We start from the raw sequence: 461373 nt of genomic DNA, 5'->3' as shown, positions 1-461373 counted from the left end.
TATCTTGCGGCAATCATAACCGGATATACAAAGCTATCCGTCAGATCTCCAATTAAAAACAGGCAAAACAGATTGATTACCGTCATTGCGGTTGTCGTTAGTATAAGGGAACCCAACATAACTCGTGTTGTGCGTTTTCTACGATTGACATAAGGAAGCAAGAAGGCAATTACGATGTATTCACTAAACCATGCAGCAGGAGCAAGGGCTCCTTTAATGCTAGGTAGGGGTCCGTTCTCCATGAAAGGGAATAACTCCGCTGGATTCAGTTCCCCGATCAATAGAATGAAGATTAGACTAAGCAACACGATAAGGAGGGTCACAAAGATTTGAGACGTGCGCCCAACTACTTCGATTCCTAGTCTGACATTAAGCGCACACACCGCAACCATCGTCCCCATTACAACGAATAGCGGAGTCCGCGGAAGTGCATTGTTAACAATGAATTCACCGTACGTCCGTATAATCAAGCCCGTCAAATGGGGCAAAAAAATGATATACACCAATCCTATTAATTTTCCAGAGATACGCCCCGCAATCGATACACTCGATTGAATGAGCGTTTTTCCGGGGTACAGGCGATCCAGTCCTATAGAGATCGCTACCGCTGCAAAACCAATAAGAGAGCCTATAATGGGAGAGAGCCACATGTCATGACCTGCATAATGCATTGTAATTCCAGGAACAGACAAGATGGCTGTTGCGAGAATGGCAGGAAAGATCATGAATGCCAATTGAGTTTCCGATATTTTTCCTTTGTCAGTTAACATGTGTAATCCCGCTCCCTTGATTGCTTGAGTATGAATTGTTCTAGTCCGGTTTGTTCCTTGGTGCTGGACGCCACCATACATCCTTGAGTTCCTTGCTCATCGTAGGGGCTACTGGTGACAGATAAGGTGTTCCGAATGAACGAAGACTGCTCAGATGAATGACAACCAGGATGACTCCCAACATGACACCTGTGAGTCCCAGCGTTCCCGCCAGAAACATCATAGGAAAACGCAGTAATCGGGTCGCGATGCTGGCAGCGTAGCGAGGAATCATGAAAGAAGCGATACCGGTTATCGCAACAATGATAATCATGGGGGCTGACACAATTCCGGCACTCGTCGCCGCTTGACCAATAATTAAGGCTCCCACGATACTGACCGCTGATCCGACCTGCTTCGGCAAACGGACGCCAGCCTCCCGCAGTGCTTCAAAGGCGATTTCCATAATGAGAGCTTCTACCAATGCAGGAAAAGGGATCTCTTCTCTCGCCCGTGCAATACTGAGAAGTAATACGGTAGGAATCATCTCCTGATGAAACGTCGTAATCGCTACATAAGCCGATGGAAGCAGCATGGATAACACAAAAAAAATGTATCGCAGCCAGCGTACAAAAACACTCATAAACACATTTTGATAATAATCTTCGGGGGATTGTAACATGGAAAAAATGGTCACTGGTGCGATAAGGGTGAACGGCGTTCCATCAACGAGAATAGCAAAGCGCCCTTCCAGCAAGTTGGAAGCTACCACATCCGGACGCTCTGTCGCAATCATCTGTGGAAATGGGGAGTATCGCTGGTCAACAATGCCTTCTTCAATGTACTGACTCTCCAGTACGTCTCGGAGCTTTAAATCAGCAAGTCGTGTCTGCACTTCCTTGACAAGTTTGGGGTCAATAACCCCTTCCATGTATACAAGTGAAATACTGGTGTTAGTTCGATCTCCCATGTTACGTGTATGAATCTTCAATGCAGGTGTCTTGAGACGTTTGCGCAGAAGAGACATATTCATGGTCAACGATTCTGTGAATCCATCTCGTGCACCGCGCACGGTCGATTCAGCTAACGGTTCCTCGGTTGAACGATTTTCAGCTTTGTATAGAGGGTATGTAGTTCCAATCATTGAACCTTCCAGCAGTAACAAAGCTTCCCCCTCTAATATCGCCTGCACCGCCTGAGTGGTTGTTTCAACACTCTTAACTGAAGCCAGGGGAGCCTGTGCAGCTTCAATCCCCATTTCCTGAAGGGGTGTTAGTACCTGTCTCTCAAGCCGTTCTGTATCGCATAAACCCACACAATATACGCATAGCGCTGAAGTATGACATGCGGTTTGGAATGTATGAAACACAACATCCGAGCAACCTGCAAAAACGGAGCTTAACATTTCTTGATCAACAGCAAGATGTCCGGTTAACGGCAGGTTCTGTTGTGTTATCAGTGATGTGTCCATACTGCCCTCCCCTTTCTGTGCATGCTGCGTCCAGATATTCTCAGTTAAAGGTATCCTTTACTTATAAGTTGGGATATATACGCAAAATAGTGAATAGCAAAAAGAGCCGCCCTCTTGAGCGACCCTGATGATATAGAATGCTGTACATTCCTATGAATACGGATATCTTGCTCTTTACGATACCCTATTTTCTAGTTATCACTATCCTTTCACAGCACCCAAAGCAACACTTCCGATAATCTGTTTGGAAAATACAGAGAATACAACAATAATAGGCAGAATTGAGATTGCTACTCCCAAATACAAGAGCCCATAATCCATCCCATAGTAACCCTGCACTAACGCAACCAGTACTGGAAGCGGATATTTATCCAGGGAGAAAAACAGAACAAGCGGTGTTAGAAAATTATTCCACGAACCAATAAACGTGAAGATGCCAAGGGCTGAGATTGCCGGCCCCAGAATAGGCAATACAATCTGATTGAACGTCCGGAACTCACCGGCACTGTCCACACGTGCAGATTCAATAATCTCATCCGGGATACTGCTCTCCATGAACTGTTTGATAAAGAATACATTAAACGCGTTAGCCGCAGCCGGCAAAATAATCGCCGCATAGCTGTCCAGAAGCCCCAACATACTGAATAGGCGATATACCCCAATCAGGGCCAGCTGGCCCGGCACCATCATGGTCGCTAACAGAAACAGGAATAACCAGTTCCGTCCTTTGAATTTGAATTTGGCAAAACCATACGCGGTCAAAGCACCAATATACAGAGATAACACCGTTGATGATCCAGCAATGAATATACTGTTGGCAAACCCACGCCAAATGTTGATTTTCGATACCATGTTCATATAATTATCGACTAAAAACGATCCGGGAAGAAAGGTGAATGTTGAAGCAATCGTTGCATTGTTATGTGTTGAATAGATGAGCATCAGATAGAATGGAATTATGCACAGCACGGCAAGACCAATCAATAACAGATAGATGATGATCTTGCCTGCTGTCAGCCTCCTTGTAGTGGCATATTGCTGAATCGCTGCATTTGGTTGTTCAACTGATTTTGCAGTTTGCATGAGAACTCCCCTCCCTATGAACGGCTCTTCCGCTTGGTCATGATGAAGGATGCAACGGACAACAGTATGATGATAATAAACAGACAAAATGCGATTGCAGCGCCGTAACCAAAACGAGTGCTCTGAAATGCGACATTATAGAGATACATAATGCTTGTCATAGCTGCCCTGTCAGGACCACCATTGCCATTGGTTAATGTAAATGGCTGATCAAAAATCTGAATGCCACCAATAATGGACGTAATCATCTGAAACAAAATAATCGGACGGAGCATTGGCACGATGATATGAATGAAAATATGTTTCTTTTTCGCTCCATCCATCTGGGCAGCCTCCAGTAGCGACGGGTCGATCCCCTGAAGACCTGCGAGGTAGATGACCATGGAATAGCCAAAGTATTGGAAAAAGAGAATCGAGGACACAATCAGACGCATAAACCACGGATCATTTTTCCAGTTAATTGGATCTTGTATGATTCCGGTTTGCACCAAAAAATGATTCAGTCCCCCGGATTGCCAGTCAAAGATCAGGCTGACAAGCAACCCAAGGGATGCAGCCGTTACGATATTCGGAAAAAAGTATACGGCCCTGAAAAAGTCCCGTCCTTTGAGCAGCTTATCATTCAAAATAAAGGCCAACACCAGGGAGATCGTCAGCTGCGGAACGACAGATACGCCCCAGATGAATAACGTATTAAACAAGGTTTTGTAGAACAACGGGTCTTGTAGTACGGCCACGTAGTTACCGATCCCTACAAAGTCAGGCGTCGTGATGCCATCAAAGTTGGTGAAACTGATATAGAGCGAATATAAAATGGGATAAAGCCCAAAAATGGTGAAAATAATAAAGAACGGAGCAATGAAGTAGTAGCCGTAATGGTCCTTGCGAATCGTTTTGGCAAACATGTTCTATCCCCCCCAGTTATCATCGGATGTGTGATGTGTATAACCATCGCTTACTTCGAGGGCGTATCTGAAAACTCCGAAGAAAGGGTTTCAGACACGTCCTAAGCTAATCCACTTCCAGCTCCGGAAATCTCAAGGTGACATCACGTTTGATTCGCTTTACGACTTCTTCCTTGGTCTGAATGTCCTTGTTGAGATACAACTGGAGCACATTCTTGTAGATATCATTGTTAATAATCGCATCATATTTGGTGCGTTCGTATACAGGAATCCGTTTCGCAGCCTCCGAGAAAAATTCGAAATGCTTCTGTCCTCCCAAATAGGACGATGAGAGAGACGGAGCAAGTTCATCATTCACAACCATGTTGCTCGTGAAATAATCCTGCTCTTTCGCGAGCTCCGACAGAAAATCATGGTTAAAGTTATAGAACTCGATAAACTTCCAGGCGAGATCTTTTTTGTCACTTTTACTATACATCGCTATATAAGTTCCGCCTGCACTAAACGCTGAAGGTCCCTGTGCCAAGCCCCATAAGCCTTCGGTATCCGGGGCATTTGCCTTGAACGTAAATTGCAGGGCCCAGGTTGCCCCGGGATAGAACATGACCTCTCCTTTTTGCATGGATGCAGCGTAACCTGCACTTCCATCATCATACTCGGCAAGTACTTTCCGCTCACGTGCTTCACGTACAAGATCGAGCACTTTCAAGTAGGTTGGATCGATGACGAGTTTGCCGTCCTTCACCCAAGGTATACCATCATATGAATTCGATATCGCATTCCAATTCGCCAATGCATGTACTTTATTCCCGCTTAGTTGCTGCACGTTCTCTCCAATCTCGAAGATCTTCTCCCATGTATCGATCTGTGAACCCACTTTCTCAGGATCATCGGTGCCCAGATATTTCTTTGCCAAATCCCGACGATAATAGATGCCCCCTGGTGTTCCCTGATAACCTATCGCTCTGACATTTCCTTCGCTGTCCTTTTCATTGGCCTGCACAAAAGCATATTGTTCTTGGATAAGTTCATTGGCGTTATACGGCGAAGCTGATAGATTCTCCAGATAAGGAACGTCAATCAGTTCTCGAATATTCGCATTTTCAATCATAAATACATCTGGAGCCTTCGAGGTTGTCTGTAGCGCAGATTTCAGCTTGGTGATATAGAAATTACCGGGAATGTTGACAAAGTTCACTTTGATGTCAGGATATTGCTGTTCGAATTTCTCGATGGCATATCCTGCTTCATCGGTAAAACTCCACACGGTAATCTCCTGTTGCTTGCTTTGATTGGATGGACTGAATTGACAACCAGCTAACAACAGTGCTGCACATACAAATACAATAGTTGGCTTAAACCACTTCTTCATAGGCCCCCTCCTTCAAAAAGGAAACGCTTACAATTTATTAGAGTATATTGATTTTGGAGAGGGCTTTCTCCACAAATATTGTGCATTACCCTCCATATTTTGTGATATTCCTACGGTGTTTCTTACGAAATTCGGAGGGTGTGCAGTCATTATATTTTTTGAAAAGGCGGTTATAAGAGTTTACATTGTTGAACCCATGTCCGATCGCAATCTCCAGAATGGTATCCTGACGGAACAATAAGGCCCACTCTGATTTGATAATTCGAAAGTGATTCAAGTATTCCATCAGTGTTACGCCCTTAATCTCTTTGAATAGCTTGCAGACATGGAACTTGCTGAACTTAATATGTTCCGCCACCTGTTCCAGCTTGATCGGTTCAGCATAGTGCTCCTCCAGGTATTCACAGACCGATTCAAGGAATTCAAATTTTTTGGAAGAAGTGCAGGGCCATCCTGAAGATGTTGATTCCTCGGTGGTAACCGGTACGATTGTACGTAGTAAAAGTATGATGAGATCATATAATCTGGACACCATTAACCATCGATATCCCGGCTTCTGATTTTTCTTCTCGGTAATGATGACATCTATATAATGAGCCAGATTGCTCTGACTTCCCGTATTCGAGGGAATAACTGTTGTTTTGTTGAAAAGTTGTCCGAGATCCTGAATTTCGGCTTCGGTCGTGAAACTTCCCGTTAACAATTCGAGTCGGAACAAGATAATGGTTAGCTGTTCAGTCCCCGGAAAAAAGCAGTGCACATCCCCTGGTTTGATCAGCAGCACATCCCCTTTTTCCAACTCACAAACGTGGTCGTTCACGCCAATTCTGGCGCTCTTACCATTGACAAGAATCAGTTCAACCTCATCATGCCAGTGTGCGGCATAATTGAACTGATTTCCTGTGTGAATTACCCGAATGGGAAAACCTTCTTGCATATGACCTGTCTCCAAAAAAGTGGGTACGCCCATCGTATCACCCTCCATTTATTTCCAAAGAAAAAAACTCCTCGTCTTTATATTATGCACAAATGGCTACTCTCCTTTCTTTTTAAGTATTTAAAATTCTATAGAATGGAAAAAACTCCTCAACTCAGGTTGAGGAGTCGAACAGAATCACGTTCCACGCATTGGATGTCCAGTGTATATAACGTCTCTACGATCTCTCCATTCAGCAGTTGGAAGAGAACATGACCTGCAAGCTGGCCTGCATCCCTCTTCGGCTGACGAAAGGTGGTTAGTGGTGGATTCATATACTGAGATGCAGGTATATTGTCAAAACCAATTATGGATAACTGCTCAGGAATTGAAATATCATGCTCCCTGAAGGCTTCCAAGCCGCCGATCGCCATTTCATCATTAGCAAAGAAAACAGCGGACGGTAACTCTCCTTCAAGCAGTTTCTTGGCTGCAATGTAGCCATCTTGCTTCATGTATTGTCCGCCAATTTTCCATTCGGGGTTCTCTTCAATGCCTGCCTCCTTCAAGGCTTTCAAATAACCCTGATAACGATGGAGATTACATTCCGATTGTGACGGACCACTAATATAAGCTATTGTCCGGTGACCTTTATCGATCAGATAACGGGTAGCCAAGTAACCGCCTTGCGTATCACTCATCAAAACCTTTACAATATGTTGAGCATCCAGATCCCGATCCATGACGACAATCGGAAATCCTGCTTCAGATGCTTCAATAAGCAATTGATCTTGAATATTCTGAGCGATAACAATAGCTCCATCAATTCTTCTTTCTCGGATGTATCGATGGGCTGTTGATTTCTCTCCACCCAACGAACTACATACAATCATATCGTATCCATGACTCATGACGACCGTTTCTATTCCGTTCACCAAATCCGAGAAATATGGACTGGACATGTCATGGACAATAACACCAATGGTTTGTGTACTATTTCGTTTTAATTCAGATGCAGGACCATGCCTAACGTACTTGAGTTGGCTCGCTGCCTCAAGTACTCGGAGTCTTGTCGGCTCACTTACATTCCCTTTGTCGTTGAGAACACAAGATACGGTCGAGCTGGCTACACCCGCCATCTTGGCTACATCTTTAATCGTTATCATCTTATATACTCCTCAAAGACAGTTTCATCTGTTTATTTCATTATGGCAGTAACACAGCAATACACACCGGACTGTTCACTAGCATTTTAACACGTCAGTCCAGTCATGTCTCTTTCCAAGGCATCGACTACGAAAAAGACATATTTAAGAAACCGAGGTGCCTTCATGAGATTCAGTGAATATGTATTAGGTCAGCGCTACGAAACCACATCCTTGGCATTGTCCAAGAGCGATATTATCGAGTTTGCCACAATCTATGATCCACAGTACATGCATTTGGATGAGGAAAAGGCCAAGCAAGGCCGCTTTGGCGGTTTAATTGCTTCTGGCATGCAAACGATGAATATCTCCTTCAAATTATGGATTGAGGTCGGGGTCTATGGAGAACATGTCGTGGCGGGAACCGGAATGAATAACATTCAATTTCTGAAGCCTGTCTATCCGGATGATGAACTTCATGTCATCGCAGAAGTCATTGGATTGACACCCAGACGAAAAGGAAACGGGATTGTTACCGTGCTGCTGAGTACATTCAATCAGAAGAATCAAAAGGTTTTTCAGGCAGAATTAAGTGCATTAATCGATAATTAAGGGCTCCGAAAGGCCAAAAAGAAGCCGCCAATGGGCGACTTCTCATGGATATATTGCGTTTTGTCATATCAAGCGTTGTAGCCCTTCAATACCTGCCCCAAAATCTCTACACCCTTGATAATCTGTTCGTCTGACGGAGTTGAAAAATTAAGTCTGATGGCATTACAAGGGTCTTGCTCGTTCACAAGGAATGCATTTCCCGGTACAACCGCAACCCCTTGAGCTGCCGCTGTCTTGGCATAGTCAAGCATTGGCACATGTGCTGGCAGGTCACACCAGAGGAACAGTCCACCATCCGGTTGAGTATAGGTAATGGACTCACCCATATGCTCTTGCAGCTTGTCCATCATCAATGTTGCTTTTCTCCGATATACCTCACGAATGCTGTTAATGTGGCCCGCGTAGTCATACTCTGTCATGAACTTGTATGCGAGAATCTGTGGAAGCATGGCTGTATGTACGTCTTCTCCCTGTTTGGCAACAACCATCTTCTCCACAACTTCATGTGGCGCTTGTACAAAACCAACGCGCAGTCCCGCCGACAAAATTTTGGAGAATGATCCAACATAGATGACCAGACCCTCATCATCCATAGACTTGATGGTTGGCACATCGTCTCCATTGAATCGAAGTTCTCCGTAAGGATTATCTTCCAAAATCATAACGCCATACTTCTTAGCCAACTCGTATATGGCCTTACGTTTCGCAAGACTCGTCGTTACACCGGTAGGATTCTGAAAACTTGGGATCACATAGATCAGTTTCACATTGGGCTCCGTCTGCAGCGCCTGTTCCAGCTTCTCAATATCCATGCCATCCATCTCCATCGGAACACCGGCAAGCTTTGCACCGGATGCCCGGAAGGAGTTCAGGGAGCCGATGAAGCTCGGACTCTCACAGATAATCGTGTCCCCTTCATTACAGAACACTTTACAGGCAAGTTCAATCCCCTGCTGCGCTCCAGATACAATGAACAATTGATCGGATGGCTTACCCGTATCAAAACCTGTCTTCAGATGTTGCGTCAATGCTTCCCTGAGGGGAACATACCCTTCTGTAATTCCATATTGCAGAGCCGTGACCGGGTCTTGCTCCAGGATGGTTTGGGTGAACGTGCGAATCGCCTCAATAGGAAAGGTTTCCGGAGCGGGGTTTCCCGCAGAGAATGGAATCACATTTTGTCCCGAAGAAGCCTTCAGAATCTCACGAATAATGGATGGTTGCAGTGCTGCGATACGATTGGAAAATGAATAGTTCATCTTAAATAGTGCCTCCCGACATTTCATCTGACTTAGTTCTCTATCGTTACATTAGATTCTATTATACGAGCATTTCCCGAATTTCCAAACTGTCTCCACAAAATTAATGTTTATACACCAAAAAAGAGGCCGCCTTTAGCAACCTCTTTCGCATCAGTATTGAGCAAAGTTTCAATGGATTAGCGCGCTGCGTTCATCTCGGATAACCGTGTGGCCTTCACGACATAAGCAGCTAAACCGGGGATCATCCGAGCCAGACCAGGATAGAATTTATTGGTTTTGGCAAAAGCCAGCTTTTGAATTCTTCTTGCGCGTCTGAGCAATTGGGTGAATTCACGGCTTGCTTCCAGCGTGTAATTACTCTGCCAATCGGCATGTTCAATGTCGCCTTGCAGGTACTTGTCAGTCCACCTCGCACACAGGAGTGAGGAGCGGAGGGCAATGGACATTCCGTCCCCACATAAGGGCGGTATCATCAGCATGGCATCTCCAATATGCGGATATTGGGACCACGGTTCAGGAACATTGGACAGATGCAGAGGCGCAATCGACACTTGCGTTCCGTCAACAGGCTTTCCTCCGGCTAAACGGGCTGCCAAACTCACGTTGGTCAGGGATGCCGCCTGTAAAATATCGTTTACAGACTTGCCGCTTCCCTGTACGGTATCCAGTGTCAACAATGCGGCGACATTCACAATGCCATTCTCAATCGGGGAAATCCCCACATAGCCACCCTCGCAAAAATATAATTCTACCCGTGCGGGAATCTCGATTCCGCTGAAGTGGGATTTAACCCCAACATATACGGTTTGATCCCGCAGATCAGGTGCGGAAGCCATCCCACGCGGTTTCTTGGTACCATGTGCTCCGATGACGGCTTTGGCTCTGTAGCTCATCCGCTCATCTCCCTGTTTCACCTGAACCTCATAACTGGCATCATCAAGCTGCTCGATACTCGTTATGGTCGCTTTGGTAACAATCTGGGCTCCGGCCGCCAGAGCCTTCTGATGCAAAATCTGGTCCAGCTCATATCGACTTATGCCATATGCGAATCCCGGCAGCGGTGCTTCGATCACTCCGCCTTGTGGCATAACGATTTTGGCATGATCCATAGTGCTGGGTTTCTTCGTCTGGTCCAGAAGGTGAATGTCCAGAACCTCCAGCATCTCCTTGGTTTCGGGTGACATGAACTCACCGCAGGTTTTGTGCCGAGGGAACTCTTGGCGATCCAGCAAAAGGGTCCGATGACCTTTTCCTGCCAGTTGCATCGCACACGTACTCCCGGCAATTCCGGCTCCGATGACAATTACATCTATCGATATCGACACGTAAGATCACCTGCCTTTCGTGGGAATGACAACAGAGTAACGGAATAAAGGCTTCCATTCATAAGTCATCGTATCATGATTTAGCCGTTGTTTCAGTTCCTTCCAATCCCTGCCTGTAAAGCCTTTGGCTACGGAAAGAGGCCCATCATGACGAATGTACCGATTGCGCGAGATCATTCGTGTTGTAATCCAGACCGCTTTATAGGATACCGGATGGCGGTGAATATCATTAATGACGACACCATATCTCGATGCTCGCAGCATATGAGAAACCATATCAACCAACTGATCTCCGTCAAAATGATGCACAAACTGGGAACCTGTCACAATATCTGCGGAAGCATCCGGCAGTTGTGTAAGATCGGCGCGTTGTACCCGGACTCGGGGTTCGTCACGGAATAGTTGTCTTGCTTCCTCACACGCCTCTTCCGTCAGATCAACCAATGTAATTTTCAACTGAATGCCCTGGCGATCTGCCCATTGCAGCAGTTTCTGGTTCACATCCCCTGAACCTGCCCCCACATCTAGAAGAGACAGTTTATTTGGCCTGCCGACAGATTTCCATAACTTCTCTACACCAGCCAGCGTTGGGCCGGGTGCTGCGAATATTTTGTTAAGACGTCTCAGATGTCTGAGTGCTTCACGCAGCTCCTCCCCTCCCATAGAGAAGTCATCCATCAGTTCCTCTTCCTTGGCCCGAAAAGACAATGTTCTAAAGAAAGACATGTTCGTGGTCCTCCATCACTGAAGATAATGAGGGTACATAAGTGAATTTCATCAACTCTGCGGTGAGTCCCGGACCAAATGCCATGGCTACCCCATCTGTGGAGGATTGACCCTGCGCCTTCATGTCCTCACGCATCGCATTCAGTACAAACAGGATCGTGTTGGAAGACAGGTTACCATACGTTCTAAGGATCTCCCTGCTATACTTCGTTTGTTCATCTCTCAGCTTCATTACATTCTGCACAGTGTCCACAATCCCGCGTCCTCCCGGATGAATGGCCCACAGTTCAGGAAGCTGTTCACTTTGCAATAAAAGACGAAGTTCCTCTTCCAGATGAACACCGAGCAGCTTCGGAATACGAGGTGATAGATACAGGTCATACCCCAGGTTCCCAACCTCCCAAGTCATATCTTCAGTTGAATCCGGAAGAAGCACAGAATAACCCGTACCCAGGCTCAAATAATTCTTGTGCTGAGGTTCTGGTGTACCCACTACACAGGAAGAAGCAGCGTCTCCGAAGAATGAAGCCGCAAACAGCGCTTCCCGATCTTGCACCGGCTGAAAATGTATTGTGCACAACTCTACACAGACCACAAGTACCTGTGATCCCGCAGCACCCTGCACGACATCTCGTGCCATCTGAATGGCTTTCAACCCTGCGGCACAACCCTGAAAGATCAGCGGCAGTCGGTTAACACGGTCAGACAGACCCAAGTGACGGATGAGCATTACATCAAGACCTGGCAGATATTGACCGGTGCAGCTGACCGTGATAATATGCGTGATGCTCTTGGGAGATACGCCTGAATCCTTCAGGGCTTTCTCGGCCGCCTCGATCCCAAGCGGAAGCGCCTCTCGCTTGTATGTATTCATTCTTTCTTCGGTTGTAGGGACGTCTGATCTGCCCTCAGAGGGCAGATAACGGCATTCTTGGAGTGAACCCAGATAGCTCGGTTCTACGGTATATCGAGTTTCAACACCACAGGACTTGAATATTCGCCTGGCAAAACGGGCCAAATCTGGCCGATCCTGAAGAGAAGAAGCGATTAGTTCTGCAATATCTGACTGTGCTACGGGGTAAGCAGGTAGAGCCGTTCCCATGCCCAGAATGGCGATATCGGATGGACTGTTATATTGGTTCATCATAAACCTCCTGGTATCGGTTATTATTTCCTCTAATTAACAACTCTTACCCTTAACGATATCGTTATAATCTCAAGAAGGCTCCTTATCCAGTTTATTAACACATCCGCAAGATCAGAAGCTTGGTTTCACCAAGCGATTGAAGCAATCAGATTACTGAGCCAAAAAAAGCCGCCATTAGGCGACTTCAAGGTAACTTTTTAAACAACTTGCTCAAATGATATCTAACCACTTCTTAGTTCTTTCTACACGTCATTTTGATGTACTTTATTTGGAAAATGCTTCTCTGATCTTGTCACTCATTCGGTACCAGGCATCCTCAGCCATCTGAAGATCGCCAAAGTGCGTAAATCCATGAGCAGCTCCCTCATACTCTTTAAGAGTCACCTTCACACCGCTATCTTCCAGCCTTGCTGCATATGTTCTTGCTTATTGGGCCAGTGAATCATTCTCGGCGGTAATGATCAACGCTTCCGGAAGACCCTGGAATGATGTCGCAAGAACAGGCGATGCTAATGGATCATGGGCATCTTCTGGCGTTTTAAGGTACATGGCATTGAACGTTCTGGCGATATCGGCTGGAATGGCTTCTTCATAACTCGGTTTCTCGGCCGGATCTGTAGCCACATCCAATACGGCATAATCGATAACCTGGAGTACAATCGGCAGCTTGCTTCCACGTTGCTGATTCAGTAAACACACTGCTGCAGCAAGATTACCCCCAGCACTATGCCCACCAATGGCGAATAGAGACGGGTTCACCGAGAAGGATTCCGGATTGCCGTGGACCCACTTAACAACGTCGTAACATTCATGAACTGCGGTTGGAAATTTGTGCTCTGGTGCAAGACGGTAATCGATATTCATGACCACACAATCAGCACGATCAGCAATCAGACGACACCATGGATCATCCATCTCTGCTTGTCCGAGGATAAAACCACCCCCATGCATATTGAAGAAGACCGGCAGAGGTACGGAATGATCCCGATCCGGAGTATACACAAGTACACGCGTATCACCTTTCGTCGTAGGAATCATGACTTCTTCTACGGTGACAGCATACGTGGAACTGGGTTGCAGAGCTGCATCTGTACCGACGGCATTTTGACGCATTTGTTGTACCATGGCAAGTTGTTGTTGTTGATCCATAGATATCACTCCTTATTATGATTACCGATGAGTTCCAGCAATCTCAGACTCAGACTTGGATGATAATCTTCCTCTTTTATCTTACTTATCGTCGTTTCCATTCTCCTGCTCCATACTGGACTGATTTGTCTTGTGGAACATCATCCAGACCCCCATCAGACAAAATAAAACGCTGCACCCCATGCCAAACAGGCTACTGGTTTTTAATGCAAGAGGTGAAGCTTGCATGGTAAGCAGTGTCGCTTGAGTCACGACAATGGACACCATGGCATCGGTGAAGTTAATCATTTTCAATGTAGATATAATCGGGTTATGGAGTTGACGGTTAGCCCAGGTACCCTGTATGGCAAAAGCCAGTTTGGTAAAAGCGACTGCAGCTACGATGTATACAATGCCGCCGCTATATATGAAGGCATCGCCAATCAGATACATTCGCAGGCAGACGATTGAATAAGACACACCCAGTAAACACAGCAAAAGACCTCCACGCTTATACACCGCAAGCTCCAACGAATATCTGTTTCGGGGAGACGCTATTCCTTTGGCAACTTTATACTGATGAAGGACCTGTCCTTTGGCTACACACAGAATCAGATAATACACAGCATTCGTAATGAACCATCCGGAAAGGAGATATAACCCCAGGATTAACTTGCCTATACCGATCAAGGCATTGATGACAAGGGATGCAGCGTTGATCATGAAGGTAACGATCCCACACGGATCTCATGTATGTCTTCATTTCCATATAATATTCAATCTACTTAGCGAGCAGACCATTGGCCTTGATATCTACGAAATGCCTCACGATTCGACCAGAGATTCCCGAACCCTTTTCGGAAGGGATTGGATAACCATATCATAAGAGTGATCGATCATGACGTAGACATCCTCATCTGACATGGAACCATCCAGCGTAATGGTATTCCAGTGTTTTTTGTTCATATGATATCCTGGTTGAACCGCTTCATGCTGCTCTCTTAGATTCTCTGCAATATTCGGGTCACATTTTAAGTTCAAGCGACAGTTCTTTTCTTTGTTTTCAAAAATAAGCGCGAACATCTTACCTGCAACCTTGATCACGACTGGATCAGGTCCAAATGGATAATCCTTGATCGCACCTTTCTTGTTCAAACTGTATTTAATTATCGTATCCTTCAAGTCAGTACCTCCCTTTCACCAGTGGACAATATAATGATACCGAATGTAAGTTCGTATGTAAATAAGCTCTCTACACCTAATAAAAACCTCCTCCATAAGAATGGAGAAGGTTTTATCTGGGTTTATTTAGGTCTTAATTGGCTCTGTCATTCCTTGTTTTGCTGCTGCGGCTGAATGAGCCATTATTTGATTTACTGCTACTGCTGTTCGATCTATTGCTACTGCTGTTTGATCGACTGCCATTGGATCTACCGTCGTTTGAACGACTACCGGTCGTTTTGCCACTCTTGGCAAACCACTCGGATTTGGGCTTGCGTGCCGGGTTAGCCTTGGATTTGGCAGGTTTGCCCGCAGCTGATTTGTTAAAGGCAGGTTTACTGCCCGGTGCTTTGTTCGTTTTTTCAAACACAGGAACACCTGTCATCGGATATGGATGACCTTTCACTTCAGGAATCGTCTTCTTGATTACTTTCTCGATATCCTTCAGGAACGGAAGTTCATCCTTCTCACAGAATGAGATCGCCATCCCGCTTTTCCCTGCACGACCTGTACGTCCAATTCGGTGAACATACGTTTCCGGAATGTTAGGCAGGTTAAAGTTGATGACATGTGACAGTTCCTCCACATCAATTCCTCTTGCCGCGATATCCGTCGCCACCAGTACTCGGGTAGCCCCACTCTTGAAATTGTTCAGTGCCCGTTGACGCTCGTTCTGAGACTTGTTGCCATGAATGGCCTGTGCCGTAACATTCACTTTGGCCAAATCACGTGTAACCCGGTCAGCCCCGCGCTTCGTGCGTGTGAACACCAATGCCGTGACGATGGATTTATCCTCCAGAATCTGATTCAACATTTGCTGCTTTTTGCCATTCTCCAGCAAGTATATAGACTGCTCAATGCGGTCTACTGTAGAAGATACGGGTGTGATTTCTACTTTGACTGGATCAACCAGCAGGGTTTTAACCATTTTGGTGATTTCAGGAGGCATGGTAGCTGAGAAGAACAGGGTTTGCTTCTTGTTCGGCATCTTGGCGATAATTCTTTTCACATCATGAATAAAGCCCATGTCCAACATCCGGTCTGCTTCATCCAGAACGAGGATCTCAACCATCTTCAGATCAATACGTCTCTGGTTAATCAGATCGTTCAATCTGCCCGGCGTTGCGATAATAATATCTGCACCTTGATTCAGCGCCCGCTCTTGCACTTTTTGCGAAACACCACCAACGATAGCCGTACAACGAATGTCAGTATACCGACTATATACCTTGATGTTATCCGCGATCTGAATAGCGAGTTCTCGTGTAGGTGTTAAAATCAATGAGCGAATATGTCGTGCGGACTTCGATCCTTGTCCTTTGGATCTTTCGCTTAATAATTGAATGATCGGCACCGAAAATGCTGCCGTCTTGCCTGTTCCTGTCTGTGCACATCCCAGCAGATCTCTGCCAGCTAATACAGCTGGTATGGCCTGTTCCTGTATAGGGGTAGGATTAGTATAGTTTGCTTTGCTTAACCCTTCCATAATAGAGGGGATAATATTTAAGTCGTTAAATGTCATGTTGTCTCCTTCATTTACGCACATCTATCAATAAGACGTATCTTTTATTTCACACGTAACGTATAAGGATACCATTAAAAACGTAATCTGTACATTATCTTTTTAATTCCACTTATTTAACTAACCAATTTAAGACCGACTGCCGATCCGAGCACCATAGCGATAAACAAAATTCTTAGGGCATTTCGAGGTTCTCCGTAAAACACCATACCAAGAATAGCACCTCCGGAGGCGCCGATTCCCGTCCACACGGCATATGCTGTTCCCATCGGAAGTGTTTCCATCGCAAGGGACAGGAACAGGAAGCTTAATCCAAACCCGGCTATCAATAATACCAGTGAAATGAAATTACGGTCTTTGTGCAACTTGTTTATCATAAGCACTCCGATCATCTCAAATACGCCTGCCAAGATAAGAAATACCCAGTTCATTATAGCTGCACCTCCTTATTCTTCTCTTTACTTAGCATTTTAAGACCAATGACGCCGAGTAAAAGTACACCAATGAGTATCATTTTTCCGGTTTGGACATGTGCATTAAACAAAAGAATCTCTGCAAGTACCGTTCCAGCAGTACCCAGGCCAACGAATACTGCGTATACGGTTCCCACGGGCAAGGTACGCGAAGCTGCAATCATTAAGCTGAAACTGATCATAATGGCAACCAGTGTAAGGCTCCATTCCAGCATCCCGCTGGCATGTTTTAATCCAATGACCCAACCCACTTCAAACAACGCAGCAATCACAACCGACATCCACGTTTTATTCATTCCTGTAACTCCCTTTCTTTGATTCATTTTTTTACACCTAGTATGGGTACATTAGCGTAAAAAATAAAAAAAGCCCGGGAAACAAACTGCATATCGCAGTTCATCTCCCAGGCTTTTATCCCTCCGTGGCACAACCAACAGGTTGCGGGTTTTCTCTCGGACCAGACCGACACAACCATCGCGGAACCCTAGAAAACCTGTTTTTATTCTAATGTGTCTCCAATTATACACACTTCTACTATCTTGGCAACCCCGTTAATGTGATCATGCCATTTATCTGATAATCAAACCCATTAATCCTACAAATGTGGCGGCTTGATGTGGTGAGATCACACAACCGTTAAGATCTTCCATGGTTAACACCAAGGAATCAAATTGGCAATCGCTAAGATCCAAATCCTTCATTTTGGTCCCCGTTAAGGAAGCTTGGTCGATGTTACATTGAGTGAACTCCATTTTCTGTAGAGCCAGATAGGCAAAGTCCGCACCAATCAAGGTACATTCCGAGAAGGAGACTTGTTTCAGATGGGCAAAACGGAAATTGCTGTAATCCCCTAGACCATGAAGGAAACTAACATTTTGCAAGCGAGAATTGGAAAAATCAGTTCCGACAAACTTGCAGTTATGCCATTCGATCCGGTGCATGAAGGCACCAGAAAGATTGACATTGGAGAAGTCGCAGTGTTCGAACCGGACATCGGTGAATTCAAATTGTTCCAAGGCAGACTCCGAGATCGTCACATGTCTAAATACAACATTTTCAAAGGACACCTTACTCGCTTCCTGTTGATCCAATGTCATGTTCTCAATCAGTTTGTGTTTGTACTCCACTTTGGATTCGAGAAAACCAATCGTTTCCGGTTCGAGCAACTGCTCCTGAAGCTTGGGTTTGTCCACTTTCACACCGCATTCCCCGATTCCTTAATAGCTACCACTCGCAGTCGGCTTCTATCCAGATACCATTGTCCATCCTGCATCAGTTGTGGCTGTACTTTTTTCTCTACAGCTTCCATAATAACATCCTGTTCCGCAGGTGTGATACCCCTGAATAAATACTCCGCGAAGCTGTCCAACCACTTTCTGGCACCTGGCTTGAACGGGGTAAATTGGTCAACATGCTGGACCAGACTAACTCGAAATCCGTTTTGCTCCAGTAGATTAGCATATTCGCCAATGGTAGGGTGATACCATGGATTCCGACCTTCCCATTCGTATCCACGGGCATGCAGTTCTTCCCTTACCGCTGTTATTAATATAGCCGTGTTACCACTTCCAGCAAACTCAGCCACGAACCGTCCGCCCGTCTTAAGCGCTAAGGATATGGATTGTACTACAGCTGGGGCATCCTTGATCCAATGCAGAACGGCATGAGAGAAGACCGCATCAAACGATTCTTCAGACCGATAATGACAGGCATTAGCGACTTGGATATTCATATCAGGATATTTCTGTTTAGCTTGCCTAATCGTCTCCTCTGAAAAATCAATGCCTGTTGTCAATGCTCCTGCGGCTGCAATTTTGGCTGTCAGATCCCCATTACCGCAACCCACATCAAGGATTCGTTCTCCATGGGACGGCTGGAGCAAGGATAAGATAGGTGTTTCCTGTAACGCTGTAAAAGGAGCAGAATGACCACTCCACGATTCGTTCGTTTGACCGGATGAATGTCCGTTATTCATAGAATATAATCTCCTTCTTAATTAAGGATCTAATGTATCTATGATAACTTTAATATAAGAGAACTGTCAATTTACTTCTTGGAATATTAAAAAAGCCGCCGGGCAAAGTCCTTCAATGCACGTCTAACCCTTCCCTCACTGGTCCCTAATTTCATATCATCCACCCTTCACACACTCCTAGAATTAGTACTGTATGAGGATGATGTCTCCACCTTTTCGGTAACGAGCTCTAACCAGCATGTAAAGTATATATCTCGATGTACGGAATTTTCTTCGAACTTGATCTGTGATTCGAGCCTGTCAATTAAAATCTGCCTCACATGGTTTGATAACCACTTCATCATCTTAATCACCCAACTTTTCGAATAAACTTTAATAGCTTAGCTCTGTTAACATACTCTTAGTATGCCGAATTACGGGCTGCAAGCGATATAACGATTGTCTTAATTGTTTGCCTGATCCTCTCACTCTCAGGCCATTCCCATCATAACGATGCAATGGAAAAGGCGATTCCTTCCCATTGGGCTTCCTGTACTCTTTATCTCAGGAAAAACATACGAAAAAGGACAACCCCGATGGGTTGCCCTTTTTCAGTATTAACATTTGCAAAGTTAAACCAATGCTTCGACGCGCACCGGAACCTGGATCTTTTCATGCAATAATTGAGCAATATCACGAGTCAGTGCGTCCACATTCTCCTGCCGGGTTGCCCAGCTGGTACAAAAGCGCACCGCACTGTGTGTATCGTCAACCTTTTCCCAGAAGGAGAAGGTATAATCATTCCGTAATTTCTCAAGCAAAAGATTGGGCAGAATCGGAAACTGCTGGTTGGTTGGTGAGTCATACAGGAAGCGTACTCCCTGCTGTTCGAGTGAATCATGAATTCTCAACGCCATATCCACGGCATGATGGGAAATCTCAAGATACAGGCCGTCTTCGAACAAGGTTTCGAATTGAATCCCCAGCAATCTGCCTTTGGCAAGCAGGCCACCTTTTTGTTTGATCATATAACGAAAATCTGGTTTGAGCGCATCATTCAGGATAACGACCGCTTCACCCATCAATGCCCCAATCTTGGTTCCGCCGATGTAAAATACATCGCACAAGCGCGCAAGATCAGCAAGTGTCATATCGCAATCTCGGGAGGCAAGTGCATATCCAAGGCGTGCTCCATCCACGAAAAATGGAAGACCACACGCTCTGCTGACTGCGTGCAATACTTGCAATTCTGCCTTGCTGTACATCGTTCCGTTCTCCGTTGGCTGAGATATGTAGACCATGCCTGGCTGCACACAATGTTCCGGTGACGACTCGTTCATGTGCGCATCATAGACTGCCTTAACCTGTTCAGGCGTGATCTTTCCGTCCTCGCTTGGGACCGTGAGTACCTTATGACCCGTTGCTTCAATAGCTCCAGTCTCATGAACCGCAATGTGTCCCGATGTCGCTGCAATCACACCTTGATATGGACGCAAAATAGAGGCAATCACTGTTGTATTCGTCTGTGTACCGCCAACCAAGAAATGAACATCAGCCTGCTCGTTGTCACATGCCTGACGAATAAGCATTCTCGCCCGTTCGCAATGCTCATCCGTGCCATACCCGCTTGTCTGTTCCATGTTGGTATCCATCAGTTTTTGTAAAATGCGTTCATGCGCACCTTCGTTATAGTCACATTCAAATCGTATCATCGTGTTGTCTCTCCTGCCTTCTTGTTCAACTTCTCTTGTATGTTCATCATGGAGGTGTATACCTCTTGAATCTCTTCTTCATTGAGGTCTTGCATTAATTTCAGGATCTGTTGATCGGATCGATCATTCAATTGGGCATATAGTTCCTCACCCTTGGATGTCAGACGAATCAGACTGACCCGGCTGTCAGCCGCAGAATTCACTTTCACCAGCAGACCTTCCTTGGATAGCTTGTTCACAATTCGGCTCATGTAACTGCGATCAATGGTCAGTGTATCCACCAGATTGTTCGCGATGCTCTCTCCCCGAATTCCAATCTCAATAATGACCCGTACTTCAGCAAAGGAATACCCTGTTCCGAGAATATGCTTGTCGAGTACACCAAGTATGTTGGTATAGAAACGGTTAAAACGTCGCATGTCAGCCAGAATATCTGGATTTATGTACTGAGAGTCGATGTCAAACCCTCCTTTTTAGTGGACATTGTCAACATTATAATAATCAGGTTAGTGGACGTTGTCAACATTATATTCTGCATAGCATTTATAACTTCATTAGTCATCCAAACCAAAAAGCCGCGCATATGCGCGGCCTTCTGGGGATAACATGATCGGAAGGTTGTTCTGTCATCGGAGTGGCCAGTGTAAACATTCTATAGTCCATTTTATATGGATTAAGAGTGACTATATTGCACCTGATGAAGACGGCTGTATATACCTCCAGCGGCGACCAGTTCCTCATGGTTACCCTGTTCAGCGATGCCATCTGTGTTCACTACGATGATTCGATCCGCATTCTTAATCGTTGTCAATCGGTGTGCAATCACAAGTGTCGTTCTACCCACCGACAATTCAGCGAGTGATTGCTGAATAAGTGCTTCCGTTTCCGTGTCCAGTGCAGAGGTTGCCTCATCCAGAATAAGAATGGGTGGATTTTTCAAGAACATACGAGCAATGGATAACCGTTGCTTCTGTCCTCCGGATAGCTTGACTCCACGCTCGCCAATGACCGTATCCATGCCGTCCGGCAACGTAAGAATCAATTCCTCCAATGAGGCACGGCGAGCGGCATCCCAAATCTGTTCGTCCGTTGCACTCAGGTCACCATAAGCAATATTCTCCTTAATGGTACCCGAGAACAAAAATACATCCTGTTGAACGATCCCGATATGCTTACGCAACGATTGAAGCTTAACATCCCGAATGTCCACACCATCTACAGTGATTCGCCCCTCTTCTACCTCATAGAATCGCGGAAGCAAGCTGCAAATGGTTGTCTTACCTGCGCCTGACGGGCCAACAAATGCAACGGTTTCCCCAGGTCGGACAGTCAGACTGATATCATTCAAGATACGCCGACTCGATTCATATCCGAACGAGACGTTCTCGAAACGAATATCGCCCTTCACACTTTCGAATTCCACGGCGTTTTTGTTATCAGCAATTTCAGGTTCTGTATCAATGATTTCCAGATACCGCTTGAAACCAGCGATGCCCTTTGGATAACTTTCGATGACTGCGTTAATCTTCTCGATAGGACGGAAGAAGATATTCGACAGCAGCAGGAAGGCCATAAAATCACCCATATTAATTCTGCCGTCAATATAAAACCAAGCCCCGCTGATCATGACAAATACCGTAACCAGTCGCATCATCATATAACTGACCGAGATACTTTTTGCCATCGTTTTGTAGGCAAGCAGCTTGGTTTTACGGAAATTCTGATTGTCTACAGCAAAAAGCTCTTTCTCGTGTTCTTCGTTGGCGAATGATTGCACAACACGCATGCCACCAACATTGTCTTCAATGCGCGCATTGAAATTGCCGACGTCTCCGAAGAGTCTTCGATACGTCTTCGTCATACGGCCACCAAATACGATAATAACCCAAGCCATAATTGGGATAATGATAAAGGTAAGCAGCGCAAGCTCAAGATTAATGTTAGCCATCAGCCAGAACGATCCGATTAATGTCATCACTGCAATGAACACATCTTCGGGTCCATGGTGAGCAACCTCGCCGATATCGTTCAGATCATTCGTAAGATGACCAATCAAATGACCTGTTTTGCGATTATCGAAGAACCGGAAAGACAGCTTCTGCAAGTGAGCGAACATCTTCTCACGCATGTTGGTCTCAATGTTAATGCCCAGCATATGTCCCCAGTATGTAACGACATAGTTCAATACCGTATTAAGTGCATAGATGGATAACAGCACAATACAGGCAAGCAAAATAAGAGGCCAATCCTGACCTGGCAACAACTCATTAATGAATTTACTGACGGCAAGGGGGAAAGCCAACTCCAGAAGACCTGCAAGTACAGCACATCCAAAATCAATCAAAAACAGTTTTTTATAAGGACGATAATACGAAAAAAAACGACGAATCATACTTATTCACTCTCACTCTCCAGATTCTTATTGGGACTTACATCTTCATTTTGCAGTTCGAAAAGATGGACATACTCGTCGATGACCTGATCAATGGCTTTCAACTCCCCACTGATTATCGGACGAATATGTTCATACTCCTCCTGACCAAGTTGTCTGGCGAGCGTTGTTCTTCGATTCTGCATCTGCTCCAGAAATACAAGAATCCGGCCGCGGCGGAATGTTTGCGCACCATGGCCCCGTTTTCCCTGATGTTCTCCATGCCCTCTGCCACGTCTGGAACGCTCTCCACGTTGCTCGCTGTCACTCATATCACGTTTCGGACGCTCACCTTGACGTACACTTCCATCGATTTCATTCAGATCACGATCTCTCATTTTTGCCACCCCCATTACGTGTATACATATGTATACAACGCATTCATGTATACGATTGTATACGCGATAAAAAGAAGTGTCAACCTAAATTTTCCAATAAAGTAACTGCGCTCGTATGTTCATCATCTCTTGAACAGAAAAAAGCCGCGATTTCGCGACTTCTTTTGTTTTTCACTATTTTTACTCCTCCGAAAATCCTCATCTTCACTGCACCAAATCTATTGTTACTATTTCAATGAAATTTCAAATGTGGAATCCACGTCACCTGCAAATACAATGCGGCCGTTTTCTGGTAAAACAACCTCATTCTGACCGCTGACTACGGTGTGATTAATACAAATGCCCTTTTGATCATATACGGCAAAGGCACCATTTGAAGGCAGTTTAACGTTCATGACTTTACCTTTCACCGTTGACGGTATAGAAAACCATTTGGCGTAACCGTCTGCTTGAATCGTTGTTACAGATTGTTTGCCCGAATAGAGTCGTTGTACAAGTTCCTCACTGGCGTATATGCTACCTACAGCTGTGATGTACTCCACTCCATTTTTTTCGGCGAAATAAATCTCCTTGGTATCACGTCCAGCCATACCAGGGATCTGAAGCTCAGTGACTGCTTCGTTTGCTCCAATAATCTTAATATTGGACACATACCCCGGAGTCTCTTTATCAGTATGAATAGGGAGAATTGGTGACGAATTCAGATAAACCGTTGATGTATATTTCTCATTCACCACGTAATATCTTTTACCTTCACGTTTTTCCCATGAGGTGGCAATATCCTGAGATAATTCATTGGCTTCCAGCTTCTCCGCTGTATATTCGGAGAAAGCCAACTGCCCAAGTCCTGGCAAGGATATATAAGATCGAGACCACAGATAAGTACGTCCATTCTTCTCCGTAACAAACTTCAACTTTTCTGTGCCTTTATCGTTAACAAAAGTACCATCCGTTGTATATGTGTATTCTTGAGCCGGATTACTCGGAGCTGTGAGTGTGGACACAGTCATTTGTCCAGCATGATTCATTTCAATCTTCTTAACCGAATTATTGCTGCCATATATACCTGCATCCGTGGATATTTCTTTAGGTATATCTGACTTCACTGGCACGCCAAACGATTTCTCCGGCTTTCGTTCTGTAATAATACCCTTTTCCTCAAGTGCGCTGAGTAATAATTCACTAGCAATGAACTGATCTTTGGCACTTGTCCCACCTGATGAGGTAACAGCTGCAGCCAGATTGTATTCCGGAAGTACGATTAATGAGGAGTGATACGATATGGTATCCCCACCTTTGGTAACAGCCTTGATGCCATATTCACTGAATGGGTACAAGTTCACACTATCCCACCCTAACCCGTAAGATATAGACGTATCGCTATCTTCCGGCCACATGCCCCTTTTGTATTCTTCTTGCGCCATGGCCTCTACCGACTTACTGGAAAGAATGCCTTCGACCTCTCCCGTGAAAATTTGTGAGAATTTCACCAGATCTTCAGCTGTGGAATAAATGCCTCCAGTAGCGATGATATTATAATTCTCTTGAGGAAGCTGCCCTTCAACCAAAGGAGAATAGATTCCCGCCATTGCTGCCGGATCAACCACATCCTGCGGTGTTTTGGTATGTTTCATGTCCAGGGGCTCTGTAATATATTTGTGTATAAATGCAGTAAAGCCCATGCCACTAACCCTTTCGACCAGAATCTCCGCTAATGTAAAACCATCATTACAATATACGGAGTATTCTCCTGGATCGGCTTTCAGATTCTGTAGCGCCAATTGATCCAGAAATGTGTCATGTGAATACGTGTCATTATCCCCGTACAATGTAGCATTGCTTCCGGAGCTGCCCAGCAGACCGGAGGAATGATTCAACAGCATGCGTGTTGTAATTTGTTTGTATCGGTTATCTTTCATTTTAAAGTCAGGGATATAGTTCACAACAGGCTTATCCAAATCAATCTTGCCTTCGTCAACCAGCTTCATTACAGCAGTGGTAAGTACCATTTTACTGGTTGAACCAATGCCATAGATCGTGTTCGAAGTAAGAGGCACCTTGTTATTTATATCGTTCTTGCCCGTTTGACCGGACAACACAATCTCTCCAGCATCGATTAAGGCATATTGCACACTGGTCGTATCGTACGTCTCAGTAAGGATCTTCGCTTTCTCTGCTACTATTTTCTTGGTTGGTTCATACGTCAGATCGCTGTTGTTACTCGTAGCTGGTGTGGCCATGACTGACATTGGAGCTAACATCATTAACACCAGAGTTAAGGCGGTGATTGAAGTTCGTTTTCCCGTTTGTCGTCCCATTCACATCATCTCCTGAGTTTCAATTAGAGTTCTTTCGGATCTACAAATTTCACCTCTGGGTAGATGTCGCTCGGCCCCTGAATCAGGTTTCCACCCGTTCCTTTCAATTGCTTGTTAAAGAAATCGAGTACATATTGATTTACGATGCTTGATCCTCTTTTACCATTGATCTCTCCTGTGATCCCGGACAGTTTAATCAGTTCTGAATAAAATTGAAGATCCGTGAAATTGAAGTGCTGGGTTCCTTCTATATAAATCACATTTCCCCCATGTTCAATAACATTTTTCATAATGTGCAGCTCGTCTGAAAGAAACTTAGTTACCTCGTCATTCGAATTTCTATCCTTTTCAAAATTGGCTAACCAGTCTTCAAAATTTCCCGATCTGATAAACATAAATGGCTTGTTTATATCATCTCTATCCTCTACTTCATTCAGTGACCCATCCATATTAACCCCGGCCTTGATTCGATGATCTAAATACGTTGCATTAAACGCCGTTGCACCCCCAAAAGAATGCCCCATCGCACCGATGTTATCTACATCGATTTTTCCTTTAAACTGACTTTCAATTGCACCTGAATTCAGCTTTTCAATTTGATCAATTACAAACTCCACGTCTTTTGTCCATATATCGCCAACTTCTCTGCGGTCATCTATGGTTGTCATCTTTGTTGTATAACCCGTTACACGGCCATCAGGAAAAAGGGTAGCAAACGTGCTGTACGTATGATCGATTGTCACTACGATAAATCCATGACTGGCTAGATTCTCCGCCTGTGATGCCTGTAGAACTCTACTGGTTCCCATACCATGAGATAGCAGCACCACTGGATAAGGACTAGTAGAAGGTAATATTTCTACATTTTCATAAGAGTTGCTATGACTATACTTCCAATAGTTGAGCACAAATTCAGGCAGTTTCAAAGAAGCAGAGAAGCTCTGAATATACGTTTTGAACATTTCTTTATTATTTGGAAACAGCGTGTCACGCTTCTTGTTATTCATATTTTCAGTTGGGTACCATAGTTGAACCATTAATTCCCTCTGATCACTTTGATCATCAGTCAAGATTTCATCTCTGTTCTGATCTATAAAATGGAAGGTTTGAGTACCCACTTTCTCTGGACCCTCCGGCTTCGGCAGATCAAAGACAGGTAAGTATACCGACAAAAGGGTAGAAGCAACAAGCAGAATGACGATTAGGGAAGATAAACTATACTTCAACACCTTACCTATTTTTAGATTCACCATTTTTTCGGAATGTCGGAGTAAAACGATGATTATGAATAGAGCCGTCATGATATATACCAAAAGCAACTGCCATCTGTATCCTTCAACCAATAAGTGAGCTACGAGTATGACGCTGCTTCCTATACCTATACCCAAGCCTATTTTCTTTGTGCTTTTTTTAATGAATAGCAGGTCTACGAGTAAAGTGAAGCAGGATAGAACTAAAAGTATCTCAAATAATCTCATTTTGAATGCCTCTCTCTTTCATCACGGACATCGTCCGAATTAGATATTTACTTTGCTTCGTTCATAAAAGCTCTAAAGTCTTCAGCAATTTTTTTGAATTGAGTATGGTGTAAATAATGTGAACCATCCATTGTGATTACTTTCCCATGTACCGAATTTTTGATCTGCCCTTCATGCAATGGGATCCATCCTTCTACCCCTTCATTATTCGCTTGTACAAAGAGAAGAAGTGGAAGTTCTTTAGGGAAGCTTAAACCTTGAGCACCTTTAAAATTGGAATAAATATGGTCCATCTCGTTTAATGACGTGGGATTGTACATGTTTTTGTTCGAGATCATTTTCATCTGCTCAACCGTCTGTTCATCGAACGCAAGTCCCTCATAGGGGTCTGCACCCACTTTCATCATTAATCTCAAGAGACCTGTATTTCTGAGGAAAGCGAATGTTTTTAATGGAAACTTTGCATCTGTAATACTTGGTTGGGTGGATACACTGCTATCAATCCCGACAAAGGCAGTTACCTCATCCGGATATTTGTTCACATAATCAATGCCGTAAATGCCCGCAATGGAGTGACCCATGAGCATGTACTGATGAATATCAAGTTGTTGCAGAGCTTCATGAATTTCACTTACGATATTCTCCGTGGTTCTTTCTTTTTCAGTTTCGTCACTTAATCCATAACCGAATGGTTCAACAGCAACAACTTTGTAATATGGTGATAATTGATCAATAAGCAACTTGAAATCAAGCACTGGTGTTGCTGTTCCATAACCAGGCAGAAGCACGATTGTTTCCTTGCCTTCACCTTGAATGAGCACATTCATATTTTTTCCGTCTACAGATACATGCTGACCGTAAGACTCAATCTTTTTCGCCTCAGAATTACTGCTGATTACATTTGTGATATAAACAATACCTAGAAACAGAACAATGGCAATTAAGATTGCTCCTAGTATTTTAAGTATAATATTTCGTACCTTCTTGACCCTGGTTCTATTCTTGGCTTTCTTGCCTACTGGTTGTGTCACGCTGATCTTCTCCTGTCCTAAACTGGTAGTTGGGTATTCTTCTTTGCCGCTAGTGAAATCTTATCCAATGAACATGTACTCTCCGTGACGACAATATGAACTGAGTATGAACAAGTTAATTAATATTACTTTTGCGCCATAAAACTCATGAATTTTTCAGCGATTTCTTTGGCATGGGAACGGTATAGATAATGATTTGCTTCCAGCAGTACCATTTCACCACGCGCAGAGTTCTCTATTAACTTCTCGTGTTCGGGAACCCAATTGTTCACTACAGGATGATTCTTTTGAACAAAGAAAAGAACTGGGAGATCAACCGGGAACGTTAACTTCTCAGCTGTTTTAAAATTCGAATACATGCTTACAATCTCGTTTAATTGAGTTGAATTAAACATGTTCTTTTGTATCAAAATGTTCAATTGTTCTTTGGTTTGTTCATCATACGGTAGCCCAGCATATGGATCATCACTCATTTTCAATTGCAAACGCGGGAAACCCAAGTTACGGTACCATCTAATCGGGACGATTTCTGATGCTTCAACCTTTTGTTCACTAATCGCTGGAACACTGGTGTCCAGCCCAACGTATGCACTTACTTCATCTGCATATTTGTTCACATAATCCAGACTATAGATCCCTGAAATGGAATGCCCCATCAAGATATAACGATTAATATGTAGACTCTGTAACGCTTCGTGTACTTCACTGACGATATTTGCCGTACTGCGTTCCCTTTCGGTCTGATCACTTAATCCATAACCAAAAGGTTCCACCACGACGACTCTATAATATGGAGTTAACTCCGAGATAAGTGGCTTAAAATCAAGTGCAGGTGATGCTGTTCCAAAACCCGGCAGAAGCACAATCGTTTCCTCGCCTTCGCCTTGAATGAACACATTCATATTTTTCCCATCCACGGATACCTGTTGACCATACGGCTCCATTCTTTTTTGCTCCGAATAACTACTGATTTTATTAACGGTATATACGGTAGCTACAAAAAGTAAAATTGCTAAAATGATTGCGGCAAGCACTTTTAACAAAATGCTTAACACTTTTTTTGTTTTGCTCTTAGTCCGCACTTCTTTGTCTGTTTGTTGATTCACATTCATCTGCTCCAATCCTCATCTGTTATTGGCCTAACAAATTGCTAATGCAATCCTAACCAACAAAGATGTACTCCCTATGACCTTAATATGAACGGAGTATGAACAAGCAAAAAAAAGCCATGTATAACATACAAGGAAGCTTGCATGTTATACATGGCTTGAAAATATTGTTTAGACACTTGAATGAATATTCTATACCTCAGATTATCCGAAAAAACTAATTATCGGTTGGTGGATGGATTGGCAACGTGATAATAAAGGTTGTGCCTTGACCAGGTTCACTTTCCACTCGGATGTCACCCTGATGAAGAGACACGATCTGTTTAACAATTGCAAGTCCCATACCACTCCCGTCATATTTACGACTGTGGGAACGATCCGCCTTGAAAAAGCGCTCAAATATACGCTTCTGGTCTTCAAGGGGAATACCGATGCCCGTGTCGGACATTCGGATAGTCACATTTTTGATATCCTCTTCGATACGGACTTTAATCATACCGCCATCCTTGGAAAACTTGATGCTATTTCCGATGATATTTGTCCATACCTGATTTAACTGGTCGTGATCAGCCGTTACCTTCACGTTCTCCAAATCAAGCTCGAAATGAATATTGCGTGCAGACCATTGTGGCTGAAGTGCCACAATGACCCGCCGGATCTGTTCATCAAGGCTTAAGGTATTGAGCCTCAGTTGCTGTGACTGCGATTCAAGCAAACTCAGCTTGAGCAGGCTATCGCTCATTTTGGACATTCGTTTTGCTTCAGAGATGATGATATCCAGGTAACGGTTTCGCTCTTGTTCTGAGAGGTTTACCTGCTTCAGTGCCGAAGCGTAACCGGATATCGAGGTGAGTGGAGACTGAACCTCGTGCGAAACATTCGTAACGAATTCCCTGCGCATCTGCTCTAACTGCTGCAGATCGTGCATCATCTCTTCAAAACTGCGAGCCAACGTACCTATTTCAGTCTTTTGCGTGATGTTCAGCTTGACATTGAAATCTCCAGCTGCAATCCGTTTGGTCGCTTTGGTCAATTTCTTGATTGGTCTCACCAGGTATACAGAAGCAATCAGAATCAACAGACTTCCTGCAATCAACGAACAGCTTGCAAAGATTAAGCCAAACTGGACTACAAAAGAGGCGGAGGGCGGTGCGAGTGTTTCCAAAAACATCGCTTTTGTACCCATTTCCGTCTTGATCGGTAGCCCCAAAAGAACGGTAGCGATCCCCTTGGGTGTGTCTTGAACAACCCCTCCATTTAACACTTTTTTGAGTTGCTCCATCGATACAGCAGCTGATTTATGTCCATTGAGCTTCCCATAAGTGTGGAGTTTGCCCGTTGCATCATAAATTCGAATATGATATGAATCAAGCTGTTTCATATTACTAACGAATAATTCTGCTTCATCCAGAGGCATCGTCTTATATATCTGCACTACGTCTTGGCCAAAGTTGCGTATGTTAATTCGGGCATTTTCGTTCAATTTATCTTCAAATATCCAGGTTGACATAAAAAAAGAAATAACTGTACCCGCGATGACAGAGATCAGAAAGGTGAGCACCACACGAATGTATAATGATCTGATCATTCATGGACCTCAAGTCTGTATCCTAGCCCACGCACCGTTTCGATCCGAAAATCAGTTGTCGTCGCGAATCGTTCACGCAGGCGCTTGATATGTACGTCTATCGTTCGATCATCTCCGGCGTAATCAATACCCCATATCTGATCAATTAACTGCTCACGTGTGTAGACTTGGCCAGGTGTTCCAGCAAGCTTATACAGCAATTCGAACTCCTTCAGTGGCAAAGTAAGCGATTCTGTACCTCTCGTCACCTTATACGTCTGACGATCCAGAATGACGTTGCCAAACTGGATTGTGTGTGTGGAGCCAATTTTATATCGTTTCAGTAATGCTCGGACACGTGCGGTAAGCTCCAATGGATCAAACGGTTTGGTCAAATAATCATCCGTACCCAATTCGAATCCTTTCACCTTCTCCCAAGTCTCTCCTCTCGCCGTCAGCATAAGTAACGGGAGATCCGGATTGGCTCTGCGGAGTTCCTTGCATAATGCCCAGCCGTCCATAACAGGCATCATAATATCAAGCACGACCAGATCCACTGGCGTCTCGCCGTACACAGTGAGAGCTTCCTTACCGTCCGCAGCTTCCACCGTCGTGAATCCATCGTTTTTGAGAAAGAGACAGACGAGTTCGCGAATGTTCGGATCGTCGTCCGCAACGAGTATAGTAGCCATAGATTTTTCTGTCCTCTCCGATACGTTTGAATATATAGTTCAACTTATAGTAAATAGTGATACATCCTGCTCATTGTATATCCACAGCAAACATCGTATGTTCTTTTAACGTTCCCTGGATTGGAATAGGCTGTGACCCATTCTCCTTGAATCCTGCCTTTTGAAGGACACGGATGGAGCCTGTGTTTTCTGGTACAGCACCCGCTTCGATTCGAGTAATTTCAGTTTCATGTTTGGCAAACTCCAGCACACATTGCAGGGCTTCGCTCATATACCCTTTTCCTTGATGTAGAATATCCGTCACATAACCAACGATCCATTTTGGGGTAGAATCCATTATGATCTCGAACAAAGAAATCTCACCGACGAGTTCATCCGTTGTATGTAGAAAAATACCAAAAGAATAGCGGTTTCCGTCTTCTCTTTTCTTGTTCCAGCTCTCAATGAGTGACCTTTGCCCCTCCAAGCTATAGAAAGACTCCTCCCGATTACTCGCGGAGATTTTCTCGATTTCCGTACGATTTCGAACCTGCAGATCCAGAAGCAATGAAGCATCTTCCACATTCCAAAATCTCACATAGATACGTTCTGCGCTGTATTTCATTACATTACTCCTCCTCTATTAACGTTAGGTGCAATGGCCTGCATTTCCCCTGTCATATCCCCCCTGTTTGCTGTCCATTGTTCAGTGGATTGTAGTTTGATTATATCAGGTCATTGTAAGAGTACGAGCGAATCAACGAGAATTGTTTAGCCAGGAAATGAGGTGAATAAGGCATATCGTTACGCAGCCAGGCGACAATGGTACCAATCAAGGCCGAAGAACCGTACCAGATGGCGATCTCCTTGTGAATGCCGGATTCTTCGAGTTCATCCTCCATTTCCACCCGATCAATTTTGGCTTTGACCAGCGTACTCAACAATTTGAGCAGTCGTTCTGTGAAAATGGGTGTGCGCTTCGAGGCAAGTACCACCTGATAGAACGAAGCGTTCTCCGCAAAATGCTCCAGTAACTTGACCAGAACAGGCCATGCCTCTTCTGTTCTTTGCTTCTCAAAATGAGGGGCATATTCATCCACGATCCGTTCAATATGCTCAATCATCTCATCAGCCATCTTCTCCATCATATCCGTAATATCACGATAGTGCAGGTAGAAGGTTACCCGATTAATCGTCGCTCGTTCGGCAATTTTGTTCACTGACAACTTTTCAATATCCATTTCCTGCAGCAATTCAACAAATGCACCTCGAATTAACTGACGTGTTCGCAATATTCTTGGGTCCACGGTTGATTTCTTTTCATCTTTCATTCCCATCTCTCCTTTCAAAATTTTAAAATTACAATTTTAAATAATCAGTCGTTTATTAGTAAGACAGACTACACTTTTTATTTTTTTGTAAAATAAACAACGAAAACCATCCAAAACGTAAATTGTAATCTGTCCGAATATGTATATAATTCAATAAATACAATGTAAACTATACAACACGTTGTAAATTTAGTCACGTGTGGATTGAAAGGATGAAAAGGATTGAGTCAGGCTAGAGTACAAGATGAATTATCCGTAAAGAAAGGTCCCTTCCTGTTTATCATGATTTTGGGAGCCTTCCTTGCAACATTGAATCAAACGATCATGAGTGTCGCTACACCCGAACTGATGGGTGATTTTAACATCTCCGCAGCAACAGCCCAATGGTTAACGACAGGTTACATGCTGGTGAACGGGGTTCTTATCCCTATCACAGCCTACTTCATGCAACGCTTTTCAACCAAGCAATTATTCCAAGCTTCCATGTTTATTTTCCTGATTGGTACCATCGTATCCGCTCTTGCAACCAACTTCGGCACATTGCTGACAGGACGTATGATTCAGGCAGCAGGCGCAGGCATTATCATGCCGCTCTTGATGAACGTTATTTTGACCTTGTTTGCTCCTGAAAAACGAGGATCTGCCATGGGTATGGTTGGTTTCGCGATCATTTTCGCCCCTGCAATCGGGCCTACACTTGCCGGTTATATTCTGGAAAATTACTCTTGGCAAACGATGTTCTACGGCATGATTCCATTAACGCTTATTGTCATAGCCTTTGCGTTTGTATACCTGAAGAATGTATCCGAACGGGTTAGTACCAAGTTCGATACGGTCAGCGTGGTGCTGTCCACCATCGGATTCGGCGCATTGCTGTATGGCTTCAGCAGAGCAGGAAGTCTGGGATGGTCAAGTGCAGAAGTACTTATCTGTATTGCTGCTGGACTTGTTGCTCTAGGCCTGTTTACATGGCGTCAGCTCGTTTCAGATGCTCCCCTGCTTGATCTGCGGGCTTTCAAGTACAACATGTTCTCCTTGACCACCGTCATTAGTATCGCGATTACAATGATCATGTATGCTGACATGATGTTGCTTCCCTTGTACCTCCAGAACGCCCGTGGTTACACAGCGCTGGAGTCCGGATTATTACTCCTTCCGGGTGCTCTTGTCATGGGCTTCCTAATGCCTGTAGCCGGAAAATTGTTTGACCGATTTGGAGCGAAATGGCTAGCTGTTATCGGGATGGTGATCACCATCGTGACGACCATTGGTTTCATCGACTTAACGGACTCAACCAGTTATGGTTACCTGGTATTAATGTCAACCGGCCGCCGAATTGGTATGGCTTTGCTCATGATGCCGATTCAAACTGCTGGGCTTAACCAACTGCCAACAAGACTGGGTGCACACGGTACAGCCATCTCCAATACCGTCAGACAAGTTGCTGGCGCTGTAGGTACTTCATTGCTCGTAAGTGTCATGACCTCACGTACAACGGCACACGTACAGGATATGATGGCAACTGGTGCAGCCAATGGCCTCAGTCAAAAACAGTTGGCTACAGAATCCATGATACAGGGTATCAATGATGCGTATGTCGTTATCATCGGTATCGCTGTCGTGGGATTGATTCTTTCCTTCTTTATTAAACGTACCAAACAAGCCAAAGTGGAAGAAATCAAACAGGTTGTAAGACAAAAAGTTTCTATGAATTCAAATTAAGTTGTCCATCCTCATACATGCTTGCATAGCAAAGCGGCAGATCAAGACGTTCACGTCTGATCTGCCGCTTTTTAGGTTGTCCAATGATGAAGCTCATTACCTTAGCCAACGATCTTCACTGGCAGATGGGTCAACGACTGCCCCGGAGCTGAAGTGGCCAGATTATTCTCCAGATCAAAGGACTCCACGGGTTCAATCCGAGCAATCTTCTCCACAAATGCTGTCAAGGCAATGCTGAGTTCCATTCTTGCCAGCGGGGCACCTAGACAAAAGTGTGGGCCATTACCAAAGGTAAGATGTCTTTTATTATTATGACGATGAATATTTAACTCAAACGGGTTTTCAAACATCTGCTCATCCATATTGGCTGCACTCATCCAGGAGATGACAACATCTCCTTTTTTCAAGTCTACTCCGAGCAGTTGGTTATCCTGCTTCACTGTTCGATGCCGCTTGGCATTATGAAACCGATAACGAAGCATTTCTTCCACTGCTAGCGGTACCAACTCCGGATTCTGTCTAAGTTCTTCATACAGACTCGGGTCATCGTACAGGAAGGAATAGAATGTATTGGACACCATATGGCTCGTTGTCTCAATACCAGCTCCAAGCAAAAGCATGGTCGTGCGAACAACCTCATCTTCCGTGAACTTCTCTCCTTCAACATCAACACTCAACAGATCCGTAATGATATCCTCACCAGGATGGGTCCGTTTATGAACCACTATAGGATAGAGGAATTGATAATACTCTTGAGCCGCCGTCTGTTTTTTCAGTTCACTCTCCTCAGCAGTCTTCGGATCGGTGGGTTGAAACAGAATATCTACCCAGTTTTTAAATCGATGGCTGTCTGAAAGAGGGATGCCGAGCAGATCGGCCATAACCATCGAAGGCAGGGGAGCGGCCAGCGCCTGAACAATATCAATGGTCGTATCCGGCTTAATATCTGCTACGAGTTGCTGTGCAATGTTGCGAATTCGTGGCTCCCAGTTTTTCAGACTACGTGGTGTAAAAGCAGCGGATAACAACGAACGACTTTTTTGATGACGGGGCGGATCGATACTTGAAATGTTTAATTTATCCGGAGGTGTTCCTTCGTTATTCTTCGCTCCGACCGCAATGGTCGTTCGAGTTCCTTCAGCTGAAAAATACTCATGATTGCTCAGGACCTGCTTCACATCATCGTATCTGAACACATTCCAGGTATCTGTATCTTCGTGATAGTACACAGGATGCTCGGACAACATTTTTTGAAACCAGTGAAGTGGAAAAAACTCCTCAGATCTGGTCTGGAACCCTGTGATGTCCTCAACACGTATCACTTCTTTATACATTAGGAAGCCACCTCTCAGAATAGTTTCATGATTGGTTACATGGGTACCTGAATTGACAGTTCAGCACCTACATCCATTTTATACCATACGTTCATTTATTGGTATAAATCATTTGAACTAAATCACAAAAACCCCTTAAATAAGGGGTTTTCTTGTATACACAGCGTACATTTAATTGTCAGAGTTTCAGAAAACACGAGATATGAGCCTATCAATCGCCAAGTTTCGCCAATGCTTCCTCTAGCTGATCCAGCTGTGCAGAAAGGGTTTCAATCAAGTGCTGTGTTTGATTTGCCTTCTCCATTAAGACTTGCTCGTCCGAACCGTCTATCGTTGCATTACCGATTGTTGATGACTTCAATTCGGACAATTCGCGTTTGTATGTTTCCTGTTTCTCCAAAGCGATTCGCAGTTCTTCTTTAGTCGTACCGATCTGATGCTCCAGATATATGATGTCGGACGAGTTCACCCCATCGGATAAACGTTGTGAATATGTCATGACTCACCTCTTTCAATTTCATCCATTGCTTTGCTAACACTGTAGGGCTCAATATCGATATCCAATTCCATGCCAAGAGCTAGTTTCGCCAGTTGACTCCCGATAAATGGACCCATGGTCAAGCCAGAGGCACCAAGTCCATTCGCGGTAATTAGCCCCCGCCACCCTGGTACAGCTCCCATTACAGGCAGAAATCCAGGTGTGAACGGACGGAATCCCACTCGCACTTCCTGGAATGTACTGTTTGCAAGACCCGGTGCCAGTTCCATGCCTTTATTCAAAACCTCCTGCATACCTCCTGCAGTTACTCTTGTATCATAACCTTCCACATCATTTTCATGAGTGGCGCCAATGACAATCTTCTGTTGATCAAAGGCCAGGAGATATTGGTCAGACGGGGGCATAATTACAGGCCAGCGACCTGTATGCTCCTCATCCGTGACATGTAAATGCATAATCTGTGCCTTTTGATAGTGTACTTTAAAGTGTATGCCGAGAGGCTTCAGCAGTGTATTGGCCCATGCACCTGCACATACAACGACTTCATCTGCTAGAAAGCTTTGATCATTAACACTAACACCAATGACCCGATCCGCTTCGAATTGAAGCGTGGCGTCTCCATGGATCACTTTCGCTCCATTCCGCTGTGCAGACCGGATCAAGGCATCGCGCAGCGCCCTCCCATCTATACGCGCAGCACCACTAATATGTACTGATTGATAACGTTCATCCAGTAGAGGAAAACGATCACGGGTTCCTTTGGCATCAAGAGGTGTGATTTCACCAATCTCCGGTGCATCTGCTTTGCGCAGGTGTGCCCGTTCTTCCATCTTGTTGATTTTGTCCTCATCCGTATGAATGCTGAGTGCGCCCACTTGAGCATATCCGGTTTCCGTTTCTCCTTCACCCTCAAGCTCCGCTATGATGCCAGGGTAGAATCGCGCGCCAGCCTTGGCAAGCTGATACCAGTCCTGGTTGCGTCGCTGTGACAGCCAAGGACAGATGATACCGGCAGCTGCATCCGTTGCCTGTCCTATATCTTTTCGGTCTATAATGATAACTTCTGCGCCCCGTTTGGCTAATTGATAGGCTGTTGATGCCCCCAGAATACCCGATCCAACTACGATGACTTTCTTCATGTTTGCATCCCTTTCCTTAATCACTCATCCATTATAGCGTATACTGTTTCGCATTCTGTTGGCAAGGCAGGCGTACTTTCAGGTCCAGTAATAGAGGCTGATTAGACCACTGTTCATACTCATTCATCAAAGAAATAATTGTTGAAACATTTATATGAAAACGTTTTATATATTGCCCGTCATTCAATTAAAATTATTCCATTTATGTAATATAATTCTTTCTAGGTTTCTTTTAACTCTGTAACCACGCCACTTACGCACATGATCCTTTAACGAAAAGAGGAATAACACGACGATGCCGAAACCTAGCATGGGGAATCCGCTGGATACCGATATGCCGCTCATGATTACAGGGCAAAACCAGTTGACCGTTGATGAATTGATGAATTGGAGCGACCATTCACGGGATTACAGCATTGTACAGTGCATCGGAGGAACAGGGCGAATCGCAGCTAAGAATCATGAATTTTCGATCAAAAAAGGGACCGCTCTTATTTTGTTTCCGGAGGTAACCTACCGTTACCACAATCTGAGTGATTCATTACGATTTGATTGTCTGTCTTTCAATGGCTATTTATTACCACGATTCTTGCATACCTTGCAGATCGGGGAGCTGCGCGCCTTCAAGCCGGATGGAATGCTTCATATCCTGTTGCATGAAATTACGTTGGCGCTGCAGTCCCGGCACAAGGATCAGATCTGGCACGTATCTGCATTACTGTACATGCTTTTGGTCAGATTAACCATTGAAGGTAAACGCTATAGTGCTTACGAACGTTCTGATGCCCGATTAAGATTGGATGAACTCATTACTTTTATCAAACAAAATTATCATCAGGATATCTCTCTCCCCATGTTGGCTGAACAGATGGACGTAACCGAACAACACCTAAATCGGATATTCAAAAAAGAATTTCAAATGACTCCACTGGAGTATCTGATGCGATATCGGTTGTTGAAAGCCAAGGAAATGCTCATTGAAAATGATGCAACTACGGCTCATGAAATAGCCAAAGCCGTTGGTTTTAACAGTGCCAGTTACTTTGGATCGGTGTTCAAAAAATACGAAGGGATCTCCCCGATCGAGCTGCGCAAGCAATATCTGGATTAGAGAACCTCCATATCAATCTCGGCCAGCGAGGATAACCGCAGCTCATGCATGGCGAATTCCAGACCACGCGTTACCTCGTTAGGCACGATGATGCAACGAATACCTGCGGCATTGGCTGCCTTCAGTCCGTTAGGTGAGTCTTCGAACACAATCGCTTCCGAAGCCTTGATTCCCAGACTCTGGAGAGCAAGAAGGTATAGTTCAGGATCAGGTTTGACTCTCTTCACATCTTCCGATGTATGAACAACTGTGAAATAATCAAAAATGTCTAATTTCTGCAAGTAACCATGAACCCAGTCTCGTGTGGAGCTGGAAGCAACGGCAAGCTGAATCCCCTTTTCCCTCGCAGACTGAAGCAACTCATACACCCCAGGAAGAATAGCCGCCTGTCCCAAATAGGTTTCGTATTTCTGTTCAGACAGCAGTTTGATATGATCATGATCTATCTTTTTTTGGAGCGCTTGCTCCAGATACAGAAATGGATGAAATTCCTCAAAGGATGTCCCCACATTTTTTGACCATAGGTCCAGACCAAGTTCAACTCCGTGCTCTTCATAAATATCGCGAAACGCATAGTACCAAGGTGTCTCTGTATCGACAATGAGTCCATCAAAATCAAATATAAATGCTTTTACCATGAACCTGTTCTCCCTCCAATGATCGGCCGGGGGAGCGGATTAGAAGCGTGCGGTCAAGTCCGGATGAGTAACATTCACGGATAAAAAGTGACACGTACAGCCCGTTCCAGTCGGCGACTGAACAACTAACCCAGCTCGAAGTTCCCCTTGTATCGGCATGCCGAAATAACGAATTAGTTTCCACTCATCCCCATCGGGTGAATAAAAGAATGATATGCAGCCCTCTACTTTGCGTATACGCAGATAGGGATTAGGTACGGAGACTTCAACCGAATTACAATCATCGGATGAACCATCACGTGTCACCACCGACACGATGGTAGGCACTTTTCCATCATACTCAAAACAAATTTTGCACCAGTTAAGATCATCCGCCATCACCATCAGGCATCCGGAATCATATTGATTTTTCATATCTACGGTTAACTGGGTTGTGATTTCGAAGTCGCCAGGTACAGGCATGGACAGGAAGGGTGCAGTTGCACGAATATGCTTGCCCGCAGGGTCCTGGAAAAAGTCAGTATCCGCTTTCGCTTCCACCATCACACCTCCCTGATCCGTATAGGACCAGCTCTCGGGCTCGTTCATCCAACTCCACTGATTCCGTGCTTCTGTTGTCATTATGTTCGTCATTCCGTATCCTCCCAAGTTAAGTTAATTTTTAGTTTTTTCTGTACTACATATTCGATTCATATACAGAAATCCCCTTCTTCTACATATTTTTGTAAGGTTCCAGCACTTGGGAGTGCTTTTGTGGATCAGGCAGGAAGAACATGATGACCATGAGTACGATATATAAACCAAGAATGACACTGAACAACAGTGTTGGATTGTGATGGTAAAGCAAGCCCGTCAGGTAACCGGATGGAATGGCTGTTAACGTCATAACCGTCTGCACGGCTGAGAACATGTCGGCTTTTTCATGCGTACCCAATCGGTTCATCAGCAGGGAATCGCGGTACGTCTGCAAAATGAAGTTACCCGCAGCGAGCACGATTAGTGTGAGAAACAACATTCCTATATTCCCCACTGGAATCAACAAAAAGAGAATGGCCCCGGCTGTACTAAGCACAATGGAAAAACCAACATACTTCTCTTCCGAACGCCGTTTCAGTCGCGGAATGATGACCAGATAGAGCAGCATGACAGTGACCGCAGTCACCACTGGAATAAACGATATAACACGGTCATCGAATTTCAACTGCTCCTTGAAGAAAATGACCTGAAAGAAATTCAGCTGAAGAATCAGATTGGACAACACCGTAATCAGAATGATCGGGAATAGTCTCCGTTTGTAGAACGATTTGCCGAACAGGCGCAGACTGGCACCCAAGCTCTGAAGTACGCGGGTTTTACTATGCAATCCCATAAGTTCCTTGCCGACCTCAGTCTCATCCGTGTACCGGTTCCGAATGAAGAACATGGCGGTCATGAGGATGCCCCCGACAAAGTAAATGCTCGCCAGTGTAGGTACAATCCCGAAATCAGCTATAACAACTCCTGCAATTGGCGTAAGTACCCCGGCTCCTGTAATAATCATATTGAGAATAGCAAATACCTTGGATCGTTTGTGTTCCTCGACATCCTCTATGATCAGACAGTTAAAGGCAACCGTTACAAACTTCGATGTTGCGTTCAGTAAGTAGGCGATCAGAAACAGCCAGAAGTTCTGGGAGAAAGCCCAGATGAACATGGGAACACTCCAGGCAAGCAGATCGAAGATCAACGTTGTTCGTTTCCGTCCCAGCTTATTCGTGATGGAACCCGCAAACAACTGAAAGATAAAGGCAAAATAAAGATTTACCGAATTGATTAAACCGATTTCAATGTCCGAAAGTCCGGCTTCCTTCATATATAAAGGAGCGTAGAAGAGAACGATCGTACCTGGAATGGCCCATACTGGTTCGAGTAAAATGGAGTAGCGTGGATTCTTCGGCAAATCTTGAAGCAATTTCAATCGATATCCCTTCCTTCTGCGGTTTTCACCGCTGCGAACTCCAACTTCTCGCAGCGGCAAACCCGCTAATGTCTACATGCTTAGAGTACCTCTTATAGGATAAGAGCTGTTTTGACTGAATTCATCGGCAACTTCTCTCCGGTATGCATGTCATAACCAATCGTTCCATTAAAGGCCTGTTCATAATCACTCAGCAGTTCCTTGGCTGTCACCATCTGTTCCAGTTCCGGAATGCTTTGGGCAAATTTCAGTGCCGTACTGATCATCGAGTGATTAGCAACTGCTCCGATGATACTAATGCCATCATTAATCACGGCTGTTGATTTGAATGTCACCTCATAGCTGTCGTCATATCCCATAGGAATAATTTTGCCACCTTTAGCAATCATCTCAAATCCCACATGAAGCTGGTTACCAACCGCGTCCACCACAATATCAAACTTCTTGTTATTATTGATCTCGTATACTTTATCCAGTGTCAGATCCTGAGGATAGAACACATGATCTGCGATCCCTGAAGCGAACTCTTTGCGGTATGGATCAACTTCTGTGCCTACAGTAAGCCTTGCCAATCGTTTGCTCACAAGCTGACACAGGGAACCGATTGCACCTGAACCGAGGACCAGTACGGAGTCACTTGGCTTAGTCCCTGCTTTCATGAACGTCTGAAGCACACATCCCAGTGGTTCGATCATCATGGCCGTTTCCCAACTCATGGAATCCGGGATGGCATAGATATACTTTTCGTCCCCAACAAAATATTCAGCAAAGGTTCCGTGTGTCGTCATCCCTACTTGATAGTCATCAAAATTCTCGCAGTAGATGAACAGACCTTCGCGGCAATAGGAACAGGTTCCGCAAGATTGCGTGGGATCAACCAATACCCGATCGCCGATCTTGAAACCACGAACTTCATCCCCCACCTCAACGACGGTACCCACGCCTTCATGACCAATGATCGTCCCTTTATTGGCAGGTACTTTGCCTTTGACAATATTCAGATCTGTACCGCAGATACCTGAACCATAGATTTTAATCTTAACTTGATTCGGCTTTTGAATGGTTGGCTCCTCAATCTCCTGATAAGTCACCTGTTTGAGATCCTGATATACGAGTGCTTTCATTGAATAATTCCTCCTAGTCGATTGTCGATTTCTAATTTATGGATTAAGCTTTAAACGTTTTCGAAAGTTGCATCGAATGAAGATGTTCCTGCTTCTGAATTTCTTTCCAGTCTGACAGGATCTGTAACAGAGCTTCCTCGACCCACAGCAATTCTTCCCGTGTATGGGCATCCGAGAAAATCAAGTAACCCTTGGTGAAGATGCCGAAGTGAGCCATTCTCTTCACCATGAACTCGCGGAAAGGATCCGTTTGGAAGTTATCCTCGGCCAAGGATTGAATGCAGAAGCTTGCATACGTCCCCTTCACTTCCAATTGATCTGTTAATCCGAGTAATACAAGTTCAGATTCCAGACGATCCATGATCCGGGTTGCCGGATCACGCCAGGTCGGCCATACTTTCGCATTCTTCATTAATCGTTCACAGGCAATGGCTGCCGCGAGCGCTGTTGTTTCGCTGGAATGGGCATTGCTGAATCGTACCTGTCCCGACAGAGACATCAAGTGCTCTGGCCCCAAAACCGCTGCGAGCGGTAACCCGTTTGCCATACCTTTGGAGATACAGAGCAGATCAGGCCAGATGTCATATTCTCCTGCTGTAGCACGTTTGCCCATTCGAATACCGGAAGTGACCTCATCGAATATGATAATGATGTCCAGAGACCGGCATAGGTTTACGACTTCCTCCAGTGCGTCCCTTTTCCACTCGTTGGGACATAAAACAATACATGCGATATCCTCGGGAGATGAGGTAATCTGGGCCTCAATTCGCTCCGCAGTAGGTTTGTTGACCCAGATTGTCGAACGCTCGATATCTAATGGAATGCCCCGTTCTTTCGTTTGGCCACCATAATAGCCGTATGCGGACCAATCATGCCACCCATGATAAGCCGTCGCAATAACCTTGCTTTTGCCACTTGCGGCACGAGCAAGTCGTACGGCCCCACTCACTGCATCGGCACCACTCTTGGTGAAGCGCAGCGACGGATAACGACCCTCGAACCGCTCCAGAATTAACTCGGCGCATTCAAGCTCGATGTCGGCCGGAACCGAAAAGCTTGTCCCTTTTTTCAGCTGGTGAATGACGGTTAGTTGGACTTCATGCCTCGCATGGCCCCAAGACGCCGTACCCATGGCCATTTCGCAATCCAGCCATTCATTACCGTCGATATCTGTAAATCGGGATTTGTAAGCCTCTGCACAACATACGGGTGTATGCCCCGGAAATAAACGTTCAGGTGCTTTGGCTAAAGTGCTGCATCCGCTCGGAATTACCTTTTCGACTTGCTCCAACCACTCCAGATTACGGGTAAATCTTACGGCACGATCGAGCGTGCTCTCTTTTTCTTTCACCTTAAGTACCTCCCTGTTTATTTTCGTTGTGCGTGAATTATCGAACTTTGGTTCCAGGCCAGCATCCATCGTAGATGCGATCCATCGTAATTACATTGCCGTACAGATCAATGATCAGATCCTTGGCTCGATGAGCATGTCTCATCTCAATCCAGTAGCGGTTCTCTAATAAACGGGCGAAATTGTCTACCAAAAACAGTAACCGGTTCTCACTATGAATCAGTTCCTTACCCAGTACCTGTGGCAGCCAGATGGCCCCATTGGAATTAAAGCGATTGGAATAGTCACGTACCTCGGTTACATTGGCAAAGTCAGCTTCCTCCAACTTGGTCCAGAATGTATCCGCATCACTGCGAACCTCAGCAAGGTCAATGCCAACAATCGGCAGATGCTGGTATTCAACTTGACTCTCTAGCTGCGCTTTCAGATGACTGAAAACGAAAGGCCACACATCCGCCTCGATTTGACCGCCCCACTTTTTCCAGAAGCGTGCCAGATTATTCTTGCGGTTGAAGTTCCGGTGAATGCCGCTGCTGCGTTCCCAGTGATATGCTTGAATATTCGGATTAATGACCGTATCGTATCCGGCAGCTCGTGCCCGCATCTGATAATCAAAGTCCTCGTACCCATTAAAGAATTTCTCATCGAGGTTGCCGATGGTCTCGTAGACCTCCCGCTTCATGCCGAACATGGCGAACACCACCAGTTGAACAGAAAAGGTTTCTTTCGGGATATCATCAGGGGATGCGTTCAGGAACAGGTGTCGACCGATGGTGTCTGCAAAAGCAATGCCGCAGTGCTGCACGCCTCCGGTTTGCGGATACAACAGAACGCCTCCAATCATGCCAATCGTAATATCGCTGTCCAGTGTCTCTTTCATCATGGGTTGCCAATTCGGTTGAAGAATGGTATCGGAATCCAGGAAGAAAATGTACTCTCCCTTGGCAAGACTCAGTGCGCTATTAATCGACACGGCGCAACCAAGTGGAAAATCATGCTGAAGAATCTCGATGGTCACACCTTCTCTTACTTCTTGCTTCAGTTTATCCAGATGTTGAAAGACTGCTGAACCGGAACCGTCGTTGATGAAAATAATCTGAGTGGATGGGCTTACCGTCCGGAGCAGCGAATCTGTGAACAGGTTCAAAATGTTATAGTCCTGGTTGACTGGCACAATAATGGTGTAAAGCATGGAATCCCTCCTGATTTGGTTGATGGAATGAGTACTTGAACTGATGTTGAACTGCATAATTGCAGGTAGTTCTGCCCGACCTCCTCGCTTGAATATTTTGTCTTTATTTGGTAATGATTTGAATCTACTAGAAATTTATATCATTTTTTGTAAACTTGAAATCTTAAATTCTGAACCCTGTTAATATTTGAATATTAGTAAAAATCAAGTCCATGATGCTTGTGCATTGAGAAACGCTGGTGCGAACACAAAAAAACACCCTCAAATAGTCTGCGTATCTAACGATACGATTGACTTTTTGGGGGTGTTTTCGCTATTAAAATCTGATGTTTTTGCTTTTATTGGCGCTGACCTAGTGCTGCTTAAACCCATGATAAAACGTGTCTACTACAAGCGCAGGGGCTGCTTTTCTCGCGATATGACCACTTACAACCTGCTGCCACGTCAGGAACATGATGGAATACAGCACATCGACAATCCAGGTTTTATCAAGATCGGAGCGGAAATAACCTTTCTGTTGTAACAGACCGACCGCATGCAGTACCGGTTCTCTCAGTTTCAGATCTGCTCCCTCAATCTCTGGATTATAGTTAATGGTGGTGTCATGAGCCAGAAAATATATTTTGTCGCCTAATGGAATCAGCGCCTCAATCAGCTCAGGTATGTACTTTTCACAGTGCTCTTCATCCAGTTGAATTTGTTGCATGGTCTCACTGACCACCTCGATTGCGCGTAATCCCAGATGAACCATGAGCTGTTCACGGCTCTCCACATATCGATGTAACGTAGCGATTCCGATTTTTGCTGATTCTGCAATTTCATTCATGGAAGCATTCGGTTTTTCAATCAATAATTTAGTGGCCTCGTCCAAAATGGAATTGAGCCTGGTTTGTTTGATTGTAGTCATTTCTTTTCTCATTGTATTACACCTCTTGGTGAGTATTGTTCAACAATTGATCTGTTCATCCATCATATGATTGGATTAGACTATAAAATTATAGCATACTTCCTCACCATACCAATGTGTGTGTGTGCAGCAAACAACTTTTATATGGTTGATGAGATATGAGATTATGTAAAGTTTAAGAGCCGCCATAAGGCGGCTCTTAACAAGGAATTGTTCTTTGTTACTACTCATAGTTCAATGATTCTTGTTGCAATATTGGTACAAAATTCACGATCATGCTCTACAAAAAGCAGGGTTGGTGAGTATTCCAGCAGCAAGTCTTCAATCTGCATACGTGAAATGACATCTACATAATTGAGTGGTTCATCCCAAATATGCAGATGAGCTCTCTCACTAAGACTTTTGGCAATGAGCACTTTCTTTTTTTGACCTGCACTAAACGTTGAGATATCTTTCTCCAATTGCAGTCTGGAAAAATCCAACTTCCGAAGTATCGATTTAAACAGGCTCTCATCAATCCCCTGTATCGCCGCATACTCAGATAATTGCCCTCCGAGATCGGACGTGTCCTGCGACACATACGAGATTTTAAGCTGGTAATCCTTTCGGAAAAGGCCTGTGTAAGCAATATCTTCACCACAGATCAGTTTAAGAATGCTGGATTTGCCAGATCCATTTTTACCGTAAAGGGCAATACGATCTCCTTTTTCAACCGTCATACTGACATCCTTGCACACCGTATTGGCCCCGTACGATATCGACACATGTTCCAATTCGACAAGTTCATTCTTGTGAAAATCCAGCTGATGGATCTGCAGTCGTTCTGCACTCTCGATATTCTTAAGAAGTTTAGACTTATCTTGAATCGCAGATTGCTGCCTTTGTTCGATATTTTTGGAACGTTTCATCATTTTGGCAGCCTTATGCCCAATATATCCTTTATCCACCTTGGAACCGGAGTTTCTCGTACCATTTTTGGTCTTTTCAACTTCATGCGACCATCCACCAGTCCGTTTGGCAGAATCGGATAAACGCTTGATATCTTTTATTAATTTCTCATTACTCGCAAGTTCAAACTGATCTTGCCTTCTTTTATTTTCCCACCAAGCGGAGAAATTGCCTTTCTGAATCTCGATGTTGCTCTTATTGATGGAAAGGATGTGGTCTACACTTTGATCCAGGAAGGATCGATCATGAGACACCAAAATAAATCCACTCTTGCTGCGGAGATAATCACCTACGATCTGTCTCGCATGAAGATCAAGATGATTGGTTGGTTCATCAATGAGCAGAAACCGATTGTCCTTCAGGAACAAGGCAGCCAGCATCACCTTTGTTTGTTCTCCGTTGGATAACGTGTCGAAAGGCCGATACAATACATCTTCCGACACCTTCAACAGATTAAACTCGCGCACAACTTGCCAGTGCAGATATTCAGGATGAATCTCGCCGATGACATCGACGGTCATAGCTCCCTTATTCTCTACCTGGAAAGGAAAGTATTCAAAGCTAACATTCGCAGAGATATGTCCGCTGTATTCATATTTACCGAGCAACAGATTGAGGAATGTCGTTTTGCCTCTGCCGTTCCTGCCGGTAAAACCCAATTTCCAATCGGAGTCTAACTGAAAACTAACATTTTCAAATATATTATCGTAACTGCCATCATAGGCAAAGGTCAGGTTGGTAACGTTAATTAAAGACATGCAGATCATCCTTTTTATGTGAAATATAAAAGTAAACTGACGGGATTTCACCATCAAACCTGGCATGGATTCCCTCACTTTAATATTTGAACATAATCAGAATTTAGATTCGCTTATACGATAAAGAAACCTGGCGATATAACCTTCAGCGCCAAGTAGATCTATGCATAGGAGGATAAAGTGTCGGATTCTGATTAGTTATATTGTGAACCATGCCATTGTTCAATTTCGTTGACAGGTCCACATAAACATCTACAACCTCTAATTCTGTCATCACTTTATCACCCCTTTGAAAGCTCACAATTTGAATACAAAAAACGTAACATGGAACAACAACACGGGTCAAGGCGGGAAATCAGATAAAATCTCATATTATATCCGACCTTGATTAATATAAATATCCTAAGAAATCGAGTTCTCCTTCTTCCCATGGCCGGTTTCCAACTTCTTTAATCATTAACCCCTCCACCTTTTGAGTCCCTACTCCAACTGTGGTTAAGGTTTCATGATTAATTTTCAACCACTTACATGTGTTGCTTACCGTTTTGAATCCATTTTTGCGATACAATCCCTCATGATCCGCAAATAAAAGGACAAAATCAACATGCCCTTTGGCCAACCTTTCCACTTCGGATATTAACAAAGAAGCGATTCCTTGAGAGCGAATAGCCGGAGAAACACACAAATCGATGATCCCCATCACTCTGATCGGTGTTCCATTTAAATTCATCACCCTGTAATCCAGTCCCACTTGCCCAACGAGTTGGTTATCTGGGGTGAATGCCAATACTCTACTTTGTGGTATTTGCTTAAAGAACAATCTGTCTTTCGGATACACCTCTGGAAAACTGGCAACAAGTAATTCTTGAAGAAGAGTTGACCATTCTTCACTTAGATCCACATCATATGTTTTAATTAATTTCAAAAAAATATCCTCCTAAATCAAGCCATTGGGTACACGTTAAGGAGCATAGGCATCCTCTACTTCAACTTTTCGTTCATTCCCCATCGTAACATATCTTACGTTAATCATATTTCCTTTCTGGAAATGGGGAATATGTGTAATCGGGATATAAGTCTCTACAATTGTTGGAAAGGTGCGGCCGTCAACTTGGGTTACAGTTAAATCCAATCGCACGCCCGGCCTTCCATCCATACTGGATGAAGTCTGTACAATATCGTGGATGATTGCTTCTGCTGGAATTCCGTCCATCAGAATGCTCTTGCGAAGGTGCTGTTTCTTTTTAGTGTTACGTAGCTGTTTAAATATCATAATCGTAGCGATCGTGCCTGTTATAAGCCCGAAGAAAATAAAACCGACGATAGTGATTAATGTGACAGTCATGATAACCTCCTTTTATTTGAAACTTATGTTAACTAATTCTTGTTTATATCTTTTATTCCTGCCTATTTTCTTGAATCGGAAAGCTTTAAAGTCAAAAAAGCCGCCTTAAGGGCGGCCTCCTATGTGTATGTTCAACCTCAATCTACTTTCGCACCATACGAGCGCACAAACAGAACGGCTTGTTCACGATCCAAACGTACACCTTTGATATCCAATGATTTCAGATCGATCCCTTCCAGGTTAGCCCCTCTTAAATCCGCCCCTTGCAGCTTCGCTCTGCTTAATACGACTCGGGTAAGATCACAGTCTCTCAGATCCGCTTTGGTGAAATCCGTATCCGTAAAGTCAGCTTCAAAGAAACGAATTCCTCGCAAATCCTGTTTGCCTAATCGGGTATGTCTCAGATTTGTATAAGACCAATCGCCGTGACTTAGTGTAATCCCATCCATTTGCGCACCTGAAAAGTCCGATCCTGTCATCTTGCAAGAGTTGAATTTGGAAGCAAATAGATTCGCACCACCAAATGAGCAGTTTTCAAACGCCGATTCCGTATGAATTGAACCATTCATGGAAGCACCTTTGAAGTCACACTCGATAAAACGGCAGTTACTCGTTTCGATTTCTTCCATAGAAGCGTTCATAAATGTACATTGCTTGAAAACACAACTTACGAGTTCTCCATAGCGCAGATCACGCCCCTCAAAATGTACTTCTTCATATTCCTGATCCTTATATTGATACACTGGTTACACCCCACATTGTATATTTCTCCGTCTTTCTTCTTTAAAAGAACTTTTTATACTATACCACACCCCTGTCAAGTACCTGCTTAAACACCATTGAAAGTCAAGTATCTTTTTTTGTAAAAATGATCTTAAAACTACAAAAGGAACGCAATATGCGTCCCTCCAACTCACCCAACTCACAATTTTATCAGTTCCAATGTGAGCGTATGTAATGAATCTGCCCATTGCTTCATCTATTCGTATTAGAGAAGCACTACACCAGTATTTTGGACATTCGATACAGGGACAGCGAAGGTTTGTTGATTTCCCCTACTCGCTGGTAACCCAAACGTTCATACAGTTGGATAGCCCGAGCATTTTCTTTTTTAACCGTAAGTGAAGATTTGGACAGACCTTGTGTTATAGCTTGCTCCTCAGCATATTGAATGAGTTGTGTCCCTACACCAAGTCCTCTGCTTTCAGGCAAGGTAGCCAATGTTCCGATGTGGTACTCGTCGTTCTCCGCTTCTTTTAATGTCACCATGGAGTAGAACTCTTTCCAGTGTTGGAGATTATACTTGATCAGGCTCCATTTCCGAAGTTCAAACAGCTTGGAGAACGTCGGCAAAGCAAGTTTGTTCATTAGAGTAGTCGGATAACACATGATCATGCCCAGCGTTTGGCTACCCATTTCGGCTTCATAAGCATATTGGTGACTGAATCGTTTCTGTTTCGAACGCCATAACTTGTTGAATGTTTTTTCTAAAATGCTTTTATCCTTGGTACCCGCAAGCGAATAGGCCATATATTCAAGTGCCATCTGATTCAGTTGCCCGCCGACCAAAGAGTGTGGGCTGGCTTTCTTAATGGAAATCTTATTCATCGCTGTCACTCCTCTAGGTAGCTGAAATCGCATTAAAACCCGGCATCAGGTTGATTCATTGATATGCCCTCAACGATGACGTTCACCGTATCAATGGTTAATCCGGTCAGCTGCTCCACATGCACTCTCACATTGTTTTGCAATTCCCTGCAGACTTCATGCACTTTCGTTCCATAACAAACGACAACCTTTAAGTTGATCTCCAGTCTGGATTCTACGTTGCGGACAACTATGCCATTTTGCCGACTTTTCCCGCTCCACTTTTTGGTAATTCCTTCTACAAATCCTGTCGACATGGAGGAAATCTCACTGGTAGTATTCGCGATCTTGCCAACAATTTTGGAGATCACATCATCCGATATTTGAATTTTCCCAAGAACATTTTGAATGGACATCCCATGTCCTCCTCTTTGTATCTGTATTTTTGATAGATAGTAATATCATTTAATACAAATATAAATCATATAGAGTCCGATTTCAACTTTTTGAATTCAGTCGTCCACATTTCTAACTGTACATACCAAAAAAGCCACGATCACCGTGGCTTCTGTTGGTCATATTATGGGAATTTCAATTGAATACGAACAGGAATGTGGGAGTGGGAGGATGACTCGCGCTCTGTTCTGCCTTCTTCTGCTGCCACTGTTTCTTCTACTTGCACGATCCACTGTCTGCCAATTAACGATTGCAGCAATTTAATCTCATGTACGGTCAGATGAATATGCTTCAGTGACAGTTCATCTTGCACATAATCCCGATCCACCTTACGGTCAAATCGGAAATCAAGCAGTCTCTTCAAGCCGTTAATATGCAAAAACTTGAACTCATAACCTTGACGTATCGCCTTTTCCCAATCGTCTCCGATATCAGCTGCTGTCTGTAATCTTTCATCAAAATCCATCGCAGGTTCCTTAACCAGAGACAACAAACGTGCATATTCCCGACGTTGTAACCATTCAATTATCACTTCTCCCGGTACCCCACTTGTCAGCACATTCTCTACAAGGAGCCCGACAGGAATGGACAGCTGAGTTCGACTCATTGCTCTCTCTCCTCATTCCTGAGATACTGATTAAACCAGGCATTTACCTGTTCGAAGCTATCAATCCGCAGTGAAGGTTTACCGCTTTTGAGCAAACTGTGGTTGGAGCCCGGATAACGAATCAGTTTGGTCTTTTTGCCGTATCGTTTTAGCGTGGTATACAATTCCTCCGCTTGCGCAATCGGTGTCCGATAGTCCTGTTCCCCGTGCATGATCAGAAGCGGCGTCTCGATGTGGTGTGCATGGGCAAGAGGTGAGCGAGACCATAGGAATTCAGCGTTTTCCGCCGGATTACCTCCAATGACTCCCTCCACATAGGAAATTCCAATATCGCTCGTTCCGTACATGGACAACCAGTTGGAGATACAGCGCTGGGTTACAGCTGCCTTGAAACGGTGCGTATGTGCTACAATCCAGTTCGTCATTACGCCGCCATAACTGCCACCCGCTACGCCCAAACGTGATTCATCCAGGAAATCATACGTATCCAATGCATAATCAACAGCTTCCATCAGATCCCGGTAATCCCCTCCGGCAAAATCGCCGCGGCAAGCTCTGGCAAACTCCTGACCGTATCCCATACTTCCGCGAGGGTTGATCCACAGCACAGCGTACCCTTGCGCAACGAGTGTCTGCATCTCATGACTGTATGTTCCCGTATACATCGCGTGAGGTCCACCATGAATCTGTAGTATCAGTGGTAGCTTCCCATTGTTGTCACGTATTGCCGGAGTAGCTAACCAACCTTGAATCGGCCATCCATCGGAAGACTTAAACTCTACACGCACAGGCGCATTTACAGCTAAACCAGCCATGAATTCATCATTTCGCCGGGTGAGCCTGAACATCTCACCACTGTCGATATCCACGCGATATAACTCTCCAGGTTGTTCAGCAGTCAAAGCAGCGATAACCAGCGACGTACCATCTGGCGTTAAGGTATACTGATACACATCCTTTTCACCAGCGCCCGTCACCGTTTGATAAGCTCCATCTTCTTGAATGCGGTACACGTCCACATTCCCGTTATGCGTTCCGAGTACATATACACCACGTTCCGGATGATGGACATCCGAGATAGGAGAAGGTGATGCACCTGCTGACTTCATATCTCCCAGTGCTGCGTTACCAATCTGCATATCTAACTGTGGTGCAATTATCCTGGGTTCCCCCCGATGAACAGGGACAGCGTATAAGCTGTTGTGGCTCCCGCTCCCATACTCACGATCACTGGCGATTAGGATCAGCTGCTGCCCATCCGCTGAATACGAAAACTGGCTCACCGCCAGACTGGAATCCGTCACTTTGAAGAGTTCACTCTCTCCCAATCGAATGCTATATACATCTGTAAAGTACAGTAGATCCGCATCGAGTTCCTCATCCTCCACTTGCTTGGATATGAAGGAAAGGTACTGGCTATCTGGCGACCATGCCGGAGCACTGATATTCCACAGCCCGGAAGTCACCTGTGTGATTTCCCCACTTCCGATCTCGTATACAAACAAATGGCTGTATTGACCATCCCACCAGCCAACCCCTTCCGCCTTCGGCGTTGTACGCTCAAAAACCTTGCCTCGCAGCACAGGTGCGGGCTCCTGTTGGGCGTCATCGTTCTTCTGTTGGTCCTCCGGTTGCACTTTGCTGGTAAACGCAATGTACTGCCCGTTCGGGGACCAGATATAATTCAATATTTTACGTGCGGGAGAGATCAGCATAACCGGCTCTTTTTGATCTGAATGAAGCGTCCATAGTCCTTTCCCCCCATCCACTGAGCGAATGAATGTGAGCTGTGTGCCATCCGGCGACCAAGCAGGTGAGGAATCCTTTGTTCCATCCGAAAGTGCAATATCTTCATCACCATCGAGGGAAATCCCTCGAATTTGCGTGTTATATTCGTTTTTATCCTGATCTATGGTCTGTTCCACATAAGCCACTTGTCCGTTCGGGCTGACAACAGGCTGACTTATCCAACGATAGTGACTCAGATCCTCCGGCAGAATTGGTCTTTGATTCATAATGATGGCTCCCTTCTCCGTTTATTTTTGGGTTGTCTCCGTACGTGGATCAAGCACATCACGCAGCCAATCTCCAAGGAAAATAACACCGAGTACGGTAAATGTAATGGCTAGTCCCGGGAATGTAGCGACCCACCAGCTTGTTGCAACGTATTGTCTGCCATCACTGAGCATCCCTCCCCAGGATACATCAGGTGGTTTGATACCCAGACCGAGGAAGCTGAGTGAAGCTTCCATAATAATCGTTGTGCCGACATTCATACCGCAGATCACGATAAAGGATGAAAGGATATTCGGCAGAATGTGTTTGAGAATCAGTCTTCCATTCTTCGCGCCAATCGATCTGGCCGCATGAACAAAATCACGCTCTTTGATACTGAGAACCTCACTTCTTACCACACGGGTGAATGGAACCCAGTTCGTCACTCCGATGACAAAAATCAGCGTTGTAATACCCGGGCCAACAATCGCCATCACAACGAGCATAAATAGAATGGTTGGGATCGCCATGAAGGCATCACCTACACGCATGATGATGGCATCCAGCCATTTCCCGTAGAATCCGGATACCAACCCCAAAATGGCGCCAATGATGCCTGATACAATCACGGCACCCATCCCCACGATTAAGGAAACCCGGGCACCATATACAATTCGGCTCCACATGTCTCTGCCCAGATTGTCGGTCCCCAGCCAGTATTCGGCCGTTCCACCCTCAAGCCATGCAGGCGGTTTAAGGCGATTGAGCGGATTCACTGCCGCTGGATCATGACTCGTCAATAGAGGTGCACCTATGGCGATTAACACCACCAACAATACAAGCACAGCACCAAACATTCCGGTCTTGCTGATGATCAGTTGTTGCCAGATATAACGAAATCCCGTTGGTGCACGTCCATTGTCCTGTTCCTGTTCTGTACCCGGAATTGGCATTTCATTGCTGCCTGTCATATGATTGCACCTCCTTCTAGTCGTATTTGATGCGCGGATCAAGCAGCCTGTAGGCCACATCCGTCAAGATGTTGGTTACCACTACGATGACAGCAATGACAAACACCGCAGCCTGTACAATCGCCATATCATGTGTGTTGACTGCAACGACCAACAATTGACCCAGTCCAGGCCATGAGAATACCGTTTCCGTAATCAAAGTTCCCCCGATCAGACTTGTAAACTGCAAACTCATAATTGTCACGACCGGAATCAATCCGTTCCGAAACGCATGTTTCACAATGACAACCATCCGACCAAGTCCTTTGCTGCGGGCTGTTCGAATATAGTCCTGATTCAGAATCTCCAGCATGCTGGAGCGAATCAGCCGGGTCATCTGAGCAGCCAGTCCAACGCCGAGCGTGAATGCCGGCAAGATCAGATGTGACAATCCTCCGCGACCGGATACCGGCAATACGCCCAGCATGACGGAGAACAAGAGGATAAGCATGATCCCCATCCAGAAGTTTGGCATCGCCTTACCAATGACGGATATTCCAGAAATGATGAGATCGGTAAATGTATTGCGTTTGACAGCTGAAATGACCCCAAGTGGCACAGCCATAAGTACAGCAAAGAACATGGCGGCTACTGCCAGTTCAAAGCTGGCAGGCAATCTCTCCAGCACAAGCTCTAACGCAGGTTGATTGTAGCGAAAAGACTGACCAAAGTCTCCCTGGATCGCACTTCCCAGAAATTTCACGTATTGCGTATATAAAGGCTGGTCCAAACCGAGCGCCTGCGTCAAAACAGCACGATCTTCAGCGGTAGCCGTTTCAGGCAACATTAGCGCAACCGGATCACCAGTGACTCGAACCAAAATGAACACAATTAATGAAACAATGAACAGCACCGGAATGATCTGAAGTAATGACTTAAGTACGTATTTGCCCATTCCTTGTTCACCTCCCTTGTAAAGAAAAACACTTATCGACGTACTTTCACAGAAGACAGACCGCAGTTAGTTGAAGTTTTTCTTGCGATGATCGAATCCTTCAGCTCCGCTGAAAACGTATAAATTCTATCATCTTAAAAAAGAACGGCAGGAACATGGTTTTCCAGTCCCTGCCGTTCACGGCCTTATCTTTTCAATGACCGGTTGTTATGCTCGATGTTACTGTGCAACAGGTGTGATCTCGTCAGCATAGAACATCTCGTCACTGCGCGGCGCGAAGTTCACTTTCGCATTTGTTCCGTAGACACCTTCCATTTGGTACAGATATACGGCTGGGCGTTCTTCAGAGAAGATCTGCTGTACTTGCTGATACTCTTTCTCACGAGCCGCTGGGTCCATGTTCACCAATGCCGATTGAAGCAGTTTTTCTACTTCAGGATTGTTGTAATCCGACTCGCCTTTGGCTTCTTCCAACATATAACGATTGTAGTTATTCGAAGCATCGAACAAGGAGTTACCAATACCGATCATAAAGATTTCTTTGAATGATTTGGAGCTGTAACGTTCACTGAATGCACTTGCTTCCAGGACATCCAGGTTGATTTTGAATCCGGCTTGTTCCAGCATCGCTGCAACAACTTCAGCCTGTTCTTTGTACTGTGCGGAAACGGAGATGGTCATCTCGGCTTCACCTTCTGCATAGCCAGCTTCTTGCAGCAACTGTTTTGCTTTTGCTTGATCGTAGAGTGACGTTTTGTACAATGAAGGATCAGCACCGAAGTTGCCTGGTGTTACGGATGTGCGGGTTACGATACCTGCTCCGCCGGCAATGCTGTCCACGATTCCTTGTTTGTCGATGGCCAGGTCAATGGCTTCACGTACTTTCGGATCAGCCGTGATGCTGCCTTCTGTCTGACGGAAGATCAACTGAAGCACACGTTGGATTGGTGCTTTGACAATCTTTTTGTCTGCTTCACCTTCGATCCGGGCAATATCAGTGGACGGAATGGAAGACGCAACATCTACACCACCGGCAAGTAATTCGGATACACGTGTAGAGGCTTCAGGAATAACGCGGAATACCACTTCATTCCATTTTGGTTCACCGTCGAAGTAGTTCTCGTTTTTCACCAATTCCACACGATCATCTTTGGTCCATTTACTGAACTTGTAAGGACCTGTGCCTACCGGTTGTTTAAGGAAAGCATCAAATCCTTTATCCGCAATATATTTTGCCGGCAGAATACCAGCTCCCATTTTGGACAAACGATTCAGGAGCAACGGATCTGGGCCATCCGTGATGATGTCTACGGTATAGTCATCCACCGCTTTAACTTCTACGATATTTTTGAAATAACTGTTTTGTTTCAGTGTCTCGTCCTTGGCTACGCGCTCCAGCGTGTATTTTACATCTGCCGAAGTGAAAGGATCGCCATTGTGGAAGGTTACGCCTTCACGCAGCTTGAATCTCCATGTTGTGTCATCAACCTGATCCCATGACGTCGCAAGTCCCGCGACTTTTTTCTGTTCACTGTCATTCTTGATCAAGTAATCAAAAACATTGACCAGGACAGCCTCACTGGAGGTGTTGTTGTTGTTGTGCGGATCGAAACTCTCAATATCTGTTGCTGCAGCAATGGTCAGTGTTGTACTTGCGCTTCCACTGCCCGTTCCTTCTGTTACGGCATTGTCATTGGTGCTAGTTGTTTTTCCTCCGCAGGCGCTGAGTACCATGACGATTGCCAGTAATGTGATCCACAAGCCTGTCCATTGTCTTTTTTTCATTGTGATTGCTCCCCCTCAGAAGTTGTATTCCTTGCCAAAAATTCAAGAGCTACTGCAGACAACATGCCCACTCCATAAGGCATCGCTGTCTCATCGAGATCAAACATAGGATGGTGAAGTGGATAGCGAGTCCGTTCCTCATCATTACCAGATCCAAGTCTGAAAAATACACCCGGAATCTGTTCACAATAAAAAGCGAAATCCTCTCCCCCTGTAGAGGGTTTGATATAGTTCCATCCCTTCTGCACATTAACCTGGTCGCAGGTCTCTGTCAGCAGGTCAACCATGCCGAGATCATTCACGACAACAGGGTATCCATCACCGTAGACGACTTCGCATCCTGCTCCGAAAGAATCACAGACCCCTTTAACAACCTGCTCGATCAAAGCTGGCATCCGTTCACGAATGGCAGGTGAGAGTGTACGAACCGTACCGATCATCTCCACTTCCGGGGCGATGGCTGTTCCCATATAACCTCCGGTGATTTTGCCAATGGTGACTACAGCGGGTTCAAGCGGATCGACCATCCGACTGACGATATTTTGCAAGGCGGTGATGACCTGAGCAGATACCGCAATCGCGTCAATGCCTTCATGCGGACGAGCCGCATGTCCACCTTTGCCAGACACCTTAATAATCAAGGGATCAGCTGAAGCAAATGCAACGCCCTGACTTACGCCCAAGGTTCCCGTGTCCTGTCCAGGTGTCATGTGTAACCCTGCGATGGCATCAACCTTGGGATTCTCCAGAACACCGTCCTGGATCATGGCTCTTGCCCCTGCAAGTCCCTCTTCCGCTGGCTGGAAAATGAATTTGATGTTGCCTGATTTCGGTCTTCCAAGGCCAGTAAGCAATTGGGCAGCTCCCATCAGGATGGAGGTGTGAGCGTCATGTCCACACAGATGCGCTTTGCCATCTACTTGCGAGCGGTATTCCACCGCTTTCTGATCCTGGATTGGCAGAGCATCCATGTCTGCGCGCAAGGCAAAGGTTGGTCCATCTGTCTCTCCGCGAAGCAGGCCTGTGACACCGGTCTGTCCCACATTACGTGTAACTTCCAGGCCCAGGCTTTCCAGATGTTCAGCTACGATAGAGGATGTGCGATGCTCCTCGTAGCCAATCTCAGGATGGCGATGCAGATCTCTGCGCCAGGCGCTTAACTGGTCTTGTAATGGCTGAGCCAGCTTAATCAGTTCTGAACGATTCATTCGCTGTCATTCCCTTCATTTTCATCCGATTCAGAAACCAAACGGGCATAGATCGCGTCAGCCGAGAATTCGATATGTCTTTTCATCGTCTCTCGGGACTTGAACCTGTCATGTGCTTTCAGCGCTTCAAGAATCTCCATATGTACACCGTGGTTGACGGTACGTATCCGGTCATCATAGGGCATCAAATCCAGCGCCGGATTAATTTTGGTCCGGATCTGTCTGACCGCTCTCTCGCAATAGGGATTTCCCGAAGCTTTGGCAATGGTCAGATGAAATTTCACATCCAGCGCCCTGAACCATTCCCTTGTACAGTCCGGCTCTATACTTTGTTCCATATAGCCCTCAAGCAGCTCCAGTTCGCCTGCGGTGATCCGCTCAGCAGCGAGAAAAGCTCCCTCCGGCTCGATGATCGTTCGATATTCAAACACCTTCAGCATCTGTGACCAATCCCGCTTAATCTCTTCTCTGGTCCGTTTATGCGAATTGGCTGTCAGAGGCAGTACAAATGTTCCGCCTTTGGCACCCACCCTTTTCTCAATCAAGCCTTTCTCTTCCAGTGAAGAGAGTGCTTCACGAACGGTAATGCGGCTTACGTTAAAAATCTCTGCCAGATCTCGCTCGGCTGGAAGCTGTTCTTCACTCATTAATTCTTTCAGAATAATGGCTTCTTCCAATTGTTCTCTAATGAATTCACTAACCTTTTTGGTGGATACTTTCTCAAAACGAAATGAAAACGTACTGGACATCTGAACACTCCGATCTGTATATGGTCTAGACCTTATACCATTAATATAATTCCGACTAAACTTATATGCAATACTTTTTTTCAATTAAATTCATATTTTTTTCTCACCACCTCCCAATTGAACCATTTGGGCACAAAAAAGACGCATCTGCATTGAGCAGAAGCATCTCTTTCTCCTCTATAATTTCTTATTAGCAAAGGGTCTAAAATCGTCCGTAACTGCAAGTTTGGTGCTTCCCTCCAGGTAAAAGTTGTCATCCGCTCTCCACGTATGGCTTTTTTTGTTTTTTCTCCGGTGATACACATAATTGAAAGGTGAGGTCGCGTACGCTTTGAATCCTCTTTTCCTGCATTGTCTCAGGAAGGTTACATCTTCCCCTACTGAACGGTCCGTGAAGCGGACCTTTTTCAAGATCTCCCTTTTAAATAAAATAGTACCCCCTTGTACAAATTCAACCGGTTTATTTTTTTCAGCAGGGGATCTGACCAATAGTGTCTTGGACGCACCCAAGTAGACCAGGCACGAATGTTTGCCCACAATATCACTTTTGGTCCGTCTAAGTTCTCTCACCTGTTCTGTCAAATAATATGGCGAATAGTAGTCATCATCATCAAATTTGGCAATCAACGAAAAACGAGCCCTTGTCATGCCAGCGTTCAGGCTTTGTCCCAGGGAAATGCTCTCCGGAACCTGATATACATGAACATTGGCAAGATTTCGAACACGGTTCTGGAATGACGCCAGATTCATACTGTCATGATTCAGGACAATGATCAGTTCTTTGCTTTTATAATGCTGCCGACTGTAATTTTGCAGGATGTTTTCAAAAAATTGCGGCCGATTGGTACATACAACAATGGAAACACCATGACTCATTTTGTTTTTAGTCAAGATATACCCTCTTTTCAGCTCAGTTTTCTCTCATCATATGTGCTGAAATAGAGTCTGGTATGGACCAATAGCTAGTATCCAAAACACCAAAAACCCTCTGTCCTAATAACGGGACAAAGGGTTCTGTAATCTGTGCTTTCTGTATTTCCTTCTGTTCTATGCTTCGCTAGCGTTATTCAAGTATACAGCCTTACCTGTGCGAGCAGATTCATAGAGTGCTTCCAGGATCTGAGATACAACCAGCGCTTGTTTTGGTGTAACGACTGGCTCCTGATCGTTCTCAATCGCTTCAATCCACTTTCTCATCTCCACATCTGGTGCGCTCTCGCTCTTGCCATCATAGAAAGCTACCCCACCTGCACTCAGTTCAATTTCATTGGTGTACAGACGGCTGAATTTCTCGCCATTAATGCGCAGTCCGTTCTTCATATCCGCACCTGCTTCACTTCCACTCAAGCTGCATTTGGCTTCATCCACGTCCAGTGAGTTGAGCGCCCAGCTGGATTCTAGCATGATCGTTGCTCCATTCTCCATCACAATCATGCCGAAGGCCGAATCTTCTACGGAGAATTGTTTCGGGTCCCACGGGCCCCAGGCGTTGGCTGCATTTTCACGTTGCGAGAGCTCATGATAGGTCGTGCCGAGAACAACCTTTGGCTGGTAGTTATCCATCATCCATAGCGTCAGATCAAGTGCGTGTGTACCAATATCAATCAGCGGACCGCCGCCTTGTTTCTCCTCATCCAGGAAAACACCCCAGGTTGGTACTGCTCTACGTCTAATGGCATGTGCTTTGGCAAAATAGATATTCCCCAGATCACCCGCTTCGCACACCTTCTTCAAGTATTGACTGTCTTCTCTGAATCGGTTGTTGTATCCTATCGTCAGTTTCTTGCCGGTACGCTCTGCCGCTTCAAGCATGAGCTGTGCTTCGGCAGAGGTCTTCGCCATCGGCTTCTCACACATGACATGTTTGCCCGCTTCCAGGGCAGCAATGGAAATCTCGGCATGAGAAATATTCGGCGTAAGCACATGCACAATATCCAGAGACTCATCTTTGAGCAATTCCTGATAATCGGTGTAGACTTCAGCATCCGTAGAGCCATATTTCTGCTTGGCTTCATCTGCACGTTCCTGAACAATATCGCAGAAAGCCACCAGTTCAACATTATCCAGTTTACTCAGACTTGGCAGATGTTTACCATTCGCGATTCCACCACAGCCAATAATTCCGATACGATATACTTTACTCATATATATTCACCCTCACTTAAGTATTGGTTGTTTCATTTTACGAAAAGCCGATGGGGTCATCCCCAAACGTTTGCGAAATACAGCATGCAAATAGTTGGCATTATTGAAGCCTGAAGCGAGAGCGATCTGTTCGATGGATACGTTACTTTCCTCCAGATTACGGCACACGGCGCGCAGACGAATATCCTCCAGTACGCGGCTGAAAGGCATCTCAGGCTGTACTTGATAGAAGATTCTCTGCAATTGCCTGCTGCTGATATGAAGTTTCTCAGCTACATGCTCCAGCGTGACTACTGTAGGATGATTCGCCTCCATATACTGCACGGCATACTCATAACGATACGCCGACATGTCCCGAACAGGGGCTTCCGGTCGATTCCCACCGGTGTCGTATGCTCGCACGGTTTTGAGTAATATGCTAATGACCAGTTGCTTGATCGACGTATAATAACCTAACAATTTCTGATCACATGCCTCATAGGCTTCCAAAAAACAATGCATCGCCCGATGATAATCATTCACCGGAGTATGCGGAAGCGTTCTGAGCTTTTCAATCGTCTCCTCGGATTCAGCGGCTTCCCAAGGATCGACATGCTCTCTTGGCTTATGAACGATATCCACATGAAGACATAGTTCATCCATATCCTCTTTGGCGTCCGCCTCCTGATAATGTACGACACCCGGACCAGTCAAATACAACATACCTTCCGAAAGTGCATGTGTCTGATCATCAAGAATAACTTTGCCTTTTCCTCTCGGGATAAAATGAAACTCAAACTCCGCATGATTATGGAAATCCACAACTCGGCCTGCTGGAAAAGAAGTCAGATGAAATCGCATCACGCGAATCTCATAATGTCCCCACACCATTGCAATATCCAGTCTCTCCAGGAGATCCTGCCGTTCAAGCATTTTCTCATAAGGATACAGGCTCAAGATTGCACACCTCCTTAATAAAACCTAACCCTTCAACTCATTCAGAGCAATTCTGCGCCCTTCGCTGGCAGAGAGGTTAGCAGCTTCCATCAACCGGGTCAGCTCCATAGCGATCTGCACGTTTTCCGTTGCATCCGTATCATTTTGTATATGTGCAACCCATTGATTGAATGCGCTTTCCCTTTTGTCTGCCAAAGGAAGTTCAGTCCATTCTTCATACTGACCCTGTGCTGCTTTTGTACGAATCAACAGCTTATCATCAGGTGTCCCGTAGAGAAGGGTGCCTTCCGTACCATGAACCTCAATTGTAAACGGAGAATGGCTATTTACAAAACCAGCTTCAACAACACCAACTGCTCCGGAATCCGTAAACAAGGTTGCAACTGCATTATCTTCCACTTCTTTGCCTGTAATGTATCCGAAGTTCGCGTTAACCGCTGTTACTTCCTGACCCAGAAACAGTTTGGCCAGATACATGGGATGGCAGCCCAGATCAATCAGTGCACCGCCCTGACAATCCTTCAGATCATAGAAGTGTTCAGGTAACCAGTTCGAAATCGCTCCATCATGCGATAAACGTGCTCTAACATAAGTCACTTTGCCAAGCAATCCCTGGTTAAGTACATCCTGAATCGTGAGTGTATACCCTGCATTCAGACGTGGTAAGGAGACTGTCATCTTGACTTTGTTTGCCTCTACCTCACCAAGGATTCTGTTGGATTCCGCTTGTGTCGCTGCAATAACCTTTTCCGTGAAGATGTGTTTCCCTGCTTTTGCAGCAGCGGTGATCACTTCTTCATGAATGCGGGTTGGCGCATCTACAATAACGGCATCGATGTCATCTCTGGCCAGCATATCTTCGAGTGAAGCATAGAAGGGTACGTTTAAACGTTCTGCCGCTTCCTGTCCCCGCTTGGCATCTTCATCCCACACGGCTGCTATGACTGTATCTTCATGTTCCTGTGCCTGCTTGATGTAATCCCATGCGTGAACATGCCACAAGCTAATTTTTCCAATTCGAATGGTCACTGTTGGCTTACCTCCATACTATATAATATTCTGACATTTATCTATAAGTTATCACAGACTTAATGTATTTTTAATAGAAACTCACGACAATAAATGTATAAGATCACGACATATTATAGTGTTGGAAGTTAAACGCAATAACAGGATTTGATTTGAATTCAGGATTGACAATGCAGATAGTCATTGAAACTCAATTCTCCATCCCTTCAAGTGCTCTTCGCCATAAGCCATGGCATAGTGTTGAAACAGCTGCTGTAATGTTGTCATCTGCTCCGAAATAACTTGGCTGTTCGTTCTAACTATAAATACAGTGTGCAAGTCTCATTGTCCCTCATGTTGTTTATAATCGACGCGCTCTTTACACTCATTTTGTTTATTAGTTTAGGTGTGAAAATGAGCGTCTTTTTATAGGCTCTGCTATCGGGATGCAATGAGTTACTAAAATATGGCTAATCCCTGATGAACCACCAGGGAATGAAGAAGAACCGGCCACTTTTTCATGGCTGGCTCTTCTCATAAAAATCTTATAGATATCTCGATATTATGTCTCTACAACAGTATGTGCGTTATTCGGGGCTTTTTGGTTCATGATCGGCACCATGACCAGTGCGCCAAGAAGAAATAACAATCCTGCACCGCCATAGATCGCACTCAGCGAAAAAGCATCCTTTAAAGCACCTGCGAAGGACATGGAAATGACCATCATGCCAACGAACATCGGATTCAGAACCCCGTTCACCCGACCGACGATGGAAGCATGTGACCATTTCAGAATCATTGTGCTAATCCCAATATGGATGCATGGGAACACAAGCCCATTCAGAAATTGAACAGTCAGGGTGAGCGGAACGCTCGTCGAATACCCTACAATAGCTGTGCAGAAAGCGCCTGCGATCATACCTATCGCAAGAAGAACCTGCGGTGGAACCCGTTTCGCGAAGACAGCTACGATTCCGCCACCAATCAGCATGGCTGCGCCATTCACCATCAGCAGATATTGCAGGAACTCCTTACTCCTGCCCAGCCGCTCCGTTACAATAAACAAGTTGAGAGCTTGGGCGACGCCAACAGCGAGTCCCGCGAGAATAAACGCGAGTCCGAGCATACGCAGCACTTGGCTTTGCCAGACATAGCGGAAGCCTTCAATGAATTCTTTACGGAACTGCCCTTTCACAGCGGCCGTTTGTGCTTCCATATTATCCTCTGGCAGACGAACAAGGACGAGTGCAGAGAGCAAAAAAACCACACCCATGACAGCGATCGATGTTTCAAGACCAAACGTGCTGTATATCAACGTGCCCAGCATCGGCCCAAGCACCATAAAGATGGCCATCAGCGATTGGAACAGGGCCATCCCTTGCTGAAGCTGTTCTTCAGCCACATGATACTTAAACAATCGCATGCTTGAAGGCTGGGAGAACTGCGAAAGAATTGCCGAGATGAATGCGACAAGGTAGACGGATTGCCAAGAACCGTAATGTATGGTCAGAAGTACTACGAATACCGATACCGCGGATAATAAATCGCACCAGATCATCGTTCGCTTCGGCCGCCAGCGGTCGGCAAATGTACCTCCTATGAATGAAAAAACAAAAATAGGTGCGAATTCTGCTACGCTGATTAGTGAAATGGCGTATGGATCATTGTTTGTTCTTTCCGCAACATACAGGAGAATAGCGAAATTACGTACCCAGATGCCGATCTGCAGGAGCACGCTTGATAATAAAATCGTCTGCAGAAACCGATTGCGAAACAGGCTTGATGCATTGGTGCCCTTTTCATGCCTATTCAATCTTTTCAACCTCCAATTTGTCATAAAGATGCCCATCCTAAGTAATGATATGACGTCTCCTTTCAATTCTTAATTATATGGACATTATCGTTGTTCACCTCCTACTAAAGACTGAATTTACAGAGTATATATCCCAAAACTCCTAAGATTCTCGGGGACTCCCCTCTTGAGCCAGACTGGCATGGTGTGAGTATGACGGACTGAACGTCATTGACCGGGATCATGGCTCCAACGCCACTTGCTCCCATGAAGGTACAATAGACTAAGGGTGAAGTAATCATCGGAAGGAGGGTGTTTTTTGAATAGAGGTGGCCTACCAGATATATGAATTGAGTACGAAGGTATTACCGCAGACAAAATCGCTGAGGTCGGTCTGAAATACGACAATAAGTATGATTATGATACGTTTAGTATACGAACATTACTGATATAGACCCGCTCAAAACCGGAACGATTTACTATCTTGTAGAGATCCCGAATGAAGTGGCCAAAAGCGATAAACCGTTGAAAGCAGAAATTAAAATTCAGAATCAAACGTTTGAATATACAGTAAGATAAATACTTCATTCCAAATAATCAAGAAGCCTTCGTTTGGTACTCCACTGAACGAAGGCTTCTTGATTATTTAAACGCTCGTTGTTATACAATTCAATGCCAATGGCAGCTGCCACGTTCTCCCGGCTCCCCCCCATCGTAAACCAACCACAAAAAAAAGGCCAACCAGTAATTACTGGCTAACCTGATAATACGATAAAGCTGCTTGAATATTGACTTCTAATGAAGAAAAATCTGGTCGTCAACACTACGCTATCATGAAAGAGTGCTCTGCTGTTTGTAATTACACACTCAATAAAGCTTGTACCCTTGTGTAACAATTTTGTACCCGGATACCATCTGTCTATGGTCCTTCAAAGCAGCCTTAACACGTTCCAGCACATCGCTCTCATATACGGAGGCACATTCGAATCCAGGCTGAACGTTCAATTCAGCAGCTTCAGAATTCAGATTATACCAGCGAGCAATCACATCTCCGGTTTCCTCTGCGATCTTCAATGTGGAGAAGGCTAGTGACGAACTTTGTGCATTCCACGCTAACCATTGCTTCGATAGAGGCAACTCCACCTTCTGCCCATCAGCTCCGGCACGACCTTCCCGCTCAAACGTGCGTGCTAATGCCCCTAGCTGTACAGTCGTCCACGGAATTGGATACACATATGCAGATGCACATGCTCCTGACTGTGCAGCATCACCTGCAAATGGAATAATCGCGTATTCTACACTCTGAGGACCCAGACACTGGGCTTCCGGTGTTTCAAACACACCCCAATCTCCTAGTTCCGAAGAGGCGCGCAGCAGCGTAACCGCAATCGTACTACCTTCTTCATGCTGTAAAACCTCGTATTCATTCAGCCCTTTGTTTGCAATCATCAAGCCATGATCACCATCCATCACATGTACAAACGCTTGCTGATGCTGCGCATTACTCGGATTCACCCATTCCTTGGCCGGTGCGTTCGAACGTTTGGCTACCTCAAAGATGGAATCTGCATAATGTTCCTCTGTCACCAGTCCGGATGGAAAGAGTGCACGCAGCCGATGATCCTTGGCCTGATTGTTAAATTCAGATTTTACTTTGACCATATTACTGCCTGCTTCCAGCGTATACGTTGTCGTAATCACCAACGGAACCGTGTTCTTCACCCGCTGCGCCTTCCGTTCTGTAAAAGGAACCATTTGGCGTTTCTCCAGCTCGAACAGTTCATCTGCTCCAGCAGGAATATCCCAGCGTAGTATACTCTCCATGACTGCACGATACGGAGATTGCTCCACGATCCGCACGTCTGCCTTCAGGTGCTCTGTGGTCAGCGTTGTCTCTCCCTCTGGTTGTCGGTAGACATATTCATTACCGATATCACCGGTATTCTCATATGAATTCAATCCCCTGTATACAGTACCGGATACCTTATCTTCAATTGTAGCCGTACCATTCTCTTCAACCGTCACCCGCAAATGACCGTTTTCCATCATCATTCCCTGAACCTGAATGAGTTCGCTCGTATCGGGCACTTCAGCAATCTCAGCATTCTCTGTTGGCGTATGAACTGGAATGAGAGCATATGTCTTATAACCCAGCGAAGGTACATTCACCGCCTGGAAAGTAACTCTTACTTTACGAGCCATATAAGGCTGTCGGAAGCGATCCTTCGGAAGTTCATAACCGAAATGCGCACCCAGATCCTTGATTTCAGCCGAATACACGTGTCCATCCGAATCGATGAGCTGATACGCTGGTAATGCATCTTTTTCCACCTTCTGCGCAAGTGCCTGAGGGTTAGGACCTTCCGGGAAAAATACTTTGTCCACAATCAGGTCCATTTCGATGATTCCATTTCGATTCCACCCACTCGTGTTGAACACAGTGAACAGCACCGCTTCCTCTCCCCAAGCCTCAGCAGGTTGCACATGAATGGACTCAGCAATCGCCTGCGCGCTCTGGGAAACCAATTTCTCTGCAAGCTGTCTGCTCTTGGCGAAGCGGGTCACCATCTCACGGTGAACCTCATCCACACTGCAGCCGCAGATGCTATCATGCGGGTGGTTCTGCATCAGCATCTTCCATGCATGCGTCAACAGATGGTGCGGATAATCTTTTACCCCGGCTATATGGGCCATGGCTGCCAGTGGTTCGGCTACTTTTTCAAGCAACGTCTGCCCCTGCTGATTCAACTGTTTCAGATACACCCGGGCGGATGCCGTATTCACCAGTGTTCCCCAACCATCCGTGTGCTGACTGCGAAGTTCGCCTTCGATGGTCGCCAGATGCTCAGGGACTTCCTTCGTAACCGCCTCAATGTAATCGTCAAAATTGGAGTGAATAAATTCCACATCAGGATACAACGCAGCCGCCGTACGTAAAGCCTCAGGCAGATCTGTCTGGATCGGCTGGTGATCACAACCATTCATGAACAACAGATGCGGGGTCGAGGCGAACTTCTCGGCATCTTCCAGATTTTTGTCCCAGTAGGCTCGGGCTTTCTCCGAATCAACCGGAACTTCCATCCCGTTACAGTACCAATTCGCGAACAAAATGCCGAGCACTTCCGAACCATCCGGCGAACGCCAGATCATCTCGGAATAGGGAGATTCGTAACTATCCGCATCAACCACGGCATTATTGAATCCGGTAGGCTTTACCCCGCGCCCGAAGATCGCGTTATGAATGTCGGCTTGTTGCAGAATTTGCGGTGCCTGTCCCATATTTCCGAACGAGTCTGGAAAATATCCCGTCTTGGATATCACACCCAAAGGTCGAGCATCGCGATGACCGATGAGCAGATTACGCAAGTTGGCCTCGCTGCTGGTCAGAAACTCATCCTGTAACACATACCATGGGCCAAAATGAATGCGTCCTTCACGAATATAGCGGTCAAGTCTCTCCTGTTGTTCAGGCCGAACCTGCAAATAATCCTCACGAATAATCGTCTGCCCATCCAGATGGAAATAACGATATTCCGGGTCCTGATCGAGCGTATCCAGCAGTTTATCCATCAGCTCAATGAGAAGAACATGATGATGTTCATAAGGCATATACCATTCCCGGTCCCAATGGGTATGCGAGATGAGATGTGCCGTCTTTTTGGTTGTCATGTTGCGTACCTCCTGTCATTAACCTTTGGTTGCCCCGCCCATGCTGAAGCCTTTGGACATGTAACGCTGGGAGAAGATATATAGCACAACCGAAGGCATCGTATAAAGTAGTGAAAATGCAGCCAATCTGCCGTATTCAACCATGCCGTGGCTGCCGAAGAATTGATAGATCGTGACTGATGCCGGAAGTTTCTCCGGGGTCTGGAGCAGGATGTATGGCACAAAGAAATTGCCCCAACTTCCCGAAAAGGTAAATATCGCTATCGTTGCAATACCGGGCAACATCAATGGAGCTACGATTCGTCTCAAGCCATTCCAGACGGACGCTCCGTCAATCCATGCCGATTCTTCCAGATCAATGGGCACCGAATCCATGAAGTTTTTCATCATCCAAATGCCGTAAGGAAGTGAAGATGCGGTTAGGAACAGCATTGTGGCAATGATGCTATTTTGCATTTTGAAGAATAGAAACATTTGAAATACCGGAACCATCACGGCCGTAATCGGAAGAGCTGTCATGAACAGAATGGATAAGAGGAAACTTTTTTTGAATCTCATCTCGTATCGGGATAATGGATAGGCAGCAAGAACCGATACCAACACAACCAATATCGCTTGTCCTCCCGACAGAATCAGACCTACACCGAATGAACGAAGATTGCTCGAATCCCCGAGTACATCCTTGAAATTTTGAATGGTCCAGGCACTGGGCATTTTGATGCCCTGCTGTGCGTTCGGATCAAACGAAGCCAGAATGATCCAGAGCAGCGGCAATAAAAAACAGAGCCCCAGAAAAACTAGAATTCCGTACTGGATTTTGCGTTGAAGCCCATGTTTGACCATAGGGATCGAACCTCCTTCATGGTTACACTTTCACTTTCATGGATCGCATGTAGAACAGGCTGGCGATAATACCGATGAACAGCAGGACCAGCGATATGGCTGTACCGTATCCAAACTGATAGTTCACAAAGGCCTGGTTGTACATGAAGATCGGCAAGGTTTGTGTCGAAGTACCCGGGCCACCACCAGTCATCGTATAGATTAGTGTGAACACACCCAGTGTCTGTAGGGTGACCAGCATCATGTTGGTCACGATGGACCCTTTTACCATTGGAATCGTAATGTGTCTGACAATCTGGAACCCGGTGGCACTGTCAATAATCGCAGCTTCTTCGACTTCCTTCGGAATATCATCCAGAGCCGACTGATAGACCATCATGGAGAAGGCTGTACCGTGCCAGATGTTCGCAATAATGACACTCACCATAGGGAAACTGAACAACCAGGAGATTGGACTTGCCCCAAACCAGCCGAGAATCTGATTCAATGAACCATTGTCACTGAAAAAGGCCACCATACAGAATGCCACAACAATCTCAGGTGTCACCCAACCGGCAATGACGATGATGCCAATGACCCGGCGGAACGTCACATTTTTCTCCTTCATTAGAAGAGCCAGAATGAATCCAAGCAATACCTGACCAATCACTGCGGAGAAGATGAGAAAGACCAGCGTACGCCAGACACTAATGCGGAAGTCCGGATCATGGAACATATTAATGAAATTCTGAAATCCGACGAACTCCAGACTCTTGGCTGCAGCACCGGTCAGAGCCATATTTGTAAAGGCAAAGAAAATCGTCAGAATAATAGGAACAATGAAAAACACGAGTAATAACAGTACGGAAGGCATTAGAAACAGAAATGAGCCTGGTGCTTTCCTTTTCATAAGTCACTCTCCATTCGAACCGGAAAAAGGGGAGATTGTGCCTCCCCCTCCGAATATATCGATATCCTTATTTCTCTTCGATGCTGTCCGCGCCAAGGGAACGGGATACGTTGTCCTTCAATTGCGTAACTCCCTCTTCCGGCGTCAGCTTGCCAGAGGCAATACTCTCAACAATGCTTTGCAATTGTGCGGATACCGCTGCATATTGATCGTTCGCTGGACGGAAGTGAGCCACATTCAAGAGTTCCTGTGCTTCTTTGGTATATGGACGATCCGTATACCCTTCAACTTCTGTGGAATCATTACGTGGGCTGAGGCTGCCTTCCGCTACTACGCGTGCAGTCGCATTTTCCTTATTCATCAGAAACTCAATAAATTTCCAAGCCTCTTCCTTGTTCTTCGCTTGTGCAGGAACAGACCAAGCCCATCCTCCAGACATCGTCGTTGCTCCAGGTTCTTCCCCATTTTGTGTCGGGAATGGCGCAAAACCTATTTTCTCTTCGACGTTGGCAATTGGAGCAGCACCGTTCTCGGCCCATGTCGAACCTGCCCAGCTACCATCTACAGCCATCGCCAGCTTGTCCTGCGGGAATTGTTGCTGGAATGCAATACTGCCAGCTTGTCCATTTAAGGCGACCTGCATAGTCGGACCTGTTTTATCCGTGTTAAACACTTGATCTATGAATTTGAAGGAATCCAGCAGCCCCGGGCTGTTAACTACCCATTTTTTGCTAGTGTCGTCATACAGCGTGTCCGCTGTACCATAGAGCAGCATTTCCAGCGTTTGCATGGTGACACCTTCACCGTTTGCTTTGCCCACGATCATATTAAGCGGTGTCACACCCGGCAGTTTTTGCTTGATGGTACGCGCTGCTTCGAGTACTTCTGCCCAGCTTGCAGGTTTGAACGGAACTTCCAGACCTGCCTGTTGAAACAGTTCCTTGTTATACCAGATTCCGCGTGTATCCGAGGTAGCCGGAACGCCATACACTTTGCCGTCTTCTCCGGTAACCCCTGCCTTCAGATTGTCGATGATGTGTTCTTCCCAATCGGGCCATCCCTGAACCTGTGTATCCAGTGGCTCCAGATATCCCGCAGCAGCATCGGATTTAATGATGGATGTATCTTCTGCAATGACATCAGGTGCCGTATCCGGGGATTTCATCTGCAAAACCATTTTGGATGTATAATCACCTTCACTTGCCAATACAGGTGCAATGTTGATTTTGATATCCGGATTTTCTTTCTCGAACTGATCCACCAATCCTGATTGAAAAAACTTCGTAAGTGTATCTTCAGATCCTGAAGAACGGAACGATACGGTTACTTGCTTCTTGCCATCACTGGTTGTGCCTGTACTGGAACTTCCGCCTGAACAGGCTGTCGTTAGAATGAGCAAGGATGTCATAACTGCTGCTACCGGCATTTTCAATGATATTTTTCTCATGGTTCGCTCTCCTCTTGTCGGAATTCGACGAACTCCGAACGTTATGATGTACTCGCAGGTTCTCTCTTGCTTTCCTATCTATTTCTGTACGCAATCCTATTTCTCTACGCGGAATCCGCAATAATCCATCATCAGTTCACTAAAGAGCATGTTGGACCATGAAAACCATGGACGTGTATATTCATGTGGATTGTTAGCCGAAAAGCCTTCATGGGTCAATCCGGTGCCCGCATCCGTTTGTTGGATGAGCTGGAGCAATCGCAGTTTTTCGTGGCGATCCTCTGTAGTTAGCCCCTGCATCGATAAAGCGATATGCCAGATGTATCCTTCCGGTGTATGCGGACTTCCAATTCCAGCAGCTGCTGTACCCTCATAAAAATACGGGTTATGCGAGGATAGAATGAAACGGCGCGTATTTTGATACACCTCGTCGTTCTCATCCACGTATCCGAGATAAGGTAAAGACAGCAGGCTCGGCACATTGGCATCATCCATCAGATTGTAATTGCCTTTCCCATCGGTTTCATATGCATGTATGGTTCCATATTCTGGATGTTCGACAGTGCCATAATCCTGAATGCCTTTGTTGATCTGATCTTCCAACTGCTGAGCAGTCGCTGCCAGCGTTTCATCCTCGAATACAGTTTCAGCAATTTCCTGTAGATATCGAAGCGCCACAACAGCGAACATATTGGATGGAATCAGATAACCATATTCACAGCGATCATCGCTGGGACGGAATCCCGACCAGGTCATGCCTGTGTAGGCTGTTTCAGTACCTCGTCCATCTCGGCAGAGCGTATCGGTTTCGGGAGCATCCAGACGTTGGAACGTGTAAGGTGATTTCGTCTCATGATGCTGTTCCACTTGCCATAATTGCATGATAATCTGGGCTGCTTTGCGGAACGTGTCATTGAATTGTGTTGTTCTGCCCGTGTTCTTCCACAAGAGATAACTGAGCTGAATCGGATAAGCCAGAGAGTCAATCTCATACTTCCGTTCCCAGATCCAATCATTCATCTGCGTCAGATCTTCCTGATGTCCTTTCCCACTCTCCGTCTCATTAAAAGCGTTTGCATAAGGGTCCAGAAGAATATAATTCAGTTGCCGTTGAACCAGTCCAGCGATCATATCAGCGATATCTTCATCCTCTGAAGCGAGAACCAGATAAGGTCTGACCTGAGCAGCAGAATCACGTAACCACATGGCAGGGATATCTCCCGTAATCACAAAAGTTGTTCCATCTTCTTTGCGCTGAATTGTGGTCGCCATCGTATTGGTAAAACAGTTTTTGAACATTTGGTTAAGTTCCGGATAATCCGGCATACGTTTGTTAACCCGATCAATCATGTCGTATATCGAGGGGGAAATGTCTTGATCTTCTCTGGGTGTCAGCATGTTGTCCTCCTTATGTAATCCAGTTTATTAACCGCTTTCATCATCCTAAAACGAATATAATGTTATGTCAATATATTTATTTGTATATTAGCATGTTATTTTAATTTATCGGTTTTAAATAATATACCAATCAAAGTGATGTTTCCCTTTTTATTCACACCAAAAAGAGACCTCGTTTCCACGAAGTCTCTGATTGAACCCAATGAATATAAGACCGCTAAAATTAACCCTTTTGTTTCAGCGTACTCGTTGATTTCCCCTTCACCAAGCGCGCAGGCAAAACAACTCTGTTCACTGCCATTTCGTTGTTCTGCATACTTTGAAGCACCATCTCGAATGCCTGTTTCCCCATATCAAACTGGCTCTGTCGCATATGTGTTACACGGCTTCCTTCGGCAGCGTTTGGACTATCAAAACAAATGATGGACAAATCTTCCGGAATCCTCAGACCAAGCTGATCGGCTGCCTGTTCTGCAAGCAAAGCAATATGGTACTCCGCAGCAAAGAGTGCAGTAATCTGCGGGTATTTCTGTAAATGTTCCACCAGTGTCTCCACATCGCGGATCTCGACTTGAGGATCGAACACACTAGGCAATGTCGAAAGAAAAGATTCTAACCACAATTCCCTGTTCACCAGTACACCTTGATCATGATGTGCCTCAATAATCCCTTCAATTCGTTCTTCAATCGGTGTGGTGTTCGCCGGAGGCTGTGTCAGAAAAGCGATGTGTCGATGACCAAGGTGGAACAGATAATTCATCCCTTCTCTCGCCGCGCCTACGTTATCCGTACTTACCGAAGAAGCTGGAATGCCTTTCAGATACCGGTCAATCAAGACAAACGGGAATTTGTTCACGACCAGTTTAAGAATCTCATCACTGAAATATTCACCCTGTGCCGGGAAAATAATCAATCCGTCCACACCCAGTTCCAGCAGTTCCTGAATGCTGCGTTCCTCCTGCTCGGGAATCCCGAAGGATCGTCTAAGTACGAGAAAACAATCATGTTCTCGTGAAGCTTCTTCCATGCCATATAACAGTTCTGTACCATACATATCACTGAAGTTGGTAATGACCAGACCAATGAGCAGCTTCTTCTCCGGATCTTTAACCGCAGCACGCGGAGCAGATCTGTTAGGTCTTTCTTGTAACACATCTGCTGTGTCGGCTACAAAAGAACCCCGTCCCGGCTGACGAACAATTAATTGTTCACTCGCCAGCATCTCAAGCGCTTTTTTAGTTGTAATCCGGCTCACTCCGAATTCATCACATAATTCCTTCTCTGAAGGAACACGCTCACCCACTTGATATTGATGAAGCTGTATCCGTTCGCGCAAAGATTCAAAGATCTGTTCATACATCGGCTTGGATGCCGAGTCTTTCCCCAATACAAACACCTCCATAAATACCCATACTTCTCATGTTCTACATCCTAATATATCATGTTATATCATTAATGTGAAGAAAGGAGAAATAGATAGCTTGTCTGGGCTTTCTATGTAAATAACCGTTCTGGTTATGAACCAGGACGGTTATTATTCGTCACTTCATTTGTTGGTGGACTGACGATAATATCGAATCACCTTACGATACATCGTCTTGTCCTTTAACTGATTGAATATATAGGGATCTGGCTTCGCATTCACCTCAATAATCCATGGAGTCAGACTTCGATCAAGCCCGATATCGACCCCAATGCTCTTCAACCGCGTATACTTCTTACTCATGTATCGAGCTATGTCAATGCCCAAGCAGTTCATCTCCTGGATCAATTCATTAATCCGCTTCTCAGAAGCATGGGATTTCAGCAACGTGTGAATGCTCATTGGCTTGGCACCACTATGATAGTTGGTCACGATTTTCTTCGGATGACCCAGTCTTCCGATGACCCCCGTCGCTTCCCATTTCTGCCCGGGATTCAACTGGACCATTACCCGTATATCAAAGCGTCTGTTGTGATGTTGCAAAAGATGAATACCTCGCTGAATGAGATAGCTCTTATGCTTAACCAGATGGGTCAGACTTCGATGGAACGACTCGAAACTGTTGAACGTCAGACGCTTTTGATGGATCTGGTAGGCAAAATGATGATTGTCCATCTCAGCTTTAATGACTCCCATTCCAAAGGTGCCTATCTCAGGTTTGATATATACCATTCTATATTTCCCCAGCATGGACTTCAGGTTCGATTGACTATATCGCTGTGTATCGGGGATAAATGGTTTGATCGCCGAGTTATTCAGCAACATTTTGGTTTTGAGCCATTTACTTCGTAGCGGTTGGGATCGTTGTACTGTATCAACTCCCACAGTTCACTCCTCCTGTCATCGTATTTGTTGCTCCTAATGCTTCAAACCATGCAGTATATGCATTTTGGTTGAACTAATCTTAGGCTTCAGCTATGAAAAGAGGATAGTACAAAAAGCCGACAAGCCCGGATACCTCGGCTTATCGGCTTCTTGCTTAGATGGTCAAAACGCAGTTATCATCCCTGTCATACTTTGATAATTAAGGTTGCAGACCCTCAACAGACGGTGGACTAGATTCATTCGATTCCGTCTCCGCTGGGCTCGAATCTGGTTCTGGAACGGATTGTTCTTGTGCTGCACTGACGAACAATCGTCCAGCTGCTTCCGCCTCTACTTTGTTGCCTGCTGCATCCTGAGCGCGAATCACAATGACTCCCCCCTCAAGAACAAGGGATGAAGGTGTTGTGTACGTACCCGTGTAACGACCCGGTTCAGTCTCCACTAATGGAATCTCTCCTGCCCCTTGGGCATTCAGATTCAGCGGTAACTGAATCCGGAAAGATGCTTGCAGACCAGGTTTACTGTCAAAAGATACGGTGACACTTTCTCCTGATGTGATGCGAACATCCTCAGCTGGCGTAATATTCGTAAGTTCTGGCAACGCCGTTTCCACGTATACGGTGCGGGTTACCGTTGTTTTGTTGCCAGCGAGATCGGTTGCTGTAATGGTAATCGTGTTCTCGCCTTCGTTAACCAATACGCGATGACTGAAGCTTCTGTCTTTGCCCACTTGTACGGTTTGTCCGTTAACAGTCAACTTATCGAGGAATTGTTCCACGACATTACCCGTTACGTGAACAACTTCCGCATTGATGCGATCTCCTTGAGTTGGCGTAACAATGGTCAACTGCGGTTTGGTCTGATCCAAAATGATGACAACCGGCAGTGAACGGTCGGTTGTTTTTCCGTCCACCACTGCCTCGGCAGTAATCGCATTGATGCCAGAACGGAGTTTCACACCGTATGAGAACTTCCCATTTGCAACAGTTGTAGTGCCAGCGAGATCTTTGCCGTTGTAAAACTTGATCTGAGCGCCGGATGCCGGAGACGTTCCCGACACGGTGAATGTTGATTGATTCGTATACGTGTTCGCAGGTGCTGTGAGCACAGGTGCATTTACCGGATATCTCACAACTGCACGAATCATGTAGTTGCCTTCTTCTGCAGGTGAAGTGCTCCACGCTCCACCTACTCGCTGCCAGCTTCGACCTGCATTTGGACCATCCTCATCGGTAGCGAGTCCCGGAGCACTAGTTCCAGCTAAACTCTGTACATATACGATATAGAAATCACCCGTTACAATGACTGGTTCCGGGAATTCAACAGTTGTCCATTGATCGTTACGAAGTGCAGTACCGTCAAATGGTCCAGCCAGTTGTCGTCCCGGAGCTCCGCCCGCACCCGATGCATCATATACTGCATATTGGAACGCTGTGCCTCCAGGTACAGGCCATTCGGTGTTCCAGAATCGGAACGATGCACCTGTCAGTTGAGCGGTCTCCAGCTCTGGTGTCATTCGAACTGCCCAAGCATTATCCGCAGCGTTAAAAGCTCGTGCGTTCTCTGCTGTTCCATCATCATAAGCAATTTCTCCAGGGAAACCGATGAACGGCTTCAAGGCAACATTCGCCTCTGCCGTACCATTACCAGGTACAGTCACAGTGACGGTTTTACTGTAATAATCAGCCGCCCGGATGGATAGAGTGTAGCTTCCTTCTAATACCTGAATAACGAAGCTGCCATCTGAACCCGTGCGAACTTCACCTACATTGGCATCTTCCACCACGAGAACGGAAGCATCAGCCAATGGTTGTCCTGTCCGCTCATCCGTTACTACACCTTCAATCTGTCCATGCGGGATTGCTTCCAGATTAAAGTTGGCTTTGGCTCCACTGCCATCGGTGATCGTTACCTGCTGAGTTCGAGGATAATATCCATATGCCTCAGCTTTTAACGTGTAATCCCCTGCTACGTGTGTGAAGCTATACTTGCCTGTAGCCGAATCCGTCTTTACCGAACGTCCGGTTTCCAATACGGTAACCGTTGCACTTGCAGGCAGGCTTTGCGGATTAACCGAACCTGTTCCTGGTTTTTCAACTTCCGGTTGTTGCTGTTTCGTTTTGTTAAATTCCGCTTTGTCTGTCCGCGAAATTTTGTACCATGGGTTATCATAGGACGGTTTCGGTTTGTCACTGTTAAGTACAACCGCACTGTCCTCGGTTACTGTCTCCGCAGCAACACCCAGTACCCGGAAATCATCAATGAACCAGCCTGTCTTCACAACACTGTTGTCTGAGGTCAGACGGAACCGGAATTGTACTTCATTGCCGGTAAGTGCCTCCAGGTCATAAAATACCGGTGTCCATTGTTTACCGTTTGTACTATGTGAGAATTTGCCAAGTTCGGACCATGTTGTGCCACCATCTTTGGTGACTTCCACATATCCATAATCGTATCCACTCTCAATCTCGTACCAATGATTAAACGTGAGTGTTCCTTCGGACACATCAGTCAAATCAATGACCGGAGATACGAGCGAATAGTTGGAGCCATTTTCGTACGTATTGTCGAGATCAGTCGCCCAGACATTTGGCGGAGAAACCGCGCTGGCAGGTCCCGTTACCGGAATTCCACGTTCCCACTCATCTTTGGTTCCCGAATGAGTCCAGCCATTATCATCACTGCCGTCGAAGTGATCGATGTAGATATCCTCAGGCACTTCCACGGTAATGGAGACCTCATTCGACTTGTCGCTTTCATTGCCACTATAATCTAGTGCCGCAACGGTATAGTAATAGGTCGAATCCGTAACTGTAGCTGTATCCGTAAACGTTGTTCCTGTTGTACTTCCAATGGATTCATAACCTGTACCTGCTGTTGTGGAGCGATATACGATATAGGATTCGAGATCCTCATCGCTCGGTCCAGTCCAGCTCAAGGCTACGTTGCCCAGAATATCAGCGGTTGCAGTCAATCCCGCAGGAGCTCCTGGTGCAAGTTCATCCAATTCTTCAACTGCGAAATCATCGATGTACCAACCAGCCTTTTGCACCGAGTTATCACTGGTCAGATTAAATTTAATAAATACCTGCTGTCCCGCGTATTCGCGTAGGTCAATATATTGTTTCTTCCAGTCACCACCCGTACCCGTGAAGCTTAACAACTCTTCGAACACATAGTCGCTGTCCTCGGAAGCGATATATACCTTGCCAAAGTCGATGTTATTCTCCAGATCATACCAGTGTTTGAAAGATACTAACGCACCTTCTGGACTCTCGGTGAGATCAATTGGTGGCGCAAGCAGATATGCGTTACTATTCGCCAGATAAGTCCCTTGCAGGTTGGTTGCAATCACCTTGTCACCGGAGTATGCACTTCCAGGACCACTGCTTGGTGCTCCCCATACCCATGTACTTCCCGTACCGCCAGTGGTGAAGCCCAGCTGATCTTCTTCAAAATCCTGAAGATATCCGGGTTGAACACCATTGGAGACAGCCACCTTGTATACCTGACTATCGAATCCGTTATTGCCATAGTCATTCACGCGGATATAATACTCCACACCTTGTGGCTCAATTAGAAAGGCAGGAATGGTTGCTGTGTACGTACCATCTTTGCTATCTCCGGTAATCCGATTCATCGGCAGATAGACGTACTGGTTGGTACCTGTCGTTTTGGCAAAAGCCTCGACGGAGACTACCGCGACGTTATCTGTCACATGAGCCGTTAATGGAATATCAATGCCTGTAAAGGCTGAATTGACAGGCGTGTGTTCCAGTACCGGCTCTTCCAGATCATCTCCGGCTGTAACGACTCTGCCTGATACTGTGCCGATTCCTTCGAGTACAGAACCCACCGCATCAAGCGCATTAATAATGCCGTGACCGTAGCCGTTATTAGGAGATGTTGGATACTGACTGTCTGTTCTCGGTGTGGCCGTATCTGTAATGATCTGCTCCAGCTGATCCACCGTAAGGGAATGGTTGGCCTGAAGCAGGAGTGCAGCAAGTGCAGTGGTATGCGGGCCTGCCATCGACGTTCCGTTCCAGCCTCCCTCATAGACACCACCCGGAACTGCTGAACGAATATTTACACCAGGGGCAGATACTTCCGGTTTGATCTCACCATACGGGGATGGGCCCAGCAGGGAGAACGAAGCCAGATTTCCGTTGATATCCGTTGCTCCTGTAGCAAAACTTTCAGGATAGTTGGCCGGGTTAGCAACAGAACCAGGTCCGCCCGGGTTACCCAGTCTCACATTTCCTGCAGAGAATTCCGGGAAAATCTGAGCATCACGCCAGGCTTGCACCATCGGCCGGAACCATTCATCCAGTCCTGCACCTCCGCCCCATGAATTGTTGACGACATCCGGTGCAAGTTCAGGGTGCAGATTACCTTCCGCATCCACCGGAGCAATCAACCATTGTCCGCCATCCAGAATAATGGCATCTGTTGTTTCCGGATTGAATATTCGTACACCAATCCACTTTGCACCAGGAGCAACCCCAATCTGGTTGGTGCCATCTGCTTCGGAGCCAACCATCGTACCCATCGTGTGTGTACCATGCCCGTCTCCGTCCGCAGGAAGTGAAGCATTACTGTGCGGATCATACCAGCTCAGTTCGGGATCAACAATATTGCCCGAAGCATCTAGTCCCCGCCATTTACTGCGAAGTGCAGGGTGGGTATAGTCCACACCGCTGTCGAGATTGGCAACGACAATCCCTGTTCCATCGATGCCCCGATCCCACACGGCTGGCGCATTGATGTAATCCAGGTTCCATTCCACGTTCTCTGTTGCAAGCTTGTCCTTTGCAGCAGGCTCTTTATCTTTGACTCCAACTGAAGCGTCTTTATCTGGCGTTTGGACAGCATCTTTGGCTGGTGCCGCACTCGCCGGTTCTTTACTCACTTCGGCTTTCTGTAAGTATCGTGTCTCATTCGGCAGAATTTTCTCTACCTCAGGCAGCAGCGCAATCTGTTCCATGACTTCTTTGGTACTCGTTACTGCCAGTGAATTGACAATAAAATAGCTTTTATATTCTTTGACCTTGCCCAGGTCAACTTCCTTTTCCAGATAAGTTTCCAATGGATATTGTGTACGTGAGGCCGTTTCTCGCAGAGAGCTGACGACTGAATTCCGAACGGACAGCTTTGTGGCTGAAGCCGTTTGTTTGGCGATGGTCGCCTTTTCGAGGGCCTGCTTGGAGACTGCTGCTGTATCCACCTGTTCCTTCATTTTCACCAGATAGGTAACATATTCACTACCTTCAAATTCTTTGGTCAACTTGGCGTTTACTTTCGACTCCGAAACTTTGGCAAGTCCAGATTTCATATCCAATTTGGATGATGTGGAGTTTTCAGCTGAAACCGGATGAATGATCGAAAATGCAAGGAGAAGCGAGAGCCCCATGGAGATGGGCTTGCGTAACCGATTAATCTTTATCAAACTTTTCCACTCCTTTTACCCGGTTTTGTAATTTAGTCTGGTACATGTGCCCTTCTCTGCAGAATAAAACGGTAGACTAGCCTTCATCGCGGACGGAATAAACGCCCTGGATTTCACATTAAGCCTCACCTCCTTTACAGGTTTGGTTAGGGTGCAATATGAGTCAGAAGAGATATACAGATCAATCTATGTTTTTTACTTGAAAGTTTAGGAGATTAGGAACGACTTGGGTTAAGACGTAAAACTAAAAGGTTGGGTGTTTGAGTCATGCAACGAGAGTGAATGTCTATAAGCATTCATGTGGAAGGGTAATCAGGAGCGTTAGCAGAACGCTTTCTAAGGAGTGGTGAATATGACTTTCGATCGTGATTCGAGTGAGTGTGAACGCATTTAAATTACATATAATAGTCAATTAGGAATTTAATTGGATTTTATTCGTATAGTATAAAATCATTATTCGATATATACAAGCATTTTATTGAAAAATATAGAAAATAAGTCTTTTTAATGCTTTTCTGTGTCTCATGTCGCTTACGTATTTCATCTCATTTTTCGTATTTATGCATACTTCTGAAGAATTATAGATCGATCTAGTTCTAGATAACCATGACTAACATCGAAATTTCTTTTCAAGAAAAGAAACGACATGAGATCTCTCATGTCGTTCATATCAAAATTTATATCGCATCATGTAATATTCACGCCACCACTTGCATAGCCAACAACAGTATTCACAAGAGTAAGCCCCGTCGCCGTTGCGGAGAACACTAGCAGCAGACGTGTCTCTGCTGTCACAGGTATCGCCAATCCGGTTGTTATGCCATTGGAGATGGTACCCAAAGCAATGATACCTGTGAGTGGCGGCGCCAGTGTAACGATGGCCCCTGGTACCGCAGTGAATGCATTATCCGGAGTAGGTGAACTGAATAATTGCGCTGTGATGGTCACCGTTGAACCGACCAAGGCCAACGCTGCTGTGGTACTAAAATAGGCAGCAATGGAAGTGATCACGCCATCTCGTGGGACTGAGAACGCAAAGTTAATGAGTGGGCCAACAACCGTCCCTGTTAAATCAATTGTGCCACCCAGAATGCTGACACCGGTTGCCGAGCTTCCAAAACCAATGAGACTTGTCGTTCCTACCAGTCCACCAGCAATTGTTGTTAATATAGCAGGTCCGCCAGAAGCAAACGGTATAATAGCTCCCGAACCCGTAGCGCCTGTTACGCCAGTGCTGCCAGTTACTCCAGTAGCTCCAGTTATTCCCGCAATTCCGGTTGCTCCCGTATCCCCTGTTACACCTGTCACACCCGTCGCTCCCGCTAGACCAGGGTCACCTGTTGCTCCGGTTGGCCCAGTTACTCCCGCAACTCCGGCTGCTCCTGTATTCCCTGTGACTCCCGTGGCTCCTGCAACGCCTGCTGCTCCAATAGCTCCTGTGCTGCCCGTTGCACCTGTCGCTCCAGTTGCACCACCTGCTGGGCCAGGAGAACCCGTTGCTCCAGTAGCACCTGCTGCTCCCTGGGCACCAGCAGGACCTATACCACCCTGAGAACCAGCAGCACCTGTCGGGCCTTGTGGACCAGGTACGCCCTGAGGACCCGCAGGTCCAGCCGGCCCTTGACTCCCTGTGTTTCTAAGCCCTGTTGTGATCGCCAATTCGGTCGCACGGATCAAAATGACCAGTTGATCTTTCTCAGCCGAATCGATATTTCCCTGTAAAATGACAGAGAGTAGTACATCCAGCAATTGTTGCAAATTGGTCGCCACACTAATTGGAGAGAATGGAACAGCCTCTACAGATACAATGGTAAGCTCCAAGACAGCTTCGAGGTCTGCCCTGGTTCCCTTTTTCAAATCCGAATGATGAATCAGAGCCAGTAATTTACGCAGTACCTCAATCAGAAGTGAAATATTGTGCGGAGTAGCATTGGCAAAAACCTGTACAATCGCTCCTTTTAACTCACCAATCAGCTTAAGAAGTAATTCGGCTTCTTTTTCAAAGCACTTGTGATCTAGTTCTCCTCCTCTATTTTTCTTAAATATGTTTCCACCAAATCTTATACGTTTCTTTGGCTTCATCTGTCGGGATCTCCTCCTTAGTGAGTCAACTTACTCATTCCGGCATTACTTTTTGGAGGTATGGTGCAGCGAAAATCACTTAATAATAAGTCGGGCGAGCCATACTGACAGCACTTACAGGGATTATATTCTCAATATGAACTGAATATTTCTCCCCAGGTGTGGACATACACTCCTTAATTTGCAGTGTTTAGACTGAATTTGACACAATCGACGAAACGATTATGTTACATCAGAACGATCCCATGATATATCAAATTATGGCGGAGAAAACCATTCCGAAAATGTAGCTCTCCTGAATTCCCCGAAATGCTAAAAAAGTTAAGCAACCCAAAGAGCGCTATCCAATGAGTACAATACTCCTGGATGCGCCCTTTTATAATAACCTCATTGAAAATAATCGTAATTCATTAATCTATTTCAATTTTGAAAACAACAGGCGCATTACTCTTGACGTTGGTCGTGGTAATTGTCAGAGCGTCCGCAGTTCTCTCCCATTGCGGTTTTTCTTCATATCCAAGTACCTGAATGTCTTGAATAACGCCTTGGAAATGATGAGAACCTTCCTTCAGCGATTTAATGTGAGTTACTCCGTTATCCGGGTAGGCAAGAACCGTGGCATACAGACTGCTTTCTTTTATCGTAAATCGTATATCTTCACTTGTAAATATCTTCGTATCTCCATCCGTGAACTGCCCTTCCTTCACCTCGGTTGGACCCTCGCCAAACGTACGCCAGAATGTCGTGTCATAGATCGCTTCTCCATTCACTTCAAGCCACTTGCCGATGCTCAGCAAAATGTCGCGATCTTCATCCGGTATACTGCCGTCTGCTTTGGGGCCAATATTCAGCAGAAGATTTCCGTTCTTGCTTACAATATCGACGAGATCCCGAATGATCTCCTCAGCCGTTTTGTAGTTATTATTTTCCGTATAACACCATGAGTTTTTAGCGACAGCCGTATCCGTTTGCCAGAAATAAGGCTTAAGATCAGCGAATTGTCCGCGCTCCACATCCGGAACGGCACTGCCAAACATATAGGCCTCATGTTTATAATTGATTGCTACAGGCTCGCCCCATTCTTCACCTTTGTTATAATAATAGGCCGCAAATTTCTTGAGATAGGGTTTGAATGCAACCGTCTGAATCCACCAATCGAAATAGAAGACCTTTGGCTGATATTGATCCACCAGCTCACAGCATCGAATCAACCAGTCTTCCAGATACTCTTCAGTTGGAGGAGAACCATACAGATCATGATGATCCGGCTCAGGCATGGCAGGCCAATAGAAATCCCCACGCTCAAGGGGTTCCTTGATATCTGAATCAAACTCCTTTCCGTGAGACATGAAGAACCAGTGCTCGGCGCGGTGAGACGATACACATAAGGTTAAGCCCTGCTTCTCATATGCAACCTTCATCTCACCCAGAATATCTCGTTTGGGGCCCATTTCATATGTGTTATAGTGAGAGATAGAGCTCTTGTACATCTGAAAACCATCATGGTGCTCAGCTACAGGCATAACATATTTGGCTCCGGCCTGTTTAAATAAAGCTGCCCATTCATCGGCATCAAACTTCTCTGCACGAAACATCGGAATGAAGTCTTTATAGCCAAAATCCTTATGAGGTCCATACACCGCAAGGTGATGTTCATAAGCCTTGGAGCCTTGGATATACATATTTCGCGAATACCATTCGCTATCATAAGACGGGACGGAATACAGCCCCCAGTGGATGAATATACCGAATTTCGCTTTTGGGTACCATTCTGGAACTTGGAAAGCGCTGAGCGAACTCCAGTTGTCCTTAAATTTACCGTTCGCAATTGTTGCTTCGATCTGTTGCAAATATTCCTTTTTGTCCATGAACTGTTCTCATTCCCTCCGTTATCGTCTGCACTTGTATTGTAGTGTTACGGCCAAAGGTTAAACATGCAGAACACTAACTTTTAGATGGACAATACTAACCTTGTATGGAGATGAATAGCATGAATCACCAAACGTTGCTTACAAACTACCTGTCCAATCTGCAAGTTGAATTATTCATGGTCAACTATAATCGGTGCGACATGGATTGGCGAGATCTGGATTATACACCTGATTACAGCAAGTTTTATTTCATATGTGAAGGTGAAGGTTGGCTTAAGATTGGGAATGAGGAGTTTTACCCTGTGCCTAATCAGCTTATTTTAATGCCAGAGGGGATCAAACAATCCTACTCTGCAATTAATGACCGTCCTTTTCTCAAATATTGGTGTCACTTTAGTGCAAAGGTTGGGGGAATCAATTTGTTCCAAATTCTGAAATTCCCGACTAGCTGTACGATGGACCAACCTGAGTTGATTCAAGAAATCTTCAGCAGCATTCTTACATATGCCAAATCCGACTCAGTCTATGCCCATATGATGGCCAAGAGCAAACTAACCGAGTTACTGTCCCACTATATAATGAATCTGGATCTGGATCAGATCTCTTTTATTAACGTGCCTGTTATGGAGAAGCTATCCAACATTCTGGCTTATATTGATTCCAACATCGAAGAAAATATTTCGGTTCAGGATCTGGCCCAGATTGCCTACATGCATCCGAATTATTTCATTCGATTCTTCAAGCAACAGATTGGCCTTCCTCCGATCCTCTACATTACTGGCAAAAAAATCGATAAAGCCAAGGAATTACTGACCTGCACCCCGAACACGATCACTGCCATCGCCGAGAATCTCGGATTCAGTGATTTGTATTATTTCTCCAGACAGTTCAAAAAGCATACAGGACTGACACCTACGGAGTTCCGCAGACAAACTACGGTTAGCACATCGTAATCATGGTGCATATAAGCTCATATTAAAAGGGAGTCTCCTCATTTGGAGCTCCCTTCTATAACCTGTTTCTATTTAGTCGTTCGTGCTGAATTACTTTCTTGAGTTCTCTTAAATATGCGTAACCATAGTTCTGATCCGGTTCAAGGTATGCCCCTTCCGCCCATTCATTCCAAGCGTTAACAAAGAGATATTCACTCTTGTACACTGTCCTCGCTCTCTCCATCTGTCTTGATAGATACAGCCCAAACTTCTCTGGGGTAGACCCTAGCGTACTCTGGCCGTCAACGCCTCTACGCGGTGTATTGTCCCAATTGACAAAAGCACCTGGGTAGACCATTTCCCCGTTACGATGTGGTGTTCGTTCGAGAATGGAGGACCATACCTTGTCATAATTCACAGCAATATGCTGCTGGCCCTTGATATTCATTTCGATCCAGATTCCATTCATATGTCCATGTGCAAACGTATAATGCGGTTCAAATTCCATACTTGCATCAAAGATCTGCCGATTAAATGTAGGGAATCCGCCAATGGTCTGCACAAAATGAATCCCTTTCAGGCCGTGCTTCAAAGCCAATTCACGCCAAAACTGAATCATTTCCTCACACTGAGGAATGCTGGCTGGCCGATAGATCAGAAATAACGGCTTACCTTTCACTCGAATATATCGTTTGTCCTTAAATACCTTCACCAGATAATTAAAATGGTCTTCCCAATCCTCTCGATCTCCATAGTTCTGGGCCATGAGAATATCCGATTCCTGGCCATCCCATTTTCTTGTCCATGTTTCATTGGCCCATGACAAACAAAATGGAAAATCAGGCTCCCCACTATGCAAAATTTCATTCACTGGTTTTTCGAGCAGGCGCTTGCCTTTGAACCAGTAATGATAATAACAAAATCCATAAATGCCATGATGATTGGCTGTTTCCGCTTGCCACTTTCGTACATCTGGATCGGAAAGATCATAATATTTCCCCTGAAAAGGCTGGTTAGGCTGATGATGACCCGAATATAAGGGCGTGGCTTTTTTTACATTGGTCCATTCCGTAAAACCTTTCCCCCACCAACGGTCATTCTCCTCAATCCGGTGAAATTGGGGTAGATGCAGAGCAATTACCTTCAATCAGAACGCCTCCAATGCAGCAACATGATGCAGCTTACACTCCTGTGATCCTTGATGGTTATATAAAAATGATATCCAACAGTCGCAGTGTTTTTTGCAGATGGGATTGATTGTATTTCATGTATGCTAGGGCATGGCTAGCGGCCAGTCTTCTTGCATCAATACTCTGCCAGTAATGTTCAAACTTCTGAATGAGTTCCTCACAGGAGTTGAATTGATGAAAGTTACTAAGGTCTATCACGTTGCTCTGATTCACTGATGGTCCTATGAGCTGAAACGTCCCGCATGCGGCAATTTCCATCACGTTTTTGATTGATTCGCCACTATGAATAACCAGTTTGCTTCCGTTATATAACATCTGGCGAGCTTCACTCCTATGAACAGGATAAAAATCCCCGATTTGTGCCCAACCCTTCCCGTCAACCCGAACTTTTTTGTTATCCAGAAGACCAGATTTGGAAAAGGTCGTTAGGATACTATCCGGTTCCGCATCACCGATGATATAAACATCCGATTCGTACTCCGGAGAAACAGTTTGCGGACAGAATATATGTGGATCAGGCGGCATTAACAGCTCATTAGAAGCAGGGCCTCCCTGATGATTCTGATGGTCACTCATTGACCATGAATTCTGTACAAACACGTGATCAAACCACGGCAAAATAACATCCCTTTGATTTACATTTTGATTGGGAGATAACCAGATTGCTTTTTTTGCGGCGGATGCTTTTAATGCAGTGATATTGTCATTCGGCAAACTTTCATCACTTCCAACAACCAGAATCAGGTCAAACTCCTTAGTAGACAGAATGGCTGAAACGGATTCTATATATTTAATTTCATTTACATGCCTCACGAGATGTTTAAGGCTCTGTTCAATCAGTACACAATGTGATGACATTTCCCGGTCATTGCACGGTGTAATCAGAAGCACATTTAACTCCTTATAGATCACTTTGGACTTTACTCGGCTAGATGCATACTCCTCCTGCATCATTTTCAACCATTGCTGCTTAAGATCCAATTGTTGTACTGCCATGTGTTTGCGCATGGATTTCAGTTTTCTGTTCAGTACTGCATGCATTTGTCTCAGAAATAACTGGTTTGCATCAGGGACTGAACGATTCTTTTTGATGGACTTAACCTGCATTTTGGACTTCTTTCGGATAGCAAACCCTCCCGTTCCGTACGAAAACATTCTCTGCCTACAATATGCACGAAATCGTGGCATGGTTTCTTCTGTTGAATGCTTCGCTGGCTCTTTATTGCAAAACGGGCTTTATCCCAGACATATAATGTGTGGTCACCCGGGTCGGTTCAAATCTTGTCCTCATAGAATATATGAACACTATATAGGAGTTGATATCTTTGCCAACATTTGATAGCATCCTTGTCACCGGCAATCAGACGATTAATCAGAATTTGCAAGTTAATGGTAATCAAACCGTTGGTGTCAATCTAAACGTCAATGGTAGCCAGACCATAACAGGCAGCCTTCAAATCAATGCCAGCACCTCGATTGTTAATCATTTGGGTGTAGGCGGAGTGATTCAAGCTGGAGACAGCGTCAAGGCTGCTACACAATTAATGGCACTTAATCAGCCAGCTCTTCCAGTATCTCTGCCAACCCTACAACAGTTCAGATATTACAATCCTGGTGTTGCGGGTCAACCCGGTCTGGTCTTAACAGGAACCGCTGGCAATCAATATATTCTGTTCGTTGATGAGAGTAGTGGAACGCCCAATCTTGCCATTCAACCCTTATAAGGTGATCCATCCACAGGTAAATGTCAGCAAAAGAAGCGATATCCGTGTACACTCCGGACATCGCTTCTTTTGCTTTTGTTTCTGATGAGACTATTTATAACATCATCCATCTATCAATCTTTGATTAATACAGACAAGGCACTCTTGCTTTCCAATTGGAACTTCATCAATATATCGTCACGCAGCTTAACCTGTACGTTACTTGTTTCCTCCCCATCGTTGAAGAGGACTAATGCAACAGAACCGTCTACATTCTTGAAAGCCACGGAACAAATTCCATGATGACTGGACGTTGATTCAATGCGAACAGCCTTGGGACGAATCAAGGCACTAAAGTGTGCCAAGGCATAATAATCGAGTGTATACGTAAGCTCCTTGGTTTGCTGATTCACTTGCACGATACCACGGCACGTACTGCGGCCAAAACCAGGAACGGTTGGCCCGTTGTTCTCATCAAGTGCCATATTCCAAAGCACAAAGGACTTGCTGTAATTGCGAAGAATCTGAATTCCCGTTCGCATCACATTCGAGAAGGCTTGCTCAAATGGCGGGATCCACTCTCCACCCGAACCTTCAGTGAAATGCACTTCTTTACCTGCAAAAGCTTCATAAACCTTCGTTTGAGCAGAAGCATCGCCCCCGTACCAATGCCAGGCTACTCCATCTACTTCCTCTCCCGCTTGTTCAAGTACGGTTAAGGGATAGTCCGGTTGATCCCAGTTGTGATCGTAACAGAGAATCTTGGTTTGAATATCATTTTGCACAAAGGCTGGTTTGAGATGGTTTTTGATAAAGTCCGCTTGCGCTTCCGCTGGCATCAACATACCGGGATAATGCCCCGGTTCATAAAGCGCCTCATTCTGTGGTGTGATGGCATGGATCGGTAATCCATGCTCTGTATACGCTTGAATGTATTTCACGAAATATTCGGCATAAACAGGATACCATTCCGTCTTCAATTGTCCGGTAATCATCGATCCACTCGTTTTCATCCAGCCGGGTGCACTCCATGGTGAAGCAAACAGTTTCAGTTCAGGATTCAATGCCAACGCCTTCTGCGTTAACGGAATAACGTCCCCTTCATCATGTGCAATGCTGAATTGGGTTAATTCTGGATCTGTCTGCTGTTCTGGCATATCGTTATAACTGTATACCGTTCTTGCATAGTCCGAAGCACCCATCGGGTTACGAATGACCGAGAGCCCAATACCTTTCTCCGGATGGAACAGGCGGGACATGACCTCTTCCCGCTGCTCCTCATTCAAGATTTGATTGATCAGATAGGCGGAAGAATCGGTAAAAGAAGCACCAAATCCGTCCATCTCCTGATACGTTAGCTGATCATCCAGAAGAATGGTCGTTGTCTCCAGATCAGGAGCAAGAGGTTGCAATTGATCCGAGGATACGGGTACAAAACATTCATCTTCTCCTGTTGATTTGTACATTTTTAGTATAGTCATAGGATTCTCCTTCATATTTCTATTATTGAATGCCTAGTTTCTCTTTGTTCAATTTCATCTTTTCACTTCGTACCTTCACAATCTCTTCCCAGCGGTTTTCATCTAAGAAGGACTTGTAAGCAGCCAATGCGTTGTCATACGAGGCATCATCCTTAGCCCGTACCATACTGACCAGCGTTGTATTCCATTTCGTATTGATTGCTGACAACGCACGAGCTTCAGGTGTACCTTGATCCGGACTAATATTTTCCAGAATAAAGTGTGGTTTCAGCTTGCCTTTGCCCCATTCCTGCATCTGTTTGATCGCTTCCGGAAATGCATCTGCACTGAGTGCTTTGTGACGGTCATGACCGAAGAACATGAACTCACCCATCCGATAATCCTTTTTGAACTGATCCGCGTTATTGAGTTGCAGCTCTTTCACCGCTGGCAGCAATTCTACACTACCGTCAGCTTTGGTTTGGTAGGTTTCCCCCTCGATTCCGTAATTCATGAGTGTCTGGCCTTCTTCACTTAATAAGTATGTGAAAATTTGAATGGCCTTGGCCGGATCTTTACAATCCTTGGAGATGAAGTTAATCATCCACCCGGTTATCCCGGATTGATTCAATGTCGGGGCATTGCCTTTGGTGCTCTGCGGACCATCAATTGCAACATATTCTTTGCCCGGGTTGGCACTCATGTAAATTTGCAGGTTTCCTCCTTGTTGAGGTGTACCGTCAAGCAGCATGGTCGCGTATTTACCGGACTTTACTTTTTCCTCAAAAGCGGTTCCATCATCGGCAAAACTGTCATCACTGATATTGCCGTCTCTGTACACGGTGTTCAATGTTTTCAACCACGTGAGGTAATCTTCATCCAGATTACGATCGTAGAATTCTCCTGATTCAGTTTCCAGCGGAACACCGATGAAATCTTGCAACGTATCCCCGAGTGAACCTGTTCCTTCACCAATGGAGTTGAATCCAAACGGAATCAGCGCAGTGAACTCTTGCTTAATTCGTTTCATTACACTCTGGAATTCTTCTGGCGTTCCAATGACCGGACTACCCAAAGCTTCGTACACATCCTTACGAATGATAAATGCCGTTTTTGCAGGAATGTTACCGCTATCATAATCCTCCTGTGTATTAGAATAGTTCGGGTAACCATAGGTTTTGCCATCCGCTAATTGAAACCAGTTCAATGTATCGGCAGCCGCAACTTTATTGAAATAAGGATCATATTTTTCCGCCAGATCGTTCAGCGGCATAGCCCAGGTAGCAGCTTTTTGTACCACTGGAGAATTCGAGTCAAAAACGGTTAGCAGGTCAGGCATATCTCCGCCGGCGAAAAAGGTGTTTAACTTGGTATCATCACCCGTGATGAATTTAATATTGATGTTCAGATCCTCTTTAATCTTCTTCGTGACAATGTCCTTGCCAAAATCGGTGTTCCACCAGTCAGCATTGACGTACCACGTCAGGTCGGTAGCTTCTTCCTTCTTATCCAATTGCCAAGCTGGCTTTTCCGGGTCAACCGTATACCGATCTTCAATGGATACCCAATTCCCTTCACTGGAGCCCCCCGATCCACCACTGCAACCTGTAATCATAAGTACGGCTGTGAGCAGTGTTGCGAGCAATTTTATCCCTTTTTTGCCTGATGCCTTTTTCAACTTCAACATGTTTTTGTTCCTCCTCATATTGGGGTATTTGTTTCTTCTATTCCTTGACCGCACCCAGCATCATTCCCGAGATAAAGTATCTCTGAACAATGGGATAGATCAGCACGATCGGGAGTGTTGTAATGACAATGGTGGCCAACTGCACACCTTTGGTCGTTGTTTCGATCACAGCCGAACCTCCAACATTTTGCATGGATTGGGTCTGGGACTGAACGATAATCTCATACAGCATCATCTGAAGTGGATACAGTGACTGATCCGTAATGTATAACTTGGTTGTCATGAAGTCGTTCCATTGCCCTACTCCATTAAATAGTGCAATTGTGGCCATAGCAGGCATGGAGAGTGGAATGAAGATTTTCAGGAAAATATGCCAATCCCCTGCGCCGTCAATCTTAGCCGATTCTTCCAGAGAATCCGGGACATTTCGGAAGAAATTCATCAGAATCACGACATCATAGAAACTGAATAACGCCGGAATAATGTACACCCAGAAGCTGTTTAACAATCCAAGTGATTTGATTAACAGATATGTTGGGATCATGCCACCGGAGAAGAACATTGTGATGACACCCATGGCAACATATAATTTACGGCCTCTTATGTACTTTTTGCTCAGACCGTAACCAACCATGGCACAGAAGAACACATGTGTAACAACACCAATCGTTGTTTTGGACACCGATATGAAGAACGCCTGCCATATGCCCTGATCGTTGAATACCGCTCTGTAATTCTCCAGCGAGAATTCCGGGGACCAGAAGATGAATCCACCTTCCGCGAGCGCCTTGCCTGAGCTAAAGGAAGAGATAATGACATTCCAGAGTGGAACCAGGATAACGATCGTACAGATGATTAACAAAATCATATTTAAGGTATCAAAGATCCGACTATCGAGATCTTCTTTTGCCACCTTTCCATTCACGCGGGATGCCTCCTTCTACAACACAGATTGATTATCATTTAATTTGCTAGTAATTTTGTTCGCCGTGACGAGCAGAATGACAGAGATGATTGAGACACCCAAGCCAACGGCCGTTGCATATGAAAAGTCACCCTGAGACATCCCCATACGATAGACGTACGAATTGATGACTTCCGCTTTATCGCGGTTTTGGGAGTTCATGAGAACCAGGGTCTGATCCAGATTCGACCCCAATAAACCGCTTACAGTTAGAATCAGATTCAGGCTGATAATGGATCTCATATTAGGCAAAGTGATATTCCATATCTGTCTGAGACGGCTTGCACCATCGATTTTGGCAGCTTCATAATACGTAGGATCAATCTTTGCCATGATCGCCAGATACAGAATCGTTCCCCAGCCTGCCTCTTTCCAAATATCTGATAAGGTAGCAATCCACCAATACTTGCCTGCATCCAGCAAAATGTTCTGCGGTTGCGAGATTACTCCCAGACTAAGCAACAACTGGTTAAATAAGCCCGTTGTTGAAAACCAGGTGATCAGCATCCCCCCAAGTACGATCCAGGACAAAAAGTGAGGTAGATATGAAACCGTTTGCACAAACTTTTTGAAGCGTCCGCTGTTTAACTCATAGATCATGATCGCGAGAATAATCGGAATGACGAACCCGATACCCAGTTTCAAAAAGCTGATCCCCAGTGTATTCACAACTGCATCCCAGAAGTATTTGTCAGACAAAATGATTCTGAAGTTATCCAATCCTACCCATGGAGCGGTAGCCAGCGTATCAATGACCGTGTAATTTTTGAAGGCAATCGTCAATCCGTAAATCGGGATATAACAGAAAATAATCATAAATATAATGCCAGGGATAATCATGGATTGAATCTCCCATTGTCTTCGATAATCCACTACAAATTCTTTGATCCGTTGCCCGATGGGCTTCTTTCCGTTAGGACCGACCGTATGTTTACCGGTTGAAGTTTCTACGGCTAATTTATCCACGTTTTTTACTCCCCTCCACCTTGCATTCATTATAAAAACGTTTTTATTTTTCGCCATAAAAACCCCCTTTGTTTGTATTTATGTAAAAAAAGACCGGAGAAACAGCTGAGTCAACTTATGTACGATAGTCTTTCCGGTCAATCTTCACATGACTTGAACCTCTAACCACCAGTTCACCCGCCAATTTTTGCGCTGCCCCTTGTTCTTTCTCCTTGATCATGCCTACAAGTTGATTGATTGCCAGGATACCCTGTCTTGCAATCTGATTTCTTACCGTTGTAAGCGGTGGAGAAAAATACTGTGCGATATCAATATCGTCGAAACCCACGACACTAACATCTTGAGGCACTTCAAAGCCCTCTGACTTCAACGCATGTATACAGCCAATTGCACTCAAGTCATTCCCTGCAAGAAATGCATCCGGCCGCTTGCCGGGATGCAAATGAAGAAAAGATTTTATAGCACTATATGTGCTATCCTCCTCAAAATACCCCTGTATAATGTAATCTTCATCAATTGGAAGCTGGTATTCTTGTAGGGCAGCCAGATAGCCATCTCTACGTTGCACACTATCAAACATCGTGTCCACACCCGAAATATAAGCAATTTTCTTGTGCCCAAGCCCAATCAAATACTTGGTTGCTTCATAAGCAGCCACATACGAGTCAAAAATGACACTTCCCATCGTATCGCTCTGATAGACCCGATCCAGAAAAACAGCCTTGATCTTATCTTTCTCCATGGCGATAATATCTTGTTCATCGATCCGAAGTTCTTCGTAGATAATGACGCCATCCACCCGCCGACCCAGAATATTACTCATAATAACGTGTTTATCCTTGGTCACAAATACATTCAAACCATACCCAAGACGATCACATTCGCGAGACATCGACTCGACCAGCTTATAGAAATACGGACCCGATACACTTGTAGTGAAAAAACCGAGCATTTTGGTTTGACCGGACTTCAAAAGCTTGCCGTTCAGATTAGGCACATAATTTAAACGCTCTGCCACCTTGAGAACATGTGATTTTGTCTCCGGGTTCAAGACATCTACACCATTTAAAGCGTTGGAGACTGTAGAGATGGATACGCCTGCTTCCCTTGCTACATCTTTAATCGTTATTTTTGCCATAAGTTTTGTTCCTTTGCTATAAAAACGTTTTTATATTGTTTAAATTATCATAAAACCGTTTTCATGGCAACACTTTAATTTTTGAGTTCATACATCGTGTCCTTTTATACATCGTTAGATGTTGCTGCGGGCGCAAAAAAAACGGCTCACGTATGAGCCGCCATTCTGAAGCTTTCGCTTTCTATTCCTCATCTTGGATATACATGGAGTGAATCTGTTGCAGCTGCTCTTCAAGACGTTCCATGCGCACAAAACGATCCGCTCGAATATACTCCTTCTGCTCCACAATCATGATCATTGTTGGAACGGTAAAAATAAGAAACTTGGAAGCGACCTCTTCCACTTCGTTAGCATTAATGTGACCCAGATATATGGATGGATAAGGTTCAAGCAGCGCCCTGATCTTGGGCAGTAAAGCGTGACATACACTGCACTCTGGACGAGATACATACAAAAAAACCAATTCATGTTGTTGAATAGCTTCTTCAACCATTTCTATGGATGTTAAATCATGAATAACTTTCACAGAAGCTCAATCCTTTCAGTCATTCGATGGCTTGCTTAGGACGTGTCTCAAAACTCACTGAAGTGCATCTTTTACCACCTTTTCGCTCCCTGCTGCGTCACTTTCCCTTGACGTGCCCCGGCAAGCCTGCGGAAAATTTACTTGCTTGGAACGAAAATTCGGCAAAATCTGCGCCCTTCGGAGTTTTCAGACGCGCCCTAGTTAAAATTTTTCTTTTCAAGTATAGCCTATGTGCGTTAAAATAAAATGGAATATATCCCCATATGAAAGAGGTTATGGTATGAAAAAATCATTCTTATTTCTGTTCACTGCCCTGGTTGTTGTTACTTCCTTCTCGGCGTATGCACCTGTATCGGATGCCTCTGGCGATATTGGAGTTAGCCTGTTATCCGATCGTCAACAGGGTACAGTAAAGTAGCACTTGTACAGAAACCAGCAGGCGACAATTCGGATAACATCTGAATTAGTCGCCTGCTTTATCATTCATATTAATTTTATTTCCAATCTCTCTTTCGAAGATAAGATTCAAATACAAAAGTTCCAAACGGTAAAAGACCGGCCAGTCCACCCATCAGCCAGCGTGTTATCTTCCACTTTTTGACCAGAGCCAAGTGAACGAGCGCAATAAGGTACAAAGGAAACAAAATACCATGAATCATGCCCATTACGGCTACAGCGGAAGAGATATCTGCAAAATATTTCAGAGGCATAGCAATAAAAATTAATAGAAGTAATGACACACCCTCCCATATGCCCGCAATTCTGAATCGGCCTGTCACTGTTTTCATAAGGTCCATTCTCACCTTTCCCGCTAATCGTTTGTGAAATATGTAACTTGTAACATGATACAAAAACTTCCCGCCACATTTCCGTACAGATATGTTGTTCTGAAGCTTATCTCAAGTATAACGTATGAGGTTAATTCGAAGATGCTTCAAATTTGAATAATTATTGAATCCATAAAACCTGATTCCCACATCAGGTCTTACGGATTCAAGTCGTCTCACGCTCAATCAGCTGGTATGTCAGCTTCTCGGTTTTCAACTCTGTTTTACCCAATACAGCCCATAATTGATGAAATGCTTGGGTGGCTTGCTCTGCGATCGGATTGTGTATGGTCGTGATTCCGAGAACACGGGAAAGCTCAATATCATCAAACCCCACAATGGCGAGTTGTTCCGGTACCTGAATATTTCGTCTGCGTGCTTCACTCAGAATGCCGATGGCTGCATAATCATTCGAACATAATACAGCTTGTGGAAGTTCTGGCCCCTCTGCCATTCTGCGCATCGCTTCTTCGCCATCTGTGGAGCTGAATACAGAATATTGATACGCTTCAGACCACACAGGTAACCCTTTGCTCTTCATAAAAGATTCATAGGCTTCACGGCGGCTCTGGGTATTCAAACTTTCAGCCCTGCCAAATGCATTAGCAATTCGGGTGTATCCTCTCGAAACCAGATGCTCCAGAGCTAACTCATACCCTTCTGCCTGATCCATCGCGACAGACGGAATCTCGTCGTTCCCCATTCGCTGCCAGGAGACAATGGGCCCATACTCACAATATGCTTTCAATTTGCGAGGGTCATTGACACAAGCAATAATAACCAGCCCATCGACTCGTTTACTGCGCAGATCTTCGAACGCCTGCAATTCAATCTCCGGGTCTCCACGGGATGTATAGATAATCGTCTGAAAACCAAAATCCATAGCTGTATCAATGAATTGATTCATGAATGTAAGAATGATCTCACCTGTGGTAGAGGTCACAATTCCAATCTGCTTCGTTTGCCCTGTAGATAACGATATCGCATTTCGGTTGGGAATATAATTCAATTGTTTCATAATATCCGTTATGATCTGTCTTGCTTCATCACTAACATGCGGAGAATGATTAATCACGCGTGACACTGTCGCTTTTGAGTAGCCGGACCGCTTCATAATTTCATCAAACTTGGACATCGGAGACTCCCTTCTTGCTAACGAACTATATAAGTTCAACCAATATTATTTAGAATAATAGTATGCCTCAGATTGGGATCAAAAGTAAAACTTGACGTGTAACCCGTTACAACGTTTAAGCTTTTTTTATGTCATACATGAATCATCTTAAAGTGCGTGTTCAAAAAGATCGGTTTTCAGTACCGAGAAGATGGGATGAAGATAGAAATGGAGTAGCAGAGCGTAGGGAAAACTACGTGAACAACCGCAATGTTTCCGAAGGAAACATACTTCGTAAGCCCACACTTATTTCGGCTGAATTCCATATTCGATGCTGATGATGCCGTTAGGCATCTTTTGTAATCAAAAGCGTGCTTTTTGAACAACCTCTTAAATAAAATTTGATGAATGGAGCGATACACATGAGCAACTCTCAAAATCAAACCTATCAATTCCCGGAAAATTTCCTGTGGGGTGGCGCAATTGCAGCCAACCAGGCTGAAGGTGCATACAATCAAGGCGGCAAAGGATTATCTACTCAGGATGTAGCTCCCAAAGGCATCATGGGGCCAATCACGGAAGAACCAACCGAAGATAACATGAAACTGATCGGTATCGATCTGTATCATCGTTACAAGGAAGATGTAAAACTGTTTGCCGAGATGGGCTTCAAAGTATTCCGTACGTCCATCGCCTGGTCCCGGATTTTCCCAAAAGGGGACGAGCTGGAGCCGAATGAAGAAGGTCTGCAGTTCTACGACGATCTGTTTGACGAGTGTCACAAATACGGGATCGAACCACTCGTTACGCTATCCCACTATGAGACACCTCTTCACTTGTCCAAAGAATACGACGGCTGGGTTAACCGAAAAATGGTTGGATTCTACGAGCGTTATGCAACTACTGTCTTCAAACGTTACAAAAACAAAGTAAAATACTGGCTTACTTTTAACGAAATCAATTCGATTCTTGAAGCCCCCTTCATGAGTGGAGGCATCTACACGCCAAAGGAGAAGCTTAGCAAGCAAGATCTGTATCAGGCGATCCATCATGAATTCGTAGCTAGTGCTTCTGCTGTGAAACTCTGTCATGAGATTATTCCTACGGCACAGATTGGTTGTATGATGCTCAGTATGCCTACCTACCCGCTCACACCGAATCCAGACGATATGATTAAAGTCATGGAATTCGAACATAGCAACTATTTCTTCGGTGATGTGCATGTAAGAGGTCGCTACCCTGGTTATATGAAACGTTACTTCCGGGAAAATGGAATTGAGATTCAGATGGAAGCTGGCGACGAGGAAATGTTGCTGAATACAGTAGACTTTATCTCTTTCAGTTATTACATGAGTATCTGTCAGACAGCAGACCCGGAGAAACAAATCGCAGGTGAAGGTAACTTGCTTGGCGGCGTACCTAACCCTTATCTGCCAGCAAGTGAATGGGGATGGCAGATTGACCCGCAAGGCTTGCGTTATGTGCTTAACATGTTCTATGACCGTTATCAGAAACCACTGTTTATTGTAGAAAATGGTCTTGGCGCTGTTGATGAGTTAATCACGGGTGCTGACGGTGAGAAAACAGTCGAAGATGATTACCGCATCCAGTATCTGAATGATCATCTGGTTCAGGTTGGCGAAGCCATTGAAGATGGCGTTGAAATTATGGGTTATACATCATGGGGTTGCATTGATGTGGTCAGTGCGTCTTCTGCCCAATTGAAAAAACGTTATGGTTACATCTATGTTGATCGTCATGACGATGGTTCAGGAACACTCGAACGTTACCGCAAAAAATCCTTCCATTGGTACAAAGAAGTGATCAGCAGTAACGGGAAAAGTTTGCAGCGTTAAGGTTTTTCAAGCAATGTTTAAGCAAATGTAACAGATACATCCATCTATCCCCCAGCAAATAACATGAAAAAGTGTCGGATATACGATACCTTGGCATGTTTACTGTCTGGGGGATTTTATTAAAAATACCCGATGCTAAATGATAAACATCGGGCATTCTCATTGGCTGTTAGGATATTCTTTACTATATGTTCTTCACTACATCCCTGCTGTACTTTGTTTTGTCTTCTTCCGTTATCTCGCGAATGACCCTGCAAGGGTTACCCGCAGCAATCACCCCAGACGGTATACTCTTGGTCACTACGCTCCCTGCTCCAATGATCGTATTGTCTCCAATCGTCACACCAGCAAGAACTGTCACACCGCCACCGATCCACACATTATTCCCTACCGTGATGGGTCCAACAATCTCCAGACCTTCATTGCGCTGCTCCACATCAAAAGGGTGACCTGCAGTATAAAACCCACAATTTGGAGCCACAAAAACGTTATCTCCAAAACTAATTTTGCCTCCATCCAGCATGACAATATTATGATTGCTATAGAAGTTCTCACCAATTTCAATATTATAACCATAATCACATACAAATGGCTGTTCAATCAGGAAACGATCGGTTGTTTTCCCGAACAGTTTCTTAATGAACGCTTCTCGTTCATTGATCTTGCCTGGATGGAGCTGGTTATAATCGTAACAAAGTCCTTTGGCATACAAACGCTCTTCAATTAACTCTTGATCATAATTGGCATTATATAGTAGCCCTAATTGCGATTTCTCTTTTTCAGTCATCAAGTCGATGCACTCCCCATCTTCTGCCCTTAATTAAGTTAAAGCTCTATCTCTCTAATGATTCTGGCAGGATTGCCGCCCACGATCATATTATCCGGAACATCCTTCGTAATCACAGCGCCTGAAGCAATAACGACGTTATCCCCTATAGTAACTCCTGGATTAATAACGGCCCTACCACCGATCCATACATTATTTCCAATCGTGACTGGCTTGCCATATTCTGCACCCGTATTGCGTTCATGCGGATGGAGTGGGTGAGTAGCCGTATAGATATGTACATCAGGCCCCATTAAACAATACTCTCCAATACGAACTTCACACACATCTAATATCGTACAGTTAAAATTGGCATAAAAATGGTTGCCTACATGAATGTTATATCCATAATCCACATGAATATTAGGTTCCATGCTCAAATGTTCCCCTGTAGATCCCAACAATTCCTTCAGTAACTTGGTTCGAAGCTCACCGTCAGTTTCTATCGTTTGATTAAATGTCCGCGTCATTCTTCTTGCATATTCTCTGCCCTGGGACAATTCGAGATCAGAAGCCATGTACAGTTCGCCATCCAGCATTTTTTGTTTTTCCGTCTTCGTGGTCATAATCACCGCTCCCTTGGCACACATCATATAATTTAACATTAAATAATACTTTTTAAAACTATTTTAATTATATAGATTAGGATGAATAAAACAACTCTTGCTCTATATGAAAATAGTCGATACTACTCTCCCGCAATCTCGTAAGGTAGCAAAAAACCTCTACACCCCATTGACTACGGGGATGCAGAGGTTCAATTTTTTGTCTAATTTCTTCATTCTAAGCAACCGCCTGAACGGTTTTTTCCTTCACGCTAATAGCATAGATGGCTGACACCAAGCCAAGCAAAATCAGTACAGAGCCGACCCATCCGGTGTTCAGAATCGATGAATGATCGATCACCATACCACCGATATAGGTACCGAGTGCAATACCTGCATGTGCTATACCGGAATTGGTGCTGATTAGTGTTTCAGCTGTTTCCGGCGAAGTTTTGATAATGAGACTATTCTGTACAGGCGTAACCGTCCAGCTCAGTGCACTCCAGATGCTTAACAATATCAAGAAGGCAATCAAAGGTAATTGAACACTGAACGGAATGACAGCCATACTCACGATAAAGGGAATCAGCACAATGACTATCGCTTTAGCAGGATGCAGACGATCGGATAACATGCCCCCGATGCCTCCACCTGCAACAGCAGCGATCCCAAACATCATATAGATAAAGGTAACCATCGTCGCGCTGGCACCCAGGGTTTCTTGCAGAAATGGTGTGAAATACGCATATAAAGTCAAATGACCCGCAAGCACCAGCAAAGTCGTCGCATGGATTGCCAACATTTTTGGATTCCACAGCGCCGTAAGCTGTTTCTTCAGGGATACAGCTGGGATCGGCTGCACACGATCCATCGCAATCCAGATAGCTACCATAACCACTGCGGTCAGAATAGCGATTAACATAAACACTTCACGCCAGCCAGCCAAGTTTCCGACAAAGATACCAAGTGGTACACCCAGGATCAGTGAAGCACTGCCTCCCATGGTAATGGTCCCCACCGCGCGTCCTTTATACTGTGGTTCCACAATGCGGGCGGCAAGGGTCAGGGAGAGCACAAAAATAAGTGAGCCAGTGGCTGCTCCGAGTGCTCTACCCGCCATAAGCATATAAAAGCTGGTACTGAATGCAGAGATCAGATTACTGATCAGAAATACAAACAGCGTACACATATATACTTTTTTACGCTCGAATCTGGCCGTCATATTTAATAAAATTGGCGCAGACAACGCATAGACAAGGGAGAAAATAGAAATTAAATACCCGGCTTTCGCCAGGGAAAGATGAAGATCCGTAGCAATCAGGTCCAGAATGCCGCCCAAGATCAGTTCAACGGTTCCGACCACAAATGCTGCGATAGCAAGCACATATACTTTCTTATTCATGTGAATCCTCCTCGAAAGTTACAACTACGATAGTAACCCATAAGAATGAAAGTTTCAATAGTTATTTTCATTATTTTTCAAACAAAGATATAACAAAAAAACTATTCTCCAAGAGAATAGTTTTAATAGATCAACCTGGTAAGCAGTCGCTCAATCTCCGCATCCTGTAACAGCTGGTCCCCGTATTTTTTGGTAATTTGAGTAAGCGCAACATCATGGTAGAAATAATCAGTCATCGCTTTAACAATCGGTTTGGACATCGTCTTGATGGCTCGCCATGAATCGTGTTCCACACCGGCAAACAACAGATAAGCATGATCCACAATGAGCAGTTGTGATGGCTCCGGCGCGTCAAGTAATGGAATCAACGAGTATTTCCGAGTTAAGGAGGTCTCCATGCCCCCAACGGCTAACACTTCAACATACACTCCCTGCTTTTCCTTCTGTTCCAGCAGTTCCCGATATTTCTCCATTCGCTCATTCCATGCCAGAAAAAGAATCGATGCTTCCGCTTCCTCGATAAGTTGTTCAATGTTAGATCCAATGGATGATTCATCTTTTAACGTCCAGATATGTTCATCCGTGAATGTACGTTTGATTTTGTAACTCTTCAGTTCCTCAATATCTTTATCAAAATCAGCCTTGATCTTATGAATAATGGACTGAATATCCACGGCCATATATAATTTCTTTTTTCCATCCATCGTTGTCAGCACCGTTCCCTTGTCGATCAGCCGATTGAGTACCTCATATATTTTGGCTTTGGGAACGTTGGAATAATTAACAATGGATGTGGCATCAAGCGGTTCATCTTGTGCAAATATAGCCTCGTATACCTGGCTCTCATATTGTGTAAAACCGAATTTCTGCAACATATTTGAATCGGCGCATCCCTTCTTATTATGTCTGGTCTATCTAGTTTAGACGGCTATACTTCCCATGTCCAGTATGTCCCAACTGACATGGGAATGTTGAATCAAAAATAAATTTAGCGATGTCCCCAAAATAAAATCACTTTCCAGTGGTTATATTAAGGATCGGAATACACATTTTGCTTGTGGAAGGAGCTGTAATTTTCAATGGAAAGCACGCAAGATTTTGTGAAGAAAGTTAACGAAAATGCCGAGAAAGCGCGTCACAATAAAAACAACGGCAAGGGAACACCAGGGGACAAGTTACCATCGAAGCAGCATTCTACGAATAAGTAGAGTCTAATTATTGAACAGCATGACTTCCGTCTAGCACCCTTTCCTCTACTTTTCATCTACTATTAAGAACCTTTAATAGAAAAGAGATGATTAGTATGGCTCGTGTCAATGCTGTTCCACAACCGGATCTGGTATTAATCTACTGGTCCAGAAATCCGCTCGTGCCTGGTTCTGCTCGCAGAATCCAAAGTGTACGTGTGATTGGCAACACGTCTCCGTGTACATTTACATTGGTTCCCGGCGCATTATTGATTAATGCCTTAAACTGTTTGCTGGACAACGATATTGGATTCAAAGTGGTATACCGCCAGAAAACGTCAACCATCAGTGGAGTTCTGTTATTGAAACGCAAATAATTGGAAGCAAAAAAAATGGTGCCTCCCTTTAAGGAGCGCACCATTTTTCATGTTCCATTCTTGGATAATATGAATCAAACATTCTATTGGTTAGCAGCGATCGTTTTCGTTTCATTCACTTCCTGTGTGATCGGTCTTTTGTTCACCATATGCATTTAATTCAGAATATCCATAACTAATACATTTACTGAATGAGCTGTTAAGTTAACCACCACCGATGTATCGGACAGTGTAATCTCCTGTTCTTGGGGAACCACTTTCTCATCATTCTTCTGATTCACATTCGGAATATGCACCAAATGATCTTCTCCAGTAAGCGAGATCAGTCTGGCTGAAGCTTCCACCTTCAGATCCTGAAGGCAAATCCGGGTTGATTTATCCACATCATCTGCATTGACCAGTTTCACATACACATGCCGTGCGTCCTTCGTAACGGAGTGAAATACTTCCCGGTTGTAGGCTTCCAGCTTGTAATCCAGAACTTTGCTAGGATTGCGCCCATCCGTATACGAGCAGATCAGATTCTTTCCTGTATCCCCACCATAGTTAACCGTAATCGTATAATCAGTCCCATTCTCGAGTGGTTCATAATTGGCCGCTCTCAGGTTACCTGCTGCCGAACTGGATGAATAGTCTCCCAGTGTATAACCCTCAATTCCTTTTTTATAGACCTTCACGCCTGTTGCGTTCCCGCCGTAACTGATTGCGTACTCGATGACATCCTTGTTCTCGGGTGAGATATCCGTCAATCCCACGCCGATGTAAAAACCATCCTCACCCGAAATTCTCTCCGCCTCAACCTGCACCTTGTAGTTGGTCCATTCGTCATTCAGCAGATACAATCCATTCAATCCACTTGATTGTGCCTTCAAAATGAGTCCTTTCCCTTCGGTTAACGTGTATCCTACCGATCCGGGAATCTGGTTCCATGCCTCACTAGGCTCTGTACGTTCCCTGAAATCTTCATCTAGCAGTATCGTTCCATCCACATTGGACGTGACGGTGACTCGTTTCACCACGATGTCTGCATTCCCTGTCGCAATCTCGATGCCGCCACGCGGAATGAGATTCAGCGGTTTGCCTTTGCTGTATGTAGAGAACGAAGTCTCAAGTACCTGATCCCCTATATACTTTGCAAAAAGCTGCTGCACATAATAATTCGGTGTGTACCACACCGTTTCATCATCAAACCAGATGCAGTCCGGCGTCCAGCGGTAGGTACCGTCCGTTAGTACTTTGTTGAACAATGGCGCATAGGCAGCCAGGCGAACAACATCCGCATTATTTTCAAATCCGGTCATGATCGCAGCTTCCGCAACCGCACCTGCCAGCGTATTTTTGTCCGTGGAAGCATACTCTCCCACAAATACTTTGGATGTTTCTTTCCAATGGACACTTCCGTCTTCATGATAGGCCCGGTCATAGTAGTTGTAACGATCCACGTTATTCAGCAAATATTCATTGGATCGATAGTAGTGCTCATCTGCGATGGTGTCCATGTAATTGTCCTGATTCTCATACCAGATTACGGTCTCCTCAATGACCTCTGTGCCATCTGCAAAAGCAACTTGAGCTGATCCGGTGAGATTTCCGCTTAGGAATTTCCATCCTTCCTGGTACGCATCATCATCCGCTTGAGCACCAACCGTCGAGATAATGTGCAACTCATGATCAGGGTAGTTCCGTTTCATATACTCATCTATCGAACGTTTGAATACTTCGAAATTGGCAAAAAACTCAGTGCCCCAGTTCTCATTACCTACGCCCAGATAACGAAGATCGAACGGTTCAGGATGCCCCATCTGGCTTCGTACCGCCGCCCATTCGTTGTGTTCAACATCTGTACTGAGCGCAAAGTCGATCAGGTCTGTGAAGTTGCGGATGTAATAATCCCTTAATGCGCCACCCGCAGGGTGAGCATAATCCGAGCGTGCCTGACATAACACACCGCAAGCCATGACTGGAACCGGAGCAGCATTCAGATCTTCCGCCAACTGGAAGTATTCCATATAACCAAGCCCCATCGTCATCATGTAACCCCAGACATTATAATTCTCTTTGCGCAGCTCAACGGGTCCCACAGAATCCTTCCAATCGTATACGTTGTCCCATATAAAGGACCCTTCGGAGATACATCCTCCCGGAAAACGCAGGAACTTTGGATGCAGATCTGCGAGAGCCTGAATTAGATCTTTTCTCAATCGATAGTTCGGATTACCTGTGTAGTTGGCATGTGCTGTAGCGGATATTCCTTCTTCTGTCGGATCAGCTCCCCATACATTCTGAGGCACTAAGGACACCATATCGACGGAGATGTCACCTGCAAACGTAAGTACCAGTTGACCAAGTACAGTCTCCGTTCCGGTAAGGGACAAGCCGTATTTCTTCCATGTGTTCCCGCCTTCAACATGTAACGTTACCGAATCACTGATGGAAGTGTCTTCTCTATCCTGCAATTGGACAGTGATCGTTCCTGCCGAATCTGCTTTTGCCCATACGGTAAAATCATACGCCTCACCCTGCTTGATGGACATGGCACAATGCTGGTTGGAGTCTGAGAATCCACGATTTCGAATCGTTGCCCCATCCTGAACTGTTACATAATAAGCATTTATTTCAGGATCTTGCACGTTAAAGTGAGCGTTCAATCCCTCCGTATGCTGCACGAGCATCTTCTCGGTATCACCTGACCAGGCAAACAAAGGTTCACGATTTCGACCTGTCGAACAACCACATTCCCCCGAATCATGTGAATATGTATCAAATGCAAAAGATTCAAATGATCGATTCTGGACAAGCTCCGCATAGATCCCCCCATCTGCGGCGTTATTAATATCCTCATAGAACAAACCATACATCACTTCACTGATGTCAGCCACTTTCTGATCTCCATGGATGGTGACCGTGTAAGGTGGGAGGTGCGCCGGCACAACAGACACATCAAAGCTTTGGCTCAGCTTACTATCACCTCTGTTCAGAAGCGCACGGAGCGTAACCTCTTGTGCTGATGTGATTGCCTGAACCTCTCCATTCTCAGACAGGACTTCCGGATTACTGGAACCCCACTGAACCGTCACTTTATCACCCAGCAAATGTGCGGGCAGTGACACATCTCTGGTGATAATTCGGTTGGGGAAAGACAAATACTTGTCTGCCGCAAGCTTCACAATCGCTTCATCTGTCAGTGATTCACACATCACTTCAATCACCTGATCCGTGGTGAGTGCTGCCCCATAGATCCGAAAGTCGGACAACGAACCTGCAAAATCCACATCAGCTGCGTATTGGGAGCGTCCAATATAATTCTGGTTATAATTCTCAGGGTCCTTGAACGTATCAAACCATTTACGCAGTTTGGCATAATTGCCACTGGACGTCTGACTGATCGAACCGTCTGCGGCCTTCTCTCCGTTCACATACACAATTGGACCTGCACTGCTGAGCGTCCCCCCTTGGCTGCCTGCCACGGAGAGTGCAATATGCATCCATTCACCGCTTGCAACTCCCCCACTTGGGTGAACAACCAGATTATCTCCGGCATATAACGTACCCAGGAGCTGACGCGTCAAAAACATATACGGTCCCTTCTCCCCCTTGCCAAAGTCAAAAATGCGTTCCCACACATTCGAGCCTTTGCCCAGAAACACCCAAGTGGCAATCGTGATTCCTGTGTTATCGCTTACATTCCGAAGTAGATCCGAAGGTAACTGCAGATAAGAAGTTCCATTCACTCCCCCGCTAAAAGTTACAGCCGATCTGCCTTTCAACTCGGATATTACAGGGGGTAACTCGCCTTTTGGCAAACTATCATGCCCGTTTCCAGAGTTGTCTTTACCGATCTGAACAGCATCTTCGAACGTGTACCGTGCGATTAATTGGTTTTGATACGAAGTCATGTGCTAACCTCCTATGTAATTTGCAATTGTCTTCTCTTGCTTTTGATTCGCATAAGCATAAAATGATTGATAAATATTTAAATACATAATCTAAACGTAATACTATCGCATTACAGAGACCAATTTCAATCCTAAATTTGAGAATGACTGCTGTTTTATTTATGTTTATATCTATGTAAAAAGCTTTATCGGTCCGTCTCCCCGCTCTTATTTTTATTTATTTTGCTATAAACCCATCATATTTATGGTTTACAAACATATAAACCAATTGATAATATATCAAATGAAAGCGCTCTATATAATAAAGCACCCAAAGGAGGTCTGCTGAACCTTATATCGTGTGTTGCCAAGTATCGGGTTATTTTTCATTCCGGGAATTAGGAAAGGGGAAACGTATGAAACGTTATTGGATAAACGTACTTAACATTTCTGTACTAAGCACCGCATTACTTACTGCAACAACTTTGGCACCGGTCTCGGTGTTCGCCAATGGTTCAGGGGCAACCGTGGGTAACTCACAGACTTCCATTGCACCTATCGTAAATCCAGCTCCATCATTCAAAAATGTTTCCGTTCATGACCCTTCTGTCATTAAGGTAGAGGATACCTTTTATATTTTTGGATCACACCTGCAAGTGGCCAAGTCCAAAGATTTTCTGAACTGGGATCTCGTCGCCTCTGGCGTTACGGATAACAACCCTGTTGTCCCCAATGTAACCAAGGAATTCGCTGAAGCCCTGGAATGGGCACAGACAGATACGTTATGGGCGGCAGATGTCATTCAGCTCGCGGACGGTAAATTTTATATGTACTACAATGCTTGTAAAGGGGACTCTCCACGCTCAGCCCTCGGAATTGCTGTCGCAGATAACATTGAAGGACCTTATAAGGACCAGGGTATTCTGTTGAAATCTGGCATGTGGGATCAGATCAGTGAGGATGGTACCATTTACGATGCAACAATTCACCCCAATGTGGTCGATCCTGATGTCTTCTATGATAAAAACGGCAAGTTATGGATGGTATACGGCTCCTACTCCGGGGGGATTTTCATTCTGGAGATGGATGAGACCACAGGCAAACCGTTGCCGAATCAAGGTTATGGCAAAAAGCTGACCGGAGGCAACCATAGTCGTATTGAAGCACCTTATATGCTCTACAGTCCCGAAACCGATTATTATTATCTATACCTGTCTTACGGCGGCCTGGGTGCTGACGGAGGATATAACATTCGAGTTGCTCGTTCCCAAACGCCGGATGGTCCTTTCCTTGATGCCGAAGGAAACGATATGATCAACGTTAAAGCGAACAAGGATAAACCGCTATTTGACGATCGTTCCATTGAGCCTTTTGGAGTCAAATTAATGGGGAACTTCCTGTTCGAGAGACAGATTGGCGATCCGGGCACAGGCTTGGGAACCGGTTATGTATCACCGGGACACAACTCAGCTTATATTGATGCGGAGACAGACAAACAATATCTGATCTTCCATTCCCGTTTTCCGGGGCGTGGTGAAGAACATGAAGTCCGTGTACATGAGATGCATATGAATGCAGACGGTTGGCCCGTCGTTTCTCCGTATCGCTATGCTGCCTTGGGAGAGGATACAACGCAACTGACAGCTGAGGATATCGCCGGTAAGTACCAGTGGGTGAATCACGGTAAGGACATCACGGCGGACATCAAGCCATCGCAGACCGTTCGGTTCACAGCAGATGGGCAAATTAATGGTGCCGTGACAGGAACATGGAGTCTCGGCACAGACAACCAAGTTCAGATTACATCGAATAACGTTGTGTACAACGGCGTTTTCACACATGAATGGAATTCGGAATTCCAATGTACGGTTCTAACCTTTAGCGCCCTCTCCTCCTCCGGGATTGCCATCTGGGGAAGTCAAGGTGTTGAACGAAGTGATCAGGACATTGTAGATGCAATAAAAAAAGATCTGAGCATTGGTAATACGGATCATGTGTTCTTCAATCTCTCACTGCCTGCAAAGGGATCAGGTGATGCAGAGATTACGTGGAAAAGCTCCAACCCTTCGGCTCTATCCGCTACTGGTGTAGTGCAGCGACCACGCGCTGGCAAGGGGGATGCCAAAGTGAAATTAACCGCTACGATTCGTAAAGGAACAGCAGTAAGTTCCAAAACGTTCAACGTCATCATTCCACAGCAAGCGGTAAGCCCATTGCTCGGGGAGTATACGTTTGAACACAAGAAAATTGCAAAAATCGCACAGGATGACAGTAAGAACAATTATGATGGACAAGCTTATAATGTGGTGAGTTCTGCTGCAGGTGGCAAAAATCAGGCTGCTATATTCAATGGGACAGACAGTTATATTCAGTTACCTGGACTCGTTACAGATACAACGGATTTCACATTTAGTGCTTGGGTCAATTGGGACGGCGGCGGGTCCTGGCAACGTATTTTCGACTTTGGAAATGGGTTGACGAGACATATGTTCCTTACTCCCTCCCAACATAATGGGGCATTACAATTCACCATTCATAATGAGGGACGGGATCAGAGTCTCATTGCTGCCAATCCCTTGCCTTCTAAGGAGTGGGTTCATGTGGCTGTAACCCTTCAAGGTGATGTGGGTACTCTATATGTCAATGGTACATCTGTTGCAAGCAGCGCTGAGATTACTTTTAATCCAAAAGATCTGCATGTAACAGAAGCTTATCTGGGCAAAAGTCGTTATGCGGCTGATCCGTTCTACAAAGGCAGCTTGGATAATGTAAGAGTATACGATAAAGCATTAACAGCGAAGGAAATTCAGCGTCAGGCCAAAGAAAAGCCTTAACTCAGGTTATATCATAGGCGCTGGGCTCCATAACGAACACACCAATAAAGCAGCCTATGCATTAAAATGCACACCTTTGTTAGACATGTTTAGTTTAACAATAGGGCCGCAGTTCATTGCATCAGGCTGCTTTGTATATTACTTCGAATAATGAATAACCATGTTCATTTTATTGGTCTTAGCACCAGCGTTAACATAGGCATGAGGCTTGTCCGCCCCAAAACGGATCGACTCCCCTTGGTTCACCGTATATTCTTCCGTCCCAACCCGAATCGTAACTTCCCCCTCAAAGACCGTAATGAATTCTTCCGTACCTTCGATATGCGATTCTGCATTTAACGCAGATTGAGGGTCCATCTCCATCACATATATTTCAAAACGCCGACCCTCTTCAAAAGGAAAATGCAGATATATTCGTACCCTTCCCTCATCCTCCATCAATACTTGAACATCATTACCCGTTACAACGGTAGTATCTGATTTCGGTTCGTGGATCAAAGCAGTAAAAGAAATTTTCAGGCCGTTGGCGATCTTCCATACGGTACCAATCGAAGGATTGGATTCGCCACGTTCAATCTGACCCAGCATGGTCTTGCTAATGCCGGACATTTCGGCAACCTTGTCCAAACTAAGCTTTCTTTGTTCCCTAAGCTGTTTCAAGTTCTGAGCAAGAATATGATTAATGTTCTTCAAAATCCATCCTCCTCCATATATAAACAAGTTGTGCTTTATAGCGCACATATTGTACAATGATAAAGAACGTACGTTATAACGCACATTTAGTTTATTATATCACACAACTTGAGAAGACGTGGAGGATCTATGAACATTATACCTTTGGTGACATACGCAATCATCGCATCATTTACACCGGGCCCCAACAATATCATTTCCATGACACATGCAAAAAATAAGGGTTTCCGCAAGACCCTTCCGTTTATTAGTGGAGTTTCAGTTGGCTGCCTGCTTATTATGTTTTTGTCCAGTTACTTCAACCTTATTCTTCATCAATATATCCCCAAGATCACACCCGTTTTGAACGTGTTAGGGTGTGTGTACATGCTCTACCTGGCGCTCAAAATCATGCGAAGTAAACCTGCGGAATCACAAGAAAACAAGGGCAATCATTATTCATTTCTATTCGGGTTCACCTTGCAATTCATGAATCCCAAAGTCATTCTGTATGGGCTTACGGCCATATCCGTTTTTGTTCTGCCTCTTGGGCAATCCCATGTTCAACTCATCGTATTTTCCCTGCTTCTCACCTTCATCGGCATTAGCGCCAATATGACCTGGGCGTTCGGTGGCATGTTATTTCAGAGTTTTCTATTAAGGTACGAGCGTCCTGTTAATATCGTAATGGGTATTTTGTTAATCTACAGTGCTCTATCAATCCTGATGTAAAATGCAACAGAAAAAGCGTCCGCTCATTGAATGAGCTGAACGCTTTTAATTTCAACTTAATTCCGGTCTCCACCATGGATGTGTAGGATAATCCTCCGTATGAAGTACAACCTTCTCGCCGATTTTGGGTGTTGCAATCTTAACTTTCAAAGCATGTGCAGCCTTGGTGATCCGTTCGACCGGTTCATTCCAGGCATGATAGGCCAGCGTAAATGCCGCCCAATGAATAGGGATAAGCAACTTGCCACCTACATCCAAATGCGCTTGCACCGTTTCTTCCGGCATCATGTGAATGTTGGACCACCGTTCGTCATATTGCCCACATTCCATCAAAGTCAGGTCAAATGGCCCGTATTTACTGCCAATTTCCTTGAAATGAGGGCCGTATCCACTGTCACCACTAAAGAACACTTTTGTATGTTGTCCAGCGATGACCCACGAACACCATAAGGTAGAATTGCGGTCGAATAATCCTCTGCCTGAAAAATGTCGTGCTGGCGTACAAGCCAATGTTAGACCTTTGAACGATAACTCATCCCACCAGTTATGCTCGGTAATCTGCTCCGAGGGCACACCCAGTTGAGTCAGTCGACGGCGGACGCCAAGCGGCACGATAAATCGCTTTGTTTTATCCTTCAATCTGCGAATGGACTCATAGTCCAGATGATCATAATGGTCATGCGATATAATGATTGCATCCAGCGCCGGAAAATCCTCCGGTTGAATCGGTAGATTCGTGCTGTAACGTTTGGTACCCACCCAGGATACGGGGGATGGACGATTGCCCAGCATCGGATCAAAGAGCAACCTGTGACCCTCGATTTCAAGCAAAAAGGCTGAATGGCCGAACCATGTAACCTGCGGATTATCGGATGCACTGAATGATTCTGCAGGTTCACATATCTCCATGGGCATCGTGCCTGATGGCCTCCGCTCTACATTGCCACGCATGGAATCTCTCAATATACTGATCAAGGACTTGAAGTTCATGCCGGCTGAAGTCGGGAGCTGATTTTCGTATTTTGTCATTGTCCATACCTTCTGTTCTATATAATCGATCTGTGATTCAACATTTGGATAAAATATATTCATATCGTAGCTATATATTAATTCATTGACCGTCGATATTCAATTTTCGGTTAATTAAGACAGAATTAAGACTGTGTTTTCTCTCATATAAGATTAGGCGTATATGATAGAGAAAATACATGGAGAGTATGTGATAGAACATGAAGAAATGGCGCAAAAGATTAGTTAAGTTTTTGATATTCGACCTGGCTTTGATTCTGCTGCTTCTGAGTACAGGGGTGATCTACCAACAAGTAGGTGCAAGACAAGATGCAAAAATACTTGTTCCTCCTGGAGAGTTGTACAAAGTACATGGTGAAAATATGCATTTATATACGGGTGGAGAAGGTGATGTAACCGTAGTGCTCGCCTCCGGCTGGGGTACCGCTAATCCCTATGTAGACTATTATCCGTTATATGAAAAACTCGCTCCCAATACGAAATTCGCAGTATATGACCGGTTTGGCTATGGATATAGCGATCGAACCGACCAGAAACGTGATGTCGATACCGTCGCTGAGGAATTGCATGAGTTATTACAAGTGTCTGGACAGAAACCACCTTATGTATTGGTTGGACATTCACTCGGCTCGCTGGAAACCATTCGTTTTGCACAAAAATACCCGGAACTCGTCAAGGGGATCGTCATGATTGATGGCGGAAGCCCCGAATATTATGCGAAGGACGATGACTCTTTGGCAGATACAATAGGTGGTTTTGCGAATAAATTCCGTATCCAAACCGGACTATTCCGCCTTTCCATGCAATCAGACCTTGTTGTCGAGACATCCAATGCCAATCGTAACAAATTGAAGCTTGTACCCGATGAACTGAAGAAAATCGATACAACTGCTCTGTTGCACAACTATGGAAATGCAAATACGTTGGATGAATTACGTGAAATAGCTGAAAATGCCAAAGTGGTCGTAGATCACAAGCAACCGTTTTTGTTTCCACTCACGATACTGACGGCTGACTACCTTGGTGCCAGTGAACCCGACTGGGATAAATCACAAGTAGAATTCAAATCCTGGTCTAATGAATCCAAACAGATAACCATTAAAGATACCGATCATTACATCCATCAATTCCGTCCTGATCTCGTTGCCGATGAAATATTGGCCGTGGTGAAGAAGTAACTTTCACTCTACCAACGTTTGTTAGGCTATTCTAAAAAAGAAACCCCAAAGATTATCCATATCTTTGGGGTTTTGCGTATGAGATTTATTATGCTAACTCCAGTCTTGGCCGCTCGGCTCTGAAATCGCTGAAGGCTTGCTCGATCTCTGCTGAAGTCAATTCGTGACGATATAAGTAATGCTCCATCGCCTCCATTTCAGTTCGATCCCCATTGTAGATGTTATCAATTTTCCGAACGACCTGATTATATAAGCACTCACGCCTGGATTTCGCAGGCTCACACAGCCAGAAGTTCATTCTTTTTACATCACCTGTCTCGGTCCAGAGCAAATTCTCATATCGAATGACATCCCAGTCCCAATATCCAGCACGAATCTGCTGAAGTTCCGTCGTAAACATATCGCATATCAAGTTGGGAGGAATGTGTCCATATTTCTCACGATACTGTTTCAGATTGAATGCTTCAATCCATTCTGTTAGGGTGTACTCACCAGGTGAATACGCATACATTTTAGGTGCAAAAAGATGACTCTGCAATGATCTGAGTGCTTCACTTTCCATCTCTCCATCCAATCTTGCACGTGAAGCGTATACCTTGAGACAATAGTCTTGCAATCTATATACAACCGAGTTATTACTAATAAGCGAAGCCTGTAGAGTGAGATGGCCATTTTTTTCGTAGTGCAGCAGCATCTTTTCAATGGTATTGCATATGGGATTGATGATGATCATAACAATGTCTCCTTGCGTAAAAATAAAGTATAAACCGTTTTCGGTTAGTTAAAAATTGCACTAATACATCCTATATTACCCTTTTATATTAGTATGAACATATACTATTTTGCCGAAACATGAAGTATTTGCTCTGAAATTTATGCTTGGAACCGCCGTATCCCGACTATTTTCTTACTTTAATAGCTGTAACCCGTTTCACGTCAACCCTAAAAAAGATAGAATACATACGCAAAAAAGCGATGCTTCCTTAGGATCAAGGAACACATCGCTCTGTTACTATACTTGCTTGTTCATATTAGTTAAAGAATTAATGCATTGGACCTTGTTGTCCAGCTTGAGCTCCAACTTTGACCCGTTTCACAAAGAGTGAAATGATCAGTCCAATTACGGCAAGAACCAATGCAAAGACAAACGCATTTTGTACACCTGACGTGAAACCAGCCAACTGGTTCTCCGGAGTCTCAGGGTTCGCCACACTGCTTAAGAAGCGAGTCTGTCCTGCACTCAGGATACTTACTGCCACAGCCGTACCAATAGCTCCGGAGACTTGTTGCAGTGTATTCATAATCGCAGTACCGTGAGGGTAGAATTCAGGAGGCAACTGGTTCAAACCGTTCGTTTGTGCAGGCATCATAATCATCGAAATACCGACCATCATGAACACGTGCAACGTAATGATCGTGCCAAGGGAAGTTGTTGCTTCAATGCCTGTATACAGGAACAAAACAACGGATACGATAGCCATCCCGATAATAACAAGCCATTTTGGACCAAACTTGTCGAACAGACGTCCCATGATTGGAGACAAGAATCCATTCAGCAAGCTACCTGGCAACAGGACTAGTCCGGCAGTTAATGCTGTAACTGCCATACCTTGTTGCAGGTACATTGGCAGAATCAACATCGAAGACAACATCATCATCATCGAGATGAAGATCAGGATTAGACCAATCGTAAACATCGGATATCGGAATGCACGCAGATCCATCATTGGCTGCTTCATTCTTAGCTGACGGATACTGAATAACAGCAAGGACAACACACCAATAACGAGAGTGGCAACAACGACCGGACTCGTCCAGCCTCCGCCAGTTTCCCCGTGTCCCCCTGCGCTACTGAAGCCGTATACGATACCACCAAATCCAAGAGTAGAAAGGATAATGGATAATACGTCAATTTTGGGCTTGGTCAATTTCGAGATATTCGGCAAGAACAGCAAGCCACATACCAGTGAGATAATGAAGAACGGCAAGGAGATCCAGAAGATCCAGTGCCAGCTCAGATTAGCCAGGATCAGACCGGAGATACTTGGACCACTTGCTGGCGCAAACATAATAACCAAACCGATTAATCCCATGGCAGCACCACGTTTCTCAATCGGGAAAATAACCAATATGGTATTAAACATCAGTGGCAGCAACAGCGCTGTACCTACAGCCTGAAGTACCCGGGCCACCAACAGAATTTCGAAACTAGGTGCAAGCGCAGCAACAAGTGTGCCTGCAATCGAGAAAATCAGGGAAGTTGTGAACAGCTGTCTGGTTGTAAACCATTGCAACAGCATACCGGATACCGGCACCAGAATTCCCAACACAAGCAAGTAACCTGTGGTTAACCATTGAATCGTTGTAGGTCCTACTTCAAGCAGACCCATAAGTGGTGTCAAAGCCACGTTTAATGCCGTTTCGCCAAACAGACCAATAAAGCCGCTCAGCAGCATTGCGAACAAAATCGGAAATACCTTGTATTGCTTTGTTTCTTGTTGATTCTGTGCAGAATCAGCCTTCATGGAAACCTCCACGATCCCATCCTCCTCAAACGTATCGAACTTTCTTTTTCTCTGTCTCTTGGTATAACTTATTGAAGCTGTTTGGCATTCTTCGTCACAACCGACAAATACTCAGCAGCCGTCAGCAGAGGCTGTTTATCCTGATTCGTCAGGCTGATAATCAGTGCTCCCTCCATCAAAGAAATGATCAGAAGTGCCGTCTCCCGCGCCTTCTCTTCACCAACGCCATCCAGAATCAGATGTTTCTTAATAACATCCTGCCAATCTGCAAATACACCCTGACATGCAACACGCAACTGCTGACTAATACACGATGTCTCCACAGCTGCCCAGAAGCTGAAAGGCAGAAATCCGGTAAACCCGGCTGCTTCTGTCTCATAAGCCAAATCATGAATAAATTGCTGAATGGCATCTCCTGTATTGTCATGGGCTGCAAATGTTTTCTCAAATGTCTGCAGAATATGTTCATTGGCCTTTTGAATACACTCGTGCGCGAGCTCTTCCTTGCCATGCGGGAAATAATGATACAACGACCCTTTCGGCGTACTACTCTCTTTGATGATCTGATTCAGACCAGTCGCATGATATCCTTGTGAAAAAAACAGTCTCGCTGCTGTGCTGACAATGGACTCCCTAGCATTAGACTTTTCACTCAACGAAAGCCACTTCCTTCAAATAATTATAACAATCGGTCTATATAATTAAACTCGCTCAGATCGGTACTGTCAATCCTTTTTATTTCAAATTTTAATGTAAACGTTAACAGTTCAGAAGTAAGCAAATAAACCAAGCGACAGTTCTTGGTCAGATTATCAAAATATTTAAATCCAATTGGAATAGTATGCATTAAACATGCTATACTAATCGAGAAATTGTAAGTCATTATTCAAAACATATATTCATAGAAAGGTGTTTGCCATGGAAATGCGAATGATTAAGACCTTTCAAACCATTGTAAAGCTTGGAAGCTTTCAGCAGGCAGCAGAAGCATTGCAGTATTCACAACCCGCCATCACACAACACATTCAGAAGCTTGAAGGTGATCTCGGTGTGAAATTAATTGACAGAGGAAAAAAGATTAAATTGACGGAAGCGGGGAAAATTTTCTACGCAAGAGCCGATCAGCTTCTTAAGGAATATGAGTACTTAACGAATACCATCTCGGATATCCAACAAGGACAAGCCGGTTATGTTCGAATCGGAGTATCCGAGCCCACAGCGAGCCACAGACTTCCGGCGATTCTGTCTTCATTTGTGGAGAAAAATCCAAAAATCAGACTCAGCATCCGTATTGGGGACAGCAAGTTGCTAAATGAGCTGGTCGTGGATGAACAGCTTGATTTTGCTGTCTGCCCTTCTCCAGAAACCAGTCTGGATACCGAGTTTCAGCCTCTTCTTTTTGAACCCATGGCCTTATTATTGTATAACACGCATCCATTCGCTCAAGCTACTGAAATACATTTGCAGGATCTGAAGGGTCAACCATTTCTGTTCACACCTCCAAATTGTCCGATTCGAATTCGAATTGAGCAGCTGTTGGCTGAAAAAATTGATAGTGATTATCAAGGTATCGAAATATCTAATATCCGATCTCACAAATATTATGTACAAGCCAAATTGGGCATAACGATTGCTCCCATTGCAACAATCGCTCCTGCCATTCCGGGAACGGTTATCCAACCCATTGCCGATCTGAAGGTTGGCCCCATAGTCGGCGTCTTGCGTAAACGAAATACTCCGCTTGGTACTGCGAGCGAGAAACTAATGCTGGATATTCGAACCGCACTACTCCAAAGTAATCTGTATGTTCCAGAGTTCGAGCTTCCTTCCAAGCTGGCAATGCCATAACATGACTTGCCAGCTGCTATAACAGCACAGGAGCACTTCGCTATTTCAATCTGCCTGCCGTGCGCCCCCCATCTACCGTCAGTATGCTGCCTGTGATAAATGACGCCTGCTTCGAGGTCAGATACAAGATCGCTTGAGGTGCATCGTCAGGACCGGACGTCCGACCTAACGGTGTAATTTTAATCATATGTTCCGTATGTGCCTGTGTCATCACACTAACCTCACTACCGGGCGCATATCCTGGTACAACGGCATTAACCCGAATGCGATAGGGTGACAATTCCAGTGCGAAGGTTTTGGTGAGCATCTCGATCCCCACCTTGGAAACGGAATAGTTCCCCATACCAACACCGGCGGTGGAAGCTGCTCCGGAGCTTATATTAATGAAGGAACCTTCCACCCCGCATCCAATCATCTGGTTGGCAAACTGCTGTGTGAGCAGAAACGGTGCCGCCAGATTCAGATCCATCGTATCATTCCAATCCTGAAGCGTCATGTTCATCAGTGTACGATACGGGTATATCCCTGCATTGTTGATCACAATATCTGGCGTATTCCATTGGTGTTCAACCACTTGAACTAGTTCATTGATGGATTGCTCATCCACAAGATTGGTCACATGCCAGTGTACATCCACCCCTTCCTGCTTCAGTTCATCTGCTACATTTCGTAAGGCGTCTTCTCGAATATCAGACAAATACAGTTTCGCTCCTTCAGCTGCGTAGGCTCTGGCAATCCAACGTCCAAATACACCTGCTGCTCCAGTAATAACGACCTTTTCACCTACAAATCTTCGTTCAGTCATGATGTTCTCTCCTTTGTACAATTCAGTTGGAATGGAGATGTCTCTCCCTTTCGGCCGCAAGAATAATTGCCTGTTTAATCTCATAACCGATACGATTCGCCTGACGAACAAGCGATGTTCTTAACTTGTAGAAGGCTTCACTACCCACTGTGGCCGCAGCCAACTGCTCGGCTTCCGCAAGAGCGGGTACCAATACATGACTGCCTGCGAGATCATGATCATAACGGCTGCCTTGGACGTAGTTGATGGGAACAAGCCATCTGCTGAGTGCCAATATCGTTCGATTCACCTCTGAAACTGACGTATCCGGCAAGGATTCACGTTCAACCCGTTCATAGAACCGCTCTGTAACAGCTTGCAGTTGTTGTATCCTGCTTGTTATACGTGAAAAATCAATATGTTCCCCGACAAGTTCGGCGTAATAGCTTATTCTGTCCGATAAAATCTGAACAGCTGGCCTCTGATCAATGGGAATGATCGGGGAAGAAGCGGCATGGTGGACTGCTGCTGCGTACACTTTGCAATCTCGTGCCAGAACATCTCCGTCAATTTTGTCCAAGGTGTCCTCCGTCGTATGCCACCACCAACCAAACCAGCCTTCAGGCTGATAGGATAAGCCCATGAAAGCCGACGGAAGTCCGGCGCCCCAAAAAGATTGATCTCCCGACTTGCCAAAAGGTGATCCACGGAAAGGTTCATCTGTTACGATTCGAATGGCATGCTCACATAAGTCCTTGGTCTCTGCCATTGTGTTCGCTGCAGCCAGATTACTGGCACCCTTGGCGCCCACAGAATCAATATTGATATGAAGCACGCCATTCTCGTGCAAATCCTCCCAATGTAGATCACTATATAACGCAGAACCCGCATATCTGCCATGAGAATGCCCGGACCAAAAAGCAAAACGAACAGAGCGCCGCAGAGAATGACGGTGTAGAGATAATACACGTGCCACTTCCACCATGACTGCATTGGCGGAGCCGTTATCCATCGCACCATAATGCCAGGAATCTACATGTCCGCTGAATAGCACAAAGGATTCACGCTCCACTGTGCCTTGTATTTCAGCAATCAGTGTGGGTATCTTAACCCAACCAGTTCTCACCTCGGCATGCAACGTAACCTCGACCGTATCATCATCATGCGTGGATATCAGCGACTTAATCTGCTCTCCATCAGCCTTATTGACCGACAGCACCGGAATGACAGGATAGCCATCATCCTCTGGTGTTGGATTCCCCCACACGGAGGAAACAATCATCTCATGCGTATACGCACCACTATTGATGAAAATGATCGCCTTGGCACCCTGTTGTTGCAAATGGTGAATGGTTGCCCAATTGGCCAGTCCATGCACAATCACCGCGCTGTTCATCTGCTGATCCTCCTTGGAGTTCCGGTCTCTCTGTTCCAGATCCAGGAATCTTAATTCCGTGTTCAATTGTTCCGTCTGGGCTGACATTGAATGTGTAATAGCCGCGAAAGAAATGTCGCCAACCCGAAGTTCTGCTCGGAGCGGGATACTGATGTAAGCCTCGTTAAACGTAAGCTCCGTAGTCAGACCGAAGCTCTCCAATTGCTCTTGGATATAACGAAACGCCCGAAGTTCTTCTTCAGATCCGGATAAACGAATCTCCTTGGCTATCTCTGTATTGTATTCAAGCAGCAGATCACGATCGATCTCATGCAGAACGACATTCTGCTCCGTTTGTTGCTGCAACTCAGCCATTAGTATTCCCCCTTGCCTCATTGCCTGCTGCAACGCCTAATACAACTTTTGATTCATCATCGTTGCTCTGGTTCAAATATTGAATGGCCGTTTCGCCAAGAACCGATATGCCTGTGACAATGGCTTGCTCATCAAAGATAATCGAATCACTGTGAAGAGGAAGCTGCGAACGAGCATCTCCCTCTGCCACGGTTCCTAACCGGAATATGGCTCCAGGCACATATTCAAGATAAGCACCAAAATCTTCGGCACCCATGGAAGGTTCCTTCAGATATACGACCGAATCTCTGCCAATCACAGACTCTGCCGCACGTTCAATCACGTCGACTACGTGATCATCGTTAATCACGGGTGAACCGCCACGGTAATATTCGAACTCCGCTTGTCCGCCAAAACCTTCCGCAATCGTCTCGATGAGACGCTTCATATATATTGGCACAGCTTCACGCGTCTCCGGATTGTGCGTACGGATCGTACCTCTGAGTTGAACTTCACCTGCGATAACATTATAGGCATTGCTATTGCTTTGCAGCTTCGTAATCGAGATGACGGAAGAATCCAGTGGAGACAGGTTGCGGGATACAACCGTTTGCAACGCAGTTATGATCTGGGCAGCTATAATCACCGGGTCAACCGTTCGATGTGGATACGCAGCATGACCCCCTTTTCCCGTCACCAGAATATCAAAAGCATCTGCCGCTGCCAGCATGGCCCCTTTCCGCAATCCAATCTTGCCTGCGGGCAAATCCGGCCATACGTGCAGGGCAATAATCGCATCCAACTCAGGGTTCTGCAATACACCTGCCTCAATCAGATCCGTAGCTCCTCCCCTTACTTCCTCCGCAGGCTGGAAAATAAATTTCACTGTTCCCTGAAGTTCATCCCTGTGCTCACTTAAAGCCGCTGCTGTACCAAGTAATATCGCTGTATGCACATCGTGCCCGCATGCGTGCATCACACCCTCACGAGTGCTGGCATATGGCAACCCGGTCTTCTCCTCAATAGGCAAGGCATCCATATCGGCGCGAATGCCAATGGTTCTCCCGTCCCGTCCACCTTTCAGAAGTCCAACCACCCCTGTTCCACCTACATCGGTCTGCACTTCAAGGCCAGCCTCCAATAAAAATTGCGCAACCAGCTTGGCTGTTTCAAATTCCTGGTGACCAAGCTCAGGGTTCTGGTGAATATGACGGCGGAGCCGAATGGCCTCATCCTTCCACTTTTCGGCTGTAGTACGAAAACTCATCGTTTCATTCCTCCTCTTCCTTGTTGAGTTGACCATTATTCGTCATATAAATGACATTGCACCTCGCGTTCTGGTGAGACGAAGCGTTTCTGAGGAACGACCTGACGGCATGTCTCCATCGCATAAGGACAGCGGGGATGAAAAACACAGCCTGAAGGAGGCTGAAGTGGAGAGGGAATCTCCCCGCTTAATACCACTCTTTCCCGCTTCACTCTTGGATTAGGAATGGGTACCGCTGACAACAGAGATTGGGTATACGGATGGAGAGGATCGGCGAACAAAGCTTCTGCGGGTCCCTGCTCTACCATTTCGCCCAGATACATCACGCCAATGCGATCGGCAATATGGCGTACCACGCTTAGGTCATGGGCAATAAACAAATAGGCAATCCCCAGTTCCTCCTGAACCTCTTCCAACAGATTGATAACCTGGGATTGAATCGATACATCCAGCGCCGATACCGGTTCGTCACATATGATCAGCTTTGGCCCAAGGGCCAGCGCTTTGGCTATCCCCAGCCGCTGGCGTTGACCGCCGGAAAATTCATGAGGAAAGCGCTCATAATGCTCTTCAGTGAATCCGACTTTGCGCAGCAATGACAGAGCTGTTTCCATTCTGTCCCGTTTATTGCCCTTTTTATGGATTAAAAGCGGTTCTTCAATCGAATATCCCACTCGTTTGCGAGGGTCCAGCGAGGTATACGGGTCCTGGAAAACCATCTGCATATGTTGCCTGTAATTTCTCAATTCTTTTTTCTTTAATCCGAGAATATCTGTCCCCTCATAAAATGCTTCCCCGGACGTCGGTTCAACAAGTCTGAGAATGGACCGACCAAGCGTGCTCTTGCCACACCCTGACTCTCCCACCAGTCCGAAGGTTTGCCCCGTATGGATGTCGAAGGACACACCATTAACCGCCTTGACTTGTCCTTTGGTTCGCCCAAAAGAAGATCGAACAGGGAAATGTTTATTCAGATTGCTCACCTGCAATAGTGGCTTCGACTCAACCAATGATTTCGAGTTCATGTGTCTCCTCCTGAATCGTTGCTATACCGGGATACCAGCAGCGTACCGAATGTTTGTCGTCCACCTGTTTCAATGGAGGTGCTGTTCGAAGACACTGTTCATCTGCATAAGCGCATCTTGGAGCAAACCTGCATCCCTCGGGAATCTGATGCAGCGCCGGAACCGTTCCCTCTATAACATGCAGTTTGCTGTGCTGTTCACCATCTATTCGTGGAATGGATTTCATTAAACCTGACGTATAGGGATGCTTCGGATTGAAAAATAAATCGTCCACACTCGCCTCCTCCACGACTTGTCCAAGATACATAACGGCGACCCTTGTGCACGTCTCTGCGACGACACCCAGATCATGTGTGATCAGGATGACACCCAGCCCTGTCTTCGATTGCAGACTCTCAATCAGTTCCAGAATCTGAGCCTGAATCGTTACGTCCAGTGCAGTGGTTGGTTCATCCGCGATAAGCAGTTTGGGATTACAGGCCAACGCCATCGCAATCATGACCCGTTGTCGCATCCCTCCTGAGATTTCATGCGGATGCTCATCTACCCTCTTCTCTGGTGAAGGAATTCCCGTCATTCGCAGCAGGTCCACAGCAGCAAGACGTGCCTTCCTGCCCTTCATGCCCTGATGCAGCTTCAAGCTCTCGGCAATTTGTTTACCGATGGTCTGTACCGGATTCAGGGAAGACATGGGGTCTTGAAAGATCATGGAGAGTTCATTGCCACGAATGCGTTCCATTTGTTTTTTCGATAAGCTCAAAAGATCCGTTCCCTCGTAGAGGACTTCACCGGAGTAATCCACGTAGTCTTCATCAAACAATCGGAGAATGGATTCGGCGGTTACGCTCTTTCCACACCCGGATTCGCCAACGATGCCGAGCGTCTCACCAGCAAGGACGTGGAAGGACACACCTTCCACCGGGTAAATCGTTCCCTTCTCGGTTGAGATGGATACTTTCAGATCTTTCACCTCAAGCAGCGGTTGTTTTCCCACGTCGTCTCCCCCTTTTCACCTTATTCGCATGCGGGTCGAGCAGATCTCTTAGACCATCACCGAACAGATTAAGTCCCAACACAACGAGTACCAGGAAAATGCCAGGAAAGACTGTCATCCACCAAGCGTTATAGATTACCGTTTTTCCGTCAAAGAGCATATTCCCTAGACTTGGGGACGGTGAAGGAATACCCGCGCCAAGGAAACTTAACGAAGCTTCCGTCAGAATCGATACGGCAAATATAAAACTGGATTGGATAATAAGCGGCGACAGTGTATTGGGTGCCATATGAATCCAGATGATCCGCCAACTGCTGGCTCCCTGTGCATGCAACGCTTCGATATATGTCAGCTCACGAATTACCAGCGCTTTGGAACGAATGATTCGAGCCATGGATGGAATGAAGATAATACTTAGGGCAATAATGACATTTCCCGGATTCGGACCAAGTGCGGCCATGATGGAAATAGCGAGAAGAATGGATGGAAAAGCAAACAACCCATCACAGATACGCATAAATATGTGGTCCAGCACGGAGTAACTTGCGGATAATAGCCCCACAATCAACCCAATCAAAGATGCCACGGCCGTAACAGCGAAACCAACCGCAACCGAAATACGCAAACCGTATACGGCACGAGTGAATACATCACGACCAAAGTTATCCGTACCAAAAACATGCTGCCCGCTTGGACCTTTGAGGCGATTCACCGGATCAATCTGTAATGGGCCGTACGGGGTAATGAAAGGTCCGATAATTACCAGCAGGAAAACGACAAGTAAAATTCCCGCCCCTGTAGTTAACAAGGGATTATTCATAAAACGCCTGAATGCGATGCGTCTGCTCTTTGCCTTCTTGTGAAGTCCTGACGGAGCGATGGTAGTTCCCGGATTGGTTATCAAGTGCTCTCCACCTCCCGTTTATTTCTTGCTTAATCGAACCCGCGGATCGACCAAACCGTATAACAAATCAACAATCAGATTCACGAACACATAAGCCACGGTAACCAGCAGTACCGACCCCTGAATAACTGAATAATCTCTTCGACTAATTGAATTCACGATGAGTTGACCAACGCCCGGAATATTGAACAACGTTTCAATGACTGCTGCACCTGTTACCAGCCCACCGAATGATTCCCCAATTACCGTTAGAATGGGGATGAATGCAACGCGTAACGCATGTGTATATACGATCGTTTTTTCTTTGACTCCCTTGGCTTTCGCGGTCTTGATAAAATTGCCGGACATCACATCGAGAATGGACGATCTCGTCATCCGGGTAATAAGTGCTGCCTGAATGATGCCGAGCACAAGGCCTGGTAACAGCAGGTATTTGATATGCTGCCACACCCCTTCGCTTAGCGGCTGATATCCTGCAACCGGTAGCCAGCGTAGCTTTACACTAAAGAACATGACCAATAGTGATCCCAGCAGAAAACTCGGAATTGAAATACCAAGCATGGAGAACCCCATCACCGATTGATCCACGATCGTGCCTCTTCGTTTAACCGCTGTAATGCCTAGAAACAAGGCAAGAAAAACACCAATCACCTGTGCAATGATTGCGAGGGATAATGTGGGCGCCAGCCTTTCAAAAAATGCTTCCGTCACAGGCTTGTCCAGAAAGATGGATTCCCCCAGATTGCCCGATAACAGTCCCAGCATCCAAATGCCAAATTGCTCATAGATTGGTCTGTCCAACCCCATTTTGCTTCTTAATTCATCAATGTCCGCCTTTGTGGCCTCTTCCCCCAGCAGAATGGCAGCCGGATCTCCGGGTGTGACATGAATGATGGAGAACACAACGATGGCGACGACAAACAAAACCGGAATCAAGGATAATAACCGCCGAACGATATATCCACCCATAAGAGGGCACCTCACTCTCGTGTTGGCATACGGAAAGGCGTATTCCTGTAAAAGCGATGTTACGCCTTTTCATCCGTTGCCCTTTGCTTCAGCTACTTGTTGTTGGTTGTATTCCAGAATATAGGTCCCAAAATATTTTGGAATCCACTGATATTTTTCGATAGCGCTGTAACCTGTTTCGTATGTCCGATCTGAGAGAATGGAACTTCGGTCCATACAAATTGCTGCAATTCATCAATCAGCGGCCTTGCGGCTTCTACCGATTCTGACGTGCGAATTCCCTGAAGCAGCTCGTTTAGCTTCTCACTTTTTAACAGCCCTGCTCCGCCTCCCCAGAACGAGTATTGATAGAACGTAGGCCGGAATGCATAACTCATTGGATAGATATCCCATCCTGTACCCGTGCCGAGCTTTTCCTGCAACGTTGGCCAATCGTAAACATCCAGTTTGACCTTGATACCAATCGACTCCAACTCCTGCTGCAAAACAACGGCTACGTTATATTGGTCCACATAATCTCTCGTCGTGAAAATTTTGATCTCTTCGCCGTTATAACCTGCCTCCTGAAGCAATTGCTTTGCCTTGTCCGCATTAGCCTGGCTGTAAGCTTCCTTGCCCGCTTCCGAGTACCAGTTCGGATATTCCGGAAGGACCAGCGAAGACGTCTTCACATAGAATTGTGGATCACGGAATGCAGACGTCAGAATGTCATCCGCATTCTGTATGGCATTAACAGCCTGACGAAGCTTGACGTTCTTGAACAAGCCATCATTACTGTTATAGAAATAGCCAATCATACCTCCTGGACTGAGGAACGTTTGCAGCTCCGGGTTGCCTGCTATTTGCTCTTCGTTATCCACAGAGATATTTAAGGCAATGTCATATTCCCCAGACGTAATTCCCGCCAATCTGGTCGACTCGTCTGTGACAAAACGGAAGTACAAGTCATCGACCAGCGCTTCCTTTTTGCCGCCGGCGCCATTACTTGGCTCGGTACGGGCAGCATAATCATCATACTTTTTCAAATGAATGTACTGGTCCTGCTTCCACTCCTCCAATTGAAACGGACCTGTACCGATGTAGGATTTGATGCCCTTGTCATCTGCCTCATCCACGACTTCCTTCGGATAAATAGCTGCTGCCGGAATCGGATCGGCTAGGAGTTGCAGAGTTAATAGAAATGGTGTCTTTAATTGCAGGACGACGGTAGATGGATCGGTTTCTTTCGCCTCTGCACCTACGAAATTCGCCTTCCCGTGACTGGACAGCTTGATCCAGCGATTCAGGGAAGCCACTACGTCCTCTGCCTGTAGCAGCTTGCCATTATGAAACTTCACACCTTGTCGCAGATGAAACGTATACGATAATTTGTCTTCACTAATCTCATAGGATTCAGCAAGAAGTGGAATAACCTGTGCGTCTTTGTCCAATGTCACCAGTTGTTCATAGATCTCACGTGAAATATCCTTGACCGCTGTATTGGAAGAAACATGTGCATCCAGAGTGACCGGTTGTGTTGGATAACCCACGTTCAACGTCCCGCCCGCCTTGACTTCAGTACCCGTTTGTTGGGATGGATTGTCCCCCGTTGCTGATGCCGCTTGTGTGTTCTGATCTTGTGCACCCGATGCGCAGCCAGCCAGAAGCAGGAATGCCAGAATCATGATTAATGCAGGTTTGGTTCGATTTCTCATCATGTAACCCCTCTCGCTCTCATGCATAATGGTTAATCCGATTTCACGATCCCGAATGATATACAAGTGTTCATGTCGGATTAGTGAATATTGGTATTCTCAGGCTAATGGAAAGGCGTGTTTTTGTAAAATAAGCAATAATAATGTGTTAATTCATTTTTTGTAAACTATGAAAAAAGCGTGAAACTATATACACCCGAGTATTCCGATGGTAATATTCAACTTAAATTTCATCCTTTATCTGGAAGGAGTCATCACTCATGACCACACTCGAACGTCTGGACTCTACGCTTAAGCAGCACATCGAAAAAATAGAGCACTATAAGCAGGTTCAAACCCTGCTCGCCTGGGATGCCCGCACAGGAGCACCCAAAAAAGGCGCTTCATACGCTGCACGTGCCAAAGCGACCTTAGCGGGAGAGCTATTTCGTTTACAAACGGATTCGGATTTTGGTTTAAGACTGGAGGAAGAAACACGGAATGAGAACATTGACGAATTAACCGGTAGAATCATTGCGGAGCACTTGAAAGCATATAAACGATGGAGCGCGATTCCCATTGAAGAATATCAGACGTTTGTTCATCAACAAGGTCTTGCTAATGCCGCTTGGCTCGAAGCGAGAGCCGCCAATGATTTCTCCATTTTCGCACCGCATTTGAAGCAAATCTTTGATGCCAGCTTGAAGTTCGCCGGTTATTGGGGGTACGAGCAACATGTATATGATCCACTCGTGCAGCAATTCGACCCTGATCTGGATACCGTCACATTAAACCGCATTTTCAGTGAACTGAAATCCGCTCTGTTACCTCTGATCCGCCGTGTTGTGGCTTCCTCCAAGCAACCGGATACATCCATCTTCACTCGTCCTTTCCCGTTAGAAGAGCAAAGACAGCTTGGCATTGAACTGTTAGATGCCATTCGATACGATTTTGATGCCGGGCAATTCGGTGCCACTGTCCATCCATTCAGTTCTGCCATTAATCCATACGATGCTAGGCTTGCAGCCAAGTTTGTAGAGAATGATGTTCGTGTTTCCCTGTGGAGTGCTTTGCATGAAGGCGGGCACTCGCTCTATACGCAGAATATTAATCCCGACTTGATTCATACCGGACTGGGCATCTTCACTTCGTATGGCATTCATGAGTCACAATCGATCTTCTATGAGAAATTCATTGGCAGACATAAAGGATTCTGGGAAAACAACTATCTCAGCTTGCAAAAAATCAAACCGGAAACGTTCGGCCATGTAAATCTGGATGAGTTTTATTTTGCATTAAATGCAGTGAAACCAACGTTTAACCGCTTTGAAGCAGACGAGCTTACCTACAACCTGCATCTTATTATTCGGTATGAGCTGGAACAGGCGATTATCGCTGGAGAAGTGGATTATGAAGAGTTACCTGATGCGTGGAATGATAAATACGAGGAATATTTGGGGGTTCGTCCCCCTACCCATCTGGATGGAATTTTACAAGATGGACATTGGAGTGCCGGGTTTGGTTTGTTTCCATCCTATACGCTAGGTTTTGTGTATGCAGCACAGTTGCATGAAGCGATTCGCCGCGATCTTCCCGATTATGATCATCTGATTGAATCGGACAATATCGAGACAATTACCGGATGGCTAACGACTCATGTTCATCAATTTGGTAAATCCAAATCGGCGGATGAGCTAATTCAGTCTATCACTGGGAAAGGAATTGACTCCGCTCCATTGATCCAATATTTGACCAACAAATATGAGCAACTCTATGAGCTATGATCTGTGACCACGTTTAGCCCAACAAGTTCTAACTATTCAACAAACTTCTGTTGCCAAATCCACTTAAAACAGCCGCCGATTTGGATGTGAAACTCCAAATCGTGCGGCTGTTTATAGATGAGTAGCAGTATTCATTTTACTACTTAATAATTGACATAACCTTCGTAGGTCACGGTCCATGTATAACCTGTCTGACCATCAACTGATTTAAGTGTCAGTTGTCCCCAGTATGGATCAACATTATAACTTGCTGTCATTGGAATATCACCAAGCGTCGGGAATGTAGATTTAGGCAAGATAACTTGCCAAGTTATATACTTTTGTGCGTAAGGAACGACTTGTGTACTTTCGGGTAGATTATTAATTGAAGTTGAAGGTACACTAGCTGCAAAAGATGTAGAGCCAAGGGTGAAACATGCAACGACGGTTAATAGACCAATCATAAGTTTCTTTTTCATCTTCATCTCCCTTTCGTATTTAAATACATTTTCATCATATAGGATATCACTTTATTAAAATGTAATATTTGTCATATAATGAAAATATTTGATGTGTTTTATGTGAACTACTCTTTCATTTTTAAGTTTTAATAGATACATGCAGAGGTTTCAACCGTTCGTTTATTACCGGCCCATACGTCTTGCACATATCGTCCTTCCGCCTGAAGCTGAATGAGCCAGTCTTTCGCTTGCTGCCTCGTTGCTCCCTGCACCTCTTGATACGCCTGCTGCAAAGTCACTTCCACCGCAGGAGCCATCTGGCTTCCATCTCCACATACGTAGATTCTTCCATTGTTCATGAGCATATGAACCAACTGCTCGGAATCCTCTTTCATCAGATCCTGTACATACGTTTTGGGCTTGCCTTCCGCACGAGAAAAAGCAGTGTGTAACTTAACGATCCCTTCTCGTTCGTATTGTTCTAGATCCTGACGATAGATGAAATCTGAATCATTCCTGCACCCAAAGAACAAATGCGCCTCACTCAGTGGCAAACCTCTTTGTTTCATGACAGCTCTTGCCTGGAGGAAACTTCTGAACGGTGCAACCCCCGTTCCCGGTCCTACCATGATCATGGGAACATCAGCCTCTTCCGATAGAACAAATTCGGATTCCGGCGTCCGTACAAACATCAGTATACGTTCTCCGGATTGGCAATTGGCGAGGTATGATGAAGCAACGCCAAGGTATATGCCCTTTCCACTCCATGCAGGCTCTTTTACTACCGATACGGTTATGCTCGCTTGCTCCAAATTCAGTCTTGGCGAGCTGGATATTGAATAATATCTGGGCTTAAGCGGAGGCAATAGTTCAATGAATTTTTCAAAAGGTAACTCACACGCCTCATACTTTTCTAACAGGTCCAACATGGTGATTCGATGGGCAAGAATATAATCCCTATAACTGTTTTCGTCCAACATGCCTTCCAGTTCACGCTTATGAGGGGGGCATACCGTATGATTAGCCAACTCCTGCAACTGTGTTCTGGTAACAGGTGTTTGCAGTTCCACACATTGAGTGAGCAACTCTTGTACCTTGACGGGACGGTTCAGGGGAAGATGTGTAAGGTGTTTCGTGTCCGAAGTTAATTGAACGTGGACATCTCCACTTAATCCGAACCGACTCAGAACCCGGTCCACATTCTGCGGCTGATTGCTAGGCAACACGCCGAGATGATCGCCTTCTCTATAAGTCATATCTTTAGGAAGCAACACCTCAATGTGACGTGTGCTTCTCCCACTTCCCATCTCCTGAAGTTCTTTATTAACTAATACCGTGGCATAGCTGGCATCATATGTTTGTGCAAGCGGCATCTCAGCTGCCTTATGGACAAACTCCATTTGAAGTCTGCTTGTGCTTGGTATGGAGGGCTTCACAACTTCCGCGTTGATCCCCAAAGCATTCAGCACCTGAGGCCACAACATATGTTGCCACGCCTCGACTTGTTTCTCCATATCACCTCCGGCATCGGCTTCACCGCGGGATAACAGTCGTTTGCCACCTAATTTTTCAAGTTTCTCATCCATTAATCGCGGAATACTCTGGTATGTTCCCGACCAGCTTCGATCTCCACAGCCCAGAACGGCATAGTTCACATCCCTCGTCTCCTCTGACTCTGCTTCCTTCAACCAGTCTACAAATGCCGTAGCATTTTGCGGTGGTTTACCGTTATATGACGCAGTGACGATGAGAACGACACCCTGTCGGGGTAACCGGCCAACCCACTCATTCAGAGAAGCTGCTGTACTTGGGATTCCGTTCGAACGGCCTTTCTCCACAAGCTCTCGGGCAATGCCTTCTGCTGTTCCCAGATTGGAACCATATAATACCAGCAACGATGGGTTACTATCTGCCTCAACGGCCAGGGCATCTTCCGTCTTGCTGTCACCTGCTATATTTTTATGAACAACAGGACCAGGTTTCTCTTTTGCATACACAGTAGCCTTATTCATCATTTGCGTAGCCGCGCGCGCTTTCACCTGGATCCGGAAGTCTCCCGGCTTCAATGTCAGCGTCTGTTTAACATCCAATTCGTAATCGCTATAATCGATCAGTTCAAAATGTTTGAGGACCATGCCAAGCACAAGTGTTGCTTCATATAAAGCAAACTGCATGCCGATACATGCTCTCTCCCCATTCCCAAAAGGTTTATAAGCATGATGAGGCACTTTCGTCGTATCTTCAAATCGCTCTGGACGGAAAAGTTCCGCATCCTCTCCCCAGGCCTCTCTGTCACGGTGAAGCTGGGGCAGAAGAATGCTGCAACTTTCCCCTTTCTTCAAGGGATACTTGCCACCTATAACGGTGTCTTCTTTGGCATATACATCAAATCCCGGAGCGGTTGGCCAGAGACGCAGCGATTCACTTAGAATCATCCGAATATAGGGAAGCTGAAGAACTTCTTCATATTGAGGTGATTCACTGACCAATATCTGATCGACCTCTTCATACGCCTTTTGGAGCGATTCCGGATTTTTCAATAAAAAATATAAGGCAAAGGATAACAAACCACTCGTCGTTTCATGTCCGGCAATAAGAAATGTAATAATCTGATAACGGATGTTCTCATCATCCAGCATTTCTCCTGTCTCCGGATCTTTGCCATTCAGCATACGTGCGAGCAAGTCGACCTCTTCAGGTGCTGAACTCGCTTTACGTTCCTCTATAATCTGATCTACCAGAGAGAACATCGTCTGAATATCCTCCTGGAACTGTCGTTTGGTTTTGACCATAAGCAGATTCTGAATTTTCAAACGTGAGCTCTTCTGCATAGCTTCATTCAGCGCCCTAACCATGCTCTCAATAAAAGGACTGTGATCCTGTCTGTAAAAGCTGTTAAACCGATAATTGAATCCACATAGTCCAATGGTATCCAACGTAAGACGTGTCATATCGTCTGCAAGATCAATCGTATCATTGGAATTGAGGCGTGCCCACTTGTTGATTAACTGTTCGGCAATATCCACCATCATGGGATGATAACCTTTCATGGCCTGTTTGCTGAAGGTGGGAAGCAGAATGTTATGGGCCTTTTTCCAGTTGGGCTCTGATGTTCTACTAGTGAATAAACCATCGCCTCCAAAAGCACGGACGTTTTCGAGTTCATTGTATACAAACTTGTCAAAACGGGACACATCACATAACTCAGCAACAAGATCTGGCCCAGATACGATTAAACCGGAATAACCGGGGACGGTAAGGCGATATATCGGTCCATACTGTTCAGCCAGTGCGCCTAGTGACAACGTTGGTTTATTTTTATCAATCAAAGGCAGATTTCCAAGCGGTCCATACATTTTAGGCTGTGGTATGTAAGGTGTATTATTCATGATGATCACCTCTTATCTGTACGTCGTGGAGCAAGGTATTCGCTAACCAAGGGATGGCTGCTTTGCTTTCATTCATGTATGACCTCTCCTTTGCCGATTGTATAATTGATAGTAATATATATCATTTAATATTATAATAAATCAATTTCAACTTGATATCAAATTTTCTTCCGGGTGTATTCCTCTCATTGGAATCGTTCAACGTTTAGGCTGAAAACAACAAGTAGAGGATTGCAAATGCAATCCCCTACTGTGTGAACTTGTGACGCTATGGTTCTATTGGTTCTATAACGCTTATTCGTATAATCTAATGATGACTTCGCTCATCCCACTTCTCGAAATTCAATTCAGTATTAATACTTACCGCAGATAACGCCCCCAGAGAAGCAGCCGTAATGGCCTGATACAACTCGGATGCTGCATCACCAGAACTATATACACCCGCTACGGATGTTTTGCCAGCGGCATCAACGATAACTGTTCCTGATTCTGTAATTTCACAGCCGATGGCCTTCGGCAGTTCTGATCCGGTGAACAGTTTGGGTTGGAAGAAGACTCCCGTGCATGGAATAGCTGTACCATCATTCAGTACAACTTGCTTTACCATTCCATCTTCAGATTCAATGGATTGAACCGGTGCATCGAATACAGTAACATGATGCTGTTTCAACTCTTCACGTTGCTCATCGGTTAAGGAATCTGATCCATTCGTACAGATCGTATAACGATCTGTCCAGCCGGATATGACTTTTGCCATATGTAATGCCTTATCCCCACTAACGATGATGACAAGCGACTGGTCTCTTAGCTCCCATCCATCACAATATGGACACACAAACGCACTTTTGCCATAAACCTCTGTCAATCCATTAATATCCAGAGGCAGATCTTTCTTACCTACTGCAAACAAAATCTTTTTCGTACGGTAGCTTGCCCCCTGTGTAGTCTTGATTACAAAATTACCATCGCTACCTGTTACCTCTGTTGCCGTATCGGATGCAAATTGAACTGAAGGGTATGCTGCAATCTGCTCTTTGGCTGCTTTGCGAAATTCACGAGGACTAGCCCCATCTCTCGTCACAAACCCATGAGTCTCCCTTGTGACCCAGTTTCGCGGTGTCTCATCGTCGATGACTACAACGTTCTTACGGGCCCTGCCGAGTACAAGGGCTGCATTAAGCCCCGCTGGTCCTCCACCAATAATAAGTACATCCAAGAGTTGATTCGTATTACTCATATTATTCACCCTTTCCAGACATTTAATATCTCTAATTTAATTTTAAAAATAACCTCCGCTTTCTCTTAAGAAAAATAATTCGGAGATTTACAAGAGCTCTTTTAAACAAAACCATTAAAGATATCTTATATCTACAATAAACAAATCTCAGGCATTTTTCAACATATATCTTTATCCACATTCTTCATTCCAGCCTATGTGAGTCGAACCAAAGAATATTTACATTTACACTTACACTACATAACAAGCTTCACATCGCAATTATCCCCCGACTTTTCGATTCTCTCCTGTAACACAGAAATAATTATTTAACAATTAAAAAAAACCTTGTTTTTAAATTGTTCACAATCAAATGACATTATTTTAAATACTAAAACGTTAATTAAATCACATAGTGTATTGAATGGTATAATAGCGACATAATATATAAGTATAGATATAGGAAGTGAGTTCTTGAAAACATTGAACAATGGTTCACAGACCAATATCAGCCTGGAGTATAGCTCGATTCCGAAAGTATTCTTCGATACGATCAAAATCGGAATCATCAAGTCCAACCTGATCGCCATGTTTGCGGGTTTAAGTTTGGCTTTATATGTATTTGATGCTTCAATCTTAGCTAATATTGTACCAATCATCCTTTCCTTCATCGGGTCTTCCCTCATTATTGGGGCAGCAGGGGTGTTTAACAACTTGTATGATCGCGATATTGACGCGATTATGGAACGCACGAAGACACGTCCTACCGTTACGGGACGCGTAGATACCAAGTCGGGTCTAATTCTCGGTATTGCAATCACCATCATCGGGGGCATCATGCTGTACATCGCTTCCCCATCTGCTGCCGTATTCGGTATTTTGGGACTGTTGCTTTACGTTTTCCCTTACACGATGTGGACCAAACGTACAACGATCTACAACACGGAAGTGGGAAGTCTTTCAGGTGCTGTGCCTCCGCTCATCGGTTGGGCAGCCATCTCACCGGAACTGGGTCATTTTGAGATCTGGGCATTGGTCGTAACGATGCTCCTATGGCAAATGCCTCACTTCTACGGCATTGCAATTCGTCGTTTTGACGAATACAAGGCTGCTGGCGTTCCCATGTTGCCTGTCGTTAAAGGCATCAGACGGACATACATTCAGACGAATGTGTATCTGGTACTTTTACTGATATCCAGCTTTTTATTCTGGCCAATGAGTCCTTTTGTCGCTATTGTGGCATTTCTGGTTACCTTAGCCTGGCTCATTCTCAGTGTTGCTACCTTTGATCGGAAAGAAACGGAAAAATGGTCCAAACGGATGTTTATCTTCTCCATTAACCATATCACTATTATCTTCTTGGTCATCATTGCGTATTCCTTGATTGCTCAAATGATGAGATAAAACCGTTATACACGTTATAACGAAAAAAGCCTTACAGACTATACTCTTTCAAGGAGTAGTCGTCTGTAAGGCTTTTTTCGTTTTTTGGTTTTTTATTGTCTTTTCTAATTTTTAAAAGCTATCCTACTTTGGCGGGAGTTTGTTCTCCTTGCCACAGCAGTTGCATCTCTTCATTGGTGGCAAGCAATTCGGCCAAGCTTCCCTCAGCTTCAATGCGTCCATCTTTCATCACGATAATATGATCTGCTTTGGAAAGTGCTGCCCTGCGGTGAGAAACCGCGATGCAGGTGACATCCGGCTCTTGGAACAGCCCTTCCCATACTTGTTGTTCAGTCTCCATATCCAGTGCACTGGACAGATCGTCAAAGATAAACAAGTCCGCCTCGGTCATTAACATGCGCCCTGTAGCCGCCCGTTGAATCTGCCCGCCTGACAGCATCACCCCTCTTGGACCAACCGGGGTCTCAAGCCCCTGATCCAGATGTTTGATATCCTTCTCCATCACAGCTAGACGAATGGCTTTTTCAAGGGCTTGCTCCATGTTACCCTGTTTGCCCTGGACGATATTTTCTTTTAACGTATCACTGAACAGTCTTGGCACTTGTGGCGTATACGCTGCTCTAGGCGGCATCAGGAACGTGGCTGGATCAACAGCTGCTCCATTCCAGTGAATGTCCCCTTTTTGCTTGGGTAACAGTCCAAGAAGTGTTCGTACGAGCGTTGATTTACCTGATCCGATCCGTCCTGTAATGACCAGAAATTGTCCTCGTTTCAGGCGAAAACTGATCTCTTGTATGCCATTTTCCGAATTCGGATATTGATAAGTCAGATTGTTAACCTCAAGAGATTGCAATTTCTCCTTGGGATCTCTCTGTTCACTTACGAGCTCCGGGGGATCCTCATACAGATAGATTTCTCTCGAATCCATGATCTGGTCTTCTTCCCCTGGGCGGAATAGCTTACGCATGCGATCATAGGATACCTTGAGCCTTTTGTGTTGAAACACCATATAACCAAACAGTGAAATGCTAAATCCGATATTAGCCAGATAACTCGTGAATAGGGCAAAATCACCTACCGTAAAGTTCCCTGCTTTCATCTCAGCGGCACACATCAGTAGAATCAGTCCGGTACAGATACTTAATACATGCTGATTCATTGATCTCATCCACTGCTTAAACAGATTGTCCCGGAGTGCAGCCTGACGACGATCCTCATTCAACTGGTTAAAACGTGAAGAGACGTTCTCTTCCGCCTGACCAAGTTTCAGGGCTTGCACAGCTCCAAACGTTTCCGCAATAAAACTGGTAATTCGCCCAGTCGCTTCACGATTAACCTGTGCATACTTCCGGGCCCGATTCCCCGACAGGTTGTTGAGTAAGGTCACAGCTACCAATGGCAGCACAGCAACCAACGTGATCTGCCAATTAATGTTCGCCATAATGACGATGGACACAATAGCGAATACGAGCCGTCCCCAGAAATCCACCCATGATTCTACATACTCGACGACTTCATCCACATCATCCCGAAAGCGACTCATCGCTTCCCCTGGTGAAGCCGGAAGATTACGGCCCGGCCAGCGCATAATAGCTGCGAGCATGTTGGTTCGCAAAATCGCCTGAACATGATACAGATACGTAACCCATGCATAGAAAGCTACAAAAAATGTACCCACCCGAGCCATTCGGACCAAAGCAATAAAGATAAGCGGCACAGCGAGCCACATATAGTCATTTGACCCCACTGTTGTGCGATCAAAAAACCACTGCATCCCAATACCAATGGCTAGCGGCAAGGAATGAAATATACACCATAACAATCCGTTGATTACAAACAAGAATGGCCTGAATCGAAACAAACGGCCTATAAATCCTGCTACAGTCATGCCAATTCCTCCTCTCGGCCTGTAATGAGCAGTCTTGCATAATGAGATGCCGGGTTACTGGCAAGTTCTTCTCTCGCTCCAAATTCCAACACCTTGCCATCCCCGAGCACCATAATCCGGTCAACTTTCTCGAGTGTAGCCAGTCGGTGAGCAATAATGACTCCGGTGGATTGTTTCATTAACTGGTCAATTGCAGATTGCAGCATGCCTTCAGTCGCAGCATCCAGACGTGACGAAGGCTCATCCAGAATAACCAGACTTGGTTCGGTCAGGAATACGCGGGTTAAGGCAAATAACTGTGCTTCCCCTGCCGACAACGAAGCTCCACCTGCTGCCAGATACGTATCGAGTCCTTCTGGTTGTGCATTAATCCATTGGCTGAGTCCAAGCCGATCTGTCGTTTCCTTAATCATGTGATCCGATACATCCCCATTGAAGAGGGTAAGATTGTCACGCAGCGTGCCATCAAACAACTGCACATCCTGTGTCACCATACCCACCCGGCGATAGAGCGCTTGTAATGAAAGCTTCGTGATATCCGTTCCACCTACACGGATCGTCCCCCGATCCAGATTGTACAGGCGGAGTAGAACACGACTAAGACTCGATTTGCCGCTACCTGTGCGACCGATGATTCCCAGACGTTCTCCAGGTTTAATGGCAAAATTAATGTCCTGCAATACCGGTTTATCCTGGTTATAACTGAAATGTACCTGACTGAATTCCAATCCAAGCGGTCCTGCAGGCAATTGTTCCCCTGTCCCCTCTTCAATCACACTCTGCATGGACAACAGCTCTCTGGAGCGCAGCATACCTGATTTTGCTTTTTGGAACTCCTGTACCTGATCTCCCAGCATCTCAATCGGATCATTCAGCATTTGCGTATATTGGTAGATCAGAAATAATGTTCCGATACTAATTAGACCTTCCATATAGTAATGCACACCCAACAATAGCACCGCAGTGACCGCCAGAGCGAACAGAACTACTGTGGTATTCCACGGAATAACCCGAAGCAGCCAGGCTTTTCTCCCCTTACGGAATACCGTGCGCATCGTGCGGTAAAAGCGGTTCATCACATAGGGCACATGGCCATTCGCTTGCACATCTTCAATCCCGGCAATACGTTCTTCAATTAATCCGAACAGAGCGGCGCTTGCCGCCCGTTCATTTTTGGAAGAGTCCACGCCCAGATTTCGGATGAAGACCATGAACAGGATCGATAACAATGTGAACACGGTCATGACCAAAGCAATAGGCACATTGACGCTGAACATGAACCCGAGAATTCCGGCCAGCAGTACAAAACTCCCGATTACTTGCACAATAAACATCGCGAAAAAATTGGAGATACTCGTTACGTCACCATCCACACGTTCAATCATCTCACCAGGTGTTTTCACATTATGAAAACGCATATCGAGACGCAGACAGTGCTTCAGCAGATCTCCGCGCAGTTGATTCGTGGCCCGCCAGGCCACATCATTCCCCAAATAACTTACCGCTACCGTGATGAGTTGATTAAACACTGCAACAACCAGAAATATTCCTGCGAGTTGAACAAGATTGGTGAGGACTCCCCCACTTGCTGCTGTATCGATAAATCGTTTGATGATCTGTGGATTCAAAAGCTGAAGCCCCGTTGATGTCAGCAACATGATTAAAAGTAAGGCCAGCCGTCCTTTGACTGGTTTTAAATAGCGCAGCAGCCAAGACATGGAGCGTTTCTCTGTTTTGGGCACAGGTCCCACCTCTTCATAGATTTATTTAATTGTTCTTGCCAATTCATATTTGTTGATGGTCTTATCGACACAGCAACTTTCTCTTACTAGGATGAGTCATACATAATGACATTAAAATCGGTATTTCCCGCCCATAATTGATATGTAGAACCTATGTTGACCATTGTACATTCTCCTTTTTACCAAAGTTAGTTTTATAAAATAACGCTTCAAATGCTCCTTTCCATGTGAACGGATTGGTGGGATGCATGCAAAAAAGCCATAGATGAACTAAAGTTCATCTACAGCTTATAACCAAAAGAGACCGGATGAAATGCAAAGCATTTCCCGAATCTCCTCTGCATCGCAATAATGATGAGCGTCCACGACAGGGGTGCACAAACATGACTGTCCCAACGCGATCATTACAAAAAATTGGATTAATGTCACTATGCTCATGCGTATTCAGTTATCGATTCGAAATCTGTATAGGCATAAACATAATCATCATCCCACCCGTTTCACATATTTGTTGTTTATTGTATTCGCTGGTTCAACATACGTCAAGATAATTTTAACTGAATTGTTATTTAATTCATGTCATTAATCTTTCAATTCCTGCTACACACTCAATGATGTGGACTCCGTTTGCTTCTCTCTAACAACAAGACGTCTATGTGCGATCAGAAGAAAAGGTACTCCCAGTGCAGTCGTCAGTGCAATCGGTACAAAAACAGCGAGCCCATTCTCTGCTCCAAATTGACTTAACAACAACCCTCCCATTACAGGAGCGATAACACTACCAATATTATTGAAGCCGATAGTTCCGAAATACGTCCCCTTCCATTCCGGCTTCGCAATCCGGTCGATGAGCATATCCATCATCGTGAACAACAATACTTCCCCAATGGTAAATAGTATGACACTCATCATCATCATGAATACACCTTCAGCGATTCCGACCATCATCAGACTGGTTGCGACCAGCAGATTACCTACAATCAGAGGAACAAGCGGTGGAAAGTTTCGGAAGGTTCGCACAAGCGGATACTGAATAATCAGTACCGTCACCGCATTCAGGGACAGCATGTACGAGAACATCTGACTTCCATTTTCAAAGATCGGGCTCCTCGCCAAGTACTGTGCCAACGTAGAACTAAAGTGCCCGTAACCCAGAACACAAAATGTGGTACCGATTAATACTGGCAAAAACACCCGGTCGCGACCGGTGGTTATGAGTGCTTCACGCAAACGTGGTGCGGTTGCCTGATGACGCTCTGGCAGATTGGCATGCTGTAGCTTGAATTGCAGAAATAATACAAGTCCATATGCGATGTATACCAAGCCGGAAATCACAAACGGAAACGTTGATTCAGATGATCCCAGCTGAAATCCGATAATTGGCCCAAAGACCACACCAAGATTAATTGCAGCATATCTGAGGTTAAACACCAGCAATTTGTTCTGCGGAGAAGTAATATCCGATAACAGGGCTCTGGAGGTAGGCTCAAATACTGCACGGCATAATCCGTTTAACGTATTGGCAACAAAGAACACCCATAGATGCTCTGCTGCTGAAAAAATAAAAAACACACCTGCCCAACTAAATACCGAGATTAACATCACGATTTTGCGCCCGATCCGGTCCGAAATATAACCTCCATAAAAGCTGACCATTACACCTGCCAGCGAGCTAACGGCCACAGTAATACCGGTCTGGGTCGGTGTAGCCTCTAGTACACGTGTCAGATAGATGGATAGAAACGGGATACTCATTGACGTCACAAGACGTCCAAACATGGTTCCGATAATGATGGTCCATGCCAAGGGGTGAATTTGCCTTAAATATTGCTTCATGCGAACTTCTCCTATTCTTTCTAGATGCTTCAAAAGCGGACTTTTTGAACAATCTCTACTAATGTATAATTGTAAGGATAAAAGGGGGAAAGAAAAGTGTAAACATATCATCACACTTTTCACCTTTAATAGAGGAGTCATGACCATGGATACCCTACATACACACTTTATAAGGCTCGCCGGGGCCGAACAGCTTTCGTTCAAGCTCCATGAACCTGTAGCGGTAACAATTGATAGCTTGTCCGCTGCCTTGTGCTGCACCCCTCGTAATGTGAAGTTCATTATTAGAAAATTGGAGGAGCAAGGCTTCATCCACTGGCAACCAGGCCGTGGTCGTGGGCACCATTCGGAGTTAACGTTGCTGCGTAGCATGAATGAAGCGCTGGAAGCGAGTTTTACCGAACTTCTCGCTAAAGGCAAAATGAAAGATGCCATTGAACTCATCGGAACCATTCAGATGCACGATTCACTGCGAGAACAGCTCATGCTCTCCCTCCATCAACAGATGGGATTTCACAGCCATGAGGAAACTTCCTCAGGTCAGGATATCCTGCGCATTATGAGGTCTCGCCAGTTAGGTGATCTGGACCCAGCCTTTGTTTATACTGCATTTGAAACCTATCTGCTGAGCCAGGTCTGTAATACATTAATCACTTATGATGCCAAGATGGAATCATTCCGGCCAGCATTGGCTCATATGTGGGAGTGCAGTGAGGACCATCGATTGTGGACCTTCTATCTCAGGAAAGGTGTACGTTTTCACAACGGTCGTGTCATGACGTCCCGGGATGTCCAAGCGACGTTGCAACGATTAATAGATGTGAATAGTCCGTCCATCTGGTTGTATCGGGATATCGAACGTGCGGAAGTAGCTGGCGATTACTGTATCAAGTTTGTTCTTCGTCGTCCTAATCGGTTCTTCTTGCATCTGTTCAGTTGTATTCGAATGACGATCCTGCCCTACGATTACAATGTAGCCAATACCTTAATAGGTACCGGTCCTTTTCAGATCTCTGAGCTGAATGAAGATGTGTTGGAACTTACCGCATTTGATGCCTACTACGGCATCCGGCCACATCTGGATCAAGTCCATTTCTGGTTTGTGACTGACCTGAGTCCGAATGATCGCTATTATGAGCTACCAGGTACTGATCGATTGAGTCTCACAACAGGCTGTGAACAGACCAACAGCATCAATTATCCGGCACTGGGTTGTCAGTATATGCTGTTTAATTTTCACAAGGAAGGCATCCATCATCATCCCCTATTTCGACAAGCCCTGCGTATCGTCTATGATCCGGTCGCGCTTGTCAGAGATCTCGGTGGTAATCGGATCACACCAGCCAGCAGCTTCCTTCCCTGGAGAAGTGCAGCCCAAGACTGGACAGCGGTTTCTCTTGACGATGCTCGTGAATTGCTGCATAGCTGTGGGTACCGGGGTGAGACGATAACTTTATCGTATAAGCATAATAAGGACGCAGACGTTGCGGAGTGGTTCCAATGTCGTGCGCAGTCCATCGGAATGAACATCAGCATGCACGCCGTTGTGGATTATTTCAACTCAGAGGAAACCACGAACGCCCAATTGATCTTGGCTGAAGAGATACTGGAGGAAGATTGGCAGTACGGCATGATTCATTTTTTCAAAAACCTGTCCAATCATTTTCATATGTGTATGTCCCCTGTATTCCTGTCTCAACTGGATGACAAACTGGATCATTTCGCAACGCTTCATCGGGCAGACCGCACAACGCTCCTGGATGAAGCTGAAGCCTTGCTACGTGATCACTGCTGGATCTTGCATGGCTGTCACATGAACAAGCAGGCTGAACTGGATCAGAGCATCTTCGGCATGCAGATAGCAGAATTCGGATATATGGACATCTCCCAATTGTGGATCAAAAATCCTTAGGTATATATGTGCACAGACGCATCTGTGGGATATAGGGCTGAACAAAATCATGGATCGGCAAAAAAGCCGCTAGCCTATTTACGATAAGCTAACGGCTCTATTGCCGATCCATTTGAGTGCAATTAGAGATTATTTTTGGTGTAATAGGTCTCCAATACCTGCATGATGGACTCGATTTTAATCGGTTTGCTGACGTACGCATCCATGCCTGCCTTCAAACAGTTCTCCATGTCTCCTCTTACGGCATTTGCAGTTACCGCAATAATGTATGGACAATTCTCGGGGGGCAAAGAATTTTTAATCAATTTTGTCGCTTCGAATCCATTAAGCCTTGGCATATGCACATCCATGAAGACAATATCATATGAATTGTGTTTGACCGCCTCGACTGCCTCAACACCATCCGCCACATGATCCACGAAGTGCCCTTTTTTCTCAACAATTCTGCTAAGAACGAGCTGATTCACCTCATTGTCTTCTGCAATTAAAATCCTCAAGGCTGATGTTCTGCTCTTCTTCTGCTGTTGATCCAACCTGTTGCTTTCTTCACCATTATTTAATTTAAATTGGGCAGTAAATATAAATATTGTACCCGGTTCATCCGATTCCTCGATCCAGATCTCGCCCTGCATAAGCTCCACCAATTTCTTGCTAATGGCAAGGCCAAGACCCGTACCTTGAGGTTTGCGGGTCATAAAATTCTCCAATTGGTAGAAAGGTTCAAATAATTGTTGTTTCCTCTCAGCCGGAATGCCAATGCCCGAATCCTTTACCTGAAAATAAAGCTGCACGGTATTGCCCCGCTGCTCCTTAACTCCCACTTTAACTTCTACGCTGCCTTCTGAAGTGAATTTAACCGCGTTGCCAATGATATTGGTAAGTACCTGCTTAAGACGATAAGCATCACCATACACCGGAGTTGGAATAGCATCTTCTACGCACATACGAACATCCAGCTTCTTTTCACGAGCCAGTGGTTTAACGATTTGCACCGTCTCGGTCACGATTTCTACGGAATCAAAAGGATCTTCGACCAGATCGGTTTTGCCTGACTCTATTTTGGAAAAATCAAGAATATCATTAATGATGGCCAGCAAGGAATCTCCACTCTTCTGAATGATTTCAATATATTCCTTTTGTTCCCCGCTAAGTCCAGGAGTATCCAAGAGCAAATCCGTCATACCAATTACACCGTTCATAGGTGTACGGATTTCATGACTCATCATCGCCAAAAATTCACTTTTGGCCTTATTCATTCTCTCCGCTGTCTCTTTGGCTACAAGCAGTTTTTTCTGCTCTGTAATGTCCTTCGCAATCAGGTAAAACCCGACATTGGATTTATTAACAATGATTGGAGCAAGTGTAGCCAAGACCTCTGTCTCAAAGCCTTCCATGTGCCGAACAGCGTTGATCTCCTTCTCAGCCATCTCATAATTACTCCCCAGAATCAGACCCAGATTACTGGCTCCAATAAATCTGCTTATGCTTGTGCCGATCATTTCAGCCACGGGACAGCCCGTCATTTTCACCGCTACTGGATTCGCATTCATAATATTACCATCCATGTTAAACGAGATAATGGCGTCATGATTGTATTTCTTAAGCGAAGTGTATCGCTCCACAGATTCCTGCAATTTAAATTCGATACGTTTGCGTTCAGTAATATCCTGTAGTGTTCCGTTTAGCTGGACTGGCTGACCATTCTCATCGAGCGTAACTAACCCGCGTAAGTGAAGATACTTCTCACTTCCATTCGTGCTAATGTGCTTGTACTCGAAATCTAGCGCTTTCCCTTGTTTTACCCATTCCATCTGTTCGTATAAGGAGGCTTTATCCGCGGGATTAATCACATTAGCTATATCACTTGCACGATATGATTTTCGTGTACGTTCGAATTCAAGAATCTCAAAAATCTGATCTGAAAGAGCGATCTGGTCATTGACCATATCCCATTCCCAACTGCCAATTAAGGCGATGCGTTCAGCCTCTGCACTGATGTCTTTATGTTTTTTCCGTTCGGATACATCTCGTCCAATTGAAAGAATCTGCATTCCATGCTCAGCATCACCAAAGACTTTGTATGTGGTTTCAAACCACAGATAATGCCCATCTTTATGACGGACCCTAGTATTCAACAGATTACCCTTGGTCAAGTCCATCTGTGAAATCCGTTCCAGATCTTGTGGATGAAAATATGCATCATTATTTTGACCAATTACTTGTTCTGGCGAATAACCCAGTAAACCTTGAACGGAGGGGGAGCAGAATCGACAAACACCCTCCTGATCGGCAATATAGATGATCTCCTGAGCATGATCTGTAATAAGTTTGAACATCTCTTCACTATACAGAAGCTTTTGTTCAGACATTTTGCGGTCAGTAATATCAATAATATGGCAAATAAAATAAATAGGTTCATCCGTAATTTCGCTACGGACTAATGTAAGATGCAATGACGTCCATAAGATGTCACCATTTTTATTGATGTATCGCTTTTCGTATTGATTTTCTTTTATTTTACCTTCAAATAACTCGTAACTACAGATCATATCTTGCGGTGAATCATCCGGATGTGTAATATCCTGGTACGTGAGATCCATTAATTCATCACTTGTATAACCTAGCAAACAGCAAAAAGCAGGGTTCACTTTCATCCATTGTCCTGTTGGAGCAACGAGTGCAATTCCAATAGGTGCTTGGTTATAGATCTGCTCGAACAATTCATGATGATCGACCTTTTGAACCTGCATTGTAAGCTCTCCTTTTGGCATATAAACTCCATGTATAGATTGTCGAAATCTAAAGCTTTTCCTGATATAAAATGTTCCATAAGAATGGGTCAGTTTTAAAACCACAGTACCTGCTTAATACCCAGAAATCCAACCATTGAAACAAATCTTTTTAAGAGATTTGTGTCTATAAAGTCAAACAAGGTCTGGAATCCACTACTATGGAGTCCCGACCTTTGTCAGTATATATCATTATAAGTCATATGCAATAATGAATCGCTAGAAAAATGGGTTAGCGCTCACGACCAACAAGATAATCCAATAAATGTCTCAAAAATGAAATCGGTTTTGGCATCTCGTTTAATGCATCTGTAGCAAGACAATAATGCTCCCACATCTCTTTCTTCGCGCCTTCATCACCAAGAATGGATACAAAGGTTGAATTGTTGTTCCGCTCATCCTGACCTGCAGGTTTCCCGAGAATGAGGTCATTTCCCTCGAAATCCAGCAAGTCATCCTTGATCTGGAAGGCGATCCCCGCATGATAAGCGAACTTTTTCAGCGTAGCCATCTCCGGTTCCTTCACTTGAGCAAGTATGGCTGGCATGACCAGTGCAGCTTCGAAGGCAATACCTGTTTTGTAAAAACAGATCATGTTCAACTGCTCAAGCGTTAATACCTTGCCTTTGGAATTCAGGTCCATTGCCTGCCCCATACACATATCCTCTGCTTTTTCAGCCGAATATCGAATGAGAGTAAGCACGGTTGCCGCATCAAAGCGATTCAATGAGGATTGCTCTCCGATCGCCTTCTGAATGAGAAACAGACCCGTAAGCTCTGCTGTGGCGCTATTGTGTACCTGATGCAGAGTAGAACGTCCACGCCTTGTCGAAGCATTATCCTGCGTAGGCAGATCATCAAAGATTAGGGAAGCGGTATGCATGTACTCCAGCGATCGTAGCAGCGGAACAATAGATGATTCGGGTAGTCCATACTCGCGCACGCCCATAACCCAGGTTAATATGGGGCGTAACCTCTTTCCGTCTCCCTGCAAGCTATAATTGGCTGCATCGATCAGCGTTTCTTTCATCTCATGAAGTCCACCGGGCTTCGAAATCTGCAACTCTACATTAATCTGTTCGCGAACTGTTCGAATGGTCTGCTTGAAGTCCTCTTTCTCCTGCTTGTCATTTTTCAATTGAAGCACGACCTGATCCCGTAACAATTTATCGAGGAAATCAACGTCATCTGCTTTTCTCACCATCTCTTGAACCAATTGATTGAATTCAGGCTGCCCAGAGGCAAAGATCGTCATCACTTCATCATATTTCTGCTGCCCCAACCGTTCTTTACATCGCTTCAGACCGTTTATAGCACGATCCAGTATGACCTCCCGGGTCTTGACGTCCGAGTTGTATACATCATGGATTAGGTGAGAGATGACTGCCCAATACAATTCATATGGATTAATCAGATCAGGGCGCAAATCACGATACTTCAAATAGTACGTATAAGGAGTTACAGCCCCTTCTTCCATATCGTCAAACATATCGGCAAAATCATCTGCCAGCTGATTATATATCCCGTAATAGAACGTCCGCAGATCGAATCCTTCATCCTCTGGTGCACTGAGAACAGACCGGACGATTAATCGGGAAGACGAAGATTTGATAATAATCGGAATGTACAATTCTTCATTGGTATAATTTGCATTGGCTAATTTCTTGTTGCGATCAATCTCTTGAGACTGAAAGAAAACATAAGATTGCTCTAAGAATGTGCGCTGTTTCTCTGGATGCTGGTAGTTCTTGATGTACTCAAATGCTTCCCGAAGCTCGGAATGCACATATTCAATCACTTCAAGGTTACTGCCTTTCCACTCTCCCAGATCAGGTACAACCCCGGTAAGAAGTGCATCGCGTATCATCAGTGAATATTGTTCCTTTTCCTGAACCGTCAAAGCTTGAGAATCCAACAGGTCATCCACAAATGGATACGTCAAACCGTAGGAATAACCGAGTCTGATCGCCGCATCAAATCTCCGCGCCCGTTCCTCAGGTGGGGTCTGCTCATTCATCTCATCGTCCACATGAAGAACCACGCCAAGAATAATTTTGATAAGCTTCCGCTGCGCCTGCTCTGCATCCAGCTCCTTCGGAATGTTGGATGCTACATTCTTTAATTTGTCCATCACCCAGATAACAGCCGTTTCAATGTGCTCCTTCTGTCCCCACCGGTACAACGCAGCAAGACTGATATAATCGGGCTGACCTTTTCGCCCAGTGGCAGAGCCCATAAAGTATTTTTTGGTATTCTGGACAACGTGCTGAATTCGGGCTTGCGTATCTGGAGAATCAAGGGCTTGCCCCAGATCTCGCATATAAATATAGGAGATACTCCGATCCAGGTAATCATCCAGTTTTCCTGTCGTATTCAGCCAGTGGATATATCTATGAACATCCCGGGTATCCGGTTTTCTTTTGCTTGGTGATAAAAGAGAAAGCCAGGCAAAACGATGAATATGTTTTTTTTGCCACAGATGAATATCTTGGATAAGTGCTGTTGTATACGTATTATCTATAAGTTGCTGCCTAAGAGTAGTAAAATACTGAGATGCTTTCTGCTCAGCTAGCCGATATCCTGCATCAGCCTGTTTTGTAAGTACGTTATTCATAGGGTGGATACCTCAACTTCTATTAATGTTAAACATGTATCCATGAAAGGAGATGAGGTGCTCCATGGACGAAAACTGAACTCATTTGATGGTGTACCCAACGCGTCAGCTCATGTTCATAACCTTTATACGGCGATCTACCCGTTTGGTTACGAAATCGTCACTGTTCATTCCTACGTACATGATTTTACAGAATGGAGGACCAGACTTTGACCGCTGTGATGGCGATAAGTACGATTAATGCGTACCGAAGTACCCTCACATTGATCATCGAACTAACCTTTGAACCAAGGGATGCCCCCAGCATACTGCCGATCACCGTGTAGATGATGGGCTCCATCGGAATGTCTCCACCCGTCATTTTCCCTATCACGCCGCCAATGGCGGAGATAAATACAATCGCCAGTGAAGAAGCAATCGTCGTTCGCACGGGGATGTTGAGAATCGTCAGCATGATGGGAATAAGGATAAAGGCACCACCTGCCCCAACAATTCCTGATACAATGCCTACTGCAAAAGCAGTGCCTGCTGCAATCCATCGGTTAAACACCAGTGGAGCTGAGGTATCGAGCTTTCCCTTTCCGGGAATCAGCATAAGCACAATCGCCATAATGGCCAGAATGCCATAGATCAGATTAATAACCCTTCCGTCCAGATGACCTGAGATGAACCCGCCGATTAGACTGCCAGCAAGAATGCTGGAGCCCATGTACAGCACCAATCCGCGGTGAACGATCGCCCCACCACTTCTACCCGTTTTTACTTTTCTCCGGAATGCAATCACACCGGCAAGTGAAGCAAAAAATACTTGAAACATACTAATCGACGATACCTCATGTGCTGAGAATGGCTCCAGTCCCATCCAGGATGGAACATATAACAGTAGCGGATAATTGATAATGGCCCCACCAATACCCAACAAACCGGAGAAGAATGAACCGACCAGACCGAGTATAAACATGATGACAAAAAGCAGAAGATCCATCGGTTATGCGCTTCCTTTCGTGCAATATAAATCTCATTTCGATACCACTCAAAAGTGCTATACAAGGCGAATATAATCCGTTATAATGAAAACCAAGTAAATTAATCCGAAATGAGTGATTAAGCATGTTTAACGTGTTGAAGACTCTTTTTGAAAATAAATGTCCACATTGCAACGAAAAATTACAAGTTCATAACGATGCGTTATGTTCAACCAAAACCTGTCATCAATGTCATTACAAAGAAGAGAGCTATGGCTCTCTGGGAGTTCGAATTGTATATGACACCACAAAATGATAAAAAGCTATAGCCTTGTTAATTGTATCACGATCTCTAAATTTTCGGGATAATTCGACAAACTTATTTCCCTCTCATATGCCACGATTACTTTATAATGAAAATACAAAAACGGTGCAAAACGAATAAATCGTTCTGCACCGTTTTTTCTGTTTTTTAAGATGAGCTCCCTTCATTTTAAAAGGGTTACTTACTTTATTTTATTTGGTTTTGAAGCTGAGGAATCCATCATCTACGGCTACAGTTGTCCCATTCACTGCGCTTGCTGCATCACTGAACAGGAATGTAACCACACTGGCTACTTTTTCTGGTTGAATAAGCTCTCCACGCATATGTTGAGTAGCAAGCGCATCCTTCATGGCTTGGTCATCACCCAGAATCGGTGTTTCGATAAAGCCAGGAGCTACACCAACGACACGAATTCCATGCTCCGCAAGTTCCAGTGCACCGGATTTGGACATCATAACAACAGCAGCCTTGGCTGCATTGTAGTTGAAGCTGCCTACTGCAGCAACACTTCCATAGATCGAAGCCGTATTCACAATGGTACCTTGTACATTTAATTCAACCATTTTTTTCGCGCCATAATACATGCCATAGTATACACTGTGCTGATCTACATCAATGACTCTGTGATAAGATTCCGGGTCCATCTCCAGAAATGGCTTCACAAGTCCAATGCCTGCGTTATTGAAAATACCGCTTAACGTACCATATTGCTCTACGGTCCAGTCGATCAGGGCTTTGATCTCGTCTCCTTTGGATACATCCACTTTGTATGCGCCCGCTGTTCCGCCTGCTGCTTCAATCTCTGCCGCAAGCTTCTTCGCTCCGTCTTCATTATAGTCAGCGACAACAATAGTCGCACCTTGATCCGAAAGTTGAAGTGCTGTTTCTTTACCAATACCACTGGCTCCACCTGTAATAATGATTACTTTTCCATTGTGCTCCGTCATGATTCAGTTCTCCTTTGGCAAAATATTTTTATAACTTATAGTAAGTAACTATATTTAATTAACTTATATGTTCATCATACGCCCCTGTTACAGGCTTGTCAAACCATAGAGCATCTCTTACTCGATTATGTTTTAAATGTCATCTCTATCTCATGATTATTTCGTATTAGTCTAGCTCCTAACACATTAAATATGCATGAGTTTTCAGAAAATAAAAAAAGCGAAGATATCAGTGATTCATTCACTCCGATATCCCGCCCTTATAAAATATGAGATTTTCAAACTGAATTCACTCCATATTGAAATTCATTCAGCTTATTCACCCTGAAGTCCGCTCAGCGGATCTTTCAAGTTGTTAATGTTGGTGATCAACTCAGGAATGCCCGTCTTTTCCCAATTTTCTGCCGTAAAACCTTGCTCCGCTATCGTATTCTCGAAATTGTCCACAACTTCCGTTAATTGCGTATTGTAGCTGACCAGATTTTCATGAATGCTCTCTCCTATCGCAGGAGCAGCCAGCTGAGAAAATTCGCTTGCTTCTGCTTGGATCAGATCGATTTTCTCCTGAATCTGAGTGGTTATCTCCGGATTATTCACCGCACCCGATGCGAGCTCTTGCAGATCAGCCCCGGCGTTTGATACCTGTTCTATATAATCAGTAGCCCCACTAACATAATTTAAACTTTCATTGGCTTGTTCTACGACAGAACAGGCCGAAATCAAAAGAATACTTGATGCGATAAGGCCTGTCATCATTAATGTGTGCTTTCTTTTTCTTATGAACATGATCATCTCCCCTTCTCCTATTCGAAATCCTTGTTCCAAGTCCATGATACCTGTTCAAACTGCTTCATTGCAAATGGGTCTGCAGTCAGCGTTATTAACATGTATAATAATAGAATCACACGGTAAAGGGATGTCATGATTATGCTTCAAGCCTTGAACCAACGCTTGAACCGCTTCATGCCACTGATTACCCCAATCAGCATTATTATTGGCGTGTTATGCGGGAGTTTCCTTTCTTCTTATACCTTTTTATCTCCTTGGCTCTTTGCATTCATGACGTTCGCTGGAAGCATTAGTCTTGGGATACGGGATTTTGTAAACGTACTGAAGAAGCCGATCCCCTTGTTTGTATGTCTGTTTATTTTGCATTTGGCAATGCCTCTAATAGCTCTCGGTATGGGTCATCTGGTTTTCCCTACTGATGCGTACACCATAACGGGTCTGGTTCTGGCAGCCGTTATACCCACAGGAATAAGCAGCTTCATCTGGGTCAGCATCTATCGGGGCAATATCGCACTTACGCTTTCCATCATCCTGATTGATACCATGCTTGCTCCTTTCGTAGTGCCCGGAGTGTTGTCCCTGTTAATTGGCACCAGTGTTACACTGGATACGGCAGCCATGATGAGCAGTCTGTTCTGGATGATTGTGGTGCCATCCCTGCTCGGTATGCTTTTGAATGAGTGGACCAAAGGCGCCATTGTCCCGGTCTGGGGACCGAGATTGAATCCATTATCCAAATTGTTTATGGCATCTGTCGTTGCAATTAACGGATCTGTTGTTGCCCCTTACTTGGCCGATTTCAACTGGAAATTGGCTGGACTTGCGGTCATCATTATTTTCCTGGCATCATTCGGTTATGCACTAAGTTACTTTATTGCTCGATTGTTGGGCTGGAATGAGGCCGATCAGGTCGCTCTGGTGTTCAATGGAGGCATGCGTAATATCAGCGCAGGCGCAGTACTCGCAGTTTCGTATTTTCCGCCACCCGTTGCTGTTCCCGTCGTGCTCGGCATGGTATTCCAACAGATGCTCGCTTCCCTGACAGGTTATCTGCTCGGTCGTCGCTCTCAACTTCTGCATAAGTCAGATAAGACATCTGCCGCCTAACAAAATATTGGATGATTACAAAACGCCGACATGCTTGTCGGCGTTTTGATTTGAGTTGCTATGATTACTAATATGGCTACGATACTGCTAACGTTTCGTAACCCAATCATTCTTTTCTGGGTTTACAAATCCACTTTCATATTCCCCAGCATCTTGGCAACTTCAGGGTCGTCAATCTTCATGAAGAGACTTTCCTTGGTATCCAGCGTGGAAATGGTTGCAATCTCTTCCGGACTCAGTACAAAATCGAAAATATCAAAGTTCTCCATAAGCCGCTCTTTGCGTACCGATTTGGGAATAACAACGACGTCCCGCTGCACAAGCCAGCGCAGTACAACCTGGGCGACGGATTTGTTATGTTTCTCCGCAATGGAGGCCAGCACTTCGTTGCTGAACAGATGATTGCGACCTTCGGCAAACGGTGACCATGACTGGTGCTGTATGCCCTGTTCTTTCATGAAAGCAGCACTGTCAACCTGCTGTTGAAATGGATGTGTTTCGATCTGATTGATGGCAGGTACAATTTCGTTATGAACAATAAGGTCCATCAGACGGTCTGGCAGGAAGTTGCTGACGCCAATTGCCTTGATCTTGCCCTCGCGGTACAGTTCTTCCATCGCGCGCCACGCGCCGTAGTAGTCACCAAAGGGCATATGAATGAGGTACATATCCAGATAATCGAGCTGCAGCTTGCTCAACGATTTGGCAAACGCCAGCTTGGTACTTTCATATCCGGCATCCTGAATCCAAAGTTTGGTCGTGATGAACAGTTCTTCCCGTGCTATACCACTACGCTTGATTGCGCGTCCAACCGCTTCTTCGTTCAGATATCCGGCGGCGGTATCAATCAGGCGGTAACCGGCCTTCAATGCTTCATATACCGTATTCTCGCATTCATCCGCATCGGGAACTTGATAGACACCAAAGCCGATGATCGGCATTTTCACTCCATTATTTAAGGTTACCAATTGCATATTAACTCCTCCTAAGGTTCAATTGTGAATCGCAACCGGCTAGGTATGCTGGAATCCTGCAACTAAGCGGGATTCCACTTCCGTCCGACTTGCGTTACAATAACCCTAGCTCCTTCGTGTTACACGAAGTCAAGCGCTCTAATATTTTTTTACAAGGAGGATTACATATTATGTATACTGTCCAGGATGCTGCCCAGCTTACGGGACTCACAGAGCATGCTGTTCGTTTTTACACGGATAAAGGCTTGGTTCCAAGCATTCAACGCAATAAAAATAATATTCGGGTGTTTGATGAAGAATCCATCAATTGGCTACATGGCGTCAAATGCCTCAAGCAGACAGGTTTACCGATTGAAAATATTAAAACATACGTCGATCTCTGCCTCGAAGGTGATTCAACCGTTTCGCAGCGATTCGCACTTATGATGGAGTATAAGGAAGCAGCGCTGATTCAGCTTGAAGAGGCCAAGAGCCGCGTAGCCCATTTGGAAGAGAAAGCACGTCAATATCAGGCCATATTGGAGCAGCGCATCCCGGATATGACCAACCCGGTCAATTGGGAAACCAAGCGTGACGAAGAAGGCAGCTGTCCGGCTTCTCGGCTAAAAAATCGTATTCTTCCTGAAACTGAAGCTTCGAGTCAATGTCCTACAGCTGCGCAGTAAATAACGCTGACGATCCTGTCGGCGTTTTTCACTTTACATATTTCATACCCCTCCATGACTCCACTCCGTTTTCTGATATAGCCCACAAAAAAAACCATCAACGAGTGATGGTTTTCATCTAATCATTCTTTGCAGAAATCTGCTACTGTTCATGATTCTTTGATACTTATTTCGGCTGGATATATCCTTCAGCTTTAAGCAATTCTGCGATCAGAACCGCACCACCTGCCGCTCCGCGGAGCGTGTTGTGGGACAATCCAACGAATTTGTAATCATAGAGTGAATCTTCGCGCAGCCGGCCTGTGGATACACCCATACCACGTTCGATGTCACGATCCAGTTTCGTCTGTGGTCTGTTCTCTTCTTCAAAATACGTAATGAATTGTTTCGGTGCGCTTGGCAGAGCCAACTCCTGTGGGCGACCTTTAAACTGCAACCAACGCTCCAGAATTTCGTCTTTGCTTGGTTTTTTCTCAAAGTTTACAAACACGGTAGCCAGATGTCCGTCCGTTACCGGTACACGAATACACTGTGTTGTAATTAATGGAGCAGAAGCTTTGACGATCTGATTGTTCTCGATGCTGCCCCAGATGCGTAGTGGTTCCTGCTCACTCTTCTCTTCCTCGCCACCGATGTATGGAATGACATTATCGAGCATATCCGGCCAGTCCGTAAAGTTTTTACCTGCACCGGAGATGGCTTGATACGTGGAAGCAACAACCTGAGTCGGGTTGAACTCACGCAAGGCGTGCAGTGCTGGCACATAGCTCTGAATCGAGCAGTTTGGTTTCACTGCAATGAATCCAGTTTTGGTACCCAGACGTTTGCGTTGAGCTTCAATCACATCCAGATGTCCCGGGTTAATCTCAGGGATTACCATAGGTACATCTGCTGTCCAGCGGTGAGCCGAGTTGTTGGATACGACAGGTGTTCCTGTTTTGGCATAAGCCTCTTCGAGCGCTTGAATCTCATTCTTTTTCATATCAACCGCGCAGAAAATAAAATCAACCTGGCTGGCAAAAGCTTCGACCTGCGAAGCATCCTGAACCACGATTTTCTTCACCGCTTCCGGAATAGGAACTGCGAGTTTCCATCTGCCCTGTACGGATTCTTCATATCTTTTACCTGCCGAATTGGCGCTTGCAGAAATAGCTGTTACTTCAAACCATGGATGTTGATCGAGCAGGTCCACAAAACGCTGACCTACCATGCCCGTTCCTCCGACGATACCAACTTTCAATTTTGCTGACATTCAATCATCATTTCCTTTCGGTTTAAGTGATTCTTCTCATTGATCCATTTCATAACTCACAAAAAACGTATTATGAAATGGACTTCCTAATTAACACTATTCAGGCAATTCCAAAGCGTGTAGTCACAGCCCCGAAAAAACCAAAAAATCCCATCCCCAAGACAATAGTCTCAGGGACGAGATTGAATTCTCGTGGTACCACCCAGATTCGCCGATATGTCACCATATCCGCCTCTTCAAGTAAAGGTATACAACCATATTGCAAGCTGTAGACCATCCATACTCTAGCTCTGTAACAGGAGCGCCTGTCACACCATCCCTTAATGCTAAGTTCCGATGTGCTGCTCTGAGTCTTTATTCAATAAAAGATTCTTTACTCCTTTTCAGCTACCGGAGCTCTCTTTGAAAGAATGATTTTTATCTACTCGTCTCTTCGTCGCATTTGATATTGCGATTATAATATCAAAATTACCGTGATGAAGTAAACACATTTTTTTTGGATATTGAAATTTACTCGTTAATTTCTTACTGTTTGTTGGCAACAATTGCATACGTACCCAGTGGGCTCCCAGGCCCCGAGGCTTGATGTGTTCTGAGTAATTTCAGTTCGGAAAGAAGAAGTGTTTTTACTTTGTCCGGGATCGGAAGCAGTTTCAGTTCCGCAGGTGCTTCTGCCAGTGTCATTTCTGTTTCCCACCGGCCGTCTTGCAGCTCAGGAGAATGGATTGAAGCCTCTTCTTTGATCCTCCAACCTGCCGAAGTGACAAGTTCTTGTATATCCTCCGGTGTAAAAAGTGTACGCACATTGGAGAAACTGTTCTCCTTGTAACATTCGACCTGGGACTGAATCAGAACAGATAACCAGTGCGAGAGCTGGCTCACATCTGTAACGCGTGCATCCCATTCGGCAAAACATAACTGATGTCCCCATGTCCTGATCTTTCTAAGTATCTGGGCGAGTTCGTCAAACGATTTCAAGTACCAGGAACAATGGGAAAGTACGATCACATCAAACTCATTCTCGGCAAATTGAACTTGATCGCTTAAAATGTCAAAATCATAATCCATTCGAATTCGATCACCCAGCGGAGATCTCTGCAGCCTAGCTGCCGCTTCGCCTACGGTCAACGGTGAGCCATAATCCTCTGGAGCAATATCTACACCATGAACGTACCCACGCTCCCCCACCAGATGTGCAAGCACGGCCGTTGTATCTCCCTGACCACACCCGATTTCCAGAACACGGCTTCCTGCCTTGATTCCCCAAAAGAGTCCCAGTTTCATCCGATGCTCAGTCTGAATGTACTGAATGACTGCGTTGTCCTCCACGTCCATATACTTAATAAGGTCTCTGATGATAGTTTCATTCATGATTTCTCACTCCTCAAAGAGCAACTTGAACTACTTGCTCATTGTAGCGTTACTGGAAACATTGTACAATGCTGGATTCTATGAAAGAACCATGTACGAAGGAGAGGCTCTCTGGTACCAGCAGATGTGGACCTCTGCTACAAATTAATTCCTATGCCCACTGGGTTGCAAGCTTTTGAAGATAGGGTGTCAGCATGGGCTGTAATTCCTTGCGCATCAGTCCGATCTCCAAGATCGCCTGAATATATCCGAATTGATCACCAATATCGTAGCGGCGTCCCTCCAGTTCAAGGGCCATCAGTTCCTCCACTTGACTTACTTCTTTCAAGGCATCCGTTAACTGATATTCCCCTCCAGCCCCTCTCTCGATCTGATCCAGAATGGGAAAGATGGAGGGTTTCAGAATGTATCTTCCCATTACAGCTGTTCGGGATGGGGCTTCTGCAAGGGAAGGTTTTTCAACCAGATTGGTGACTCGATGAACCCGGTCCTCTGCACCATTCGAATCAATGATGCCATATTTGCTCACATTTGCAGCGTCTACCTGGCGGACACCGATGATCTGGCTGCCTGTCTTTTCATAGAGATGCACCATCTGTGCAAGTGCAGGTGGATCAGACACCATAATGTCATCTCCGAGCAGTACAGCGAAGGCATCCTCTCCTACAAATTGCCGTGCACATCCAATGGCATGCCCCAGTCCAAGCGGTTCTTTTTGACGAATAAAATGAATATTAGCCATCTCGCTGATGGCCTGTACCTCTTCCAGTAAAGACTGTTTGCCCTTGGCATACAAAGAATGTTCAAGTTCAACCGATTTATCAAAATGGTCCTCTATGGATTTTTTGTTGCGTCCGGTCACAATGAGGATATTCTCAATGCCTGACTGCACTGCTTCTTCAACAATGTATTGGATAGCCGGTTTATCCACGATTGGCAACATCTCTTTAGGCTGTGCTTTCGTTGCTGGCAGGAAACGGGTTCCGAGACCCGCTGCCGGAATAACTGCTTTTTTAATTCGCATTTCATCATACACTCCTTTCATTTGCTTCGTGTAACTAATATTTCATACTGTGGGCAGCTAAGTTGCTATACGAAACACCCAATATCTGCTAACCATATAGTTCAGGACCATCCCCATCAAGGTCGCCAGAATCTTGCTCATCACGAGACTCCAACCCAGCATATCGTGCAAAGTCATCAGAATCAGCGTGGTTAACGCGAGAACGACGAGATTGGTGATTAGAAAACGAATAAGTTTCGCTCTATCGTTACCCCCTCGTGCATCTCGAAAAGTCCACCTGCCGTTCAGCCAATAACTGTTCGTAACACCGCAGCTGTACGAGATTACCTGGGCAATCAGAACCGGCACACCGACCACTGCGAGTAAAGCAAATACCACCGCATCCACTGCCGTATTCGCAATACCCACAATACCGAACTTGAAAAGTGTAATCAGACGTTCAGTCATGATGAGCAACTCGTGCTGTCAATCGGGATTGCGCTTGCTGGCTCTCGGCCTGAACCACGTCTCTCACAATGTATAGTGGGCGCGCCTTGGTCTCATCATAGATTCGGCCAACATACTCGCCCAGAATGCCCAGCATGATCAAGATGAATCCGTTAAACATCAGCATGATACTCACAATGGATGGCCATCCTTTAATCGTTGAATCTGTGAAGATAGCCGAACCAATAACCGTTAACATGTAGATGAATCCGCCTACCGACAGGATTGCACCTACATATCCTGCAAGCTTGAGCGGTTTATGCGAAAATGACGTAATGCCATCCAGGCTCAGCTTCAGCATGCGTTTCAGCGGATATTTTGTTTCGCCTGCCAGACGTTCATCCCGTTCATATTCAATAGCCGTCTGACGAAATCCGACCCAACTGACCAACCCGCGCACAAATCGGTTTTTCTCCGGAAGACGTTTCATCTCTTCACATACTTTGCGGTCAATCAGGCGAAAATCTCCGGTGTCTACCGGGATATCCGTATCCGTTGAGGCACGAAGTACACGATAGAACAGACTTGCCGACCATTTCTTGAAGCGAGTTTCCCCGCTTCGTCTGGTGCGACGGGCATATACGACTTCATAACCCTCTTTCCACTTGGCGATCATATCCAGTATCAGTTCGGGAGGGTCCTGCAGATCCGCATCAATAATAACCACCGCATCCCCCGCTGCGTAGTCCATACCCGCTGTTATCGCAATCTGATGTCCGAAGTTACGAGCAAAATCAATCAGCTTCACACTCTCGTCCCAACGGGCGTAATCACGGATCATCTGTGCACTTCGATCCACGCTGCCATCATTGACAAACAACAGTTCATAGCTCTCTCCTGTACTGCCCATGACCTTCTTCAGACGCCGATAAGTCTCTTCGATCACCGCTTCCTCGTTATACATGGGAATAATAATGCTGTATCGGTACGCGTGAGCCATGTTCGTCCCCTCCTTTTTCCAATGGACTTCGTTCGAGATTTTCATTAAAGTTTACAATTTCACTTCGTACAAGGTGGTCTGTCCGCTAAATCCGAACCCGAATCCAAATCCGAGTCCAGCTTCATTCTCCGTGTCTCTGTTATCCATAGATCCGCTGTCCGTGCCTGTCTTCCATTCTGACGTTGGAATCTCGGTTCCATGCTCTTTGATCCAATCGGTAATTTCTGAGTTTCCTCCGCGACCACCCATGCCACCAACCATGAAATATTTCACTTGCCCGCTCTTGATGAGTTGCTCAAGTTCCTCTGTTGTGTACACCGGGTCTGATCCGGAGAAACCTCCAAGCGTGATCACTGCTGCTTTCTCATCGATGATATAAGGTGCTGCCTGATTGTAGTCCGTAGTGGCGAAGAGATACGTTTCGCCTGTATTGTGTTCTTTCAGATAATTCAGTGTGGCTGTATCCACTTCTTCGTTACGGCTGCCCATTCCGCCACGACCACCCCTTGAAGGCATTTCTGTATCTCCTGCACCGTTCCCCATCGGCATGCCCATTCCTGCTCCACCAAACATGCCATTGGAACCAGTAGGTCCCGCTGCCGGAATCATGCTGTTGCCACCATAAGTAATTGGGGTGAATGCCCAGTAGATTGGACCAATCAGCATCACCATGAATCCCGCGATAATGAAGCCTTGTTTCCATCGATGTGTACGATGAAGCATAACGACCAGGATGACCGTGACCAGAATGCCTGCGATTAATTCACTAATGGACCAGCCTGCACCAATCGTATCGTTATACACCTGCATGATATACCAGCCGAACAGAGTCGTCAGCAGCACGGACACCGGAAGCAACCATGCCTGCCATCCAACGCGATCACGATATGACTTCCACATCGCTACAAATCCTGCGCCAGTCAGCGCAGCAAGTGGAGGTGCAAGCATAATCAGATAATATTGATGGAAGAACCCTGCCACACTGAAAAAGGCAGCAACGGGAAGCAGCCAGGCCAGCCAGAACAAGGCCTCCTTGTGCTTACTGGTTATATTTCTCCGTCTTAACCCTGCAAATATGGCAATGCAACCAAACAATACAACTGGCATAAGCCAGCTAGCTTGACCTGAAAGTTCAGTCTGGAACAGACGCAGAGGACCTTTCTCCCCCGTACCAAACATGCCTCCGCCACCATTACCGCCAAAATTTCTTCCGTTTGGCATTTCTATATCATTTGGCATCTGTCCGTTCGGGAAATTACCATTCGGCCTATTCATGCCGCCCATGGCGTTTGTACCGTTCGAACCATTCATATTATCGTTATCCGGTGCATCGACATCTTGGCCTGCCTCAGGAACACCACTACCCGTCTGATTAGGACCTGAAGACAAGCCTGCTCGATTGCCACGATTATTTCCCTGTCCAATCCCATTTGGCATACCTGCGTTACCTGCCGTATTCTGCTGGCCCGTTAGGCGAGCCAGACCATTGTATCCAAAGGCGAGTTCCATGACCGAGTTCGTTTCACTGCTGCCGATATAAGGTCTTTGGTCTTCGGGTATGGAATCCACAGTGACCGCCCAGGATAAGGAAACGACCACCAGAACTGCTGTGCTGCCGATCAGCAGCATGATCTTCCTTCTCCATTTCGCCTGAAATGCAAGCAGATAGAACAAGTAAAAAGCCGGGAGAATCATGTAAGCTTGAAGCATTTTCATATTAAAGGCTATGCCTATTAACCCAAAGGCAACGAGAATGCGCCAAGCGCTGCCTTGTTTGCTGCCTTTGAACAAAAACCATGAACCCAGCAGTAGTGTAAACACCAGCATGCTGTCAATATTGTTGGTCCGGCTGACTGCCGCCACAACAGGCACAGTCGCCATCGCAAGTGCCGAGATTCGTGCTGCTGCGAGACCATATGTAGGTTTAACCATGAAATAGATCAGGAGCACCGAACCGATTCCCGCTAATACTTGCGGCAAAATAACGCTCCATCCGTGCAATCCGAAGACATAAGCAAAGGCCGTCTGAATCCAGAAGACAACAGGTGGTTTATCTACAGTGACCGAGCCTGCCGAGTCTAGTGAAGCATAGAAAAAGTTATGGAAGTTGCTGAGCATACTACCAACGGCAGTCGTATAGTAGGAATTGGCATATTGATCGTTCCAGATACCGTACCCATTCAGAAACGCCGCCAGTAATACAATCGGCAGAAGGACAAGATCCATCCTTCTTTTGGTGTTATTCAATGTTAATCACTCCTTCAAAGTTCTTCATGTCTAATATTGTGACATGCCAAAATAAAACTGGGATGAGTACCCGCTGAATGTTGTCTGAGGATAATTCACAATCCTTTCAGCTAAATTTCAGTTTGGCAAGCGATAATACAACATACAGTCCTTCTCATTTGAGGGAGAACTAAGATGGAAGCAAGCAAGGAGGAACCCCGCATTATGAAGCTTAGCAGTGGAATTAAAATATTATTGGCTGATGATGAACCGCATATTTTGCAATTTCTAGAGCTTGGATTAAGCAATGAGGGCTTCGATGTGCGCACCGCGCCGGATGGAGCGGCTGCGCTTGAATTGGCGCTTGAATTCAAGCCACATATGGCTATTCTGGATGTCATGATGCCAGAGATGGATGGATTCGAAGTGGTCGAACGTCTGCGTAAGACCGGAACTCAGGTTGGCGTTATTATGCTGACAGCGAAGGACGAAGTCGAGAATCGGGTTAAGGGCCTTTGGCTAGGTGCTGACGATTACATGATCAAACCCTTTGCCTTCGACGAGCTGCTCGCTCGGATTCAGGCCAGACTGCGCAATCAATTTCCTTTATTAATAGGAGCCGTCACCCACGGTCCCTTCCGAATTGATGATCAACGCAAAGAAATCACCTATCAGAATCAGGTCCTGGAGCTATCTCCTACCGAATACGAACTGTTAAAATTTATTGTGCTTAATCATGGGATTGTACTTAGCAAAGCGACCATTCTAAGCCGGGTGTGGGGGTATGATTTTGGCGGGGAAGAAAATATTGTGGAGGTATACGTTCGCTCCTTGCGCGACAAACTCGGGGATAAAGAACATAAACTCATTCGCACGCTTAGGGGTGTCGGGTACAGGGTGGATCTCTAATGAACTCGCTGCCTAATAAAAATAAATTTCGTTTAAGACGTCTTCACCAATGGATCTGGCCTCGTTCACTGCGTTCTCAATTGCTCTCACGTTCTCTGTTCGTGCTTGCTGGGCTACTATTGTTAATCGGTATCCTGCAATTCTGGATCATGGAAAGCTTTCTCTATCGGAATCAGGCAAAAACCATGGAAGAACAGCTCATGTCCATGCCCCCGGTTTGGCTCGGAATTCAGTCACGTAGTGGCTCTTCCAACAATCCTTTTGGTGGACAGACAGGAAACGGGTCTGGCAATCGGGTGCTATTTATTCCGGACCGTTCACTGGCGCTGTTTGATAATCGAGGTACGTTCGAGGATGTTTTTGGGGAAGACGGTCTGAAAGCTCCTCATCTATCAAGCGTTGAATATCAAGACATTACAGAGGAGTTGAAAGAACAAAAACATATCCCCTACCGAATCGTAACGGATAGCCAAGGGAATGAGCAATTGATTGTATTCGCCTCACCAGGTCCACGCAATCGAGGCTTACCCATGGTCCAGATGGGTACAGCTACGAAACCTCTGAGAGACTTGATTATCAAACAGCTTCTGATCTTCATCATGTTATCGCTCTTAGCCATGGTAGCCGGGCTTATTCTATACACCAAGGTATTACGCCGGACGCTGGTTCCCCTCTCCAATATGGTGAATAAAGTACAGCAGATCGATGCAGGCAGTCTCGCAGAACGCCTTCCCATCGTTCAGGGACAAGAGGAAGTGGATCAGCTCGCCGTTTCATTTAATGGCATGCTTGAAAGGTTGGAGAACTCGTTTGAAGCGGAACGGGAATCAAAAGAGCAGATGCAGCGTTTCTTGTCCGATGCTTCCCATGAGCTTCGTACCCCGCTTACCTCCATTCATGGCTTCATTGAAGTTCTACAGCGGGGTGCAGCGACCAATCAGGATCAATTGTATAAAGCACTGGACAGCATGCACGGCGAATCCGTACGTATTAACAAACTGGTTGAAGATTTACTGCTCCTGACCAAGTTGGATCAGGCTCCGAAGCAGGAGCGTGAGATCATTCAGCTGGACAGTCTGCTGCTCGAAATGCAACCACAACTTGCCATGATGGCTCAGTTGAGGTCCATTCATCTCGACCTGACGGCAGCGGTCCATGTACTGGCTGACCCTTATAAGCTGAAACAGGTTGTGCTGAATCTGTTCCATAATGCGGTGCAGCACACCGATCCAGAGCATGGAGCCATCTCCATCACGTTGTATGCCACGCACCATAAGGCTGAATTGTCAGTAAAGGATAACGGGACAGGCATTGAACATGCACATCTGCCCCATATCTTTGAGCGATTTTACCGCACAAGCAGTTCTCGTTCGCGCAAACAAGGTGGCGCAGGTCTCGGTCTAGCCATTACCCGCACGATTGTAGAGTCGTATGGTGGGAAAATTACAGTACGAAGTCAGGTAGGCGTGGGAACTGAATTTATGATTTTGATGCCGCTGTATAAGGCTGATGTCTAGGCTGAGCTTCGGTTCTACGTAAGCTATAAGTTCGCTATTAGCAGCTCTAGTTAAAATCTACTTGATCATTACGCAAGCTCCTAGTCAAGCTCACCAAACGCTGCTTTTCTTCCAGTTTAATTCAGGTTCTTCACTGCATGAAGAATCCCCCTCTCATTTCGGTTAAGGAATGAAAGGGGGATTCTTTTTGTATCCGATCCGATTGATAGAGTGCAGAGTAAGTAGTAGCTCAATTGGTCTCAGGCTTTCGCACTTTCAGGCTAACGAATCTGAGACGTCTTATTCAAGCATTTGGAGCGTCCACAGAGATCTAATGAACCTGAGCCACGTTATATTAGAATAAACAACCGTTTACTGCGTTTTTCTCAGGGGATTTCGGAAAATAGCGTGTCTGATGTTCCTTACAATTTAAGAAGCGTACCTAGAGGCCGAATAAGACGTTCTGTGTTCGTTAGAAAATCGTCTAGGCATTCACTAAAATTAGCCAGGATCAGCTATCTTGGACCTCAAGGCTTTTGAGACCTTGGTACCCATCATCGTATAGCTTACCCTCAGTTTGAGTTTGAAGACATTCTCTAAAATTCATCCCGATCTATTACTGCTTTTGGCAACGGTGGATTACCAAGGGTACACGCCATTATCATCTAGGAATTCTCCGTTATGGCGTTTGCCATCCGTCGCATAACGCACGATAATCGCAGCGCCGGCTTCTTTTGATTTACCGCCTTCGGCATTGCCATTAAGATCTGTTGATGTGAATCCGGGCGTTACCGCAAAGACTTGCGCCCTGCTGTTTTTGACTTCATAAGCCATCGAAAGTGTCATGGCACTGTTGGCCGTTTTGGATGAGTTATAGTCGAAGGCATTTAAAGTAAATTCCGCATTTTGCATATGGTCCAGAGAAGCCATGTCGGTTGATACATTAATAATTGTGCCTTCATTGTCTTTGATTAACGGGAACAATCGCTGATTCAAACGGAAGGTACCGAAAAAGTTCACTTCAAAGGCGTTCCGCAGATCTTCCTCTTTTGTATCCGTGAAGGAATGAGAGAAAGCACCCGGCATACCCGCGTTATTGATCAAAAGGTTTATTGCAGGATAAGTCTTCTGAATCGTATCGGCTGCCTGCTCAATGCTCTTCGAGTCGCACATGTCGATCTGTACAAATTCTACGTCTAATCCCCTGGAAGTTAACTCGGAAACAGCTCTTTCACCCCGTTCAACACTACGTGCGCCAAGGATAACTTTCCAACCTGCTTCACCCAACTGTTTTACGATTTCATATCCAATTCCTTTATTTGCTCCGGTTACAAAGACAGTCTTTTTCATGCAAATCCTTCTTTCCATAATTTGATTTATATTTAACAATGTTTAAGTTACTATGCTACACTTAGTGTAGGTCAAATTATTTTTATAAAAAGGGGGATTAACATGTTAACGATTGGAGAAGTAGCGAAAAAAGTTGAGATTTCAATTGGAGCGATCCGCTTTTATGAAAGAAAGGGACTCTTGAAACCTGCTGCACGAAATGAGCAGAATAACCGTCTTTATTTGGAGGATGATCTGAACTGGCTGGTTTTTATCAAATGCCTTCGTGAAACGGGGATGAGTGTGGAAGACATCAAAAAGTATTATGATCAGGTCAATGAAGGAACCTCCACCCTGAAGGAAAGAACCAAGCTGATTGAGGATCAAAAGCAAAAGTTGCTGAATGATATCGAGGAGAAAAAAGCGCAGCTTGTTCATTTGGATAACAAACTGGAGCGCTATTATCGAGGAGAAAATTTTTAACATAATCTTGTCCTATAGATTAAATGAAAGAAAAAGATCAGGCAGCCAGCAATAACTGTCTAACCTGATCTGAAGTGTTTAACCTATAGCGATTTTCAAGAGGATAAAAAAGTTCAATCAAAAAAGACCTTCGCGCTTACACAGTTGATAATGGATATAGGGTTCATCCTCGATCTCGATCAAATTTAACCGTTCAAAGTTACATTTCTGTATCACCTTATTGGATGCTTGATTGGTAATCAAAGCGATGGCATTTAATATTTCAACGTTTGTATGTTCAAACAAATACTGTGTCATCCCTTTTACTGCCTGCGTTGTATAGCCACGATTCCTGAAGTGTTTCGAAATACCGTACATAATCTCCCGATTGGGTGCTGGCAGTTCGTCCTTGATCCCTGAGCAGCACCATCCTATGAACTCATCATTCTCTTTAAGTACGATAGCCATACGTAAATATAACTCTCCAATATTGCCTCCCGCCATCACAGCTTGTTTAAAACGCTGATTCTCAGGAATTTCATATTCGGTGAGCCACAGGGTCCTCTCTTCCATTGTAGCGTTCCATCCCGGTAAGAATTCATACACCTCAGGTTGCCACGTAATTTCTTGCAGTTTCTCCAAATCCTCGAGTCGATACTCGCGCAAATAAATATCCTTGCAATCAATGATTAATTCATCACTTAAAATGGTTTGTTTCATAAGGTTACCTCCACATACTGATTTACGTTACATCATTATAGAAATAGTGCCGTGTACCATTGTCTTAAAGGCAATGCCTTGATATGTATAGCGTCAGGATCTTGGGTTTTTTCCAGATGGGGAAAATACTCTGGATATTGAGCCAAATATTCGCTAACACACCATCGAACCGACCAGTTTATATCTGTTGACCAATTTATCCAATTATGTATTTCCTCCTTTGGAGCATTTTGCAATAATCCATGCATATACCATCCACGCACTCCCCCTTCTGTTTCATTCATTAGATACACCCAATACAACTTTCGCTCTCGTTCGTTCATCGGTTCGCCGAGGGTCGATACTGCAATTTTACGAACAATAGCGGATGAATCCTTAGTGAAGCTCCACAACTCTTCACGTGATAATCCGCCCCTCTCCACTAAAACTGTTAAAGAGAGCGCTCTTTCGATATCATCCATTGAATGAATTGTGCTATAGAGATTTTGATTTTTTATACGTATCATTGGTAAAGTTTTTGTTATGTACCTTGGCTTATCTGCCCTGTTCATATAACGAATTGCATTCTTAACGTTAATTCGAGGAGCCAGGTTATCACCACTCTCAAGTGGTTCTCCATGCTCGACTAATAAATCTCTCAGCATCCCGGAACTTAAACTCGGAAATTGGGAGAACAAATGGGCCGCAACACCAGCAACAAGCGCAGCCGCTCCAGAGGTCCCACCATAAAAAGATACGCGCTGACCGAATCTTCAGTTTCATAAGAGGGAATTGTAAGGTGTAGTCTGGGCGCTAATATATCTGGCCTAAAATGACCATCTCCATTTCTGCCATAAGGTTCGTCAGGGAAAGGAACATGTAATGAACGATCAGCCTTTCCACGATCCACGTAGCCCCCTACTGCTAAATATTGTATTGGAGGCATGATGTTATTTAAACGTGTATTCCCATTCGAACAAATAACCAAAATGCCCTGTTGTACAGCTGTCGACAATGCTTTAACCGTTGAGTTTTCACTCGTATTTTTAAGATAAACTTCATTATCTAATGCCTGCCAACCAGTGCTTAAAATAATTTTTATATTCCACTCGAGCCCATGTTCAAGAATCCATTCCATTCCTTTTTTCAGACGTTCTCCTTCTCCAGTTGTAAATGCCCCATGATCTAAAACGATAAATGTTGCTGCTGGTGCAATCCCGACATGAATCTGTCCCTCTAATAGAATCGGTTGATGGGCCAAAGCTAGTACACTCATAAGGCCATGGTCACCTTTCCGATTATCCTCCTCCCTGTTCATAGATGAAATGTCTCGCATAGTGACAGTCATATTTTCATTTACGGTAACACATTTAATTCGTGTATTTAAGTGATTTACGAGATGATGTGGTTTAATTGAATCGATAATTACAATCCCCACACCCAGACCAGAAGTATGAAAATCAGGCCGTTCAGCAAAACCTAACCTTTTCCATGTCGGATCGGGTATCGCTCTATCCACACGATCACCTCTGATTTTGATATCATTAGAATATACTTTCACCTTCAACTTAATGTATATTACCATTTATCCAACCGAACATTGGCAGACTTCAAGCACCCTAGGAGTCAAACAAGCCCTTCTTTTGCCATAAACTCATCTTTGGTTAATCCAAAGAGGATCAGATCCTGGTATTTTCCATCCATATAGATCACCTGGCGGCGCACACCTTCCTGAACACATCCAAGTTTTCTCATCATCGCTGCGGAAGGTTCATTTCCTTGGAGTACATAATCATTAAATTTATTGAGCCTTCGCTCAAAGAAGGCATAGTTCAGCAAGATTCGAACAGATCTGGTTCCGTATCCTTTTCCTCGATGATCCCTGTCAATTTGAATGCCAATGCTAAAGGTACCGTTCCTTTCATCAATGCTGTTCAGGTTCACACCTCCGACATTCTCACCATCCATATTTACAATGGTAAACATGATCCGTCCTTTGGCTAAAGAAAAATCAGAGAAGTTTTCCGTGAAATTCTTCGCTTCGACATGGGTTGGCGGTAACTCTACTGCACACTCCAATAACCGACGAGCAGGTGTATCAAATCGGTTATAATAATGATCTTCCCAATCTTCCTCACGTATAGCACGCAATCTGACCTTATCATCCTGCCAGAAATATTGACTATAATCGATCTCTCTCATTTCGCCGCCCCCTGGATTATTTAATCTCCAACTTTAAAATTCATCTTACGGCTTTTTAGATCTTCTATAATTTGCTTATGCGTAGATAAAAAATGTTCTGGTATAGAATGTATATCAAAAAATCTTGTTTCTATGGATTCTTCACTTTCTTTTATAGTTCCAGAAAAATCTTTGCTTTTAAACATCACCTGCACTAATGCAACTTCATCTCCATTATCATAAACCACTTCGTACTGGGGCCCAGAATATATCGAGAATAAATCCAAGGAGTTCAGTATTAGACCAGTTTCTTCGTAAACTTCTCTCTTGGCTGTCTCCTCGACGCTTTCTCCCAGCTCCATAAAACCACCGGGAAATCCCCAGAATCCATTATCCGACCGTTTCTGCAATAGGATTCTTCCAGCCTTATCGAAGACGATTGCTCCTGAAACCACCATGATCACTTTGGAATTACCAACAAATGACCTCACATACTTAATATAGTCTTGCTCCATGAACAGTCTCCTTACCTTGTTTATATAGAATATAATAACCCATAATGTGGAATTGGAGGAGATTTGTTTTATTTAAGCACAAACGAAAACAGCCCCCGAACAGGACAAAACCCATCGGAGGCTGCGCTCTATTTTATATCCATATCACATTACGATTCTTCCGTGTATTGAGGTTTGGACACATTATCCGGAACCGTTTCGTCAAAAACATCCTGACCCGGATAATCCCGTACTTCTCCCTCGTGAAGCTCATGATTTTCGTAATCAAAACGATGTGCAGACCTTTGATCCACCCGCCACGGAGAACTTTTCCCTAGAGACTCGGATAACAGAGATGAACCGTAAGGACCCTCCGGGAATTCTTCAAGAGTGATATCGTTTCGCTGCGACTCCACCGTAGACACATCGGTATATTCTTGTCGTTCTTCACGCAAAAACTTATCTTTCATCGTTCGTCCCTCCTGATCCGCTTCCAGATGATCCACGCACACTTATTGTGAGCAAGGTCACATGCATTTATGCATGATCTTTGGAAAACACTGCGTTTATGATTGTAATCCATCACAATTAGCGAATCCATAATAATAGTACAAAACCAATGAGGCCAGCCATGCTAATCCAGGTATCACGCTTGGACCATACCAATAACGAAGAACGTGCGCCAAGCATAGAATGTTCTCTAACTTTACGCATTTCCATCGCAATGGTCATATCCTCTGCACGTTGGAACAGCGCCATTAACAAGGGAATCACCATCGGACCCAAGTCACGAATCCGCACGGTATTTGGTCTTAAAGCGACCTTTCCACGTGCCCGTACGATCAGTGAGAAACGCTGCCATTCACTCCAGATCATCGGGATAAATCGAAAGATTAACGATACAGCAAGAGCAAACGAAGCTACGGGCAGTCTGATCTTTTTACCGATCCCGAGTACCCAGTTCAGTCCTTCTACCATTCGCCCATAAGGCGTCGTCAGTGAAAACCATAAACTTGCCAACGTGACGATAAACAAACGATACACATTCAGCAAAGTGCCCTCTGCCTGCATCAGGGAAAAGCCAAAGTGCAGACCTCCTCCCTCTGTTGAAAGGGTTGTTCCAGATAGCGCCGTTGATATGATGAAAAAAAATAACAGTGGCTTCATTAACTTCATACAACCAGCTAAAGTCTGACGCGGAAGCACAGCAAGCGCGGCCACGACCGGCACCAGTGTTAACGTTAATCCCAACCAGCGCTGTTGCAGCATCGCTGCGGTGACAAGCAAAATATACAAAATCCATTTCAGACGCGGGTCCATCACGCCATATAGTCCACCTGAATGAGTCAAAGTGTTTGGAAGAAGCTTTGGATTGGCCCCTTCTATATTCTCAATCACATCGTCACTCTCTGTCACCGTAATTGCTGCTCCCAATGCCGCTTTTGATTCGTTGTGAACTTCCACCTCAACGAACGTAGACTGAATTATACTTTCAGCCATCTCTTCTGGCGTCATCCCGGTAAAAGGCAGATCAAGACCCGCAGCCCTCATCTGCTGTGCTAATCGCATCGAAGGTGGCAGCCCGATAACTGTCTGCTCCAGCAATTCAGGCCTATCGTGAAGTTCTCGCGGCGTAAGATCGCCTATTAGGCGACCTTCCTGCAATAACAATACCCGATCCGCACAAGGCAAAAATGTATCCAGATCATGGGTTGCTACCACGCACCCACCACCTGTCTGACGATGTTGCTCCAATGCATCCAGCAAAAGCCCGACACTTTGCGCTTCCAATCCGGCGCTCGGCTCATCCAGCAACAGCCAGTGTGGGTTAGTCGCAATGCCAAGAGCAAGACCTAGTCTGCGCTTCTCTCCCCCACTTAGAGCAAATGGCGACCTGTCCAGATGAAAACGTCGTTCCAACGCCGGAGATACTGGCGGGTCCCATTGGTTCACTGCTTTCGTAATCTGCTCTTGTTGCTGGCTCTCGGAGAGTCGATAAGGACGCAGGGAATATATGAATTCTCGCTGAATATTTCGGGCAAACAGTTGTTGTTCCGGAAATTGAAATACCAGACCCATTTGCAATAAAATCGACTGTTTCACTTTTCCTTCTTTCCAGAAAGGCATGCGATCTATCGTAATACTGCCTGCATCTGGAGGTTTCAGGCCAGCCAGCGTCTGTAGTAAAGTCGTTTTTCCTGAACCCGTACAGCCCAGCAGCAACGTGATTTCCCCACTGTTCAACTGAATATTTATATCTTCAAGCAGTGCACGTTTGCTCGATTCCGATCCTTCTATGCGTATATTGGTTAATTCGATCTCCAACTTGCGACCTCCTTAGCCAATTGTTCGGGCCTTAGTGGCATGGCTTCTAGCCTCATGCCTTTTTGCTTGAGCAATAACGCAGTCTTTACAGAGAACGGAGGGTCCAGCCCTAATCGTTCACAGGGAGATAGCTGCACTTTTTTCAGAATAGTCTTCTCATTCGTCTCTGTTTCATAGAAAAAGGATTCAGGTTTCCCGTCGTACACACAACGCCCTCGGTCAATAGCAATAATTCGATCACACAAGGTTGCTTCTTCCAGATGATGCGTAATCCAGATTACCGTTGTCCCTCGCTGGGTGATCTTCTGAACGGTGGCCTCAATGCGGTCTCTTGCTCCGGGATCAAGCATGGCTGTTGGCTCATCCAGAATCAATACGTCTGGTTTGGCCGCGAGCGCTACGGCAATATTAAGCAGTTGTTTCTGTCCACCAGATAACTGTGAGATGGCCATATCCGGGGGATATTGAAGTCCTACGGTATGTAATGCGTCCTTCCTTTGCTCCGATTGTTCTTCTACAGTATTCATGAATGGTGACAATGCATAATGAAATTCCTCTTCAATCGTGTCCCCCAATACCTGTGCATCCGGTTGCTGCAATACCCCTCGAACGGTAAGTTCATCTGAGATGTTCCGCACCCCTCCCGATAGTGGAATGAATCCGATGAGTAGCCCGGCAAGCGTACTTTTCCCACTGCCATTCGCACCAACAATACTAATCCATTCTCCTTGATGAAGCGTAAAGGAGACACCATCCAGCGCTTTCCTCACTTGACCATCTTCGGAAGCATAATGCACTCGGACATCTTCTAATGTAATGATAGGCAGGTTGTCTTGCATTTTAAATTAGCCCTTTCCCTTTCTATTTCTATGTGGTAAGATCCTAATCGTTAACCACATTTATTAACTTGGTTAACAATCATATTACCAAAATGGAGAGGATTGTTCAAACATGAAATTATCTTTACGAGGCATTGTATTCAGCGCACTTATGGCCGCAATATTAGTACTTTTTGGTTACATAAGCATTCCTATTGGATTCTCCCCTGTACCGATAACATTACAAACCTTGGCTGTCATGTTGGCTGGAGGATTGCTTGGCCCACTATATGGTTTCCTAAGCGTTACGATGGTTGTTTTGCTTACTGCTCTTGGTTTCCCTTTACTTCACGGGACCGGAGGGCTAGCCGTGCTTCTTGGGCCTACCGGAGGGTATGTGATGATGTGGCCAATCTCCGCATTATTGATCGGACTGCTCCTTGCACGTATCAACATCAAAGGTATCACAGGATTTATTCTCGCTTTTATTATATTCGAACTATTTGGTTCACTACTCGTATATGTATCGGGTGTCCCTTGGCTTGCTTATGCTTACAAAATGGACCTGCCTGAGGCTATGATTCAAGGATTTTATCCTTACATTATTGGGGATCTGATCAAAGCTGTATTTGCCACGATCATCATCGCACCAGTTCGCATGGTTTTCCCACCTCAACGTCTCACAGGTAACATGCATTCAACAGTTGTAAAAGCGGAGTCCTAACCGAAGCTATATGAAGTATTTAATCTGTCTATCTTTGAAAACAACAAAACCGCCAAAATCACTTTGGCGGTTTTCGTTACTTCTCTTCTTCTATAGATTTATTATATATTCACCTGAATTAATTGACGCTCTGTAATCTGAAATTGTTGATCCGCTGTATGTTCAATAAACCTCTGATCATGAGATACATAAAGAATCGTTCCTTCATACGCCTTGATAAAACGCTCCAACGCTTCCAATGCATGCATATCCAGAAAATTCGTCGGCTCATCCAACAATAGAATGTTATATTGTCCAAGAAACAAATGACATAATTGAAGACGAATCGCTTCCCCTCCACTTAATGTCCCAACACTCTTGAGCAAGTCATTCCCTGTAAACTGCATTGCGTGCAATGCACTTCTTAGTTCCGATTCCTCATATTCCGAACGATTTTTCAGGAATTGTAATACCGTCTCTTTCGTCGTGAAACGATAACTCATTTGCTGAAAATAACCAAGCTTTGCTTTTGGAGACATCGTGATCTGATCTCCAGCATGGAAAACATGGTTAAGCAATGTGCTTTTACCGCTGCCATTGGCTCCGGTTATCGCTATTTTTTGTTTTAGTGGAATTTGAAAACTTACATCCTGCAACAATATGTTTCCTCCCACCTCAAGCGTAAGGCGATCTGCCATAATTGGAAATCGGTTGTGCAGCTCCAATGTCTTCGGCTGACGGAAGATAATTGGCCGATCCTGCTGTACCGCACTCACCTCTTGAAGTTGTTGCATTCGTTGTTCAATCGCTTTAGCAGCACGATGCACTGCTTTTTGACTGGTACCTTTGGATTTCGTCTCAAACATACGATTTGCTTTGGCCTTGGATTCTTTTTTGGACATGCTTCCGGCCTGTGTTATTTTCTCGGCTTTCTTCATTTTCTCCCGGGCGGCCAGTTCCAATCTTCTTTTCTCCTTCGAAAATTGTTCGTGGGCCTGGTTCTGCTGTTCACGCTCCTGCCTTTTCTGTGCCTGATAGTCGCTATAGTTGCCGGAATATACGTGAACCTCCCCCTGATGAATTTCCCAGATCGTGGTTACCAGCTCATCCAGAACCGCACGATCATGACTGATCAACACGATTGCCCCATAGTAATAACGCAATTCATCCAGTAAAAATGTAATGCCCTCTTGGTCCAGATGGGTTGTTGGTTCATCCAGCAACAATACTTCGTGGTGATGAGTGAACATCTGAGCCAGTTTAAGACGGGTTTGTTCTCCTCCACTCCATGTCTTATCATGTTGAGGCACCGCTAATTTGCTGAGTAAAGCGCCGTCAACTTCCAGATTTTCGTTAGGCTGGGGAGGTTCCACTTGTTCCAAATAACCAAACTCTGCGTAACGTTTTACTTTTCCGGCTGTCGGCTGGATCTGTCCCGCAATGAGTTTCAACAACGTACTTTTACCCTGACCATTACCACCCACTATACCGATGCGATCCAGTTGATGCACGACCAGTCGCTCAATGCTCAATACTGCTTTATCCATAAAGGTCATCTCAACCTGCTCTAATTCAAAACATATCTTTTCCATATTCGCTACCTCCGAAATAAGATTTATTTCGTATCGATAGCGAAGCACACTTCTATCGATACGAGCTTATCGTGCCAGCTCGTATCAATAGAACAGTAATGTCATCATAGCGTTGTACCTCCTGTAGTCTCAACTGAACATCATGTCTGATCAAACTAATAATAAGTAAAACAAAAAATCACAGGCCAAGGCCTGTGATTCAATGTAAACGGGAAAACAAGTTAAACCATGTATATAAGGTCAGGATGATTGAAAATGACAGACTGGTCCCGCTTACTCTGAACGAACCGTCAGAGCCTTTGAACGTATTCAATTACCGATTCAAAGGAAGGAAACGCAATCTCATCGCGTGTGTCATGTTCAATAATCCACCTTTCATTATCATGTAATAGAAGTACATTTCTAATTATAATTTTCCAATTCCACCATGTCAACGGAACCAACAAAACTCTAATTCATTGAATTTGTATTGATTCTATTTTATTACTCTCCCTTTCCACTGTTCAACTTCAATAGAAGTTCCTGGCTATCAACCTGACCTGTAGCCTGCGGAATGACTTCCTCGTAGTTGGCGGAATTCGTGACTATAATCGGCGTTACGGTGTGGTACCCAGCAGCCTTAATCTGTGCAATATCGAACTCAAGCAACAGATCTCCCGCTTGGACCCTGTCCCCTTCCTTGATATGAGAGACAAAATGCTGCCCATCCAATTTAACAGTATCAACACCCACGTGAACCAAAATTTCAGCACCGGTGTCTGATACTACAGCCAAGGCATGTTTTTTCTTGAATGCAACGGTAACTGTACCGTCAAAAGGCGCTACCACTCTGCCCACAGCTGGCTCAATCGCAATCCCTTTACCCATTGCTCCTGATGCAAATGCCGGATCTGGAACTTCCGACAATTCCACAATCGTTCCCTGAATTGGGCTAAATACTTCTTCGTCTGAAGCATTCATTGTACGGGCAGGTTGCTGAGCAGATGACGTAGAATCGGATTTTGTTTCTTCTTCTTCAACCGGATCTTTAAAGCCCATGATGTACGTCAGTACGGCCGAAACAACAAATGATACTACGATACCCAGAATCAATCCTGGGAAACCTTGTCCACCTGGTCCGTAGAAGATTGGCAAGGTCAGCAACCCTGGTGCGCCAGACGCGAATGCCAATGTGCCCGCTTGTCCAATGATAGCTCCACCAACTGCACCACCGATAACTCCTGCAATGAATGGACGTTTCAGTGGTAATGTTACCCCATAGATAGCGGGTTCCGTAATACCGAATAATGCGGTCAACGTGGATGATCCAGCCAGCGTTTTCAGCTTTTTGTTCTTGGTTTTCAACATAACCCCAAAAGCTGCACCCGTTTGTGCAAAGATCGAAGCTGTCGCAGCCGGTTTAACACCATCCTGTCCATACACTGCAACGTTGTTGATAAATACTGGAATAAGACCCCAGTGTATTCCGAAGATAACGAGTAGCTGCCAGCTTGCACCCATAACAGCTCCAGCGAGCAATGGGCTGAATCCAAATGCGGCAACGAGTCCTGCTGCAATTCCATTACCAACGTATACGCCAAATGGTCCGAATACCAACAGTGTCAGCGGTACCATAATGACTAGCAAAAATAATGGTGTAACAAAGTTTTTCACGCTATCGTGAAGTGTTTTATTAAAGAGCTTTTCCAATTTGCTCATGACAATGACAGCTAAAATGATAGGAATGACCGTCGATGAATAGTTCATCAGAATGACGGGGATACCGAAGAAATCCGTTGGTGTTCCCTCTGCTTTCAACGTGACGATGGATGGATAGATCAGTGCTCCCGCAATCGTCATCGCTACAAACATATTACCCTGGAATTTACGCGCTGTTGTAACCGCTAACAACAGAGGCAGGAAGTAGAAGAGACTATCTGCTGCTGCATACAGGATCGTATATGTTGTTTCTGTCGTTTCCAGCCATCCGATATTGCTTGCGATCAACAATAACCCTTTTAGAATACCGGCTCCCGCCATAACACCCAGAAGTGGAGCAAAAATGCTGGAAATGATATCAATGATACCGCCAAGCCCCTTGGCTTTTTTGCTCGGTTTTTCTTTGTTTGACGAATCATCCAGAATGTTACTGATCTGTCCAATGGCACTATAGACTTCAGGTACCTTGTTACCAACAACAACCTGGAACTGTCCTCCATTTTCTTTGACTGCAATGATGCCTTCGATTTTCTCCAGTTTGGTTTTGTCTGCCTTGGCATCATCCTTCAATACAAATCGTAACCGTGTTGCACAATGAACAAGCGATTCCACATTCTTCTCACCGCCGACCAGTTCTACAATCTCTTTGGCCAGTTTCTCGTGACTCATAATCTGCACCCCCACTTTTTCTCAAACAGGCCTCTTACCGATTTTTTTGCACACAAAAAACCTAAGCCTTGAGTAAGGGGGCACAATGGTCCTGACCTTCTCATGACTTAGGTTTTGCCTGCATAACCAGTAACAATCCCAGTTAAATCGTATTCAATTCCTGTTAATCACATATTATTATAATTAAACCATTTTTGTCAACATTTAAATATTATCGATTAACCACTCGTTCAATATGAACCGTCAGATACAATTTTTCTTCATTGGTCAGCTCATGGTTGTACTCTTTTTTGACAAACAACTCAATTTTCTCCGTACACGCCGCGGCATCAGGATGCTTCTCCTTAATCATGTCATAGAAATGATCATAATTGTTGTCGTAATGCGTACCACTGAGCACACGCTGAGAGAAGAACTTCAAATGTGTAATGAAGCGAAAATAACTGAGAGAGTCCTCATCAAATTCCATTTTGAAATGATATTTCGCTATATTAATAATTTGCTGGATAAACTTCGTAATGTTCATCGTTGTAATGACTTCTTCATTCATCTCTGCGTTGACAATATGAAGGGCGATAAAAGCAGCTTCGTCGGGTGGAAGCTCAATATTCATGCGGGTGTTGATCTGTTCCAGCGTCCTCAGACCCAGCTCAAATTCGGGCTTGTACAACTGTTTGATCTCCCACATTAATGCGTTCTTGATCTCCACGCCTTCCCGATAACGTTCGATTGCGAAGTTAATATGGTCCGTAAGAGACACATAGATGTTCTCATTGAGCTTTCGGCCCAGATTCTCACGCGCATACGTGATAATCTCTTCCACAATTTCAATCAATTCCATCGGAACTTCACGCAGCAGCATTTTGAAATTATCGGATGTCTGTTTGTTTTTCAATGCAAATACTTTCTGGATGCGGGTCTCGTCTACTTTATCCCCCGGCTTTTTCTTAAAGGCAATCCCACGTCCCATCACCACAAGCTCTGCTCCATCGGCCTGATAAATGCTAATGACGTTATTATTGATAACCTTTGCTATTTTCACTTCAATCCCCCCGTCACGTTCCACTCTCTTGGCAGTTATACATCGTCTTGGGGCATACAAAAAAAACCTGAAGCATCACAAAATAAACAAGACATGGTGGTCTGCTTTTTTTGGTGCTTAGGTTTTGCCTACTTTGAGTAGTAACAATCCCAGAAACGATATAATTGCGTCAAGTATAGCGCGAACCTGACCATATGTCAACGCTTTCAATGCGGGGGCAATCGGAAGTCCCATAGTTATATAAATTGAACTAGAGAATATTTACACTAGCTACTCCGATGACAGAACAACCTTTTGATCGCTGTTATCCCCAGATTTTTCGATTTCCTTTTTTAGAAGGGAAAATCCGGTGATAAAGGCGAGTTCATGCTTACGAAGGAGCTTTCCATTGAAAGCTTTTAGCTTCGCTTCTCCAACTTTTTCTGTCCTCTCCGTTTTGTGTAAATGTTTATTTCAATTTATATAGATGAAACTTCCGATGTTTTATTGCCGTACAAGACCATTTTAATTCAGAAAAATATAAACTACTCGTCGCCCAGATCTGTCCCGTTCGATTCGATTACATTTTTATACCAATCAAAACTCTTCTTCTTCAGTCGTGTCAGTTCACCATGACCTTCATTATCACGATCCACATAAATGTAGCCATAACGTTTTCTCATCTCACCTGAGGATGCACTTACAATATCAATAGGTCCCCAACTGGTGTAACCGATGATGTTGACCCCATCCTGAATGGCCTCACCCATTTCGGCTACATGTCGTTTCAAGTAATCAATCCGGTACGCATCATCCACTTCACCTTCCGGGGTAACCACATCATTGGCACCAAATCCATTCTCAACGACAAACAGCGGTTTCTGATAACGGTCATGTAGTTGATTGGCGGTAATACGGAATCCTTTGGGATCAATTGTCCATCCCCATTCGGACTTCGCCAGATATGGATTGGCTACCGAGCCAAATACATTGCCACTGGTCATATTTTTGACAACTTCCGGATCGGTACTGGTTGTACGACTTGAATAGTAGCTGAACCCGATATAATCTACCGTATGATCCTTCAAGATTTCTGCATCTTCCGGCTGCATAACGATGTTCAATTCGTGGTCCTTGAAGAAACGTTTAGCGTAACCCGGATATTCCCCACGTGACTGCACATCGATGAAGAAATAGGACTCTCTATCTTTTTCCATACCCTGGAACACATCTTCCGGATTACAGGTATACGGATAGAAGCTTCCTGCCGCAAGCATACAACCAATCATGGCACCAGGGATAATCTCATGACATGCTTTGACTGCCAGTGCACTTGCAACCAATTGGTGGTGAGCAGCCTGATATTGAATTTCCTTGATGTTATCCCCTTCATTGAACGCCAGTCCCGCCCCAAGGAACGGAAGATGAAGCAACATGTTGATCTCGTTAAATGTCATCCAGTATTTCACCTTGTCTTTGTACCGTGTGAACACTGTTATAGCGTACGTCTCGAATAACGTTACCAGTTCACGACTTCTCCAGCTACCATACTTCTCGATCAGGTGTACAGGTACATCGAAGTGAGCTAGTGTAACGACAGGTTCAATGCCGTTTTTCAATAATTCATCAAACAGGTTATCGTAAAATTGCAATCCTGCTTCATTCGGCTGTTCATCTTCTCCTGTCGGGAAAATCCGTGCCCAGGCAATGGACACACGCAGCGCCTTGAATCCCATTTCTGCAAACAGAGCAATGTCTTCAGGGTAACGGTGATAAAAATCGATTGCTTCATGTGAAGGATAGAACTCGGTAGCGAGCGGCGTAAAAGCCGGAACATGACCTTTCATAATGCTTCTGCGGCTCTCTCCTGTTGGCAGCAAGTCAACGATGCTCAGTCCTTTGCCATCTTCCAGATACGCGCCCTCCGCCTGATTCGCAGCAATGGCTCCACCCCATAGAAAATCTTTAGGAAACTCAAAATTAGTCATCATCATTCTCCTTCCAAATATGTAGTTCAGCTATCCGCTCAAATCGTTAGAAATATTAATAAGACAAATTATTTAAGTTGAACTGCACAATTACACATTATTTGTTCAACTTAAATAGAAAAAACCCGAACCAGCCTGGGTACACGATTACGTGTAAACAAGCCAGCTCAGGTTATGCCCATATCGGTAACATTCCCAGATCACAATTATGCGGATTGGATAAAACTTTAGCAAGAATCAGAACGGTTGTCAACTTCTTGAAACCGGTTTAACGAGGAAATGCCCATTACGATATTTGATAAAACGCAGCACACGTCCCGCCAAGAATCATCTGTTGATCTGACACAGATAAGGAATGAATGTGAGACTTAATGAGACCGTATACATCAGAATACGAAGCCGCAAGGTTGCTCACTGGCCAATCGGACCCAAACATTAACCGTTCAGCACCAAAGGCTTCTATGGCGATGTTCAGATAGGATGTAAAGTCACTCGGAGTCCAATTTTCCCAATCTGCTTCAGTCACTATTCCCGAAAGTTTGCAGTATGCATTTGGTTGGGCGGCCAATGACTCAAGTGCTTCTTGCCATGGTGAGAGTATACCTGATTTGATGTCAGGTTTGGCCAGATGATCAAGTACAAATCGTTGTTCAGGAAACGCCTTAACCAGTTCAACGGCATAAGACAGTTGCTCCTTGGATACCAACAGATCATAGGCCAAATCATACTCTTTGAGCAATGAAATCCCGCGCTGAAAGTCTTCTCTCAATACATACTGAAGATCAGGTTCATCCTGTATGACATGACGCACACCCTTCAGAACCGGATTGGACGCGAGCAGTTCAAGTTGATTTCGAACATCATCCGAACAAAGATCCACCCATCCGACCACACCTTTGATAAACTCGTATTGGTCTGCCAGTTCCAGAAGCCACTCAGTTTCTGTCAGTGATTGTCTCGCTTGCACTGCAATGCATCCGTCCATCCCCGATTGTGCTAATATAGGTTCCAGATCTTTTGGGAGAAAAGACTGACGAATGGCTTTCATCTCTTCCCCAATCCATCCATACTCGGCGATATTGTATTCCCAGAAATGTTGATGTGCATCCAGCTTCATTTTACATTCCTCCAAGGGTATATGAATCTAATTATTGTTAGAATCAATTATATCATCACAATTCCAAATAAAATCATTATCTTTACACAATCTACTAGCTAAACCAAATCACTAATTATCACATGAGTTTTATTTCAATTGTGCAGGTATCCCCCTATATATAATCATGATATATTAAATTCCGAAAACGCTTTCAATACATAATTCGGTGGTGGTCCCATTTTTGAACAAGTCATGATTTGGTTTGAGTTGAGCTCCATTTTCACAGTTGCTTAACTTCTATTCAAGTTCAACCATTCTAACTGATAAGGAGATTATGTTGATGAAAAAAAACCGTAAATCCGTCCTCTCTCTTACACTCGTAACTGCCATGATTCTGTCTCTTTTCTCTTCGGCTGTCGCTTCCGCTGCAACAGACAACAGTGAACAGACCAGTACCTCAGCCGCGCCAAGCAAAATGCAGGCATACGTGAACGCCATGGAGCCTGGCTGGAATCTAGGTAACTCTCTGGATGCCGTTGGTGAGGATGAGACAGCCTGGGGCAACCCTCGTATTACGAAGGAAATGATTCAATCGATCGCAAGTGAGGGTTACAACAGTATTCGTATTCCTGTTACCTGGGAAGCTCACATCGGTGACGCACCCGACTATACAATTGATGCCGCTTACATGAATCGGGTTCAAGAAGTAGTGAACTGGGCCCTCGATGCCGATCTCTATGTCATGATCAATCTTCACCATGACTCCTGGCGCTGGATCAGTTACATGGAGAAAGACCATGACAACGTGCTTGCACGGTACAACGCAGCTTGGACTCAGATTGCGGACAAGTTCAAAGATGCATCCGACAAGCTCATGTTCGAAAGTGTTAACGAACCTCGTTTCTCCGAAGGCGGCACAACGGATGCAGCGATTGGATATCGCATGCTGGACGAGTTGAATACTTCTTTTCACAAGATCGTAAGAACTTCGGGTGGAAACAACGAGACACGTCCGCTTGTGCTTCCGACGATGCATACCTCTTCCGCTCAACCTGATCTGGATGAACTGAATAAGACCATTCGAAAATTGAATGACACCAATATTATAGCAACCGTTCACTACTACGGGTTCTGGCCATTCAGTGTGAACATCGCAGGTTACACCAAATATAACGAGGAAGTACAGAAGGACGTTACCGACACATTCGATCGGGTATACAATGCTTTTACAGCCAAAGGCATTCCGGTTATTGTTGGTGAGTATGGCTTGCTTGGGTTTGATCAGCACACAGGTGTCATTGAGCAAGGCGAAAAACTGAAATTCTTCGAATTTGTTGGACAATATCTGCGTCAAAAACAGATGACAACGATGTTGTGGGACAACGGACAACACTTCGGACGCACAAGTTTTACTTGGTCTGATCAGGAACTATTCGATACGATGAAAGCAAGCTGGACAGGTCGCTCATCCACAGCTGAAACGGACCTCGTATATTTTAAACAAGATGAAGCCATTCAAGATAAAAAAGTAAAACTTAATCTGAATGGCAACAAATTCAATTCTTTGAAGAATGGCACTACCCCACTTGTCAGAGGTAAGGACTATACGATCAGAAAAGATGTACTTACGTTAAAGTCCAATCTGTTAACCAAATTGACAGCCTCTGGTGATTTAGGTGTAAATGCCACACTCACAGCAGGATTCAACGAAGGTACCGACTGGAATTTTAACATCATTAAATATGACACACCTAAGTTAAACGATGCGACTGGTACAACCAGTGCATTTGCCATTCCAACTACGTTTAATGGCAACCAACTGGCAACGATGGAAGCGACATATGCAAACGGGGAGAACGCCGGTCCACAGAACTGGACTTCCTTCAAAGAGTTCTCCTACACATTCAGCCCAGATTACGAACGTCATGTGATCGAGCTAAAACCTAACTTCTTTAATGAAACGAAGGATGGCGAAGTCACCCTCAAGTTCCACTTCTGGAATGGAGATGTGATTACCTACAAAATCACGAAAAATGGAACCAGTGTTGTTGGCGTAGCTTCATAATAGTTATAGGGATTCCTAACTCAATCTATTTCCCATCGGAATCACGAAACGTTCTGTCCAGAGCAATCGGCTCGGACAGAACGTTTTTCCTTTGACTCAGATTTTCCGTATCCATTATGAATGACCGTTCATAATAAAAATGAAACATCCCCACTCTGGCTATGAATGACATACGTTGCACCAAGGCCCTTATATACAAGACCAACTGGAGCCTTGTTACTGGAAACGACATAAAGCTGTTGCGGATACCAGCTGTGACACAACTGGATATCCTCGCAACACTGAGGCAGATTATTCTCGAACACAAATGCATTGGAGACCATATATTCGGGACGAGTCTGTTGTATTCCTTCCGTTATTTGAATATAACGCACAGGAACTCTCCCAAGTGTTAGAAGTTGTTCCCGTTCCTCTTCACTGTGTACAAGCACAACGAAGGCTAACCCCTTTTTCAATAATACATCCACGAAATTCATCCCCGCTGCACTGTGCCCTGCTGATACAACAATCATTGCCTCATCCATTGCTGTCTACCTCGCCTTCAATCAGATCCTGCATATTTCGTTTCAAATACGTTATGTGCGAATCATAGTCCTCTATCCATCTTTCTGCAATTGAGCAGTATCCGATTCTGCACTTTTCTGATTGATTCCAGACCGTAATCCTGTTCATATCTTGTATAATCCACTCTTTACTCTGTAATTCTCCATATTTCTCGATTAATCATAAGCAGTTATAGAAACCGGATTAAGCGGGCCATAATCGCAGATATACCTCTTGTTAATCGTTTACATACATAGATTCAAAGCAAAAAAGTCTTAAAAACATCCATATTTCACCCTTGGATTATTTTACTTCATGCTCGTTTGATCGTAATATCATCGGCAGGACAACGATAACAATAAGCTTATTTAGCTATGGAGGTTGAACGGTGTGTTTGCAAGTTGTGATGTGCGCATACAGCGAGAGATGAGTGCTGATCCTAGAATCAGTTCTATGGAGATTATCCGATACGATATGCAGAGATTGCCATGCCTTGAGACCGATCAAGCAACCTGCTACTGTGGATTATTCAAGATCTCATGCGGGGAGACACATGGATTCGCTGAATTTAAACTATCTGAAGGAGTTCATCCTACAGATCTTGTACACTGGGCTTCGGTGTTCAGAGTATTAAAAGGCATGCATCCCAATCAGGCCATACATCATATCGAGCAACAACGAGAAATCTGGGGAAACGAACGTGTCCTGTTTGTGGAGGATGCTGTCCGTAATCTGCTGTTCAACCTGGAGAAACGAAATGATGGCTCCTCGAAATTGAGTCGGGAAGAAATCCGTACTTTTCTGATGCAATATGCGCTGACGTATTATTCCTTTTGAAATTATCTTTTCGGGTGAAAAGCAATACAAAAAGGCAAAGGAACCTGATGATACATACAAGTTCCCTTTGCCTTTTATGATTAGTACTTTAATGAGCCATGTAATAATACATCTCTATTTCAAACGATCAATTATTGAGGTTCATTGAACTTCACAATAAGTATTGCTTCCCCATTGGCTTGCACACGACCAGTTGAGGTTGCAGCAACATTTGTTATTGCTTCATTCCCGCTTGGAATCAGCACAGGTGTAATCAACGGCAGACCCGCAGCCTGAATGACATCCATGTCGAATTCGATCAATAATTGTCCTGCAGTTACACGATCTCCGCTATTCACATGCGCAGTAAAACCGTTTCCTTTGAGTCCAACCGTATTAATTCCGATATGAACCAGCATCTGTACACTTGTCTCATGCTCCAGAATCACCGCATGTTTACTCTTGTTCATGACATGTGCGATCACACCATCAAACGGTGCATACACTTTACCTTCTGATGGCTCAATGGCAATGCCCTCACCCATATGTTTTTCCGAGAACGCCGGATCAGGAACCTGTTCCAAAGCAACGACGGTACCATTCATCGGCGAAGCTATTTCGAGCAGATCTACCTTAGGACGATTGCTTATAACAGCATCGGTAACTGAATTAGCGCGCGGATTAGAATCCACTGCATGAGCTTCAACTGATGTTACTCCACTGTTGTCATGGCTCACCGATTCCTCTGCAATCGGTTGATCCTTATATCCGAAGAACCAGGTAAGTGCAAAAGCAATAGCCATGGCAACCACGTTGGACAAGATATACAACGGCAGTTGGCTGTTGAGATAGAGCAATGTCCCAGGAATAACCGTTACTGCCATGCCTGTACCTTGCAGATGGAACAGGGAAGCGATGAAACCACCCACACCACCACCAACCAGTCCCATAATAAATGGTTTCATATAACGCAAGTTAACACCGAAGATGGCTGGCTCGGTAATGCCCAGAAATGCAGACAATGACGAAGGTAATGCCAGTGCTTTGAGTTTCATATTTTTGGTCTTCAGACCTACCGCAAGACAAGCGGCTCCTTGTGCTGCCATGGCACAAGTGATGATCGCGTTGAACGGATTAAATCCAGTCTTCTCGAGCAGTTGAATCTCCAGGAAATTAAAGATGTGATGCACACCGGTAACGACAATAATCTGATGGAAGAATCCAATGATAATACCTGCGATGCCAAACGGAAGATCCAATACGGCTGTTGTTCCATGCAGTACCCACTCTTCCAGGGAATGGAACACAGGACCAATCGCGAACAGTCCAAGCGTAATCATAACCGTTAACGTAATAAAAGGAGTCAGAATCAAGTCCAGTGCCTCAGGCACCCGTCTTCTTAGTACCTTCTCGAACTTGGCTCCAATCAAACCTACGAAGAACGCAGGCAGAACCGATCCCTGATAACCCACGACAGGTATAAAACCGAACATATGCAGCGGCTGGGCTGATCCATCCGCCACCGCGTAAGCATTGGGTAATGCCGGATTAACCAGCATTAGCCCCAGTACGATACCAAGTACCGGACTTCCACCGAATACGCGGAATGCGGACCAAGCTACAAGTGCAGGCAGAAACGCAAATGCCGTATCCGTCAGAATCTGAGTGAACAAAAGGAAATTGGAAGAGATATCATCAGGTGTTGCACCGAACAACGCCAGAATTTCATTCTGGGTAAGTAATCCGCGTAATCCCATGAACAATCCTGTAGCTACCAGTACGGGAATAATGGGAACGAATACGTCACCAAATGTGCGGATAGCTCGCTGAAAAGCATTTCCTTCCTTTTTTCCCTGACTCTTCACATCATCCTTGGACGATCCTTCGATTCCCAGCTTCTCAACCTCTTCAAAGATTCGATTCACCGTTCCCGTACCAAAGATAATCTGATATTGACCCGAGTTGAAAAAAGCCCCTTTCACCTTTTCGATGTTCTCGACCGTTTTCTGGTCAATCTTCTCTTTATCTTTCACCATGATGCGAAGGCGTGTTGCACAGTGTGCAAATGATGCGATATTCTCTTTGCCCCCGATGGCATGAATGACTTCCTGGGCAATCCGTTGATTCTCCGACATGTTATCTCATTCCTCTCACGTAATACTTAATAATGCCATTGTGTTGCTTCAAAATCAGCTTTGCCTCCGTGTGCAAAGAAACGAATATCCACGCTGTCCCGACTTGGGAAAATGCGGCTGGTAAAGACCTCTTCCCCATCGTTCACAAAGATCTCCACTGAAGATGCATCTACGAACAGATGGAACTTAATTACGTCCGCAGTAAGCGCGCACCGCCGTACAGCGCCATTTTGCTCTGCCAGCTCGGCACCAGACATCGTCCGATCCAGAATAACTTTCTGCTGAATCCGATCATACAAAAGAACCGTTTTCTCAGTTCCACTTGCTCGGAATTCGATGCCGACAATCTCTGCTTCTACATGGCTTATCTCACATATCAGCTCATATGAAATTCCATAGAAACCTGTGAAAGATCGACTCTCATTATCAATCGTTGCGCGAATATGAGTGCCTTTCTCCTGTTGACGCAATTGGATCATTTCAGCAACCGGTTGTTGAATTAACTTCCCGTCTCGTAGTGTCAATTGCCGAGGAATGGTCAGGCAATGTGCCCAACCGTTATCATCTGTCGGATACGCCAGATCGGGAAGACCCATCCAACCAACCAGGATACGTCTTCCGTCCGGGCCCTGCATGGTTTGCGGAGCATAGAAGTCGAATCCACGATCCAACTCCTGAAATTCACCATGATTGAACTCTCTCGTCTGGAGATCGAGCGGCTCACCGATTAGATAACCGGACTGAAAAATATTCTGATAGTGATCTCCCGCAGCATCTAAGCCTTGTGGAGAAAAAACAAGTACACCTTTCCCGTCCATCTCCATATAATCCGGGCACTCCCACATGTAACCAAAGGAGGTTAATTGCGTGCGAATTTCACCAAGAAACTCCCAGTTGTTCAGATCAATTGAGCGATACAGTACCGTACATCCCGTCTCGTCTGTTCTCTGCGCACCAATTACACAATAATATGTGTCTCCTTGTTGCCACACTTTGGGATCTCTGAAGTGTTCCGTGTATCCGGCTGGAACAGACGAGATTACGGGATAATTCAGTTTGGTTACTGAACCGCTTTCATCCATGACTGCCAAGCATTGATACGGATGTCTGACCCAAGCCTCATCCCTCGTATTGCCTGTGTACAGCAAGTGCAGGTTGCCGTCTTTTTCAATCGCACTGCCGGAATAAGCTCCGTGTGAGTCATATCTGCCACCCGGTTCGATTCCAATCCCGATATTTTCCCAGTTCACCAGATTGTTCGAGCGGGTATGATACCAGTATTTCATGCCGTGTTCTGTTCCAAGTGGAAACCACTGATAGAACAGATGATAATAGCCTTTATAATATACAAAACCGTTAGGATCATTAAGCAGACCTGTTACAGGCTGAATATGGTAACTCTGTCTCCAAGGACACTCGGATATCTGTGCTTCAAGCTTCGCAATCTCACCAGGCTCAGCTTGCTCAATTCGTCTGTAGCGCTGCTCTCTAGTCATTTTCATAGCTGTTCTCCATTCAAAATATAGGAACCGGTTCCAATCGGCACAAAAAAATAATTCCATTTGGCATTAATGCCTGCCCGTGTTCGCATATCCGTATTGGATATTCACTGTGGAACCGGTTCGATGGAATTATCATAAATGATGTTTTTATAATTTGTCAACGCTTTCTCGAGGAATTAGTTCTACGTCCAGTGTTGTTCGTTCCTCCACCGACTCGCCTTTGACCAGACGAATAATGTGATTCGCCGCTACTTTGCCTGCCTGCAAATAATGATATTTCACAGTAGTCAGCGTGGGATGAATCATCTCCGTAATATCATATCCGCCAAATCCGGTAACAGACAAATCTTGCGGTATGCGAATTTTATTGGAGAACGCAATCTTCATCACACCCAGTGCGATATTATCCGTAGCCCCTACAATGATTGTTGGTGTGATCTCTTTCAGGATGGCTTCAGCGGTCACGATGGCTTCAGACATCTTGAAGCTTGTCTCATAATACTTCACTTCACATCCATCACACTCGGCGATTGCTCGCTGGAACCCCTGTTTGCGATAGATCCCTACCGCCCGATCCTTCTCGCTAACTCCCATATACACGATCTTGCGGTGACCCTGTTCGACAACATATTTGCCCATTTCATAGCCAGCCTGATCATCATTGTGAACCAGACTATGTAATTGCTCATGCTGCTGCCCCACCAATAACACCGGAATCCGTATATCATCAACGGCCTTCAGATGTGCTTCAGTCACTTCAGCAGCCAGCAGAATAATACCCGATACCTTCTGTCGTGCAAAATCATAAATGGCATCAATCTCGCGCTGCATGTCCTGACTCGTATTAGCGATCAGCATCTGATATTGATTACTGCGCAGCTCTTCATCAATTCCGATCAATGTCTGGGATGTCGCAAAAGAATCGAGACGTGGCACAACCGTACCAATGATACTGGTCTTCTTCGCCTTTAAACTCTGTGCAAAAGTGTTTGGGACATAATTGTATTGTTTGATAATACGCTCAATCTTCTGACGTGTATCCTCACTAACAGATCCGCCATTCAGATAGCGAGAGACCGTGCTTTTCGCCACACCTGCCATCTGAGCGATATCAGAAATCGTTTTATTCATAAAGACTCCTCTTGTTTCTATTAGCTATATAGATTGAACTCAAGAATATCCACACTTACCACTCCGATGACAGAACAATCTTCCGATCGCTGTTATCCCCAGATGTTTTGATTTCCTTTTTCAAAGGTGAACATCCGGAGATAAAAGGCGAGGCGTATGCTTCCGATGTAGCTTTCTTTCAGAAAGCTTTTAGCTCCGCTTCTACAGGTTCTTTCTGTCCTCTTCGTTCTTATGTGAATGTTCAGTTCAATTCATATAGTTTACCTTTTATTATACTTCGAATCGCAAAGCCATGGCGAATTAGATTCACCTCCGTTTATCGTACATTTATCGTAGGTTCTCGATGTAATAGCAAAAGCCCGATATCAATGTGACGTTCATACAGAAGTATGATCCGACATTCATCAGGCTGTTAAACTTTCGTATACACTTTATGCTCAGATCACTAACACAGGCACGCTCGCTACTTCCTACATCTCAGACTTCAATAATAATAGGCAAGATCATAGGTCTTCTCTTTGTTTGAGCGTAGATATAGTGACCAATCTCGTCTTTTAGCTTTCTTTTGATCACATTCCACTGATTCACGCTAGACGCGGTCAACTCAGCCATCCGGTTTAGAACCAGCTCATGAATTTCATGCATGAATTCTTCCGAGTCCTTGACGAACACAAACCCTCTGGAGATAATTTCGGGTGACGTGACCATCTGTTTTTCCGTTTTGCTTAATGTAGTTACAATCACCAACATACCATCGGACGACAGTTGCCTGCGATCACGCAGTACAATATTGCCGACATCACCCATGATCAGACCGTCTACGAGACTGTTTCCTGATGCAATTTTGGGACCTAGAGAAGCAGTGCCGTCTTTATACTGGATCATATCCCCGTTATTCACGATAAACACATGATCACGTTCTATACCTACGGACTCGGCAAGCAGCCTGTGCTGATACAACATGCGGAACTCTCCGTGAATCGGGATCAGATAATCCGGTTTCATCAGGGTCAACATCAATTTGAGCTCTTCCTGACTGCCGTGTCCCGATACATGCATTCCTGCTGCACCACTTGAACCATATATCACACGTGCTCCGAGAACATACAGGTTATCAATGACATGTGCAAGATTCCGTTCATTGCCAGGAATGGCTCCGGCCGCAATAATGACCGTGTCCCCAGCGTTAATTCTTACATGTGGATGCTTACCGGATGCCAGACGTGATAATGCTGCCATCGCTTCTCCCTGGCTACCTGTACATAAGACAACAACCTGTTCAGGTGGAAACTGGTCCGAGTCGATGGCTTCAATCAACAATCCGTCAGGAACTTGCAGATAACCCAATTCACTGGCCACCGATACTACATTCACCATACTTCTGCCCAACAGTGCCAGTTTGCGACCTGTCTCGAATGCTGCATTCACAATCTGCTGTACTCTGCTGACATTTGACGCAAAAGTAGAGATAAATACTTTTTGTTTTGCACGGATAAAGGCATCCAGAATGTGGTCTCCCACAACACGCTCGGAAGGTGTAAATCCAGGTCTTTCTGCATTGGTACTCTCGGAGAGCAAAATATGGACACCCTGTTTGCCAATCTCGGCCATGCGGTGCAGATCCGGGAAAGGTCCATGTACAGGAGACATATCAAATTTGAAATCTCCGGTATGCACGACATTGCCCGCCGGGGTCTTAAAGAAGATACCAAGACAATCCGGTATACTATGACTGGTTGCGAAAAAGGAAACCTCGATTCCTCCCAGCGTAATGCTGGAGTGAGCATCGATTGTATGCAGGTCCGCCTTGCGAAGAAGTCCATGCTCTTTCAGTTTAAGCTCGATCAACCCTCGAGTGAGCCTGGATGCATACACGGGGATGTTCATTTGTTTTAACAAATAGGGAATGCCACCGATGTGATCTTCATGTCCGTGGGTTACCACAAGACCCCTTACTTTATCCAGATTCTCCAGCAGATACGCAACATCCGGAATGATTAGATCAATCCCAGGCAATGTCTCATCGGGAAACTTCGAACCACAGTCAATCACAATGATGTCCTGATTGTACTGGATCAGATACATATTCTTCCCTATTTCATTCACGCCGCCAAGTGCAGCGATATACAGTTTGTTGTGGGCTAGATTCAACGCTATTACTCCTCCTCTGCGTGGCAAACGTATGCGATACGGATCTATATTCCTAGTATGGAAGCAATCGCCTCACTTATGCATTTCGAAGTGATTATGCCAAAAAAACCACCACGGAATTTCATTCCGCAGTGGTTTATAATTACACCAACGATTTATCACGCTGTAGCAATACGTCTTGTTCATAGGTTTTAATATCGGTGATCCACTTTTCACGAACAGGCACTCCCTGCCTAGCACAATAGTAGTCCCAGATTGCGCCAAACGGATAGGATTTGAACTCTTCCGTTAACGCGAGACGCAAGGTGTAATCTCCATCCAACTCAGCTTGTTTCAGAGCATCCACCGGTTCCAGCATCGCACGGAGAAGGGCTTTGATCGTATTGCGAGTACCCACAACCCATGCAGCTACACGGTTAATGCTTGCATCGAAGAAATCCAGTCCAATATGTGTGGTCGCAAGCAGATCATGTCGAACCAGTTCACGGGCAATTTCCAGCAACTCATCGTCCATGATTACGACGTGGTCACTATCCCAGCGCATCGGGCGGCTTACGTGAAGCAGAATGCCACTTGTAAACAAAGACAAGGACGACAGTTTATTGGAAATAACCTCTGTTGGATGGAAATGACCCGCATCCAGGCAGATTAACGTATCATTTTGCAAACCATAACCCATATAAAATTCATGAGAACCCACCACATAGGCTTCCGAACCCAGACCAAACAGCTTGCTCTCTACCGCGTCCAGGTTATGCTCCGGGTTAAGTGGTTCGCCGAATACTTCGTCCAGCGATGCCTTGAGACGTTTGCGTGGTGTCAACCGATCAACCGGATTATCCTTGAACCCGTCCGGTACCCATACATTGGTTACACAAGTCTGACCAAGCTGTTCTCCGAAGTAAGCACCAATCCGGCGGGAGGCCTTGCAGTGATCAATCCAAAATTTGCGAATCTCAGGGTCTGGATGACTGAGCGTGAACCCGTCACTTGATTTTTCATGGGAAAAACATGTTGGGTTGAAGTCCAAGCCGAGTCCTTGTTCTTTCGCCCATTTCACCCAGTTCTCATAATGCTTTGGCTCAATCTGATCCAGTTCAACCTGTTCGTCTGTATCCGTGTAAATCGCATGCAGATTGACCTTATGTTTACCGGGAATCAGAGCAAAAGCTTGCTCCAGATCGTTACGAAGTTCTGCTGGTGTGGTCGCAGCCCCCGGATATTGACCTGTAACGGAAATACCTCCTGTTAACTCGCCATCTTTATTCAGAAAACCTTTAACATCATCGCCTTGCCAACAGTGTACGGATACTTTGATCTCCGCGAGTCTGTTCAGCACCTCGTCCGTGTCAATTCCGTGCTGGGCATACAATGTCTTGGCTGCTTCATATGCTTGCTTGACTTGGTTATCCATCCGCAAGAACCCTCCTATTTTAACGTGTAAATGCTGCTGGTACACCGCCATCAATGGTCATCATGCAACCGGTTGTTTTTTCGGATTTCGAAGAAGCAAAGAATGCAATTCCTTCCGCAATATCTCTTGGATAGATATTCACGAGCAATGTCGTCCGTTTGCGATAATACTCTTCCAATTGGTCCGGTTCAATTCCATATGCCGCTGCTCGTTCATTTCTCCAGGAACCGTTCCAGATGGCTGAACCCTGTAGAATGGCATCCGGGAGAATCGTGTTGACACGAATGCCATACTCTCCACCTTCTGCGGCAATGCAGCGTGCCAGATGCGCTTCCAGCGCTTTCGCTGAACTGTAAGCCGAGGCACTTTTACCTGCATACACCGAGTTCTTGGACCCGATAAATACCATGCTTCCCCCAATACCCTGTTGTTTCATCAGCTTGAACGCTTCACGAGCCACGAGGAAATACCCTGTGCCCAGCACATTCATGTTCAGGTTCCATTCTTTCAGGGATGTTTCGTCAAACGGGCTGGATGTGGCCAATCCTGCATTGTTCACGATGATATCCACTCCGCCATATTGCACCGCAACATCCGCATAAGCAGATTGAACGGCTTCCTCATCGGTCACGTCCATTTTCAGCGCATAAGCACGATTCGCACCGTACTGATCATTAATTTCCTGTGCTACCTTCTGTGCGCCTTCGAGATTAAGATCAGCGAGCACCACATGAGCGCCTTCGGATACCAATCTACGCGCTGTTTCACTACCGATACCACCTGCTCCGCCTGTAATAAACGCCACTTTACGGGAGAACTCCGTTTCTGCCGGAGCCAGAGACAATTTGTACAGTTCCAGCGGCCAGTACTCCACATTGTAAGATTCGTTTGCACTGAGCGATACGAATTGGCCCAAGCTAGTCGCTCCACGCATAACGGCAATCGCTCTGTGATACAACGCTCCGCTTACTTGGGAAAGCGCCCAGCTCTTGCCTGTGTTAATCATGCCCACACCAGGAATGAGGATAACGCGTGGTGCCGCCTCGAACATGACATCACCTTCGTTTTTGTTGCTCTCAAAATACTGCTCATATTGCTCTTTGTAGGCAGCTACACCTTCTACCAGCTTGGCTTTTAAGCCTTCAATATCTTCCGCATCCGGTATCCAATCGATGAACAGAGGTACCACTTTGGTATGTACCAGATGGTCCGGGCAAGCTGCACCCACCTGAGACAATTCCGGGGAATCTGCTCCGCCTACAAAAGCAAGTACGTCCTCCTGATCATCAAAGGACAAAATCATTTTTTTGCTATCTGATACCGCTCCACGAATCGTTGGCATCACACGTGATACGATCTGACGACGAACATCAGCGGCCAGTGCCGGGTGTTTCACACCACCAAACAAACTTTCTTCGTTCACCCTTGCTTCGATGAAAGCTTCTGCTTCATTGATAATCTTGATCGTTTGAGCGTAACATTCCTCGGATGTTTCTCCCCAAGTCACAAGTCCGTGTTTTTCCATCAGTACGAGTTCTGCATTGGGATTCGAGAATACGCTTTCAGCAATCATTTTAGATAATGTAAACCCTGGACGTACGTAAGGCACCCACACAAAACGATCACCGTAGATCTCTTTCGCCAATTCCTTGCCGTTATTCGCACAACACAGGCTGATAATCGCATCCGGATGAGTATGATCCACATGTTTATATGGAAGGAACGCATGCAGAAGAGTCTCGATGGAGGCACGCGGGTGCTTGGCATCAATCATGCAATGTCCCAGATATTCAACCATCTCTTCATCCGACATGGATTCACGTTCAATTAATGGTCGAATGTCTTCAAGACCAAGTCCGGTAAAATGCTTCGCTTCCATGGAACCCAGATCTGAGCCGCTGCCTTTCACATACATTACTTCTACATCACGACCACGAAAATCCTTCACTGTCGTTTTGGTAGACGTATTACCACCGTATATGTTACATACACTGCGATCAGAACCAATGAGATTGGATCTGTAAACCAGCTGTTCAAGTCCTGTTGTTTTCTCAGATGCCTGCGATGCATTCCATAAACTCTGTACCATTTGTTTCCCTCCGATAATGTTTGTTTTATTCCTGATACGAGTTTAACATCTTTGTTTTATTTTGAAAACAAAATATTTTAAAACTAAACGGAAATATTCAAAAGCCATCAACGATTGAGCCATTTTATTAAAAAAACACCCTGACGTGAACGTCAGAGTGTTCTGTTTCATCGGCGGATTAGAAAATCCCCGCTTTTTGGGAAGTGTTTTTAATACCGTAGGTATCATTAACTACAGTGTTACCAAAGCTCGTTAAGCTTCCATTCGGACCTGTGGCCATATCCAGATAGTTCAGACCGGAACTGTTTCCGTACCATGACCAGGCAAGCCAGCCTACCCCTTTTTCCTGACCATATCTCATGATGGCATACTCGTCCACATCACCGTTTGTGTGATATCCGCCGAATTCACCAATGATCAGTGCCAATCCTTTGTTCAGCACATTCTCCATATTGGCTTTGACCGTTGCAGCATCTTTGCCAGCATACTCATACATATGAATGGAGAAGACAGTATTTTTCTGAGAATCGGCTGCAAATACACTTTGTCCATAATCCACGATGGATTGAGGGAACTGTCCCCATCCGGCTGCATCCACAATTAGCGTATTTTTGATTCCCGCATTTCTTAGTTTGGGAATGGCTTGTTTGTAACCATCAGCCCACGCACTTCCATTCCACGTCCCATACCATTCATTAGCGATATTAACGATTACCCGATCTTCTTTGCCAATCAAAGCTTCCTTAATGCTAATCCAGTAGTTCACCGCCGCATCCAAAGAATTATAATCATCCTTCCCTGTGGCGTCATGTACTTCGAGTACAGCAATCATTTTATTTTGGTTAACCACATTAATAATATTTTTAACTGCGTTCAGATCATCTTTGGTGTACAGGCTACCATTCGATAGAACAATACGTACTGTATTGGCACCTGTTTTGGCAATTGCAGGGATAGCGGTATTCAAATCATTTTTGAACCAGGAATGTCCGTGATTAACACCTCTCATGACAAAAGGCTTGCCTGTGGAATCATACAACTTGTTACCACTTACATAAAATTCTGTGGCAGCAGATGCTTTCGGGGCTGCACTCCCCAATACCATGAACATGAGCGCAGCAATAACCGTGAAGATTGCACACTTTTTCAGATTAACCATTCGTTTGGAACCTCCTGAATTTGATTTTTTTATTTCAATTAACCCTGCTCTAGGCAATAAGTTAACTAAAATCATTGGTAATAGAGGTTTTAATGGGTAGCAAAAAATAAACAAATAACCTTATTTAGTTATATAACTTAATTGAATTAAACTTTATCGATAAGGTTATGAATTTATAATAAAATGAAAACGCTTACTAAGCAAGTCTTTTTTACCATTGAATAGAAATCTTTTCTTTTTACACCACACATCAAAAAAGGCTCTTTCCCCTCACAACCGTTCGGAGAAAGAACCCTCTGTATTATAAATGTCAGTTAACTCTTGTACTCTTTGGTTTCGAGGAAGTGTCTTCCCTACCTGCTATTATCAGACCAACCCGGTAATGCGGTCTCACCCGAATCTCAATAAACTTCCCGATTTCCACACCCTCAAACCGCTCCACATAAGCCTGATTCACATAACTCTCAATCGTCCCTCTTCGAATTGGGGTTATGGACAGACGAAGCTCGCGATCGGCCAGCAAATGACGTGATTGCTTCAAACCAAGCATCCAGCTATGCCCATAGTGAATATGATCTGTTAACATCTGATTATGAATATGTGCTGCTGCAACGTCTCCTTCATAATCAATCTCAACCCATACGTCATCTACGTGTTCTGGCCACGCTGTATCCAATCTCAATGTTGCTGCATACGCTTTGGGATGATTAACCTCTACAGCAGGCTCGTAAGGCGAAACTTGTAATGTGTACGTGACGAAAATTCCCTGCTTTGACTGGGATGACACAGCATATTTCGAAGCTGAAACATGCTCTGGAGCCGGATAGAAGGATACCTCAAACACTGGTTGCTCCAAGGAGTTGCATATAAGCATCTCATTCTGCACATACAGATGACTACTGCTAATCACAAGTCTATCTTCTCCGCCCACACGGAAACGGTAGGCATGCAATGCCTCTTCACGGGTCAATGTAATGATACGTATGACCATACCGTCGGATGTTGTGATTCGCAGATGATGCTCCTTGCCTGCCATCGGGTGAATCACAACTTCATTACCCTGCTCGGATACAGTACCTTCGGGCATATCCACATTCGTAACAGATGATATGTCCATAACATACTCAGGTTTCATGCCTTCATGAGCATAAAAGACAGCCGTAAGCTCATTATTCACCGTAAATCGAGTAAGTGGTTGAACGGTGGCACTAATGATCTTCATTCCATTCAGATTCATATGGAAAGGCAGAATGACTGCCATGCCGGATTTCAGCTGCATCGTGCCTTCTCTTGGATAATAAGCAGCCCCTTTGCCAGTATGCAGCTCCAATTGTATATCCCGATCAGGCAACGCCACATGATCCTGATAATTATTCATGAATAGGAATCCTGAGCCTTCTCGTTGACGAACAGACCAGCGCAGATCCATCATGTTCTCCGGTGTTATCGAATGTTGCTCTTCCGGTATAACACTGCCCATTGGCGCAAGCAGCTCACCGTATGCTTCCAGAAACATGGACAAGGTTCGAATGCGGTCATACGATTCACCAATACGTCCAAACTCCCCGAGCGGGGCTTGGTAATCATACGTCATTTTGGGCAATGCCTGTTCGTTCATATACGTTTTTTGCCCTACCGGATTGGTCCCACCGTGATACATATAATATCCAACCAGATTACTGCCATTCGCTAGTTTCACAATGGTCATTGCTTCAACACTGTCCGCATCTACAACCGGCCGAGCGTGATAACTGACCTGCATGCCGCCAGCAAGTTCGCAATACGCCGCTGGATACTCCAGACTGGCATAATCCACTTCTTCAACAGGATTCATATGCAGATCCCGGAATAAATACTCTCGGCTTGGAGGCTGATTGGGAATCCATGGTGTGTACGCATACCCCGCGAGCATGGGCAACGTTCCTTCTTCAGGCACCGCAGCATTACCCCAGGCCGTGGCAGTATAGAACATGGGGTGCATACCGACTTCTTCAGCAATACTGCGAAGCACCTTCAGATGTTCACGACCATCCCGGCCAGAGGAAATATATTTGTCACGTGTATAACCCCAGGCATCCATGGGTGCCCCAGCATGCATATACTCATTTTCCAACTGTACGGCTATTATGAGGCCACCCTCCTGATAAAAACAGCCGTTGAGTTGACGGGCAATCTCACGATATAATCGCTTAGCATAATACAGATACCCTTCATCATTCGATCTCACTTCAAATGGATAACTGAATAACCAATCTGGCAGCCCTCCATTACGAACTTCTCCATGACAGAATGGACCAATCCGCACGATCAGTGGCAGCTCATGTTTGCCGCACAGATCCACGAAGTGCCGTAAGTTCAGGTTCCCTGACCAATTAAATTCGCCTTCCTGCTCCTCATGAAAATTCCAGAAGACATAGGACGCGATGATATTCACCCCGCCTGCTTTCATCTTCAGTAATTCTTCTTCCCACTGCAAGTAAGCGAATCTGGAGAAATGAAATTCACCTACCACGGGAATATGAGGTTTACCATTACGGATCATATAATAGTTGGTAAAGTCATAAGACTCCCCTCGTGGATTCTTGCCGCCACTACCCGCCATGCGACCCGCATGAATCTCTTTATCTTTTGCATCCAGTACGAAACGAATCTGGCTTCCTGCTATGCTATCGTTCATGGATTATATAACTCCTTCGGTATAGATGGGATAGGGTTGAATCGATTATCAATTATCGATGAATGAGTGCCCCTTGATGATTGGGGTTCTTCTCCAGAACCTGCTCCAATTCAAGTTCGGCTTCACTCGTCCGACCCAGTCCCAGAAGACCCAGTGCCCGCATATACCGGCAATGTTCTTCATTTCGCTGGTCTAAGTCGTCGTCAAACACTAGAAAATCGGGCAGAGACACCGCAAAATAATCCATTCGAATGTGATCATGCATATGTCTTTCGGCATAGTCAATACATTTGTTGAACCGCCTGTTGGCTTCCTTCACATTGCCAAGTTTCTGCCAGGCCAGACCCTGATAATAGATGGATTCCGGCGGTTGATCATTATAAAACATCGCGCTTGCCGGTTCGTTAAGACCGATTGATGCTCTGTGAAAATTCTCCTCTGCAGCCTGATTATTCTTCAGTTGCTGGTAGGCACAGCCAAGATAAAAGTAAACGGGATTGTCTCCGGCACCAGCCAGCTTACCTTCACCTAAGTTCTCTGGATAAACCAAAGCCTTCTGCAGCAGCTCCAATGCTAGCTCAGGTTGTTGTTTCTCCAAATGTTGTTTCGCCAGTCCCGTCAGTGCTGTAACATATTGTCCTGTAACCTTGCCTTCTCCGCCCTCCCAGGGATGAAACCGCCGTGCCCGAAGAGCATCCCATGCTTCCTGATGACTACCCTGCATATTCAATAGAGTTACCCACTCGATATACAGATCATCACGGTGGTGAACCAACTCCATATGCTGTTCCAGCAATTTGATTCGACGCCCGCAAGAATACCCTATCTTCTTGTGCAATTGATCCAACTCGTAGAAGATTCGGGCATCCCGTGAATCCAATCGGAAAGCTTCCTCTAATGAAGCCAGTGCAAGATCGGGGCGATTCAGCTTGTTATAATAAGCCAGTCCCAGATTCCGATGTACAGTCGAAAATGCAGCATTCTCCTCGCGTGAAGCTTCCCAATGGGTAATTGCTTCCTCATAGCGTTTATGATCATATAACCAATTTCCCAGGTAATAGTGAGCATGCGAATCATTCGGATCAATGGCCACCACATCCTGAAGCACCATGAATTCAAATAACGTGTTAGGAAAGCAATAATCCGTTGGAGCAGCTTTCCCCTGTTTTTTACATTCCCGGGCCTGCTCCAGATCCCCCAGTTGACGATGCACGTAGGCTTGAGCATAACCAACCATAGGATACGGCTGTGAATTTTCGGATTCAACATAGGAGAGTACCGTCAATGCTTCTTCCCACAATCCACAATCCGCGTAATCTGCGGCTAGGTTTAGATAATTATGAACGTCTCCTCGCATCAGACGATGGAAATGCTCACGTGCTTGCTCCGCTTGCTCGCTCTCTGTAGATGCAATCGCTCCGTTGTAGATCAGGACTAATTCATGTGCGGCTCCAAATTCAACCGGGTCCAGTTCCAACGTTTCAACCGCATATTGGATGGCCCGTTTATCCTGACCCAATCTGCGCAGCAGAGCCACCTTCAGATGCCGAGCCTTGTAGTTTCGAGTGTTACGGATCAGCGAACGTTCGATATGATCCAGCGCTTCCATGTCCCGATGTAGCGCCGTATCGATCTGAGCAAGCATGTAATAACCCGTATCCTGAAACTGTGCAGACCATACGGCTTTATACAGTGCTGCGTAGGCTGCTTCCTGTTTCCCCTGCAGCTTCAAACTCAGACCGAGTTGGTAAAAAGCTTCACTATCATATGGATTCGTATTTTTCCACGTCAACGATTGTACAGCCTGTCTGAAATGCTTCTCTGCATCTTGAAACAATCCTCTACGCAGCAGCAATGTGCCATACGCAATATTTAGACGAATATCCGTTGCATCACGTGTCAAGCCTTCCAGATAATAAGGTTCTGGTTCATACGTGGCATGCCGATATTGCTCCAAATGAAGACCAGCCAGATATAGTTGTTCATTCGTACGAATCTCGGATGGTAGCGGGAGTGGTGTGGCCGGGTCTGGGACTTCCTGAATCTCAGAACGTTCAGGCTGATAGGCCACAAGTACTTTTCCTTCCGCCGTTCGAACACTTAAATTTAATTGATGCCATTCATCTTGTCCGCTCCACGGGAATGAAGACTGATATAGTTGCGTAGGTGAAATATTACATTTCTCATGGAGATATACCGTGGTTGGTCCAATCACTTCAATGGTCACTTGTTCAAAAACCGACGTCGCATATACCATCACGGTTACTGCTCCGGTCGCTTCGTCCATTTCCAGATTAACCGCTGCATCAATCGTTGCATTTTTGACCATGCCAATTCCTTTATACGGCATAAAATACTGTGAAAATGATTTGGCTTCATAGGGCTGCAACCACGTAAAATCAGGCTGATTATCAGTATAGATCCCTGTCATTAATTCAATATACGGTCCATCCTCGTCCGTTAACTGGCGATCCCAGGCTTGCCCGAATTCCCCGTTACCCCAGGTCCATTGCTTCTTGCCTGGAGAAATATGATGATTAGCTACATGTAGCAGCCCTGCCTGAACCCCGTGATCATAACCCCCTACAAAATTATAATCCGACTTATACGCCATATAGGATGTTGGAACCGGTATGTTTTTGTATCGCGAGATATCCACACCTTCAGAATAGTCCATCTTGTAATAGGTGCCCGTTGCGATAGGAAAGCGGGATACGTCCCGTTTTCCATGGTCCAGCACAGCCGTTACATCCGGTGGAAACACGGATTGTGTATGATCGTTGACAGCTACAGCCGGGTTGGCCCACCATAGAAAAGTTTGAGGAGCGCTGGTGCGATTGTATACCTCGGCATGGATTTCAAGATAGGCTTTGCCGGGATGTAATGTGAAGCCAGCGGTCATTTTGGTACCATACATGCGATCAATCTCACCCACCCACACGGTAGCGCTTCCATCTTCATTACTGCCAAATGTATAATCGACTGGACCAAATGTGTTGGGCCGATGATGCTGTGGCCAGTTGAATTCGATTCCCCCGGAAATCCATGGCCCTGCCAGACCCACAAGTGCAGGTTTAATGACCCGGTTATAATATACAAAATCGTAGTTGTTGGTCCGATCCAACGCACGATAGATTCTTCCACCCAGTTCGGGCATCATCTCGATACGTACATATTCATTTTCGAGAATAATTAAGCGATACGACTTTATTTTTGCCTCATCTTCAATGCTGTCGATCACGGGATGCGGGTACACCTTACCCGAACTTCCCTGGTAGATTCTTTTTTCAAGAAACATCGGATTTTTGTCCGGTTTACCTGTACCATAAGTTGGAATATCTCTAGTTTCTTCCCATATGCGAACATTTGATTTCGCTGTCACGTAGTTCAACTCCCTCACTCCTCGGCCTCGTACTTATTGTGATCATACGCTCCGACATGCAGGAAGAACATTAACATTAAGCGGTTCTTGATGGACGATCTTCGGATTCTCCCATAATCAAAGAGAGTACCTATCCACCCAATAAAGCAGTGAAAGGTACTCTCTGATCGATCTTGATTCACTTATCTGCGGCGTGCAAAATCCACAAATCTGAACTTGTCCGGTCGATGCCTCGACTCTGTATACTGAAATTGACTGGCATCCTCCAGGTACACCTGGCTCCTCACCACAACCACATTATGGAACCCTTCAAGGTCAAGCAGTTCCCTGTCTTCTGCGGTGGGTTCTTCCACCAAAATCTCTTTTTTGGCAAACGAAATGGAAAGCCCCAGCTCTTGCTCAATGTACTCATAGATGGAATCATTACAGATCTCTTTGCTGAGTCCGGGAACAAGCCGCTGGCTGATGTAATCTTTGTCCAGTATGACATGCTCTCCATCCACTTTGCGCACACGTCTGATCTCCCAGACCTGTTCATTCAGACCAAAGTTAATTTTCTTGTGCAACGCCTGATCGACCTGTTGCTCTTCGAAAACCTTCACATACGTTTTAGCGCGATGTCCCATTTTTTTGGCCAGTTCCTTGAAGCTAACCAGACCAGAGATGGGAAAATCGATCTTGCGTATGTCCAGGACAATCGAGCCCTTGCCTTGAATCTTCTGAATATAACCTTCTTCGTACAACATTTTCAGCGCTTTGCGAATGGTCTCTCGAGATGTTCGATAACTTTCCGATAGATCCAGTTCCGATTGAAGCAGCGTGCCTGCCTCAATCTCTCCGGTCCGAATACGATCTGCAATATCTTCATATATCCGGATAAATTTATTATTCATTATTCATCACCATTGTTCATTACCCTTTTTTTATCATATTGGCAACCATTATAGCATTAAAAACCAATCAAGCGGTAATGTCGTTACTGCCGATTGCAGTATCACATGTATGATTCAATTCAATCTAGATATGACGATCGAACGCTGACGCTTTCTCCACTTGATCTGTACGGTTCTCATCCATGACTTGAATCAGCTTATTTAAGCGGAAGATCAGCGCTGCAGCTTCGGATCTGCTTAAGTGCTGCATTGGACGGAAGCTGCCATCTTCATATCCGGTAATCATGTACAAACCTGCAAGTTCCTGCACTTCTTCTTTGGCCCAATCAGATACATCAGACTGGTCGGTAAACGCTCTTGGGGAAGTCAGCGGTTCCGGTCTGATTTTACGAACAACATTTGCTATAATCTTGGATGCCTGTTCACGTGTTACCAGTGCATACGGAGCGAATTTGCCGTTCCCCATCCCTTGAACCATCTCATGATGAACGGCTGCCTTAATCTCAGGAGCGAACCAATCCTCATCGTTCACATCCTGGAATCCATGCTGTTCATTAACCGTTGTGTCCACACCCATCAGACGCACGATTAATGCAGTGAACTCCGCACGGGTGATCGGACGGCGTGGTTCGAAGCGAGTTTCACTTACACCTTGAATGATATTTTGTTCCGCAAGCCAGGTAATCTGATCTTTATTAAATGTTTGGCTGATATCAATAAATTTGATATTTTTTTTCACAGGTACATCAGGTTGCTCAGACGGTTCAGGTTGTGAACTCACCTCATCGGCTTGTTCAGATGTACCGTTTGGACTCGGGGTAGAACCACCGCCCCAGGCGGATGGTGGATACGGAAAAGTCATGGCTGAGGCCCGTTTGCTTTCACTTTTCTCACCTGCCGAATTCTCCGTCCATACAACCACCTCATAATGCTGTTCGGCATTCAGTCCTGTCCATACATAACTGCGCTGCGTGCCACGGTAGATCTCACGATCTTTATGGGTAATCACAATCACTTCATTTATTGATTCCAGTTCCCAAGTTAGCTTAATCGTACTCGTACCTTGCGCTATGGCTGCTACTGTCAGTTCCTCGGAAGGTAGCGTCTCAAATTCCGGTACTTCAAGCGCCTCACCATCCCCTGCCTCGTTAAATGGAATAATGATGAAGTCAGCATAATGCTCTGCACTGTTCAAATCAGACACATGTATGGATGTCTCCGTTGTCGTTCCGATAAGCTCTTCATTTCGATAAACTCGATAACCCGCAGCACCAGGAATCAGTTCCCATACAATGTCTGCACCATACATGGAACGTCCCTCTACTACAGGAAGTAAAGCAGCACTACCGGGCAAAGTCATTGCATGAAGGTAATAACCCCCATCACTACTGCCCGAGGCATTCATGGCCTTCACTGTATAGGTATAGTTCACGCCCGGTTCGAGATCCTTGTCGTCATAGAACAGTTCGTCTGCAGGAACTCGAGCAACCTCTACACCGTCCCGCTCAATGATAAACTGCTCGGCACCTTCGACCCGGCTCTGTTCTAATAAAAGACGAATGCGGTCCTTCGCCGAATGATACTCCACTTTGACGGGAGCTGCTGGCTTGGTCAGGACAGAATACGCCAGCTTCTCCGATGCATCTCCCTGATCATTCTCTGTGTAGATCTCAATCTCGTACTGCTTGCCTGCATCTAGTTGCTCAACAATAAACTCTTTTGTTTTGCCTTTATATACTTCAGTACCGTTTAGCAATACAACAAATGTTTCGTTCCCATATGGGAAGTCCCATTCCAGTTTGGCGTGATCTGTCTCGGGGTATATCTTCATTTCCAGTGAATCAACATGAGGCAAGGTGTAAAAAGGAGTCACGGTCATTGGGTTTCCTGAACCAGCCGTATTATAAGGAATAATCTGTACCTGATCATATCGGGTTGCACTCTCCAGATGAGTTAATCTCACCTCGGTGGCATCACCATCGTCAATAGTGGTGAACATCTGATCTCCGATCCATATGGTATAACCTTGCGCACCTTGTACCTTTGGCCAAGAGATTAATCCCTCTTTTTCCCCAATCATGCTTGCATGTACAGATTCATTAATGGTCGCAGGCAACGTTCGAACGTGAACTTCGAAACCAGAGTCACTCTCACCCGTTGCATTCGATGTTTTGATGGTGTACAGGTAACGCTCTCCTGGTGTCAGACCATGATCTTCAAATGACTCTTGATCTGCCGGAACCTTAGCGACTTCAACGCCATCCCGCATAATGATGAATTGCTCTGCTCCCCGAGTAGAGCTTCCAGTCAGATCCAGCACCGCAGTCTGATCTGTGATGTGTGTTATGCCTGCCGTCTGAGGTGATATGGGTTTCGTTAAAACCTGAATTTGAATAGACTCTGACCGATGGCCATCTTCATTAATCGCAACAAGTTCGAATTCATACGCTGTACCATCCAGCATACTATTGAGATGTACAGACGGTTCAGACACGCTCTGCACATCTCCTGTTACCCGATTGCGAATCTCATATGCAGCCGCTCCCTTAACAACTTCCCAAGCCAGATCCACCTTATGTGTTCCAGCGTTCACTCTGATCCCTTCTGCAACCAATGGCAACGTTTGAGTCATTATACTGAAAGTAAGCGGCGCACTCGTTCCACTCGCATTGACCGCCCGAATCACGTAAGTGTATTTCGTTCCTGGCGACAGATCCTTGTCTACGAATTGGGTTTCAGTTGAATCCATCTGAGCAATCTCTCTTCCATCCCGTTCAATGACGTACTGATCTGCCCCTTGGACACCTGTGTTGCTGAAATCCAGACCAAGGCTGTTTTTTGCCACATCATATACGGCAACCTTAGCGGGTTTCTCAGGCAAAGTCAGCAGGGATACATCTGTCGCTTCAGAACGAGTCCCCTGTCTGTTAACCGCCCATAGTTGATAGTGATGCCACGTTCCATCCTGAAGACCTGTAATCGTTGCTTCATTCTCAATTCCCCTATAGACCTCCTTGCCATTCTGCTCAATCACATATTCAGTGGCACCTTCCACGACCGACCAGGAAACTTTTGCCCGATGTACTGCTGGATCTGCAATTATCTCGTCAGGCGACACAGGTTTGGACAATCGGACGAGCTGAGCTGTCTCACCTGGACCAGAAGTATTCACAGCCTGAACTTCCAAAGTGTACTCGGTACCTGGCAACAATTCCTCAGCCGTGTAGGTCAGTTCTGATGTTCTGCCCACTTCTGTTCCATTGATTTTCACAATATAGAGATTCGCCGTATCTACAGCTTGCCATGCAAGTCCCATACTTGTTTCACCAGTCCATGAGACATTCAGTCCTTCCGGCCTGCTAGGTAGCGTAAGAATCGAACTACGGGTGGATGCACCGTACCCGGCAGCATTGCCTGCCTGTACTTCATAGGTATACTCACGACTGTTTGACAGATGGTGAACTGCGAGTTGTGTATCTGATATCTCATGGCTCTGTCCATCGATGACCACCCGATATTTCGTTGCCCCAACTACAGGCTCCCAGCTCAAGATCGCTCCCTGTTCAGTTACTTGAACAATATGAAGTCCCGACGTGCTCTCGGGTAGCGTTGTTCCTGATACCGAACTGCGCATACCTTGTCCACTTTCGTTCACTGCTTGTACATCCAGTTGATAAGATGTTCCCGAACTCAATCCCGCAAATACCCATTCTTGGGTTCCGGCAGCAACCGTTCCCGACTTCTCTCCATTCAACCATAACTCATAGTGATCGGCTCCTCGTACTGCTTCCCAATTCAGACGAAGGCTCGCTGTGGAAGCATCTGATACCTGTATACCGGACACCTGCCCAGGTAACGTCTTGAGCAAAGGTAATTCCGCCAAAGGCCCGGGCCCTGTCTCGTTGCTAGCAATTAACGCATAGCTGTAATTGGTTCCGCTATCCAGACCTGAATCCAAATATTCCGTCTGCTCCCCTTCATATATGGCTGCTTCATCACGTGAAAGACCATAATACGTTGCAGAAGTCACCGTCTCCCATGTTAATGAAATATCATGCTCCCGAATTTGAACAGCCATGAATTCACCGGGCACTGCTGGCAGTGTGAGAAATCCGGTTCTACTGCTACCGCCTGCTCCACTTTCATTCATTGCCGTTACCGAGATGTTATGCATGGTTCCTGGGACGAGGTTGCTGATATAGGGAAGGTTGGCAGGGTCAGATACCGTCTGATCATACACGGTGGACCCGTCCGAAGTAGCAGCAATGATGCGGTAAGCATCTGCTCCCCTTACTGAATCAAATTGAATTTCGGCCAAATTGGGTTGGGAATCTACTTTTCGAACGTGCAACGTTCCGGGAGCTGCCGGGATCGTTAATACTTGAGCGCTTACTGCATCACTTACTCCGATATGGTTTCTCACTCTAACTTCATATTCATAGACCTGACCACCGTTTAGGGAGTGATCGATTATACTATGGTTGGGATAATCCAGTGTCCATGAATGTCCTGTCGTTTTATTCGTTATCTCATACTGATATCCATCGGTATATCTTTCCCCCGTTGGCAAATCCACTGTAAGTTCAGCTGATGTCTCAGCGATCTGCGTCATTCTCACATGTTTCGGTTGCTCGGGCTTGCGTTGAACATGGTAAGGTGATGATGTTGTCTCATATGTATTGCCTGCTCTGTCCATGGTTTTGGCATGGATGTACCATATGCCTTCCGATTCGATGGATATTTTATGCTCGTCAGAGCGAGCTTCAAGCCAATGATCCGGTGATTCTGCATTGTTCGTAATTTGATAGAATCGTTCCAGTTCCTGAATGCCTGAGTGGGCATCTGCATACTGAATGGTAGTGGATATGTCCAAGTCCGTCCAGACATGTCCGTTCGGTGCAAATGTAATCGTTGGAGCCATCTGATCCACATAGGCGATTTGACTGACTTCCTTGCTCACATTGCCAACGGCATCCCTTGCTCGCGCCCGAATGGTGGTAGCCCCGTTCGTACTTACTGTACCCGTATTTCCTGTCGTATAAGGAGCATTATTCATGCTGTATTCATAGGATATCGCTCGTTCATCCACACTACCAGCGATCGTGAATTGCACATGTTCTTTACTCCATCCAGAAGAACTTAAACGAATTACCGGCTCGGTTGGAGCTGTCGTGTCGATTCGAACCGTAGCCTGAGCATACGTGCTTATATTGCCTACACGATCAAGTGAGCGTGCATATACGATCGTTTCTCCCTCATCGGTAACCGTCACTTCGCCCGTGTAATCGATCCAGGGACCTTCTTCGCTCAGTCGATATTGGCTTTTGGCAAGCCCGCTGCCTGCATCTTCACCACTGTTTATTGCAAAAGTTACATCCTGATTCGTCCAATGCTCTTCACTTAACGTTATCGTCGGTTGCTCAGGCCCAGTCTTGTCGATTCTGGCTGTTGCCGAAGTGGAAGCACTGACATTGGCGGCCCGATCAACACTTCGTGCATAAATCTCGGTTATCCCTTCTTCACTGAGTGTAAAAGGGGTCCTGTAGTCGATCCATTCTCCCTCTCTTCCCAGCTTATACTGTGTCAGACCAATGCCGCTTGCTGCGTCCATACCCTCCGTTAATGTCACCATTACTGCCGCTTTTGTCCATTCGGGCGGATTCAACGAAATAACAGGTGGCGTTGGTGCCGTCCGATCTACCCTGGCTGTCACAGCGGTTTCCTGTCCTGTATTACCAAATGCATCCATACTGCGTGCCATAACTGTTGTGTTGCCTTCGCTGCTTACGGTAAACGCAGCGCTATATTCACGCCATTCTCCTGCCGGACCGACTTTAACTTCAGTCTTTTGAGTTCCGCTCAAGGCATCTTTTCCCTCTTCAACCGTGACGAGAACATTTTCCTTGGTCCATGAGGATGGCGTGACTGTAACAGAAGGAGCAGTTGGGCCGGTCGTATCTTTCATCATCTCTCCAGCGGATATAAATGGGGTCTGTATCCCTTCTCCATTCAGTGCAGCAACAAATACTTCGTATTTTCCGTCCGCGAGTCCAGTGAGGGCAAACGCTGTACATGTGGAAGTTGTTGTTCCCGTTGCAAGGACTTGCCCACCTGGACTGCGTATTTCCGTTTTGTACTGAGTGCCGTCAGGATTGCTATTATTACTCCAGCTAGCTGTAACAGAGTTGCCTGATTGTGTCACAGCCGCAGTAGCGGGTGGGTTAGCCAGTGTATACTTGGAAGCTGGACTGGAGTAACCCGTGTAGGAACCACTTGAATTTTTGGCCCGTACCGCAAAAGAATAACTGGTATTCGGAGTGAGCCCTGTCACTTGCCGACTGTTTGACATACCTGTATCCACGATCTGATTCGTCGTCATATTCTTCAGTTCATACGTAACGGATGCATCATTCGCCTTCTTATCCCAGTTCACCGTCAAGTTATTAGAATTAACCAATGTATATGTCGGCGTTCCGGGCACAACAAAACTTCTTACCGTAAAGTTAACGGTGCCTGCTGAGGACACACCACCTTTGTCATCCATGACCCATACTTGTAATGTGTGTGTGCCATCTGGCAGGGTGTCAGGCAATGTGTAATTGGTGTTGAAAGACTGATTAGAACCCGTTGCGGTCAACTGGGTCAGAATATTCTCAGCCCCACCGTCAATGGACCATTTCACGGTCAACAGGTCGCCAACATCCGTATCTCGCGTTGTACCGGAGATCTGCAGTTGCTCGCCTTTGTAATAGGTTTGACCTGAAGATGGTGCTGTTAAGGTAAACGAAGGTGGAGCATTTTTGGGGCCGATCCCCACAATGGTTGAAAATTTGCGTGAAGCCTGATTCGCTGTTGTCTTGGCGTCCCACCAAAATTGTGCAGCTGTATCACTCGCCGTAACGGTCTGGCCTGGAGTGAACGCTGAAGGTGAAGACCCTCCCGTGAGTTGAGCGCTGTCCGGGTTGCTGTACTGGCCCATATATATGCGATCTGCATTCACAACATTGTACGTATTGGCATAAAAAGCGGTGACCTGAACTCCGCCGCTGTAGTTGCGCCATCCATTCTCGATGACTTCAAATGGAGAAGCATCATTGCCATTCACCATCGTATCCCAATAAAATGTTCCACCCAAATTCAGTGCCGTTCCGCTACGGTTGATGGCTTCAAGTTCAACCTTCATGTACCCACCTTGTGAGGTAGCATTAACGATAGATACACGCAAAATATATTCCACATTGTCTTTTTGCCGTGACATTTCAATCACATTATTGTTAATTCGGTAATAATTTAGCGGCAATGTTTTAAAGTTCACGGGAGATCCGTTGTGGTCGATAATGGTGGACACATTCCCTGTATCGCCGCCGTAAAATACATTCGTGTTTGGCAGTAATACAATTCTGTATTTACCGTCACTGTTCATTTCCACTTTCACCTTGGAAGACTGTACCGCCTTCATGCTGGACGTATCGGATACGATTCCGATCGTTTCAACCGTTTCAGCCATTACCGTGGTTGCGCCCCATTCAAGCAACAGGGCTTGAGGTGATAATAATGCAAATGCCAGCACCACCTTGGTTAGCTGTTCCGCTTGTTTCTTCACACGTTTTCCTGATTTCTTCAACGTCTACTCTCCTTTTTGGCACACCAAAAAAGGGAGGCACCCCAACAAAGGAACGATGTCCTAAGTTGGGGTGCCTCCCCTAACAAGTGTCATTTTTTCTTGATTATAACGATTCAGCTCATGAATGTAAACAGTTGATCATGAACGCCTTACTTCTCATTTCTCATCTCTGATCTTTAATAACGCTTCGTCCAATGCACCAACGACCTTGTCACACCAACCATCAAATTCCGGATCTTCGGTCTGTAATTCAGGATGGGCCAGAATGTGCTCAATCGTACTTCGAATGCCCTGATCGGCTCTTGTCGTTGCTACAAATTCCGGAACAAGCCGTTTCAGCTTACTGTTGTCAAACACAACGGTATTGGCTTTGTCCCCCAGCAAACCGCCGCGAAGATCCTGGTCACTGCATGCTGCCAAGAACTCGGAAGGTACATGTACCGCATGAAGCTTAACTCCCAACACGCTGGCAATAATCTCATGAATCTGATTCCAGGTGACGGATTCGTCCGAGGTGATATGTACCGATTCACCAATTGCATGGATATTTCCCATAAGCCCGATAAAACCTTTGGCAAAATCAATATTGTGCGTAATGGTCCACAGTGAGGTACCATCTCCATGGATGATAACGGGTTTGCCTTCACGCATGCGCTTGAGAACCTGCCAGCTGCCTTGAGCACCATGAACACCGAGAGGTACCGATTTGTCGCCATATGTATGGCTTGGACGCACGATGGTCACAGGGAATCCATGCTCGCGGTATTGTTTCATCAGATAGTCTTCACAGGCAATCTTGTTGCGAGAATACTCCCAATATGGATTCGATAAAGGCGTCCCTTCAGTGATCCGGTAATCAGCCAAAGGTGTCTGATACGCAGATGCTGAGCTTATAAAAATAAACTGCTTCGTTTTATCCTTGAATAAACGGTAATCTCTCTCCAATTGAGATGGTACAAAGGCGATAAAGTCTGCCACAACATCAAATTCCAGATCAGCTATCAGTTCCGCTACACGTGTCTCGTCATTAATGTCCGCTTGAATTACGTTGACTTCCTTAGGTAAGTCATGGTTATGATTGCCTCGATTAATCAAATACAGTTCACAGCCTTGCCGTGCAAGCATCTCCGTAATGGCCGTACTAATGGTGCCTGTCCCTCCAATAAATAGCGCTTTCATTTTCGCCACCTCCTGATCGATTTTACCCACTTTCCCATGATATCACGCACCAAAAAAAGGAGCAAAGCTCGGTGACCCGAAACCATGCTCCTTCTGCTTATACAACCTTAATCGTTGCGTATATCATGTACATACCGCAGTGAATCTCGTATTCACCCTTTGGCAGATCTTTGTCGACCGTATAATAATTAGGTCCCTTTTGCATGTATAGATCCATGCCAAGCTTTTGTGATCCGACTGATTTGACATGTGTCACCGATCGGGTCAGAATAAAGTTGATTTTGGTCGGTACGCCAGCTTTCACCTCGATAACGTCTGGTCCAAAACCATCGTTGCTTACGTCCACATCAATGACTTCATATCCCTTCAAATCCTCCGCTGTCTCGGCTTGTGCAGTTACAGCACTTCCTGATCCCGGGGATACGTCTTTGCCCATAAAATAAACCAAAAATGATCCAAGCAATACAACAACGGTCAGACCTAGTGTTAACCAAGGCCATGTTTTTCCAAACCAGCTTTTCATATAAACACTCCTCATTCGATGTCCCATCAATAATCAATCAACAGACGGATGTATTCTTTAAGCATACCTGATTCGCATGACAATGAAAATGACCCCTCTGGGCTATTGCGATTGAGCTATATAAGTGGAACTAAAGAATATTTACACTGGACACTCCGATGACAGAACAACCTTCCGATCGCTGTTATCCCCAGATTTTTTGATTCCTTTTATAAAGGGGAAATCCGGGGATAGCTTATGCTTCCGATGCAGCTTTCTTTCAGAAAGCTTTTAGGCGAACGCTCCGCTTCTTCAGGTCCTTTCTGTCCTCTCCGTTTCGTGTAAATGTTTAGTTCAATTTATATAGAATATTTCAATAGAAAAAGCCTGATTTCTCAGGCTTTACTACGGTTATTCCCGTTCATGCTTCACAATATCCCTTTTGGTATAACTCAGGAATATATCGGTGTACTTCTACTTCTTCTCATGCGTAATTTATACAACTCTGGCAAGGCTACACCAATGAGCACAATGATAACTCCGAACCATTGCAATCCGCTGACATGCTCATGGAGCACAATAGAGGATAGCAGTACTGCAATTGGAAGCTCCACTGCACCCAGAATTCCGGCCATGTCACCACCAATATGCGGAACGCCGATAGCGAACAGTACGGGTGGAATGAAAGCCCCGAAGAATCCGAGCAGCAATCCAAATACAAGCAACTGGCTCCAGATCAATCCGTTAAAGAGGAATGTTGGCGGGAACAAAATGCACAGCAGGATCAATCCGCCTGTAACCATCCACGCACTGCGGAACGCCGGATGCGCTGAAGGTACGGCTTTGCCGCTGAACAATACGAATAAGGAATAACTTACGGCTGCCATTAGTCCAAGAGCAATACCCAGACCGTTGAACTCACCCAGTCCCTGTTCCAGGAAACCAGCTGCCAGCAAAGTTCCGCCAAACAGAATAATCAACGTAAGGAACGTGACTTTGTCTGGACGTTGACGTTTGCTAATCGCCTGAATCAATACACTAATCCATGTGAACTGGAACAACAGGATAATGGCAAGTGAAGCCGGGATGTAACGCAAAGACTGATAATACACGAGACCCGTAATTACCGTTGGTGTTCCGGCAGCCATCAATAACAGACGTTGTTTCCACGTCAATCGCTTGAATACCTGTGCCACGGCTCCTGATGCTTTGCCATTTGCCTGTGACTTACGTTTTGTTCTAAATCTTGTGTATAGCGCCAGCATCCAGGAAAGAAGAAAACCCGTAATCAGCTGTGTTCCCACAACCTCTCCAAGTTTATATTCTTCGCCATACGCCAGAACCACAATCGTGGATAATATGCCATAGCTCATCGCTCCCGCGAGAACGGACAGATAATATTTCATTTGTGAATAGACCTCCTGATGATAAGAAAATACGCCTGCATGTTTAGTCATGCCAAGGTCACAGACACCATACAAATGCAAAAAATCCTAACTACGAGCAAGGAATACATTGATTCCTTGGCATCGTAGTTAGGAAGTATAGGCTTCCCGTAGAGACCCTCGCCCTGTGTACACTTTCGGCCTGCGAGGTTATACGAAATGATATATGCAATTTGATGTAATTCGTGTGTGACGACTTTTCATATATTACATGGGAGGTGAGATGGTGTCAACCCTATTCCATATAAAAATTTTAATACGTAAAAACGTCATGTCCGCTTGGTACTCGAGGAATCCCACTCCAATGTTTGCTGTAAACCTTCCTTCAATCCATCCAGATCCAGCCCATCCACGGCAAAAGCCTCACGGATCAAAGGCGGCGCGACGAATTCATCATACTTGCCCAGATAAGGCGCTTCATCTTCAGCCAGTAACGCAGATGCGTCTTCAGCCGTCCGACACTCACTCATGATCTCGGCTAACAATGTTCGTTCATCGACCTTGCCGGACACCACAAAATAATAGGGCTCCATGGGCACAACCGAACGCAAGGCAAGTTTCTTGGACAGATTATGCTTCATCAGGCGCTCCAATGTACGGAATGATTTACTTCCCACCCAAGGAAGAACATACATCGAATCTCCCCCTGCCGGAATGACAACCTGCTTCAACAGTCCGCTTTCACGAGCTAGGCGGCGCGCCCGTTCAAGTCGATTGACGGCTTGTGGTGACAGGTAAGGATAGATCACGGAGTCGGACAACACTTCACGCATTTTCTGTACCACCGACGTATGAATATCTCCTCCCGCTCCAAGCCATAACGTATCTACTTTACCTTTTGCAGACTTCACATACACAGCCTTGTGCTTGTGATCAACCTCTTCCACTTTCCACAGTTTGCCTGCGAGCGAGAAGCAATAGCCTGGTGGGGGCACGGTTGTAATGGAACCAATCTCTTCCGATCCGTTCAGCACTTTATGTTCTTCATCATCCTTAAACACTGCGTAGAAGCGATAATTATTCACGATTTTCTCACCTGTCAGACCGATAATCAATGTTCGATCCTCTGTCCATTGCAGATGATCCGTCTCAATGAGGTAATTCAGGAAAGCCTGATATTGATCAGGTCTAATCAACGCAAAGGGGGCCAGCGACAGGATGGCTTCTGCAAGATCTCTCGGCTCCGCCTCCCCCATACTTTTCAGCATGCTCATCGTCTGATGGTAGAGCACACCTATGGGCATTTTGCGGGCTTCAAGCGGCTCGACCCACTTTGTTTTTACATATAGTTCGATAACAGCAATCGCACGCATCAACGTCCACGGCATACGTGCTGGTAATTGCGCTTCCTCATCCTCTTCCTCCGGACATACAAAAAGCATCTCTGATGCCATGTCCTCTCGTCTCCCTGAACGTCCCAGACGCTGTACAAAGCTGGAAGCACTATACGGTGCACCGAGCTGAACCACACGTTCCAGTTCGCCCAGATCGATCCCCAGTTCGAGCGTAACCGTTGCCGCAGCAACCGCGGGCCCCGATCCGGTGCGCAGTGCGGCTTCCGTTTCCTCCCTCAGCATGGCGGAGATACTCCCATGATGCACATGGAATACATCACGCTCTTGCCTGCGAGCCGCGACCCGCCGCATCTCAAGAATAGTGACCTCAGCGTCTGTACGGCTGTTGGTGAAGATCAATGCTTTTTTACGATGTGTGCTCTCATAGATGAAGTCGTAGTACGCTTTGCGTGCATTATGAAGCTGCTCCGCCTGCTCCTCGTCCTGTGCGTCTGGAAAAGAGAAATGTTCTACCCGCAGTCGCAGCTTGCGACCACCTGGAGAAGAGACCACATCCACCCCCTGCTGCGTTCCGGCAGCAAGCCAAGATGTAGCCGCATCATAGTCACTAAGTGTAGCGGACAAGCCCACTCTTCGCGGTGCACAGCCAGCCATACGCTCGATTCTGGCAAGCTCGCTGAGTACTTGAATGCCCCGATCTGCTCCCATGAAAGCATGCACCTCATCGATGATGACATAGCGCAGATCATGAAACAGCGCCGGGATCGCATTCGGTCGATTCATGAGCAGACCTTCCAGCGATTCTGGCGTAATCTGAAGCACACCGGACGGATTTTTCATCAGTTTTGTTTTCTCCGCCTGAGGCACATCCCCATGCCAATGCCAAACCGGAATATTCCCTTCGGTTAACAGATCCTTAAGACGTTCGAATTGGTCGTTAATCAGGGCTTTCAGAGGTCCGATGTACAGAATGCCAACTGATTTGGAAGGCCGTTCATGCAGTTCAGTCAATGCAGGAAAAAAAGCCGCCTCCGTTTTGCCAGAGGCCGTGCCTGCCGCAATCAGCATATGATGCGGGGTATGGAAACAGATATTGCAGGCCTCAATCTGAGCAGGCCGAAGCGATTCCCATCTTTTTTTATAAATAAATTCCTGCACGAATGGCGCAAGCCGATAGAATGGATTATCACTCATAATTCAAACTCCGCCAGAAAGTCGTCCAGATCATCCGTATTTGCGGAAGCATCTGCCCCTTTACCCGTTTCCTGAGGTTTGGCAGCCCGTTCACCAAGTAATTGAGTATAAGTCACTTCAGGATTCTGGTGGAGTGTATGCAGTACATCCATAAAGTCTCGTACCACTTCACGTGTTGTCAGCAATTCATCCGCCCCCAGTCGATTCACCGCCGTTTGCATAAAATCAACCAATTGTTCATCCGTCAGACTTGCACTGTATCCAAAATGCAGGGCATGAATCTGTCGCAGCTTCTGGAGCAGAATCAGAATCTCTTCATGCGATAACATCGTCAGCTTCAGGATCGGACCTGTGTAATTTGCATACGCTTTGGCTGCATAACGACCATCAATAAGCCTGGAACGAAGCGCTTCATAGCTGTATAATCCGCGTCGTTCATCCTCCACAAATTGCGGCGTACCACCTACAAATATGCCCAGGTGCTCCGCTTTGCCCTGCATCGTATCATTGAACATGGTCAGCAATTTCTCATAATTGCTTTGACGGGAGACGCTGTTTGTAATTTTATACAGATTCACCGCTTCATCAATAAACAACAACAATCCTTTGTAACCAATGCGTGCTGTGAATTCAGACCACAATTTGAAGTAGTCATACCAGTTATCATCGTCAATGATAACACCAACAGCCAGTTCTTTTTTCGCTTCCGTTTTGGTTGCAAATTCCCCTCGAAGCCAGCGTAGTGCCGCCTGTTTGCGATCATCATCAGCGAGCTTGTACCCATTCCAGTAGGAAGCCAGCACCTTGGCAAAATCAAAGCCATGAACCAGATTCTGCATCTCCCCCGTCACCGCATAGATCTGCTTCTCTACTTCCAGCGGCAGAGCGGGATCATCCGGGCGCAGGTTCTGACTCTGCATCGTAGATTGTTGCAGGCCGGCGATCCATTTTTGCAAAATCGGCTCCAACGCTCCCCCATCCGGGCGTGTACGTGTAGACAGACGAGTCATTAGTTCGCGATATGTCGCAAGTCCCTGCCCTTTGGTCCCCACCAATCGTCGCTCTGGTGACAGATCGGCATCTGCCACAACAAAATCGCGATCCATGGCATAGTTACGAATCATCTGCAAAAGAAAGCTTTTACCACTGCCATAACGGCCCGTAATAAGTTTAAACGCTGCGCCGCCCTCCGCAATATTATCCATATCCCGCAAAATGGCTTCCACTTCCGGTTTCCGACCAACAGCAATCTGCTCCAGTCCTATGCGCGGGACAACACCAGCTGTCAATGAATTGACAAGCGCGGTGGTCAGCCGCTTCGGTATTTTAAGTTCTGTCACTACGTATCACCTCTTCACATGTTCGAACACATCTATATAATCAGGAACAATCCGATCACCATCAATCAGAAGATCACCGATCGTTTCCATAGCCACATCATTAATCTCATCCAGCAGTAGCGTTGGCATCGTCCCATATTGCTCAGCCAGACGTATCAGCTCAGTATCAGGATTTGCGCCAAGAAGAGCATGAACCACTTGCACCTGCTGAGGGGATAGTTCCTTGGCAAAAAGCAGCCATTCTTCATCCAGATCAGCCTCAGCAGACTCGTCCCACTGCAACTCAATTGATTCTGCTGGACCTCCTGTTGCAATCTCTTCTACGGATGGGTCCGACTGCATGGAATCTTCTGTTGGAGTGATCTCATCCCTTGCCTCCAATGCATCGAATGGATTACTTGTAACATTTGCGTTATGAACCTCGTCATCCTTCTCTTCAGAAAGGTGATCATCCTCAATTGTAAGTGCCAATCGTACGTATTCACTTTCTTGCTGTAACGATGCCAATTTTTCCGTATCAATACGAACCACCGGTTGTTCCACCGTCTCGGCCTGCTCAGTCGCATATGCTTTGTCCAGGTAACGTTCAATGAGATTTGCAAGTTCAGGCTCTAATGCCTGTCCACGCAATCGGCCTCTGAATCCGAGCAGTTCACGAAGTTTATTTTCAGTACATCGATAGATCCGCGTAACCATCTGTACAAACTCAGCTTGTTCACCTATGGGCATATATCTGAATGATACCGATCTTCCGTAGATCGAATCATCATAGACCGCTTTGCGAAACAGTACACGCTCCACCGTGCGTTCATCGTTGGGTTCAAACTCAGGCAGCAGTCCAACTTGTCGCGTACGCTCCAGGTACGAATGAACCAAGGCCATGACCCGTGGGATATACTGCTCCATCACTTCTTTGCCGCCATCTCTATAGAACTTACTGAGTGTAATATCGTAATCATAGTATCTTTGCAGCATATTCAGCGAAATATCCGATACCTTATCCTGTAAAATACGTTGCAGCTCCCTATCCAGCATCTCTGCTGGCAGATATCCGCCCGAAAGGCCCATGACCTCGGATAAAAACATGTCCAGTTGATGGACCAGAACATAATCGACCATCCACTCTTGCATATATATATTTAATTGAGGAAGCCGTTCACGGTAGTTCACCCATAGCTGCTTTAATTGATCATAACCATCCTGAGCATTCTGCCAGCCAATGCCGTTAATCAACTCATATATATGAACAAATAGATAGGACAGATCAGTATCCGGGTACCTCCCCTGACGCACTTCCCTCCTCCAATACAAATACCACTTGCGTTGGGCTTCGTTCATCACACCATACGTTGGCCAGTAGCTCATAAAGGGAACCCAGGGAGACACATCTCCTTCCATCTCTGACCACTGCTTTGCTTCCTCTACAAAACGTTTCTCCGAGGACAATATGACTCCACGATGCTGCATCGTATCATGTGCAGACTGCACAATGGTTGAACGATCAGGAACCGGAACCGATGCTGTTTCAGGTTCTTCGCTCAGATCTATCTCCATGAATTCCAATTGTCTAGAGTCGTCTTTCATAGAACGTTATCTCACCCTCCTCCAAGGCAGAATACGAACAAGTGTATCCATAGGGATCATTATAACACTAGTGCTGTGTCTGCGGTGATGAAATTTAGACATTCTTGGACACAAAAAAGAAGGCATTTCTGCCCTCTTTTCATCATGTCTATTTAACTTTTTTCAAATAATGATTGTATCGTTTCAAATCGAACGTTGCACAGGCGTAATCAGACTACAATTGCGCGATTCTTCCCTTCACTCTTCGCTCGGGCCAGCCCTTGAGTGGCTTTTTCAATCAGATCGGATACACTTGACTGCTCATCAGGTACAAGGACTGCACCCCCGACACTAACCGTGACGATTCCACTCGGACCCGATGATTCTCGCTGGATCTGTAGAGCCAGAACATGTTGTCTAATCTCTTCCGCAAGCTGCGCTGAATCTTCAGGAGTTGTGCTCTTCATTTTCAACATGAATGTACCTCCGCGAAGACGGGAAATTAGTGCATTGTGCTGCTCACTGACCACGGTGAGTACCTCACCGATCCATTGCAGACACAGATCGCCTCCCTGAAGTCCGTATGCCGCGTTATATGACCGGAAATCATCGATATCTACAATGAGCAATCCCAGACTGCATTTCTCCTGCAAACAATCATCCCAGTCATCCTGAAGCTGAGACTTGAACACCGTTTGAATCGGCATATCTGTTAATGGATCTGTGTTCAAGTAATTTTGCAGCTGGCTTGTCGTTTCGGTGTAATTGTCATGTTCATGGTGAGACGCCCCGCTATGCAGTAGGACCATGACAGATGGCTTACCCGCATGTGTAACCGAAGCAAGTGTAATCTCAAGCAACAATGAGGTACCTGCCGCTGTGGTGAAATACGACTGGCTGGTAATCAAACTTGTGTTATTGTGCTTTAATTCCTCAAAATTTTGTTGCAATGTGACTTTCGTTTTGTCAGGTATAAATTCTCTGAAGTCCTTGCCCATCAGGTTTTTGGAACTCTCGAACCCGAGCAGCTCAGCAGCCTTTGTATTACAATAGATAATCTGACCATCAGTCAGAGTAAAGAATGCCACGGGCGAGTATTCCATTAACTGCAAATAACGCTGTTCATTTTGTCGCAAAATACGAGCATTCTGCAGCGCCTGTTCTTCAGCCTGAACCAGCTGATTCTCCGTCTGCCGGCGTACAATGGTTTTGAGTAAAGGTAACACGCTCAGCTCTTTCGTAGTCCATGGGTACGAAGTTGACTTTACAACCTCTCGCCATTTCTCGAATGATTTACGAGGAGACAACCGCATGCCGTCATCCGTCTTGAGCACCGCTTTGGCTGGGTCACCCGCCCAATCGACAACCTGGACGACCTCAGGTCGGAACCAGATCATGTAGTTATGCTGTCCAGGCGAAATGGCAACATAAATAACCCCGGAAGCCTTATCTTTATAAGCTTTGGATGTTTCATACTCTGAACTCAGTTTCGAAGTATAGTAACTGTAATCCTCAGACTTTCCTGCAAGCCAACCTGCCAGTTCACGAATCTGGCCGCTGTTTGGCGTTTCACCATATAACAATAACTTATCCTGGTAACAGATCGCTGCTCCGGCAGCATCCATCAGGTTTAACACCGTCTCTTCTTCTCCCTGTAATTCCTCAAGTACTCGGGCAGGACTTGTGTTACCGATAAAAATGTTTGCAACTCGTGAAGCAGCTTCACGTGATTGAATCTCGGATTGATAATCATCGAGTTGCTGACGCTGAAACAATTCATTCGAGAAAAACGCGCCCAGGAAATTGCACAGATTCCGTACGCGATGGGGTACATATCTGGCCGAATAATGATGGCATGTAATGAGTCCCCACAGTTGATTGTTATGAATGAGCGAGATCGTTACAGTCGCACCTACACCCATATTATGCAAATATTCGATATGAAGTGGAGATACGCTACGCAGGACCGAAAGACTCAGATTCAGCGGCTTGCCAGTGAGCGGTTGTAGCATAGGCACAATTTCGACGGGTTTATAATTTACATTCACAATAGTCCGCAGCCAATTGCGAAGATACAACTCCCGAGCCTGTTTCGGTATATCCGATGCCGGATAGTGATGTCCCAGGAATGGCTCGAGTTCTTGTTCACGCGCTTCAGCAATAACTTTACCATTCCATTGCTCATCAAACTCATAGATCATCACCCGGTCGTAACCGAGCATTTCCTTCACCTGTTCAGCTGCAATCTGACTTGCCTCCACGCGACTGTCTGTGCTTTTCATCCGGCCGAAGAATCGGGATATCCACTCAAAGTCAGTGGTCTCCACGTCCTCTTTTTCATAAAAAGGCTCAATCTCCAGAATGAGCAGACCTTCACTCTCATGAAGAACAGAGGAGAAAACCTGGTCTTCACCGGACACCTTAATGGTCAGATCCATGTAATGCAAATCAGAGGTGACATCTGCATTGAAGCTGCTTCCCAACAGTTTGCTTACTTCTTTCTCGCCAATCAGGTTCTCCAAAGGCATGCCCAGAATATTCTCATAGGCAATGCCCAAATGGTCCTCCGTATTTTGACTACACTGAACAATGGTTGGCGTAAGACTGGTATTGATGGCCAAAAGAACACCATGAGGTTGAATAAAGCCGGGGATATGAATCGGTTCTTTATCACAGTTATTCAAATCTATCGGATCATTTGTATATGTTCCCTGATGAAGCAATGTGCGGTTCAACAAATTTTGTTCTTTCTTGGACTTCGGTTCGGCCATGGCCAGGAAAATCCCCTCTCATGATGTTATATAAGTTGAACTGTATTAGTTCAACTTATATAGATACCTTTTAAATGTGAAAAAAATCCGCCCTACAGGCGTGGGTCGATGAACCGGCATGTTACTTGTCCGTATTAATCCACTGATCCAACAGTCGGAATGTCTCCGATGCACTGTGTACCATGTTGTCATGATCTTCTGGCGTGCTGATGGATTGCTGCAGCAAACCTGTAAACTCACTCCATCTTGTTCTTGTCTCTGAGCCGTAGGCATTGAAATATTCCAATCCACGATCGGCTTGAATGGGCAGGAACTGCGACAAACGTTTGGTCATAATCTGTCCACCGTTCGTGGACCCCTCAATTACATACAGATATCCGAACAAACGGGCAGGTGTTGAAATATCCGGCAGTTCTTTACAGAGCGGAAGTTGAGTGATCTCTTCTTCACTGGCACCCAGATTTCGTAAATCTTTTTCTAAGAGTCCAGCCTTGCCTCTAATCTCAATATCCAGTCCCGTACTTTCCCAGAAAGGCTGCTGTACAGCCTGATCCTCCAGCGGTTTCAGGAATCCATAAAATTTCTCTAAATATGTTCTATATTCTTCTATAGTCACAGTTTGATTCATAATGGCTTTAGCATAAGGGTTCTGTTCTACTTGTCTGTGATAATGAGCTGTCTCGCTCTTCAGACGTTCCATAATAGTTGTTGCTGTCATCGTAGTTATCCCCTTTCACAATCTGTTCTGTTGTTGCATATGAGTGCTTATCCTCAACTGAATCTCAGTATTTATTGAAATAGAAACCGTGTTTGTTGCAAACAGCTCCATTTAATGCATTAAAGACTCTATGTAAGTATACTTATTCTTGTTTGAGAAAACTACACGAATCCAACATCTGTACATAGTTAACACTTTTCTCCGTTGTTATCTTACCTAACTGTTATCTGCATGTTTTAGTATTAACCGAAGACCATAAAAATGACCCCTATAATCTGGAAGACAGTAGATTTCAGATGTCAACATGGTACACTATCGTTATATCCTGTCATTGGAGGAATGCATTCTATGGATCTTACTGTTCAAGACGTTGTACTTCATCTCTTAGATAACATTGAACTGCCAGAAAACACGGTGGATCAGCTCATTACCGGCTCACTTGATTGTATGGTCACAGGTATTATCATTGCTTTTATGCCCACACAATATGTGATTGAACAAGCCATACAGCATGGTGCTAACTTAATTATTGCGCATGAATCTCCGTTCTATAACCATCACAGTCATACGGATTGGCTTGCAACTGATTCGGTTTATACGGACAAAAGGACGTTGATCGACGAAGCAGGCATTTCCATCTATCGATGTCATGATATCATCCACCGCTTCCAACCGGATGGCATTACCGAAGGACTGATTCAGGCCTTGGGGTGGTCCTCTTATGTGGAGCAACGTCTACCGGAAGCAGACATCCTTTCTTTTTCGGAAGGAAGAACCGCCCTAGCTATTGCTCACCATGTGAAAAGTTGCCTTGGGATCGATTATGTACGCGTTGCAGGCAATCCGGAAATAGTCTGTAGACACGCAGCGGTATTGGTAGGTTTTCGTGGCAATGGCCCTGTGACGATTCCCTTGATTCATAACAAGCAATTGGATCTTGTCATCGCTGGAGAAGGATTCGAATGGGAGACACCGGAATATATCCGTGATGCTGTGCAACAAGGCAAGTCCAAAGCACTGATCATGATGGGACATGCCGAGAGCGAGGCTCCGGGAATGAATCTATTGGCTAACAGGTTGGCAGAACGTTTTCCCGAATTGTCTGTTCGTTTTGTAGGCGAGAAGCCTTTGTATACTGTAATCTAAAAATATGGATTTGATTTTGTACGGAGAGGATCTAGCTGATTTGTTTTATACTAATTGTCGACTCGACCCCGGAGCTATGCATTCTTTCTACGCTCCGAGGTCAAGTCGGGAGACTCTCGTTTCATTTCTTGGATAACTAACGAACCTGACACACTCTATTTAGCGAATATTTGCTGATTTTCAAAAGTAACGAATCGTAGACACCCTATCCCTCCATTCCCCCTGTTTTATAGCCACTTTCTACCCGACATAGCCCATTTAACGTTGCTGAGATTCCTTAGATTTCTCAAATCAATCGAATCGGTACAATAAGGTGTCACTGGTTCGTTGGATTATGATGAACAATGAGTACCTGAACACATAAGTCGCGTATCTCTTCATGCCCATCTGGATTTCCCGGGTTCTTTATTGTACTCTAGATGCTGTGACTTCAAAGCTCAGGACATTTGTCCTTGGCGTTTAGGGTGAGTTTATCATTTAATAGAAGTCGAAGTGATTGAATAAGGAGCGTACATATGAGAGGAATTATTTTTGCATTACTGGGCGGCGCGTGTATCACGCTCCAAGGGGTTGCCAATACTCGGATTAGCACCGACATGGGCACATGGCAGGCCGCTACGATTACACAACTGACAGGATTCATATTAGCGGCGCTGATCCTAATGTTTGTTAGAGACACCAACCTTCAAGGACTCAAACAAGTAAAACCCATGTACCTGGCTGGAGGTGCTTTTGGTGCCGTCATTATTTTCAGCGAAGTGACAGCAATTCAGCAAATTGGGGTTACATTCACGATCTCGGCCCTGCTCATTGCGCAGCTGTTCCTGACTTTTCTGGTGGATAGCAACGGATGGTTCGGCGTAGTGAAACAAAAGATGAAACTACCGCAATTTCTGGGCATTGCCTTAATGGTGACTGGTGTCATTATTATGAAACTATAGTTTTTGAAGAAGGATTGAAACATATCGTCGGGGGTGAACAACAGCGTGCAAGAAATCCATAACGAGCAACAATTAATACAATATCTGAAGCAATATGAACTCGAAACTGTATTTCACGATCCCCTGCGTACACATATGACGTTATGCCACTTTGAGAAGTGTGAACTGATCTGTCGTGAAGGGGAAACTTCCGAATATTTGTACGTGCTAGTCGAAGGTAAAATCAAGATTTTCACCACCTCCGCACAGGACAAAACGCTGGTGCTTTGTTTCAAAACACCGCTTGAAGTTGTCGGTGACATAGAGTATGTCCGTGAAAGCGATATTGTTAATACGGTTCAGGCCGTGTCACCTGTAGTGATGCTTCGCATTCATTATCAATGGCTCGCTGAGCTTGCCAGCGATTATGCACCTTTACTTAAATTTTTGCTCAAAATCATCTCACACAAATTCTACATTGACTCAAACTTTTCCAATTTCAACCTGATGTATCCCGTTGAGGTTCGTCTAGTCAGCTACCTGCTCTCCATCTCAACAGAAGAAGCGGGCAACGTCGTTCATGAAGAGCTGGACGCGTTCAATCTGACTGACATCGCGAATCTGATCGGCACCAGTTACCGACACCTGAACCGGGTCATCCAGAAACTCTGTGCAGACGGATTAATCGAACGACATCAAGGACTGATTATGATCAAAGATCGGGCAGGTCTACGTGAAATAGCAGGTCACAATATTTATGAATAAGGAGTTCGACAACCATGTTAATTACAGGGATTTCGCTTGCACTACTGGCAGGTGCACTTGTCAGTCTGCAAACGATTTTTAATAGCAAAGTCAATGAACGCACCGGTTCATGGTCCACAACAACGCTGGTGCTTTTCACCGGATTCATTGCTTCATTCCTGATCTCTCTGCTAGTGGAAGGAAAAAATACATTCAGCTTCCAGCATATGCAACCCTGGTACTGGCTCAGTGGAGCCATCGGCGTTGGTGTAGTCTTCTGTCTCGTGCAAGGTATGAAATTGCTTGGTCCCACATATGCCATCTCGATCGTGCTAACATCCCAACTGAGCTTTGCTCTATTGTTTGACTCCATGGGATGGCTCGGTCTGGAGCAAATTCCTTTTTCGTGGAATCAACTGCTCGGTGTACTTGTTATTGTGGGCGGAATTGTGTTATTCAAGTTCGGTGGGGGGAACTCGGAAAAATCAAACCCGTCGGATGCATCCGACAAGTCGCCTGGCTCACTGCAATCCAACTCTTAAAATAACTAAAAAGAGTGTCCGTCCAATCCCGCAGATTGGTCAGACACTCTTTTTATGCAATCATACACTACGTATCGCCTAGTACGCCTAAACGAACTCTACGTTATGGTACACCTGCTGAACATCTTCAAGGTCTTCAAGCGCATCGATCAGTTTCTCGAACTGAGCTTGTGCATCCTCTGGAAGTTCAATATGGTTCTGTGCAAGCATCGTCAGCTCGGCTACGGTGAACTCCGTAATACCGGCTGCTTTGAATGCTTCCTGTACAGCGTGGAATTGATCCGGTTCTGCATATACGATTTATAGTTTGTTTTTATTTGACTCAAAATACTTAATAACTGTAACAACTATTTAAAATGGAAGATCATCGTCATTTAGATCGATAGGTTTTGAATCATCCTTAAATGGGTCGTTAATTGTAGAAGTTTCATCGTTAATATTGATTGGAACCATGTCAACCTCAAATGGATTGAGAATATCATTAATTATGATGTTCAAATCCTCACTAACAGGTCCCAGAGTAGTTAGATGTTCACCTGAAGTGACTTCGCTTTCAGAAAATTCATCTCTGATGTAGTTATGTTTATTTATATTTCTTTCATCCAAATCCTCTAATATTTTTTCATGTGCGTTTACTTCTAATGCTGACAAAGCGACAGTGATTGTCCGTAGCATTGAATTGGACTTACCAACATACTTATATATTTGATTTCTATTTGATTTTTCATGACTAAGTAGGCCCACCATTGCGCTAATTATTAATTCTGGAGCGTGACCACGAGCAACATTTTTCTTCATCTCAAGAAATCCAAAATTATTTTCAGGAATTTCTAATATCAAACATTTAACAATGTTTGTAACGGCTGGATGCCTGTAAATAGTTACCAACAAATTAGCTATTGACTCATTCAGCTCAGTAAAATCAATAATAATTTTTGTTATCCAAAACAATTGATATTCTGGTATAAAGGATTCCTCAATAAAAGTTTCAAATTCGCTTATAATTGAATCGGTGATCCTCATGTAATTTCTTTTTAAATTATAATATAAATTCTTTGTTAGTTGAGGGGAACTATTTAAAACCAGTCTTGTAAGTTCTAATGTTTCTGCCTCCGTTGTCATTAGTAGGGATAAGATAAGTTCAATATCCTCATCTTCGATGTTTTTTTTGTGAAGTAAACCATGTAAAAATTCAGCTTCTTCTGATGTTAATTGATCGATTTCATTGTCGTCAAACTCACCAGTATATGAATTGATAGCCAATCTTCTTTTGGCTAACAATGATGTCTTAACAGTTTCAATATCATTATCTGATTCGTCTTCTCCTACAATAACACTTGTCTTCTCCTCGTTTAGACTCAGACCTTTCTCACCTAATATTTTTTGGACACTAAATATATCTCTCTTTATGGTTTCTTCACTGTCTGAAAAGAAATAGATATCATCCATAAAACGTATGATGTTTTCACTTTTAAGTTCCCTAGAGGCTTCAATAAAACTAAGAAAATTACTGCCAATGACCTTCATAGGAAATAAACCTTGTGGCATACAACTCGTGCTTCTCCCCTCATTGATTTCTCTTAAAAACTTACCAATCTTCTCTGCTTCCTGTTGGTTAACCACCCTAGCTATGTAACTTACGACATCATGATGATATATGTTATTGAAGAAATTAGAAATATCAATTTTACCCATGTACTCAAACTTTGTTTTCAAGGAATGTAGTTTCGTTATAAATTCTTTATACTCTTCACTTTGAGAATGGTACGTATCACCATCAAAAGTATAACCGAAGCATTCCCGATCTGAATACTCTTGCTTTTGAAAACTATCCCTATTCCTGTAAACGAAGTCATATATAAATATATAAGCAATTGGATCTAATTGAAAAGTTTGTCTATAGTGTTTTTTATCTTTCAAAGCATACACCCAAGGTTGAATTAAAAAATAAGATTGCGCTATGTCATTTACTCTTTTTATCTGCTTCTTATCAAGAATCTCAGATATCTTTGTATACTCAGTTTCATTTAGATTATTTTTTAGCCAAGATTGAGAGAAAATTTCATCATTAATATAATCCAAAATAAATTCCAATTTAAACTTAGAGAGAACCAGAATGGATCGAAGTGGAAAAAGTGTTTTTTGAAAATCTTTTAATATAAAATCGTAAACATTATCAAAATTACTCATATTGCCTCCCCTTTTACATTAAGTAATAAAGTAACCGCATTTATTCGTAAGGTGGAAATGAGAAATATGCAGGAATTAATTCATGCTCCACAGTAAGAGCACCATTACCTTCTTTGAAAATCCTATAAAATACTTTTGATTCTGTTGACTTAGGAAAGATAAGATTATCGATAAATGGAGACAGATAAATCCCAGCATTTATTATTAAAGGAACCACATTAATAAATATTCTTTCCTTAGGTATATCTTCAGATTTCATTTCAAAATTATCCGCGTTTAGATAATTCCTAATCATCTCACGACTTCCACTCCTTAGTCGTGATTGGTCTCTTGGAAGGCTAATGAAATTTTCTATATCGTCCCAAGATATATGAAATTTAAAAAAACCTCCTCTCTTCCCATCAACTAATTTTCCTGGAAAGTCTACTAGAAGGTAATCTGCTTTTATAGTAGGTTCAACAAGATTTTGCAAATGATAATTGTAAATGCTACGTATTCTATTAGACTGATTATGATGTCTAGCGTTTCTTATAGCCAGCATAATACATAACTCAGGTATAGAATACCAATCTATATTAATGCCTTCTTTTTGCATGGCATCATAAAAATTATGAATTGCATTAACCACTGCATTAAACCCAATCTCAAAATTACCAACAGCCTCTCATCTATCGATTAAAATTAATTTAGGATAGTCATGCCAGTAATTTTCGCTGAAAACTCTTAGAGCCTGCGATAAGTCTTCAAAAGAACTATTTAATGTTAGACTCAAAAACTACACTCCTTTATTTAAAACATTTTTAATCACATTAGAATATAATAATTTCAAGTTGCGCTTTCACCCAAAAGTCTAGCGTAGTATATTTTTCTCTTAATCTAACATATAACTATATACAATCTTTAACAGGGGATATGAACCTAGTAAAAATATACCATATAATTACTACTTTTGTTTGATTTTATTTCACGTAGTATATAAGACTACAGTACCATATAATATCTTCTTGATAGAAAAAACAGTTCTTTTGCTGAGCATTAGTTTAATGTTAAATTAATACTTGAATTCTTAGAATTTTTCTGGAAAAGAATTCTACTGTTTATGGATAAAACTATATATAATGTAGATACTATATATTAGGAGTGAAAAAAATGCCGAAGGTTTACATAATAAATACAAATAAATCACACAATCCTAATGCTGAAAATGATATGCTTAATAACATGAAGTGCGCTGCTTACTATAGTCATTGGAAGCATTATATCGACACAATTGAAGCAAATGACATTGTTTATCTCTATAGTAATGGTGTTGGAATAATTGCAAGAGGGATAGCTACAGGTATTGTAGAAATTGATGATTACAATGGGGAAGAGAATGAAGAACATTATATGCATCTAGATCGATTTGAGAAAATGAATAAACCTTTAACAGCGGAAAAATTCACGAATATACTTACAATGGCTACAAGTGGAGATCAGAATAAGCAATATAAGATTCAGTGGAATCAGACCATGATACTTATTGCTTATTCTCTTGGATTAAAAGTTTGGCAAGAAATCACAAAACACCATATTTAGCATGTTAAATAAGACTTATAACCTCTTCGTATTCTTTTATGTCGTCTCTTATGAAAATTAGAAAGGTGGTTTCGATCGCCTGTGAATGATAATGAAAAGAGGCCCAAGAAAAGCACTTTAATGGATATTGCCGGGCTGTTAAAACCTGATACTAAGAAAATAAAGGAACAAAAAAGAGATAAAACATTCGATCAAATTAGAGAAGAAGCCCTCACTAAACACACTCAGGAACAGTATGAAAAGCTTAACTCATCCAATGATAAAAATAATGAAACAATTAATTGAAGTGATCTGTATGTAGTTGAGTATAAAGCTTACTTCCTACTTCGTTCATATTAGTAAAAAACACTAATAGCTCAATGCTAATAGTGTTTTTTTACATAAAGTAAATTAAAAGATTATCTAACGAGATTGTTCTTCCACTCTTTCCAAGAGTTAAAGTTAATTGGAGTACCTGATTCGGAAATTTTCACAAACTCTAAAAACTGTTCAAAGTTAGCAGAAGGATTCTTCTCTGAATATTTAGTAACGAATTGGACCATAGCTTTATATGCCATCAAGTCCAGAACGGAGTATGTTCGTTCTTCAATAGATGTATCTCTTTCCTATGAGTAAATAACTTCATACATATGATTCAAACTCGATTTACTCTGGATAAATGTAATAGCCCTGTCCCAATTCCCTTTTTGCTGAGAAGCAGAATAGTCAACACTATGCTCACTTACTGGTTGTGTTTTATCCTTGGAGATTATAAAAGCATCGATTCCTAAGATGCTCAAGTTATTATCATTACAGTAAGTAATTAGATCAATCGCATCCGAAAAGCTATATAAATACAGACCACCACGTATTGTTGCTTTGTCTATAATGTTATTCTTTGAAAGACTCATTTTTTTCTCCTTTCTTGGTGAGTAAGGATTTTTATTATACTATGCGGTTCCCAATCTGGATCGTTTCTGTTACTTACTTGAATAATTAAACCTGATTCATCCTCAACAGTAACATAACTTCCATCTTCGTTAAAATATGCTGCTGCTTCTTTACCATTCGCCTTGTTTTCAGCCTCACTAATTTCGTGAGGTTCGTTTACTGTTGATTCAATTCATTCTTCAGTCCATCCTCTTTTTTTTCATTTGTTTGTTTATATTTTCATTTATCTGAATGCATTGATTAGTCATTTCACTTCATCATCGTCGAAAGTTTTTATAAGAACTTTAGGTTCTCTCATCCATTTCAAACCTAGCACTGGATTTCTCTTTTCAGCGATATACCCTTCCTCCACAATGAATTTTAAAAATGAACGGATATTTTTTTGTATTCCATTAATGTAGGTCTCAGATAGTCCTTTCAATTCCAAGTTCATAAGATATGCTTTGATGTGAGAGGTGTTGATTTCTTCTATTTCAACAACTGAAAATTCATTACATAAATAATTCAGAAATACCCTATTGTTATTTCTATATCCTTTTATAGTGGGGATACTATAGTCCTTGATCTCCTAATCAAAAAGAAACTCTTTGTAAACATCTTCAAATAACATAAAAAAACTCACTCCTTATATGGATATTTCCATACAAAAAGTGAGTTTTGACACAATGCCCTTAACGTTTTAGATAGGAAAACGTATATCATCATAAAAATCACCAAGCGCTAACAGGTATACCCTCGCTGAGCTATAAAAATGATGAATTCTTAATATTTGTCCTACCCTGACAAGGCTACAATGATGCAATCAAACCACGTATCGTCTCGTTCGCTTACACGAACTCTACGTTATGGTAGACCTGCTGAACATCTTCAAGGTCTTCAAGAGCATCAATCAGTTTCTCGAACTGAGCTTGTGCATCCTCTGGAAGTTCAATATGGTTCTGTGCAAGCATCGTCAGCTCGGCTACGGTGAACTCCGTGATACCGGCTGCTTTGAATGCTTCCTGTACAGCGTGGAATTGATCCGGTTCTGCATATACAATCACCGCTTCGTCTTCATCCACGATATCACGTACATCTACGTCTGCTTCAAGCAGAATTTCAAGTACTTCCTCGGAATTCTTGCCCTCTACACCGATTACCGCTGTAGGATCAAACATGTAAGCAACAGAACCACTGACACCCATGTTTCCAGCGTTTTTGTTAAACGCAGAGCGTACTTCCGGCGCTGTACGATTTACGTTGTTGGTAAGTGCATCCACGATGACCATCGCACCATTCGGTCCGAAGCCTTCATAACGCAACTCTTCATAGTTCTCATCCCCGCTGCCTTTTGCTTTTTCCATCGCACGATCAATAATGGCTTTGGGTACATTATACGTTTTGGCACGTTCCAGCACGACTTTCAGTGCACGGTTCGCTTCCGGGTCCGGTTCGCCCTTCTTGGCAGCTACATAGATCTCAACGCCGAATTTAGCGTAGACCCGGCTCGTGTTTGCATCTTTTGAAGCTTTCTTTTCCTTGATATTATTCCACTTACGACCCATATCGTTTCCGCTCACTTTCAACATGTAATCTGCTTTCTACTATGCCATTATATCTTGTTGAGCGTACTTCAACAAGTTAATACCTACGAAAAACTGGGAGTAACTGCGGTGATTATCCATCTCCATTTGAAGATTAGCCTCAGTTTATCCTCTCATAATCTCTCAGCAACAACTAACATTACCTCTACTCACTCCATATATAACAAACAAGAAGCACCCCATAAGGAATGCTTCCGTCCCTAAATCAGTCCTAACTTCAGATCATCTTACCCGGTCCATTAAGCGTGAAATTGTCGACCATCCAACACTTCAGGAACATAGCCTGCACGAATGACAAAGTCTCCGAAATGTTCACCTTCATAACGCTCTTTGGCATATTGGTTCACCATTGGAGTCAACGTGTCCAGAATCTCGGTTTCGCCAATGTTTTCTTTGTACAGTTTATTCAGGCGATGTCCGGTGAAGCTGCCACCAAGATACATATTGTATTTCCCTGGTGCTTTACCGATAAATGAAATCTCCGCCAGCATCGGTCTTGCACATCCGTTCGGACAGCCTGTCATGCGAATGACAATCTCTTCGTCTCTCAGCCCGGCTTCGTCCAGTACTGGCTCCAGTTTGTCGATCAGAGACGGCAGGTAACGTTCGGACTCAGCCATCGCAAGGCCGCAGGTTGGAAGCGCAACACAAGCCATCGAACTTCTGCGCAGCGCAGAGTAATGTGCCCCATCCGTCAGGTTATACTGCTGAATGAGTGCTTCAATCTTTTTCTTCTTCTGGCTGCTGATGTTACCAATGATCAGATTTTGATTGGCTGTCAGACGGAAATCACCCGTATGCACTTTGGCAATCTCACGCAAACCCGTCATGAGAGGATATCCATCCACATCTTTGACACGACCATTCTGAATGAACAGCGTGTAGTGCCATCTGCCATTATTGCCTTTTACCCAACCGTATCGATCTCCGTTCGTCTCAAAATGATACGGACGTGCCGCATCCAGTTTCCATCCCAAACGGCTGGTCAGCTCTTCGACAAACCACTCCACACCACGATCATCCAGCGTATATTTGAAACGAGCATGTTTACGAACTGCACGATCTCCATAATCACGCTGAATCATAACTGTTTTCTCTGCAACATCAATCATTTGCTCCGGAGTACAGAAACCAATGACTTTGGACACCTGAGGATAGGTTTTGGCGTCACCATGAGACATCCCCATGCCGCCGCCAACGGACACGTTGAAGCCTTGCAGCTTGCCGTTCTCAACAATAGCAATAAAACCTAGATCCTGTGAATAGACATCCACATCATTGGATGGTGGTACAGCAATACCGATCTTGAACTTCCGCGGCAAATACACTTTGCCATAGATTGGTTCAACTTCTTCGTCAGAGTCCTGGGAATCAATCACTTTCTCGCCATCCAGCCACAGCTCATGATAAGCCCGCGTGCGAGGGTCCAGATGATTGCTCACCTGACATGCCCATTCGTACACTTCAGCATGCACATCGGATTGATTCGGATTCGGGTTACACATCACGTTACGGTTTACGTCCCCACATGCAGCCAGTGTGCTTAGCAACGAATCGTTTACTTCGCGAATGGTGTTCTTAAGATCCCACTTCAGTACACCATGCAGTTGGAAAGACTGACGTGTGGTTAGACGAATGGTCTGATTCGCATATTTATGTGCCACTCTGTCCATCATCAACCACTGCTCCGGGGTTACAATTCCACCGGAAGCACGTACACGCAACATGAATTGATATGCTGGCTCCAGCTTGGATTTGTGACGCTCATTACGTAGGTCACGATCATCCTGCATATAACTGCCGTGGTGTTTCATCAGACGATTGTCGTCCTCTGGAATGGCACCCGTGATGCGATCAGCCAACGTTTCGGTCAGACTTCCGCGCAAGTAATCACTTTTGATCTTTATATCTTCCACATCGCTATTCGTGCGCTGTGGGTTAAGTAAGTTATTATAAGCCATGCTGCTTTCTCCTCTCGTCTCTGCGGGATGGTGCAATCCGGCTAAGCCGGTAATAATTAATAGACGTCCCGCTGATAACGTTTCTCCTGCTGCAACCGTGTCAGATATTCCGATGCCTGCTCAGGTGATAATCCACCTTCTTGTTCAAGAATCGTGGTGAGCGCAGCATGCACATCATGTGCCATTTTTTTCTCATCACCACAGATATATACGCTCGCACCTTCCTGAAGCCACTGGTACAATTCTTTGCTATGTTCCAACATACGATGTTGTACATACACCTTCTGTTCCGTATCACGTGAGAAAGCTACATCCATCTTCGTGAGCACACCATCTTTGAGCCAACGCTGCCATTCCGTCTGGTACAAGAAATCGGTGGAGAAATGCTGATCTCCGTAGAACAGCCATGTCTTGCCCTCTGCTCCTGTTTCTTCACGCTCACCAAGGAAAGATCTGAACGGCGCTACACCTGTACCTGGGCCAACCATAATGATCGGCGTATCCGGGTTCTCAGGAAGCTTGAAATTCGGGTTATGCTGTATATATACAGGCAAGGTGTCGCCAGCTTCGATTCGTTCAGCCAGATGTACCGAGCATACACCGTAACGTTCTCTGCCACGCGCTTCATAACGAACCGTACGAACGGTAAGATGAACTTCATCCGGGAAAGACTTCGAACTACTCGCTATCGAATACAGACGTGCCGGAATTTTGCGAAGAACAGCTACGAATTCTGCAGCAGGAATACCTTTCAGATGATAATCCTGAACCAGATCCAGCAGATCACAGCTATTCATAACTGTGCGGAATTCGGATTCATCTGCGAGTAACGCCGTCAGGCCACTCTCAGGATTCAGTTTCGCGAGTTGTTCCACGACCGGTTTCGTCACCGCTGTAATTTCAAAATAACGCAGCAACGCTTCGTACACAGACGCCTGATCCCCGTTTTTATTCACGGTCACGCGCTCATCGGCATTCCATCCCATGGCTGCAATCAATTCATCCACAAGGCGCGGGTGATTCTCAGGGAATACCCCAAGGCTGTCACCAGGCTCGTAATCCAAGCTGGAGCCTTCCAAAGACAACTCAATATGGCGTGTTTCACGGTCCGATCCTCTGCCATTCAGATTGAGATTCTCCAACACTTCAGCTTTGAATGGGTTCGTGCGATCATATTCGGATTCCCTGCCGCTCACCGCAGCTGTGACAGCCTCAGTGGTTACCGTACTCGCACCAGCAGATGTACTGCTTAAGGATGCCAGTACTTCATTCATCCACTCTGCAGCTGCTTCATCAAAATCAACATCACAGTCCACACGCGGTACAAGGGCTGTACCACCCAATTCCTGCAATCGTTTATCGAAGTCCTTACCTGTCTGACAAAAGAACTCATAGGAGGTATCTCCCAGAGCCAACACCGAGTAACGAAGTCCTTCAAGCTTCGGAGCCCGTTTGCTGTTCAGGAATTCATGCAGCGGAATCGCATTATCCGGTGGTTCGCCCTCGCCATGCGTACTGACGATGATGAGGAGATTTTCAATTTTCTTGAGTCCGTTCGGTTTGAAATCTCCCATCGATGACAACGTTACCTGAAGACCTTGCTCTTCAAGTTTCTTGGCCAGCTTCTTCGATAGGCCACTGGAATTCCCGGTTTGCGAACCGAAGAGCACGGTAACTTCCCGAGATACTGGCTTAGCACTTTCAGGTGCAACACCTGTAGTTGGTGCAGCCTGCACCAAGTTAGCTGGAGCCGCTATTGTTGCGCTTGCCTGAATTGCTGCAATATATCCGCTCAACCAAGTCCGTTGTCCATCAGTCAATGTAGGAATAAGACGATTAAGCAGTTCAACTTGTTCTTGATTAAAAGGGCTGTTTGTCACTTGAAGTTCCACTGTTTGCCACCTCGCGCATTGCTTCGATTTTAATTCCGACTAAAATCATCACATTAATTTAATTTTTTCTCTCTAAAACCTAACACACCGGGTGTTGAGGGTCAATTTCAATGATTTTATAGCATTTATCAGTTTCGCTGATAAAGGACAAAAAACAACAAAAACCCTCCTTTTCAATTCAAGGACGGTTTTGTTTTATTTTTAATTGCACGGCCAGCTCAGGTTGAAGTTGAAAGTGGAATATAGTCCCTAAAATGATCTCCCAGTACGCTGCTTTTATCTCCGTATACTCTGTCCAGATGATTTTCTCCCCACAGACATATGCGGTCAATGATATCCTGTAGTGTCAGGCCATATTCGGTCATCTCATACTCTACCTTGGGCGGTATCTCAGGATGAATAATTCGATAGATGATTTCATTCTTTTCCAGTTCACGAAGCTGCTGGGTTAAGACCTTCTGTGTAATGCCAGGAATGGCCCTGCGAAGTTCACTTGTTCGTTTTTTACCTGATATCAGTTGATGCAGGATAAGAATCCTCCATTTTCCACCGACCAGTTCCAGCATCGCCTGCACACCACTCTCATATCTTTTCAGTTCCTGTTCCACTCGTTGTCCCCCTTAAATCACATATATGTATATCCATTATTAAAAGTAACCGAAGAACCTCAAGGTATCTACAGCACTCGAAGGTGCGTACTTCTCAATAAGATGTCATGAAACTTATAATAACATTGGTCAGAATGTTTAACCAAAAAAAAAAGAAAAAAGGATGGTTACTCCTACATGAAAGTTAAACTGGTCGTTACTCACCCAAGACAGGATTCCCTAACATTTGCCGTGATGAATCGTTTTATAGAAGGTATGCAGGAGAATTCCCATGAAATTGATATCCTCGATCTATACCATGACGGATTCGATCCATTATATGGCGTAGAAGATGAGCGAGACTGGCAAAATCCCGATAAACAGCATGCTCCTGTGATTCGCAAAGAGCTGGATCGTGTGCTTGCGGCTGATGCCATTGTATTTGTTTTCCCGATCTGGTGGTATAACGTTCCCTCCATGCTCAAAGCTTATCTGGACAAGGTATGGAATATGGGGCTGCTAAACAAGGCAAACTCCAAAAAGGCACTGTGGATTGCGCTAGCCGGGGGGACGGAGGCTTCATTCCATAAATACGACTACTACAACATGATCTCCAATTATCTGAATAACGGGATCGCGGGTTATGCAAGAATGCAGGAATCCCGAGTCGAATTTCTATATGAAACAATTTCAGAATCCAAAGAACATATCGAAAATTTGCTGGAACAAGCCTATCAAATCGGCAAACATTACAATTAACAATTCGCAGAAATTACAGATAACATTCGTATACGATACAGATAACAACTATAAAACGACATCAAACTACTCGTTCGGTGAGTAAATTACTTATCGCCCATGGCTGGCTTATAATTAAGAAGGCTTACTCCAACCTGAGTTCCAGGTCAAAGTAAGCCTTCTTCTTCACACGCTACGATTCTGGTGTATCATCATTTCTGCCATACCAGTTTGCTCATCATCGCATATAACAACGTAGCCGATTCGGCTCGGGTCGCTTCGGCAAGTGGTTTCACCTCACCGTTGTACCCGTGTGCGATGCCAAGATCCACAAGTAATGCCACACTATCCCGGGCATAGGAGCGAATCTCGGAAGCGTCGCGGAAACGAGTAAGGTTATCTGTTGCAGCCGTCTCGGCGTCAACCAGTCCAGCCGCCGCAAGTGCCCTGACTGTCAACGTCATCATCTCTTGACGAGTGATCGTGGACTCTGGCAAGAAGCGCCCGTCACCGGTACCACTGGTGATACCTAGCGAACGCGCAGCTGTAACTGCTTCGTAGTACGGAGCCTTTTCGTTTACATCAGAGAACGCATTCCCGGAAGAAACATTCAAGCCCAGCGCCGTCATCAACCATTGCATGTATTGGCCGCGGGTCATCTCCTGTTTTGGATGTAACTGCGTGGAATCACCGCTTGCCGCTGCATCAATCACACCTCGGACTGCCAATGCCTCCATCGCTTTCTTGGCCCACTGCACTTCTGCAAGATCTGCGAATGTCTGCTCCACAGGCACAACAGCATAATTTCCTGTGAGTGATGTTACGGAAAATACAAGCTGCCCGCTGTTTTGATCGTAGTAACTTTGCGGCAATGGTGTTGCCACATCGTTCGCACCAATGGCAAATGCTACAATCCGATCCTGCTGAGCATTTTGTGATGATTGGAATGGCAGACGAAGTATTAACTGGCTTTCCGATGGCCATGGTTGACCATCCAGTTGAAGTTCAAGCTGGACTCCATATTGCGTGCCAAGCTGATCTGCGACTGTTTTTGGTAACTCCGTTCTGACCAATCGGATTGATCCAACCCCATCACCAACGATATCCTTCGTTAACAGTGTCGCAGGAAGCTCCAACATCCCCAGCTCTGTAACAATGTTGAACACATGTGACTCACCCTGATCTATTAACGCAGAGGCAGGCAGAGATACTTCATATGCCGTTGCTCCCGAAACCGGCTTCAGCCGAAGTTCAACCAAGCGCTGACCCGCATCTGTTGAGGGTGCAACTTGAAAAGCCTCTTTAATCGTTGAAACATCCACGTTGGACTGCACTACACCCTTCTGGTCAGACTGTCCCCGCAACTCCAGAACTGAACGGTCTTTCTCAGGTTTAGGTTGTGGTGTAGCATTCTCTGCACTTGGACTTCCACTTCCTGATTGTCCGCCATTGTCGCCTGAACCAGAACCATTTCCTGAATTCCCACCGGAATTGCCGCCTGGATTACCGCCCGAACCAGGGTCCGTACCTCCAGGGGAAGGAACAGATGCGAGCACCTTCACCGTCAACGGTACAGTCAGGGCTCTGCTGTCGTCAGAAGCTCGAGTAATTTCCAACTCCAAAGTTACTGTTGTTTCCTTAGATGGTGGAGTAATCGTTCCATCGGTTTGAATGACGGACGGTACCGAACTGGAAGCGATCTTCACCGTGAAACCTTCCGGCACGGATGGTAACTTCAGTTTTTTCGCACCTGCGGAAGGTTGTTCCAATGCTGTAATGCTTGTAGCTACATCGGCAGCGCTCTGCTGAGCCGTGTTCACCTGATAAGCGGAAGATACACCTCTTAAGGATTGCCCCGTCGCATCCAAAGCTTCCACTTTGTAATAATATTCTGTTCCGGAGTTCAGTTCACTGTCCGTATACTCCCTTCCATTGCCGTTATAGACCACCTTGTACTCACCTTGCTCACGATCTGAGCGGTAGAGCTTGTAGCTTGCTGCACCAAGTTGAGCATCCCACTGAAGTGTTGCGCTCGTTGAATCCACCGCATCCGCATTGAGACCAGCACTGTCATTAACAGGTGGCGTAGCATCTGGCTGAACGATCATTATCCAACTAATCATCGGGTCTTGCGATGCCGTATTGCGCACGGTTAACTCCAGCTTGTTGTCCGACACGCTGATGGCTTTATGGGCTCTAACATTGGCAGGCGTAAAAGTAATTGCACCGGTATTGGTGCCATTGATGATGAAATTAGCTCTGCGCGATGCATTCGTCCAAGGATCGTTGAATCCGGCGTACACATCATATGTTCCGTTCGGTACATCAAATCTGTAGGTTAAGTCTGTACCTTTAGGAGAATTGCTGATATTGCCACCGTTTAGATAACGTACGGTCGAGAAAATATCTCCGCCATTCGAGCCGGATGACAGTGCATCTGCGCTGGTGTATCCCCAATTGCGACCCTCTGCCGGAACGTACATCTGGTCCGCCGTTCCCGGGTTCGCAAGTGTTCCTTTCATATACGCACCCATAAGATTGTAATCAGCCGTTTCGTAACCCCCGCTGTTCACAAAATATAGTGCATTCTCTGGAATGACGTTTACACGAACCGCCTGCTTTTTGTTGTTATATTCCGGTGTCGTTACCTGTAACGTGAGCGGTCCTGGCTTAGCGAAATCTTCTGCCGTCATGGCCCGGTTATCAATCGTCCATACTGCTGGTGTTGACACCAGTTCACCACTGTCGCGTACGTTCAATCTCGTTGGCAAGGATGGTACTTTGCCAAGCGCCACGGCTTCTGGCAACGGATCAGCGATATCAACCTTGCCCATCGAATTCAGCAGCTCAGGTTTCCAACTGTTATACCACTTGATCGCGATATCGGAGCCTATTCCAAACTCAATTGGCAAGAACACGTATTTTGCGGCGTCATTCGAGAAATTGCCACCATTCCACGTATCCCCCACGTAAATGAACTTGCCTTTTTCCGGATCGACCGGAATGACGGATGTGGTCTGTGTGCCAAATGCCTTGCCTGGATCGGGATCACTTGGCAACGTGCGAACGAATGGATTGGTCTGCGTTGACCACGGGCCAAAAATGTTATCCGCCACCGTCACTTTGTTTTCATTAGGGGCCCAGCCGGAAGCTCCGGAAGTCAAAATATAATATTTTCCTTGATACTTGAACATCGCTGGTGCTTCGCGTTGCCCTCCCGGGAACACACGCACGTAATCTACGCCATACTCAGCCTGATAGGTCGAATCACGTACCGGATTGCCTTTTTCATCCGTTCGTCCTTCCTTATGCCACCCTGTTACGTCACTGTAGTCTTCATTCAGTTTGGAGATATAGAGCGTCAGGTTTTCTTCGCTGGAGTATATCAGATAACCGGTACCGTCATCATCCTTGAACAACGTCATGTCACGTGCCATGCCCTTATCGCTTGGGAAGTAATCTTTCTCCCCTTCCGGAGCTCTGTCCATCCGGTAACTCTTCTGATACACAAAAGGCCCTGTCGGAGAGTCACTGATTGCATAACCGGCGCGAGCCTTACCGTAGTTCGCATTATCGTTATAAGGGTCCTTATCACCATCCATGTGGGCCCACATCACGTATTTCTTTGTTTTGTCGTTGTAGATGACCTTTGGTCGTTCAATGATTCGTCCTTTGCGAATATCTGCCCAGATATCCACGCGGTCTTCACGCCCCGCATACAATTTGGAAATCAACGGATCATTGTCAAAATCATCCATGGATTGAAGTGTCGATAGAGCCATGCCCTCATCTGTCCAGTTCATCAGATCCTTGGAAGAATACACACGCACACCAACCGCTGGCCAGCCGCCCTTATGATATTCGCCATACCAGTAATAGGTCTCCGTCTGTTCATCGTAGAAAAAACCAGCCCCATGCGCATCGATCGGTTGACCGTCCAGATCTGGCCACAATTGCCCTGGTGTAATGCTTGTGCGAACTGTGGCAACACCCAACGGTGCGGATGCTGGAGAAGTTACGCCGTCCACGGTCGCCTGAATGATGTAAAAATATCCTGTGCCCATCGTCAGACCACTATCATTAAACGTACTTTCATTCCCACTGTAGACCTGCTGATACGTACCCGTAGCACTGGTAGACCTGGAGAGCGTATAAGTTACATCAGATCCAGTAAGGGCATTCCACCCCAGAGAGACGGATGTATCCGTCACAGCTGTGGCAGCAAACTCTGCAGGAGAGTCAATGGAATACGTCGTGGCTTCTGCAACAGTGAACGTTGACTCCCCAGCTGCGTTGTAGGCCGTCACGCGATAGCTGTAGCTGTTGCCGGGCTCAAGTCCCTCATCTGTGAAAACAAGCCCCTTCCCTTCATAGATCTGCTCGTATTGCTCACTGCCAGCTTCGGCCCGAACCACACGATAACCAATTGACTTGTCCACGGCGGACCAAGATAACTTCACGCTCGTTGCGTTGAGTGCTTCGGCCTTCAATTCGCTCGGAGCTTGAGGAGCCGTCGCTGTAGTTCGTACTTCCAGCGGCGCAGACCACAAGGATTCAGTTAATCCTCCGTATTCATAGGCAAGCTTGTAATAGTAGACCGTATCCCCGCTTAATCCTTCATCTGTGTATCCCACAGTTCCGGTGTTGGTTACCAAGGAATAACCGCCTTCAGGCGTAGAGGAACGGTACAGGCGATAGCCTGTTGCACCCGCGAGTTCAGACCATTGCAAGGAAACTGAAGACGCCATCTGCTCAGCAATAGAGAGCTGAATATCGTTCTCAGGCGGTCGCTCGGCAATGGTCACGTCATCTGCATGTACCGATTGCCACTTATTCCGAATGCCCACAGTACCTGAACCGTATGTAGGATCGACCAGATCGAATATCAACCGGTCGGAGCCATTTTCGGCGATATACCCTCGAATGGTGGTACCTGATAACACCACTTTGAGTGTGTACCACGTATCTTTGTTAAACGCATAGTCCACCGTTTTCAACGTTGTATCTGATCCGTTCACCCGTTTGGAGAAAACGAGTTTATTATTGGGAACCTGCATTTGAAAATAGTAAAAGTTGCTCTTATCCTGAAACCGCGGCAATATTCCCGGATATCCTTGACCGTTCCCCGTGTAAAAGCGCATGGATACGGCCATGTCCGACATGGAGTCTCCTGTAGAGATGATGCCTTCATTGGTATCGCTCTGGAAAAGCGTAAAGTTGGACGCATCTGTCGGGTCAGAAATCACTTCCCAATTGCCTGAGCTTACGTTCCACGCAGGTGATTCCGTGTAATCCCCATCCGAAAAATCGTCGTGCAGCAACGTGGCGGGTATACTCCCCAGATCGGCATACGCCTTACTCGGTAGCATCAACGGTCCGGAAGACAGCGCAAGTGTTGCAGATAACATGAATATCATGGGTTTCCTGAGTTTATCCAATGTTCATTCTCTCCTTTGGCGTGAAAGATGAAAGCATGGTTCTTAAAGGCGCGATATTGTTGCTCAGCCTATCCTCAGCAGCCGGCGGGCAGTACAAAAGCGGGGTCCACCTCCTTATTTTAATGAAACCGGTTTCATTGAAGAGTAAAAAAAGACCCGTCTTCCCTTCTAAGTGCAAAATGGTACCCATACGGAATACCGTGTCTTCTTCGCCCCTATGCAGTGAAACAGGTTTCTAATATATAAATGTAATCGCTTTCTTGAATTATATTATTGCCTTATTCAAGCTGTCAACTGTGAATTGGGCTCCAACATTTCTCGTTAAAACCACGCAAAAAAGGCGCGAGTTCTGCCTGTTTTGCAAGCAAAATTCGCGCCTATTCTCACGCTTCGAGCTTGTTCGCAAGCTCGCTCGTATTATTAGTGCGTGACTTTTTGAACAACCTCTGTTTAGAATACTTTTGTTGTCCAGGACTCACAGTTCCACGTCTCCGTAACTACATCACGGTAGAATTCCGGTTCGTGGGAAATCAGAAGAATACTGCCTTTGTAAGCCTTGAGCGCACGTTTCAACTCTTCCTTGGCATCAACGTCCAGATGGTTCGTCGGCTCATCGAGTACAAGCAGGTTGGTTTCGTTATTGATCAGCTTACAGAGACGCACTTTGGCTTTCTCGCCACCACTTAGTACAGCTACTTTGCTCTCAATGTGTTTTGTTGTCAAACCACATTTTGCAAGTGCAGCACGCACTTCGAATTGGGTATACGATGGGAACTCCTGCCAGATCTCTTCAATACACGTATTGTAGTTGGCATCCTTCATCTCTTGTTGGAAGTAACCAATCTCCAGATGTTCACCGCGTTGAACGGTTCCTTCCAGAGCCTGAATTTCACCCAGAATACTGCGCATCAGGGTTGTTTTACCGATTCCGTTCGCACCAACGAGGGCGATCTTCTGTCCCCGTTCCATACGCAGATCCAGTGGTCTGGACAATGGTTCGTTATAACCAATCACAAGACCTTTGGTTTCGAAAATGAGCTTGCCGGACGTTCTTGCATCACGGAAGTTGAACTGTGGTTTCGGTTTTTCCTTAGCAATCTCGATGACTTCCATCTTGTCGAGTTTCTTCTGTCTGGACATTGCCATGTTACGAGTTGCCACACTTGCTTTGTTCCGGGCTACAAAGTCCTTGAGATCAGCAATCTCTTGTTGTTGGCGCTTATACGCCGATTCGAGTTGTTGTTTTCTCATCTCATGCACTTCCTGGAAGTGATCATAATCGCCCACATAACGGGTCAGATCCTGATTCTCCATGTGATAGATCAAGTTGATAACACTGTTCAGGAACGGAATATCGTGAGAGATCAGAATAAAAGCATTCTCATATTCCTGCAAATAACGTTTCAGCCATTCGATATGCAATTCATCCAGATAGTTCGTAGGCTCATCCAGGAGCAGAATGTCCGGTTTTTCCAGCAGCAGCTTGGCAAGCAGTACTTTGGTACGCTGTCCACCACTCAGGTCATTGACGTCTTTATCCAGACCAATATCCGTCAGACCCAGACCACGTGCGGTTTCATCCACTTTGGCGTCGATCATGTAGAAATCCTGGTTTGTCAGCGTATCCTGAATCGTACCCACGTCTTCAAGAAGTTGTTCAAGCTCCTCAGGAGTTACGTCGCCCATTTTGCCATACATATCATTCATTTCCTGTTCCATGTCGAACAAATACTGGAACGCGCCGCGAAGAACGTCACGGATCGATTGGCCTTTGTTCAATACAGCATGCTGGTCCAGGTAACCAACACGCATCCGTTTGGACCACTCCACCTTGCCTTCATCCGGCTGAAGCTTTCCTGTAATAATGTTCATGAAGGTGGATTTACCTTCACCATTAGCCCCGATCAGACCAATATGTTCGCCTTTCAACAGGCGGAATGAAACGTCGTTAAAGATAGCACGGTCACCAAAACCGTGACTTAATTTTTCTACATTTAATATGCTCATTCATGACACCTTTTCTATATAGACTTAATTCTTTCAGCATTTTGCATAATTCGAATCATACCGCTCACGGGTACAAGATATAGACGAACAAAATCATTTCGATCTATATCTTGCTGATTGGAAGACGCTCAGGGGATTTATGCAAATTGCTCCTTTGTATATTATAAGCGTTATATCCTGCACAACTCAACGCCCTATTAAAAAATATTGCACCTTTTTGTCTGAAATTTGCCTTATATGAAAGTATGGGTTAAAATTTTGCCTTAACGAATTACTACTATATAGAACGGAGCTCTTCGAAGAGCATCAGGTGAAGAATATGATTGAAGTGAAACAATCCAAGTTAGGTGATGGTGGTGAGTTTAACCGCGGGGTATTTGCTACTGTTGATATTGCGAAAGGAACGCTTATCCATCAGGCACCCGTTGTGCCTTACCCGAATGAGGATCATGAGCATGTCGAAAAAACGATTTTGGAAGATTACGTGTTCGAATATGGGGCGAATCATACCGCCATTCTGCTCGGCTACGGCAGTCTGATCAACCACTCCTATGAACCTAACGCTACCTATGATATCAATTTTGATAACCACACCTTTGACTTCTATGCGTATACAGACATCAAGGCTGGCGAAGAAATCGTAATCAATTACAACGGTGAGGAAGACAGCATGGACCCGTTATGGTTCCTGGATGATTACGAGGAGCGTATGCTGGAGTTCAATAAGTCCAATGATGATAAGGGTGAAAAAGAGACCAACCCCCAATCCCAGGATACGGATACGAGTAAATAAACGTTAAACTTAAAAGTTTGCAAGGACCGACGTTGTAAATGCGAAAAAACTTGCGCCCCCCGGTGAATTGTAAAATGAGCATCTGGAATACTTTTCAGGGTGCAAAGTTTAAGCACGAAAATAAGCAAGCCCTCCATTAACGGAAGACTTGCTTATTTGTGTTGTCTTTCTTTGTAGCGAGATATACTTGCTCAAATTTCATTGTTTAGCGTGCATCTTAACTTGTTTTAATCCGTAATCGGAGGATCTGTGTGTAAGTCAGCATCGGGTGGCGTGGATTTCCACTTGGTAAAGGCTACCTCGAACCCTGCACGCTTCGGTGAACATAGAAATGGGCCTGCGTGTTTGTTCGTCGGATAGGCAAACCGTGCAACCCGAATCGTACGCCAAGGATGCTCATCTGTACGAGCCCGAATGACAACAGCCTCATTACTGTAGGAGGCTCTGATCGTCACAATTCGCCCACCCCACTCAGGTACAGGAGATAGGGACCAATCCGAATATGTATCCGTCACGACAGCTCCAACATGAGCAACACCGTCATTAACCTCAACTCCGGCCTTGATCCATTGATCTTCTCCGTGCCATAACATCAACCCCGCCTGATCATATAACTCGGTAAATGAACTTAGATCAAAAGATACCTCAATAGCTTCCGTTCCGTCCCATGGAGCAAGTATGGCGTGTCCATCCCGATGACAGAACCCGTAGAATGTGTTTTCCCAGAAGTCACTGCCTTCCCTAGCTTCCACAACGAAACGATCCCCCTCCATCCGTGCAGCAACAGGTTCCTTCGTCCACTTGCCTTCAAGAAGTCCTACAAAATCCGATGACATCGTTATTTTCATCCTTCCGTCCCAAGGGGCTTTTATCATCATTTCTACACTAGAGAACCCAGGTCCGATGCAGCAGTAGGATATGCAAAATTCATGGTGTTTAACTGATCGATAGTCAGATCGAACTGAATCGCCATTGCAAAAAGGTTAATCAATTCTTCCGTCTTGCTCCCGAGCACATGCGCGCCCAGAATGCGACCGGTTGATTTGTCGATCACCACTTTGGCCATGGCAAATTTTTCATGAGTTCTCTTGTAAGTATACCACTTCGACATATCATTTACCTGCACCTCGTAGCCTTCTTTTTCGGCTTGTTCCGTGCTCATCCCTACAGCTCCAAGTGCTGGGACAGTAAACACAATGGAAGGCATCACTTTATAATTTGGTTTGTGTTGATTTCCCTCCAACAAATTGAACGATACAGCCCGGGATTCCTGACCTGCTAACGGGGTCAAAGGCAACCCTTTCGTATCGGTTACATCTCCAGCAGCATACACTCTCGGATTACTTTCACTTTGCAAGTACTCGTTCACCGTAATACCCTTTTTGCTGTAGCTGACGTTGCCTTTCTCCAATTCCAGCCCATCCACATTAGGAATACGCCCGGCTCCATGAACGACAAGTCCGCACTGCCACTGGTGATCTGCACCATTGCGCGTGCCATGAACGACATAGGCGTTTCCCTCTTGCCGTATGGACTTCACCTCTGCGTTCAAGTGAACATGAATGCCGATCTCTTTCGATTTTTGCAATAAAGATTCAACCAGCTCCGCATCAAATGATTTCAGCGGCTGTTCACTCCGATGCAGGATGTGGACCTCCGTCCCGGCTCTGGCCGCAATATGCGCAAACTCAAATGCAATATATCCACCGCCTATCAGCACTAATCGAGTCGGCAGCTGTTCCAGATCCAGAAAATCATCACTATATACGAGATGCTCTGAACCCTCCATCTGAATGGGCGCAGGCCGTGCACCAGTAGCAATCAGGATGTGTTTGCCATGAAGCACTTCTTCCCCAACTTGAATATGGTCTTCATCCACGAATGAAGCTTTACCATGGAACGTGTCCATTCCTGCCTGTTTGAATTTATCCTCGCTTGCTCTAGGGATGCTCTCGGTAAAGGTACGTTTAAAGGCCATAAGTTCAGACCAGTTGATAGTCGCCTGTCCCTGAATTCCTTTCCCTTGCATACGCTCATTCCAGTCAATCAGCTCCGCGGCTCCGGCCAGCACTTTCTTGGGATCACAGCCGCGCAGTGCACAGGTTCCGCCGAACTCACGTTCATCAATCACAGCGATTTTCCAGCCAGCTTCAGCGCAACGGGTGATGACAGAACTTGCCGCACTTCCTGTGCCAATCGCAATCAAGTCATAAGTTTCTTGAGTCATTGTAGTTCCTCCTCATCCTTTTGTTACGTCTATTGTTGGGATACACAACGTTAGAGCAATCCAGCCTGTTTAAGGTACTCCGTTGCCACCTGCTCGGGATTCGCTCCATCCACGTTCACGTCATAGTTCATCTGACGCATCTCGTCATCCGTTATCTTTCCAGCAAGCTGATTCAGCACCTCAACCAGTTGTGGATATTGATCTGCCGTTTCTTGACGAAGCATCGGCGCACCTTGATACGGCGGGAACAATTCCTGATCATCTTCCAGCACAACGAGTTCATATTGTCTCAACTCACTATCGGTGGAGTAAGCATCTACGAGATTGATATCGCCTCGTTGAACAGCCCCATAGCGAAGCTTCGGTTCCATTGTTGCAACGTTCGGGAATTCAATCCCATACTTCTTCTGAATACCAAGGTAACCGTCTTCCCGATCCGAGAATTCCAGCGTGAATCCTGCCTTCATCTGCTGTTCAACCGGTTTGAGATCCGAAATAGTCTTGAGATTGTATTGGTCTGCGATGCTCTGTGGAACGGCCAACGTATACGTGTTGTTGTAATCCATAGGTTTCAGAAGTACCATGTTAAACTGGCTCAGCATTCCATCTCTGGCCTGTTCGTACACCTCTGTCCGATCGGTGCTGACTGCCGTCTCCTTCATGAATTCGGAGATCGCTGTACCGGTGAATTCGGGATAGATGTCAATATCACCTGAGTTGAGTGCATTGAAAAGGAATGGCGTTTTGCCTAATCCGGGTTTAAGTTCAACGGTCAGGTCCGTCTCTTTTTCAATCAACAATTTGTACATGTTAATCAGAATCTCCGGTTCAGCTCCCAGTTTGCCAGCAATTACGAGATCCTTCTGCCCTCCACGTGCCAAGAAGGGAATGGTAATCACAAGTATTGCGATTAGAGCCAGCGAACCAAGGGTAACCAGGGTTTTCTTGAAGGATAACCGCTGGAACTGACGCAGTAATACATCAAACAAAATAGCCAGCAAGGCAGCCGGAATGGCTCCAAGGATGATCAGTGCCGTATCATTGCGATCAATGCCCAGCAAGATTAATGCACCCAAGCCTCCTGCGCCGATCAAGGCAGCAAGGGTGGCCGTTCCTACAATCAGGACCATAGCAGTCCGAATTCCGGCCATAATCACAGGCATCGCCAGTGGCAGTTCTACTTTGATTAGACGTTGCCGACTATTCATACCCATCGCATTCGCCGCTTCGACCATGGAAGGATCAACTTCGGATATGCCTGTGTACGTATTGCGGAGTACAGGAAGCAGCGCATACACCACCAGAGCGATAATTGCAGGAAGTGTTCCTATACCAAACAATGGGATGAGTAATCCGAGAAGTGCCAGGGATGGGATAGTCTGCAACACTGCCGTAACCCCGATAATTGGTTCAGCCACTCTTGGTTTCCGTGTAAGGTATATACCAAGCGGAATAGCGATGAGAACAGCGAAGAACAATGCGATAAAAGAGATCTGAATATGTTCCAGCAGAGCAGACAACAACTGGCCTTTACGCTCGCTGAACACCTCCGTGAATCTACTCATGTCCTTCACCTCGTTCCTGTAACTGACCAGACCAGTATTTCATCAGATCGGCCCGATTGATCTCGCCAATAATCTGTCGGTTGCGTTCAACCAGCAAATGGTCGTGAGAACTCATAATCTCAACCAACTCCGGTAGCGTAGTAGATACGGGAACGGCAGTTTTGGCCGATTTGGGCACATGACCAGGGGAAAGTGGTGACATGATCGATTCAAGATCAAATACGGGTTGTGAATTCGTGTCCCCATTAGGACTTCCGACAAACTCACGTACGAAATCATTAGCTGGATTCTGGATCAGCTCTTCCGGGGTACCTACCTGCAATACTTCTCCATCCTTCATAATGCAGATGCGATCGCCCAGCTTCATCGCTTCCTGAATATCATGGGTGACAAACACAATTGTTTTTTTCATCTGACGCTGGATATCCAGAATATCGTCCTGCAATTTCTCCCTGCTCATCGGATCGAGTGCACTGAATGGTTCATCCATCAATACAATTTCGGGATCGGCAGCGAGTGCACGCAACACACCAATTCTCTGCTGTTGTCCACCTGATAGTTCGGCAGGTTTGCGCTCACTGTACGTATCTCCGTGCAAACCAACCATGTCCAGCAACGTATGTACGCGCTGCTTGATCTGATCTGACTTCCATTTTCGCAGTTCAGGAACAACCGCAATATTTTCAGCAATCGTCATATGCGGAAAAAGTGCAATCTGTTGCAACACATATCCGATATTCCAGCGCAATTCGTGAATGTTGTATTCATCAATTGAGCGTTCATTAATGAGCACTGCTCCATCTGTTCGCTCAATCAGGCGATTGATCATTTTGAGCATGGTGGTTTTGCCACATCCACTCGGACCAATCATGACAAACAATTCTCCCTTGTTAATGTTGAGGTTAACCTGACGCAAAGCCGTAGTTCCATCAGGATATTGTTTTGATACATTTTCGAACTGAATCATCCGCTCTCTTCGCCCCTTTATCTAGGGCGTGTCTCAAAACACGCCCTAACATTCATCCTCATCTATTTCCCCAAAAGTGTGTTCGTATAATCACTGCTGTCCGTAGTGCCTATGATTATCCAGAGATCCATATTTCAATCAACGATGTCAACATGCTGGTAGACAGGCAAAAAGACGGGCACTAGGCACCGTCTTCTATTTAAATACAATATGTTTCTTCCATTATTTCCATACTTCCATATGATTTTGAACAAATTGCTCAAACGAAATCGGGTCATCCCCCGTCAATCTCAGCACGGTATCCGTTACTTGATCTTCTAGGCCTTCTTCACGGATGGCAATATCCAATCCTGCCAGAGCTGTTGCATAGTCTTCGGGCATCCCGGCTTGAATCATGCTGTTCCTCAATTCATCATCGGACAAAGATTCATGCTGGATGGATTGACCCATTAAACGACTAATGATGTTGGAAACCTGCCCATAGGATAACGTCTCCGGCCCTGTAATCACATGCTCTGTATTATGAGGAATAACATCTGTCAGGGCTCGGAAGGCAACAGTCGCAATATCATCTGCGCTGACAAATCCAATTTTCCCGTCACCCGCAGCACTGTAGATTTTATCGAGTTGCTTCATTGTCTCCCGATGTGGTCCCTCCGTAAAATTCTCCATAAAATAAGATGGTTGGAGAACAGCCCACTCGGGAGCATGCGCTTTTAAATACTGATGTACTTTGCCAAATATAGGACCATTCTCATCGATCGAAGCACTGCCGAGCAAGACAAATCGCTTAACGCCGCTCCACAATGCTTCCTTGATGAACGGAATCATGACGCCTTCTGGATTCATGTCCATGACTGGCACGACAAGGTACACCTGGTTCACATTTTTCAATGCCTGAGCATACGTCTCGGAATCATACCAATCGAAATAGACATAGTTATCACCAGAACCAGAAAGAGATGCTTTAGTTCTTCCTGCCAAGCGCACCGGATATTGTTGCTTTTGAAGTATAGCCGCAACTCGGCTTCCTGTCTTTCCATTAGCCCCTGTAATCAGTGTCACCGGTTTATCATTATTCATATTTACTTCCTCCTTCAGTTTTGTTTGGCGTTATTTTTCCAGACCAATCAGTCTATAAATGTTAAAAAATAAACGCCATACGCGTTCATTTTCAAAAAAACATTTATGAATGTTCATGCTCAAATCATGTGAATCTTTAATCCATAGCCCTTAAGGTCATTTGTACAAAATCTCGCAGCGCTTCGGCACTTGCACCGCTCTTCGCCGTGAAGGTCAATGAAAGTCGGGAATAATTCAGAAAACGGGCAAGACCAGGCAATTCTTCCTCTGTATGCTTCAATTCGCCATTCCTCCGGCCTCGTAGCAACGCAGTATGAAAGACATCTTCCATCTGTTGGTTAGTGGTTTGAATAAAAGCTGCGATTTCGTGATTTTGTGGTGCCTGCTCCACCGCGCTATTAATGATGAAACATTCATTACGACGTTCATCGTCTGTGAGCACGTTAACCACTTCGTTGAACAACTGTGCCATGCCTTGCCTCACACTTGTGCATTCACTTAATAGTCTGATGCCCGCCTCTGTCTTCTGTTGAATATAGAATTTAAGCGCTGAAACAAATAAATCATGTTTCGTTCCATATGTGTCATACAGGCTTTGCCGCGCAATGCCAAGTTCACTCAGCAGTAAGCTCAAAGATGTACCTTCATAACCGTACGCTCCAAATACAGACGTTGCTTTTCTTAAAACAGTTTCCGTGTCAAATTCCTTGGCTCTTCCCAATTTCAGACCTCACCTCCCCATTCATTAAATAAAGAATACCTTTTCCAGACTGATCAGTCAAGAAAATAAATGCTTTGATTTTTCACATAGTGGTATAATGAGAATAGAAGCTGAATGAGTTCTTTTACCACTTACAATCACGACCACATATAAAGGAGTGTACCTATATGTATATTCAAATTACAGACCTGGCTGCAAAACGATTGACGGAAAGCCTGAATGACCAACCTGGATACTTCAAAGTAATCTATGATCTGGAAGGTTGCGGATGTAACGGAGTTATTGCGATTATCATTGTTGATGAACTCGCGGCTCTTGACGCTCAGATCGAAACCAATCTGGTTCCGTTCTATGTTGATCCGAAGCAACAACTAAACCTCGAACAACACATGAAGCTGGATACAGAAGAAAATTATCCTTCTTTCAAATTAAGCAGTGACTCCGGTGTGCTCAGCGCTAACGTTCGCGTTCGTGACACCCGTGCAGTAACTGTGGGCAGCTCCAGTGGAACTGATGCCTGCATGTTGTAACCCAGTCTCCAGCATACTTGAAGTAATCTAGTAGTATCTCTCTTCACATCAAAAGCCGTTGCCTCCAATGCAACGGTTTTTTTCATGTATACTGCCTCTACGAGAGTTGCAAAAAGAAGATTTTATATAAATTGAACTTAACATTTACACGAAACGGAGAGGACAGAAACAACTAGAAGAAGCGAAGCGTTCGCCTAAAAGCTTTCTGCAAGAAAGCTGCATCGGAAGCATACGCTATCCCCGGATTTTCCCCTATAAGGGGAATTCGTAAAATCTGGGGATAACAGCGATCGGAAGGTTGTTCTATCATCGTAGTGTCCAGTGTAAATATCTTTGGTTCAACGTATATAGCAAACTTTGTTTACAACTCGGAAACAATTGGAGAACCTATGGATATAATCCTCTAGTATACTCGGTATATAGATTCATATATTCCGAGGAGGAACACACATCATGAAACCTTTTACTCGTAAATCCATCATATCTACAATTCTCATAGGCTCTGTTGTAGCAGGTTCTGCTTTTACTACGTTTCCCATCACTTCAAACCTGAATCCCGTCGCGTCTGCTGCAAGCTCCAGCTTCACTCAATTTCTGCATGATAATGCACCTGGTCGTACGATCAAAACGATTAAAAATGTGGCAACCGTGACCAATGTGTCCAGTACAGTTGTACTTGTCAATAAAAAGAGAAATCTGCCTTCGACTTACGCACCTCAAGATTTGGTTGTACCTAATATTCCTTTTAGCTTCTCAGGCTCAAGTCCGAAGAAACAAATGCGTAAAGTGGCTGCAACCGCTATTGAAAAATTATTTGCTGCAGCCAAAAAAGACGGCATTGATATCAAAGCCGTGTCTGGTTATCGCTCTTATGCAACTCAGAAATCGATCTTTGACCGGAATGCCAGCATCAAAGGTGAAGCTGTTGCCAATAAAACAAGTGCTCGTCCAGGACAAAGCGAACATCAAACGGGTCTTGCAATGGATATCTCCAGCGCTTCCGCCGGTTATGATCTTCAGCAAAGCTTCGGCAACACCAAAGAAGGCAAATGGCTAAAAGCCAATGCCCACAAATACGGATTCATCATTCGTTATAGCAAAGACCAGGAGAAATTAACTGGTTATTCCTATGAGCCATGGCATGTACGTTATGTGGGAGTATATATTGCTGGTGAAATTACCAATCAGAAACTTACACTGGAGCAATATTTGGAACGAGCCAAATAAGGTAGGCAAGAACACCATGCTTCGTCAGTTATCCGATTAGATAAAAGAAGTTAATTATAGATAGCAAGGGTGAAGTAGAAGATGGGGCCGCTATTGGCCCTCTTCTGCTTCAATCTTTTTCATTTGAACACTTCATCACGTCCCTGCGATTCTTCTAAAGACCAGCGGCAGTCTCTTCAGACTTTCAGTTCCAGCCCAAGAGCCTGCGCCAGCAAGTAGTGCATTATGGCACAAATATAGTGCGACATTGTACACGATGGAACCCAAAATAATCTCCATAACGACAAAACGTTTTAACGTCGAAGATTGGATCACATATACCCGAAATTCGTGCGGGTCATGTCTTCCCTTAAATCTTGTGATGAGAGCTTTCATGAATCACCTCTAGTGTTTTATTCTAGCGTATGGCAGGCAAACCTTGTCTTATTCAAAAATAACACTTACATAAAGTAACTAAGTGTGTTATAGTAATTTTATAAATCATACATAAGCGAGGGAAACCATCATGAGTGAGTTCGAGAATCTAGTTAAAAACCGCAGGTCGGCCGTTATTTTTGAAGAAGGAATTGAGATTTCGGAGTCTGAACTGCAAGAGATGTTTGCCCTGAACAAATTTGCACCATCTGCCTTTAACCTGCAACATACCCACTATCTTGTGATCAAAGACGAGGAACAGAAAGAGAAAGTCTATGAAGCTTCCCAGCAATATAAAGTAAAAACAGCTTCTGCGGTCATCGTGGTTCTGGGTGATGTCAACGCACACCATCATATCCGCACCATTAACGAAGGCTTGCTGAATCTGGGCGCCCTCACTCCGTTCCAATATGAGCAAGAATCCCAAAGTGTCACCGAATTTTACGAATCTCGGGGCAGATTCTTCCAACGTGAAGATGCAATTCGCAATGCCAGCCTGTCTGCCATGCAATTGATGCTGATCGCTCAGGATCGCGGTTGGGACACTTGTCCAATGATTGGTTTTGACTCGGAAGAACTGCAACGGAGTTTGGATATCCCAGACCATTATGTACCTGTCATGATGATCACCATCGGCAAAAAGTCGGAAGCCAAACAGCGCCCACGCGGTTACCGTAAACCAATCAATGAATATGTTAGCTTCAACAAAATGCAAGCCGAATAACATATAATATAACAAAATAACAAGCAAAAAAGCCACGATCTCGTGGCTTTAATACGTTTCATAGATCAACGTATCCAACATGTGAAACTCATCGTCAAACTCCGCATATATGTACAGTCGACCAGCAGGTGTATGCCCCGCATCATAACCCAATCGAAGATATTGATCTCCCTGAAATTCTACATCAGCCAAAATTAATTCATTGATATCTTCGTCCGGATGAGCCTCGGCAATGGTTTTAAGTGCCTGCTCACCAAGCATGTCCCACCGTTTCCACATCGCTTCCATATATGGGGATAAGGCTTCCATCTCTGTCTTGGTTGAAACCTGTGCAGTGACTGCCAGTTCTTTATCCTGAATATGTAAGCGAATCCGATAGTTGGACATCGATGCGTCATACTGAAACACACCCATCCCCTGAACTTCATGATTGGATTCAAAAATCAGATTGTCTGCATATTGCAGTCTCTCCAACTTGGGATTAGCGCTATAATCCAACTCGGTTAATTTGTTCTCGGAACAGTACAGCTCTCTTAGTTGCACGTTATGGCGAATATCCAGCTCACTGATATGGTTGTTAAAACAACGGACACTTTCCAAAACCAAATTCGAATGAATATCCAACTTTTTTATGTGGTTGTGGTTACAACGAAGCTCAATCAAGTTTGGACAACCGGTTACATCAAGTTCCAACATGTAATTGTTGGCGCAATCAAGTCGCCGCAGGTGTATATTGTGTTCAAGCTCAAGAGTGAAAAGAGCATTATAACTGCAACTCAGTTCCTCCAACTGTTCAAGGCGCTCCAAAGCTAGCTCCGACAACATATTCCAATGGCACTCCAGCGTGACAAGTTTGGAATTATGAGAAAGATCCAATTTGCGAAGTCGATTAAAGCTGCAATCGAGCACCTGCAATTCTGAATTGGAATGGAGGTCCAGAGTAAGAAGTTGATTCTCTCTGCAACGTAACGTCCTGAGCATGTGATTCTGAGCAAGATCCAGACCCGTCAATTGATTATAGGCACAATCCAACTCTTGAAGACCCTTGAAATACTCGATTCCATCCAGATTACGAATATCGTGATTAGAAAGTTGCAATGTCTCAACCTCACAAACGTCACTCTCCTGAATGAACCCCCTCTCATTACAAAAACGATCCAACACAACTTGCCTGAACCGTTTATCCGTGAAGGCATAGGTGATATCCATATCCCACTCTTCCCCTCCTGTTCTCTTAGAACATCCTTTAACATATCCTTCCTATTCTACGAGTTTTGGTACAGGGAATCAATTCATTATGCAATATTTTTTATACCATGTTAGCATCCAATATGTAAGATAAAACCATATTTAGAGGAAGAATTCCATGCAAATGTATATTGAAAACCTCCCGTCATGTCACCTTGCCTATGTTCGACAAGTGGGGCCTTACGGTCCAGCCAATGCCCAAGCGATGAATACGCTGAAACAATCGGCAGACAGAAACCAACTGCTTCATGAATCAGCAACATTACTGGGTATTCCCCAAGATGACCCAACTACTACTCCGCCAGAAAAATGTAGATATGATGCCTGTATTGTTATCACTGAATCTGAACGTCTGGAAGATGATCTGATTGAGATTGGTGAGCTATCGGGCGGAGACTATCTCATCTATAAGGTGAGACATACGGCAGAAGATATTCAGCAGGCATGGCGTGTAATCATACCTCATTTACAAACAAGTGGTTATTAGATGGACAATAAGCCGGTTATAGAACGATATCGTTGGGAACTGCTTCATCAGCATTGGTGCGAATTATGTGTGCCTGTTAAACCTGTGTAATCCATGTTACGAGGTAACGAAAAAAGTGACTTCAGGTGAAGTCACTTTCTCGTGCAGTACTTTTATTATGATTAGCTAGATTAGAAATTAAAATGCCCAGTTGCCTTTACGGAATACCGGCTCGATTGTACCATCCTGTAACTCACCATCGATATCCAGCTCTGCGGAACCGATCATGAAATCGACGTGAGTCAGGCTCACATTGCACTCATGCTTCAGCAACTCTTCGTTAGACATCGTTGTGCCATCTTTCATGTTGAATGGATACGCACTTCCAACAGCCAAATGGCAAGATGCATTTTCATCAATCCCCGTATTATAGAAAATACGATTCAAGTTGGAGATCGGGGAGTCATGAGGCACGAGTGCCACTTCACCCAGGTAACGTGCTCCTTCATCGGTGGCAAACAGGTTCTTCAGATGCTCTTCGCCTGATGCTGCCGTAAAGGCAACAACTTGTCCGTCCTTGAAGGTGATTCTCATCTGGTCAACCAGCTGCCCGTTCAGGTTCAGAGGCATGGTGCTGCTAACATAACCGTTCACCCCACTGCGCTTAGGCATGGTGAATACTTCTTCAGTCGGCATATTGGCGACCGTATATACGCCTTGTTTATTTTCGCTGCCGCCACCGCCCCAGATATGGTTATGGACTAGCTCAATTTTCAGGTCTGTGCCTGGCGCACGGTAATGCAGGCTCTTATAGTTCTTTTGGTTCAGGAGATCACTCATGCTATTCAGAGTATCCAGATGCTCTCTCCAATTTTGTACGGCGTCTCCACCATCAACACGGTTCATTTTGAAAATGGTTTCCCACATCACGTTGATTCGGTCTTCTTCCGGGATGTCGGCAAACACTTTGTTCGCCCAAGCCTTGGTCGGTGCTTTGATCAAACACCAGCTAATTTCATGATTACGTGTGTATTTGGCATATCCTTTACGTGCTTGAGCAGCAGCCTTAGTCGCACGGGAGACGTTGTCCGAATTAATCCCATTGTACAGATCCGGGTCAGGTACTTTGATCGTCAACGTTGCTCCGCCAGCTTCGGCGAACTTCTCCATCATGTCGCCTTTCCAGGCTGGATAATAATCGAAGCTGTCATCCGAGCCATGCTCGAAGCGACTGCGGGTAATGTTGTCGTCATCGAATTCCACTTGCACATACTTCGCTCCGGCTGCATACGCTTTTTGAACAATCAAGCGAGTGAATTCAAGTGTTTCGATGGGTGCAGTGACGAGCAGATCCTGTCCTTTTTGAATATTTACGCCGACTTTGACAACCAGTTCTGCGTATTGTTCCAATGACTTTTCAAAGGTTTGTTCAAATTGACTCATGGTTGTGTTCACTCCTGTTTCATATATTATGACATGGATTGCAATTGACTTGGACTCTATTGAGTGGCCGTTACAGCGAAGGATCGTTCTTTAGATCGTCGTTGTCTCCAAATTTTCTTCATCGTATTTTTCAAAGGTTAAAATAAAATTCGGAGACAAATACGACCGCTTTAGCTTCTGCAGAATCGATTCCTTCTCTCTCACTCCGCAGACTTAATTTCCAAAATTTCATCTATACAAAATGATTTAACTATTTCGTTTTTCTTGTTCACGTAACTCGATCCGGCGGATTTTGCCTGAGTTTGTCTTCGGCAGATCCGTAACAAATTCGATCTTACGTGGATATTTATAAGGTGCTGTGATTTCTTTGACGTGGTGCTGCAATTCACGCATCAGTTCTGGTGAAGCCAGTGAATCATCTCGCAGTACAACAAATGCTTTTACCACATTGCCACGGATCTCATCCGGACTCGCAACCACCGCGCATTCCTTCACACTGGCGTGTTTCATGAGTGCTTCTTCCACTTCGAATGGTCCGATGGTGTAACCCGAACTGATGATGATATCGTCACTGCGGCCTTCAAACCAGAAGTACCCTTCTTCGTCTTTCCGTGCACGATCCCCTGTCACAAAATACTCGCCACGCTGACTCGCTTCCTTCCGTCCCTCATCCTGATAATAGGACCGGAACAAAGCCGGCATCTCTTTGTGTACCGCGATATCTCCTACTTCACCCGCAGGAACAGGTTGCCCCTCTTCGTCAATAATTTCAATCAATCCAGGTGTAATCGACTGACCCATGGAACCAATGCGTACAGGCGCATCTTTGAGACTGCCGATTAACAACGTGCTCTCGGTCTGTCCATATCCGTCTCGAATAGTCAGATCGAAGTGACGTTGGAAGATTTCAATGACTTCCTGATTGAGCGGTTCACCGGCTGAAACAGCACTGCGCAGATGGGACAGATCATAATGTCCAAGATCATCGGCTTTGGCCATCAACCGATATTCGGTTGGTGTACAGCAAAGGACATTAATTTGATGTTCCTGCATCAACTCCAGATAACGCTTGGGCTGGAATGATCCATTGTAGACCAATCCGGTCGCGCCTCTTCCGAGTACCGACAAGAACGGACTCCAGATCCATTTTTGCCAGCCAGGTGCCGCTGTTGCCCATACGGTATCTGAAGGCTGAATATCCAGCCATAAGGAAGAAGCGATCCGCAGGTGGGCATATCCCCAACCGTGGCTATGTACAACTCCTTTGGGATTACCTGTTGTTCCTGAAGTATAAGCAAGAATAGCTGTATCATCACGGTGAGTTTCCACTGCAGCCATCTCATCGGGTTGATTTTGCATTAACTCATGCACATTGACCCAACCTTCAGCAGGTACGCCAACTTCACCATTAGGAGATGCTACGATACAATGTGTCAGTGACGGCAGATCCGCGTCCATCTTTTCCACTTCCGAAGTCGTCTCGGACCATACAATAACAGCCCGCGCCTCAGAGTGACGCAGACGATATTCCAGATCTTTAGCCCGTAACATCTCGGAGGAAGGAATAACGGCAATCCCCAATTTCAGACAAGCAATGTAAATGACATAGGCAATGATACGGCGTGGTACCATGACCAGCACCCGATCACCCTTCTCCAGTCCAAGTTCACGCAAACCTCCAGCAAGACGATTCGCCTGCTTGAATAAATCACCATACGTGATCTCTTCCAATTCTCGTTGATCGCTGAGCCATCTAAGTGCAATCCGGTCTGATGGATGATTCTCCATCTCGGATGTCAGGTTATAGCTTTCAGGCGAAATCCACTGTTCAAAGTTCAAATGGAGCCTCTCCTTCGTAGTTCAAATGTAAAGCTTCTATATATTATACCCTAAATCCTAGGACCAGGTGCTATGAACTAGGCTCATTCCAAAAAAATAAACATAGGTCAATTAATGAACTATTATAATAGATCTTATCCTATAAAGAAAATGACATATAAAAAAATGGCACCTTCCTGGTCATCAGGACGGCACCATTTCATATTAATTTTTTATTACCATAATCTTTGTCTAACTATAATTTTCACACAGCTATACTGTGTATGTTACCACGGATAATTACCCATTCCGTCAAGAATGCTTTCGATCTCATTCAACTCCTCCGTTGTCAGGTCCGGTGCGCTGAGCGCAGCTACGTTTTCTTCGATCTGGGACACACGGCTTGCACCAATCAGTGCGGAGGTAACACGGTTACCACGCAAGATCCAGTTCAGAGCCAGTTGAGAGATCGTCTGTCCTCTTCTTTCTGCAACGGCCTGAAGCGCATCGAACTTGGCAATCCGTTCGTCCGTGTAAGCTTCTTTTTTCAAATTGCCTGTTGGATTGGCTCGTTCTTCCTTTATCTTGTCGACATATTTATTCGTCAACTGACCGCGGCCAAGTGGGCAGAATGCAATTGAACCTACACCTTGCTCATCCAGTACATCCTGCAAACCGTCTTCAATCCAACGATTCAACATGGAGTAATTCGGCTGATGGACCAGACATGGCGTACCCAGACGACGCAGAATGGTTACCGCTTCTTGCGTCTGTTCTGCATTATAATTGGACAACCCCACATACAGTGCTTTACCTTGCCGCACGATATGATCCAGCGCTGTCATAGTCTCTTCCAAAGGTGTATCCGGATCTGGACGGTGATGATAGAAAATGTCTACATAGTCCAGTCCCATCCGGCCAAGGCTTTGATCCAGGCTTGCAATAAGGTTTTTGCGGGAACCCCATTCGCCATAAGGTCCATTCCACATGTGATAGCCAGCCTTTGACGAGATGAGCAGCTCATCCCGATAAGGACGCAGATGTTTTTTATAAATCACACCAAAGTTCTCTTCCGCTGATCCCGGAGGTGGACCATAGTTATTCGCCAGATCGAAATGGTTAATTCCGAGGTCGAAGGCACGCAAAATCATCTCTTCCTGAATATCCAACGTACGGTTACCACCGAAGTTCTGCCATAGACCCAGTGCAATTTGCGGCAGTCTGATTCCGGATTTACCAGAACGTACATATTTCATCTCATCATATCGTTGTTCACTCGCAGTATAGGGCATCGTTAATCTCACTTTCCTGTATGGTTTACCTTGCTGCTTCTAATCTTAGTCATTTCTCGGGCAAAACGATATGGCATTCCACTTTGAACATATGGAAAAATGATTGTTATCTACATTAACTATTCTTCAATTATTGATCTTTTACACGAATTAATATGTTAAAATGCAAGATGAGACGAAATCACACAGGAGTGAATACCCTTGATTACGTATATGTTTAAAAGCAATCATTTTCAGGAGCTTCAGCTCCTTCATTATGGCACGGAAGCCTGCACACCAGGTCATCACTTTGGCCCTGCCATGAGAGACTATTACAAAATTCATTATATTTTAAATGGCAAAGGCACCTTCGAAGTGGGAGGCAAAACATACACCCTGCACAAAGGTCAAGGTTTTCTAATTGTTCCGCATTCTGTTGTTCATTATGAAGCAGATCAGGATGACCCTTGGGAATACAGCTGGGTTGCTTTTCAAGGCAGCAATAGCCAACCCTTTTTACAGCAGGCTTGTCTGTCGGAGCATCACCCGATTTTTGAGCTGGGTAATGAGGATGACGAGATGCGATCCTGTCTGCATCGAATGATTAATTCGCGACACAACCACAAAGGCTGGGAGATCAGCATGACTGGTTTGCTGTATCAATTCTTCTCCATTTTGATTGATCAGGCCAACTCAGAGCATCTTCAACCCATGCAGGATTATTCGAAGGAAACATACGTAACGCAGGTAATGGACTTTATTGAAATGAACTACGCCAATGCCATTACCGTTCAGTCCATCGCGGCCCATGTCGGTTTGCAGCGAAGTTACCTGTGTTCTCTCTTCAAAGACCAGATGGGAAGCAGTATTCAGTCGTATCTGGTCCATTACCGGATGCGCAGGGCAGCCGAATTGACCCTAGATCCCGGTCTGACCATTGGTGACATTGCCCGTTCTGTGGGCTACACTGATGCATTGCTTTTCTCCAAAATGTTCAAAAAAGTGATGGGCGAAGCGCCCACTTATTATCGCAAACATAAAACAGCACCCTCCCAGTTAAGTTGCTAACTTGGGAAGGTGCTGTTTTTGTTAATCCATATCACTTGCATTTGTTCAATCCTTACAATCGTTATCTCTTACATTCGGTTATACCGTCTCCGGCATGGATATGCCAACAACTTGCACTTTAATTTCATTGACCATAACACCGGCTAATTGCTCTACAGCCTGTTGAACATTATGTTGAAGTTCACGGCAGACTTCGTGCATCTTGTTACCATATTGAATGTTGATGCGCAGCAGAATGGTTGCCTGATCGTCTTTGACGTGTACGTCAATCCCTTTTTGCAGACTCTTGCCGCTGATGCTCTTGGCAATCCCTTCAGTCAGCCCCACAGACATGGAGGATACGCCATTCGTGCTCTGCGCGGCCATCCCCACAATCTTGGACAGCACATCGTTCGAGATGTGAATGGTACCCATTTGAACAGATTGAGGTGCGATATATTCAGGTTCGTTATATGGTTTTTCGATGATTTCAGACATGTGCTCCACTCCTTCGAATAATTTACATGCTATGCATTCTGCCATTTGTCCTTGAAGAACATATTATAGATTCGAACCAAAAGAATTTTAACGATCATATACACCGGGATAATAATCAGAATGGCAATAATTCCACCCAGGTCCCCTGCACCCAAGACCAGAATAATCGTCGTAAGCGGGTGAATATCCAGCTTTTTGCCAAATACGTACGGTGCAACCAGGTTGTCCTGAATCTGCTGAGCGACAAGAATAATAATCAGAGACCAGATGGCAACGGATGGTGATACCACGAGACCCATGATCACAATAGGGACAGACGACACAATCGCTCCGATAAACGGAACAAAGTTCATGATGACCGCGATTACCGTGAGCAGTAATGCGTATGGCAGTCCAATGATCAAGAAACCGATATACATCAGTACACCCAATGCCAGATTGACCAAAACTCTTCCCACAATAAAACCACTCAACGCCTGATCAATCTCAATTACGACTTCACGGCTGTCATTTTGGAAACGTTTTGGAGCGATATGTGCCAATTTACGACCAAACTTCTCGCCTTGTAACAACATATAGAACAAAAGAATCGGTAGTGTAAACAAGATGATCGCAAAACTGGAAACGAGTGAGAAAAATCCACTTACATAGTTGGTCACAAAGTTAAATCCTTTGTTGATATACTCCGTAATCTGAGAGAAAGGTGTTGAGCCCTCGGGGAACAAGGCTTGAATGGCACCATTCTGCTCAAGCTCTCTCAGCTGTTCACTTAATGAATTGATTAGATTCGGTGCGTTATCGACCAGGTTAACCAATTGCTCACGTAACGATGGCCATAAGCCAATGATGAAGAACACTCCCAGAATAGCAATAACCAGATAGATTAGCAAAATACTTAGCGTGCGATTGATTTTCTTTTTCTCCATATAATTCACAAGCGGTCTCAGCAGATAATAAAAGAACACGGACAACATCATTGGTACGGTAATGACCGTGATCATGGTGACAAGCGGCTGAAAGATGAAGCTCACACGTGATAATAAATAGATATTAACCAATATCAGCGCCAGTGCGATACTGAACCGGACAAACGTATTTCCTTTGAACAAAATTTTCCCCTCCACATGGACATTTCTTCTCTAATTTAATTTGGAATCTGAATGGTAAACACGGTAGTCTCTCGACCACGCCCGGATAGGATCAGCCGTCCACCCATCTTCTCTGTATTACGCCGTGCGATGGACAATCCCAGTCCGGTGCCTCCGGTCGCTGTCCGCGCCTCATCCCCTCGTACAAACGGGTCAAAGATCGTTGACCACAGTTCTTGGGGTATGCCCACCCCGGTATCTGCTACTTCAATCACCACATGGGTATCGAGCGGAATGAGTTCCACGCGCAGTTCTGTCCCGAGCGGATTATACGATAAGGCATTGGTGATTAAATTCTGGATGACTCTGGATAGCAGCTCTGGATCATACCTTGCGTAGATCTCCTCATCAGGAACAAGCACATGAAGGACAAACTGTTTCTGCTCAATCTCCCCATACGTATCTGCCATAATCTCGCGCACGAATTCTCCAATTTCTCTTCTCTGAATATGCATGCGAAAATCGGGCGAATCCACCTTGAGCAGTTCCAGCATATTCTGTATCATGCGTGCAACTTGAACTGACTTGTTATAGATATATCCCAGATATCGTTGTTGCCTGTCCTTGTCCTCTCCACGTCCCTCCACCAAAGCCTGAGCATATCCCTGTATAGATGTTATCGGTGTCTTTAGATCATGGGATAAGTCTACAATCAGTCGCTGCTTGCTCTCTTCCGCATAACGTTTCTCCGCAGAGGTGTTCTCAATGACGTCCGCCATGTAGTTGAAGGTCTCGCCAATCTGGACAAACTCCCTCTCGGCAGAGATCGACATCCGTGTACTATAATTTCCCTGGATCATCTGTGTAAGACCTGAGGAGAGAATACTAAGTGGTTTTTTGATTCTCCGTGCGACCCAATAGCTATATACAAAGATCAACAACAAAACCAAACCGATGCCAATCATAATGTAAAAGGATAAGGGGTGCTTCAGATTGGTAATCAGCTGATTATCATTAATCCTTACGCTGACCAGATCACGCGGGATCTTCAGCAACACATACGTTGGCGGTCCTTCTGCCTTTAACGGAGTGATGGAGTAATAGTACGGTTGGTCGCTTCGGTTCTCCAGTCCTGCATACAGCTCGGCTTCACTGTATTCGGTGAACGAATCCTGCTTGTCTCCTACATGATGAATGACGTTACGATTCGCATCCAGAATCTCAATCCAACCTCCGCTGTCCTTGAGACGTTGAATCTCTGTATCTTTCCCTCTGGACACCGAACCCCCACCGGAGTAAAATTCGTTCTCCAGCTCTGCCACATACACGTGGGCTTCAACATTCAGATCTGGATCAACGACCTGATCCGAAATGCGGAAATCCACGACATCCAGTGACACTATAAGGTACACGATCAATACCAGTAACAGCAAAAAGAAGTTGAACAGCAAGAAATCCAGTGTCAGGGATGTCTGCAACAGTCGCTTTTCTCTAGCTTTCCATGGGCGCTTCAATTTTGTATCCCAGTCCCCTTATCGTTTTGAGATATTCCGGTTGTCTGGAATCACGCTCGATCTTCTCCCGAATGTTGCTGATATGTACCATAATGGTGCTGTCCTCGTGCGCATAATAATCGCCCCAGACCGCTTCGTAGATTTTTTTTCGGGTGAACACTCGGCCAGGTTGATCAAGCAACAATTCCATAATTTTATATTCTGTAGAGGTTAATGTTACAGGTGTTCCTGAACGAAAAAGGATACATTGGGATCGATCCAGCGTCAGATCACCCAATACCAGATTCTCTTCTTTGGCAGCGGGGATCTCCGCTGCATCAAATTGATTGACTCTTCTGAGCAACGCCTCTACTCTGGCGACAATCTCAAGCGGGTTGAACGGCTTCGCTATATAATCATCTGCCCCAAGTCCGAGTCCAAGGATTTTATCGTGATCCTGACTTTTGGCGGATAGAAACAGTACAGGCATGTGATGTGTGGCCCTGATCTGCTTAATTAACTGCAATCCATCCATTACAGGCATCATGATATCCAGTATGACCAGATCAATCTGTGTTGAACGTATACATTGTAGCGCCTCGGCACCATTCACGGCAGTCTTAATAGTATAATCCTTCTCCAGATAGAGCTGAAGCAATTCCACAATCTCTGGTTCGTCATCTGCAATTAATACGGTGTATCTCATGTTATTCCTCTCATTTCCTATACTCTATGCCTATCTCTACATTATTACTATATACTACGTCTCTTAATTCAACCTAAATCATTTCTAAAGATAATCTAAATAAATAGAAATAGAGCCCTGGCACAGGCCAAGGCTTTAACTAAAATAAGACCTTTCTCATTCTACATTCAAACTTTTCGTTCTTCATTCAGGCTTTTCAATCTTCATTCGGACCATTTGTTTTAGATCATCAGATCATGCCTTACCCGAACGAAGCCACGGTTCAACTTTGGCCAATAAGCGTTCCTTGTCATACTGCACATATTGGCTCGCCCGGTTGCGCACAGGATCACCCGCGTAGAAACGTTCATACAGATCATGCCTTGCTCCGAGTGGACTTCCTGTCAGTTCCCATGCCAATTGAAAAAGACGAATCTTCTCCGGAGCTTGCATCGTTACTCCACCAAGATATTTGCCTATCATGGAACCCATCTTTTCATTCATCTCAAACGTACCTGAAGGAATCTGAATCAGACCACCCGCAGCAATGGTCTTCAAAATCTCCACCGCGCGGGGATAATAGTGATTGCCCAGATTACGTGCGGTTTCAATATATTTGAATTCCGGCAACCAGTTGCCAAATGTATCCGGTTTGGACTGTGCTTCAGCAGCAATAATCAGTCCCTCGATGGTCTGCACCTGACTGATCATCTCACCGAGTTGTTCCTGCACATTCAGGAAGGAGTCCACCCCGATCTCCTTAGCAACGGCGGAGGTCACGGCTGTAATGAACTCCAGTTTCGAGTGTAATCGGATAACGCTCTGATGATAAGCCAGACTGGACGAAGCTGTATTACAGCGAATCTGCCATACGGCTTTAGGGTTATTGTGCAGCAATACACGTTCCCAGGGCACAAATACATCGTCAAAAAATAACACGGCATCCATCTCATCGTACTGCGCACTGAGTGGATGTGATTGATCTGTATCTTTTGCCGCAAAAGATTCTCGACACATCATGTGTAAGCCCGGACTGTCCGCAGCTACAATCACCATATGGGCTAGCTCTGGCAGGTGGGACGGAATTCGTTGAACGGGATACGCAATGATATCATCCGCATAAGGCGATGCTGTTGCCACCATTTTGGCCCCGCGAATCACCACGCCCTCCGTATTGCTTTGGACAATTCTCAGCATGGCATCCTCATCTTCTCCAACAGGCAAGGATCGATTAATCTGAGGGTCCCGCTGGACAATCGTCAGGAATGCATCTTTTCGCTTGGCTTGTTCAAAATATGCGGATATTTTACCTGCAAATGCAGGATCATGTGCTGTTATCTCATGTCGTGTTGCGTACCAACCTGTCAGCCGGGATCGGGCATAATCAGACAATCGGCTCATCACTCCGTACGTCCGATCAGCCCAAAGCCGAAAAGCATCCGCCCTGCTGTTTACGTCAGGAAGTGAACGAGGCACTAGAAAAGAGCGATGCACGTAACTTCCCGTCTGTTCGTCCCAATAGGCTACGGTTTCCCTTGTATCCGGGTCATCCACCAGATTAAACAATCCTTCTATCGTTTGAAGTGTTCCCTGAAAGGCCTGATGCTGGGTTACCCGGATACGCTCACCATCCAGCCATACATTCCGCTCATCATTCAAACGTTGAACGTAAGCTTGTCCACGAGACATCGTGATGCTCATGATATGTCCTCCCTCTCAGGCATCGGCCTGACATTTCTGTAACCCCATCCTTCTAAATCCTTGAGAAACTATGTAATGATACATTCTGTATCTAATAAAATAGTACTGTGCCAGGGATAGAAAAGTCAACAGACACCGAGTCATGCGTTCGGTGTCTGTTGGGCCATGCTATTTTAGACTAACTTGGAATACATATGACGCAGATACCGCCAGCGCACAAGTGCAAAATACAAGATCTGCATGGAAGCAAACACCAAGAAGATGCGCAGGCTGTATCCAAAGACCGAGAAATCAACCAGTTGCTGTAACGCTACAAAGGCAACCGAACTGTGGATGACCGCCACCAGAATCGGCAGGAAGAACATAAGTAATAGCTGCCTTGTTACGATCTTACGGAGTTCGGGACGACTCAGTCCCATTTTGCCAATCATGCGATACTGCGCTTCATCTCGTTCTAGATCTGCGTAAAGTCTGAAATACGTGAAGCTTGCTGCAAAGGTGAAGAAAACAATGCCAATCAGACCGCTCAGGATCAGGATAATTCCGTTCGTTTGTTTCGAATTGAGCCAGTCCACCACAAGTGCACTCACCTGGAAGTAACCTCTATTGGAATGATTCTGTTGAATGGATTCGATCAATTCAGGAGCAAAGCTGCGTGTACCCATCCAATCTTTCACGATAAATTGTATCGTTCGACTCGAATAGAAACCTTCAGGCATGCCTACTTCCTCGTTGTACGCAGGTCTCATCTTATTAAACAGTTCGTCGGTTACGACGTAGAGATAAATTTCATATTGAAAAGGAATCACAATCTCGGTATCCGGAGTCGATAGCTGAACAGGTACGCGCTGATTCTCCACCTCCAGATAGACCTTCCCTCCCGAGAATCCTTGTTCAGCCTGTCCACGGTACTTCTTGCGAACAGCCAAATTGCTTGGTGTCATAAATGACTCATCGACCTGTTTCAACGTGCGTTCTTCATACCCAAGTGCCTTCGCCAGACGGTTATAATCACTCAGCTTAATAATATTTCCATTGTTATTTTCAGCTAGAGGAGCATAGCTGCCCTTCACGTAGGGAACTTCATGATCAATCAACGTTTCTTCAATCTGACGAATATGTCGATCCGAGTCGGGAGTATCCCATGAATTCGTATAACTGAATGCGTACGGATTCGACATGGACGACAACCCCGGGTCAGCAATAGCAAGCATGGTGCCAATTCCCGTAAATGAAGATGCAGAGATGATACTTACCATGAAAAACATGATGGCGTTATCTTTCATTCGATAGGTAAGTTCCGATAGGAAGAGCAGATTGGTTTTGCGGAAAAACAATCTTGGATTTCTTTTGAGTGCCCGAATGATATATACACTAAGCTGCGTGAACAGGAAGTACGTACCTGCAATAACAACCACGACACTTGCGAGTAATAACGGAAACGAGAAGCTTACCCATACAAAAGTGAATACTCCTGCATAACCACCGCCGATGAACAGCACCGACAGCAAGGCGAGGAAGCGTGATGCCTTGGGTTCGGGTTTCGGTTTTTCCTCTGATTTCACAAGGTCAATGAGCGAACCTTTCCGTATGAGCAAGGATGACGACATCGCAATGATAACAAACAGCAGCAGAAATGCACCAGCCGTCAGGGCAATGCCTTTCAGTGGAAAATAGAATCGAAGACTGTTCTCAACAGCCAGCATGGAGCCGCAGATGAGCAGAATCAATTTGCCAAAAACAATTCCGAGTCCGATCCCGGTAATAATGGAAGCTAATCCGATACACATGTTCTCCATAAACAGAAGCCGGTTCATCTGTTTACGTGTCATGCCTATGATCAGGAAAATACCAAATTCCTTCTTGCGTGTCTTCAGAAATGAACCAACGGAATAGAGCAGGAACAGGAATGAAAAGATGAATATAATGATCTCTGCAATCATAAACCCTTGATTTGCAAGCAACGTAACCGTACCACTTGATCCCTTTAACCCCGCTTTCAAATCAGGATGGAACAGGAGCAATGCGTAAGTAAAAAAGATCATGACGGAAAATGTACTGCTCAGAAAATGAGCCAGATAAATTCGTTTGTTGCGAACAACGTTATTAATGGCGAACTGGCGAAAATTCATGTCCTGAACCTCCCATTAGGGATAATACATTAATAATCTTCTGGTAAAAGGCTGCGCGATTATCGCCGTAGTGAATCTCATTGTACAGTTTGCCATCCTTGATAAAGACAACACGACTGCAATAACTTGCAGCTACTGCATCATGGGTAACCAGCAGCATCGTAGCCTGATCCTCCTGATTGCGGGTTTCGAGAATCTCCATCACATCTCTTGCCGCCTTCGAATCCAGATTGCCCGTTGGCTCATCCGCCAGAATCAGTTTCGGAGAATGTATGAGTGCTCTGGCAATGGCCGTACGCTGTGCCTGTCCTCCTGAAATCTCATATGTCCGTTTGTTCAGAATACCCTCGATCCCCAGCTTGCTTGCCAGTTGTTCCACACGTGTGTTCATCTCTGCTAGCGAAACACCGTCAAGAGTCAGTGGCAGTACGATGTTTTCCTTAACTGTCAGTGTATTTAACAGATTGAACGATTGAAAAACGAATCCAAGCTCTTTACGCCGGAACAGCGCGAGTTCATCCTGATCCAATTCAAACGGATTCTTCCCTGCAATTCGCAGTTCTCCTGATGTTGGATGATCAATGGTTGAGATCATGTTCAGCAGCGTTGTTTTGCCACTACCCGATGGTCCCATGATGCCAACAAACTCACCTTCCTGAATACTGAGGTCAATACCTGATAACGCTTCATAAGATACGATGCCTTTGTAGATTTTACTGATCTGTTTCACAGAACAAATCTCCATGGTTACAACTCCTTAGTGATGTATGAATTCAAAAATCAAGTTACATTCATGCTGTCTGCATGTGTATTGTGCGTGGCCTTTCCTGTACTCTTATGACTATAGTCTATCGAAGTTTCGGCCATTCTCCTATGGTTTAACCTTTCATCAACATGACAATGTTGTAAGGTTGCATCATGAAAATCAAAAAGACGCCTTCGCCCCGATCAGGCAATAGACGTCTATACTACACCTTACACTTACATTGTAATTCATACTCCACTCACACTTTTTCAACAAAAATACAGACCTCACGTCCCAATCTTATCTTCAACCTGTCACTTCAGGAGTTGAATGTAATTCGGACAGTCGTTCCTTCGCCGTACACGGACTCAAGATCAATCCGATGATTCATCCGCGTTAACACTTCTTTTGCAATATACAGTCCCATGCCTGTGGACTCTTTGAAATGCCGCCCGTTCTCCCCAGTGAAGAAAGGCTGGAATACCCGATTCAGATCGGACTTAGGAATCCCGATGCCCTGATCCTGCACTTCCAGCATGATAGAGCGTTCTGCTTCATATGCACGCACATAGATCTTTTGTCCGCTACCCGCAGAGTACTTGATTGCGTTCGACAGTAACTGTACCAAGACGAACCGAATCCACTTGGCATCGGATTGTACAACCAGCGCAGAATCGATATGCATCTCTGGATAGACGTGATTGCGGATGAAGAACCGTTTCAGCTCATGGATCGCCTCTTCACCAGCGTTCTTCAGTATCACAGGTTCCACACTGAAATCCTGTTCGAAGGTATCCAAACGCGCCACATACAGCACAGTCTCCAATCCCCGTCTCATCTGGTCTGCTTCCTCTCGAATGCTTATGAGCCTGGGATCGTCATCTTCCTGACCTTCCACGGTCAACTCGATGACGGATAATGGTGTCTTCATCTGATGTACCCACTGGTTCATGAACGTCAGATATTCTTGCTGCCGCTGTTCCAGCCGATGCAGATGAGCATGATACTGTCCGTATTGTGAATCCAGTAGCTTCTCCAGCGCCAGTGATAATGGACTTGTTTCGTTCAATGGTACAAATTCCTTCAGCGAATCCATCGATCGTGACATCCGGGTATAGAAGGAGCGATGTGAATAATAACGATACACCAAATATCCGATGTATAAAAATAATCCCAACGCTACGGCATAAGTAGCCGTGATCCAATCGTTGTAACCGTCATACCAGAACACTGCAATAACGGTGAACAAGATAGCAACAACCCAGCAAGTTAAAGCGAGATGTTCTCGTATAAACAATCTCATGACGATGAAGAGGACTTCCAGTTATTGTTCAATCGGTAACCTGAACCTCTGACCGTCTCCAGAGCATCTGTAATGCCAAGCTCGGCTAAACGCTTACGAACCCGGGTAACGTTAACGCTGAGTGTATTGTCATCTACAAAAGAGTCATCCCACAGCTTCTCCAGGATCGTTTCCCTGCTTACCAGCTTGGGACTGCGACGCAGTAACGTTTCCAGCAGAATCGTTTCTTTCTTCGTCAGCTGCACTTTGCGATCACCCAGCTGAATCTCCAGTCTTTCCAGGTACACGACCAAGCCGTCCAGTTCCACCTTGCGTTCTTCGTCACGTGCAGCATAATCCCCATATACCCGGCGTAGCTGACTCCGAATTTTGGCCATAACAATCTCGTGTTCGAATGGCTTGGTGATATAATCATCCGCTCCGTTCTCCAGTGCCATGACCTGATCCATCTTTCCACTCCGAGCGGAGATAAACAAAATGGGGCATGTGGACAGCGTACGAATCTGGCGGCACCAATAGAAACCATCATAGCTGGGCAAATTGATATCCAGAAGGACCACATGTGGCTGTACCTGCTCAAACTGTTGCACAATCATCTCAAAATCCTCGACCAGAACGGCCCGGTCCCCGTAGCGTTCAATATGTGATTTCAATAATCCTGCAATCTTGGGATCGTCCTCTATTATCATAATGGTATACATGTTTGGATCTCACCTCTGGCAAAATCATAACACAGGATTTATTATCTAGCATCGATTTGCTTGCGCCAATCCACAATATCTGCATTCAGTTGCTTCAGGTCTCCAGAAGCTTTCTGATCATCCGATAACTTGTATTGTTGCTTCAATGCCAGGATACGATATACACTTTCATCGATTCGGGATTCGGAGATGTCGCCTGACTTCACTGCACTTATTAGCGTATCAAAAATCGTCTTGGCACTCTCATAACTATGAGCTACCAACAGAATGTCACTTCCTGCTTTAACAGTTGCCAGGGCTGCCTGGTCCAACTTGAAGTTCTTCGCGATTGCTCCCATACTCAGGTCATCTGTGATGACCACACCATCATACTTGAACTTCCCGCGCAAATGTTCACCAATAATGACATCCGATAAGGAAGCCGGATGATCCGGGTCCAGCTTCGGGAACAAAATGTGTGCAACCATGACAGCCTCCACATGTTCCTTCACTGCGGCCTGGAACGGAATCCATTCAAGCTCAGCCAGTTGTTTTTCCGTTTTGTTCACGACGGGCAGATCCAGATGGGAGTCCACGGACGTATCGCCGTGACCCGGAAAATGCTTCACTACCGGAACAATGCCTTCGTTACGCAGACCTTTCATCTCCGCAATCCCCATACGAGATACTAGTTCTGCCGAGCTGCCGAATGAACGATCACCGATCACCGGGTTTTTCGGGTTACTATTCACATCCAACACAGGCGCGAAGTCTACATTAAAACCTGCAAGTTGAACTTGTCTCGCCAGCAATTCCCCCATCGTTTCAGCGAGCGCACTATCTTTTGTCTGGCCTACTTTTTTGTTGGATGGAATGGATTCCACGTTCTCCGGCATACGGCTGACTTTGCCGCCCTCCTGATCCACACTCATGAAGATGGGTACCGGATTGGACTGATTCGTTTCCTTGATGGATTGTACAAACTTGGCTGTTCCCTCAAGTGTCGTTACATTGTTGGCATAAAAAATAATGCCCCCTACCTTCTGATCCGTAATCATCTGTTTGGCTTGATCATCCAACGTTGTCCCTTGAACACCGGCCAGTATCATCTGTCCAATCTTCTCTTCTAACGTTAATGAACTGAGCTGCTCCTGCACCGGATCGACTTCTTCTTGCGGTTCCTCTGGTACTTCTTCCTGCGGTGGAGCGGTATTCTGCTCCGGCGATGAGGAAGATTGCCCTGAGTTGGAGCCAGCGTTTGAGCCGCCGGTATTCGAGTCTGTTGCGGAAGAAGGTTTCTGAGCTTGACCACATGCCGATAATAGTAGAACGATGCCAAGCAGAAGAAACAGCATCTTCAGTGATTTTCTCCATGGATTGTTCGGGTTGAAACTATAGTTGTTCAAGGATATTCATCCTCCTTATGTAATGTCGTCTTGGCAACCCTTGGGTTCAGGCCTACCTTATCACAAGGTGAATGATTTTCAAAATGAGCACTTCTGAAGATCGAATCGTTGTTCAGACACTTAAGCGGCAAAAAAAGTGGTTGCACTGGAACCTGAGATGTGGAACTTCATGGTGTTGTGACTACGCGCGTGTGGGATGTATGGGAGTAATAAACAGGTGCAGCGGTGCAGAAAATGTTTTTCTATTGTGAATTTTTCATATATTGAAATTATTAGTATAGGTAGGTGAAAAAGCCGCCCAAAGGCGGCCTATTTGTTCGTTTTTGTTTCGTTGTTGTTTCATTTTCCGTTGTAAATCGTAACGATTTGGCGTTGGTTCACTTTTTGGAAACGTTCTTAGCCTTCAATTAATGGAGTGTTTGCAACACTTCCGTTGTAAATGGAATGATTTCGGATATGCGACCTTCCCGAACTTTGGCAGGCCATTCTGGATCACTAAGCAGAACGCGCCCCAAGGCAATCAGGTCAAACTCATTATTCTCCAGCTTCTCATTCAATAGATCCAAATGGGCATCCCCTGTTCCCTGGTTCTCAGTCGCTCTGTCCACAAATTCAGCTTCAAGCCCTACCGATCCAACCGAAATGGCTGGTTTGCCTGTGATTTTCTGTGTCCAACCTGCGAGATTCAGCTCAGATCCTTCGAATTCAGGCAACCAGAACCGACGTGTAGAGCAATGGAATATATCCACGCCAGCAGCACTGAGTGGTGCCAGGAATTGCTCCAATTGTTCCGGCGTTTCCACCAGACGTGCTTCATAATTCCCCATCTTCCATTGGGAGAACCGGAGCACAATTGGGAAGTCAGGGCCAACCGCAGCACGACAAGCTTCAATCACTTCAACCGCAAATTGGGTTCGACGTACCAAATCACCACCATAATTGTCGGTTCGTCGATTCGTCTGCTCCCAGAAGAATTGGTCAATCAGGTATCCATGGGCTCCGTGCAGTTCAATTCCGTCAAACCCGATTCGCTGTGCATCCGCTGCCGCTTGGGCATATGCCTTCACAAGACCTTGAATCTCCTCTTCCGTTAATGGTTCACGTGATGGCTCACCTGCCATGCTAACCCCTGACGGACTTACAGGCTCAGCTTCTGCGTTAGGCAAGTCACCGGAACGACGTGCTGTACCCACATGCCACAATTGTGGCATGATTTTGCCACCTGCTTCATGCACTGCTTTCACTACATTAGCCCATCCCTGCAACGAATCTTCACCATGGAACAATGGAATACTCGCTCCGCTGACCGAAGAAGGATGATTAATGCCTGTACCTTCCGTAATGATAAGCCCCACTCCGCCTGCTGCTCTTCGACGGTAGTATTCAGCAACTTCGGGTCCAGGTACGCCCTCTGGTGAGAATCCGCGAGTCATGGGGGCCATAACGATTCGATTAGACAAGGTTAGCTTGTCCGAGGTAAAAGGTTTAAACAATGCTGAAGGTACGTTCATCGTATATTGCTCCTTTGCAATTGGAAGTATGGAACTTTCGCATTCATGTGAAATGCGACATGCTTTTGTATATCATAACATTTGTAATCCAGTTGACTGGTTAAGGGTTATTTCTCTATCCATTTTATAGTTTCTTAATTTTATTTTCAAATTTTCGAAGTTAGTCGTTCAAAGTAATCTTTTAGATAAAAAAAGAAAGCTACCTTAACGGCAGCCTCTATCTGATCACACTACCGAAGCGGTCTGACATGCACTCTACTGCATCTTAAGGTATTTTCCCGGTCACCAATAATGTGGATGTAGCATAGTATATAATCCATAATCTTCCTTCCAATTTAATTAGCATTCACGGGGATGTCATTGCGATTCACTCGAAGCAATTTCCCTGACGAAGTCGATAACACATCAGGATCAGTACCCAGACCAAAGTAGAAGTCACCCTCGTTCTCTTCAAATGACTTGGCATACGTGTCCTGATTAAAACGTAAAATCTCATTCCATGTTGTCAGATCCGTGGATTGGTAGACCCGATTGATATACAGATTGGCACTTTGACGGGTGTACGTAAGCACATACACCTTGCCATCACGTAATAGCACATCGGTCGGGAGCGCCTCGGCATCTGGCAGATTAACTCGTCTTACCTGATTAATATCTGTCATGACATTCAAGGATTTGGGCAGCAGTTGTCCATCATTGAACACGCCCCCAGCTATATAGAGCAACTTGTTATTAAAGTTAACATTTTTCCCTATTTTATTATAAGGAATCGTGCCCGTTTGATAGGTTAGTCCAGGCAGCATTTTGCTGCCATAGATGACAACATCCCGCTTCTCAAGCTTTTCGTTAATCTCCAGGATATTGGTTTTGTCATTCCATATTTTATTGGCAGGATACATCATGCCAGATGCATATAATTTGCCATTCAGATGGAACATGGTATAGGCCCGAAAGCCAAACGTATTGATCGTCGCATATTTCTGCCAAGTTTCACCTTCATTATGAGAGATTAATATCGTTGGTTTGGAATCTGTCCCCAGCGCAGCAAACATCTTGCCCTGATAAGATGCCAAATCGTATACGTGTACACCAAGCGGCAGATTGCGATATTTGGTCCACACCTCTCCATCCAGACGATAGAAGTTACCCAGTTCCCACTGTTCACTATCGGAATCATTGCCAGGAATATATAACTTGTCGTTTAGTACTCTGTAGATATCAATCTGTTCCTCATCCACATACATCTTCGTTGATGGCAAGATGCCCGGGTTGCTGTTAGTCACCGATTGGGTCTTAAATTTCGCGTTCGCTGTATCATAATAAATGACTGGAATAGGGCCTGAATTTGGAGCTACGCCCAGATTGCTGCTATTTCCGTGGCCCAAATATATTTTGCCGTTGTACAGTTGCATGTCCCAGACGTTATTAGCATATGGTGTTTTGGTAAAAGGTCTTCCTAGCAGTTCGATCTTCGATGTTACATCCGCTGAACTGATCGGTGCATTCGACACCTTGGCAAGCCCACGCTCCGTCGCAGGGGGTTGACTCGTTGACGTGGTGTTTTTCGGTTTGGAGTTCCCCATAAGCATCCAGCTCATTCCTGCGACAATGGTCAAAATTACGGCTGTCCATTTTGTATGTCTCTGCATGTCCGCTTCCTCCTTCATTTTTTCATCATCATTACCTTCACACCAAGATGATACAAATTGTATCTTTTTATACTATGTAAAACCACCCGCATATGCAACAAATTCCGCCCTATTTATACAAAAAAAGTAGACAATCACATCTATTGATGTGCTGTCTACTTGTTCTTATTGTCTGTGATTTCTATTCAGCTTTTACCAAAATCTTAACCTGATTTTTCTCTTTCAACAGTGCTTCAAATCCATGCTCTACCACTTCATCCAACGAAATTCGTTTGGTCACCAGCTTGTCAGCCGGGAAGAAACCTTTATCCATCAGACTGATAACCGCCGGGAACACATCGCGATAGCCAATAATGCCATTAACTGTACGTTCTTTCATGACAATTGAGTTCGGGTGAATCGGTGCTTCCTGTTCAAAAATGCTGACGATCATTAATTCACCGCCAATACGTGTGGAATCGATCGCTTGTTGCAGTACACGTGGCACACCTGTTACTTCATAGGCTACGTTAACGCCACCTTGTGTACGCTGATGGATCTCTTCTACCACATTGAACTGTGTTGGGTCAATCACAATCGCACCCAGTTCTTCCGCTTTGGCTTTCCGTTCGTCCGATAACTCCACAACATATATATCAGAAGCTCCCGATGCTTTAAGAGCTTCAATAACTAATAATCCAATCGGGCCTGCACCAAACACTGCTGCGGTATCGCCCACTTTCAGCTTGCTTTGGCGCACGGCGTGAAGTGCTACAGCCGAAGGTTCAACCAGTGCACCTTGCTCATACGAGATTGAATCCGGTATGGCATGGACCATGTATTCTTCAGCAGTTACATATTCGGAGAATCCGCCTCCGCCACCAGCGAGTCCTAGGAAACCCATTTTATAGCACAGATTGTATTTGCCTTGTTTACAAGCTTCGCAGTGTCCACATGCATAGATCGGTTCTACAACTACACGATCGCCCGCCTTGAAACGTGTAACGCCTTCCCCTACTTCAACCACCTGTCCTGAGAATTCATGCCCCATGACTACAGGCGCTTGTTCCCCTGTTAGCGGATGTGGTGCTTGAGCCGGAATGAAAATCGGACCTGCTGTGTACTCGTGCAAGTCACTGCCGCAGATGCCGCACCATTCCACTTTTATTTTGACCTTACCTTCTTCAGGGTGAGGTTCATTAATATTTTCGAGACGTAAATCTTTGACTCCGTGCCAACGTAATGCTTTCATTCATTTCATCTCCCAGATCATAATTTATAGTATAATCGGAAACGTTTCCGTAAATTAAATATGTCACATTTTAGATACGCTGTCAAACATATTTCTCCACTAATATGTCTATTTCGTGATCAATTCGAGTTTACTTTAGAACGCTTACACGTTTATTAAAGTTATTTTGACGGTATTGTGTAACCGATGTAATCCAAGTTATTAAGATATACCATGGCAAATAATAGCGCAGACGGAATGAAATATAATCATACCTCGGCATAAATCTGCTCCATTCACGGGATACTTTATGGCTCAAATGTTATAATTAAGTTATATAACTATCGCGAAGTGCATACATATTCCTAAATATTCGGAATCGTTTCCGATAAAGTGAGGTAACCGTACATTGAGGAAAGAACAGAAGCTTACCATCAAGGATGTGGCAGAGCGTGCCGGCGTGGGCATCGCTACCGTATCCCGGGCCATCAACAATTCAGAAGGCATAAGTAGTAAAACACGAGATAAGGTGATGCAGGCCATTGAAGAACTGGGGTTTGTACCCAACACCTCCGCACAGAGTCTGAAAATCAGGCAAACACACCAAATCGCGCTCGTTGTACCCGATATACGTAACGCCATCATTCCGGAAATTTCGTGGTCTGTAGAGCAAACGGCGAAGCAGCATGGTTACCATGTCGTGCAGATCAATACGGCAGGCAATGCCCGAACCGAGCTGGAAACCATACGTAATGTTAAAAAATTGCATGTCGACGGACTGATCTTCATGCCTCTCGCATATCCCAAAACGTTGCCTGGACTGATTGATAAAGCCCCTCTCCCTATCTCCATGATTAACTACGGCAAGAAACTGGAACCAGGCATGAAAGCGGATATCGTCTCTCTGTCTCAACCCGAAGGCAAACTGGTGATGGAGCATCTGTTCAAAATCGGCCGGACTCGAATCGCATATGCCGGTGCACCCAAAGACATTATTGAAGAGCGCTTCCGTGCTTATGAGCAAGCTGTAGGCCATGTGGATATTTCTCTCGTCTACTTTGGTGAGGACTTTTCATTGAATACCGGTGCCAATGCTGCAGATTATTTCTACGGACTTACGCATATGCCGGATGCCGTCTATGCCATTAATGATATGGTCGCCATAGGTTTGGTTAATCGGTTCAAGGAGTTAGGCGTCCGTGTACCTGAAGATGTGGCTGTGGTGGGCGTGGATAACAATCAATGGACCACTGTCTCGTCTCCGCAGATTAGTTCTGTGTCCATCATGGGGGAAGAAGTCGCCAGACTTGCTACCGAGCTGTTGTTAAAACGAATTCGGGAGATGAGCACGACCGATTACGAACACATCCAATTTGAACCGCGCTTAATCGTTCGTGAATCAAGCGTCGCCATGATTCATTCTTCCCAGCGAGGACCACATCATTAAATTTTGGTGAATGGTGTCGGTCAGTAAGATAGAATACATTTTACGGCTATCCCTTCCTTTGTCTTGCTAGACAGATATCCTAAAAAAGGTGTTGCTCAGGTCTAACTCTTTCCTGGCAGCACCTTATTTGTCTATAATCCCATATATCTAAAGCTACGTTTTATTCAGCACCGTTCATTCTAAGGAAGCATTTGCCTGATCGGTGTTCCGTTCAGGAACATCGCTATATTCTCTACGGTGTGATTATAATAGATCTCATAATTGCCACGAGTCACATAACCCAGATGCGGTGTGGCCAGGACATTGGGCAATGTTCGCATAATATGGTTAACCGGCAGCGGTTCCTGCTCATATACATCCAGACCTGCACCAGCAATCAAACCACGCTGTAGTGCCTCCACCATAGCTTCCTGATCAACAATGCCCGCTCGCGACGTATTAATGAATAGCGCACTCGATTTCATTTGTTGAAATTCGGCTTGTCCAATCAGATTGCGCGTACGATCACTTAATACCAGATGAATGGATACAATGTCGCTCTGTGCAAGCAGTTGCTCCTTGGTCTCGGACCAGATCACACCATGTTTTTCGGCTTTCTCTCGTGTCAGATTCTCGCTCCAGGCCATCACATTCATGCCAAATGCTTGTGCGATCTCCGCCATGCGAGTGCCTATTTTGCCCAAACCGAGCAATCCAAGTGTTCTTCCATGCAGATCCAACCCTACAGTGCTCTGCCAGTTTCGATTGGAGCGAAGTGCATTATTCTCCGTAACCAGCTGTCTGGACAGTCCCAGTATTAGCGCCCACGTAAGTTCCGTTGGTGGATTAGAACTTCCCTCGGTTCCACACACAATGACCCCTTTTTGCTCCGCAGCCTTAAGGTCTATGGACGCATTGCGCATACCACTTGTAATCAGAAGTTTTAGCTTAGGGAGCTGCGAAATAACCCTCTCCGGAAACGGTGTACGTTCCCGCATCAGGACCACAATATCGAAATCCTGTAATTCTTGAATGACTTTTTCTTCCGAGCCCATATAGTTGTTAAATGTCTGGATTTCCACTCGATCCTTCAACGAACTCCAGTCTGCCGACGTCAGTGCAACATTCTGATAATCATCCAAAACGGCACAGCGCAACTTCGTATCCATTTCTGATCTCCTCCTATATCTGCTCAATTCTTGTCTATATAAATTAAACTAAAGAATATTAACACTAGTCACTCCAATGACAGAACAACCTTCTGATCGCTGTTATCCCCAGATTTTCTTCGATTCCTTTTTATAAAGGAAAAATCCGGGGATAAAGGCGAACGCTGCGCTTCCTCAGCTTATTTCTGTCCTCTCCTTTTTGTGTAAATGTTAAGTTCAATTTAAACATATTGTAGCAACTCCGCATCACTTTAAACAGAATAATTCCCTATTACTGTAACAAAGACAGCGTAACCTGGATGCTCTGCTCTACAAACAAGCGGTCCGGTCCTGATTTCATCAATACAGTTAGTCCAATCATGGATACAACCAAAGACTGTGCGACCGCACTCGCGTTCAATTGAGCGGATAATTCCCCGCTCTGTTGGCCTCTTTCTATCGTTTCCTTGAAAAGAACTCCCAGATACATCTGATGCTCCCGTGTAAGGACAGCGAATTTGGGGTCATGTGGAGCCAGCTCAACCATCGTATTAATGCAAAAACAGCCGTGACTAGGCTCGGTCACACTCCCCTCAGCTCCAATATGTTCAAACAGCCCACGAAAGGCCTCTCGCACCGTTGAGCCCTGTTGAAGTCTGGCTCTGACTTGAGCCGCATGCTGCGTGGTATACCTGCGAAGTGCTCTTTCGAATAATTCCTTTTTATCGCCAAAAGCCGCGTAAAGACTGGGACGTTGAATGCCCATTGCAGTCGTCAAATCACTCAAAGATGACGCTTCGAATCCCTTGTCCCAAAACGTATGCATTGCTGCATCGAGTGCTTTGTCCGTATCAAATTCCCGTTGTCTAACCATACAACCCACCTCTTTATGTATCGTTCAGTATATTTATATTTTAATCTCAAAACAATGCATAGGTCAAACATAACTCATTTGAATTTGAGAAAACCAGCTAAAAAGCGTCTTTTACCAAATAAAGAAGTCTCACCTAATCCTCTGTTGACAGAATTAAAGCAAATAAAGTATGGTTATCCCGAAACATATCATACCAATCAGTACATAATAGAAAGGTGACAGCCATTTATGCAAACTTCTTCTCCAGATGCACAATTATCCAATAAGGATCGTCCTGCCATGTCAAGGTTAGTTGCTCTTCTCTTTGCCGTGTGCAGTGGACTTGCGGTCGCCAATATTTATTATGCTCAGCCTTTGCTGGACTCCATCGCTCAAGAATTCAACCTCTCTCCATCATCCATAGGGATTGTCATCACAGTGACTCAAATATGTTATGCCTTGGGGCTGTTCCTTCTCGTTCCGCTCGGGGACCTCTTAAACCGCCGCAAGTTGATCCTCATTCAAATGCTCTTATCCGTGTTTGCACTGGTTCTGGTAGGAACCTCACAGTCCAGCTCACTTTTATTCACGGGCATGGCTGTCGTAGGTCTACTCGCGGTCATTACACAAACATTGGTTGCCTATGCTGCACACTTGGCCGCCCCTTCCGAACGTGGTCGCATTGTCGGACAGGTAACCAGCGGAATCGTCATTGGCATTTTACTTGCACGAACGGTTGCAGGTACCCTGAACGATTGGCTCGGGTGGAGATCGGTATATCTCTTCTCTGCCAGCCTTACTTTACTCGGGATTGTGGCCTTATTTCTTGTTCTCCCAAGGAAACAATCCCCGCAAGTGAAACAAAGCTATGTCCAATTACTCTCCTCCGTCTTGCAACTGTACCGTGAATTGCGTGTATTACGAGTACGAGGTGTACTGGCCATGCTGATTTTCACAGCCTTCAGTATCTTGTGGACGTCCATGGTTCTGCCACTAAGCAGCCCTCCACTGTCCCTGTCTCATACAGTCATAGGTGCATTCGGTCTGGCAGGAGCGGCTGGAGCACTGGCTGCTGCCCGTGCAGGTCAACTCGCCGATCGGGGCCTTGGGCAAAAAACTACCGGCATATCTCTTGTCATTCTGCTATTGTCCTGGCTGCCCATTGGTTATGTCCATCACTCTTTGTGGTTCCTGATCCTCGGTGTTATCCTGCTGGATCTCGCCGTGCAGGCCGTACATGTTACCAACCAGAGCCTCATCTACGAAGTTCGACCCGAAGCACAGAGCCGCCTGACGGCAGCTTATATGATCTTTTATTCCATCGGCAGTGCAACCGGCTCCATCGTTTCTACCCAAGTGTATGCATGGGCGGGTTGGACAGGGGTTTGCTGGTTAGGTGCAGGTGTTAGTGCAGCCGCACTTCTGTTCTGGATGATCGATCGTCATATGCATCGGAATCTCGATCGTTGAATTAGTCCAGTCTATTCCACACCACAATAAAGAGGGTTGCCAACGGACCTAATAACAGGGAAATCAGAAACCAGTTCAGACCACTTCTGTTTTTTCCCTGAGCTAGTCCGGCATTAATCAAGGCAAGTGTGCCCCAACCTACAAAATATTCATTATCCATCAAATGTCTTCTCTCCTTTATCCATTCAATTCTGGCTGCTGTTCAAGTATCACTTTGAGTTTACGATTGCGACTCTCCAGAAATGCCAGCATGTATCTCTTCAGCACAAGTCGCTCCGTTGCCCATCCCAGCAATCCAAGTGGCGCTTTAAACCGCAGCGTATCTCTCATGCAAGTCATCTGTTCTCCGCATTCGCTAAAATGATGTTCATGTTGCATGCTCTTGAAAACCCCCTTCTCCATCTGGTCAATAAAGAGGAACGGTCGTTCAAACTGCACAATTCGGGACTTCAACTTCTGTCTGACACCAAAGTGGGTAGCCTGAAATGTAACGGTATCCCCCGCTCCAATTCTTCCTGTGGTTACTCCTGCGACGGCTCGTTCTCTCGTATGTTTCCAGACTGTCTGTGTATGTAGTTCAATATCCCGGGCATAGTCAAAACACCGTTCAATCGGGGCATGTATTCTAATCTCAGTTGTCACTTCAATCATGGCGATCGCTCCCATAGGAAAAATAAGGTCTTCGCAAAGTATACGCTTGCTACCTTGGTAGAACAACACATAAAGGTTGATATAACAAAAAACGGGTCCCCTGTCTTAGTACAGGAGGCCCGTCTTTCAAAAAAATAGAATGGCAATGATGGAGTAACAATAACCATCGATATTAAATAAGCAATTCATCAATGGCAAGCGTACGCTCTTTGGAGAGATCACGATATTCTTCAGATTCCACTTTGATGAGCGGTTTGAAAATATCAGACGTATTGTTCATGACAATAACACCTTTTTCACCATTGCTGAGCAGGACTTGTTTTCCGATGAAATTAGGAAGTAAATGTTGCATCAATGCCTGAACCGGCTTTTCATTCAATTTACCAAATCCCATTCCATAAATATCTCTAAGGTTGTTGATCAGGTTTGGATTGCTTCCCCCGTGATTCCCTGATCTCATGCCAATATAGATATCAGCTACAGATACGATCTGGGTATAGGGGTGAATTTCACTTTTCTCAAGTTGCATCGGATAACCCGACCCATCTTCCCGTTCGTGATGTTGTAGAGCGACCAGTGCTGTCGCTTCATCCGTCATCGAATTTTTGATGATTTCATGTCCATATATGGTGTGACGCTGCATTTCAAGGTGCTCGTCCGCTGTCAACGGTTCCGTTTTGTTCCGAATCCGGTGGGATACTTTGCACTTTCCAATGTCATGCAGATAACCACCGCGACTAATCTGATAACTCTCTTTCTGAGAATATCCAAGCCAGTTCGCGAGGTAGAAGGACAACAACCCTACCTGGATTGAATGTGTATAGTTATTGACGTCATCCCGCTCCAGCATCATCAGGAGATGAACGACATCTTTCTGCTCATCCAGTCCCTCAACCATCGGTTGCAGTGCATCATCGACCATGGTGGCGTTGAACTTGCCAACAGTCAGAGCTTCAAGAAAAGCATTTTGATAATTATGTACGGTCTGAATAAACTGGGACTTCATCTCTTCTTCTGGCGGCTCTTCCTTCACACTTGTACTTAACCCGGAAGCATGCTTGGCGGCTGCAGCAAAAAATTCTGCCTCAGTGATTTCCTCCTCGCGTGATTCAATATCTACATAATCTACACGGTGCTGCATAAGCAAGGAAATATCCTCACCTCTGATTACTGTTCCCTTCCCGAGAACGTGTAATCCTGCATCGCTGAATGTATCCGCAGTCAGACGGTCTCCGTCTTGCAGGTTCATAATATGGATTCTCAAATCGGTATTCCCCCTGAACAATTCATTATAGTAACAGCACCCAATGGAACGGGGCCACAAAAATACCTATACTTCTTTATATCGTTATAATTCTTCATTTCATACATAGTTCAAACGACCTTAATCGCAAAGGTAAATACGAACATGTAAGACTTTATCCTCACTCCAACATCCAAATTAGTCCCGGTTTTAAACTTTTACACACTTTTGTGTCTTATCGCTATATCAGAGCAAGCCAAAGAAGTTCAAACGGTGCGTTTGAACTTCTTTAAGACATCTCCTATTAGATTTTGATTGAACCCAGACTTGCTCCTTTAACAAATAAACGTTCAATGCTCTTCTCTACCGAAGCATCGGGAATCAGCGGCGGTGCTTGGTGAGGTTTGGTCCGCGCATCAATAATCACCTGATCACAACCCCAATGCTTGTGGTCATATCCGCTATTAACTCCATACATATCATGCGAAGGGTTGCTCCGAGTAAAAGTTGCCCATAAGAAGTTGCTCAGATTAGCACTCAGGAACGAACTGTCATCACAGAGGATTATCATTGGACATGAGTTCAGACCTCCCTGTTCTTTCAATAGAGACGTGAATGCTTCCATCTCCTGCGCAGTATCCGCGTAACTTGTGAAGGCTGATGTCTGGATTGAAACGATGCCCGGCATGATGAGCTGCGGATTTTCATATCCGCGTATGTTTTTCAAAGACTCTGGAACTTCCGTGCACAGATCCCGAATCTTATCGCCATATGCTGCAAACACGACCTTGCTGCCACTGTTCAGTCCTGTACCTGAGTAATCCAATGTATCAATCGTCGTATGGGTGTGGAAATGAATATCTCGTTGCAGGTCCATGCGCTCCAAAATATAGGTTAGGAATTCAACTTCCTTATGGGTATCCAAAGGCTGCTGATCCTCAGCGGTAATGAACAAATATTTCGCCAGACTGAGCTGACCCGTACCCAAAATACGATTGGCAATCGTAAGTAACTCTGTCGGCTGTTTCACTGCCTGATACGGCGTGTAACGTTCACTGCCGATGGCGAACAACAATGGATGGACCCCTGCTGCATCGACCGCATGTACTTCTTTGACGCCCGGAATCTCCTGTTTGATCGCGTCTCCTGTAATCTCATGTATCAAATCGCCAAACGCTGTATCCTCTTGTGGCGGACGACCCACAACCGTAAACGGCCAGATGGCGTTAGGTTTGGCATAGACTTTGTGCACACGCATTAACGGGAATTCATGTGTCAGACTGTAATAACCCAGATGATCCCCGAACGGACCTTCGGGCTTCGTCTCGCCTGGGTAGATATCACCCGTGATGACAAAATCAGCATCATTGCTAATGCAATAGCCGTCTTTGTAACTGTACCGGAAACGACGTCCAGCGAGCAGACCGGCAAATGTCATCTCACTGAGTCCTTCAGGCAGAGGCATAACCGCTGAGAGTGTATGTGCTGGTGGACCACCAATGAAAATACTCACTTTCAGTGGTTCACCTTTTTTGACCGCTTTGGCTTGATGTATACCAATTCCGCGATGAATCTGATAGTGTAATCCAATTTCCTTGTTTAATTCAAAATCATTGCCATTCAACTGAACCCGGTACATCCCCAGATTGGAATTCATGATGCCTGGCTTATCTGGATCTTCGGAATACACCTGCGGCAGCGTCACGAATGCCCCACCATCCATCGGCCAATGCTTGATGAGCGGCAGGTCCGAGATTTGAATCTCTTGTGCGGACACCGGGAGGCTGATAGACTTCTGTTTCGGCAGCGCCTGCCACGCAGCAAGACCTGTGCGGACATGCTGGAATGGCGTCTTAAGCGCCTTCATGGGGTCGTCACGAACTGCCATGACCCGTTGTACGCCTTCGAGTGTACCGCGGAACATGAACTTGCTTCGTTCCACTGTGCCGAACAGATTCGATACGGCTTGGAACTTCGAGCCTTTTACATTTTCAAATAACAACGCCGGGCCTTTGGCCTCGTGCACTTTCATATGGATGGCTGCCATCTCCAGATGCGGATCAACCTCTTCCTTGACCCGAATCAAATGACCGTGCTGCTCCAGATCGTTAATACAATCTTCCATATTGCGATATTTCATTGAATGGCTCCATTCTGTGTATGATAAATTGATTAAGTTCATAGATTCACATAACGTCTCTTCTATTTTATCAAATGATCCTCTGCTAAACAAAACTATATGTGAAATTTTGTCGCGAATAAAGATATCAAAAAAAGCAATATGATAGCAATCTGAATCCTGAACGCACAGGGACCGATTGTTTCCATATTGCTCTCTCTGTTCCGGCTTGCCTTAAGGTGTAATGGTCGATCTGGGAATCGTGACAATAAACTGTGTGCCTTTTCCGACTTCGCTCTCTACATCAATTGTACATTGATGCAATTTCAATATTTTAATTACAATGGACAAACCCAATCCATTCCCTCGAAGCGAGCTGCTCCGCGCTTTGTCCACCATATAGAATCGATCAAAGATATAAGGGAGAGCTTCCTCAGGTATTCCTTGTCCTGAATCTCTAATCAATACCTTCACGAATGAAGATGACGTCTCAATTTCGACATGAATGGCACCCTTAGGGCCGGTGTATTTGATCGCATTGTTTATTAAATTCTGCCAGACCTGATCAAACAAATCTTTGTCCACTGTGATCTCGCAGGGCAACAAGTCCAATTCGATCTGTATATCCTTCTGGGACCACTGCGGCTCCGCCAGTAGAATCGCCCTTCTTAATTGTTCATCGACCTGGAACGTGGTGAAATGAACCGGATGATGCTCCGAATCCAGCGAGGCTAGCCGAAGCAGATTATCACTAAGCCTCGATAAGCGCAGCGTTTCCTCATAGATAATATCCAAATGCTCTTTCTGCTCTTCCAAAGGAATAACACCATCCTGTAGCGCTCTGGTAAATCCCCTGATCGAAGTGAGCGGAGACTGCATTTCATGAGAGACGTTGCTGACAAAGTCATCACGAACAGAATCGATTTTCTGCAACTCACTGGCCATATGATTAAAGCTCTCCATCAGTTCCCCAAACTCATCCTGATTGTTATGTTTCAACCGAACCGACAGGTCACCTGATGACATCTCCTTCGCTGCGACCGTTAACCTCTTAATCGGTTTCACAATGTACCCGGACATGAACAGGATCAGTAGGCTACCAATGACCAGTACCGTTAATAGGGAGGTTAAGAGCGTGTTTCGCAGTGTATGAAAAAGAGAAGAGAAATCGCTTTGAATCAGGAAAGTGCCGATCCCCTCGTTTGTTCCGGGAACACCTATAGTCGCAATTCCATCTTTACTGGACATGAACATTGCATCGGTTGTCCCCGCCTCAAATAACGAATGAACTTTATCCTCTGGCAAGGAAGACAACACTTCACTTTGTTGATTCACGGGAGTAATATTCAAGCCGTAGCGGGCAAAGATACCCAAGCTAGATTTCACTTTTTCCGGATCATCAATCAGGTTAATCATTGTAGCGATGTCTTCAGCAAAGGTAACCATAAAACGATTCGGCGCCTTTTCGCGGGACCCGTTATTGATCATAAAGGAGAGAATTAAACTCACCAGAACAATCCCGATAAACGTAGCTACAATTCGAAGTCGCAGGCTCTTCCTCAGCATGTTCATGTCCGCTCCAGACGATATCCAAGTCCTCTTATCGTTGAGATTACTAGCTCAGGTACAGGTTCAAGCCGTTCCCTTAAGCGCTTGATATGCACGTCGACCGTACGCTCATCGCCTTCATAGTCCATGCCCCATAGATCATCGATAAGCTGTGTACGTGTGAATATTTTCCCTGGCGAACTCGCCAGAGAAAATAATAATTCACATTCCTTCTTTTTTAATTCGATGGTTTGTCCGTCCGCGACGACCATCAGATTGCCCAAATCAATCCTTACACCGCTGATCTGAATGATATTCGATGAATTTTTGTTATATCGTTTCAATAATGATTTCACACGCAGAATTAACTCCACAGGATCAAAAGGTTTAACCAGGTAATCGTCTGACCCGGCATTAAATCCTCTGACTTTGTCCTTGGATTCTCCCTTGGCTGTCACCATCAGGATCGGAATATCCAGATAAGACCGGATATCTTCCGTCAGTTCAATGCCGTCGATTCGCGGCATCATTACATCCACAATCGCTAGGTCAACTTTCGTATGAGATAGCATATCTAACGCCTCTTGACCGTCTGCTGCTTCCAGCACGGAAAATTGATTCTTTTCAAGATAGATTCGGATTAATTTGCGGATATGGGAATCGTCGTCCACCACCAGAATCGTGTTCATGTAACCATATCCTTTCCGCCATTGGTTTTATTCGTATCGCAAGGATTCCATCGGGTCCAGCTTCGCCGCTTTTGATGATGGCATCAAACCGGCCACGATACTAATCGCCGTACTTACCACGAGACCGAACAAGATGTAATATCCCGAGAGATTAATCAGTTTTGCTCCAAACGCATTGTCCAGAAGTATATTTAACACATAACTTATGATCACTGCAAAGATTACCGCAATAATACCACTAAATACGCCTAATAAGGCAGATTCGGAGAAGAATATTCGTTTGATATCCTTCTTTCTTGCTCCAATCGCCCGCAGTATTCCGATCTCTTTCGTGCGTTCCACGACACTAATATAGAGCACTACCAGTATCATAATACCGGATACGATCAACGAAATGCCTGCAATACCCGCCAGTACAATGGAAGCCATACTTACGTAAGTCGTAATATTCTCCATGACCTTGGCCATCTGGGAGCCTGCGAAGCCAGCGTCAACAGCAGCTTCATTGATATCATTTACATATTTCATATCGGTGGCATAGGCATTAACCTGAATCGGTCCAATCGTTATTCCTTTGTCCGAGTACATTTGCCCTAACGTCTCTGATGAAATGTATCCCGGGGATTGTTGCATTGGAGATCGTTGATCTGACGCTTCATAGATCCCTGAGATGGTTACTTCTTTCTCCAAAGTCACTGGTTTATTATTGCTATCCATCTCGTTGATATATAGAAACACAGACTTGCCGATCATCGTTTCAGCTTGGTCATTCCCGCTTAATTGTTTCGCCGTAGCGAGGGGTAACAACATCTCATTTTCTACCGGCAGAACACCCGTTGTTATCAACGCTGGATCAAAAGCATCCGTTAACGTTGTTAACTGCGTGAGTCCTACACTTTGTTTTTCATTCACCATCGTCGATTGGCCTGTAATGGTCGTAATTGTCTCTACATGATCCACATTAGGAAAATTGCGAATCGTCTCGATATCAGCTTCGGTGAACGGTTCACCTGTTGCCATCAAGGCTTCAGGGCCTTGCATGTCTTTGACTTCTTCACTCGGCTTGGTTATATCCACGAGCAATGGGTCCATACTTGAATTGATTTCGTCGTTCATATACGTCGTTATCCCATTCCCCAAGGAGAGCATCAGGAGTACACTTAATATACCTATCGATCCACCCAAAGCTACCAGGACATTACGCTTGGCGTTGAGTTTCATATTTTTGAGTGCCATCTTGAACGAAGCAAGCAAGCCCAGGCTCCGGGAAGAACCCTGACCACTTTCGTAGACAACCGTAGAAGGATCCTTGAGATGAATATCATCACTGATGCGCCCCTCTTCTACCTTCACAATACGTGTACCGGAGTCAGCAACTTTCTGCGAGTGAGTTACGGCTATCACCAACATTCCTTTTTGGGCTATGCTGTCGAGCAAAGCCAGGATTTGATCTCCGTTTTCTCGATCCAGCGCGCCTGTCGGTTCATCTGCGAGAATAATGTCCGGATTGTTGGATAAAGCCCGTGCAATGGAAACCCGTTGCTTCTGACCTCCAGATAACTGGTTGGGACGTTTGTTCAGATGATCCTTCAGTCCAACCTCGGTTAATATATCAACGGCACGTTGATTTCGCTCCTTTTCATTTGTATCCGTCATTTGCATCGCAATCGTCACATTTTCGAGGACAGATAGATGTGGGATCAGATTGAAATTTTGAAAGACAAAACCGATATTATTCTTCCGATAATCATCCATTTCCTTCTCTGTCATGGCACTTAAGTTCTTGCCACGAACAACAACGTCCCCTTCATAATCGGAGTCCATGCCACCAATAATATTCATTAGTGTCGACTTACCGCAGCCAGATTCACCAAGGATGGAGACGAATTCGCCTGTCTCAAAACTCAGGTTCAAACCGTGGAGTACCGGAACTCTTTCTTTTCCATATAACGTGTATGATTTCTTCACATTTTTAACTTCTAGTATTTTCATAAGGATTTCTTCCTCTCCTGATCATGCACGATATCTATCTATTTGATGTTCATATCGTACCAGATCAGTGTGAACTGATAATGAACTGGGCCATTGCACCTATAAGAGGTTGTTCAAAAAAACGATATGCAAAAAAACACCTACAGCTTGCTTGAAATAAATCATTTCAAGTAAGTGTAGGTGTTCAGAAATTTGATTAGATTAATCCGGCTTTTGCCAGCAGCCTTTTCACAATCGCCGCCGACTGCGCACGGCTAATATCTGCTTCAGACATCAGCTTGCCATCAGCACCTTGTACCAGTTCTTGTTTAATTGCCGATGCAACCGGCTCTGCTGCCCAAGCCTGTACTTTAGCACTATCGCTGTATGTGCTCAGCAGACTTGTTGTCTCTGACGCGTCGGCCTGTGCCAGACCGACTAGTTTCATCGCACGTGACACAATCGTCAGCGCTTCAGCACGAGAAATTTCGCTGTTGGGACGGAAGCTATCATCAGCATAACCTGAGATCAGGCCGTAGGACACAGCCGTTTGAACCTCATCCTCATACCAGCTGCCTGTCTTCACATCCGTGAATGAAGCTTCTTCTGTGCTAATCGGGGAGTGCAGACCCAAACCTCTTAACAGAACAGCCGTGAACTCCGCTCGCGTAATACTCCGGTCTGGCGCAAACACGTTCTCACCGGTTCCTTGTACGATCAGACGGGATGCCAGATCTTGTACGTCATCACGACTCCAGTGACTCGTTACATCACTGAATGTTGTCGGGTGATAGATCAAGGCGTAAGTGCTGTTCGTCAAGCTGTTAATAACAGCAGAATCTTGTCCATTGCCTTTGATAACCTTAGTCGGCACATGCAGAAGGCTGCCATCTGGCTGAAGCACAACACCAGTCGTGATCTTTGAACCATCCACTCCCTCTGGCAATGTAATGGAGCGTTCTACATAAGAGTTGAAACGATCCACATTAACTTGCTGTCCATTCCAGATGGCTTTTACTTCAAAATCAACTGGAGCTGCAACCACCGTAGTGTTCTGCATCTTGTTCGCTGCGGCCTGAATGGCTGATTGCTTGGATGCAGCACTAGGTGCAATAGCGATTTGAATGGTGATATCTTCGAGTGGAACAGTGCTTCCGAATTGGTTCAGAACCTGATCAATTTGAATCTGATTTGCCGGGAGGGTGTACGTACCACTGTCTGTCTGAATGACAACTTCGGCATTACTTCCTTCCATCGTTTTGACCAGTTTGCCGTTCAGTTCACCAACGACCGCATCCTTGCCGGTACCTGTAATCGGCAGCAGAAGCGTTCTAAGTCCACTACCAATCTGATTGATGACTTTGTCATTATCCACGTGAATCGTGGTAGTCACCAGATTGTTTACTGTTGCTGTAGTAGCCGAAGCAGATTGTTCCTGTTTCTGTCCGTTCACATAGATGTCTACACCTTTGGTTACCGCTGGAGTGGAAGGAACAGGTGTAACCACTGGTGAAGTTGGTGATACGCTACCTCCCGAGGAGGAACCTGGATTCGGTGTCGAGCCTGAATTACCACCACCTGAGTTAGCTGCTGTAATTGTGATTGCTCCACCGGACAATTGAGTGTAGCTCTCATGTTCTACATTCGTAAAATGCCAATGCTCTGAATCCGTTTGATCTACAGAGAGCTGTTTCGTTCCAAGCGTCGCATTGTTTTTGGCTTTGATCTCGATATCAAACATTTGTTGTTCGTCTACAATTGGATTGTTCCCTCCAGAAAAATCAACCCAAATTATCCGTACCCAGCCTTCTGCATTATTAATTTCATACTGGAAGTCTGCTACACCTTCTTCATTTGAGGATGTGGTGTTGGCGTTGATCGATTTAGGCGTGATCCGAACAATTTCCAGTGCAGACGTATCATAATCAATCTGCATATTATAAGCTTTCACCCCGAAATAGGACTTCTTCAATGCAACAGGTACATGAACGCTCTGCCCTGCCTGTACGCTTACATTTGCAAATTGTACTTGTGTAGGTTCTTCCGGTTCTGCCCCAGCTACACCGGGCAATACGAGTGAAGAGAGTAATGTCAGTGCGATCAGACCCGACATTGTTTTTCTGATTCTGGGACGTTTCTTTTTCGGTTGAAACATGTAATAGCCTCCATGTCTGTATCAATTAATAGATCGTATGGTAAAGATAGAAAAAGTGTTGTTATTTGTTAACTAAAATAAAGAATATGAATTAATCAGGAAGTTGTATTTTTTCTTTTCCAACAATGAATGTTCGTCTAGGCTCCGTATTTGGGTTTGAAGTGGAGTGTGTAATAACTTCAAGCACAAGATAATGATTCTCGTCCTCAGATGTAACACTATGCTGTTCTCGTGTCTCCCCTACGATTGGCACCCTATCTTCTCCTAAAGCGTCTGTTGCGCGGTACCACTGATAAGAAGGAGTATTAAGGGTATCATCATAATCAATATCCATTAAATAGTAATCAACAGCAACTGCACTCTCCATGTAATCCTTCAATTGACCATTCAGTACATACGGGGCATCATCCACTTGCTTAAAGGTCAACACATAGTCATTGTTTTTTCCGCCAAGTGTTTTGCCCTTATATCCTTTTAACAATGCATCCATGTCCCCGAAAGTGGGTTCCGTATTACGATCCACATCCATTCGGTTCATCTCTACATAAGAAAAGCTGCGGCGAGTCATCATGTTACGAATATAATTGAAAAGGTCTACAGCATCCAGGGAATTCACTTTTCCGTCTGCATTTACATCCCCTTTTTTACTAATGTAAAGTTCAATGTTATCCGTAACAGTCTCTGGTGCACCAGAGATCATATAATTCGCTTTCAATTCGATGTTGATTGTGCCGCTTTGGCGAGGAATAACCACCAATGTGCTCTCCGGCGTTGGCATATTCTCATCTTGTCTCGTTTCTACATACACCTCAGCGATGCTGTTATCACTTGAGCTGGCTGTAGGCGGGCTATACTCATCGGATCGAAATTGTGTACTTAGATTGATTCTGATGATATTATTGATGGTCACCTCGATGGGCACATCACGTAAAGAAGGATCATTTGGTTTCGATGAATAACTTAACCAGTTGATGCCATCGTTAAGAACAGGTTGTGAAATGTTTATTACCGGACCAATTGCACCTGCGTCAGCCTGCGGAAGCGTTCCACCTAAAGGCAATGCAATGCCCAATCCGAGTGCAGTCAACATGCTTTTTTTCAATATCGGCTTAAGCCGTTTTTTGTTTTGTTTCCCCTTCAATTCATGTTCCTCCTCGTGTACATTTCATATTTGAACAACTACATGCTCAGTATAACGAGGTATTCTGAACCAATTCTGAACAGGACCAAGGAACTATTTCCAGTTGCAATTCGACAAAAAACGCCATGGAGTAAGCCTCCATAGCGTTTTGAGCACAAATATTTTTCCAGTTTAGATTAAATTCACTAAAAATTAAATTCCCTCAACAATTCTTTTTGCTCTAACCTTCACCTCACGATAGAGTTCATCCTCATCAATCGTTAACAACTTCCTGCCTTGCATGAGGATCTGACCGTTCACAATCGTGGTATCCACATCCGCCCCGTTTACACTGTAAGCCAGTAACGATTCTACCTCATGTACCGGTTGAAGATGTGGTTTCGCCAGATCGATCAGGATTAGATCCGCTTTGCAACCTACCTCAAGTACACCCACTTCATCCTGTAGGCCCAGCAGACTAGCACTTCCGCGTGTAGCCATCTGTAGAACGTTCTTGGCTGGCAAGCGTGTGGGATCGCCATAGTCCAGCTTTTGCAACCAGGTCGCCGCTTTGATCTCCTCGAACATGTCCACGGTTGTGGCACTTCCCGCTCCATCGGTTCCGATCCCCACGTTAATCCCCTGGGCCAACATCTCGGTAATCGGAGCAATTCCACACCCCAGCTTCAGATTGCTGACCGGATTGTGCGCTACACCACCACGCATACCCTTCAATCTGCTGATATCCCTTCGATTGAGGTGTACACCATGCGCAAGCAACACATGTGCCTGTTCAAACATACCCGCCTCTTCCAAATACTCCGTCGGTGTCATGCCATAGCGCTCTCGAATCTTCACAACTTCTTCCTTTGTCTCAGCCAGATGAATATGCAGCGGGATATCCTCTGTGACAGTCATGGCAATGACTTCACGGAGCGGCTCCATGGGACAAGTGTAGGGGGAGTGCGGTCCATACATGGTTGTAATCCGTCCCTCGGCCGCTCCAGACCAGCGCTGTACAAGATCGATCGCCTCTTGCAACCTGCGTCCGCCATCGTCCTCCATAAATACCATTCCTCGTGTCAACGATGCCCGGATACCTGTTTGCTTCACAACTTCGGCAATCTCGTTCATATGAATGTACATATCGGCAAAGGCAGTGGTACCCGAACGGATCATCTCGGCGATGGATAACTTGGCCCCCCAATAGATATCTTCCGGGTTCATCCGCGCTTCGGCAGGCAACATTTTGCGTTCGAGCCAGTCCATCAGCTTCAGATCATCCGAGAATCCCCGGAGCAGGCTCATTGGTGTATGTTGGTGGGCATTAATCAGACCCGGCATGACGATCTTATGGCGGCCATCGATAATCTCATCTTGCGGTTGAGGCAGAATGTGGTCCGCAATCTGCGTAATGCGATGTCCTTCAACACGAATATCCCCCGTAAAGGGGACATCGGCATCTTTCATCGTTAGGATCGTAGCTTGCTGAATCAGTATACTCATTACATTCACGGCTCCTCTGAATTGGTTATCGTTCCTTCCATATCCGAGGTTAAGCCTTTACGTAACGGCAAGGTCAAGTTATTTTAATTTTTGAATCGTCATCTTTCTGAAACTTTGTATAAAAGGTTTGGGGTCGATTTCGACCATATATGGATATACTCCAGTGCTCGTGTGCAGATAGAAAAATCCACCTTCATCCCCCATACGGCGAAATGACATATCAAACACTTCCGTGAGGTTGAATTCGCGGTATTTGGTCACGATTTTATCTGAATACAGAATCATCGAACGGGCATTCATCTCAATCTCTTGGGCGAGACCCGTCACTTCTCTCTGTACTTTGTAATAAGGTAATACAGCAACGCAGTTCATGATCTCCCTCCATTCATGCCATGATTATGATTACATCATAGCAGATCGGAGGGTGCCAACAAAAGAATATGAAACTAGGTGATCTTGGTCGTCACCTTTAGTGGCGTATGAAGTGCATCTTGAATGTCCTGCATTGAGAGAACCTGTTCAATATGAAACACACCATGTGGCAACGCTGACTCTGTTTTATATACGTGTTCGGCCACAGCTGCTGCTACGGCTGCTGTTGCATCTGCTTCCTTATCGCCAACAAGCAATTGTTCGACGCGGACTTGTTCCCCATTTTCCCATCCAATAGCATCGGCCTTAACAGCATACATCGGCTCTCCGCCAGGAATAAGACCAAAGGCCTTCACTGTTCCATTACGAATAGACGGGATACGCAGCAACGAGAACAACCCTGCACGTTTGGAGATTGCCATGGATGTTGTGATCCAGCGGGAGTCCAGGCATAGTCTGGTCGATACGGTTGGAATACGTAACGTTCGAGCAACCACGTGTTGATCCGAAAAGTTAAATCGATAGGCCTTCCGGTTTCCCAATTCCGCTCCAAAATCGATCCTTTTGCCATCTCCGAAACTTTGCACCTCCGTAGGCTTGCCCTTTTGCATCACTTGGTAGGTGGCATTCATCTGATCAACCGTCCACTCCACGGCAGCTTTTCCGTGTTTCTCTCCAAGCCCCAGCATTACGGTAATATCTGCTTCCTCCACCTGATCCATGTGCATGGTCGCTTCGCGTACGAGCAAGTTCGTTACTCCCGGTGACAATCCAACACTGAGTATTGCAGTCGATTGGGAACGTTGCATTGTGGTGTGCAGCTGTTCAACCTGGGCGAGAAAATCATACTTTGCAGAAATATCAATATAATCGGTTCCGGCTTGTGCACAGGTTTCAACAAACCGGGTATCGCTCTGGTCCACACACATGATTACAAGCTTCACAGGCCGTAACATTGAAGGCTCCACAGGTTTGGTCACATCCAGTTGAAACGGCAGTACCGTACCACCTGTAGACCTGCTGAATTCTTCCGCACGGTTCATGCGTGTACCTGCTGCCCATACTTTACCCGGGAACAATTTCCCCAGTTGAGTACATATCATCTGCCCTACTTGACCATAACCGCCAACGACCCAAATCTGATCTTTCATAGGCTTCACGTTAGTTTCGAATTGCATAATACCCCTCCACCCAGAACGCCCCGAAGTAACGTGTAATATGTGAGAAACCGCATTCGGTCAGTAGCTGAGTCATCTCTTCAGAGCATATTGGATCGGATTCACGGCCCAAGGAAACAGCAAAGCGCTCCCACTCTTCAGGAAGCACACCCACACTCAACATGTGATCCTTCCAAGCTTGCATCATGACTGAATGTGCAGGTGAACGAAGATCGGCATTTACAGCGGCAATGATTAGGGGTGCACCTGGTTTAAGTCTCGCTGCGAGGCTGGTCAGAAATGCTCTCTTGGCCTTCATCCCTTGAAGGAAATGCAACATGAGCATACTTGTCGCCCCATCATATAAAATATCCTCCGGCAATTCTTCAACCGTGACAGGTTGCAGCGTCACTCTGGAGCCAATACCCGCTTCCGCGATTCGTTTCTCAGCAAGTTGCAACATCGGCAGCGAAGGATCTACTCCGGTGAGCATCCACCCGGTATGGCGTGAACCAAGCAAAGCTAATTCTTTTCCCCCACCAGCTCCAGCAACAATTATATGAATATCGTTGTTATCCGCAATACATGCTGAAAGCAGCCGTTCCATTAGATCATGCATATGAGAATAACCCGGAATTTTCAGGGCTATCGATTGTTCGTAACGATGAACATCTGCTGTTTCCCAGCTCATCGGTGATGGATTGTGATTCATGGACACCGCGCTCCTCTTGAATTGAAGTTAGACTTGACTCGTTGTTCGTCTAATTTCATTATAGGAGGATAAGGCGAGCCTACAATCCCAGAACATTGGGATATGCGCACAGAGAGAGGAGTAATCTCGTTGACATCACGTATCGATCGGAACCATAGACTTATCACTTCTCTTGAAAAAGGAACCTGGACCTCACGTACCTATCGGGAAGCTGTTCTCAAGCAGATCCATACGGTTATACCTTACGATGCATACTGTTTCACTACCGTTGATCCCCTGACTCTTCTCTCCACAGGAGCCGTGACAGAAGATGGCATTGAGGCCATTCATGATCGGTTATTCGTCAATGAATACATGGAAGAAGATATACATAAATACGCTGAATTAATACGAAGCGGTGAACATACAGCTTTACTTCATGCATCCGTGAATGCACACCCTGAACAAAGCTCAAGGTACATCAACATTCTTCAGCCAGCGGGATTCGGTGATGAACTGCGCGCTGTATTGGTCAGTGGAGACGCTTGCTGGGGATATCTGACCCTATATCGTAAGACAGAAAGTGCTGTCTTTACAGAGGAGGAGCGGTTGATGATTCAGTCCTGGACCGCTTCTATTGCATCGATGCTGCGGTCCACGAGCTTGACACTGATCGATGAGATCACGAGTGAAAGTCCTGAGGAACCCGGAATTTTGATCACCTCGGATACATTCAATCTCTTATCCCTGAACGCCCCGGCTCAATATTGGCTGTCCCAATTACGCACGCTGGAACATGTAGGGCCGGACATTCTGCCCCGTCCGGTACGTGCAGTGAGTTCCCACTTGCAACGCAAGAATCAGGCAGAACGGGCTGAAAATACTCAACTCACTCCTGACTCGCCCTCCAAAGTCTGTATCCAACTTCCGGATGGGCGTTACCTCCTACTTCATGCCAGTCTGATGCAACAGCTCGCGGGACCGGATCAGATTGCCATCCGTTTGGAGCAGGCGATGCCGCAGGATTTGCTTCCCTTGCTCGCCGAGAGCCATGGATTATCCAGTCGAGAGAGGGAATTGCTCGGACATGTGCTCCGCAGCTATTCGTCCAAAGAGATTGCTGCAGCCATGCATATTTCTGTATACACCGTTCAGGATCATTTGAAATCCATTTTCGCCAAAACCAAGGTATCCTCCCGTCGCGAGCTCATCTGGTATTTCGTTTCCCGTTTCCAGCTGTCAGATGAGCCTGCCATATAAATCCCATGTAATTTTACGGTAATCAACTTGACTATCAAATAATGAGAAAAAATCAAAAGATGCCAATACGATATCCTCGTAATGGCATCTTTTTCTATATGCTATTGTTTAAGAAGCATAGTGGTAATACAGGGTAACTTCGATCTTTTAACTATTGATATCGTGCATTCCGCTTTAAAACGCGAGCGTACAGTCCTGCCAAACCGTTTTCCACAGTATATTCAGACTGTATCATTGATTTTGTTATTTGGCTTTTGCTAGTAAATAAAGAAAATATGGAACACTAATGACTGTAATAACGATTCCTGTCGGCACATCTCCTACGAGGCTAACCGTGCGCGTAATCGTGTCAGCCAGCACCACGACTAGTCCCCCGGCCAAGCTGGCAGCCGGAATGAGCAATTTGTGATCGGGACCGACCAGTTTTCTCGCCATATGCGGAGCGATCAAGCCAACGAAAAAGAAGCTTCCCCCCACGGCTACACTGCCAGAGGATAAAGCAACAGCAGCGATTGACAACCCCAAGAACTGCCGTTTCACGGAAACACCAAGCCCCTGTGCTGTCTGATTACCCAGATGGAGGGCATTCAGTATGCGAGCTTTGTAAAAAATATAGGCGAGTAAGATCAAGACCCATGGTGTCAGTATGGAAATATAGCCCCAATCATCGCCCCATAAACTCCCCGCCAGCCAATACAGCATGAAATTCATCTGCGAATCATCCAGCTTGAGTGTCAAGAAGGTCGTCAGCGCACCATACCCGCTTCCTAGCGCGACCCCGGTCAAGATCAAACCGATTGGCGAGATGTCTCGCCCCCGGCGATACGATAATAAAAAGATCAACCCCGCCGCCAATAGTCCACCAACAAAAGCCAACAGAGGCAGAGCAATGAAGGAACTCTTTCCTGTGGATGCAATGAATACAACGAAGAACAGGACAAACAAACCCGATCCCGAACTAATTCCCAATGTCCCCGGACTAGCCATGTCATTACGCAGCAAACTCTGCATCACGACCCCGGCCGCTCCCATTCCCAGACCGACCAAGATCGAAAGTACAATTCGTGGCAGACGAAAATCGAACACAATCAGATTTTGCTTATCGGTACCGTTTCCTATGAGAACGTTCAGCACTTCTAGTGGTGAAAGATTCATCTTGCCAGAATTCATGCTAATGATAGCAAACACAAGAATGAGCACCATAAGCACTGCATTGATGATAATGCCTCTTTTCACCGTATAACGCCGCTTGGTCATTCGTATTCCCTCCTTTGTCTTCGAGCCAAGAAGAGAAAGTACGGTACACCAATGATAGAAAATATAATGGCGATCGGCGTTTCGAACGGTTTATTGATCAAACGTCCAGCCAAATCGGCCGATACGGTCAGCAACGCACCATATAACGCCGCTGCCGGAATAATGTATCGATAGTCGACACCTACCATATATCGGACAATATGCGGGGTAATCAGACCCACAAAACCAACCGGTCCAACCACAACAACAGCCAATCCAGTCAGCACGAGTACGATAATGGTCGATAAAATCTTGACCAGTCCGCTGCGAATGCCGAGTCCACTTGCCACATCATCACCCAAACTGAGCAATGTAACGGAAGGGGATAGCGCCAGTGCCAGCAGTATACCACCAACAAAGAGCGGTGAGATAATCAGCAATTCTCCCCATTTGACCCCCGCTGTACTACCCGCCGTCCAGAATGTCAATGCTCGGCCCAGGTTATAATTGATCGCCAAATACTGGCTGAGTGCGCCGAACAACATTGAAATAGACAGACCTGCCAGCACAAGCCGCTGAGGCGTCATTCCGCGATTGCCCAGTGACGCGGTAAAATAAGTCATACCGGTGGCGATCGCTGCTCCCAGACAAGCGAACAACATCATCTGCCAATACGAATAACCCGGCAGAAAGGCCAGGCATAGTGCAATTGCAAATGCTGCGCCAGAGCTAATCCCCATGAGCCCGGAGTCGGCCAGCGGATTGCGCGTTGTCCCCTGCATGATAGCGCCACATACCGCAAGGCTGCACCCAACGATGAGATCTGCTACGGTACGCGGGAGACGCATGGATTGAATAATTTGATGTTCAGTGAGCATTGGATCAAATCGGAAAATAGCCTCCCATACCGTTGCTAACCTCATATCAGCAGCACCAAACATAATTGATGCCGCCGACATGAGAACCGTTAATCCAAGCCCTACTACCATGTACATGGTGAAGTTCATTGCCCCACGGCGTTTTTGTTCAGGCTTGCTTTTCATCTCGTTTCCCTTTCATCACCTATTGACAATCCAAACGAATATGGATATTTGCATCCATAAATTCGACTGGTCATGTTTGATAATTGGAGTTCTCAATTAAAATTTCGCTCTAACTCTTATTTAGCTAATGACAGCAATTGACTAACAATATAATCAATCAATGCACTGGAAGTCATTATGTCCGTAGACCAAGATAGCGAAGAATCCACCTTTACGATCCGATCATGTTGCACAGCAGGTATGGAATTCCACACTGCATTATCAGCAGCAACGTTTCCATCTCCTAAGAAGATCATATAATCGCCAGAGTAAGCGGGTAATACTTCCATGGAGACATCGCCCCAATATTTATCTGCATCGATAATATCCGTTTGGACTTTTGAAGGTGCCTGCAATTGAAGTTCATCGTAAACAAGCTCACCAACGGCATGCTTGGCTCCAGCTATGTAGTTACTTTTATCACTGAATTCTCCAACCGTAATCGTTACATCGGATAGGCCCGCATTCTGAAAGGCTAGCTTTGCTTCTTCGATTTTTCCGGTATAAGCATTCAAAACATCCTTAGCCTCTTCCTGTTTGTTCAAAACATCGCTAATAAATTGTATCCGCTCTTCTGTAGTCATATCACCATAGGGAACATAAATGGTCGGGGCAATTTTGGATAAATCATCATACGACTCATCGCTCCATGCCAAAATGATAAGATCAGGCTCAAGCGTCATGATATCTTCCGGCTCCATGGCTACTTTTATGGAGTCTGTGATCTGGTTAGCATAAACAGGCTCTGTCTCTCCCCGTGCAGCTCTAGCCACACCTAAAGGAGTTACACCTAGGGCTACCACATCACCAACCAAATAATCAACTACAACTCGCTGAGGGTTGTTAGGTACCTCAACATCACCCTTAACTGTGGATATCGTTCTGGTCTGCGAGACTGCTTCTGAAGCTTTTGTCTCCGACCCTTCCTGTTGTGTTGTCTGCTGTGTCTGCGCAGGTGTTGTATTTGCCGTTCCCCCATTATTCGCTGGCGTCCCTGACGTACATGCCGTCAATAACAGCATCATGCTCATCGCCGCCGCCAAAATCATTTCTTTACTTCTTAATGTTCCAAACATCGTTGATTCCCCATCTCTATAGGACTTGACTAGACTCGCTAGTTCCCTCTCATCGTAAGGGAGATGAGAATCATTATCAATACCGTCAACCTGCATGGATAGTGCGTTTATTTTCCGATAATCACTTGGGGTCATCTTGTAATGCTTCTTAAACATTCGGAACAGGTTTTTCTCATCTGTGAAACCAGCTCCAGTTGCGATTTCTTTGACCGTCGCTTCGGTATGCTTCAAGTCATGACAGGCAGCTTCAATCCTTCTCTGAATGAGATACTCCTGTAAGTTCATCCCTTCCCTTTTTTTGAACAACCGCGTCAATTGTCCACCACTGATTCCAAACATATCGGCAATTTGTTGAAACATAATGGGCTCCCTGTAATGTTTATCGAGATATATCTTGGCAGAATAGGCTGGATCTGGCTGGAGATACCGAATCTCACCACCCTCCAAATCCCTGTACACCTCATGAATCAATTGATATAGAAAACTTTTGGCCTGTAGTTGATCCATCGCCTTGCCACGTTTCCAGCCATTCATCATCCGTTGGAACCAATCGCGTAGCAAGATGGGATTACTTGGCGTATAACCAAACTGTTGAACAAATGGATTTACTTGCTCCAGTAATTGCTGCAGATGTTTCTTGAAAAAAAGAGGTGATTCTGCTCTATAAAACACCATAAAGGTCTTCACCATCTCCTCTTTAGGCGTAATACTGAGCAGGCTCCCCTTCCCGCCGTGAACTAAACCGAAGCGTTCCATTGCAAATGTGGTTTCATTCAGTTGGATTTGCGCTTCTCCCCCATATGCATAGATAAACATGCTACTAGGCATTTTATATTGCTCCAACGGGTATTGTGACGCTACGTTCTGAAAGCGTACATCTATTAATGTAATGATCGAACGTGTCCAAATGCTCGCCATCATCTCAATCATCTCCGGTGCAAATCCCTGTCTTGCTTCTTCCTCTTGCATCTATCCGCACTCCTCATTTCACTTTTTCCCATGTATACATCACACATTAATTGATATTGATAATCAATATCATATTTTATCAGGTAAGTATATCATCATTAAGTGATATTGGGGAACAGGCAGCAGACGTTATACTGCTCATCAGCTTTCGTAAAAGACTAAAAAAAAGGAACACCTGTTAGCACAAAAAGAAGCCTGATCCATATGGATCAAGCTTCTTTTTGTTTTTCGTGTTCAACAAGTTTTCGTAGTCACCATGTTTCCCTTGTCACCTGCGACCGACTTCATTAAGACTTTGCAGGTTTCCGAGTAGATTTGGAGGAACCAGATTTTTTATTCTTTTTCTGACCCACTTCCACAATTACAGGCTCCTGCGGGTGATCTACCGGGTACAGTTTGCGGAATAATAACGTCTGTAGTACCAGGAAGGAACCCCCAACCGTCCAGTAGAGCGGCATCGCTGCCGGGGCTGATAGAGAAAAGAATGCCATCATCAATGGGGAGAGATATCCCATAATGGCGAACTGTTTTCGCTGTTCAGGCGCCATGTTGGCTTGAGATACCTTCGCTTGAATCAGATAGATGACGGCGACCACCACAGCGAGCACGTAATCCGGTGCACCCAGTTTGAACCACAGAAACGAATGGGAGGACAATTCTGGTGTAAGTCGGATGGCTGTGTAAATACCTGACAGGATAGGCAACTGAATGAGCATCGGCAAGCAACCAATATTCAGCGGATTGAACTTATGCTTCTTGTATAGTTCCATTGTTTCCTGAGATAGCTTTTGCTTATCAGCAGGGTCATTTTTGCCTTCATATTTTTTCTTGAGCGCATCCATCTCGGGTTTCATGGCATTCATAATGACTCTTGTTCCCTGCTGGGACTTGGCTTGACGCATCATCAATGGCAACAGCGCTAGACGAATGACCAGCGTGATCACAATAATTGCGACCCCGTAGCTTCCGTTAAATATAGTAGCAATGTGTTGAATCAGATACGACAGCGGAAATACAATATAGTGGTTAAAAAATCCCGGTGTCGATGAAGTAATCTCCGACACGTTGTTGCTGCATCCGGCAAGCAGCATGACTGCAAACAAAATGACAATCAGGCCATATATCCGTCCCTTGCCCGAAGTAAAAGTGAATCCCTTGTTCGTCTTATGTTCCATATATATCCTCCTCGTTGATTTGTTGACCAATCGTTCAACGAGGAATGACAATCTGGTTCATCTTCATCGGGCGCTTCTCTTCGTCTAATCATGCGGCTCCAGTCTTCCTGTCTGTGCTGTCTGTCCAAACACAGGGCGGGAAGTACAGGTTCAAGTCCACCACCGACGCCACCTTCCACCCAGTACTCTGTCATGCCACAATGAAGATGGGCAATATAGGCATAACTGACGGTGAAGATGAGTCCAATCGAGAATAAATATGGTAATAACTCCTGCAGTTCAAACAAGGGATTCACCCCCTTTATAGGTTAGTTTTTATATTATAACACTTACATATTGTTTTTGCATAAATCCGTACGTGAAAACAACTACTATTCAGCTATTCCGTTCTCAATTTGGACATTTCTAGCTCAGCTCGGTGTCTTGCCACGTTATAAGAAGGCCAGGAACGATCTGATGTATCCATATCCAGATATGCTTGATGTTCCAGCATTTCCCTCTTGAGATCAGGATACTCCTCAAGAGCAAACTCACGAAGTAACGGAACTGCATCTGCTGACAGACTCGCCAGATAGGTTGCATCAATATTGCCAGTCTGATGATAACGTTCAATATTCAGCTCGGCAATCCGTTTATCCATGCCCACATAGTTCACAGCAACATATGCAGTGAGCGCAAGCACAATATACCAGCGGATCAGCGGTATTGACGTATAGCGTATACGAAGGCCAGCAATCAGCAACAGGAGTGCAAGGAAGATCATGAATGCGTGTACCAGGAAGCGGATGTACGTATATCCATATGCCTGCTCATAAAGATTTAGGCGCATAAACGCGGAATACAACATAATTGCTGAACAACTGACCAGAATCAGGAGAAGTACCTGATGCACGATGGAACCCGCTTTGCCACTCGCACGGGTATACTGCAATGCAACAATAAGAATAAAGAAGTTAATACCTGTGACGAGAATTAACTCTGCGAATCCACTTCTCGCATACTCTGCGTAAGACAGATCTACCGGAAGATGCCCCTCTCCTGCACCAAACAGATACGAAAACTGTACAAGTACAAACAAAACGTACACAGAGTTAATGACAATCAGCATCGTCCCTACAATGATGGGGTCCAATCTGAACGGTTCCCGATGAACCGGAGTACGTTCGGACTCGGGTGTAATCTTATTTGTATACTGACCTTCAGTGGCCGGGTCCACAGGAGAGAATATATAGGTGTGATCACGCTTATCAACCGTGGATGCTGCTCCATTTTTCCAATGTGCGTTCGCTCTCTTCTCTGCCTCATATTGCATTGGCTGTACAAATCCCCATACATAACCGAACAGCAATACACCTGCGATGACAGTCCAGATGATTCTCGGTATCCCTGGAGTAAAAGCCAATTGATTCAGCCACTCCGGAAAACCGGCTAAATACTGATTGAAGACCCCGTCAGCGGAGGACAGTAATGCGACGACTACAATGAGGATAGGCAAAGACGCCACAAGACCAATGAGCACTTTGAAAACAACTGTTTTTTGGGATTTGCCGATGCCACGCCCTCCTGCTCTCACAGCAATGGCAGCAACAGTCCCCCAATGACGTATGGCTTGAGGCAGCAAGTGGTCAATAGCCGTACCAATCAAACCGATCTCCCACCACTGCTTCTGTTTTCTGCCCATCAGATACGTCATATGTAAGATAACTACGCCAGGTATAACCAGAAAATTAAGAACACCCAGTGGTTCATTATCATATAACAGGAACGTTAGCGACAACAACAGCACTACAGCCGCCACAAAAGCATCAATGAACTTGAAAGACCTCATGCGGTCCCGTGCAAACAGATACATGAACACATAAAAGAGAATTACAAAGATAGGATACGATACCCCAATCTCATTACCATAGAATAAATACTGGTGAATGATAGCAAGTATCCATGCAGACAGTAGCGTGATTAGAGCGCGTTGCGGTGAAGCCATTATTTTATCAATCATGGGAAAAACCTCCATTAACCTTTCTATGCTATATTCTAGATGATAAAATAGGAATATAAATAGAAATTAAAATCGATAAAACTTCTTATTTTAGAGGAATACGTCAGAGTTCACCTCCAGGAGGGAATCAACACTTGAAATTACATCAGCAATATCTGCTGTTGCATCGTCATTACGGTCACCATACAGAACATGAACTTACACTCGCCGATCTCGCTGAATTGCTAAATTGTACGCACCGCAATACGTTAACAATTGTCAAAAAGATGGTTGCCCATGACTGGATTCGTTGGGTTTCCCAGCGTGGCCGTGGTCGGCGTTCTTCACTGACCTTGCTTGTTCCGGCTGATCAAATCGCCGCAGAATATATGATGCAGGCCATGAATCGCCGGGAGTTGCAGGAAGCTGCCGAGCAGGTGAGTGCATTCTCCAGTTCAGCAACCATGCAGGATCATCTAAACCAGTGGTTGCTCGGGTATTCGGGTCATCATACGGAAGCCGGCACCAACAATGAGCAGATTGATACGCTTCGGCTGCCCCTGCGCCAACAGCTTCATGCGCTTGATCCGCTGTACATTAATCTGTTGGCTGAATCCTTTGTGACCAGCCATGTCTTTGACGGGTTGGTTCAACGTGGTGAACAGGGAGAGATTCTTCCATGTCTCGCTCACACCTGGGATGTCAGTGCAGACCGAAAGACCTGGATCTTTTATTTGCGAAAAGGGATTACATTTCACGATGGTCAGTTGCTGACGGCCCATGATATTGTGCATACGTTTGAACGGCTGCAATCCACAGATCGCCGGACACTGTACCGTGATGTAAGTAAACAGATTCTATCTATTGAAGCGGTCGATTCCTTAACTGTGTGTTTCCAGCTTAAAGATCCTCATGAATTGTTTTTGTCTTTTCTTACAACAAGTCGTGCGGCGATTGTACCCTCACCCGGAAAAAACGAACAGAAGATGAAGCATTCGAGTGATGTGCATGGAATGCAAAAACCTGTCGGGACAGGACCGTTCAAGGTCACTGCCTGGGATGATCACCTGTGCAGACTTGAAGCTTTTTCATCGTATTTTCAGGGTAGAGCACATATGGACCGGGTAGATATCCTGCAAATTCCGTGGAGTGCCTCGGCCAAAATGGATGATAGCCAAGATATCGAAACTCCGTTCTTTCATCTTGTTCATAATCCGTCTTCGTCTACGGGTGCAGGCTGGACACAGATTAGTGCAGGTGTGATGGTTCATAAATTACTCACATGTAATACGCAAAAAGCCGGACCATTAAACGATCCGGAAGTAAGAGCACACCTTCAGTCATGCTTTGCTGGAATGTATAGAGATGACGGACATGCAGATGACTCTGAGGTCTTGGTGCATAATTCCGATGCCGTGAATACCGAGAAGATGATCCAAGTCTATCCAGAGAAATGTAGCGATATATCTATAAGTTCCGCGTCCCTCCATCCCATTTCCCTGCACATTGCAACCATTCCACAGTATCGCAGGGATGCCCAACATCTGGCGTCCATACTGGAGCAGAGCGGTTTCTCCTGTACCGTCCGTACTGCTACGATGGAGCAATTCAAAGGAAATCTGCGGCTGGAATCTGATCTGATTCTCTTCTCGCTGGTTCGGGACAGGGACGAAGAACTACGAAGATATGATCTCTACTCCACGTTATCTGAGCATTTGGAAGATTCTGCTCGGATGACGATTCATGAGATTTTGCAAACTATCGTCGCCTCACCAAATGCAGCAGATCGAATTTCTGAATTAGACCGAATTGAACAATTCTTGGTTGGTCAGAATTTACTGTTCCATTTATCTGAAAAACCGGTAGAGACGGCTTATCTGCCTTCGGTACGCGGCCTGTCTTTTAACAGCCAGGGCTGGGTGAACCTGCGTCATATCTGGTTTCCGTGAATGCTCGTTAAAAGAGCATAAGAACACCTTCATTTCATGATGCGGTAATGATTTTGGATGCCTATGAATCGGTCAGTAATTCGGCATCCATCTTCTGCCGTATTTTTTCATTTCTCTTCGAAATAGTATCCTTCCGGCGGTACACACCGAGAAGTAAACCGAGCATGGCGTAATCAAACATCAAGTGATTTCCGTATCCAATAAAAGGAAAAGTAATACTGATAATAGGTGCTTTTCCGGTAGTCATAGCCAGCGAATAGATGATTTGCATTGCAAACATAGCTGTGATACTCACAATAATCATACGACCAAAATCATCCCATATGCGAGGAAGCATTTTCACCATATTGGCAACAAACCAGATGATCGCCACCAATAGCAGTATCCCGGCAGACCAGCCAAACACATCAATGAGCAGCACACCTGGGTAATCGAAATAACTCGTTTTAAACCTGTCAAACGTTGTATCAATCCCGTTCCCCCACCAACCCGATGATCGAATAATTTCAATAATGGAATAGTTACTATAGGCACTCCCGTAAAGGTCATCCTGAAGATTCAAAACGACAGTGAGCCTCTCCAGTCGTCCGTATTGATCTGCAAAGAACAATAACAATACAAAAATAATTCCTGTTATAACAGCACCTATGACTGTATATAGCCATTTTCGCGTGAGCCAGCCAAATAAAATAATGGACATTATGCCAAACAGAAACAAGCGAACCCAGTCCAACGTTTGAAACAATAGTACTGCGGGAATCGTTACCATCGCAATGTAGGTCAATATGGATTGCATATTACAATTGGAACGAAGCTTGTCCAGCATAACGGCACCTATAGCAAGTGGCAAAATCCACACTGAAGCTGTGGTAAGGTCTAGTGTTAAGCCAAATAAGCTCCAATATCTGCTATTACCATAAATATCTGTAGTTATCATTGGACTGATCCACAACATGACATTAAGCAGAATATAGATCCACCAAGCAGCTTTTTTCAACTTACGATAATCAAAGTAAATAAAGAACAACATCATCATTACACCTATAACGGTGTACAACACATGACCGCGATATAAGAACTGATACTTTTCATCTGCTACATTAATTGTAAAAATCCACATTAACAACAGGCTAATTATAGACAAACCAATTAATCCAACTAACAGACCCCAATGCATTCGATGGCGATGCAATCGGTGCATACTCTTGCCTACAACAGCTGGATCGCCCATCTGTTCAATGGCGTATGCAATTGCTTCTTCTTCTGAATAACCTTCTTGTTCTTTGTCCAAAATGATCTCTTCCATGTGGTTTCCCAACTCATCACGCAGGTCGTTATGTACTTCGCGAGCTTTAACCTGAACACACATGTGATCAAGATAATGCTGAATGCGTTCATCTCGATTCGTCATGTCAGGCCTCCTTCCCCAAGCACCCGATCCACAGCTCTACGGAACAAATTCCACTCCGCTTTTTTACTTTCTAAGGCCTCCATGCCCTTGTCACGAATCGAATAATATTTACGTTTACGGCCTTCAACCTCCATCCAGTACGACTCTACCCATCCTTCAATCTCCATGGCATGCAAAATAGGATATAACGTGCCCTCTTTCAGATTAAACACACCCTCAGATTGACGATGTAATTCCTTAATTAATTCATAACCATACAACGGTCGTTCCTGAAGCAAGGTCAGAATCAATGTCTCGGTACTGCCTTTAATCATTTGTTTGTTAACCTGCAACGTGCTCACTCCTTCCTTTTCATACTTTTAAATTCTTCTGATCATATACATCGGAAACCTATGCATAGAACAACTAGGTATGATATTACCTTATCCTTCCTTTTCTGTCTAGCTAACATGCTTCTTTATTTATGTTAAAATAAACAAGTCCTTTCATTCACGTACTCTAATGATGAATCTATCTATTCGTATAACTCAATTACATATCTTTTTTTTGAATCTAATTAAGGAGGCATTACATTCATGAGCAAACTAATTTTCTTTCTCGGCGGGGCCGGAAGTGGCAAGACCACCCTTGCCAAAGCCCTTTCCCGTAAACATAAAGCGGCTTTCTTCGATATGGATATTCTGCTTCGTCCCGCGGCTGAGGCAATTATGACTCTTCAGGGACTTGACCCATCCGACCGAGATTCGCCTGAATACAAGAAGTTGTGCCGTGATCTTGGATATCGTATTACTATGGACGCCGCTCTGGATAACGTTCAGTTGGGTATCGATACTATCGTTGTTGGCCCATTTACTAAAGAAATCGGTACCCCGGATTGGATTGCTCAGGAACTTGCACGAATTGCACGTTCTCTGGAAGATACGGATGTGCGTGTGGCCTATATTTATCTTGAGAATGAAGCGTTGTATCACCAGCGGATCACAGCGAGACAATCTCCATTGGATGAATGGAAACTTGCAAACTGGGATGCTTTCACAGCTTCTCTGGTCCGTAAAGAAGTAACTTGGCCGCTCCCTGCTTCATCCGTCGCTTATATTGACAATTCCAGTGATGATCCTGCGATTGCCTATGCCGAACTTGAACGACGGATGTACGAGTAGAAAAGTAATCACTGCTTCACTCAACTTACTTTGATGATAGGTAGAATAAACGCTACTCTCGCCAAGTTGTGACTCACTTCTTGAACTCTAACGAACCTCTGGCACCTTATTGCCTTGTTTAGACTAATATTAAAATTCTAACAAACCTCAATAACGCTAATCGGGAGAAAACGAGTACAAATTGGCAGAAATGCGCTATAAATAAAGAGATAAGCTGTCTCAGATTCATTACGATTTTAAAAAGGCTCATATGCTTGAAATAGGGTGCGTGAGGTTCGTTAGCATTTCAAAGAGTGCCCATTGACGGAGCGAAGTGTGCCCCAAAACGCCATCTGAATGAATGTATCTGAATGAAACGTACACTGATCGCATATACAAATAAAATCAAAAAAGGGATCCGTTTCACCAAGCCTCGCAGGCCGATGAAACCGATCCCTTTTTCCATTAGATAGCCTCTCATAGCCCATTCGAAAGACAGACGGACCTTCTCCCCCATTTGGACGTCTAACATTAAATTAATTGAGCAGAATGCTTCACATTCGTCCATTGCCCTATAATTACCTGATCATTACCGTTCGTTACCCATCTATGCGCTTAGCATAAAATATACATAACTCTACTATCCGCGCTGACGTGCCGCTTGACGCTCAGCAATACGAGCCGTGATTAGTCCGTGACTCTTATCGATCTCTTCCGGTGTACACGCGGCTTTTAACTCATATACTTTCACCGGTGAACGATCAATAATATCCAAAAATGAATCAAAAAAGGTCATGTCTTTACTATGAATGTATGGACACCAATGATCTGCCAACCCTACGGTTTCATGAATATGCACGCCAACCACGTGATCAATCAACGCGTTAGCCTCACGTACATTATCGTATAGCCCCATTCGATCCATCATCATGCCGTGACCAATATCGTACCATAGACCAAGCGGCGCGCCCTTCATGCGTCCAATAATCGTTCCCGCTTCGTGCAAAGTCGGCATCTGATAACAGCGTGAACGGGTCTCAATACCAAAATTCACTCCATACCCCCGCTGCTCCGACAAGTCACATACCTCTTCCAGACTCTCCTGAATCCGGCTCAGGTAATGTGCGCTGCCATATTCCCGCTTCTCCAGCATCTCTTGCCATAGAGATTGATATGCCGGTGAGTCCGGCCCCTGATCGTGGTATATCTTTTTCAACGCTTCATCTATATTGTATTCAAACGGAACCTCACCCGGATGTACAACGACAGCCTTGGCCCCATAACGATGTGCGTACTCGGCTGAGCGAAGTAACAGTTCAATCGCTCGTTTGCGGCGCGGCTCATCATCGAATCCGAGCAGGACGGAGTCCGTCCCATAATCCGGATCAGCCACATGCGGGAATGTATTATGCACACTGGATACACCGATTTCTCCCCGTTCAATCATCGGTTCTATCGTCTGCAGCATCTCTTCCGTCACGTTGTAGTTCAGTTCAACCTGTCTAAATCCGAGAGATTTAATCTCTTCAATCATGCCTTGTCCTGTCGTATGACGTTTGATGTTCCAACATGTTGAAAACGAATATTCCTGCTTGTCCGTGTACATGACTTTTCCTCCTGTCTCTCATTCTATCGCCCATTCATATTCCATTGATCTCTATCTATATAAGTTGAACTAATAAACTTACACTAGATCACTCCAATTGCAGTACCATCTTCCGATCGCTGTTATCACCAGATTTTTTTGATCCCCTTCTCCAAAGGGAAAAATCCGGTGATAGCTTATGCTTCCGATGCAGCTTTCTTGCAGAAAGCTTTCAGGCGAACGCTCCGCTTCTTCAGATCGGTTCTGCACTCTTCGTTCTCGTGTAAATGTTCAGTTCATCTTATATCCTTATTCATTCCTCTATCAGTTGTCTTCACTGAGAGTCAATTCAAATCTCATCTTGTTCGCAGTTTTCCCAGGCACATAACGATAGATAATCTCCACATGATTCACATACATTAATACGGATGGTTCAGGCGCTTCAGCCTTCACGGTACACGTAAGTCCAGGGAACTGCCATAACGCTGATGTAATATCCTGCTGACGAAGGGATGGCCCCCTGATTTCAAAATAAACATCGATCTCTTCCGCCGTATCCAGCTCCACATCAATGGTTAACGAATCTGGCGTGAGATCCGCATCGAATGTCACTCCGCGCAGATGACTGTTCCAATCCTCTCCTACCTCACGGCGGATCAAGCGGAGATAATAACGCTCCCCCGTCTCCGTCTGCCAGTGAATTGTGGCGGGATGCATCTGGCCGTTGGTATTCACACTTCCCGACATGGCCCCGATCATCCGATCCTCACCAATCCATGCTTTGGCCGTACATAGATTCCGATTGGACGTTGGATCGTTGCGCTCACACAGTTCCATGAACTGTCTCTGCACAAGCCGATCCGCTTGATGAGCCTTGAAATACGGCACGGCTTCAGCGGGTACATCCACACCAAGGAGCGCAATCAGTGGATCATGACCTGACTCACAGTTGATTCCTGCCAGATATTCATACCCTTCACCGAGCAAAAGATAGATAAATACACCGATCGAACTATGCTCTCGCATCTCCATGTCGTACGCCCGAGAGAATGGGCCGGAGAGATTCTCCAGGTTGGCATTGTAATATAGCGCAATGTTATTCCACAGCCCGTGTTCAATCCGGTGTCCAATTTCAACTAAACGTTGAGTGAGTCCATACTTTCGATACATGCCAAGCACGGAGAGATCCACCCCGTAATACGTTGTCGTATTGAATTCAGCGAATGTACCGTCGTACTGTTCAAACTCCTTCATCATTCCCTCTGCCTGTTCGTTCGAATGCTGGATCCATTCTGTGCGGTTCATGCGATGGCCGTAGTAGTGGGTAATGAAAATATGCATTAACTCAATATTGGTGTTCATGGGGATTACGTCGGATAACCTGCGTTCTATTGACCCTTGAACAGCCAATTCCATGGCATGGTCCATCCGTTTCATGAGTGTATCTGGCATAAGTTCGGAGAATTCGGCAGTTACGACCACACAGACACAAGCGATAAACTCGCGCCAGTTGGGATCATAGCTGATCCAGACCGGTGGCAGGACCTGATTCACTGCCGAATGAAACAGGCGTTTCAGTTGTTTGGAATCTGCCGTCTCCGTGAGCAGAGATCCATCTTCCTGTAGTTTATGGATAAACTGCGCAGACACCTTCTCAAAGGTGCGTTCCAGGAAATAGGCCGTGCCTGGCGCAAAAGATTTCCAAGCATAGTGACCCGCTGGTGGATGCACATCATTGGGTCGGGTCGCGAAGGTTCCGTGATAGATCTCATCCGGAGCGTCATATTGAACATCGAGCACCTTGTGGAACACCCGTATCGCGCGTTCCACATCACCAGGCTCATTTCGAATCAACAACCCCAGCGCATAATGTGCACTGGCTCGTGTGCTGTGCTGCGATGAATCCTCTTCTTCGAAACTGCGAAGCAGATCCAATTCCTTATCATAGAAGCTATCCATCATCAACATGGACTGATTTACAAGATACTGCTGCTCTTTTGACATCTTCTCTACCATTCGTTTTGTCATGTCATACGCCCTCCCGAGACTGTTAACCTTTTACAGCACCTACCATTACGCCACTGATAAAGTACCGCTGTAACCACGGATACACAAGCAGGATCGGTAACGTGGAGAATATAACGCTGGCTGCTTTCAGACTCTCAGGCAGGACCTTAACGGCACCAATGCCTTCATTCTGCATCAGTTCTGTAATCTGGTTTTGCTGAATCATCTGATACAATTTCAATTGCAAAGGATATAGTTCAGGCTTGGTAATATACATGAGTGCATCCTGGAAACCATTCCAGCGTCCTACCGCGTAGAATAGGCTCAGTGTTGCCATAACCGGAAGAGATAGTGGCAAAATAATGCGCATCAGTGTTCCGAAGTGACTGCTTCCATCAATGCCCGCTGCTTCTTCCAGACTTTCGGGAATACCTCGGAAGAAGGTAATGAGAATGATCATATAGAACGGACTAATCAATCCCGGCAGAATAAGTCCCCATGTGCTGTCGAGCAGATGCAGATTTTTGATCAGAATGTACTCGGGAATAATACCCCCACTGAAGAACATCGTCACCACAATGACAAGCATGAACCACTTGCGCCCCTTCAAGTTACTCTTCGCCAGTGGATAAGCTGCTGCAATGGTCATCGCCATGCTTAACACCGTACTCAGGACGGTCAGCCAGATCGTATAGATCAGGGAACGAATCATCGATCCATCTGCAAATACTTTGGTATACGCCTCAAAGGATAACTCTTTGGGGAAAAAAGAAACTTCTCCTGAACCGATCGCCCGGTTCGAGCTGAGCGAGATCGCAATAATATGAATGAATGGTGCAAGACACAGCACCATCGTAATGATAATAAGAATGACGTTTACCGTGTTGAATATTCGATTCGCCGTGTTTTCAGACATCCCACTCACTCCTTACAGATCATATGTGAATCAAATCCACTACATAATGCTCTCATCGGTCAATTTCTTGGACGTATAGTTTGCTCCGAGTATGAAGACAAGTCCAACTAAGGCCTGGAACAAACCTACTGCTGTTGCGAGCGTGACCTGACCAGATTGTAAACCGACACGATAGACAAACGTGCTGAGCACATCCGAGTATTCACGTACAGCCACATTTCCGATAATAAACGGTCGGTCGAACCCGATGGAGATCATGTTGCCAACATTGATGATCAATAAGGTAACAATCGTCGTTTTGATGCCTGGCAAGGAAATGTGCCAGATTCTGCGCAGCCGACTTGCTCCATCTACTTCTGCCGCTTCGTACAGTTCCCGGTTAATGCCTGTCAGGGATGCCAGATACAGAATCGTACCCCAGCCTGCACTCTGCCACACGCCTACCGCAAGATACGTGAAGAGCCAATAGTTTTTGTCTGAGAGGAATGGCAATGGATCAAATCCCATGCTCATCAAGATATTGTTGATGAAACCGGACTGCGTACCGAATACTTGAAGTACGATCCCTCCAATAATAACCCACGAGATAAAGTGTGGAATGTAGAGCAACGTCTGTGCCAGCTTTTTGAACCAGGCCTTCTTCAGCTCGAATAATAAGATGGCCAGTATAAGCGGCGCCGGGAAAGAAACCAATAAATCCAGCATGTTTAGTACTAACGTGTTGCGTAATGCAGTGTAGAACCCCTGATTTTGAAATACTTCTCTGAATGCATCCAAGCCAATCCACTCACTACCAGAGATCCCTTGAAAGAAGTTAAAATCCTTGAACGCAATCTGCACGCCATACATTGGCCCATACTTGAAAATAATGAAGTAGATCATGGGCAGTAGGAGCAACGCATATAGTTGCCAGTTTCTGCGGAAATAGATGCTTGTTTTCATAAACCTTCCCCCCATGTCATTCAGGATTCTTCATTACGGCGATGTTGCTATCGCCGTAATGAAATCCCTGTTCTTTGTTGTCATACACATTAGATGTATTCTCTACTCTACTTATTTCATCGCTTTGTAAGCTTCTGTACGTTCATCCAGGATTGCTTGACCACCGCTCGCCATGTAATCCTTCATCATGCTGTCATACGTAGCTTCAAAATCAGCTGGTTTGGAAATGGTTGTTTTCACGAAGAACTCCATGAACTTGTCTTTCAGGCCGTTACCGTAGCGCGCTTCTGCATCAATCGGTTTGGAGAAGCGTACTGGTTGAATGGTATCCGTGTTCGAGATTACTACCGACTTGCGCATGTCATCCCGATACTTCGACTCTACCTGTACGACATAAGCCTCTTCATTTTTCTTGTCATCCCCAACATATTTACCATTGACGATAATGGCAATGTCACCGGAATTATAGATACGACCTGCGATTTCAGGAGAAGCATCATCTTTGATCAGTGGTACACCATCCACAAGTTCATAGTTCTCATTTTCAACACCGAATTGCAGGTCGAACAAGTTGTTGCCTGAAGCCATCCAATCCAGGTACTTCATCGCTGCTTCCGCATTTTTGCTTGATTTTGGAATCATGACATACATTGCATTGGGTGCATATGCCGGTTTGGCGAATTTGCCTTCGGAGTTTTTGAATGCATCAATCGGTGTGATCACTGCACCAGGTTGATTGGTTTGCAGGTTTTTGTACGTACCGGAGATGTAAATCTCCCCTGCATCCTCTGTGTAGAATCCAACTTTGCCGTTAGATACATCTTCCCACAGCTTTTTCTTGTCTTTATCTAGTCCAAAGTCCTTGCTCATTAATCCTTCATTATAAAGTGTGTTCATATATTTCAGGGCGTCTTTGAAACCAGGCAACAACGTTGGATAGTCATTGGAACCCAGTTGTTGTGTTAACGTATATTTTTGTTCTTCCGTCAGTGGTTCAATGAATGACCAGATGAGTGGTTCATATTGAGCCGAGGCAATCGACATCCCCATTGGGATAAGTCCTGTGCCCACCTTACCTGGATCTTTTTCCTTAAAGGCCTTCAGTGTTGTATGCAACTCCTCAGCTGTCTGAGGTGAAGGCAGTCCGAGTGCATCCAGCCAGTCCTGACGAACATAGGATGCGTACTTGCCAAGTACAAGACGTTTACCTGGAACCGCAAACTGTTGACCATCGTATTGACCGTAAGCCAGCGTTTCATCTCCCAGGAACTTCTTCAGGTTAGGACCGCTTTGATTGATCAGATCCGTAAGTTCAGTCAGACCTCCTTGCTCTGCATATCGGTTGAATGTTCCCGAGTCGTAGGTAAATACGATATCAGGTACTTCAGATCCACTCGCCATCAGGACGTTAAGTTTCTGTACTTCCTCCGAACGTGGTACCGGAACAAACTGAACATCAATGTTGTTTGGATCACCGAACTTCTCTTGTATGAAGCGAGTTAGATAACTGTCCGAAATGGTGTAGCCCGCCGGAGTATTTCCGCGGTCGAAGATTTCTACTTTCAAAGTCGTTTTTTCCCCCGAACCCGACTCTCCAGATGAAGATGTTGATTCGCTTCCTGACGAACATGCAGATAATAATAGAGTGAATGCTGTTACCACTGCGAGGATTGAACTTGCCTTGCCTGCCTTACGTCTTTGAAATAATCTCATTTGACCTTTCCCCTTTCGCACACACTCTGATATGGATTCACATGATTGCCACTCCACTTGGTTCCATGCATTTCGTTGCACCTGTGAATGTCACTAATCATTACATACGATCTGATGATTAGACAATAAACTATTTTCAAAATGTAAAATTCACGTTTTTTACGTTGAATCCCGCGAAATATAAACATATTTCCTGACAATATACAATTTTCACGCCATTAATGTTAACTATAATAACACAATATGTTGTGTTACGTTGAATTCTCATACGCAATCTGGCATCGCCCAGCTTGCAATAATCCTTTTTCCATTGAATCTCTCTTCAAAAGAAAGAAAAAGAGACCACATTTTATGTGATCTCCTTGTTTAGCAACACTTGTAGAACGATTGAACTCACTAATTCCTCGGCGGAAGATTAAACTTCACTTGACCAAACAACGTATCGATGGCATTTCCCGCAAATTGATCGATAACATGTTCGTTGCTCGTGTCCGTATGTTCCAAAATCAATACATTATACTTCTCATCATAATGCATTCCGCCCAAAATAAATCGTACAGGAATGTTCTGAGCCGCCCCTGCCTTCGAAATGGCCTGAATAAGTTCGGATTCATGCCTTTGTTGACTTGTCGTGTAGGTACCATCAGGTATAGTTATCGTATATGACGAGTCATCTACATTAAATGTGAATGTGTTGTTGCTTGCTGTGATGGTAACCCGCCTATTGATATCTACCGATCCCCACACTTGCTGTCCGTATGTGTACATCTTCTTCAACTCCTGCCCTATTAATCTATGGATGGTCATAATGGTAGTATAGGACATTCGTAAAATTCCTTAACGCACTAGCTTAATGGGCCTAAGATGTTGTATTCTACGTCCAAAAAATCCCCTGCAAAGGACGATAAGGTACGGACCTCATTCCCTCATACAGGAGATTTCACAGATATCTCTAAGATTATTGGATTTCACCCGCTAACGGGTGTTCTAACACGACCAATATCATTATTGATCCCCTTGTTTTCCACTCTGCTTGCGGTAGTCCCCTGGTGTCACGCCCATAATCCGTTTAAATACTCTGCCGAAGGAGATGGAATTGGCATAACCCACTTGCAGAGCAATATCCTGAACAGCCATATCGGATGCAGACAACAAACGGCAGGCCTTTTCGACCCTCAGTTTCACCAGAAAATCAACAAACTTCATCTCAAACTCTTCCTTGAACAAATAACTCGCATATTTACCCGAGATCTGGAACCGATCACTGAGATGTTTTAGCGACAGATCCGGATCATCAAAATGCTCTTCAATATATATCCGCAGCTCGTTGATCATCGCGCGATGACTTTTCGTTTCATTTACAGATACATAATTGCGATAAACCTCTTTCAGCCACTCCTGCAAAATCTCTTGAATCCCCTCCAGTGTCTCCACCTGCTGGATATCACTGCGAAGACGAGTCAGGATTTCCTCGGCAAATTGGCTCTGTAACCGCTCAGACAGCTCCCCGAATTCACGGGACAACATCTGGATTAATGCCTGCAGCAACATACGAATATCGTTATCTGTAATCTGATCTTCGCTGAACGCAACAAACATCTGATCCAGCTGTGTCCGCCAACCATCACCCGTAAGCCTGAATTCACGGACAAAGTCCGCGAGCATCTGCAAATACTTGTACGATTGCAGCTCAATACGATCCGGCAGTTGCTCACTGAGAACGATCGCATCTTTACCAAGGGTAAGTCTATGCTGCAAACCCGCATCTGCACTCGCATAGGAACGAGTAATCTCCTCCCAGCCCGATACGGTTCGTCCAATCCCGAACGTAAACCGGAGGCGGAAGTTTTCCGCAATCCACATATGCATCTGCTTAGCCAGATCCATAAGCAATTCACGGTCCAATCCTTCCTGCTCATCCGATGCAATCACCACAATAAGCCTTCGGTTCCCAAACCATTCAGCCCAACCGCCGAATTGGGTCTCGTTCTGCACAAGTTCTTCCACCACGTTCATGAGTGCTATCTTCAGAATATTCTGATTGGTCGAGAGATCGTCACCATTCATCTCCGCAATGAGGACAGCAACACTCTTCGGTTCCATGAATCGTTCCTCCAGCGGTTGTAAATGGCGAAGTCGCTGACGGAACGAATCCATTCGCTCCCCCTCCATCAGATCAACAAGTAACTGCCTGCGATGAATCAGCAGGTTTTCATGATGCTGTTTCTCATAGTCAACCGTTTGAGCTATCAGATGTTCGAGCGCTCGGTCGATGAGAGCCAGTTCATCCTTAACGGATGGAGCTGCTTCATCCTCCTCGGCACGTGGCTGTAACGCCTGAATTCGATTCATGATGAGCTGGATGGGCCGCGTATTTCTGCGGGTAATGTAGATCAGTCCCGCCACCGCACCAACAATCGTTAACAGTCCAATGCCGATCCACACATAAGAGACAAGTGATACCCATGAATACAGTTGTCCGGATTGAATGCCACTCTCGAAGACCAGACCAAGCTTGTCCGCAGACACATGATTAAGGATTTCACCTGCTGAAGGGTCCATTTGATGCGCTGTATAGATCAGATTGTCGCTCTTGTCCCGAACCTGAAGAACAGATAACTTTTCATTCGTCATGTTATCAATCTGCCGTTCTACTGCATACATGCGGATCGTAATGACGAGCAGACCTTCTCCGCCCCACGGTAAAGGAAGCCACTTATTCATGCTAATCACCTGTGAAGGTACGTCAAAGGAACGTTCCTTGTATTCACGTGGCAGGTTCCAACCGAGGTTCTCCCGATCTTTCAAGGCTTGTTCAATATAAGCACGATCTTCGAAATCTTCCAAGCGCATCATGCCTCTCGGCGTGAGGATCTGGGAATCTGACATGCGATAGAGATAAATGGATTGAATCATATCCTGTTGATCCAGCATACGTCCCAGCCCGCTTGCCGCATCATAGATGAACTGACTCGATAATTGTCCCTGTCCGGCCTCCAAAAAACGACTGTATGTCTTGTTCGCACCAATGTCTTCAAGCAACCGGAGTTCAATGTCGCTTAGCGAGCGTTCCAGTGTATCCACGATATAGCGGGTGGAGATCATGTCGGCTTTTTGCGTTTCGTTACGTGAGAGTTCGTTGACAATCAGGAAGGAGAGAAAGATCAGAATGGAAATCGTAAGCAGAAAAATAGGAAAATAGGAATACATCAACTGGTTGTGCCAATTCCGCTTCAGATTTACTTTCATAGGCTCCAACTCCTTCCATCTCTATTCTAATGAGTATGATCTTCTTTGTTCTTTGGCCTGCCTGCTGACGATATACAGAATCACCGATCCTAGAGCCGCACTGATCGTGCAAGCCAGATACATCAGTGATGGACCGCCGGAATCGAGTAAATATCCGTTAAGCATATTACCAACAATTCCGCCCAGGCCGGCAAACACCATGTTAAATAAACTTTGTCCAGTGGCCTGCATTTCCCGCCCCGTAACCGAAGCCACATACTCCACTGCTGCGATATAGAAGAATCCGAAGGACAACCCGTGCAGCACCTGAACGCCAATCATCACCTCAGGCGTTGGCCATAGCCATTGTATTCCCCAACGTAACATATACGCACCGGCCGCAAGCAACATCGTCCGTTCATGTCCCCATTTTCGGAGTACGAATGCCGCTGCCAACATGGATGGAACATTGGTGATCGATGCAAGCAACAGCGCTGTACCTGTCATCTTCACAGAACCGCCAGCCATCTGAAATGAAATAACAAAAAAGGAGTTAAACGCAGTGAGCGTTTGGTTAACCAGGAAACAACCTGTTAGAAATAGAAGGAATGTCCGATTTCGGAGCAATCTTGCCAAACCTACGGAGAAGGTTACCGAGGACGAGGATATGCTCGTCTGCCGGGGGAGTGTGCTTGCCAGTATGGCGCTCAGAACGTTAAACATCAGAAATGGCAGCCATAACATGTGAATGGAAAACTGAGAGAGATACATCCCTGCTGCAAATCCACCAACTCCCGTTCCTATGCTCCCGAAGAGTCGGATCATGCCATATGAGGTGTTGGCTGCTCTCGCTGCGGTAACCGCATAGGAGTCAGCCACAGGTATTTGAGTCACTTGAAATATAGTGCATAAAGTATAAATCAATATTAATATAATGTACACTTGAATATTGTAGAAGTACGCTAACGATGCAGGAACAAGCAGGCTTATTATCAGTACGAACCGTGTCTTTTTAAATTTATCTACCAGAATTCCCCATATAGGTTGAAGAATAATAGATACAAGTGTGCCAAACGCCATGATAAATCCGGTTTCTTTACTGGAAAAACCTTGTGCAACCAAAATGGGGTTAATGTACGGGTTAAACATTCCCCCGGCAAGCCCCATAAACAGATACAGGCCCTGCAATTTGATTAAAACACGTTTTGCATCATTGAAATCGGCTTTTGTTTTCTCTGTGTAAGCCTTCATATGTCTGCTTCTCATCCGGATCTCCATCCTTTAATTCTATAGTAGCTTCACCTATTCTCTATTGATATGTGCGCGCTAGACTCGACCTGATTGCAGCCAATGCCCCGATTGCTCCTGCTCTATTCCCAAGTTCAGCTACAGCTAAACGTGCAGGTAGAACGGTATAACGTTCGAGGCGTGTACGCACTTCATTTAAGTAATAGGATGGGTTGGATGCTGCCACGCCGCCACCGATTACAATCATGGAAGGATTCAGTAAAGCCGTAATATTCGCCAGACCTCTAGCCATATAACGCATAGGCAGTTCCAGAATCTCAAGTGCGGCAACATCACCAGATTCGGCTGCCTTGAATACATGTCTGGCTTCAATCTGCTCCACTTCCCCTCCTGCCAGACTCATGACCAGAGATAAGACACTTCCCTTTCCATCCTTAAAATAACGTCTTGCTTGTTCGGTAATTCCCGTACCTGAAGTCGCTTGCTCAAATACGCCAAAGGAATCCGCATCTGCAACGTAACCCTTATGAAGTCCTTCATCTCCTGCAATGAAATGTCCAATCTCACCTGCTGCTCCATTTTGTCCGCTGTAGAGCTGTCCATTCAGGATAAGAGCAGCTCCAATGCCTGTTCCAACCGTGACCATCACACAGTGTTGATGTCCCTGCGCCGCACCTTGATCATATTCTCCCATTGCGGCCAGATTCACATCATTATCCAACATGATATTCCCGCTATAATACTTCGCAATCACAGGACGAATATCATGCTCAGCCCACTGAAAAGCTGGAGCACTTCGCAATATCCCTTCCTCCTGCAGAATCACACCAGGGAATCCCAAGCCTGCACCAGAAAGTTGATCCAGACTGCATCCAACTTCGCGACAGAACGTGTCCAGTTCAGCGAATAACCATCGGAAGAACTCATCCGGCTGATCACTGACACGCGTAGGCAAGATACGTTCATGAACTTTGCTTCCAGCCTGTCGTGATGATAAAAGCATCAATGTTTTGGTGCCTCCAATGTCAACACCTGCTATCCAACCGGATAGATCACCTCCAACCGTATCATCCTGATTAGACGGATACTCATTACTTACGTTTTTCACGGATTCTGTCATCCCGTTTCCCTCCTCAGATATTGTATATCCAATCTCTTATTCCAGCGCTTCCTGCTGAAGGTTCAGCATCGTTTGTTGTATGGCTACCTGCACCGCGCCAGTGACAACAGCCTGCTCACCAAGCTTGGAGCAGATTAACTGTGGTTGCACCGGGAATTGCTCAGATATGATCTGCCTCAGTAAAGGCAATAACACATCGCCATTTCCTCCTACGCCTCCGCCAAGCACAATGAGATCTGGAGCAAGCACAACGCTAACTTGACGCAGAGCTGAAGCAATCATCTGGCTGTATTGTTGTAAAATATCTAAGGCAATTACTTCTCCATTGCGTGCGGCTTCAAATAACTTCTCGGGAGTCAGGTGCCTGTGAAGATCATCTGCAACTACGTCTACATTAAAATCCGCACCTGAATCAGCAACTGCCAATAGTTCATCATGCGGATTAAGGTGACGTTTTGCCAACTGCATCAGACCATCGGCTGATAACACTTCCTCCAGACGACGGCCATCCTCCATCAGCATCTCTGCGATCTCTCCGGTTAACCCACCAAGACCTCGCAGCAGTTGGCCATGTACCATGATGCCAGCGCCCGTCCCTGTACCGATGGAGAAAAAAACAAACAAGTTATAACCTGCTGCTGCACCACTCCGATACTCCCCAAGCGCCGCAAGATTCACATCATTTTCCAGAATCACTTCACAAGGAAAAGCTCCTGACAACGACTCTAGAGAGAATGCTTGTTCCAGACCGGCTAACGGGTCCACAATACGATGGATACGTCCTGAATCAGGCAAGACTACACCCGGTATGCCGAACCCGATGCACTGAATCTGATCCCAGTTCAGATGATTCTCATCAAGCAATTCGTTCATATGGCTTCGAAGAAGCTCCAGTATCGTTGCTTCTGCTTGCTCATGAGCTTCTTGGACTACCATGGGATGTGTTCGATAGGCGATGATCTCTCCATTCAGATCAGATAATGCGATCCGAATACGTGTTGCGCCGATATCTATACCACAGACATAATAAGCCGTTTCATTGAAACGGATGAGAGTTGCTTTGCGACCCTGAGCATTGTCAGCTCTCCCCATTTCCCTTACCAGATTACGGTCAATCAGATGTTCAACCGCCAACGAAACCGTTGGTTTACTAAGTCCGGTCTGACGGCTGATATCCGCTCTCGACATGGTTCCCTGAGTTATGAGGGCATCCATAATGAGATTTTCATTCAGATTGCGCATATATTGCGGTGTGCCAGCCATGTTATCGCCTCCCTTTATAGTTAGTTAAGTTTATTAACAAATTAATTAAATTCAATATATCATCGTGCCTGATAGGTGTACAGCTTTTTATCATTGCACTCTTTTACTAGAAAGAACCACGCCTTCACCCTAACACAAAAGCCTAATAAAGGAATTATTATACAATAATAGACGTTTATATATTTCCGTTACAATATCCTGTTCATATAATACCTTATCACAATCAGGGAGGGTTCAATATGTACAGAAAGCATAAATGTCATCATCCAAAACCAAAGTGTTTTTACAAAAAAATCACGAAAACTTGTGTTACTAAAATTAAATATGTCCCTACAAAGTGTAAAAAACACTGTTGTGTCACTGTTGAATATTGTCCAGTCAAAAAAAGAAAACATTATTAATATTGTTTGCCCTTCTCTATAGAGAAGGGTTCTTTCTTTTTGAACTAGATTAATACCCGATACCATTAACCTATCAAAAAAGTTGCGGTGAACGATCACCGCAACTCCTTTCTTCCTTATATACATATCATCAAGTTTTGGAGAGTTCAATAAATCCTTCCCCGAATACATCACGCACATCATGAATCGTGATAAAAGCAATCTCGTCTTCCGCTCGTACAATCTTCTTCAGCATGGAAACTTCCTGCTTGCTAATGACAATGTATAGGATCTCTTTCTTATTTTTTGTGTAATACCCATGACCGGATAACACGGTAACACCACGGTCCATCTTCTCAATCACTTGCTTCGCAATCTCATCCTGTTTGGAAGAGATAATCATAACCGCCTTTTTTGGATTGAGTCCTTCAATAATGAACTCCATCGTTTTGGTACCCACGAACAGCAAGACAATCGTACACATCAGACCTTGCGGCCCTATAATGAAGAAAGATGAGAATGCCACAATCAAATCAAAGAATAATAATCCATAACTGATGTTCCAATCCAGATATTTATTGGCAAGCCGTGCCAGGATAACGGTTCCGGCTGTTGTTCCCCCTACTCTAACAATCAATCCGATCCCAAGACCGGCAAACAATCCACCAAATATCGTATTAATCCACAGCTCATGCGAGTCAATTGTCCAGCTCTCTGTCAGATGCAGGAACAATGAGTTGAACACAACCGCAATAATTGTATACACCGTAGTCGTTTTATCTAGAAACCGGTATCCCACAATTAACAAAATACCGTTCAGGATCAGGTTCATCAGTCCTGGTGACCATTCAAACAGGTAATACAAAATAATCGTTATACCCGTTACCCCGCCTTCAGCCAAATCGTTCGGGATGACGAACAGGTTCACCGCCAGCGCAAACAGAAATGCACCTGCCATAATAAATAGAATATCCGTCATTCGTTTCTTCATTAAGCATTCCATCCAATCCATCAGAAATCAACCTAATCGACCCGTCTCATAAGTTGTCATAATCACTCAAAGATAGATTTTACCATGCTCACAACAAAATTTGTATACATAATACAAATTGTTGCGTAATTTGTGCAAAGGAATTTGTAAAATGTTCTCTTTTGTCTTCTACCAAGCCTTTCAGCATCATGCACCCATGACAAATGTCATGGTCCATCATTGATATTCATCATTACAGAGGGCTGACGTTTATGACTTACTGTCATGATCGGATTGTTTTACAATGATAAAAACGCTTCCTAGAGGAAAGTCTTACCGGGAAACGTCAAGTTGTAGCTGATACAGTTATAACGATTGAAGGAGGACACACGTCAATGAGTAGAAATAAAGAAATGGCGCTAAAAAAAGAAGTCACCCCTTACGAAAAAAATGATCTCAGATTAAGTATCCGTCAGTTAATCAATACATTGCTTCCGCTCTTCCTGCTATGGGCTGCGGCTTACTTTAGCTTATCGGTATCCTACTGGCTGACCTTCCCGATTGCCTTGGTGGCATCCGGATTTGTACTACGGACATTCATTATCTTCCATGACTGCTGTCATGGTTCATTCTTCAAGAGCAAACGTGCCAATGATATTCTTGGTACCATTACTGGTGTATTAACAGTGACACCCTATCAGCAGTGGAAAAACGAGCATTCTATCCATCACGCGACAAGCAGTAATCTTGACAAACGTGGTGTAGGTGATATCTGGGTTATGACGGTTGACGAATACAAAGCAGCTTCTCCTTGGGGACGCCTCTTCTATCGGATTTATCGTAACCCGTTCGTATTGTTTTGTATCGGACCCATCTACGTGTTTCTGTTGGCTTACCGTTTTAACCGCAAAGGTGCAAGACGTAAAGAACGCATCAATACACACCTGACTACAGTATTTATCGTAGCGCTCTATGCATTCATGTGCTGGTTGGTCGGATGGCAGGCTTTTGTAATGGTGCAGGCGCCTATCTTCTTCTTCTCCGGTTTCTTTGGGATCTGGCTGTTCTACGTGCAGCATCAGTTCGAAGAGACGTATTTTGAACATGAAGATGAATGGAGTTATGTAAAAGCAGCTGTCGAAGGTAGTTCTTATTACAAATTGCCAAAATTATTGCAATGGATCAGTGGGAATATCGGGTTTCACCATGTGCATCACTTGAGCCCGCGTGTACCTAACTATTTCTTGGAAGAAGCACATAACGCAACACCACCCTTGCAAAAAGCAACCACCATTACACTACGTTCCAGTCTGGTTGCTCTGCGCTTCCGTCTGTGGGATGAAGATTCTAAACAGTTCATTAGCTTTAGACAGCTTAAAAGTCTATCCCGCAAACCTTATGTTCAACCGACTATCCGTGTAACGAATCCAGCGGGTCTGACAGAGAAGCCTTAACTCTGTCGGATTCGTTTTCTTGTGTTCAAGCCATAGTCATGCTACGGTTGAGTACAAGTGCAAGGAGGAGAATCATATTCAGAAGTGGATGCAGATTTTTTATAAAAATACAGGGTTAAATCCTTATGTATGGCTCGTCTTTTTCATCCTGCCCTTCTATTACATTTCACAATATTCCAAATTATGGACGATGGTAACCGGCATTGTTATCATTCTCGTTTTCTTCGTCTGTTATCTGCTCGCCTTCATCACCAAGGGCTGGCAGGTATACATGTGGATTGGATTGCTCATTGCCATATCCATTACGATGACTATCGCCTATGATTATGCCTACTTTTCATTGTTTCTTGCTTTTTTTATTGGGAATATTAAAAATAAGGCTGGTTTCTTCACCCTCTACTCGGTGAACTTGGGAGCCAGTTTCCTAACCATTAATTATGGTTTTATCAATCAAAGTTCATTATTGGTGAGTCAGTTCCCGTTTGTATTCATCAGCTTAATGGCCTCCATCCTGCTTCCAATCAGTACGTATAACAAAAACAAGACTGAACAATTGGAAGGCCAATTGGAGAATGCAAACAAGCGACTCGATGATCTCGTAAAAATGGAAGAACGCCAGCGTATTGCTCGTGACCTGCACGATACACTTGGACAGAAACTCTCTCTGATCGGTCTGAAAACCGATTTGGCGAGACGACTGCTCCGCAGTAATCCCGATCAGGCTGAGATTGAATTGAACGACCTCAGACAAACGGCAAGCACAGCTCTAAAGGAAGTTCGGGAAATGGTCACCACCATGCGTGGTACTCAATTGGTCGATGAACTGTTCCGGGCGGAGCAGATTCTGAAGGCCGCTTCCATTGAATATATACTGGATGGCAATCCGAAGTTACAAGACACGTCACAATTGAATGAAAATGTGCTTGGCATGTGCTTGAAAGAAGCTGTTACTAATGTGGTCAAACATAGTCAGGCAACAGCATGTACCATCATTATTGAGGAATCACCCGCCAATAATATACTCACGGTACAAGACAACGGCGTCGGAATAGAACGATCACACAGACAGGAGCGGCGAGGAACAGGGATTTTGGGAATGAAAGAACGACTTGAATTTGTAAACGGCTGTCTGGATATTCGATCTGATACAGATATTCAGGGTACAGAGATTATTATTCATGTTCCCAAACTCGTCCGCAAACCGATAAAGGAGGAAGAATCATGATCAGAATTGTAATCGCGGAAGATCAGCGCATGATGCTCGGTGCCTTGTCTTCTCTCCTCAATCTGGAGGAAGATATGGAAGTCGTCGGACGTGCCAGCAACGGCCAGGAAGCCCTTGCCCTTGTCCAGGAGCTTACACCAGACATCTGTCTGATGGATATCGAAATGCCCGTGAAAAGCGGCCTCGAAGCCGCAGAAGAACTCAAAGGAATGAGCTGTAAGGTCATTATCCTGACCACTTTTGCCCGGACCGGATATTTCGAACGTGCCTTAAAAGGCGGTGTCCGTGGTTACCTGCTCAAGGACAGTCCAATTGAAGAACTTGCCGAGGCGATCCGCCAAGTTATGAATGGCAGACGCATCTTCGCTCCCGACTTGGTAGATGAAGCTTATGTAGAAGAAAATCCTCTGACAGAACGGGAGAATGCCGTACTCGGCCTCATGGCAGATGGGAAAAACACCAAGGAAATAGCCGGGCATCTGTTCATCACAACGGGCACGGTGCGTAACTACATCTCCATTATTCTCAACAAGTTAAATGCAAGTAATCGCATTGAGGCCATCACTCGTTCTAAGGAAAAAGGGTGGTTCAAATGAAAGTACCGCTTTAACCCATTGAAACATAAATAAGCATGTAATCCCGCTTTACATGCTTTCATAACATCTCTAAATAAAAAGGTTGGCCCAGGATTTTTTCTGGGCCAACCTTTTTATTTATATACCGCAACCATCCAACACTCATCTCTTCTACAGTTCAGATATCCATAAATTACTCAAGATTTCACAGATACAGCCATGCCAAGAGCTTCTAGTGGTACTTGATCGGTCTTAAGCTGATGAATTTTATTACCGTCCTGCCATGAGATCGTTACATGAACAGACTTTCCACCACTTGGATATTCAACCTTGATATACCCTTTATCTTTGGGTACAGGCAATGTGTGTGACTCCAGGTACTCCACCATTTTCTTCGCTATGCCCGGATTATTCATTCCATCTTCGGAAACGGAACGAATTTGCAGCGTCCATCTGCCTTCTTGCCAAGTCAGATATTGACTGCCTGCGGCACCTTCAGTCATGCCTTTAATACCATGTCCCAGGTCCACAGCCATATCTGCTGGAATATCTTTCAGGTCCGTCTCAGGGAAAATACTATCCTGATCAGGGTTCTTATAAGTCTTCACTTCATAGGAAGCCAGTACAGGTATCTTACTGCCAGATGCCGTTAAAGATTGATCATTAACAGCAACGGATTGAGTGGTGGCGTAGAAGTTCACTTTAAATGCATCAGCCGCATTGGACGGTATTGCTGCACCCAAATATGCGCCTTTGTCCAATGGGAATGAAGTCGGTAACGCTGCATTCTCCATCTTCAACTGGTTGCGAACTTGCTTGATCACATCATTCACACCTGATTGACCTGTGGCAGTATGGTTTCCGCCCGCCTGCGTTCCTGATGTTTCTACACTATTCACTGTTCCCGTGTTCTCGTTGGTTCCTGTTTCATTTTCATTAGAAAAATCAGCACCACCGCTGCCATTCTCGGTCTGTTCACCCACTGTTGTCGTTGGTGAAGAACTACTCTCTGATGATGAAGCATTCGAATCCGGTCCGCCACATCCTGCCAGAGCAAGTAAAACGGCTGTCGTTACCGGAATAGTTATCCATAATGATTGTTTCTTCATGATGTGTACCTCCTTCGTTTTAGCCAATCTATTATCAGGGTCTACTCTATCGTCTGATTGAATTGGAAAATTGAAAATATTAACGTTTGTCGTTCCAGAAGTTAACCGGCTGCACTTTCTTGCTTAATACTTCAAAACGATACCCTTCTGCCTTCAATGTTTTTAATACTTGCGGTAATACTTTTAGCGTCGCTTCCTGGTCGTGCATAAGCACAACTGGCGTTATCCCGCTCTTTTGCACATGGTGGATCTGCTTCATTACACTGTTATAGACTTTCTGATGATCTTTCTTGTATTTCCAGTCTTCCGAATCCACATTCCAATCCCATAGATGGAATCCACCCTGACCCAGCAGCACGTTACGGAATGCCGGTTTGAGATATGGTTTACTACCATATGGCGTCCGAACGAGACTTGTTTTAACTCCAGCAACCTTGTTCAGACTTACATTGGCCTGTTGCATCTCTTTCAATCCGCTATATGCGGATTTATAAAATTTGCTTGGAACGTGACTCACACCATGCAAACCCAATCCATGCCCGTCAGCTACAATTCGTTTGGTAGCCTTCTGAAATTTCTCCATCTGAGGACCCAGCATGAAAAACGTGGCCTTCGCATTATACTGATCCAGAATATCCAGTAACTGACCCGTATGAGCGGTGGGCCCATCATCAAAAGTCAGATATATGATTTTGGAATTTTCTTTGCTTGCACTATCCTTGGAAGTAGCGGATTTGGCAGATACCGACTGCGGCAATAATAGTGGAATGATTAGTAAAATAGCAAGTGTGACCATGATAGATTTGCGAATATGTAACATCATTAAAAAATCTCCCTTGTGTGTTTTATTTCCCCGGGTGTCCATGTTGTTCTACCTTCATCCCTTGGCGATTAATCCTAATACTATCAAAGGTAGTGACTCCTGTTCTCGCTTCAAAGGCTACGGTAGAGTTACACTTTTGTCAGATAAACCTAAAATTTAATACGAATTTGATAGATTTGAGCAAAATAAAGATCCCGTCAGGATAGATCAATTGTGACATATCCTTTATTACCCACATTCAGGATTTTGATAGACTTTTGCTCCAATTCAAGCAAATCAATACCATAATTAAATAGCTAAGCATGCAAAAAAAGCCTGCACAAGTGCAAGCTTTTTCGTCTTCAATCAGCATATGGCATCAACCCGTCATCCCTTGCAAGGAGACCTAACCCCTATTGCTTTGAGGGTGATTTCCTCATGCTGTATGTAAATGGTGTTATTTCGCTGGAATCTTATCGACTCCCAACTTATAAGTTATTCAGCTGGAGCAGTGAATGAACGTTTGCCAAACTCGGCATCCAGCATATAGAAAGCATTGCTGTCTTTTTCAATGCGGCGCAACTTCTGAATAATGTTGTCAAACAATGCTTCCTCTTCAACTTGCTCATCAATGAACCATTTCAGGAAATACATCGTCGCATGTTCACGTTCATTCAGAGCGATGTCAGCCAGATTATAGAATTTTTTCGTGTTTTGCTGTTCATGGGCATAACCATGCTCAAACACATCCAGCATCGAAGCATATTCATTCTTCGGTTCTGGCAAAGCCGCTAATGTAGCACGTTGTCCACGGTCATTCAGGAATTTGTATATTTTCATACCATGGAATCGCTCCTCTTCGGCTTGCACAATGAAGAAGTTCGCAAATCCATCCAGACTTTTGCTGGAACAATAGGCTGCCATAGCCAGATATACATGAGCGGAATAAAACTCGAAGTTCATCTGTTCATTTAAAGATGCTGTTAACTCTTGGCTCATTATCCAAACACCTCTTTCTTTCTCTAGGGATGGTTATATTCTAACATAACGCCAGCAGGACTTACACCGATTTTCTACAAAATTCGCCAATGACTGAATGGTTCTCCTCCTATATAATTACATAGTCATTATCAGAATAATTCCAATCTGGAAGGTAGGCTAATATAATAACATGAACACCTCTTCACAGCTCAAAAAAACAATCGGCATGCCGCAAGCCGTTGCGCTCTATGTAAGTGCAGTACTCGGTTCAGGTGTCCTGATTGTACCCGGACTGGCTGCTGAACTGGCAGGTCCAGCTTCGCTATTGGCTTGGGGCGGCATGGTCCTGCTAATTCTGCCACTCGCTTTATCCATGGGATTATTATCTGCTCGATATCCCGATGCAGGCGGTGTATCCCATTTCGTCACCCTTGCTTTCGGACAACGTGCCGGAACAATCATTGGCTGGTTCTTTTTGATGTCAGTACCCATAGGAGCTCCTGTCGCAGCTCTGACTGGTGCAGGATATATGACGGCTGCGTTGGGGCTAGGTGAACATATTAGAATTGCGATTGCTGCTATAATGCTGGCGATTGGATTGATCATTAATATCGTTGGTATGCAAGTTGCGGGTAAAGTACAGATAGGTGTCGTCATCGCTATTGTTGCTGTGCTTGTGATGGCCTTTGTACTGGCTCTTCCCAACATGGACTCCATCCATTATACTCCATTCATGCCTCATGGCTGGGTCAGTATCGGTCAAGCCGGGGCGATTCTGTTCTGGTGTTTTATTGGCTGGGAGGCGGTATCTCACTTGTCTGAAGAATTCACTGATCCTCGTAAAGCAGCCATTAAAGGTGTAACTATCGCTGCGATTATCGTAGGTGTGCTCTATTTCCTGACAGCTCTGGCTACCGTAGGCACGCAAAGTTATCTTCACGGCGGGGCAGATGTATCCCTCGTATGGATCATTAGCCAACCCCTCGGTATCTGGGGTGCCTGGATCGCTGGACTGACTGGCATATTTATCTGTACTGCAACCGTCATTGCCTATGCTGGGGCAGCTTCACGGGTTGGTTATGCACTCGCGAGACAAGGGGCTGCACCGCGTTGGATGGCTCATCTGTCCAATCGATTCCACACACCTGTAGCAGCAATCGGATTCCTGGGGATCTGCTTCATTCTGGTGCTAAGTGTCTATGCAAGCGGCATCGTTTCACTTACAACGCTGATTCAACTTCCCAATGCAACCTTTATCCTCACATATCTTGGGGGCTGTGCAGCAGGCATCCGGTTATTGAAAGGCAGTCGCACCGGCGTGATCATCAGCTGGATTTCCTTTGTAGCCACAGCGATCGTATTCCCTTTTGCCGGATGGGCGGTATTGTACCCGGTTCTTATTGTGATTCTCTATGGCTTGTTCAGCCGCAAACAACCATCCAAGATCTGAACGAACAAAAAAGCTCTGCCGTGATGGCAGAGCTTCTTTCATTCTTTGGAGATATGAAATTATACCAAGAACGCTTTGGAGATGATAACCAACAGGATGAACAGAACCAGAATGGCACCTACAGAAGTGAAACCTCCGTATCCGTAGCCTCTTGTTTCTCCACCTAATACTTCGCTCATTGACCGTACCTCCTCTGCAACAGGTATGGGATATCTTATGCAGGAAGTACGACTTTGACAGGGCGGATGCCCTTATTATTCAGATTGCTGTTTTTTTCGTTCAATACCGGGGAGATTGCACACGCATGATATCCAGAAAAGGCACCTTCGCCGTGAACTCTTCTTCGGTATACTCTACATGCACAAGTCGTGTACGGGAGTCCATTTTGACAATGACTCCTTGCACTTGGTCTTCTTTGCCCCATACGGTCAACAGTACTTCCGAACGTTCACGAAAGGCTTCAACCAGTTGATTTCCCAACTCTTCAAGTTCAAATTCATCCCGTGTAGGTCTTTTTGCTACTTTTGCTTTTGCCAATGTGGCTGCCTCCTCTACTCCGACGTCCCGATTCCACGGGTTGATTGCCGAGTTCGTATTCAATTAGTATACCATTCATTTGCGTTCGTGTAATGTCATGACAGTTCATTGGAGCAAATTTTCCAATTCATCATACGTAAGCTGGTTGGCGTTATTCTTCACGGTATTCTATAACAATCGTATACTCGTTCGATCGAGCTTCACCGCTTCGTCTCTGTCCGTTCAGTTCATAAGTATACAGGGCAGTCAGGAAACCATTCAGCGTTCCCGTCTCCTCTGGAGATAACTGCGCTACATAGGAGATATTTTTCTCCGCGCCCGGGGCCAGTTCCCCCAGATGTAGATACCTTGGCGAAGAGTATTCGGGTATGTTCCATTGAACCTGACCTTCCGCCTGACCACGCCATTTGGCTCCCGGTGGAAGAACGCCTGTCAATTGTACACGGGCAGACAGAGAGCCTGTATTCTCAACCCGGACCTGAAAAGATACAAATCCTCCCTGCTCAACAAGATTAGGATTTACTCCAACGTAAACCTTGATCATCGGGCTTTTCAGGTAGACCGTTGCTTCGTTGGAAGCAGCTATGCGCTGCACCGTTCGTGAATCTGGCAATCGATACGTATACAAGAGACGCGCTTGGTTAACCAGCTCGGATGGATCAGACATGGCAGTCCTTTGTTCAATAATCTTTGCTTCAAATTGAATATTGACGATAGACCGTGCAGTTAATGTGCCCAGACTAACTCCCTTGACAGGATTGGCCCCGGGCCGCTTGACCCCATTCCAGCTGAGGCTCCCTTCAACAAACGTCATACTGGCCGGCAATGAATCCGATACTTTGGCATCCACCGCATAATTACTTTCATTCGCAATGGTAATGTCATATTGTACGATGTCATCCAATGAGACAACTACCGGATGTACCTTTTTTTGAATCGAGATAAAAGGCTGGATGACTTCAAGTGTAACTTTGTTTGAATATACGACTTCCTGCTTGCCTGAAGAAGTATACTCCAGCACCGCCTGAGTTGGAATGCTCTCAGCATCCCTTACCGAAACAACCTGTACCCGGTATTGAATGGTAACAGAACTTCCGGGCTCAATGTCACCGATCTCTATTCCAGAATCCGGGGTCATCTGGGGGGCAAACATTCCATTAATAACAACACTTGCAGGAATAAATACAAGGCCAGGAGCCAAAGCGATGGTCACCTTGGCACCTGTAGCTGTCAGAAATCCCGGATTGCTCACAACGACACTGTACAAAACCATATCCCCTGAGAAGGTCGAAATATGGTCCGACTGAAGGAACACCTCCAGACGGGATGAGGCCAGAGTGACCTCAACGGTATTTGAAAGTTCTCTGCCTGTAACCGTTCTGCCTTCTGGTGTTAGAAATTCATAGTTTACCTGCGCCTGATTCAACAGCTTCAGTGTCGGAGGCAAACGCACGATGGCAACTTGAAAGTGGTAACGTAGTGTGGCTCCCGGCGTGACCTCCGCAGGAGGCAGCCCAAGCTGGGGTGATGCACCGGGCAATGGAATCCCATCACGAAGCACACTATTCGGAAGCAGTGACGTATCTTCCGAGAGCGGATCCACTACATGCACGATGGCGGTTCGATTACCAGAATTCGTAATCTCAATCTGATAAGTTAGTGACTGCCCCAGTGCAGCTACAGTCACATTGGATCCCTTTCTTACTTCAAGTCTGGGGCCAACCCATGGGGTGACTACGGTATTGGAATATGCCACCTGTTCCAGTTCAGTCGTACCCGAGCTGAATCGAACCAGGGACTGATTCTGTAGCCAGTGGGACAACGGACCGGAAGATTGGCTCATATCACCACAACCTCTACTCTGAATGTCACGGTCACCGAAGCACCAGCAGCAATCGATCCGAGTGTTATTCCGGTATTCGGATTGCCGGTTGGTCTTGCAACTCCATCCACCGTTATGCTTCCAGGTACAAACACCGTTCCTACTGGTACAGGGTCAACCATGACCACATTATTGACCACTTCAATACCGGCATTTGTTACAACAACCGTATAAGTGATTACATCACCGACAACAGCATCAATGGCATCAGTGCTTTTGACAACCGTCACGTTAGGTGCAGATACTGGAATCACAAGGACGTTGGAAGACACCGTACCCGTTAATTGACGGCCATCCGGCGGACTAAATGTATAATTGGCCACGGCTTGGTTAGTCAACCGCTGATCTTGCGGCAGCGAATCCACGGTAACTTCCAGGGTGACGGTCACATTAACGGATCCCCCTGGCGGTATGGTGCCTACAACAATGCCTGTTTCCGGATTGGCTCCTGGCTGCGGCACACCATCAATTAAAACACTGTTCGGAAGAAGCACAGTTCCATCCGGAATGTCATCCGTCAAGGTTAGATTGGCAGCCAGATTTCCGCTGTTGTTGATGGTAAAAGAGTAAACGATGGTGTCACCGATCGTAGCATTAGATGTATTTGCCGTTTTGGTCACGGCAATGATTGGTTGATAAATCGGTGTGACTACGATATTCGAGTATGAAGCACCCGAGAAGACACCCGATGTGAAACTTACGGCTGACTGACTGCTCACAACAGGTGGTGTAGGCAGCGTATTGACTCGCACTGCATAGGATATTGCTGCTGAGGCACCCGGAGCTAGTGATCCAATGGCGATGCCCAATGCTGGGTTAGCCGAGGTACGCGGAACACCATCCACCAGAACACTTCCGGCGACAAATGTGGTAGCTGGATCGATCGGATCGGTTAGTACCACATTGTTAACGGGATCAATTCCGTTATTGGTCACAACCATCTGGTACACAATCGTGTCGCCGACCACTGCATCTACCGACGTTGTTGTTTTCGTTACACTGACATCCGGTGCAGATACCTGAATGTTGAGCGAATTGGATGTTAGACTGCCTCCCAGTGTTCTTCCGTCTGGCAGCGTATACGTAAAGGTTGCAGAAGCCTGATTCGTTATCGATTGGCTCAAAGGAAGAGTGACAATGACAACCGAGAACATAACCATGGTTGTTGTTGACACAACGCCCAGCGGAATACCCGAAGCCGGATCGGCGCCCGGTACAGATGCACCATTGACGATCACACTATTGGGCACAAGCTCGGTTCCCGCAGGGATCGTATCCGTCAACGTAACAGAGGCTCCGTAGTTCCCGGCATTGGAGATAGCGATGCTGTACACAACGGTATCCCCTACCGTGGCTATCGCCTGATCTCCCGTTTTGACCGCCGTCAGGATCGGCTGGAACACCGGCGTTGTAACCGTATTGGAGAACGTGGTGGCTGAGAACGCGCCGGATGTAAAGCTGACCGTGGATTGATTGTTCAAAACGGCACTTGCCGGGAGCGAAGTAACTTGAACACTAAATACTACCGTCACGGTAGCCCCAGGGGCAATGGAACCAATGGTGATCCCGGTTGAGGGGTTGGCACCTGGGCGAAGAACCCCATCAACAAATACGCCAGTTGGCGCAAGAACGGTGCTTGCCGGTACCGCGTCTGTGAAGACTACATTACTGACCGTCGCAATTCCGTTATTTGTCACTGCTACGCTGTATGTCACAATATCGCCAACAGAGACCGACGTTGATGTCGTCGATTTCACTACATCGACATCCGGAGCCGACACGGTGATGGTAAGTACATTGGACAGAACAGAGCCTGTAATCGTCCGACCGTCCGGCAATGTGAAGGAAAGAGCCACCGAAGCCTGATTTACCAGCTGTTGCGGAGACGGCAAAGTATCGATAACGACAGAAAAAGTAATGGTTGTAGTCGCACCGGCAGCGACAGTGCCTGCCGAAATACCTGTGGCTGGATTGGCGGCAGGCAACGGCTGGCCATTCACAATGACACTGTTCGGAACGAGAATGGTTCCCGTTGGGATATTGTCCGTCAGGTTAATTTGGGCCCCATAGTTACCCGTGTTGGATACAGTAACCGTGTAGCTAACCGTGTCACCTACAGTAGCGTTCTGTGTGCTTGCCGCCTTTGTTGCAGTGAGAATGGGCTGGAATACCGGTGTGACCACCGTATTGGAAAACGTTGTGCTCGAGAAAGTCCCTGATGTAAAACTGACTGTGGATCGATTACTCAGCTGGCCGCTTGGCGGTATCGCATCCACACGAAAGGCAAAAGTTACAGTTGCGGACGCTCCTGGAGCAAGTGTGCCGAGTGATATCCCCCCTGCCGGATTGGCTGCAGGTTGAGCTACTCCATTCACGGTCACACTGCCTGTGACAAAGGAAGCCCCTGCAGGAACCGGGTCTGAAAACTGAATATTGTTTACAGGAGCTATACCACTGTTTGTTACCTGAACGGAGTAAGTGACGGTATCACCTACCGCTGCCGCAGTTGAAGGTGTACTTTTAACGACAGCAACGTTTGGAGAAGAGACCGGAAACGTCAGCGTATTTGAAGTGGCTGTTCCTGTCAACGTACGTCCGTCCGGAGGTGTAAAGGTAAAGGAAGATGTAGCAAAGTTGCTAAGCTGCTGCGGAGATGGAAGTGTATCCACAACCACAGCAAACGTGACAACCGCTGTGGCTCCAGCTGCAACAATGCCTACTGGAATACCTGTTCCCGGCGTCGCTCCAGGCTGCGGCACACCTGAAACAACAACACTGTTAGCTACAAAAGAAGTCGCAGCAGGAATCGTATCTGTGAGGGTAACATTGGCCTGCAAATTGCCCGTGTTGCTGACAGTCACCGTGTATACAACCGTGTCACCTACGGTGGCATTGACTGTATTGGCGGTTTTGACGAGTGAAATCTGCGGTTGGATAACCGGCGTCTGTGTTGTATTGGAGGAGGATGACCCCGAAAATGAACCAGATGTGAAACTGACCGTCGACTGATTGTTAATCTGCGAAGGGATCGGCATGGTAATCGTCACCTCAAAAGTTACGGTAACCTCAGCTCCTGGAGCCAAAGTACCGATTGGAATACCGGCGGTCGGATTGAAGAGCGGGAATGAAGTCCCGTTCACAATGACGCTTCCGGGTACAAATGGGGTATTCGGAGGAAGAGGGTTGACATATACCACATTGTTAACTGCTACGGTTCCGTTGTTGCGAATAACAGATGTGTACCTGATGACATCCCCGACTACGCCGTAATCTACATTGTCACTATTAACAATCGTTACATTGGGTAGAGAGACAGGAATAGTGATGGTGTTGGAAGACGAGAATCCGGCAATCGCTCTTCCACTTGGAAGTGTGTATGAGAATGAAGCAACCGCCTGGTTAGTCAACTGTCTTGAATCAGGCAAACTTGTTACCGTGGCGACAAAAGTAACTGTTGTGCTTGAGTTGGCTGGAATTGAGCCCAAACTAATACCTGCTGCCGGACTTACACCTGGTGTGGGTACACCGTTAATAATGACACTGTTCGTACTGAAAACAGCTCCCGCAGGAATCGGATCCGTCAAGGTAACCGAAGCTGCGATGTTACCTGTGTTGTTAATCTGAATGCTGTAATTAAAGGTATCTCCTACCGTCAGATTCGTTGTACTTGCTGATTTCACCACTTGAATGACGGGCTGAAATATGGGTGTACTAACCGTAATCGATGAAGAGACACCATTAAAACTTCCCGACGTAAAGGCTGCGCTGGCACGGTTGGTAGCTGATCCTGTGGAAGGAACAGACGTCACTCTGGTCTGGTATGTCACGGTGACGCTGCTTGAGCTGTTTAAGGTTCCGACAACAATGCCTGAGACCGGACTTGCACTTGCGGAAGCTGTTCCGTTAATGGTGACACTGCCCGGCACAAACTCTGAGCCGGTCGGCGTATCCGAAATCACCAGATTTTGGACTGCACTAATTCCGGCATTAGTTGCAATAACGGTATAGGTAAGGATGTCTCCTACAGTCGCATCAGGTGTGTTTACCGTTTTGCTAATCGAAATATTAGGGGCCGATGCAGGTATTCGAACGATATTGGATTGACTTGACCCTGAGAGATTCCGTCCGCTGGGAAGCTGGTACGTATAAGTTGCGGTACCCTGATTCTCCAGTGTTGGCGGAGATGGAAGTGTACTCAGTGTTGCGCGAAATACGACCGTAGCTGTAGCTCCTGGCGAGAGACTGCCCAGCGTTATACCGGTTAATGGGCTGGTTCCCGGACGCGCAGTACCATTCACTGTTACCGAATTCGGAACAAACGTCAGTCCTGCAGGGATCGTATCGGTTACCGTAACTTGAGCAGCTATGTTTCCGCTGTTTGTCACCACAAGTGTATATGCAAGCTGATCTCCCAGCGTCGCATTCGTTTGACTCGCCGATTTATTAATCGCAATGACCGGCTGGTACACAGGAGTAGTGATCGAATTGGAGTTGGAAATACCCGTAAAGGTACCTGAACTATAGGACACAGAAGCCCGATTAAGCAGCGATCCTGATGCAGGCAAGGATTGAACCGTAACCTGAAACGTCACCGTTGCGGAACTTCCCGCAGTCAATGTTCCAACAGATATGCCACTGTTCGGATTAGCCGATGCAACGGCCGCTCCTCTTACGGTGACACTTCCCGGAACAAATATAGTTCCTGCCGGGAGAGCATCCGTCAGAATCACATTGTTAATCGGCTGAATGCCACCGTTCGTGGTAACCACGGTGTAGGTGAATGTCTCCCCTACGGCTACATCACTGACGGAAGCGGATTTAACTGCGGTTACATTGGGCAAAGTCACCGGAATCGTCAAGGTGTTAGACACTATTGTTCCTGTTATGGTCCTTCCGTCAGGCGAGTTAAACGAATACGAAGCGGTAGCCTGATCCACAAGGGTTGGCGGTGTAGGCAAGCTTGTGACCAGCACTTGAAAGGTAACGGTATTCGCGCTACCCGCAGCAAGGCTGCCCAAATTCACACCAGTCGCGGGATTGGCGCCTGCAATGACATTTCCGTTCAGGCGGAAGCTGCCTGCTACATACGAACTGCCACTTGGGATGTTATCTGTCAATGTGACGCTAGCCGCAACATTCCCTCCATTGTTTACCTGAAGCGTGTACGTTACCGTGTCACCCACCGTGGCATTGGTGGTACTCGCCGACTTCACAATGGACAGGTTCGGTGAATATACAGGAAGTGTGGAGTTGTTGGAGGGAATTACGCCAGTAATCGTCGGCCCTCCTGCCACACTCTGAAACGTAAAAGCTGCATTGGCCGAATTCACAAGCTGCAAGATGCTTGCATCCTGTCCGATAAGTGCCCGGTAGGTTACAACAATACTGCTTGACAGGTTTAATGCACCCAGCGGAATACCTGCGGTTATATCCAGTGTTGGGCGGGGTACACCTGCAACTGTGACGCTCCCAGGAATAAAAGTAAGTCCTGCAGGCAATGAGTCGGATAGAACTACACTGGCAGCACTGGCTGTACCTGCATTGGCAACCGTAACCGTATAGAGAATGCTATCCCCTGCTACCGCACCGGTGGCCGTTGACCCCTTCGATACGGTAATTCTTGGTGCGTTAATATCGACCTGAATGGCATTGCCATTAACGATGTATGCATCGCCTGAAGTCGTTAGCGTAAGTACTGCGGAGGATTGATTGTTAATCAGCCTGGCAGATACATCCACATTGGTAATATCCCAGCCTTGACGACCGCCAACGATGTTGGAACCCGGAGCTCCGTTGATCTGATTTCGAGTTCCGAAAGTGCCCGTTGTGTTAAGCGCTCCCGTATCCCCATTGATTTGGGATGCAAAGAAGTTCGCAGCCAGATTGTTCGGCCCGGATAGGGCCACTGAAGTCGCAGAGGTCGGCCCGAATAATGCCTGATCACCTGTTCGATTCGCGTCACCTTCCTGGGCACTGAACAGTGCTCTTCCTCCGAGTACACCGGAGAGAGGGGTTGCGAATCCTGTCAGTGTTGTAACGACTGGTGGTGAAGTGGATTGCACAAGTACGCCGCCTGCACGCAAAGACATGTTGCGAAAAGGGAGATTGGGATTCTGATAAATAACGCCAAGCGTCCATCCCGCATGATTGGCTGTAGCATCATTCGTAATCACAATCGTTCCCACGACCGCTCCGGTGATATATGTACCTGCTCCCCCATTTTGTACAAGTGTCGTTACATTGGCTGAACGTACATAACCTGCGGCGTTGTTACCCAGATCAAACTGATTGTAAGTCGCCGGGTCAGGTGTAACACTGAATGAACCTGCAGGGGTGATAAACGTTACCGGATTGTTGATCGCTGAGCTCAGATTGACAGTTCCATTGATATAACTTCCGCCCCAGATTAATTCCGCATACAGAACGGTACTGCCCGCAGGAAGAACAAGGATGGCAGCGGAACTGTTACTCTGATACAAGCTTGTGGTTCCCAGTGGGTAGGTTCCATACTGAACGGTGGTGTTGGTTGTGGTAAAACCACCAATACTGTCCTGTGTTCCCGGTACCCCTGCTGTTTCCGAACGACTCAGTCCAAGCGTATTGCCCGTAAACGTAATTGCTCCCGTAGCGTTAACGGTTGAACGAACGACAAGAGGAATGGAATTCACCTCCCCTTCAGCAAGAATTACAATCCTATGATACGGAGCCTTCTAACAGTCTATGTCGCTCTAACCGAAATTTGTATGTCCTTCCTCGGAAAGTTTCAGTCAACACTTGTAATATAATGTAAGCTTAGTTCCCATGCTTTAAATATAATGATTTGCGTTTTGTGCATTGTGATTTATAATTATCATATACTAGAGTAATTCTGTCGTACCATTATGATGCAGTCAGCGGTGATATATGAAGAGTTTCCATACGCACACTAGCCACATCCCAACTGAATACGAATTCAAGCATTCCAAATGGATCAAAAAAATGCTTCATGCCTACTGGATTGTCATTACCTCACATTTAGTCATTCAGATAGGCTGTTTCCTATTTCTGGATTATGATCGCACCCCTATAGATTTCTTGATGAATGTCCTGTTCTGGCCTACGACCATCAGCAGTTCATGCATTTTGCTAGCAAGTTGGGTAGATCGGCGCTTCAGTTCATATTCCTTTTACACCATGTCTATAGCCAGCACGGTTATCGCCTGGACGATAATTCATGTCAATTATGACATTCGAATTATACTAGCGATCTGCCTGTTGCCCATCTTCGCTTCGGTACTGTTTTTCAGTAAAAAGAGAGTATGGATTGTTTGCATGATGCAGATGATGGGTTATCTTCTGGTTCTGTTCGATCCGTTCTATCGACTGTACCTGTCTTCATTTGACATGGTATCGATTCCTGCTTTTTTAATCCTAGGTACATATGTAGCACAAGTTATCGTAACCAGCGGAGTTGAAGTGCTGGTTGATCTTCAGGCCAGTATGCTCGCCAAGCAGGACCTTATTGTGCGAAATGCCATTATGACCAAACAGTCCAAAACAGATGGCTTAACCAACCTTTATAATCAAAGCTCGTTCAAGGATTATTACGAAAAAGCATTTGAGTATGCAAACAGCGGCATGAGTATGCATCTGGCCCTGATCGATATTGATGACTTCAAATCCATTAATGATACTTATGGTCATCGGGTTGGAGACATCATTCTGGAGAAAGTGTCCCTGATCATCCAGGAAACCATTACCTCAAGTGATATTGCAGCACGGTACGGGGGCGAAGAGTTCGCCTTATTGATGTTTGAGCAATCTTTCAAGCAGGCCTATGCCTTGGTGGAACGAATTCGTCAGAAAATTGCCCTGATGGGCCACCTGGAACTTGGAGGAGCTTCCATCACAGTGAGTATCGGTCTCAAAAGTTACAATCCTAATCTAAGTAAAGATAAATTGTTTGAGGAAGTAGATGCCTGTCTGTATGCCGCCAAACGAACAGGTAAAAATAAAACCGTAACATCACTTGACCTGACTTCGTCCTTCGTAGAGAAAATATAAATAAAAAAGTTGTGCTGTACACCGGAATCCCGGTTTGTACAGCACAACTTTTTTGGGTTTGCATATGATCAGCAGGCTGAATCTCTTTATACGTCTACGTTTTCATTCCGCCCATTCCCAGCGATGACGATTTTGCTCCAGCCTGGGATGAAGATCACCTGATGGTCCGTCAATGATGAGACGCAGCTCTTTGATCCAATCCTTGAAGGAATCAAATGAAGCAAACATATTCGCCATTTCAGTTGTCATATACAAGAAATGAGGAGCTGGGTACTCCGACGTGATATGGCGCAGCGCGCTATCCACAGGCGTATATTTCTTTCTCTTGCCCTCAAGCCCCTCCACACGTATACGTGAAGTTGGATGTTCCCGCCGCCAATCATGCAAGCGGTCTTCTCTTTTGTAATATGCCTGTATTGTATCCTTGCTCATTCGCTTAAACGTGCTCTCGTGTAAAGGATACAGCACGAGCTGCTTAAATGAACGAGTGTCCACCGTTTCAGCAGCGCGTTCGAGTTGCTCATCAGTCACATGTTCGAACGAGTCATAAAAAGTCAGTGTCCCTCTCTGGCTGTCGACAGGTGGCTCATAACCGTAAGGTACCGATGCATATTTACTAGACATTTCACCCCTCCTTGTCTATAAGATGATAAGCGCAAAGGTGATTGGGATAACCCAGCTAATGTTATTATACGCTAACGATCCTGCTTCAACTCGGAATAAAATGTCATTCTGTTCTTGCCTGCACGTTTGGACTCATACAACGCTTCATCCGCCATCCGGATAATCTCACTTGGGTTATTGCTGTTGGTTGGATATTCAGCCCCTCCGATGCTACATCCAATTCGAATTCGCTCGTATTCAATAATAAACGGCTTGTTCAGACTTTGAATGACGGTTTCTGCATAAGCGCTGGCTTCTTCCCTCGGATGACTTCCAACCGACTGAAGTACAATCAGGAATTCATCTCCGCCCAATCGGACCGTAATGCCCTTCTCCTGACCAAGAGAGCACAGACGCTGAGCCACTTTCTGTAACAGAACATCTCCAACCTGATGTCCAAGCGTATCGTTGACACGTTTGAATCCATCGAGATCCAGATAGAGAAAAGTCAGCGTGTGATTTTCACTTTCGGTCTCCAGAGACTCCTCCAGATAAACTTCAAGGGCAGTGCGATTTGGCAGACTAGTCAACTGATCATAATGCGCCAGATTCTGCATTACGACCAGTTCTGAGTCTTTATTCGTGAGAGAGGTAAGCATATCTCGAAGCGAACGGGACAACACTTCAATCTCCGTAATCCCCTTATTCTCGGGAATTTCAAGCTCTTCCCCTGCTCGCAGTCGATTGGCCACTCTGGTAAGACGCACAAGCGGGGCAGAGATCAGACGTGAGACAAACCAGCCAATGAGTGCAAACAGCACAGTAATAGCGAGTCCCGCCCACACATTAAACCACATCAGGTCAAACACAGAAGCAAAAGCAGTCGACTTGACTTGACGAATGACTACGGTCCAGCCTAATCCGGGATAATCCAGGTGACCCTGGCTGTAGGCAAACCCTGTCACATATTCCTTACGATCTGGCCACTCTTCAATGGACCAGCTGCTTTTGTTGCGCTCGGCCTCTTCGATGCCGGGCAATACTAATGGTTTCCCGATCCATTCCTTCGGCCCCAGGAGCACTGTACGTTCCTTTTTGCTTACGATAAAGAACTCAATGTCCTTTTCTTCTCTTTTCAATGGGGCAAGCACGGATTCTTCGACTTCCTTCGCCCATTCCCAGCTTAAATGTGCAGCGAGCACACCCTGAATATGTCCTTTGCTATCCTTCAGTGGAAAACTGATATCGACAAATTGCAACGGCTCTCCCGTTGGATTTGGTAGCAGCTTGGCAAGAAGTACTGCGTTATGCACATCTCCAATGAATTTACCCTTGATCCCTTCCTGATACACAGGTCGCTCTGATAAATTTTCCCCCAGCAAGATACCATCTGTCGCAGCTAACACTTTTCCCTTCGGGTTCATGAATCCAACCCATGAGAATGAGGGAAAGCTATCTTGTAGTTGATCCAGCAACATCTGAATCTCATCCGGTTGGAAACCATCTTCCAACGAAGCCATTCGGCCCAGCAGATCCAGCTCACCTGCGCGCGCGGACATAAACCGATCCAGCTTGTCCGAAGCCTGTGCGGCCGTACCTGTAAGTGAATGACCAATCTCTGTCTCTACAGCAACGAATGACTTTTGGCTAAAAATAGATCCGATCGTCAAGGTAACCAGCAGGGATAACACAGCGAAGATGACAGTAAGCACAGTTCTGATCTTGAATGACATCATTTCCTCCATTACACGGTGAAACCATCTTACTTTTCAACATAACTATGCTGCAAAGGGTACACGGAATGTCACCTAATCGTTTTCATATTTATCGGAACTTGTGTGTTTATTTATTATACATTCCCATACAATAATTACTGAAATCTTCACCGTGTTTCTTCCATTCAAAGAATAGACACGATTCTGTATATACATACTTGGGTTATGAATATAGAGAGCAAGCATATCCTTTGAGGATTATGCGCCTGTATGTCACAGAGAGAGTAGTCGAAATTCTAAACATTGGGGGTGTAATGTTGAGCCTGCTTCATGTTGCTGTTATTCTGCCTTTTGCCGCTGGCATTCTCCTTGCCGTGCTGCATCGTTTCTTCCGTAAAATTCATCTGGGATGGCCGGTTCTTCTTGTTCCGGCACTATTATTTGTATACTTTGCGAGCCTCATACCCGCTGTGTCACAGCGCAATACCGTATCCGGTAATATCCCATGGATTCCTTCACTGGACATTGGATTTAACCTGTACCTGGACGGTCTGAGCCTCATGCTGACACTGCTAATCACCGGAATCGGTGTCCTCGTTGTTCTCTACTCCATCTTCTACATGGATATGAAAGAAGCGTTAAACCGCTTCTACCTGTATCTGTTGATGTTCATGGGAGCCATGTTGGGCGTGGTGCTGTCTGATAATATGATCGTGCTCTACGGATTCTGGGAATTGACCAGTATTACGTCATTCCTGTTGATCGCATTTCATTACAAACGTAAAGCCTCGACTTCAGGAGCACAAAAATCATTCCTGATTACGGTATTTGGCGGTTTCGCCATGCTTACCGGATTCATGATGATGTATCTCATTACCGGAACTTTCAGTATTCGTGCGACTATTGCAGGTTTGGGACAGTTTCAGGAGAGCGCCCTATTTCTGCCAGCGCTTGTCTTGATCCTGATTGGGGCTTTCACCAAGTCAGCCCAATTTCCGTTCCATATCTGGTTGCCGGATGCCATGGAAGCTCCGACACCTGTCAGTGCCTACCTGCATTCAGCCACGATGGTCAAGGCCGGACTGTATGTTGTGGCCCGGTTTACACCGATCTTCGGTGGACAGGGACTCTGGTTCTGGCTCGTTACCGGCGTTGGTCTTCTGACTTTGTGTTATGGATCATTCCTGGCGGTGAAAAAAAACGATCTCAAAGCGATTCTCGCCTATTCGACCATCTCTCAACTTGGTCTGATCATGTCCCTTTTAGGGGTTGGATCTGCTGCTCTCTACTTCGGATATGGCGAATCCTCTGCGATGTACACCGTGGCAATAACCGCTGCGCTGCTTCACCTGTTTAATCATGCGACATTCAAAGCCGCTCTGTTCATGGTTGTAGGCATTGTCGATCATGAAACGGGTACACGAGACATCCGAAAGCTCGGTGGACTTGCTTCATTCATGCCAATTACATTCACCGTAGCATTGATCGGATCACTTGCTATGGCGGGTATACCACCGTTCAACGGATTCCTAAGCAAGGAGTTATTCTTCCAGGCGATGGTTGAAGTCACGCATCTGCGAATCTTTGGACTTGGGTCCTGGAGTGTTCTATTGCCGGTATTGGCTTGGCTTGCAAGTGTGTTTACCCTGATCTATGCGCTTATTATCGTGTTCAAAACATTCCTCGGTCGTAGCCGAAGCGAGATCCCTGCCGAGAAGTTGCACGAAGCGCCCGCTGGTATGCTCATTCCGCCTGTTGTTCTAGGTGTTCTTGTCGTCGTATTCGGACTCTTCCCGAATCTGCTGGCCGGATCACTGATTGAACCGGCCATGGCCGCGGTGCTTCCATCCCTCTTAGATGGGAATGAGCGCTTCGATGTACATTTCTCCCTGTGGCATGGATGGACTCCGGAACTGATTATGACGATCGGAGTTGTGATTCTCGGAATCACCCTCTACAAGCTGTTGCCACGATGGAGGAATATTTATGAGCACTATCCGCAAGGATTAACGATTAACAATATGTACCATGTTGTACTGGATAATCTTCAGCATTATGCACGCAAATGGACGGAAGCCTATATGAATGGCTCGGTTCGTAATTATCTGGTTTACATTTTCTCATTCACGGTCGCCTTGTTGGTCTATGCCTTCTTCCGTTCAGGTGAAAATATAACATGGAATCTGCAGGGCAATGCACCTTTCTCATTTTATGAGGTCGTTCTGCTAGTCACCCTCATCGGTGCTGCGGTTTCAATTCCTTTTGCCAAAAACAGACTGTCGGCAGTCATTATGACGGGTGCGGTTGGTTACATCGTAACCCTGCTGTTTGTACTCTTTCGGGCGCCGGATCTGGCATTGACACAGATGATTGTCGAGACCGTATCGGTTGCATTGTTCCTGCTCTGCTTCTACCATCTGCCTGAATTGCAACGTGGCAAATCAAGCCGCAGTTATCTCACGGTAAATATGATCGTAGCAATTGCAGTCGGTGTTGTGATGACCTTTGTTGCACTAGCTGCAAGCGGAACAGCATCACTGGACAGCATTTCTACCTTTTTCCTTCAGGAAGCGTATGAGTCTGCTGGTGGTAAAAATGTCGTGAACGTATTGTTGGTTGATTTCCGTGGCTTCGATACATTATTGGAGATAATGGTGCTTGGTGTTGCTTCATTATCCATCTACTCCATGATTAATCTGAACCTCGAAGCAAAAGATCTCGGAGCTCGCTTGAAGTTCCGTAAGAAGGACGAAATTCAGGAGTCCGAACCTGCTCTGGATGATGAAGCGGACAATACGAAAAAGTATGGTAACCGGGAACGGAGCTCATCCTCATGGGATACTGTACCTTTGCAGAGTAATGATGTATTGCTGCAAACAACCACCAAGGTCGTTGTGTTCATCATTCTGACATTTGCCATGCACCTGTTCTTCGCAGGACACCACAATCCGGGCGGAGGTTTTATCGGCGGCTTGGTAACAGCGGCAGCGCTCGTATTGATTGCCCTGGCATTCAGTACGGATACGATACGCAAAGCGTTACCCGTTGACTTCCGTGTTCTCACAGGGATCGGATTGGGTATAGCGTTACTGACAGGTGCAGGTTCATTTATATTCGGAGTTCCGTTCCTAAGCCAAACCTTCGGTTATTTCGAACTTCCTTTGCTGGGAGAGACAGAACTCGCCACGGCTATGCTGTTTGATCTTGGCGTGTATCTCGCTGTCCTGGGTGTCACCATGACCATCATTCTACAGATCGGGGAGGATCGCTGATATGGAAATATTGATGTGTGTAGCCGTTGGCATTCTGTTTGCGGTTGCCGTCTTTTTAATCTTGTCGCGGAGCCTGCTCCGAATCGTACTTGGCATGTCCATACTAACCCATGGTGTGCATCTGCTTTTAATCACCATGTCACGTCTCAAAACAGGGGCACCACCCCTGCTTGGGGAGATGGCTGAACGTTATGTCGATCCTCTTCCTCAGGCTTTAATACTAACTTCAATTGTAATTAATTTTGGACTCACTGCGTTCTTCTTTGTTCTCTCCTATCGTTCTTATCTGAAGTTGAAAACAGACGATATGGAAGAAGTAAGGGGGCGCCCATATGAATAATCTCGTCGTTCTGCCGATTCTATTGCCTTTGATTACAGGTGTTCTGGCTTTACTCTTTTTCCGAAAAACAAATATCCAGCGGATCATTAGTGTCATCGGACTTTTGTTTACAGCAGCGGTCTCAACGATACTCATTACTCGTGTAACTCAAACTGGAGTGCTAACGCTTAATATGGGCGGATGGGCACCTCCCTATGGTATTGTGCTAGTTGCTGACATGGTGTCTGCGTTGCTTGTTGTTGCTGCTTCCATCATTGCGCTGGCTTGTCTGCTGTATGCTTTCCGCAGTGTAAACAAGGAGAGAGAAGAACATCATTTCTATCCGTTCTTTCATTTTCTGATTGCAGGAGTTAATGGTTCGTTCCTAACCGGAGATTTGTTCAATTTGTTTGTCAGCTTTGAACTGATGCTCATCTCTTCCTATGCACTGATTGTATTGGGAGGTACGGAAAGACAGCTCCGTGAAACGATCAAATATGTCTTGATTAACATCGTTTCTTCAGCCCTGTTCGTCGCTTCCATTGGCTTCCTCTACTCCATTACTGGCACACTGAACATGGCAGACTTGTCCGTGAAAATTGCTGAAGTGGGACAGAGCGGAGTCATTACCTTAATTGCCGTCCTCTTCCTGATCGTATTTAGCATCAAGGCCGGACTGTTCCTGTTCTTCTGGCTGTCGGGCTCTTATGCGGCACCACCTGCTGTCGTCACTGCATTGTTCGCAGGATTGCTCACCAAGGTTGGCTTGTACGCCATTGTGCGAACATTCACACTGATCTTCTATCATGATCCTGATTTCTTCCATACCCTGATCGGATGGATGGCTGGTGCAACAATGGTTCTTGGTGTCATCGGTGCGATCTCGTACCGCGATGTGAACAAAATTCTCATCTACAACGTGGTCGCAGGTGTCGGTTTTGTCGCTTTTGGTATGGCTTCAGCCAGTCGCCCTGCGCTGGAAGGTCTGCTCTTCTACATGTTGCATGACATGTTGATCAAAACATTGCTCTTCCTGCTCGGCGGTGCCTTGATCGCTGTGGCCGGAACATCCAAACTCGACAACATGGGCGGGCTGATCCATCGCTATCCGCTGCTCGGCTGGATGTTCTTTATTAGCGCACTTGCCTTGGCAGGCTTACCTCCATTCAGTGGTTTTCCAGGGAAGTTGCTTCTCTTTGAAGGTGGCTTGCAAGCAGGCTTATATGGTCTGACCGGCATTGCGGTGCTTTCGAGCTTGTTGATGTTATATTCGGTACTTCGCATCTTCATACAAGCGTTCTGGGGCGAAGCGCCAGCCGGGGTTGCCAGACGCCCATACGCGGTGAACGGCCTGCTGATTCCTGCCGGAATTCTGTTTGTATTCATCATCGTAATGGGTGTGGGGGCTGAAGGCATGTTCCAATTGACCTCCCGCGCAGGCGATATTCTACTGCATCCCAATATTTATATTGATGCCGTATTGAAGGAGTAGATGTCTATGGCCTTTCAGATTGTACTGAATCTTATCATTGCTTTTGTATGGATGTTTCTGAACAACGCCTGGAATGGTGTTGGTTTTCTCATAGGTTACCTGCTCGGACTGCTGCTCATCGGGGGAATGCGCAGATTCTTCCCCCAGCGCTTCTATATTGTTCGAGTCTGGGCCATCTTCAAACTGATTACATTGCTGTTCAAGGAACTGGTGCGAGCCAGCATTGAGGTTATACGCCAGATTATCAAGCCCAAGCTCGACATAAGGCCCGGTATTTTTACGTATAAAACTCAATTGTCCTCGGATTGGGAGGTCACCCTGCTCTGCCTGCTTATTTCATTAACACCAGGTTCTCTGCCACTTGAGATCTCGGGTAATCAACGCAAACTGTTTATCCACGCGCTGGATATCAAGGATGAACAGAAAATGAGAGATGATATTCAAAATACATTCGAAAAAGCAATTATGGAGGTGACGCGTTAATGTTATCCTCACTGTTGTTCATCTCATTGCTCATTCTCTCTTTAGCCATACTAGGGTGCTTGTACAGGGTGCTTCGGGGACCATCCATGGCCGATCGGATTACAGCATTGGATACCATTGGTATCAATGTGATTGCGATCGTTGCCGTTCTGTCGATGATGCTGCAAACCCAGGCCTATCTGGATATCATCTTGCTGATTGGCATTCTGGCTTTTCTAAGTACAGTGGCATTTGCACGTTATATTGAACGGGGGGCGGTATTCAAAAATGATGGAGATCGTTAAGGTGACCGCTGAAACAGCTATAGGTTTGCTCGTACTGCTTGGTGCATTACTTAGTGCCCTGAGTGCGTTCGGACTTATTCGTCTGCCCGATGTATATCTGCGAGCCCATGCCGCAACCAAAAGTATGACATTGGGAGTGTTCTGTGTACTAAGCGCTACGTTTTTCTACTTCTGGTACTTCGATAACTATATCAGTGCCCGCTTGTTGCTAGGTATCCTGTTTGTATTCATCACGGCTCCGGTCGCCGGACATCTGAACGGACGGGCTGCCTATCGGACAGATGTACCGCTCTGGGAGCAGAGCGTTCAAGATGAACTGGAACCCTTGTTAAAAGGTAAAAAGGTGAACCATGAAGCCAAAGACATGATGGAGTAATCCTCCATCTCAGGCATAGCGAATACCCCCGAGAATCAGCCGCCCGTTTCGCGGATTGTTCCCGGGGGTATTTTTTTATTTTTCACACACAGATCATATCAAATCCGGATCATGCAGAGCCGATTAAATTGCACGTCAGAATCCACTAAGTCCCTGTCTTCTCAGATCCGCAGCCACAATACGTGCAAGCTCCGCAGCCCCTTGACGATTCGGATGCAGACTATCCCCTGTCATATACAGAGCAAGTGTTGCCGCAGGACCAATAGACGTGAAATAGGCAGAACTCAGCTTGTTCAGTTCAACAAGGGTAACCCCCTCTTCCTGAGCGAGTGCACGTGTGGATTGATTGTACCAGCGGTTCTCCGCTTGATGTACATTGGCTGTATTAAAGTCTGTTGCCCGGCCCTGGGGCGTGGAGAGGATGACCGTTGCTCCTTTGTTCTTCGCCTGACGCACCATATCCCGCATGATCTCTTTGAACTGCGCCTCCGTTGTATTGTTCTTGGCATTGGTATCGTTAATTCCGAATTGCAAAATAAAATAGTCTCCCGGCTTGATATACTTGAGAATGGCCTCCATCTGACCATCATCGCGGAATCCTCTCGCAAACTGACCACTTGATGCCATATTGCGAACCTGGAAGGTAGCGTTGTTCACATAAGACGGTAACAGCTGTCCCCACCCTCCTTGTACACTGCTGCCAAGCGGATAGTAATTGCAAACCGTTGAGTCACCACCGATGTAAATCGTGCGGTTGGTTACGGTCTGATTGGATATCTTTCGGATCTCGAGTGCGCTGAGTGTAAATGCAGTACCTGCCTTTCCCTCCGTAATAAGCAGATTGAGTTGCCCGTCAGTTATTGGAATTTGAAATTGATCCGTCGCCCCGTTACCCGTCATGTTGATGATCTGGTACACCCCTTCTGCCGCCACACTTGCTCTGGCTGTATTGCCCAGAACCACTTTGACCTCATATAGGCCATTGGACAGGTTCACATTGAAGGTATTGTTGCTCTTCGTGCCAAACGTCAGAAACTGTACGGCGTCACTCATCACTCCGCTTCCAGAGGCAGACACATTTCGCATATTGGCAGGTGTGTTGAATCCATAACCTTTGGTAGCCGTGTAGGCATCTCCTGCGGACACGCCTGTGTAACCGCTCTCAACAGGACCCGAACCAAAATCAAATCTGTAATTGTCCGTTGCTGCCTCCGCGACTTGCCCTCCACTGCTTCCCAGACCGATGCCCATCCCACTTGCAAACAAAACAAGGCAGAGCAAAAACTTTACCGATGCTGACCATTTCATCACTGAATTCTCCTCTCGAATTAGAATTAAATTGGTGCATGATCCACAACTTCACAGAACTCGATCAAGCCAGTCATAGGCCTTTGCTCCGCTAATCTCATGTCCACCTGTAAAGAAATCCGCGTCCAGTGATTCTGATGCTCCCGCCTGCTCATATATGTGTGTCAAACGCGCATACGCCTCTCTTGCTGTCTGGATCGGGAACACCTGGTCATCACTTCCGGCTTCAATAAAGAGTGGTCTAGGTACAATCAGGCCGATGATATCCGGCAACTCCGCTTCACGCAGGATACCTGGCACATAGTTGTCCAGACAATGGTTCCGATCCAGTATGCTGCCCTGGAATGTACTTGCATAACCACTTACTACAGCTGCACGGAAGCGTTCATCCAACGCGGCTGTAAATGCGGTCACCAACCCACCGCCCGAAATACCCATGCTTCCAATTCGCTCCGAATCCACTTCTGGCCGGGTCGATACATAATCCAGTACACGTGTTGTCTCATACACCCTATGACCGGCGAGGGTCTTCCCCACCATGAGCAGATGCGCAGCAATCTTCGTACAGGAACTTGCTCCTGGTGGCGCATCGCGGTCCTCTTCCAATCTTCGATCACCAAATCCGAGCAACTCTGGAGCCGCAACCACATATCCACGCTTTACAAACGCTACTGCAAAGTCCTTGTGTAATCCGGGCTCTCCTGTCCGTGGTGACCCATCCGGTTCCATGCCCGATATCTCCCGGCTACCGTAGCCATGCCCATGACAAGCAACGATAGCAGGTCTCTTTGTACCAATAACGCTTCCATCACCTGGAATTAATAAATAGACAGGCATGCGAAGTCCTGCATAGGTTGTGATTTCGATCCGCTCCCGGATATACCCGTCACATGTAATGCGCTCCAGTAAGACAGGATTCAGTGCTGCTACCATTGTTGGAAAACCGCCCAGCCGTTCTTTCAAGCGGGTACGTAACTGACTGCGCCATAACTCCAGAGGTTGATCTGCCTGATACGCGGAACGACCACGGAGATTCGTTTGTTGTTGTAAATAGGCTTCAATATCCGACATGGGCCTGTGTCCCTCCTGCTTTTCGTAGAATAACGTAGATGAAAGACTGTCATATGGAATTAATTCCATCCATTATAGAACATTGATGTAACCCGTGAATTGAACATGTTTGCCTGTTTTGAATAGAATCATACGATTTCTAGCCAAAAAGGGTATCTCCAACCTGAAGACAGGTTACGGAAATACCCTTCATTTGATCTGACCTGGCAGCCACCAATTCCACCTGCCCATCAATCTCATCAACGCAGGTACCAATATTAGGCGGATCAATGTAACGTCAATCAAAACCGCTGCCGTGATTCCGATCCCTAACTGCCTCACACCTGCAACTTCAGCAAAAGCAAACGGCACGGTCACCGCAAGCAGAATTGCCGCTGCGGAAGTAACCAGACGACCTGTAGAAGCCAATCCCTGTTGGACAGCCACATCACTGTCTCCGGTTTGTCTATACACTTCCTGAATACGGCTTAGCATAAACACCCCGTAATCCATGGATATGCCAAACACCAATCCTGCAATGAATACAGGAATCATAATGGCAATGGCTGATTGCTCCATGCCCAGATGTCCTTCATTAAACACCCACACCAATATGCCAAATGAAGCGGCTAAACTGAGCAGATTCATCACAATGGCCTTGATTGGAATGAGTAGAGATCGGAATGCCGCCAGTAACACAAGATAATTGGATACCACTACAAATACCAGCACTTTGGGCAGTTGATTGGTAACTTCCTGCATGATTTCAACCTGCTTGGCAGCTTCCCCACCATAACGTAATTTTACGTTGTTCGAACCTAGTGCATGATCGTTATTCCTCATTCGTTCCAGCCAGTCTGCGACCTGCTCCGATCCAGGCTCCCCATGCACGGTGGCTACCAATCGTATTGAATGATCAGAGACTGTTGAACGCAGCCATGCCATCCTTGTTGACTCCTTGCCTTCTATGGCAGAAGTCAGTGACGACGGTGGAATTCTAAAAAGGCTTTGTGAGCCATTCTGTTCCGGCTGTAATAGGCCCCATGGTGAAACAATGCTCAATACGTCCGAGTCCTGGAGTAATTGACGTGCTTTGTTGTGGGCCATCTGCCAGTGTGAGGCAGTCAACCGTTCCTGCTGTCCGCCAATCACGATCTCGATGGTGGAGGTATTTTTTTGACCATAATCATGCTGCAACAGCTCTGCTGCCTGGCGGGACTCCATTCTGGCTGGCAGTGAAGAGGCATCCGGGACGGACAGTTCCAGCCGGGTCACTGGATAGACACACGTGAGCAGCATAACCGTACCTCCGATTGCCATGCTGACTGGTCGTTTCATGACCATTGCTGACCATCTGTGCCACACTGAGCCTCGAGGTAACAAATGTACTGAATTTTGCCTGAAGACCCGATCCGCAGACAGTGACAGTAGTGCTGGCAGCAGCGTAACATTTAACAGTAGCGATAGGAGCAGAACAATGACTGCCCCCAAGGAGACACTCAGAAACATCGGCAGCCTGATCCAGAGTAGACCCAGCAGCCCAAGGAGTACGCAAGCTGCCGAGAACAACACTGCTCTGCCTGCTGTACGTAATGTTCGCTGAAGAATCTCGCTTCGCAAAACCTCGCTCTGCATATCCAGGCTGCTGCCCGTAACGTTAGCTTTGCCTTCATCTTCGTAGTCCCGCTGAACTTCTTCCCTGTACCTGCTCAGAATGATCAGGGCAAAATCTATACTGAGTGCCATACCCACCATGGGAATGACGTTGATGATGAAGTTGGACAGTTCCAGATGATAACCAAGGAGCGTTGTGGCTCCCATAGCGGTAATCACAGCACTGATGCCCATCATAACAGCAATCAATGCGGCATATAGACCCCTGAAAGCGAAGCACAGAACGATTAGGGCAATCGGCAGCCCCACCATCTCTGCCCGTTCCAGGTCACGAAAGCTCAGATGATTCACATCCTGTTGTACGACGGCCTTGCCGGTCAGTTGGACCGTACCCGGACCGTCTGTAGCCAGCACGGCGCGCAACTGCTCAATCGGAGGACCCATCTGATGCGGGGGCACATCCATCTTCACAAGGGCATATGCCCTGTGATCTTGCAGCGTCAGATTTTCGCTAGCATCCGGAGGGAACGTGATAGAGGTTACGGCAGGCAACACTTGAACCTGTGTCAGACGTTCCCTGATCCACTGACGGAACTCTAACGGCGAGGTACTTTCCTTTTTCTCAAAAACCAGAATAACCGGATTAGCAGGAGAAGCGAATTCATCCTCCAGAACAAGCTCAACCGCTTGCGCATCCCCGTGAACCCATTTCAATCCGTGGTCCTGGACAATGTCAGGCAATCTCCACGCCCAGACCGCTGACATCCCGATGATAAATACCCAGCAGAGAATAATGAACCGTGGATATCGGCTGATGAAGGCAGCAAGTCTGCGATAAGCCATACCTAAGCTCCTCTGCGATCAGATTAGTCATTCGATTACGTTCATCGGTAAGATCGTACGCACATCCGACCACTTGCGGTGCATGTCTCCTTCACTCGGATTCGCGAACTAATGGATGCCATGCTTAACAGGCGTTCTGTTCGCCATGGGGACAGGAATGTATGTAAAAGGAAGTAATTCTGCGGTCAGTCCAGGTCCAAAGGCAAGCGCTATTCCACTCGAATGATCTTCTTTCTGTCTGTAATCCTCGCGGATGGCTTGAAGTACAAAGAGAATCGTCACAGACGATAGGTTGCCATAATCCCGCAGGATGTTACGACTGTATGAGACCTGCTCATCTGTCAACTGATACAACTTCTGAACGGCATCCACGATGCCTCTGCCTCCCGGATGGATCGCCCATATTTCAGGTAGACTGCCCCCTTCAAGCAGCCGCTCAACCTCTGGCCCGAGATGCAAACCAAGCAGCTTCGGAATCTGTGGTGACAGGTAGAGGTCAAAGCCTGTATTGCCCACTTCCCAGATCATTTCTTCTGTACAATCCGGGAGCAGCGTTGAGTATCCACGGCCTAGTCGAAAACATTCATTGCGGTCTGTCCCAGACGCACCAATAACACAGGCAGAGGCACCATCACCAAAGAACGATGCAGCATACAGGTCGTCCCGTTTGGCAGATGGCTGAAAATGAAGAGTGCACAGCTCCACACACACAATGAGAACCGTAGCCTTCTGATCTGTCGTTACAATGGAATTCGCCAGTTGTATCGCCTTCAGACCCGCTGCACATCCTTGAAACACCAGGGGAATCCGGTTGATCTGCGGTGACAGTTCAAGCTGCTGGATCAGCCGAACATCAAGTCCGGGCAGGAATTGCCCCGTGCAACTCACCGTAATGAGATGTGTAATTTCCGAGGAGGATACGTCTGCATCCTGAAGCGCCTGTTCGGCCGCCTCCAGACCAAGGGGAACAGCAGCAGCTTTGTATTTGCCCATACGCTCGGATGTAGTCGGAACTTCCTCCCTACTAGTGAAAGGTAAATATCGGCAAGAATCCACAGGCTCAAGCAGATTCGGTTCACACGTATACCGAGTCTCTACACCGCACTGATTAAAGATTCGTTTCGCCCATCTTCTCGCATCCGGCTCATGCTCCAGCGCCTGTGCGAGACGGGCAGACACATCCTTTTGCTCAATACGGTGGGCTGGCCACGCCGTTCCTATACCCATAATACTTGCCCCTGTAGTTTCCTCAAGCTGATTCATCGGCTTAACCTCCCTATATAGTCTTGTCCTTCGTAATCAAAAGTGTGCTTTTTAATCAACCTGTATATCAAATAGGTTCATATAGAAATGTGCAGGATATAGTACAAGTCTATTCACTCCCTGTCCCGTTTATGTTCATATCACAACGAAAGGCGGACAACCTATGCGAGTTTCGCATGTGTTGTCCGCCTTTATCTACAGGGTTAAACCCTTTCACAAATTACATATAGGATCTTTCATAACTATTCAGGCCGAATTATGGTGAATCTCTCTCCGAGCTTGGCATAATCATTACCCGCAAGTCGGCTGACTGGTTTCAAATGATCCATCAGGATGTACCCCTTGTCCGGATTATAGACCTCTTCTCTGAAATGATACTGCACTATGCGTACCAGCAACAGATCACTCATCGGTTTGCCATCATCGTTGGTAATGGGAATGTGCTGATACAGCTCACACTCCATCCGAATTAGTGCTTCCTTTATTCCTGGCACGGCGACCTTTGTACTTGGCACTGTAGTCAGTTTCGTCCGCTCAAGCTCACTTTCATGGGGTTCAAGGATAGCTGCTGTCTCATTTACTTCTGCTATGATTGCTTCATCACATATATGCACGACCAGCTCTTTATGAGCAAGTACATTACGTGCAGTATCTTTCATCATGCCGTCTTTACGTGCAACGGATATGGATAACAGCGGTGGGTCCGAACTAACCACATTGAAGAAACTGAAAGGCGCTGCATTGATCACATCATTCTCATCTGAACGTGTCGTCACAAAAGCAATAGGACGTGGTACCACCGAACCACTCATCAGTTTATAGTTGTCTCTTCCCGTTATTTCACGTGGATCCAATGAATACATATGTAATATCCCCTTCCCTGCTCGTGTAAAAAGTGTCCATTTCACTTCAAGACACGATCACACACTCATATTTATTATATAACGTAAAATGCTGAATTAACAAAAAAACTCCCTGGTGCCTATTGCACCAGGAAGTAGGAACATGCTTTTTCATATCGACGAATTCTTATTTAACAATGCTGTTCTGAATGTCCTCCATAATTTGGAGGTTCGCTTGAACTCCACTGTACAACCAGCTGCTGGACCTAGTGAATTCAAACAAGTTGCCATTTTTCACAGCCGGGATACTTTGCCACACTGGATCTTTCAGTGCTTCCGCCCCAGTACCTTCATCACTATTCACAAAGAACAAGTAGTCGACATCCATTTCCGCCAGCTTCTCCAAAGAGATGGATGACCAGTTACCTGTTGCATTGGCAGAGATTTCTTTTACAACTTCAGGCTCTTGAAGTCCAAGCTCTTTGTACATTACTTCTCCACTTGATACATTGTCACTTACAATAAAGAACTTGCCGCTAACCAACCAAATGGCCGCTGCTGATTTTGTTCCACCTGTAACGTTGTTGATCTTTTCCTTGATTTCTGTAGCTTTAACTTCGTAATCATCCAGCGCTTTTTGGGCTTCAGCACTCTTATTCAATACTTCCCCGATTTTTAACAGTGTTTTGCGCCAGTCACTATTGATCTCATCACCAAGTACATAGGTAGGTGCAATCTTACTATACTGTTCGTATTTTTCTCCTTCAACCATACTTTGAGAACCAATAATAATCAGATCCGGGTTAAAGCTTGTTACCGCTTCAAAAGGCAGATCAAAAGCAATCGTCGGGATACCATTCAGATCTTTTTGCAGATATTCCTGAATTCCGTTGGCTACCGACCACTGGGCAACTGGCTTAACACCTAGTGTTACCAGATTGTCTTCCAGATAAGACGCGATGACACGCTCCGGGTTAGCGGGGATGGTTACTTTGTGTCCCATAGCATCTGTTAAAGTGCGCTCTGTAGCCGCTTCTGTTTGCGTTTCTGTCTCGGTTGTTGTGTCGTTCTCTGCCGGCTTCGCTCCACATGCTGCTAACCAGATGGACATGACCATCACCGTAATCAAAAGTGTAATCATCTTTCTATTTCTCTTAAACAATTTATTATCCCCTTTCAATATGAAAACGTTAGTCGGCGTGATTGTGACAGATATCTACGTTCAAAAAATGATACTATTATTGATACATATAATATCCGTATGTACATTTGTCCGAGTCCATTGACAATGATAATTGTTATCAGTCCAGTTGTCAATTCGATTATGTCCCGAGTGGATCATATAAAATCTTCTTGACGGGATTCACCTATAGGCGAATGCCGCCATATGCTGAATGCAGAATACGACGACAGGAAGGATGTTCTGTACATGTATTACGAATATAACCCTTATATAAGTTATGGAGAAGACCGCTCCTATCAATTGCCTCCACTGTTCCCAGGAGGCGGGGGTGGCGGCATACCGGGTGGTCAGACGTATCCGGGTACACCTGGCGGTCAAGGCTCCTATCCTCCATTCATTCCAGGCGGAGGATCAGGTCCATATATCCCTGGAGGCATTCCGGGGACAATCCCGGGTACAGCACCGGGCGTGCCTGCGCAACTGGCACAAGGCAATCTGTCGACACTGCTTAGTGCCTATCCTCGCCCAGTAGGTCAGCCTCCGGCAGAGATGATTTTTCTGTATAACCTGATCAAAAGCAGCCCGGGTCTGCTTCCGCTCTTCCTCCAGCAACAGCCGCAAAGTCTTACTCAAGCTGTGCAATTTGCACAGACGGGTGCAGCGGCACCTCGAGAAAACGAAGAACGTGCACTGCCCAACTTTTGCTACAACCGGTGGTCTCTTGTCTTCACATACAATGATGTGTACCTGATGTGGCCCGCCATCAATCTGTTTGGTTTTGTGGTGGGCTACTTCTATCCATTTCTCACGCCAGGAATTCTGTCCAATACACAAATTTTGTTTGCGCTCTGCTAGACTTGTCCTTGCCTACAACAAGAGCCCCGCTTGGAAGCATGATTCCTTCCAATTGAGGCTCTTTTTCGTTCTGTTAACCAGATTCGGTTCATTTAACTCAACGCCTGACGCTTCCTGCCCCTACTGACCATTAGGAAGTAAATCACCAAAGCACCGAGGTCAGCACACGCGATAACGATTCCCATTGGCACTGCTGTGCCTTCTCCTCCGAGACCTACGAGTGGAGCAACGATACCACCGAACAGGAACGTCATCACACCAATAAGCGCAGACGCACTGCCTGCAGACTTCTCCTGATTGGCCATTGCCAGGGCGAAGGACGCAGTATTGACCAGCCCGACACTGGATACCACCAAAAATAATGGAATCAGTACAGAGATTAGATTACCTTCAGCCAGAATGGCGATGAGCAGTGATGTTCCTCCCAGCGCCGCGGTTAACAGCCCCGCGATTAACAGGCGGGTTTCAGATACCTTACCTGCAAGTCTGCCGGCAACCTGACTGGCCAGAATAATACCAAGCCCGTTTATGGCAAAACACATACTAAACATTTGCGGGGATACCCCGTATATTTTCTGAAGCACAAACGGTGAACCGGATATGTAGGCAAACATGCCAGCCGCTACGAAACCCTGAGTCAACGCATAACCCATAAACTGACGATCGCCTGCGATTTGGCGAAACGTAATCAACGTCTGTTTCAATCCCCCGCTTGATCTGCGGTTGGAGGGCAATGTCTCTCCAAGACCGAAAATAACAGCCAACAGTGTCAGGATACCGATGAGGCTAAGCAAAATAAATACGCCCCGCCATGACGTATATGTCAACAATTGTCCACCAATGATCGGTGCTGCAATCGGGGCTACGCCGTTAATCAGCATTAACAGGGAGAAGAACCGTGTCAGTTCCGGGCCCGAATATACGTCTCTGACGATTGCCCGTGAGATGACGATCCCTGCCGCTCCGGCTACACCCTGAATGAACCGTAGCACAACAAAAGAGCCCATCGTAGGGCTGACCAGGCAGAGTATGGAAGCTATAGTATAGAGCACAAGTCCTGCAATGAGCGGTGTTCGCCGACCACGTACATCACTTAGAGGTCCGGCAAGCAGCTGCCCCACCGCAAGTCCAATCATACACGCCGTCAGACTGAGTTGAGCATATGAGGTCGATGAACCGAACTCATCAGCCAGCGTGGGTAATGCGGGTAAATACATATCCAGGGACAACGGCCCGAAGGCCGACAGCGTCCCCAGAATTAAAGCCATCCGTACACGGGATGTGGAATTCGTGTTCAATGAAGCTATAGTACTTTTCATCGAGGACTACTCCCCGCTTCCCAGCAGCTTGAGCAGGTTGGACGGCAGTGTGAACTGTTGGTTGTTAATAATGATACGGCGCAGTTCTTCTTCATCCCGTTCGTTCTCAGCGTCTTTAATCTCCTGAATTTCCCGGTGAAGTCGTTCCATCTGTTGATCCAGCGCATTTGCAGAATCTGCCGCACTCTTTAACTCTCTCGTCAAATGCTCGGGAACATCCTTATTGTATTTATAAAAAATCTTATGCTCCAGACTCGCCCAGAAATCCATCGCAATTGTACGGATCTGAATCTCCACACATGCTCGTTCCTCGCCATTGGACATGTATACAGGCACTTCCACCAGAAGGTGAAGGCTCTGATAGCCATTTGGCTTCGGATTCTCGATGTAGTCTTTGACCTCCAGTACACGCAGATCACTCTGGTTGCACAGCATATCCTTAATGCGATAGATGTCCGAGATAAAGGAACATGTAATCCGTACCCCGGCGATATCCTTGATATTTTGCTTGATGCTCTCAAACGTTAACTCATGATTTTTACGGAACATCTTGTTCATAATGCTCTCAGGAGATTTCAGTCTGGACTTTGTATGCTCAATTGGACTGTAATCATGCAGAGACTGGAATTCTTCCTTCAATACTTCAATCTTGGTCTCCATTTGATCCAGAGCAAATTTATAGATCATCATAAATCTCGTAATTTCATATTTAAATTTCTTGAATTGATCGATTGGATGTGGAGCGTTCATCATGGCTTTCTCCCTTTCTTTCTGCACACTAAAGTTAGTTTTATGAATATGAGGACAAGCGGTCAATCCACATGTCTCCTGAACCATTATAAATCATCTGAAGCCAATAAACGAATTTCTCACCTTCGGGGTGGCGATTTAGCCTGGAAGGTATGGGAAATGATTTTACGAGCATCATATAGAAGCATCCCTGTCATTGGGCCGTTCATTACTAATAAAAGAGGTGGATCTCCCTGCTCTATCAAGTGACGTATTCATCCGATACACTCCGGGTTAAAGCATATTTATTCCTGCCACGAGGTTGTTCATTACGTGATATCACGACATATGAATCTTCTTATCCCCGCTCTGTCTCATCTACCTTTCCGGACTTCACTTCCACACTTAAGTCTCTACATCTGCAACCGCTCGCCAGCTACTACCCTGCTGCAAAAACACATGATATCGCACATACACAAGAACAGTGGCCGGTGCTGATCTATTGTCGCGGCGGACTTGGCAGCTATGGCGGGGTAAATACCGTTTGGCTTGAGCAGTTTGTACACAAAGGTTATATTGTGTTCGCCCCATCCTATCGTGGCAACGAAGGTGGTGAAGGTCGTGACGAGTATGGCGGGAAAGATGTCGAAGATGTGCATGCCGCATACCGGTTGATGCAGCGTTTACCTTTTGCCGACTCGACTCGAATATCGTTAATGGGGTTCTCCCGTGGGGCCATAAATGCTGTACATACGGCAACTGCCTACAATGAGGGACCAGATAAAGTACATAAATTGGTTCTTTGGAGTGGTGTTTCCGATGTGGAACGCACTTACCAGGAGCGAACCGACCTGAGGCGCACATTGAAACGGGTCCTAGGTGGTTCCCCACGCGCAGCTCCGGAAGCTTATCTCGCCCGTTCTCCCTTATCCAAAGCGAACAAACTGTCTTGTCCGGTGCTGATCATGCATGGTACATCAGATACACAGGTGAATTATAGCCACGGAACCCGAATGTATCATTGGCTTAAGCGCCGAGGTGCAAACGTCACATTCCACGCTTATGGCGGGCAGGATCATCATTTTCACGAGAAAATACATGAGTCAGCGGTAAACAATATGTTTGATTGGCTCGCTGCACCTTAGCCAGCGCTAAGAATTTCATTTTGAAGACACATAGGATATGGCTGTATACTGGAAGGGCTACGTTTTTTTGAAAGGACGGATAGAATGAATCAAAGCACCCTCCAAAAATACGCCATGCTGCTTCTCTGTATGTCTGCCGGAATGGTGGATGTGATCGGATATCTGGGACTGGGGCATGTGCTGACAGCCAACATGACGGGAAATATTGTTTTATTGGGTATTGCCATTGCCCGTGCTCAGGAATTTGTTGTGCTCCGCTCATTGCTTGCGCTCATTGGTTTTATTGCGGGCAATGCCATTGCAGCGCATATGGTTGGACCTGTGCAGACCAAAAATGGCTGGTCTTCTAAGGTCACCGCCGTATTTACGGTTGAAAGCATATTGCTCCTCTTGTTTGCGATCGCCATGATTAGTCCATTTTCAGAACAACTGTCCTATCTGTTAATTGTCATCCTAGCCGTTGCCATGGGAATGCAAACAACTGCGGCACGTCGAATTGGAATTGCTGGCATCTCAACAACTGTGCTAACCAATAATCTGGCCGCTGTGGTTGAGGACACCGTGAGCATCCTTAAAAGACTGCGACATGCTAATATCCGATCGTTAGCCACAGCCCTGTCTACAGACGCCTACCTTCGTGCAGGTGCTGTTGTCATCTATTTGGTCGGTGTCATTGCAGCCGCACTGCTATTCCACCACGTACCCATGATCGCAGTCTGGATTCCTGTCCTGATCATTGGCGGCGTAACCTTGTACGCCCGGTTGCATGCATGGGGAAGGTCACAGCAAAGTGAAGGCCAATAGTTGAAGAAGCAACCTATTCATTTTTAAAAGGTTGTTCAAAAGTCCGCTTTAGGGTACTGAAAACATGTCTTTTTGAACACGTACTTTAAGTACAATCGCACTATTTATTTCATCAAAGACGCTTCTTGCCGAATAAACTTGACCAGATGCTGTGCAGCAGGTGACAACACTTCCCCTGCTCGTGTACATACGGCAACCGTATTTCTCAGCTGTACTCCTCGAACGAACACACGTGCTAGCTTACCTTGCCGCACATCTTCCTTCACAACCAAAGAAGATATAAAGTTGGCCCCATAACCTGCCTTCACCGCACTGATCGTTTCATTCAGCCCGTTGAACTGAAGCGCAATGCGGGGAGCGGCCAGGTTATTGGTTGTGCATAGGGATACGAGTCGCTCACGAGTAGCACTGCCTTCTTCGCGCATGATGAACGGTTCTGCCATCATCTCATGCAGCTCGATTTCTTTTCCCGCATACGGATGGTCTGGATGCACAACAAACCACATCTCATCGTCAAACAATTCGTCCCATTGGACACCCACATGTGTAATACCACTCCCACCATACACTGCAATCTCTGCCTCATAGCGAAGTAACTGGTCAAATGCCATCCGGGTGTTGGTTGTGCTCACAACAATCTCCACATCCTCGTGCATTTGCTTGAACCGCGCAATCCAGCTTGGCAACAGAAAATTTGAAGGCAAATAGGTTGCTGTAAGACGTATCAGTCCTTTCTTACCCTCCCGAAAATCCTGCACAAAATTCTCGACATCCTGCTCCAGCAAGAATAGACGTTCTGCATAACCAGTTAACTGTATCCCGGCATCCGTAAGCACCAGTCTTCTCCCCTCCGAAACAAAAAGCTGAATTCCCAATTCACGTTCAAACTTTTTCACCTGGGAAGATACAGCAGGCTGACTAATGTTCAGTTCCTCTGCGGCACGAGTGACCCCGCCATATCTCACGATGGCATGAAATAATCGTAATCCATGCAGATTCATGTGTTACACCTCTTCCACGTCAAATACATAACTTAAATTTATAATAACATACATAATATATATTTTATTTATACTTCTGCTCCATCTATAGTTGAATTATGAAATCCAATACAAGAACCAAGGAAGGAACATTGAAGATGAAAAATACAAATACGAACCAACTACAGCATACCTGGACTCAAGTCGATGACTACATGAACGATCTGCTGATCCCCTCCGATTCCCTGCTGGAGCAAACATTGCAAACCAATGCCGAAGCTGGACTGCCCGCTCATGACGTAACACCCAATCAAGGAAAGTTACTCCAGCTCCTTCTTCAAATCCAAGGTGCATCCCGTGTACTTGAAATCGGCACACTGGGCGGCTATAGTACCATCTGGATGGCAAGAGCGCTGCCTGAACACGGACGTATCGTCTCCCTGGAATCGGAATCACGCCACGCGGACTTGGCTCGAACCAATCTCACACGTGCAGGACTTATGCACAAGGTTGACCTGAGAGTTGGCCCTGCCTTAACCACCCTTCCAGATGTTCAGGAAGAATACAGGGAACCGTTTGATATGATCTTCATCGATGCTGACAAACCAAGTAATCCCGATTATCTGAGATGGGCCATGCGACTGACTCGTCCGGGGAGTCTTATTATTGGTGACAATATCGTCAGAGACGGTGAAGTGATTCGCACGGACAGCACGGACCCCAGAGTTCAAGGCGTTCGATCATTCCTGCAGTTAATCGCGGATCACCCCCGGCTTGAAGCTACAGCACTGCAAACGGTGGGTAGCAAAGGTTACGATGGATTCGTCATTGCTCGTGTAACGGATGTCCCTGAACCAAAATAAACAGTGGTCAATTCTTCCGCAAATTCCCCTTTCCTGTTAAACTGGAATGACTGCACAGGCAGACTGGGGGGAACCACTTGAGAGTTTTACAACAGATTCATGCTGAAATTCGCGGCTGGTCCCGCAATATTCAACTTTTTTTCCTGGCAAGCATTCTGTATCAGATCGGAAATGGCATGTTCTCTGTCTTGTACAATCTGTACATTCAGGGGCTGGGCTATAATGATACAATGAACGGCCAGATCGTAAGTATTCAATCACTCGCAACAGCCATAATGTTTGTTCCTATCGGTCTATGCGGTGATCTGTTCAGTCGCAAGCGGCTGCTCATTGCCGGGGCGTTATTCAGCGGAATCTTCCTGATCGGACGCTCCTTTGATTATTCAGCTACAGGACTGATCTGGTTCGCGGTATTTTCTGGCCTTTTCGCTGGTGTATTCCAAGTACTGGCCATTCCTTATCTAGCGGAAAACGTCAAGAAAAGCCAGCGGCTGAAGATGTTCAGTTATTATTCATCTCTTGTGCTCGCTTCCCAGGTACTTGGTAGCCTGGGTGGCGGTGTATTCGCAGATTTGTTACATACGGCAGGACTCGCCAAAGTGACAGGACTTCAGACGGTATTATTTGTTGGTGGTGCAGCAACACTCGCTGCGTTCATTCCACTGTTATTTGTAACCGAAGACAAGGCCGCTCCGCAGACAACAACATCGGCGCAATCTGATCTTCAACCCAATGCGGATCTTAAAGAACGTTTGACGAATACCCCAAGCACGAATGATTCAGTCACCAAGAAAAAAGATTCCCGACTGATTGGTCAGTTTGTAGTAACCCAGTTATTAATCGGATTAGGTTCAGGACTGGTTGTCCCATACCTGAATCTGTATTTCACCAATCGCTTCTCGGTATCTCTGAGTGGGATGAGTCTGCTGATTGCACTTGGTCAGATTATGACGATTGTATCCATGCTGATTGGCCCTACCCTGGCCGCAAGGGTCGGGAGCGTACGAGCCGTTGTCATTTTCCAGGTGATGTCGCTGCCCTTCCTTCTATTAACGGGCTTCACCAATCTGTTGTTCATCGCTTCACTGAGTTTCTTATTCAGACAAGCGTTGATGAATGCAGCCAATCCTATTCATTCAGCCATACTGGTGGATCGGATCTCCGACAAACGCCGGGGGATCGCCAATTCACTGATGCAGACTGCTTTCATGATTGGATGGGCTACCATGGGCCCTGTTCAATCCTATCTGGTCACCACGTACGGAACGTACTGGGGTTACGCGATCACATTCAGCATCACAGGCAGTTTATATGTCATTTCATCATTGATGTACTATGTAATGTTCAGAGAACCCAAACCTTCCGCTGCTACTCTTGCAGGAGAAGCATGAGCAGGACAATAACAGCCTGGTTGTTCCACAGATAAGCAACGTATCTCATCATCAGGAGTGATCACACATGAACATGAATCCTTCATTGAACCTGAATGAATACCTGTATCTCATACCCCGTCATTCAACCGGTAGGCTAAACAAATGGAACTGATGCGCAAGCTTGGTTCCTATGTTGTCTTTCGGTTTTTTCTTAGTCTGGGTGTCTCTGTTCTTGGTGGATTGCTGTTCACAGCCATTCATACACCGATTCCGTGGTTGCTCGGGCCAATGGTATTCATGCTGCTTGGTTCCCAAGTTGCCAAATGGCCACTCATGTGGCCCGCCTCCATTCGAGACTATGGCATTCTGATTGTTGGCTATTCGATTGGACTCACCTTAACAGAAGAGGCACTGCACGGCATTCTGCAACAACTTCCCATGATGCTGCTGATGACCTTGCTGTTAATCGGATTGTGTGTAATTACGGCCTACATCGCTTCAAAGGTAACCGACTTTGACTTCCCCTCCCTGCTGGTTGGAAGCATCCCAGGAGGACTGTCCCAGATGGTGTCCCTTGCAGAAGAGATGAAATCCATCAATCTGACGCTGGTTACCTTTTTGCAGGTGACTCGACTGATCATGATTGTCTTCTGTGTGCCGTTCCTGCTATTCAGTCCGTGGATTGCAGGCACAGCAGGTGGCGGTTCGGATCATCCGTTCATTGATGCAGCAACGTGGGGTGCCCTTTTCCCCGAGATTCTCCTCTACGCTCCGCTCTGTGTGGCTGGTGCTTGGATTGCACGCAAACTCCGGTTTCCAACGGCCTTTATGCTGGGTCCCATGATCGTCATGTGTGTCATTCAATTAAGTACAGCACTGCATACGCCCAGTCTTCCAACTTCCCTGCTAAATGTATCGCAATTGATGATTGGCAGTCACGTTGGGCTGATGCTCAAGCCGGAACAGTTGCAACGCAAGACACAGACTGTCACGCTAGCGGTGATGAGTAGTGTACTGCTCATTGTTGGTGCGCTTGGATTGAGTTATCTGTTAATGAATGTGTTCTCCCTCACTGCGGCAACCTCACTACTCAGTATGGCCCCTGGCGGGATGGATCAGATGAGTATCATGGCACATGAAGTGAATGCCGACCTTTCCGTTGTATCCGGGTATCAATTGTTCCGCATCTTGTTTATTTTCTTCATCGTCTCTTCCGTACTGAAGATGATTCTCGTACATATGTTGAAAGAAAAGAAAGAATATCCTAGTCTAGAATGATTATATTCCTGCCTGATCCCATGCCAAAGAGAGTACCCTCTTGATATCACATCCTGCGGATACTCTCTTTTATTTGTACAGACTTCACTTCAGCGGCATTTGGCATGTTCGATTATAACCGAAATGACTACTCATGAATACATTCGGTTGTACATCCAGCCCACAATGCCCACCGTAATTACCGTCGCCCCAATAATAAATGCATAATAGCCAATCTTACTTTTGGACTCCGAAGTCTGATAGTCATAATAATCCGAGTTACGTCGGTAAACCCCCATCCATAACTCTCCGATCATATTCACAATAACCACTACAAAACGTTTAACAAGTCCCACGGTATGCAAGTCTCCTCTCCCTGATCAACCTTCTTCCATATTAAGTATAATTATCCTATTTAATTAAAACAAGCCACTCAAACTACTTTCGGTGCAATGACAGTCGGTGCAGTTTCTTGTTCCAACCAGGTTAGAATATCAAAGGCTTCCTGATCGGTGCTACCACACATCTCTTCCTCAGCCTGCAATCCACTGCATACGGCAGGACGATCTTTTTGGCCAAAAATTCCGCAGCGATTATCATCCGTAAGCTGCACACAACGTACACCTGCCGGCTTGCCATGAGCCATGCCCGGTATCGGTGATGATATAGAAATCGCGATACAACATGCGGCACAGCCTGCCCTGCATTCCATACGTATTCCCTCCTAATTTCAATACACTTACAATACATGTTCAAAAAGACCGGTTTTCAGTACCAAGAAGATGGAATGAAGCTAGAAATGGAGTAGCGGAGCGTAGATAGAGCTACGTGAGCAACGGACATTTCGGCTGAATTCCATATTCGATGCTGATGATGCCATTAGGCATCCTTCGTAATCAAAAGCGGACTTTTTGAACTACCTCTTAATTATGAACGATTTATCCAGGTCCAGGTTCGAGCGAGCCCCTGCGCGATTCTCCGATTCATGCTTCGATTCGAAAAATACCCCCCATGACTTAGCGGATTCCAACTCATAGCCACGCCGCCAGAGTTCACTTCAATGTCTTCTTTAACCGCTCTCTCATAAGCAGGATCAATCGGGCGTAACGGATAACCCAGAATATCATCCCGATCGTAGAAGTTCACCCACTCCCCTTCCAGTCCCGCATAATACTGATTCAATTGGGCAGAGGGCACCTGAATTGGGCAACTAAAGTCATGGTAACGCAAACTCCATAAAGGCAGGGTTGTACCAAACGAGTAAAAATTAGTCAGCGTGTCCCCCCGCTCCAAAGCCGAGTTCACATCCACAACCTCAGGAACACGACTGGACGGATATTGCAGATCGTAGAAGAAGTTACTCGCGATTACGGCACCCAAACTGTGGGCAACCACACAGAGCGGAGCTTCGGGTCCGTTACGCTGTGCAAGGGTATGCATCGCCTGATTCAACGTTCGATGTACGGCATCATAGTTATGGCCTTGATTTTCCACAGGTTGATAAGCAACCGCATCAGCCAGGTAATGGATGACAAATCGGCGCAACGCCTGAAAGTTCAATCCCGGAGAGCTGACGAGCTGTTGAAACAGCGCCTCTTCCCGCTCCTCAAATACATCCGCCCAATATACGGGCTCAATATCCAGCATTTGTTTGGAGGCTCCAGGCAAGACCATCACCTTGTCCAATTCCTTATGCAAACAAGCAATCAGCTTGTCCGCGTACCCTTCCTTTCGCATACCCAGCCCATGAATGACCATCACCGCAACACGTGTCATGGCTCTCCTCCTCATCGCTTGACTAGGATCTCTTTTTCCACCATATGAACGCCAGTACTCGAACATGCCTGAAGCTTGTTTTATCAGAAAATCATACTATATAAAATGAACTAAAGAATATTTACACTGCACTCCGATGACAGAACAACCTTCCGATCACTGTTATCCCCAGATTTTTTTATTCCTTTTATAAAGGGTAAATCCGGGGATAGCATATGCTTCCGATGTAGCTTTCTTGCAGAAAGCTTTTAGCTCCGCTTCTTCAAGTCCTTTCTGTCCTCTCGTTTTGAGTAAATGTTTAGTTCAATTTATATAGGAACCTGTATTTCAAAAATGTGATTCTTCCATTTTATATACAGTTTACCATGATAACCATGGGAATAACGATCATACAACAAAAAGGAGCTTGACATCACGCAGCCCCTTCATGTTGTTGTATTTAATTAACCTTTCAGATGGACCTTCAACACACCATTCTGATTGGATGTAACATCACCTGTTGTGACTTCCACCCGTTCAACCATATCTTGACCATCCGGAATAATAATCGGAGTAATTAGCGGGTATCCCGCATCTTCAATGACCTTACGATCAAACTCCAACAGCTTTTGCCCAGCTTTTACATGCTCGCCAGCTTCCACATGCATATTGAAACCTTCACCCTTGAGGGATACCGTATTAATCCCGACATGGATCAGAACTTGTAGTCCACTCGCGTGTTCAAGAATCACCGCATGTTTACTCTTGATCACATGAGCGACCTGAGCATCAAACGGGGCAACAACAACGTTGCCGGAAGGTTCAATGGCTACACCCTCACCCATCTGTTTCTCGGCAAAAGCCGGATCAGGTACTTGCTCCAGTGACACGGCCTGGCCTGTTAATGGCGCCATGATTTCAAGTGTATTCACGGCTTCGTCCCCTACTTGAGCTGCACTACGTGTGCGCTGGTTTGGATCTGTTTTTCCAGTCGAAGAGGTAACACCCGAAGCAGCAGATTGCGATGTAGCCGCTGTAGGCTCAGCATCCGTTCCATTGCTTGCACTCCGATCTTCTTTTCTCAGTTTGGCTCTGCCAAAAAGAACCGTCAGCACAAACGGTACAACCAAGACGATCGCCATGCCGATGAAGAAGACGCCCCACTTGTTAGGGAAAATCGACAGGAATCCCGGTACGCCACCTACACCGATGGAGGTTGCCTGAACATTATTGATTGTCAGCAGTACACCACCAATTGCGGAACCGACCATACCGAAGATAAACGGATAACGGTAACGGATATTCACTCCGAAGATCGCCGGCTCAGTTACCCCGAGGAATGCTGATACCGAGGACGTTGCCGCAAGTCCTCTCATTTTCTTCTCACGCAGGACAAGCATCATCGCAAGCGCCGCTGAACCCTGTGCGATATTGGACAATGCCAGCATCGGCCACAGGAACGTACCGCCCTGACTACCGATGAGCTGAACATCCACCGCGAGGAATGTGTGATGCATACCGGTGATCACGAGCAGAGCATATAGACCACCGTAGATCAGACCGCCCAGCGCCGCGTATGAATCGTATACATAGATCAAGCCGGATGTAATTGCATTCGCAATGGCGAATGTAACCGGTCCAATAATGGTAAATGCCAGGAATCCGGTAATCAGCAACGTGACTGGTGCAACGACCAGCAGTTTAATGGAATCATGAACTCTTTTGTTCAGGAAAATTTCCATCTTCGCAAGCAGATAGGCTGATACCAGTACCGGCAGTACCTGCCCTTGGTAACCGATCTTCTCAATCTCCCAGCCAAACAAATTCCATGTTGGTACTGTGCCATTATTCACGGCATCAGCATAACCGTATGCACTCAGCAGATCAGGATGTACCAGAATGAGACCAAGCACGATCCCGAGCAGCGGACTGCCGCCGAACCTTTTTACAGCTGCCCAACCAATTAGAGCCGGCAGGAATGTGAAGGCTGTACTCGCAATCGTATTAATAATGGACGCAAGATCCTTCCAGGCTGGGTAGACATCCACAAGTGATTTTCCATCAAAGAAAATGCCTGGACCTGTCAGAATGTTGTTAATCCCGAGCAAAAGACCTGCCGTGATGATCGCTGGCAAGATCGGAATGAAAATATCCGAGAGTGTTTTAATCGCTCGCTGAATTGGGTTTTGCTTTTTACCAGCGACCGCCTTCACATCATCCTTGGAAGAACGATCTCCCCCGGTAATCTGAATCATCTCATCATAGACCTTATCCACCAGACCAGGCCCAATAACGACCTGGAATTGTCCCTGGGAAGAGAACTGTCCTTTAACCAGATCATTCTGATCCAGGCTTTCGGTATCTACTTTACTCTCATCATACAGGGCAAACCGGAGTCGTGTAACACAGTGTGTTGCAGCTTCAATATTCTCTTTGCCGCCGACTGCCCGGACGATCTCCTCAACCTGTTTTTTATCAATTGCCATAGTGTCACTTCCTATTTATAAAATATGATTAGTCCTGTTGTGGTACAAGCCACATATAGGAAGCATACGGACTGAGAGAGATTTCCTGCGTCAGCGCAGGGGCTGCCTCCGTATTTCCTATGAGTAACTCTGCTGATTTGCCTGCAATGTGATCATTCCAGACTGCTTCCGGAAGCGAGAACGTGACGTCTCGTTTACTAAAGTTGGATACAACAATCAGAGTTTCATTTCCATTGGTCCGTGCGTACGCGAATACATCCGGGTGTGCATCGTCCAGGCGTTCATACAGACCGTCGATCAGCACGTTTACCTGTTTACGCAGGGCAATCAATCTGCGGTAATGGTAGTAGATCGAATCCGGGTCAGCCAGCTGCTGTTCCACGTGAATGGAAGGATACCGCTCATCCACCTTCAGCCAAGGTGTTCCCGTAGTGAAGCCGGCGTTCTGACTTCCATTCCACTGCATCGGTGTGCGGGAGTTGTCCCGGGAACGCTCCTTCACGATTTCGAACGCTTCCTCGGCTGATTTCCCTCGATCTTCCTGAAGCAAGCGGTACATGTTCGTCGATTCGATATCGCGGAACTCGCTAACGTCATTCCAGACTGGATTCGGCATTCCGATCTCTTCACCCTGGTACACATAAGGCGTACCTTGCATTCCGTGTATCGTTGTCGCGAGCATCTTGGCACTCTCGGCACGATAGTCACCATCATCGGCGAATCGGGACAGTGCTCGCGGCTGATCATGGTTATTCAGGAACAGCGCGTTCCAGCCTCCACCGGCCTGCATACCTGTCTGCCACTCACTGAAGAGCTGCTTCATCGCTTCAAAATCATACGGCATCAGTTCCCACTTCTGGCCATTCGGATAATCCACTTTCAGGTGATGGAAGTTAAACGTCATTGAAAACTCCCGGGAAGCCGGGTTCGAATATTGGATACAATGTTCCAGTGTTGTGGAGGACATTTCTCCTACGGTCACCATGTTGTACGGTCCGAATACTTCGTCGTACATCTCGGTGATATATTCATGTACACGCGGTCCATCTGTGTAGTACTTGCGTCCATCACCAGGTGATACGCTGCCATCGTCATCTGGGAAACTCTGATCTTTGGAGATTAGGTTGATCACGTCCATACGGAAACCGTCTACACCCTTTTCGGCCCAAAACTTAATCATATCCCGTACTGCTTTGCGTACTTCCTCATTCTCCCAATTCAGATCTGCCTGCGTTTTATCAAATAAAGTCAGGAAATATTGTCCCGTCTGTTCATCATACTGCCAAGCAGGTCCGCCGAACTTGGATTGCCAGTTGTTCGGCACACCGCCATCCGGGGCAGGATCTTTCCAAATATAATAATCTCGATACGGATTATCCTTGGAAGAGCGGGATTGCTGGAACCACTCATGATCGGTCGAGGAGTGATTCACCACGATATCAATCATCAGTTTCATATCGCGAGCCTTCAGACCTTTCAACAGCTCGTCAAAATCCTCCATCGTCCCATAATCCGGATTAATCCGGTAATAGTCCGCTACGTCATATCCATTATCATGTTGCGGGGATACATATACCGGCTGCAACCACACAATATCGATACCCAGATGCTGCAAATAATCAAGCTTCTCGGTTAATCCACGAATATCTCCGGTACCCGATCCGGTTGTATCATTAAAACTCTTCGGATATACCTGATACACCGTTGATGTCTTCCACCAAGATGACGGAGTTGTATTGTTAGAACTCATGTTAACGCCTCCAATAAATTGTAATGCTCTCATGTGATGTTCTCGGTTAACTTCATATCTATATTACATAACTAAACATGTATATACAAGTTGAAACTATAATATGGTTATTCTTCGCCTCTTCTACACATTCCCCATAAACCTTTCCTCTGTAACATTTATTTTGGAATCAGCGTTCGTGAACTCTATGATATCTGTATTGGTACAACAAAAAAACCGTCTGTTCTCCCCACAAGTGGTGTGGGCAACAGACGGTCTATCTTGGTTGAACTTGGTTGAAATTTTCAAATGTATTTTACTGTTGTAATGGATTGTTATTATAAAGTTGCTGTCACTTGACTTCATCACCACGGCGGATCTACGCCTCTTACGACATCTCCGGTGAAACTGTTGCTTTCCCCTGTTTGTCCTGCATATTCAACTTCAGTAAGGAGAGCGCAGCTTGTTCTTCCCTTTCCAGTTCAGCAGCACTGATCTCCCCAGAGAGCACGGCACGCATTCGCTTTTGATCCAACAGGCCTTCCCATTTTGCGACCACAAATGCTGCGACACAATTGCCCATCAGGTTGGTGAAAACACGCATTGTATCCATGAAACGGTCTGCACCAAGCAGCAGAGCAACCGCTGCTACCGGAAAAGCATTGACGGCTACTGCCGTCGCGGACAGGGCCAGAAATGCGGAGCCAGGTACTCCTGCCATACCTTTGGAACTTAACATTAGCACCAGCAGAATCGTAATCTGCTGCATCAATGTCAGTTCAATCCCTACGGCTTGAGCAACAAATACCGTTGCCAATGATAAATAGATTGAAGCGCCATCCAGATTAAACGAGTACCCCGTCGGCACCACAAGACCCACAACCGCACGATCGCATCCCGCCTTGGTTAGTTTGTCCATCATGCGTGGCATCACCACTTCCGATGATCCTGTTCCAATCGCCAGCATCACTTCAGCACGGGTATACTTCACAAATTGCAGGAAATTCAGCCCTGTGATCCACCAGGCAGCGAGTGCCAACATGATGAGAAACAACAGTGCTGCGCCGTAACAGGCCAGAATCAGCAGACCAAAGGACGACAATGTGGAAGCCCCATAGGCACCTACCGTGTAGGCCATGGCTCCAAATGCACCAATTGGCGCGAGTTTCATGATATAACCGATGATGCGGAACACAATGCCGAGCAAGTTCTCAATCAGCGTCAGTACATTTTCTTTCGCCTTACTCTCCGTTGCTGCCAGCGCAACCCCGAACAGGCAGGCTACGAGCAGTACTTGCAGAAGTGCATTCTGTGCGAAGGCATCCACAACACTTGTCGGAATAATATTCATAATAAAGTCGACCGTGTGCGGTAACTCGGAACCATTCGTTTTCGCTTCAATGCCACTTGCGTCTATGGTTGAAGGGTCTACGTTCATTCCGGCACCTGGGCGAAGCAGATTGGCTGTTCCCAATCCAAGTACCAGCGCAACTGTAGTTGCAATCTCGAACCACACGATGGCTTTCAGTCCGATGCGACCTACGGACTTAAGATCACCGATCTTGGCAATACCTGTCACAATCACCATGAATATCAGTGGTGCGATGATCATTTTGATCAATTTGATGAAACCTGTTCCCAGCGGTTGCAGCAAGCTACCCAGATCCGGCCACAGTATGCCTACCCCAATCCCGATGATTACCGCGACAATAATTTGAAAAAATAGTGATTTCACAAATGACATGAACGCTCCCCCTGTTTGCGGTCAATTCGGATTTCCGTTTGGTTTCCGTGTAACTTTTTATATCATTCCAAACCAGAGTTCAACAATGGAATTTCAATGTTTTTGTCATTTGTACCAACTCTATCGGTGAAAATTGAACCTGAAACCGAAAAAAGACGAATATCGCGTCAGTTATCTTGACGTGATATTCGTCTTTATCGATAAATCCTTTTATTATTAAACAAGGGTTAAATAACAGTTACAAGGTAAGAGATTCTCCCGGGGCCAACACACGCCCTTCCAACCCTTTTGCAGCCAGCTGTTGCACGAAGTGTTCCGCATCCTGACGAATCACCGGGAATGTATCATAATGAACCGGAATGGTCAGTTTGGCATTAAACCATTCGGCCGCTTGCAGTGCATCCTCAGGTCCCATGGTGAAATGTCCACCGATCGGCAAGAAAGCTACATCAATGTCATGACGATCACCAATCATTTTCATATCCCCGAATAGACTCGTGTCTCCGGCATGTAAAATCGTTTTACCACCAATAGTAATGATATATCCAGCAGGCAAACCTGCATACATGATCCGTTGTTCTTCTTCCAGCACAATCCCGGAAGTATGGAACGCCTGAATCATTTTGGCTTGAGCAAAGCCAAGATCCACCGTTCCGCCCATATTCATGCCGAGCGTATCCAGACCTTTCCAGGACATATATGTAGCCAATTCCACAATAGCGACAACTTTGGCGTTATTCGCTTTGGCAATAGGTTCAGCATCAAGGATGTGATCCATATGTGCATGTGTCAGTAACACAACATCGGTCTTGATATCTTCAGGCTTCGTGACGGCAAGCTCGTTGCCACGCAGGAAGGGATCAATGATCAGTGACTTTTCTTCTGTGCCCAGCTGTACACTGGAGTGACCATGGAACGTAATATTCAACAACTTGGATTCCTCCCGACATATGTTTTGATTATTTGAAACCACTATTTATTATAAATCATAGCTCTCCACCAACGCAAAATTGGATATCTTCCGCATCACTGCTTCCTACGATATACCCTTGCTTCATACGGTTGAAGCTGAATGGCACCTTCATCGGTAGAATAACGTCTGCTTACATTGCTGATGATCAGCTTGGCATGCTCGGCATTCCACCCTTCAGGCCACTCCATCTCAGGCTCATGCCCACGGAAATTCAGAATGACCAACATCTGCTCATTATCCAGCGTTCGTGTATAGGCATAGATATCCGGATCATCCGGCAGCAATAGTTCATACGCGCCATAGATAAGCACTTTATGTTGTTTGCGAAGCGCAATCAGCTTCCTGTAATAATGCAAAATGGATTGCGGATCACTTTCGGCATCAGCTACATTAATCTCGGGATAATTATCATTCACCTGTATCCAGGGCTGACCTTGGGTAAATCCAGCATGTTCCGTATCATCCCATTGCATTGGCGTGCGGGCATTATCGCGACTCTTCAACCAAATCGCCTGCATGACTTCATGCTTCGACTTACCTTGACCAATGTAATGATTATAATAATTTTTGGTCTCAATATCCCGATATTGTTCGATATCCGGGAAAGCGACATTAGTCATGCCAATCTCTTCTCCCTGATAGATGTAGGGTGTTCCTTCAAGTGTAAGCATCCACGTCGCCAGCATCTGAGCAGAACGCACCCTATATTTACCATCATCACCAAAACGGGAAACCGGGCGTGGCTGATCATGGTTACCCATATAATTGGCGTTCCAGCCTCTACCATGCAAAACCGTTTGCCATCGGCTCATGATTTCTTTGAGATCGGTCAATTTCCATTCCTTATAGTTCCACTTACCAATTCCGGAAGATTTGGCATCGATGAACATATGCTCAAACTGGAATACCATATTAAGCTCGTCACGATCCGTTCCCACATAAGCCAGCGCTTGCTCAGGCCCAAGTCCCGAGGTTTCGCCAACTGTCATGGGGCCGTAAGGTTTCAGGATCATGTTATTCAGTCTCTTCAGGATGGAGTGTACCTGTTCCAGGTTGGAAAAGAGCTGATACGCTGGAACCACTGGCAGATTATTCGGATTGTGGGCACTTGGCAGACCCTCTGCCTTGGCGATATGCGCCACTGCATCGAAACGGAATCCGTCTACCCCCTTTTCCAGCCACCAATGCACCATCTCATACATCTCTTCTGCCATCTGTTCATTGTTCCAGTTGAGATCGGGCTGCTGTTCCGAATACAGATGCAGATAATATTCATTTGTCTCGGGATCATGCTTCCATACCGAACCTCCAAAATAGGACTCCCAATTATTCGGCACCTGCCCATTTTTGCCTGAACGCCAAATATAATAATCCCGCTTCGGATTCATCGTTGATGAACGCGATTCGGCAAACCACGCATGTTCATCAGACGTATGATTTAACACCAGATCCATCATGATCTTAAGACCACGTTTGTGTGCCTCTGCCAATAAACGATCAAAATCCTCCATCGTGCCATACTTGCGCAGAATGGCGTAATAATCACGTATATCGTATCCGTTATCATGTCCTGGTGAATCGTAGATGGGACAGAGCCAGATCACATCCACGCCCAAATTCTCTAAATAATCAAGCTTCTCACAGATCCCCTGCAAGTCGCCATATCCATCTCCGTCCGAATCCTTGAAGCTGTTCGGGTAAATCTGATATACCACACTCTCTTTCCACCAAACGATATCGCCCACCTCGCTCTCATCATTGTTCACTATATAAATTGAACGAAAGAATATTTACACTGGACACTCCGATGACAGAACAACCTTCCGATCACTGTTATCCCCAGATTTTATGATCATTTTTCTAAGGTGAAAATCCGGGGATAAAGGCGAACGCTTTCGCTTCTTCAGGTTATTTCTGTCCTCTCCGTTTCGTGTAAATGTTTAGTTCAATTTATATATAATCTCTGCTCACTGTATTAAGCCGTTAATATGTTTTATCCGAAAAGATTCCCCTGTAAACATTTGAAAGGTATCTTATGCAAAAAGACCCGGTCATGGACCGCGATCTGCGGCTCACTTACGAGTCTTTCTTGGTGAGAATAAGAATAGTTTAAATCCGGCGTAACCAATCCAGGCACCGACTGTGTTCAGAATAATGTCATCCACATCGAACGAACCTACACGTGTAATCAATTGGGTAACTTCAACACCAAGCAGAAGCAAAACAACTGTAGATGTAAATGTCAGGAACGAACGACACCTCCGAAACAACCATGGAATCCAGATACCCAGCGGAATGAACAATACGATATTGCCAAACAGGTTTTTGACCCAGGTATCTGTATTGTACCTCTCCCTCTCCATAAGAAGTGGACGAATCGTCTCGAAGGGTACGAGATTATATTGATAATACATGCCTGGTGTTCGTCCACTGACAAACAGTAAATTGCCCATGATCAATACGTATAACACTGCCATGAAACCAACCGTTGCAAGTATCCACTTGGAGTGGAGCCACGACTTTTCGCTCATCCCTTTATCCTCCGACCTTATTTTCCGCGAAGCGGTAAGGTCTATTTTAACGGGATATAGATCTTCATGTCCAATTGTTCAGGGGGCGATTTCCAGACATCCGTCACTTCAAAGTCGGGTCCTTCCCTCCGTTCATAGTTCGATGTTAAGGTAAAATCCCCTTGCTCTACAAGGAGATGCTCTCTACGCTGGTTGATTAACCAGTAGAGATAACTCTTGTGAACAAGGGGACCTATTTTTCTAAAAATCTATGCTTAACCTTTCCAATTTCCGGACACGGGATGAATACCCCAGATATCTGTGGCATACTCACTAATAGTACGGTCACTGGAGAATATACCGGAATGCGCCGTATTTAATATCGCTTTTCGAGTCCATCCCGGAATATCCCGATACGCTTGGTCAATGGCAGCATGCGCATCAGCATAAGCAGCAAAATCACGCAATACAAAGTATTCGTCGCCATGGGCCAGCAAGGAGTCATAAATATCCCAGAACTCCCCGTCACGATAACAGAATGCACCTGGATGCACCAGTTGCTCCACGACCTCGCGAATGCGTTCATCGTGCTGCACAATCTCATTCGGACGATAGCTGCCGGAACGATAATACTCAAGTACTTCGTCTGCGCGCAGACCATAGATGAACATATTTTCCTCTCCGACTTGCTCTGCCATCTCCACGTTGGCTCCATCCATCGTGCCAATCGTTAAAGCACCGTTCATCATAAACTTCATGTTGCCCGTACCGGACGCTTCCTTACCTGCGGTTGAGATCTGCTCACTAACATCCGCAGCAGGAATGATTTTCTCTGCAAGAGAGACGGAATAGTTCTCGAGGAAAAATACCTTCAAGCGGTCATTCACGGCCGCATCCCGATTCACCGTGTCAGCGACGGTGTTGATCAGCTTGATAATTTTCTTGGCAAAATAGTAACTCGGCGCTGCCTTGGCACCAAAGATGAACGTACGTGGTACCATATCAAACGAAGCATCATTCTTAAGTCGGTTATACAGATGCATGACATGCAGAATGTTCAACAGCTGCCTTTTGTACCCATGCAGCCTCTTCACTTGTACATCAAAGATGGAATCCGGATTCACTGGCGTCCCGGTATGGTCCAGAATATACGCAGCAAGCCGCTCTTTGTTATCCCGCTTAATCAAACGGAACTGCTCCTGGAATGATGCATTATCCGCGAAGCCAGCCAACTGGTCCAGCTTGCCCGGCTCTGTTATCCATTCGTTACCGATGGTATCCGTAATCAGATCCGAAAGTTTCGGATTGGCATGCATCAGCCAGCGGCGATGGGTAATCCCATTGGTTTTGTTATTGAAACGCTCTGGATACAGTGCATAGAACGGAGCCATCTCGCGTTCTTTCAAAATCTCGGTATGCAATGCAGCAACACCATTCACGCTATGACTGCCTACAATCGCCAGATGCGCCATCCGTACCTGATCGTTCGCAACAATCGCCAGATGCCCTATACGATCCTGATCTCCCGGATACCGATCCAGCAGCATGCCACAAAAGCGTTTATTGATCTCTTCAATGATCATATAGATCCGTGGCAGCAGCTTGCTGATCATGGCTACAGGCCATTTTTCAAGCGCCTCACTCAGCGTTGTATGATTGGTATACGATACAGTACGAGTTGTGATATCCCATGCTTCATCCCAGCCATAACCCTTCACATCAATCAGGATGCGCATCAGTTCTGGAATAACCAAGGTTGGATGCGTGTCATTAATGTGGAAGGCCACTTTATCTGGCAAACGATCATACGGCAGCTCCAGCTTGTTGAACGTACGCAAGGCGCTCTGTACGCCTGCTGAACACATAAAGTATTGCTGCTTCAATCGCAGCAGCTTTCCTTCATACTGGGAGTCGTCCGGATACAAGAATTCGGAGATCGATTCAACGGAACGGCTATAATCCAGATAACCGTAGTAGTTCGATGGGGTGTCAAGTGAAGTCTCGCGCTTCGGCTCGGCACTCCATAGCCGCAGTGTGTTCACATGAGTTTGACCATAACCGATGACAGGCACGTCATAGGGAATGGCTACAACCGATTCGGCATCTTTTGTAACAAACTGATATTCCCCATCCTGTTCATGAGCTTCTACCCGGCCCCAGAACTGAACTTCCACTTTTTTGTCTGGGCGGCGCACTTCCCATTCATTGCCCTTATCCAGCCAATTGTCGGGTAACTCTACCTGATTGCCATTGATGATTTTTTGCTCAAACAACCCGTATTTGTACCGAATGCCGCAACCATGTCCTGCATATCCGAGTGATGCGAGTGAATCCAGGAAACAGGCAGCGAGTCGTCCCAGACCTCCGTTACCGAGTCCTGCATCCGCCTCCTGTTCTTCTACCTCTTCCAAGGAAAAGCCCAGCTCAGCCAAACTATCACGGACGAGTTCCAATTCATTTACATTGAGCAGATTGTTGCCGAGCAGACGTCCAATCAGGAATTCCAGCGAGAAGTAATAGACCTGTTTATCCTGGCGCTGCTTAAACCCCTGATTCGACGCTGCCCAATCCTGTCCTGCATATTCACGAATCATGCTTCCCAGTACGTGGTACACGTCTTCCTTTGTTGCTTCTTCAATCGGTTTGCCCAATTTGCTGACCAGATTCCGTGTAAAGATACTCTTGAACGTTTCTTTGTTGTCAAACAAAAGTAGGTTCCTCCCGGGGAAATCCTGCAGGATGGTGGCGGTTCATACACTCAGTTGCTCAACATTGTGCAAAGTGGCCGTTCCGGTGACGAATCGTTCTTTTGATCGCTGTTATCCCTGTATTTTCTTGAATTATTATTTAGATGTGAAAATACAGGGATAAAGGCGACCGCTACGCTTCTTCAGAATCGATTTCGTCCCCTTCACTTACTGCCTACGCTCTTACCAAACAACTTTCGTCCATGAACCTTAAATCCATCCTACAGGATTTTTATTTTATATATATATTTATAGAAGATATCGGTTACGTGTGGGCTTTAGATAATAGTACTTTTTGCTAAAATGTATGGATTCGACGGGTCGCCGATCAGCGTCTGTCCTCCGGTCAGCCTCACATCTTTATCGAGAATGACATTCTCAAGGACCGTCCCCTCACCAATGTAACATTTCTGCATGATGATGGAACCTTTGATTTTGGCACCCTTGGCCACCTGTACACCACGGAACAGAATGCTGTCCTCCACCTCTCCACCCACAATGCAGCCATTGGCAAGGAGTGAATGTTTAACATCGGCGGTATCCAGATATTTGGCGGGTGCTTCATATTTGATTTTGGTTTGGATCGGATCTTCCTTGAAAAGTTGTTCATATTGCCCTGTGTTGAGCAGATCCATACTGTTGCGATAATAACTGTCAATGGAATTGATGACTGCGTGATAGCCATCATATGCGTACGCAGCGATATTCAATCCATCCGGATTTTTTTGAATTACATCCCGGAAGAAGTGGCTCTCGCCATGATCAATGCAGCGCTGCACCTGGCGCAAGAACAATTCTTTTTCCATGATGAAAATTTCTGTATATATATTCGGGTGATTAGCGCTTTGGTGAATGTCCACCACGTTACCGTCCCCGTCATGGTCAACTTTGACACAGGCGTCATGCTCAGGCAGCAGCTGATCCACTTTTTTGCAGACCAGTGTAACGTCCGCTCCTTTGCTGATGTGATATCTGTAGACATCCTGGAGGTCTGCTTTGGTCACATGGCGACTACCTGCATGCACAACATATTGCCCTGCACCTCTATTGAAAAAGTCCAAATTGTTATGGAAATGCTGCAAGTCCCCCTGTGATGTGTCTGTTGGATCGTTCCAGTCTGGTGGCAAAATGAACATGCCCCCATGCTTGCGATCCAAATCCCAAGGTTTGCCGTCACCGAGATGGTCCATCAACGAGCGATATTTTCGCCGTACAAATACACCTATACTCTCAATTCCTGCATTCATCATATTGGATAGAACAAAATCGATCAGACGGTAACGCCCGGCATAAGGCACCGCGGCTCCGCAGCGAAAGTACGTCAATTCCTTCAATTCTTCAAGTTCATGGTCAAGGTTAATAACTCCAATCAATTGTTTCATCGCATGCACCGTCCTTTTGACTTCAATTAGGCCTTGCTGGTTATTCCTTGGCGAAGCTGACGTTCCAGTTCTTCCTGATCCACGAGCAATATATCACTCTCATCTTCCGGTGCAGGCGAAATCTGTGTTCCATCGGGAATAACCAATCCTTCTGCGATAATAGCTCGGTAAATGCGCACATTTTGCCCGATTTTCACTCTCGGCATGATGACCGAATCGATAACAGCACTGTTCTCCCCAACTTCTATCCCGTAGAAGAGGACGGAATGGTTGACCTCACCGTGCACAATACTGCCTTCACTAATAATACAATTGCGAACCTTTGCCGAAGGCGAGATGTATTGTGCAGGTTGATTCGGATTACGTGTAAAGATACGCCAGTCCGGATCATTCAGATTAAACGGTGTGTCTTCGTCCAACAGGTCCATATTGGATTCCCACAGACTGCGAATGGTACCCACGTCTTTCCAGTAACCTTCGAATGGATACGCATATAAGGATTTTTCGTTTTCAAGCAACAAAGGAATAATATCTTTACCAAAATCATAGGAGGTGGATGCCTGTTGTTCATCCTGAATCAGGAAACGTTTCAGTACATCCCACTTGAAGAGATAGATACCCATGGAAGCGAGTGTGCTCTTGGGCTCGGGAGGTTTTTCTTCAAATTCATAGATGCTATAGTCATCGTTGGTGTTCAGCACGCCAAATCGGCTGGCTTCTTCCAATGAGACATCAATGACCGATATGGTGCAATCCGCATCTTTATCTTTGTGATACTGGAGCATTTTTTCGTAGTCCATCTTATAGATATGATCCCCTGACAGAATGAGCACGTGCTCAGGATCGAATTGTTCAATAAAGTTCAGGTTGCGGAAGATGGCATCTGCTGTACCACGGTACCAGTTGCTTCCGTCTTCACGTTCATGGGGAGGAAGTACGTATACTCCGCCATTTTTACGGTCCAGATCCCAGTCACTGCCAATGCCAATATAGGAATGTAAGACAAGTGGTTCATATTGAGTCAATACACCCACTGTATCAATACCAGAATTAGAGCAGTTACTCAGCGGAAAATCAATGATTCGGTACGTGCCGCCAAAATAAACAGCGGGCTTAGCCAGTGATTTCGTTAATCCTTTTAACCTCTTCCCTTGCCCTCCGGCAAGTAGCATCGCTACAACTTCTTTTTTCGCCATCATTACAGCCTCCTCCACGTGCATTCGTTCTGATTCATTTCAGAGCCCATAATCGATATTCTGTTGTGTGGACACTGTTGTCTTGATTAGGAGCATGCTGTACAGATGTGTAACCGGTGAATCTTGTTGCAGTTGAACTCCTTGGATTGTAAAGCCTGAAATAGAGATGATGCGGTGTAGAATTACCTTGATTGTCTTACAGAGGTGAATGTTAAATGCAGAACTTAAGGTGTAGCTCGTGAACAATGAAATAGACTACTCCTATTTAACATTAAACACGAAACGGACTGGGGAATCTTACTGGAAAACATCGACATCAAGTTGCGGGTAAGATCACCCTTTCTCGTGCCGCTGTTATTCATATTGTATTCGATAATAGAGAAGCAAAATCCTTTAGTTTTTGTACAATCATTAAGTGGAAAAATAAGTAAAAACAATGGACTACATGACAAAAAAGCCGACTTTCAATCCCGGCTCATTTTGTCTGTTAATTTTGGACCCTGCTTGGTCCGTGATCCTCTAGCTCAACAAGATCATACTTTGGCGTATCCGTTTCTGAAACAGTCTATATAATTTTGCGGAACAGCTCCATCACTTCATCCTTGGACGGTTGATAGGGATTGCCTGGTGCACAGGCATCTTTCATTGCGTTATCCGCAAGCAATTCCACATCCGGATCATCCACACCCAGTTCAGACAGTTTCTCAGGAATCCCGACTTCCTTCGATAGCTGACGGATGGCCTCAATGACGTAATCGGAGCACTCCTCATCACTTCTACCCTTCACATCCATACCAATCGCTTTGGCAATATGACGGAATTTGCCGGGTACATGCTTGGCGTTTAACTCCTCCACATAAGGGAGTAACATTGCGTTGCATACGCCATGCGGCAGATCATATACACCACCCAGTTGATGCGCCATCGCATGAACATACCCAAGGCCCGCATTATTAAAAGCAATCCCGCCAAGGAAACATGCGTACGTCATATGTTCCCGCGCTTCCAGATCACTGCCGTCTCTCACGGCTCTTGGCAAATATTCAAAGATCAGTTCAACAGCTGCAGCAGCTGTCGCACTTGTCACTGTAAATCCACCAGGCGTAACCATCGCTTCCACGGCATGGGTTAATGCATCCATTCCCGTGGCCGCTGTGAGACTTGCTGGCTTGCTGAGCATTAACTCCGGATCATTAACCGACAGGGAGACCAGACTATTACGGTCCACCATCACCATCTTCACTTTACGTTCCTCATCTGTAATCACGTAGTTCATTGTCACCTCACTCGATGTGCCAGCCGTTGTGTTAACAGCCACAAGTGGCACGGACTTATGTTTCGATTGATGAAATCCTTCATATTCACGGATATGCCCACCGTTCGTAGCTACAATGCCAATACCTTTGGCAGCATCCTGCGGTGAACCTCCGCCTATCGATATAATGGCGTCACAGCCATGATCCTGGAATAATTGATGTCCGTCATGTACATTCTGACATGTTGGATTAGGCTGAACCTCATCATATACGACATAGTCTAACCCTGATTTTCTTAATATAGACAGTACCTGCTCTGCAACGCCTGAAGTAATCAATTGACGATCACTTACCACGAGTGCTTTGCGGATACCCATCTGTTCAATCATTTGGCCTGCTTCCTGTAAACACCCTCTACCCATCAAGTTCACGGGCGGAACATAATATGCATGTGTTGCCATCTGAACCAGCCTCCTGTAACCCCTGATTTACTATTTACATTGTAACTGAATCCGTTTTCAGATATAGTGAAATAAATCACAATGAACACGATAAATGTTACACTGAGGTTGATTTTTACCCGTAATGAAAAAGACGACCCAGACACCCGAAGGTCTCCAAGCCGTCTTACTTATCAATCTTAAACTTTATCTACTACTTGTACCTTACTCATGCTTTCACTAAAAACATCCTTACAAAGGCTTACAGCGCCTTATCGTTCACGCCGTCAAGCCATGCCTCAATATCTCCAATTACGGAGGAAACACAACCGTTCTCAAATGGTGAGTTCAATCCAGCCAGTTCAACCAATCCGGTGAAGGATAGGCTTCCTCCCGCTTTGCACAATGTCAGATAATCGGCCCAAGCGGACTTCATATCTTCGTTGCTGCGTTTCCAGAACTGGAATGCACAGATTTGTGCCAGCGTATAGTCAATGTAATAGAATGGCGATGAGAAAATATGACCCTGCTTATGCCAGAAACCACCCTGCTCCAGATAAGCATTATCTTTGTAATTGATGTGTGGCAGATAGGTCTTCTCAATGTTGCGCCATGCCTGCTTACGCTCCGTTGGTGTCGCATCCGGGTTCGCATATACAAAATGCTGGAATTCATCCACAGCTACACCATACGGAATGAACAACAGACCGGAAGACAGGTGGTCAAACTTGTATTTGTCCGTATCTTCCTTAAAGAACAACTGCATCCACGGCCATGTGAAAAACTCCATACTCATGGAATGAATCTCAGCGGATTCATATGTCGGCCAATTGTATTCAGGCACTGCAAAATCACGGCTCTCATACACCTGGAAAGCATGACCTGCTTCATGTGTCAATACATCGATATCACCGGATGTACCGTTGAAGTTGGAGAAGATAAACGGCACTTTGTAGTCGTTCAGGAACGTACAATATCCGCCGCCCTGCTTACCTTTTTTGCTTACCAGATCCATAAGCTCGTTTTCGGTCATCATCTGGAAAAATGCATCCGTCTCTGGCGATAATTCAGCGTACATTTTTTTACCATTTTCAATAATCCAGTCCGCGTCACCCTTAGGTGTCGGGTTACCCGTCTTGAAGCTGAAGCCCTGATCGTAATAATACAGTGTATCCACATCAATTCGATTACGCTGGCGCTCTCTGAGCTTCGTCGCTACAGGTACAATATAATCGCGAACTTGTGCCCGGAAGTTGGCTACCATCTCCGCGTTGTAATCCGTACGGTTCATACGATCATAGCCGAGTTCCACATAGCTTGGATATCCCAGTTTCTTCGCAATCTGTGTACGTACTTTAACCAGTTCATCGTAAATGCGATCGAATTCAGCCTCATGCTCAGCCATGAACGTGTATCTGGCTTCCGAAGCCCGCTCACGCATGGAACGATCCGTGGACAGTTCAAATGGATGAAGTTGTGGCAACGTGCGCTCTTCACCTTCGAACGGAATTTTAGCCGAAGCGATCAGCTGATTGTATTCTGTGGAAAGTTTGTTCTCCTTCTGGAGTTCTTCAATAATTTCCGGGCTGAAAGTTTTCAGTGAAAGATCCGCCAGCTGGAACAGCTGTGAACCCCATTTTTGCTCCAATTCATTGCGGAATTTCGAGTTAACCAGTGCACGGTAAAAATCCGTAATATATTCCTGCACAATCGGTGCATTTTCATCCAGAAATTCGTTCTCTGCTTTGTAAAACTCATCATTGGTATCAATGGAATGACGGATGTAGACCAGTTGGGCTTGCGTCTCAAAGTCACTGCGCAGCGCATTAATCTGATCCATGAACCCACTCTGTTCCTCAACCGTTGTCGCAGCTTCAAAACCGCTCAACAGATCACGGAAAGATGTCTTGATGTGTTCCAGATTCGGACGTGTATACGTATACTCACTAAATTTCATTTATGTACACCCTTTCCTGTTTGGCAGAATCTCGAGAGTATCCCGAGTTAAACTAACCCCTATTATACAAAAGAGCAGCTAAAAAATCCCATCTTTACGAAAAATATTTGTCCATCGGTCAAATTTGTATAGCATTATTAGTTACATATATTACATGATAATGTAAGGTCAGTTCTTCAAAAATTTTCGACACACAAATAAGCCCGCCTCGCATTAGCGAAGCCAGCTTATAGGTTGTCTCTCTTCTTTTCAGATTTAAAAAATACTAGCTTTGGTCTTTATCCATAATCTGATAGAACCAGCCCATTCCGACCATGCCCACGACCATAATAACGGCCATAATAATGATATATGTCATGAATGTAACCTCCCTGCTTCCGTATATTCATCACACTACTACTAGTGTACACGGTGAAGCGCCATTTGAATTGACCGAACATTGACAAAAATACGAAATCTTTAATTTTAATATATTGATTATTTCCCCTAGCGCACTAAATCATACATACCTCACTACACGGTTCAAAGTTTCATCCGCCATGCTTACGGTGTATACTATACTTCTATGAAATGGAATTTGGATTTTTACGCAGAAAGGTTGAAAGACATGTCAACTCGCATCCCCTTACGTCAGCTATTTCTTACTATTTTACTAGCCCTTATGTTATCTGTTTTAACCGCCTGTGCGGATGGAGAAGCCCATCTAACGGTGAATATGGACGGATCAACGGATCTGGATCTCAATCTCAACGTAAAGAACTCCGCTCTTGGAAAGATTGGACAAGACAATCTCATGCCTCTGATCGCAGATGCATTGAATCGAAATAACTTCCAGGCAGAGGTTTCGGAACAGGGCGATCAGAAGCAACTCACAGCGACCACTCATTTTGAAAAAAACAATACGACCAGCTTTGATACATCCGAGTTACCACAAGGGATCAAGGTTGAACAATCAACTACGCCCGGCTTCTTCACTTCCAAAATACACATTACAGCAGAAGCCGACCTCATGGAGTCCATGCCGGATGGTGAGATCAAAAATCAGATTAACAAGGTACCTAGCTTTCTTAAGAACCTCTTGTTAAAAGATGTTAACTTTGACTTCAAGTTGTCTCTGCCCATCAAGGCAGCCGATTCCAATGCGGATCAGGTAGAGGATGGCGGAAAAACGCTCATTTGGCACGTTTCCCCCCTCCAGATGAATAAACTGGATCTGACTGTACAGGTTCCTAATATTCGGAACATCATCATCATTGCAGTCGTTGGCCTATTACTCATCATTGCTCTGCTCATTTGGTTTTTTGTTCGTCGCAGACGGGCCAGACAGGTCCGTAGTGCAAGATCACTTCGCGGAAAAAATTAATTTCTTTCACACCAATTTTATTTGTGACTTGCCAAACGGTGTTATGGATAGTAGAATACATCCGTACTGTGTGAACGGTTAATTTTTTATTCAGCAAAGCTAAAGAGGTGACAGGTTTCATGAATATCCGCGAATGCCCACTACCTGGTATCGGAGTTAAGTACCAGTTTGATACAAAGGGCGGCCATCAGTTAGTCATTATTGTACATGAGGACGGACGCCGTGAATTATTCTCCGTTGATCCACACGACAACGAAGAACTCACTCTGATTGCAGATTTGGAAGATGACGAATGCGTAACCCTTTCCGGGTTAATCGGAGGCTGGTCGTAAATGACAGAATAACCTGTACCTTGAATTCAAGGCACAGGTTATTTTTCTGTTACGTCACCCTTTGTGAGCGAATATATGGAACCCATGTATTGAGTACGCGGCTAATCTCCGTGGAATGGAATGGTTTGCTGATAAAGTCCTGCATCCCGCATTTCAGACACTCCTCCCGGTCACCAGCACCTGCAAAAGCTGTAATCGCTGCAATAACCGGTACTTCTGGGTGGGTCTGTCTGATCCGACAGGTCGCTTCAATCCCATCCATAACTGGCATTTGAATATCCATAAACACCAGGTCATATTGAACCTTGTTCAATGAATCGACGGCCTGTGCCCCATTCTCAACGATATCACATACTCCGCCAAACTTGCGCAGCATCTCCTCCAACAGATGACTGTTGACCGCTTGATCTTCAGCAATCAATATTTTGAGGTCATGGGCAAGACTGGCTCGATCCAATTGCAGTTCATCATTCTGGGTGATTTCGATCGGGTCACTATTTTCCTCTTGCCAACGCTCAACTACGAGGGTGAACTGGAACTCTGCCCCCTCACCGATCTCACTCTGTACGCCAATCGCTCCACCCATTAATTCCACCAGTTTCTTGCTAATCGCAAGCCCCAGTCCTGTCCCGCCAAACTTGCGATTGATGGCCGGATCAAGCTGTGAGAAGGATTGGAACAACTGATGCTGCTTTTCTGTTGGAATACCGATTCCTGTATCTCTCACCTTAAAGGTCAACATCAGGTTGTCCCGACCATGCTCATCTGAAAAATCAGCACCTACGCTCACCTGAATACGACCCCGCTCTGTGAATTTAACAGCGTTACCCACCAGATTAATCAGAATCTGCCGGATTCGTGTCTCATCCCCCCGAATTCGCTCAGGAATGTGATCCGACACTTCACAAAAGAGTTCAATATTTTTCTCTGAGGCCTTCAGCGCAAACAGTTCAATCACTCCACCCAGCATTGCCTTAATATCTACAGGTGCGCGCTCAAGATCCATTTTGCCTGCTTCGATTTTGCTAAAATCCAGGATTTCATTCAAAATGTACAAAAGAGATTCGCCGCTATCAATCATGATTTCTGCAAAGCCTTTCTGTTCATCATCCAGCTCGGTTTCCATTAATAGATGGGCCATGCCCATGATGCCATTCAATGGTGTACGAAGCTCATGACTCATGATAGCTAGAAACTCGGACTTCGCTCGGTCTGCATGCTCTGCTGCTTCCTTAGCACGTATGATGTCCTTCACAGATGTCATATCACGGAAGACCAAAACTGCCCCTCGGGTTCTACCCTGATCCATAATCGGCTTCAATTGGAACTCCGCCAGGAAACTGGACCCATCCTGCCTCCAAAAAACGGATTCGGTACGCGGCAGACCTCGTCCCTCACGAACAGCCTGTAGAATTGGTGTATCCTTGGATGGGTAAGGGATACCTTCGCTCTGCATCTGGATCATCATCTGTTCAAGGGGTTTGCCGTTCATTTCACTTGGACAGAAGTTCATGATCTCCGCAGCGGCCGGATTGGCGAAGTTCAGATTCCCTTCCAGGTCCAGTCCAATAACACCCTCTGACATGCCATTCAAAATCAATGCCCGTTCATAACTAAGATTCTCGATTTCCTCGACGTAACGTTTGGACTCTGTTATGTCACTGGTAATGCCATAGACGCCTACAACTTTATCCTTAAGTATAATAGGAACATTAATCACATTTGTTTCAATTCGCTGTCCATTTTTGTGAATCAAGCCTATCTCATAGCTCTGTGCAGTGCCCTTCACCGTTTCCTCAAAATGATATCGAGTTTTCTCCAGATCCACAGGATCAATGAGGTGATCAAAAGGTCGGCTCAACAGCTCCTCCTTGCTGTGTCCCGTCAATTGTTCCTGACCCACATTGGCTTTCAGCAGATTGCCTTCCAGATCAAGAGAAGCCACACCTAGGGGATTACAGTCAAATAATGATCTGTACTCCTGCATGCTTAACTGTTGTTGTTGGCTGGCTGTGATATCCCGGGTTACAGCGACGAGTTCTAACAATTCACCTGCACTGTCATAGACATAATGTGTAATGGTATCTGCCCACACCGTAGATCCGTCCTTATGTTGCAGGCGATAACTGAGCCGTTTGGGAGCCAGACCCCTTCTCTGCTCTTCCATATACGCTTCAACCAAAGGCACATCCTCCGGACAGATAACGAATGTTCCCGGCTTACCTATAACTTCTTCCAACTCATAGCCGAGCATGCTCTTGCATGCATTCGATACATATTTAAATGTACGATTAGAATCGACATCATGTATTGCAATCAGGTCCAGTGAAGACTCTGCCAGTAGCCGCGAGATGCGACTGCTCTCTTCCAATTGCTTACGTTGCACAATAAGGATTTCCTCTGCATCTTTTTGTTTCGTAATATCAGCAGCTTGTACGAGCAGATACAAAGGTTCACCACTCGTTTCATCTCGTACGATGCACGCTCTAATGGTTGCCCATAATAACGAACCGTCCTTGCGTTTCAGGCGAACCTCCGTCTCGTACATCTCACTTGTTTTATGGGTCATTTCCCAGAACTTGCTGCGGAATTCCTCCATGTGCAGATCTTCTTCGTAGATCATATGTACGACCGAAGTATCGAGCAGTTCTTCTTCACTGTATGCAAGCATCTCGCAAAATGCAGGATTAAGCTGCAACCACTTTCCATTTACATGCGATGCGACAGCAATGCCGATTGGTGCATGCGTATACAATTGTTCGAACAGAGATCGGCTCTCTGTAATGGATTTCGACATCACGTGTCCTCCTTTATGAGAATCTGATTGTATTCCGTATGAATAGACCCGCTTGAACATAACTTCATCTATAGAGTACTACCCCAAATGCCATGATTTATAAACGAGATCAGACAAAATGTCCTTATGAATTGCATTTTTAATCTTGGAAGCTGAGAACGTTCAATGTGTACATACCAATTCGAACACATCACGTCATATACTACACAATACTCGTGCTCTCCTGATTATACAATGTTGAATATTCAAACAGGAATGGAGGTTATGGATAATGATCATTGTCGCAAATCAACCCGCCCAGCTTAACCGCTCGGAATGGTCTGATTTTGAATGGTATTGGTTACAGCAACTTCAGAATCGTCCAACGAGATATGTTTACCAATCCATGGATCATCTTCGATTTGAATGGGAATTGAGAGGCTCGCTCGTGGATGCAGCAGAAGGACTGGATCGAAGCGGGGTGAGTTTTGCATCCTTTGAAAAATCCAGATGTAATCCTGCCTACTGGAATCGTAATGCAGAGGGTGGGTTCGAGCTAAAATCAAACGTGACACCCGCCGACGGCATCCGGGATATCTGGAGGAATGGGCACTTATATGCCTTTGAATGTGCAACAGCCACTGTCATTGTGCTCTATGGTGGCGTACTGGGAAGCATTCGCGAAGATTCCTTTAACTCACTGTTTCGAAATCTGTTACTCTTTGACTGGCATTATGACAGCGACCTGCGATTAACTGAAAAAAACGGCAGTGAAACCGCCCTTCCAGGAGATGTGCTGTATTTCAAAAATCCGGATGTCTCTCCCGAAACTCCCGAATGGCAGGGAGAGAATACGATTATGCTGCGCGAGAACTGGTATTATGGACACGGCATTGGTATTGCACGAGGCGAAGAAATTATACGCACCCTGAATCAGTTCCGCGTTCCAGGTAGCCGGGTCTCCGCCTACTTAATGGATATGGTTATCTATCCGGACTTCTTTTATTTATCTCGATTCGCCAAGAACAGCGAGAATAATGTTGCCGCTGGTTCTACACCTGTATTACCTGGACAGTTATATGTACGCCTTGGTGGCAGTCGTTATTTACGCAGCTGAATTACTGGAACGGAAACGGCCTACGCATTGAATTGCATCCATGATATTTCTATCCGAGTGACCACAAACAAGCCCAATGGTGCAGCAGTTACCCTGCCATCTCATTGGGCTTTCCTCACATTCAAATAGTCATTACTGTATCCACATTGGCCTTACCCATATGCTACCTCAATAATCGTCTGGCAATTTACGCGTTCGGGTCCAGTTGCACAACAACCTGCTTACCACTTACCTGAACACCCGTCGTTTTACTACCGAATTCAGCCAGCGATTTGCTCAGTTGCTCTGCCCATTCCTTGCCAGCAGCTCCCTCTTTGGCTCCATGCACCTGGATGACGAGTTTTACCGAATCACCTTTCTTCAGGATGCGTTCCGCCTGAGACTGCTTGGTATCCCGGTCATGATCCTCCATCGCAAGGTTCAATCGAATTTCTTTTACTTTTCGTTTATCAGGGGATTTACTCGCTTTTTTCTTCGCCTGCTGCGCTTCCGCTTTGGCTGCTCCTGCGCCGATCAGCTTGCATGGAGGCGGACTGGTCATCAAGGACAAGCACACCAGATCTACTTTATGCTGCTTCGCAAGTAGAAGAGCTTCCTGCGTGGACATCACGCCCAGATCTTCACCGTTCAATCCGGTAAGCTGCACTTCGGCTGCTTTGATTTTTTCATTTTTGATCATGATTCTTCCTCCTCTACATCAAAAGCCTGTCCTGACCATTTAAGGATCAGAGCAGGCTAGGATGGTGTTGCTATTATTTGTAGTACCTATCAGCGTACGAATACGCCAATCCGTCCGTCCGATTTATAGCGTGTTGAATGCTTCTGTCAGAACCGGTACAATTTGTGATTTGCGTGATACTACGCCTTTCAAGAGTGCTCTGCTATCAGACAGCGTCACATTGTAGGCTTTCTCCACAGCTTTGGTGGATGCGCCATATGCCAGAGCTACGGAATCGTTGTTCAGAATGTCTGTTACGACAAATACGAACAGGTCGAGACCTTTGCTGGAAATGATCGCTTCAATGGCTGCTTCAAGCTCAGGTTGCTTCACGAGAACATCATTCACGTCAACGGCATTAACCTGTGCAATTTCCACTTTGGATTGACCCATTACGAATTCTTTGGCATCCAGGGAAATCAGTTCAGCAATTGTTTTTTGGCTCAGATCCGCGCCGGCTTTCAGCATGTCCAGACCGTAGCTGTCTGCATCTACACCAGCAATGACAGCCAGTTCACGTGCAGCGGCAACGTCCTGCTCTGTGCAAGTCGGGGATTTGAACAACAGGGAATCGGAGATAATGGCAGACAGCATCAGGCCAGCAATTGGCGCACTCACTTCGATGCCATTTTCTTTGTACATTTTATTCAAAATGGTTGCTGTACAACCTACAGGCTCTGCACGGAAATACAGAGGTCCGCTTGTCTCAAAGTTAGCAATACGGTGATGGTCGATAACTTCAACGACTGTCACTTCCTCAATATCGCTTACACTTTGCTGACGCTCGTTGTGGTCAACCAGAATAACCTTGTTTACTTCATTTGCAGCTGTTTTAATCAGACGTGGTGCTGCAATTTTGAATTGATCCAGTGCAAACTGGGTTTCACCATTGACTTCGCCAAGACGAACAGCTTCAACGTCCTGACCCAATTTTGTTTTCAGATCCGCATAGGCGATTGCCGAACAGATCGTATCCGTGTCGGGATTTTTGTGACCGAAGATTAACGCTTTCTCCATATTTATAGCCCTCCGTCAGTTCTCATTTAGAATAATACATGTCATATTTTAAACATACCCTACTGATTATAGCGCTAATAAGGCTTAATTCCAATCCCGTTACAGCAAATTGATTGCAAATCATTCTCAGGTAAGTCATCTTAGAAAAAAACAATACCCTCTCTGTAATTCTAATTTACAGAGGTCTTGGCCACATTAGCAATCAGGTGTTTCTCCAATTTCTCGCCCTCACACAAGGCCTGTACCAGCGCTCTGCCTGAATCCGGTGTCATTTGGCCATACCAGTCACCCTGCGGATACACAATCGTCACGCATGCATCGTCACACTGACCATTACATTTGGTACGAGTCGTATGGATGAATCCTCCCGCCTGCTGCTTAACAATCTCGTCCCGTACCGCCTGAGTTACTTCTTCCCCATCGTTACGCATACAAGTTCCACCATTACAGAGTAAAATGTGATGTTGCAGTTGATCCAGATTATAGATAGCCAAACTTGCTTCATTCCCCTCAAGTCGATATGATATGTATCCTATTTATTCCATCGTACAACCTTATAAATTAGCATACGAATCCCTGATACGCAACGAAAACATTAAATCTCAGGCTCTTCCGCGCTCTGGCCTTGCCGTACAAAAAAGGTCTGTAGACTGCCATCCTCGCTAATCTCCAGCAGGTTCAATTGCGCTCCGTAGGCACAACCACCGTCAATGCCAATTTTGTCTCCGCTCGGGTCAAACCAAATGCCTGTTTCATCATGCAAATGCTTCACGGGTGTGTGTCCAAATACGACCGTCTCTCTAATCGTCGTTGGTCTGGAATAGAATGATTCACGAATCCAAATAAAGTCCCGCTCGGACTGGTTTCTCCAATCCTCGATATCCGGGTTGATCCCTGCATGCACAAAAATATAACCCGGAATTTCGTACACCAGCGGAAGCTGTTCCAGAAAACGAAGATGGTGTTCATAGTGTGTACGTATCCACTTTTTGGCTTCAGTATAAGCTTCCCAATCTATCTGCTGCTCATCATAAGTAATCTCCTGATCCAGATAGCTTGCCATCGTCTGTAGTCCGCCATTACGAATCCAGTGTTGATCATATTGCTCAACATCCTGGGTAAGCGCCTTCACCATCATGACATCGTGATTGCCTTTGATCACAATAATATGGTGCTGTTGCTGAAGCTGCATAATCTGTTCGATGACTTGTTTGCTGCTTGGACCTCGATCCACATAATCACCGAGTAAAATCAATTCATCCTGCTGCGGATTATAATCTGCAAGCTTAAGCAGTGCATTAAATTCATCGTAACAGCCATGAATATCACTAATGACACATCTGCGCATGTGAATCCCTCTCCTCTCCCTGATCACGCAAGAGTATAACCGGAACCTTGCATGAGCAAGATTCCAGTCTGTTCAGAGTAGTTATTCCCGCTTGCTCACCATTAGTCCTGCTTGAGTCCAAAGGCTTCTGCAATCAAGCCGAATGAGCGCAGACGTGCTTCAAACGAATGGACCGCTGATGCAATAATGACTTCATCTGCTTCATGATGTTCAGCCATAGCGGTAATTTTGTCTTTCACCTGATCCGGTGTTCCCACGATGGAAAAAGAACGACGTTGACGGATCTGTTCCATCTCCATCGCTGTGAATGGATAGTTGTTCACCGTCTCCAGGGATGGGAAGGAACTTTGTTCAAGACCTCGTCCGAGGCGCAGGAAGAAAAGTTCATTGCTGCGCGCCAGTTCAGCCGCTTCTTCTTCTGTCTCTGCACAGAATGCCGAGACAGCAATCATGGAATGTGGTTTGTCATTCAGGATGGACGACTTAAAATGTCTACGGTAATGTTTCATTGCTTCTTCGCCGCCTGGTGTCCCGAAGAATTGGGCAAACGCATACGATGTCCCTTGCGCAGCTGCAATTCTGGCACCTTCGGAGCTGGAACCCAGCAACCACACTTCGGGTACCGTTGGAACCGATGGTCCGGCTACCAGTGATGCAAACCGATGATCCTCAGGCAATTGCTCGTGGAAGTATCCGCCCAGATCCGCAATCTGCTGTGGGAAGAATTGTACATTCGATGATTTGCCTTCGTTCAGCGCTCTGCTGGCAATTGGCATTCCGCCTGGTGCTCTGCCAATCCCAAGGTCAATCCGCCCCGGATGCAGAGCTTCCAGCAGACGGAAATTCTCTGCAACCTTATAGGCACTATAATGAGGTAACATGACTCCACCGGAACCTACCCGAATGTGATCCGTATGTGCAGCCACATGTGCAATCATAACTTCAGGACTAGAAAAAGACAGCGCACCACTACCGTGATGCTCCGACATCCAGAAGCGGGAGTATCCCAATTGATCCGCATGCTGCGCGAGTTTCACCGTTTCCTGCAACGTATCCTGCACACTCCGTCCTTCATTGATATGTCCGTGTTCGAGTACACTCAGTTTCATATATATTCAATCCTCTCATCTGTTAGGTTCTTGATCTCTGTGAATATGAGTTCTTGCGGATGTTACACGCTATTGCTCACTTCATTCTTGCTTGTTCCATTGTAACATTAATTATTACAGTTTCAAACTTTAGTTATCCTCTTTATTACCACACTTGTGCAAGAAACATGCAAAAAACGCCACCAGCTTTTGAACTGGTGACGTTTGGATCTAGCGTTGAGATCTAACCTATTGCAGAAAAATCAGTTATGGCGCACGTTTCGGTAACAACTTCACATACTCATCCGACAGTTTCATCAGGCTGAGCACATGTTCATAGTCGGCACGATAAGGTTCCAAATCCGTTACAGGCTCATACGTTTTGAGTGAGTAAGCTGTTCCATCATCAAACCCTGCACCCGGAATAAACATGATGTCATTGTTGACAAATGAACCCGTCGGCAAGTAATACCGGATACCGAAGGCATTATGATCCATGTTGAGCAGATCATGCCCGAAGGCTGTGAACTTCTCATCCTGGAGCGGAACGCCCATCAGATTCATGATTGTTGGTAACATATCCAGCTGACCGCCTGGCTGCTCAATGACTTGCCCTTTGGTCTGTTTGGGCGTGTGGATCATTAACGGAATGTTGAATCGACTAACTTTACCGTCATAAGGGACGCCCAGATTAGCCTGAATCTGCTGTGTAATCTCTTCGTCAGCAGGCAGACCGAAGTGGTCTCCGTAGAGCACTAAGGTTGTGTTATCCCATAATCCATTCGCCTTCAACTCATTAATGAGTTGACCTATGGCATAATCCGTATAGTTGATCGCTTGCAGATAATCGTGAAGCAGTTTGTTCGTGATGGTTGCAGGAATCGTGATTCGTGCACGATCAGCGGGGATCGTAAACGGCGAGTGGCTGGATGCCGTAATGAACTGAGCATAGAACGGCTGATTTGCAGCCTGATGCGCAGTCATTTTTTCCACGCCTACACGGTACAACTCTTCATCTGATGGTCCAAAATCATTAAACTTGTCATTCTCGAAGCTCGGCTTGTCGAAGTAACGAGTGAATCCGAGAGCCGGATACATTTTGTTACGGTTCCAGAAGGTAACGTCATTGACGTGGTACGTCTCGGACTCATATCCTTCTTTGCCCAGTAACTTCGGAAGACTCGGCAGTTCACGGTCACTATACCCTGCCGACATGGGAACAACGCCGGTTGGATAGATAGACGTGTTCGACATGAACTCAGCGTCTGATGTGTTTCCCTGTCCGATCTGTTGGAAAAAATGAGAGAAATAATAGCTTTCTTTCGCCAGATCATTCAATACCGGCGTTAACTCCTGACCGTCCAATGAAGCATTAATCGGAAAATTCTGAAAGGACTCCAATTGCAGTACAATCAGATTGCTGCCTTTGGCCTGACCAAAATATTTGGCCTTCACGGCTGTGCCGTCACTCGGTTTATCCTGATACGGATACTTGCTAACCAGGTCATTGATCTTGGCAATCGTTTCGTTAATGTTGCCATTCGCAATGGCCTCATTCTCTTTGCTTGTCATAATGGCAGACGAGACCTGGTAGTTCAGAAAACCGAGATTCTCGGCGCGAACCAGTTCGTTATCAATCGTTTCACCTTTGACAATAAAACTGCCTGACAGCACGATGCAGAATGCAGCGGTAAGCGCAACACCGAGTTTGCCCCAGTAACGTCTGCGAATTCTGCCAAACGTCAGACCGCTATCGCGGTAACTGCTGCGGTTACACCCACCTGCACGTCTGCGCATAATCAACCATATTGGCAGTGCCAATATGATGTCTGCAAAAAACAGAAAGTGTTCCGGTCGTACCAGAGGTCCGATACTGCCCCGCACTTGCGCAACCTGACCTAACTCACCTAGCACGGTATATGTGGGTACCGAACTGAAATGAACATTATACAGCGTTGCCGCGAACAGAAGTAGAGAAAACAGAATATTAAATCCACCATAAATGGCTCGCTTCCAGCCTTTGGGCACGATCAGATCCAGTAGGCATACCAACGTTAATGCACCTAATGCGTCGGTCAACAGACCGATGCCGGACAGACCCTGGAAAAAGAAATACCGCAACAGTGACAGCTTCAACAGCATAAGAATGAATAACACGGCGAATAAAGTCCGTGATGAAGTTCGTTCGTTTTTGGAATTATACATGGTCGCTTTCAACCCTTACCCTGAAATTTTACGTTCCCTTTACAAAACGCATATTTCAGTATAACAGTTTTCTGTTTGCTATTCCATGGAAGTTCCGTGCAAGACAAGGTGAGGGTTTACGCAATGGTGGATATATCTGCATTCTGTGTGTTCGCGACCTCTCTCTGTCCCTTAATGGCTGCTTGTGCAGCTGCAATTCGGGCATAAGGGATCTGTTCAGGCAAGCAGCTAACGTAATCCATACCAATACGGTGGCAGAACGTAATCGACTCCAGATCAGCCACATTCTCTCCGCAGATCCCTGTTTTCAGATGAGGTTTTCGAATTCGACCTTGGACTACCGCCATCTCGATCAGTTGTCCGACTCCTTCAATATCGAGCACATCAAAAGGATTATTCGTTACTATACGAGAATCCGTATCACGTTGAAGGAATCGCTTCTCGGCTTCTTGGCGACTATATCCAAACGTCATCTCTGTCAGCTCATCCGTGCCAAATGTGAAAAAGTCTGCCTGGCGAGCAATGTGAGTCGCCGTCAGCGCCGTTCTCGGAGCTGCGATCATCGCCCCAACTCTATACAGACAATGCCGCTTCTCCTCACCAAGCACTTGGTCAGCCACATGATCCACCAGATCTCTCATCACTTGAAGTTCATGCACATGACCGATCTGCGGGATCATAATCTCGGGGCGTACCCACCAGCCTTGACGGATGCCTTTCACTGCTGCACGGAATATTGCTTCAAGCTGCATATCCATAATTTCCGGGAACACCATACTCAGCCGACAAGCCTGTTGCTCAAGTGTAGGATTGTGTTCGTGCAATTCACTGACTCTGCGAATGACGCGCTCCAGTTGCTCCAGTTCAATCTGACCGTCTCCTTGTTCCTGCGGCTCCTCTGCTAGTAACCATTCACGTCGTTTCTCCAACATTCCCAGATCCGGTAGCAGTTCATGCAACGGCGAATCGAGCAAACGTATCGTTACCGGGAATCCATCCATCGCTTCGAACAGCTGTTCAAAGTCAGACTGTTGCATCGGTAACAGACGCTCCAACCCTCTCCTGCGCTCGGATTCACTATCAGCCAGAATCATTTTCTGTACAAAAGGTAGCCGCGCAGGTGACAACAGCATGTGTTCCGTCCTGCATAATCCGATTCCCTCAGCCCCCAGTATCCGTGCTGTAATTGCGTCTTGCGGATGATCTACATTGGAGAGTATCATCAGTTCCTTTATGTCATCCGACCATTCGAGCAGAAGTTGCAGCTCCGGTGTGCCACTTGAGAACCCATTCAACATTTCCGTCACATGCCATGGCTCAATACGCAATAGGGCATCCGCTCTGGTGATCATCCCTTCATGCACAAAATCAATAGTACTCCGCAAAGCCGCCTTAGCACTTAAGCACGCTGGACTGACATGCAGAAAATACAGTTCGCCTGAATCAATAATGAATTGGATTTTTTGAACTTCTCCCATACAATTCTCCAGATAGCTGCAGGCTTCCAACAGGAGCCCATATAATTCAGGTTCTACTCTCCGCAACGGACCCAATCCTTGATCCTGTGATGGGGAAACAGCAGCTGCAGTGTACTCGCCTGTCATGCCTCTTTCCCCCGTACCCGGATGACGGGAATATACCGTGCCGCTGCCGCTACGTTCACCTTGCTCACCATTGACCATCACCTGAATAAGAGCCGGAGCCCCTTGATAATCCCCTGAGCGTGGAGTGGATTGTAGAAAGTGTTCTTGTTGGGAGTTGAGCCGAGGTGAACGTTGTGTATGAGTAACCGCACGAATCGCTTCTTTTAATTGTAATTGAACATCTTGAGGGAATGGATGAAGCCCTATATCTTCTATTAATTGCTTATATTCTGCAATGGCGAATTCCAGCTTCGCTTCATCGAGGATCAAGAAGTCACCCAATTTCTCTTCAAATAGGGAATACGAGATGCCATGTACTAGCTGACCATAATCCTGCAAATAAATTCGATAACAATTAAGTGCATACTGTCGATCATTGGTTTGCCTGGCGAGCCCCTCAACCGTCACATCATTCAGTCCCACATGAAGCAAAGCCAGGGATTCCATATCACGGGAACTTACTTCACTTGACCTCACGGCAAGCAGCAGCGGGGATAAAGAATCGCCGAAGTATTTCCCTGTTTGTTCCTCCAAATGCCGAACTGCGCTGCCAATCTCTTGAATTTCTTCTGTGGAAAGATGTCCAAGACGGGTACCGAACGCGCGACAGCCTTCCCTTGTTACAATGAACCCGGCCGGAACGGGCCAACCTGCCTGAAGCAACACTGCAAGTCCAGCCCCTCTACTACCCATCAGCCCTTTCATCTCTGCCGTACCTTCTTCCAATAGAACTACCCGTTTCGTCATTACAGCGCTCCCATCTGCCATTACATGGCTAGCTTCAAAGGCAACCTAACCCTTCGAATTGCCCTTTAGTTAATGGTATGTTGTAAAAAGGCAGTCAAGGACATTTGCTTCGACATTTGTGTTCGGAATGTAAAATATGTGTAGCCTATTTTCTATCTTAACGAATACGTCTACCCTTTTTGAATACTGCGGCGCGCGCGGGTACAGAAGCTAGGGCGTGCTGGGCGTTCAATGCCCGAACTAACATGAAGTCAGCCGGATCACCGACGCTTGGCGTTAACTTGCCATTACTCACCCAAGCATACGTGCCCAGCAACCTGTCATCACTGACCCAATTTTCACGTTCAGCCATTCGGGAAGCTCGCTGTAACATATCCCCGTTGCCAAATGGTGACCAGGCATCACGGATGTTATCGGAGCCAAGCATAAAGTTAACATCTGTATCGAGAACTTGGCTTCCTCTCGGCATCGGACGATCAATAGGTACACTAGATACGAGTGTTACTCCGGCATGTTTTAACACATCAAGGGTTGGCTGTACGTCGGATTCCGTTTGCTCCCCCAAGCAATAGGCATGGCTAACCGCTGTTCGATGCTGTAGTCCTGCCTCTCTTGTCAATTCAGCAAATCGCCGTAGGGTAGCTAAACCGGTTTCACCTCCATCATGAAGATGAAGATCGATCCCCTTACCTGCAGCTGTAGCGATATCAAACATCATCTGTAAACTGCGTTCCATATCCCCATCGAGACCTGCCGGGTCAACACCACCAACCAGATCGGCACCCAGTGCCAGAGCCTCCCTCACGATCTGTTCAGATGATGAACGAATGAGCCCTTGCTGTGGAAATGCTACAATCTCAATGTCCATGTAATCACAAAGCTCTTCTCGTACGCGTAGTATGGCCTCCAGATTTCGGAGACCAACCTCAGGATCCACATCAACATGTGTACGAATGCGCGTTGTACCATAATCAATCATTTGTTCCGCAAGAACTTTCGCCCGTTCTCCCACCGTTTGAGTCAATCCACCCAGCAGTTTTTTCTCATAAGCAAGATGTGATTCCAGTGTCTGGAACGGCTCCAGGGGAATCCAGCGTTCACCGATATGATGTTTATCCAGATGACAATGCATATCTGCAAGTGTGGGAAGGTACACAAGCCCGGCAGCGTTCCATGAATCGGCATCGCTGTGGCGAGCCTGTATGATTTGGTCCTGATCCGTGGATTCTGCCACGACCTGTGTAATCTTCCCCTCTTCAATAACCAATGTGTGTGTTCCCGTAGGCAAAAGTACATTATCGATAACTAATTTCATGACATTCTCCATCCTCCACTTTCGTAGTCAGAAGGCGACCCTTCTTCCATACTCCAACAGGCCGCGGTCGTTCAATAATCAGTTCACGCCTGGACTGCACTGGAAATATGACCAGATCGGCCTGTGCTCCAGCTCGAAGACCGTAATTGTCTATTCCCAGTGCCCGTGCTGCACTAAGTGTTGCCATCTCCACCAATGTATCGGCATCCGCTTCACTCCCCATGTAGGCCGTATGGGCAAGCAACCAAGCAATATCGAGCGGATTGCCATTACCAAAAGGTGTAAAGGCATTTTGAATATTGTTGGCGCCGTAGATTACGTTCACCCCTTCGTCCCGCAACAAACTAACCGGCGTTATGCCTCTGCGAGTGTTATCGTTATCCGCTCGGCCATTCAAGTATAGATCTGTTGCAGGAAGAGTCATGACATGGAGATCCGCTTCTGCAATCTTTCTGGCGTATAACTTCACCTTTTCCCATGGCATAGCCGCAAGCGAAGTGACATGGCCAGCCGAAACTCTGCCCTGGAACCCATAATCCAAGGTCTTATTCGCAATGTGAAGTATAGCTTCATCTTCAGGATTTAATGAGAAATCAGCATGAAAATCAAGGGGGCGATTGTGCCGCGAAGCCAGTTCAAAAACAAAGTTCAGATGATCATCCAGTTCAGGATCAACATAAGTAATTCCACCAATTACGTCGGCTCCCATCCGTACTGCCTCTTCCATAAGGTCTGCGGTACCTGGAGCCCTAATGATCCCTTCTTGCGGAAAGACCACAATCTGGATCCCCATCATATGCTCCATTTTTTCTTTTACAGTCAACGCACTATTCATAGCCCGTAGTCCCAGCATGGGGTCCACTTCAACATGACAACGAAGTCTGGTTACACCGTAACTGGACAGTTTTTGGATGACTTCTACGGATCTTTGGATCATATCGAACTCCGTGAACCCCGCCTTAAGCGCAGCTGTCATCGAGATCGCTTCTTGCAATGAGGAAGCATCACCAGGCATGCGATCAAGCAAAAGCGCCTTTTCCAGATGGATGTGTGGTTCAATTAATCCTGGCAGTACGAGACCACCCTTGGCATCAAATATAAATCCATACCGCCCATGATTTTCTTCAAGTTCTCCATGGATCATACTTGTCATGTCACTTATGGATGAACCCCCACCGTCCGAAGACGGCAGGATCTGTTCAATGGTTGTACCATACAATTCTATATTATGAAGTCCATAACTCCCGGGAATCCGGCAATTTTGAATGAGTTGGCGGATCATGTTGACCACTCCTCCGTCCTTATTTCAGAAAGCTTGCGCTATTGATTTCAACAAAACCGGATGGACTAATCCATACCCCATCCACATCTTTGGAGAGGGCTGCCAGATTCTCGCCATTACGGAATGGTAGAATGGGAACATCGTTCAGCTCAAGTTGGATGGCTTTTTCATAAATGGCTGTGCGTTTATCGGGGTCCGTTTCTTTCCGGGCATCCTCAATGAATTGATCCACTTCCGGATTATTATAGAAGGAATGATTACCAGGGACTCCTTTGGAGGTGCTGTGAAACAAGTTAAACTGATTATAATCGGCATCGCCTGTTGCATTTCCCCACCCACTCAGGAACATTTCGGTTTCCCCTTTGGCTGCTGCATCAATGTAAGCTCCAAACTCCAGTACTTTCACCTCAAGGTTAATTCCGATACCTTTCAACTGAGACTGTAATACCTCTGCTACGTTCACTCTTGTTTTGTTATCACTGGTATATAACGTGGCTGAGAACCCCTCCGGATACCCAGCCTCAGCAAGCAAGGACTTTGCTTTGTTCAGATCATAACTGTACCCCTTTACATTGGAACTGTATCCGATCATCGTGGTTCCAAGTGTGGAGTCCGTTACCTTGCCAATATTGTTGTACACGCCGCTGACGATAGATTCCTTGTCCACCGCATATGCTACAGCCTGACGAACCAACGGGTTGTTAAATGGCTCTTTGCTTGTATTAAACCCTATATGGTCCGTAGAAAAAGCCTCGTAACGCCCCAGTTTCATGGTTGAAGATGCTTCAATTCGTGCAATCTCCGTGGAGGGAACCTGCTCTGCTACCTGAGCCTCTCCTGTCTCAACCATGGCTAAGCGGGTCGTATCTTCCGGGACAGTTTTAAACTCCACTTTATCGATGTTTGGTTTGTCACCCCAATAATTTTCATTTTTAGCAAGTACAATTTTGTCTCCTGGTGTCCATGATTCAAATACAAACGGTCCTGTTCCGACAGGTTCCTTCACCATATCTGTTCCCGCCGATTCTATGGAAGCAGGGCTGAGTATATTTCCTTCCGCACTGGCAAGCAGCGACATGATTGGAGCGTAAGGATAATTCAAGATGAACTGAATCGTATGCTCGTCCACTGCCTTCACTTCCTTGATCATGGAGAACATACCTGCTTTGGGTGTCGTCGGAATACGTTCAAACGTTTTTTGAACAGCCTCTGCATTAAAAGGTGCCCCATCATGGAAAGACACTCCCTCACGCAATTTGAACTCCCATGTTGTATCATTCCGTTGTGTCCATTCCGTAGCCAGCAACGGTTGGTACTTGCTGTTCTTGTCCATTAAGACAAGCCCTTCTGTTATTTTATGATGGTATACCGCCATGGAATTAATCTGAGAACTGTACTGAGGGTCCAGATTATTTGCATCACTCTGTCTCGCGATGACCAGTGTACCGCCCGATTGGCGTTCTCCCGGAGAGACCGCTTCGCCACCAGCAGTGGATGTTCCTCCCGATGAACAGGCGCTGATTACAAGTGTCATGGACAATGCCAGCATGCTTCCAACAAACCCTCTTTTTTTCAATATAATCTCCTACTTCCGTTATGAATTAAATTGAATTAAATGATGTAATATTTCTGATTGTTACCCGTTAACAAGATTTCCCTGATATATGAATGCACCTCGCGTTGAACGCCTTGCGATCGCTTCAGCCGAGCAGGAAGCCTGCACAAGAACCGCTGTCGCTGGATCACCAATGAGAGGCCATTGAACATTACCTCGCTCATCTAACGGGGTGATTCCCCCTGTAATATATCCCAGTGTCTCGGCTAATCCCCGTTCTGAACTCCATCTCTCACGCTCAGCCAACCGTCCGGCTCGTTCCAATATGTCCCCACGGCCGAAAGGTCCCCAGTGATCCGTAATGGTATCTTCACCCAATTCAACTCGAACTCCGTATTTCTTCAGAAGAGAATAGGGCATCCAGCGGTTAAGCGGTACAGTTGAGGTTATCGAGATATCCAGTTCCGCAAACCGTTCGGCCAGTTGCACCTGCATCGCTTCTGTAACGTCTGCAAAACCCAGTGCATGGCTCACATTCACTCTCCCCTGCCAACCGGCCTGCTCCGTCATCGCCGCAAGACGATTCATCGTAAATGTGCCCAAATGACCCGGATCATGAATGTGAATATCCACTCCTGCATTAGCTTCCACCGCCAGGTCCATGATGGTAAAGAGAGATTTTTCAATATCGTTATCCACCGTTGCCGGGTCCACCCCGCCTACCCAGCGCGCACCGCGTCGCAGTGCCTCTTTCATTTCTGCAACGACGCCACTTCGTAGAAGACCATGTTGTGGAAACGCCACGGTCTCACACGTGAGACTCTCGCTAAACTGAGCCGCAGCTGACACGGTTGCTTCAAGGTTGGCAAGCCCAATCTGAGGATCAATATTGCAGTGGGTTTGCACATGCGTAACCCCGCTGGATTGAAGAAGAGATAATACTTTCACAGCCCTCTCCTGCGCATGCGGCAATTGCCGTGGCAATAGCTCACGCTCCTCTGCAATTCTTTTGAAAATTCCTTCAGGTGGCGTCGGCGCGATCCAAGGTCCACCGTAATATGTTTTATCAATGTGAATATGCATTTCGCGGAACCCGGGTAAAAGCAGCATCCCTCCCGCATCCCGATCTGAGCTTGGCATGGCCAACTCCGCTTCTCCTTCATTCATCAATTCTGTAGTAACCGTTAACGAATCTGAACTATTACGATCTTCCGTTTTAACGATGCGCATGATTTTTCCGTGTTCGATCCACAGATCAAACAATTCACTTATGGTCCCGATTATTTGATCATTCTCATAACGATACCCTTGTTCCAGACGGACATTGCGTAACCAATACGGTGTATGCTGATGCTGTATAATGCTCCTCATCCCCTTTTTCGTCAAATGATCCGAATCCAATAAACATCCGTAGGTTTGTCAAACAGGCTTAATCATGCATCTTTCGGTGTCCCTTCTGATCATCCCAGATAAGATGTCCTTTGGAGAAAACCGCTTTTCTTGGTGCTCTGCGGGCGACAGCTTCCGCTGCACAACTCGCATCGACCAATATCAAATCTGCCGAATCGCCCGGAACAGGCCACATCCGTTCACCTTGAGCATCCAGTGTTTCTCTGCCTCCCGTGATCAGTCTGAGCGACCGGGCTAACGAGCGTTCATCAATCCAGGCAAACCGTTCTGCGAGTCTCGAAGCTCGTTCCAGAATGTCCCCGTTTCCGAAGGGTTGCCACGTATCATAAATGTTGTCACACCCTGCTTCCACATTCACTCCATGCTCCCACAGCAGAGGCACAGGTGGCAGTGTTCGACCATGAGGCGCACTGGTTATGATGGTTATTCCCGCCTCTGCCAACAGATCTGCTATAGATCGCGCTTCTGCCTCACTGACTTCACCAAGTGCAAATGCATGACTGATCGATACGTTACCCTGCAGTCCTGCCTCCACAGTTAATCTTGCCAATCTCTTCATTGTATAGGTGCCCAAATAATCCGGATCATGGAGATGCAGGTCAATACCTGCACCCGCTTCAACTGCAAGCTCCACCATCAGCTGCAAACTCGCCTCCAGATCTGTGTCCATTGTTGCAGGATCAACCCCGCCGACCAGATGAGCCCCTTTCTGAAGCGCCTCACGAACCAATGCCTTGCTGCCTGAACGCAATAAACCATGCTGAGGGAACGCCACAACCTCATGTGTAATCTCATGACGATAGGAATGGAACAAGTTCAATACGGGTTCCAGTTGTTTCGTTCCTGCTTCAGGATACACATCGATATGGGTCCGTATATGAGTAGAACCTGCTTCAATCAGACGTTGAAGCAGAAGTTCTGCCCTTTGCAACGGCGGTGTGACAAGCTGCGGAAGAAGTCTTTTTTCGATTTCACATCTGCCGGCCACCCCGCTGGCGGGTATAACCGCTTGCCACGGTTCTCCCAGCAACGTTTTATCCAGATGAACATGCTTCTCGGTAAATGAAGGTAACATCAACATTCCTCTGCCATCATACACAGGCTCCGCCAGAATCTGTTCTCCGTCCATGTTGACCGAATTCATCCTGTCAGCCGCAATGACTTGCACAATCAACCCTTCTCTAATCTGTACATGACTAAGTTCTGTTTCCGTACCCCGTACAGCATCCCCGTCATAGACATAGCGGCGTTCAATCTGAACATTAAGCAGCCAGTAGTCTGTTGAATTCATGTAGTCCAATTCGCATCTCCCCCTTCTTAGCTTCTTTTTTGGAGTTGGAGGCTATCAAACCTGCCTTGAATTTCATTCTAGCGATTAATTGTCATGTTTATTTACATGATCTTTACTTAAATTTTCGTTTTTTTTACTTAATGAGTAGAAATCCTTTATTTATCACTATTGTGTGTTAGTTTTATTAACATATCAAGCGAAAAGGGAGGCTCCTATGAATCAATCTGTGATCACACCTGCTGCTCCACACAAGGTAATAAGATCTGGTCAACTCCGTAAGTTTCTTACCCGTATGGCAGCAAACAAACTAGCCTCTGCCGGAGGCCTCATTGTTCTCTTTTATATTATTGTTGCTCTTTTTGCCCCGTGGATTGCTCCATACGATCCTTATAACATTCATCTGCCTGACAAATTACTTCTCCCCTCCTGGGATCACTGGATGGGTACGGATGATAAGGGTCGCGACTTGCTTAGCCGTATCATCTACGGAACACGTTTATCTCTATTAATCGGTGTTGCTGCTGTAAGTATTGGTGCAATCTTCGGCGTGCTTCTGGGTCTGATAGCTGGTTACTACGGTGGCTGGATGGATGCCATTATTATGAGAATCATGGATATCCTTCTGGCCTTCCCAGGTATTTTGCTCGCTTTGGCTATCGTCAGCGCACTGGGAGCAAGCCTGATCAATGTCATGATCGCTGTTGGTGTCTTTTCCATTCCCATGTTCGCACGAATTGTAAGAGGCTCAACACTGACCGTCCGTAAGCTCGAATACATTGATTCCATACGCACGCTTGGCGGAAGTGATCTGCGAATCATTCTCGTGCACATATTGCCCAATATTATGTCGCCTATTATCGTGCAGATTACGTTGCGCCTCGCAACTGCCATTCTATCCGCAGCAGGCCTTTCCTTTCTAGGTCTGGGTGCTCAGCCTCCTTCCGCAGAATGGGGCGCCCTGTTAAGCAGTGGACGTGATTACATGTTCAGTGCCCCATATTTGGCTCTTTTCCCCGGTCTCGCCATATCCACACTCGTGATCGGCTTCAATCTGTTTGGTGATGGTCTTCGGGATGCACTTGACCCCAAATTAAAATAACTTTGCTCATGAAAGGAAGAGAACATCCTATATGCTGACTTACATTGTGCGACGCCTCATTCAGACCGTTCCCGTTATATTTGGCGTCATTCTAGTCGTCTTTCTCATTATGCAGATGGTCCCCGGAGACCCTGCCGTTCTCATCGCTGGAGACGGAGCATCTGAAGAAACGGTACAAGCCATCCGCCATGATCTGGGACTTGATCGACCTCTTCCACTGCAATACATCCAGTATGTACTCGATGTGTTTCGCGGAGATCTGGGAACCTCGTATCGCTCAGACCATCCGGTAATGGACGAAATTATGCTTCGTTTGCCCACCACCATTCAATTGGCACTCGCGAGTATTGTCATCACGATTGTACTCGGTATGATAGCGGGAATTGTATCCGCCACCCGCCAGCATAGTACAGCGGATCGCCTGATTATGCTGGTTGCCCTGCTGGGCATCTCACTCCCCAGCTTCTGGCTGGGCATGATGTTAATCTCCTTTTTCTCCGTCAAATATCATCTATTGCCCGTTACCGGCTGGGGAAGCCTGGAACACGTCATCTTACCTGCTATTACACTTGGTGCTTCGGGAGCCGCCATCGTTGCCCGCATGACCCGTTCCAGTATGCTGGATGTCATTCATCAGGACTACATCCGTACCGCACGGGCAAAAGGTCTGAAAAATAGACTCATTGTTTACAAACACGCCCTCAAAAACGCGCTTATTCCCGTAATCACTGTCATCGGATTGCAATTTGGAACACTGCTTGGCGGGACGGTTCTGGTCGAATCCGTATTTGCTATCAATGGTCTGGGCCGATTGATCGTTGATGCCATCCGTATGAGGGACCTCCCTGTCGTACAAGGAGGCGTACTGGTTGCTTCTGTCATTTTTGTATTCGTGAATCTGGGTGTGGATCTGTTATACCGGTACTTCAATAAAAGAATTGAGATGGATTAAGGAGGAGATTGCATGGTTAGGATCACGCAGGAGAAGTTGCTGGAAGTACAAGGACTGCAAACATACTTTTTTACGGACGAAGGAATTAGCAAAGCCGTTGATGGCATTGATTTCAGTGTATATCGGGGAGAAACATTAGGTCTGGTTGGAGAATCCGGTTGTGGAAAAAGCATGACCTCCCTCTCCATCATGCAGCTTCTAAGTCGTCCGGGAAGAACGGTCGGAGGTCAGATTCTGTTCAAAAATGAGGATCTGCTGACCAAGTCTGAAGAACAGATGCGGCGCATTCGTGGCAAAGAGATATCCATGATTTTTCAAGAGCCGATGACCTCGCTGAATCCTGTTTATACAGTCGGAGAACAGGTTGCTGAGGTATTCAGGCTGCATGAGAACCTGGGTCGGAAAGAAGCTTGGGCAAAAGCTGTTGAACTGTTGCGCATGGTAGGAATACCCTCCCCTGAAGAACGCGCGCATCAGGAACCCTTCCAGCTTAGTGGCGGCATGCGTCAACGCGTCATGATTGCAATGGCTATGGCTTGTCAACCTGATCTGTTAATCGCAGACGAACCCACGACTGCGCTCGATGTAACCGTACAATCTCAGATTCTTGATCTGATGAAGCAACTCCAGCAGCGTATGGGCATGTCCATCATCCTGATCACACATGATCTGGGTGTTGTTGCAGAAACCTGTGACCGCGTAGCGGTTCTATATGCAGGACAGATTGTTGAATACGCATCTGTAGATTCCATATTTGATAACCCCAAACATCCATACACCCAGGGACTGCTTCAGTCACTGCCAAGGATCGATGAGGACCAGGAAGAGTTGTTAGCCATCCCGGGAACTGTTCCGAGTCCTTATGATCTGCCTTCAGGTTGCCGATTCGCCCCCAGATGTGCTTTCCGCAAAGATATCTGTTCTATGGCTCAGCCTGAGCTATTGAAAAGTTCCGATGAAGAATCGGTACGATGTTGGATGTATGACGAAAAATGGAGTGACTGTGATGCAAGCGGCCAACCGCACATTTCGAATCAGGAAGGGAGCAAAGTGATATGACAAGCATCCATGTGAACCAACCATTGTCCGCAACGGACATAAAATCTTCGGCACTTTCTAATTCTGATGTCCTTGCGGATATCAGGCATTTGAAACAATACTTTCCGATTCGAGGAGGCCTGCTTGGCAGAGTGGTTCACCATGTCAAAGCTGTGGATGACATCAGTTTTCAAATCTATGCAGGTGAAACGCTCAGCATTGTAGGGGAGTCAGGTTGTGGCAAATCAACAACGGGACGTTCCATCCTGCGACTCGATGACCCTACGAGTGGAGAGATTTATTTTCAGGGCAAAAACATTCTAGAGTTAAACAAAGCTGAGTTAAAGCGAATGCGCAAGGATATGCAGATTATTTTTCAAGACCCCTTCGCCTCTTTAAACCCACGCCAGACCGTACGGCAAATTTTGAAGGAAGCACTGGAAATCCAGAAAGTAGTCCCCCGTAACAAACAGGATGAACGCATCCGTGAACTGATGGACAATGTTGGTTTGCGTACGGAGCATATTGATCGTTTGCCTCATGAATTTAGTGGTGGGCAGCGCCAGCGGATTGGTATCGCTCGAGCACTTGCCCTGGAGCCCCGATTAATTATCTGTGACGAAGCCGTCTCCGCACTGGATGTATCCATTCAGGCTCAAATTATTAATTTGCTTAAAAAACTTCAGAAACAACATCAACTGACCTACCTGTTTATTTCCCATGATCTTGGTGTGGTTCGTCACATCTCTGATCGTGTGATCGTAATGTACCTGGGCACAATCGTTGAGATCGCTGATAAAAAATCACTGTTTGATCACCCGCAACATCCGTATACACGCGCACTGCTGAGTTCCATTCCATCGACGAAACGTAATCAGCCAAAAGATCGTGTTCAGTTAACCGGTGATATCCCTTCTCCCATCCACCCACCTAGTGGATGCCGGTTTCATACCCGTTGTCCATTTGCAGTTGATCGCTGCTCTTCTGAAGTTCCCGAACTGCGCACCATTCATGAGGGACATCAGGCTGCCTGCCATCTGATTTCCTAAAATCATGAATCTTTTTTGGGCACCATTTACAAAATGCTTTCCCTCTATTGAATCACTTACCAAAATAAATTAAGATGACAATACATTTCTCTTTCAACTTCATATTTTAATAATTTTATGATTTACGGATGGCTCTATCAGATTCAATAGACACCCAATGTTAGCATTTAGCATGGAGGACCATCATGATTAATCTTGATCAATTTACCCTCATCGTCCTAATATTCATAATCGCTCCCATTGTGGGGGCGATTGCTCTATTGATTTTGTTTTTTTTCGAGAAACAGCTGGACTTGCTTCGGATGCAAACAAGGCAGATCGAGCTGGAGAAAGAGTCCCAAAAATCACTGTATTTACAGCTTAGTCAACAGATCCAACCTCACTTTATGTTTAACACCCTCAACGTTATTCTCAGTCTGGCCAGACTACGTCGTACCGAACAAGTTGTTGGTGCACTTGAGGTTTTCTCCAAATTCCTCAAATTCAAGTACAATACCGATGAGCCCATGATTCGTCTGGAAGAGGAGATTCGTTATACCGGTCATTACCTGGAGATTCAGCATCTACGCTTTGGTGAACGGTTGCGACTTTTCACAGATTACGATGAGAATGTGCTTAATGCTTTCATCCCTCCCTTTGTGCTTCAAACGATTGTAGAAAATGCGTTCAAACATGGACTTGAACCCAAAATGGGCCCTGTCGAGTTAACCATCCGTTGTCTTCGAAATCAAAAGCAAGTGTTGCTTACCGTAATCGATAATGGTGTGGGTCTCACACCAGCATCCTCAGATGAAGTGATTCAAGGACATGGGCTGGAAAATATCAGAAAGCGACTGCATATCTTTTTTGGTGAGGAGAGTTCTCTCCGCTTATCAGCTGGACCACAAGGAGGAGCTGTCGTTGAGGTCAGTTGGCCCTATACTCAAGAAGAGATATTGAAAGCTCATTAGAAACGGAGAACGATACATCACGAATAGGGGGGACTTCATCATGAATGTATTGCTGGTTGATGACGAGCCTCTGGAACTGGAGCAGCTGGAATTTCTAATTCAGCCTCAATTTCCTTTCTGGCGTCTCTACAAAGCTGCCGATGGAACACAAGCCACATCGATTGGACAAGAAGTACAGATTCAACTCGCCCTGCTCGATATTAATCTCCCTGGCAAATCCGGTCTGCTCGTTGCCGAGGACCTGCGCAGTCTTCACCCCGAAATTCATATTATCATGATCTCTGCACACCACAACTTTCAATACGCTCGTCAATCGATCAAGCTGAAAGTTATGGATTACATCACCAAACCCGTCATTGAACAGGAATTGCTCGAAGTACTACATCAGTTTGATCACAATGACTCGCCGGCCGTGCAGTCCAAAGTCATTCAGGAAGCACTCCAGATTATGCAAAAACAGTTTTCAGGAAAAATCAATCTCTCCGGGCTCGCCTCAGCTGTTCACATGAATCCAACCTATCTAAGTCGACTCTTCCATGAAGAAGTAGGCATCTCTTTCTCTGAATATTTGAATCAATTACGAATGGAGTACGCCAAACAGCTTCTTCACCGTCATTCAGATTTGAATATTGCAGACGTTGCTGAGCGATGTGGCTTTAACAGCCAGCATTACTTCTGCACACAATTCCATAAACATGTGGGGATGCCACCCAAAAAGTTCCGTGAGAAGAGGAGTTAAGATGCGTTACAATCATTTCCGCAACAATTTGGCGGCGCCTATCAAACTGGGGATTGGACTTGGAGCCATTGCGCTGCTTGGGCGATGGCTCACCGGGCTCAATATTGTAGATTCACCTGAAGCATTGATGCGTTATGGCTTGTACGGCACTTTGGGGTACTCTCTCGCGACAGCCCTCGCGCTGATGTTATTTGGATGGCTGGGCAAATATGTGAGAAGCCACTCCGGTGACGCGGCAACACTGAGTCAATGGCTGACAGCCAAACTGACACCTTCAGGTGCTCGTTTGATGACAGGATTTTTTGCGATACTGCTTCTGGAGACGGTTCTCCTGCAAGGAATGGTATCCGGATTCTTCTTTCAGCAATTATTCGGTCTTCCCGAAGTTGCTGGGCGAACGTCTTTTATCGTCATCTGCTCTTTGCTTGCTGGTTTTATTGGATTACAGACACTCTATGCATTGGCTATTCCCCAAGTCATTCTGACTTTCAGCGTTGCCATCATGTTTCCTTTGTTTTATTTTATCCAGCAAGGTGTTGACCCAGTTTACTCTGGAATTCGCCTCTATCATCCTTATATGCTTGTGATTGACAACCATTCTGCCCTGCTTTTTATCGCAACGGGTGTATTGGTTGGTCTGGGACAGGTTATCGCTGATCCCGCTACTTGGCAGCGTCTATTTCACATGGAACGATCCAAAATTGTGCCAGCATTTATGATGTCAGGCATGATGTATGCGACGGTGCTGATGGCTTTTCTACTGCTCGTGATGGTCTCTATTCATTCTGGTGGGCTGGCCAATATACCGTCTCTGATCTATCCGCTATTGTCCATTACCCATTCACCCGTTTTGTTCGGAATGTTGATTATATGTCTAATCCTGATGTTCACGGTGTCCTATATCAGCCGGTTTCAAGCCGTTCTGAAATTATGTATGGAACAATTCAACCTTGCCAACTCTGGTGAAAAACGTACCCGGAACATCATCATTTGCATGGCCATGTTTATAGCAACTATCATTTCCCTTTCCGTATCGTTGACCCCGATTCAAATCCTGTATTTGTTCGGATCATTGCATGGATGCATGCTTGGCCCCATGCTGCTCCTGACTTTAATTCACAAGCGCCCACAGGGCATTGCACTTCCTCTTATCACACTGGGGGGATGGATCGCTCAATTTTTGCTGCAGCTGTTTTCCTCTTTTTCGGGGCTTGAACGAATCTGGATTAGCAGTGCTGTATCGGCTGTCCTAACCTGTATTTATCTACTCGTAACGTTAGGTCTTCGTCGCCACACTCAACACACGTCAATGGATTTAGATCGCTAATTCATCAAAGTAAACAAAAAAAGAAGCCCCTTCAGCTAAGCTGGAGGAACTTCACATTTTTTAATATTCACTTACCTCAAACGTCAGCACTCGATCAAACAGGATATAATCCTTCCGACTCTTAAAAGGCCCTTTGTTGTTGTCGTGTTTATCAATCGCATACGAAGCTTTTCCACTTCCCGCTTGTTTGGCTTCATACCAGTTGATAAAATCATTTACTTCGTTCATGCTTAGGTCGAATTCTTGAGATTTATTTTTTTATTGGTTATAAAAAGAAGCCCAAGAAGAATAAAACTCTCCTTGCGCTCCAGATTATAAATCTATTGCATGACCTATTCCCACTCACCTTTTTTGACGTAAATCGCTTCATAAGCAACAATTACATTCGTTTTGTCTTTTACCTTTTGTAAATCATCGAACACAACTTCTTCTTCGCCGTAATCTACTAAACTCGAATCAACTTTCTCGTAGACCCCACAGTCCTTCACATAAATTACATCTGGATGATTAGAATCATATTGTAAGCTTTCCGGAAGATCTTCAGGCAAGATTTCATGCGATTCGGCAACCGTAGTCCTCGGTACCTCTGTAACAGGAACCATTCCAATAACAGCTACTACTAAAAGCGATGCCCAGATTTTTTTCTGCATAGGATGTCTATTCTCCAATTCATTTTCCTATATCATACAGTAAATCCGATTAGTAGAATATTTTTTTCATTTTTCTTCGAGTTTAATTTAATTATTGAAACCAGCTTGTTTGTAGTTTTAGCTCCCATTCCTCAAGCCATAAACCGCAATATATCCTCAATCTTCTTCCCATGGGATATCACACCGTAGTTCATCCAACTCATGAAATCTACTTCGTACACATTACCGTTCTTCACCGCGGGCAGGCGTTTCCATTCATCCCTGTCGAGTAGTTCGCGCTCATCTCCTGGTTCAGAAGAATCCCCAGTATCAAAAGTAATCAACAAGTGATCCGCATCAAGTTGACTTAACTGCTCCAATCCAATGGAAATCCTGCGCTCGTGTCTTGTCCATTGCTGCACACGGGAGTGCGGAGTCAGTCCAAGATCCTGATAAATTACAGGTCCAACGTAGCCCTGCTGATCCCCATAAAGCGTAATATCAGACGCTGATATGCGCAAAAATGCTACCGTCTGACCACGCATATAACGTGTTAAACGTCCTTTCGCTTCCAATGCCTTGTCCTCATACGCACCAATTACATCTTGGACCCGATCCACCTTCCCCAATACATCGGCTGTCGATCTCAGAATGGAGCGCCAATCCTCTCCCAGCTGTTCTACGTAAAACGTAGGGGCGACCTGCTCAAAGCGGTCCAGATTCCATCTATGATATCCCTTGTCCAGCATGATAAAGTCAGGTTCATTGCCCAGATTAAACTCTGCATCCATCTGGCTCACATCAAATTCGGGTACGTCATCCAACCCCAGATAATGCTGTCTACCCCAGGAGTGATGGGAACATTGCAATACAGGTTTTATGCCCACGGCCAACAAAAAGTCTTCCAGATACGGAGCAAACACACGAACCTCTTGGCGGTGATGACGGCGATACAACCCGGGTGAAATACCAGCATATTGCTTGAATCGGCGACCAAAATAATACTCGCTGCTGAATCCCACATTCTGAGCAATCTCATGGATGCGATCATCCGTCAGCTGTAATAGTTGCTTCGAGCGCTCCAGCCGAACCGTATTCACATAATCAAGCGGAAGCTTGCCTGTAATCCTTTTGAATTGCCTAGTGTAGCTGGCTCTGGTTAGACCAATATCTGCCGCAAGCTCGTCAACGGTTATCGTCTGATCATAGTGGTCGCCAATGTAACGAATTGAACTTTGAACACGGGCACGGTCATCTGGTGCATCTGTTTCGGGATCACTCTGTCGAAGCAAGGCACGGAACCACTCCTGGAAACGAAGCTGTACCTCCCATTGCTCCAGCCAATCGCCAGTGACCTGTTGACGCAGTATTTGTTCCAAGGCTTCCAGACATGAACTCCACGGACTGTAATTCAGCTGAATAAGAGGGAACGCTTCTTGAGCCTTAATCTCTTTAAGAAACTCATGCTGCTCAGCCTTGATGATCGTAAACGAATGGTCTGAAATATCTTCTTTCACCTCAGCTACACCCAGATCAAGCTTATAATATTGCAAATCACTTTCTGCCCAAGGAGAGCAATCTATCTTAGTGGGTGTTCCCGCTGGAACAAACATAATCATTCCTTTTTCCAAATGATGAGATTCCCGATCCGAGTAAAGCATCGAACCCTTTCCAGACGTTATAACCAATATGGAGTATGTGGATGACATTCTGTGTAAAGAACATTTATCGATATCAGGTTTATTGTGATTTATGTATTCCATCTGCTGAAGCGTGCACAGCCAGGGCTTGGGAATCCATTGTATTATCGTGGGGCACATGTTCATCGTCCTTAACTGAGAATTGTTATCATTTAAAATAGTGTATACGAAAAAAGAAAGCTCTTCAACCCTGACTGAAGAACTTTCTTGCTTATGGGATTATACTATGGAGTCATCTTTTCCAAGAGATCATCAATTTTCATGGAATTCGCTGTAATTGCACCTGATTGCCAATGTGATCTTTCCATGATATACACCTGATTGTTCTTAACCGCCGGAAGGGATTGCCACAACTTGCTGTCAAGCACCTTCAAAGCTTCCTTGTTCTCGGGAGATGACCATTCTCCATTGGAAGGGAAAATAATGAGGTGATCCGCATCAAGTTGTGGAATGGCCTCCTCTGACAATATTTCCTGGTACTCTTCCATCTTACTTACCAATGGATGAGGTGTCAGACCTAACTCCGAATAGATAAATCCAGTGTAGCGATTTTTGATGCCGAACAACGCCAGCGTATTATCATTAACATTCAGCCGGACTACTGCGACGGTCTCGTTTCCAACCGCTTCTTGCAGCCTCGATTCGGCATCTGCAATCTTAGCCTCAAATGCCTCAGCAACCTCTTTACCTTTATCCGGTTTGCCTACAATGTCAGCAATGGTTTTCAGAATTTGATTGGAATCCTGCAGTACGCTCTCGGGCAAGCGATACGTCGGTGCCACCTTCGAATACATCTCATATTTCTCCGCATCTGCTGCACCATCCACAATGATGAGATCCGGATCATATTCCAACAAAGCTTCAATACTGCCCGTAATATCAAATTGCGGAACATCCAGTCCTAAATAATCCTGCACACCCCATAAAGGATGATACCACTGTACTACAGGTGTAATATCAAGTGCCTTCAGATAATCTTCTACATATATTCCAGCAATCCGCTGTGGTTGAACCGGAATCGTCACATCTCCAAATTCATCCTGAACAACTCGTGTCGCAGGCTCTGTCTCGGTTCCGGAAGTATTTTCTCCAGAAGCTGCACTTTCAGTTGCAGGAGTCTGTTCCGCATTCGTAGCAGTATTCGTACTACATCCTGAAATCATGAGACCCATGAGAAGTAATGTGATTGTCCACCCTTTTATACCTTTAATAAAACCTACCATGATACCCTTCACCCCTATATGATCTGTTGATGTAATCGTGAGAATGTAATACATATAACGTATAATGATTATCATTCTCATCTATTGCTTAGGTGAATTGTAACTCATGCTTCAACCGACTCACAATGTACATTTGATGCTATTTTTTTATACAAACGAAAAGAGCCAACGTGGCTTTTCCCCCGCTTATCGCAGGGGCAACCTACCTTGACGATAACTTTCCAGCAGCTTGTTCACAAAGATATCATTCACCGCATCCTGTAACAGTGCAGCGCCAATTAAACCCAGATCATCACTCACATACCCTGCTAACTCAGGCTCGCCAGTGAGAGCTAACGTTTGTTTGAACGCCTGTTCCCTGCATGCGCGCAGCACCTCTTCTTCAGCCACAGCAGTAGCTTGAGCCCATCGTTCAAAGGATTGCATCCACTCGTCAGCAAACGTTGAGGCATCCCTGTCATCCAGGTAAACTTCCACATCCAATCCTTCGAATGTCTGCTGAGTCAGAATCCGTCCTTCGTTAAGTTCCGACAGCAGCTTCTCCACATCTGTTCTGCTCATCGATCTCCCCTCCAGTTCTTCATTATGTCAGATACATCTCAGGTATAACAAAACGCTTCATCATGCGCTTGGGATCAGCTGTAAAATGATCTAATTGAAGTTCCTCATATTCGCTAAGGATACGTTCAAAGATACCTGCGATCACACCACAATCTGCCAAAGCATTGTGCCTGTGAATCCCATCTGTATTCAGATCGTAATATCGAATCAGAAAATCCGTAGAGACGACCTCGGTAATCTCAGGATGAATGTACGTGAACATCGCTTTTGTATCCAATACCTGGTTAGTCAACATCGGGAGACCATACTCATCGCAATGTCGCTTCAAGATGGGCAGATCATATTCATAGCCTGCTTGTGTCACAAGAACGCTATCTCCAATGAATTCCTGAAAGGACTGAAATGCTTCTACAAACGACGGAGCCTCTACCATATCCTCATTCGAAATGCCTGTTAATTTCGCCACAGCTTCTGGTATAGGTTTGTTCGCCCGAGTAAGTAAAGAAAATGTTGTATTACATTGTTGACCTCTTTGGTAATGCATCGCACCAAATTGTGTCACACTCTCCACCACAGGATTAATCCCCGTACCTTCGAGATCAAATATACAGTACATTCTATCCTGTAATGGGGATACAGTTAGATTTTCAATAAAGTATGTATCAGGTAACAGCGTAATTTTCATCCGTTCAACTCACACCTCTCTACTCTCATCAGGGTTAATGCATTTCTCATATATTAACCTTTCACTCCCACAATCGGTTGACCTGGACCAACTTGTGCGTTCCGTCAAACTCCAACTTATAGATATCCGGCATCGTAGTACTTTCCCAGAAGTCATAACCGTAGGAAGAATCATAATGTTGAAAAATAAGCGTCATTACATCTCCATGGGTTCCGATGACTACCTTGTGACCGGCATGTTTATCCAGAATTCTATCGATCACCGCTACTGCCCTTGAGCGAGCCTGTTCACCAGACTCTCCACCAGGATACGCATACGTAGGGTCGCGGTACAACCGCTGCTTGGCTTCACGAAAATTATCGTGCCTCACATCCGAACTCGACAACTGGCGTTCACGCAGATCTTCCTCTGTCACCACAATTCCACCTGACCGCTCTGCCAGAATCTGAATTGTATCCACCGCTCGCCTGTAAGGGCTGGAATAGAACAGTTGAATCTGCTCCCCTTGGAGCAGACTGGCAACCGTTCCCGCATCTTGATGACCTTGTTCTGTCAGCCCACGCTCGCGTTCTCTTCCCTCAACATACCTAGACTCCGCATGTCTGACAAAATACAAAACAGTAATGTCCTCGCTCATCATGCGTTCGCTAATCCTTTCTTCTTCTCAATGACAATCAGGCAGGTACTGTCTGGCAAAGGCGCAGGGGAGCCATCTTCCTTCATGAAGATAATTCGTTCTCCAAGTGCTTCCGTATAACCCTCCTGAAGGAAATGTTCGAAGGTCATCATCTCAGCTTGTTCGCCTAGCGCTTCTAAGATACAGTTCTTATAGTCGGTCGGTGTAAAAATACCGAACTGTTCCTGAATCTCATGCACATATGCCTCTTCACCCCACGTATAAGTGTAGAGAAATTCCATCGCATCGTTGATTGGCATGACGACCTCGTTGTCTGATATTCGTTCATATTTTATCGCTCGTCCCTGAAAATCCTCTGCGTATCGCTCCAGCCAGCGCATCCCATCCAGTTCCAGAAAACGAATCCGGCGCTTCTGTGCCTCCGGTTCACTCATAATACCATCCCGAATCAGAATTCTTCCTCCAGGTGACAGTACACGGAATGAACTTCTCAGCGCTGCCACAACCGTATCGGAATTAAATCTTCGACCGTCCAGTTCAATATATGAATATAATTCATGCAGAATGGATGAGAAAATAACCGTATCCACGGTGCCTGGCTGCACATATTGCTCCAGTTGCAGGGCATCGCCCTTCATGACTTGCCAGCGATGTCCCTCACGCTGTTTTTTGCGTTCCAGCGCTTCAATGACATTCGCTGAGATGTCGATACCGATCGGCTCCACTTCCGGTTTTTCCTGCTCAATCAGATCCAGCAGAATTCCTCCACCTGGACCGATATCAAGTACCCGTTTACCAACGATATAGTCGAGCAGTACTTTTTTATAATCACCGGAGCTGTTCATATCGGACAAATACGTCTCTTCGTTGTGGAACCGGTCATAGGCATCCCGCCGCAATCCGAACAGGTCAAATAACAGCAATACAGCCTTCTCATATAATGGTGACTTTTCCGCTTCAATACAGAATGCGATCAGCTTCTCGGCAGCGGGGGAAAATTCGAAGGTCACGAATAATGTATCCGGCAGATCCACATGACGCTCAGTGCGATGGGTTAGATGGGGATAGACGATCTGCTCCCCTGCCACTATCTGTTCCCATGCGTATTGTTCCAAATATTTTTCAATCATTCGTTTCTTGTAAATGTTGAGCTTCTTGACCCCTTTATAGTCGTAATACATCGTATTCATCAAGGGCTCAAAACTAATATGGCGGACTATATCAGACTGTTTCTCAATGGATGTTGGAGTCATGCTCTCGCTGCGCAGCGTCAACAGGAACACTTTCACCATCTCCTGCAACGAGAAATCCTGCATAGCCGACTCTACATACCACAGCGTACGATGAGCCAGCGGAGCCAGTGCCTGTTCTACATTCAGTTCCGTCTGGAGCTTGGCGTAAGCCGTATCCACAGCTTCTCCCTGCCGAATGGATGAACTTCTTAAGCGGGATAACCGTTCCTTCACGCTCCAGTCCTCATGATCCGGTCCAGTGATAATCCAGCCTACAATTCGCTGTACCTCAGCCTGAACCTGAACCCATAACGCTGGATCAACGCCTGCAATAATGCACTCATTTAATGCCAACAGTATGGTGTGCAGTTCGTCTGTAGTAAGCCATCCTTTGACGATCAAGGCGTGCAGCGGAGCATTCTCGGCAAATGGAATCTCGCCGCGTATGTATTGCCCAATAAGTCCATGCGTAGCAATTAGAGTACGAATAACCTCATGCCTTGGTGTATGTGAAGTCAACACAGCATGCTTGCTCATATCCGCGTTTTTACTTAAGGCATCGCTCAGAGAACCAGGTTGATTTATACTCGTCCCACCGCTCTTACCGATGTCGTTATCCAAGTGGTTTGCCCCTATGTATAGATCGTATAACTGCGCGGATCCCACATTGTGCACAAACAGATTAACGCCCTGCTTTTGCCATACACGCCGCTGCTCCCGTGATCCGGCCTTCGCTGTCTCTGACCAGATTAGAACCTCCTCCAGAATTTCTCGCACCCAAAAAGAAACCTGAAGCTTCTCCAGCACATGCAGTGTACGCTCGGTGTAATCCAGCACCGGATTCGTGCCCTCAAGTTCGGCGATGGAATGAATGCGTTCGAGGTTAATGTGGGGCTGCTCTGCTGCTGCCAGCAGTTGCAGCCATGGCTGCTGGGCTTCCGGCGTGTTACCTGACTTGTATGATTGTATGGCCATTAATGAATGCAGCATGAATTCGTCCCCTCTCGTTCTCTACCCTTATATAAAATCATTAGTTTCGTCTATAGAAGTTGAACTAATCATTAACACGATTACGGAGAGGACAGAAAAAACCTGAAAAAGCGAAGCTAAAAGCTTTCTGCAAGAAAGCTGCATCGGAAGCATACGCTTCGCCTTTATCCCCGGATTTCCCCCTTCGGAAAAGGGAATCGAAAAATCTGGGGATAACAGCGATTGGAAGGTTATTCTGTCATCGTAGTGTTTGCGTAAATAATCTTAAATTCAACTTTTATAACAGACGAAGTCGTTCCTGAACCAACTTGAGCAGCTGTTCCACCCCTTGAGCAGGCAGATCCTCGTTAAGACGTGCAGCAGCAACGGGCAGCATCCAGCATTCAATTGCTTCACGTGTAATGCCGGAAAGATGCATATAATGTTGGATGTAATATTCGATCAGCGATTCACGAGCCGTTTCAAATCCCTTTCGTATAGCAGGCTCTGTATCCTCCGGCAAAGTGCCGCTCATTAATATTACCCAGCTACGAGCCGCATCACCCGCGGGATCTCCTGACATACCAGTCATCCAATCGATAACCCAGTATTGATTGCCAGCTTCACTGAGCATAACATTATCGGGGTGAAAATCGCCATGACAGATCTGCTGTTGATCAGGCAATGTTGTTAAGTATGAGAGGATTCGCGCTTGATCACCCTCTGATAATAATCGAACATTGCGAATCGCTCTGGATAGAATCTGCTTCTGTGAGGGGAGTGTTCCATCATCATCTCGCTCACAGTGAAGTCTGTAATGACATTCAGCCATTTTCAACGCCAACTGCTCTAGTAGCTCAGGCTGCTGAATGATGAGGGATAACAGGGTATTCCCTTGAAGTCGTTCAAAGACAATCCCTGCACGCGGCTTAGTATGTTCTATCAAGGATATTGCTTGTGGAACGGGGAGTCCTTTTTTGTATGCCAACTCACTTATTCTAAATTCATTCTGGACTGCTTCCAGTGGAAAATCCATTCGATATAACTTCATAATGTGCTCGTTCGAATACGTATAGATTTCCGCAGTTCTTCCCTGACCAATTCGCTCCATATCTACCCGCCCTTTTACTCGAACTCACTTCCTCTGACTTTAGAGAAAACCATATAATCCACCAGCGTACCTGTACTGTTCCGCCGCATCTTGCGTAGTGTGCCTTCCAGCGTATAACCCGCCCTTTCAGCTACTTTGGCACTTCGCACATTACGCGCATCACAGCGGATTTCCAGGCGGTTCGCCTCCAGATGCGTAATGGCAAATTGTTCAATGCCTTTCACCGCTTCCGTCATCAAACCCTCACCAGCTCGTGAAGTTCGAATCCAGTAACCAATCTCGAAACAACGTGCATTCCAGTCGATGCGATGTAACCCGCTGCTGCCTACCAATTCATCCGTATGTCTGTCTCGCAGATGGAGCATCAGGTCGGTACGTTCCAGATATTTCAGTCTTGCTCTGCGAACAGTCGCCTCGGACTCTTCCAACGACGGGATCTTCTCCGCAAAAGGCAACCACAACTGCAGCTGCTCCGCACTTTCACGGACCGCTTCATTAAAAGCTGCGCCGTCCCCCCACTGAGGTGCTCGAATCGTGAGACGTTCCGTGTGGAAGCTCTCGGGAATCGTTAGCATAATTGGATTAAATGAAGACGACTCTGTCATGGTTATATCTACTCCTCTACTTGAAATATGGAATCAATGATCAAGGGCAAATTGTCCCTCACAGATACGGCACCAAATACCGAACGAGCATGTACACCCTGATCCCCGAATACCTCCATCATCAGATCGGAGAATCCATTCAGCACTTTATGATGCTCCTGATACGAAGCGGACGCATTAATGAAGCCCTGCACTTTAACCACTCTCTTCACCCGATCCAGTGAACCCAGCACGTCTCGAACAACAGCGAGCACTTCCAGTCCGGCATTCCGGGCAAAATCATATCCCTGCTCAGTTGTGAAGTCTGATCCCAGTTTGCCACGTTCCGAGGTATCAGGTCCTTTCCCGGATACATACATGATTCCATTAACAATAACGGCATTGGCATATTTCGCCGCAGGGGCACTGGCCTGTGGCAAAGTGATCCCCAGTTCATTCAATCTCGTTTCAATCATCGTATACTCGCTCCCTCTCATAAGGTCCTCACGGAACCCGATTCCTTGTTTTCCTGCCTGTAAACTCTTGGTGATAACTGTACGGTTCGCTTAAACATCTTGCCAAAATGAGAGAAGTTACTGAAGCCGGCTAGCCAGGCGATGTCCGTGATGGATTCCTCACTTTCTCGCAGCAAACGCTGTGCTTCCTTCACCCGTAACAGATTCAGATAATCACTGAAGGTAAACCCCGTCGTTTGTTTGAACAATCGACTCAGATAATGCGGACTAATGCGAAACATGCCCGCCACCTCTGGTAATGTCAGTGGCTTCTGATAGTTCTCATTCAGGTAACGCACGACGGCCTGTGTCTTGGGATGAAGAACCGGCTCACGATCATCGGAGCATAACCTGCCCAGGTGCTGATTACGATAGGCATGCAACAACAATTCAATAGCCCGGTGACGCAGTAACAGATTGCTTCCAGGTTGGGGACGAAGCATTTCATCCACCATTTCGCTAGCCATCCGCCCCAAAACCTCCGTGACCTGGGAAGGAAACCTTACAATAGGAATCTCCCAGCAGAAGGGCTCCTTCAAGGCTTCGACTAACTCCGTTGAAATAGCCATGGCTGCAAAAAGCTCAGGCTTCAAATACAGCACCATCCGCTCATGGTCCGGCATGCCACTCTCCAAGGTCTTGTGAACCGTATTGCGGTCAACAAACACCAGATCACCAGCCTTTACCCGGTAGGTCCGGTCCCTAATGAAATAGATACGCTCGCCAGACAACAGGTAATACAACTCATAATGATCATGCAGGTGGTCATCCGTCATCGAGAAGTATCCAATGCGACGATCATATTCAATATGTAATAAATCCGTGGGATCATGAAAATCTGCACTGAAAGGTTCTGTCATGTCGGCCTCTCTCCTTTCCATAAATTATAGCAAAATATGCGGCATTTGAAAGCGGTTACGCATAAAATGCGGCGAAAGAAGTACTCCCTTGTTATAGTCTAAAGCTATATTCAAGGAGGCGATAGACATGAGTAACAAGAAACGTTATGTATTAGTTGGAACCGGCGGCCGCGCGGAATTCTTTTATGGTGCATTAACCCGGGATTACAGGAATACTTCCGAGCTTGTCGGCTTTTGTGATATAAATCAAGTCCGCATGAATTACGCGAATCAACTGTTGAAGGAAAAGTACAATTATCCCGAAGTACCCACTTATCCTGCAGATCAGTTTGATCAGATGATTGAGAACGAGAAGCCTGACTATGTCATCGTAACCAGCGTTGACCGTACCCATCACAAATACATCATTCGCGCGATGGAACTGGGTTGTGACGTTGTCACCGAGAAACCAATGACGATCGATGAGGAAAAATGCCAAGACATTCTGGATGCCGTCAAGCGGACTGGCCAGAATGTCAGAGTTACCTTTAACTACCGTTATGCGCCGCACCATACGAAGATTCGGGAACTTATTCTGAATGATACCATCGGAAAAGTCACGTCCGTTCACTTTGAATGGCTGCTGAATACCCGCCACGGGGCAGATTATTTCCGCCGTTGGCATCGGGACAAGCGTAACAGCGGCGGACTGCTCGTTCACAAATCCACCCATCACTTCGATTTGGTGAATTTCTGGATCGGCTCGCAACCGGAGACCGTGTTTGCATTCGGTGATCTGATGTTTTACGGCAGAGAAAACGCAGAAGAACGCGGTGTAACGCAGTTCTACAATCGAGCAACCGGTAACCCGATCGCGAAGGAAGATCCTTTTGCACTGCATTTGGATTCGGATGCTCATATGAAGTCCATGTATCTGGATGCCGAATCAGAAGATGGTTATCAGCGGGATCAGAGCGTATTTGGGGATGGTATCAACATTGAGGATACAATGGGTGTTCTTGTGAAGTATCGGAGCAAAGCCATTCTGACGTACTCCCTCGTTGCCTATCAGCCATGGGAAGGTTACCGTATTGCCATTAACGGCACCAAAGGCCGGATTGAGATGAACATTGTGGAGCAATCCTATGTCAATTCATTAGGTGACAAAAGTAAGGAAGGTGCTCTGATCGGTAAAACGTTGCGGGTCCTTCCGATGTTCGGTGCGCCATATGAGGTTGAAGTGGAAGAGAAAGCAGGTGGACATGGCGGAGGTGACCCGGTTCTGCTGAATGATCTGTTTGGAGAGCCTGTTGAAGATCCGTTCCATCGCGCAGCTAACCACGTGGATGGTGCCAGATCCATTCTGACGGGCATTGCGGCCAATCGCGCCATCGCAACGGGTTTGCCTGTCAACGTCACTGATCTGGTTCGTTTCTAAGTCTCCCAGATCTGCAATACATTATTAATTTCATTATAAAGGCTGCGCATATTCCGCAGTCTTTTTTATATTTTTTATAATTACTCTGCACGCAAGTCGACTCGGTAGAAGGAGGAAATCCATGTTCTTCTCTTTAAAAAACCGCCTGATTGCCTTTATCGTTGTCCTGTTTGTCCTCGCTTTTGGTACACTCTCCTACCTGCTCTTCAAGGAATCACGCACGGTCATTCGCTCTTACATCGAATCCTCTGCTCTTGAAAAAATGGAGGAATACGGGTCATACGTAGACATGGTGCAGATGCAGATCTATGATGTCGCCTCACTTGTTTTCAACAGTGATATGGGCAAGAACTGGGATAACGCGATCAGTGATCCTAACCTTCCGGAAGGAGAAAAGATGCTGGCCAACCTCGCGATGAGCCGTTTTCTCACTCAGGCAACCAACAGTTACACCAGTATCTCGGATGTATCCATCTATCGACGGAATGGACTGCGAATTGGCAGCGAGAATCAGGTAGCGTATGACCCTGCCTTTGTACAAGAATCCTGGTACACGAATTTCTACACATTGGGGGAACGCTGGTTACCTGCAAACACCGATCAACATGAACGTGTCAGAGATCATGGCAATCCGGTGGTCAGTCTACTGATGCCTATTGGTACCTTTCATCATGCTACAGCGCAGAATGTCATGAAGGTGAATGTGAGTGAATCCTATTTTCTGGAACCGCTCCGGCGCATCCACCTGGCGGAGAATAGCACTATTTTTCTACTGGGTGAGCAAGGGAATCCCATTCTGTCACAGCAGATAGACACGTTAGGTGCTGTAGCTACCGCAGAGATCGATCGGTTTCGAAACAGCCCGCTCAAGTCCGGTGTGGCATACCTCACCAACCATGAAGGACAGCGCGACATCCTTGTATTCAAGAAACTGGGCCGTACCGGCTGGATGTTGGCGGGGCTGGCACCGGAAAAGGAAATGTATCTCTCTCTCCATAAGCTCCAAAGCACGATTGTGGTGGTAACCATTGTCCTGATTCTGGTCTCCCTCTTGGCGGCTGCATGGTTATCCCACGGTGTAACCAAACCTTTGACCAGACTGGTGCTGGCCATGAGACAGGTTCAACGAGGTGCTTTTGACCAAGCGGATTCACTTCTGCCTCCAGATAAAAATGTAAAGAGTGAGATCAGTTATGTCATCTTTACCTTCCGTTATATGATCAGTCAGCTGCGGCAGCATATCCAGAATGAATTCGAGCTGAAGCTGCTTCGCCAGCAAGCAGAGTATAAAGCACTTCTCATACAGATTAATCCACATTTTATGTTTAATACCTTAGAGCTGGTAAGCAGTCTTGCCATTCAGCGTAGAACGGATGATACGGTTCAGGTCATTGAGGATTTGGGTAAAATGATGCGCTTTTCCATTAACACCAATGACGATCTTGTTCCCCTAACCGAAGAGCTGGATTATGTTCAGCGTTATATCTCCATTTTGCAGACCCGTTTCGGTCATAAGCTCGACATTTCGATAACAAAGGAAGGCTCACTGAACTCCTTGGTCATCATCAAGTTTATTCTTCAGCCACTTATTGAAAACGCAGTGAAATACAGCTTCCAGCATCAGACAACAGCTCAGGTCCAGATACGGATCAACCGGCTGTATGATCGTCTGCATATCCACGTTTCAGACAACGGACCGGGTATTCCAACAGAGATAATCCATAAAATGAATCACCCTGATGCTTCCCCCTCATTGGAATCCATATTGCTTAATGAAGGTTGGCATATTGGACTTGGCAATGTGATTGCTCGTTGCCGCCTGCATTATGGTGCCTTGTTCACGGTTCATATGAAGAACGATGAGAGCAGTGGCGCATGTATTGAACTGACTCTACCCGTACAGGAGGAATATGATGTACAACGTATTAATCGCAGATGACGAGATTGAAGTTCGCGAAGGATTGAAATTAAAAGTCGATTGGCATGGCATGGGCTTTGCCATAACAGGAGAAGCGTCTAACGGGATCGAAGCGGATGAACTTTTACAATCTGAACATTTTGACTTGCTGATTACCGATATGAATATGCCTGTTATGGATGGCGTCCGATTATTGGATGTCTGCCGCAGTTATAATCCTTCCATTCAGATTGTAATTATCACGGGTTATGAAGATTTTCAATATGCCAGAGCAGGTGTCCGTAGCCAGGTCATGGATTATTTACTGAAGCCTGTAACCCGGGATGAACTAAAAGCCACTTTAGGCAAAATCAAAGCAAATCTGGATGAACAACGTAAAGTGCGAGGCGATTCCGAATTGCTGCAATGGCGACTCTCTCAGTATTACCGGGAAATGAAGGAACGTTTCCTTCTTGATCTTGTCAAAGGCAATCGCCTACCGCCCTCCTCAATGCCAGAACGGCTCAGATTGTTCCATCTCGAATCATGGCAGGATCAGAAGGTATGTTTCATCACCGCGAGCATAAGTCAATCGGACAAGCAGGATCTTCGAGAAGATCGCTTACACGAACAGATGCATCTTCCTTTCGAGATGGTATGTTATGAAATCGCCCAGTCTGATTCAGACAATGTCCAGGTATTTCATGATTCGGCACACGCAGGAATCATGCATTTCATCACAGCAGACGGTGTACAACACGAGTTCATCCAACAGCTCGCGGGACATACGGCATCCGTTTTTTCCATGAATATTAGGGTTGGGATTGGACGATCTGTATCTGGACTTGAGCACTGGAAAGAAGGTTATATCCATTCCCTTCTGGCTTGGAATTCAGCTGAACGGGCTGTCAGCGGGTTGAACCCTCAGGCAGGAACAGACTATAGTCCATTACTGCCTGAAGAAACGACACGCACGCTGCATCGTTGCCTCATTCGTGGGGAACTGGACTCCTTCCACAGCATCATCCACAAGGAGATTCACGAGGCATTCCAGCTCTCTCCCTCCCGAATGACACGAAGTATTTTTCAAATTTCACTGTTGATGGATTATCCTATGGCCCCGGAATGGATACTGTGGCTTAAGACGCCAGATCAAGCAGAACGCTTATTAATGCAATGGGCTCAAGACTTCCTGGGTCGACAACTTCCTTCGGAAAATGGGGATGGAACGGTTATAGAGTTAGCCAAGCGATATATCGAAGAGAACTACATGCAGGAGCTCACGTTGACGTTACTCGCTGAACGATTCAACTATTACCCTACCTATTTCTCCGAATTGTTTAAGGAAGGGGCAGGTACCTCTTTTGTTCAATATGTGACGGGCGTTCGGATGAATCATGCCTTGCAACTGCTGAAGGATACTCAATTAACGGTATGGGATATTACTGAGCTGACAGGTTTCAGTTCGCCAAGTTATTTCAGCTCGAAATTCAAAAGAATGTTCAACATGAGTCCTTCAGACTATCGCTTGCAGCATTCCGAAAAAATCAATAACCATGATCCGAAGAAATAAGATTCAAGCTTCTCCCCTTCCCCGGTATGATGTGGTTACCAAGAGAACGCCGCATGTTGTAAGCGGATTCACAATGGGTAACCATGAATTTTATCCATGCAGAAGGGAGGCACATGATGAAAAAACAGACCAAACCCTTATACGGTCAGCAGAATACCACAGCCTACTTGTTTCTTCTGCCCTGGCTGATCGGACTCTTCTGTCTGACACTGGGACCGATGATTGCGTCCCTATACTTATCCATGACCAAATTCAATCTGCTGTCATCACCGACTTGGACAGGACTTAGCAACTATGTTCACATCTTTACCGAGGACGATACCTTTCGCAGGTCCCTGGGGCTGACATTTTATTATGTCTTTTTATCCGTTCCCCTAAGACTTGCCTTTGCTCTACTGGTGGCAATGGCGTTGAACAAAGGAATTCGAGCCCTCGGCATCTACCGGACCGTATATTACATCCCTTCCCTCTTGGGCGGCAGCGTCGCGATCGCAATCGTCTGGCGTCAACTTTTTGAGGGGAACGGACTGGTCAACCAGTTTCTAAGCTGGTTTGGTATCTCTGGTCCATCCTGGATTGCGCATCCGGATTATGTGGTTTATACCATCATCACGCTATCCGTATGGCAATTTGGGTCTGCCATGGTCATCTTTCTTGCGGGTCTGAAACAGATCCCGGCAGACTTGTATGAAGCTTCCGATGTCGATGGAGCGGGAAAGATACGTCAATTTTTCGGAATCACCCTGCCCATGCTCTCCCCCGTTATCTTTTTTAACCTGATCATGAGCATGATCAATTCATTCCAGGCATTTACACCCGCTTACGTGATCGGAGATGGCCGCGGGGGTCCACTCGATGCAACAATGTTCTATACCTTGTACCTGTATCTGAAAGGTTTCTCGTTCTTTGATATGGGTTATGCTTCGGCTCTGGCTTGGATCATGTTGGTCATTATCGGAGTATTCACCGCAATCGTCTTTGTTACATCCCGATATTGGGTGTTCTACGGGGATAATCAGGAGGGGAGGTAATGCATATGCCAATCAAACGACAACTGGTTCAGACCGGGAGGCATGCCGCCATTATACTTTTCGGTCTGCTGATGTTATATCCTGTACTATGGTTAATTCTCAGTTCGTTTAAACCGAACCATCTCATTTTCACCAGTGGCAGTCTTTTCCCAACCAGCTTCACGCTGGAGCACTATATTAATGGCTGGAAAGGTCTGCAGGGCATCTCCTTTGGCCGTTTCTTCGGCAACTCCGTTCTGATCTCGGTCATGAGTGTGCTGGGTAATGTGATCTCCTGTTCCCTTGCAGCCTTTGCTTTCTCCAGATTGAAGTTCAGATTCAAAGGCCTGTGGTTCAGCATGATGTTGATCACGATTATGTTGCCTTACCATGTTACTCTGGTGCCCCAGTACATTCTCTATAATGAACTTCAATGGATTAATACGTATTTCCCGCTGATTCTGCCCAAGTGGCTCGCGCAGGATTCCTTCTTCATCTTGCTCATGGTTCAATTCATACGCGGTATACCGCGGGAACTGGACGAGAGTGCAACCATTGACGGTTGTGGGCAATCACAGATCTTTTTCAGAATCGTAGTGCCTCTGCTCGTTCCGGCACTGATTACAACAGCGATCTTCACCTTCCTGTGGAGCTGGGATGACTTTTTCAGCCAGATGATCTATCTGAGCAAAATTGATCTGTTCACCGTGCAGCTGGGCATCCGGTCTCTCTTTGATCCCTCAGGACAATCCGACTGGGGCGCATTGCTCGCCATGTCTACTCTGTCACTGCTTCCCGTGACCATCATCTTTTTACTGTTTCAGCGATATTTCCTTGAAGGCATTGCGACAACAGGTCTGAAGTAACAACACGTTTCTCATTATCCATAGTCAGGGGGATTCACCATGTTCAAACGTTTCATGATCGGTATAATCACTTCACTTTTGTTATTCGTAACAGCTTGCTCTGGAACAGACCATACGGGTGCTACTGATAATACAGGCGATGGTAATAACAATGGAACTACCGAGGGCGGACAGGTCGAACTTCGCATCATGTGGTGGGGTGACCAGAAACGAGCAGATATTACGAATGAAGCCCTGAAGATCTTTCAGGCGAAACATCCAGATATTAAAATTTCAGGTGAATTTGCACCCTCCTCTGGATATTTCGACAAGCTGAATACCCAGTTGGCTTCAGGCACAGCACCGGATATCTTTTTCCTCGGTGGAAATGTCGTTGATTATGCCAAAAAAGATGTCCTGCTCAACCTGGACCCATATGTTGGCAACGAACTGAATCTGGATGGTATGGATGAAACTATGATCGAATACGGACGTCTCGACGGGAAGCTGCAACATATTTCTGCTGGTGCCAACGCACGAGGAATTGTTGTTAACAAGGCACTCTTTGAGAAAGCCGGCGTGCCTTTGCCAGCTTCGGATTGGGACTGGGCGGACTATGCCGCCATCAGCAAGGAGTTATCCGACAAACTCGGGGACGGCTTCTATGGAACCTATAATTTCACCGTCGACGGGATGGATATTTTTCTAAAACAAAGGGGTAAACAACTGTATGACATGAAAAACGGTACACTTGGATTCGCCAAGGAAGACATTCTGGAATGGTTCCAGTATTGGGAAAAGACTTCGGCATCCGCCGGTGTAGTCACACCGGAATTGCAGGTTTCCAACCCGCATGATGATACCAGTAAATCCCTGTTGATCACAGGCAAAGCAGCCATGACTCTACTGCCATCCAACCAGCTCGCTGCATTCCAGAGCTTGACGGAAGACCCTTTGGTTCTTCTCCCTGTACCACGAGGTCCTAAGGGAACGGGTGTTGTATTTGAGTCGAGTCAGGGATTATCCGGGTATGCCAATACCAAACATCCGAAGGAAGTGGCAATGTTAATGGACTTCTGGATTCATGATCCTGAAGCAGCCAAAATCCTCGGTAATGACCGCGGCGTGCCCGTTACGGAAGCCAATCGTAATCTTCTTCAGGAAGGTGCAGGTCCTGTGGAGGAGATTGTCTATAACTATACGAGCCTTGTCTCCGAAGCTACGAAGACTGAACCTTTTGACGTAAGCTACAACCCGCCGGGATTTGCAGAGTTTTCCAAGTTAGCTCAGACAACGAATCAGGAGATCGGATTTGGACGAAAAAGTGTGGAGCAGGCTGTCTCGGACTTCTATAACGGGACCGTTCGCATCTTTGAGTCGAATCAATAAGTAGAAGCTGTGAGGAGGAACATATGACAGAAGAGATACTGAATCGTCTACGCAACATGTCGATCATGGATCAAGTTCAGCCTGTTAAACCGGAAGATCAGCAGTTATTACAGGAATGGCATGCGTCGGGTGTCCGGTTTGCAGCATCGGGCGGACGAATGGAAGCTACGTATTATGCGGCAGTGGAAAAATTGCTTGCTTGCATCCTGCCCATGGGAGACAGCGTTCCTATTTTACAAGAAGGCGGCATCTATCTGGGATGTTGGTTAGAGAGTACAGGTACCATTAATGCGGAGCTGCTGTCTCGCCTGCTTCCTTCCGTATCCGAAACAACGTACCTCGAATTTGCCAAGCAGCAAAGAGATGATGGATTGCTTCCGTATAAACTTACGGCAAACGGGCCCTCTTTCCGGCAAATCCAGTTGGTCACTCCACTGGCACGCAGTGTATGGAACCACTATCAGCTTCATGACAATCATGGCAAGCAGTCACCTTTCCTGAGCACCATGTACAAGGCTATGGTTCGTTACGATGAATGGATTGCACTCCACCGTAATACCCGAGGGACCGGCTGTGTAGAGGCCTTCAGTACGTTTGACACTGGACATGACTTATCCCCCCGTTTCTGGCATGTTCCGGATACACCTTATATGAATGATGCTTCTGCCTACCACCCGGATTCTCCGATTTTGCCTTTTCTGGCACCGGATCTGACTGCCAATATCTATTGTCAGCGCATGTATCTGTCCCGCATAGCTGAGGAGTTGGAGGAGTCGGGAACGGATTGGAAAGCCAAAGCCGAGTCCAGCCTGGAAAGTCTATTTCGTTATTGTTACGACGAACAGGATATGTTCTTCTATGATCGGGATCGCAATGACGAATTCGTCAGAGTGCAATCCGATGTGCTGCTCCGCGTGATGGCCTGCGAGGTGGGCGAGCGTGAATTGTTCGATCATCTACTGCGTCGGTACTTGTTGAATACAAGCAAGTTTTTCGCTAAATATCCTTTTACATCAATCTCAATGGATGATTCCCGATTCGATCCTTTTTCCTCCTATAATAGCTGGGGAGGGGCATCCAATTTTCTGAGTCTGATTCGGGCACCACACGCATTTGAGTATCATCATCGATATGTGGAGTTGACCTGGGTAATGCAGCCAATCTTGTCCGCTCTATCCAAAGATAAGCGATTCGGTCAAGTACTAAGCCCATGGACCGGAGAACAAGGTTTTACCGAGACTTACTCACCCTCCATCCTCTGTCTCCTCGATTATGTGGAGCGATTATGCGGAATTATGCCTGTTGGGTCGAATCAGCTCTGGTTTACGGGACTGCTCCCCATCGATATGGATCATGGAGAGGTTGTATCAGGCAACACGGCTTATAGTAGAAAGGTCCATGGAACAGGATACGAATTGGTGAACACCCCGGATCGTATGACCGTATATATGGAGGGCAATGTTCATCTGGACGGCCCATCAGGGATTCGCCTTGTAACGGATCGTAGTGGACATCTGGAAGCCGTCATCGGAATGACCGTTCGCACTGTCGAGGGAGAGCTCTTCTACCAAGGAGAGTGCATTCCGATTCGGATCAAAGGAAATGAACTGCAGCGTTATACGGATGGAGGTTTCAGGACCGAGCGCGATATTGGCATCATCCATCCTACCTATCGTTAATGGTTCGTATGTAAAAAGCGCAAGTTGGGAAGGCTTACTGCCCTGCACTTGCGCTCTTGTATTTCTTTATTTCTACACTTTCCGGTTCCACGCCGGGTGACGATAAAATTCTATCGTATCAATATAATTTACCGTGAAATGCTGTTCTACATCCGACAGGTTCAACAATTTGCGGTCGATTTGCTTCATCCCCATGACCACATCGTGTCTTAACAGGTCCATCGCAATTTTGCCTACAAACCCGCCTTCCATCTCCTTATGCTTGGCACGAAACTCTTCATTGTAGATCATTTCAGGTGTGAATGCTGCTTCGACGAATGCATTAACAAGCGTAAGCTCATTGCCATCCATCTGTACTGCCAGATAATAATTGCCACGCTCATCCTGAATGAGGTCTTTATACATCTCTACGATCACTTGAATCACTCCTCTATTATAAAATGAAACCCCGTTAGCCGTAACGAACATGGGCTATCAAACGTACACCTTCCTACCCCGTGCCTTCATATACTAGGTACAAATGGCGAACGGAGGAATTCTTATGAGCTGGCAGCATCTCCATACTGGCAAAACACTTCAACAGCGTCTGGCAGAACTCCAGGGGCACCTTGCAGAACTGAATACTCCACTCTCCGGGTTGGAACCGGGACGTATTCGTCGTGTCTATCCAAGACAGTTTATCAAAGTAAACCGTCAGTTATTCATTCCGCTCAGTCTGAATTCCATTCGGGTATTCGATATTCCTCGGACACGGCGAGGCGTCAGAGTGGGAATCCGCACGACGTTCCCTTCCTGGAATGCATTTAACAATATCAGACTGGTTGGCGTGGGACTGGATTATCTTGAACTCCAGGGAAAAGGCCGAGTCCCTTCCCGTATTCTATTTCCTCTCTCCAGCGTTGAGTCGATCTATCGGCCAACCATCGGGAGAAAGAACTTGAAACGACCTTGTAGGCGGAAGTGAAGCTGGTTCTTTTCGCAAGCCATACAATGGTTCCCGCATGTCAGCATACGGTCGCTCCCTTCCAATGTATAATTATAACCCATACAACCGCTTCTCTGCTGAAGAATCATTTTATGTCAAAAAGCGGTGAGAACAGAACTGCTTCTGTATCTCACCGCTCAGCCAGTTACGGATCAAGCTGACCCTTCACATGTGTACATCAGATACCTGTCCATACATCTTTGGCATAACGACCTTCCTGCTGAAGCTGATTAAGCCAATCTGCTGCTTCCTGCGCGGATTTGCCATGAAGTTCAGCGTATGCCTGCTGAAGTGTGGCTTCCACATCAGGTGCCATCTTGCTGCCATCACCGCAGATATACAGTTGTGCACCGTCTTCAAGCAAAGGAATCAGATGACGGGCATCGTCTCTCATCAGATGCTGTACATAACATTTCTCTTCTCCATCCACTCGGGAGAACGCTGTATGAAGCTCGACAAGCCCTTCTTGCTGGGCTGCTTCCAGCTCGTTTTTGTATAGATAATCATGCTCGGGATTCCGACATCCAAAGTACAGATGGGCTTCGCCAACCTCTTGACCTTGTTCCTTCAACACATGTCTTGCTTGTATAAAACCACGGAATGGGGCAACGCCTGTACCCGGCCCTACCATGATGACGGGAACCTGTGCATCTTCCGGCAGTTGGAAACCGGATTCCGGTGTCCGCGTGAACATGACGATCTCGTCACCCGGTTTCAGATTAGCCAGGTAATTGGACGCAATGCCTTTGTATTCTCCCTGTCCACTCCATGCCGGGGCACGCACTACACTCACCGTAATACTCGCTTGATCGGGCTGAACACGCGGTGAACTGGAGATCGAATAATATCTGGCTTTCAGTGAAGGCAGTAATTCAAGGAAGCGCTCAAACGGCAGTTCACATGCCTCATATTTCACCAGATAATCCAGCATGGAGATCCGTTTATTCCGAACTTCATCCATATACACAGATTCATCAAGCAACGCTTCAAGCTCCTTCTTATGCGGTGGACACACCGTGTATGCTGCCATTTCTCTGAGCTGAGCACGAGTTGCCGCCTCCTGAAGCTCAACGCTATGACTAAGCAGATCATACAGGTTAACCGGTTGATGTAACGGCAGATGTGCAGCACTTCGACCCGATGCATCGAGAACCAGATGCTCCGTTCCCGTGAATCCATACCGACGAAGTACACGTTCCACCAGCTCCGGTGGGTTCTGTGGCAGAATGCCCAGATGATCCCCTTCCTTGTAGGTTATGCCTTCAGGCAATTTGATCTCGAGGTGACGTGTACTCCGTTCACTGCCCGCGTCGTGAAGCTCTCTGTTCTCGAGTATTTCTGCCACATGGGCATCATACGTATCCGCAAGCGGTGTTACGGCGAGTCCGCTGACAAACTGTACAGATAGTGAACTGCGTTCGCTGTTGGAGCTTGTATTTAGCTTCAGTCCCATCGTTCGTGCGAGATCTGGCCATAATTGTTCTGTCCAATCCCCTACCTGCTTCTCGAAATCACCGCTGGCATCTGACTCACCCAGCGGCGACAACCGCTCTGCTCCTCTGGAAGATAACTGTTCATCGATCAAACGCGGAATACGCTGATAGGTACTGGCCCAGTTGTGGTCACCGCATCCAAGAACGGCGAAACGCACCCCTTTGAATTCATTGGCATCCGCGTGTTCAATCCACTCGACAAACATCTTCGCATTACTTGGCGGCTGACCGTTATAGGATGCACTGACAATAATGACGGCACCATCCTTCGGCAGTTTGCCAACACGATCATCCAGCGCAGCGACCTCACTCCGGAAACCCTGATATCTGGCAGTATCCGCAATCTCACGTGCTATGCCTTCCGCCGTCCCCAAATTGGAACCGTATAGAACAAGCATCGGTGTATGGTGGGCATTCGCTGCATCCGGCTCCGTTCTTTTGGCAACCGGCTTTGGTTCTTCGACCGCTACACCTGGAACGGCCATGACGGGCTGGCCTCCACGCGCACGTACCCGAATGGTGAAGTTATCCGGTTTGAGCGTCAGCGTTTCTTTCACCTTTAACTGATAATCGGAATGATCGATGAAGTCAAAATGCTTCAACACCATGCCCAGTACCAGCGTTGCTTCCTGAAGTGCAAACTGCTGACCAATACAGGCCCGTTGACCGTTACCAAAAGGTTTGTAGGCATCATGCGGCACTTTGCTCGGATCTTCGAACCGTTCCGGGCGGAATTCCTCTACGTCGTCTCCCCATGCTTCGCGGTCACGATGCAGCTTGGGAATCAGCACACTGACGCTGTCGCCTTTTTGCAAAGGATATTGACCCGCAAGTACTGTGTCCTCTTTGGCATATAGGGAAAATGCCGGGGCTGTCGGCCATAACCGTAATGCTTCGTTCAAAACCATGCGAACGTACTTCAGATTGCGAACCTGGTTGTATGTGGGAACCGGATCTTTCAGAATCTGGTCCACTTCTGCTTGGGCCTTAGCCAGCGTATCGGGATTCTTCATCAGATAATAGACGGCGAAGGATAACAGACCACTTGTGGTCTCATGTCCAGCAATCAGGAACGTAATAATCTGATAACGGATGTTCTCATCATCCAGTGTTTCTCCCGTTTCCGGGTCCTTGCCACTGAGCATGTGGGACAACAGATCGTCTGCGCCTTCCTGTGGTTTCTCTTTGCGCTCGGCAATAATGTGATCCACCAACGAGAACATCGAACGGATATCCTGTTCAAACTGTTTCTTTTTGGTGATCATCAGCTTGTCTTGCAGACGCAGTCGCTGCAATGAACTCATGGATTCGTCCAGTGCACGAACCATGCTCGTAATGAATGGATGTGGTTCTTCCCGGTAGAAGCTGTTAAACCGATAGTTGAAACCACAGAGTCCAATCGTGTCGAGCGTAAGACGTGTCATATCATCCGGAACGTTAACCGTCTCATCCGGATTCAATCGTGACCATTTCTGAACCAGCTGCACCGCCAGATCAATCATTTTGTTGTGATAGCCCTGCATGGCACGTTGACTGAAACTTGGCAGCAGAACGTTATGAGCTTTTTTCCAATTTGGCTCCTCGGTCCAACTCGTGAATAGTCCATCTCCTGCAAAAGCACGAACCTTCGCAAGGGGTGCCCACACACGTTTGTCGAATTTGGATTCATCTGTTACCTCGGCAACCAGTTCGTGACCTGAAATATACAATTCACTTCGCCCGGGGTACTCCATACGAAAGATCGGTCCATATTCCTCAGCCAGTTTCACCAGGGATTGCACCGGTTCTTCAAAGTTCAATTGCGGCAAATTGCCCAGTGGGCCAAATGTTTTGGGTTGAGGCACTGAAATTGGTGGCATGACACTCACTCCTTCTTCCAAGTTAAGAGTTTTTACAACTGAAAAATAATGACTTGATTACATGCGAAACTGCACTTAAGCCTCAGATCAACAGATTCAAGTTATTTTTTGCACATTTTCATATTTCATCCAGATAACGATAAAACCATCAAAGAACTAACTGACCAAAATGGTATATTGGTCATTTTTGATTAAAAAAAATGGATGAACTCATTATCTCCTTTTACCCTAACATTTCCAGTTCCAATCTTCAACCGTCCCAAAGTCATAGGACCTCAGGACAGGGATTACGGTATAACTAGGAATTCTTCAACAGAATCTGGATCGCCGGCTCTATCTCCAATGGAGCTACTGTCGTTTCATAACGGCCCTGGACATTCCCACTGCGGTCAATCAGGAATTTAGTAAAATTCCATTTAACTCCATCTCCTTGGTACAATTGTGGATGCTTTTCCTTCACAAAGTTGTCCATCCACTGCCCTTGCTCCGTGTCCAGATCATATCCTTGAAATGGCGCTTCTTCAATCAGGTAATGGAACAAAGGATGAATCGATTGCCCAACGACCTCAACCTTCTCCAAGATCGGAAAGGATATCTGAAATTCACGCCTGCAATACTGGGCTACCTCAGCGCTACTGCCAGGTTCTTTCTCGTTAAACTGATTACATGGGAACGCCAGAATCTCTAGCCCCTGTTCACGATATTTCTCATACATCTGCTGGAGTTCACTGAATTGCCGGGAGTAGCTACAGCGACTTGCTGTATTTACAATAAGCAGTACTTTCCCTTTTAAAGCAGACAAATCTCTCGCGTGGCCATCCATAAACGGAACCTGGTAAGAAAATATACTCATCTGTATTCATCCTCCTCTTTCTCTTTTGTATCTCATATGAATTCTCTCTTGAGATGGATTATACACCCCGAATATTAATAGGTGAAATATATAATAAGTATATATTCAATAGCTTTTAGCTATAAATATACAACAAAAAAACTGTCCTCAGCAGCCACGTGCTACATCTTGGACAGTCTTCAAAATCATGTTGTGCCATCACGCTCAACACACCGTTAACCCATAATCAAACCATATACAATACCTGGTCCGTGTACTCCAATGGTTAGATCATTTTCGATATCAGAAGATCGGCTTGGACCTGAAATAAAGTGGATACCTGCGGGAAGATTCTCTCTTCCCACTTCGTCAAATCGATCCAGCGTCTCACCCAGTCTGGTGTACAGCCGATCTACTGGAATAATGATGATGAGTACCGTAGGCAGCAGACTGACTGAACGACCTTTTTCCGGTGAAGAAAGTACAGTAACCGAGCCTGTGTATGCAGTTGCATAATCCGCCATGACCACACCGATATCAGCCTCAGCTGCCCGAGCCCTCCAGTTCTCATCCGCTTGACTATTCCAGACTGAGATCTGTACATCCGGTAACTGCTCTTCCAATCCGAGATCTTTTAGCGCCTGTTCATTCTGACGAATGATATATCTGGCACTCAGTTCATGAGATTTGTTAGCAATAAATTGAGATACTTCTTCCATGTTCTGAACCCGGGCAATGTGTGCGCCTACACTTACAAAGTTATCAGTAAACGCTTGAATACGCTTCTCTTCATCCCATTCCAATTCAGTCCAAAAGTCGGGTGCGCCCCGAAAGGGTTGGGTCGGCGCATGGCGTTGCCTTGGTCTCCTCAATTTCGAAGCAATGTCATTCATGAACTGCTCCTGTTTCTCAATGGACTTCTTCTCCAATTGTGCAAGCCATTGCTGATGTTCAGTGACCATGCTTCTTCCCCTCCCCTTCTTCTCGTTCACGAATAATCTGTTCCATACGGCTGCGAACGGAAGAACTCATGGCCCGTTGCTCCTGGTTCAGTTCCTGATCCAGCTTGTTCCATTGTTGCCGAAAAGATTTCTTGGCGAGACTTGGCGCAACCCGATAATTGTTCCAGCCTTTAAGTGGACCCAGCTTGAGAGAAATGCCGTTGTTGCGTACAACTGCCTTCTGACCAATCTGTCCCAAACGTATGGCCGCACTGAAGCGTTTGGAATTGGAAACCACGGCGGCAAAGCCCTTCATGCCCATGCTCTCCATTTTGTTTCCATGGCCGTCTTCCACTTTACGCCTGCGTAAATAAACGAGCATATCATGCAGCGGAATTTTGACCGGACATGCTTCATAACAGGCTCCGCAAAGACTCGAAGCACCCGCAATATCGTTCCATTCATCAATGTTGCCATTGAGTGCAGGTGTCAGTACCGCACCAATCGGACCACTATAGGTTCCACCATAAGCATGACCTCCAATATGGCGATATACCGGGCAAGCATTCAGACAGGCACCACAGCGAATACAATTCAGCAACTCTTGGAATTCAGGATCACCCAGCTGAAGGGATCGACCATTATCCACGATAATAATGTGCATTTCATCTGGTCCATCGGCATCCGCTGTGCGGCGAGGACCTGTGATGCCTGACATGTACATCGTTAGTTTCTGACCTGTTGCAGAGCGTGGCAACAAGGTTGCCATGACCTCCAGATCCGTCCACGACGGGATGATCCGCTCCATGCCCATCAGTGTAATCTGCGTTTTTGGAACAGTGGATACCATACGGGCATTGCCTTCATTTTCAAACAAAACCATGGAACCCGTCTCTGCAATCGCAAAATTGCAGCCGGTCATGCCGATATCTGCTTCGAGGAATTTCTCGCGCAGCTTTTTGCGAACAAATCCGGCAAGTACCGTTGTGTCCGGCTCCAGAATTTTACCCGCTTCCTTTGATAACAACTCTGCTATCTGATAGCGGTTCTTATGGATAGCTGGAATGACAATATGAGATGGGGCTTCGCCTGCCAGCTGAATGATATATTCACCAAGGTCGGTCTCGATAGCTTCAATGCCCGCCGATTCCAGCACATGATTCAGATGTACTTCCTCCGACACCATCGATTTGGACTTTACCACCGTAGACGCCTGCTTGTGAGCCGCAATATCCAGCGCAATGGCCGCTGCTTCCACCGATGTATCTGCAAAATGAATATGAACCCCGTTCGCACGGGCGTTATTCACGAATTCATTCAGATAATAATCCAGATGCGCAATCGTATGCAGACGAATCTGACGGCCCCGTTCACGCCATTCATCCCAGTTTCCATGTTCTTCTGAGGCAGATTTCTTCCCGTTACGCAATCGTTCTGTCGTGAATTTGACCGCCTTACGCAGAAAATCATCATTCAAGGCCAGTCCGGCACGTTCTTTGACCGTAGTATCCATGACTCCCGGTTGGCTCATCCTGTTCGCACCCCCTCATACAGTAGTTCCGCCAGATGCATCACACGCACCGGTTCATTCCGATAACGAAGATTACCTGCGATATTCATCAGACAGGCCATGTCCAGCCCAACCAGCACTTCAGCTTGTGTCTCTTTGACATGATCGACCTTCTCCGTCACCATTGCTCCTGAAATATCGGACATTTTGATGGCAAAAGTACCTCCAAACCCACAGCAATCCTCAGCAAACGGCAGGGGAACCAATTCCAGTCCCTTTACTTGGGATAGCAATGCCATCGGCTCATCCTTTACACCCAGCAGACGACTGCCGTGGCAGGATGGATGATACGTTACTTTGTGCGGAAAATGTGCGCCCAGATCGGTTATCCCGAGTACTTGAACGAGGAATTGAGTGAATTCATAGGCTTTGGCTTCCAATCGTTTTGCCTTCTCCAACCACACCGGTTCGTCCGCGAACAGTTCGGGATAATGATGAATCATATACGTACACGATCCCGAAGGACAGACTACAAAATCACTGTCGTCAAACGCTTCAAGAATCGTTTTGGCCGCTACCCGAGTCTCATCCCAGTACCCGCTATTGTAGGATGGCTGACCACAGCAGGTCTGAATCGGCGGAAAATCCAACCGAACGCCATGAGCGGCGAGCAATCTGACCATGGCCTCCCCCACTCGGGGATAGATGGCATCGCTGAGACAGGTAATGAATAAGGAGACCTTCATAATTACACGCTCCTATTAACTGATTAGTAGATGGATAACTAAAGAATATTTACACTGGACACTCCGATGACAGAATAACCTTCCGATCGCTGTTTAAACTGTGATGATTCCTATGTCGTATCCGCTCAAACGCTCTGTCTGTTCAGCCTCCAATGGCTGATCGGTAACGATCGTATGGACTGCATCTAAGCCGGATACCCGAGCAAAAGCACGGACACCAAATTTACTGGCATCGGCAAGTAAGATGACCTGATCGGATATGCCAACCATCTTTTGCTTCAGCCTTGCCTGAAGTTCATTGGATTCACTGATTCCGCCGCCTTCAAGATGTACGCCTTTGCAGGACAAAAACAATTTGTCCACATGATACGTCTCCAGAGAACGCTCCGCGAGTGGCCCTACAAAAGACAACGAGCGAGATGCCAACTGGCCTCCCGTTGAGATGACCTCAACCTTGTCACGACTGCTAAGTTCAGTCGCTACCTGAATGGAATTAGTCAAGACTGTTAGCGGAAAATCAGGCATGTTTGCTGCCATATAACCTGCCGTTGTGCTGGCATCCAACAGAATGCGATCACCCGGATTAATCATCGCCAGAGCCGCATGTGCAATCCGCTTTTTCTCTTCCGCATGGGTTGTCTCCCTGATCCGGTAAGGGATCTCCGGCTGATCTTCCTTCACACTCACGGCACCACCGTGAGAGCGACGCAGTCGTCCTGCCTGTTCCAGACGATCCAGATCTCGCCGGATGGTTTCCTCCGTCACCCGGCAGCGCTCACTAAGCTCGGATACACGCATACTGCCCTTAACATTCACCATCTCCACAATCCGGTCATATCGCTCGGCTGCCAACATGTTACACCTCACTCCCCGCTTGTGAAGTAGCTGAAGCCGTCACACGCAGAAATCTGCCGTAAGCCTCTTCCCAGATTGACCCGTCCTGCGGCTCATACGCAGTTACCGGAAATGAATCACGAATAGCCTTGCGAGCTTCCCAGATATCCTTAAAAGCTCCGCTCGCCATCCATTGCACAGCCATATTCCCGATAGCACTTCCCTCTGCTGGACCCGCCCATACCGGCTTGCCAATGGAATTCGCAGTCCACTGACATAACAGGCGGTTCTGGATACCTCCACCGACCATATGCAATCCGTTGAACGACTGTCCCGATAATTGTTCCGTCCATCCCAGAACTCTTCTATACTTCAATGCCAGACTCTCCAGAATTGCCCGGGCAATAGCCCCCTGATCCGTGGGTACCACTTGCCCTGTATCACGGCAATACTGGCGTATACGGATCGTCATATCTCCTGCTGGCATGAACAGTTCATCATCCGGATCAAACAAACTGGCAAATGGAGGTGCCTGTTCCGCCTTTGCCAATAACGCATCGTAGCTAATTCCCTGCCCCTGACGCTCCCACTCCCGCATGCTTTCCTGCAAAATCCACAGACCCATAATGTTCTTAAGCAGACGGAATGTTTCGCCCGCCCCGCCTTCATTCGTGAAGTTCAATGCCAAGCTCTCGGTACTAATAGCAGGATGATCTATCTCGGTACCCATCAGGGACCAGGTTCCACAGCTCAAGTAAGCAAATGAACGTTCCGTTGCAGGAACAGCCACAACGGCTGAACCCGTATCATGTTCCGCAACGGCGATCACAGGTATAGGAGAAAGACCAAGGTCGTTACAGATGCTACTGCGCAATTGTCCAACACGGGTGCCTGGCATCACCGCTTCGCCAAAGAGTTTCTCCGAAATGCGAATATGCGCAAGCAACTCACCGTCCCACTGACCCTCCGATGGATTGTATAATTGTGTTGTCGTGGCATTGGTGAACTCATTCACCGCTTCTCCCGTCAGGAAATATCGAAGCAAATCCGGAATCATGAGAAACCGTTCTGCTTCATGAAGAAGCGGAGAACCGCTACGTTGAAGGGTTGCCAACTGATACAGGGTATTAAAGCTAAGAAACTGAATCCCTGTACGTTCAAAGATTCGCTGAGAGCTCAACTCTTGGCGTACCTGATCCATCATTCCGTTAAACTGTGTATCACGGTAATGATACGGGTTACCCAGCAGTTCACCATTACTGCCAAGCAAACCAAAATCAACGCCCCAGGAATCAATCCCCAGGCTCTCCGGCTTTTCTCCCTGCTGTTTCACAAGAGTAAGCCCTTGCAACAATTCATGATGCAAACGCAGAATATCCCAGTGCATCCGCTCGCCAACCTTCACTGGTTCATTCTTGAACCGATGAATTTCGCTTGTTTCGATCCCACGATCATTCAGATGTCCCAGTAGCGCTCTCCCGCTCCCAGCGCCCAAATCATAAGCCAGCACACTCACCGCGCTTCACCAACCTTTCGAGCCAATTCTATTTTCCAAACGGTATCTCTTGATTCAGTCCGCAGCCCTGTACTTTAATCTGTATTTGTTGTTTGTTTGTTTTTGTTTAATACTGTTTTACTTTATTTTACGAGTATATCACCATTGTAAGCGTTTGAATACCCTTCGATTCTTCTTTCTTTTGGGTATACCAAAAACGACTCTCTCCCAATTGGGAGGAGCCGCATTTCTTGTTTTACGTATAAAACTGGCCTTTGTTTACGCCCGACTGGGGCTGCACGTCTCTCTCAAAATGCTTGAACCGTGTCCCCTGATACGTCAGCATCCCTCGATCATGTTCAGCCAGCATGCCATAATGGTTTCCACCAACGATCAGTTCAATGCGCTCCCCATTGTCGAATTCAAATGTAACATAATACCGGGTCGTCGCACTGCTATCCCCGCTACCACCTGAGACTTCCGTTCGTTTGGCCACCACCGCTGAATGCAGGGTTAACAAGGCCGCAGCGTTATTCGAGGACCACGTGCGTACCCCTGAGATGATGGCATATACAATCACACCCGCAACAATAAGAAATACGGCACCAATAAAAATAGAAACAAACGCACCCATGGCACCAAACTCATTCAATCCCGAAAAGAAACCACCCTGATTGCCTTCAAAACCCGGTACTCCATTCATGTCGTCAAACACACCAAAGCCGTCCACGCTTAATCGGCCCATCGATGAGGACACGCTCGTTAACGTCATTCATCATCGTTCCTTTCCCCTTGCAAAATAAGATGCACCGCCCCCACGCAAGGAAGGCGGTGCATGCAGACAACCCGTTCTGCCTTGTCCGTATACTATATGAACCAGATCAGGAATACAGACGTTCAAGTTCGTCGACCAGGCTGCCGACATAAGCAACTGCAGAACGAATCGGCTCAGGTCCGGACATATCCACACCGGCGAGCTTCATTAACTCCTGCGGTGTGAGACTTCCACCGGCTTTGAGTGCTTCGAGCCAGCGATCTACCGCAGGCTGCCCTTCTTCCCGAATCTGCTGTGCAGCCGCTGTGGAAGCGGTCAAACCTGCCGCATAGGTATATGGATATAGACCCATATAATAATGTGGTTGTCTCATCCACGTGAGCTTGGCCCCTTCATCAATTACCAGATCAGGTCCCCAGAATTCGGAAAGAATGTCTCCTTTGAGCTGACTTAACGTCTTCGCCGTAATGGGCTCATCATTGGTTGCGCGTGCATACACCCTGCGCTGTAATTCCCCTTCCAGCAGATGCGTAACGAAGTTATGGTAATACGTATTCAACAGTTGCAAAATGACCCAACGACGCATTCTCGGATTATCGGAACGTTTCAATAGATGATCTGCCAGCAGCATTTCATTCATGGTCGACGGTGCCTCTATAAAATAAAGAGATGGTCTTGTATTTGTGAGCCGTTGGTAACGTCCCGCAAGCATAAAGTGGCCTGCATGTCCCACTTCATGGGCAAGCGTAAATGCTCCGCGCATATTATTTGCCCATGAGATTAAGATATAGGAGTGTGAACCATATATAGAGGAGCAAAATGCCCCTGTGGATTTGCCTGCATTGTCTGCGTAATCCACCCAGCGCTCACTGAATGCGCGCTCTACAATCTCGCCATACTCTGGCCCAAGCACATCAAGTGCTTCTCGAATGAGTGTGCACGCCTCATCATATGTAATGGCAGGGCTAAATTCAGGATCAAGCGGAGCCTTCAGATCACAAAACATCAGTTTGTCCAAACCAAGCTCTCGTTTCTTTAGAGCCGTCAGTCTGCGCATATGAGGTGCGAGTTCCTGCTGGATAATATCCAGAATATTATTGTACATCTCTTTGCTCACTTGCTGTGGGCTAAGAAGCATATCTGTAACATCGTCGTAACCACGCAGCCTGGATAACACAACTTGCTTCTTCACTTCGGTTGCATAACCTTCTGCAAACGTATTTTTGTAATCATTTAAAGTCGAGCTGAATGCAGCATAAGCAGAACGACGCAGCTTGGTATCGGACGACATCTCATAATTATTCTCATAGAATGACCAGGACAGTGGCCGATTATTGTCTTCTCCATCAAGAGCATCGTCAAACGTCATGTCTGCCAGTTTACCGCGCAGATAGATACGGTATGGCGAATCCAGTACCTCTCCTAGTGAAGCCAGTACCTTCTCGGTCTCTGGCGTAAGCCGATGTGCTTTTTCTCGAATTAAACGCTCCAAGCTCCGCGCATACGGCTGCAATCCCGGAAGTTCTTCAAGGTAACGTTCAACGGTTCCCTCCGGCAGATCAACGATCTCCGAATTAACAAAAGACAAGGACGACGACAGATTCGATAGGATATCTCCTGCTTTAGCTGAATTCTCAATATTGACCGGATTGGTGCTGTCCTCTGACTGCTTCAAGCGGGCATAAGAAGCCGTCTTGCCGATACGCTCCTGCAAAGCTTCACGAGCATCCAGACAAGCCAGCAATTGTTCAGCGCCTTCGCCCAGACGTCCTTTGAACGTTTCAATCTGGGCAGCAGCCTCAGGAAGTGATCGAAGCTCCTGCTCCCACTCTACATCGGTTACAAACAAGTCTCTCAGATCCCAAGTGGTTTCTGGGTTTACCTCAGCACGTGTACGTATTTTTTCCATCTTTAGTTGTCATCCTCCTTGCATTTTCCAATATATCTCATCGTATCATAATCGGTTTATGTATACATGACATCTGCAAATAATGAGACTTTTGGTATAGATTTATGGTCGAGCAGACAAACGGATTACTCCATATTACTCCGCTGGCAGAATAGCCTTTCGATCGCTGTTATTCCCGGATTTTTTGATTCACTTTTTAAAAGGTGAAAATCCGGTGATAAAGGCGAACGCTTCGCTTCTTAAGTCTATTTCTGCCCACTGCGTTTGGAGTAAACTATTGATCATGTGACCAAATTTGAAAGTAACTAAAAAACCGCTGGTTATGGAAGTATCCATTTTCCGGCGGTTCATTGTAAATCTTACTATTTAGCTTTCTTTCCAGATTACATTTTCACCATAGTTTTTACCCCAGTTATACATCGCGTGCAGCACAGGCATCAGGCTCTGACCGTGGTCTGTCAACGTATATTCTACCCGAGGAGGTACCTCTGCATAGACCTTACGCTCAATCAACTTGTCTTCCTCCAGCTCACGAAGCTGGTTGGTCAGCATCTTCTGGGTAATATGAGGGATTAGGCGTTTCAGCTCACTAAAACGTTTGGTGCCTTCCAGACCCAAATGCCACAAAATGATCAGTTTCCATTTGCCACCGATCACCGCAAGGGTCAATTCCTTCTCACAGTTGATTTCTTTCAGATTAATCCGTTCTTTGACTTCGGCTGCCATGGCTCCGAGCCCCCTCATCTTCAATCTTATATCGCGTATATTACGCATATCACGGGGACACTTCACATAAGGTAAGCTTTCCGCTCCATGCATGATGTAATAAGTACATTCATTCGATACAGCTATCTATTAATTCTACTACAGCATGGACGGGATGCAAAGTTTAACTGTAAACCACGTATAAAAACTATAAACATGAATGCCTATGCATCGCAGAAAAGACCAGAACCCTTCATAATCAAAGGATTCCGGTCTTTCATCTATTCACTATTCCAGGTTTGCGTGGCGGCCAAACATATCCGCTCCGGTCATGCCCTTCATTTCCATCATCGTAAGGATGAGAGCATCCATGCCAATTAACAGTCCCTGTTCAAACAGCGAGCCCATTGGCTGGATGGTTACTTCCGCTCCGGAAGTCGCTGTGTCCTCTTTGGCTGAAGCCGGAAGGCGCACTACCGTAGTTGCCAATTGACCAATCGCGGACTCTGGCTTGATCGTAATCAGGCCTACAGGTGCTCCTGCTTGACTAGCCTTCTTAGCCATAGCTACGAGACTGCCTGTCTCTCCTGAGCCAGAGCATAACAAGAGGAAGTCTCTCGAGCTGATTCCGGGTGTAACGGTCTCGCCCACCACATATACACGAAGCCCCATCTGCATCAATCTCATGGCAAAAGCCTTTCCCATCAGACCTGACCGACCTGCCCCAGCCACAAAAATCTGTTCTGCAGCCAGAATGTGTTTAGCCATTGCTTGCATCTCTGCATCATCGATCTGACTCAGGGTACGTTCCAGCTCCTTCAAGATGTCAGCTGCGTACTGTGTTTTGCTCATCTGCTTACCCTTGTTTAACAAGACGTTGCATTTCAGCTGCAACTGCGGCTTTGTCAGCTTGTCCTGTGATACCGCCACCTACAATAACCAGATCCGGTTGTGCTTTGATTACTTCTGGCAATGTTTCCAGCTTGATTCCACCAGCGACAGCCGTTTTAGCGTTTTTCACAGCAGCTTTGATCGTTTGCAGATCTTCGAACGGGCTTTGTCCTTCCGCTTGCAGGTCATAACCTGTGTGTACACAGATGTAATCTACGCCAAGCGCATCAATTTCACGAGCACGTTGTTCAAGGTTAGGCACGTTGATCATGTCTACAAGAACTTGTTTGTTTTGTTTCTTCGCTTCTGCTACTGCACCTTTAATCGTACTGTCATTGGTTGCCCCAAGCACAGTGATTAGATCCGCACCAGCCTCAGCAGCTTTCATGATTTCATAACCGCCTGCGTCCATGATTTTAAGGTCTGCAAGAACTTGCAGATTAGGGAATGCTTCTTTCATCGCTTTTACCGCGTGCAAACCTTCATTAATAACGATTGGTGTACCAATCTCAACGATATCAATATATTGTTCAACCTCTTTAACCAGTGCGATACCTTCAGGGATGTTTACCAAGTCGAGTGCCAATTGCAATTTCATCATTTATTTCTCCTTTGTTGTTCAAATATGGGCCGTTCCTGTAAAAATAATAATTAGATATTTAGCCTGCACCAATTGGTCTGTAGAGATGCATGCAGTGTTTGTTTTGGCTACTCACTCATTGTAGACCCTGACTATCCATTCAGGAAGTACGCACTTTGAAGTGGGGTAGTTACTTGGGCGATACTATTGATAAATATTCGTTGTTAAATGAATTATAAAACATAATTAATCCTCTATTCAGATTTGTTTACAGCAGAACAGCAACCTAATTATCACGTTGGATGTTCAATACAAAAGACCCCGCCAATGGCAGGGTCCTTATCATTTCAATCCGGCCAAGGCCGGTATTAGAAATTTATCATTTTACAGATATACAGGTTTCACGCATACCGGCTTGGATACACCTGTGCTGTGACCTGTGTATTTCAGACGTCCGCTCTCCTGATCCACTGTGAATGTCACAAGGTTGTTGGTGTCGCGGTTAGCAGCGATTAGCAATTTGCCGTTAGGTGTCAGAGCAAAATGACGCGGGTGCTCACCTTCAGCAGAGACATGCTCAACCAGTGTGAGGTGACCTTTGTCTGCATCTACTGCAAATACAACGATGCTGTCATGTCCACGGTTAGAACCATATACATAACGTCCATCATTGGAAACGGTGATTTCTGCTGTTGTATTCTCTTTGCCATCATATCCATCAGGCAATGTGGATACGGTAGACAATTCAGTCAACGTACCTGCTGCTGCATCATATTGGAACGAAGTAATCGAAGAATCCACTTCGTTGATCACATAAGCGAATTGACCATTCGGGTGGAACGCCAAGTGACGTGGGCCTGCTCCCGGATGTGTTTTGGTTTCACTGTGCAGCACAAGTTCATTTTTGTCTGCATCAATGGAATAGATCGCGATGTTATCTGCGCCCAGATCCTGTACCATCATGTATTTACCATCCGGGCTGAAGAATGCGGAGTGCACATGTGGCTTGTCCTGACGTTCAGGATGCGCACCTTGTCCTTCATGTTTCTTCTCGTCCAGAAGCGCTCCAACTTCACCGTTATCCGTCAAGGCTTGCAGACCTACCAGGCCACCGTGGTAGCTGGACAGGATCAAGTATTTGCCGGAAGGATCACGCTGGATATGACATGGTGGAGCTGAAATGGAGTCATTCCGGTTCAGCAACGTTAATTTCCCTGTAGAAGGATCAATGCTCAGAGCTACAGCTTCAGACATTTTGTTGCCTTCAGCTGACGCTGTTTCACCAATCGCATACAGTTTGTTTCCTTCAGCATCCACGTTGACAAACGTTGGGTTTTTCACACCCGCGATGCCGTCAAGCTTGGACAAGCTGCCTGTATCCTCATTCAATTCATATGCATAAATGCCCTCATTTTCCGCTTCGGCGTAAGAGCCAGCAAGTACGAGCAAGCGTTTTGATTCACTCATTAAAGTTTCCTCCTCTATGTGTATGTAATCTTGTTGCACCTCTTCTATAATAAATCTGCCATATCAAAATAGCAATCCGCTGTCGCTGCCCATCAGGGAAATCCTTAGTTAAGCAAGGCGATTACTACACATCATCATACTGAAATCCATTCATATGAGATGCATCTTCTGCTATGATAAGATAGGTTTTTCATCCAGAAAGGACTGAACTGTATTGCTTCACTCATTTTTACTCACGTTATACCATGTATTTTTGCCGATATCACTTCCCGTGATCGGTGGTATTCTGTTAAAACGCTTCAAGAATTGGGATACCCGGTCGCTCTCGACCTTATCCCTTTATATTTTGAGCCCTGCGCTCATCTTCAATACATTGCTGCATGCAGAGATTACCTGGACGGACGTAACCAGCACGTTCTGGTTCTCCATCATCAATCTGATTGCCCTGTGGGCACTCGCCGAGCTGTTAAGCCGGATTTTCCGTCTGGGTGCAAGCGAAAAAGCAGGTCTCACCCTTGTCTCCACGTTTACGAACTGCGTGAATTACGGGCTCCCGCTTGTACTGCTTGCCTTTGGTCAGCTTGGACTGGACAAGGCTTCCGTCTACGTTATTGGACAGATGATCATTGTTAACACGGTAGGTATCTTTTTTGCCGCGAGATCCGAATTCACCGTGAAAGATGCGATCCTGTCCGTTTTCCGCATGCCATCCATCTATGCTGCTGGCATCGCCATTGCGCTGCGTGCGTCCAATCTGAGCCTGCCTGACGCACTCGATGGAGGCATCTCCATGCTGGCCGCGGGCTACTCGCCTGTCGTTCTCGCCATTCTGGGAGCACAGATGCTCAGACCAAAAGGGGCAACGGTTCCTTGGTTGCCCAATGTACGCCGAGCCTTCTGGACCGGACTTGTGGTGCGTCTCGCAGCTGCGCCAATCCTCTCCTGGCTGATTCTGACCGCTCTTCAGGTCGAAGGTACGTTGTTCAGTGTGCTGCTGATCCTCGCATCCATGCCCACCGCAGTGAACGCCGTTATTTTGGCTGAACAGTTCAATGCTTCCCCGCAGTTTGTATCTCGCTGTATTCTGTGGACAACTGCTGCATCCATGTTCATGCTGCCCATTATGATTGTGATGGCTTCCTGATTAATACCGGAGGTGGTACCGAAGCGATATCCGCTTGTCGGCGTTTCTCCAGCCGGCGTTCATAACGCCGGTTGAGCGCTCTGACGTAGAAGAATTTCACAACAAAGTACGAAATCACACCCAGAATGACACCGAACACAGACATACCTGCCAGAATATCCAATCCGCCAAGCAACAGTTCACTCACGGCCGACCAGTTTCCACGAAACAGCTCCATGAATGCACTCTCATGTACCAGTCCCTGTCCCATGCTGTGAGCCGGCAAAATCCATGAACCAATTTGTTTGGCGAGCGGCATCAGAATAATAGGTAAGAACGTAAGTTTACCAATCACATTACCAACAATCGCTGCGGGCATCGAACCGCCAGACAGTCGCACAATGGGATAGAATACAAGATAGATCAGGGAAGCAGTTGAGATGACGATCAACTCGAGCCCGAACCCTATGGCAAATCCGGTAGATACTTTATGGGCACCTCCGGGAGCACGTAACAATTTGAGAAAATTCAGCTTCATAGCACGTGTTAAACGTACCCAGCGGTTAGTTTTGCGCTTCTGTGTGTTCATACCGAATTACTCCTTATTTTACACAAATGACAACTAGAATTGTCTATTCTTCAGTATATCACACCGCGTTAGCTCCTGTAGTAACAATGACCGGTTGTGTCTCCATCTGGACATTACCTGCCACCGCTCGGGAGATCATACAGGATGATTCAGCCTTATGAGCCAAGCGCTCAGCCTTGGTCAGATCCGCCTCTGAAGCATCCTGGCTGAGTACAATCCGGGGTCTATGAACGATCCGTTCGTACGTAAATACGTTATTCGTAACATCTACCGTTGCTTCCGATTCAAGCGTCAATTCATCCGGCGTAATATCCGAACGCTCCAGCATTGCTGCCAGTGTGATCAGGTAACAGGTGGAGGCAGCACCCAGCAGCATTTCGTCCGGATTGGTCCCCGTACCGGGTCCGCCCATCTCCTGAGGAATCGAAATGACTGTTTTTAATCCACCGGCATCGATTGTTCCCTCACTGTTACGTCCGCCATTCCAGACCGCTTTCAGATGAAAAGGATGTTTCATTACACTTCATTCCTTTCTAATTTACACACGTATACACGTAATATTCTGCTCGATCAATGCGCTAACTTGCTCTTCATCTACACCCTGATCAGTAATTACTTTCGCCACACTGCTCATCTCAGCGACTCTGGTAAATGCCTGTATATTAAATTTGCTGGAATCGGCAAGTAATATGACTTCATCCGCAATCTGGATCATTTTCTGCTTCACCAAGGCCTGTAATTCATTGGATTCACTGATGCCTTTAGTCAGATGCACCCCTTTGCAAGACAGAAACACTTTATCGACATGATACGCATCCAGCGAACGTTCCGCCAGCGGTCCTACAAAAGACAGTGACTTCGAAGCCAACTGCCCACCTGTGGCAATCACACGAATCTGCTCCTTGTTACTCAGCTCTGCGGCCACTTTAATCGAATTAGTTAATACCGTCAGTGGAATATTCGGCAATCCTGCCGCCATATACCAAGCCGTTGTACTTGCATCCAGGGCGATCCGGTCGCCGGATTCCACCATTTTCACCGCTTCGCTTGCAATTCTGCGCTTCTCTTCTGCATGGGCTACAGCCCGTTCCGGGTACGGAATCTCCGACTGTAACTCTTCCTTGTATTTTACGCTGACCGCCCCGCCATGGGACCTTCTGAGCCTGCCCGCCTGTTCGAGCTTGTCCAGATCACGACGAATCGTCTCTTCCGTCACTCCGCAGCGCTCACTAAGTTCGGTCACACGCATACTGCCTTGCGTATCCACCCATTCCACTATTTTCTCATACCGTTCAGCTACGAGCATATTCCTTCACTCCAAACCGTTGATTATCCAGTTGATCCTGTTCATCCATCATACCACAGAGCGATGACAAGGAGAATTTGGACCATGTGCAAAAAGAGGGAGCTTTCGCCCCCTCCATTCCAGTTCTGAAGTGTATATTATTTATCTTCTGCCATAGGGAACCAACCCGGTGTGTGGATGATTGCATTCCACAACCCGTCAGGGATAACCAAACGTTCCTGATCGGATTTGGTCAGAATCGTTTCAATGTCTTCTTCACGTCCGCTCTCGATCTTCTCGACCCAATCCGGCTCGATAATCAATTCACGTCCAATGGCTAGCAGAGGTACTCCCGTTTGGAGCGCCTCAGCGGCCTGATCAGCGGTATGAATCGAACCTACACCGATCACAGGCATTTTGCCGTTCACACGATCCAAGATGAACTCCATTCTTGAACGTGTGTCTGCTTCGCCACGTCTTGGCTTGGACCAGAATTCGTTCAGGGAAACGTGCAGGTAATCCAGGTTTTTATCTTTTAAGGCATCCACCAGTGCATACGT

General features: G+C 45.7%; 367 protein-coding genes, 6 pseudogenes, 2 riboswitches and 1 other annotated feature (2 of these 376 cut by a window edge). Of the genes and pseudogenes, 78 read left to right on the top strand and 295 right to left on the bottom strand.

The genetic code is table 11. The features are described 5' to 3' along the window. From NKT06_RS14155 to NKT06_RS14125, 7 genes are all read right to left on the bottom strand, one after another. A protein-coding gene (locus NKT06_RS14155) for a GerAB/ArcD/ProY family transporter (protein WP_253435332.1) crosses the window boundary here: on the bottom strand, positions 1-770 show its 5' portion. The gene continues 346 nt to the left of window position 1, outside the view; 770 of the gene's 1116 nt are visible here — the first part of the coding sequence; it begins with the start codon at positions 768-770; the stop codon falls past the left edge of the window. A 40-nt stretch (positions 771-810) separates the two neighbouring features. Beyond that, positions 811-2220 (bottom strand): spore germination protein, encoded by a 1410-nt coding sequence (locus NKT06_RS14150; protein WP_253435329.1) that lies wholly within the window; start codon positions 2218-2220, stop codon positions 811-813. A gap of 201 nt (positions 2221-2421) precedes the next feature. Beyond that, positions 2422-3303, bottom strand: coding sequence for a carbohydrate ABC transporter permease (locus NKT06_RS14145; protein ID WP_091016464.1), 882 nt, complete (start codon positions 3301-3303; stop codon positions 2422-2424). Positions 3304-3317: 14 nt separating this feature from the next. After that, entirely contained in the window at positions 3318-4208 is an 891-nt protein-coding gene (locus NKT06_RS14140) for a carbohydrate ABC transporter permease (RefSeq protein WP_091016465.1), read from the bottom strand. A 106-nt stretch (positions 4209-4314) separates the two neighbouring features. Next, entirely contained in the window at positions 4315-5580 is a 1266-nt protein-coding gene (locus tag NKT06_RS14135; RefSeq protein ID WP_253435326.1) for an ABC transporter substrate-binding protein, read from the bottom strand. An 85-nt stretch (positions 5581-5665) separates the two neighbouring features. Continuing rightward, positions 5666-6550 carry an AraC family transcriptional regulator gene (locus NKT06_RS14130; RefSeq protein WP_253435323.1) on the bottom strand — a complete coding sequence of 295 codons (885 nt, stop codon included), beginning with the start codon at positions 6548-6550 and terminating at the stop codon, positions 5666-5668. Positions 6551-6666: 116 nt separating this feature from the next. Further along, on the bottom strand, positions 6667-7662 hold the full coding sequence (locus NKT06_RS14125) for a LacI family DNA-binding transcriptional regulator (RefSeq protein WP_253435320.1): 996 nt from the start codon (positions 7660-7662) through the stop codon (positions 6667-6669). Between the two features lie 165 nt (positions 7663-7827). Here NKT06_RS14125 and NKT06_RS14120 point away from each other — a divergent pair, with 165 nt between their 5' ends. After that, on the top strand, positions 7828-8253 hold the full coding sequence (locus tag NKT06_RS14120; protein ID WP_253435317.1) for a MaoC family dehydratase: 426 nt from the start codon (positions 7828-7830) through the stop codon (positions 8251-8253). A gap of 68 nt (positions 8254-8321) precedes the next feature. Here NKT06_RS14120 and NKT06_RS14115 read toward each other — a convergent pair whose 3' ends face one another. The 24 genes and pseudogenes from NKT06_RS14115 to NKT06_RS14000 all read right to left on the bottom strand — a co-directional run bounded on the left by NKT06_RS14115 (position 8322) and on the right by NKT06_RS14000 (position 32997). After that, the gene (locus tag NKT06_RS14115; RefSeq protein ID WP_253435314.1) at positions 8322-9512 is read right to left on the bottom strand and encodes an aminotransferase-like domain-containing protein; all 1191 of its coding nucleotides are present in this window, start codon (positions 9510-9512) and stop codon (positions 8322-8324) included. Positions 9513-9691: 179 nt separating this feature from the next. Beyond that, a complete protein-coding gene (locus NKT06_RS14110; RefSeq protein WP_253435257.1) occupies positions 9692-10840 on the bottom strand; it encodes an NAD(P)/FAD-dependent oxidoreductase in 1149 nt (382 codons plus the stop codon). Between the two features lie 6 nt (positions 10841-10846). Then, positions 10847-11566 carry an SAM-dependent methyltransferase gene (locus NKT06_RS14105; RefSeq protein WP_253435253.1) on the bottom strand — a complete coding sequence of 240 codons (720 nt, stop codon included), beginning with the start codon at positions 11564-11566 and terminating at the stop codon, positions 10847-10849. Next, positions 11553-12710 (bottom strand): type III polyketide synthase, encoded by a 1158-nt coding sequence (locus NKT06_RS14100; protein ID WP_253442563.1) that lies wholly within the window; start codon positions 12708-12710, stop codon positions 11553-11555. The genes NKT06_RS14105 and NKT06_RS14100 overlap by 14 nt, the downstream gene beginning before the upstream one ends. 267 nt (positions 12711-12977) lie before the next feature. Beyond that, positions 12978-13862 (bottom strand): annotated as a pseudogene (locus NKT06_RS14095) (alpha/beta hydrolase). 81 nt (positions 13863-13943) lie between these two features. After that, positions 13944-14564, bottom strand: a complete 621-nt coding sequence (locus NKT06_RS14090) for a hypothetical protein (RefSeq protein WP_253435245.1) — start codon at positions 14562-14564, stop codon at positions 13944-13946. A gap of 102 nt (positions 14565-14666) precedes the next feature. After that, positions 14667-15023, bottom strand: coding sequence for an MmcQ/YjbR family DNA-binding protein (locus tag NKT06_RS14085; RefSeq protein WP_253435242.1), 357 nt, complete (start codon positions 15021-15023; stop codon positions 14667-14669). Between the two features lie 133 nt (positions 15024-15156). Then, positions 15157-16584 carry a DEAD/DEAH box helicase gene (locus NKT06_RS14080; protein ID WP_253435239.1) on the bottom strand — a complete coding sequence of 476 codons (1428 nt, stop codon included), beginning with the start codon at positions 16582-16584 and terminating at the stop codon, positions 15157-15159. A gap of 116 nt (positions 16585-16700) precedes the next feature. Continuing rightward, a complete protein-coding gene (locus NKT06_RS14075; RefSeq protein ID WP_253435236.1) occupies positions 16701-17015 on the bottom strand; it encodes a DMT family transporter in 315 nt (104 codons plus the stop codon). Then, positions 17015-17353, bottom strand: coding sequence for a DMT family transporter (locus NKT06_RS14070; RefSeq protein ID WP_253435234.1), 339 nt, complete (start codon positions 17351-17353; stop codon positions 17015-17017). The genes NKT06_RS14075 and NKT06_RS14070 overlap by 1 nt, the downstream gene beginning before the upstream one ends. A gap of 102 nt (positions 17354-17455) precedes the next feature. Beyond that, positions 17456-17556, bottom strand: a riboswitch (guanidine-I (ykkC/yxkD leader). A 70-nt stretch (positions 17557-17626) separates the two neighbouring features. Beyond that, the gene (locus NKT06_RS14065; RefSeq protein WP_253435231.1) at positions 17627-18256 is read right to left on the bottom strand and encodes a pentapeptide repeat-containing protein; all 630 of its coding nucleotides are present in this window, start codon (positions 18254-18256) and stop codon (positions 17627-17629) included. Continuing rightward, positions 18253-19032, bottom strand: coding sequence for a class I SAM-dependent methyltransferase (locus tag NKT06_RS14060; protein ID WP_253435228.1), 780 nt, complete (start codon positions 19030-19032; stop codon positions 18253-18255). Before NKT06_RS14060 ends, NKT06_RS14065 begins: the two co-directional genes overlap by 4 nt. A 611-nt stretch (positions 19033-19643) precedes the next feature. After that, the gene (locus NKT06_RS14055; RefSeq protein WP_253435224.1) at positions 19644-20723 is read right to left on the bottom strand and encodes a threonine aldolase family protein; all 1080 of its coding nucleotides are present in this window, start codon (positions 20721-20723) and stop codon (positions 19644-19646) included. Continuing rightward, complete coding sequence (locus NKT06_RS14050; protein ID WP_253435221.1) at positions 20720-21142, bottom strand: MarR family winged helix-turn-helix transcriptional regulator; 423 nt, start codon at positions 21140-21142, stop codon at positions 20720-20722. Before NKT06_RS14050 ends, NKT06_RS14055 begins: the two co-directional genes overlap by 4 nt. Positions 21143-21396: 254 nt before the next feature. Beyond that, the gene (locus tag NKT06_RS14045) at positions 21397-23115 is read right to left on the bottom strand and encodes an ABC transporter ATP-binding protein (RefSeq protein WP_091016502.1); all 1719 of its coding nucleotides are present in this window, start codon (positions 23113-23115) and stop codon (positions 21397-21399) included. 2 nt (positions 23116-23117) lie between these two features. Then, on the bottom strand, positions 23118-23492 hold the full coding sequence (locus NKT06_RS14040; RefSeq protein WP_253435218.1) for a hypothetical protein: 375 nt from the start codon (positions 23490-23492) through the stop codon (positions 23118-23120). 227 nt (positions 23493-23719) lie between these two features. Beyond that, positions 23720-25810 carry a serine hydrolase domain-containing protein gene (locus NKT06_RS14035; RefSeq protein WP_253435215.1) on the bottom strand — a complete coding sequence of 697 codons (2091 nt, stop codon included), beginning with the start codon at positions 25808-25810 and terminating at the stop codon, positions 23720-23722. Between the two features lie 23 nt (positions 25811-25833). After that, on the bottom strand, positions 25834-27288 hold the full coding sequence (locus tag NKT06_RS14030) for an alpha/beta hydrolase family protein (protein WP_253435211.1): 1455 nt from the start codon (positions 27286-27288) through the stop codon (positions 25834-25836). A gap of 47 nt (positions 27289-27335) precedes the next feature. Next, the gene (locus NKT06_RS14025) at positions 27336-28325 is read right to left on the bottom strand and encodes an alpha/beta hydrolase (protein ID WP_253442560.1); all 990 of its coding nucleotides are present in this window, start codon (positions 28323-28325) and stop codon (positions 27336-27338) included. 119 nt (positions 28326-28444) lie between these two features. Further along, entirely contained in the window at positions 28445-29431 is a 987-nt protein-coding gene (locus NKT06_RS14020) for an alpha/beta hydrolase (protein ID WP_253435207.1), read from the bottom strand. Positions 29432-29645: 214 nt separating this feature from the next. Then, positions 29646-31016, bottom strand: a complete 1371-nt coding sequence (locus tag NKT06_RS14015) for a sensor histidine kinase (RefSeq protein ID WP_253435204.1) — start codon at positions 31014-31016, stop codon at positions 29646-29648. Continuing rightward, complete coding sequence (locus NKT06_RS14010) at positions 31013-31687, bottom strand: response regulator transcription factor (protein WP_253435201.1); 675 nt, start codon at positions 31685-31687, stop codon at positions 31013-31015. The genes NKT06_RS14015 and NKT06_RS14010 overlap by 4 nt, the downstream gene beginning before the upstream one ends. 70 nt (positions 31688-31757) lie before the next feature. Then, complete coding sequence (locus NKT06_RS14005; RefSeq protein WP_253435198.1) at positions 31758-32291, bottom strand: GNAT family N-acetyltransferase; 534 nt, start codon at positions 32289-32291, stop codon at positions 31758-31760. A 100-nt stretch (positions 32292-32391) separates the two neighbouring features. Then, entirely contained in the window at positions 32392-32997 is a 606-nt protein-coding gene (locus NKT06_RS14000; RefSeq protein ID WP_253435195.1) for a TetR/AcrR family transcriptional regulator, read from the bottom strand. 282 nt (positions 32998-33279) lie between these two features. Here NKT06_RS14000 and NKT06_RS13995 point away from each other — a divergent pair, with 282 nt between their 5' ends. Further along, positions 33280-34719, top strand: a complete 1440-nt coding sequence (locus tag NKT06_RS13995; protein WP_253442557.1) for a DHA2 family efflux MFS transporter permease subunit — start codon at positions 33280-33282, stop codon at positions 34717-34719. Between the two features lie 101 nt (positions 34720-34820). On the opposite strand, the gene NKT06_RS13990 is transcribed toward NKT06_RS13995, so the two are convergent. The 3 genes from NKT06_RS13990 to NKT06_RS13980 all read right to left on the bottom strand — a co-directional run bounded on the left by NKT06_RS13990 (position 34821) and on the right by NKT06_RS13980 (position 37691). Then, a complete protein-coding gene (locus NKT06_RS13990; protein WP_253435192.1) occupies positions 34821-36053 on the bottom strand; it encodes a cytochrome P450 in 1233 nt (410 codons plus the stop codon). 211 nt (positions 36054-36264) lie between these two features. Further along, the gene (locus tag NKT06_RS13985) at positions 36265-36552 is read right to left on the bottom strand and encodes a hypothetical protein (protein WP_253435190.1); all 288 of its coding nucleotides are present in this window, start codon (positions 36550-36552) and stop codon (positions 36265-36267) included. Then, a complete protein-coding gene (locus NKT06_RS13980; RefSeq protein ID WP_253435187.1) occupies positions 36549-37691 on the bottom strand; it encodes an NAD(P)/FAD-dependent oxidoreductase in 1143 nt (380 codons plus the stop codon). Before NKT06_RS13980 ends, NKT06_RS13985 begins: the two co-directional genes overlap by 4 nt. A gap of 295 nt (positions 37692-37986) precedes the next feature. Between NKT06_RS13980 and NKT06_RS13975 the strand changes: the two genes are divergently transcribed. After that, on the top strand, positions 37987-38802 hold the full coding sequence (locus tag NKT06_RS13975; RefSeq protein WP_253435183.1) for an AraC family transcriptional regulator: 816 nt from the start codon (positions 37987-37989) through the stop codon (positions 38800-38802). Here NKT06_RS13975 and NKT06_RS13970 read toward each other — a convergent pair. From NKT06_RS13970 to NKT06_RS13800, 35 genes are all read right to left on the bottom strand, one after another. After that, positions 38799-39440 (bottom strand): HAD family hydrolase, encoded by a 642-nt coding sequence (locus NKT06_RS13970; protein ID WP_253435180.1) that lies wholly within the window; start codon positions 39438-39440, stop codon positions 38799-38801. The genes NKT06_RS13975 and NKT06_RS13970 overlap by 4 nt on opposite strands. Before the next feature lie 39 nt (positions 39441-39479). Then, entirely contained in the window at positions 39480-40073 is a 594-nt protein-coding gene (locus tag NKT06_RS13965; RefSeq protein WP_253435177.1) for a DUF1349 domain-containing protein, read from the bottom strand. 79 nt (positions 40074-40152) lie between these two features. Beyond that, positions 40153-41397 (bottom strand): MFS transporter, encoded by a 1245-nt coding sequence (locus tag NKT06_RS13960; RefSeq protein ID WP_253435175.1) that lies wholly within the window; start codon positions 41395-41397, stop codon positions 40153-40155. Positions 41398-41489: 92 nt separating this feature from the next. Then, positions 41490-42521, bottom strand: coding sequence for a zinc-dependent alcohol dehydrogenase (locus NKT06_RS13955; RefSeq protein ID WP_253435172.1), 1032 nt, complete (start codon positions 42519-42521; stop codon positions 41490-41492). 43 nt (positions 42522-42564) lie between these two features. Continuing rightward, complete coding sequence (locus NKT06_RS13950; protein ID WP_253435168.1) at positions 42565-43872, bottom strand: aminotransferase class III-fold pyridoxal phosphate-dependent enzyme; 1308 nt, start codon at positions 43870-43872, stop codon at positions 42565-42567. Positions 43873-43909: 37 nt separating this feature from the next. Next, positions 43910-45064 (bottom strand): glycosyltransferase family 2 protein, encoded by a 1155-nt coding sequence (locus NKT06_RS13945; RefSeq protein WP_253435165.1) that lies wholly within the window; start codon positions 45062-45064, stop codon positions 43910-43912. A 352-nt stretch (positions 45065-45416) separates the two neighbouring features. Next, positions 45417-45983: a TetR/AcrR family transcriptional regulator gene (locus NKT06_RS13940; RefSeq protein WP_253435162.1), complete on the bottom strand. Its 567-nt coding sequence runs from the start codon at positions 45981-45983 to the stop codon at positions 45417-45419. 215 nt (positions 45984-46198) lie between these two features. Then, positions 46199-47677, bottom strand: coding sequence for a ribosomal protection-like ABC-F family protein (gene abc-f / locus NKT06_RS13935; RefSeq protein WP_253435158.1), 1479 nt, complete (start codon positions 47675-47677; stop codon positions 46199-46201). Positions 47678-48065: 388 nt separating this feature from the next. Beyond that, a complete protein-coding gene (locus tag NKT06_RS13930; RefSeq protein WP_253435154.1) occupies positions 48066-48602 on the bottom strand; it encodes a GNAT family N-acetyltransferase in 537 nt (178 codons plus the stop codon). 36 nt (positions 48603-48638) lie between these two features. Beyond that, positions 48639-49022 (bottom strand): hypothetical protein, encoded by a 384-nt coding sequence (locus tag NKT06_RS13925; protein ID WP_253435151.1) that lies wholly within the window; start codon positions 49020-49022, stop codon positions 48639-48641. 137 nt (positions 49023-49159) lie between these two features. Next, positions 49160-49765, bottom strand: coding sequence for a pentapeptide repeat-containing protein (locus NKT06_RS13920; protein WP_253435147.1), 606 nt, complete (start codon positions 49763-49765; stop codon positions 49160-49162). A 256-nt stretch (positions 49766-50021) separates the two neighbouring features. After that, complete coding sequence (locus tag NKT06_RS13915) at positions 50022-50630, bottom strand: GNAT family N-acetyltransferase (RefSeq protein WP_253435144.1); 609 nt, start codon at positions 50628-50630, stop codon at positions 50022-50024. A gap of 32 nt (positions 50631-50662) precedes the next feature. Next, complete coding sequence (locus NKT06_RS13910) at positions 50663-51025, bottom strand: Asp23/Gls24 family envelope stress response protein (protein WP_253435140.1); 363 nt, start codon at positions 51023-51025, stop codon at positions 50663-50665. A 164-nt stretch (positions 51026-51189) separates the two neighbouring features. Beyond that, positions 51190-51672 carry a hypothetical protein gene (locus NKT06_RS13905; protein WP_253435137.1) on the bottom strand — a complete coding sequence of 161 codons (483 nt, stop codon included), beginning with the start codon at positions 51670-51672 and terminating at the stop codon, positions 51190-51192. Beyond that, positions 51669-53687: an alpha/beta hydrolase family protein gene (locus tag NKT06_RS13900; protein WP_253435132.1), complete on the bottom strand. Its 2019-nt coding sequence runs from the start codon at positions 53685-53687 to the stop codon at positions 51669-51671. The genes NKT06_RS13905 and NKT06_RS13900 overlap by 4 nt, the downstream gene beginning before the upstream one ends. Positions 53688-53708: 21 nt before the next feature. Next, a complete protein-coding gene (locus tag NKT06_RS13895) occupies positions 53709-54638 on the bottom strand; it encodes an ABC transporter permease (protein WP_253435129.1) in 930 nt (309 codons plus the stop codon). Between the two features lie 16 nt (positions 54639-54654). Then, positions 54655-55572 (bottom strand): ABC transporter permease, encoded by a 918-nt coding sequence (locus NKT06_RS13890; RefSeq protein WP_145147472.1) that lies wholly within the window; start codon positions 55570-55572, stop codon positions 54655-54657. A 219-nt stretch (positions 55573-55791) separates the two neighbouring features. After that, positions 55792-57357 carry an ABC transporter substrate-binding protein gene (locus tag NKT06_RS13885; protein ID WP_253435126.1) on the bottom strand — a complete coding sequence of 522 codons (1566 nt, stop codon included), beginning with the start codon at positions 57355-57357 and terminating at the stop codon, positions 55792-55794. Next, on the bottom strand, positions 57354-58565 hold the full coding sequence (locus tag NKT06_RS13880) for a M20 metallopeptidase family protein (RefSeq protein WP_253435124.1): 1212 nt from the start codon (positions 58563-58565) through the stop codon (positions 57354-57356). The genes NKT06_RS13885 and NKT06_RS13880 overlap by 4 nt, the downstream gene beginning before the upstream one ends. After that, a complete protein-coding gene (locus tag NKT06_RS13875; RefSeq protein WP_253435122.1) occupies positions 58562-59314 on the bottom strand; it encodes a FadR/GntR family transcriptional regulator in 753 nt (250 codons plus the stop codon). The genes NKT06_RS13880 and NKT06_RS13875 overlap by 4 nt, the downstream gene beginning before the upstream one ends. A 177-nt stretch (positions 59315-59491) precedes the next feature. Beyond that, positions 59492-60205 (bottom strand): glycosyltransferase family 2 protein, encoded by a 714-nt coding sequence (locus NKT06_RS13870; RefSeq protein ID WP_253435120.1) that lies wholly within the window; start codon positions 60203-60205, stop codon positions 59492-59494. Positions 60206-60361: 156 nt separating this feature from the next. Next, on the bottom strand, positions 60362-61459 hold the full coding sequence (locus NKT06_RS13865; protein WP_253435118.1) for a Gfo/Idh/MocA family protein: 1098 nt from the start codon (positions 61457-61459) through the stop codon (positions 60362-60364). A gap of 12 nt (positions 61460-61471) precedes the next feature. Next, positions 61472-62395, bottom strand: coding sequence for a helix-turn-helix domain-containing protein (locus NKT06_RS13860; RefSeq protein WP_253435115.1), 924 nt, complete (start codon positions 62393-62395; stop codon positions 61472-61474). A 24-nt stretch (positions 62396-62419) separates the two neighbouring features. Continuing rightward, positions 62420-63424, bottom strand: a complete 1005-nt coding sequence (locus NKT06_RS13855) for a Gfo/Idh/MocA family protein (RefSeq protein WP_253435113.1) — start codon at positions 63422-63424, stop codon at positions 62420-62422. A 541-nt stretch (positions 63425-63965) separates the two neighbouring features. Continuing rightward, positions 63966-65216, bottom strand: a complete 1251-nt coding sequence (locus NKT06_RS13850; protein ID WP_253435110.1) for an MFS transporter — start codon at positions 65214-65216, stop codon at positions 63966-63968. A gap of 846 nt (positions 65217-66062) precedes the next feature. Continuing rightward, a complete protein-coding gene (locus tag NKT06_RS13845; protein ID WP_253435108.1) occupies positions 66063-68864 on the bottom strand; it encodes an alpha-mannosidase in 2802 nt (933 codons plus the stop codon). A gap of 18 nt (positions 68865-68882) precedes the next feature. Further along, the gene (locus tag NKT06_RS13840) at positions 68883-69707 is read right to left on the bottom strand and encodes a carbohydrate ABC transporter permease (RefSeq protein ID WP_237175540.1); all 825 of its coding nucleotides are present in this window, start codon (positions 69705-69707) and stop codon (positions 68883-68885) included. A 22-nt stretch (positions 69708-69729) separates the two neighbouring features. Next, positions 69730-70596: a carbohydrate ABC transporter permease gene (locus NKT06_RS13835; RefSeq protein WP_253435106.1), complete on the bottom strand. Its 867-nt coding sequence runs from the start codon at positions 70594-70596 to the stop codon at positions 69730-69732. A gap of 67 nt (positions 70597-70663) precedes the next feature. Next, complete coding sequence (locus NKT06_RS13830; RefSeq protein ID WP_253435103.1) at positions 70664-72043, bottom strand: extracellular solute-binding protein; 1380 nt, start codon at positions 72041-72043, stop codon at positions 70664-70666. 96 nt (positions 72044-72139) lie between these two features. After that, positions 72140-73441, bottom strand: coding sequence for a glycoside hydrolase family 125 protein (locus NKT06_RS13825; RefSeq protein ID WP_253435101.1), 1302 nt, complete (start codon positions 73439-73441; stop codon positions 72140-72142). 223 nt (positions 73442-73664) lie between these two features. Next, positions 73665-74837 carry a GntR family transcriptional regulator gene (locus NKT06_RS13820; RefSeq protein WP_367399892.1) on the bottom strand — a complete coding sequence of 391 codons (1173 nt, stop codon included), beginning with the start codon at positions 74835-74837 and terminating at the stop codon, positions 73665-73667. A 150-nt stretch (positions 74838-74987) separates the two neighbouring features. Further along, positions 74988-75749 carry a YheC/YheD family protein gene (locus tag NKT06_RS13815; RefSeq protein ID WP_253435097.1) on the bottom strand — a complete coding sequence of 254 codons (762 nt, stop codon included), beginning with the start codon at positions 75747-75749 and terminating at the stop codon, positions 74988-74990. Between the two features lie 199 nt (positions 75750-75948). Beyond that, on the bottom strand, positions 75949-81198 hold the full coding sequence (locus tag NKT06_RS13810) for a S8 family peptidase (RefSeq protein WP_253435094.1): 5250 nt from the start codon (positions 81196-81198) through the stop codon (positions 75949-75951). Between the two features lie 687 nt (positions 81199-81885). Next, positions 81886-83280 (bottom strand): exosporium glycoprotein BclB-related protein, encoded by a 1395-nt coding sequence (locus NKT06_RS13805; protein WP_253435092.1) that lies wholly within the window; start codon positions 83278-83280, stop codon positions 81886-81888. Positions 83281-83690: 410 nt separating this feature from the next. Then, positions 83691-85148 (bottom strand): alpha-L-fucosidase, encoded by a 1458-nt coding sequence (locus NKT06_RS13800; RefSeq protein WP_253435090.1) that lies wholly within the window; start codon positions 85146-85148, stop codon positions 83691-83693. 122 nt (positions 85149-85270) lie between these two features. On the opposite strand from NKT06_RS13800, the gene NKT06_RS13795 reads away from it, so the two are divergent. Next, positions 85271-86104, top strand: a complete 834-nt coding sequence (locus tag NKT06_RS13795; RefSeq protein WP_253435088.1) for an AraC family transcriptional regulator — start codon at positions 85271-85273, stop codon at positions 86102-86104. A gap of 55 nt (positions 86105-86159) precedes the next feature. Here NKT06_RS13795 and NKT06_RS13790 read toward each other — a convergent pair whose 3' ends face one another. Together NKT06_RS13790 and NKT06_RS13785 are read right to left on the bottom strand one after the other, a co-directional pair. Then, positions 86160-87230: a glycosyltransferase WbsX family protein gene (locus NKT06_RS13790; protein ID WP_253435085.1), complete on the bottom strand. Its 1071-nt coding sequence runs from the start codon at positions 87228-87230 to the stop codon at positions 86160-86162. A gap of 58 nt (positions 87231-87288) precedes the next feature. After that, on the bottom strand, positions 87289-88380 hold the full coding sequence (locus NKT06_RS13785; RefSeq protein WP_253435082.1) for a CgeB family protein: 1092 nt from the start codon (positions 88378-88380) through the stop codon (positions 87289-87291). A gap of 218 nt (positions 88381-88598) precedes the next feature. Here NKT06_RS13785 and NKT06_RS13780 point away from each other — a divergent pair, with 218 nt between their 5' ends. After that, positions 88599-88997: a hypothetical protein gene (locus NKT06_RS13780; RefSeq protein ID WP_253435080.1), complete on the top strand. Its 399-nt coding sequence runs from the start codon at positions 88599-88601 to the stop codon at positions 88995-88997. A 113-nt stretch (positions 88998-89110) separates the two neighbouring features. Here the strand turns inward: NKT06_RS13780 and NKT06_RS13775 are convergent, their stop codons facing one another. The 6 genes from NKT06_RS13775 to NKT06_RS13750 form a co-directional block, all read right to left on the bottom strand. Beyond that, positions 89111-90457 (bottom strand): glycoside hydrolase family 30 protein, encoded by a 1347-nt coding sequence (locus tag NKT06_RS13775; RefSeq protein WP_253435078.1) that lies wholly within the window; start codon positions 90455-90457, stop codon positions 89111-89113. A gap of 22 nt (positions 90458-90479) precedes the next feature. Next, a complete protein-coding gene (locus tag NKT06_RS13770) occupies positions 90480-92123 on the bottom strand; it encodes a type 2 periplasmic-binding domain-containing protein (protein WP_253435075.1) in 1644 nt (547 codons plus the stop codon). A 37-nt stretch (positions 92124-92160) separates the two neighbouring features. After that, on the bottom strand, positions 92161-93048 hold the full coding sequence (locus NKT06_RS13765) for a carbohydrate ABC transporter permease (RefSeq protein ID WP_017688674.1): 888 nt from the start codon (positions 93046-93048) through the stop codon (positions 92161-92163). A gap of 15 nt (positions 93049-93063) precedes the next feature. Continuing rightward, positions 93064-94053: an ABC transporter permease gene (locus tag NKT06_RS13760; protein ID WP_253435072.1), complete on the bottom strand. Its 990-nt coding sequence runs from the start codon at positions 94051-94053 to the stop codon at positions 93064-93066. A 115-nt stretch (positions 94054-94168) separates the two neighbouring features. Then, a complete protein-coding gene (locus tag NKT06_RS13755) occupies positions 94169-95191 on the bottom strand; it encodes a LacI family DNA-binding transcriptional regulator (RefSeq protein WP_253435069.1) in 1023 nt (340 codons plus the stop codon). 181 nt (positions 95192-95372) lie between these two features. Next, entirely contained in the window at positions 95373-95717 is a 345-nt protein-coding gene (locus NKT06_RS13750; protein WP_253435067.1) for a thioredoxin family protein, read from the bottom strand. 280 nt (positions 95718-95997) lie between these two features. Here NKT06_RS13750 and NKT06_RS13745 point away from each other — a divergent pair, with 280 nt between their 5' ends. After that, complete coding sequence (locus NKT06_RS13745; protein WP_179198532.1) at positions 95998-96135, top strand: hypothetical protein; 138 nt, start codon at positions 95998-96000, stop codon at positions 96133-96135. A gap of 76 nt (positions 96136-96211) precedes the next feature. Here the strand turns inward: NKT06_RS13745 and NKT06_RS13740 are convergent, their stop codons facing one another. Both NKT06_RS13740 and NKT06_RS13735 read right to left on the bottom strand, forming a co-directional pair. Beyond that, positions 96212-96505, bottom strand: a complete 294-nt coding sequence (locus NKT06_RS13740; RefSeq protein ID WP_036608336.1) for a DUF3817 domain-containing protein — start codon at positions 96503-96505, stop codon at positions 96212-96214. Positions 96506-96710: 205 nt separating this feature from the next. Further along, positions 96711-97679: a LacI family DNA-binding transcriptional regulator gene (locus NKT06_RS13735; protein ID WP_253435064.1), complete on the bottom strand. Its 969-nt coding sequence runs from the start codon at positions 97677-97679 to the stop codon at positions 96711-96713. A gap of 401 nt (positions 97680-98080) precedes the next feature. On the opposite strand from NKT06_RS13735, the gene NKT06_RS13730 reads away from it, so the two are divergent. Then, positions 98081-99514, top strand: coding sequence for a glycoside hydrolase family 1 protein (locus tag NKT06_RS13730; protein ID WP_253435061.1), 1434 nt, complete (start codon positions 98081-98083; stop codon positions 99512-99514). A 184-nt stretch (positions 99515-99698) separates the two neighbouring features. On the opposite strand, the gene NKT06_RS13725 is transcribed toward NKT06_RS13730, so the two are convergent. The 4 genes from NKT06_RS13725 to NKT06_RS13710 all read right to left on the bottom strand — a co-directional run bounded on the left by NKT06_RS13725 (position 99699) and on the right by NKT06_RS13710 (position 103162). Further along, positions 99699-100301: a sugar O-acetyltransferase gene (locus tag NKT06_RS13725; protein WP_253442547.1), complete on the bottom strand. Its 603-nt coding sequence runs from the start codon at positions 100299-100301 to the stop codon at positions 99699-99701. Positions 100302-100339: 38 nt separating this feature from the next. Beyond that, the gene (locus NKT06_RS13720) at positions 100340-100906 is read right to left on the bottom strand and encodes a sugar O-acetyltransferase (protein ID WP_253435059.1); all 567 of its coding nucleotides are present in this window, start codon (positions 100904-100906) and stop codon (positions 100340-100342) included. 217 nt (positions 100907-101123) lie between these two features. Continuing rightward, entirely contained in the window at positions 101124-102287 is a 1164-nt protein-coding gene (locus NKT06_RS13715; RefSeq protein WP_253435057.1) for an MFS transporter, read from the bottom strand. Between the two features lie 122 nt (positions 102288-102409). Then, positions 102410-103162 carry a TrmB family transcriptional regulator gene (locus NKT06_RS13710; protein ID WP_253435054.1) on the bottom strand — a complete coding sequence of 251 codons (753 nt, stop codon included), beginning with the start codon at positions 103160-103162 and terminating at the stop codon, positions 102410-102412. Between the two features lie 204 nt (positions 103163-103366). On the opposite strand from NKT06_RS13710, the gene NKT06_RS13705 reads away from it, so the two are divergent. Next, complete coding sequence (locus tag NKT06_RS13705) at positions 103367-103495, top strand: DUF4023 family protein (protein WP_047842809.1); 129 nt, start codon at positions 103367-103369, stop codon at positions 103493-103495. Between the two features lie 95 nt (positions 103496-103590). Further along, entirely contained in the window at positions 103591-103851 is a 261-nt protein-coding gene (locus tag NKT06_RS13700; RefSeq protein WP_253435052.1) for a hypothetical protein, read from the top strand. Between the two features lie 155 nt (positions 103852-104006). On the opposite strand, the gene NKT06_RS13695 is transcribed toward NKT06_RS13700, so the two are convergent. Next, on the bottom strand, positions 104007-107747 hold the full coding sequence (locus NKT06_RS13695; RefSeq protein WP_253435050.1) for an alpha-L-arabinofuranosidase C-terminal domain-containing protein: 3741 nt from the start codon (positions 107745-107747) through the stop codon (positions 104007-104009). Between the two features lie 395 nt (positions 107748-108142). Between NKT06_RS13695 and abnB the strand changes: the two genes are divergently transcribed. Further along, positions 108143-110560: an arabinan endo-1,5-alpha-L-arabinosidase AbnB gene (abnB, locus tag NKT06_RS13690; protein ID WP_253435047.1), complete on the top strand. Its 2418-nt coding sequence runs from the start codon at positions 108143-108145 to the stop codon at positions 110558-110560. A 138-nt stretch (positions 110561-110698) separates the two neighbouring features. Here abnB and NKT06_RS13685 read toward each other — a convergent pair whose 3' ends face one another. Next, positions 110699-111253: a helix-turn-helix domain-containing protein gene (locus NKT06_RS13685; RefSeq protein WP_253435045.1), complete on the bottom strand. Its 555-nt coding sequence runs from the start codon at positions 111251-111253 to the stop codon at positions 110699-110701. Positions 111254-111382: 129 nt separating this feature from the next. Between NKT06_RS13685 and NKT06_RS13680 the strand changes: the two genes are divergently transcribed. Further along, the gene (locus tag NKT06_RS13680; RefSeq protein WP_253435041.1) at positions 111383-111964 is read left to right on the top strand and encodes a LysE family transporter; all 582 of its coding nucleotides are present in this window, start codon (positions 111383-111385) and stop codon (positions 111962-111964) included. A gap of 51 nt (positions 111965-112015) precedes the next feature. Here the strand turns inward: NKT06_RS13680 and NKT06_RS13675 are convergent, their stop codons facing one another. After that, positions 112016-112993, bottom strand: a complete 978-nt coding sequence (locus NKT06_RS13675) for an MBL fold metallo-hydrolase (protein WP_253435036.1) — start codon at positions 112991-112993, stop codon at positions 112016-112018. Between the two features lie 200 nt (positions 112994-113193). Between NKT06_RS13675 and NKT06_RS13670 the strand changes: the two genes are divergently transcribed. Continuing rightward, positions 113194-114171 carry an alpha/beta fold hydrolase gene (locus NKT06_RS13670; RefSeq protein WP_253435033.1) on the top strand — a complete coding sequence of 326 codons (978 nt, stop codon included), beginning with the start codon at positions 113194-113196 and terminating at the stop codon, positions 114169-114171. Between the two features lie 88 nt (positions 114172-114259). On the opposite strand, the gene NKT06_RS13665 is transcribed toward NKT06_RS13670, so the two are convergent. The 3 genes from NKT06_RS13665 to NKT06_RS13655 form a co-directional block, all read right to left on the bottom strand. Next, the gene (locus NKT06_RS13665) at positions 114260-114904 is read right to left on the bottom strand and encodes a protein kinase family protein (protein ID WP_253435030.1); all 645 of its coding nucleotides are present in this window, start codon (positions 114902-114904) and stop codon (positions 114260-114262) included. A 310-nt stretch (positions 114905-115214) separates the two neighbouring features. After that, positions 115215-116696: a DHA2 family efflux MFS transporter permease subunit gene (locus NKT06_RS13660; protein ID WP_253442545.1), complete on the bottom strand. Its 1482-nt coding sequence runs from the start codon at positions 116694-116696 to the stop codon at positions 115215-115217. A gap of 68 nt (positions 116697-116764) precedes the next feature. Then, the gene (locus NKT06_RS13655; protein ID WP_253435027.1) at positions 116765-117352 is read right to left on the bottom strand and encodes a TetR/AcrR family transcriptional regulator; all 588 of its coding nucleotides are present in this window, start codon (positions 117350-117352) and stop codon (positions 116765-116767) included. A 268-nt stretch (positions 117353-117620) separates the two neighbouring features. On the opposite strand from NKT06_RS13655, the gene NKT06_RS13650 reads away from it, so the two are divergent. Further along, positions 117621-118544, top strand: a complete 924-nt coding sequence (locus tag NKT06_RS13650; protein WP_253435024.1) for a LysR family transcriptional regulator — start codon at positions 117621-117623, stop codon at positions 118542-118544. Positions 118545-118584: 40 nt separating this feature from the next. Here NKT06_RS13650 and NKT06_RS13645 read toward each other — a convergent pair whose 3' ends face one another. From NKT06_RS13645 to NKT06_RS13610, 8 genes are all read right to left on the bottom strand, one after another. Continuing rightward, positions 118585-119349, bottom strand: coding sequence for an SDR family NAD(P)-dependent oxidoreductase (locus NKT06_RS13645; RefSeq protein ID WP_253435019.1), 765 nt, complete (start codon positions 119347-119349; stop codon positions 118585-118587). Between the two features lie 22 nt (positions 119350-119371). Next, on the bottom strand, positions 119372-121078 hold the full coding sequence (locus NKT06_RS13640) for a M28 family metallopeptidase (protein ID WP_253435015.1): 1707 nt from the start codon (positions 121076-121078) through the stop codon (positions 119372-119374). After that, positions 121071-122324 (bottom strand): M20 metallopeptidase family protein, encoded by a 1254-nt coding sequence (locus NKT06_RS13635; RefSeq protein WP_253435012.1) that lies wholly within the window; start codon positions 122322-122324, stop codon positions 121071-121073. The genes NKT06_RS13640 and NKT06_RS13635 overlap by 8 nt, the downstream gene beginning before the upstream one ends. Positions 122325-122359: 35 nt before the next feature. Continuing rightward, positions 122360-123349, bottom strand: a complete 990-nt coding sequence (locus NKT06_RS13630) for an ABC transporter ATP-binding protein (protein ID WP_253435009.1) — start codon at positions 123347-123349, stop codon at positions 122360-122362. Then, positions 123327-124343 (bottom strand): ABC transporter ATP-binding protein, encoded by a 1017-nt coding sequence (locus NKT06_RS13625; RefSeq protein ID WP_253435006.1) that lies wholly within the window; start codon positions 124341-124343, stop codon positions 123327-123329. The genes NKT06_RS13630 and NKT06_RS13625 overlap by 23 nt, the downstream gene beginning before the upstream one ends. Continuing rightward, the gene (locus NKT06_RS13620; RefSeq protein ID WP_253442538.1) at positions 124321-125244 is read right to left on the bottom strand and encodes an ABC transporter permease; all 924 of its coding nucleotides are present in this window, start codon (positions 125242-125244) and stop codon (positions 124321-124323) included. Before NKT06_RS13620 ends, NKT06_RS13625 begins: the two co-directional genes overlap by 23 nt. A gap of 21 nt (positions 125245-125265) precedes the next feature. Further along, positions 125266-126216 (bottom strand): ABC transporter permease, encoded by a 951-nt coding sequence (locus NKT06_RS13615; protein ID WP_253435003.1) that lies wholly within the window; start codon positions 126214-126216, stop codon positions 125266-125268. Between the two features lie 92 nt (positions 126217-126308). Then, positions 126309-127913 (bottom strand): ABC transporter substrate-binding protein, encoded by a 1605-nt coding sequence (locus NKT06_RS13610; RefSeq protein ID WP_253434999.1) that lies wholly within the window; start codon positions 127911-127913, stop codon positions 126309-126311. A 257-nt stretch (positions 127914-128170) separates the two neighbouring features. Here NKT06_RS13610 and NKT06_RS13605 point away from each other — a divergent pair, with 257 nt between their 5' ends. After that, the gene (locus NKT06_RS13605; protein ID WP_253434996.1) at positions 128171-129673 is read left to right on the top strand and encodes a carboxypeptidase M32; all 1503 of its coding nucleotides are present in this window, start codon (positions 128171-128173) and stop codon (positions 129671-129673) included. Between the two features lie 143 nt (positions 129674-129816). Here NKT06_RS13605 and NKT06_RS13600 read toward each other — a convergent pair whose 3' ends face one another. From NKT06_RS13600 to NKT06_RS13590, 3 genes are all read right to left on the bottom strand, one after another. After that, on the bottom strand, positions 129817-130131 hold the full coding sequence (locus NKT06_RS13600; RefSeq protein ID WP_253434993.1) for a hypothetical protein: 315 nt from the start codon (positions 130129-130131) through the stop codon (positions 129817-129819). A gap of 128 nt (positions 130132-130259) precedes the next feature. Further along, positions 130260-133502, bottom strand: coding sequence for a bifunctional cytochrome P450/NADPH--P450 reductase (locus NKT06_RS13595; protein ID WP_253434988.1), 3243 nt, complete (start codon positions 133500-133502; stop codon positions 130260-130262). A gap of 307 nt (positions 133503-133809) precedes the next feature. Beyond that, a complete protein-coding gene (locus tag NKT06_RS13590; protein ID WP_253434985.1) occupies positions 133810-134739 on the bottom strand; it encodes an NAD(P)/FAD-dependent oxidoreductase in 930 nt (309 codons plus the stop codon). A gap of 453 nt (positions 134740-135192) precedes the next feature. Here NKT06_RS13590 and cyoE point away from each other — a divergent pair, with 453 nt between their 5' ends. Next, the gene (gene cyoE, locus NKT06_RS13585; RefSeq protein ID WP_253434982.1) at positions 135193-136122 is read left to right on the top strand and encodes a heme o synthase; all 930 of its coding nucleotides are present in this window, start codon (positions 135193-135195) and stop codon (positions 136120-136122) included. A 118-nt stretch (positions 136123-136240) separates the two neighbouring features. Here the strand turns inward: cyoE and NKT06_RS13580 are convergent, their stop codons facing one another. The 3 genes from NKT06_RS13580 to NKT06_RS13570 all read right to left on the bottom strand — a co-directional run bounded on the left by NKT06_RS13580 (position 136241) and on the right by NKT06_RS13570 (position 141588). Further along, entirely contained in the window at positions 136241-138010 is a 1770-nt protein-coding gene (locus NKT06_RS13580) for an ABC transporter ATP-binding protein (protein ID WP_253434979.1), read from the bottom strand. Continuing rightward, positions 138007-139752 (bottom strand): ABC transporter ATP-binding protein, encoded by a 1746-nt coding sequence (locus tag NKT06_RS13575; RefSeq protein WP_253434976.1) that lies wholly within the window; start codon positions 139750-139752, stop codon positions 138007-138009. The genes NKT06_RS13580 and NKT06_RS13575 overlap by 4 nt, the downstream gene beginning before the upstream one ends. 600 nt (positions 139753-140352) lie before the next feature. After that, positions 140353-141588 (bottom strand): MDR family MFS transporter, encoded by a 1236-nt coding sequence (locus NKT06_RS13570; protein WP_367399857.1) that lies wholly within the window; start codon positions 141586-141588, stop codon positions 140353-140355. A gap of 145 nt (positions 141589-141733) precedes the next feature. On the opposite strand from NKT06_RS13570, the gene NKT06_RS13565 reads away from it, so the two are divergent. After that, positions 141734-143500, top strand: a complete 1767-nt coding sequence (locus NKT06_RS13565; RefSeq protein WP_253434970.1) for an ABC transporter substrate-binding protein — start codon at positions 141734-141736, stop codon at positions 143498-143500. Between the two features lie 122 nt (positions 143501-143622). Here the strand turns inward: NKT06_RS13565 and NKT06_RS13560 are convergent, their stop codons facing one another. The 5 genes from NKT06_RS13560 to NKT06_RS13540 all read right to left on the bottom strand — a co-directional run bounded on the left by NKT06_RS13560 (position 143623) and on the right by NKT06_RS13540 (position 151926). Continuing rightward, complete coding sequence (locus NKT06_RS13560; protein ID WP_253434966.1) at positions 143623-146250, bottom strand: PAS domain S-box protein; 2628 nt, start codon at positions 146248-146250, stop codon at positions 143623-143625. 271 nt (positions 146251-146521) lie between these two features. Continuing rightward, positions 146522-148903 (bottom strand): polyprenyl synthetase family protein, encoded by a 2382-nt coding sequence (locus NKT06_RS13555; protein ID WP_253434963.1) that lies wholly within the window; start codon positions 148901-148903, stop codon positions 146522-146524. A gap of 187 nt (positions 148904-149090) precedes the next feature. Then, complete coding sequence (locus NKT06_RS13550; RefSeq protein WP_253434960.1) at positions 149091-149888, bottom strand: sulfite exporter TauE/SafE family protein; 798 nt, start codon at positions 149886-149888, stop codon at positions 149091-149093. 496 nt (positions 149889-150384) lie between these two features. Further along, positions 150385-151140, bottom strand: a complete 756-nt coding sequence (locus tag NKT06_RS13545; RefSeq protein WP_076211740.1) for an SDR family NAD(P)-dependent oxidoreductase — start codon at positions 151138-151140, stop codon at positions 150385-150387. Positions 151141-151455: 315 nt separating this feature from the next. Then, complete coding sequence (locus NKT06_RS13540; RefSeq protein WP_253434957.1) at positions 151456-151926, bottom strand: DUF6376 family protein; 471 nt, start codon at positions 151924-151926, stop codon at positions 151456-151458. Positions 151927-152067: 141 nt separating this feature from the next. Here NKT06_RS13540 and NKT06_RS13535 point away from each other — a divergent pair, with 141 nt between their 5' ends. Next, positions 152068-153036, top strand: coding sequence for a bile acid:sodium symporter family protein (locus NKT06_RS13535; protein WP_253434954.1), 969 nt, complete (start codon positions 152068-152070; stop codon positions 153034-153036). 122 nt (positions 153037-153158) lie between these two features. On the opposite strand, the gene NKT06_RS13530 is transcribed toward NKT06_RS13535, so the two are convergent. Continuing rightward, entirely contained in the window at positions 153159-154010 is an 852-nt protein-coding gene (locus NKT06_RS13530; protein ID WP_253434949.1) for an aldo/keto reductase, read from the bottom strand. 170 nt (positions 154011-154180) lie between these two features. Here NKT06_RS13530 and NKT06_RS13525 point away from each other — a divergent pair, with 170 nt between their 5' ends. After that, positions 154181-154675, top strand: coding sequence for a MerR family transcriptional regulator (locus tag NKT06_RS13525; protein ID WP_253434945.1), 495 nt, complete (start codon positions 154181-154183; stop codon positions 154673-154675). A 166-nt stretch (positions 154676-154841) separates the two neighbouring features. Here the strand turns inward: NKT06_RS13525 and asd are convergent, their stop codons facing one another. The 6 genes from asd to NKT06_RS13495 form a co-directional block, all read right to left on the bottom strand. Next, the gene (gene asd, locus NKT06_RS13520; protein WP_253434942.1) at positions 154842-155927 is read right to left on the bottom strand and encodes an aspartate-semialdehyde dehydrogenase; all 1086 of its coding nucleotides are present in this window, start codon (positions 155925-155927) and stop codon (positions 154842-154844) included. 169 nt (positions 155928-156096) lie between these two features. After that, positions 156097-156373: a binding site (T-box leader), on the bottom strand. Positions 156374-156452: 79 nt separating this feature from the next. Then, positions 156453-157298 (bottom strand): class I SAM-dependent methyltransferase, encoded by an 846-nt coding sequence (locus NKT06_RS13515; RefSeq protein ID WP_253434937.1) that lies wholly within the window; start codon positions 157296-157298, stop codon positions 156453-156455. Between the two features lie 151 nt (positions 157299-157449). Beyond that, complete coding sequence (gene galU / locus NKT06_RS13510; RefSeq protein WP_253434934.1) at positions 157450-158322, bottom strand: UTP--glucose-1-phosphate uridylyltransferase GalU; 873 nt, start codon at positions 158320-158322, stop codon at positions 157450-157452. 57 nt (positions 158323-158379) lie between these two features. Beyond that, entirely contained in the window at positions 158380-158769 is a 390-nt protein-coding gene (locus tag NKT06_RS13505; RefSeq protein WP_253434931.1) for a GtrA family protein, read from the bottom strand. Continuing rightward, positions 158762-159748, bottom strand: a complete 987-nt coding sequence (locus NKT06_RS13500) for a glycosyltransferase family 2 protein (RefSeq protein ID WP_253434927.1) — start codon at positions 159746-159748, stop codon at positions 158762-158764. Before NKT06_RS13500 ends, NKT06_RS13505 begins: the two co-directional genes overlap by 8 nt. Positions 159749-159799: 51 nt before the next feature. Then, the gene (locus tag NKT06_RS13495; RefSeq protein WP_253442537.1) at positions 159800-161974 is read right to left on the bottom strand and encodes an ArnT family glycosyltransferase; all 2175 of its coding nucleotides are present in this window, start codon (positions 161972-161974) and stop codon (positions 159800-159802) included. 225 nt (positions 161975-162199) lie between these two features. Between NKT06_RS13495 and NKT06_RS13490 the strand changes: the two genes are divergently transcribed. Both NKT06_RS13490 and NKT06_RS13485 read left to right on the top strand, forming a co-directional pair. Further along, a complete protein-coding gene (locus NKT06_RS13490) occupies positions 162200-162883 on the top strand; it encodes a response regulator transcription factor (protein WP_253442536.1) in 684 nt (227 codons plus the stop codon). Continuing rightward, the gene (locus NKT06_RS13485; protein WP_253434924.1) at positions 162883-164400 is read left to right on the top strand and encodes a sensor histidine kinase; all 1518 of its coding nucleotides are present in this window, start codon (positions 162883-162885) and stop codon (positions 164398-164400) included. The genes NKT06_RS13490 and NKT06_RS13485 overlap by 1 nt, the downstream gene beginning before the upstream one ends. A 618-nt stretch (positions 164401-165018) precedes the next feature. Here NKT06_RS13485 and NKT06_RS13480 read toward each other — a convergent pair. After that, positions 165019-165729 (bottom strand): SDR family NAD(P)-dependent oxidoreductase, encoded by a 711-nt coding sequence (locus tag NKT06_RS13480; RefSeq protein WP_253434921.1) that lies wholly within the window; start codon positions 165727-165729, stop codon positions 165019-165021. A gap of 102 nt (positions 165730-165831) precedes the next feature. Between NKT06_RS13480 and NKT06_RS13475 the strand changes: the two genes are divergently transcribed. Continuing rightward, entirely contained in the window at positions 165832-166191 is a 360-nt protein-coding gene (locus NKT06_RS13475) for a MerR family transcriptional regulator (RefSeq protein ID WP_091016682.1), read from the top strand. 117 nt (positions 166192-166308) lie between these two features. On the opposite strand, the gene NKT06_RS13470 is transcribed toward NKT06_RS13475, so the two are convergent. From NKT06_RS13470 to NKT06_RS13435, 8 genes and pseudogenes are all read right to left on the bottom strand, one after another. Further along, positions 166309-166890, bottom strand: coding sequence for a GNAT family N-acetyltransferase (locus tag NKT06_RS13470; RefSeq protein ID WP_253434918.1), 582 nt, complete (start codon positions 166888-166890; stop codon positions 166309-166311). 35 nt (positions 166891-166925) lie between these two features. After that, on the bottom strand, positions 166926-167534 hold the full coding sequence (locus tag NKT06_RS13465; RefSeq protein ID WP_253434915.1) for a hypothetical protein: 609 nt from the start codon (positions 167532-167534) through the stop codon (positions 166926-166928). Between the two features lie 254 nt (positions 167535-167788). Next, a pseudogene (locus tag NKT06_RS31900) lies at positions 167789-168217 on the bottom strand (hypothetical protein); the annotation flags it as partial. A gap of 278 nt (positions 168218-168495) precedes the next feature. Further along, positions 168496-169071 (bottom strand): GNAT family N-acetyltransferase, encoded by a 576-nt coding sequence (locus NKT06_RS13455; protein ID WP_253434910.1) that lies wholly within the window; start codon positions 169069-169071, stop codon positions 168496-168498. 20 nt (positions 169072-169091) lie between these two features. Further along, on the bottom strand, positions 169092-169565 hold the full coding sequence (locus NKT06_RS13450; protein ID WP_253434907.1) for an NUDIX hydrolase: 474 nt from the start codon (positions 169563-169565) through the stop codon (positions 169092-169094). A gap of 149 nt (positions 169566-169714) precedes the next feature. Further along, a complete protein-coding gene (locus tag NKT06_RS13445) occupies positions 169715-170014 on the bottom strand; it encodes a hypothetical protein (protein ID WP_017688728.1) in 300 nt (99 codons plus the stop codon). Between the two features lie 118 nt (positions 170015-170132). Continuing rightward, positions 170133-171869, bottom strand: coding sequence for an ATP-binding cassette domain-containing protein (locus tag NKT06_RS13440; protein ID WP_253434904.1), 1737 nt, complete (start codon positions 171867-171869; stop codon positions 170133-170135). Further along, positions 171854-172708, bottom strand: coding sequence for an ATP-binding cassette domain-containing protein (locus NKT06_RS13435; RefSeq protein WP_253434901.1), 855 nt, complete (start codon positions 172706-172708; stop codon positions 171854-171856). The genes NKT06_RS13440 and NKT06_RS13435 overlap by 16 nt, the downstream gene beginning before the upstream one ends. Before the next feature lie 112 nt (positions 172709-172820). Here NKT06_RS13435 and NKT06_RS13430 point away from each other — a divergent pair, with 112 nt between their 5' ends. Continuing rightward, positions 172821-173411 (top strand): biotin transporter BioY, encoded by a 591-nt coding sequence (locus NKT06_RS13430; RefSeq protein ID WP_253434898.1) that lies wholly within the window; start codon positions 172821-172823, stop codon positions 173409-173411. Positions 173412-173512: 101 nt separating this feature from the next. On the opposite strand, the gene NKT06_RS13425 is transcribed toward NKT06_RS13430, so the two are convergent. The 5 genes from NKT06_RS13425 to NKT06_RS13405 all read right to left on the bottom strand — a co-directional run bounded on the left by NKT06_RS13425 (position 173513) and on the right by NKT06_RS13405 (position 181475). Then, positions 173513-174982: an Msr family ABC-F type ribosomal protection protein gene (locus tag NKT06_RS13425; protein ID WP_253434895.1), complete on the bottom strand. Its 1470-nt coding sequence runs from the start codon at positions 174980-174982 to the stop codon at positions 173513-173515. 483 nt (positions 174983-175465) lie between these two features. Continuing rightward, a complete protein-coding gene (locus NKT06_RS13420) occupies positions 175466-177349 on the bottom strand; it encodes a beta-glucoside-specific PTS transporter subunit IIABC (RefSeq protein ID WP_253434892.1) in 1884 nt (627 codons plus the stop codon). Between the two features lie 211 nt (positions 177350-177560). Further along, entirely contained in the window at positions 177561-178391 is an 831-nt protein-coding gene (licT, locus tag NKT06_RS13415) for a BglG family transcription antiterminator LicT (RefSeq protein WP_215075086.1), read from the bottom strand. Positions 178392-178915: 524 nt separating this feature from the next. After that, positions 178916-180358 carry a 6-phospho-beta-glucosidase gene (locus NKT06_RS13410; RefSeq protein ID WP_253442535.1) on the bottom strand — a complete coding sequence of 481 codons (1443 nt, stop codon included), beginning with the start codon at positions 180356-180358 and terminating at the stop codon, positions 178916-178918. A gap of 286 nt (positions 180359-180644) precedes the next feature. Beyond that, positions 180645-181475, bottom strand: coding sequence for an amidohydrolase family protein (locus tag NKT06_RS13405; RefSeq protein WP_253434888.1), 831 nt, complete (start codon positions 181473-181475; stop codon positions 180645-180647). A 319-nt stretch (positions 181476-181794) separates the two neighbouring features. Between NKT06_RS13405 and NKT06_RS13400 the strand changes: the two genes are divergently transcribed. Next, positions 181795-183522 carry a cellulase family glycosylhydrolase gene (locus NKT06_RS13400; protein ID WP_253442534.1) on the top strand — a complete coding sequence of 576 codons (1728 nt, stop codon included), beginning with the start codon at positions 181795-181797 and terminating at the stop codon, positions 183520-183522. A gap of 128 nt (positions 183523-183650) precedes the next feature. On the opposite strand, the gene NKT06_RS13395 is transcribed toward NKT06_RS13400, so the two are convergent. Beyond that, positions 183651-184046: a hypothetical protein gene (locus NKT06_RS13395; protein WP_253434885.1), complete on the bottom strand. Its 396-nt coding sequence runs from the start codon at positions 184044-184046 to the stop codon at positions 183651-183653. 409 nt (positions 184047-184455) lie between these two features. On the opposite strand from NKT06_RS13395, the gene NKT06_RS13390 reads away from it, so the two are divergent. After that, the gene (locus NKT06_RS13390) at positions 184456-184902 is read left to right on the top strand and encodes a hypothetical protein (RefSeq protein ID WP_253434880.1); all 447 of its coding nucleotides are present in this window, start codon (positions 184456-184458) and stop codon (positions 184900-184902) included. A gap of 131 nt (positions 184903-185033) precedes the next feature. Here the strand turns inward: NKT06_RS13390 and NKT06_RS13385 are convergent, their stop codons facing one another. From NKT06_RS13385 to NKT06_RS13295, 19 genes are all read right to left on the bottom strand, one after another. Then, positions 185034-187016 (bottom strand): sucrose-specific PTS transporter subunit IIBC, encoded by a 1983-nt coding sequence (locus NKT06_RS13385; protein WP_253434876.1) that lies wholly within the window; start codon positions 187014-187016, stop codon positions 185034-185036. 26 nt (positions 187017-187042) lie between these two features. Beyond that, positions 187043-188518 (bottom strand): glycoside hydrolase family 32 protein, encoded by a 1476-nt coding sequence (locus tag NKT06_RS13380; protein WP_253434874.1) that lies wholly within the window; start codon positions 188516-188518, stop codon positions 187043-187045. A gap of 147 nt (positions 188519-188665) precedes the next feature. Next, positions 188666-189649: a LacI family DNA-binding transcriptional regulator gene (locus NKT06_RS13375; RefSeq protein WP_253434871.1), complete on the bottom strand. Its 984-nt coding sequence runs from the start codon at positions 189647-189649 to the stop codon at positions 188666-188668. A 477-nt stretch (positions 189650-190126) separates the two neighbouring features. Continuing rightward, a complete protein-coding gene (locus NKT06_RS13370; protein ID WP_253434868.1) occupies positions 190127-191800 on the bottom strand; it encodes a ribonuclease J in 1674 nt (557 codons plus the stop codon). A 142-nt stretch (positions 191801-191942) separates the two neighbouring features. Then, positions 191943-193214 (bottom strand): L-rhamnose isomerase, encoded by a 1272-nt coding sequence (rhaA, locus tag NKT06_RS13365; RefSeq protein WP_253434865.1) that lies wholly within the window; start codon positions 193212-193214, stop codon positions 191943-191945. 19 nt (positions 193215-193233) lie between these two features. Next, the gene (locus NKT06_RS13360; protein WP_253434862.1) at positions 193234-195303 is read right to left on the bottom strand and encodes a bifunctional aldolase/short-chain dehydrogenase; all 2070 of its coding nucleotides are present in this window, start codon (positions 195301-195303) and stop codon (positions 193234-193236) included. 178 nt (positions 195304-195481) lie between these two features. Beyond that, complete coding sequence (locus tag NKT06_RS13355; RefSeq protein ID WP_253434859.1) at positions 195482-196462, bottom strand: glycoside hydrolase family 5 protein; 981 nt, start codon at positions 196460-196462, stop codon at positions 195482-195484. Positions 196463-196772: 310 nt separating this feature from the next. Next, on the bottom strand, positions 196773-199139 hold the full coding sequence (locus NKT06_RS13350) for a beta-galactosidase (RefSeq protein ID WP_253434856.1): 2367 nt from the start codon (positions 199137-199139) through the stop codon (positions 196773-196775). A gap of 52 nt (positions 199140-199191) precedes the next feature. Then, positions 199192-202530, bottom strand: a complete 3339-nt coding sequence (locus NKT06_RS13345) for a DUF5107 domain-containing protein (protein WP_253434854.1) — start codon at positions 202528-202530, stop codon at positions 199192-199194. Between the two features lie 173 nt (positions 202531-202703). Next, positions 202704-203414 carry a trehalose operon repressor gene (gene treR / locus NKT06_RS13340; RefSeq protein WP_253434851.1) on the bottom strand — a complete coding sequence of 237 codons (711 nt, stop codon included), beginning with the start codon at positions 203412-203414 and terminating at the stop codon, positions 202704-202706. A 124-nt stretch (positions 203415-203538) separates the two neighbouring features. Then, a complete protein-coding gene (locus tag NKT06_RS13335; RefSeq protein WP_253434848.1) occupies positions 203539-211038 on the bottom strand; it encodes a fibronectin type III domain-containing protein in 7500 nt (2499 codons plus the stop codon). A 156-nt stretch (positions 211039-211194) separates the two neighbouring features. Next, the gene (locus NKT06_RS13330) at positions 211195-212217 is read right to left on the bottom strand and encodes an SDR family oxidoreductase (protein ID WP_253434845.1); all 1023 of its coding nucleotides are present in this window, start codon (positions 212215-212217) and stop codon (positions 211195-211197) included. 97 nt (positions 212218-212314) lie between these two features. Then, positions 212315-212740 (bottom strand): cupredoxin domain-containing protein, encoded by a 426-nt coding sequence (locus NKT06_RS13325; RefSeq protein ID WP_074094860.1) that lies wholly within the window; start codon positions 212738-212740, stop codon positions 212315-212317. A gap of 431 nt (positions 212741-213171) precedes the next feature. Beyond that, positions 213172-214125: an EamA family transporter gene (locus NKT06_RS13320; protein ID WP_253434842.1), complete on the bottom strand. Its 954-nt coding sequence runs from the start codon at positions 214123-214125 to the stop codon at positions 213172-213174. A 106-nt stretch (positions 214126-214231) separates the two neighbouring features. Beyond that, a riboswitch (purine riboswitch) is annotated at positions 214232-214342 on the bottom strand. Positions 214343-214433: 91 nt separating this feature from the next. Next, positions 214434-216653, bottom strand: a complete 2220-nt coding sequence (locus NKT06_RS13315; RefSeq protein WP_253434839.1) for a DEAD/DEAH box helicase — start codon at positions 216651-216653, stop codon at positions 214434-214436. Further along, complete coding sequence (locus NKT06_RS13310; protein WP_253434836.1) at positions 216650-217993, bottom strand: ATP-binding protein; 1344 nt, start codon at positions 217991-217993, stop codon at positions 216650-216652. Before NKT06_RS13310 ends, NKT06_RS13315 begins: the two co-directional genes overlap by 4 nt. A 6-nt stretch (positions 217994-217999) precedes the next feature. After that, the gene (locus tag NKT06_RS13305; protein WP_253434832.1) at positions 218000-219577 is read right to left on the bottom strand and encodes a TerB N-terminal domain-containing protein; all 1578 of its coding nucleotides are present in this window, start codon (positions 219575-219577) and stop codon (positions 218000-218002) included. Between the two features lie 209 nt (positions 219578-219786). Beyond that, positions 219787-222327: a diguanylate cyclase domain-containing protein gene (locus tag NKT06_RS13300; RefSeq protein WP_253434829.1), complete on the bottom strand. Its 2541-nt coding sequence runs from the start codon at positions 222325-222327 to the stop codon at positions 219787-219789. A 121-nt stretch (positions 222328-222448) separates the two neighbouring features. Next, positions 222449-223045: a biliverdin-producing heme oxygenase gene (locus NKT06_RS13295; protein WP_253434824.1), complete on the bottom strand. Its 597-nt coding sequence runs from the start codon at positions 223043-223045 to the stop codon at positions 222449-222451. 348 nt (positions 223046-223393) lie between these two features. On the opposite strand from NKT06_RS13295, the gene NKT06_RS13290 reads away from it, so the two are divergent. The 4 genes from NKT06_RS13290 (at position 223394) to NKT06_RS13275 (ending at position 226397) form a co-directional block, all read left to right on the top strand. Beyond that, positions 223394-224191 (top strand): Nif3-like dinuclear metal center hexameric protein, encoded by a 798-nt coding sequence (locus NKT06_RS13290; RefSeq protein ID WP_253434822.1) that lies wholly within the window; start codon positions 223394-223396, stop codon positions 224189-224191. A 515-nt stretch (positions 224192-224706) separates the two neighbouring features. Beyond that, positions 224707-225132 (top strand): DMT family transporter, encoded by a 426-nt coding sequence (locus NKT06_RS13285; RefSeq protein WP_036608521.1) that lies wholly within the window; start codon positions 224707-224709, stop codon positions 225130-225132. A gap of 45 nt (positions 225133-225177) precedes the next feature. Beyond that, a complete protein-coding gene (locus NKT06_RS13280; protein WP_253434818.1) occupies positions 225178-225876 on the top strand; it encodes a Crp/Fnr family transcriptional regulator in 699 nt (232 codons plus the stop codon). A gap of 14 nt (positions 225877-225890) precedes the next feature. Beyond that, the gene (locus tag NKT06_RS13275; protein WP_253434814.1) at positions 225891-226397 is read left to right on the top strand and encodes a DMT family transporter; all 507 of its coding nucleotides are present in this window, start codon (positions 225891-225893) and stop codon (positions 226395-226397) included. A gap of 87 nt (positions 226398-226484) precedes the next feature. Here NKT06_RS13275 and NKT06_RS13270 read toward each other — a convergent pair. The 3 genes and pseudogenes from NKT06_RS13270 to NKT06_RS13260 form a co-directional block, all read right to left on the bottom strand. After that, positions 226485-226697: pseudogene (locus tag NKT06_RS13270) on the bottom strand (YebC/PmpR family DNA-binding transcriptional regulator); the annotation flags it as partial. A 51-nt stretch (positions 226698-226748) separates the two neighbouring features. After that, positions 226749-228587 (bottom strand): RNA-directed DNA polymerase, encoded by a 1839-nt coding sequence (locus tag NKT06_RS13265; protein ID WP_253434811.1) that lies wholly within the window; start codon positions 228585-228587, stop codon positions 226749-226751. Positions 228588-228627: 40 nt separating this feature from the next. Continuing rightward, complete coding sequence (locus NKT06_RS13260; protein ID WP_253434808.1) at positions 228628-229215, bottom strand: hypothetical protein; 588 nt, start codon at positions 229213-229215, stop codon at positions 228628-228630. Between the two features lie 521 nt (positions 229216-229736). On the opposite strand from NKT06_RS13260, the gene NKT06_RS13255 reads away from it, so the two are divergent. Beyond that, positions 229737-230165, top strand: coding sequence for a hypothetical protein (locus NKT06_RS13255; RefSeq protein WP_253434805.1), 429 nt, complete (start codon positions 229737-229739; stop codon positions 230163-230165). Between the two features lie 81 nt (positions 230166-230246). Further along, the gene (locus NKT06_RS13250; RefSeq protein WP_253434802.1) at positions 230247-230450 is read left to right on the top strand and encodes a hypothetical protein; all 204 of its coding nucleotides are present in this window, start codon (positions 230247-230249) and stop codon (positions 230448-230450) included. A gap of 320 nt (positions 230451-230770) precedes the next feature. On the opposite strand, the gene NKT06_RS13245 is transcribed toward NKT06_RS13250, so the two are convergent. From NKT06_RS13245 to NKT06_RS13225, 7 genes are all read right to left on the bottom strand, one after another. Then, positions 230771-231055 carry a hypothetical protein gene (locus NKT06_RS13245; RefSeq protein WP_253434799.1) on the bottom strand — a complete coding sequence of 95 codons (285 nt, stop codon included), beginning with the start codon at positions 231053-231055 and terminating at the stop codon, positions 230771-230773. After that, the gene (locus NKT06_RS31895) at positions 231052-231267 is read right to left on the bottom strand and encodes a colicin E5-related ribonuclease (protein WP_367399891.1); all 216 of its coding nucleotides are present in this window, start codon (positions 231265-231267) and stop codon (positions 231052-231054) included. Before NKT06_RS31895 ends, NKT06_RS13245 begins: the two co-directional genes overlap by 4 nt. 72 nt (positions 231268-231339) lie before the next feature. Next, on the bottom strand, positions 231340-231645 hold the full coding sequence (locus tag NKT06_RS31890; protein WP_367399890.1) for a site-specific integrase: 306 nt from the start codon (positions 231643-231645) through the stop codon (positions 231340-231342). A gap of 277 nt (positions 231646-231922) precedes the next feature. Beyond that, positions 231923-232639 (bottom strand): YebC/PmpR family DNA-binding transcriptional regulator, encoded by a 717-nt coding sequence (locus tag NKT06_RS13240; protein ID WP_215075539.1) that lies wholly within the window; start codon positions 232637-232639, stop codon positions 231923-231925. A 278-nt stretch (positions 232640-232917) separates the two neighbouring features. Beyond that, complete coding sequence (cysI, locus tag NKT06_RS13235) at positions 232918-234639, bottom strand: assimilatory sulfite reductase (NADPH) hemoprotein subunit (RefSeq protein WP_253434796.1); 1722 nt, start codon at positions 234637-234639, stop codon at positions 232918-232920. Positions 234640-234695: 56 nt separating this feature from the next. Then, a complete protein-coding gene (locus NKT06_RS13230; protein ID WP_253434793.1) occupies positions 234696-236531 on the bottom strand; it encodes an assimilatory sulfite reductase (NADPH) flavoprotein subunit in 1836 nt (611 codons plus the stop codon). A 218-nt stretch (positions 236532-236749) separates the two neighbouring features. Continuing rightward, on the bottom strand, positions 236750-237139 hold the full coding sequence (locus tag NKT06_RS13225; protein WP_253434790.1) for a winged helix-turn-helix transcriptional regulator: 390 nt from the start codon (positions 237137-237139) through the stop codon (positions 236750-236752). Between the two features lie 177 nt (positions 237140-237316). Here NKT06_RS13225 and NKT06_RS13220 point away from each other — a divergent pair, with 177 nt between their 5' ends. Continuing rightward, positions 237317-237877, top strand: coding sequence for an NAD(P)H oxidoreductase (locus NKT06_RS13220; protein ID WP_253434787.1), 561 nt, complete (start codon positions 237317-237319; stop codon positions 237875-237877). A 191-nt stretch (positions 237878-238068) separates the two neighbouring features. Here NKT06_RS13220 and NKT06_RS13215 read toward each other — a convergent pair whose 3' ends face one another. Further along, complete coding sequence (locus tag NKT06_RS13215) at positions 238069-243294, bottom strand: S-layer homology domain-containing protein (protein ID WP_253434784.1); 5226 nt, start codon at positions 243292-243294, stop codon at positions 238069-238071. Positions 243295-243744: 450 nt separating this feature from the next. Continuing rightward, entirely contained in the window at positions 243745-245301 is a 1557-nt protein-coding gene (locus NKT06_RS13210; protein ID WP_253434780.1) for an ABC-F family ATP-binding cassette domain-containing protein, read from the bottom strand. Between the two features lie 319 nt (positions 245302-245620). Between NKT06_RS13210 and NKT06_RS13205 the strand changes: the two are divergent. After that, positions 245621-246007, top strand: a pseudogene (locus tag NKT06_RS13205) (SET domain-containing protein); the annotation flags it as partial. Positions 246008-246321: 314 nt separating this feature from the next. Here NKT06_RS13205 and NKT06_RS13200 read toward each other — a convergent pair. The 6 genes from NKT06_RS13200 to NKT06_RS13175 all read right to left on the bottom strand — a co-directional run bounded on the left by NKT06_RS13200 (position 246322) and on the right by NKT06_RS13175 (position 252657). Then, positions 246322-246930, bottom strand: a complete 609-nt coding sequence (locus NKT06_RS13200; protein ID WP_253434774.1) for a DUF1349 domain-containing protein — start codon at positions 246928-246930, stop codon at positions 246322-246324. A 44-nt stretch (positions 246931-246974) separates the two neighbouring features. Then, positions 246975-248321, bottom strand: coding sequence for a dihydrolipoyl dehydrogenase family protein (locus NKT06_RS13195; protein ID WP_253434771.1), 1347 nt, complete (start codon positions 248319-248321; stop codon positions 246975-246977). 50 nt (positions 248322-248371) lie between these two features. Beyond that, positions 248372-249886, bottom strand: coding sequence for an osmoprotectant update ABC transporter permease/substrate-binding subunit OpuFB (gene opuFB, locus NKT06_RS13190; protein WP_253434767.1), 1515 nt, complete (start codon positions 249884-249886; stop codon positions 248372-248374). Further along, positions 249879-250853, bottom strand: coding sequence for an ABC transporter ATP-binding protein (locus NKT06_RS13185; protein WP_253434764.1), 975 nt, complete (start codon positions 250851-250853; stop codon positions 249879-249881). The genes opuFB and NKT06_RS13185 overlap by 8 nt, the downstream gene beginning before the upstream one ends. A 222-nt stretch (positions 250854-251075) precedes the next feature. Further along, on the bottom strand, positions 251076-251936 hold the full coding sequence (locus NKT06_RS13180) for an ergot alkaloid biosynthesis protein (protein ID WP_253434761.1): 861 nt from the start codon (positions 251934-251936) through the stop codon (positions 251076-251078). Positions 251937-252072: 136 nt separating this feature from the next. Beyond that, entirely contained in the window at positions 252073-252657 is a 585-nt protein-coding gene (locus NKT06_RS13175; RefSeq protein WP_253434758.1) for a TetR/AcrR family transcriptional regulator, read from the bottom strand. A gap of 167 nt (positions 252658-252824) precedes the next feature. Between NKT06_RS13175 and NKT06_RS13170 the strand changes: the two genes are divergently transcribed. Together NKT06_RS13170 and NKT06_RS13165 are read left to right on the top strand one after the other, a co-directional pair. Beyond that, on the top strand, positions 252825-253187 hold the full coding sequence (locus tag NKT06_RS13170; RefSeq protein WP_253434755.1) for an iron-sulfur cluster biosynthesis family protein: 363 nt from the start codon (positions 252825-252827) through the stop codon (positions 253185-253187). 453 nt (positions 253188-253640) lie between these two features. After that, complete coding sequence (locus tag NKT06_RS13165; protein WP_253434752.1) at positions 253641-254414, top strand: M15 family metallopeptidase; 774 nt, start codon at positions 253641-253643, stop codon at positions 254412-254414. A gap of 135 nt (positions 254415-254549) precedes the next feature. Here NKT06_RS13165 and NKT06_RS13160 read toward each other — a convergent pair whose 3' ends face one another. Next, complete coding sequence (locus tag NKT06_RS13160) at positions 254550-254789, bottom strand: hypothetical protein (RefSeq protein ID WP_253434749.1); 240 nt, start codon at positions 254787-254789, stop codon at positions 254550-254552. Positions 254790-254919: 130 nt separating this feature from the next. On the opposite strand from NKT06_RS13160, the gene NKT06_RS13155 reads away from it, so the two are divergent. Beyond that, positions 254920-255552 carry a nitroreductase family protein gene (locus tag NKT06_RS13155; protein ID WP_253434746.1) on the top strand — a complete coding sequence of 211 codons (633 nt, stop codon included), beginning with the start codon at positions 254920-254922 and terminating at the stop codon, positions 255550-255552. Positions 255553-255600: 48 nt separating this feature from the next. Here NKT06_RS13155 and NKT06_RS13150 read toward each other — a convergent pair whose 3' ends face one another. Further along, positions 255601-256761, bottom strand: a complete 1161-nt coding sequence (locus NKT06_RS13150; protein ID WP_253434742.1) for a leucine-rich repeat domain-containing protein — start codon at positions 256759-256761, stop codon at positions 255601-255603. Positions 256762-256918: 157 nt separating this feature from the next. Between NKT06_RS13150 and NKT06_RS13145 the strand changes: the two genes are divergently transcribed. Continuing rightward, complete coding sequence (locus NKT06_RS13145; protein ID WP_367399856.1) at positions 256919-257287, top strand: AraC family transcriptional regulator; 369 nt, start codon at positions 256919-256921, stop codon at positions 257285-257287. A 177-nt stretch (positions 257288-257464) separates the two neighbouring features. On the opposite strand, the gene NKT06_RS13140 is transcribed toward NKT06_RS13145, so the two are convergent. The 3 genes from NKT06_RS13140 to NKT06_RS13130 form a co-directional block, all read right to left on the bottom strand. Next, entirely contained in the window at positions 257465-258709 is a 1245-nt protein-coding gene (locus NKT06_RS13140) for an aminopeptidase (protein ID WP_253434739.1), read from the bottom strand. A 246-nt stretch (positions 258710-258955) separates the two neighbouring features. Further along, entirely contained in the window at positions 258956-260497 is a 1542-nt protein-coding gene (locus tag NKT06_RS13135; RefSeq protein WP_253442526.1) for an acetate--CoA ligase, read from the bottom strand. Positions 260498-260814: 317 nt separating this feature from the next. After that, positions 260815-261819 carry an aldo/keto reductase gene (locus NKT06_RS13130; protein WP_074094841.1) on the bottom strand — a complete coding sequence of 335 codons (1005 nt, stop codon included), beginning with the start codon at positions 261817-261819 and terminating at the stop codon, positions 260815-260817. Positions 261820-262020: 201 nt separating this feature from the next. Here NKT06_RS13130 and NKT06_RS13125 point away from each other — a divergent pair, with 201 nt between their 5' ends. Beyond that, a complete protein-coding gene (locus NKT06_RS13125; protein WP_253434735.1) occupies positions 262021-262866 on the top strand; it encodes an AraC family transcriptional regulator in 846 nt (281 codons plus the stop codon). 78 nt (positions 262867-262944) lie between these two features. Here NKT06_RS13125 and NKT06_RS13120 read toward each other — a convergent pair whose 3' ends face one another. From NKT06_RS13120 to NKT06_RS13060, 13 genes are all read right to left on the bottom strand, one after another. After that, positions 262945-263343: an Asp23/Gls24 family envelope stress response protein gene (locus NKT06_RS13120; RefSeq protein ID WP_253434732.1), complete on the bottom strand. Its 399-nt coding sequence runs from the start codon at positions 263341-263343 to the stop codon at positions 262945-262947. Between the two features lie 29 nt (positions 263344-263372). Then, the gene (locus NKT06_RS13115; protein WP_253434729.1) at positions 263373-264452 is read right to left on the bottom strand and encodes an AI-2E family transporter; all 1080 of its coding nucleotides are present in this window, start codon (positions 264450-264452) and stop codon (positions 263373-263375) included. A 35-nt stretch (positions 264453-264487) separates the two neighbouring features. Next, positions 264488-265945, bottom strand: coding sequence for a sensor histidine kinase (locus NKT06_RS13110; protein ID WP_253434726.1), 1458 nt, complete (start codon positions 265943-265945; stop codon positions 264488-264490). Further along, positions 265923-266630, bottom strand: a complete 708-nt coding sequence (locus NKT06_RS13105) for a response regulator transcription factor (protein ID WP_253434723.1) — start codon at positions 266628-266630, stop codon at positions 265923-265925. Before NKT06_RS13105 ends, NKT06_RS13110 begins: the two co-directional genes overlap by 23 nt. Before the next feature lie 234 nt (positions 266631-266864). Continuing rightward, positions 266865-268310 carry a 4-hydroxyphenylacetate 3-hydroxylase family protein gene (locus NKT06_RS13100; protein ID WP_253434721.1) on the bottom strand — a complete coding sequence of 482 codons (1446 nt, stop codon included), beginning with the start codon at positions 268308-268310 and terminating at the stop codon, positions 266865-266867. 173 nt (positions 268311-268483) lie between these two features. After that, a complete protein-coding gene (locus NKT06_RS13095; protein WP_253434719.1) occupies positions 268484-270442 on the bottom strand; it encodes an FtsX-like permease family protein in 1959 nt (652 codons plus the stop codon). Further along, positions 270417-271187 (bottom strand): ABC transporter ATP-binding protein, encoded by a 771-nt coding sequence (locus NKT06_RS13090; RefSeq protein ID WP_145318016.1) that lies wholly within the window; start codon positions 271185-271187, stop codon positions 270417-270419. Before NKT06_RS13090 ends, NKT06_RS13095 begins: the two co-directional genes overlap by 26 nt. 319 nt (positions 271188-271506) lie before the next feature. Continuing rightward, entirely contained in the window at positions 271507-272490 is a 984-nt protein-coding gene (locus NKT06_RS13085) for a sensor histidine kinase (RefSeq protein WP_253434717.1), read from the bottom strand. Beyond that, a complete protein-coding gene (locus NKT06_RS13080) occupies positions 272487-273191 on the bottom strand; it encodes a response regulator transcription factor (protein WP_253434715.1) in 705 nt (234 codons plus the stop codon). The genes NKT06_RS13085 and NKT06_RS13080 overlap by 4 nt, the downstream gene beginning before the upstream one ends. A 41-nt stretch (positions 273192-273232) precedes the next feature. Then, positions 273233-274576: a beta-N-acetylhexosaminidase gene (nagZ, locus tag NKT06_RS13075; protein WP_253434713.1), complete on the bottom strand. Its 1344-nt coding sequence runs from the start codon at positions 274574-274576 to the stop codon at positions 273233-273235. Positions 274577-274983: 407 nt separating this feature from the next. Next, positions 274984-276087 (bottom strand): NADH:flavin oxidoreductase, encoded by a 1104-nt coding sequence (locus NKT06_RS13070; RefSeq protein ID WP_253434711.1) that lies wholly within the window; start codon positions 276085-276087, stop codon positions 274984-274986. A gap of 335 nt (positions 276088-276422) precedes the next feature. After that, a complete protein-coding gene (locus NKT06_RS13065) occupies positions 276423-277736 on the bottom strand; it encodes a hypothetical protein (protein WP_253434709.1) in 1314 nt (437 codons plus the stop codon). A 181-nt stretch (positions 277737-277917) separates the two neighbouring features. Further along, positions 277918-278967: a 2,3-butanediol dehydrogenase gene (locus tag NKT06_RS13060; RefSeq protein ID WP_253434706.1), complete on the bottom strand. Its 1050-nt coding sequence runs from the start codon at positions 278965-278967 to the stop codon at positions 277918-277920. Positions 278968-279355: 388 nt separating this feature from the next. Here NKT06_RS13060 and NKT06_RS13055 point away from each other — a divergent pair, with 388 nt between their 5' ends. Further along, entirely contained in the window at positions 279356-280393 is a 1038-nt protein-coding gene (locus tag NKT06_RS13055; RefSeq protein WP_253434703.1) for a LacI family DNA-binding transcriptional regulator, read from the top strand. Positions 280394-280572: 179 nt separating this feature from the next. Here the strand turns inward: NKT06_RS13055 and NKT06_RS13050 are convergent, their stop codons facing one another. Together NKT06_RS13050 and NKT06_RS13045 are read right to left on the bottom strand one after the other, a co-directional pair. After that, positions 280573-281541 carry a D-2-hydroxyacid dehydrogenase family protein gene (locus NKT06_RS13050; RefSeq protein ID WP_253434700.1) on the bottom strand — a complete coding sequence of 323 codons (969 nt, stop codon included), beginning with the start codon at positions 281539-281541 and terminating at the stop codon, positions 280573-280575. A 271-nt stretch (positions 281542-281812) separates the two neighbouring features. After that, positions 281813-282394 (bottom strand): TetR/AcrR family transcriptional regulator, encoded by a 582-nt coding sequence (locus NKT06_RS13045; RefSeq protein ID WP_253434697.1) that lies wholly within the window; start codon positions 282392-282394, stop codon positions 281813-281815. Between the two features lie 228 nt (positions 282395-282622). Here NKT06_RS13045 and NKT06_RS13040 point away from each other — a divergent pair, with 228 nt between their 5' ends. Continuing rightward, a complete protein-coding gene (locus NKT06_RS13040) occupies positions 282623-283843 on the top strand; it encodes an MFS transporter (protein ID WP_253434694.1) in 1221 nt (406 codons plus the stop codon). 1 nt (position 283844) lies between these two features. Here the strand turns inward: NKT06_RS13040 and NKT06_RS13035 are convergent, their stop codons facing one another. The 13 genes from NKT06_RS13035 to NKT06_RS12975 form a co-directional block, all read right to left on the bottom strand. Further along, complete coding sequence (locus tag NKT06_RS13035) at positions 283845-284006, bottom strand: hypothetical protein (RefSeq protein ID WP_253442952.1); 162 nt, start codon at positions 284004-284006, stop codon at positions 283845-283847. Positions 284007-284020: 14 nt separating this feature from the next. Continuing rightward, positions 284021-284494: an SRPBCC family protein gene (locus NKT06_RS13030; RefSeq protein WP_253434691.1), complete on the bottom strand. Its 474-nt coding sequence runs from the start codon at positions 284492-284494 to the stop codon at positions 284021-284023. A 172-nt stretch (positions 284495-284666) separates the two neighbouring features. Next, positions 284667-285758 carry an HD-GYP domain-containing protein gene (locus NKT06_RS13025; RefSeq protein WP_253434688.1) on the bottom strand — a complete coding sequence of 364 codons (1092 nt, stop codon included), beginning with the start codon at positions 285756-285758 and terminating at the stop codon, positions 284667-284669. A 283-nt stretch (positions 285759-286041) separates the two neighbouring features. Beyond that, positions 286042-287877: a UbiD family decarboxylase gene (locus NKT06_RS13020; protein ID WP_253434685.1), complete on the bottom strand. Its 1836-nt coding sequence runs from the start codon at positions 287875-287877 to the stop codon at positions 286042-286044. Positions 287878-288090: 213 nt separating this feature from the next. Continuing rightward, entirely contained in the window at positions 288091-289422 is a 1332-nt protein-coding gene (locus NKT06_RS13015; protein WP_253434682.1) for a sensor histidine kinase, read from the bottom strand. 2 nt (positions 289423-289424) lie between these two features. Further along, positions 289425-290093 (bottom strand): response regulator transcription factor, encoded by a 669-nt coding sequence (locus NKT06_RS13010; protein ID WP_253434679.1) that lies wholly within the window; start codon positions 290091-290093, stop codon positions 289425-289427. A gap of 27 nt (positions 290094-290120) precedes the next feature. After that, a complete protein-coding gene (locus tag NKT06_RS13005; protein ID WP_253434676.1) occupies positions 290121-292085 on the bottom strand; it encodes an ABC transporter ATP-binding protein/permease in 1965 nt (654 codons plus the stop codon). A gap of 196 nt (positions 292086-292281) precedes the next feature. Continuing rightward, positions 292282-294219, bottom strand: coding sequence for an S-layer homology domain-containing protein (locus tag NKT06_RS13000; RefSeq protein WP_253434673.1), 1938 nt, complete (start codon positions 294217-294219; stop codon positions 292282-292284). A 91-nt stretch (positions 294220-294310) separates the two neighbouring features. Then, the gene (locus tag NKT06_RS12995; RefSeq protein WP_253434670.1) at positions 294311-295360 is read right to left on the bottom strand and encodes a dockerin type I domain-containing protein; all 1050 of its coding nucleotides are present in this window, start codon (positions 295358-295360) and stop codon (positions 294311-294313) included. A 192-nt stretch (positions 295361-295552) separates the two neighbouring features. Beyond that, the gene (locus NKT06_RS12990) at positions 295553-296845 is read right to left on the bottom strand and encodes an amidohydrolase (RefSeq protein WP_253434667.1); all 1293 of its coding nucleotides are present in this window, start codon (positions 296843-296845) and stop codon (positions 295553-295555) included. A gap of 78 nt (positions 296846-296923) precedes the next feature. After that, the gene (locus NKT06_RS12985) at positions 296924-297217 is read right to left on the bottom strand and encodes a hypothetical protein (RefSeq protein ID WP_253434664.1); all 294 of its coding nucleotides are present in this window, start codon (positions 297215-297217) and stop codon (positions 296924-296926) included. 74 nt (positions 297218-297291) lie between these two features. After that, positions 297292-298395 carry a saccharopine dehydrogenase family protein gene (locus tag NKT06_RS12980; RefSeq protein WP_253434661.1) on the bottom strand — a complete coding sequence of 368 codons (1104 nt, stop codon included), beginning with the start codon at positions 298393-298395 and terminating at the stop codon, positions 297292-297294. After that, complete coding sequence (locus NKT06_RS12975) at positions 298379-299086, bottom strand: class I SAM-dependent methyltransferase (RefSeq protein ID WP_253434659.1); 708 nt, start codon at positions 299084-299086, stop codon at positions 298379-298381. Before NKT06_RS12975 ends, NKT06_RS12980 begins: the two co-directional genes overlap by 17 nt. A 129-nt stretch (positions 299087-299215) precedes the next feature. Here NKT06_RS12975 and NKT06_RS12970 point away from each other — a divergent pair, with 129 nt between their 5' ends. Beyond that, complete coding sequence (locus tag NKT06_RS12970) at positions 299216-300325, top strand: helix-turn-helix transcriptional regulator (protein ID WP_253434657.1); 1110 nt, start codon at positions 299216-299218, stop codon at positions 300323-300325. A 243-nt stretch (positions 300326-300568) separates the two neighbouring features. Here the strand turns inward: NKT06_RS12970 and NKT06_RS12965 are convergent, their stop codons facing one another. From NKT06_RS12965 to NKT06_RS12940, 6 genes are all read right to left on the bottom strand, one after another. Beyond that, positions 300569-301582 (bottom strand): FecCD family ABC transporter permease, encoded by a 1014-nt coding sequence (locus NKT06_RS12965; protein ID WP_253434654.1) that lies wholly within the window; start codon positions 301580-301582, stop codon positions 300569-300571. Beyond that, positions 301579-302604, bottom strand: a complete 1026-nt coding sequence (locus NKT06_RS12960; protein WP_253434652.1) for a FecCD family ABC transporter permease — start codon at positions 302602-302604, stop codon at positions 301579-301581. Before NKT06_RS12960 ends, NKT06_RS12965 begins: the two co-directional genes overlap by 4 nt. A 116-nt stretch (positions 302605-302720) precedes the next feature. Further along, positions 302721-304688: an AraC family transcriptional regulator gene (locus NKT06_RS12955; protein ID WP_253434650.1), complete on the bottom strand. Its 1968-nt coding sequence runs from the start codon at positions 304686-304688 to the stop codon at positions 302721-302723. 287 nt (positions 304689-304975) lie between these two features. Next, positions 304976-305863 carry a membrane protein insertase YidC gene (yidC, locus tag NKT06_RS12950; protein ID WP_253434648.1) on the bottom strand — a complete coding sequence of 296 codons (888 nt, stop codon included), beginning with the start codon at positions 305861-305863 and terminating at the stop codon, positions 304976-304978. Next, positions 305800-306150: a hypothetical protein gene (locus NKT06_RS12945; RefSeq protein WP_253434646.1), complete on the bottom strand. Its 351-nt coding sequence runs from the start codon at positions 306148-306150 to the stop codon at positions 305800-305802. Before NKT06_RS12945 ends, yidC begins: the two co-directional genes overlap by 64 nt. Positions 306151-306242: 92 nt before the next feature. Then, entirely contained in the window at positions 306243-307862 is a 1620-nt protein-coding gene (locus tag NKT06_RS12940; RefSeq protein WP_253434644.1) for a DUF4153 domain-containing protein, read from the bottom strand. Between the two features lie 134 nt (positions 307863-307996). Here NKT06_RS12940 and NKT06_RS12935 point away from each other — a divergent pair, with 134 nt between their 5' ends. Further along, positions 307997-309790, top strand: a complete 1794-nt coding sequence (locus NKT06_RS12935) for an ABC transporter substrate-binding protein (protein ID WP_253434642.1) — start codon at positions 307997-307999, stop codon at positions 309788-309790. A gap of 61 nt (positions 309791-309851) precedes the next feature. Here the strand turns inward: NKT06_RS12935 and NKT06_RS12930 are convergent, their stop codons facing one another. Both NKT06_RS12930 and NKT06_RS12925 read right to left on the bottom strand, forming a co-directional pair. Further along, entirely contained in the window at positions 309852-311201 is a 1350-nt protein-coding gene (locus NKT06_RS12930; RefSeq protein ID WP_253434639.1) for an FtsW/RodA/SpoVE family cell cycle protein, read from the bottom strand. Continuing rightward, the gene (locus NKT06_RS12925) at positions 311198-311533 is read right to left on the bottom strand and encodes a PadR family transcriptional regulator (RefSeq protein WP_253434636.1); all 336 of its coding nucleotides are present in this window, start codon (positions 311531-311533) and stop codon (positions 311198-311200) included. Before NKT06_RS12925 ends, NKT06_RS12930 begins: the two co-directional genes overlap by 4 nt. 243 nt (positions 311534-311776) lie before the next feature. On the opposite strand from NKT06_RS12925, the gene NKT06_RS12920 reads away from it, so the two are divergent. Next, the gene (locus NKT06_RS12920) at positions 311777-312361 is read left to right on the top strand and encodes a P-loop nucleotide/nucleoside kinase family protein (protein ID WP_253434633.1); all 585 of its coding nucleotides are present in this window, start codon (positions 311777-311779) and stop codon (positions 312359-312361) included. Positions 312362-312980: 619 nt separating this feature from the next. Here the strand turns inward: NKT06_RS12920 and NKT06_RS12915 are convergent. From NKT06_RS12915 to NKT06_RS12865, 11 genes are all read right to left on the bottom strand, one after another. Then, positions 312981-313946 carry a sugar phosphate isomerase/epimerase family protein gene (locus tag NKT06_RS12915; RefSeq protein WP_253434630.1) on the bottom strand — a complete coding sequence of 322 codons (966 nt, stop codon included), beginning with the start codon at positions 313944-313946 and terminating at the stop codon, positions 312981-312983. A gap of 303 nt (positions 313947-314249) precedes the next feature. Further along, positions 314250-315953, bottom strand: coding sequence for a hypothetical protein (locus NKT06_RS12910; RefSeq protein WP_253434627.1), 1704 nt, complete (start codon positions 315951-315953; stop codon positions 314250-314252). A 22-nt stretch (positions 315954-315975) separates the two neighbouring features. After that, complete coding sequence (locus NKT06_RS12905) at positions 315976-316848, bottom strand: carbohydrate ABC transporter permease (RefSeq protein WP_253434624.1); 873 nt, start codon at positions 316846-316848, stop codon at positions 315976-315978. 39 nt (positions 316849-316887) lie between these two features. Then, positions 316888-317790: an ABC transporter permease gene (locus NKT06_RS12900; protein WP_062834078.1), complete on the bottom strand. Its 903-nt coding sequence runs from the start codon at positions 317788-317790 to the stop codon at positions 316888-316890. A gap of 111 nt (positions 317791-317901) precedes the next feature. Beyond that, complete coding sequence (locus NKT06_RS12895; RefSeq protein WP_253434620.1) at positions 317902-319503, bottom strand: extracellular solute-binding protein; 1602 nt, start codon at positions 319501-319503, stop codon at positions 317902-317904. Between the two features lie 396 nt (positions 319504-319899). Continuing rightward, positions 319900-320271, bottom strand: coding sequence for a hypothetical protein (locus NKT06_RS12890; protein WP_253434617.1), 372 nt, complete (start codon positions 320269-320271; stop codon positions 319900-319902). A 237-nt stretch (positions 320272-320508) separates the two neighbouring features. Then, on the bottom strand, positions 320509-322752 hold the full coding sequence (locus NKT06_RS12885; protein ID WP_253434613.1) for a helix-turn-helix domain-containing protein: 2244 nt from the start codon (positions 322750-322752) through the stop codon (positions 320509-320511). Between the two features lie 21 nt (positions 322753-322773). Further along, positions 322774-323997, bottom strand: a complete 1224-nt coding sequence (locus NKT06_RS12880; protein WP_253434611.1) for an MFS transporter — start codon at positions 323995-323997, stop codon at positions 322774-322776. A 43-nt stretch (positions 323998-324040) separates the two neighbouring features. Continuing rightward, the gene (locus tag NKT06_RS12875; protein ID WP_253434609.1) at positions 324041-325099 is read right to left on the bottom strand and encodes an ROK family protein; all 1059 of its coding nucleotides are present in this window, start codon (positions 325097-325099) and stop codon (positions 324041-324043) included. A 36-nt stretch (positions 325100-325135) separates the two neighbouring features. Next, a complete protein-coding gene (locus NKT06_RS12870; protein ID WP_253434606.1) occupies positions 325136-326362 on the bottom strand; it encodes an ROK family transcriptional regulator in 1227 nt (408 codons plus the stop codon). Between the two features lie 531 nt (positions 326363-326893). Further along, a complete protein-coding gene (locus NKT06_RS12865; protein WP_253434604.1) occupies positions 326894-327733 on the bottom strand; it encodes a YitT family protein in 840 nt (279 codons plus the stop codon). 374 nt (positions 327734-328107) lie between these two features. Here NKT06_RS12865 and desA point away from each other — a divergent pair, with 374 nt between their 5' ends. From desA to NKT06_RS12850, 3 genes are all read left to right on the top strand, one after another. Beyond that, positions 328108-329166, top strand: coding sequence for a Delta(5) desaturase DesA (gene desA, locus NKT06_RS12860; RefSeq protein WP_253434602.1), 1059 nt, complete (start codon positions 328108-328110; stop codon positions 329164-329166). 76 nt (positions 329167-329242) lie between these two features. Then, entirely contained in the window at positions 329243-330391 is a 1149-nt protein-coding gene (locus NKT06_RS12855) for a histidine kinase (protein WP_253442520.1), read from the top strand. Next, positions 330388-330987: a response regulator transcription factor gene (locus NKT06_RS12850; protein WP_253434599.1), complete on the top strand. Its 600-nt coding sequence runs from the start codon at positions 330388-330390 to the stop codon at positions 330985-330987. The genes NKT06_RS12855 and NKT06_RS12850 overlap by 4 nt, the downstream gene beginning before the upstream one ends. A gap of 176 nt (positions 330988-331163) precedes the next feature. Here NKT06_RS12850 and NKT06_RS12845 read toward each other — a convergent pair whose 3' ends face one another. The 3 genes from NKT06_RS12845 to NKT06_RS12835 all read right to left on the bottom strand — a co-directional run bounded on the left by NKT06_RS12845 (position 331164) and on the right by NKT06_RS12835 (position 333876). Next, a complete protein-coding gene (locus tag NKT06_RS12845; protein ID WP_253434596.1) occupies positions 331164-332075 on the bottom strand; it encodes a hypothetical protein in 912 nt (303 codons plus the stop codon). 79 nt (positions 332076-332154) lie between these two features. Further along, positions 332155-332898 (bottom strand): polysaccharide deacetylase family protein, encoded by a 744-nt coding sequence (locus tag NKT06_RS12840; protein ID WP_253434593.1) that lies wholly within the window; start codon positions 332896-332898, stop codon positions 332155-332157. 474 nt (positions 332899-333372) lie between these two features. Continuing rightward, entirely contained in the window at positions 333373-333876 is a 504-nt protein-coding gene (locus tag NKT06_RS12835) for a ferritin (protein WP_253434589.1), read from the bottom strand. A gap of 172 nt (positions 333877-334048) precedes the next feature. Here NKT06_RS12835 and NKT06_RS12830 point away from each other — a divergent pair, with 172 nt between their 5' ends. Beyond that, entirely contained in the window at positions 334049-335308 is a 1260-nt protein-coding gene (locus NKT06_RS12830) for an amino acid permease (RefSeq protein WP_253434586.1), read from the top strand. Between the two features lie 59 nt (positions 335309-335367). Here NKT06_RS12830 and NKT06_RS12825 read toward each other — a convergent pair whose 3' ends face one another. From NKT06_RS12825 to NKT06_RS12810, 4 genes are all read right to left on the bottom strand, one after another. Beyond that, a complete protein-coding gene (locus tag NKT06_RS12825) occupies positions 335368-335487 on the bottom strand; it encodes a hypothetical protein (protein WP_017688846.1) in 120 nt (39 codons plus the stop codon). Positions 335488-335587: 100 nt separating this feature from the next. After that, entirely contained in the window at positions 335588-335845 is a 258-nt protein-coding gene (locus NKT06_RS12820; RefSeq protein ID WP_036608707.1) for a YolD-like family protein, read from the bottom strand. Positions 335846-335996: 151 nt separating this feature from the next. Beyond that, positions 335997-337688 carry a COG1361 family protein gene (locus tag NKT06_RS12815; RefSeq protein ID WP_253434583.1) on the bottom strand — a complete coding sequence of 564 codons (1692 nt, stop codon included), beginning with the start codon at positions 337686-337688 and terminating at the stop codon, positions 335997-335999. Next, positions 337685-344386: a DUF7507 domain-containing protein gene (locus NKT06_RS12810; RefSeq protein WP_483311620.1), complete on the bottom strand. Its 6702-nt coding sequence runs from the start codon at positions 344384-344386 to the stop codon at positions 337685-337687. Before NKT06_RS12810 ends, NKT06_RS12815 begins: the two co-directional genes overlap by 4 nt. A gap of 244 nt (positions 344387-344630) precedes the next feature. On the opposite strand from NKT06_RS12810, the gene NKT06_RS12805 reads away from it, so the two are divergent. Then, positions 344631-345770, top strand: a complete 1140-nt coding sequence (locus NKT06_RS12805; protein ID WP_253434576.1) for a GGDEF domain-containing protein — start codon at positions 344631-344633, stop codon at positions 345768-345770. A gap of 102 nt (positions 345771-345872) precedes the next feature. On the opposite strand, the gene NKT06_RS12800 is transcribed toward NKT06_RS12805, so the two are convergent. Then, a complete protein-coding gene (locus NKT06_RS12800) occupies positions 345873-346394 on the bottom strand; it encodes a hypothetical protein (RefSeq protein ID WP_253434573.1) in 522 nt (173 codons plus the stop codon). A gap of 71 nt (positions 346395-346465) precedes the next feature. Beyond that, complete coding sequence (locus tag NKT06_RS12795) at positions 346466-348109, bottom strand: sensor domain-containing diguanylate cyclase (RefSeq protein WP_253434570.1); 1644 nt, start codon at positions 348107-348109, stop codon at positions 346466-346468. A gap of 296 nt (positions 348110-348405) precedes the next feature. On the opposite strand from NKT06_RS12795, the gene NKT06_RS12790 reads away from it, so the two are divergent. Genes NKT06_RS12790 through mnhG form a run of 6 tightly spaced genes read left to right on the top strand, consistent with a single transcriptional unit; the run spans position 348406 to position 354314 of the window. After that, complete coding sequence (locus NKT06_RS12790) at positions 348406-351360, top strand: Na+/H+ antiporter subunit A (protein WP_253442518.1); 2955 nt, start codon at positions 348406-348408, stop codon at positions 351358-351360. A gap of 1 nt (position 351361) precedes the next feature. After that, positions 351362-351700: a Na(+)/H(+) antiporter subunit C gene (locus NKT06_RS12785; RefSeq protein WP_036670645.1), complete on the top strand. Its 339-nt coding sequence runs from the start codon at positions 351362-351364 to the stop codon at positions 351698-351700. Further along, a complete protein-coding gene (locus NKT06_RS12780) occupies positions 351693-353171 on the top strand; it encodes a Na+/H+ antiporter subunit D (protein ID WP_253434567.1) in 1479 nt (492 codons plus the stop codon). Before NKT06_RS12785 ends, NKT06_RS12780 begins: the two co-directional genes overlap by 8 nt. 6 nt (positions 353172-353177) lie before the next feature. Continuing rightward, positions 353178-353654 (top strand): Na+/H+ antiporter subunit E, encoded by a 477-nt coding sequence (locus NKT06_RS12775; RefSeq protein WP_036608718.1) that lies wholly within the window; start codon positions 353178-353180, stop codon positions 353652-353654. Further along, on the top strand, positions 353654-353938 hold the full coding sequence (locus tag NKT06_RS12770) for a Na(+)/H(+) antiporter subunit F1 (protein WP_017688855.1): 285 nt from the start codon (positions 353654-353656) through the stop codon (positions 353936-353938). Before NKT06_RS12775 ends, NKT06_RS12770 begins: the two co-directional genes overlap by 1 nt. Then, entirely contained in the window at positions 353922-354314 is a 393-nt protein-coding gene (mnhG, locus tag NKT06_RS12765) for a monovalent cation/H(+) antiporter subunit G (protein WP_076249568.1), read from the top strand. Before NKT06_RS12770 ends, mnhG begins: the two co-directional genes overlap by 17 nt. Positions 354315-354449: 135 nt before the next feature. Here mnhG and NKT06_RS12760 read toward each other — a convergent pair whose 3' ends face one another. The 6 genes from NKT06_RS12760 to NKT06_RS12735 form a co-directional block, all read right to left on the bottom strand. Beyond that, positions 354450-355565: a rhamnogalacturonan acetylesterase gene (locus NKT06_RS12760; protein ID WP_301290341.1), complete on the bottom strand. Its 1116-nt coding sequence runs from the start codon at positions 355563-355565 to the stop codon at positions 354450-354452. 108 nt (positions 355566-355673) lie between these two features. Next, entirely contained in the window at positions 355674-356693 is a 1020-nt protein-coding gene (locus NKT06_RS12755; protein WP_253434562.1) for a dienelactone hydrolase family protein, read from the bottom strand. A 189-nt stretch (positions 356694-356882) separates the two neighbouring features. Beyond that, positions 356883-359129 carry an MMPL family transporter gene (locus NKT06_RS12750; RefSeq protein WP_253434559.1) on the bottom strand — a complete coding sequence of 749 codons (2247 nt, stop codon included), beginning with the start codon at positions 359127-359129 and terminating at the stop codon, positions 356883-356885. Between the two features lie 108 nt (positions 359130-359237). Next, entirely contained in the window at positions 359238-360392 is a 1155-nt protein-coding gene (locus tag NKT06_RS12745) for a type III polyketide synthase (RefSeq protein ID WP_253434557.1), read from the bottom strand. Between the two features lie 242 nt (positions 360393-360634). After that, positions 360635-361255, bottom strand: coding sequence for a flavin reductase family protein (locus NKT06_RS12740; protein ID WP_253434555.1), 621 nt, complete (start codon positions 361253-361255; stop codon positions 360635-360637). A 166-nt stretch (positions 361256-361421) separates the two neighbouring features. Then, a complete protein-coding gene (locus NKT06_RS12735) occupies positions 361422-362375 on the bottom strand; it encodes an iron-hydroxamate ABC transporter substrate-binding protein (RefSeq protein WP_253434552.1) in 954 nt (317 codons plus the stop codon). Between the two features lie 288 nt (positions 362376-362663). Between NKT06_RS12735 and NKT06_RS12730 the strand changes: the two genes are divergently transcribed. Further along, the gene (locus NKT06_RS12730; protein ID WP_253434550.1) at positions 362664-363272 is read left to right on the top strand and encodes a hypothetical protein; all 609 of its coding nucleotides are present in this window, start codon (positions 362664-362666) and stop codon (positions 363270-363272) included. 92 nt (positions 363273-363364) lie between these two features. Here NKT06_RS12730 and NKT06_RS12725 read toward each other — a convergent pair whose 3' ends face one another. Beyond that, positions 363365-364591 (bottom strand): multidrug effflux MFS transporter, encoded by a 1227-nt coding sequence (locus tag NKT06_RS12725; protein WP_253434547.1) that lies wholly within the window; start codon positions 364589-364591, stop codon positions 363365-363367. Positions 364592-364597: 6 nt separating this feature from the next. Beyond that, a complete protein-coding gene (locus NKT06_RS12720) occupies positions 364598-365341 on the bottom strand; it encodes a GTP pyrophosphokinase (RefSeq protein WP_062834047.1) in 744 nt (247 codons plus the stop codon). Between the two features lie 245 nt (positions 365342-365586). On the opposite strand from NKT06_RS12720, the gene NKT06_RS12715 reads away from it, so the two are divergent. Next, positions 365587-366465 carry an alpha/beta hydrolase family protein gene (locus NKT06_RS12715; protein WP_483311572.1) on the top strand — a complete coding sequence of 293 codons (879 nt, stop codon included), beginning with the start codon at positions 365587-365589 and terminating at the stop codon, positions 366463-366465. 84 nt (positions 366466-366549) lie between these two features. Continuing rightward, positions 366550-367269, top strand: coding sequence for a YoaK family protein (locus NKT06_RS12710; RefSeq protein WP_253434542.1), 720 nt, complete (start codon positions 366550-366552; stop codon positions 367267-367269). Between the two features lie 104 nt (positions 367270-367373). On the opposite strand, the gene NKT06_RS12705 is transcribed toward NKT06_RS12710, so the two are convergent. Next, complete coding sequence (locus NKT06_RS12705; RefSeq protein WP_253434539.1) at positions 367374-368270, bottom strand: LysR family transcriptional regulator; 897 nt, start codon at positions 368268-368270, stop codon at positions 367374-367376. A 137-nt stretch (positions 368271-368407) separates the two neighbouring features. On the opposite strand from NKT06_RS12705, the gene NKT06_RS12700 reads away from it, so the two are divergent. The 3 genes from NKT06_RS12700 to NKT06_RS12690 all read left to right on the top strand — a co-directional run bounded on the left by NKT06_RS12700 (position 368408) and on the right by NKT06_RS12690 (position 371763). Beyond that, positions 368408-369112 (top strand): O-methyltransferase, encoded by a 705-nt coding sequence (locus NKT06_RS12700; RefSeq protein ID WP_253434537.1) that lies wholly within the window; start codon positions 368408-368410, stop codon positions 369110-369112. 77 nt (positions 369113-369189) lie between these two features. Further along, a complete protein-coding gene (locus tag NKT06_RS12695; RefSeq protein ID WP_253434534.1) occupies positions 369190-370503 on the top strand; it encodes an MFS transporter in 1314 nt (437 codons plus the stop codon). A gap of 144 nt (positions 370504-370647) precedes the next feature. Further along, positions 370648-371763, top strand: coding sequence for an AbrB family transcriptional regulator (locus NKT06_RS12690; RefSeq protein ID WP_253434531.1), 1116 nt, complete (start codon positions 370648-370650; stop codon positions 371761-371763). A gap of 131 nt (positions 371764-371894) precedes the next feature. Here NKT06_RS12690 and NKT06_RS12685 read toward each other — a convergent pair whose 3' ends face one another. The 15 genes and pseudogenes from NKT06_RS12685 to NKT06_RS12615 all read right to left on the bottom strand — a co-directional run bounded on the left by NKT06_RS12685 (position 371895) and on the right by NKT06_RS12615 (position 391917). Then, entirely contained in the window at positions 371895-372098 is a 204-nt protein-coding gene (locus NKT06_RS12685; protein ID WP_253434528.1) for a hypothetical protein, read from the bottom strand. Positions 372099-372175: 77 nt separating this feature from the next. Continuing rightward, entirely contained in the window at positions 372176-372454 is a 279-nt protein-coding gene (locus NKT06_RS12680; RefSeq protein WP_253434525.1) for a YkgJ family cysteine cluster protein, read from the bottom strand. 215 nt (positions 372455-372669) lie between these two features. Next, positions 372670-373518 carry a chemotaxis protein gene (locus NKT06_RS12675; RefSeq protein ID WP_253434522.1) on the bottom strand — a complete coding sequence of 283 codons (849 nt, stop codon included), beginning with the start codon at positions 373516-373518 and terminating at the stop codon, positions 372670-372672. 443 nt (positions 373519-373961) lie between these two features. Beyond that, the gene (treP, locus tag NKT06_RS12670) at positions 373962-375983 is read right to left on the bottom strand and encodes a PTS system trehalose-specific EIIBC component (protein ID WP_253434519.1); all 2022 of its coding nucleotides are present in this window, start codon (positions 375981-375983) and stop codon (positions 373962-373964) included. A gap of 28 nt (positions 375984-376011) precedes the next feature. Next, a complete protein-coding gene (gene treC / locus NKT06_RS12665; protein ID WP_253434514.1) occupies positions 376012-377733 on the bottom strand; it encodes an alpha,alpha-phosphotrehalase in 1722 nt (573 codons plus the stop codon). A gap of 367 nt (positions 377734-378100) precedes the next feature. Next, a complete protein-coding gene (gene dctA, locus NKT06_RS12660) occupies positions 378101-379456 on the bottom strand; it encodes a C4-dicarboxylate transporter DctA (RefSeq protein ID WP_253434509.1) in 1356 nt (451 codons plus the stop codon). A 238-nt stretch (positions 379457-379694) separates the two neighbouring features. Continuing rightward, positions 379695-380387: a metal-dependent hydrolase gene (locus NKT06_RS12655; RefSeq protein ID WP_253434506.1), complete on the bottom strand. Its 693-nt coding sequence runs from the start codon at positions 380385-380387 to the stop codon at positions 379695-379697. A gap of 95 nt (positions 380388-380482) precedes the next feature. Next, on the bottom strand, positions 380483-382174 hold the full coding sequence (locus tag NKT06_RS12650; protein WP_253434503.1) for a glycoside hydrolase family 13 protein: 1692 nt from the start codon (positions 382172-382174) through the stop codon (positions 380483-380485). Between the two features lie 327 nt (positions 382175-382501). Then, a complete protein-coding gene (locus tag NKT06_RS12645) occupies positions 382502-382960 on the bottom strand; it encodes a VanZ family protein (RefSeq protein WP_253434500.1) in 459 nt (152 codons plus the stop codon). Between the two features lie 41 nt (positions 382961-383001). Continuing rightward, positions 383002-383121, bottom strand: a pseudogene (locus NKT06_RS12640) (AraC family transcriptional regulator); the annotation flags it as partial. Positions 383122-383214: 93 nt separating this feature from the next. Then, the gene (locus NKT06_RS12635) at positions 383215-385647 is read right to left on the bottom strand and encodes a glycogen/starch/alpha-glucan phosphorylase (RefSeq protein WP_253434498.1); all 2433 of its coding nucleotides are present in this window, start codon (positions 385645-385647) and stop codon (positions 383215-383217) included. A 317-nt stretch (positions 385648-385964) separates the two neighbouring features. Then, on the bottom strand, positions 385965-387068 hold the full coding sequence (gene glgD / locus NKT06_RS12630; RefSeq protein ID WP_253434494.1) for a glucose-1-phosphate adenylyltransferase subunit GlgD: 1104 nt from the start codon (positions 387066-387068) through the stop codon (positions 385965-385967). 26 nt (positions 387069-387094) lie between these two features. Then, complete coding sequence (locus NKT06_RS12625; protein ID WP_301290339.1) at positions 387095-388264, bottom strand: glucose-1-phosphate adenylyltransferase; 1170 nt, start codon at positions 388262-388264, stop codon at positions 387095-387097. Between the two features lie 565 nt (positions 388265-388829). Continuing rightward, positions 388830-389981 carry an iron-containing alcohol dehydrogenase gene (locus tag NKT06_RS12620; RefSeq protein WP_253434488.1) on the bottom strand — a complete coding sequence of 384 codons (1152 nt, stop codon included), beginning with the start codon at positions 389979-389981 and terminating at the stop codon, positions 388830-388832. Positions 389982-390222: 241 nt separating this feature from the next. After that, positions 390223-391917: a M3 family oligoendopeptidase gene (locus NKT06_RS12615; protein ID WP_253434484.1), complete on the bottom strand. Its 1695-nt coding sequence runs from the start codon at positions 391915-391917 to the stop codon at positions 390223-390225. A gap of 607 nt (positions 391918-392524) precedes the next feature. On the opposite strand from NKT06_RS12615, the gene NKT06_RS12610 reads away from it, so the two are divergent. Both NKT06_RS12610 and NKT06_RS12605 read left to right on the top strand, forming a co-directional pair. Then, on the top strand, positions 392525-393280 hold the full coding sequence (locus tag NKT06_RS12610; protein ID WP_253434480.1) for a hypothetical protein: 756 nt from the start codon (positions 392525-392527) through the stop codon (positions 393278-393280). Between the two features lie 119 nt (positions 393281-393399). Next, positions 393400-393612, top strand: a complete 213-nt coding sequence (locus NKT06_RS12605) for a cation:proton antiporter regulatory subunit (protein ID WP_253434477.1) — start codon at positions 393400-393402, stop codon at positions 393610-393612. A gap of 49 nt (positions 393613-393661) precedes the next feature. On the opposite strand, the gene NKT06_RS12600 is transcribed toward NKT06_RS12605, so the two are convergent. Continuing rightward, positions 393662-396409 carry a PAS domain-containing hybrid sensor histidine kinase/response regulator gene (locus tag NKT06_RS12600; protein WP_253434474.1) on the bottom strand — a complete coding sequence of 916 codons (2748 nt, stop codon included), beginning with the start codon at positions 396407-396409 and terminating at the stop codon, positions 393662-393664. Positions 396410-396680: 271 nt separating this feature from the next. Here NKT06_RS12600 and NKT06_RS12595 point away from each other — a divergent pair, with 271 nt between their 5' ends. Beyond that, entirely contained in the window at positions 396681-397505 is an 825-nt protein-coding gene (locus tag NKT06_RS12595) for a protein-glutamine gamma-glutamyltransferase (protein WP_253434471.1), read from the top strand. Positions 397506-397692: 187 nt separating this feature from the next. Here the strand turns inward: NKT06_RS12595 and infC are convergent, their stop codons facing one another. The 12 genes from infC to NKT06_RS12535 all read right to left on the bottom strand — a co-directional run bounded on the left by infC (position 397693) and on the right by NKT06_RS12535 (position 413124). Next, entirely contained in the window at positions 397693-398184 is a 492-nt protein-coding gene (gene infC, locus NKT06_RS12590) for a translation initiation factor IF-3 (RefSeq protein WP_062834021.1), read from the bottom strand. Between the two features lie 123 nt (positions 398185-398307). Next, complete coding sequence (locus NKT06_RS12585) at positions 398308-399240, bottom strand: manganese-dependent inorganic pyrophosphatase (protein ID WP_253434468.1); 933 nt, start codon at positions 399238-399240, stop codon at positions 398308-398310. Between the two features lie 170 nt (positions 399241-399410). Then, positions 399411-399734, bottom strand: a complete 324-nt coding sequence (locus tag NKT06_RS12580) for a (2Fe-2S) ferredoxin domain-containing protein (protein WP_253434464.1) — start codon at positions 399732-399734, stop codon at positions 399411-399413. A gap of 101 nt (positions 399735-399835) precedes the next feature. Beyond that, positions 399836-400588, bottom strand: a complete 753-nt coding sequence (locus NKT06_RS12575) for a metallophosphoesterase family protein (RefSeq protein ID WP_253434461.1) — start codon at positions 400586-400588, stop codon at positions 399836-399838. 101 nt (positions 400589-400689) lie between these two features. Next, a complete protein-coding gene (locus NKT06_RS12570; RefSeq protein ID WP_253434459.1) occupies positions 400690-401697 on the bottom strand; it encodes an LLM class flavin-dependent oxidoreductase in 1008 nt (335 codons plus the stop codon). 246 nt (positions 401698-401943) lie between these two features. After that, complete coding sequence (locus tag NKT06_RS12565; RefSeq protein WP_253434456.1) at positions 401944-403881, bottom strand: LTA synthase family protein; 1938 nt, start codon at positions 403879-403881, stop codon at positions 401944-401946. Positions 403882-403997: 116 nt separating this feature from the next. Next, positions 403998-406271, bottom strand: a complete 2274-nt coding sequence (locus tag NKT06_RS12560; RefSeq protein WP_253434453.1) for a putative PEP-binding protein — start codon at positions 406269-406271, stop codon at positions 403998-404000. Positions 406272-406428: 157 nt separating this feature from the next. After that, entirely contained in the window at positions 406429-407586 is a 1158-nt protein-coding gene (locus tag NKT06_RS12555; RefSeq protein ID WP_253434449.1) for an amidohydrolase family protein, read from the bottom strand. After that, entirely contained in the window at positions 407567-408868 is a 1302-nt protein-coding gene (locus NKT06_RS12550) for an amidohydrolase family protein (RefSeq protein ID WP_253434445.1), read from the bottom strand. Before NKT06_RS12550 ends, NKT06_RS12555 begins: the two co-directional genes overlap by 20 nt. Positions 408869-408887: 19 nt before the next feature. After that, entirely contained in the window at positions 408888-410444 is a 1557-nt protein-coding gene (locus NKT06_RS12545; protein WP_253434443.1) for a glutathione ABC transporter substrate-binding protein, read from the bottom strand. 60 nt (positions 410445-410504) lie between these two features. Then, positions 410505-411794 carry an amidohydrolase gene (locus NKT06_RS12540; RefSeq protein WP_253434440.1) on the bottom strand — a complete coding sequence of 430 codons (1290 nt, stop codon included), beginning with the start codon at positions 411792-411794 and terminating at the stop codon, positions 410505-410507. 58 nt (positions 411795-411852) lie between these two features. Continuing rightward, positions 411853-413124 carry an amidohydrolase gene (locus NKT06_RS12535; protein WP_253442516.1) on the bottom strand — a complete coding sequence of 424 codons (1272 nt, stop codon included), beginning with the start codon at positions 413122-413124 and terminating at the stop codon, positions 411853-411855. A 214-nt stretch (positions 413125-413338) separates the two neighbouring features. Between NKT06_RS12535 and NKT06_RS12530 the strand changes: the two genes are divergently transcribed. From NKT06_RS12530 to NKT06_RS12500, 7 genes are all read left to right on the top strand, one after another. After that, positions 413339-414223 (top strand): ABC transporter permease, encoded by an 885-nt coding sequence (locus tag NKT06_RS12530; RefSeq protein ID WP_253434437.1) that lies wholly within the window; start codon positions 413339-413341, stop codon positions 414221-414223. Positions 414224-414254: 31 nt separating this feature from the next. Then, entirely contained in the window at positions 414255-415175 is a 921-nt protein-coding gene (nikB, locus tag NKT06_RS12525; protein ID WP_253434434.1) for a nickel ABC transporter permease, read from the top strand. A 12-nt stretch (positions 415176-415187) separates the two neighbouring features. Then, complete coding sequence (locus NKT06_RS12520) at positions 415188-416234, top strand: ABC transporter ATP-binding protein (protein WP_253434431.1); 1047 nt, start codon at positions 415188-415190, stop codon at positions 416232-416234. After that, positions 416231-417262 (top strand): ABC transporter ATP-binding protein, encoded by a 1032-nt coding sequence (locus NKT06_RS12515; protein WP_253434428.1) that lies wholly within the window; start codon positions 416231-416233, stop codon positions 417260-417262. The genes NKT06_RS12520 and NKT06_RS12515 overlap by 4 nt, the downstream gene beginning before the upstream one ends. A 185-nt stretch (positions 417263-417447) precedes the next feature. Beyond that, the gene (locus NKT06_RS12510; RefSeq protein WP_253434425.1) at positions 417448-418212 is read left to right on the top strand and encodes a sensor histidine kinase; all 765 of its coding nucleotides are present in this window, start codon (positions 417448-417450) and stop codon (positions 418210-418212) included. A gap of 40 nt (positions 418213-418252) precedes the next feature. Then, a complete protein-coding gene (locus NKT06_RS12505) occupies positions 418253-418951 on the top strand; it encodes a response regulator transcription factor (protein WP_253434422.1) in 699 nt (232 codons plus the stop codon). Between the two features lies 1 nt (position 418952). Next, positions 418953-420278, top strand: a complete 1326-nt coding sequence (locus tag NKT06_RS12500) for an SLC5/6 family protein (protein WP_253434418.1) — start codon at positions 418953-418955, stop codon at positions 420276-420278. A gap of 60 nt (positions 420279-420338) precedes the next feature. Here the strand turns inward: NKT06_RS12500 and NKT06_RS12495 are convergent. From NKT06_RS12495 to NKT06_RS12440, 12 genes and pseudogenes are all read right to left on the bottom strand, one after another. After that, positions 420339-420524, bottom strand: a pseudogene (locus NKT06_RS12495) (hypothetical protein); the annotation flags it as partial. 86 nt (positions 420525-420610) lie between these two features. Next, the gene (locus NKT06_RS12490) at positions 420611-420928 is read right to left on the bottom strand and encodes a hypothetical protein (protein WP_253434415.1); all 318 of its coding nucleotides are present in this window, start codon (positions 420926-420928) and stop codon (positions 420611-420613) included. Positions 420929-421059: 131 nt separating this feature from the next. After that, positions 421060-422616, bottom strand: coding sequence for an AraC family transcriptional regulator (locus NKT06_RS12485; protein WP_301289913.1), 1557 nt, complete (start codon positions 422614-422616; stop codon positions 421060-421062). A gap of 215 nt (positions 422617-422831) precedes the next feature. After that, entirely contained in the window at positions 422832-423830 is a 999-nt protein-coding gene (locus tag NKT06_RS12480) for an ABC transporter substrate-binding protein (RefSeq protein ID WP_253434409.1), read from the bottom strand. 186 nt (positions 423831-424016) lie between these two features. After that, a complete protein-coding gene (locus NKT06_RS12475; RefSeq protein WP_253434405.1) occupies positions 424017-424391 on the bottom strand; it encodes a hypothetical protein in 375 nt (124 codons plus the stop codon). Positions 424392-424413: 22 nt separating this feature from the next. Further along, positions 424414-425076 carry a 3'-5' exonuclease gene (locus NKT06_RS12470; RefSeq protein ID WP_253434403.1) on the bottom strand — a complete coding sequence of 221 codons (663 nt, stop codon included), beginning with the start codon at positions 425074-425076 and terminating at the stop codon, positions 424414-424416. 61 nt (positions 425077-425137) lie between these two features. Further along, positions 425138-425716: a histidine phosphatase family protein gene (locus NKT06_RS12465; RefSeq protein ID WP_253434400.1), complete on the bottom strand. Its 579-nt coding sequence runs from the start codon at positions 425714-425716 to the stop codon at positions 425138-425140. Next, positions 425713-427935, bottom strand: coding sequence for a class I SAM-dependent methyltransferase (locus NKT06_RS12460; protein ID WP_253434395.1), 2223 nt, complete (start codon positions 427933-427935; stop codon positions 425713-425715). The genes NKT06_RS12465 and NKT06_RS12460 overlap by 4 nt, the downstream gene beginning before the upstream one ends. Before the next feature lie 277 nt (positions 427936-428212). Beyond that, entirely contained in the window at positions 428213-429025 is an 813-nt protein-coding gene (locus NKT06_RS12455; RefSeq protein ID WP_253434392.1) for a phosphotransferase family protein, read from the bottom strand. A 14-nt stretch (positions 429026-429039) separates the two neighbouring features. Continuing rightward, positions 429040-429630, bottom strand: coding sequence for a GNAT family N-acetyltransferase (locus NKT06_RS12450; RefSeq protein ID WP_253434389.1), 591 nt, complete (start codon positions 429628-429630; stop codon positions 429040-429042). 8 nt (positions 429631-429638) lie between these two features. Next, positions 429639-430085, bottom strand: a complete 447-nt coding sequence (locus NKT06_RS12445; RefSeq protein ID WP_253434386.1) for a RidA family protein — start codon at positions 430083-430085, stop codon at positions 429639-429641. A gap of 17 nt (positions 430086-430102) precedes the next feature. Then, entirely contained in the window at positions 430103-430984 is an 882-nt protein-coding gene (locus NKT06_RS12440; protein WP_253434382.1) for an AraC family transcriptional regulator, read from the bottom strand. Between the two features lie 127 nt (positions 430985-431111). Between NKT06_RS12440 and NKT06_RS12435 the strand changes: the two genes are divergently transcribed. The 7 genes from NKT06_RS12435 to NKT06_RS12405 all read left to right on the top strand — a co-directional run bounded on the left by NKT06_RS12435 (position 431112) and on the right by NKT06_RS12405 (position 440794). Next, a complete protein-coding gene (locus NKT06_RS12435; protein WP_253434379.1) occupies positions 431112-432401 on the top strand; it encodes a Gfo/Idh/MocA family oxidoreductase in 1290 nt (429 codons plus the stop codon). A gap of 121 nt (positions 432402-432522) precedes the next feature. Continuing rightward, entirely contained in the window at positions 432523-434340 is a 1818-nt protein-coding gene (locus NKT06_RS12430; protein WP_253434376.1) for a sensor histidine kinase, read from the top strand. Continuing rightward, a complete protein-coding gene (locus NKT06_RS12425; protein WP_253434374.1) occupies positions 434315-435871 on the top strand; it encodes a response regulator in 1557 nt (518 codons plus the stop codon). The genes NKT06_RS12430 and NKT06_RS12425 overlap by 26 nt, the downstream gene beginning before the upstream one ends. Before the next feature lie 116 nt (positions 435872-435987). Then, a complete protein-coding gene (locus NKT06_RS12420) occupies positions 435988-436902 on the top strand; it encodes a carbohydrate ABC transporter permease (RefSeq protein WP_253442514.1) in 915 nt (304 codons plus the stop codon). A 5-nt stretch (positions 436903-436907) separates the two neighbouring features. Further along, positions 436908-437747 (top strand): carbohydrate ABC transporter permease, encoded by an 840-nt coding sequence (locus NKT06_RS12415; protein ID WP_253434372.1) that lies wholly within the window; start codon positions 436908-436910, stop codon positions 437745-437747. A 39-nt stretch (positions 437748-437786) separates the two neighbouring features. Beyond that, a complete protein-coding gene (locus NKT06_RS12410) occupies positions 437787-439115 on the top strand; it encodes an ABC transporter substrate-binding protein (protein ID WP_253434369.1) in 1329 nt (442 codons plus the stop codon). A gap of 23 nt (positions 439116-439138) precedes the next feature. Continuing rightward, complete coding sequence (locus NKT06_RS12405) at positions 439139-440794, top strand: MGH1-like glycoside hydrolase domain-containing protein (RefSeq protein ID WP_253434366.1); 1656 nt, start codon at positions 439139-439141, stop codon at positions 440792-440794. Between the two features lie 72 nt (positions 440795-440866). Here NKT06_RS12405 and NKT06_RS12400 read toward each other — a convergent pair whose 3' ends face one another. Continuing rightward, positions 440867-441211, bottom strand: coding sequence for a hypothetical protein (locus NKT06_RS12400; RefSeq protein WP_253434362.1), 345 nt, complete (start codon positions 441209-441211; stop codon positions 440867-440869). Positions 441212-441335: 124 nt separating this feature from the next. On the opposite strand from NKT06_RS12400, the gene NKT06_RS12395 reads away from it, so the two are divergent. Continuing rightward, positions 441336-441758 (top strand): hypothetical protein, encoded by a 423-nt coding sequence (locus NKT06_RS12395; protein ID WP_253434359.1) that lies wholly within the window; start codon positions 441336-441338, stop codon positions 441756-441758. Between the two features lie 199 nt (positions 441759-441957). Here NKT06_RS12395 and NKT06_RS12390 read toward each other — a convergent pair whose 3' ends face one another. From NKT06_RS12390 to NKT06_RS12330, 13 genes are all read right to left on the bottom strand, one after another. Beyond that, a complete protein-coding gene (locus tag NKT06_RS12390) occupies positions 441958-445131 on the bottom strand; it encodes a bifunctional cytochrome P450/NADPH--P450 reductase (RefSeq protein WP_253434356.1) in 3174 nt (1057 codons plus the stop codon). Positions 445132-445429: 298 nt separating this feature from the next. Next, complete coding sequence (locus tag NKT06_RS12385) at positions 445430-445984, bottom strand: glutathione peroxidase (RefSeq protein ID WP_253434353.1); 555 nt, start codon at positions 445982-445984, stop codon at positions 445430-445432. A gap of 215 nt (positions 445985-446199) precedes the next feature. Next, positions 446200-446925, bottom strand: a complete 726-nt coding sequence (locus tag NKT06_RS12380) for a LutC/YkgG family protein (RefSeq protein ID WP_253434349.1) — start codon at positions 446923-446925, stop codon at positions 446200-446202. Next, complete coding sequence (locus NKT06_RS12375) at positions 446915-448435, bottom strand: LutB/LldF family L-lactate oxidation iron-sulfur protein (RefSeq protein WP_253434345.1); 1521 nt, start codon at positions 448433-448435, stop codon at positions 446915-446917. The genes NKT06_RS12380 and NKT06_RS12375 overlap by 11 nt, the downstream gene beginning before the upstream one ends. Next, positions 448432-449160, bottom strand: a complete 729-nt coding sequence (locus NKT06_RS12370; protein WP_091031478.1) for a (Fe-S)-binding protein — start codon at positions 449158-449160, stop codon at positions 448432-448434. The genes NKT06_RS12375 and NKT06_RS12370 overlap by 4 nt, the downstream gene beginning before the upstream one ends. A 93-nt stretch (positions 449161-449253) precedes the next feature. Beyond that, a complete protein-coding gene (locus NKT06_RS12365; RefSeq protein WP_253434342.1) occupies positions 449254-450015 on the bottom strand; it encodes a DeoR/GlpR family DNA-binding transcription regulator in 762 nt (253 codons plus the stop codon). Position 450016: 1 nt separating this feature from the next. Then, the gene (locus NKT06_RS12360) at positions 450017-451510 is read right to left on the bottom strand and encodes a rhamnulokinase (protein ID WP_253434339.1); all 1494 of its coding nucleotides are present in this window, start codon (positions 451508-451510) and stop codon (positions 450017-450019) included. Positions 451511-451745: 235 nt separating this feature from the next. Beyond that, positions 451746-452261, bottom strand: a complete 516-nt coding sequence (locus tag NKT06_RS12355) for a DUF2500 domain-containing protein (protein WP_253434336.1) — start codon at positions 452259-452261, stop codon at positions 451746-451748. Between the two features lie 109 nt (positions 452262-452370). After that, positions 452371-454173 carry an oligoendopeptidase F gene (gene pepF, locus NKT06_RS12350; RefSeq protein WP_253434334.1) on the bottom strand — a complete coding sequence of 601 codons (1803 nt, stop codon included), beginning with the start codon at positions 454171-454173 and terminating at the stop codon, positions 452371-452373. Between the two features lie 366 nt (positions 454174-454539). Beyond that, positions 454540-454899, bottom strand: a complete 360-nt coding sequence (locus NKT06_RS12345) for a winged helix-turn-helix transcriptional regulator (protein ID WP_062833989.1) — start codon at positions 454897-454899, stop codon at positions 454540-454542. Positions 454900-455166: 267 nt separating this feature from the next. Continuing rightward, a complete protein-coding gene (gene hxlB, locus NKT06_RS12340; protein WP_253434331.1) occupies positions 455167-455730 on the bottom strand; it encodes a 6-phospho-3-hexuloisomerase in 564 nt (187 codons plus the stop codon). Positions 455731-455734: 4 nt separating this feature from the next. Then, on the bottom strand, positions 455735-456367 hold the full coding sequence (gene hxlA, locus NKT06_RS12335; protein ID WP_036670570.1) for a 3-hexulose-6-phosphate synthase: 633 nt from the start codon (positions 456365-456367) through the stop codon (positions 455735-455737). A gap of 366 nt (positions 456368-456733) precedes the next feature. After that, positions 456734-457816 (bottom strand): lactonase family protein, encoded by a 1083-nt coding sequence (locus tag NKT06_RS12330; RefSeq protein ID WP_253434327.1) that lies wholly within the window; start codon positions 457814-457816, stop codon positions 456734-456736. A gap of 214 nt (positions 457817-458030) precedes the next feature. Here NKT06_RS12330 and NKT06_RS12325 point away from each other — a divergent pair, with 214 nt between their 5' ends. Then, positions 458031-458960, top strand: a complete 930-nt coding sequence (locus NKT06_RS12325; protein ID WP_253434323.1) for an AEC family transporter — start codon at positions 458031-458033, stop codon at positions 458958-458960. Here NKT06_RS12325 and NKT06_RS12320 read toward each other — a convergent pair. The 4 genes from NKT06_RS12320 to NKT06_RS12305 form a co-directional block, all read right to left on the bottom strand. Beyond that, positions 458938-459528 carry a DUF2062 domain-containing protein gene (locus NKT06_RS12320; protein ID WP_253434321.1) on the bottom strand — a complete coding sequence of 197 codons (591 nt, stop codon included), beginning with the start codon at positions 459526-459528 and terminating at the stop codon, positions 458938-458940. The two genes, NKT06_RS12325 and NKT06_RS12320, sit on opposite strands and share 23 nt — an antisense overlap. A 58-nt stretch (positions 459529-459586) precedes the next feature. Next, positions 459587-460045, bottom strand: coding sequence for an OsmC family protein (locus NKT06_RS12315; RefSeq protein WP_076216163.1), 459 nt, complete (start codon positions 460043-460045; stop codon positions 459587-459589). Between the two features lie 21 nt (positions 460046-460066). Then, a complete protein-coding gene (locus NKT06_RS12310; protein ID WP_253434318.1) occupies positions 460067-460834 on the bottom strand; it encodes a DeoR/GlpR family DNA-binding transcription regulator in 768 nt (255 codons plus the stop codon). 137 nt (positions 460835-460971) lie between these two features. After that, a protein-coding gene (locus NKT06_RS12305) for an NADH-dependent flavin oxidoreductase (RefSeq protein ID WP_253434314.1) crosses the window boundary here: on the bottom strand, positions 460972-461373 show its end. Its footprint extends 729 nt past the window's final position; 402 of the gene's 1131 nt are visible here — the last part of the coding sequence; its start codon lies beyond the right edge, outside the window; the stop codon is at positions 460972-460974.

Source organism: Paenibacillus sp. 1781tsa1, assembly GCF_024159265.1.
Taxonomy (GTDB): domain Bacteria; phylum Bacillota; class Bacilli; order Paenibacillales; family Paenibacillaceae; genus Paenibacillus.
This window is presented reverse-complemented; position numbering and strand designations above follow the sequence as displayed.

Bases quoted from the DNA above. Each gene is read 5' to 3' on its own strand.
- NKT06_RS14150 (WP_253435329.1), bottom strand. From the start codon at position 2,220: ATGGACACATCACTGATAACACAACAGAACCTGCCGTTAACCGGACAT.
- NKT06_RS14145 (WP_091016464.1), bottom strand. From the start codon at position 3,303: ATGCAAACTGCAAAATCAGTTGAACAACCAAATGCAGCGATTCAGCAA.
- NKT06_RS14140 (WP_091016465.1), bottom strand. From the start codon at position 4,208: ATGTTTGCCAAAACGATTCGCAAGGACCATTACGGCTACTACTTCATT.
- NKT06_RS14135 (WP_253435326.1), bottom strand. From the start codon at position 5,580: ATGAAGAAGTGGTTTAAGCCAACTATTGTATTTGTATGTGCAGCACTG.
- NKT06_RS14130 (WP_253435323.1), bottom strand. From the start codon at position 6,550: ATGGGCGTACCCACTTTTTTGGAGACAGGTCATATGCAAGAAGGTTTT.
- NKT06_RS14125 (WP_253435320.1), bottom strand. From the start codon at position 7,662: ATGATAACGATTAAAGATGTAGCCAAGATGGCGGGTGTAGCCAGCTCG.
- NKT06_RS14120 (WP_253435317.1), top strand. From the start codon at position 7,828: ATGAGATTCAGTGAATATGTATTAGGTCAGCGCTACGAAACCACATCC.
- NKT06_RS14115 (WP_253435314.1), bottom strand. From the start codon at position 9,512: ATGAACTATTCATTTTCCAATCGTATCGCAGCACTGCAACCATCCATT.
- NKT06_RS14105 (WP_253435253.1), bottom strand. From the start codon at position 11,566: ATGTCTTTCTTTAGAACATTGTCTTTTCGGGCCAAGGAAGAGGAACTG.
- NKT06_RS14100 (WP_253442563.1), bottom strand. From the start codon at position 12,710: ATGAACCAATATAACAGTCCATCCGATATCGCCATTCTGGGCATGGGA.
- NKT06_RS14090 (WP_253435245.1), bottom strand. From the start codon at position 14,564: ATGATCAACGCTGCATCCCTTGTCATCAATGCCTTGATCGGTATAGGC.
- NKT06_RS14080 (WP_253435239.1), bottom strand. From the start codon at position 16,584: ATGACATTTAACGACTTAAATATTATCCCCTCTATTATGGAAGGGTTA.
- NKT06_RS14075 (WP_253435236.1), bottom strand. From the start codon at position 17,015: ATGAACTGGGTATTTCTTATCTTGGCAGGCGTATTTGAGATGATCGGA.
- NKT06_RS14070 (WP_253435234.1), bottom strand. From the start codon at position 17,353: ATGAATAAAACGTGGATGTCGGTTGTGATTGCTGCGTTGTTTGAAGTG.
- NKT06_RS14060 (WP_253435228.1), bottom strand. From the start codon at position 19,032: ATGAATAACGGACATTCATCCGGTCAAACGAACGAATCGTGGAGTGGT.
- NKT06_RS14055 (WP_253435224.1), bottom strand. From the start codon at position 20,723: ATGATACGATTTGAATGTGACTATAACGAAGGTGCGCATGAACGCATT.
- NKT06_RS14050 (WP_253435221.1), bottom strand. From the start codon at position 21,142: ATGCGACGTTTTAACCGTTTCTATACCAACATACTTGGTGTACTCGAC.
- NKT06_RS14045 (WP_091016502.1), bottom strand. From the start codon at position 23,115: ATGATTCGTCGTTTTTTTTCGTATTATCGTCCTTATAAAAAACTGTTT.
- NKT06_RS14040 (WP_253435218.1), bottom strand. From the start codon at position 23,492: ATGAGAGATCGTGATCTGAATGAAATCGATGGAAGTGTACGTCAAGGT.
- NKT06_RS14035 (WP_253435215.1), bottom strand. From the start codon at position 25,810: ATGGGACGACAAACGGGAAAACGAACTTCAATCACCGCCTTAACTCTG.
- NKT06_RS14030 (WP_253435211.1), bottom strand. From the start codon at position 27,288: ATGAGATTATTTGAGATACTTTTAGTTCTATCCTGCTTCACTTTACTC.
- NKT06_RS14020 (WP_253435207.1), bottom strand. From the start codon at position 29,431: ATGAATGTGAATCAACAAACAGACAAAGAAGTGCGGACTAAGAGCAAA.
- NKT06_RS14015 (WP_253435204.1), bottom strand. From the start codon at position 31,016: ATGATCAGATCATTATACATTCGTGTGGTGCTCACCTTTCTGATCTCT.
- NKT06_RS14010 (WP_253435201.1), bottom strand. From the start codon at position 31,687: ATGGCTACTATACTCGTTGCGGACGACGATCCGAACATTCGCGAACTC.
- NKT06_RS14005 (WP_253435198.1), bottom strand. From the start codon at position 32,291: ATGAAATACAGCGCAGAACGTATCTATGTGAGATTTTGGAATGTGGAA.
- NKT06_RS14000 (WP_253435195.1), bottom strand. From the start codon at position 32,997: ATGAAAGATGAAAAGAAATCAACCGTGGACCCAAGAATATTGCGAACA.
- NKT06_RS13995 (WP_253442557.1), top strand. From the start codon at position 33,280: ATGATTTTGGGAGCCTTCCTTGCAACATTGAATCAAACGATCATGAGT.
- NKT06_RS13990 (WP_253435192.1), bottom strand. From the start codon at position 36,053: ATGTATAAAGAAGTGATACGTGTTGAGGACATCACAGGGTTCCAGACC.
- NKT06_RS13985 (WP_253435190.1), bottom strand. From the start codon at position 36,552: ATGACATATTCACAACGTTTATCCGATGGGGTGAACTCGTCCGACATC.
- NKT06_RS13980 (WP_253435187.1), bottom strand. From the start codon at position 37,691: ATGAAGAAAGTCATCGTAGTTGGATCGGGTATTCTGGGGGCATCAACA.
- NKT06_RS13975 (WP_253435183.1), top strand. From the start codon at position 37,987: ATGCCGAAACCTAGCATGGGGAATCCGCTGGATACCGATATGCCGCTC.
- NKT06_RS13970 (WP_253435180.1), bottom strand. From the start codon at position 39,440: ATGGTAAAAGCATTTATATTTGATTTTGATGGACTCATTGTCGATACA.
- NKT06_RS13965 (WP_253435177.1), bottom strand. From the start codon at position 40,073: ATGACGAACATAATGACAACAGAAGCACGGAATCAGTGGAGTTGGATG.
- NKT06_RS13955 (WP_253435172.1), bottom strand. From the start codon at position 42,521: ATGAAAGCACTCGTATATCAGGATCTCAAACAGGTGACTTATCAGGAG.
- NKT06_RS13945 (WP_253435165.1), bottom strand. From the start codon at position 45,064: ATGCTTTACACCATTATTGTGCCAGTCAACCAGGACTATAACATTTTG.
- NKT06_RS13940 (WP_253435162.1), bottom strand. From the start codon at position 45,983: ATGAGAAAAGAAATGACTACAATCAAACAAACCAGGCTCAATTCCATT.
- abc-f (WP_253435158.1), bottom strand. From the start codon at position 47,677: ATGTCTTTAATTAACGTTACCAACCTGACCTTTGCCTATGATGGCAGT.
- NKT06_RS13925 (WP_253435151.1), bottom strand. From the start codon at position 49,022: ATGACTGTCACATTAATCACTATCGTCGGTTTTATTTTCTTCGGGCTT.
- NKT06_RS13915 (WP_253435144.1), bottom strand. From the start codon at position 50,630: ATGAATAAGATTTCCATTAAGAAAGCCAGCCCACACTCTTTGGTCGGC.
- NKT06_RS13910 (WP_253435140.1), bottom strand. From the start codon at position 51,025: ATGTCCATTCAAAATGTTCTTGGGAAAATTCAAATATCGGATGATGTG.
- NKT06_RS13905 (WP_253435137.1), bottom strand. From the start codon at position 51,672: ATGAGTCGAACTCAGCTGTCCATTCCTGTCGGGCTCCTTGTAGAGAAT.
- NKT06_RS13900 (WP_253435132.1), bottom strand. From the start codon at position 53,687: ATGAATCAAAGACCAATTCTGCCGGAGGATCTGAGTCACTATCGTTGG.
- NKT06_RS13895 (WP_253435129.1), bottom strand. From the start codon at position 54,638: ATGACAGGCAGCAATGAAATGCCAATTCCGGGTACAGAACAGGAACAG.
- NKT06_RS13890 (WP_145147472.1), bottom strand. From the start codon at position 55,572: ATGGGCAAATACGTACTTAAGTCATTACTTCAGATCATTCCGGTGCTG.
- NKT06_RS13885 (WP_253435126.1), bottom strand. From the start codon at position 57,357: ATGAAAAAAAGACAATGGACAGGCTTGTGGATCACATTACTGGCAATC.
- NKT06_RS13880 (WP_253435124.1), bottom strand. From the start codon at position 58,565: ATGAATCGTTCAGAACTGATTAAGCTGGCTCAGCCATTACAAGACCAG.
- NKT06_RS13875 (WP_253435122.1), bottom strand. From the start codon at position 59,314: ATGTCCAGTACGTTTTCATTTCGTTTTGAGAAAGTATCCACCAAAAAG.
- NKT06_RS13865 (WP_253435118.1), bottom strand. From the start codon at position 61,459: ATGAGTAAAGTATATCGTATCGGAATTATTGGCTGTGGTGGAATCGCG.
- NKT06_RS13845 (WP_253435108.1), bottom strand. From the start codon at position 68,864: ATGACAACCAAAAAGACGGCACATCTCATCTCGCATACCCATTGGGAC.
- NKT06_RS13840 (WP_237175540.1), bottom strand. From the start codon at position 69,707: ATGGTCAAACATGGGCTTCAACGCAAAATCCAGTACGGAATTCTAGTT.
- NKT06_RS13835 (WP_253435106.1), bottom strand. From the start codon at position 70,596: ATGAAAAGGAAAGCACCAGGCTCATTTCTGTTTCTAATGCCTTCCGTA.
- NKT06_RS13830 (WP_253435103.1), bottom strand. From the start codon at position 72,043: ATGAGAAAAATATCATTGAAAATGCCGGTAGCAGCAGTTATGACATCC.
- NKT06_RS13825 (WP_253435101.1), bottom strand. From the start codon at position 73,441: ATGCTGACACCCAGAGAAGATCAAGACATTTCCCCCTCGATATACGAC.
- NKT06_RS13805 (WP_253435092.1), bottom strand. From the start codon at position 83,280: ATGAAGCCAAAGAAACGTATAAGATTTGGTGGAAACATATTTAAGAAA.
- NKT06_RS13800 (WP_253435090.1), bottom strand. From the start codon at position 85,148: ATGGACAAAAAGGAATATTTGCAACAGATCGAAGCAACAATTGCGAAC.
- NKT06_RS13795 (WP_253435088.1), top strand. From the start codon at position 85,271: ATGAATCACCAAACGTTGCTTACAAACTACCTGTCCAATCTGCAAGTT.
- NKT06_RS13785 (WP_253435082.1), bottom strand. From the start codon at position 88,380: ATGCAGGTTAAGTCCATCAAAAAGAATCGTTCAGTCCCTGATGCAAAC.
- NKT06_RS13775 (WP_253435078.1), bottom strand. From the start codon at position 90,457: ATGACTATACTAAAAATGTACAAATCAACAGGAGAAGATGAATGTTTT.
- NKT06_RS13770 (WP_253435075.1), bottom strand. From the start codon at position 92,123: ATGTTGAAGTTGAAAAAGGCATCAGGCAAAAAAGGGATAAAATTGCTC.
- NKT06_RS13755 (WP_253435069.1), bottom strand. From the start codon at position 95,191: ATGGCAAAAATAACGATTAAAGATGTAGCAAGGGAAGCAGGCGTATCC.
- NKT06_RS13745 (WP_179198532.1), top strand. From the start codon at position 95,998: ATGAAAAAATCATTCTTATTTCTGTTCACTGCCCTGGTTGTTGTTACT.
- NKT06_RS13740 (WP_036608336.1), bottom strand. From the start codon at position 96,505: ATGAAAACAGTGACAGGCCGATTCAGAATTGCGGGCATATGGGAGGGT.
- NKT06_RS13735 (WP_253435064.1), bottom strand. From the start codon at position 97,679: ATGTCCAAGTTTGATGAAATTATGAAGCGGTCCGGCTACTCAAAAGCG.
- NKT06_RS13730 (WP_253435061.1), top strand. From the start codon at position 98,081: ATGAGCAACTCTCAAAATCAAACCTATCAATTCCCGGAAAATTTCCTG.
- NKT06_RS13725 (WP_253442547.1), bottom strand. From the start codon at position 100,301: ATGACTGAAAAAGAGAAATCGCAATTAGGGCTACTATATAATGCCAAT.
- NKT06_RS13720 (WP_253435059.1), bottom strand. From the start codon at position 100,906: ATGACCACGAAGACGGAAAAACAAAAAATGCTGGATGGCGAACTGTAC.
- NKT06_RS13715 (WP_253435057.1), bottom strand. From the start codon at position 102,287: ATGAATAAGAAAGTATATGTGCTTGCTATCGCAGCATTTGTGGTCGGA.
- NKT06_RS13710 (WP_253435054.1), bottom strand. From the start codon at position 103,162: ATGTTGCAGAAATTCGGTTTTACACAATATGAGAGCCAGGTATACGAG.
- NKT06_RS13705 (WP_047842809.1), top strand. From the start codon at position 103,367: ATGGAAAGCACGCAAGATTTTGTGAAGAAAGTTAACGAAAATGCCGAG.
- NKT06_RS13700 (WP_253435052.1), top strand. From the start codon at position 103,591: ATGGCTCGTGTCAATGCTGTTCCACAACCGGATCTGGTATTAATCTAC.
- NKT06_RS13695 (WP_253435050.1), bottom strand. From the start codon at position 107,747: ATGACTTCGTATCAAAACCAATTAATCGCACGGTACACGTTCGAAGAT.
- abnB (WP_253435047.1), top strand. From the start codon at position 108,143: ATGAAACGTTATTGGATAAACGTACTTAACATTTCTGTACTAAGCACC.
- NKT06_RS13680 (WP_253435041.1), top strand. From the start codon at position 111,383: ATGAACATTATACCTTTGGTGACATACGCAATCATCGCATCATTTACA.
- NKT06_RS13675 (WP_253435036.1), bottom strand. From the start codon at position 112,993: ATGACAAAATACGAAAATCAGCTCCCGACTTCAGCCGGCATGAACTTC.
- NKT06_RS13670 (WP_253435033.1), top strand. From the start codon at position 113,194: ATGAAGAAATGGCGCAAAAGATTAGTTAAGTTTTTGATATTCGACCTG.
- NKT06_RS13665 (WP_253435030.1), bottom strand. From the start codon at position 114,904: ATGATCATCATCAATCCCATATGCAATACCATTGAAAAGATGCTGCTG.
- NKT06_RS13660 (WP_253442545.1), bottom strand. From the start codon at position 116,696: ATGAAGGCTGATTCTGCACAGAATCAACAAGAAACAAAGCAATACAAG.
- NKT06_RS13650 (WP_253435024.1), top strand. From the start codon at position 117,621: ATGCGAATGATTAAGACCTTTCAAACCATTGTAAAGCTTGGAAGCTTT.
- NKT06_RS13645 (WP_253435019.1), bottom strand. From the start codon at position 119,349: ATGACTGAACGAAGATTTGTAGGTGAAAAGGTCGTTATTACTGGAGCA.
- NKT06_RS13640 (WP_253435015.1), bottom strand. From the start codon at position 121,078: ATGGCTGAGTTGCAGCAACAAACGGAGCAGAATGTCGTTCTGCATGAG.
- NKT06_RS13635 (WP_253435012.1), bottom strand. From the start codon at position 122,324: ATGAGTTTTCGTACTACAGCCGAAAAGTGGAAGGATGAGGCCATTCGG.
- NKT06_RS13630 (WP_253435009.1), bottom strand. From the start codon at position 123,349: ATGAACTCGAAATCATTGGTTGAGTCGAAGCCACTATTGCAGGTGAGC.
- NKT06_RS13615 (WP_253435003.1), bottom strand. From the start codon at position 126,216: ATGGGTGGATATATCGTTCGGCGGTTATTATCCTTGATTCCGGTTTTG.
- NKT06_RS13610 (WP_253434999.1), bottom strand. From the start codon at position 127,913: ATGATGAGAAATCGAACCAAACCTGCATTAATCATGATTCTGGCATTC.
- NKT06_RS13605 (WP_253434996.1), top strand. From the start codon at position 128,171: ATGACCACACTCGAACGTCTGGACTCTACGCTTAAGCAGCACATCGAA.
- NKT06_RS13600 (WP_253434993.1), bottom strand. From the start codon at position 130,131: ATGAAAAAGAAACTTATGATTGGTCTATTAACCGTCGTTGCATGTTTC.
- NKT06_RS13595 (WP_253434988.1), bottom strand. From the start codon at position 133,502: ATGAATAATACACCTTACATACCACAGCCTAAAATGTATGGACCGCTT.
- NKT06_RS13590 (WP_253434985.1), bottom strand. From the start codon at position 134,739: ATGAGTAATACGAATCAACTCTTGGATGTACTTATTATTGGTGGAGGA.
- NKT06_RS13580 (WP_253434979.1), bottom strand. From the start codon at position 138,010: ATGACTGTAGCAGGATTTATAGGCCGTTTGTTTCGATTCAGGCCATTC.
- NKT06_RS13570 (WP_367399857.1), bottom strand. From the start codon at position 141,588: ATGAAGCAATATTTAAGGCAAATTCACCCCTTGGCATGGACCATCATT.
- NKT06_RS13565 (WP_253434970.1), top strand. From the start codon at position 141,734: ATGGATACCCTACATACACACTTTATAAGGCTCGCCGGGGCCGAACAG.
- NKT06_RS13560 (WP_253434966.1), bottom strand. From the start codon at position 146,250: ATGCAGGTTCAAAAGGTCGATCATCATGAATTGTTCGAGCAGATCTAT.
- NKT06_RS13555 (WP_253434963.1), bottom strand. From the start codon at position 148,903: ATGAATAACGTACTTACAAAACAGGCTGATGCAGGATATCGGCTAGCT.
- NKT06_RS13550 (WP_253434960.1), bottom strand. From the start codon at position 149,888: ATGGATCTTCTGCTTTTTGTCATCATGTTTATACTCGGTCTGGTCGGT.
- NKT06_RS13545 (WP_076211740.1), bottom strand. From the start codon at position 151,140: ATGACGGAGCACAATGGAAAAGTAATCATTATTACAGGTGGAGCCAGT.
- NKT06_RS13540 (WP_253434957.1), bottom strand. From the start codon at position 151,926: ATGTTCATAAGAAAAAGAAAGCACACATTAATGATGACAGGCCTTATC.
- NKT06_RS13535 (WP_253434954.1), top strand. From the start codon at position 152,068: ATGCTTCAAGCCTTGAACCAACGCTTGAACCGCTTCATGCCACTGATT.
- NKT06_RS13530 (WP_253434949.1), bottom strand. From the start codon at position 154,010: ATGCAATTGGTAACCTTAAATAATGGAGTGAAAATGCCGATCATCGGC.
- NKT06_RS13525 (WP_253434945.1), top strand. From the start codon at position 154,181: ATGTATACTGTCCAGGATGCTGCCCAGCTTACGGGACTCACAGAGCAT.
- asd (WP_253434942.1), bottom strand. From the start codon at position 155,927: ATGTCAGCAAAATTGAAAGTTGGTATCGTCGGAGGAACGGGCATGGTA.
- NKT06_RS13515 (WP_253434937.1), bottom strand. From the start codon at position 157,298: ATGAATGAAACTATCATCAGAGACCTTATTAAGTATATGGACGTGGAG.
- galU (WP_253434934.1), bottom strand. From the start codon at position 158,322: ATGCGAATTAAAAAAGCAGTTATTCCGGCAGCGGGTCTCGGAACCCGT.
- NKT06_RS13505 (WP_253434931.1), bottom strand. From the start codon at position 158,769: ATGACTGAACGTCTGATTACACTTTTCAAGTTCGGTATTGTGGGTATT.
- NKT06_RS13500 (WP_253434927.1), bottom strand. From the start codon at position 159,748: ATGGCTCACGCGTACCGATACAGCATTATTATTCCCATGTATAACGAG.
- NKT06_RS13495 (WP_253442537.1), bottom strand. From the start codon at position 161,974: ATGGATCTTGTCCTTCTGCCGATTGTATTACTGGCGGCGTTTCTGAAT.
- NKT06_RS13490 (WP_253442536.1), top strand. From the start codon at position 162,200: ATGAAGCTTAGCAGTGGAATTAAAATATTATTGGCTGATGATGAACCG.
- NKT06_RS13485 (WP_253434924.1), top strand. From the start codon at position 162,883: ATGAACTCGCTGCCTAATAAAAATAAATTTCGTTTAAGACGTCTTCAC.
- NKT06_RS13480 (WP_253434921.1), bottom strand. From the start codon at position 165,729: ATGAAAAAGACTGTCTTTGTAACCGGAGCAAATAAAGGAATTGGATAT.
- NKT06_RS13475 (WP_091016682.1), top strand. From the start codon at position 165,832: ATGTTAACGATTGGAGAAGTAGCGAAAAAAGTTGAGATTTCAATTGGA.
- NKT06_RS13470 (WP_253434918.1), bottom strand. From the start codon at position 166,890: ATGAAACAAACCATTTTAAGTGATGAATTAATCATTGATTGCAAGGAT.
- NKT06_RS13465 (WP_253434915.1), bottom strand. From the start codon at position 167,534: ATGCTGAGAGATTTATTAGTCGAGCATGGAGAACCACTTGAGAGTGGT.
- NKT06_RS13455 (WP_253434910.1), bottom strand. From the start codon at position 169,071: ATGAGAGAGATCGATTATAGTCAATATTTCTGGCAGGATGATAAGGTC.
- NKT06_RS13450 (WP_253434907.1), bottom strand. From the start codon at position 169,565: ATGGAGCAAGACTATATTAAGTATGTGAGGTCATTTGTTGGTAATTCC.
- NKT06_RS13445 (WP_017688728.1), bottom strand. From the start codon at position 170,014: ATGAAAGATAAGTTTTTGCGTGAAGAACGACAAGAATATACCGATGTG.
- NKT06_RS13435 (WP_253434901.1), bottom strand. From the start codon at position 172,708: ATGCAAGACAACCTGCCTATCATTACATTAGAAGATGTCCGAGTGCAT.
- NKT06_RS13430 (WP_253434898.1), top strand. From the start codon at position 172,821: ATGAAATTATCTTTACGAGGCATTGTATTCAGCGCACTTATGGCCGCA.
- NKT06_RS13425 (WP_253434895.1), bottom strand. From the start codon at position 174,982: ATGGAAAAGATATGTTTTGAATTAGAGCAGGTTGAGATGACCTTTATG.
- NKT06_RS13420 (WP_253434892.1), bottom strand. From the start codon at position 177,349: ATGAGTCACGAGAAACTGGCCAAAGAGATTGTAGAACTGGTCGGCGGT.
- NKT06_RS13410 (WP_253442535.1), bottom strand. From the start codon at position 180,358: ATGACTAATTTTGAGTTTCCTAAAGATTTTCTATGGGGTGGAGCCATT.
- NKT06_RS13405 (WP_253434888.1), bottom strand. From the start codon at position 181,475: ATGAAGCTGGATGCACATCAACATTTCTGGGAATACAATATCGCCGAG.
- NKT06_RS13395 (WP_253434885.1), bottom strand. From the start codon at position 184,046: ATGGATGAGGCAATGATTGTTGTATCAGCAGGGCACAGTGCAGCGGGG.
- NKT06_RS13385 (WP_253434876.1), bottom strand. From the start codon at position 187,016: ATGTCGGAGAATCAACGGATTGCCCAGGAAGTCATTCATGCCATCGGG.
- NKT06_RS13380 (WP_253434874.1), bottom strand. From the start codon at position 188,518: ATGAAAATGACTAGAGAGCAGCGCTACAGACGAATTGAGCAAGCTGAG.
- NKT06_RS13375 (WP_253434871.1), bottom strand. From the start codon at position 189,649: ATGAATAAAACGATTTCTGATATCGCTCAGATGGCAGGTGTGGCGAAA.
- rhaA (WP_253434865.1), bottom strand. From the start codon at position 193,214: ATGGATAACCAAGTCAAGCAAGCATATGAAGCAGCCAAGACATTGTAT.
- NKT06_RS13360 (WP_253434862.1), bottom strand. From the start codon at position 195,303: ATGGTACAGAGTTTATGGAATGCATCGCAGGCATCTGAGAAAACAACA.
- NKT06_RS13355 (WP_253434859.1), bottom strand. From the start codon at position 196,462: ATGGTTAATCTGAAAAAGTGTGCAATCTTCACGGTTATTGCTGCGCTC.
- NKT06_RS13350 (WP_253434856.1), bottom strand. From the start codon at position 199,139: ATGAACGATAGCATAGCAGGAAGCCAGATTCGTTTCGTACTGGATGCA.
- treR (WP_253434851.1), bottom strand. From the start codon at position 203,414: ATGAATAATAAATTTATCCGGATATATGAAGATATTGCAGATCGTATT.
- NKT06_RS13330 (WP_253434845.1), bottom strand. From the start codon at position 212,217: ATGAAAGCGCTATTTATTGGAGGGACAGGCACCATTAGTACGGCCATT.
- NKT06_RS13325 (WP_074094860.1), bottom strand. From the start codon at position 212,740: ATGAAAAGCTGGTTTGGAAAAACATGGCCTTGGTTAACACTAGGTCTG.
- NKT06_RS13320 (WP_253434842.1), bottom strand. From the start codon at position 214,125: ATGAAATATTATCTGTCCGTTCTCGCGGGAGCGATGAGCTATGGCATA.
- NKT06_RS13315 (WP_253434839.1), bottom strand. From the start codon at position 216,653: ATGAGTGATAATCCATTCTATCGGCTTGCGCCATTCGTGCAGGAATTT.
- NKT06_RS13305 (WP_253434832.1), bottom strand. From the start codon at position 219,577: ATGAAAGACGACTCTAGACAATTGGAATTCATGGAGATAGATCTGAGC.
- NKT06_RS13300 (WP_253434829.1), bottom strand. From the start codon at position 222,327: ATGGCCGAACCGAAGTCCAAGAAAGAACAAAATTTGTTGAACCGCACA.
- NKT06_RS13295 (WP_253434824.1), bottom strand. From the start codon at position 223,045: ATGACAGCAACAACTATTATGGAACGTCTGAAGAGCGAGACAGCTCAT.
- NKT06_RS13290 (WP_253434822.1), top strand. From the start codon at position 223,394: ATGGATCTTACTGTTCAAGACGTTGTACTTCATCTCTTAGATAACATT.
- NKT06_RS13285 (WP_036608521.1), top strand. From the start codon at position 224,707: ATGAGAGGAATTATTTTTGCATTACTGGGCGGCGCGTGTATCACGCTC.
- NKT06_RS13275 (WP_253434814.1), top strand. From the start codon at position 225,891: ATGTTAATTACAGGGATTTCGCTTGCACTACTGGCAGGTGCACTTGTC.
- NKT06_RS13265 (WP_253434811.1), bottom strand. From the start codon at position 228,587: ATGAGTAATTTTGATAATGTTTACGATTTTATATTAAAAGATTTTCAA.
- NKT06_RS13255 (WP_253434805.1), top strand. From the start codon at position 229,737: ATGCCGAAGGTTTACATAATAAATACAAATAAATCACACAATCCTAAT.
- NKT06_RS13245 (WP_253434799.1), bottom strand. From the start codon at position 231,055: ATGAGTCTTTCAAAGAATAACATTATAGACAAAGCAACAATACGTGGT.
- NKT06_RS13240 (WP_215075539.1), bottom strand. From the start codon at position 232,639: ATGGGTCGTAAGTGGAATAATATCAAGGAAAAGAAAGCTTCAAAAGAT.
- cysI (WP_253434796.1), bottom strand. From the start codon at position 234,639: ATGGCTTATAATAACTTACTTAACCCACAGCGCACGAATAGCGATGTG.
- NKT06_RS13220 (WP_253434787.1), top strand. From the start codon at position 237,317: ATGAAAGTTAAACTGGTCGTTACTCACCCAAGACAGGATTCCCTAACA.
- NKT06_RS13210 (WP_253434780.1), bottom strand. From the start codon at position 245,301: ATGAGCATATTAAATGTAGAAAAATTAAGTCACGGTTTTGGTGACCGT.
- NKT06_RS13200 (WP_253434774.1), bottom strand. From the start codon at position 246,930: ATGTCATCGGATTTTGTAGGACTTCTTGAAGGCAAGTGGACGAAGGAA.
- NKT06_RS13195 (WP_253434771.1), bottom strand. From the start codon at position 248,321: ATGACTCAAGAAACTTATGACTTGATTGCGATTGGCACAGGAAGTGCG.
- opuFB (WP_253434767.1), bottom strand. From the start codon at position 249,886: ATGAGTAGATTCACGGAGGTGTTCAGCGAGCGTAAAGGCCAGTTGTTG.
- NKT06_RS13185 (WP_253434764.1), bottom strand. From the start codon at position 250,853: ATGATTCAGTTCGAAAATGTATCAAAACAATATCCTGATGGAACTACG.
- NKT06_RS13180 (WP_253434761.1), bottom strand. From the start codon at position 251,936: ATGAATAATGATAAACCGGTGACACTGATTACAGGGGCTAATGGAAAG.
- NKT06_RS13170 (WP_253434755.1), top strand. From the start codon at position 252,825: ATGTATATTCAAATTACAGACCTGGCTGCAAAACGATTGACGGAAAGC.
- NKT06_RS13165 (WP_253434752.1), top strand. From the start codon at position 253,641: ATGAAACCTTTTACTCGTAAATCCATCATATCTACAATTCTCATAGGC.
- NKT06_RS13160 (WP_253434749.1), bottom strand. From the start codon at position 254,789: ATGAAAGCTCTCATCACAAGATTTAAGGGAAGACATGACCCGCACGAA.
- NKT06_RS13155 (WP_253434746.1), top strand. From the start codon at position 254,920: ATGAGTGAGTTCGAGAATCTAGTTAAAAACCGCAGGTCGGCCGTTATT.
- NKT06_RS13150 (WP_253434742.1), bottom strand. From the start codon at position 256,761: ATGGATATCACCTATGCCTTCACGGATAAACGGTTCAGGCAAGTTGTG.
- NKT06_RS13145 (WP_367399856.1), top strand. From the start codon at position 256,919: ATGCAAATGTATATTGAAAACCTCCCGTCATGTCACCTTGCCTATGTT.
- NKT06_RS13140 (WP_253434739.1), bottom strand. From the start codon at position 258,709: ATGAGTCAATTTGAACAAACCTTTGAAAAGTCATTGGAACAATACGCA.
- NKT06_RS13135 (WP_253442526.1), bottom strand. From the start codon at position 260,497: ATGGAGAATCATCCATCAGACCGGATTGCACTTAGATGGCTCAGCGAT.
- NKT06_RS13130 (WP_074094841.1), bottom strand. From the start codon at position 261,819: ATGCCCTATACTGCGAGTGAACAACGATATGATGAGATGAAATATGTA.
- NKT06_RS13120 (WP_253434732.1), bottom strand. From the start codon at position 263,343: ATGTCTGAAATCATCGAAAAACCATATAACGAACCTGAATATATCGCA.
- NKT06_RS13105 (WP_253434723.1), bottom strand. From the start codon at position 266,630: ATGAGATACACCGTATTAATTGCAGATGACGAACCAGAGATTGTGGAA.
- NKT06_RS13100 (WP_253434721.1), bottom strand. From the start codon at position 268,310: ATGAGCATCACGATGTCTCGTGGACAAGCTTACGTTCAACGTTTGAAT.
- NKT06_RS13095 (WP_253434719.1), bottom strand. From the start codon at position 270,442: ATGAATTTTCGCCAGTTCGCCATTAATAACGTTGTTCGCAACAAACGA.
- NKT06_RS13090 (WP_145318016.1), bottom strand. From the start codon at position 271,187: ATGGAGATTTGTTCTGTGAAACAGATCAGTAAAATCTACAAAGGCATC.
- NKT06_RS13085 (WP_253434717.1), bottom strand. From the start codon at position 272,490: ATGAGATTGTTTATACGAGAACATCTCGCTTTAACTTGCTGGGTTGTT.
- NKT06_RS13080 (WP_253434715.1), bottom strand. From the start codon at position 273,191: ATGTATACCATTATGATAATAGAGGACGATCCCAAGATTGCAGGATTA.
- NKT06_RS13070 (WP_253434711.1), bottom strand. From the start codon at position 276,087: ATGAACGTACCTTCAGCATTGTTTAAACCTTTTACCTCGGACAAGCTA.
- NKT06_RS13065 (WP_253434709.1), bottom strand. From the start codon at position 277,736: ATGCAGAGACATACAAAATGGACAGCCGTAATTTTGACCATTGTCGCA.
- NKT06_RS13060 (WP_253434706.1), bottom strand. From the start codon at position 278,967: ATGAAAGCATTACGTTGGCACGGAGTCAAAGATTTACGTCTCGAAAAT.
- NKT06_RS13050 (WP_253434700.1), bottom strand. From the start codon at position 281,541: ATGGATACGAAGTTGCGCTGTGCCGTTTTGGATGATTATCAGAATGTT.
- NKT06_RS13045 (WP_253434697.1), bottom strand. From the start codon at position 282,394: ATGGTTAGACAACGGGAATTTGATACGGACAAAGCACTCGATGCAGCA.
- NKT06_RS13040 (WP_253434694.1), top strand. From the start codon at position 282,623: ATGCAAACTTCTTCTCCAGATGCACAATTATCCAATAAGGATCGTCCT.
- NKT06_RS13030 (WP_253434691.1), bottom strand. From the start codon at position 284,494: ATGATTGAAGTGACAACTGAGATTAGAATACATGCCCCGATTGAACGG.
- NKT06_RS13020 (WP_253434685.1), bottom strand. From the start codon at position 287,877: ATGAAATATCGCAATATGGAAGATTGTATTAACGATCTGGAGCAGCAC.
- NKT06_RS13015 (WP_253434682.1), bottom strand. From the start codon at position 289,422: ATGCTGAGGAAGAGCCTGCGACTTCGAATTGTAGCTACGTTTATCGGG.
- NKT06_RS13010 (WP_253434679.1), bottom strand. From the start codon at position 290,093: ATGAACACGATTCTGGTGGTGGACGACGATTCCCATATCCGCAAATTA.
- NKT06_RS13005 (WP_253434676.1), bottom strand. From the start codon at position 292,085: ATGAAAATACTAGAAGTTAAAAATGTGAAGAAATCATACACGTTATAT.
- NKT06_RS13000 (WP_253434673.1), bottom strand. From the start codon at position 294,219: ATGTTTCAACCGAAAAAGAAACGTCCCAGAATCAGAAAAACAATGTCG.
- NKT06_RS12990 (WP_253434667.1), bottom strand. From the start codon at position 296,845: ATGAGTATACTGATTCAGCAAGCTACGATCCTAACGATGAAAGATGCC.
- NKT06_RS12985 (WP_253434664.1), bottom strand. From the start codon at position 297,217: ATGAACTGCGTTGCTGTATTACCTTATTACAAAGTACAGAGAGAAGTG.
- NKT06_RS12980 (WP_253434661.1), bottom strand. From the start codon at position 298,395: ATGCAATTCGAAACTAACGTGAAGCCTATGAAAGATCAGATTTGGGTC.
- NKT06_RS12975 (WP_253434659.1), bottom strand. From the start codon at position 299,086: ATGAATCACAATCCATCACCGATGAGCTGGGAAACAGCAGATGTTCAT.
- NKT06_RS12965 (WP_253434654.1), bottom strand. From the start codon at position 301,582: ATGACCAAGCGGCGTTATACGGTGAAAAGAGGCATTATCATCAATGCA.
- NKT06_RS12960 (WP_253434652.1), bottom strand. From the start codon at position 302,604: ATGAAAAGCAAGCCTGAACAAAAACGCCGTGGGGCAATGAACTTCACC.
- NKT06_RS12955 (WP_253434650.1), bottom strand. From the start codon at position 304,688: ATGCAAGAGGAAGAAGCAAGACAGGGATTTGCACCGGAGATGATTGAG.
- yidC (WP_253434648.1), bottom strand. From the start codon at position 305,863: ATGGAACATAAGACGAACAAGGGATTCACTTTTACTTCGGGCAAGGGA.
- NKT06_RS12940 (WP_253434644.1), bottom strand. From the start codon at position 307,862: ATGATTGATAAAATAATGGCTTCACCGCAACGCGCTCTAATCACGCTA.
- NKT06_RS12930 (WP_253434639.1), bottom strand. From the start codon at position 311,201: ATGACGAATCGAGATGAACGCATTCAGCATTATCTTGATCACATGTGT.
- NKT06_RS12920 (WP_253434633.1), top strand. From the start codon at position 311,777: ATGAGCAAACTAATTTTCTTTCTCGGCGGGGCCGGAAGTGGCAAGACC.
- NKT06_RS12915 (WP_253434630.1), bottom strand. From the start codon at position 313,946: ATGTACACGGACAAGCAGGAATATTCGTTTTCAACATGTTGGAACATC.
- NKT06_RS12910 (WP_253434627.1), bottom strand. From the start codon at position 315,953: ATGACAAAACGAATGGTAGAGAAGATGTCAAAAGAGCAGCAGTATCTT.
- NKT06_RS12905 (WP_253434624.1), bottom strand. From the start codon at position 316,848: ATGTCTGAAAACACGGCGAATCGAATATTCAACACGGTAAACGTCATT.
- NKT06_RS12900 (WP_062834078.1), bottom strand. From the start codon at position 317,790: ATGAAAACAAGCATCTATTTCCGCAGAAACTGGCAACTATATGCGTTG.
- NKT06_RS12895 (WP_253434620.1), bottom strand. From the start codon at position 319,503: ATGAGATTATTTCAAAGACGTAAGGCAGGCAAGGCAAGTTCAATCCTC.
- NKT06_RS12890 (WP_253434617.1), bottom strand. From the start codon at position 320,271: ATGTACACATACGGACAGCAAGTGTGGGGATCGGTAGATATCAATAGG.
- NKT06_RS12885 (WP_253434613.1), bottom strand. From the start codon at position 322,752: ATGAAAGTAAATCTGAAGCGGAATTGGCACAACCAGTTGATGTATTCC.
- NKT06_RS12880 (WP_253434611.1), bottom strand. From the start codon at position 323,997: ATGAGAAGCAGACATATGAAGGCTTACACAGAGAAAACAAAAGCCGAT.
- NKT06_RS12875 (WP_253434609.1), bottom strand. From the start codon at position 325,099: ATGACAGAATCCGTGAAAAACGTAAGTAATGAGTATCCGTCTAATCAG.
- NKT06_RS12870 (WP_253434606.1), bottom strand. From the start codon at position 326,362: ATGGCTGGCACACCGCAATATATGCGCAATCTGAATGAAAATCTCATT.
- NKT06_RS12865 (WP_253434604.1), bottom strand. From the start codon at position 327,733: ATGAAGAAACGAATGACGGATATTCTATTTATTATGGCAGGTGCATTT.
- desA (WP_253434602.1), top strand. From the start codon at position 328,108: ATGAGTAGAAATAAAGAAATGGCGCTAAAAAAAGAAGTCACCCCTTAC.
- NKT06_RS12850 (WP_253434599.1), top strand. From the start codon at position 330,388: ATGATCAGAATTGTAATCGCGGAAGATCAGCGCATGATGCTCGGTGCC.
- NKT06_RS12845 (WP_253434596.1), bottom strand. From the start codon at position 332,075: ATGAAGAAACAATCATTATGGATAACTATTCCGGTAACGACAGCCGTT.
- NKT06_RS12840 (WP_253434593.1), bottom strand. From the start codon at position 332,898: ATGATGTTACATATTCGCAAATCTATCATGGTCACACTTGCTATTTTA.
- NKT06_RS12835 (WP_253434589.1), bottom strand. From the start codon at position 333,876: ATGAGCCAAGAGTTAACAGCATCTTTAAATGAACAGATGAACTTCGAG.
- NKT06_RS12830 (WP_253434586.1), top strand. From the start codon at position 334,049: ATGAACACCTCTTCACAGCTCAAAAAAACAATCGGCATGCCGCAAGCC.
- NKT06_RS12825 (WP_017688846.1), bottom strand. From the start codon at position 335,487: ATGAGCGAAGTATTAGGTGGAGAAACAAGAGGCTACGGATACGGAGGT.
- NKT06_RS12815 (WP_253434583.1), bottom strand. From the start codon at position 337,688: ATGAGCCAATCTTCCGGTCCGTTGTCCCACTGGCTACAGAATCAGTCC.
- NKT06_RS12805 (WP_253434576.1), top strand. From the start codon at position 344,631: ATGAAGAGTTTCCATACGCACACTAGCCACATCCCAACTGAATACGAA.
- NKT06_RS12800 (WP_253434573.1), bottom strand. From the start codon at position 346,394: ATGTCTAGTAAATATGCATCGGTACCTTACGGTTATGAGCCACCTGTC.
- NKT06_RS12795 (WP_253434570.1), bottom strand. From the start codon at position 348,109: ATGATGTCATTCAAGATCAGAACTGTGCTTACTGTCATCTTCGCTGTG.
- NKT06_RS12785 (WP_036670645.1), top strand. From the start codon at position 351,362: ATGGAAATATTGATGTGTGTAGCCGTTGGCATTCTGTTTGCGGTTGCC.
- NKT06_RS12780 (WP_253434567.1), top strand. From the start codon at position 351,693: ATGAATAATCTCGTCGTTCTGCCGATTCTATTGCCTTTGATTACAGGT.
- NKT06_RS12775 (WP_036608718.1), top strand. From the start codon at position 353,178: ATGGCCTTTCAGATTGTACTGAATCTTATCATTGCTTTTGTATGGATG.
- NKT06_RS12770 (WP_017688855.1), top strand. From the start codon at position 353,654: ATGTTATCCTCACTGTTGTTCATCTCATTGCTCATTCTCTCTTTAGCC.
- mnhG (WP_076249568.1), top strand. From the start codon at position 353,922: ATGATGGAGATCGTTAAGGTGACCGCTGAAACAGCTATAGGTTTGCTC.
- NKT06_RS12760 (WP_301290341.1), bottom strand. From the start codon at position 355,565: ATGGGCATCGGTCTGGGAAGCAGTGGAGGGCAAGTCGCGGAGGCAGCA.
- NKT06_RS12755 (WP_253434562.1), bottom strand. From the start codon at position 356,693: ATGTCGGATATTGAAGCCTATTTACAACAACAAACGAATCTCCGTGGT.
- NKT06_RS12750 (WP_253434559.1), bottom strand. From the start codon at position 359,129: ATGGCTTATCGCAGACTTGCTGCCTTCATCAGCCGATATCCACGGTTC.
- NKT06_RS12745 (WP_253434557.1), bottom strand. From the start codon at position 360,392: ATGAATCAGCTTGAGGAAACTACAGGGGCAAGTATTATGGGTATAGGA.
- NKT06_RS12740 (WP_253434555.1), bottom strand. From the start codon at position 361,255: ATGTATTCATTGGATCCACGTGAAATAACGGGAAGAGACAACTATAAA.
- NKT06_RS12735 (WP_253434552.1), bottom strand. From the start codon at position 362,375: ATGATTACACTTTTGATTACGGTGATGGTCATGTCCATCTGGTTAGCA.
- NKT06_RS12730 (WP_253434550.1), top strand. From the start codon at position 362,664: ATGTATTACGAATATAACCCTTATATAAGTTATGGAGAAGACCGCTCC.
- NKT06_RS12725 (WP_253434547.1), bottom strand. From the start codon at position 364,591: ATGAAAAGTACTATAGCTTCATTGAACACGAATTCCACATCCCGTGTA.
- NKT06_RS12720 (WP_062834047.1), bottom strand. From the start codon at position 365,341: ATGAACGCTCCACATCCAATCGATCAATTCAAGAAATTTAAATATGAA.
- NKT06_RS12710 (WP_253434542.1), top strand. From the start codon at position 366,550: ATGAATCAAAGCACCCTCCAAAAATACGCCATGCTGCTTCTCTGTATG.
- NKT06_RS12705 (WP_253434539.1), bottom strand. From the start codon at position 368,270: ATGAATCTGCATGGATTACGATTATTTCATGCCATCGTGAGATATGGC.
- NKT06_RS12700 (WP_253434537.1), top strand. From the start codon at position 368,408: ATGAAAAATACAAATACGAACCAACTACAGCATACCTGGACTCAAGTC.
- NKT06_RS12690 (WP_253434531.1), top strand. From the start codon at position 370,648: ATGGAACTGATGCGCAAGCTTGGTTCCTATGTTGTCTTTCGGTTTTTT.
- NKT06_RS12680 (WP_253434525.1), bottom strand. From the start codon at position 372,454: ATGGAATGCAGGGCAGGCTGTGCCGCATGTTGTATCGCGATTTCTATA.
- NKT06_RS12675 (WP_253434522.1), bottom strand. From the start codon at position 373,518: ATGACACGTGTTGCGGTGATGGTCATTCATGGGCTGGGTATGCGAAAG.
- treP (WP_253434519.1), bottom strand. From the start codon at position 375,983: ATGGCAATTGATAAAAAACAGGTTGAGGAGATCGTCCGGGCAGTCGGC.
- treC (WP_253434514.1), bottom strand. From the start codon at position 377,733: ATGAGTTCTAACAATACAACTCCGTCATCTTGGTGGAAGACATCAACG.
- dctA (WP_253434509.1), bottom strand. From the start codon at position 379,456: ATGTCATTTGTGAAATCACTATTTTTTCAAATTATTGTCGCGGTAATC.
- NKT06_RS12645 (WP_253434500.1), bottom strand. From the start codon at position 382,960: ATGAGCGAAAAGTCGTGGCTCCACTCCAAGTGGATACTTGCAACGGTT.
- glgD (WP_253434494.1), bottom strand. From the start codon at position 387,068: ATGAAACAATTGATTGGAGTTATTAACCTTGACCATGAACTTGAAGAA.
- NKT06_RS12625 (WP_301290339.1), bottom strand. From the start codon at position 388,264: ATGGCGAAAAAAGAAGTTGTAGCGATGCTACTTGCCGGAGGGCAAGGG.
- NKT06_RS12620 (WP_253434488.1), bottom strand. From the start codon at position 389,981: ATGGCAACACATGCATATTATGTTCCGCCCGTGAACTTGATGGGTAGA.
- NKT06_RS12615 (WP_253434484.1), bottom strand. From the start codon at position 391,917: ATGAAATTTAGTGAGTATACGTATACACGTCCGAATCTGGAACACATC.
- NKT06_RS12610 (WP_253434480.1), top strand. From the start codon at position 392,525: ATGTCAACTCGCATCCCCTTACGTCAGCTATTTCTTACTATTTTACTA.
- NKT06_RS12605 (WP_253434477.1), top strand. From the start codon at position 393,400: ATGAATATCCGCGAATGCCCACTACCTGGTATCGGAGTTAAGTACCAG.
- NKT06_RS12600 (WP_253434474.1), bottom strand. From the start codon at position 396,409: ATGTCGAAATCCATTACAGAGAGCCGATCTCTGTTCGAACAATTGTAT.
- NKT06_RS12595 (WP_253434471.1), top strand. From the start codon at position 396,681: ATGATCATTGTCGCAAATCAACCCGCCCAGCTTAACCGCTCGGAATGG.
- infC (WP_062834021.1), bottom strand. From the start codon at position 398,184: ATGATCAAAAATGAAAAAATCAAAGCAGCCGAAGTGCAGCTTACCGGA.
- NKT06_RS12585 (WP_253434468.1), bottom strand. From the start codon at position 399,240: ATGGAGAAAGCGTTAATCTTCGGTCACAAAAATCCCGACACGGATACG.
- NKT06_RS12575 (WP_253434461.1), bottom strand. From the start codon at position 400,588: ATGCGCAGATGTGTCATTAGTGATATTCATGGCTGTTACGATGAATTT.
- NKT06_RS12570 (WP_253434459.1), bottom strand. From the start codon at position 401,697: ATGAAACTGAGTGTACTCGAACACGGACATATCAATGAAGGACGGAGT.
- NKT06_RS12565 (WP_253434456.1), bottom strand. From the start codon at position 403,881: ATGTATAATTCCAAAAACGAACGAACTTCATCACGGACTTTATTCGCC.
- NKT06_RS12560 (WP_253434453.1), bottom strand. From the start codon at position 406,271: ATGACGAAACGGGTAGTTCTATTGGAAGAAGGTACGGCAGAGATGAAA.
- NKT06_RS12555 (WP_253434449.1), bottom strand. From the start codon at position 407,586: ATGAAATTAGTTATCGATAATGTACTTTTGCCTACGGGAACACACACA.
- NKT06_RS12550 (WP_253434445.1), bottom strand. From the start codon at position 408,868: ATGATCCGCCAACTCATTCAAAATTGCCGGATTCCCGGGAGTTATGGA.
- NKT06_RS12540 (WP_253434440.1), bottom strand. From the start codon at position 411,794: ATGAGGAGCATTATACAGCATCAGCATACACCGTATTGGTTACGCAAT.
- NKT06_RS12535 (WP_253442516.1), bottom strand. From the start codon at position 413,124: ATGAATTCAACAGACTACTGGCTGCTTAATGTTCAGATTGAACGCCGC.
- NKT06_RS12530 (WP_253434437.1), top strand. From the start codon at position 413,339: ATGAATCAATCTGTGATCACACCTGCTGCTCCACACAAGGTAATAAGA.
- nikB (WP_253434434.1), top strand. From the start codon at position 414,255: ATGCTGACTTACATTGTGCGACGCCTCATTCAGACCGTTCCCGTTATA.
- NKT06_RS12520 (WP_253434431.1), top strand. From the start codon at position 415,188: ATGGTTAGGATCACGCAGGAGAAGTTGCTGGAAGTACAAGGACTGCAA.
- NKT06_RS12515 (WP_253434428.1), top strand. From the start codon at position 416,231: ATGACAAGCATCCATGTGAACCAACCATTGTCCGCAACGGACATAAAA.
- NKT06_RS12510 (WP_253434425.1), top strand. From the start codon at position 417,448: ATGATTAATCTTGATCAATTTACCCTCATCGTCCTAATATTCATAATC.
- NKT06_RS12505 (WP_253434422.1), top strand. From the start codon at position 418,253: ATGAATGTATTGCTGGTTGATGACGAGCCTCTGGAACTGGAGCAGCTG.
- NKT06_RS12500 (WP_253434418.1), top strand. From the start codon at position 418,953: ATGCGTTACAATCATTTCCGCAACAATTTGGCGGCGCCTATCAAACTG.
- NKT06_RS12490 (WP_253434415.1), bottom strand. From the start codon at position 420,928: ATGCAGAAAAAAATCTGGGCATCGCTTTTAGTAGTAGCTGTTATTGGA.
- NKT06_RS12485 (WP_301289913.1), bottom strand. From the start codon at position 422,616: ATGTCATCCACATACTCCATATTGGTTATAACGTCTGGAAAGGGTTCG.
- NKT06_RS12480 (WP_253434409.1), bottom strand. From the start codon at position 423,830: ATGGTAGGTTTTATTAAAGGTATAAAAGGGTGGACAATCACATTACTT.
- NKT06_RS12475 (WP_253434405.1), bottom strand. From the start codon at position 424,391: ATGAGCAGAACAGATGTGGAGAAGCTGCTGTCGGAACTTAACGAAGGA.
- NKT06_RS12470 (WP_253434403.1), bottom strand. From the start codon at position 425,076: ATGAAAATTACGCTGTTACCTGATACATACTTTATTGAAAATCTAACT.
- NKT06_RS12465 (WP_253434400.1), bottom strand. From the start codon at position 425,716: ATGATGAGCGAGGACATTACTGTTTTGTATTTTGTCAGACATGCGGAG.
- NKT06_RS12460 (WP_253434395.1), bottom strand. From the start codon at position 427,935: ATGCTGCATTCATTAATGGCCATACAATCATACAAGTCAGGTAACACG.
- NKT06_RS12455 (WP_253434392.1), bottom strand. From the start codon at position 429,025: ATGGAGCGAATTGGTCAGGGAAGAACTGCGGAAATCTATACGTATTCG.
- NKT06_RS12450 (WP_253434389.1), bottom strand. From the start codon at position 429,630: ATGACAGAGTCGTCTTCATTTAATCCAATTATGCTAACGATTCCCGAG.
- NKT06_RS12445 (WP_253434386.1), bottom strand. From the start codon at position 430,085: ATGATTGAAACGAGATTGAATGAACTGGGGATCACTTTGCCACAGGCC.
- NKT06_RS12440 (WP_253434382.1), bottom strand. From the start codon at position 430,984: ATGACAGAACCTTTCAGTGCAGATTTTCATGATCCCACGGATTTATTA.
- NKT06_RS12435 (WP_253434379.1), top strand. From the start codon at position 431,112: ATGAGTAACAAGAAACGTTATGTATTAGTTGGAACCGGCGGCCGCGCG.
- NKT06_RS12430 (WP_253434376.1), top strand. From the start codon at position 432,523: ATGTTCTTCTCTTTAAAAAACCGCCTGATTGCCTTTATCGTTGTCCTG.
- NKT06_RS12425 (WP_253434374.1), top strand. From the start codon at position 434,315: ATGTACAACGTATTAATCGCAGATGACGAGATTGAAGTTCGCGAAGGA.
- NKT06_RS12420 (WP_253442514.1), top strand. From the start codon at position 435,988: ATGAAAAAACAGACCAAACCCTTATACGGTCAGCAGAATACCACAGCC.
- NKT06_RS12415 (WP_253434372.1), top strand. From the start codon at position 436,908: ATGCCAATCAAACGACAACTGGTTCAGACCGGGAGGCATGCCGCCATT.
- NKT06_RS12410 (WP_253434369.1), top strand. From the start codon at position 437,787: ATGTTCAAACGTTTCATGATCGGTATAATCACTTCACTTTTGTTATTC.
- NKT06_RS12405 (WP_253434366.1), top strand. From the start codon at position 439,139: ATGACAGAAGAGATACTGAATCGTCTACGCAACATGTCGATCATGGAT.
- NKT06_RS12395 (WP_253434359.1), top strand. From the start codon at position 441,336: ATGAGCTGGCAGCATCTCCATACTGGCAAAACACTTCAACAGCGTCTG.
- NKT06_RS12390 (WP_253434356.1), bottom strand. From the start codon at position 445,131: ATGCCACCAATTTCAGTGCCTCAACCCAAAACATTTGGCCCACTGGGC.
- NKT06_RS12385 (WP_253434353.1), bottom strand. From the start codon at position 445,984: ATGAGTATATTTTCTTACCAGGTTCCGTTTATGGATGGCCACGCGAGA.
- NKT06_RS12380 (WP_253434349.1), bottom strand. From the start codon at position 446,925: ATGGTCACTGAACATCAGCAATGGCTTGCACAATTGGAGAAGAAGTCC.
- NKT06_RS12375 (WP_253434345.1), bottom strand. From the start codon at position 448,435: ATGAGCCAACCGGGAGTCATGGATACTACGGTCAAAGAACGTGCCGGA.
- NKT06_RS12370 (WP_091031478.1), bottom strand. From the start codon at position 449,160: ATGAAGGTCTCCTTATTCATTACCTGTCTCAGCGATGCCATCTATCCC.
- NKT06_RS12365 (WP_253434342.1), bottom strand. From the start codon at position 450,015: ATGTTGGCAGCCGAGCGATATGACCGGATTGTGGAGATGGTGAATGTT.
- NKT06_RS12355 (WP_253434336.1), bottom strand. From the start codon at position 452,261: ATGACGTTAACGAGCGTGTCCTCATCGATGGGCCGATTAAGCGTGGAC.
- pepF (WP_253434334.1), bottom strand. From the start codon at position 454,173: ATGGAAAAAATACGTACACGTGCTGAGGTAAACCCAGAAACCACTTGG.
- NKT06_RS12345 (WP_062833989.1), bottom strand. From the start codon at position 454,899: ATGGCAGCCGAAGTCAAAGAACGGATTAATCTGAAAGAAATCAACTGT.
- hxlB (WP_253434331.1), bottom strand. From the start codon at position 455,730: ATGAGCAAAACACAGTACGCAGCTGACATCTTGAAGGAGCTGGAACGT.
- hxlA (WP_036670570.1), bottom strand. From the start codon at position 456,367: ATGAAATTGCAATTGGCACTCGACTTGGTAAACATCCCTGAAGGTATC.
- NKT06_RS12330 (WP_253434327.1), bottom strand. From the start codon at position 457,816: ATGAGTGAATCAAAACGCTTGCTCGTACTTGCTGGCTCTTACGCCGAA.
- NKT06_RS12320 (WP_253434321.1), bottom strand. From the start codon at position 459,528: ATGAACACACAGAAGCGCAAAACTAACCGCTGGGTACGTTTAACACGT.
- NKT06_RS12315 (WP_076216163.1), bottom strand. From the start codon at position 460,045: ATGAAACATCCTTTTCATCTGAAAGCGGTCTGGAATGGCGGACGTAAC.
- NKT06_RS12310 (WP_253434318.1), bottom strand. From the start codon at position 460,834: ATGCTCGTAGCTGAACGGTATGAGAAAATAGTGGAATGGGTGGATACG.